This window comes from Paenibacillus sp. FSL K6-1230 (assembly GCF_038002385.1).
Classification (GTDB): Bacteria; Bacillota; Bacilli; order Paenibacillales; family Paenibacillaceae; genus Paenibacillus; species Paenibacillus massiliensis.
This window is the reverse complement of sequence record NZ_JBBOCK010000001.1, coordinates 2,437,203-2,898,575: the sequence shown is the minus strand read 5'-3', so window position 1 is coordinate 2,898,575 and position 461,373 is coordinate 2,437,203. Positions and strand designations below refer to the sequence as shown.

Sequence of the window (461,373 nt, the reverse complement as noted above, 5' to 3'; positions counted from 1 at the left end):
CTCAGGCGTTTCCCCAACTCCTCCATTTATCAGATTATGATGCGGATTACCGGGCGCTGGATCGGAGCCATCCTAGTTATCGCTTATGCCGCGTACTATTTGCTTATGGGTACCTCTGTCCTAGTGAACGCGTATGACGTCATCAATCGTTGGATGCTGCAGAACACGCCGCGCTGGGCGATATTGGTTCTGTTTATGTTCACCAGCATATACCTAGTCCGCCAAAATCTGAGGACGATCGCACGCGTGCTGGTGCTGATCTCCTTTCTGATCGCTCCCATGATGCTGTTGATCAGCTATGGGATTATGCAGACCAATCTTCTTTACTTGCTACCCTTGACCGAGGCAGGATGGCCCCAGATCATAAGCGCCTCGACCGAATCGCTGATGGCTATGTTTGGCTTTGAATTCTTTCTTGTCGTGCTTCCGCTTGTTCAGGGCACCAGCAAAAGCAAGCTCGGAACGATTACTGCAGCCAGTGCAGTGGTGTCTCTCCTGTACGGATTCACGGTATTCATATGCTCCACAGCCTTTAGTCCGCAGCAGCTTAGCATGATGCCGGAGCCAGTAATCTATCTGCTCCGATCTATTCCACTAGGTACGATGGACCGGGCAGATTTTTTGTTTCTGCCCATTTGGATCATCTCCATCTTTGGTGCCATCTGCGGCAATTATTATGCAGCTTCGTATGGAATTGCCTATTTGTGCAAGCTCAAAAGCCACAAGAATGTGGTCCCCTTCGTTGTTCTGGCTTCGTGTATCATCGCTTCCCTGCCGCAGCGGCAGGAAGATCTGGAGGCCATTAGCACCATCGCCAACCAGTCTGCCTATTATTTTCTTATTATTTTGCCGTTGCTGCTGTTAATCCTGTCTTATATTCTCAAGAAAAAGGAGGCGCCACAGACTTGAATAGAATGCAAAGCTCATTTGCTATATTGGCCCTGCTAATCTGTACTACAGGCTGCTGGGATCAGGTGAACCTGAGGGATGCACGACTTGCCAATGCGACAGCATACGATCTGACTTCGGACGGCAAGATCAAGCAGACTCTGGAAATTGTCAATGACTTCGATAACAATCAGGAGAGTGGTGCCAATGAAGTTCATTCAGGCACAGGAAGAAGCATCCGGCAGAGCACAGATCAGATTCGAAGCAAAGTGAGCGGAGATATACGTTATTACAAATATGGAGTGATCCTGTATGGTAAAGATTTGGTATCCAGGGATATATATCCATATATGGATATGCTATATCGTGAGCCTGACTATCCGACCTCACACGTCAAAATCGCCATTGTGGATGGAGAGGCGGGAGAACTGCTGCAGGAAGGAAAAGCCGGCAATCTGTTAGTCGGAGAATTTGTAAGCAAAAAGATCAGAAGTCTGGAGGAAATAGGTGTTTTTCCTGACATGACGCTGGAGACCTTGCTCCCTCCGATGCTTGACCCGGGACAGGATTTCGTACTCCCTTATTTGACCAAGCAGGACAAGGACATTACCGCACAAGGAATCGCCCTGTTCAGTGGTCAAAAATTCACCGGTACGCTGACTCGGGAGCAAAGTACCCTGTACGTCATTATGAGCGGAAAGTGGAATAAAACAGCGCGCTTTGTCAAGAAGGTTAACCCGGGACCTGCCGATGATCCCGAGAACTATATTACCTATGAGGCGGTGACCCAGAGCATAAAGCACAAGCTTGTTGTCAAGGTCCTCAGGGATGGGCAGATTGATGTGTACTTGCGAATCAAGCTCCCCATTACTGTCGTGGAGTATGCTTCCAATCATTTGCATAAGAAGGAGACACAGCAGCGCCTGAATCGGGAACTCACCGATCAGATGACCGAGGACGCGGAGCGCATTATCCAACAGCTACAAGACAGTAGATGCGACGCCTTCGGCATCGGCAGACAACTCATCGCCCATCACCCTGCCTTGTGGAACGAGCTTGATTGGGACAAAGATTACCCAGAGGTTCGCTTTCATCCCCAAGTGCAGGTAACCATCGTAGGTAGTGGTGTACTGAACTAGCGCCTTAACCCGATCAAATGTGAGCCTAGAGCCGCTACTCTCCCGAATAATTATCATCTGGAATCAGATTCCGCTTATGCTTCGCTTCTGGGTACGGCGAGCTTCAGTCGAGCTGTGAAAAAGATACATGCGATCGTAAGCGTGGCAGCAATGAAGTATGCTCCAAACAGCTCCACCTGGTGCACAATGAACCCCGAGCTCGCACTGCCTAATAGAAGTCCACCCATCATGAGAGGCAGTATGACGCCATTGGTTCTTCCGATATATTCCTCCCTGATTTCCTTGATCATCATGGCACTGAATACGACTTGGAAGAAAGCTGTTGTGATCCCGGACAATACTCGTGCACTGGCAGTGAGCATAGGCCACACCGACAATACTTCAATTAAGGTTATCACACCCCAGATCAGCATGGTCCCTGTAATGATGGCCCGTCTGTAACGGTTCATCCAAGTGGCAAGCAAGGCGGCAAGTCCTCCACCGACCAGCATTCCCACCCCTTCAGCGGCAGCGAACCATTGTACATATTCCTTGGGCAAGCCCAAGCGCTCCATCGTGACAAAGACATCCAGAGGCATCGTAATGCCCATAGCTAGTCCCGTAATGAGGAACATCACAGCGATTAACCTCAGATTGGACTGTCCCATGACGTATTGCAGTCCAGCCTTGATATCTTGTATGGGGGAAGGACGTTCGGCAGACTTCTCCCGACTTGAAGCAGGCAAGAAGAGCTGGACGATGGCTGCCGTGGCAAAGATACCAAATAGCGTCACCATAGAGACCTCAATACCAAGCTGAGTATATACGAGCGTGCCCAGCATCGGTCCGAAGATGGTGAATATGGCCATTAGACTTTGATTGATGCCAATAGCCGTCCCTACCTGATCCATTGGAATGTGCCTGCGGAACAGAACGGCTGACGAAGGCTGGGAAAATTGACTCACAATCGCGGAGATGACTGTAGCCGCAAAAACAGCCTGCCATACACCAAGCGATATGAGAAGCAGGATGATGAGTATCGACAACGCACTTAATGTATCGCCTATAACCACTGTTCGCTTGGGATTCCACCGATCTGCAAAGGTGCCGCCAATCAGCGAGAATACAAAAATAGGCAAGTATTCCATGGCTGTAAGCATGGACACGGCTGTCGGATTGTTATGGGTCTGCTCCATAATATAGAATAGCAAGGCCATGTTCCGTATCCATATTCCCATTTGTTGAAGTAAATCTGCAAACAGGACGATCACGAAGACTCTATTGTGCAAAAGGGATTTCATGCTTCCTCCTCAATATCTGGGCATCTGCCCATGCTCATTTGAAATACAATGAACTAGTAAAATTAGTAAAGCTGCTGTGAATTAGAGGAGCTACTGCGCTTCGAGCGAGCCCTTGCTATATCTACTACCAGAGAAGCAGCTAGCAGAAACACTGTGATTCCTGCAAAAACGACCATAAATGATTCATTAAAAGCCGTATGAGCAGCCACTGTTAATGCCTCTGATGCCGCTGCAGGCAAGGATTCAGACACCAGCTTGGCTTCATCCAGGCTATCCTTCACGATGCCTGGCAGATTCAGTCCCGCAGGGATCTGAAGAGATAACGTGTAGATCAGACCCGACAAGCTTCCAATGATCGCAATGCCAGAGGCTCCTCCCAGTTCAAAAGCTACCTCCTCTATTGAAGCTGCCATGCCTGCCTTATGGGCGGGCGCATACGTCATTATCGAATGAGATGCAGCCGTCATTGCCGCGCCCAGGCCCGCCCCAAGCAATGTCAGACCAAGTAACTGTCCAAGCATGCCTCCTTGCAATTGTAGCAGATAGATAGCTGTACCCGCACCTGCAACCAGCAGTGTTATACTCTTGATTCTCAGCACATCATACCGATGCAATATGGCTCCTGTTACCGGACCGGAAGCCAGCGCAGCAATGGGAATGCACAGCGTATATACTCCTGCTTGGAGCGGAGTCATCCCCTCCACCAGTTGAAGTCTTTGGGTGATTAAATACTGAATGCCCAGCTGCGAGAAAGCCGCCACCACCGCTGTAACGAATCCGACAGAGAAGCGAAGCGTTCTGAAGAGCGACAGATCAATTAAAGGATGTGGACTTCTGAGTTGACGGCGGATAAAGATTACCATGGCCACAATCCCAACCAAGAAGCTAACTCCTGCCAGCAACATGGAGCCATCGCGTCGGGTGATCTCTTTAATGGCATACACCAAGGTCACCAAGGCGATCATGATCTGCACAGAACTGACCCAATCCCATCTCTTGTCCGGATTTCCTGGATGGACCGGGATATAGAGCAACGTAAGTAGCAGGGCCAGCACCACAATCGGTATATTAACCAGAAAGACAGAGCCCCACCAAAAATGCTCCAGCAAAAGTCCACCTACGATTGGCCCGAGTCCCGCGCCGCCAGCGGATACGGAGCCCCATACTCCAAGTGCAAGTCCCAGTTCGCGTGGCTCCGAGAAGGTAATTCGAATAATCGACAATGTAGCTGGCATCATCATGGATGCTCCGACGGCAAGCAAGACTCTCGCAGCCACCAGCAAAAGCGGGCTTGGGGCAAAGGCGGCGACGATCGAGGCCAGACCAAAGACAATCAGACCTCCAGTAAAAATAAATCTATAGCCTAGACGATCTCCAAGCGTGCCCATAGCAGGCAGCAAGCCAGCCATGACCAATGAATAGCCGTTCAGAATCCATAGCTTCTCCGATGCAGAGGCACCAAGATCATGGGTAAGACTCGGTAATGCCGTATAGAGAATGGTCATATCCATCACGATCAGCAAAAGTGCGCTGGAGACAATCCCTAGAACCACCCAGCGTTTGAAAGTAGACATGTGTTAAGCTCCTCCTTGCAGGACTAAGAATAAAATTGTGTATAGAAAAAACCTAAACTATCGGGTAACCCTATAGTCAAGTCGTATTTCATCATTTACAATAACCATAGCCAGATGAACATTTTTATTTGCTTATGATGAACATTTCCCTTTATTCATGGAGGATTAACACGTGTCTGACATTCAAAAGCAATACTTCACCACCAGTGAATTGGCCAAAGCTACAGGCATCACCAAACATACATTGTTCCACTATGACGAGATTGGACTACTCAAGCCAGAGTTCGTCAATGAGAAAGGCTACCGTTACTACTCCTTCTATCATTGCTACGCACTGGATATAATCCATGTCCTTAAGAAGGCTGGAAGCTCACTGCAGGAGATCAAGGAATTCATGCAAAATCAGAATGCGGCGCTGTTCGTGAATCTGATCCAGCAGAAGCAGCAGGAATTGGAGCTGGAGCAGTTAAGATTGAAGCGGATGCAGACCTTCCTGAGCGGTGCGCTTGAAATGATAGAAGTGGCCCACAATGATCCCCGCTCGGCTCCACTGCTGGAGACCTGCGAGGCGGAGTACTTCATCAGCACGAAGCTCAGCGGACTTATGGATGATAAGGAATTCGTAGTCAAGCTGACTGAGCACCGGGATTATTGTGAAAAGCACTTCATATTACACGAATTTCCGCTCAATACGATTATTGACAAAGTGAACTTCGAGGCAGGCCAATACTATCCCGATTACGTTGCCAATAAGCTCAGCATGCCGATGGCTGGAGATAAAGTGCTCGTCAAGCCTGAAGGAATGTATGCCGTCATGGATCATAGAGGCTCCTATGAGACCATGCCGCACACCTATGCTATTTTAAAAGATTTCATACTGAGCAAAGGTCTGAGCATTAGTGGAAATGTATATGAGACGGAGTTACTGAACTATCTTGCGGAGAAAAATCCTGACCAGTTCATCATACGGATCTCGGTAGGGGTGTCGTGAACTCGTATATTCCTGTTCCTTGTGCCTTACTGATCTAATCACAATTGGTAAAGTCCAAAAAGAGCAGCACCCTCCTGTTCGAGAGTCGCTGCCCTTCATTTTCAAAACTACCTGTTGCCCAGCTATTCTGTAAGCTGTATCCGCAGCTGTTCACCCTTCTTCAAGGTCGTATAGTTCCACACGTAGAGATTGAGATCCGTACCCGTAAAATGATCAAACACATCTACATGCTTGGAGTCCAAGCCACTGCTGAATTGCGGCATGGAGTACTGCTTCTCTCCACCTTGGAGATAATACGTCTGGTTCACCTCTCCAAAGTCCGCACTCGTGCTGTCCGACTCGACGTACAGATTCCCATCCTTCGTGTAATAAGTCCATCGAATTGGATAGCCATCATAGTCTGTGTGAATGGTCTGCGGCTGTGAGGATATGTTGGTCAAGTGAACAGAAGTGCTGCCACCGGCGTGCTCATCCATCCGATCCTTGGCAATGAGAACGACAGGCTGAGCATTGATTGTGCTCGGGTCCAGAACGGCCGATTTCACGGGTTCGAATCGTATTTCTGTCTGGTGTGGGTCATGCTCGCCCTCAAGCTGAAGCCTGCCATTCATCAGCTGCCCTGCGGCCTCTAACTGGAAATTCTGATAAGGAATCCGCAGGTTCTCCTCAGCATGCTTTATCGTCACCCGAATCTGGGTAGGCGTCACGATCATCTCGCTTATGCTGGCGTCACCAGCTACTGTAGACAGTGGAATATCCAATGGCTGATTGTAGGTGTTTTTCTCCATTTGCTCGCGTGACAGAGAGAGGTTCAACTTCCACTCCCCTTCTGTACGTGCTTTTACATGAGTGTAGGCCAAAGTAAATCGTCCACCCTTATTCAGCAATTCCTGCTCATTGAATAGCTGCCGGCTTGAATAGGCCCCTGTCGCTCCTGCTGTGCCATACTCTGGAGCTTGTGCCTCTTGTAGCAATACATGGTCTCGATCATAGACGCGAATTCTTGCCCAGGTGTCCTCCTGTACCTCTTGATCGGTGAAGCTTACTGCTGAATGGATGCGGATATAATCGGAGGACGCCGGAAAGGACTGGATGGTAACAGACTGAATACCGTCCTGCTGAATTTCGAATTTCTGTGTCTCCTTATCACGCGGATTCCATGGTATTTCCTGCTCCCGATCCTCAAGATACCGAACGTTCGTGATGGCAAATTGAAGCTCTATCTGGTCCGACTGCATGACCCAATTCGATTCGAAATAGCCTTGATAGACACCTAGCTCAGCATTCCACTGTTGGACATAGCGACCTTCCAGCGGTGAGCCCTGGCTATCCTTGAGCACAATCTGATCATACCGGATCTCCTGACCCTCTGTTGCTACTCCTGGTCTAATTGTATATAGAAGCACTGTACGATTCTCATCAATAAAGGCCGTATGGACCGTCAATGTAACCCCATCGGCGGTTACGCTCTGTTCGATGGGCTGTCCATAGCCAGCCAGCAGCGCCATCTGAATGCCAGGCTTACCTGACAGTAGTTGGTTCCAGTCGTATTGTATCGCAGCATAGACCGGCGTTGCCATCAGAGCAACAGTTAGTCCTGCCGCTATAGCTGTCTTTTTTTGTCTATACCATCGAGGTGCGGGGACGACCTCTTCTTCCATTCTCAGCTCATCCCTCTGAATGCTCGTCCACAATCGGTCAAAATCAGGGTATTGCACACCTTCATCGTTCATATGCTCTTGAACCTTGTTCTCAATGGAGTTCAAATCCGTTCTCTCCCCTCACGCCAAATGTATTCTGGTGCTCCAGCTTCCGCCTTAGTATCTTCAATGCTTTGTGTATTCTCGAACGCACGGTTCCTTCCGGAATATTCAGAATCTGTGCAATCTCAGGTACGGACAAATCACCGATATATCGCAAGGTCAACACGCTGATCTGTTTATCCGGCAGCTTATGCAGCATCTCCTCCATTTCAGCAAAGGATGCCCTGGCTATGGCAATGCTATCTACCGATCTCTTGAAGAGCGCTTCCTGGTCATGAAGAACCTGCAACTGCTCCTGCTTACGTGCCTTCGTCTTATTTCTCCTGATCACATTCAGACACTGATTCATCGCAATTCGCATAATCCATGCCCGCAGATGCTTCACGCTGGACCAATCCTGCCGAAATACGGTTACGAATACATCATGGCATGCATCCTCTGCATCCTGACTGTTCTTAAGCATGTAAAGGCAGGTGCGGTAGACTTCTTTATTATAAGTATTAAATAGTTCATGCTCGGTCACCCCCGGCACTCCTTTCTTGTTGGACTATATTATAGACAAGTCAGCGGTCGAAATGATTCACTTTTTTTGAGCAGAACAAAAATGCCCGCCATATTAGCATGGCAAGCATTCTTTGAGCAAGCTGACTGGGGGCGGTTTAACAGACCTCACTCTTTTGTTGTGTTGTTACTTGGTGCAGGATGTTATTTGATACATTTTGTTTATGAATGCATTTTGTTTATTATGCAACTTGTTACTTATACCAGATGGACGGGATGATATCCTTCTCACGCTCAAGCAGTTCTGCAATGATCATATCCGCATCATGAATCGAATTCACTAATGGATCTGTTAACATAGCCTTTCGCAACTGTGTATAGCTCTGTTCAACCACGGCTGCTGCGGTTAACTCATGCGTATCCAGCACCAGCTCCTGCATCCCTCTTATCCCCCGAGGCATCTCCCCGACAGGGATCGGTCGGACTCCATCCATACTAACCTCGCATAGCAGCTCTAGAAACGCATCGTCATTCATGTTGCTCACAGCTCCCTGATTCAGGGTATTAATAAAGAATTTCTTGCCCAGATTGCCCACCATGCTCTCAATGATATCCGTGGCATGATCTGGCCCCAAGGTGCTCATATATTCCCCTATTGGAATAGTTCCGTCTATAAAATCATCCACTTGCTGCCACATCTCCTCATGACGCTTGTAGCGGTCCTCCGTCTCCCAGATTGACAACGGTGGAATAATATCCTTCGTCTTGCCCAGTCCCTGCCAATAGCGAACGTATTCCTTGGTATGTGCCGTACAAGTCGGGATATAACCGAATATATCATATAGCTCGTACGTAATGGCATCGTTATGAAGGGCCTTGGCCCCAGTATCTCCGCCATCATTCTCGGTACCAGCGGATTCTCGCAAAGCCTCGGCAATCCGTGGCATGACGTCCCTTCCGTCATACTCTGCGTGGAGCAGCCAAGTAAAATGATTCACTCCAGCGATACGGAAATCAAAACGCTCATCAACTTCACTCGTGTATTCCTCTGCTTCCTGAATAATACCTGCACGTAGTGCGTAATGGATCTTCTTATGCGGCATGTGATGGCTGTCGCACAAGGCAAATGATTTCAAGGCTGGTGCATAACGGGTCAGCGCAATGCCATGGACCGTAGAAGGATTGATGTAATTAATAACCCAGGCCTCGGGGCATAGCTCCTCGATGTCTTTGGCACACTGCATAATGACAGGCAGCTCACGCATCGCCCGAAAGATACCACCTGGACCGATCGTATCCCCGGAGCACATACGAATGCCGTACTTTAGCGAGACCTCGCAATCTATACCACGATATTTGACCGAGTCCTTGGCGAAGCTTAGCACGACAAAATCAGCCCCAGGCAAAACCTCCCGCCAGTCTGTAGCTCCTTCGATCCGAAGCTCCACCTGATTATCACGAGCCACCATTTCTGCCAGGCGCACCATCTTGGACAGCTTCTCCGGGTCGGAATCCACCAAGGCGAGTGTTCCTTTATTCAGATAAGATGAGTGCACCATCTGCCAGATGGATTGACGACCGAAGAATAGACTCCCTGCACCAATGACCACTACCTTGGGCCGCTCTATATTTGTATTTATCATGATTAGCCTCCCTGAAATAATAGGTTCTATGTTTATTATAATTTGGGTGGCAAAAAACAGAATATGCGTCGGTACGAAGTACATGTCAAATAGTAAGGTTATGGAAGCGTTCTTAACTCAAGTGTTATAATAGCCATATATATAGCATGTCAGAGAGTGAAGGGGAAGGATATTCATGAATGATAAGATCGCGGGCATGGGAATGCTTAATGAGCTCTCCGAGCTGATCACTATTCGTATGAGCTCCTTTTGGGAATCGGAGCATGGCGAGAGCTGGATCGAGCACAAGATGCATCATGATTACGATCTGTGGTTCCTGCAGGAAGGAAAGGCAAAAATCACGGTACATGGTAAGGAACATACGGTCATGCCTGGCGATGTGGTATTTTTCTATCCTGGGGTGCCTTACACTGCCGCAGCCTGTGAGGGAGCATGTCGCTTTATGTATGTGCATTTCGATTTTCGTATCGGCCATAACGAGCGGATCTTGAGTGAGCTTCAGCTCCCTGGGATCATTTCTGCCTCCTTGATTCATGATGAGACCTTCCTGCTTGTCCAGGCTTATCAGCGACTGAAGCAGCAGGGAAGCAGATCAGGGAACCGCTTGTACGTCAAGGCCTGCCTCACAGCCGTGATTGCCAAAATTGTCGAGCTGCATGCATTGGGCCAATACCACGGAAAATTTCTGGATAGCGACACGAAAATAAGAACATCGGAGCGAAGTCTGGATGTGCTGCAGCCAGTTCTGGCCTTTATAGATGAGAACCTGCACCATAGCTTCAAAATGAGTGAGCTGGCAGCACTTGTCGGTATTTCTGAGAAGTATTTCATCTCGTATTTCAAAAAGGCGCTCGGGATCACACCGGGGCAGTACATTTATCAGATTAAGATGAATCGCGCCCGCGACTATCTATATGAGAAGAAATATAGCATTCAGGAGATTGCCGCCTTTCTTGGCTATCCTGATCCTTTTACCTTTTCAAAAGCCTTCAAAAAATACTACAACGTGCCTCCTTCCAGGTTCGATTAGTGAGTTCTAGATGATCAGGGCATCCCACTCCTTCAACAGTTGTATTTCTCATTGCTTATCAAGCTTATTATTTATCGCTCCAAATGGAACATGAACGGAAGGAAATGTTCTGGCTACACCCTCAATATGACCTACTTGATCATCAAAGAATATGTGTGGCTTGAAGACATTCAGCACTCTGATCTTCTCTACTCCTCCAAGAAAGAAGGCTTCATCAATTCTGATATCTAGCTTTCTAAGTGTGTTGATCATTCTCTCATGTGCAGGTGCATTTCTGGCTGTAGCAATGGCTATTCTTATTCTAGGCTTATAATCAGGGTCGTTTTGATTTTTCAATAGTTCTTTTTGTTGTAATTTAGAGATTTCCGTGAAGAATCTGGATAGTGGCCCGGCTGGTAAAGGAAGGTTTGCCAGCTCTTTCTCATGTGAATGAAACTGGTCGAGTGCTCCTTGTTGGAAAATAGACTCGGCTGAATCATCCGCTATAATTCCGTCAAAATCAAAAGCGATTCTTATTTCATTATCTTGTTCATCATCAATGTAATCCGAAGGATACATACATCCTGCAGGATAACCATGTTCGACAGCCTCCTTGACGTCATCTGGATTACCAGATAGAAAAAGGGCTGCATTAAACGCTGCCATATATTTAAATGGATTACTCCCCGCAACAAACACAGCTCTACTTATGGTTAGGCCATAATGCTCAATAGACTTAAACACTCTGAGACCCGTATCCGGGTCATTTCGTGACAGCAAGATTACTTCCACTAATTGATCTTCAGGTGTATTGATACTTAACAATCTCTTGATCAGTGGGTAAGCAACACCATGTGCTAAGATTTCATTTTCATGTTCTCTCTGATAGTCTCGATAAGCCGCTTCCCCTTCTTCCTGGAATACACGATCAGACTCCGTTAAGTCGAACAAGGCACTTGAAGCTACCGCAATCACAAATTTATTAGTAATATCGAATGGCATTCGTCTAATTCCTTTCTCTTTACGAACCGGCTATCATTGACATAAAAATGTCTATGGAGTCCTCACGATCCACTTTAAATCCGAATCGTTCATATAGGCGTTTGGCTGAACTTCCTTGAAGAACATTTAAAGTCACCAGGCTTCCTGTGACATGATCTTGTGTAAGGAAATATTCTAGCACTTGGCCACCAATGCCTATATCTTGATACTCTGGATCTATGTAAAAATGCTCTAATAAGTAACCTTCGGCTAACGGCTTGAAGGCAATGCACCCAATAAAGGTAGACTCTACTTGTATGATCCACGTATGTTCAGGGGCAAATGAATCCCGAAAACGTTGGCGCACCTTCTCCTCATGAAATCTACCTAGCCTTGTTAAATCATCATACAGCACTATTGCTCTTAAATTTGCAATGGTCTCCACATCTGAGAATTCGGACTGATGAAGAGTAATCTGATTCACCTAACATCCCCCCTTTCCGGGTCTCCATTTATGCTTTCCTGGCTTTCATTCAGAATCCGCGAGAGTGTCCCTACCACGATTCCAATCTCGCAACTACTCGTAACTGTTCAAAATTAAGTATAATCCACTCTCAGATTCGCCTCACTTACCCGCAGCTTTCCGTCATAATCCTTAATTTTTTGATCCAGACGCTGGATCGTCTCGTCGATCTCTCTGCGCCGGACAATCAGCTTCTCTCTTTCCTCGATCAGAATGCTTTTGCGTTCCTCTAGACTCTCTTCTCCCTTGGAGAATAAGGAGGTATATTCCATTAGCGCTTCGATGGTCAGACCCGCGCTTCGCATGCATTTTATGAATTCAATCCATTTGATATCTTCTTCAGAATACTTACGGTCCCCTCTCTCATCTCGCATAACAGGGGGAATCAGACCAAGCTGTTCATAATACCTGAGTGTTGCTGAAGTCAGATTGAACTGCTTGGCTACCTTGGCAATGTTCATTAGGTCACCTCGTGCTTCTTCATTCATATTTGAATTTAACACGTAAAGCTCACTTGAAGTCAATAGTCCACCACCATCTACCAAGACTATCAAACATATCATTTTCAAATCTTTTTCAGTTCATTTTCAAAATTCCTCTTGCTATAAAGTTAACTTGAAGGTCTATACTTCAAATTGTGCAGAGCAATCCCAGATCAATAGCTCGGTCTGCCTTGCTCATATGCTTACTTATAACATCTATTTAGAGGAGCGAATAACATGTGTGAATCTCGTGTATTAAGTGTGTCTCACGCCAAAGCGAACTTTGAGACAACTACAATCCAGCGTCGCGACTTACGTCCAGATGACGTCCTGATCGACATTAAATATAGCGGTATTTGCCACTCTGACATCCATACTGCTCACGGTGACTGGGGCGCAGCCATTTTCCCCTTAGTGCCTGGTCATGAGATCGCTGGGGTTGTTCAGGCCGTCGGCTCGGCTGTCACCAAATTTGCCGTCGGCGACCGTGTTGGGGTCGGTTGTTATGTAGATTCCTGCGGGGAGTGTGAATACTGTAAACAGGATCTGGAGCAATTCTGCACAAAAGGTGTTGTCTCTACTTACAATTCCTTGGACTATGATGGTCAACCAACCCATGGTGGCTACAGCCAGAAGATCGTTGTAACGGAGCGCTTCGTTGTGCGTATTCCTGACGCTCTGGACTTGGATGTAGCCAGTCCACTGCTATGTGCCGGGATTACTACCTACTCTCCGTTAAGACATTGGAACGCAGGGCCTGGGAAGAAAGTAGCCATTCTGGGTATGGGCGGACTGGGTCATATGGCCATTCAATATGCTCATGCGCTGGGAGCTGAGGTTACCGTTCTGAGCCGCTCTACGGACAAGAAGGCCGAAGCCTTGAGCTTTGGTGCAGACCATTATTATGCAACCAGTGATTCCGAGACCTTTACTACGCTGGCTGGGCGTTTTGATCTAATTCTGAATACCGTATCTGCCAATCTGGATGTGGATGCCTATTTATCTCTGCTCCGCATTGACGGAACCCTGGTGAACGTAGGGGCACCAAGTCAACCGGATCAGTACCATGTATTCTCCTTAATCATGGGCAGACGCAGCATCGCCGGTTCCCTTGTAGGTGGTATCCGCGAGACGCAGGAAATGCTGGATTTCTCCGCCGAGCATAACATTAAGCCTCAGATCGAAGTGATTTCTGCCGATCAAGTGGATGAGGCCTATGAGCGTGTATTGCGCAGTGATGTTCGCTATCGGTTCGTCATTGATGTAGCTACACTGTAGTCATCGTAAACAAAGCCGTTCCAGCACAGAACTTGCTTTTAATGGCCTGAGACTCTCCAGGTATTAAAAGCAAGTTCGACTTGGAACGGCTTTCTCATTTACTTATTTAACCATGACCTGCCCAATACATGCTACATAACCGAAGTAACCAGCGAGCTGTATACCTGCTCCATACTTTCCTCGAGAATATCGCAGCCCTTGCGAAGGTTCTCCATGCTTACCGTCAGCGCAGGCATAATCTTAATCACGGTATCATTGCGTCCTGCTCGCTCAATAATAAGACCTCTACGGAAGCAGAGCTCCGTGACCTCCTTGGCGAAGGCCTCGCCCAGATGCGATACATCTATCCCCCAGATCAGGCCCATGCCACGGATTCTGATGAAGGGATCTATCGACTGGATGCTGTCCCGCAAAAATTGCTGAACGAACGCCTCCTTCTCCTTCACCTGCTCCTCTAGCCCGATGGCATCTCTGAATTCCAGTGCCGCTTTTGCCGCCACAAAGGCCAGCTGATTGCCACGGAAAGTGCCATTATGCTCACCCGGACTCCATATATCCAGCTCCGGCTTAAGCAGCAGCAATGACATAGGTAGTCCATAACCGCTGATCGACTTGGACAAGACCACGATATCCGGTACAATCCCTGCCCGTTCAAATGAGAAAAAGGAGCCTGTCCGTCCGCAGCCAACCTGAATATCATCAATAATCAGCAAAATATCATGCGCTGTGCACAAATGACGTAGATCTGCTAACCAATCGGCATCTGCCATGTTAATTCCACCCTCGGCCTGGATCGTCTCCAGAATGATCGCAGCTGGCTTCTCTACCCCCGAATGGGAATCGGTGAGCAAGTGCTCCATATAAGAAATGGTATCCAGCCCACTAAAGGTATTGTAATACGGAATAAACGTTACATTATCCAGCGTAATACCTGCGCTCTCCCGTATCGATCGACTGCTGGTTACGGAGAGACTTCCCAAGGACATGCCGTGGAACGCACCCATGAAGGCGAATATGCCACTTCTCTTCGTCACCTTGCGAGCCAGCTTCAGTGCAGCCTCGACAGCATTCGTGCCTGTTGGTCCGCAGAATTGCAGCTTATAATTCAATTGCTTAGGCACTAGAATACGCTCCGAAAAGGATTCTATGAACTCCTGCTTCGCTGTCGTATACATATCCAGGCCGTGCATGATTCGATCTGCCGTTACATAATCCAGAATGCGCTGCTTCATGAAATCATTATTATGACCATAGTTCAAGGCCCCTGCTCCAGCAAAAAAATCAATATACCCTTCCCCTGAATCGGTGTAAAGCATATCGTTCTTGGCTTTGTTAAATACAACCGGAAAGCTTCTGCAATACGATCTTACATTGGACTCCAGTACCTCAAATGTGTTCATCATTACTCATCCTCCCATTGACCTGATTGGAAATCGTTCCACACTCGGAAAGCAATAAGTGTACATATGTAATCCAATTTGCAAAGAAGATCCAAAGCCTCCGGGATCAAGCAGACCCTATCCAACTGTACATTCACAAATGCGTTATTGATTCGTTGGAATGAGGGTCTGATGATTACTGTAACACCACCTAACAACAATTATTTTTTTAGAAATTCCAGAATCCTCTTATCGCATAAAAATGTAATTAAATATCTCTTATTCAATAAAATACCACATTTTTCCTTAAAGTCAATTTGTTTTCATGGTGAAATCTGTTAATTTTTGATTTTATTTTCTCTGTACATGCTGTACATTGTAAAAACGCCTCTACGTAACGCTTCTAATCGTCCAAAGAGCATCAAGTGTAATGGATCGGCAAGAAGTTCCAGTAATAGAGATATATCGTATGCAGCAGCGTGATGACCGCAAACATGATTTTCCCCGTCGATCGGCCCCTGCCTTCTCCCCTAAGCAGCTTGTTGGCATTTACGATGATGACCCACATTGCAATCAGAGCGGATATCAGCGGCAATGTACAGATTCCCCATATATACCAAGCTGGATAACCATATACGATCTGGCTGTTGCCATAAATGAACTGCACCCCGAGGAACACCGTGTTCAACAGTGCGATCACAGCAAGACTCGTAGAGATCCGCACCTGAGTCCGCCGTATAGCTCTATTCACATACCGTACTACCCACACCAATAGAGCCAAAATAAAAAATAAGGAGGCTGCTGCGTAATTGATGAGCAACATACGAGATTGATGCCATATCGCTGTCTGCTTGAACGTCTTGCTGTCCGGGGCAATAAGCGTCCATACACCGTCCTGCTGGTATAGCAGTAATTTGTTGCTACCCTCCTTCTCGACCAGCAAGCCATCCGCGGCCGTCTGGAACACCCTGTCTGTCGTCTGGTTCTCGTTCGGGAACTCTCCATTGACGATCAATGTATGTTCATCCTGCAGACTTACGGTGTACTTCATGCTTCCAAGCATGCGAATCCACTTTCCCCACCCATGAACCGGATTCAAGGTAGCCTGATAGACACCTGCGACCTCCTCTGGCAGTTTATCCTCTTCATTCACTGCTTTCTGAAGTGACTTAGACGTATCTACCTGCTCCTCTGCTGGAAGTCTTTCGGCGATCGCATTCACTACCGCTCCATGCAAGGCCAGTCCTGAGTTCGCTGCATTGACTGTAACAAATATACCTAGCTCATACGACGGGATCAGTACCATTTCCGATATAAAACCATCAATCTCACCGGTAGCCCACAGCATCGGTATTCCATTCTCAAGCTCGCCACGAAAAAATCCGTACCCTACCCCATCCAGTCGCTCATCTACTGCGAATTGCTGCGCATGCATCGCTGCAACCGTCTCGCTCTCCAGCACTCTTTGCGCTCCGTACAAGCCTTCATTCAGGTGCGTGATCAAATAATGAGAGAACTCGTTTGGCGTCATGCTGAGTGCTCCAGCCCCCGGAAGATGGATGTATGAGAAAGGTTGTTTCTCATAGCTGCCATCCTGCCAGTAATAGGATTGGGCAAGCTTGGGGTTATCCACAGGTACGTCTAGCGTAGCACTCGGCATATCCATGGGCGCGAAAAGATTAGCTTTGAAATAATCGTTCAACTGCTGCCCACTTACCTGCTCCACCACATTCCCGATCAATCCATAGGCTACGTTGCTGTAATCATACTGGATGCCAGGCTCACGAATAGGCGGTTGTTTCTGAAAATAATCACGCAGATACTCTTCTGCTGTCAGCGCTCCTGTCGGGGTATGGCTATTAATCCCATACACAGCCTCATCCAGCCCCGAGGTGTGGGTAAGCAGGTGATGCATATGAAAGGGATGATTATCATATTGCGATGCTTGATAGCTGCGAAGATAGCGATTAATATCCTCGTGCAGATCGAGCTGCTCCCTCTCGACTAGCTGCATTGCTGCACTTGCACTGAAGGATTTGGTCAGGGAGCCTACAGGGACAATGGTCTGGGCCGAATCAAAGGCCGTAGAGCGTTCCAAATCTGCATACCCATAGCCTTTAGTGAAGAAAATATCTTCCCCCTTGGTCACAACAACAGCTGCTCCTGGAATGTGCAACTGCTCCAATCCTGTACTCATTAGATCATCCATCGCTTGTTCCAATGAATCTGGCGCCAAGGCTGCTGCGCCCCATATTGGGGTATAGGACTCGTTCCAGAGCATCAACGCTGTAAATAACATTGCCAGGCAACGCATGCCTTTGTTCATCATGTGAAGTACCATCCTTACCTAATGATGTGTTAACTCATTGCCTTGACGGTGCTTTGCCACATGCTTTGGTAGCTATAGCGTCTGGCATCTGCTTGCCACCGCAGCAGAGGCATCATACCATCCTCTGCTGCTAGGACAAGTAATGTGAAGATCCGTGATCTTGGCGAAGGCAAGAAGTGAACCGATCAGCGATTATCGCTGATCACGAGTCTGGACTTCTCCGTCGCCTCTCCTTGTTGCCATATATGACGAATGATCTTACGAATGCTCTTGGCATTCTCCTCCACAAAGCCTGGTTCAAGAAGCTCATAGTGATTGCCGATCATAGCCTGCTCTACATAGCTGCCTTGTGTAGCATCCTTCCATAGTAGACGATTGTCACCGCTACCCTTAACCGCTTCTGAGCCGACTGCCACAAGTCCGTAAATGTCAGCCTGCAAGCATTCTGTATTCAGTAATTGATTACCATATACTGCGTAGGCGAGCATTTTGCGACGATAGGAGTCATTTAGCAGCTCACGATAAGCCTCTGGCACCTGCTCTAGCATGGCCTCAATCTCCTGTGTCGTCTCCTCCGCCGTAGTGGATGAGTATTCGGTGCTACGCACCGAATCAAGTATAATGATCCCTGCCACCGAATGGCCCTGCTCCTCCAGTGCAGCTGCCACCTTATGCGCCAGATTACCACCAATGGAATAACCAAGCAGCATATACGGTCCCGTCGACTGGGTATTGACAATTAAGTCTACATAGCTTGCCAGCAGCTTCCTTTCATCCATGGCTTCCTCCGGGAACTCCAGCCCGTACAGAACCGCCTCCTCGTCCAGCTGCTTTGCCAGTTCTGCGAATGACAATGCATAACCAAGCATGGGCGGGAAGCAGAACAGGGTTGCATAGCCATGATCATTAAGTCGAAGAATCGGCTGATCCTGTCCCGTCTCCAGCTCTGCCTTCATCAGTTCCAACGCCTGCTCCTCAATCGTTGGGCAATCCAGCACGGTGCGAATCGGAAGCTCAATCCCCGTGGCAAGCTGAATCTTGCGCACAAGCTCCAGCACCTTCAAGGAATGGCCTCCCAGCATGAAGAAATCGTCATGGATACCCACCTGCGGAAGATCAAGGACCTCCTGCCAAATGGAGGCTAACATTTGCTCAACATCAGTATGAGGAGCTACATACTCGGTACCATGATTCATACCTGCTTCCGGAGCTGGCAATGCCTTGCGATCAATCTTGCCGCTCGTCGTCAGCGGCATGCGTTCCACCTGTACGAAAGTAGACGGAATCATGTATCCGGGCAAGGCACCCGCCAGCTGTTCGCGGATGGAACGTACCGTTAGCGATGCATCAGCCGTAAAGTAAGCACAAAGCTGGTGCTGACCATTTCCATCTGCCACTGCAATGACCGCGCAATCACGCACCGACGGAATACCCGCAAGCTGAGCCTCTACTTCACCTAACTCAATCCGGAAGCCACGTACCTTGACCTGATCGTCCATTCGTCCTACGAACTCCACATTTCCGTCAGGCAGCCATCGTGCCAGATCACCAGTCGCATACATGATCTGCCCGTAAAGATACGGATGCTCTACGAATTTCTCCATGGTTAGTTCAGACCTGTTCAGGTACCCTCTGGCAAGACCAGCACCAGCGATGAAGAGCTCTCCTACAACCCCTACGGGCTGTAACTGCCTATGAGCATTCAAAATGTAGGCACCAGTATGCCGAATCGGCTTGCCCAGATGTACGGCTGTACCCTGTTCACATTCGGTTGCAAGGGCATCAATTGTTGTCTCTGTCGGACCATAATGGTTGTGCAGACGGTAGCCCTTGCTCAGTAGGACATCCTTCAACGCATCCTCAAGTCGCTCACCACCAGAGATCAAGGTCTCCAAGCTATCGAGCTTGGGCTCCTCAGCCAGATAAGCCCGCATCAGGACTGGCGGCAAGTCCAGCATGCCAATGTCATGTTTAGAAATATAACGGAGTAGCAACGACTTACTGAGCAGCGTATCCCGCCGAATGCAATGCAGCTCGCCTCCATGCAGGAGCACGGCGAAGATCTGCTCGACACTTGGATCGAAGGTATATTCAGCTGTCAGCACAATGCGATGTCTGACATAGTCAGCATAGCGATCTGCGAACCAGTTCACCGTGTTCGCTACACTGCGATGAGCAACCATGACCCCTTTCGGCAAGCCTGTTGTTCCAGAGGTATACAGCACATACATAAGGTGCTCTGGCCCAGCAACTGACGGTAGATTGGAGTCTTCTTGTGCATAGACTTCAGGAAGATCCAGCACTACCTTCTTACCACTGAACGAAATATCCTCTGCAAGTCCTTGCTGCAGCATCAGAATCGCTGTACCGGAGTCCTTCAGCATATATTCAATCCGTTCAGATGGATAAGATGGGTCGATCGGCACATAGGCTCCGCCAGCTTTCAGAATCGCCAGAATCCCGACAATCATCTCAATGGAGCGCTCTGTCAGCAGTGCAACGCACTGATCTGGCTTCACACCTTGATCACGCAGTGTTCTTGCCAGTTGATTAGCCCTTCGATTCAGAGCATCGTAGCTCAAGCTCGTGTCCTCGAAGACTACTGCATCCAGCTCCGGTGTCCTTGCAGCCTGCTCTTCGAATAGCTCATGTAATGTGAAGCTAACAGCTTCATGGAGCTTCTGACCCACCTCCCCTGTTGAACTACTTATTGAATCAGTCACGAATTGATCCGTTGAGCTGTGAGCTCTGTCCGTTCTATCCGTTCTGTCCGTTCTGTCAATTCTTCCAAAACTGCATTGCTCAAGTGAGACCTCTTGTTCTGTGCCCCAGCTGTTGAACTCATGTAGGATCTCGTGCTCCTCCTGAGGGGTAGCTAGTCTGATATCGCTGATCACCATGTCTGGATTGGCTACAACCTGCTGCAGCACATATGCAAAATGTCCGGCAATTCGCTCAATATCAGCCTCTGAATATACCAGAGCATTATAGCCAATGCTCAGACGGAGTCCTTCTCCTGGCATGACGGCGAGATTGAAATCATAGTTGGTCTGCTCGAATACAGTCACATTATCAATGGAAAACAGAGCTTCTTCCTTGTGCCCCAGTTGCTCAACCTGCTCATCCACTGGATAGTTCTCGAATACCATAATATGCTGAATCAGAGTCTGCTTCTGATCCGTCAAGGCCTGAATCTCGAAGAGCGGGTACGTATCATATGCATGAGAAGCCATAGCCTGTTCCTGCATTCTCTTCATGACCTCTGCAAAGCTCTCCCCTGCCTCACTTCGAACACGTACCGGAATCGTATTAATGAAAAGACCGATCATCTCCTCGACACCGTTAATATCAGATGGCCGCCCCGAGACGACACTACCGAACAGTACGTCTTCATGCTGGTTATATTTCTGCAACACAATTCCCCATGCAGCTTGGAGCAGTATATTCATCGTCACCTGATGGTGCTTGGCGGTGTCTTCTACCTGGCGGGTCAGCTCCCGATCCAAATCCTTCACCCAGTCACTAGCAGCATAGCCTTCAGTCCGCTGGGACTGGGCGGATATAGTACCCGGAATCAGAGTCTGCTGATCATATCCGGTCAGGTAGTCTTTCCAGTGATCTACTGCCGCCTGGCGATCCTGAGCTTCCAGCCATTCGATGAAGCGGCTGTATGGAACAGGCGGCGCTAACTCCGGCATCTGGCCTGCTTGCAAGGCCGCGTAGCCTTCGAACACTTCTTTGTTTACCAGAGACAGACACCAACCATCCATTACAATGTGATGAAAGCTCCATATGAAGCGGTAATTGTCTTCGGACGTATGCAAAACTGCTACACGCAGAAGAACGTCTCGCCGCAGATCGAAGCCTCTTGCTTGATCCTCCAGCTTGAACTTGGCTAATCGGGCTTCCTGCTCCTCTGAAGCCAGCTCTCGTAAATCTTCATATATAAAGCCGCATTCCCTACTCCGGTATATGACCTGTAACGGCTCTGTCTCACGGCCAAAATAAAAATGAGCACGGAGCGCTTCATGGCGCTGCACAAGCATGTTCAAACTTTCAGCAAAAGCCTGGATATTCAGCTTTCCTTGCAAATCATAGCTGAACTGCTCTACATAGGCATCATGTGCAGCCATCTGTCGATCCAGCTGGCTGTGGAACAGCATCCCTTTTTGCATCGGAGTCAGACCGTAGACATTGACCACCTCTCCGTGCACATTCATCTCGGCCAAGAGACGATCAAGACTATCTACATCAAGGCCCTTATAGGAAATATCGCTTGGCGTGAGCTCAGGCTGCTCCTTGCTAATACAGTGCAATAATATTTCTCTGAGACTCGCTTCCAACAATCTCGCCAATGCCTCCATCGTATTTGAACGGTAGCTGGTCGTACTGTAGCTGATCGTCAGACCGAGCTGACCTCCCGAGATCATCCCGTTGAAATCAAGTGTATATGCCCGCGCCATCGTGGGACTGAGTGGCATCCCTCCGTTATATGACGAGGACTGAAGCTCATTACTCTCCATGTCCTGGTCAAATTGCCCAAGGTAATTGAAGCTTATCTCTGGATTAGCTTCAAGCTCTGCCATGCTCAGCAATCTGCCTGAGTCTGTCATATATTTGAGGATGCCGTAGCCGATCCCCTTATTCGGAACGCTACGCAGCCCCTCCTTTACATGCTTGATGCGCTGACCCAATGTCATCGCTTGAGGCATGTCGAGCAATACCGGATATTGGGTAGTGAACCAGCCAATCGTCCGGCTAATATCCACTTCCGGGATAATGTGCTCTCTACCATGTCCTTCAAGCTGAATCAGAAATCTCTCTTGCCCACTCCATGCCTGCAAGGCCATACCGACTGCCGTCAAGAGCAGATCATTCATCTCTGTGCGATAGGTGCGGTTGGCAAGCTTCAGCAGTTGCTCTGTCTCTTCCATGCTCCATACGGCGGTGACGGTCTCGCTATCGGCAATCAGTGGCATTCTTTCGCCGGCTTGATCGTTATCAGTCTGGTCATAATCCACTGGTAGCGGAGCCACATCTGTCTGAGCAATCGCTGCCCAGTATGTTTGTTCCTGCTCCATAGCCGGACCTTCTGCATAAGCACGGAGCTGCTGAGCCCATGTCTGGAAGGAATCTGTCTTGTGCGGGAGCTGAATGATCTCTGCACCTTGGGAAGCCTGCTCATAAGCCGCTGCCAGGTCTTCAAACAAAATACGCCACGATACGCCGTCCACGACCAGGTGATGAATGACCATCAGCAAATGATCGCCATCCGGGCAACGGAACAATCCCAATCTCATGAGCGGGCCCTGCTCCAGAGAAATACTGGCTTGAAGCTCATTACACAAAGCCTCAATCTGCTCCGTTCGTTCCGCCTCATTCAAATCCATGCAATCGTAGACCTCTAGATGGTATGCTTCGCCATCCTCCGTTCGTCGGTTCCAGGCCGTAATTTCTCCTTGAACATGATCGTCATCTACCATATAGTCTGAATGCCTGTTCGCTGTATGGAAGACGATTCGCAAGGCATCATGATGCGTAGTGATCGCTTGAAGCGCATGCCGCAGCGCATGCTCATCGTAGCCCTCAGGGCGATAAAGCATGACAGACTGGTTAAAATGATGTGGCTCTGCGGTCTGTTGCTCAAAGAACCAGCGCTGAATCGGAGTCAGGCGTACCACGCCGCTAACTTCTCCTTGCTCAGCCAATTGAGTCACAGGCTGAACATGTGTGGATAGCTCAGCAATCGTCGGATATTTGAACAAATCCTTCATTTCTAGCCTATGGCCAGCCTGGAACAAACGGGATGACACCTGGATTGCCTTGATGGAGTCACCACCTAAATGGAAGAAATTATCCTGAATTCCCACACGCTGAAGGCCAAGTATCGTTCCCCACGCATCAGCCAGAGCTTGCTGAACCTCCGTCTGTGGTGCTACATAATCCATGCCTGAATCCACATGCTGTTCCGGTGAAGGGAGTGCTTTACGATCCACCTTCCCATTCGGCGTCAATGGTAGCTCTCCCAGCTGAACGAAGTAGGATGGCACCATGTAGCCGGGTAAGTCTTGGGATAGTGCTTGACGCAATTGACCTGCCCCCATCTCACGGTCTGTTACGTAATAAGCACATAGCTGCTTCTGTCCCAGCTCATCCTGCCTTACGACAACAATGGATTCCTTTACCCCAGCTACAGAGGACAGACGGCTCTCAATCTCGCCCAGCTCTATGCGGTAGCCTCGGATTTTGACCTGCTCATCGATTCGACCCTTGTACTCCAGCACTCCGTCAGCACGCCAGCGTGCCAAGTCACCCGTGCGGTAGCAATACTCTCCAGTGCGATAAGGACTGACAATGAACTTGTCTGCTGTCAGCTCTGGCCGGTTGAGGTATCCACGCGCCACTCCGTCACCACCAACAAGCAGTTCACCCCAAGCTCCAACAGGCTGCAGCTTAAGCGCTCGATTGACAATGTATGTCGTGGAATGGTCGATAGGCCGACCGATTGGAACGGCTTGTGTCTGTGGCTCGGTAATATCATAGATCGTCGAGAACACGGTGTTCTCTGTCGGACCATAGGCGTTGATGATTCGAAGCTGCGGGTGAGTCTCCATCACACGATTCAAATGTGGTACGGATAGTACGTCTCCTCCGACAATTAATTCCTTCAGCGGTGTGAACAGGTCAATATCCTGCTGCGAGTGCTGGTGGAATAAGGACGTCGTGAGAAACAAGGTGTTGATGCTGTGCTGCTGAATTGCCTGCTTGAGTTGGACCGTATCCAAAATCGTGTCATAGCTCACCAGATGTAGCTGTCCACCGTTCAACAGCGTCCCCCAGATCTCGAACGTTGAGGCGTCGAATACGACCGCTCCGGTCTGCAAGAGCCGTGTATCTTCATCGAGCGTGGCATGGCTTCTGTTTTTCGCCAGTCGAACAATATTCCGATGCTCGATCATGACGCCTTTCGGATTGCCTGTTGTGCCGGAAGTGTACATCACGTGGGCAAGATCGGTCGATGCTGCCTTCACAGGAAAATCCTCTTCTGTTAATGCCGAGCCAGTTCCGTGCAGGTTATTAAGGCTCTCTGATTCCCCGGCATCACCTGCAGTCTCTTCCAACTCACTTCCTTCACCAAGCGAACCACCTCGCCACTGTTGCTCATCACTCAGATCCAAGATTGGAATATCCGTCACAAAGAACACCTGATCATAGCGCTGAGCCAGAAGCAGCTCGGCACCTGAGTCCTCCAGTAGATAAAGGATGCGCTCTTCCGGGTAGTCAGGGTCAACGGGGACGTAGGCCCCACCTGCCTTCAGAATCCCCAGCATACCAACGATCAGTTCGATGGATCGCTCAGCCATCAGCGCTACACGCTGCGTATCCGAGCCCTGTCTGCGGCGAATCCCTCGAGATTGCAATATTCGTGCAAGGTGCTCGGAGCGTTCATTAAGCTCTTGGTAGGTCAGCCTTTCGTCAGCAAAGGTAACGGCTATCTGCTCTGGTGTACGCACTGCATATTCCTCGAATATGACGTGCACAGGCAAATCTTTAGGATACGGATAAGCTGCGACCGTGTTATTGAACTCTTTAATAATTTGTTCTTTTTCCTGCGGCGTGATGATCTCGATGGCAGACAGCGCTATGTCCGGTCGCTCAATGATCGCATCCACCAACTGTCGGAAATGCAAAGCCAGTCGCTGAATCGTCTCTTGCGTATACAGCCGCGTAGCGTATTGCAGACCACAAACAATGTCTTCTCCATCTTCAAATGCAAAAAGACTTAGATCGAACTTGGCAGCCGTCTGCTCGCCTGGATATGGCTCCATTCTCAGACCATTCAACTGCTGCTCGCGTTGTTCCAGATTTTGCAATGCAAACACAGTGTCGAATAATGGATTACGACTTAAATCCCGATCAAGATCTAGCTTCTCGATCAGCTCTTCCAATGGATAGTCCTGATGCTCAAAAGCCTGTAACGTATGCCCTTTAACCTCCAGCACATAATCACGGAACGACTTGCTACCCTGCGGGTAGCTGCGGATGGCCAATGTATTGACGAACATTCCAATTAGTGGAGCTAGCTCGGCATGCGTCCTACCTGCAATGGGTGAACCTACAATGATATCCTCTTGACCGCTGTAGTGACTGAGTAGAGTTGTGTATGCAGCCAGGAGCACCATGTACAAGGTGGACTCCGTCTGTGCTGCGATATGCTTCAGACCTGCGCTTTGCCGCGCGTCAAGTGAAAATGGTAACACATCTCCTGCAAAGCTTCGAACCGCCGGGCGCGGGAAATCTGTCGGCATATCCAGAACTGGCAGCTCACCAGCGAAGGTACCAAGCCAGTATGCCTCCTGCTCCTTGTATCGTTCGCTTCGATGCTGCTCCTGCTGCCACAACGCATAATCCTTGTACTGGATGCGTAGTGCGGGTAGCTCATCCTTGGCGTACAGACGGACAAGATCCTGCATAAGCACCTGAACGGAGGTGCCATCCGATATGATATGATGCATATCCAGTAGCAAAATGTGCTGGTCCGCACCTACAGCAATCAATCCTGCCCGGAATAGTGGTGCCCGGTTCAATTCAAATGGACGAATAAAGTCCTGTAGCAGCTGATCTGTCTGCTCCCTGTCAGCACTACGCGCCTCGATGTACGCAAGGCGAAAGGACACCTTGTCATGCAAGCGCTGAACAGGCTCGCCCTGCACGGTATCAAAGCTGGTGCGCAATGTCTCATGACGCTGAATCAGTTCCTGAAAGGCTTGCTCCATAGCATTGACATCAAGCGGGCCAGTCAGTGTCACAGCACCCGGAATATTGTAGCTGGTTCCGTCCGGTTCAAGCTGATTCAGGATGTACATTCGCTTTTGCGCTGAAGACAGCACGTAGTATGACTGCTGTGGTGCCATCGGAATCGCAGTATAGCCTGTCTGCTCCAGTGTCTCCAGCACCTGTGCAAGCTGCTCGATCGTAGGGTGGTCGAACAAGTCCTTAAGCTGAAGATTTTTATGCATTTGTCTATGCACTAGTGAAATAACATGCGTCGCACGTAGAGAATGTCCTCCCGCTTCGAAGAAATTGTCCTTAATGCCAATCCTCTCGACATTTAGCACCTCCTGCCAAATACTCACAAGATGCTCCTCCATGGAAGTCCTTGGAGGTTCATAGACGCTACCGCCATGCATGCTTCGCTCCGGTTGTGGTAGTGCTCGTCGATCAACCTTGCCGTTCGGTGTGAGCGGTAGCTGCTTCAGCTCCACAAAATATGAAGGCACCATGTAGCCCGGTAGCTCTCGAAGCAAGGCGTTACGTAACTCCTGCATCTGTGACGCAACACCCGCTATATTTCCCTCTCGGATAGCAGCCGTCTCTGCCATTACTGCCTCGTTAGCAACGCTGCTAGTTGGCTCATTAGAAGCATCACTAGTTGTCTCCTTAGCAACTCTCTCTTTAGCAGCACTGTGAATCGTCACCCCAGGAGCCTCGCCCTGCAGCACGACATATGCGCATAGCTGCTTCTGCCCCTGCTCATCCTCATGTGTCACGACAATCGCATCACTTACCACTTCCAGCTTCAGCAGCTGTGCCTCCACCTCGCCTAGCTCGATCCGATAGCCGCGGATTTTCACCTGAGCATCGATTCTTCCCTTATACTCCAGGGTCCCATCTTCACGCCAACGCACAAGATCTCCAGTCCGATAACAGCGCTCACCACTGCGGAATGGACTTTCCATGAACTTCTCAGCTGTCAAATCCGGCCGATTGCGATAGCCGCGGGCTACTCCGTCTCCACCGACGAGCAGCTCGCCCCAAGCCCCTACAGGCTGTAGCTGCAGCGCTCGATCCACTACATAGGCTGTCGAGTTCGTAATAGGACGACCTATCGGCACCGCTTCCGACTGAATGCCAGAAATAGCATGCGTAGTCGAGAAGGTCGTATTTTCCGTCGGTCCGTAGCCGTTGATCAGTTTCAGTGACGGGTACGCTTCCAGTACACGATTCACATGTGGTACAGACAGCACATCGCCACCGATCAGCAGCTCCTTTAGGCCAGCGAACATCTCCACGTCCTGCTGTGATAGTTGGTTGAAGAGTGGTGCCGTTAGCCACATGGTCGTGACACCATGGGCTCGTATAGCCTCTTTTAATCTTGCAGCATTCAGGATAACGTCCTGGCTTACGAGGATGAGCTGGCCACCATTCAGGAGTGCTCCCCAGATTTCGAAGGTAGATGCGTCGAAGACAACAGCCCCCGTCTGCAAAATTTTTGTATCCGCATGAAGCTCTGCGAAATTCGTATTCTTCACCAACCGCACAACATTTCGATGCTCGACCATGACCCCTTTGGGCAGACCAGTTGTGCCTGAGGTATACATGATATAGGCCAGTCGATCGCCGCCAGTTAACGGTTTATGAGCCTTGAGCTGGTCAGTCGCTTCATCTATGTTGTCGCCAACGTTGTCTCCACGACCATACAGTGATCCAGAAGCTGAGGATTCCTGCTGCCCTGCACCATACACATCTTCATCCCGCAAATCCAGAATGGTTCCCTTATAGTCCAAAGGTCTGTGCTCAGCTCGTGTCACCAGGAGCAGCTCAGCGCCTGAATCCTCCAGCAGATAGCTCACACGCTCCTCCGGGTAGTCTGGATCAATCGGCACATACACGCCGCCGGCTTTAAGAATGGCCAGCATGCCAACGACCATATCAGCGGAGCGCTCAGCCATGATCGCAACAGGCTGCTTCAGGGCTACTCCTGCTCTCCGCAAGGTAGCGGCTAGTTGATTAGACTTCTCATCTAGCTCGCCATAAGTCATACTGCCTTGTTCCTCGACGAGCGCGACCTGATAAGGAGTCTGCTTGGCTTGCTGTGTGAATAGCTCTTCAATGGACGCCTCTCGTGGGTAATCCACGGTGGTATCATTGAAGGTAAATTTCAGCCTATCTGCATCCTGTGCGGATAGTATGTCTACACTGGACAACATTAGCTCCGGTTGATGAAGTACAACGGCATAGAGCCGGGATAGCTGCTCACCAAAGGATGCAATAGCCGTTTCATTGTAATAGCTATTATTGTAGGTCATTGTAAGAGAAGCGATGTCATTCTCCCACTTGAAATGCATATGCAGCTCTGCATCAACCTCACTCATCCAAGTTGCTTCATGAAGATTGTGTAGGGAGACTACCGTGTGAAATAGCGGCTTATCCGCGTTGCTTCGCGGAATATCCAGCCCCTCTGTGTAGGTCCAAAAGGGGATGCTCTGGTGCTCTATAGCTTCACTGATACCTGCTTTGATCTGTGAGAGCAGACTCTTGAAGGTTGTGGCAGTATTCAGCGTGCTCTTCAGGATGAGCATGGAATTGAGCGGCTTGGCAGCACTACTGCCAGTCTCTGCAACAGGAATGCCCAGCAGTACATGCTCCTCGCCTGTATATTTATGTAATAGGCTATTTACTCCAGCAAGCAGCACCATGTATACAGCCCATGGATTACTGCCAGTGATGGATGATATGCGACTTGAGACATCAGATGAAAATGTCAATGTATATGTAGCGTAATCAGCGTTTGCTGCTACATCCTTGGGTACATGCGTTGTATAAGGCAGGGTGATGATCCGATCCTCGGGCTCCAGCTTCTGACTCCAATATTTTTTTTCCTTCTCAAATAAAGCTTTCAATGACATCCCTCCTGCTTCATGGGGCTTCTCCCCGCTTGGAATGGTGCTTGGCTAATAACTTGAGCTCGTTTATCGGAAAAATACAGTGCAGGCAGGGACAGCAGACTCGCTGCTGCCCTCTGCACATGCAATGTGAATCAAACCTGTAGGAACAGTACCGGGAACTTCAACTTACCGTCAGATGCTAGAAAGCAAAATCAATGGAATCCGGCGTGAAGCCTTTTGGTTGCTCGTCTGTGTGCACCTGAATATCACCGAGTGGTATATCTGGATTAGCGACTACTTGCGACAGAATCGCGATGAAGTCATTACTGAGTCGCTCCATCACGGCTGCCCCGAACAGCTTGGTGCAGTATTCAAAAGATCCTCGCAGTACACGATCCTCCTCACTCATGGATAGAGTCAGATCGAATTTGGAAATCCGATGCTCCTGCTCATACGGTCGGAAGGAAAGGGATTCCAGACTCGCCTCCTGTGACTCCGTATTTTGCAGCACGAACATGGTATCGAATAGTGGATTCCGACTCGCATCACGAGGGATATCCAGCTTCTCCACCAGCTCCTCTAACGGATAATCCTGATGCTCGAATGCTTGCAGCGTACGATCTCTCACCTCAAGCAAGTAGCTGTGGAACGTGTGATGATCCGTAGGCTGATGACGAATCGCCAACGTATTCACGAACATACCAATCAGCGGCTCAAGCTCTGGCTGTGAACGACCAGCCACCGGAGTACCGATGATTAGATCATTCTGGCCACTGTATTTGGACAACAGCAATGTATAGGCACCCAGCAGGACCATATATAACGTGCTTCCGGTCTGCGCTGCCAATTGCTTCAGCTGTGCATACACAGTTGGCTCGACTGCAAAATCATACAATGCTCCCTCGAAGCTGCGTGTTGCAGGTCTTGGATAGGCAATCGGCAGATCAAGTACAGGCAGTGGGCCCGTCAAATGCTCAAGCCAGAACCGCTCCCGACGCTGGTAGCGCTCCTCTTGTATCTGCTGCTGCTGCCATACCGCATAATCCTTATACTGAATATGCAGTGGTGGAAGCTCCTGTCCTTCGTACAGTTGTACCAGCTCTTGCACGATATTATTCGACGATGCTCCATCGGAGATGATATGGTGCATGTCGTACATCAACAGATGACGGTCGCCTCCAGTCCGCACAAGACGAACACGCAATAGCGGTGCAGATCGGAGATCAAAGCTGCGTACAAAGGAGTCTATATGTGTCTCCAACTCCGATTCTGCGCCCTCCAGTCGTTCTATCGCAAATTCAACCTGCTCATGAATGCGCTGCACAACCTCGCCATCCACCATCTCAAAGCTGGTACGCAGTGTATCATGACGAGCAATCACTGCACGGAAAGCCTGCTCCAGACGATCAGCATCCAAGGCTCCTGCCACTTTCAATACACCCGGCATGTTGTAGCTTGTATCTCCGCCCTCCAGATGGCTCAAAAGGTATACTCGTTTTTGAGCCGAGGAGACTGGATAATATGTCTGCTTCGGTGCGGAAGAAATGGCTGTGTAGACAGTCGTTCCTTGCTTCGCAATGAGTCTAGCCTGCTCCTCAATAGTGACGTACTGGAACACCTCACGCAGCGTAATCAGACTTCCCAGCTCCTGATGGATTCTCGCCACAAGCGTCGTCGCCCGCAGAGAATGTCCGCCTACATCGAAGAACGAGTCGTCGATGCTTACGCTAGACAGCTTGAGGACATCCTGCCATATGCGTGCAAGCTGTGCTTCCAGTGCGGTCCGTGGTGCAATATGCTCACGTCCACCACCAAGTCTTGCTTCTGGCGCAGGCAGCGCCTTGCGATCCACCTTGCCACTTGCTGTCAGCGGGAATTGCTCCAGCTGTACAACATAAGTCGGAATCATGTAATCCGGCAGTATTGGCTGCAGAACGCTTCGCAGCTCCGGCAGATTCACTGGAGATACTGCCATGATATAAGCACACAGTTCCTTGTGCCCATCCTCTTGCTCCCACACGGTGACCACCGCACCATGGATATCGTCTACCTTAAGGAGCTGCGCTTCGATCTCGCCCAACTCGATCCGATAGCCGCGAATCTTCACCTGTTGGTCCATCCGGCCCAGATACTCAATACTTCCATCCGGTAACCAACGAGCCAGATCCCCCGTTCGATACATCCGGTCAGTCTGATGACTAATGGATGGATGTTCGATCTCGACAGCATGTACGGAATTCACGAACGGATTGTGCAAGAATCTTGCTGTCGTTAGCTCCGGTAGATTCAGGTAGCCTCGTCCTACACCTTGCCCACCAATATAGAGCTCGCCTGCCACCCCGATCGGCACCAACTGCTGCTTGCCGTTCAGAATATACAGAGACTGCTTACCGAGCGGTGTACCGATGGATAATGTGTGCTGTCCTTGCTTCAACAGCTCATCAAGGCTTCTCACATCCTCCACGGTATAAGCGGTAGCATCCACAGTTGTTTCTGTAGGGCCATACACGTTGGTGATAATCGGATGATACCCGGACCACTTGTGCATGAAGGTGTGAAGAAGAGCTACCGGCAACGCCTCGCCACCAATCAGGTAATGCTTGACCTCTGGCGCCTCGGGTACTGCAACCGTCTCGTTCAGGATTTGCAAATGCGCAGGTGTGCCATCTGACAAGTCAATGTTGTGCGTACGATAGTAGCCAATCAATAGTTCGCCGTTCAGACTCACATCGCGGGAGACTATATGCAAGGTGTGACCTAATAACAGGGCCGCAAAGATTTGCTGAACGGATGCATCGAATACATAGGCCGACAGCCAAGCCACCTGCAATGGTCGATCATAACGGCTGTATACACGATCAGCGAGAGCATCCACCAGATGGTTGACGCTGCCTTGCTCGATCAGCACACCTTTCGGTTGTCCGGTCGTACCTGACGTATAGATGATGTACGCCAAATTATGCAGATCCACCGTGGAAGTCAGATTGTGGACTTCCTGCTCAGCCATTAGAGCTCTAATATCCTCGTCGTCGATTACTATAGCTTGGACCGTAGCGGGTAAACGAACCTCTGAATGAACTGAACTGGATGTAATCACCACACGTGCTCCACTATCCTCAAGCATGTATTGAATCCGTTCCTGCGGATACATGCGATCCATCGGAACATACGCGCCTCCAGCCTTGAGTATGCCGAGAATACTCACAGCGATCTCAGCCGAACGCTCCAGCAAAATACCAACCGGTTGGTCAGCTTCCACTCCTGCTGCTCGCAGCAGACGAGCTAAGCGATTCGCTCGCTCATTCAACTCGGCGTAGGTCATGCCTGTATCCTCAAATACGACCGCGACCCGTTCAGGATGCTGCTGTACTTGTGCCTCGAAGCGTTCACTAAGCGAGAGTCCCGGCGCCTCCGCACCTTGACTATAATCTTCCACCCGTAGACTGTGTAGCTGCGGATCGTTGAATACGTTCAAAATGTGCTGACTCTCATCCTCTGTGATCAGGGCGATCTCTCCGAGCTTCACATCCGGATTCGCTGCCACGGCCTCTGCCAGGCGAACGAAGTGACGGGTCATCCGCTCAATGGTCTCATGACGGAACAATGCCGTTGCATATTGCAGACCAAGCTGGATACCGCCCTCTTCCTCACGCGCCTCCAGTGTCAGATCGAACTTCGCTGGAGCCTGATCCATCTCATGTGGACGGAAGCTCAGCTCTGCCAGCTGCTGTAGCTCGCCTTCCTCCGTCGTATGCAAGGTGAACATCGTATCGAATAACGGATTGCGGCTCATGTCCCGCTTCACGTTCAGGCGATCCACCAGCTCCTCGAACGGATAATCCTGATGTTCGAAGGCCTGCAATGATCGAAGCTTCACATCCTCCACATAGCTGCGGAAGCTCTGCTCCGCACTTGGATAATTTCGCAAGGCCAGCGTGCCAACGAACATCCCGATGATCGGCGCCAGGTCCGCATGCGGACGTCCTGCAATCGGCGTACCAACGATAATGTCCTCCTGTGCCGTGTAGTGATGCAGCAGCGTCGTATATGCCGCCAGCAGCACCATGTACAGGGTCGATCCGCTTTGGGTCGCCAGCTCCTTCAGGCGATCACTGACCTCTCGATCCAGTCCGAACACAATCGTGTCCCCTTCACTGCTGCGTACTGCCGGACGAGCATAATCTGTCCGTAGATCCAGTACAGGCAGTTCACCACGGAACGTATCCAGCCAGTAGGCTTCCTGACGCTGCATCCATGCCTGCTGTGCCTGGCTGTGCTGCCAGATAGCATAGTCCTTATATTGCAGACGCAATGGCTGCAATTGTTCTCCGTCATACAGGCGAACGAATTCGTCTGTAAGGACTCCCATGGATACACCATCCGAGACAATGTGGTGCATATCAAGCAACAGTAAATACTGACCTTGGGCTTGCACTTGAGGTTGCTCTTGTGGTTGTTCTTCTGGTTGCTCTTGGGCTTGCTCATGTTGCTGGCCTTCTACTTGCGCTTGCTGCTCCAGCGCCACTTGCGATGCTTGCAGTTGGCCTTGCAATTGTTCTTGTAGCCATGCCGTTCCTGCAGTCAATTCGACCACACCGACCCGCAGCAGCGGAGCGTTATGCAGCTCGAACGGGCGAACGAAGCTCTTCACCAATTTTTGAATCACAGCGTTCTCGTCTGCTGCTTCATCCGTTGTAGCTGAGTCTGTCTCCATGTCTGCCTGGATGGATGACGATGGCGCTGCACGATTGACCATATCTATGCTCGCATCTAGATCGCCTGCTGGTGTCGTCACGGTCTCTTGTGCTGCTGCCACTTCATTCTGCGCCTGTACATACTCGACCTCGAATGACACGGTATCTTCAATCCATTGCACTGGCTCTCCATCCACCAGCCCAAAGCGAGTCCGCAACGTCGCATGACGTGCAATGACTTGACGGAATGCCGCCTCTACCCGCTTCACATCCAGCGGACCGCTGACATGCAGCACCGATGGCATGTTGTAGCTAATATCCTGCGGGTCCAGCTGATGCAGGACGTACAGTCGCTGCTGAGCCGAGGACAGTGGATAGTAGCCGCGCTCTTCGGATACCGGAATTGCTGCGTAGGTCACCTGCTCCAGCTGCTCCAGAACAGCGGCCATTTGCTCGATCGTTGGTGCTTCAAAAATTCGCCGCAGTGGCAGCTGCTTGTTCAGCTCTTTGTGAATCTTGGCTGCCAGTGTCGTCGCCCGCAGTGAATGTCCGCCAATCTCGAAGAAATTGTCCTTCACGCCGACCTGCGTTAGACCCAGCACATCCTGCCAGACCTCCGCCAGCTTCGCTTCCAACCATGTACGTGGTGCAACATATTCAGCACCGCTGTGCAGATTACCATCTGGAGCCGGAAGCGCTTTGCGGTCAATCTTGCCATTCGGTGTCAGTGGCATCTGCTCCAGTTGGATCAGATACGATGGCACCATGTAGTTCGGCAGTTCAGCGGCTAATTGTGCGCGCAGCTCACTTGCACCCACTTCTTGTTCAGCTACATAATAGGCCACCAGTTGGTTTTGCCCCTGCTCATCTGCTTGCGCGAGTACAATGACCTCCTGTACAGCTTCCACCTTCAGCAGCTGAGCCTCCACCTCGCCCAGCTCAATCCGGTAGCCACGAATCTTCACCTGATGGTCGATCCGGCCCAAGTATTCGATGTTGCCGTCCGACATCCAGCGCGCCAGGTCTCCGGTACGGTACATCCGCTCATAATGGCTCGTGGCATGGCTCGCTGCCTGTCTAGCTGCTCGACCTTCTGTCATGTCATGCCCTTCAGCTTCAGAGCCAAGTTCAGCGTCAGTCAGTCGCGCTTCACCTACAACTCCAGCAGCTTCCTCAGACTCCTTTACTTCTCCAGTCACGAACGGATTCGGCACGAACTTCTCCGCCGTCAGCTCCGCACGATCCAGATAGCCACGGGCCAGACCTGGACCGGATACGCACAGTTCGCCCGCTACGCCGACAGGTGCCAGATGACCATGAGCATCCACGATGTAGACCCGGTGATTCGGCATCGGACGTCCAATCGAGATGATCTCCCCTGCCCGGCTATCCTCAGATACCGGCCAGATGGATGTTGCGACCGAATTCTCCGTTGGACCATAGCCGTTGTAATACGACACCTGATCCTTCCACTTGTACACCAGCTCCGTTGAGGTCGCTGATCCAGCTGTGAACAGAATCCGCAGGCTTGGCATGCGCTCCGGCTCCAGATACACCGCATACGTCGGCGGTAAGGCCGCCACGCTAATCCGGTGCTCCGCCATATACTGCTCGAACCGCTCATAGTTCAGGATCGTCTCACTGGTCGGTACATACAGCGTCGCTCCGCAGAACAGCGCCTGGAATATTTCCCAGCATGCCGCATCGAACGAATAGCTCGCGAACAGCAACGCATGATCCGCAGGACTGATCTGCAGCGTCTGATCGAAGTAGGTCTTCAGGTTGCAGAGGCCATGATGCTCCAGCATGACGCCCTTCGGCTGGCCCGTCGTACCTGAGGTATAGATGACATACGCCAGATCGTTCGGTCCAGACCATGGCTCCAGATTCGAGCCATCTCCATGGTAGACGGCATCCGTCCCATCCAGGACGAGCATACGTCCATCGAACGCAACTTTATCTGCCAGATGACGCTGAGTCAGCAGCAGCTGTGCTCCCGAGTCCTCCAGCATGTAGCGAATTCGCTCCTCTGGATACGTCGGGTCAATCGGCACATACGCACCGCCGGCCTTCAGGATCGCGAAGATGCCTACGATCATGTCCACCGAGCGCTCGGTCATGAGACCGACCAACTGATCCTTCGTGACGCCTTCATAACGCAGCGTCCGCGCCAGACGGTTCGCTCGCTCATTCAGCTCGCGGTACGTCAGCTGCTCTCCTTCGCAGAACAGAGCTGGTTGCTCTGGAGTCTGCTCTGCCTGCGCCTCGAACAAGCCGTGAATCGTCTGCTCACTCGGATAAGCCACAGTCGTATCTCCCCAGGTGTCAAGGATCTGTCTACGCTCTGGCTCTGTGACGATTGCCAGTTCATTCACTCGAATATCCGGATTCGCTGCCACCTGCTCCAGCAGATGAACAAGATGTCCTTGAATCCGTTCCACCGCTAAGCGGTCATACAGTCCTGCGTTATATTCGAATCGGATCTTCATTGCTTCCTGTGGCATAACGACCAGATTGAAATCATAGTTCGTCTGCTCCACCATGCCCGCGTTGCTAATGGCAAAATCCGATTCTGCCCCTTCACCGAGTTGCTCGACCTGCTGCTCCACCGGATAGTTCTCAAATACGAGAATGTGATTAATCAGGTCTTGCTTTTGCTCCGTCAGAGCTTGAATTTCATAGAGCGGGTATGTCTCATAGGCCTGTGAGCGAAGCGCCTGCTGCTGTGTGCCCTTCATCAATTCAGCAAAGCTATCCTCAGCTCCACCGCGAATCCGTACCGGAATCGTGTTTATGAAGAGGCCTACCATATGTTCAATCCCTGGAATATCAGCCGGACGACCGGATACTACGCTGCCAAATACAGCGTCATCATTGCCGTTATACTTTTGAAGCAACAAGCCCCATACGGTCTGCAGCAGTGTATTGATGGTCACATGATGCTGTTTGGCAATCACGTCAATGCGTGCAGTGAGATCCTTGCCTAGATCACAAAGGATATGCTCAAATTGAGTCTGCTTCACTTTCTCCGCTTTGACAGCTGCGCCACCCGTAGGAAGTACTGCTTGCTGGTCATAGCCGAACAGATACTGGTTCCAGTAGGAAGCTGCTTCTAGATCGTCCTGCTCCTCCAGCCACTCAATATATTGATGATATGGAGTAACCGGTGACAACCTCGGCGCTCGCTGCTCCACCGCTGCAAAATACACCTCAAATACCTCATCTGTCACCAGTGCCACACACCAGCCATCCATCAGAATATGATGGGAGCTCCACACAAAGCGATAATCCTGATCGCTGGTCTGGATGATCGCTACACGCATCAGCGCATCACGCGATAGATCAAAGCCAGCTTGCTTATCCTGACGAATATATTCCTTCAGGAACACCTCTTGCTCCTGTTCGCTAAGATGACGCAGATCCTCATGCCTGAACCCAATCTCCTTATGGCGGAAAATAACCTGTACAGGCTCATCCTGCCAGCCGCTGTAGAAATTCGCTCTGAAAATCTCGTGACGCTGCAACAAATGCTGTAGGCTATCCCGGAACAGCTGCACATTGAAACGTCCATGCAGATCAAACGTCGTCTGTTCAAAGTAAGCCCCGGACCCGGCATCCAGCAGACTGTGGAACAGCATGCCTTTTTGCATCGGTGTCAGCGCGTAGACATTTTCCAACTCGCCGATATCTCGCGTCTGCGTTATCAATTGATCAAGCTCTGTCATCGTTACGTTCTTCAGCATAATATCGCTTGGAGTCAGCTCCGTCTGTTCACGCGTCACGCAGTGCTCCAGGATCTCCTGCAGACTGGCTCTCAGCCCATCCGCAAGCTTCTCCATCGTGTCAGCCTGGTACTCTTGATGACTGTAGCTAATCGTCAATTGCAGCTCACCATTGGAGATCAAACCATTGATGTCCAAGGCATAGGCTCTTGCCTGCAATGCACTGTGCTCGCTTCCGCCAGCATACGGAGATACCTGAATCGAGCCCTGTGGAACGTCCTGATCAAATTGACCCAGATAGTTGAAACTGATCTCTGGCTCTACTGTAAAGCTCTCCTGCACGTCAAGCGCGGACAGGTATCTTAAAATGCCGTAGCCAATGCCCTTTTGCGGAATATGACGGAGCCCTTCCTTCACCTGCTTAATTTGCTTGGAGAGGTCCTCGCATGCTGTCATATCCAGCACTACCGGGAATTGAGTCGTGAACCAACCCACCGTTCGTGAAATATCAATATCCTGCACGATGCCTTCACGGCCATGTCCCTCTAGACTCACAAGTACTCGCTCGATGCCAGCCCAGCGCTGAATGGACATGCCCAGCGCAGTAAGCAGCAGATCGTTTACATCTGTACTATAGGCTCGATGTGCCTGCTTGAGCAGCTGCTCTGTCTCTTCCGCTGTCCAACTGATCGTCACCAGCTCACTATCCTTGTTCAAGGAATATGGCTGCGGTGTATCCTTCGGAAGTCGCTCATAGCTGCCTTGCTCAATATCCTTCCAGAACTTCAGCTCGGCCACTGCTGCTTCACTGTCTGCATAATTGGCCTGTTCTTCTGCCCAGGTACGGAATGAATCTGATTTGTTCGGAAGCGAGATCGCTTGTCCGCTCGAGGCTTGCTCATAAGCTGCTGTAATATCCTCGAACAGAATCCGCCAGGACACGCCGTCCACCACCAAGTGATGAATCGTGATCAGCAGGTGGTCACCATCTGCGCAATGGAACAGCCCCAGTCTTACTAGTGGTCCGGCACTCAAGTCCATACTCGACTGAATTTCGTTCGCCTTGGCCTCGATGACGGTAGCTAGCTCCGTCTCCGTTCTCAGATTGATTGTTTCCAGCGTGTACAGCTCGCCTTCACCAACTGCGCGGTTATACGCCTCATAGCCGTGCTCGGCTGGACGGAATACGGTGCGTAGAGCATCGTGATGACTTACCACATGATTCATGGCTGCACGTAGCACCTTCTCATCAAAACCATCCGGGTTGTACAGCATGACGGACTGATTATGATGGTGCGCTTCTGCAAAATGCTGCTCAAAGAACCAATGCTGAACCGGGGTGAGCTTCACAGCTCCCTGTACTTCGCGCTGATCTGCCAGTCTGGTCACCGATTGTACTCTTGGTGACAAGGCCACCACCGTCGGATGGCTGAACAAGTCCTTCATCTCCATCCGGTACCCAGCCTGCAGGAGTCGTGACGACACCTGTAGCGCCTTGATGGAATCGCCACCTAGCTCGAAGAAATTGTCCTGCGTACCGATGGCTTCCATGCCCAGTACACCAGCCCAAATCTCTGCCAATACCTGCTCCACCGCTGTGCGTGGTGCAACATAGGCTGCACCGGTATGGATGCTACCCTCCGGCTCCGGCAACGCCTTGCGGTCAATCTTGCCGTTCGCCGTCAGTGGAATGGCCTCCAGACGCATCAAGCGTGCAGGCACCATATGCGCAGGCAATCCAGCCTCCAGCTCGGCTTGAATATGCTGGCTGTTCACCTCGTGTTCGCTCGTAAAGTAGCCACATAGATATTTGTGTCCACGCTCATCGGTACGATCGATCACCACGGCTTGGCGTACGCCAGCTACCTGTAGCATCGCTGTCTCAATCTCACCCAGCTCGATCCGGTAGCCACGAATCTTGACCTGATAATCCATCCGCCCAATGAAGTCTACGTTGCCATCCGGCATCCACCGCGCCAGATCCCCCGTGCGGTACAGTCGTTCCCCTGGTACATACGGGTTGTCTACGAACTTCTCCGCCGTGAGGTCCGGACGACCGAGGTAGCCACGAGCCACCCCGATACCGCCGATGCACAGCTCACCCAGTACACCGATGGGTACCGGACGCAGCTGACTGTCCACAATGTAGAAGCGGGCATTCAGCCAGGCCTGACCGATCGGCACATGGCCACTCGCTGGCAGCTTCGTCAGCTCTTCGTCGTAGAAGCTGGAGTCAATCGCCGCTTCCGTGACGCCATAGCTGTTGATGATGCGCATCTGTCCAGCGAAGCGCTCCTGCAAGTTGCGATAATCGCTCACACTGCAGCTATCCGAGCTGGTGATCAGCAGCTCCATGCTGCTCATGTCCAGTCTGTGCTCATGCACATGCTGCATGAATGGCACGATCAGAGCTGGCGTCGATTCGAATACCGTAATCTGATAATCCCGAATCCAGCCATACAATCGGCTCGGATCGATCCGGTCGTCCTTCGGACAGATGACCATCGTGCCACCATTGTAGAGCGTGCGCGCGATATCCCCGACGAACACGTCGAAGGAGAAGCTCGCTAATTGAAGCAGCCGCACCGGGAATTCGCTCAGTCGGTAATCCCGACGATAGGCTGCTGCCGTATTTACCAGACTGCGATGCTCAATCATGACGCCCTTCGGACGTCCGGTTGTACCGGAGGTGTAGATCACATACGCCAGATCCTGCGGCTCGTTGATCCACTCCAAGTCGCTGTCATCCCCGGCATAGAGCGACTCGTCATCCAGCTCCAGCACCCGGCGCAGACGTAGCTCATCTGCCGCCTTGGACTCGGAATCAGCCCCCGATGCTTCCTGCTGCTCCTGAGACTTATCTGCTATCCCCAACTCGTTAGATGTCGACAGACCTTGTTGAGCTAACAGTTCTTGCTCGGTTAATAGTTCCTTCTGTGCTAACAGTCCCTTTTGCGTCAGCAGAACCGTCGCCCCGCTATCCGCCAGCATGAAGCGAATACGCTCAGACGGATAGTCTGCATCCAGCGGCACATATGCCCCGCCAGCCTTCCATACCGCCAGCACACCGACCAGCATATCGACAGAACGCTCACTCAGGATACCGACGATGGATTCGCGCCCGATGCCATTGTCGCGCAATCGACGTGCGAGTTGGTTCGCCCTTTCATTAAGCTCACGGTAAGTAAGCTGCTCTCCCTCGTACACGACAGCTACATGTTCAGGTATGAGCTTTGCCTGCTGCTCCACGTATGGATGGAACAAAGCTGCTACCTCTGTAGGCACCTGTGTGCCGAATCTAGCGTCTACTTTTCCAGCGCCAGCACTTGCATGAATCTCATTGTCTTTCGAAGCCTCTGCGCTACCTCCACTTACATCCCCGAAGCCAAACAGGATTTGTTCCTTCTCCTCCAAGGTAATCATGTTCAGACTTGTCAGTGATTGAGAAGGATCGGCTGTAATGGATGCGATCAGCTCTGTAAAATGCTTCGCCAGTCGTGCGATCGTCGCTGGCTTGAACAGTGCCGTGCTGTACTCGAAGCTGCACAAAATGCCTTCCGGTTGCTCCACCGCATCCAGCGTCAAATCGAATTTGGACGTACGATGCTCACTTGGGTATGGCTTGAGATGCAAGCCTTCCATCTGGAATTCCTGCTGCTCAAAGGTTTTGAGCTCGAACATGGTGTCGAACAACGCATTTCGGCTAGTGTCACGTGTCAGCTTGAGTTTGTCCACTAAATCCTCAAACGGATAATCCTGATGCTCATAGGCGCTAAGTGCCTGCTCTTTGACCTCCTGCAAATATTCCAGGAATGTCTTGTCATTGGATGGGTACATACGAATGGCCAGTGTATTCAGGAATACACCTACCAGTCCCTCCAGTTCAGCATGCGGACGTCCAGCAATCGGCGTGCCCACAATGATGTCCTCTTGTCCTGAGTATTTGTGCAACAGGGTGCTATACGCAGCAAGCATAACCATGTATAGAGTCGATCCTGTCTTGGTCGCCAGCTGCTTCAGTAGCTCACCGTCCTCTGTCCGAAGTACGAAGTCCAGCCGCGCTCCTTCCTGACGTTGCACAGCCGGTCTAGCAAAGTCTGTCGGCAGCTCCAATGCCGGAATCTCGCCAGCCATCGTCTCCAGCCAATAGTTCTCTTGTCCACGAGCACGATCACTGCTCAGCTCTGCACGCTGCCATACAGCATAATCCTTGTACTGGATACGAAGCGGTGCCAGCTCCAGACCTTCATAGAGTTCAGAGAACTCCTGCACAATGATGCCAGAGGTCACACCGTCTGAAATAATATGGTGCATGTCATAGAGCATCACATGTCGCTGTGGTCCATTTTCTACTAATTGGACTCTGAGAAGCGGTGCTTCACCCAGATCAAAGGCGCGTACAAAACGCTCTACATACACGTCCGTCTCTTCCTCCGCAGCTTGTACACGCTCTACGTTGAATTCCACGGTATCTGCAATACGCTGTACGACTTCGCCATCAACCATTCCGAAGCTCGTTCGTAAAGTGTCATGACGGGCAATCAGCTTGCAGAACGCTTGCTCCAGTCTCGCAACATCCAGTTCGCCCTCAATTATGAGAGCCCCAGGCATGTTGTAGCTGACATCCCCGCCCTCCAGATGACTAAGCACATACATACGCTTCTGGGCAGAGGACACCGGATAATGTTCACGCGCTTCAACTACTGGTATGGACTCATGCACATCGTGAGTCTGTTCACCCATCAGCTGCACCAATTGCTCAATCGTCGGATATTGGAAAATATCCCGCAAGGCAAGCTTATGCTGCAGCTCCTGATGAATTTTTGCTACCAAAGTCGTCGCACGTAAAGAGTGTCCACCCACTTCAAAGAAATGGTCCGTAATACCAATCTGTGGATGATTCAGCACACGCTGCCAAATGTCCACAAGCTGTTTTTCCAGCGGCGTGCGTGGTGCTACATACACTCTGTCTGCTGCAAGCTGCACTTCCGGCTTCGGCAAAGCCTTACGGTCAATCTTGCCGCTTGGCGTCAGCGGGAACTGCTCCAGTTGCACAACATATGCTGGCACCATGTAATCCGGCAGCTTCGTCAGCAGGGCCATACGTACGTCCGATATATTCAGCATCTCTGTAGCAACAATGTAGGCGCAGAGGTCCTTATGTCCATCTTCGCTGGCAAAGGCCGTTACTACCGCTTCTTGCACAGGTTCCATATGAAGCAATTGCGCTTCAATCTCGCCCAGCTCAATCCGATATCCGCGGATCTTCACCTGATGGTCGATTCGGCCCAGATATTCAATGTTGCCATCCGGCAGCCATCTCACCAGGTCGCCCGTCCGGTACATCCGAGCCTCGTGATGCTCCGCCTGAGCTTCAGCTCCAGTCACACTGCCAAAGAACGGATCACGTACGAATTTCTCCGCGGTCAGCTCTGGACGATTCAGGTAGCCACGGGCCACACCGACACCACCAATGCACAGTTCGCCTGCTACACCGATCGGCTGCAATAGCTCGGTTCCTTCTTTGACGACATACAGACGGATATTTTGAATCGGCTTCCCGATTGGAATCAATCCGTAGGTCTCGTTCGGCTCACAATCAAAGTAAGAGACGTCGACCGTCGCTTCGGTCGGGCCATACAGGTTAATCAGCTTCGTGCCAACAAGACCTGTGATCAGGCGCTGGAACCGCTCCACATGCTGCGGCGTCAAGGCTTCACCACTCGCAAATACCTGGCGCAATGTTGCCAGTTTGACCTGCATATCTGCGCGCGGCTGGTGCTCAACATACTCCAGGAAGGCGTGCATCATCGCAGGAACGAAGTGCATGGTGCTTACCTGGTCACGAGCAATGGTATCCACGATGTCCTCTGGATTTTTCTCTCCGCCCACCGACAGCAGACTTACCTTCGAGCCCACCATGGACCACCAGAACAGCTCCCATACCGATACGTCAAAGGTAAAGGTCGTCTTTTGCAGGATGGTATCCTCGGTATTCAGTCCATACCGATCATGCATCCACAAAATCCGGTTAATGACAGAATGATGCTCAACCATAACACCCTTTGGCTTGCCCGTGGAGCCTGATGTATAGATGACATATGCAATATGTTGTGGTCCTGCCAGCTGTCCCAGATTGGAGCTATCTTTGTCATACAGCGCTTCATCCTCTAGCACCAATATTTTGCCGTTAAAGCCCTTAGCGCTGCTCGTATCTGCTTCAGTTGCTGCACGATTCACATCTGCTATTTGCACGGCAAGCTGCTCGGATAGATGCGATTGTGTCAGCACCAGTCTTGCTCCTGAATCCTCCAGCATGAAGCTGATTCGATCGGCCGGGTAGGTTGGATCAATTGGCACATAAGCACCGCCAGCCTTGAGAATCGCGTAAATACCCACAATCATTTCCAGAGAGCGCTGAGCTACAATGCCCACTGGCTGATCAGCCTGGACACCTTCTGCACGCAGCGTACGAGCCAAACGATTGGCACGTTCATTCAATTCTGCGTAAGTGAGTGATGCCTCGCCGCAGATGACCGCTACCTGCTCTGGTGTATTGGCTGCCTGCTTCTCGAATAACGTGCTTAGTGTTGATTCAGGTGCAACCGTCGTGGTTGCTGTGTCCACAATGTCAGCTATACCTGCTGTGTTTGTTATGTCTGTCGGACTTCCTGTGTTGGCAGTAGCTCCATCAGTGTTAGTCAATGCCACCGCTGTATCATTAAATACGCGGAGAATCTGATGACGCTCTTCCTCTGTAATTATCGCAATCTCGCCCAGCAACACATTCGGATTCGCTGCCACGGCCTCTGCCAGGCGAACGAAGTGACGGGTCATTCGCTCAATGGTCTCAGAACGGAACAATGCCGTCGCATATTGCAGACCAAGCTGGATACCGCCCTCTTCCTCACGCGCCTCCAGTGTCAGATCGAACTTCGCTGGCGCTTGCTCCATCTCATAGGGACGGAAGCTCAGCTCTGCCAGCTGCTGAAGTTCCCCTTCCTCCGTCGTATGCAAGGTGAACATCGTATCGAACAATGGATTACGGCTCATATCCCGCTTCACATTCAGCTGATCCACCAGCTCCTCGAACGGATAAACCTGGTGTTCGAAGGCCTGCAATGCGCGAAGCTTCACATCCTCCACATAGCTACGGAAGCTCTGCTCCGCACTTGGATAATTCCGCAGGGCCAGCGTGCCAACGAACATCCCGATCATCGGCGCAAGGTCTGCATGTGGACGCCCTGCAATCGGTGTACCGACGATAATGTCCTCCTGTGCCGTGTAGTGATGCAGCAGCGTCGTATATGCCGCCAGCAGCACCATGTACAGGGTCGATCCGCTTTGGGTCGCCAGCTCCTTCAGGCGATCACTGACCTCTCGATCCAGTCCGAACACAATCGTGTCCCCTTCACTGCTGCGTACTGCCGGACGAGCATAATCTGTCCGTAGATCCAGTACAGGCAGTTCACCACGGAACGTATCCAGCCAGTAGGCTTCCTGACGCTGCATCCATGCCTGCTGTGCCTGGCTGTGCTGCCAGATAGCATAGTCCTTGTATTGCAGGCGCAATGGCTGCAATTCTTCTCCGCCATACAGGCGAACGAATTCGTCTGTAAGGACTCCCATGGATACACCATCCGAGACAATGTGGTGCATATCAAGCAACAGTAAATACTGACCTTGGGCTTGCACTTGAGGTTGCTCTTGTGGTTGTTCTTCTGGTAGCTCTTGGGCTTGCTCATGTTGCTGGCCTTCTACTTGCGCTTGCTGCTCCAGCGCCACTTGCATTTCTTGCATTTGACCTTGCGATTGTTCTTGTAGCCATGCCGTTCCTGCAGTCAGTTCGACCACACCGACCCGCAGCAGCGGAGCGCTATGCAGCTCGAACGGGCGAACGAAGCTCTTCACCAATTTTTGAATCACAGCGTTCTCGTCTGCTGCTTCATCCGTTGTAGCTGAGTCTGTCTCCATGTCTGCCTGAATGGATGAAGATGGCGCTGCACGATTGACCATATCTATGCTCGTATCTAGATCGCCTGCTGGTGTCGTCACGGTCTCTTGTGCCGCCGCCGCTTCATTCTGCGCCTGCAAATACTCGACCTTGAATGACACGGTATCTTCAATCCATTGCACAGGCTCTCCGTCCACCAGCCCAAAGCGAGTCCGCAACGTCGCATGACGTGCAATGACTTGACGGAATGCCGCCTCTACCCGCTTCACATCCAGCGGACCGCTGACATGCAGCACCGATGGCATGTTGTAGCTAATATCCTGTGGGTCCAGCTGATGCAGGACATACAGTCGCTGCTGAGCCGAGGACAGTGGATAGTAGCTGCGCTCTTCCGATACCGGAATGGCGGCATAGGTCATCTGCTCCAGCTGCTCCAGCACAACGGCCATTTGCTCGATCGTTGGCGCTTCAAAAATTCGCCGCAGCGGCAGCTGCTTGTTCAGCTCTTTGTGAATCTTGGCTGCCAGTGTCGTCGCCCGCAGTGAATGTCCACCAATCTCGAAGAAATTGTCCTTCACGCCGACCTGCGTTAGACCCAGCACATCCTGCCAGACCTTCGCCAGCTTCGCTTCCAACCATGTACGTGGTGCAACATAAGCTGCTTCACTCTGCAGTCCACCTTCCGGTGCCGGGAGCACTTTGCGGTCAATTTTGCCATTCGGGCTCAGTGGCATCTGCTCCATCTGGATAAAGTACGTCGGCACCATGTAGCTTGGCAATTCACGGCCCATTTCGCTTCGCAGTTCAGCCGCGCCAAGCTCAACACTTGCTACATAGTACGCCACCAGCTGCTTCTGCCCCGTCTCATCGGCACGGGCCATGACGACCGCTTCGCGCACAGACTCCACCTGCAGCAGCTGCGCTTCGACTTCGCCCAGCTCAATCCGATACCCGCGAATCTTCACCTGATGGTCGATCCGGCCCAAATATTCGATGTTGCCATCGGGCAACCAGCGCGCCAGATCTCCGGTGCGGTACATCTGACTGAAGCCCGCACGTTCACCCGAGAATGGATCACGTACGAATTTCTCGGCTGTCAGCTCAGGACGGTTCAGATAGCCCCGCGCCACACCGACGCCGCCAATGCACAGCTCCCCGGCTACGCCGATCGGCTGCAGCTGCTCGGTTCCTTCCTTGACGATGTACAGACGAATGTTCTGAATCGGCTTCCCGATCGGAATGATTCCATACGACTCACCCGGCTCGCAATCAAAATATGATACGTCCACCGTAGCTTCCGTCGGACCGTACAGATTGATCAGCTTCGCCCCGCTCAGGCTCGACACCAAGCGTTGGAACCGCGCAACATGCTGTGGCGGCAAGGCTTCTCCGCTGGCAAACACATGCTGGAGCGTACCCAGCTTCGCTTGCAGTACCTCTCGTGGTTGCTGCTCGGCATACTCCAGGAACGCATGCAGCATCGCAGGAACGAAGTGCATCGTTGTCACTCGATCACGGGCAATCGTATCTGCGATATCCTCCGGATTTTTCTCGCCGCCCACGGACAGCAAGCTTACCTTGGAGCCAACCATGGACCACCAGAACAGCTCCCATACGGATACGTCGAAGGTAAAGGTGGTCTTTTGCAGAATCGTATCCTCTGCGCTCAGACCATAACGATCATGCATCCACAGAATCCGGTTAATCACCGAGTGATGTTCGACCATGACACCCTTCGGCTTGCCTGTAGAACCCGATGTATAGATGACATACGCGATATGCTGCGGCCCAGCCAGTGGGGCCAGGTTGGAGCCATCCTCGTGATACAGCTCCTCCTGCTCCAGCACCAGCATTTTGCCGCCGAAGTCTGCCCATCCACTAGCCTCATCTGCCCCTGCAACATCTGCAACATCTGCAACATCTGCAGCAGCACCAGTACCCTTAGCTCCATCAATACCAGCATCCGTATCACTAGCAATTTCAGTACCACTAACACTAACAATTCCAGCCTCTGCACCCAGCGCACTCGAACTTGCTGCAAAATGGCCCGACTGTGCAGCTTGCACCTCCCACCGCTCGACCAGATGCTGCTGCGTCAGCACCAGCTGCGCACCTGAGTCCTCGAGCATGAAGCGGATGCGATCTGCCGGATAGTCTGGATCAATCGGCACATATGCGCCGCCAGCCTTCAGAATCGCATAGATGCCCACCATCATCTCCAGCGAGCGCTGCATGACCACACCTACGGGCTGATCTGCTACAACACCTTCCGCACGCAAGGTACGTGCCAGACGATTCGCACGTTCATTCAGCTCCGCGTAGGTCAACGATTGCTCCCCACAGATGACAGCCACCTGCTCCGGTGCACGTAGTACCTGCTGCTCGAACAGACTGCTGAGTGTCTCCTCCTGTGGATATGGTGCCGCGGTATCACCCCACACCTCGATGAGATGCGCTTGCTCTGCCGGGGTTACCAAGGCAAGTTCATCCACATGGATATGCGGATTCGCAATAATCTGCTCCAGCACTTGCAATAGATGCCCTTGCATACGCGCAACTGCAGCGCGATCATATACATTCGCGTTATATCGGAACATGATGCGGAAGAGCTCATCCGGCATGACAACCAGATCCAGATCATAATTCGTCTGCTCGACCACCTCAACATTGCTGATTGCAAAGGCTGATGAACGTGCTTCACCCATCTGATCTACTTGCTGCTCCACCTGCTGCTCTACCGGATAATTTTCAAAGACCATAATATGATTAATCAGTTGCTGCTTCTGCTCGGTTAGCGCCTGGATTTCATACAACGGGAAGCTGTCATAGGCCCCTGAGGCCAGTGCCTGCTCCTGTGTATTCCGCATAATCTCAGTGAATGTAGCATTACGAGCATTGTGAATGCGTACCGGAATCGTATTAATGAACAAACCGATCATATTCTCCACGCCAGGCAGATCCGTCGGACGTCCTGATACTACGCTACCGAATACAACATCCTCATTGTTGTTATATTTCTGCAAAATCACGCCCCACACGCTCTGCATCAACGTATTAATCGTTACCTGCTGTTGCTTCGCGATTCGATACAAGGCATCGCTCCATGTGCGATCAAGATCAACCGTTATCTGTTCAGACCTATATTCGGATACATACTCAGACACATACTCGGAAGCATGGGCATTTTGCTCTTTAATAGCCAGCTCGGCATGCATCTTTGTGCTTGCTGTTTCTTCCGTCAGCGCTGAAGCTGAATTCGCCAATGTCATGGCATGATCCTGGGCAAGGCTGCTTGATATTTCTTGTCCCTCAAGGACGGACGTACTGCCAGGCAACAACGTCTGCTGCTCAAAGCCAGCCAGATAGCCGTTCCAATAGTCCCTTGCCGCATGCTCGTCCTGACGCTCCAGCCATTCAATATACTCGCTAAAAGGTGTAATCGCAGGCAGCTGTGGCTGCTTATGCTCCAGCAGCGCAAAATATGTGCCAAACACCTCGCTTGTCACAAGTGACAAACACCAGCCATCCATCACAATATGATGGAAGCTCCAGACCAGATGGTATGCCTCTTCAGCCGTATGAAGCACATGCACTCGCATGAGCGAGTCATTGGCAAGATCGAAGCCTCGGTCCTGGTTCTGCTGCTTGAACGCCCGAATATACGCCTGCTGCTGTGCAGGGTCCATTGCCCGTAGATCCTCATAAGTGAGATCGCTCGACTTGTGACGGAATACCATCTGTAATGGCTCCTGCTGCTGTTCCAATTCGAACATACGGAAGTTCGTGCGCAGCGCCTCATGACGACTAGTCAACAGATCCAGACTCTTACGGAAAATGGCTACATCAAAATGACCCTGCTGATCAAACGACGCCTGCTGGAAGTAAGCACCGGATTCAGGCTCCATGAGGCTGTGGAACAGCATTCCTTTTTGCATTGGTGACAGAGCATACACATTCTCCAGCTCACCGATACCAGCCGTCTCCAGCATCAATTGCTCCAATTGCTTCAGGCTGAGACCTTTATATAGAACATCACTAGGCGTTAGCTCACTCCGCTCTTTAGCCGCGCAATGCGAGATAACCTCTTGCAGGCTTTCCTTCAATAGCTGTGCGAAATGCTCAACGCTATGCTGCTCGAAGGCATTGCTGTCATAGCGTATTTCCAGTGTCAGTACACCTGCTGTGATCATACCGTTCACATTCAACGGCTGCTCCAGCAACGTATGTTCACTCATCGCCTCACCGCCGGAGTGAGATGACAGAACAATTGCGCCATGATCCAGGTCCTGATCGAATTGACCCAGATAGTTGAAGCTGATTTCAGGCTGCAGATGGAGTGCAGAATTGGCTGCTTCGGCAGACAAGTATTTTAAAAGACCATAACCAATTCCCTTCTGCGGCACCTGGCGCAGGTTCTCCTTGACCTGCTTGATCCGCTGACCTGCTTCCGCTTGTCCATCCACCTCTAGCAGTACTGGATATTGGCTCGTGAACCAGCCCACAGTACGTGTGATATCAAGCTCTGGTACGATTGCTTCCCGTCCATGGCCTTCCAGATTGACCAGAACTCTCTGCTGACCACTCCAGCGGTGCAATGCAGTGCCAAGTGCCGTTAACAGGAGGTCATTCACCTCTGTGTTGTAAGCTCTATGCGCATCCTGCAGTAGTTGGCGCGTATCCTGCTCGCTCCACGCTACCGTCACCGTCTTGCTGTCACGCAGCGGATATCCCGCTTCTACAGCACGCTCCTCGTTACTGCGCACTGATCCAGAAGCTTGCTCGGCAAGGTGCTGCCAGTAATTGCTCTCATGCGCCATTGCTTCGCTACTCGCATATTGCGACAAGCGCTCTGCCCATACCGCGAATGAATCCGTTTTGGCCGGCAGACGAACGGCTTCTCCGCGGACGGCTTGCTCATACCCTTCAGCAATATCCTCTAGTACAATTCGCCACGAAATACCGTCTACGACCAGATGATGGATAGCAACCAGCAAATGATCACCGTCCGCACAACGGAACAGTCCGAGTCTCATCAGTGGTCCATTTTCTATATCCATGGAGCCTTGGATAGCATTAGCTCTGTCTTCAATCACTCTAGCCACCATGGCTTGCTCAGACATGTCGGTGAGGTCCACAATATCCAGACTGTATAGCTCGCCTTCCTTCAAACCACGATTGTATGCCACATAGCCATGCTCCTCGGCATGACGGAACACGATTCGCAATGCATCATGGTGCTCCACAACCTTCGCCACTGTCTGCTGTAATGCAGCTACTTGGAAGCCTTCTGCTCTGTGCAGCATGACCGATTGGTTGAAGTAATGCGGCTCTGCCGAATCCTGTGCAAAGAACCAATGCTGGATGGGTGTCAGCGAAAGAGTACCCATTACGGTGCGTTGATCCGCTGTGCGAGTAGCCTGATGAACATGCCCACTCAACAATGAGATGGTTGGGTACTGGAACAGATCCTTCATCTCCAACTTATAGCCAGCTTGCAGCAAGCGTGAAGCTAGCTGAATCGCCTTGATCGAGTCGCCGCCCAGATCAAAGAAATTATCCAATATACCAATCCGCTTGGCTCCCAGCACGGTCTGCCATATAGATACCAACGTCTGCTCCAGGGAAGTGCGTGGCTCTGCATATTCAGCACCGCTGTGCAGACTGCCATCTGGGGTCGGCAGCGCTTTGCGGTCAATCTTGCCATTCGGTGTCAGTGGCATCTGCTCCAGCTGGATCAGGTGCGATGGCACCATGTAGTTTGGCAGTTCAGCGGCTAATTGAGTGCGCAGCTCACTTGCACCCACTTCTTGTTCAGCTACATAATAGGCCACCAGTTGGTTTTGCCCCTGCTCATCCGCTTGCGCGAGTACAATGACTTCCTGTACAGCTTCCACCTTCAGCAGCTGAGCCTCCACCTCGCCCAGCTCAATCCGGTAGCCACGAATTTTCACCTGATGGTCGATCCGCCCCAAGTATTCGATGTTGCCGTCCGGCATCCAGCGCGCCAGGTCTCCGGTACGGTACATCCGCTCATAATGGCTCGTGGCATGGCTCGCTGCCTGTCTAGCTGCTCGACCTTCTGTCATGTCATGCCCTTCAGCTTCAGAGCCAAGTTCAGCGTCAGTCAGTCGCGCTTCACCTACAACTCCAGCAGCTTCCTCAGACTCCTTTACTTCTCCAGTCACGAACGGATTCGGCACGAACTTCTCCGCCGTCAGCTCCGCACGATCCAGATAGCCACGGGCCAGACCTGGACCGGATACGCACAGTTCGCCCGCTACGCCGACAGGTGCCAGATGACCATGAGCATCCACGATGTAGACCCGGTGATTCGGCATCGGACGTCCAATCGAGATGATCTCCCCTGCCCGGCTATCCTCAGATACCGGCCAGATGGATGTTGCGACCGAATTCTCCGTTGGACCATAGCCGTTGTAATACGACACCTGATCCTTCCACTTGTACACCAGCTCCGTTGAGGTCGCTGATCCAGCTGTGAACAGAATCCGCAGGCTTGGCATGCGCTCCGGCTCCAGATACACCGCATACGTCGGCGGTAAGGCCGCCACGCTAATCCGGTGCTCCGCCATATACTGCTCGAACCGCTCATAGTTCAGGATCGTCTCACTGGTCGGTACATACAGCGTCGCTCCGCAGAACAGCGCCTGGAATATTTCCCAGCATGACGCATCGAACGAATAGCTCGCGAACAGCAACGCATGATCCGCAGGACTGATCTGCAGCGTCTGATCGAAGTAGGTCTTCAGGTTGCAGAGGCCATGATGCTCCAGCATGACGCCCTTCGGCTGGCCCGTCGTACCTGAGGTATAGATGACATACGCCAGATCGTTCGGTCCAGACCATGGCTCCAGATTCGAGCCATCTCCATGGTAGACGGCATCCGTCCCATCCAGGACGAGCATACGTCCATCGAACGCAACTTTATCTGCCAGATGACGCTGAGTCAGCAGCAGCTGTGCTCCTGAGTCCTCCAGCATGTAGCGAATTCGCTCCTCTGGATACGTCGGGTCAATCGGCACATACGCACCGCCGGCCTTCAGGATCGCGAAGATGCCTACGATCATGTCAACCGAGCGCTCGGTCATGAGACCGACCAACTGATCCTTCGTGACGCCTTCATGACGCAGCGTTCGCGCCAGACGGTTCGCTCGCTCATTCAGCTCGCGGTACGTCAGCTGCTCTCCTTCGCAGAACAGAGCTGGTTGCTCTGGAGTCTGCTCTGCTTGCGCCTCGAACAAGCCGTGAATCGTCTGCTCACTCGGGTAAGCCACAGTCGTATCTCCCCAGGTGTCAAGGATCTGTCTACGCTCTGGCTCTGTGACGATTGCCAGTTCATTCACTCGAAGTTCCGGATTCGCTGCTACCTGCTCCAGCAAGTGCACCAGATGACCCCGAATCTGCTCTACACCTTCACGATCAAAGGTCAGCGCGTTATAGCCAAAGATCATATGAATCGTATCCGCTGGCATGACGACGAGGTTAAAGTCATAGTTCGTCTGCTCGACGGATTCGACTCCTGTAATTCGGAAGCCAGATGCCTGACTGCCACCCAATTGCTCAATTTGCTCCTCTACCGGATAATTCTCGAAAATCATAATGTGATTAATCAAGTCCTGCTTCAGCTCTGACAGGCCCTGAATTTCATACAGCGGATACGTGTCGTAAGCATTGGAAGCAATAGATTGCTGCTGATTGTCCTTCATTACATCCGAGAACACCCTGTCACCTTGCGCGCTGATGCGCACAGGAATGGTATTAATGAACAAACCGATCATATTCTCCACATTCGGGATCTCGGCTGGACGACCAGATACAACGCTGCCGAATACGACATCCTGCGACCCGTTATACTTTTGCAGTAAAATGCCCCATACAGTCTGCATCAGTGTATTGATGGTCACTTGATAACGTCTTGCAACCTGCTGAATTCCTGCCGTCAGCTCAGCACCCAGATCAAATTCGAGTCGGTCTGCCTGATATCCGGCTTTGATTTGCTTGTTAGCCTGCGGGAGTCGGGATTGCTCCTCATAGCCTGCCAGATAGCTGCTCCAATAGTCGGAAGCGGCCTGTACACTCTGCTGCTCCAGCCACTCGATATATTGGCTATATGGCGATACAGGCGCCAGCTGCGGCTGCTTGTTGGCCAATAAGGCAAAATAGCTTGCAAATACTTCATTCGTCACAAGTGACAAGCACCAACCATCCATCACAATATGATGGAAGCTCCAGATGAAACGGTACGCGCCCTCTCCTGTACGCAATATAGCGACACGCATCAGTGCATCCTGTGCCAGATCAAAGCCACGTAGCTTGTCCTTGCGTGTGAACTCAGTAATATATTCGCGCTGAACTCTCTCGTCCAGCTCACGCAAATCCTCTACATACAATTCGCTGCCTTTGTTGCGATACACCACCTGCAACGGCTCATCCTTCCAGCCACTATAGAAGTTCGTGCGCAATGCCGTATGTCGCTCTACCAGCTTGTCCAGACTAGCTGCGAACGCAGCGATGTCGAACTCGCCCTGCAGATCGAAGGAAGCTTGCTCAAAATACGCTCCGGATTGTGAATCCATCAGGTTGTAGAAGAGCATGCCCTTCTGCATCGGCGTCAGTGCATATACATTTTCCAATTCACCTGTATGAGATGCCTGCTCTGTGATCTGCTCCAGTTCCTTGATCGACAGCCCCCTGAAAGATACATCGCTCGGAGTCAGCGCCGGCTGATCCTGTGCCGCACAATGCGTAATCACTTCGTGCAGAGCCGTGTGCAGCATGTCTGCCAGACGTTCGAGTGTCTCCTTGTGATACTGCTTACGGCTGTAAGCTACCGTCAGGCGCAGCTTGCCCTCCGAGATCATCGCATTGATATCAAGGGTATAATTCATGCGCGCGCTCGTATCCTCAGTCTCCCCTACACTGTAAGAAGACAAGGTGATGCCGCTGTGCTGGAGATCCTGATCGATCTGACCCAGATAGTTGAAGCTAATCTCCGGGTCTGCATTATGGGTACGCTCTTGCGCATCAGGCACAGCTGCACCCGCTGCAGCAGAGGACAGATAGCGCCAGATTCCATACGACAATCCTTTATGTGGAATACGTCGCAGGCCTTCCTTCGTCTCCTTGATTCGCTGAGCCAGCGTCATTTCTCTGCCCGTCTCCAGCAATACAGGATACAAGCTCGTGAACCAGCCGATCGTACGCGTAATATCCACGTCAGGAACGATCGCTTCCCGTCCGTGCCCTTCCAGATTGACGAGAACCTGTCGTGCACCCGTCCATTGATGTACGGCCAGACCAAGTGCGGTCAACAACAGATCATTAACCTCCGTATTGTAGGCACGGTTAGCCTGTTTGAGCAGCATTTGCGTCTGTGCCTCGCTCCATTCCACGGACAACAGCTCACTGTCAGCTTGCACAGAGCCTTCATATATAAAGTCCTTTGGCAATGGGGCAACGCTGGATTTCTCCTGCTCAATGCGCTCCCAATATGATGTATTTAAGACACTCTCATGAGTGGCACCTGATTCACCTGAAATGGCTGCTGTCGTAGCACGTTGTGCATACGATGCCAGCTCGCTGGTCCATAGCTGGAAGGAATCGGTCTTGTACGGTAACTGTATGGCCTGACCCTTCAATGCTCTTTCGTACCCTGCAGCAAAATCTTCAAAGAGGATCCGCCAGGAGACTCCGTCCATCACCAAATGATGAATCGTGATGAGCAGGTGATCGCCATCGACAGTTCGGAACAATCCAAGCTTGACCAGAGGACCTGTGCTCAGGTCCATACTGCTATGAATAGCAGCGGCTCTATCCTCCAATTCCTCCGCATAGCTCTCCAGCGCGCAGAGATCAACGATGTCCAGGGTATACAGGACACCTTCATCGACGCGTCGTGTCCAAGCCTCGAATACCAAGCCCGATTCATCAGGACGGAACACGGTACGCAATGCATCATGGTGTCTCACAATCTGATCCATTACCGAGCGAACAGCTGCTTCGTGGAAGCCTTCCTCGCTATATAGCATGACTGCTTGATTGAAGTGCTGCGGATGCTCGCGCTTCTGCTCGAAGAACCATTGCTGAATCGGCAGCAAGCCTGTCTCTCCATGTACTTCACCCTGATCAGCCATCCGGCTTGCTTCCTGCAAATGCAGTGCCAGTGCTGCAATCGTTGGGTGCTGGAACAAGTACTTCATGTCCAGCTTATAGCCGGTCTGGAACACACGGGACGCAATCTGAATGGCCTTGATCGAATCACCGCCCAGATCGAAGAAATTGTCCAGGATCCCGACCGTCGGCACGCCCAGCACATCCTGCCACACCTTTACAAGCGCCCGTTCCTGCGCCGTACGCGGCTCAGCATAATCCGCTCCGCTCTGCAGGCTACCTTCCGGTGCCGGGAGGGCTTTGCGGTCAATTTTGCCATTCGGGCTCAGTGGCATCTGCTCCATCTGGATAAAGTACGTCGGCACCATGTAGCTTGGCAATTCGCGGCCCATTTCGCTCCGCAGCTCAGCCGCGCCAAGCTCAACACTTGCTACATAGTACGCCACCAGCTGCTTCTGTCCCGTCTCATCGGCACGAGCCATGACGACCGCTTCACGCACAGACTCCACCTGCAGCAGCTGCGCTTCGACTTCGCCCAGCTCAATCCGATACCCGCGAATCTTCACCTGATGGTCGATCCGGCCCAAATATTCGATGTTGCCATCGGGCAACCAGCGCGCCAGATCTCCGGTGCGGTACATCTGACTGAAGCCCGCACGTTCACCCGAGAATGGATCACGTACGAATTTCTCGGCTGTCAGCTCAGGACGGTTCAAATAGCCACGCGCCACACCGACGCCGCCAATGCACAGCTCCCCGGCTACGCCGATCGGCTGCAGCTGCTCGGTTCCTTCCTTGACGATGTACAGACGAATGTTCTGAATCGGCTTCCCGATCGGAATGATTCCATACGACTCACCCGGCTCGCAATCAAAATATGATACGTCCACCGTAGCTTCCGTCGGACCGTACAGATTGATCAGCTTCGCCCCGCTCAGGCTCGACACCAAGCGTTGGAACCGCGCAACATGCTGTGGCGGCAAGGCTTCTCCGCTGGCAAACACATGCTGGAGCGTACCCAGCTTCGCTTGCAGTACCTCTCGTGGTTGCTGCTCGGCATACTCCAGGAACGCATGCAGCATCGCAGGAACGAAGTGCATCGTTGTCACTCGGTCACGGGCAATCGTATCTGCGATATCCTCCGGATTTTTCTCGCCGCCCACGGACAGCAAGCTTACCTTGGAGCCAACCATGGACCACCAGAACAGCTCCCATACGGATACGTCGAAGGTAAAAGTGGTCTTTTGCAGAATCGTATCCTCTGCGCTCAGACCATAACGATCATGCATCCACAGAATCCGGTTGATCACCGAGTGATGCTCGACCATGACACCCTTTGGCTTGCCTGTAGAACCCGATGTATAGATGACATACGCGATATGCTGCGGCCCAGCCAGTGGGGCCAGGTTGGAGCCATCCTCGTGATACAGCTCCTCCTGCTCCAGCACCAGTATTTTGCCGCCGAAGTCTGCCCATCCACTAGCCTCATCTGCCCCTGCAACATCTGCAACATCTGCAGCAGTACCAGTACCCTTAGCTCCATCAATACCAGCATCCGTATCACTAGCCATTTCAGTACCACTAACACTAACAATTCCAGCCTCTGCACCCATCGCACTCGAACTTGCTGCAAAATGGCCCGACTGTGCAGCTTGCACCTCCCACCGCTCGACCAGCTGCTGCTGCGTCAGCACCAGCTGCGCACCTGAGTCCTCGAGCATGAAGCGGATGCGATCTGCCGGATAGTCTGGATCAATCGGCACATATGCGCCGCCAGCCTTCAGAATCGCATAGATGCCCACCATCATCTCCAGCGAGCGCTGCACGACCACACCTACGGGCTGATCTGCTACAACACCTTCCGCACGCAAGGTACGTGCCAGACGATTCGCACGTTCATTCAGCTCCGCATAGGTCAACGATTGCTCCCCACAGATGACAGCCACCTGCTCCGGTGCACGTAGTACCTGCTGCTCGAACAGACTGCTGAGTGTCTCCTCCTGCGGATATGGTGCTGCGGTATCACCCCACACCTCGATGAGATGCGCTTGCTCGGCCGGGGTTACCAAGGCAAGTTCATCCACACGGATATGCGGATTTGCAACAATTTGCCCAATCACTTGATCAATATGGCCCTGAATACGCTCCACATCGGCAAGGCTGTACACCAGCGTGTTGTACTCGAACAGAATTGAGATGTCTTCGCCAGGGACTACAATCAGGTTGAAATCATAGTTGGTCTGCTCAGCAATAGAAACGTTGGTAATCGACAATGCTGATCCGGAATGCTCACTGCCGTGCTCGGAATCGCCTACCTGGCTGATCTGTTCGCCGATCGGGAAATTCTCGAATACCATAATATGATTAATCAGATCCTGCTTCTGCTCAGTCAGTGCCTGAATCTCATATAGCGGGAACGTATCGTAAGCTCCCGAGGCAAGCGCCTGCTCCTGCACACTATGCAGTAGCTGTGCGAAGGTGGTACTACGTTCATTCATAATCCGTACTGGAATCGTATTGATGAACAAGCCGATCATCTGCTCCACACCCGCAATTTCTGCCGGACGGCCAGATACGACACTACCAAATACGACATCCTGATTGTTATTGTAGTTCTGCAGGATCACGCCCCAGACCGTCTGTAGCACCGTGTTGATCGTAACCTGCTGCTGCCTCGCCATCCGATTCAAGGCCTCACTCCGTTGCTGGCCTAACGTGAAGGATAGCTTACCAGGTATATATCCAGCAGCCCCTGATCCGTGCTCAGTCCCTTGCTCAGCTACATGCTCCGTTGCAAGCTGGGATGAGTTCTGTTCTGCCAAGAAAATTCCTCCGCTTTGCTCACCAGGCAGCAATGTCTGTTGCTCAAAGCCTGCCAGATAGTCACTCCAGTAGCGGGAGGCTGCCTCTGTATTTTGCCGTTCCAGCCATTCAATGTAGTTACTATAAGGCTGCACCGCTGCCAATACAGGCTCTTTGCTTGCAAGCAATGCCTGATAGGCTCCAAATACTTCGTCCGTCACGAGCGACAAACACCAGCCATCCATCACAATATGATGGAAGCTCCAGATGAACTGATACGTGCTATCTCCTGTGCGCAGCACTGCTACACGCATCAACGAATCCTGGCCAAGATCGAAGCCTCTCGCCTTGTCACGAGAGATGTATTCTGCTACGATCTCAGCTACTGCATCTCTGCCTTCTCTAACATCTTCATACTGGAAGTCTACTGCTCTATAGCGATACACGACCTGTAATGGTTGACCATGCCAGCCACTATAGAAATTCGTACGGAAAATGGCGTGACGATCTATCAGCAGCGCCAGACTCTTCTCGAACACCTCTGGTACAAATGCTCCATTCAGCTCGAACGTTGCCTGCTCAAAGTACACACCCGTCTCGGCATGCATCAGACTGTGGAACAGCATCCCCTTCTGCATCGGGGTTAATGGATATACATTTTCCAGTTCACCTACTGCTTGGGTCTGGTCTACAATCGTAGCAAGTTGCTCCAGAGTAAGACCTTTGAACAAGACATCACTTGGTGTAAGCTCTGTACGCTCTCGACTGACACAATGCTCGATAATTTCCAACAGATGGCCTCTCAGCAGCTCGGCCAGCATCTGAATCGTATGCTGACGGAAGCCTTGACGGTTATAGCGAATCTCAATCTCCAGAACTCCGTCTGTGACGATACCACCTACATCAAGCATATATTTCATCTCTGTCCGTTCACTCACGGCTGCACCGATCGAATATGGAGACATGCGTGTGTTACTGTTGCTCAGATCCTGATCGAATTGCCCCAGATAGTTGAAGCTAATCTGTGGCTCAGCGTAGCCTGCACCAGAGACACCTCTACCTTCGCTTTGACGGAGGTCTGTCCCGGCTTCAGTCAAGTATCTCCATATGCCATAACCGATACCTTTATTTGGAATATGGCGGAGACTCTCTTTGACTTGCTTGATGCGTGCAGAGAGTGTTGAATCACTGGCTGCATCCAGCAGCACTGGATATTGAGTCGTGAACCAGCCTACCGTGCGAGATACATCCATACCAGCGAGAATGTCCTCACGTCCATGACCCTCTAAGTTAATCAGGCTTCGCTCATGGCCAGTCCAAGCTTGCAGCGTCATCCCAAGTGCGGTAAGCAGTAGATCATTCACTTCTGTGTTGTAGGCACGATGAGCTTGCTTGAGCAGTTGCTCCGTCTGTGGCTGTGTCAGCTGTACTACGACAGTATCTGTGTCAGCCAGGGTAAATGCTCCTTCAACTTCATCATCCACAGGCAGCTTCGCTTGATTAGCCAGCGCTTCAGCGTTGAGTCGCTCCCAATATTCCCGTTCACTCACCATAGCCTCACTTTGGGCATACTTAGCAAGCTGATGGGACCATGTACGGAAGGAATCTGTTTTGTACGGAAGCTGTAAGGCTTCCTGCGCGATAGCCTGCTCATATACAGTAGCCAGGTCCTCGAACAAAATACGCCAGGATACGCCGTCCACGACCAAATGGTGAATGACCAGCAACAGATGATCCCCGTCAGCACAACGGAACAAACCTGCTCGGAAGAGAGGTCCTTCATCCAGATTTATACCACTTTGAATGCTATCGGCTTTGGCCTCAATCGCTGCTCTGAGCACAGCCGAATCTGAGACATCCCTAAAGTCTGCAACCTCGAGATGGAATAGTTCACCCTCGTCTATGCCGCGATTTTGCACACTATAGCTGTGATCATGCTTGCTGAATACCATCCGCAACGCATCATGATGCTCGGCCAGCTTCGCAAGGGCCTGAAGTAATGCTCCCTCATCAAAGCCCTGATCCCGATGCAGCATAACCGCCTGATTGAAGTGATGATCATCCGGTTGCTTCTGCTCCACGAACCAATGTTGGATTGGCGTGAGTACGACTTCTCCTGTCACTACTCCCTGATCTGCTGTATGCCGCTCTGCGAGACGGAGCTGTGGTGCGAGATCCTTGATCGTCGGATATTTAAACAAATCCTTCATGTCCATCTTGTATCCAGCTTGCAATAAGCGGGAGGCTACCTGAATCGCTTTAATAGAATCGCCGCCCAGCTCGAAGAAATGATCAAGTATGCCAATTTGTCCACCACCGAGCACAGCGCTCCACACCGTGGCCAGAGCTTGTTCAGCCGCTGTGCGTGGAGATACATAAGCTGTGCCGCTAGACATGCCGCCCTCCGGCGCAGGCAGGGCTTTGCGGTCTACTTTACCGTTCACAGTCAATGGAATCCGCTCTACCTGCATAAAGTAGGATGGCACCATATAGGCAGGCAGCTCCTGGGAAAGCACCTGTCTAAGCTCTCCAATATTGCAGGCCTGATTCGAGGTGAAGTAAGCACAGAGCATTTTCTGCCCATCTTCATCCTCGATCACCAGCACGACCGCCTCACGAATATCTACCATTCGCAGGAGCTTCGCCTCTATCTCACCCAGCTCAATCCGATAACCACGGATTTTCACCTGCTGGTCCATACGTCCGGCATACTCCAATGTGCCATCCTCACGCCAACGTACGAGATCACCTGTGCAATATAGACGTTCTTCAGTTCCTTCATCCGCTCTCGCTGCCCAAGGATTCAAGCGGAATTTCTCGCTCGTCAGCTCAGGGCGGTTCAGATAGCCACGGGCTACGCCGTCACCACCCACGACCAACTCACCCCAAGCACCGATAGGCTGCAAATGAAAGCCTGCATCGACGACATACGCCGTAGAATTATGGATCGGACGACCGATTGGAACAGCATCATGCTGTAGCTCGTCGATGCGGTATGTCGTCGAGAAGGTCGTATTTTCCGTCGGGCCATAGCCGTTAATGATGGTCAACCCCGGATGATGATCCAATACCCGGTTAATGTGCGGTACGGAGAGAACATCCCCGCCAACCAGCAAGTACTTCACAGCTCCGAACAATTCGACATCCTGCTGGGAAAGCTGGTTGAATAAAGGCGCCGTCATCCACATGGTCGTAATGGCATGCTCGCGAATGCTCGTCTTCAGCTTGGCTGCATCCAGCAGTGTGTCCTGATCTACCAACACCAGCTGACCACCATTTAACAATGCCCCCCAAATCTCAAACGTCGAAGCGTCAAATACGAGCGCTCCCGTCTGCAGAATCCGTGTGGATTCATCCAGCGGCACATAATCCGTATTGCACACTAGGCGCACGACACTGCGATGCTCAACAACGACGCCCTTAGGCAGACCCGTAGAGCCTGATGTGTAAATAATGTAGGCTGCGTCATGGCTGGAAGTGTTCAACTGCAGATTCGCTGTATTCTCACTATTCCATGTATCTTTACTATTCGAGATATCTGCACCATTCGCTGCGTTTGCACTACGGGAAGCTTCATCATTCAGTTCGACGATCTGTCCCGTAAATCCGGTCCAATCATGCCGCTCTAGTAGTGCCTCCTGCGCGAGCAGCAGCCTCGCTCCCGAATCCTCCAGCATATAGCGAATGCGCTCCTCTGGATATTGAGGGTCAATCGGCACATACGCACCGCCTGCCTTCAAAATCGCCAGCGTGCCAATCAGCATATCCAGCGAGCGTTCAGCCAGCAAGCCGACTGGCTCGTCAGCCTGTACTCCAGCCAATCGCAACGTATGTGCCAAGCGGTTGGCTGACTCATTCAGCTCACGATAGGATAACGATTGCTGCCCATACACGGCTGCCGTCTTCTCAGGCACACGCGCAGCCTGCTCCTCGAACAGCCCATGAATGGACTGATGACGTGGGTACGCTGTGGCTGTGTTGTTGAATACTTCACGAATTTGAGACTGTTCAGCAGCAGTAATAAGCTCCAACTCGTCTATGCGAGCTTGCGGATTCAGCGCAATCTGCTCCAGCAGACGTGCAAAATGTCCATGCAATCGCTCAATGCCTGCTTGATCGAAGCTCAGCGCGTTATACATAAAGCGAATCCGGATTGCTTCGCCTGGCATCACAACCACGTTCAGATCATAATTTGTTTGCTCTGTAGCAACGACGTTCGAGATTGTAAATGCGTCTTCTCCATTGCCACCAAGCTGCTCGACCTGTTGCTCCACTGGATAGTTTTCAAAAACCATAATGTGATTGATAAGATCCTGCTTCTGCTCCGTAAGGGACTGAATCTCATACAGCGGGAACGCATCATACGTATTGGATGCAAGTGCCTGCTCCTGTACGCGTCTCATCAGCGTGGCAAAGCCTTCGCCTGTTACCGTCTGAATGCGAACCGGGATCGTGTTAATGAACAAGCCGATCATCTGCTCCACGCCCGGGATATCGCTTGGACGACCTGACACGACGCTGCCGAACACGACATCAGTGCTGTTGTTGTACTTTTGCAGCAGGACGCCCCATACGGTCTGAATCAAGGTATTAATCGTGACTTGATGCTGCTTGGCAACTCGTCCAATTTGCACGGCCAGCTCTGGCTGCAGATCACACTCCAGCTCACCCGCTGCATATTCTTTCTGGCGTACTGAGGTGGACTGCACCTTTTGCTGTGGCAGCATAACCTGCTGCTCATAGTCAGCCAGATATCCGCTCCAGTATTGACGGGCCTCCTCACGATCCTGGCGCTCCAGCCATTCGATAAAGCGACTGAATGGTGTGACTGGCGAAAGCATCGGCTCCTGGCCCGCACGCAGGGCAAGATAGGTACCGAAGACTTCCTGTGTCATGAAGGACAAGCACCAGCCATCCATTAGAATATGATGGAAGCTCCAGATAAAGTGGTATGCTTCATCTCCAGTCTGTAAAATGGATACCCGAATGAGCGCATCCGCATCCAGACGGAATCCCTTGGCCTTGTCTTCACCCGTATAAGCTTCTACACGCGCCTCACGATCAGCAACTGACAGTTCACGCAGGTCCTCATAATATAGCTGTCCACTACGGCTGCGGAATACAGCCTGTACAGGCTCGTCCTTCCACAAGCTAATAAAGTTCGTCCGCAGCGCTTCATGGCGTTCAATCAACAGGTCGAAGCTGCGTCCGAAGGCCCCCACATCAAAGCGTCCGTTCAGCTCAAAGGTAGCCTGCTCGAAATAAGCTCCTGAATCAGCATCCATCAGGCTGTAGAAGAGCATCCCCTTCTGCATTGGCGTCAAGGCATACACATTCTCCAGTTCGCCGAGCTCACGTGTATCCTCGACCAGTTGCTGCAGCTCATCCATCGTTACGTTATTCAGCAGTACATCACTTGGCGTCAGCACCGTTCTGTCCTGTGCAACACAGTGAAGAATAACTTCACGCAGACTGGAGACCAGGTGCTCTCCAAGCCGCTCCATCGTCTCCTGACGGAACTGGGTGCTACCATACCGGATCGTGAATACAAGCTCGCCGTCCTCAATCAACCCGTTGATATCCAGTGCAAAATCCATGGCCGCCTTGGTACTCACTGGCACACCAATCGAGTAAGACGAAGGCTGCAGAGCACTGCCTTTGTAATCCTGATCGAATTGCCCCAGATAGTTGAAGCTAATCTCTGGCTCAATCTGGAGTAATCCGCCAGTTGGTGTGGTTGCTGAATTGGACAGGTAGCGCAGAATGCCATAGCCGATGCCTTTGTTCGGGATTTGGCGCAGACCTTCCTTGACCTGCGTAATCAGACGCGCGATATTGGCGTGACCAGCCCCTGCTCGACTAGAAGCAGCACTGACGTTCAATACAACAGGGAACTGACTTGTGAACCAACCGATGGTGCGCGTAACATCCATATCTGGCAAAATGGATTCCCGGCCGTGACCCTCCAGATTAATTAACACGCGCTCCGATCCAGACCAGTCGAACATAGCCTTGCCAAGAGCACTCAGTAGCAGATCATTCATTTCTGTGCTGTATGCACGATGGGCCTGTTTGAGCAGCATGTCAGTCTCCTGCTTCGTCCAGCGTACCGTAATGACCTCGCTATCCCCCAGTTGTGCTTTGGGCTGGTCAAAGTCCTTCGGCAATGCCTGCACAAGCTTCGCTTCCGCTTGCTCGATATGCTGCCAGTACGCAAGCTCCTGCTCCATCGCTGCGCTGTTGGCATAAGCCGACAGCTGCCCGGCCCAGGTCTGGAATGAATCACTCTTATGCGGAAGCTGAATAGCCTTCTCTTTCTTGCCCGCCAATGCCTGCTCATAGCCAGCTGCAACGTCCTCCAGCAATATCCGCCAGGATACTCCGTCCACCACCAAATGATGGATGACAATCAGCAAATGATCCCCTTGCGCGCACTGGAACAGACCCAGCTTCACAAGCGGTCCTTCGCTTAGCTGAATACTCCCTTGAATCTCTGTTGCCTTGGTCTCGACAGCTAATGCTTCATCAGCTACACCCAAGAGATCTACAATCTCCAGCGTATATAGCACGCCATCGTTAGTCTCACGGTTCCAAGCCTCATAACCATGTTCTGTATCGCGGAAGACGGTACGCAGCGCATCATGATGCTGGACAATCCTGTCCATCGTATGCCGCAGTGCGTCTACATTAAAGCGTTCAGCCCGGTAAAGCAGCATAGCTTGGTTGTTGTGATGCGGCTCTGCGGGCTGCTGCTCGAAGAACCAGCGTTGAATTGGTGTCAGCTCTACCCGGCCCTTGGCATCCTCTTGGCTGGCGATCTTACCGTCGGTACGCAACAGAGGACTGAGTGATATGACTGTCGGATGGCTGAACAGGTCCTTCATCTCCATCCGGTACCCAGCCTGCAGGAGTCGTGACGACACCTGTAGCGCCTTGATGGAATCGCCACCTAGCTCGAAGAAATTGTCCTGCGTACCGATGGCTTCCATGCCCAGTACACCTGCCCAAATCTCTGCCAATACCTGCTCCACCGCTGTGCGTGGTGCAACATAGGCTGCACCGGTATGGATGCTACCCTCCGGCTCCGGCAACGCCTTGCGGTCAATCTTGCCGTTCGCCGTCAGTGGAATGGCCTCTAGACGCATCAAGCGTGCAGGCACCATATGCGCAGGCAATCCAGCCTCCAGCTCGGCTTGAATATGCTGGCTGTTCACCTCTTGTTCGCTCGTAAAGTAGCCACATAGATATTTGTGTCCACGCTCATCGGTACGATCGATCACCACGGCTTGGCGTACGCCAGCTACCTGTAGCATCGCTGTCTCAATCTCACCCAGCTCGATCCGGTAGCCACGAATCTTGACCTGATAATCCATCCGCCCAATGAAGTCCACGTTGCCATCCGGCATCCACCGCGCCAGATCCCCCGTGCGGTACAGTCGTTCCCCTGGTACATACGGGTTGTCTACGAACTTCTCCGCCGTGAGGTCCGGACGACCGAGGTAGCCACGAGCCACCCCGATACCACCGATGCACAGCTCACCCAGTACACCGATGGGTACCGGACGCAGCTGACTGTCCACAATGTAGAAGCGGGCATTCAGCCAGGCCTGACCGATCGGCACATGGCCACTGGCTGGCAGCTTCGTCAGCTCTTCGTCGTAGAAGCTGGAGTCAATCGCAGCTTCCGTGACCCCGTAGCTATTGATGATGCGCATCTGTCCACCGAAGCGCTCCTGCAAGTTGCGATAATCGCTCACACTACAGCTATCCGAGCTGGTGATCAACAGCTCCATGCTGCTCATGTCCAGTCCGTGCTCATGCACATGCTGCATGAACGGCACGATCAGAGCAGGCGTCGATTCGAATACCGTAATCTGATAATCCCGAATCCAGCCATACAATCGGCTCGGATCGATCCGGTCGTCCTTCGGACAGATGACCATCGTGCCACCATTGTAGAGCGTGCGCGCAATATCCCCGACGAACACGTCGAAGGAGAAGCTCGCCAGCTGAAGCAGCCGCACCGGGAATTCGCTCAGTCGGTAATCCCGACGATAGGCTGCTGCCGTATTTACCAGACTGCGATGCTCAATCATGACGCCCTTCGGACGTCCGGTTGTACCGGAGGTGTAGATCACATACGCCAGATCCTGCGGCTCGTTGATCCACTCCAGGTTGCTGTCATCCCCGGCATAGAGCGACTCGTCATCCAGCTCCAGCACCCGGCGCAGACGTAGCTCATCTGCCGCCTTGGACTCGGAATCAGCCCCCGATGCTTCCTGCTGCTCCTGAGACTTATCTGCTATCCCCAACTCGTTAGATGTCGACAGACCTTGTTGAGCTAACAGTTCTTGCTCGGTTAATAGTTCCTTCTGTGCTAACAGTCCCTTTTGCGTCAGCAGAACCGTTGCCCCGCTATCCGCCAGCATGAAGCGAATACGCTCAGACGGATAGTCTGCATCTAGCGGCACATACGCTCCGCCAGCCTTCCACACCGCCAGCACACCAACGAGCATATCGACAGAGCGCTCACTCAGGATACCGACGATGGATTCACGCCCGATGCCATTGTCGCGCAATCGACGTGCGAGTTGGTTCGCCCTTTCATTAAGCTCACGGTAAGTAAGCTGCTGTCCCTCGTACACGACAGCTACATGCTCAGATATGAGCTTTGCCTGCTGCTCCACATATGGATGGAACAAGCCCGCAACACCTGTCGTATCCAGCCCTTCGAGTACGCCAACAGAGGCAAAACCGTCAAGGATGCTAGCTCTTTCATTAACCGTCACCAACTCCAGATCATCAACCCGGGTGTGTGGACTACTAATGACTTGTTCCATGACGTACACCCAATGCTCGGCAATCTGCTTGATCGCTGAGCGGTCGAATACGAGCGCATTGTATTCGAGATGAACATGGATATTGTCGCCAGGTACAATCGTAATGTTGAAATCGTAGTTCGTCTGCTCTGACATGGACGCATTCGCAATGGTGAAGCCGCCCGCATCTCGGCTGCCCATTTCCTCCATACGCTGCTCCACAGGGTAATTTTCGAACACCATTATATGATTGACGAGGTCCTGCTTTTGCTCAGTCAGAGCCTGAATTTCATACAGTGGATATGTCTCATAAGAGCGGGAAGCGAGTGCATGCTCCTGAGTCCGTTTCATCAGCTCTACGAAAGTTACTTCTTCCTCACTATGAATGCGCACTGGGACGGTATTAATGAACAAGCCGATCATTTTGTCGATACCTGGGATATCTGCCGATCTGCCAGATACAACGCTGCCAAATACCACGTCACGACTATTGTTATAGCGCTGCAGCACCACACCCCACGCAGCCTGTAGCAGCGTATTGACAGTCACTTGCTGCTGCTTGACCAGTGAATCCATCTGCTGTGTCAGCTCACGACCTAGCGTGAAGGACAGCTTGTTTGCTTCGTAGCCCTTGGCTTGAGCATCCAGCACCTTCGCCTGTGGCAGTGTAGTCTGCTGCTCGAACCCCGTGAAGTAATCACTCCAGAATCGTTCTGCCTCCGTATTGTCCTGACGCTCCAGCCATTCGATATACTCACTATACGGGGTAACCGGAGCAAGCTCTGGTGTGCGTCCTGCCAGCACATCAAAGTACGTATTGAATGCTTCCCCGACAATAAGGAACAAGCACCAGCCGTCCATCAGAATATGATGGAAGCTCCACACAAAACGGTAGCTCTCCTCATCCGTACGCAAGACAGACACTCTCATTAGCGCCCCTGTGCTAAAGTCAAAGCCCTCAGCCTGATCACGCTTCGCATACTCAATAATATAGTTGCTCTGCTCTGACTCTCCCATAGAACGAAGATCCTGGAAGCGGAAATCCGCCGCCTTATTGCGATACACCACCTGCAAAGGCTGCTCATGCCAGCCGCTATAAAAGTTCGTCCTGAAAATCTGGTGGCGTGCCACCAATTGATTGAGACTGTGCGCAAAAGCCTCGACCTGGAAGCTGCCCTGCAGCTCAAATGTCGCCTGCTCAAAGTACGCACCGGATTGCGGCTCCATCAGTCCATGGAACAGAATCCCCTTCTGCATCGGTGTCAGGGCATAGATATTGTCCAGCTCACCCGCTGCCGCAGTCTGGGTCACAATATGCTCCAGCTCTCCAGCCGTCAGTCCCTGGAAAGACAGATCGCTCGGCGTCAGCTCCGGCACTTCCTTGCCGACACAATGTGCCAGCACATGCTGCAAGCTTGTCTGAAGCAGCTCCGCAAGCTGTTTGATCGTTTTCTTCATAAAAGTCTTACTGCTATAGCTGATCGTCAGCTCCAGCACCCCACCTGAGATCATACTGTTCAGATCCAGTGCATAGCGCTTCGTCAACGTATCGCTAATGGACGCACCGCTGGAATAGGTGGACATACGGAAGGCACTATTGCTCAAATCCTGGTCGAATTGCCCCAGATAGTTGAAGCTAATCTCTGGTTCGATCATGAACGCAGGAGACTTCTGCCCCTTCTCGTTGCTTTGTACCGCTTCCTGCTCGCCTGCCTGGGAGGACAGATAGCGTAAAATGCCGTATCCAACCCCTTTTTGTGGAACGCGGCGCAGCCCTTCCTTGACGCGTTTGACACACTGACCTACATCCTGGCCCTCACCCAGATCCAGTACGACCGGGAATTGACTGGTGAACCAACCAACGGTACGTGTAATATCCACATTCGGCACTATGGCTTCACGGCCATGGCCCTCCAGATTGACCAGCACCTGACTGAGGCCTGCCCACTCATGAATAGCGATGCCAAGCGCAGTCAGCAGCAGGTCGTTAGCCTCTGTATTGTATGCACGGTGAGCCTGCTTCAGAAATTGCTCTGTCTCCTCCGCCGTCCATGTCACGGTAAGTGTACGATCGTCACGCAGCTGCGGCTTGGCAGCCGATTTGCGCACATAATCCTTAGGTAACTTGGCCTCAGCTGCTTCGGTCCGCTCAATTCCTTGCCAATACGCACGCTCTTTATCCAAGGCTGCACTGTGCGCATACTGTTGCAACCCATCTGCCCACATCTGGAACGAATCGGTCTTGTTCGGCAATTGGACAGACTCTCCCCTTACAGCCTGCTCATAGCCCGACGCCAGATCCTCCAGCAATATACGCCAAGACACCCCGTCAACAACCAAATGGTGAATAGCAATCAGCAAATGGTCTCCGTCCGCACAACGGAACAGACCTAATCTTACCAATGGGCCATTCTCCAGCTGGATGCTGCTTTGAATATCGCTAGCTTTCTCCTCCAGTAGTCGAGCAACATCCGCTTGGCTTGACACGTGGGTCAGATCGACTACATCCAGATTGTACGCTTCACCATCCTGTATACTGCGATTCCAAGCTTCATATCCGCCATCATTAGTCTGTCGCAAGACGATCCGCAGTGCATCATGATGCTCGACTACTTGCTGGATAGCCACTCGAAGAGCCGCTTCGTCCATATGATCCTCACGATGCAGCAGCAAAGCCTGATTGTAATGCTCAGGGTTCGCAGGCTGCTGCTCAAGGAACCAATGCTGGATTGGCGTTAACGCTACCGCACCTGTCACTTCGCCTTGATCCGCAATACGAATCACCTGCTGCACCCGTCCACTCAGCTCGGCAATCGTCGGATACTGGAACAGCTCTCTCATTTCCAGCTTGTAGCCATTTTGCAGCAATCTTGAGGACACCTGAATAGCCTTGATGGAGTCACCACCCAGGTGGAAGAAGTTATCCAGCACGCCGACCTGCGGAATACCCAACACAGACTGCCATATTGACGTCAATACACTCTCGACAGCATTGCGGGCAGCGACGTAATCCTGACCTGTGTCGATACGTCCCTCTGGTTCAGGCAGTGCACGGCGGTCTACCTTACCATTTGGAGTTAGTGGTAGCTGCGGGAGTTCAACAAAATACGAAGGTACCATATAAGCCGGTAGCTCTTGACTGAGCGCACTACGCAGCTCATGCATGGTAGGTGCTATCACTGTATCTCCATCCTCAGTAGCCTTCAGCACAACATACGCACACAGCTGCTTTTGCCCCTGGTCATCCTCTCGTGCCACGACCACGGCTTCATGCACAGCCTCCAGCTTCAGCAGTTGGGCCTCCACCTCACCTAACTCGATCCGATAGCCACGAATCTTGACCTGCGCGTCGATCCGCCCCTTGTATTCCAGCGTTCCATCAGCACGCCAGCGCACGAGGTCACCCGTCCGATAGCAGCGCTCACCGCTGCGGAAGGGACTATCCATGAATTTCTCTGCTGTCAGGTCTGGTCGGTTGCGATAGCCGCGGGCCACACCGTCTCCTCCGACGAGCAGTTCCCCCCACGCTCCGACAGGCTGCAGCTGTAGAGCACGATCCACGACATACGCAGTTGAATTCGTAATGGGGCTACCGATCGGCACCGCTTCTGTCTGCTCACCTAAAATCGCATGCGTAGTCGAGAAGGTCGTGTTTTCTGTCGGTCCATAGCCGTTGATCAGCTTCAGCGACGGATGGGCTTTCAGCACACGATTTACATGGGGCACAGACAGTACATCCCCACCAATCAACAGCTCCTTCAGCCCTGCGAACAGCTCTACATCCTGCTGGGACAGCTGGTTGAAGAGCGGTGCTGTCAGCCACATCGTGGTAACCCCATGACTGCGTACAGCTTCCTTCAGCTTAGCCGCGTCCAGAATAACATCCTGGCTAACCAGCACGAGCTGGCCACCATTCAGAAGCGAGCCCCAGATCTCAAAGGTGGACGCGTCAAAGACAACCGCTCCCGTCTGCAGAATACGCGTATCTTCACTCAGCACAGCATAGCTCGAATTCTTCACGAGCCGCACGACATTACGATGCTCGACCATAACCCCTTTTGGCTGACCTGTCGTTCCTGAAGTGTACATTAAATAAGCCAATCGACTGCCGAAGGCTACATCCTTTTCTAGTCCCTGATCGCTCATGGTCGAAAGATTGTTATGGTCATTTTTCACATGCGAATAATCGGTATATTCCATATGTTGACGCCCTGCTTGTGCTTCATCCAGCGTATACGCACCCTCTTGAGCATCCACTCCATAGATGGTTACGTCGCTCAGATCCAGCACTATTCCATCGTAATCATCTGGCTGTTGCTCCGCACGTTGTACCAGCAGTAGCTGCGCCTCGGAATCTGTCAACAGATAGCGGACCCGCTCAGACGGATAATCCGGATCGATCGGTACGTAAGCACCGCCTGCCTTGAGAATAGCCAGCATGCCCACGATCATATCCGCCGAGCGGTCAGCAACGATACCCACGGTCTGCTCCGCCGTCACGCCATAGCTGCGCAGTGTGTGCGCCAATTGATTGGCTTGCTCATTCAGTTGCCCGTAAGTCATTCGCGTGCTGCCAGAGACAATCGCGATCTGACCTGGGATGCGCTCAGCCTGTTCCTCGAATAGCTCGTGAATGCCTGCGTCCTGCGGATAGTCTACAGCTGTCGCATTGAATACATTGAGGATTTCAGAGCGTTCCTCTTCGCTGCTCAGCGACAATTCTTCAATACGCTTTTGCGGACCAGCTACCATGTGCTTCGCTACGCTGAGGAATTGACGGATGATTAGTGCAATCTCCTCCTCGCTGAACAGCTCCATACGATAATCCAGATAGAGCACGAGTCGATCATCATCCAGCATTTCGACCATATGCATATCAAAGTCATTCACGGTATCACCGCAGAAATCATTGAGTACCTGCTGCAAGGCTTCGTCAAAGCGTGAGAAGCTCAGTGTACGATATTGAATCGTCACGCCGAACAGGCGCTGAAGGTCCATATTGTTCTGCTGCTCGCGCAAATCCTGAATAATCTTGTTATAAGGATAGCGCTGATGTCTAAGGATGGATGACTGCTCCTTGCCGACACCCTGCAGGAAGCTCAGTAATTCTGCCTCAGGCTCGACCTGCAGCCGCGTCGCCACGGTGCTCACGAACATGCCTACTGTATCTTTCTCCTTCTTGGAAGTCCGGTTCGCATATAGCGTACCTACCGTCAAATCCTGCTCGCCCGTCACCTTATGCATGTAAATATACAGAGCAGCCAAGAAGAATGTGAAGATGCTGGTCTTATGCTCTTCGCAGAAAGCCTTGACCCCGCGATACAGCTCATCCTCCAGCACAACACTCTCGCGACGCGCAGTAGTACCTAAAGTAAGTGGATTGTACGATTTCAAGCCGGTGATTTCCGGTACATCAGCGAATTTCTCAGTCCAATAGGCCTGATCCTTCTCATAGCGGTCCGATTGCTCGTAGTTTTGCTCTACCTGAATAAAATCCAGATAGGCATTTTCTTTAGCTGCGGTATCTTGACCATGTACAATATCTATGTAATGACCCGTAATTTCATTAATTGCCTGATTCATCGATACGCCGTCGGAGACGATATGATGCATTTTGAAATTGTACCAGGTCTCCTCCGCATCAAGCTGTAAGATCGCGAAGCGATATAATTGGGATTCCAGTACCTTGAAGGGCTGTGGATTGTGCTGCTGAACCCATGCCTCAGCTTCTTCAGAAGTAACCTGGAGCGTCTCAATCTCCTGCTCGGCAAATGGAATTACGTGCTGGTAAGGGACGCCATCCTGCTCCGTGATCCTGATGCGGAATGAATCATTGTTTGCTACGACTCGGTTCATCGCTTGCTGCAATGCATCTATACGAATTGCTCCCTGAATTTTGACTGTAGCGATAATGGTGGAGGTATTACGCTGGGGGTACAGAAGCTCCGTATACCAAATACGCTGCTGTGGCTGGCTTAATGGAAACAGTTGAACATTGTTCTGTGTCATACGTGTCTCGCTCCTTACAAATTGTAATATGATCAAGAAACTGCACTTACGCCTGAACGTTGCTTACTGTTCATCTCTTCAACATGCACAAACTCATCTTCCAAAGGTGCTATTTCCGAAAATGGTTATCCCTGAAGCTACTGTCTCATTCGAATGTCAGGCCGATTGCTCCTGAGGCTGCTTGCGGGACTGAATGTCATACATCTCCGCATAATGCCCTCCCATCGCCAGCAGTTGTTCATGGGTTCCTTGCTCCTTCAATTCTCCCTCAGCAAGCACACAGATGCGATCCGCCTGCTCAATGGTCGATAAGCGATGAGCGATCACCAGTGTCGTGCGGCCCTTCATCAGCGCAGACAATCCCTGTTGGACTTCGTACTCAGCTTCCGCATCCAGTGCAGACGTTGCTTCATCAAGCAGCAGGATCGGCGCATTCTTGAGCATAGCCCGCGCGATCGCAATTCGCTGACGCTGTCCACCTGACAGGTTCGCTCCACGTTCGCCAACGAGCGTATGATAGCCCTCCGGTAGCTCCGCAATGAACCCACTGGCATAGGCGAGCTTAGCTGCTGCCTCAACCTGCTCATCGCTGGCATCAGGAGAACCAAAACGTATGTTATCGGCTATCGTCCCATGGAACAGCGTCGCTTCCTGCGGCACATAAGCGATCCAGTCGCGGACCTCATCCAGTCGACAGACTCCTGCGGAACGCTCACGAATCCTCAGCTCGCCTTCGTCGGGTGGATAGAACCCCAGTACCAGCTTCATGACAGTACTCTTGCCGCTGCCACTCGGACCAACAAGGGCAGTCACTTTGCCTTCGGGTACCGTTAGACTTAGCCTTCTGAGCGCCGGACGATCCGGCTGATAGGCAAAGCTGATATCCTGCAGCTCTAATGCCGCAGGGCCTCCCTCCAAGGATGGATCCTCAACAGCGATCCGTGGAGCTGCCCTGGAATCGTCACTCTGTCTTACCGGTCTGATCGTTTCCATAAGCCCCTCTGCGCTCAATCTGTCCACTGCCTCGGCCTCCCTCTTCTCAGGATGCTGCTGCCCTAGCAGCGCCGCCGGGAACTTCTCTTTCTCTAATGGTTCATCCAGCACCTCGCGGATCCGTGCCAGACCTGCCAAAGAGTTCTGCAAGAGGGACACCGCTGCACCAAGCTGCAGGAATACCGTTGAAATCCCTGTTTGCAACTGTACAATTTGACCCAGCACGCCAAGCTGCATCTGGTTCTGAGACACCAATATCAAACCAGCGACAAGTACACCGCCCAGCGCAAGGAATTCAACGAGAAAATTACACATATCTTGCAGACCCATTTGCCGTCCCTGACGGATGCTAGTACGACTCACCTGCTCACTGGCTGTATTGCACAGTCCGCCTACTTTGTTCCTTAATCCGAACAGCTTTACTACTTGCAGACCGGTGAGTAAATCACTTAGCCGTTCTGTAAATGTGCTCAGTCGTCCCTGCAGCTCCTCGCTGGTATGACGCATTCTTTTGGCAAAAAAAGCATTGATCCATGCTGAAGCGAGTCCCAGTATTATCGCTGCAACACCAAATCTCCAATCCAGTGCCAGCATGATGGTAAGCGAGCCGATAAATAGCGAAACTTCGAGAATGATCGAGCGAATATGGTCTGTATACGCCTGCTCCAGCGTCTGTACATCATTCGACATACGGGATACCAGATCACCAGAGTGTCGTTTCTCAACTTGGGCATACGATAGATTAACAATATGGCCGAACAATCTCCTGCGCACCTCAGCAATAGCCAGCCTCACACATTTCATATACATATAGCTGCATAATGGAGACACCAGGCTTAATACGATAAATGTCCCGGTGACCAGATAGATTGCTCTATATAGCTCCTGCTCTTCACCACTCACAGCAAAATTCAACAAATAATGAACCACAAAGGATAGCAAAATCGTAATGCTTGCATTGGTCAGACTATTGCCAATCAAGCCAGCAAAGTACCATTTCCGATGGGGCTTCATCAGGGACATCAGTTGCCGGAACTCATAGAACCCCTGCTTGAAGGTCACGCTGCTCACTCCTTTCCTGCGGCGTAGAGGAAGCTAAATCGGAATCCTGCTGTTGCTGCTCGAAATTCTGCAAATACAGTCTCCGATATACACCGTTATGGGCCAGCAGCTCCTCATGCGTTCCCGACTCTGCAATCCTGCCCTGGTCGAGCACAATAATCCGGTCCGCCTGACGAATCGTGGATAGCCGGTGTGCGATGACCAGTACTGTTCGATCCTGCATTGCGGTTTGGAGTGCGCTCTGCACCATTGCTTCTGATTGGCTATCTAGTGCCGATGTAGGTTCGTCCAGAAGCAGCAATGGTGCATTCTTCAGAAGGGCTCTGGCAATCGCAAGTCGTTGCTTCTGTCCACCGGACAGTCCGCCGCCTCGCTCTTTCAAAACGGTACCGTACCCCTCTGGAAGTCGGATGATAAAGTCATGGGCATGTGCGGCTGTGGCTGCCTCGACAATTTCCTCACGCGACGCCTCCATGCGCCCATATCCGATATTTTCTGCAACGGTAGTCGGAAAAAGCGATGGCTCCTGAGATACCATCGAGATCCGACTGCGAAGGTCAACTAAATCCCAGCTCGGTAGGCTCTTTCCGAAAATACTAATCGTTCCACTCTGCTGCCCATCCTCCAGAAATCCACATAGAAGCTTGAAGATCGTGCTCTTTCCACCTCCACTGGCCCCTACGATGGCAACCATTTCCCCTTGTCTGATCTTGAAGCTAATTTCCTTCAGCACCAGACTATCTTCGTCGTAGCCAAAGCTCACATTCTCCAGACAGACTACAGCAGTCTCTTCCACACGATGTTGCTCATCCGTTGTGCGTATTGCCCCTGTGTTGGTACCTTCCCCTCCATGTGTAGCTTCCTTCTGAAGGGCGTAGCTACTATCACTCTGGCGTTCATTGGACCAATCCAGCACCTCAAACAGATGCTTGGCAGCTCCAGCCGCCTCCTTCATCTGTGAAATGATTGTAGGCAGCATTGAGATTGGCTGCAGAATGAATGAGATCAGGTAGAGGAACAGAACAATCCCACCAGCGTTAAGTTCCCCTTGTGCAATCAGGTAGCCACCGTACACAATGACCAGAATAATGGGTGTAGCCAGCATCATGACACTGACAGGCGTAATGGCAGCATAGCGTTTTTCCAGCCCCAGTCCACGCTTGATGACATCCTCCATAATCACCATATATTTCTTCATCAAGATCGCCTGCATGTTAAAAGCCTTAATGATGGGGATGCCTCCGATAGCATCCTGTGCCACAGCGTTCAGATTGGCCAACTTCTCCTGCAACTGCTCCGAATATTTCTCAATAGGCTTACTCATGAATGAGGTGATAATCAGTCCTATGGGCATGAGTGCCAGGCTTGCGAGAACCAGCTTCCAGCTTGTCATGAGCAGCAGCGTCAGAGATGCCACGAATACTAGCGGCAGATAGAACAAATTCGCGAACTGCTGAATGAAAAAGCTCTGTAATACAGCAGTATTGCTCGTCAAACGGGATACCAGGTCACCCGTGAACTTCCTTTCTACGCTCGACACGGGTAGATCACAAAACTTATGTACGAGGTCTTCTCTTAAATCGCGCAATGCGCCAACGCTAAACCGCACTGAAGCGTACTTCATGACGAATTTGCACGGCAGACCTATGAGCATCATCCCTCCGACAAGTGCAACCATGCTCCAGGTGGATGAGAAGGCTCCTTCTGCCATTTGTTCAATAGCTTTGCCTAAAATGATATCTATTGCTGCCAGGCCTATAGAGGCTACGACGGTCAAGAATACCCACAGGTTATACGGTCTGACATAATGTGTGAGCCTTCGAAAAGCAGAATTAGATCGGAACAAGGACATCCCTCTTTTTCGCTACTCACAACTATTCAGTGCGAGTTTTTTTGAAGTTGCAATGGAGCTTGTAATATACCTACCAATGCTCGATATAAGAGTGTCTGTGTTATGAGATGAAGTGCTTTCTTAGTGCCAGCAGTTTCACTAAGACACGGCTTGGAGCACAGTGCCTTGTGTAAGAGATGTCGATAGATACATTCGCTAAGATTTCATGTGAGTGTGTGGTATGTTGCATGTTAGCTGTTGTGTAAGCTGCCATGATCGTGTTCGCGTAGAGCTGCGATAGGTGGACATTTAGCTTGTGTCTAAGCTGTGGTTACAATGCTTGGAACTGCGGGTGTATTAGAGTGTAAGTTAGTTAGAGCGATATGTTGTGTATGCTGCAGTATGCTTATGTTCTGCTGAGCCCAACAGGATATTAACGATTTTATGGATGACTTCCTGCTCTTGCTCATGAATGAAAAAATGATTGCCATCAAACATATGTACCTCAATCGGCGAGGTTGAATGCTGCTGCCAAGCCTGTAGCGAGTCTGTACTGACTTCAACATCCTGACGACCTCCGAACACAGTCACCGGACAGGAAAGTGGATTTCCCAGCTTATATTCATACCTCTCACAGACCTTGAAGTCTGCGCGTAGGCGCGGCATGATCAGCTGCATTAATTCTCTGTTCTGCAGCACTTCCTCGGGAGTTCCCTGCATCAAACGAAGCTCCTCAATGAATGGATCGTCCGCCAGCTCATGAAGCCGTTTTTTGGAATATGGAAGCTGCGGTGCGGATTTGCCCGATACAATCAGATGGACGGGAAGCTGGCCTGTGCGGATATACAGTTCTCTGGCTGTCTCAAAAGCAAGTAACGAGCCCATACTGTGACCGAAGAAAGCAAATGGCTTGTGCACATAAGGAATCATGGCCGGAACCAGTGCGTCTACGATATCTTGTAGGTGCTCCATAGGCTCTTCCATGGAGCGACCTTCACGTCCAGGAAGCTGTATGGGCAGCACCGCAATATCCGGGGCAAGTCTGGACTTCCACGAAGAAAATATGGAAGCGCCCCCGCCGGCATAAGGAAAGCAGAATAATTGCAGTCTCTCAGCCGGATGAGCTACGGTCTTCGCCAGCCAGCGTTGTGACCGATTCATCATACATGGATACCTCCATCCTCTATTTAATTCAGGATGATACAGCTATTACAGGGAAATCCTTGTAATGGATGTATTCTTCCAGCAATTTCTAACTGGTTTTAAATATACAAACTTTAAATCGCCTTGGCATGGGACAAAAGAACCTAATTTATCCAATTCATAAATATATATTTTAATACAATTTATTACATTTAATTTCGATTTTTCAAATACTTTTTTTCACTTTTGGAATTAATTACCTGATGTTTGTGGAGTGTTATTTTGTTTTAAAACCATGCTTTCTATATTCATGCAGTATGTAAAAATAACTATTAAAAATGTTGAGTAGTCAGAAAAACGCCTTGCTATCAAAAGATTCTTTATTTACATATCCTTAACATGATGCTAACAAAATGAACATGTTTTCGCAGTCTAAATTGTATGTTTTTCCACTGTTGATTTTATTGGCCTAATTAATGGTAATTTTATTAATAACACTGCTCACACTCTCTATTATTAACTCTTTAACTTTGGACTGAAAAAGTGCTTTTTATAGTCCCAAGGACCTATAACGCTTCATAAATATATTGACGTTTAGTCTAATTTTTTTAGTAATCTATTAATTTTTACGGAACCCATTAACGACATAATCGTATATGAGCCCCTTATATCTAAACACCCACCTGAGGTTATCTGGCAGCAAAAAAGCGGAATTCCCTTTTCACAGGAGATATCCGCTTTGCTGATCTTCTTTAATCAGTAGACTATGATACCCTTTGTTATCTGCTGCTCATTCTTGCGTAAGTACTCCATATCATTCAGATACACACTCAGATGTCCATCCTGAATATGAGACTGAAAATCCTCGTTCCCCTGTTTGGCTTCAGTTCGCATGAATTGGGTTAGGGCTTCAAGCCGTTCTATAAGTATGCGGACAAATGACTCCTTACCCTCCAGGCCAATTCCATAAGTATCAAGGAACAGTCGGGCTTTTCGGATATGCTCGTCCAAGTCACCTTGAGTATCTGGATGCATGGGAGCGTTAAATGGTACCCAGCGATAGACCGCATAGGCGACATCCCACATTCTTGGTCCGGGATGCAGCGTATCAAAATCTATCATCTCCGCCGCCTGATTCGAGATAATTGTAACATTATAAGGAGCAAAATCCCCATGACACATGACCTCTACCGGGCTTACCTTCTCCAGCATCCAGTGCTCCTGCCCTGTCAGATTAGCAAGATACCTCTCACTGTATTGATGAAAGGTCCGTAATAGGCTTGCTGCCGATACAAGCATGGAGTCTGTCAGCAAGTGCTCAGGCAATGGATAGTTGAACACTTCGCCAGGCATATAGGAGACCTGCTCCTGCTTCAATTCATTCATGCCATAAGGCATGGGAACAAATTCAGCTCCTTCAGCACGAACAAAACGCAAAAAGGAATGAACATCATTAGTCCAGGCCTGAGCTGGCCGCACGACTAACCTGCCGATCTTTTGAATTTTACCACTTCGTCCCCCAATTAATTGCTCGTGATTCTCCAAGTACAAGCACACCTCACTTCTTAATTTGAAACAAAATATTCTTAGCTCATTGCCACGATGGCATCATCCACAATGATTCTACCAGAAGTTGCAATGCTAATTCAGCTTATAGTGGTATCTTCCAGATGGTTGTCCAGTCGGACAGGCATGAGATTACCCCAATTACTCCAATTCTCTGGAAAATTGATATAGCCATTCATCCATGCCTTGTTCAGGCACATGTAATGTACGGTAAGTGGGATTCGTATCCGGGTATCCTCCTACATCTTCCTGGCTATCGATCAGTTTTCCTCGACCTGCAAGCACGTCAGAGATAATTCGCTGATCGGTAGCATCTCGATCCTTTGGTCTTGCTCCAGCATGCGTGGTAACCTCCTTCAAGACTACTGAAGCAGGGACAGCTTTCAGCCCTTGAATCCACACAGGAGGATTGCTGAGTTCTACGATCCCGCCAAATGTCAGCGGAACAGGCTTGTCTTTCTGATCATAAGCAAGATTATCCTGTAGATAGGTTGAGCCGCTCTTACTGTTCGTACCTACTAGTCCCAATCCTTGCACCGTGTCTGCACCGTGCCGCAAATAATTCCCAACAATACTGACCCTTGGTCCTTCCGGTGTAATGCCTGTATTGGCCCATTCCTTCTCCACATAGCCGAGACGGATGGCCCATTTTCCCGGATTATAGATCACATTGTTCACAATGACGCCCGTCGCGAATCCCTTGAACCACGGATTACGCTCCATATTATGGGCGTACAGATTGCCGATTACAGCCACATCCTGAACATAATCATGAACAAGTGTACCCATAGAATGAGATCCCTTCTCGTGTACTGAATGATTCAAGCCTTCAGCGATAATATTGTTGCTTAGTGTTACTCTGTGTGTAGTCGCTTCAGGACCATTCGTTCGTGGACCGGAGAAAGACATGTTCTCATCCACACCCCAGGAGAAGGAGCAGTGATCAATAACAATGTTATACGCAGAGGCACCATAAGTGGATACATCCGGCTCAAAGCCTGAACCCGGTGCACTCTCAGCATCGCCCATACGGAATCGGACATGCTGCATTAGCACATCATGTGTACGGATCTGCATACCTCCTCGTATGAGTGTGATGCCTGGCGAAGGGGCCGTCTGACCTGCAATAGTTACATAAGGCTCTCTTAGATCCAATCTCTCCTTCTCCAAATCAATGATCCCACCGACTTCAAATACGATAATACGCGGCCCTTTAGCCGCCAAGGCCTCACGAAATGAACCTGGTCCATCGTTGTTCAGATTCGTAACTTTGATCACTTTCCCACCCCGGCCTGCTGGCGTATCCGTCCCAAATCCCACTGCCCCTGGAAATGCGGATTCAGCTCCAGCTTGTCCTGCTCCTGCTGCCATGATCCAAGACCACAGCAACAGCATACATATGCTTACTTTTGCGATGCACTGCATTCTGCTACTTACTTTCATAAGTACATTCCCCTTTATTTTCAATTTTATGATAACGATTACAACTATAATATAACTTTTTTTGAGAAAAACTCCATCTATTTCAACACAGTAAATACTTAATCTTATTTCTAATCCGTTCTTATTGGGATACTTGCCGGGTACCTTACTTTTGCTAAGAATAAAATACGTCTCCTAGCAACAAAAAAACACCTCCAAGAGCATCTCCATGTCTCACGACATGGCAGCATGCTCTCGAAGGTTTAGATTAGGGAATTCATTTACTGGAAACAGTTAAGAATATATTGCAAAAGGCTCGGGAACGATGACTTCTGACTAGCTATCCTGCCTACTTAGATTATTTTCATCATTCTTGTTTGAATTCGCATAAGGTAGATCTATCCGTTCTGGTTCCCCACCAGCAACCGGCATCGCGTATAGTTCTTTGTGGCCCCAAATAATAGCTGAATAGTCACCTACCATAAAATAGATCTGATCACCAACAGACACTGGTCTGGTGACATGTTCATCGAGATGGGTCAATTGCTTCTCCTTGCCGGCGGCCTCGTCGTATACATATAGTGCCTTGATTAATCTAGCATTTGAGTCATTTGACTCCCAAGAAGTGAAGTAGAGCTTTGTCTCGTCGGAATTCCATACAGCTTCAGTCAGTTCATCTCGTCTGGCGAAAGAGACAGCCGCACCGCTCCCGCTCCCACTATGAAGAGGAAATTTACTAATCTGTTGTTTATACTGTTCATTAAATCCATAGGGTTGCTGAGTAGAGACATTAGTATCTGACAAATAGTAGGAGCGTCCATCTGCTGCTAGCTGTAATGAATTCATAGTAGGGCTCTGTAATTGAGAATGACGTGTAGCCAACTTCGCACCCTGATTCCACTCATATACATCAAATCCAACGAGTCCCTTGTCTTGATCTAACCGTGGTGATTTGAGCAATTCCCCTTGCAGGAAATAAATGGACTTCCCATCTGGTGCAAAATCAATCTCAGTTATCATGTGCTTGACTTGAAGCGAGCTAATGAGCTTGTTATTTCTTACATCCATGACCCGAATTGTGCTAGTTGGCTCGGAGTTCAGTGAGACTAGACGCGTAATCCCGGAATTGTATCTGGTAGATTCAAGAAAGGCTACATAGGTACCATCCGCCGAGAAGTCAACATCTAGAATGTAACTGTTAGAAGTGTATATTGTGGATGCTTCCGTTAGTGTGGATGGGTTATAGAGCATTAGCAGGTTCTGGTTGGCAAAACTAGTCGTACTGGTTGCACTGACAACATACGCAATCTCCCCAGAGCCCGATACATCAAATACCTCTGTCAGGATAGGCTCAGTCACAATAGATGACGATGCGTTCACTACAGGGACCTCTGCACGAATAGATGTGGTTGGCATGATACCAATCGTCATAAGAATAGTTAATAGAAGAATGAATCGTAATTTGAATATAGATATACAAACGTGCATGGCTATCTCCCTTGGTATGTTTTTCCTCAGTATACATCTTCAACCTCAGTTTGTCTCTACAGCACAGAATGTACACTGGATCAAACAAAAATAATTCGTTCGTCTTTTGTGCTGGACAATACGTGGATGAATTCATATCGCATAGGAACAGCTCCTTTGTGATGAATTAGGTCTTCAGCTGCGCCAGCATGCCTTCTCTTATCCGATCCGTAGCCTCTACCATGTTGCGCAAAGACTCTCTTGTCTCAGGTAATCCGCGTGTCTTCAGTCCACAATCCGGGTTGATCCAGAACAGCTTAGGGTCCAGTACCCGAAAAATAGCTTGGATATAACCGCTGCAACTGTCAAAATACCATGAATCCAAGCTGATCAAGTATACCTTCAAAGGAGACGTTCAGTAGCATTTCATACTAGTTCCTCATCTCTTCATTAATCCCATTGACTAGGTGCCGTAACCCATGCTATATTTGGTATACTTTTACATGAACGGAGGGTTAGGTGTGATACATTTTATCCGGATTCGCACTTTGCGTGGCTAATTTAGAACTTGCCCCAAGGATCTGCCCGTAGGCAGAGGAATCAGGATAGGTCTGTCCACTTACCCATTCTGCAGGGTTGCTAGCTTCCTTGTATATGACTTGAGGAACTGCGTCTCCCCTGCTAATGACGAGTCATAGCCTTCATCTAACGCTTCACGTCCAGGAATTCATTTGGTCCACGGATGATTATGCTTGCAATTCTAGTAAGCTGACTCCCCCGTATATCCACTTCTGGACTAGGCTTAGAATCTAAGGCTTATACAAAATAAGTAGCTGCTGGTTGTACAGTCACCATCTGGTGACCAACCTCCTTTGGCTATGCTACTCGTCTTCTAGGAATGTGACGGTATGGGTTCACTCCATCAACCAACTGATCTCCTTTTGCTTATGCACACAGGCAGCCTTGCCTGTGTTTTTTTGTGCTTCTTGGGGGCGAATGCTCTGCATTAGTTGTACTACCCGAATGGACAATAAGAAAGGATGATTCATATATGAAAGAAAAGCGTAACAAAGTATTACTCGTAGGTGTTCAATTACAGCGGCAGACGGATTTTGAGTATGGCATGGAGGAGCTCGCTAATCTGGCGACAGCCTGCGATCTACAGCCCGTAGGAGAACTGACGCAGAAGGCTGAACGCCTTCACTCATCTTATTACATTGGCCGCGGCAAGCTTCAGGAGCTGCAAGCCATGCTGGAGGCACATGACTCGCCGGCTGTTATCTTCAACGATGAGCTCTCCCCCTCGCAGATTCGCAATCTGGAGGCTGTCCTCGACTGTCGGATTATCGACCGCACGATGCTGATCCTGGAGATCTTCGCTGAGCGTGCCCAGACACGTGAGGCTCAGTTACAGGTCGAGGTGGCTCGACTGCAATATATGCTGCCGAGACTCGTAGGCAGTCGTGAGAGCCTGGGACGCCAAGGGGGCGGGGCTGGATTGAAGAATCGCGGCTCTGGTGAGACTCGACTGGAGCTGGATCGCCGCCGTATTGAGGAGCGAATCACGATGCTTGAGGCAGAGCTCACGAAGCTGGCTGCAAGGCGTCAGCAGCTGCGTAAGCAACGCCGCAAGAATGAGGTGCCTGTCGTTTCGCTTGTAGGCTATACCAACGCAGGCAAGTCCTCGCTGCTGAACACGATGCTGGAACGATATCATCCCGGTCAAGGCAAGCAAGTCTTCGCACATGATATGCTATTTGCCACATTGGAGACCAAGTCCCGCAGCATTCGTCTGCAGGGTAATCGCTCAATCGTACTGACGGATACCGTCGGCTTCGTCAGCAGGCTGCCGCATCATCTGGTCAAGGCTTTCCGTTCTACCCTTGAGGAGGTTGCCGAGTCGGATCTGCTGCTGCACGTCGTTGACTCCTCTCACCCAGAACAGGAAGCCCAGATTCAAGTAACACGTCAGACCCTGCGTGAATTGGGCGCAGATCAGGTTGAGGAGTTGATCGTCTATAACAAAGCAGATCTAACCCATGAATCTTATCCTCGGATTGAGGGGGGTGCCATCTACCTGTCTGCACGTCAGGCCATAGGAATTGATGAATTATCGAGCATCCTGACCAAGCGCTTATTCCACGATGAAGTGCAGCTGGAGATCCTGGTTCCGTATGATAAGGGCCATATCGTCTCCTACTTCAAGAGCTATGCTGAGGTCACCTCGATGTCTCACGAGGAAGAAGGTACCCGGATGAGCTTACAATGCAGCCCGGCAGATATGGAGCGATACAAGGATGAGATTTTGATCTATGATCTTCCCTCTCAGTAGGATACAGCTACCGTATCTGCAAGTGACTGAGAAAATCACATAGGAACATCTAACGCACTACAGGGGATGCCCGGACCAGTATTGGTGAGGCATCCCCTTTTTTGAGCTATAGCATCACTAAGCTCTCTTACCAGAAATACAGATCCTGACCCTTCAGCTTCAGTATCGCTTCCATAAAGTAATAGTCACCGTAGATGATTGATTGATGATGCTCCTTGTTGTGATAGGATGCGGAGCCGTTCTTGAGAAAGCAATCGTTATCCATGCTCCAGTCCGTACGCTTCCCATCTAGTGCTTGAAGTAATCTCAATGCCGCTCCAAGGTACAGATCCTTTTCATAGGGTCCGACTACCTTGGAGATTTCGATTAACCCGCATGCTGCAATAGCGGCAGCCGTAGAATCCTCGTAGGCTGGTTCCTTGGGCTGTCTGAAATCAACCGGGATGATGCCGTCTGCTGGAATATTAGCTATAAAATAATGAGCAATGCGCTTGGCGGTATGCAGATACTCTTCCTTGCCTGTGTGCCTGTAGCTCATCATGAAGCCATACAATCCCCAAGTCTGCCCCCGTGTCCAGGCTGAGCCGTCCTCATATCCCTGCCCACCATAGGTTTTGACCACGCCACCCACGAAAGGATCGAACTCCACAATATGATGGACAGAGCCGTCGGGTCGGACGAAGCTGCTCATCACAGTGTCTGCATGCTTCATGGCGATGTGCTTGAAACGAGGATCTCCAGTCTCTGCGCTGGCCCAGTACAGGAGTGGAATATTGAACATACAGTCGATAATTGCCCAACCGCGGGTATCTTCATTCGGAAGATCGTTCCACGCACGGATGAATTCCCCGATTGGATTGTAGCGTCCAGCGAGGAGATTGGCGGCATGAAGTGCCCTTTTACGTGAATTGGGGTTGCCTGTTAATTGATAGTTTGCCACACTGGTCGGCAGCCACATGAACCCTACATCATGATGCAGCCCGTAGAATTGCTCAAAGCACGAATCAAGCTTATCCTCCAAAAGGTTGGCATACTCCTTGTACTTCTCCTCACCAGTAACGTGATACATCTGCCACAGCATACCGCCCCAGAAGCCGTTCGTCCACCAGCTGATGCCATTGTCGGCTGTACCGCTGGGATTCCAGGTGCCCCGATCATCATGCTCGCCCTGAATCGTGGTATATGGAATTTTATCTTTGGATTTGTCACTTACCCAATCCATTTTGTCTGTCATTCTTTGCAGCACATCCTGCAGCCATTCCGTAGATTGATCCAATGTCAGCATAGAGCACAGCCCCACCTTCGTTCATATATTTTTACGTCCAACTGCGGTAGCCCTACATCCATATGAGCGTATAGGACTATAACAAAACGTTAAAAGTCCGCTGGACTCGATTAGCGACCTCAGTATAGCACGCTAGAATCTTGAAAAGTGTGGATTTATGCAACAGAAATAACGGTTCATTTCACTTGTGATAACGCTATCATCAGTGCTACACTAAAAGCAAATTCTAGTGGAAGTGGGCTACAGTATGTCTCTTGGGTTTGAATCAGTAGCATTTCACGGCGCACCCATCGTATGGACGGATCGCCATGTGACACGAACTCCAAACATTAGCTTCTATCATTGGCATCAATGCTGTGAGCTGTTGATTGTCTACAACGGTGACGGCATCGTCGTCATGAATAATCAGACCTATCAGATTAGAAAGGGTATGCTCTTTGTATTTCAGCCCTTCGAGATTCATAAGGTATATGCCAAAATAACAGACGATTGCGCATATGAGAGAGCTGTCATTCATCTGAATCATCCTTATATTGAACAATATCTGCATGATTTTCCGCGGCGACGTGAGTTGTTTGACCGCCTATGCTACGCCAGTGACATCGAACGTGCATTGGATCTGGGGGAGGAACTGGAGCAATTCGCGCAATGTATGACAGATTACGAGCAACTGGCTCATACAGATCGGGGTGCCTCTCAGGAGGAGATTACTGTCTTCATGCTGAGGCTACTGACGGCAATGGAAAAGCTGATCCCCATATCAGAGGCCAAGCCCTCTCTGGGTCGGCGCCCAGAAGAGTATTCGGAGATTATTATGAACTGGATTGAGACGCATTACATGGAATCAGATATATTGAACAAACTCGCACATGAGCTGCACTTGACAAGGTCCTATGTATCCCGTCTGTTCAAAAAGGAGACCGGTAGCAACCTGAGTGAGTATCTAGCAGCCAAGCGAATTAAGGTGGCAGCCCACCTGCTGGAGACGACCTCGCAGCCGGTAGAAGCGATTGCCAATCAGATCGGGTTTCAGAATGTGTCGCACTTCATAGCCTGCTTCAAGCGAACCTATCGTCTGACTCCTCTGAAGTTCAGAATGAAGACCAAGGAAAGCAAACTACCCCACTTTAACTGAACAATAAAACGTGATTTTTGTGATACAGAGCGGGACTTTTCGAGACAGTGGCATGCTATATTGGAAGCGATTTATTAAATTCCGGCCTGATCCATAGCAGAATAAATAGGTTGGTAACTTATGAGGTGTACTATGACGAAGCTAACGATTGAAGTACAAAATGCGGAAGGAAATATCCTTGCAGAGCACACGGATTCCGAGAAGACACATCTGGTGTATGCCCAAGCTTATCAGCCCGGCGATTCTATTGTGCTGAGAAGCTCCGCGGCCCACTCCTATTTGTATATCCAGCTGGACGATGCCATGAGCGAGACCTTTGTGTATTGTAGCGGACAGGAGTATCGTCTTCTGATTCCTTTCGCAGAGAAGAAAACATCCTATTCACCAAAATCCTTCTCCGGTGAGCTTCATCTGCTTACAGCACGAGTGGCGACCGCTGAAGAAATCGCAGCCTATAAGAATCTAGCTAGAAACGATTATGATCATCATACCAACAGCACCTTGTTCCCACATGCTTCAGCCAACGTAGAGACCCGCGGTGAGGCTGTGTTCGCTGCTCGCAATGCGATCAACGGCAACACCGTAACGTACTCGCACGGCGAGTGGCCGTTTGAGTCCTGGGGGATTAACCAGCAAGCAGATGCAGAATTCACCCTTGATTTTGGTCGTAGCGTAAAGATTGACAAGATCGTATTATTCCTTCGTGCTGATTTCCCTCATGATAATTATTGGGAGAAAGTCACCTTGACCTTCTCCGACGGAAGTGTCCTGACACCGAGTCTGATCAAGTCGGGCAAAGCACAGTCCATCACGTTCGAGCCGAAGACTGTGGAGTGGGTCAAGCTGGGCGAGCTGATTAAATCCGATGATCCTGCCCTCTTCCCTGCGCTCACGCAGTTCGAAGCTTATGGATATGAGGTCTAACCAGAGTCAGATTGTCGATGTGGTAGGATGTACGTAGTCACTTTGGGAGAACACTCCGCGCACAGAGCATTGTGCCAATCGTGTTTAAACAGAATGATCCTATTATCTATAAAAAAAATAAAATAGAGCAGCGATTCTTCATTAGAGAATGCTGCTCTATTGGCTTTTACCGATTGGACCAAACTACAACCTAGCAAATTAATTAGATAGCAGACTATTACCTTGACTGGAATACGATTTCTGGTTTGAATGATCTGCAGAGAGCGTGGTTAGCGGAAAGCGGGGAAGCCCTAGAGAAACGAAGTGGCCACCTTTAAGCTTGTTGTTCATCCGTTTGTCAACTTCGTTCAAAAGAACAGCAAGCTTAACAGTGGCCGACAGGGCTCCCCGCTTGCAGCGGCTCAACCAAGGAGCATCAACCGATTTTGGCCCCAAGGGCGGTAGCCAACAGCGCGGCTTGCTCCCGATCCATTCGCACACCTTTAACAGAGAATGCCGTGAAATCCACCCCGCTCATATTAGCTCCTCTGAGATCCGCCCCCTGCAGGTTGGCCTGTGCCAGGACAGCCTTCGTGAGCTCACAGTCTCTCAGATCGGCCTTTTCCAGATTGCTCGCGGATAGATCAGCTTCATCAAAACGTACTCCTCGTAAATCTTGCTTAGCCAGCCGTGCGTACCTCAAGTTCGTATAAGACCAGTCTCCGAGCAGAATCGTAATCCCATCCACATTCGCACCCGAGAAATCCGAGCCTGTCATCTTGCAATTATCGAATTTACTTACGAAGAGATTCGCTTCAATAAAGCTGCAATTCTCAAAGGCTGATTCAGTATGTATAGAGCCGTTCAATGACGCACCACGGAAGCTGCATTCGATAAAGCGACAGTTGGTTGTCACGATCTCCTCCAGTGATCCCGCAGCAAAATTACAGCGCTTGAAGGTACAGCTGATTAACTCCCCATCTCTTAGCTGCTGACTGCTGAAATCCACATCATCATAGACCTGATTCACATGCTGGTACATTCGCGCCCACTCCCCTTTCTATTTAATTGTCATACCTAACAGGCCCACAAAAGTAGACGCCTGATATGGAGAAATGATACAGCCCTTCAAATCCTCAATCTCAACCATTAACTCATCAAAGCTGCAATCACTAAGGTCAATCTGGTTCAGCTTGGTCCCGCTCAGCACTGCATGGTTCAGATGACATTGTCTGAGTTCAATATCCTTCGTGGTCAGATCAGCCAGATTCGCATGTACGAGTGAGGTCTCATCGAACATCACTCGCTTCAACGTAGAGAAGCGGAGATACGCATAATCCCCCACGCACGACTCAAATCGAACATGCTGCAAGCGGCTGCTGCCAAAATCCGTCCCCATCCATTTACAATTCCGTAAATACGTACGGTGCATGAAGGCGTGTGATAGATTTACGTTTGAGAAATCACAGTTTTCAAAAATCACATCTGTAAACTCAAAGTGTTCCAAAGTAGATTCACAAATGGTCACGTCTCTGAACAGCACCTTATCGAAGGAGGTCTTGACGGCCTCCTGCTGCTCAAGGGTGACATGCTCAATGATCAGATTGTGATATTCGACTCTGGACTCCAGCACTTGCAGTTCTGCAAGCTCAAGCTGGTCAATCTGAATTTTAGGAATATCGATATTCATATTTCCACGCCCCCATCATGTCTAGCTCTATTCATTATAGAACAAGCGTTCCTGACGATCAATCCAAGTCCTTATGATTAATTAGCCTCCACACAAACAACATAGGGATAGACGACCAATACCATGTAGACAAAAACAGCAGACCTCAAAGCTATTACAGCTCTGAGGTTCGCGAGTGCTGGACTATTCATCTATCCGATTTATTTAGGAGCGATAGCTCCCACAACCGGGTGCGGTACATACGGCTCTTCCAGATAGGTGACTTCTTCCGGTGTCAGTGTTACATCAAGTGCAGCTACGGCATCCTCCAGCTGAGAGTCTTTTGTAGCACCGACGATCGGGGCCGAGACAGGTTGCTTTTGCAGCAGCCAGGCCAGGGCAATATGTGAACGCGGTACACCGTGTTTCTCCGCAATCTCCGCTACACGCTCCACAATAACACGATCCGTATCTGCAGTCGCATCGTATTTGGATTTCTGAATCTGGTCTGTCTCGGACCGATGCGTTGTAACTTCCCAGTCGCGGGTCAATCTGCCAGATGCCAGTGGACTGTAAGGGATCACACCAATTTGCTCCTCTCTACAGAGTGGAAGCATCTCTCTCTCCTCTTCCCTGTACAACAGGTTGAGGTGATTCTGCATGGAGACGAATCTTGTCCAGCCATGACGCTCAGCCACATACAGAGCCTTCTGGAATTGCCATGCATACATAGCCGATGCTCCGATGTAGCGGACTTTTCCAGCTTTGACGAGATCATGTAAAGCCTCCATCGTCTCTTCAATAGGAGTGGTGTAATCCCAACGATGAATTTGATACAAATCCACATAATCCGTCCCCAGACGCTTCAAGCTTTTGTCGATCTCACTCATAATTGCTTTGCGGGAAAGCCCGCCACCGTTAGGCCCTTCATGCATCCGTCCATGCACCTTCGTAGCGATGACGAGCTCATCCCGTTGGCCATAATCCTTGAGGGCACGGCCCAGCACCTCTTCACTAGCTCCTAGGGAGTAGACATTCGCAGTATCGAAAAAGTTAATGCCCATGTCCAATGCTTTTTTAATGACAGGACGACTATGCTCCTCATCCAGCACCCATGGGTGAATCCAGCGTGAAGGGTCGCCAAAGCCCATACATCCCAGGCAAATCCGAGAGACATCCAGACCTGTATTGCCAAGCTTTACGTATTCCATTACATGCACACTCCCTTGTATCATTGTGGTCAAAAATATAATTACTGCTCTTCAACATCTAACAATTGCTCACTGCTATGATCTAATTATGCCGAATTTCATGAGGAGACTGTTATCTTGATTGTATTAATTCCTTGCCTAATCCTCTCACAACTATTCATATAGCGTTCCCGATTCGATTATAATAGAGCTGATTAACGATCACAGGAGGTCATCATGACGAATGAATTGCATCAGCAGCAAGCTGAGCTCGCCGAGCTGATGGAGCGACATTGTCATAGGGAAGGTAGTCAGGAGACAGCCGTTCCCTCCTTATACTTCGTCCGTTATTCCTCCATGACGGAGCCGGACTACGGTGTATATAAGCCATGCTTCTGTGTCATTGCCAATGGCTCGAAGCAGGTCTTGCTGGCACAGGAGCGATTTGTGTATAATCCTGCGGATTATCTGATTGCGTCGCTGAACCTGCCTGTCGTGGGACAAGTCATTAACGCCTCGCCCGACGCCCCCTACTTGAGCTTCAAGCTGGAATTTACGCATCATCAGATTATGGACACGTTGACGGAAGCGGATATTCAGCTAAGCTCCAAGGAAGAATCGAAGCGTGCTTTATTTGTAGGGCAGATCGAAGCTGAATTGCTGGATGCCACACTGAGACTCGCCCGGTTGCTGGACAGTCCCAAGGATATTCCGTTCCTGGCCCCCATGATTACGAGAGAAATTCTGTATCGGCTGCTACAGGGACCGCATGGTGCCCGTCTTGCCCAGATTGCTCTGGAAGGAAGCAGTACCTATCGTATCAGAAATGCAATCGAGCAAATCACCCAGCACTATGATGAGCCACTGCGGGTAGACGAGCTTGCACAGATTGCCAACATGAGTGTATCTACGTTTCACCGTAATTTCAAAGAGGTGACCGCCATGAGCCCGCTTCAATTTATGAAGGAGCTACGACTTCAGGAAGCGCGTCGTCTGCTCATGTCCGAATCGGCTGGTGCAGCAGATGTCGCTTTTCGAGTAGGCTATGAAAGTCCCTCCCAATTCAGTCGTGAGTACGCCCGCATGTTCGGGGCACCACCTATTGCGGATATGAAGCGACTGAAGGAGCAATATGAGCCAGCCCAGTTATAAGAAAGGTGTTGTGAATCGTATGAGCGATTTTTTAACCGAGTTTGAGGACAGATTTAGAGCAGGATTCATAGACGATCTTAAGAAAACGCTGGAAGAAGTGAAGGATGAGAAGGTTTACGCCTGTGCATTCGGGACAGACAGCGATTTTGTCACCTTGTTCCTGGCTGTGAATACGGAAGAATCGCTTGCCAGACACCTAGCGAGCATGAAGGCTCAGGACCTTTGCGATTCCGAGGAGGATGTGAGCTATTACAGATGGGGAATCAGTGAATACCAATATGGTGATGCAGCACATTTTAACCATATCAGCAGATTCTTGAATGCTACCGAGAATGTCTCGGACTACAGAGATGAAATGGTCAAAATCATAGCCAAGGTAGTTCTAGAGACGGATGATGCACTTCTTACACAATATGGACAATCCAAAGAAGATATTATCTTTTTCATGTCGATGACGGATGATGACCAGGCTGAGGAATTGGAAAATCAATCTGCAGCTCAGATGACCAATCCCCAATTGGTGAGTTCTTTCTTGCAGCGCTATTCATAAGGAAATATGGAAAAAGATAGAGGTGCCGTATTCGTTGTTAAAAACCGAGGTCCCACCAACCAATAATTGGCTCGCGGGACCCTCTGTCAAGCTTATTGGAATATCGTAATAAGAAGATGCATGATGGGCAAGTGTAATAAGCAACTATATCTGACAGCTGAAAAATCTTAAAATACGGGTGTTCGCACCCACAGATGATAGTTATTGCAGATCCGCAGCAGGACCGAAGAATTCAAAGTGAATATCCTGATCAGGCACCCCACATGCCCGCAATGCCTGATACACCGTCTTCATGAACGGGACTGGGCCGCAGAAATAGAAAGCCGCCTCTTGATCCGGTATAACGCCTCGCAGCCAATCCAGATCGATATAACCTTCCTTGTAATATCGACTAGCCGAGCGATCCTCCTCCGATGGAGCAGCATATACCCAGTGTGCCTGATAATTTGCATGGGCAAGTGTCAACTCCTCAACAGCCTCGCGCATGGCATGATATTGACTATTCTTGGCTGCATGGATGAAGGTCACTGCTCGCGATGGAGATCGTTCAGACAACGTATTTAGCATACTCATCATCGGAGTCAGCCCTACTCCTCCACTAATCAAGACTACAGGTCGACTGTCCTGCTCATCCAATACGAACTCCCCAGCTGGCGCTGATAGCTCCAGTACATCTCCTTCAGCTACCTGCTCATGCAGATACGTCGATATTTTTCCTGCCGGTCGTTCCTCGTAGGCATCCTCCCTCTTCACTGATATTCTGTAATAAGGTCTTCCGGGTGCATCCGACAGGCTGTATTGGCGAATATGGGTATACGTATCATCTGGGATGTTCATTTTGACGCTAATATATTGCCCTGGCTGGAAGGAAGGGAGTGCACCACCATCCGCAGGTACCAGATAGAAGGAAGTAATCACTTCACTTTCCCGTACTTTGCGCTCCACACGGAAGGACCGGAATCCGGACCAGCCTCCCTTCTTCGCTTCAGCTTCTTGATATAGTTCAGCCTCCACACTAATGAAGACATTGGCAATTACACCATAGGCCTCTGCCCAAGCCTGCAGGATCTCCTCTGTTGCCTGTTCGCCGAGTACTTCGGCAATAGCCGCGAGCAAATGCTCGCCTACAATCGGGTAATGCTCGGGCAAAATGCCCAAACTGCGATGCTTGTGAGCAATTTGTCTGACGACAGGCAGGATGGCCTCCAATTGATCGATATGCTTGGCCGCAGCATAGACTGCATTAGCCAAAGCTGCTTGCTGACGCCCCTGCTTTTGGTTGGCGTGATTGAAAATATTCAGCAGCTCAGGATGAGCCGCGAACATGCGTTTATAAAAGGTAGAAGTAATCTGTGTACCGTAGACCTCCATGACAGGAACAGTAGATTTAATCGTAGCAATCGTTTGCTGAGTTAGCATCCTTTCGCATCCTTTCGCTCTTGGTTGTAACCAAGTATAGAAAAGCCTAGACGCCTGTTTTGTGATCGAGATCACTCTAAAATGGTCTATAATGTGACATTTGTCACACAGATAGATTGTGGTGCCTCAGTACCCATTCATATTCTTCGCTCTTGGAAGCAAGTGATAGAGATGCTATGATAGGATTCGGAAAGGAGTGTGTTATACACGATGGAGACATTAAGATATACATTTACTTATGAGGTCATCTCGACTGGAGAGGCTTCTGAATTCAGCCAAATGGCGACCAGCAAGGAAGAGGCTGCTGAGCTCATCCTTCCGCGCATTGCCGATCTGGAATTCACAGACGAAAGCGATATTCGACTGGGGAATCTTACTGCGATCAGCAAGCAAGTGGGAGATAATTATGTAGCCTGTGAAGGCTGCGCCTCCTAAGGCAAGACTAGCGCGAATCACGAATTGATCTTATGCGCTTAGCTTGAACTATGTGTATATAAGCTCCGTTATGCCCGTCTCTCTTCACATGAGAGGCGTTGGCGTAGCGGAGCTTTTTGCTTATTCCCGTGGTACATGAGAAATTACGTTGAACATGCATAATTCATTTCCTGATAAAGCCATACTAGGTCCGGTGAACCCAATACACATCTACAACGGAGGTAAGTCATGAATTCGAACATGTCATCCCAACAAATTTCACAGCTCGTACAGCAGTTGACACAACAGACACAACAAGCTTCCATGCAATATGAGCAATTGCTGCGTCAGGAGCAAAGCAATGCTGCCCAGTTGGAGCAGCTTGCACAACGTGAGCATCAGGCTGCACAGACGATTCAGCATGCGCTTCAAGGACATCAGGTCGCGATTCAACAATTGCAACAAATCTCCTCGATCGCTCAGCAGCTGTCCAACTCGGTATCCCAGGCTCAAGCTTACTCCAATCAGCAGCATCAATATGCAGCGATTCAGAACAACCAAGGCATGAACAGTGGCCTGCACAGCTATTCCAACAATAACAGCGGAATGGGCTCCTCCTATATGGGACGCCATTAATACTCAGCACTTGCCCTAGCGATACCTAGGTATCGCTAAGGTGAATTAGGAGAGGGAAGCTATGTTTGCTTCCTTCTCCTTTTCCCCTGTTGTCATCTGCTTGCTGTCATCAGCTGTGTGTGTTCATTAAGCAGCACAACAAGCTTAGCCGTCGTCGACAGGGCTACCCATTTACAGTGGCTCTATACTCACATTGATCTGGGTAAGTTACTTCAGTTACTGGTCAAGGGTACAAGTAAATTTATTTTACAAGCACCTGCTCCTATTCAAGCTAGCTCACCCACTTTAGCCCCACAGCCGAACCAAGTACCATCACTATACATAGAATTCTTAGGATGTTGCGCGGCTCGCCATAGAAGATCATCCCCAGAATCGCACCGCCAGCGGCTCCAATTCCCGTCCACACTGCATAGGCGATCCCCATAGGCAGCGTGCCCATAGCCATAGTAAGGAACAAGAAGCTCAGTCCAAAGCCTGCCACCAGCAAAATCAATGAAAGCGCATTACAGTCTCGATGAAGCTTATTAATCATCAGTACACCTAGCATTTCAAATATACCTGCAAGAATAAGAAACAACCAGTTCATGGTTTAGTGCACCTCCTTCTGCGTGGACTTGCTTAGCATTTTAAGCCCAATGACACCTAGTAAGAGGACACCGATCAGTACTAGCTTGCCAGCCTGTACCGGATATCCGAATAGAATAATCTCGGCCAAGACCGTCCCGGCTGTACCCAGGCCTACGAATACAGCGTATACAGTCCCTACCGGAAGTGAGCGAGCGGCTGCAATCATGAGCGAGAAGCTGATGATGATGGCAATCAGTGTAAGGCCCCATTCCAGTATACCGGTAGCATGCTTCAGGCCGATGACCCAGCCCACCTCAAATAATGCAGCAATAATGACAGACAACCAGGTTTTGTTCATGATAAATCGCCTCCTAGATATCGATATATTGAACAATGTCATAGAGGGCTATGCAGCAAGAAGACGCCGCAGACAACAAAAAAAGCCCAGGAGTTAACTGCTGCTTAAGCAGTTCATCTCCCAGGCTTTTATCCCTCCGTGGCACAGCGCGATGCTGTGAGTTTTCTCTCGGACCAGTCCGACGCGAGCGCCGCGGAACCCTAGAAAACATTCATCATTCAATTGTCCTTTGAATTATACACAATTCTAGCCGATATTCAACCCCTCATGGACTAGCTTTTTACTCAGCCCTTTCATGGGCGATTCAAATCGATCCGTTCATTGGGTCCTTCCCTCTACTCTTTCTCTAGTTAAATTGAGGCATCCTCTTAAACATGGTAACATCGTGCTTATAGAACCTAACCGAGGGGGACGACATGTCGAGAACGATCTTGATCGTGGAAGATCAGCAAATACTACGTGAAATTATGAAGGAGTATTTGTTGGATGAAGGATACCAAGTGTTAGAGGCCAGCGATGGAAGCCAGGCCTTGGAGCTGTTTCAAGACCATAAAATTGATTTGATTATTCTGGACATTATGCTACCAGAAATTGACGGGTGGTCTGTCTGTCGGCGGATTCGCAAGACATCGAACGTCCCGATATTGATGTTGACTTCCCGATCAGACGAGGACGACACACTTCTAGGATTTGAGCTGGGTGCGGACGATTACGTCGTCAAGCCCTGCAGCCCACCCATCCTGCTGGCTCGGTCGAAGCGGCTACTTGAAAGCCGGCAACACCGTGATGCGGGGGATATGCTATCTGGCGGGATGATCATGCTCCATCTCCCCTCCCGAACTGTCACGCTAGATGGACAACCATGTAGCCTGACACATACGGAATTCGAAATATTAGCCTGTCTATTGAAGAACAAAGGCATCATTATCACAAGAGAGCAACTCATCACGAATATCTGGGGCTACGATTATGCCGGTGACGATCGTACGCTCAGCAGTCATATTCGAAATCTGCGTTCCAAATTGGGCGAGCACGCGACAAGGATCGTCACTGTTGTTCGCTCAGGCTACAAATTCGAGGAGCAGCCATGAGAAAAAGCATCGTCTTTAAGCTGTTTCTGCTGACGATTGGCTTGTGCACACTTATTATCGCTGGCCTCTTTATAGGCCAAACTGTATTTTTCAAACAATTTTATGTGCATCAAAAGGTCGAGAGTGTCCAAAATGCGCTCCAGACAGCTTCCGAAGAAGATTGGACAAACACACAGGATGTTCTAACCGAATTTAGGAACGAGCAACAATTTTATCAAAAGTATAACACCTGGATCACCAGACTAGACAACGATGGCAACCTGAAATATACGGACAACTTCGAAGCAGAGGTACGCTTGGAGAACTCCGCGAATACTCCTGCCCTATCCGGCAAGATGCTCAACATTCCCTTGTATACGGTGATGAATGTGGAAGATCTCAGGGACGACAATCCACTTCGGCCTGATTTCCTCGTCACACCAGGGGTACGTATCGCCATCGAAGGCCTCCTGATTAATGACCAATTCTTTCCGCAGCGTATCGGTCAAAGAGCCACTGATTTGCGAGGAGAAGCCCGGTTAGAAAACGGACCATTCGTCCGTAAGGAATACGATGTCGTCGCAAGATTCAAGAGTCCCACCGAATATCATGATCGTTACCCCAGCGTTCTAATATACGGTACCGTTATGCAAGTTCAGACACCCGAGGGTGCCGAAGAATCACGATATACGAACCATTTATTTCTGGAACGGATAAAGGCTTTTCAGTCTGATCTGCTCTACGGAGATTTCAGCGACAATAGCGATACCGTCATCGATTACGAGGAAAACAACGTCCCATACAAAATATTCGTGAAGCGCTTGCCAGATCTTGCAGGAAACGTCGAGTTCCTGTTTGCCATGACCTCGCTTCAACCCGTGAACGAGGCTACGGGAGTGATGCGTGATTATTACGGCTACATTGCGTTAGGAGCTCTGCTGCTCGTCGTATCAGCCTCCTTTTATTATGCCCGTCACATTGCCCGTCCGTTGCTCCGCATGAACGCCGCGACACAACGAATGGCCAACCTGGACTTTTCCGAACGAATTCCGGTAACAACCGACGACGAGATCGGCAGCTTGTCCAATAGCATCAATGAGCTTTCGAGCTTGCTGCATGTCCATATTATCCGACTTGAGCAGGATATTGAGCAAGAAAGGCGGCTGGAGCAGACGCGAAAAGAGTTCATCGCTGGCGTATCTCACGAATTGAAGACCCCGCTCAGCGTTATCGAGAGCTGCCTGTATATTCTAGAAGACAAGCCTGAAAGCCGGAAACGCGAGTATTACTTTGCTGCCATGAAAGCCGAAGTGAAGAAGATGGATTTGCTGATCGCGGATATGCTGGAGCTTGCAAAATACGAGTCCGGTACTTATAAAATGGAGATGGCCCCATTCCGTATCGATACTGTGCTGGAGCGCGTGTGTGAGAAGCTGGCCCCAAGTATCGATGACAAACAGCTGCAGCTGCATACCCACTTCGTCCCTGCCGAAGTCGTCGCGAATCCGCTGCGGATCGAGCAAGTCGTCGTGAATTTCCTCACGAACGCAATCCGTTATACACCGGAAGGCGAGAATATCTACTTTTCGATAGCGAAAAAAAGTGAAACCGTCAAAATATGCATTGAAAATAAAGGTACCCACATTCCGAAAGATCAGATAGAAAAAATATGGGATCGCTTTTATCGCGGCGAACGCTCCCGTCATCGTTCAACCGGCGGCACTGGACTGGGGCTTGCGATATCCAAGCAAATCTTAGATCTACATGGAGTGCGCTATGGTGCGGTTAATACCGAGGACGGTGTACTGTTCTATTTTGAATTGAATAGGAAGATGGAAGCGTAGAACTTCACGTTCTGCGTTTTTTTTATTTGATCTGCACTCCGTCTGCATATGATCTTTATTTCTATCACGTAATATTCTCTTTAAGTAAAAGAAAGGGGAATAAACGATGAAATATAAAAGGTTGTCCATGCTGCTGATCGGGTTGGGAGTCTTAGTGCTTGTAGCGTGCGGAAATCAAAGTGGGAATAGAGATGATCTCGCTCCCACGTCTTCGGAACCCGTGGCAACGTCGCAGTCACCGTCGTACAAAGAGTTGTATCAGGCAAGTGTGTTTCTGGGAGATTCGATTACGGAAGGCTTGGCATATCACGACGTATTAGATGAAGGGAACGTGCTGGCTGGTGCTGGCAAGACGGCTGAATTCACGCTGATGGAAGATGATGTCGACAGGCTGGTCGAACGAAAGCCCGAACGCGTCTTCATACAGTTAGGCTCAGACGATATTCTGTGGCCGACAGACGATCCTATGGAATACTCTCTCTCACATTATGCTAAGTTGATAGACAACATCAAAGCAAGGCTTCCGAAGGCGAAGATTACGCTATTGTCTGTCACCCCTGTGAACGCTGACGCTGAGAAGAAGGAGCCACGCTACGGAAATATTCAAGAATACAATGCTGGTCTTGAAACGCTCGCCGATCAAAAACAGGTTGAATATGTCGATTTAACTTCCCTCGTTACTGAGCATGCAGATCTGTACGACACGGATGGTATTCATTTCCAAGCGGCGTTCTACCCAATCCTGCTTGATTACTTGGCAACCGTTCGGAATGACCGATGAGCCTCTACAATAACTTTGGAGGTAACGATCATTGGTATTCAGCAGCCTAATTTTTCTATTTCAATTTTTGCCCGCCGCTCTGCTCGCTTATTACGTCTCGCCCACCAAGCTGCGGAATGTCGTTCTGTTCACCGCTAGCCTCGTCTTCTACGCCTGGGGTGAACCACTCTATATCTTGCTGATGCTTTTCTCCACCTTCTTCGATTATGCCAACGGTCTCCTGATCGATAAGTTCAGGCACCGGAAGGTGATGGCAAAATCGATCTTCATCGGCTCTCTCTTTGGCAATTTGGCTATTCTTTGCTTCTATAAATATGCTGGTTTCTTTGCGGAAACTCTGAACCAACTGATCCACCTTCAACTACAGGTTGCCGATTTGCCACTGCCAATAGGCATTTCCTTCTACACATTTCAAACCATGTCGTATGTGTTGGACGTCTACTTTGGTAAGACAACGGTGCAGCGAAACATCATTGCTTTCGGCACCTATGTAACGATGTTTCCGCAACTCGTAGCCGGCCCGATCATCAAATACGGAGACGTTTCCCGGCAACTGACCTCGCGTAGCATGACACTTAACCGTTTCGGGAAAGGTGCGGAATTGTTCATTCGAGGTTTGGCCAAGAAAGTGCTGCTCGCCAATAATCTGTGGATGCTGTGGACAAGCGTGAAAACAGCTCCCACAGCGGACGTGACTGTGTTGTCTGCCTGGCTCGGCATCATCGCGTTCACATTCCAGATTTACTTCGATTTCAGCGGCTATTCGGACATGGCACGGGGGCTGGCCAAGATGCTCGGCTTCGAGTTCAAGCTGAATTTTAATTATCCTTACACCTCCAGAAGTGTAACGGAGTTCTGGCGACGATGGCATATTTCGCTAGGGACTTGGTTCAGAGAATATGTGTATTTTCCGCTTGGGGGCAACCGGACGGGCTTCAGCAAACAGCTTCGAAATTTGCTGATCGTCTGGTTCCTCACCGGCTTGTGGCATGGGGCCAGTTGGAATTTTGTCATCTGGGGCTTATATTTCGGGGTGCTCGTGACGATGGAAAAGATGTTTCTTTTGAAATGGCTTCAATATTGGCCTCGTCCAGCAACCCATCTCTACTTGCTTCTGGCCGTCATTATAGGTTGGGTGTGGTTCGAATTCGACCATTTGACTTCTGCTATAACGTTTATTGAAACCATGCTCGCCTTCTCCGCCAATGGCTGGGTAGACGATCAAGCACTGTACGACTTGTCAACGTATGGCATCTTACTTGTACTGTCGGTGTTGTGTGCTACGCCGCTTCCGCGCAAATGGCTCCTGCGCTTTAAGCGCAAATGGCACTTGGGAGGTGCATTAGTCAATACAGCTCTATATTTCGCCATGTTGCTGCTGTCGACAGCTTATCTTGTTGCCGAGACATATAATCCCTTCTTATATTTTCGGTTTTGACAGGGAGAGATAACAGTTATGAGACGCATTACGAAACGCATTACGAAACAGAAGTTCCTTACTGGCTTGCTGCTGTTATCATATATCGGCATGATGGCTCTAGCTAATGGTGTAACGCCCGACAGGGACTTCTCAGATTCAGAAAATCGTGTGTTGGGGCAGCGTCCTGGCTTTTCGCTGCATTCGTTCCTAAACGGACAATTCATTTCAGATTATGAGCGGTATACGTCAGATCAATTCGTCTTCCGGGACGCCTGGATCCGTATGAAGACTGATGTGGACCGTGCCTTGGGCAAGCGGGAAAGTAACGGAGTCTTCCTGGGCAAGGACGGTTATCTCTTCAAGCAATACACTTCACCGTCAGCAGCGGACTTGGAGAACAGAGCCCAGGCGATTCAGATGCTCGACCAAGCCACGCCCGGTCTTAACAAGTATGTGATGCTCGCGCCAACCGCAGTCGCGCTGCTTTCGGTCAAATTGCCAGCTCACGCTCCTGTTGGTGACGAACGAGCTGATCTGGAGCGAATTCGCCAGTTGCTGCCGCAAGATATTCGCTTTGTCGATATTTATCCAGCGCTGTATGCCCAGCGAGAACAACCGATTTTTTATAGAACCGATCATCACTGGACAACTGAAGGTGCTTATTATGCCTATCGCGAGCTTGGCAGTCAGATGGGGATCGTTCCGCAAAGCACAGATGCATTCGACATTCACCAAGCGTCAGACGAGTTCTACGGCACTCTTTATTCGACAAGCGGATTTCGCCATCTGCAGCCTGACCGAATTCATCTTTATTTGCCGAAAAAGAAGAGCAGCATTAAGGTATCATATGTGAACGAGGGCCTTGTGTCGGATTCTATGTACGAGCTGGACCACCTTCGCAAGAAGGACAAGTACGCTATTTTTCTAAACGGCAATCATGCCCTGATTCGAATTGTGACGGACAATCCTACAGACAAAAAGCTGCTGGTGATCAAGGATTCGTATGCCAATAGCCTGGTTCCCTTCTTAACAGAACACTTTGGCGAGATCGACATCGTCGATCTTCGGTATTACGACGAATCCGTGCTGAGGCTCGTGCATGAACGCCAATACCAAGACATGCTGATACTGTACAATGTCACTACCTTTTTCGAAGATCCGTCCATTCTGAACTTAATGGAGGAAATACCATGAAGAACCAAAGGTTAGTTGTGCTTGCTATTGCTATCGCGTTCGGGATCTTGACTGGATGTTCCGGTCGTTCTGGGGTTCACGAATCATTAACGGCAGCCAAACTAGGCGAAGGCATAATGCAAGCGGTAAATTTAAATGAGATGCAACGAGGAGATAGCGAGAAGCTGCGAAGGATATATCATATCGAGGTAAGCGATGTGGATGATTTCGTCCTATATACTGCTGTATCAAACGTAAAGGCCGACGAACTTGCCATCATCAAGGTCAAGGATGCCAGTGAGATCGAAGCCGTTATGGATCAAATACGGCAGAGGGTCGAGGCGCAGACAGTCAAATTCAAAGACTATCGCCCTGAAGAGTATGCTCTGATCGAAAAACATGTGCTGAAATCGAAGGCCCCGTTCATTTTGTTCGCGGTTTCGGAGGACATTGGACGCATAGAACGCGCATTTGACGACGCCTTGAGGTAAATTACATGAAAGCTGCAAGCCAGGTTCGATCGAATCCGGCTTGCACTTGTGCGACACGCCCCACCCTTTTTCCCACTCCCCTAACTCTTTATAATTATGGACAGTCTATAATTTGCATGCTGGTTCAGCTCCGTCAGAAATTGATCCAGCACCTCGTTCGAAGGGAACCGACACTCCAGCAAATAACAGCCTTCCCCACTAATTTTGTAGTTCCGAATCACATGCTGCGGGTACCCCTCCAGAAAGGCTAAATAAGGCTGGTGGTGGGGACTTTTCGTAAAAATCGTGATCATAGCATGGATGTGACATCCCAGCTTCCCCTGATTTACCTTGATCGTATAGCCCTCAATGACACCCTGATCCTCCAGCTTCGCTACTCTTGCCGCCGCGGCTTGGCCTGTAAGGTGGACCTTCTCCCCTAGTTCCTTCATCGTAATGCGGCTATTCCCGGAGAGCTCCTCCAAAATCCGCATGTCTGTCTGATCCAGCATTCCACTTCATCCTTCCTAATCTGCCAAGCCCTTAGTCTTCAGCTAGCTATCATACTACGATGCAGCATTCAACTGCGACCACATGACGTCGAGATCACAGCATGATTTTCAATAATCAAGTAAAAGCCTGCAATGACTTGATTTTATCCATGTAACTACGCACTGTCCATCCTGTACACTGGAGCTATCAAACAAAAGGAGAGCTCCATATGAAAATAACACTCGTAAGAAATGCTACTCTTATCATAGAATTTGCAGGCACTCGCTTTCTAGTCGATCCCTTTCTGGCTGAACAAGGCGCGTATCCACCATTTCCCAACTCTCTACGGCAGGATCAGAACAATCCGCTGGTCGGCTTGCCTTTACCACTTGAGCAAATTATAGATGTTGACGCGGTGATCCTCACCCACCTGCATCTTGACCATTATGACGAAGCCGCCATAAAGGCTCTACCAAAGGACATCAAGCTTTTCGTGCAAAATGATGCAGACGCTGTCGAGGTTGGCAAGGCGGGCTTTCACAACCTTGAGGTGCTTAGCAAGGATACGTTCCTGGGAGATATTCGTATTTCTAAAACCCATGGTGAGCATGGTAGAGGTGACATCCTGAAATTCACGGGCAGCGTGTGCGGAGTTGTCCTGCAGCATCCTACCGAGAAGACGCTCTATGTAGCCGGAGACACGGTCTGGAATCCGTATGTACAGGAAGCGATTGATACTTATGCCCCTGAGATTATTGTCGTCAATGGCGGGGACAACCAATTTCTGCAGGGCGGCTCTCTGGTGATGGGTAAGGAGGATATTCACGAGGTGCATGAAGCAGCGCCCGATGCCACGATCATCTCTGTCCATATGGAGGCAGTTAACCACTGGACTCTGTCCAGAGAAGAACTCAGAGCATTTGCGGCAGATCATGGCATCGAGGCGAAGCTGCTAGTACCTGATGATGGCGAAGCTTACAGCTTTTGAACTACTCTTCAATCTCAACGATGATATTAACAACAGATGCATCGTGATTTTTGATGCGAAGTGGTGCGGTAAAGGCAGAAATGAGCTTTTTCCCGATTAAAGGAGCTGGATTAATATCCTCATAGATTAGCATGGTCCGCTCTGCATACTTTTCATGATCCAAGAATGCATGGTGCACAAAATACCCGTTACTTTTGGCTTCGGTCAGATTCTCGATGCTTAAGGTATCAATGGCTACGGCCTTGCATTGTGGTAGCTCCTTACGGATGAATTCGGCAGCCTCTGGAGATACAGCTGGAAAATCATTAGCGTATTTCTCGAAATCCGTGTCCCGGTATTTCCAATGACCCGTATTGAATAACAATATATCGGCTTCGTACAAGTCTTCATATTCCTTCAGCTTGTCGATGGTGATGAAGCCATTCGGGCCAAGCGGACAATCAATGAATAGTGGTTTTTTGTAGATAAAGTCTTCAATGGGAACAGCATCTATTCCCTTGCCGTTATTCAAATGATGCCACGGAGCATCCACATGGGTACCGGCGTGGAGGTAGATGCTTAGTACACTTCCGTTCCAGTCATCTCCTTTGTCCAGCCTCTCTCTTGCTTCTATTTTCACCTCTGGCAATCCTGGGTACACAGGCATTCCTTCATAGATGGGGTAAGCAATTTCAACGTATTTTGACATGCTCATGCTCCTGTATTTTAGTTTGTCGGTATGTAGTATTACTCTCCAAAGCTCGTTCCCGGAAACAGGGTATAACGATCCAGATACTGTGTCGATTGCGGTACAATCATCACCGATTGAATTTTATCCGTTCCCGCAAACGTGAATTTCCATTGCTCTACTTTGACTTTGTAATCATCTTCTGCGGTAACTCGTTGCACGATTCGTACGGTTAGGGTATTGTCAGTGCGATTCACGGGTTGCATGTCGACAATGCTGCCCATATTGTAGATTCCACCTGGAAAGCTTTCATTGTAAATATCCGTTTTAAATCCACTTGCGACTAATGCGAGTACATCCTGCCGTCTTCGTTCATCGTAGGCCATAATCCAGTTAAATGCCATGTTACGCTGGTTGACATAGGTTACACTGCCCGTTTCCGCTATGAACTGCACATCGGAATTGACGTATACCGACTTGCTCTTGTTGTCCCACTGAATATCTGCCCCCAGGCCCTCTGATATGGAGCGAAGAGGTACATAGACTGATCCATCAATGATTTTCGGTGCTGCACTGCTCTGAATGCGGTTGCCATGGACAAAAACCTGCGGAGCTACCGTTGCGGCATAAGCCCCCGCGCTAAATATGGACGTGAGCAGGACTCCTCCGATTCCTATTTTGACCATACGCTTCATGTATTCCATCTCCTCCAGAGTATTGTGAAAAGTTAGACGTTTGTTTGAGCATTAAGTTTCCACTTATATCAATAAAAAAAGAGTACGAGGCCCTATGTAGCTTTCTCATCATGCCCAGATGCAAAAAAGCGATCTTCATTGATCGCCTTTTTTTATTATGCATATGGAGGCGAGGAGAGTCGAACCTCTAGCCAAATAACACTCTAGAAGCCTCTACTGGTGCACATCTACCAGCAAATCCAGCAGCAGCCATAGATCAAATAGCAAAAGTCTCAACTCAAGTCAGGCGGAAAGCGATGCTTAGTTGCCTGTTCAAAACCAAACGCTATTTTGATCAGCACAGGTTCACTGAATGCTGTACCAACAAATGATATCCCTTGCGGTCCTTTGGTGGTATAACCTTCTGGGGCCATAATTCCTTTTGTGGCATAGCCTCCAGGAACAGTTATGATGGGATAGCCCGCTCTTGCTGCAAGATCAGCTCCCCCGTCACTTCCAAGGAACATAAGTGCATCCAGCCGGTGCTCCTTCAAAGCATAATCTATTCCATTTTTTCGGGCCATCTCCGTATTTTGCATCAAGCTTTGTAGATATTCCTTTTCCTTCAAGGTACCACTTGTTTCTTCCGACCAGATTAATGTACCTTGTCCATATTTCAATGCTCTCTCTGCATGCTGATCATTAAAAGCAATGATTTCTGTTAGTGAATGAACAGGGACATCTTCAGGTAACCGAGCCAAATAATTGTTGAGAGCATATTTAAATTCGTACCGTAAAACATTTGCATCCCATTCTGTATTTTCACAAGGCAGACTCACGGGATCAACAATCGTCGCCCCCTCCCTTTTCAATACTGCTATAGCATCTTCAACAATTCGATTTCTTTCTTCATCCAAGCCTTCATAATAAAATCTTGGAACCCCTATTCTGGCTTGCTGCAAAAAGTGTCTATCCAAGAATTGAGTGTAGTCTTGGTAGCCATGATGTATATCTTGAGAGTCGGTTTCCTGCTGGTCTGAATCGTCGGAATTAACCAAAGTACCAAGAATAATTGCGGCATCTGTCACTGTTCTTGCAATTGGACCAGCCGTGTCTTGGCTGAAGGTAATGGGTATGATTCCTGACTGGCTAACCAGTCCAATCGTCGGTTTGATGCCTACAACGCTATTTTGACTGGAAGGGCAAATAATAGAACCCGTTGTCTCCGTCCCAATCGCTGCTGCTCCAAGGTTCGCTGCAACAGATGCAGCAGAACCGGAACTTGAACCGCCAACAAATAACTCCCCTGGTCCATAAGGGTTCAACACTAAGCCGCCTCTCGAACTATAACCTGCCCACATTTCATTAGACATAAAATTAGCCCACTCAGTCATATTTGTTTTACCGAGCAAGACAACACCAGCCGCACGGAGCCTGCTAGCAACAACCGAATCTTCTACCGCAATGGAATTCTCTAATGAGATTGAACCTGCACTGGTATGCATTTTGTCATGTGTATCAATATTATCCTTGAGCAAAATCGGGATTCCGTGCAATAGCCCTCTAGCTCCATTATCTTTCCTTTCTTTATCTAAAGTCCTTGCGATCTCAACAGCCTCTGGATTGATTTCTAGAATTGAATTGATTTTCATATCCCATTTATGGATTCTTTCTATGTAGGCTAGTACTAAATCTTCAGAGCTTATTTCCCCAGACGCCATAGCTTTTTGCATGCTAGGTATGTCTGCTTCAATGATCCACTTATCAATATCCATCTCGTTATCCTCCTCCATTATTGTAATTCTGCACTAAATGTAATAAGCCCATTATTTCAAATAAACACATGATTTGGAAGTCATTTCTTTGCTCATCTTGCTTTGATTTGTTTGGATTAGACGAATAAGAAGCATGTCGGGAATAAACCATCAGCAATATAGATAAAAAGAGGACTCCATCGCAGAGCCTCTTTCCCATTAGAATCCACCTATAACCATCTACCACTCACCGACTATCACATAGAACCATACACAACATGCCAAATGGCCCCTCTTCCTCACCTACGAGCCGCTCTTCGTCTCAAGCCGTTCCTTATGGAAGCGGGTGCGGTATTCACCAGGGGTCGCACTGTTCATTTTCTTGAACACACGGATGAAATTCTGCGAGTTGTTGTATCGAAGCTTCTCAGCTATGTCGGAGATCTTGTCATTGGTAGTCTCCAGCAGCTCTCTCGCCTTCTCCATCCGGTAGGCAATCAGATACTCCGAGAATGTCATCCCTACCTCCAGCTTGAAGACATGGCTAAAATGAGACACAGGCATCGCAATATAATCGGCCACGATAGGCATAGACAGATCAGAATCGTAGTGCTCCTGTATATAATCCAGGGCTTGCTGAATGGTACTATGGGTCCGCTGCTCCAATCTGGATTGGATATGCTCGGTCATTGGAGGATAGATCTCGGTCTTGAACCAATGTACGATCTTCTCCGTTGTATTGAGCTCAAACAGCCGTTGGTACAGCTTGGAGCCGTGAATTTGGGGGCTATTCACGTCAAGCTCCAGCATCGTGCGTTGGGAGACGGCAAGCAGCTGCGTAAAGGATTGACGGACCTGATCGTAATCCACTGCCTCTGACTTCAACGTATGTGCGAAGCTATCCAGCAAATCTTGAATTTTGCCGAGATTACCCAACTTGAGACTTGTAATAATCTGCTGCTCGTATTCATAGGGGTAATGCATGGAGGAGCCCTCCAGCTTGATCTGACCAATGTATAGCACCTTGCCACTTCCCTGAATCAACTGGTAATCCAGCGATTCCATAGCTTCACGGAAGCTACGCTTGACCTGACTCAGCCCTTCATAGCTATGTCCGACTCCCAGCGTAACTGTGATGTGCAATAAGGACTCAGCTATACTGCGAATCTCTTCCGCTATGTGAAATACGCCAGTATTGGGGTCCAGCGTACGCTTCTGCTCTTTATGATTCAACAGCATGACAATATGCCCGCTATGCATCTGCACCACCATACCCTCTGCATGATGATGGACAACCTCCTTCACGATATTTAGCACTGCATAATGGAACAGATTGGTGTCCTGCTCGGTGTGACCACGCATGTTATCCAGCTCGATGCAGACGACCGTATAATAAGGATGCCGATCAGGTACGTCATAGTAAGCTGCCTGCTCCATCATATCAGGCCGGAAGGGCTCGTTTAACAGGCGATGAATGAAGTTGCCTCTCAGCGTCGGCATCGATTCCTCGATCTGCTTCTCCAGTCGATCATTGTTGTGTTCCAGTGACTCGAAATAGCTGCGAATCAGCGTAAATTCATTCTCTTCCGCTCGGCCATCAGCCCCTCCTGATTTCTTCTTCACTACCTCAATTAGCGATTGGAAAGCGTGAAGCCAACGCTTCGATAGTACCCCGGACGCCAGTGCACTGACCACGACAAGCAGAAGACAGATCATTAGCGTGGCCTGCTGGATTTTTTGCAGATGCTGCGTAATATCGCTGTACGGAACAATCGTGACATATTTCCAGCCATTGTAGGGCGATTCAATGTAATTAAGTGACATCTTAAGGCCATCAATCTGTACGGATGAAGTATTCGTAGATGATGAAGGGTCCATAATGCTGCCAAGAAAGCTATATTCCTGCAATGGACGCTTCAGCAGATGCTGTGATTGATCCGAAAAAATGTTATAACGCGGGGTAATGATCAGCAGTTCTCTATTTTCTCCAAGGTTCATGTTGTTGAAAATGCGGAATAATGTAGTCTCATCCAGATTGACGATCAGATAACCGCCTGAGCTGTTATCGGGCGTATCGATCTTGCGAATCAGAGTGATCTGATGTAACCCATCTCTATAGGTATAGGATTCCAGCCGATGATCCAGCCAGATTTTGCTCGGAGATAGCGATACCGCTTCCTTGATATACGCGGGCAGCACCTGGTCACTGCGCATTCCGAAATCCGGCGAGACCACGAGCTGTTGATCTGGACGATACAAATATACGGAATTCACATCGTCAATGAGCACCTGCATGGAGCTCAGGATCGTCATCGTCATCCCTAACGCTTCAATATCCTCACCGGGCTTCGACAAAGACAGAAAATGAGCGAACGTAGGATTCGTTGCATTCTGTAAAGTCATGTTTTCCAGGGTGCTTAGCTTCTCGTCTATTCTTTGTTGAATCTGTAGCATCGTCTCCTGGTTGGCTGCTCCTATATCCTGGATGATGTTCTTGCTTGCGATGAAATAGGCAGTCGTCCCCATAATTAAGACCGGAATGGTAGCAAGCAGAGAGGCAATGATCAGAACTTTATTCCGCATCAATCTGGAGGAGAGAGCCTTTCTGATTTTTCTCATCATCAACAGTACCTCGTATTTGTAGTTATGTTCCACTCTAATCATATACCATCAAATAGCATTACAACCATTGTATACGCTTACAATATACTATAGCACAGCATCGCAACAGGTGAATAATCATTTCAATTGAGTATGGGGTAAATTATCAGTCAAGCCCGCAACAGCGAGCTTCTCTTAGGCCGTATCTTTGTAATTATTCTCTACATTAAGAACGGGAAAAAAATAATTATACCCGGGTAATATTGATTTTTAAATTTCACCCGGGTATAATTCAAATTATCCGAAAGGAGGTCAACATGAATAATAACCTAACAGGCTTTTACTGCACAGCATTTTTGGATGTAAAAATTGTCGCCAGTGGTTCCTTACAGCACGTTGTTCGTACTGCTAAGGGTACTCTGAGTGACAAAGAACTCACACAGCTGCTTATATTTGACGATTCCACGGGGAAGCCAATAGATGTTGATTTTCGTGGGAAGATGGATGAGCTGCTTGAACGATTAGGAGAACAGTTTGGTGACCCATTCGGTACAGACGTGAATCACCAGACTACACGGCGGGTTGGTCGACCGAAGCTGGGTGTTGTATCCGGTGAGGTTACATTATTGCCTCGACATTGGGAATGGCTCAAGAGCCAACCTGGAGGGGCATCGGTTACATTACGCAAACTCATTGATGAAGCTCGCCGTGCTGGAGAACAACAGAGCTCAATCCGGGCGTCACAAGAAGCAACCTATAACTTTATGACAGCTATGGCCGGGGACTTCAATCAATACGAAGAAGCTTTGCGGGCACTGTATGCTAGTGATTCGGATCGTTTTTACCACCTCATTGAGGAATGGGCACCTGATATCAGAGAGCATGTCAAGAGATTAGCAGCCAATGCCTTCCCTGAAGAGAACCTATGAATGAAAGCATATGACGGCTTAAGGAATTAAAATGCAATTGCGAAAGGAGTCATTATGACTGAGTTAGAATCTATTCGTTACATCGAACCAACGCAACAATCTGGCATGAGATTCATGCAACGAGGCATTGAGGGCAGCATCGTCATGTTGAACCTACTGCGCTTTCGTGATATTGCTGATTACTAAAGGAGAACGACCATGAACATTCTAAAAGTTAACGGGATTGAGTTGGCCTATGATAGCTTCGGTAACGAAAATGACGAAGCGATTATCCTGGTCGCTGGGCTTGGGACCCAGATGATCCGCTGGACGGTTCCGTTTTGTGAACTATTGGCAGCGCGGGGCTTTCGGGTGATCCGTTTTGACAATCGTGACGTAGGCTGCTCAACACACTTTAACCATTATCAGACACTGGATTTTGACGCATTAGCGACTGCTCTCATGTCGGGACAGCGACCGGACATCCCCTACACTCTCGATGACATGTCCAACGACGTGATCGGACTGCTCGACGCCCTTTCCATTGACCGAGCACATGTTGTTGGCAGGTCCATGGGTGGAATGATCGCCCAGATTGCAGCTAGTGAACACCCTGAAAGGGTTCTATCAATCACTTCCATTATGTCCAGTTCAGGTAATCCCAGCCTTCCACAAGCTTCTCCGGATGTCATGGGGATGATGACTAGACCGGCGCCGAGCCCATTTGAGGATGAAGCAGGATTTTTGGCACACAGCATCTCTTTTGCCAGACGCATCGCCGGTACTGGCTATCCGTTTGAAGAAGGCGCGTATCGAGAACTTATTCTGGAGGAGGCCCAGCGGGGCTACGATCCAGGCAGTGTCGGACGACAAATTGCTGCGATCGCTGTCTCTGGTGACCGTCGTCCGCGACTGGCAACCATAAAAGCACCAGCACTTGTCATACATGGGAAGGACGATCCCCTGTTCATCCCAGCCTGTGGTGAGGACACAGCTTCTTCCATCCCGGATGCCGAGCTGATGTTAGTTGACGGTATGGGACACGACCTGCCACGCCAACTGTACAAAATAATCGTTGATGCCATAGTGCGAACGGCTCATCGCAATGGACACGCACGCGCTGAATAGCAGCCATTTGGAGCTCCACGGTGCCCATGTAATATCCAATAAAAAAATGTATAATAACAACTTAATAAGCGCCGGCTCCAAGATATCATCGTGAGCCGGCGCTATATTATCTTCAGAAGGCGATACGATAAATCGTCAGGCTTAACTTCCTGTGAGTTCGTATGATGATGCATGGTCAGCCAGCGCGGTGGCGTCTGGCTGACGAGCACAGTTCTTGAATTCAGATTGGCAGTTCGTTGCTCCATTTATTGATATTAGCGCGCTGTATAACGTTGATAAGCATCCTCATGAATTTTGACCATCTGATCAATCCCCATACTCTTGATGGTATCCACAAATTTATCGTACTCACTCATCGGAGTCTGACCCATGATGAATTTGGTCATCATTTCGTTCAGGTATGTGGTTATAGGATTCATGATCGAAGCGTTCTGTCGAGACTCATCCTCCGTGAAGTGCAGTACAGGCAGCAGAAGCGATTGATCCCCCTTGATCCAGACCTGATTCGCTTCCTTTTGCTCATCGTAGGTCATTAAAGCATCCAGATAACGGCTGTCCTGATTCATCGGCCCATCCATGATGGACATGGCATAGGCGGCCAGTGCCTGATCATAGGTCAGACTCGGATTGTTCATGATCTCATCTGTAAAGCGGATTGCGTCCCCTTCTCTGACGTAGCTCTCCCCTTCTATGCCAAAGTTGAACAGATCATGCCCCTCCGGGCTATAGTTGAAATCCATCCACTGGACGATATACTTGATCTTCTCTTCATCGGCCGATGACGTAATGGCTGCACCATAGGTCAGGACCTTGTTATTAAGTGTAAAGGTCATATAAGGCTTACCTGCGGTACCTGTGGGCCATGGAGCTCCCACAAGCTTAAAGTCTGGATCAGAAGACTTCATCAAATTCAGATATTTAGCCATGCCACTGAATACTCCAGCGCTATAAGCACCAGCCTGACCCTTCGTGATCTTGTAGTCGAAGGCTTTACCATCATTCGTCATCATTTCCGGATCGAGCAAGCCCTCCTGATACCATTTGGCCATCGTCTCTATGAATTGCTTGTATTCAGGCTCTAATGGGCCGTATACTATCTTCCCATCCTTGAACTGAAAGCCGCCAATGACGCCAAAGGATGGAGAAAAATCATGCAGCTTGCTCAGATTGCCCGGCCCCCAATTCGCCGTGTACGGAAGCTCATCCTGTAGACCATTGCCATTCGGATCCTGTGTCCTGAACGCCTTAAGCACCGTGTACCAATCATCTATAGTAGAAGGTACCTCCAGATTCAGCTTATCGAGCCAATCCTTTCTGAGGATCATACCTGCTGTAGCATTGAGCTTCTCCGCATCAGCACGCATATATGGGAACATGTAGATCGTCCCGTCATCCATGGTGATTTGCTTGCGGATCTCCTCGTCACTCTCGATCAGCTTCTTAAGATTGGGCGCATATTTGTCAATATAGTCATTCAGCTTGATAATCCTGCCGTCTGCCAGCATCTTGCCGGGACCGCCTACCGCGTCGGACCAGTTATAATAGATAACGTCAGGCATGTCGTTGGTAGCAACGAGCAGATTGAATTGATCCTTCTGCTGTCCCAGCGGTGGATGAATGAAATTGACCTTGATGCCAGTTAGCTCTTCCTTCTTCTTGTAGGCAGCCATCTCACCAAAATTCTGTAGCGATGCCGTGAGCTTGCCATCGTTAGCCCGCCAGTAATCAATCGTCATAGGCTCCTCTACTATCGGTAACGGGATGGAAGTAAGTGCTTCAACATTAGCGAGGTCTTCCGAAGGCGATTCCTTGGACTGCTCTTGTCCAGCGCAAGCACTGAGAAAGATAGAGCACACGAATACAAGACATAAGGCCAGAGACAGGTTTTTCTTCATATTGTTTTTTGTCATACCATTTTTGTTCATAGAGCCGAATTCCTCCTTCATGTAGGTTAGTTCTTATTGTTTTACAGCACCAAGCAGAGCGCCTTGAACAAAGTATTTCTGGATGAACGGGTACACCATGACAATCGGCAGGGTAGAAATAATAATGGTTGCATACTTGATATTCTCGCCCAGTGCATATCCCGTATCCGCTCCGGGCCCCATCGCCTCGGTGCTATTACTTAGCAGAATATCTCTGAGTATGATCTGGATCGGATACAGGTCTGCATTACGCAGGTACAGCAGCGGACCCATGTAATCATTCCAATGATCAACAGCATAATACAGCGTTAACACCGCCAGAATCGGCTTGGAGATCGGCAATATGATTCGGAACAGTATTGTAAAATCATTCGCTCCATCCAGCTTGGCGGATTCGATGAGCTCTTTGGGTACGCTCTCAAAATTGGTCTTCATAATAATCAGGTAAAAGGTGTTGATTGCCACGGGCAGAATCAGTGCCAGCCTGCTATTGATCAAGCCCAGATTCTGAATGAGCAGGAAGGTCGGGATCATGCCACCGCTGAAGAACATGGTGAATACAACGATCTTCATCAGTGCCTTACGGATCATCAGATCCGGTCTGGACAACGCATAAGCAGCCAGCGAAGTCATCAGCAGATTGAACGAGGTCCCTACAATGACATAGAAGAGGGTATTCATATAACCGCGATAGATTTTGGAATCCTGTAACACATGCTCATAGGCCGCGAATGTGAATCCATCTGGCCACAGCATGAAGGAACGATTCTGCAGTAATGAATTCGGATCGCTAATTGAAGCATTGAATATATACAGCATGGGATAGACTGAGATGAGAATAACGATGGCCAGCATCAGATAGTTCGCCCCGTCAAAAATTCGTTCAGCAATGGAACGCTTCATTCCATGCTCCTCCTTTCTACCATAGAGTTGTAGAGTTCGCCTTCCTACTGATGGCATTCGCAATGATGAGCAGCAGGAAATTCACCAATCCATTAAATAGGCCCACTGCTGTCGAGTAGGCATAGTTGGCCTCCAGTACCCCTGAGCGATAGACGAAGGTCGATATGACGTCCGATACCTCATAAGTAGGCGCCGTCTGCATCAGCAGAATCTTCTGCAGATCAGAATTCATGACCGCTCCCAAGCGTAGGATCAGCATAATAACGATCGTAGGCATAATTCCTGGCAAAGTTACATGCAGGAACTGTCTCCATCTCCCCGCTCCATCCATCTTGGCTGCTTCATACAGCTGGGAGTCAATATTGGCGAGCGCTGCGAGGAAGATAATTGATGCCCACCCGGCCCCCTGCCATATATTCGATATAATATACATAGGTCGGAACATATCCGGCTCCGAGAAGAACATCATTGGCTGTAAGCTGAACATATCACGGACGATATTGAACAAGCCCCCGTCAAGTGACGAGAACGTCTTCATCATGCCCACGACGACTACAACAGATATAAAATGCGGCAGATAGCTTACGGTCTGCACAGTTCGCTTGAACATCTTGCTTCTCACTTCATGCAGCAGCAAAGCAAGAATAATCGGTGCAGGGAACCCCAGAATAATGCTGTACAAGCTCAATATGAGCGTGTTCTTCAGGAGTCTCCAGAAGTAGTAGCTGTTGAAGAAGGTAATGAAATTCTCAACACCAACCCATGTCCCTCCCCAGATCCCGTGCGTGAGATTATAATTTTTTTGGAACGCCATCAGCAAGCCATACATCGGACCATATTGAAATATGCCATAGTAAGCAATGACTGGCACGAGCATCAGATAGATATACCTGTTGCGAAGCAAGTCTTTTTTGAATAACGCCATTTTGCTCGGTGTGCTTCGTGATGCTACCAGCTCTCTCTTCGCCAGCTCCTGTTTCACGTGTAAGCTTCCTCCCCCTGTAAGAATCATGTCTCAACACTCCTAGCGTACTATCCCTACATCCATAAAAATACAATCACATCAATTGATTATCCGCTTCCCCACTCACACCCACAAAAAAACACACCCAGCATGCAGAATGTTCTGCCGCTACGTGTGCGATAGTCGTTGTTATATGTGCATATCCCATATCGTGTATGCATCACCAGTCATATTTCCTTATTTCGTGGAAGAGCCCCGGCTTGTTACCTTCACTTTGACCTTGTACGTGATCTTTGACTCGCTGAACACTTCATCCCAGTTGTCCTTTACCTGCTTCCATACCTTGGGCTCCTTAATGCGAAGGACCTCTCCAAAATCAGCCACATCCACCTTGTAGGTGCGCTGGAGCTTGTGCAGAACCTGCTCAATCTGCTGCTCGGCTATGTCTGCAAAATCCTTTTCCAATTCCTTGAGATACGCACCCTTTTCCTCCGTCTCCGGGATAATCCAATCCTCCATGAGCCATCCCTCCGACTCGACGTTGACATGGAATGAGATATCCTGACCTCTGACGGTCGGCGTAATCGTCGTCTTATTTTTCTTTGTTTCGTAGACAACTGTGTAGCCTTCTTTGTTGTAGGTCTTTACGATACCACCTCGTGATTGCAGATTAATCCAGGCAAGACCCTCCAGATCTGTCTGACTCAGCGCTCCAATATATTTGGTCGTCTTGCCGCTAAATATGCCTGCCCCAGAGAATTTGTCATCTCCATCAAAGGATATTACATTCTGAAGTAGAAAGCTTGATCCCGCCTTTAGCTTGGCATCTAGCTTGGCCAATGTCATGGGCTCAAGGATCTTGTTGATCAAATACGAATTATTGACCATGCCTGTAAGATAGAACGCTGGGATTTGAGATTGATCCTTCAAGGTTAGCACATCCAAGGCACGCTCATGGCTCAGTAATACGAGGCAATTCAGCCGAATGTCATTATCCCGCAACACAAAATCCAGCAATTGATCGAGTCTATACTTCTTGGCAACATCCTTAGAGATGACGATGACCTTCAGATGATGGCCAATTAAGGGACGGTCCCTAAGTAAAGCAAAATGCCGAAATATCTGTAACAGAGAGTCACCAGTAAGCTGTTCATTCGAGTACGAGGATTTATCTGAGGTGTTCGAGCCTTCCTCGGCACTCTTTGTGGATTTCACATTACCCGGGGCAATTTGCACTGTCGCGGTAATGTTATTTTGCTTGGGATATTCTGCGCCTTCCTTCGTGAGATACTTCTCAAGCGGCGTCTCTCGCGGGGTATCGATCCCAAGGCCAAGATATACACTGAGGTCCTCAATCTCCCGACTGCTCCAGCAGCCAGTAATCGTGAGCAATAATGCCATTACGATGATGCTACAGCCTACCCGATGAACCCATCTCATGCCTGCTTCCCTCCCTTTTTGCGAATAATGCTTGTAATCAGCAATAGCAGAGGCAGAGTACCAAACAGTACAACAGATGCATTGCCCAACATATCTCCGAATGCCAATGTCTGATCCACATCCTTCGGAATCATCGCCAGAATATAGATTAACGGCAGGAAAATGTACATACTCACACGCAGGCCCTTCAACCGAAACATATCGCGTACACCGATGGAGGCTGTGTAGTGGGCAATTGCCGAGGTAGAGAAAATTTGCATGATCCAGATGACCAGCAGCAAGGACTCAAAGCGCTCAAAGATCAAACCTTGAATCTCAAAGCTTCGAAGCAGATCGAGCGTCGGCCATGTCCTGGTCATAATTCCGTTTACAGAGAGACTGCCGATGACCATGACTACCGTAATAAGGTAAATGACTGTTGATGTCAGTACTCCCCACACCACGGATTTATTGCTTTTGCCCGGATTCTTCATATAAGCAGTCATGACGAGCATAACCTCATAGCCTGTATAGGACAGTAATGTTGGCTTGAGACCCTTTAATAACGGCATTAAGCCCTCACCCAGCAGCGGTCTTAGATTGTTTATTTCGAATAGTTGACTGCTGAGCAAGATCTCGAGGACAAAAATAATCAATGTAATGGGCAAAATAATCTCAAACACACGCACGATCACGGGAAGCCCCCCAGAGGTCATGTATAGCCCGATCCACATAAATAACATGACAATTGCCCATGTAGGCGTACGTTCCAGCAGGAACATACCGGTCACCTCTGCCATCACCCTGATCTCCAGGGCCGAGATGGTGATGAAATAGACGATCATAGGGAGCAGCAGTATGTAAGAGACCCATCTCCCAGTGATGATTGGGGTGAATTCAAATACCGTCTTCCCCGGGAACCTACGACACAATGCTACGATAATTAGACCCAGCCCGACTACGATCAGACCAGACATGATAATTACAATCCACACATCTGGTGTGCCAACAGCGTCAACCGTTGTGCGCGGGAGTGTCAGAATGCCTGCCCCAAGCATATAGTTCACGATGATAACAGCAGCTTGTGTCGCACTGAGGTGGACCCGAGACTTAGAGCGGCTCATATGTATCCCCCTTCCATACATGATTTTTAATTTTTGCGCTCAGAATCATTTGGCTTGGTCATTTCAGGTCGCAGCTTCATCATGCTAAGCGGTGCTCGGATGACGAAATCCTTCCAATCCCTGAGATTATACGGTACTGCTGGAGATACATACGGTACACCAAAGCTGCTTAACCGTGCGAGATGTGTACACATCAGCAGGAAGAACATAACTACACCGAATAATCCAAGCGCAGCTGCACAGAACATGGCAACGAACCGCAAAATCCGCAAGGTAATCCCGGCACTATAGACCGGTATGGTGAAGGATGATATCGCTGTAATCGCCACGACAATGACCAGGAACTGGCTAATAATACCTGCCTGGACAGCCGCCTGTCCGATAATTAGACCGCCAACGATCCCCATCGCTGGTCCAATCGGCTTAGGCAACCGAATCCCAGCTTCCCGCAAGATCTCAATGGATAGCTCCATAATCAAGGCCTCGATGATGGAGGGAAACGGTACACCGCTACGGGCATCAATGATGGTTAAAGCAAGCTTGGTCGGAATAAGCCCTGGATGGAAGGAGATGAACGAAATATATAGCGCTGGAGCAAGTAAGGCCAGCGTAGCCGACATAAAGCGGAGCACGCGTAAAAAGGTACCCGGAATCCAGCGATCGTAATAATCCTCTGGCGATTGCAGCAGCATGGTGAAGGTACCAGGCACAATGAGCACAAATGGAGTGCCATCCAGCATAATGACTACCTTGCCTTCCAGCAAGCCACCAATCGCCCGGTCAGGCCGCTCTGTATTGAGCACCTGCTGAAACGGACTCAGCGTGCTATCCTCAATCAACTGCTCTATATAGCCTGATTCCAGCATGGCATCCATATCCATACGCTGAATACGGGTCTCCACCTGCTGGACCAGATCAGGATTCACAATATCCTTCATATACGCGATAGCCAGCTTTTTCTTGATCCTGGACCCTACCTCATACTGTTGAATGAACAGACTTTCATTTTTCCCAATCTGTCGTAGCAGGGCCGTGTTCTCATCCAGACGCTCCGTGAAGCCAATGCGCGGACCTCGTAGTAAGGCTTCGGACAAGGGCTCTTCCAGACTGCGAGTCTTTCCCTTCGCCGACCCGATTAAGATCGCTACCGTCATGCCGTCTATGAGAAGTGCTCCTTTACCAGTAAGCACCGCATTGGCAATCTCTTGAATGTGCGATGACTCCTGAATATCACTAACAGGCAACAGACGCATGCTCAAGAAGTCCTTGAACGCCTCTTGCCGCGGGAGTCGCTTCCACTTCATTCCGACGGTATCGGGGACGCCCTCACGCATTAATGTGGTGATAAGGAATTCATCCATTAGCTGCTGATCCACGAGCCCATCCACATACAGGACAGCTGCCTTCAGATCTGTCCCCTTCATATAGAACTCACGAATATGTACATCCGAGTTCTTGCCAAAGCCTTGTCGTATCGTAGCTATATCTGCGGTATAGACCCCGGTCAGTGGAGAATCCTTCGAGCGAAAGGTGTCTTTTCCTTGTAAGCTCTGCTCTTGTTGCTGCTGCTTAGCATGTTGATTCTGTGTACTGGATTGTTGCTTATTCGCACGTTGCTTATTGCTTTTCTTCGAATCGCTGAAGCTTCCATTCTTGACCGCTGTCTGCAGCCATTTCGTTAACTTCGCAAGTCCAATCGGAATCATGACCAATAGCAAGGCCTGCCACCAAATCGGCCAGCCAGGTATATATTCCCTCACTTCAGACCACACATCGTCACCTCCCTGTTGTGTTCAGCCGCTTCCCTGTCGATCAAGTCGTATGCCCCATCGTTGTGGGAGAAATGGTAATGAATGACGATAAGTAGTGTTTCCAACCTTCCTATAAACATACGGAGGCATACTTGTGAGCTGAATGAAAAGAAGATATTTTCTAGCGTCGCTATACTTTTGCCATGTTCGAGCCATCTATTTTCCTGCACAATGAGCATATCTCAAGCAGACAGCAGGTCTGCAGCAACGATCAGGAGGAATCAACATGGCACAACAAGCGGTAAAACTACAGTCATTTGCAGATTTAACACCTTATATGGAAGGCTTCGAGCTTGTCTCCACTCAATGGGGTGCGGATGGGCGGGTCTATGTTCTGCTCATCGATCAGCTCCCCGAGAGAGACAAAGGGATGTTCGTGCAAGCCAAGCTACATAAGCAAAGGCTCTATAGAGTCCTTGTACTGACGGATCACGTCGTGAATGATGTTATGATCTGGAGCAGCTTCAATTACCACTATATACAGCCACTTCACGAGCATCTGCTACTCGTTGGCGCACGTTGCAGATATTACGGGAGGAATCAGTACGATCTGAATGCGAGAGTATACGATTATGAAGGGCTCACTGTGGATGAATTTCTGCTAGGTGACGGCATACAGGATGTCCAGGTAAGCGAGGAAGGTATGATCTGGACCAGCTATTTTGATGAAGGTGTATTCGGAAATTACGGGTGGAGTGAGCCGGTTGGCGCATCAGGCTTGCTGGCCTGGGACCATCAGGGGAAGCGTACCTATGAGAATCAAGCCGTGGATATCGCTGATTGTTATGCACTCAATGTAGTGAAGGATCAGGAAGTATGGTTCTACTACTACACGGACTTCTCGCTCGGCTGTATCACAGGCGGAACGCAGCAGCCGAACGTTACTTTGATGGACCCGGGCATCTCAGGCTCTTCTGGCTTCTGTACAGATGGGTATCACTTCTTGTTCGATGGTGGCTATGGCCGTCACGGGACCTACGTCCTGAAGAAGCTGGAGCATTCTCGCCATCTAACGAAAGGCACCAAGATCACCTTCCGTAATGAACAAGCCAGGCAGCTTCAAGTTCAAGCTCAGTGCTTTCGTCAGAACCGTCTCCTGCTGTATTCAGGCCAGCTACTCTATCAGGTGACCGTGGAAGAGATCGCTGAGCACCTCGGTAATCTTGCGTAGTCTAATAGCGAACGTCATGCTCATCTCGATCACCTCAACACAAATAGTCGCCATCCCGACAGAAATGTCTGGCATGGCGACTATTTAGAACAATCTATTATAAACAGCGAACGATCTATTGTAGGCAAAGAATGATCTATTACAGTAAGCACCATACACATTCAAGCTGCAAAATGGATAAAGGGAAGTCGCAATAACTACAGGACAGACGTAGCTAAAAGCGACTATCTTCGTTCGGTATGGACAACTTCAAATGCTTGAACGAGACCTGGCAGCCTAAGCCTGTCGGAGATTGTGCGACAACCCCAGCCATAAATGGTCCCTCTGCTCCCATGCCAAAGTAGCGAATCAGCTTCCAGCTCTCCCCATCCACTGAGTAATGAAAGGACACCACACGACCAGCCTTCGTTATTCTCAAATAAGGCTGCTCTACATCCACACGCTCCGAATTGCAGTCATCCGAGAAGCCATGCTGCGTCACTACAGAGACAATGGTTGGGTATTCTCCGTTGGATTCAAAGCAGAGCTTCGCCCAATTGTTCTCATCAGCCATCAGCATCAGGCAGCCCGAATCATACTGATGCTGCATATCTACCTTGACCTGTGTTGTCAGCTCAAAGGACGAGTCCACATTCAAATATAGAAAAGGAGCGGAATGTACGATATGCTTGCCAGCTGGGTCTTTGAAGAAATCTGCCTTAGCAGGTGTGTCAATTACCAGCTCTCCCTCCTGCGTAAATGTCCAGCTACTCGGCTCATGCATCCAGCTGAGCTGATGTCTTTGCGTTGCCTCAAATTGATTGTTCCCCATGGACTAAACCTCCGTCTGGTCGGGCTCGACTTCTGAAAAGGAGCCAGCATGATATAATTTCACGTTGATCAGCAGATGACTGATATCTAAATATATCGTCATTATATCTGCGCAATGGTCCCATTTATATATAAAATTGTAGTGATTTGATATAATAATATGGAATTGTCGTAAGAAAAAAATAAATCCCTATTTTACAAATGCAGTATGCAACCGCAAGATGAAATTCAGATTCTTCATTATTCTCGGCGTTATCTTCGTAATCGACTTTCTAGAAATGGTCGCTTCCTCAAATCCTGTGGTCGAAGCCCATGTTGTTTGGCTTGACGATGCCAGGAGAAATGAGCGGCCATTCGATACATAATACGTGGGAAATTAGGCTGAATAAATAGCGATTCCGCACTACTTCGAGCGAGGATTGCCGTGCTGAGCCGAGTCATCGCTTTGCCTAGATTCCTTAGTGGGCCTTTTCCCAGCGGCATCTTTAACTCGTGTAACATCTCCCCTGCTCCGTGACCAACTGCCATTCCAAAACGGAAGCCGCAGCGTACGCACCAGTTCTTAATCATATCTGCTGCAATCGTGCACTGCTTCCCTTCGAAAAATCCATTATTGATTAACGCATACACGAAGAGATTCGGGTTACCTTGCTCAGTCTGACGGAAATTTTGCAGCTCGACCATCATCCGCAGTACATGTGAAGGGATGGCATCAAAATAAAGCGGAAATGCCAGTACGATCACATCGGCTTGGTTAAGCTCCCGATATTGCTCAGGCTTCAGCTGCTTGCCATTGACCCGGTACGAAGTCAGCTCGTTGCCCTCGGTGATGAAGGGCTTGAGCTTTTCTAGCAGAAATCCAGAATTGGTCGCTCCGCCCTTCGGACTGCCGTTAATCAGCACAATGTTCATGGTCGCACCTCCACCAACTCGTCAAGCGTGTTGTGAAAAGAAACACTATATTGGGACACATCCAAATTTATTGCATTAGCGCGAGTCAGTGCCTGTGCTGTGTGACGTTCAGCCTCCGTGATTCCTTCTCCATAAAAATGGACGGTGAACTTGAAGCGCTGTTTGTAGCGTTGCTGATGATGTGTCTCACCTTCTTCGATTACAAAATAGGGCAGAACATAGGGTAGTGAGCGGTTCAATACGTTGCTGACGAACGGGCTATATCCTCCATATACGTTGCGGGTGATGAGTACCAACTCTTCGCAGGCGGCGAACCGGTCACCCATGTGTTGATAAGAATCTTTGAGCACGCAGGTCCCCGGAGTGCGAACCCAACAACCGAAGCAGCCTACACAATGACGAATGGAACCCGTCTCCCCGATTATTTCATCGGTATCCTCGCTGAAGCCGCTAAGGAAGGCAACATAATCATCATTCGCTAAATCATGGACGATCAGTTTCATTAGCTGTTCCTCCCGACTGAAGAATGGTTTGCCATACTTTTTGCCAATCACCTGAATATCGAATGCCACTGCTTGACAGTAGTGATGCTACGCCATGTACAAGCGACCAGTAGGCCATTAGCATGTTGTCGTCCTGTTCAGGTGGAAGACCCAGACTGCGGAACAGCCGATAGCCAGTTGCCCGGAATACTGCAAATGGTGGGTAAGGCGGAACGTTCTCAGCTCCTGCGTCTACCTGAATAACAATGCCTGACTGAAAAAATATAAATGGAAAATAAGTGGGGTGCCGCTCGAAAAAGGATATATAGGCGGTTCCCAACTTTTCCATTTCCGACATGGGGTCATTGTTCCCTTCAATAGAGACTTGCAGGGTGGTCGTGAACTGCTCCGTGACGTGATCGGCCATCGCAGCCAACAGCTCCTGCATATCCTTAAAATGACTGTAAGGCGCAGCGTGACTGACACCACACTTGGCTGCTACCTTTCGTAAGGAGAAACCTCCTAGCCCTTCCTCGCCAATGAGTTCAATACCGGTCTCAATTAAGGTGTTACGTAAATCGCCATGATGGTAAGGTCCAGGCTTCAATCCTATCGCTCCTTCGTTTAACTTTACGTTGTAAAGATAACTCTGTATATTGACATTGTCAAGATTGAGTTGGAGATATCTGAGAGATTATTCTCTCGGGAGGGTAATACATTTAGGCCGCCCGAGATTCGGACGGCCTATTATCAAGTAACACTATGGAATAGCAGTTGGGAATAACCTTTGGAATATCACTGACAATCAGCATCATCCCGTTAAAAAACGGATTCAACAGACAAGACAAAGCCTGTGCGATGAAACACCTCTAGACCTGCCTTCATACCTCTTATGACAGTGTCTTGATGGCTTCCGCTGTGAATGGAATCAATGCCTCAGAATTATTCTCGTGAATCTTGCGCACCCATGCAGGGTCGGACAGCAGTGCACGACCTACAGCGACGAGATCGAATTCCCCTTGCTCCACTCGTTCTACCAGCGCTTCGACGCCAACATGGTTAGCTCCTTGACCCGTGGTGAAGAAGCTCATGAAATCACCGTCCAATCCTACAGATCCGACTGTAATCGTAGGTTTGCCCGTCAGCTTCTTCGTCCATCCAGCCAGATTCAGGTCAGAACCTGCAAACTCCGACTCCCAAAAACGACGTGTAGAGCAATGGAAGATGTCAACGCCTGCTTCCACCAGAGGAGCCAAAAATTGCTCCAGCTGCTCAGGGCTATCCGCCAGCTTAGCCGTATACTCGTTACTCTTCCACTGCGAATAGCGCAGAATGATAGGGAAGTCCGGGCCGACAGCTTCACGACAAGCCTCAATGACTTCTACCGCAAAGCGGGTGCGTCCTACCATATCGCCGCCATATTGATCTGTACGGGGATTCGTTTTCTCCCAGAAAAATTGATCAATGAGGTACCCATGCGCGCCGTGGAGCTCAATGCCGTCAAAGCCGACTCGTTTGGCTTCAGCGGCTGCCTGGCCGAAGGCTTGAACGATTTCTTTGACCTCAGCCTCGGTATATTCACCCACGTCGCCCTTGGCTCCCATGTGCCATAGCTGCGGAACGATTCGTCCTCCTGCTGCGTGCACCTCAGCCACTACATGCTCCCATCCCTTCAAAGCAGCTTCTCCGAAGAAATGTGGAACGTTCTCCTGATTGGATGCATCTGGATGGTTAACGATCGTGCCCTCGGTGATAATCAGACCCACTTCATTCTCTGCTCTATGGCGATAGTAAGCAGCTACATCCTGACCGGGAATTCCATCTGGGGAGAACTGACGAGTCATCGGCGCCATTACGAAGCGATTCGACAGACTTAGCTTGCTGGAGTTGAACGGTGTAAACAGTGCTTCCAGGGATACAGTAGGTTTCATACATTGCCTCCTAAGATTTGAACTAATATATTTATATTAACTTTCGAATGACACTACTAAGAATTACAGCGCACAGAGAAACGGAACATATCTATAATTGGAACAATATCATTCTCGTGCAATAGTACAAGAACCAGAGTAAGTATAGGGTGGTGAGATCATGAGATAAGTAATAGTACCCTGTCACCTCCCTTTCAAAATAGGATGGGTCTGTACAACAGCTATATCTCATCGTAGCAATCAAGCTACCTAGAAATAGAGATATAGTTCAGCTTTATCTGTATGATCTCAGCAGTGATAAAATTGAATAATTGTGATGACAATTCATATGTTCTCCTTGTCTCAGCGTTACTTTATCATTTATTGACCATGCAGTCAATAAAAAAATAATTGTGCACAATGATTTAGATATAAAGACAGCTTACCTCCTCATAAACAGAAAGACATCCCGCTTCCGGACCCTCTGCCCAGAACGGGATGTCGAACAAATTTTAGTTGTTTACCTTGTCCTCCGTCACCAGCTTCAATTCAGCAGGAATGACCTGCTCTACCTGCTTGCCATCCAGCACGTCCAGTGCAGCTTTCACCGCCAACTCACCAATAATTACAGGCTGCTGAGCAACGGTTGCCGTTAATTTTCCGTCCTGAATGGATTTAATGGCATCATCATTACCGTCAAATCCGATCACGGGAATATTCTTACCCGAGCTCTGAATCGCTTCAATAGCGCCCAGTGCCATCTCGTCATTGTGGGCAAATACCGCTTGTACATCAGGATTACCTTGCAGCAGATTTTCCATGACGTTCAATCCCTTGGACCGATCGAAATCCGCAGATTGTGTAGCAACCACATCAAGCTGTTCATCCGCGATCTCATGGAAGCCTTTGCCCCTTTCTCTCGTCGCCGAAGCGCCAGGTACCCCCTCAAGCTCGATGACTTTCGCTCCCTTGCCAAGCTGTGCAACAAAGTATTCCGCTGCCATACGTCCTCCTTTGACATTATCCGATGCCACTAAAGCCGCGACGTCGCCCCGGTCTGCAGACCGATCCAGCGTAATAACAGGTATACCGACGCTGTTGGCCGACTGAACGGCTGTCGAGATTGCCGCAGAATCGGCAGGATTAATGAGCAGTGCATTTACACCCTGCTGCAGGAGATCATCCACATCGTTGGTTTGCTTAGCTGAATCGTTCTGCGCATCAACAACAATGACCTCAATCCCTTGTTTTTGGGCTTCAGCAACGACCCCGTCCTTCAATGATACAAAAAATGGATTGTTCAGCGTAGAGATTGACAGACCGATTTTCTTCAATCCGCCGCTTCCAGCAGAATCAGGCTTTGCCCACTCCGGTGGCTCCAGGGAGCACCCGGCCAACACAATAATCATCAGCATGCTTACGAGCGTTAAAGTCCACTTTTTCATATTTGTTTCTCTCCTTATGCTGTTTTCTTGCGGTCCAGCAGGACGGCAATGGCAATCACGACACCCTTCACCACCATTTGGTAGAAGGAGTTCACACCAAGCAGGTTCAAGCCGTTATTCAATACCCCGATAATCAGAACACCGATCAATGTGCCGACAATTCGTCCTCGCCCTCCTGCAAGGCTCGTACCGCCCAGTACAACAGCCGCGATCGCATCCAATTCATAGGATGTCCCCGCTGTTGGCTGTGCTGAATTCAAGCGCGATGTCAGAATCGCTCCGGCCAGAGCTGCAAGCATACCTGCCAGAGAGTAAATCATGATTTTAACACGCGTTACTTTGATCCCTGAGATGATGGAGGCTTTCTCATTGCCACCAATTGCGTACGTTTTGCGACCAAAGGCTGTCTTGTGCAAAATGATCCATAGCACCATAAACGCAATCAGCATAGTAATTGCTGGTACCGGAATCCCCAGTAAGTAACCTCGGCCAAATAATTGAAACATCAGGCTGTCGCCAAGCCCTGTAATCGGGTTGCCGTTCGTATATACTAACGTTAATCCTCTGAAAATGGTCATTGTAGCCAACGTCGCGATAAACGGTGCCATCTTCCCTTTCGTGATCATGAGGCCGTTAACCATCCCCATGACACCACCCAACGCCACACCGACAATGATGGATAAGATCGGATCAAAGCCAGATACCATCATATTGGCTACAAAGGCACTGGATAAAGCCAAAATTGAGCCAACCGACAAATCAATTCCGCCCGTTAAAATAACAAATGTCATACCGAAGGCGATAAGTGCATTAATCGAAACCTGACGTAGCAGGTTCAGAATGTTAAGCGGTTCCAAGAAGCTTGGATTCAAAATAGAGACGATGAGAATAAGAATAATCAAGCCGAGCAATGGCCCCATTTTTTGAGTTATATTCGAGAATCGTACACCGCTTTGGGCCTTTTTATCCTGAATGGTTGTCATATCATTGTCCCCCTGTAGCCAATGTCATTATCTTTTCCTGTGTGGCTTCTTCCCTAGACAGCACACCACTAATATGGCCCTCATGTACCACCGCAACCCGGTCACTCATGCCGAGCACCTCAGGCAGCTCTGACGACACCATGATAATTGCAACGCCTCGGTCTGTCAGTTCATTCATTAGCTGATAGATTTCGCGCTTCGCTCCAACATCTACACCACGCGTAGGTTCGTCCAGGATGAGTACACTTGGACCGATCCCAACCCATTTGGCAATAACAACCTTTTGTTGATTACCGCCGGATAGATTCCGTGCAGAGGTTTCCGAGGATTGCGTTTTGATCTGAAGACGTTGGATTAGCGTATCGACAAATTCTTGCTCCTTTGCACCTGAGATGAAGCCTTTGCTGGAGAAACTGAACAGGTTAGGCAGAACCATATTTTCACGAATAGAGAAGTCAAGCACCAGTCCCTCGTCCTTTCGATCCTCCGTAATAAAACCGATGCCATGACTGACCGCATCTGTCGGTTTACGGATGTTTACTTTATGACCACGTATGAAGAGTTCTCCGCTATCCATCCGATCCAGACCAAAGATCGTTCTCATCATCTCCGTCCGCCCCGAGCCCATAAGTCCTGCAAAACCAAGAACTTCACCCGCTCTAACCTCGAAGCTTACATTCTGGAATATCCCTTTGCTACTCGCATTTCGGACTTCCAGAACCACTTCGCCATAAGAAGGGTTTCGAACAGGATAACGTTCCGTCAATTCGCGGCCGACCATTTTTCGTACCACTTCATCAAAGTTTGTCTCAGCAATGGCTTTGGTATCTACGGTTCTGCCATCACGCATGATCGTAATCCGGTCGCAGATCGTGAAAATCTCCTCCATGCGGTGAGAGATGTACACAATGGACACACCATTCTTCTTGAGCGAGGCAATGACGCCAAACAGCTTCTGGATCTCGCGCTCCGTGAGTGCTGCTGTTGGTTCATCCATAATGATGACCTTGGCATCCGTCATTAATGCCTTGGCAATCTCAATCATTTGCTGCTGTCCCACGGAGCATTCTCCCGCAGGCCGTTCTAATGGAATGCGTACCGACAATTTGGCAAATTGCTCATTGGCAAGCGCTTTCATTTGTTTCGTATTCAGCAGGCCTAAAGAAGATGTTATTTCCTTGCCGATGAATAAATTATCCAGCACGGTCATTTCGGGCCATACGTTCAACTCCTGATGGATAAAGGTGATGCCTAGCTCCTCTGCTTCCTTCGGACTGCCAAAATAGGTCTCCTTTCCGTCAACAGTGATCTTACCTTGATCTCGCTGATGGAGACCAATCAGTATGTTCATCAGCGTGGATTTGCCGGCTCCGTTTTCCCCCATTAGAGCATGGACCTCGCCTTCTTGTAGCTCGAAATTCACTCCGCTCAGCACTTGATTGGTGCCGAACGCTTTATGAATATCCTGCATCTGAATATGCATTTTGCAGCCTCCTTTTTTAGCCGAAGTGGACTCCCGCTTGTAAAATGCAATTGGCATAAGGCGTCGCTTCACCTGTGCGAATAATCGCCTTCACCTGCCGTGTTAATAGCTTGAACTCTTCATGGCTCAAGGTTGAATCAATCGCATCTTGTCCGAACTTCTCCGACACGAAGCTCAGAGCTGTTGGATTGCCTACTCGAATCTCCTCCGCTACAATCACTTTTTCAATCACCATATCTTCTGCGATCAGATCCACGATGTCACAAAAGCTTGGCGTTCCCAGTCTGAGGGCCAGATCAATCTTAAGCACACCGTCCGGGACCGGGAGCCCGACATCTGCAATTGCAATGGTGTCCGTATGACCCAAATCAGCTAATAGCTTGGAAATATGACTGTTCAGTATGCCATTTTTTTTCATTACTGACTCGCCTCCACTTCATCACGCATGGGCATACCGCCTTGCGCTCCGAACTTGGTCACAGACAACGAGGCAGCCCGATTGGCGAAGCGGATGCTCTCCTGCAATGGTCGTCTCTCCGCCAATGCAACTGCAAATGCAGCATTGAACGTATCACCTGCTCCAGTTGTATCTACAGCCTCTACTTGGTAAGTTGGTACTAGAATTTCCTCATCCCCGTCAAAATAACGTACTCCCTTACTGCCTTCTGTAATAAACAGCTTGTTGGGATATTGTCGTAATGCTTCTGCCGGGCTCATGCCTTGAAACAATATTTCAGCTTCGTGTTCATTCGGTGTAATATAGGAAGCCTGGTCAATCACTTCTTGTGGCAACGTTCGCGCAGGAGCAGGATTGAGCAGCAACGGGGTCCCGAATTGAGCGCACAGCTTACTGACGTGAACGACAGTCTCCTCTGGAATCTCCTGCTGAATCAAGACGATATCTGCCTCCCGAATGGCCTCTGATGCCTCATCAACATATGCGGGAGTCACTTCACGGTTCGCAGCTTCAACAACGACTATACTATTATCACCTTCAGCCAGTATGATATGAGCCGTTCCGCTTTCCGAATGTGTAACCGGTTTCACATTTTGCGTATTTACATGATTCGCTTTGAAATTCGCCAAAATATCTTTACCGAACGAGTCATCACCTACCCGACCAATCATCGTAACCTCAGCTCCCAATCGGGCAGCCGCAACTGCCTGATTAGCCCCTTTACCTCCAGGAACCGTTGTAAAGCTATCGCCAAGAACAGTTTCACCTGCTCCTGGCCGTCTGGAGGAAGTAACCACTAGATCCATCGAACTACTGCCGATCACGCATATTTTAGCCATCGATCCTCACACCTTTCTCGTAGTACCTCGCTCAATGAATTCAACAGGTAATTGTATGTTTTTATTCTCAACTGCAGCTTGCTCAACAAGCTGGATAAGTAAGCTCGCCGCTTCTCTTCCCATCTCGTAGGCTGGCTGGCGAATGGTAGACAAAGCTGGTGATAACAGACCACTCATCGGAATATCGTCAAAGCCGATAACCTGTACATCATCGGGGACCTTTCTCCCGATTCGTGCTGCCTCATGTAGCACGGCCATGGCCGCAATATCATTGCTGGCAATAATTCCGTCGGAGTCTGCGTAGTTGCTGAATAGCTCCTTCGCCCATACACCTGCCTCGTTAAAAGAAAAAGAGGTCGTCTGGATCACCCGGTAGTCTAGCCCTGCAGCACGAATGGCTTCGATGGCTCCTTCAAAACGATCCTGGGCTGGTCTGATATGTGACGGTCCCTGCATCACCGTGATGCGACGGCTGCCGCGCTTGATGATCTCCTTGGCCGCCAGTCTTCCTCCTTCTCTTCCATCTGCATACACAGATGGCCGATCTAGTGACGTCCTATCGAGAAACACCACCGGAATCTTCAGGTTGTTATATATAGATGAATGAGGATAGTTCGTTGAAGATATCACACCAACTACGTTATTCTGGATAAACGTCTGGATGTAATCCTGCTCCTTCTGTTCATCCTCATCGCTATTTCCGAATATAAGTCTATAATCCTGCTGCTGCATACCATCCTCTACACCACGAGCAAGCTGCGGAAAGTACGGATTGGCAATGTCGGGCAGCAATAGCCCAATCAGCTTGGACTTGCGCTTATATAGAGAGCGAGCCACTTCATTGGGGGAAAAGTTAAGCGCTTTTACAGCATCCTCCACTTTCTTGCGTGTGTCCGCATGAACGTATCCCCTGTCGTTAATGACCCTTGAAACGGTGGCTACCGATACGCCAGCCAGATTCGCTACATCTTTAATCGTTGTCATGAATTGTTCACTCCTGTGTGTAACCGGTTACACACTTAAGTTAACATATCCTTTTTTATTTCGCAAGCCATTTGTCTTTGGGAATAATCTCCAACATCGAATTCTCTGACGAAACCAACGTTAGTATCGCTTGTGTGCAGTATCTTATACAGAAAGCAGTCCTGACATCCCTATCTCTACAACAGAGATTTGACCTCACGGCTATAGACGGTACAAGCTCATATCCTTGACTTGGGACAACTACTTGCACGAATTAAATTAGCCGCTCTATAAGCGGCTTTCAAGGGAAATATGTTCTTGTTGCCTGGATGACAATGAAGTCGCGTGACAGATTTGCATACATTCCCTCACAGCAGCGCTAACATTAGCGCGACACCGACCGCCACACCACCAACCCACAGATCCCTTTGCCGGAACACAAGCTGTCGGTACATGGTTCTCCCTTTGCCGTCGCCATAGGCTCTCGCATCAATGGCCTGTGTTAATTGCTCAGCACGCTGAATCGTCGTCATGAAGAGCGGCACCAATACAGGAATGTACGCAAACATACGCCTAGGCCATCTAACAGCAGCAATGTCATAGCCTCTGGCCTTCTGTGCCAGTAGTATTCGGTCCAGTTCCTGAACGATTGTAGGGATAAAACGGATGGCAATCACAATCATAAGAGCAAATTGCTCTACGGGCACCTTCAGTCTGGACAATGGCGATAACAGTCGTTCTAGCCCCTGTGCCAATATTAGCGGCTGGGTAGTCAACGTTAGCAGGGATGCCAGCAGGATCATGAGCATAATGCGCCACACGACAAAGATCCCCAGCAGCACTCCCTCACTGGTTATTCGGATGAACGACCAGGTCCAGAGAACCGTAGACCCGCTACTTAGAAACGCATGATACAGCAATGTGAACAATAGAATGAGCAATACGGGCTTCAGCCCACTGAACAAGCGACCCATCTGAATTTTGGAGACTAGTAATGTCCATAGTACAAATATTGTTGCAACTGCATAACCGAGAAGCGTGTCCATCATCAGGAAGCCCAGCATCAGCACGAGCAAGGCGATCAGCTTCGTACGGGGATCTAGTCGGTGAAGCACTGAATCTGTACTCACATACTGACCTGGCAATATACTATTTTTCATACAGCTACTCTCTCTCCTGCCAGATGGGCAAAATATGCTGAAGAATATCCTGTTCCCGACTGCTACTGACAGGAATTGTCTGCCCGGACAGTTCCTCAATTAGCCTTAACAGCTGTACGGGCTCCGGTAGCGGTAATCCCGCTGTAGTCAGCAAGTCAGAGCGATTCAGGAAAAGCTCCTCTGCGTCCAGATGTCCCAGAAGCCGCCCTTCATGCAGGACAATCACCTCATCCGAGTATTCCGCCACATCCTCAATATGATGGGAAATAAATAACACTGTACGGTGGTCCTCCGCTCGCTGCCATTGCTGCAGCATCTGGAGCAGTCCCTTGCGGCCAATCGGGTCCAGACCAGCCGTCGGCTCATCCAGAATGAGCAGCCTCGGCTGCAGCATCAGCACAGAGGCCAGCGCTACACGCCGCTTCTGCCCACCGCTGAGCTGGAACGGCGCAGAATCAAGCAAAGCCTCACTGAGACCGACCTTGGGCAAGATCTGCTCAATAGCTTGTCTGATCGCCTGCTGAGAGTATCCCTGTACGCCAAGAGCGAAAGCCAGCTCACGATACACGGTCGTCTCGAACAGCTGATGCTCCGGGTACTGGAACACATAACCGATCTCCGGAACGATCTTCATCATGCCTTTCTTGTCTCTGGATGGTGGATGATGATCTATCCTGTATTCGCCAGTAAAGTCTGGAATAAGCCCCTTTAGTACTTTGGCAAAGGTTGATTTCCCAGCTCCGCTCGATCCGATGAGTGAAATCCACTTCCCCGGGCGCAAGATACAGCTGATATCCTGCAACGCCTTATGCTCATTATAGCTAGCATTAATCTTATTCATTTCATAGACCATTGGGAACGTATCATCTCCTTCCAGTCTGCTGTCAGGGGAGTGCTCATGTGAAGCCACTGGTGAAGCCTCGCGGCGAAGGGCTGCTCTAGCTTATAGTCTGCCAGCGGGACCGTGGCGAACATTGTAGCCGGCTCTCCATCAAATACGATCTGGCCCTGATCCAGCAGCAATACACGGTCGGCAGACAGCACCTCCTCCATGTGGTGAGTGATATGGATGATGGTCATTCCTTGCCGATACAGCTGCTGTACAATGGACATGATCTGCTGCCTGCTATGAGGATCAAGCATAGAGGTGGCTTCATCAAGAATCAGGATACGTGGCTGCATCGCAATAATCGCTGCGATGGCGACACGCTGCTTCTGACCTCCTGACAGCTGGTGCGGCATGGCCTCGGCGTACTCCTCCATCTGCACAGACTGAAGAGCGTGCTGAAGCCGTACGTCCATTTCCTTCCTCGGCACACGAATGTTCTCCATGCCGAACAGAATCTCATCCATGACGGTCGTGGTAATGAATTGATCATCCGGATTTTGAAAGACAAGCCCGATCTGCTGCCGAATCTCGTTCAGCTCAGCAGGTACCGAGGTATCCAGAGCTGCAAGCTTCACACGACCCGACTTTGGCAATACCAGTCCATTCATCAATCTCGCTAGTGTAGACTTGCCGGAGCCGTTCCCACCAACGATCGCCACGAATTCACCCGGACGTATCGTCAAGCTGATCTGATCAAGAATCGTTTGACCCTTGCGATAGTAGAAAAGAACATTATCTATAGTAAGCATTACTCCTGCTTTCTGGCGCTTCCACGCCGTAAAAAATGTCTCCATTTCCTATGAGTTAGACAAGACGTGCATCCATTCCACTGTTTCACAATGAGCTCCTCATTTATGTAATTGCGTCTTCACGGACACTTCCATAGCATGTCGTGCTATTTTTCCACTGCCAGTGTAGAGAAATTGTTCCACCGTGATATAGTCCTTGGGTACCTTGTAGTCAGGCAGATGCAGACGGCAATAGGCTCGGAGCTCCTCCGTCGTACAGCGCTGTCCTTCCGTCCATTGGACGAGTGCAGCCACCTTTTCCCCCCAGCGATCATCTGGAACGCCCATTACCATAACCTTCTGAATAGTCGGGATACCTTGTAGTACCGCCTCGACTTCTTCAGGAAACACCTTCAGTCCACCGGTCTTGATCATATGGCTGGATCGACCAGCCATATGCAAATACCCTTCTTCATCCAGATAGACGAAATCTCCGACCTTCAGCCAGCCATCGCGGAATACAGCGGCAGTAGCCTCCGGCAGCTGATCATAGCCGCAAAACATCATACGACTCCGAAGATACAGCTGTCCTACCGTGTTCACTGGCACTTCTCTGAACTCATCGTCGCGGATTGAGATATCCACCCCATGAAAAGGTCGTCCAAGGGCATCTGCTCCTTTTTCCTCATACACATCCATATAGCTGATATAGCTCGCCTCGGAGGAACCATAATATTCATACAGCTTCGCTTCTGGAAATACGGTCTTGCAATGCAGTCTGGAGCGCTCCGTCCACTTGCCACCAGAGCTGATCAGGGCCTGCACCCGAGTCTCTCCCGGAATAGCCTGTTGTGACAGCGCATCAATCATCGTGGGCACTACGAACAGAATCATCTCTGGATAATGAGTACATAGCTGTAACACTTCAGCAGCATCAAACCTATGTACTATATGAAAGGTCGCCCCACTATACAAGCTCTGAACCAGCGCGAACAGTGACAAGGAATGCACGAATGGACCCGGAGCCACTACCTGCTTCATCTCATGTAGCTGGAACGCCTCCGCTGTAGCTTCAAAGCTGGCCAGCCAGGAGGCGTGAGTACGCATATAGCCTTTGGGCATACCCGTCGTTCCAGACGTATATCCGACAAACAGCAGTTCATTATTATCCTGTACAGCAGCCTCAGGCTCTAGCAAATTCATCCACTGCTCGTAGAGGGTGGTGGATCTGTTTCTATGCTCCTCGGCGAGCGTATCGCATGGGAGAATAGCATCCAGCTCACGATGCTGTCCCTGAAAATGCTGTTCCTGAAAGACAATCTGGCCTATCTGAGAGCATTCGGCAGATACCCTGTGTACATGTCGCTGCTCAACGAACAGCACCTGCGCCTGACAGTGTCGGAGCATTGCGTTCAGTTGTACATCATTCCATGTCGGGTCAAGTAAAACGGGAACACAGCCCGCCTGAATAGCCCCAAGGAACACTTCCACGAATTCGATCCGATTCGCAGACAGAATGGCTACTCTAGCATGACGTACTCCATGTTGTCTGAGACCGTTGGCTACGCTTGATACACGTTGCTTCAATTGTACATAGGTGAGCTGCTCCTGTGAGCAGGAAATTGCAACTCGATCAGGCGAGCGGTCAACCTGGTCGAATATCGGCTGTAATAGGTTCAATGCTTCCCCACCTTCTAAGTGATAGATAGCTACATTGATGAAGTTAATGTGGACTCCCATTGGCAACTTGAAGGGCTAAGTACTATGAATTTTCTCTTCGATGGGACTAAGTGCCTTGATTCGAACAGCAATTACCGCTGCAATCACCGCTTTGATGATATCACCCGGGATGTACGCTGCTGCCCCCACGATTCCGGCCCATATAGACGTATTCGTAATAATCGCCATGACAGGGGCACCTATTAGACTCACAAGTATGATACCAAATGCAAAGTTGATAAGCACAAGCTTCCAGGTCGTCAGCTTAGGCCACACCTTCTCGGCAGCAAATCCGATGCAAAAGGCTGCGATTGGCCAGCTGATAATGAAGCCAATAGAAGGGCCAATCAGCGCAGAGATCCCTCCACGTCCGCCTGGCAGAATCGGTAAGCCTATAGCAACCAAGACGAGGAACAAGATCAGGCTGAGCAGTGCCATTCTCTTGCCGAGGAAGCACCCTGCAAGCATGACCCCAAGTGTCTGTGCAGTGATCGGGACAGGGATGAAGCCGAGTGGAATAGGTGGAATCATGCCCAGTACGCCAATGAAGGCAGCAAACAACGCTGCGTATACCATTTCTTTTGTACTCAAATTGATAACCTCCATGAATAGTCAAAATATAATCAAATAATGTCATAGCAGCGCCCTCTCGACGTTAACGAATAGAATTATAGCCTTTGGCACGTACATTGTAAACCATCATTTTAAACATAGGTTAACAATACGACGTACGGTCAATCTATGAACCGAATCTAATTTAACACTTCATGACTTTCAGGGGAATAACAGCTGCCCCTCTGCCGGGCAAAGAAAAGCTGACATTCACGTTTACGCACAAAAAGACCCGGAAAAAGCAATCGAGATCGCTTCTCCCAGGCGTATTCCCACCCTATTATTAAATTATTCATGGGACATAAGCCCCCACGACCTCAACTCTGCGCTCGTCCCCAATCTCCAGATATTTAACGTCGATCTCCTTACCCTTTTGGAATTGCGGAATATGAATGATCGGTATAAACGTTTTGATCATCGCTGGAAAGGTGCGACCGTCCTGCTGTGTCACAGTTAGCTCAAGAGTGACCCCAGGCTGTCCATCCATCGACGACGATGTTGGGTGCACTGCATGAATGAATGCCTTGGCTGGAACACCTTTCATTAAAATTTGGGTACGCCCCTGCAGCGTACTACGCTTGGCCCTCAGCGTCGTATACACGAACCACACAATGATCAGACTCGTGAACATGGAGATTGCAACGTAGGTCAGTATCAGACTCGTCGTAAACATAGCCAACCTCCTATACATAAATGTGAAGTGTTATTTTGGCATCTTTTTCCTCCAGTATAGCATGAGACCCCCATCAAGACGAGAGACTTCTGCCGTAATAGCTATCGGATTATACCCGCATTCCTCGTTGTTCAGAATCGGTTCAGTGGCCGCATCTATAATGTAAATGCATAGTTCTTACGACACTCTAAACAACTCAGAACTCCCTGCGACTTAATACCCAAATCATGCGAAATTATGCATATCAACTAGAACCGGGAGTGAGCATTTTGAAAAAAGTCAAACGCAATAAGCTGGTTGCCTCAGCTATGATCCTAGGAATCGCTACCGGATCTGTCATTACTCTACCCTTCTCTCACGCATCCTTAACCGCTTATGCGGCTGATGCAGTATCTACTGAGTCGGACGCCATCAAGCAGGTACGAGAGCTTGGATTGATGACCGGAGGGACACAAGGAGATTTCATGGCTGACAAGGTACTAACCCGTGCCGAGACAGCCAAGATTCTGTCCCTCATCTTTCAACTGGATACCAGCCCGCAGCAAATGACCTCCTTCATGGATGTATCTTCGACTGCCTGGAGCGCTTCTTATATTGAGGCAGTACGTGAGGCAGGCTTCATGGGAGGAGACGGTGAGCTGTTCCGTCCCAACGATGCGGTCACTCGCGCTGATCTGATCTCGATCCTCGTTCGCTCCATGGAGCTGCACGGCGATGACAGCAGCGTTGACGCTCAGACGCCAGTGGACATTGCTCGCAGCTACGGACTATCCGTCGTGGAGGCCAGTGAGGATCTGAATGCCCCGCTGAACCGCGAGCACGGAGCAGAATTTTTCCTGCAGCTGCTAGATCATCCTGTTGGCGAAGTTGTTACCGACGGGAACACTGTGCGGATCGGTAATATTCCCTACCAGATTGGCAGTACCCTCCAGGGGCTACTTGGTGTAGAAAATGGAAACGTACTCAAGGGAGCCAAGCTGGACTTGAACCGTAGTCTTCGTACCGTAACAGGTATTAACACTTTGGAGCTGAATGGCAATGGTGGAACACTCGATGGTGCGGGAGCAACCTTCAACGGCAAAATAATCATTAATGGCTCTGTGACCGTGAAGAATCTCACTTCTACAGGTGAGCTAGAAATCCGGGGTACGGATTCCGTGGAGGCCATTCTAGATAACAGCAGCTTATCCAAAGTTACCATTATTGCGAAGGACGCAAAGCTGACTGCCACGGGCACGACCCGCCTGGAGCAGCTGGCCTTGGATAGTAACGCTACATTGCTGACACAGGGCGAAGCTTTCATTAACCGTCTCTCTCTCCTACAAGGCTTAAGCAAGCTCTTTATCAATGGCACTATTGGGGAACTGGATACTACAGGCTATAACGGTACCCCCTTCATTACACTTCAGGAGCGGGCTTTGATTCAGCAGCTACGCCTGGACCCGAACAAGCTTCCGTCTGATGTGGTTATCAACTATAACGTCATGAAGCAAGCTGTGAGCGGCTTGAACGGCAATGCCAATCCTGATCAAACGCAGGTAGTGACCCCACCAGATACCAGCAGCTCCAGACCCAAACCCAACAATGGCAACAATGGCAACAATGGCGGTGGCAACAGCGGCAATGAGAGCCCGGCTGTGGATCGTGTGGTCCTTGAGACCACGATTACCCATGCTGGTTCTCTGCTGAATCGTGCTGGCGAAGGTGGACCCGACCGTAATTTGTATCTGCAAGAGGCCAAGGACAGCCTGGGTTCCGCGATTGAACTCGCCATCGGGGTACTGAACAATAATCAGGCCAATCAGGCTGCCGTGAATGAAGCAGTGCTGCAGCTAAATACTGCTATCCAGAACTACCTTGGATCAGCTGTTCAACAGGGCTTGATTGATCTGACTGCCCTGGATCAACAACTGCGGATTTCGACGGAGTCTATGCTACCCGAGAATGACAATGAGCTGCCTCGTGTATGGAACGACTACTTGCAAATGGCCATTCTCGATGCCCAGCAGGTACTGGTAAATAGCAATACGACGCAAGCAGATGTCGACGCTGCAACAACTCAGCTAGCTAAGAAGAGCAAATTATATATGGCATCCCTATCCATCAAGCTTCCTGCGCTCCAATTGTTGAACGCCATTAATTCCTTACCGGATCTGGATTTCACAGACGCAGACCGCTTCAAGCCGACAGCATTTCAAGCTATGCTCGTCTATGCCAATACCGCTTCAAGCCTGGAAGAGCTTCAGATGACTGCAAGCCAAGTACAGGCCATGTATGATGAGTACCTGCTCATCCAATCCGTCAATTTCAAGGCTTTGAATGTCAAGCTACATGAAGTTGGAGAACTGACCGAGCTTCATCCGGCAGATGTAGTCCTCAGCGATATGCTGAATTTCTACACCAAGAAGATGCACAAGGCCATGACCCAGCCTGAGGTAGATGGGATTCTGCATGAATTGACCTCCAAGCTTTCTAACTGGAGCGACATTAACAACCCTGGTGAACAGGTAGATACCATGGCCTTGTCCCAGCTTGTTAACACCATTGCCGAATCGCTGAATAGTGAGCCTTACTTGAGCTCGATCATGCCACTAGAATATCAGACGATGGATAGCTTGCTGAGTAACAGCATAGACATGTATCAGCCAGGCAGCACTTCAAGCCAGAAAGATATAGATCAGCAGTATACAGCGCTGGAGCAAGGCTATTTCTTGTTCAAGGAGCAGCTAGCTGACAAAAAGCTTGATTATAGACACCAGCTGAATTTGCTTATTCAGCAAGCGGATGATCTACTCATTACCCAATCAGGCAACATGTCTCCACAGGATGAGAACTACCTTAATGTGTTGCTGTTGAATGCCGACCAGGCTGCTCAGATCGATTCCCCTGCCCTGTTTATCCTGTTCAATGCTGTGACGGATTTGTCAAATGGACTTGAGCAAGTTCAAATTTTGGACAAAGCTACTTTGCTGACAATTCTGGATCAGGCCAAGGCAGATTACGACGCATATGGGAAGTATCATCCGTCCGGCCAGACGTTGTACATGGCTATCGAGAATGCAAATACGGAGCTTGCCGATGGCTATATTACACAGGAGAGCATTGATGAGGCACGGTTGTCTTTGGCGGACGCTCTAGACAACTTCCAATCGCCATGGATTACCCAAATGATGATAGACGATACCCTTGAACAAGCTATTCTGCTCGGGGATCAATATTCCAGCGGAGCAGAAAGCGAATCGCAAGAGTACATTGCTCTGGTTACGGCTATATTCGAAATGCAGTCGTTGGAAGATGCAGAGAGCTTTGAAGCTACACTGTCACAATATGTGGCCTTGAAGAAGAGTATCGAAGAATTTGAAGTGTTCCTTTCTAATCAAGGAAGCAACAACTCAGGTGGTATTCCTGGTGATGATCCGGGCGTTCCTTTCACGAGTGATGAGGCTGTACAAAGCACCGATAATCCACCAGCAGATCCGGTAAATCCGACCCCTCCAGTCGAAGAGTCTTCGCAAGGTGATGATAACGTAACTGGGGAAAATGATGGAGCTAGCAACAGTGAAGTCCCATCTGAGCCTGAAATTAGTGAACCTGAAACTACTGAACCTGAAGCAACTGAGCCCATACAAGATGGAAGCGAACCAGCAGTCGAAAATTCGAACGAGAATTCAAATGCTCCTGAAGCAAATCCTGCTGATCAAGATGCAGAACAGGGAGCGGAGCAAGAGCAAGGTATTCCTGGTGGAGATTCCGATTTCGGCATCCCCGGCTAAGCTGATGCTGGTATGACTCAGCTCTGATGAACTCGCTTGAATAATGGTAGTAGCTTGACCAGATCAAATATAAGATTTGATTCCCGCATTACGAAAAAGCCGTCCCTCCTCCCTCAGAGGTGGAACGGCTTCTTCATGTTGTTTTTACAGTGTCATGGGTAAGTCTAGTCCAACATTCCAGTGTCTCAAATCGCCGCACATGGGAAAACAGGAACTTGCTTGTCTAGAGCAACACTTAGAGCACGAATGACAAGCTCATGGTCTCTACCTTCATGCAGTCCACTTAGTGCAAGTGTCGCAACCCATTCATTGTTTACCCGAACAGGAAATGCTCCCCCGGTAGGAATAAAATGGGGTACATTCTCCATCTCTCTATTCCAGTTATGATTCAAGACATGATCCACGTGCATCCACAGGCTGGAATGCCCTGTTGCCAGGGCGGCTCTTCGTTTACCCTCCATATAGCTAATATTCCGAGCTGACTTGCTGTCCATCATATATTGAAATAACACAAGGTCATCACTTTCGCGGAAGATCGAGACAGCAATTTCACGGTCATAATCCTTCGCTAATTCTGCGATGATGTTCCCCAGCTTTAATGCTTCCTCAGCCCCAAAGCGATCATATTGAAGTGTCTTTTCTTGTTCTACCAATACGTCTAGGCATTCTGGAGTATATGTCAGACCCGCTCGTATTGTATCCAGAACTTCTGCACAACGCAGAGAAGCTGACAGTGGCATAATGTGACTTTCAGTTCGTCCATTTTCCAGACACTCTACAAAATGATGGATTTCGCTATAGAAATCATCGAATTCATAGGGAAGTTGCACCCTCTCAGGCTCATATCCATCTCGACAGACCAGCATGCTCACAGGTCGATGAAGGTCTTCGACTATGATACTCCCATTCTCTCCCTGGAGCACGACTTTTCGTTCCTTCTGGCGATCAAATGCACATTCGAGGCCCGCTTGCACGTCACCCACACGGAGCTTGGCATCCACGTAATAATCAATGGAGTCTCGTTGTGAAGCAGCTACAGCTTCCAATTGAATGTTTCCAAGCGAAAAGTCCTCGATCCAACTTGCACAATAGGTTCCCACATCCAGCAACGCGCCACCTGGGCCTGCTTGAACATGATATGTATTCATTTCTGGAGGCATTTCATTACACAAACTCGCATGTATCGAGGTAATGTTACCGATTTCACCTGCTTCCACTCTACACCGCAGTTCTCTATATACGGGTACAAAGCGCTGTTTCATGGCCTCCATGAAGAGAACATGTTTACTTTTAGCCGTATCTGCGATGTCTTGCATCTCCTTGAGATTCAAGGATGCAGGTTTTTCACACAAGATCGCCTTCCCTGCATGCATCGCTTTGATGGCCCACTCATGGTGTAAATGATGTGGCAATGCGAGATAGATCGCATCAACATTAGGATCTGATAGCATCTCAGCATGTGATACGTACAGCTTATCGGAGGGGTACTGTTCTGCAAACATCTTTAACTTCAACTCATCACGGCCACTGATGGCATATAATGTACTGTTAGGTTCGTTTTGTAGTGAGGCTGCAAAGCGTTTAGCAATATATCCTGCGCCAAGAATTCCCCATCGAATCATCCAATAACCTCCATGCTGTGTAATATAGTTTCGTATTTTGCTAGCTGCCTGTAGAATTGTAATTTGCCTGAATTTTGCCTGAATTTAATAAAAAATAGCTCATGATGAATTCATGTAGAATGAAAGTTCTCACACCTCATTCATACAAGAAGAATTCACCATGAGCTAAGCACATCTTAGCATAGTCGAGCACAGCATGCTAGAAAGCTGTCAGCTATGGGAAAAGGCACTCTCTACCTGATCAACACAGACCACGAAGCGTCTCTGGCAGGATTAGTTCACGAATCTGCCAGAGGCACTGTGTTGTGACTTACGGAGTATGTGTCCCAAAATATTGATATGTCCCCTTAGGGAAGACATTCCATTCGTCCGCCAGGCTGAATTCAGATGAGCCATAGGAAATACCGCTCTTACGCACAATCGTTCCTCCATTAGCCATTAGCTGGCTCTGCGAGGCAGCTGGATTTCCGAGGACATCCACCACGACCCCGTTTTTCTTCAGTACCAGGGCTACCAGATTAAACTCTGTAGGACGGTGCAATACAGCCTCCTCGTTGTAGTACCATATATTCATAATATCCATGGCATCGTAGAAGATATCTCCGATAATGATAAATGGCATGTTAGGGTACGGAGCGTTAAGTGGCATAGCTACTACGTTCATGCTCTGTGTCTGCTTCATGAAGCGATGAATCTCCAGCGTATAGCCTGTAGCCCGCTCCCCCGTGCCGTCTCCATTATAATACAGCTCAATGGCTTGTCGACCATCTCCACCGTCCAGATATTGTGAGAAATACAAGCCTACTGGCTGCTGTGCAGCCTGTCTAGCCATGAACACCACCGCTCTGCCATCCGCACCGACGACCCAAGTATAGAGCATATCTGCTGAGAGCTTGATCTCTGCGCTGTTCAGCGCATTCGGACCGATGAAGGTGGAATCCGCTGTTCCTTTATAGACCTTGAACGAGAATGCTTCTGGGAAATACCTATTCAGATCAATCGTTTTGTAAGGCAGACCGTACTTTACGTCGACTAGGGTCAATCCAGCATTTACGAGCTGTGCATTCGACGCCTCGAAGCTATACGTATTCGTGCCTCCTTTGCCATCGTCCGCCGTAACCGTAATCGTTGCTGTACCATTCAAGATTCCTGGCTCTAAGGTCAGGGTATTGCCTGTTACTTGGACCTGAACTGCCTGTGCAAGGCTAGAGACGGCCGTGAATTGAAGCACATCCCCATCCTCGTCCGCGAATAGCTGGCTTACATCATAGTTCCTTGGATTGGTGATCCCTGGCGTCAGGATCTGAGAACTAATAGACGCTACCACCTGCGGTGCACGATTATTTACAGCTGGAAGTGATACCAGTATCGGGAATTGAGCCGACTGTGAGCGACCATAGCCATCATATACGCTCATAGTCACTGTTGTTGCCCCGATATTATAAGGGATTAGTGATAACAGTGCTCCATTCACACTGACATCTGCTATTGATGAATCGTAGGTGGCCGCCGTGACAGATAGAGTGGACTCATCAAAATTCGACAAAAATGGCGAAAGATCAAGTCCCCAAGGCTGTGCTCCCAATTCTAATCTTTGCTCCGGGATTGAACCTATGGAAGCTGCAGACAAGACGTTCAGGTTCAGTTGTGTACTGACAAGCCCCCCTCTTCCATCCTTGGCGGTAATGGAAATGGATGCACTCCCTGGCATCCGCCCCTGAATGCTCAGCATGCCTGCTTGTTCCACGGCCTCTACGATATCAGAATCAGAGACACTAATTTCATAAGTAAGCGCATCTCCGTCCGGATCGGAGAAGATCTGTGACAGGTCAAGCTCCTGCTGTGGATGACCTACGATCAGATTCATCATGCTCGGCGTATTCGTGACAACTGGCTGCTGATTCATTGGCGGCAGTGGGAGAACACTTGCTTGCAGCATCGCTTGAGCCACCCCTCCACGAGAATCATCTACCTGCAGGAATATGGTCACTGAACCAGCAGCCACCCCCTGCACATGGAGCAGATTCCCAGTGAGCTGCACGAAGGCAAGATTGGGATCAGAGCTCCAAGCACTATAGGTGAGCATATCTCCATCCGGGTCTGAGAATACCTGAGATAGATCCAGATCATATCCTGGTGCCTCTGGTATAAGCATGATTGGCATTAAAGTCTGGGCAATCGGACTATGGTTCTCAGGTTCAGGTTGTGGTTGTGGGTGTGGCTCAGGCTGTGGCTCGGGTTGTGGATTGTTACCCGGTTGCTCGGCTGCCTCCACATGTACCTCAAAAGTTGCAGAAGCTTGTCCAGTTGTGCCATCCGCCGCTACCTGTCCATCATCTGCAGTGACCGTAATCGATACTTGACCTGCTTGTCGAGGAGTCAGGCGAAGCTGCGCTCCCGTAATCACAGCGGATACAATACTGTTGTCGGTCGATGCGATTGTATACTTCAAAGCTGCATGCTCAGGATCTGAGAAATACGCACTTACATCCAGCTCTGCGGGCTGCTCATTGACACGCAGTTGCTGATCAGGTATAGGTGTCGGCACAGGCGGTGCATTGACGATGACATTAAAAGAAGCCGTTAGCTTCTTGCCACGGGGGTCACTCACCGTGAGTCTGATGGTAGATGAGCCTCCATTGCCTGGCGTGAGGTACAGCTTCCCATCCCTGACGGTTGTTCTCGCAACACTCGCTCTCAAGGAGACCGCTGCATAGGTCAGAGTATCTCCATCAGGATCTTGAATGTAATCAGACAAGTTGACAACATAGTCCTGTCCGTTGCCCGTCAAGAGTAGATCTGGAATGGCATGCTTCAAGACCGGGGCCCGATTGGACGAACTTGACGTACTATCTGTTGAGCCTGCTGTAGTGGTCGCTGTTGTCTGACTTGCCGCACCAACGACACGTTCAGACACGTTGGAGTTAGCAGCAACCTGTTCTACCTTGACATTCTCACCCAGCTGTACGTTCTCCCCGGTCTGATTGACCTCAAGCACCGCAATTGTACCTGTCGTATCGACATCCACGGCCCCTGCTCCATCAATGATAAGCTTTTGGATCGTGGCATCTCCGGTTACTTTGACAGGCTCTGAATTGGTAGTCAGCACTGTGCCAACGCTTCCATTTAATTCGACTGCAGAGGCTCCGTCGGTCAGCACAAGACGAGGTAAAGTAGCCCCGGTATCTATGTCTATAGCTGACGAAGATTCTAATGTCATACTGGATATCGTTGTATTTCCTGAAGCAACGACATGCACGTCCTTCTTGGTAACGGAGACTTCATTCAGGCTCGATTGCTGGAATACGACCGTATCACTGTCTCCACCTTGTACGAACGTCTGACCCTTCACTTGCAGCGACTCTGCATAAAAATCATGCTGAACATTCGGGGCAATGGTCAGGTCCCCATTCACCTTCAGATCGACTACAGATACAAAATCCCCGGCTATAGTCAGATTACCTTCCAAGGAAGCTCCCTGACCGTTAAGCGTCACATTACCGCTAAATTCCTTTGCACCTGTGTTCGCTGGAAGTCCTCCCGAAACAATCTCCAATGCGAGAAGCTGATCAAGTGTGCGGCCGGTGGCACGGAACTCTACTTTGGCATCATGCAGCACCGTACTATTGTCTGGATTCAGAATTCCCTGAAGCTCTGTACCAATCTGGTAGCGTACACCATTGATGATTGCGAAGCCCTCTTGGACATCCTTCAGTAGAGATGCCCGCTGTTGCGGGAAGAAAGCAGATACTAGCATCCCCGCTGCATCTGCACGGTTGACGGGCGCAGCTGGCGACAGGCCTCCTGAATAGTCACTCAGCAAATTTACTTCATAGGCTACTCGTAGCAGCGGCTCTGCCCAATCACTTCCTCCGGTCCACTCAGCTGGCAATGAATCCTCTGCGATAGCCTGATCGGCCACCACCTGTTCTGCTGTTCCCTGTACACCGGTAGCACGCACAAGCACAGCGATCAGCTCTTGGCCTGTAACCTTCTGCTTGGGATTGAACGTATTCTCCCCGGTTCCTTGGACCCAGCCAGCGCTCTTGGCCGCTTCAATATATGGGCTGCTCCAGCTCCCTGCAGGGACATCCTTAAATGATGAGCGGGAACTCTCTGGCAGAGGCAGTTCTAGGGCTTTCACCAGCAATACTGCCAGCTCTTGGCGGGTAAGATCCGCTGCAGGACGGAAGGTACCATCTGTATTACCTTGAATGACCCCCATTTCCATAGCCCGGCTGATCATTTGCCGCTGTTGCTCGGTTAGATCTGCTGCATCTGTGAATACAGCCCCTATACTCGCTCCAGATGATACGGCAGATATTGTTGCCCCGCTTGCGTCCACTGCTGCAGGCGGCAACGCAGGTGCAAGCAACAATAGCACTGCAGCAACCTGCGCAGCTGTCATTTTTACGTTATTCATGCTGTAGACTCCCATCTCGCTCTTCTCATTGTTTGTTTCATTCAAGGCTCAGCCACTTACTTAGCTGCGTTCTTGAATGTGCAAAAGATATAGGTCTACCGTATCACACCCCACTGAACCAATTCTGAACAAACATGCAAGATAGACAGATGAGATGGAGGTGCAAAGAAGAAGTTCATCTTTCAACGAGTTCACGAGATTGTAAGGGTGAAATAAGGCATCTCAAGCATGTCTTGCGATTTAAAAAACCACTAGTTATAGCTATTGTAGTTACTATTATAAACAAGAAACTGCTGTAAGAACTGGACTGTACATCTGCCGGCTCAATCTGTCAATGGTGATGCCCTGCCAGCCTCTCGAACAACTCATCCACACGGCTGACAATCTGACGCTCTGCAATGTTCACAAGCAGTCCCTCGTCTACAATGAGCTTGCCATTCGTGACTACATGGGTAATCGCACCTGGCTGCATCGCGTACACCATGTTGGCGAACAGCTCCGTCTTGGGCGTCAGGGATAGATCGTGCACATTCAGTGCGACAAAATCTGCAGCCATTCCCGTCTGCAATCTCCCAATCGGCAGGCGCAGGATTTCTCCTGCACGGGCCGTCCCCATACGGTATACATCCTTCGCTGTAATACATGTTCCATCCAGGCGGTTCACCTTTTGCAGAAGAGCACACATCCGCATTTCCTCAAACACACTGATTCGATTGTTACTGCAGCCCCCATCCGAGCCCAGCGTTATCTTGACCCCAGCCTTCATCAGCTCCGGAATACGAGTCACACCGTCCGCCAGAAACATGTTGCTTGAAGGACAATAGGCGAGCGAGCCTCCTCTGCTGCCTATCAACTCAATCTCCGACTGCTCCAGCCAGACCAGATGGATCGCAATCATTCGTTCATCCACCACTCCAAGAGAATCCAGATAGTGAAGCGGGCGCAGTCCGTAATCCCTAAGCGTATCGTGGACCTCGAACATCTCCTCGGCTACATGGATATGAAAAGGGGTATCCAGCTGTACCGCCAGACGATGCCCGGCCTTGATCATCTCCGGCGAGGCTGCATGCGGACTGTGCGGTGCTGGATGCACGGTGACCATCGCATTCCCCTGATACTTGACCGCAAGGGCATGGGTTCGCTCCACGGCCTCGGTCACCGTCTCCCGATAGGCTACTGGTGCTCCACTCCAGTCATACATGGTCCGGGCCAACACAAGTCGGATGCCCACATCCTGAGCTGCCCGAATGACTGCCTCGTCAAAAGCTGTGCCTCCGTTATGTATATAGAAGAAGTCGCTCACCGTAGTTACTCCATAACGGGCCATCTCGCCAAAAGCCAGCAGTGCCCCGGTGTAAATAGCCTCCTCATCCAGTAGCGGAGTATATTTATAAAGTGCTTGCTCCCTCCACTCCAGGAACGGTCGATCTACGGCAATTCCCCGTAGTAGACTCTGAAAGGAGTGATTGTGCGCATTGACAGTGCCCGGAGCAATCGCATGCCCTGCCAAGAAGACCTCCTCGGCTTGAGGATATTCCTGACGAAGTTGCACTACAGGGCCAATCGCTACAATACGTCCATGCTCCTCTACCAGCCCGTAGTTGGGCTTAAAGCTCTCCTCCACATACATGACATCTGCTGTATAGAGCTTAGCCATGTTCTCACTCCCCTTCGTTTTCTTGCTGATCCAAGGATAATATGGTGTGCAGGAGGACATTTCCCACCTTCTCAATATCCTCAATAAGGCTCTCTTCCTCGGGACAGTGACTTTTGCCGCCCAGACTTGGCACGAATAACATGCCCGCCCTGGTTAGTGCGGCCATATGCGCTGCATCGTGACCTGCCATACTCCCTAGCAGCGTATGCGAATAGCCCAAGCCCTCAGCTTCCCTTCTGCACAAGGTAATAACCGTATCATCCATAGCCACAGGAGACTGATCAAGCAGAAGGCGACGCGTGAGATGCAACCCCCGTTCTAGGCAAATTCGGCTTGCATGAAGCTCCCAGGCGTCCAGCACTTGCTGAATATGTACTCGACTTCGTCCCCGTATCTCCATATGGAAGCTCACCTTGCCAGGAATAATATTGGCAGCATTCGGTTCATTATGGATTCTTCCAATCGTCCCTACCGTCTCTTCCTCGGGATGCATTCTGCATTCCGCTTCGAAGGCGAGCATTAACTCGGATGCACCCATCAGGGCATCCATGCGATCAGACATGAGCGTAGTACCAGCATGATTGGCCTCCCCAAGTACAACCACTTCCTCCCGGTAGATTCCCGTAATGGACGTAACGATACCTACGGGAATGTTACGAGCCTGCAGACGTTTGCCCTGTTCGATATGTACCTCCAGAAATGCGGCCATATCATTCGTACTACGGCGACATGCCTCAAAGCGATCCGGGTTCCCCCCGGCTAGACGCAAAGCATCTACGAGCATTACTCCTTCCTCGTTTTGTACGCCCTCAAGATCCGCACTTCCTAACTTGCCTGCTACAGATCGACTACCGAACGTGGACAGACCGAAGGGATTGGGTTCCTCTGCACTAAAAGATACCAGCTCCAGCGAATGCCTCGTCTTGATTCCTCTCTCCATCAGCACCTTCATGATCTCCAGTGACAGCAGTACACCCAGTGCGCCGTCATACCGTCCACCACTCGGGACCGTGTCGATATGTGAGCCGAATACGATCGGCGGGAGCCCCCTTTCACTACCCTGCCGTCTGGCCCAAATATTCGCAGCTGAATCAAGCGATACGTCCAATCCAAGTCGCTCTAGCTCGTCGATGAGCCAGGCTCGTGCCTCAAGCTCTGCTGGCGTGAAGGTCGTTCGGTCCAAGCCTCCTACGGCATTCTGGCCGATCTTTCCGAGTGTCTCAATACTATGATGCAGACGGGCTGCGTTCACCGTGATAGGCGACCAATGCCCATCACTATGCTGTGATGATTCGATCGTGTTATCTTCAATGCGATTATCTTGAATGCGGTTATTTTGAATATATTGAGCCTCATAACAATCATCTTGTACGTTGTCATTTTGTACATCGTTATCATGTACATCGTTATCATGTACATCCTTATCATGTACATCCTTATCATGTACGTCGTTATCATGTATCTCGCTACCTTGTATATGTCTATCTCGCACATGTCTATCTCGTGAATTTTTATAATGTCTCTTGCTATCTCGTTTGCTATCTTGCATATCGTTATCATTGTCGCGCATATCGTATCGTGCTCCTTATAACGGTTATTTCCTCATTAAGGTCTTGAGCCTATTCCTGCCAAACGGCTGCCAGACGGCTACTACACTGCTTCTAGACCGCTTCTAGACCACTTCTAGCCTCATATTTCCCTACTCAACCCGCCTTCTCCACCGACCACCATCTTGCTTCGAACCCGCTTGCCTCCTAGCACAACAGGCTTTCCCTTCTTGATCACCGTGCTGGTCAGATTAACGCCGTAATGATAAGTCATAAAGGTATAGCTTGGGGCATCAAGGATGACGAGATCTGCCTGCTTGCCAACCTCAATGCTTCCGATCCGATCTGCTCGACCAAGCGCATGCGCTGCATTAATGGTACATGCTGTCAAGGCCTCTGCTGGTGTCATCTTCATCGTGAGACAGGCCAGATTCATGATTAATGGCAACGACATCGTAGGACTGGAGCCCGGATTACAGTCCGTGGACAAGGCTACAGGCACACCACGGTCGATCATTCCCCGAGCGTCTGCCGGACGGGCCATCAGGTAGAACGCTGTCCCTGGCAGCAGCACGGCGATAACCCCAGCAGCGGCCAGGGCCTCGATGCCGTGAGGGGATGCACACAGCAGATGCTCCGCCGAGACCGCTCCTACCTCAGCTGCCAGCTCAGCCCCGCCAGTATTCACAATTTCGTCAGCATGAATTTTCGGCTTCAGTCCGTATCGTAGTCCAGCCAGTAAAATAGCTCTCGATTGCTCGGGCGTAAAGACGCCTTTCTCGCAGAACACATCACAGTATTCTGCCAACTGCTGCTCTGCTACCGCAGGAATCATCTCCTCAATCAGCAATTGTACATAGCTCTCGGGAGATGCCTTATATTCTGTTGGAACAGCATGCGCACCCATAAACGTAGATACCAGCTCGATCGGATGCTCAGCATGCAATGCACACACCACTCGTAGCTGCTTCAATTCATCTGCTGTACAGAGGCCATAGCCACTCTTCGCCTCCACTGTCGTCACCCCATACTCAAGAAACCGATTCAGCCGCATCAGAGCTGCTTCCTTCAATTCCTGCTCTGTCGCTTGTCGCGTCTGCTCTGTTGTGCGGAGGATGCCACCACCCGCGTTCAAAATATCCATGTAAGTGGCTCCCTGTAAACGCAGTCCCAGCTCAAACTCACGGGTTCCAGCGAATACCAGATGTGTATGCGGGTCTACGAGGCCCGGAATGACCGTTTTTCCTGTAGCATCAATAATATGCAGCGCTTGCCGTCTATCGAACTCCAGACTCCGAACATAGGCTTCGGCCTCGGCATGCGTCCCTACAAAAGCAATACGCTCTCCCTCCAGCACAACACCGCCGCACTCGATAATGTTCAAATGATTCATTTCAGCTCCCACTCTTGGTGCTGTATTGCTCCCGCTAACGGTCACGATCTGCTCCGCATGTCGGATATATAACAAGGTATCGCCCCCTTTTCCTACAGCATTGGCATATGTATGCCATAGTCTCGTGCCGTCTTTACAGCTAACGGGTATCCTGCATCAGCATGTCGGACGACGCCCATGCCTGGATCGGTCGTCAATACACGTTCTAGCCGCTCGCCGGCCTCTTTACTTCCATCCGCAACTACAACCATTCCGGCATGAATGGAATATCCCATACCCACGCCACCACCATGGTGCAGAGATACCCAACTGGCTCCAGCTGCAGTATTGAGCAGCGCGTTCAATATCGGCCAATCAGCAACAGCGTCACTACCATCACGCATCGCCTCCGTCTCCCGATTGGGCGACGCTACCGAGCCAGCATCCAGATGATCACGACCAATAACGATGGGAGCTGACAGCTCTCCAGAAGCTACCATCTCATTGATGATGCGACCAAATCTGGCTCTGTCTCTATAGCCCAGCCAGCAAATACGAGAGGGTAATCCCTGAAACGCGATTTTCTCACCTGCCAGTCTGATCCAGTTGCATAAATGCTCATCCTCCGCAAAGTTCTCCAGAATGACCTGATCTGTCTTCCGAATATCCTCCGGGTCACCAGACAGAGCCACCCAGCGAAAAGGTCCCTTTCCTTCACAAAACAGGGGCCGGATATAGGCTGGTACGAAGCCAGGAAAAGCAAGAGCATCCGCGACACCTTCGTCATAGGCGACCTGGCGAATATTGTTGCCGTAATCAAAGGCAATGGCTCCCTGCCGTTGCATTTCCAGCATCGCCGATACGTGCTCAGCCATGCTCTGCCGAGCCAGCTTCATATAATGAGCAGGATCTTCCGCTCGCAGCTTCAGCCCCTCCTCCAGCGTGTAGCCCTTCGGTAAATATCCGTTAAGCGGATCATGGGCCGAGGTCTGGTCTGTAATGATGTCAGGAATGAATCCGCGTGCCAGCATGAGCGGCAATATTTCTGCTGAATTGCCTACGAGCCCGATGGACAATGCGCGACCTTCAGTCTTCGCAGCCTGAGCCAGCTCAATCGCTTCATCCAGACGATCGGTCATGACATCGCAGTAGCGGGTATTGATCCGTTTCTCTATGTGGCTGGCATCCACATCCACGCCTATTAAGATGCCACCATTCATCGTGACCGCCAACGGCTGAGCTCCCCCCATGCCGCCCATACCACCCGTAACGGTAATTGTCCCCTTCAGGCTGCCGCCGAAGTGCTGTCGTCCGCATTCCGCAAAGGTCTCATAGGTACCCTGCACAATCCCCTGACTACCGATATAAATCCAGCTTCCCGCCGTCATCTGCCCATACATAATCAGTCCCTTGCGGTCCAACTCGTGGAAATGCTCCCAGTTCGCCCAAGCCGGTACCAGATTGGAGTTCGCGAGCAGCACACGTGGGGCATCCTTATGTGTACGGAATACAGCTACTGGCTTACCGGACTGGATGAGCAGTGTTTCATTCTCCTCCAGAGAGTTCAGTGAACGAACGATGGCATCGAAGCTGTCCCAGTTGCGTGCAGCCCTTCCAATCCCACCATAGACCACTAACTGGCTAGGAGCCTCCGCCACTTCCGGGTCCAGATTATTCATCAGCATACGAAGAGCAGCTTCCTGTACCCAGCCCTTAGTATGCAAGGCTGTTCCACGCGGTGCTGTGATCTTTCGTTCCGGCTCGCTTGATTTGCAGTTATTTTTCCCCTTCATTAATAATCATTCCCTTCTCCTAATATAGTTCGGACACATTTGGAGGTTGTTCTACTTTACTGAACTGAAGACGTTAAGGATTCCAATCTGTACACTAAGATGAATGTGAAGTTCGAACTCCACTAAATGGAAATGCAGGTTTGTTGTGGTACTAATGCAGGGTTTTAATGCGTGGCACTTATGCATGTAGTTAATGCGTAACACTTATGCGTGTTGTTAATGCATGAAGATGATCTCCGCTATTGCAGCCTTTAGATTCGTAGCCTTCATCCATTCTGCCAATGTACGAAAGTCCGTGGACAATACGCGATCCTCTTGTACAAAAGACACCCGCTGCCGACATTGCTCGTATACCCACCTCGTTCCTGTCCCCAGCTGCTCCGGTCCCCGGTAATCCGCAGCCTGTGCTGCACACATCAGCTCAATAGCCAGCACCGAATAGGCATTATCAATAATCTGTCTGGCCTTGCGAGCACCAATCGTCCCCATGCTGACATGATCCTCCTGGTTGGCGGACGAAGGAATCGAATCGACACTGGCCGGATGAGCAAGCGACTTATTTTCGGACACGAGGGCTGCTGCAGCATATTGCGCGATCATGAACCCTGACTGTACCCCACCTTGCTCAGTCAGAAATGGCGGTAACCCCTCATTCAGCTGTGGATTGACCAATCTTTCAATTCGACGCTCCGCTATATTCGCCAGCTCCGATGAACAGATCGACAGATGATCCATAGCTAACGCAATCGGTTGCCCGTGAAAATTACCACCCGAAATAACTCGGTCCTGCTCCGGGAAAATTAGAGGATTGTCCGTGACCGCATTGATCTCGATATCAAGCTTCGCCTGAATGTACGCCAGTCCATCTCGACTAGCGCCATGGACCTGCGGTGCACAGCGAATGGAGTACGCATCCTGCACACGAAGCTCGCCTTGCGTGGACAACAGTCTGCTGCTCCGTGTTAGTGCCCTGAAATTATCCGCAGCATAACCTTGACCGGGCTGAGGTCTGAGCCGATGCGTGAGCGGGTCAAAAGCATCCTTCACCCCACGAAGCGCCTCTGCCGTCAAAGCTAGTGTACAATCGGACCAACGAGCCAAATTCCACGCATCATAGCATGCGAGCGCCCCCACCGCTGTCATCACCTGCGTACCATTAATCAAGGCCAGACCTTCCTTGGCCTCCAGTACGACAGGAAGCAATCCTGCTGACGCCAGCGCCTGAGCACCTGGCATACGCTGTCCTTCATAATACGCTTCGCCCTCGCCGATCAGTACCAGTGCCATATGCGCTAACGGAGCCAGGTCACCACTTGCTCCCAACGAGCCTTGCTGTGGAACGACGGGAGTGACACCATAATTAAGCATGTCGACCATTTGCCCCACGACCTCCGCCCGTATCCCTGAATAACCAAGCAGCAGCGCATTAATCCGCAGCAGGAGCATGGCTCTCACAGTATCGCTAGAGAAGGGCTCTCCCAGCCCACAAGCATGGCTGCGAATCAGATTAAGCTGAAGCTGCTGCACATCGCTGCCTTCAATGTATGTGTCACTGAATTTACCAAAGCCAGTGGTCAGCCCATAGACAACCTTCCTTTCACGCAGTAGCTTTTCTACATATTCACGGGCGTGCCTTACCCTACCCAGACTGCCCTCAGAGGGCTGAATTTTAGCTCCGTAACGAGCCACCTGTACCAACTGCTCCAAGGTTAAAGATTGACCATCCAATACGACAGTCTTGTCTACGGTTGACTGCATCCAGGCACCTGCTTTCCTGTCATGTATTAAGACCTCAGGGTGAAGATCTCCTTGCAGCTGTGAGGACCATTGGGTACGACAAAAAGCCCATACCAAATAACATTTGGTACCGGCTTTTCTAGACTCTCTAATCACTAAATGGCCGATCCGGATCGAACCCCACGAATAGATACTAAAAGAACACTAATGAGCACTACTGAACACCATTTCATACTAGTTAATTTGAGCAATTCACTGTTACAAGTAGCTCCTCCTAGATATGGTTAAAGCCGAAGCCGATCGCTTCGTGCTCAAATCCCTTTTTAGGCGCACCGATCGTTCCATATACACTGACAGCGATCCATTCGCCTTCATGTGCAACAGCCCCCTCCATCTTGCCCCGGACAATCGCGAAGGTCAACCCCACCGTTCTCAGAATATCGCCAAATTGGAACACCCCGCGCCCAAGCCCCTGAATCGCTTCAATGATGGCATGATACATCGCATGCACCTCACGGTAGGACTGACTGTCGATAATGTGATTATTCTTCGCGGCAGTCTCCATCGCGACCACGACCTTCGTAATATCCATCGCTCCCACACGACCAATCGTATACCTGTAGCCTTGGTCCGTGAGCTGCTGCTCGATCTCTTCCTTCCATGAATGGCCCTGAAGCACCGCCAGCAAAATGGACAGCTTTCCAATCGGCAAAGAGCTCGGAGATTCAGACATCATTGTCATCCCCTTCAATAGCATGTTATGAATATGTACAGCAAATGGCGACTACACCATACTTATTCCCCCAAGGAGCATTGGATCTTGGATCTTCGGGTCAGCTTTACGGAAAGCCGCATTCCTCTTTCCTCTACAAAAAAAATGCGTCACAAATTCAGGAACTCCGTTCCCGATATTCTGGACACATTCTGCTCACTAATCACTATACCGTGCTCACTTGATATCACTATACTTCGCATTAAATATGGGGTCAATCCTTGTGTAAGGTATATTTGCAAAAAAAACCAATCATTACACCAACTACTTTGTGCTCTAGTTTTCTTTTGTGGATAAAATTTACATTAATTTCAGTCTGCTTGCTCTTCCCTTTGTGACGAAGGTATATGGATAGAGAGCAGATAGTATGGGATTCATGTGAATGTACAAGATAACACTATTTGATTTTACTATTGTGAATTTTTCACTACCTGTAATGTGGATATAAGTGCTGATAAGTATTGAAATGAAGTATTGGCGTTTATCCGTATGCGTCTAAAAACAAAAAAAGAGAACCTTATTCCGGCTCTCCTCTTTCATATGTAAGTATTGTCACTATTATAGCGAGCATTTCTCCTTAATCGACAGTGCAAGCTTGGTGTACGCCGCTCCATCCATTCGTTGATTAACTTCCTCTGGCTCCAGAGACAACCAGTAATCTGCCTCCATTAACTCATACATATCGAGCATCGTAATCTCTGCACATGCGGGATGCTCAAAGACAGCCTTCATCGGCTCTGGGCCATCATCCCAGTTATAGTCGTTCACGACCGCGTGCAGTATCACATCCGAGTCCAGCTCGCGAATCCGCGAGATGACCACATCCGTCGATTCCTCATATAGGATGGCCTCCAGCTTCTCTTGCTCTTCCTCAGTTAACGTTAATCGCACAGCTCCTGGCGTATCCAGCAACAGATCTGCGATCCTCGGGTTCCCTCTAGCCTCCTGCCAGGCGGTACCCAGAATCCCTTGCGGTGAGTCCAGTCGTGCTCCGCTCTCCACTAGCAGCTTAACGGCCTCGATCTGCTTGAACTTTACTGCCTTCTTAAGGGCCGTTTTCCCAAGCCTGTCCTCCTTCTCCAGATCTGGTCCATGCTCCAGCAGACAACGAACACCTTCAATTGGCATTCGATAGGTCATGAACAGAATCAACGGGGTCCGTCCCTGTTCATCTACTTCATTCACATCGAGCCTGGTTACGGCCTCGCGAACCTGCTCTACATCCTTTGCTTTGCTAATGTCCAACCAGTTCATACCAGCTTTAGCTCCCTCCATCGACACAGTTCCCCGTATAATTCTACTGGATAGATTCGGAAGGTTCAATCTTCGTATGAATGAGGAACTTCTCAATCTCGTCCATATACCCCTCTACTGTGATCCTACGGGGAGCGAACAGACTGATAAGCAGCGCCCTGAACGGGGAATCTGCCGTCGAGGTCCTTAACATGGAGTGCTCTGTATCCGCAAAAACTCTGACCGTCAGCAAGGAAGCCGGGCTCACCTGCTCACGGTATAGGCGCTCTGTCTCCTTGATGTCCACATTCACATCACGATCGCCCAACAGAAGCAACACAGGCGACTTGAAGTTGTGCAGGTCCTGTGTGGCATCCGAAGTATAGTTGCGACGGACAAAGCCCCAGCGCTCCGGGGACATCCTGTCATTCCGATGCGCCAGCCTCATATACTCCTCGTAGGAGGCTCCTTGCTTCAGCAGACCTTTAATCTGATGCTCATACGCCACCTGCTGCTCAATCTCCTCCGGCGTAGAGCCGTCCTTTGCCATCTGGCTCCGTGTATTATATTCCCCCTGGGTTAGCCAATTGATCGCAGGAGAGACAAGGATACTGAAGGCCAACTTTTCTTCACCTGCAAGCTTGGGGATGACCCATCCAGCCTGACTTGCTCCCCATACGCCCATATGCTCGGAATCAATCATAGGTTGGGTCCTTGCCCATGCCAGCGCTTGCTGAGCTTCCTGAACACGGTCCTCCATGCTCTGCTGAAGCCAGTCTCCCTCCGAACCGCCTAGCCCTCGTTTGTCGAGAGATAATGAGGCATAGCCCAGTGATGCGAGCTTCTCCCATAGTGGCTTGTAGCCATCATCGTGGGTGGCATCAATGGGACCGTCGCCATGAATGAATAAGACCAGGCCTAATTTCCCCGTATACTGCTCTGGCAAGACCAAGGTTCCAGTCAGTTTGCCTTGCGGTGAATTAATTACTACTTGCTGTTCTACCATTTCGAAACTGTTTTGCTGCAAAATATACCCTGCGACGCCTGTTAGCAATACTACGCATACGAGCATGACAATGGCGATTTTCTTCCTCATACGATTCTTCCTCTCTTGACTGCCACAGGAATGGATTGGCTTTCATCTGTCTAATCCTACAGTTGGCATACTGTTTTGATGTCTAGCCCTCACTTCGTTTTTTGCACTTGAATTCTTCTACTTGAGTTGATTTACTTGAGTTCTTCTACTTGAATTTTTCCACCTGAATTCTTCTACTCTCTTCTACTTGGATCACTGCCTTCACAGCTTCAGCAGTCAGCATACACCCTAGGTCAGACCTAAGGTCAACGCTGCATTCGTAGAAATATCAAAAGACCGGAAGTGGAGGCTCTATCCAATCCAGGTCTTTTGATATTTCTTGAATTCATTATGCAGAATTAGCACACAGAAGCTAGAAGCCAGTACGCTTCCCTTATAGCTGAGCTTATTGTCGCTTATTGATGGCTTGCTGCAGATCGTAATGCTCAAGATCGATATCCGCTTCCATACCGAGCACCAGCTTCGCCAATTGACTTCCCACATAAGGTCCTACTGTCAAGCCGGAGGCTCCAAGTCCATTTGCTGCAAACAAGCCCTTCCAGCCGGGAACCGCTCCAAGCACAGGCAAAAAGCCAGGCGTAAATGGACGGAATCCCACCCTTACTTCCAGCAGCGTACTATCAGCAAGACCAGGGGCCACGGCCAAGCCCTTGTTCAGCACCTCCTGCATTCCGCCAGCAGTCACGCTGGTATCATAGCCTTCAATATCATTTTCGTGTGTTGCCCCCATTACGACCCGTTGCTGGTCGAATGTCAGCAGATATTGATCCGAAGGCGGTATGACTACAGGCCAACTCCCTGTATCGCCGGCATTTGTCGTCTGCAAATGGAGGATTTGCGCCTTCTGGTAATGCACTTGGAAGTCTAGTCCCAGTGGCTCCAGCAGCTGACTAGCCCACGCTCCCGCACACACGACAACCTCATCTGCTGCATATGTCATGACCGTCTCCTCTTCTCCACTATTGCCCGGATCGTTGGCGTGCTCAGTTACATCCCTGACGACAACTCCGGTTACACAATCCCCCTGATACTGTAGCTCGGCACTCCCTTGCACGAGCCGTGCCCCATAGCGCTCAGCGGAGCGAAGCAAGGCATCTCGCAGTGCACGACCGTCAACACGTGCCGCCCCACTAATGAGAACAGAATGATATTCTTCAGCCAGCAGTGGAAAAGCATCCCGCGTCTCCGACTGCGATAGTCTGCTAATCTCCCCCATCTCGGCTGCATCAGCCTTTCTCTGCTGTGCACGCTCCTCCAGCTTCGCAAGCTTATCCTCATCATAGTGAATGCTAAGTGCCCCTACTTGAGCATAGCCCGTATCTGTCTCCCCTTCATGGGTAAGCTCTGCGATCAGTTGGGGATAAAAGCGTGCCCCCTCCTTGGCCAGCTTGTACCAAGCCTGGTTACGCCGCTGTGATATCCACGGGCATAGAATGCCTGCTGCCGCATCTGTAGCCTGACCAGGGTCCTTTCGATCCACGATCAGGACCTCTGCTCCCGATTTTGCAAGCTGATAGGCTGTTGAGGCCCCCAGAATACCCGCACCGATGACAATGATCTTCTTCATACATACATTCCTTTCTCACAATCCATGCATGTATTATAGCGCATAATATCTCTTGGAATCACATAGCTCTGCTTAGAGCATTCGTTTGTTTCGCGATCATTCGTTATGAATGAACAGACGTGTATCAATAACAACAGCCGGGAACAGCTCCTACTTCGCGGAGCTGTTCCCGGCTGTTCCATGCATAACTAACCATCTACTGCAACTGCTTTACCTTGAGAGCGTGGGAATTAGTGCCTTGACCGAAGCAAAGATAGTGTAGAGCCGCTGCTAACCACGATCTTTGCAGATCATTCAGACAAGAAATCGTATCCAGTCAAAATACTAGTCCGATATCTCGCTTGCAGCATCAGTATTCATCGCTTCTGGAAGCGAGGCCACTTCCCTACCCAGCTGCTCCTGCAGATTAGCTAGTCGATTCAGTGCAAAGCTGGTAATGGAGCCGGATGCCATCAGTCCCATGCCGCCACGATCTCCTCCATTGCCAGAGGACCTATTCCCATTCTCTCCTCCAGCGGTACCATCCGGTCTAGCTGGAGGTGCCATCGCACCGTCTGGTGGCGTGAAGTCCTCCGGTGGTGTCATCCCTGGCTGTCCGTCAGATGGGGGCACGCTCCCCCCTTTCATATCCCCCATATCTCCTACAGCAGAGTAAGCTATATTGGATTCAAATTGCTCCATCGTATAGAACTTCGTAGGGTCCGCCTCGACAGAAGGACGAATGAGATCACTCAATTCGGTGATTCTGCCTTCAATACTCTCCAGGTAATCAACTAACTGATTCACATATTCAAGATATTGAGCCTTATACTCGGGCACCGCCAGCAGGTTATTAATCATTGGCACCTTGTCCATGCTGATCCCGAGCACAGGCTCCTCGATGGATACGTTCGTCGCATTCGTATTACCACTAGCCCCAGAGTCACTGCTCGTGCCTCCTCTACCTCCACCATAGCCATTAAAGGACATATTGAAGTCCCACGGAATGACCGTGAACTTGCCATTGGCATCACCATACAGCATATAATTGTGTCCTTTATCCCCGTTATAGCTGTCATAATTGCCTAATACCACGTTGCCAGCAATATACTTCAACGCGGAGTCCACATCCAACACACTCTCAATGTCCCCTTTCTCACCTTCTGGCATATCGTTCAGCACCTGAATGAAGTTCTTAAGCCTAGCCTTATTCTCATCTGTACCCAGATCCTCGGTCAAAGTGCTGTACTCGCCGTTCTCCTCCGTCTGCAAATAGCTCTTCTCGTCAGTATCATACAAAATGCCTTCTTCGTAATCCTCCCCGTAGTTGCGTTCCAGATAACTGTCGTCTACAGATTCTACACCTGTGTAGAAGCCAAACAGCTCGCCATTAACATACAGGTTCACGAACGTTGTCATCGGAACATCCAGACCAATGCTTCTCAGCGCCTCATAGTGTAAATATTCCCGCAGGTATGACGGATCTGAGTAATTGTTGTTCAGCACCATTTTATCCAGGCCGAGTAAGGTCTGAGTCTTGTCATATTTGTCAAATTTCAACCGGAAGCTGTAACGATCCGAATCCTCCATGGAAGCTACAGATCTTAGGGTCATATTTCCCTTCGTGGAGAATCCGACATGATCCAGTTGATGACCATCTACCTCGACACTGACGCTCTTGTATTCCTTGTCCAATGGACTTGCCAGAATGCTCTCCCAATCTGCATTGTCGATGGTCACGTTCACGTTAATGATTCGATCTCCTTCAAACAAAGATGCGTATGCAGGAGCAGAGCTGGCACTCTCCTCCGCCTCAGCACTTGATATGGTGTCATGACCAATCCAGCTGATGGTTGCAACGAGTAGTGTCAGGGCCAGGGCCACTAGAGCGAATCTTTGAATCATATTCTTCACTGTAAAAGTCCTCCTTTGGAATGGGCTACAAGCCATTTGCTTATGTCCCAAGTGTAGAGGATGAACCTTGAATGAATCTTAAATATTCGCTTACTCCATTCGCCACACTAAAGCGTCTGGGTTGCCCAGCATCACTTTAGCATCTTGTCACATCCATGTTAGCGTGCTAATATGGACTCAATTCATAAGACAAGGCAATGACGGAGAGAGTAAGCGGAATTTGTTCGTTACAGGGACGAGGTACCATGGACTGAAAGTACCCGAGAGAGCACACCGCCGAAGTTCACTCCCGAGCCGATTGCTGAAGGGCTGCATATTACTTGTAGCCAGTAGGACAATCCGTATCCCTTACGTTACAAGGCTGAAGTGAGAGATGGCACTTGCAATTTGCATACTTATGCGCATGCTTTGCTGTTTCTAATAAGGGTGGTACCACGGCTCCTCGTCCCTTGCGACGGGGGGCCTTTTTTGCATATTTTTTTACAGACAAACAGGCTATTTGCACCAGGCGATCGCAGGAGTAAATACAAGTAAAACCCAATCATAATCAGAGGAGTGAAGGAAACGATGAGTTTGGAGCAATTAAGAGACAAGTTAAATGAGATTAACCATGACCTACTGAAGCTATTATCAGAACGCGCAGCACTGGTTCAGGAAATTGGACAACTCAAGGAAAAGCAGGGTGTTCCCAAGTTCGATCCTGTTCGTGAGAAGGATATGCTGGAGGAACTGGTCGCCGCCAATACTGGGCCTTTCCATAACGATACCGTAAAGCAGCTGTTCAAGCAGATTTTCCAAGCCTCCCTTCACCTGCAGGAAGACCAACACAAGAAACAGCTGCTCGTTAGCCGTAAAAATCAAAAGGAAGACACCATCGTGTCCATTGGAGATGTGCAGGTAGGTGCAGGTAGCCCGATCATGATCGCAGGACCGTGCTCTGTCGAGAGTCTCGAACAAGTGCGAGAGGTTGCGGCTGCGTTGAAGCAGTCGGGCATGACGGTTATGCGTGGTGGTGCCTTTAAGCCTCGTACTTCCCCATATGATTTCCAGGGATTGGGCATTGAAGGACTTAAAATTCTGAAGGAAGTATCCGAGGAATTCGGTCTGAAGACAATTAGCGAGATTGTCCACCCGGCTCATATCGAGATCGCTGCTGACTATATTGATGTCATTCAGATTGGTGCCCGTAATATGCAGAATTTCGAGCTGCTGAAGGCAGCCGGGGACAGCCATCTTCCGATCCTGCTTAAGCGTGGTCTCGCGGCAACGATTGATGAATTCATTCATGCAGCAGAATACATCGTCTCCCGGGGCAACAAGCAGGTCATGCTGATTGAACGTGGTATTCGAACCTATGAAAAGGCTACCCGCAACACGCTCGACATCTCGGCTGTGCCAATTCTGAAGCAGGAGACTCACCTCCCGGTATTGGTGGACGTTACTCACTCCACAGGTCGCAAGGACATTCTGGCTCCATGTGCCAAAGCAGCATTGGCTGCCGGAGCAGACGGCGTTATGGTCGAAGTGCATCCGAACCCTGCCGTTGCATTATCTGATGCAGCACAGCAGCTGAACATTGAGGAATTCGGGCGTTTCTTGGGCTCCGTGCGAGAGTCGGGTTTGTTGAAGTAATTTGTTGAAGTAAGTGGTGCTCACAGATACATATGGAAATAAATATCTGTGAAGCAACAAAGTCAGCGGACGCTTGGATGCTCCGCTGACTTTGTCTATCCGCTGACCCGTCTAATTGTAGCCTAGTGATCGTCAACTACCTTGACCGAATTTGATTTCATGTTAAATGATCCTTATATTAATCCGAAATGCACAAAGCTCTTATAAAGCCCATCGTTCTCCACGCTATCCGTTACATGATCAGCAAGACCGATTAACCCTGGCTTTGCATTGCCCATAGCAATCCCGACAGCACAGAATTCCAGCATCTCTGCATCGTTCATGCCATCTCCAATCGCAATGGTGTTATCTCTGGACATTCCCAGATGCTCCAGCAGGTATTCAATGGCTACGGCCTTGTGAATGCCTGGAATCATCATTTCTCCACTATCTCTGCCGAAGGCTGGAACGGTGCATTGAATGACCTCGAATTTGCCCTGGAATTCCTCCTTGATTCGGCTAAAAGGAACCTCGCTTTCCAGAAAGCATACCTTATTGACGTCATCCTTGCAGAGATCAGCCTCACCATACGTCAGCCCCGTGATAAAAGGATGCGGTGAGCTCTCCTTCTTTTCTCTAGCCACAGGATCATTGTCGATATCTCCATAAATTCTCCGCTCCAGATGAGAGCGCAGATTGCGGCTTGCATAGAGGGCAGAATTCGATTCCAGATAGAAATCTATACCGTGTTCATTGAAGAAACGCACCATATGCTGCACATCCTCTGGCTGCACCTTTTTATGATAGAGCATCTCCCCCTGATACTCTACAAATCCACCTCCGGCACCGATAATTCCGTCGAAGCCGGCATCCCATATCTCGTCATAGATTTCAGCCTTTGAACGACCTGTGCACAGAAGCAGTATATGACCATTTTCTCTGGCCTTTTTACAGGCAAGCTGGGCCGACTCCGGTACATAGCCATCATCAGTGACGAGCGTCCCGTCCACATCTATAAATACAATCTTTTGATCCGCTTTGTTCATCTTCCATTAGCTCCTTTGATTGTCCCAACTAAAGCAGTTGAGTGAATGTACACCCACTATAATTTCTGTAACGCATTACAAGTCAAGCTATTTCACACAAAAAAAATCAGCAGGCAAGTTAGTGCCTACTGATTTCCCATAACTGTAATTACTACGATTGTTGCAATATCATTGCTGCTGCATGATTCGGGCCAGTATCGACGCCGTCTCGGCACGAGTCGCGTTACGCTGAGGATACAATCGACTTTCCTGATCACCTATGAGAAGACCGTGCATTGAGAGTCTAGCTATATCAGCCTGAGCCCATCCTGCAATATCAGCATAGTCCAGAACATTCAATCCCTTCCCCTGCATTTCTTTCCCTTGCTTCGCGTAAAAACCCTGCTCCGTCGCCCCCTCACGCTCGCCCTGCTCTGCTGATGGAATGGCTCTGGCGATCATAACCATCATTTCCTGACGTGATACCGCGGCTTGGGGACGCAAGCTTCCATCCTCATAGCCTCGTACCCAACCTGCCAGGCTGGCTTTTCGCATCACAGCTTCGTACCATTCTTCACCCTCATTCGCAAAAGATACATCGTCTGGATCGTCAGCAGGATGAAGCATTCTGTCCAGCATTGCGACCAACTCGGCCCGTGTGACGGGCTGTTCCGGCTCGAATCGTCCTGTTCCACGGCCTTGCACAATCAGCTTACTTGCGAGCAGTTCCACTGCTCGCTCCGCCCAGTGCCCCTTCATATCGGTGAAGGATTGGTGATTCTCCAGCAAGGTATAGTGCTTGCCAGTTGCAAGACGAAGCTGTATGGTGCCTGGTAGAACAAGCTTAGCTGGGACATACCGGAAGTATCCAACGTGTGGATCATAGACGGCTGCCGTCCAGTACGGATCGGTCATGTCTGCCCATGTGCTGGCAGAGAACAATATGGACTGAGCACGCAAGGCAAGCAGCTGTTCATCGCCTTTCCCTTGCTGTCCGATGAGACTTACAGAGAATGGATGCTCGCGTATCACTGCCCCTATACCGTTAGCTGCACCCTTGAGAAGTACATGCTCTTCTTCATCAGCTAGTTGCAAGGTAAGTCGAATGGAATCGACCGTGGTTGCTCTAGCCGCCTCACTCAATTCCACAACAGGAACCTCCAGTACTCCTACGGGTGTATGCCATTCCAGCACCAGAGTAGGATTTTGCTCAAGTAGACGTGCCAGGGTGTTCTTCTCCATCAACACGCCCCATACGCTGGCGCTGTCCATCATCTTCACTGTGATTTTCCCTGAAGCAATCTGCTCGGCTGTCAGTGTGACCTGCTGATGCAGTTGTCCATCCTGTAGCAATTGGAGGCCAATGGATTGCCCTTGAATGACTGTTGGAGGCAGTGGACCCGGATTCATATCCACGTTCGCGCTTCCCGAGCCTTTCCCTGGAGCGGAGCCACCGTCTGATCCATCAGAGCTGCCATCATCTGATCCACCTGAGCTATCGTCACCACCGCCTGAACTCGGCGGCTCATTCGCTTGTCGTGTCAGAACTATAACATCCGCAGTAGCCTCCAGCCCCTCGAAGCTTACGATCAGCTCCGTCATTCCTGGCTGAATGCCCAGCACGCGTCCCTGAACATCTACAGCTGCAATGCTCTCATCCTTAAGATGATATAGCGCTCTTGAGGTGACGTCTTCTTCGGTTCCATCCGAATAATGAACTGTCACATGTAGCTGCCCATACTCTCCTTCTTTGACCTGATAGCGTGTAGCATCCAATTGCAGTCGTACAGGCAGTGCATAGACTGTGACTGGAGCACTGGCTCTCAGCGTCCCTCTGTCTCCCTCATAGACGGCCTCAATAACCGTCTGTCCGGTTCGCAGTCCCGTCATGTACCATCTGCCATCCAATCCCTGACCTATGCGAACCATACTGTCGTCATAGCGAAATTGTGTAGCATCGGTCTGATCGTGGATGAAATTATCCTGTCCATAGGTGACCTCAACGACGGTCTGAGCTGCCTCCCCCACCTGAATACGATAGGAAGAAGGGTTGAACCACATGCCGTCAGTGAAGGTGACCTGTACCGGGGCAAAGATCTGTTCCCCATTCATTAGCACACGGACATCTGCTGTACCTGGCTCCGTCGAGCGAATATCGAACTTATACAGCCCGGTCACAGCCTCTCCCGATTCACCATAAGTGACTTCCGTCACGGTACCTAGAGAGGCTTCAATGCTCACTCCCTCAGCATTGGCCGTCGGATTCCCATAAGCATCCATGAGCTGAACTGTCACTCGAGCAGTCGCTGTGCCATTGGCAGGTAGCGCCATCTGAGAGACCGATATCTCTGATGCGGAGGCTAGTGGAGGGCCCGGGAGCCAATCGATCTGAGCAGAAGCCATTAATTCAATGCTTTCCATAAATGCTCTAAGATGAGCAGTGCCCGACTTCGTTGAACGAAGTTCCGCCGTATACCTACCCTCTCCCACGTAGACTAACGGGGACAAGATTCCCATGGAAGACTCGAGACGAAGCAACGATGCATCCATTTCATCAGCGATCATATGTCCTGTAGCATCCTTGAGCTGTAGTGTAATCCGTGCAGTCTCTCTACCATTAGCTATCAGCATGCCTTGTTCAATCTCCAGAGTCGACGCTGTAGCTGAAGGCTGTCCTGCGACAAAATTCACCGTTATTGGAGCATTCATCAGCTCCATTCCATTCATCGTAGCGCTAATGACAGCCTCTCCTGTCTCTATAGACCTCAGATCTGCTGTATAACGCCCTTGCCCGGCATATTTCAGTTCACCTATCGTGCCCCGTGTCGAAGACAACTGCAGACCCAGATCGGACACTTCTTCAATCAGGTCGTTGCCATACTGATCTCTTGTCTGAACCGTCACAGTAATCGCGTCGCTTCCGTCCGCCGTCGCTGAAGTCTGGGAGACTGTAAATGTCGAGGTGTTCGCGACTGCAGGACCAGGTAGCAACTGGACCTCTCCCTGCTGCAGCACAGATTCTCCGTTCACAGAAGCCAAGAGTGTAGCAGTACCAGAAATTGTCCCTGCTGTCAGCTCCGCTATATACGTGCCATCACCATGGTCCGTGATCGGCCCGAGTACTCCTGCGCTGCTCCTTATGGTAACATCATCTCCACCAGCTGTAATCGTGTTGCCAAAGGCATCCTTTAGCTGCACCGTTACCGTCGTCGTATCCATACCATTGGCCGTTAGAGCCATATGGTCTATACGAAGCTCTGAAGTCGTCGCAGATGCAGGACCGGGTATAAATTCTACTGCTGTAGACGCAATAAGATTTGTGCCGTTAACTCTTGCTGATACGACAGCTCTGCCTGTCAGCGTACTGGACCATAATAGGACCGAATAGCTGCCGTCACCGTTGTCCACGGTATTCCCAAGTATACCGGCTGTCGTATTGAAGACCACCTGGTCCCCGCCTGCATCTAGTGCATTGCCGTAAGCATCCTTCAAGCGAACTGTAATCAGGCTCTGACTGAGACCGTTTGCTACAATCACAGGATGCAAGGACTCGATGGCAGAACGATCTGTTGACACCATTCCTGGTACGATGCGAATGGAGAGCCTTTCCTGCAGCTTGCTACCATTCACCATAGCCTCTATTGAAGATATACCTACAGCCTCGGGTGCTGTGAACACAGCACTATATTGACCATTCCCGTGATCCTGGACATGATCAATCGTACCGCTTGTGGTCTGAAAGACAACCTGATCCCCGCCACTGGATAACGGATTGCCATGCAGGTCTAGCAGTTGTACTGTTAATTCCGTACTACCACTACCCGCGACCAGCCTATCCTCCGCAGCGGTTAGCATCGACCTCGATGCAGCGGCTGCTCCGGCGACAAAGGCTACCTCGACCGTCTGCTGGAAGGTGGTGTCAGACAGTCTTGCTGACACGACAGCAATTCCAGTCTTATTTGCAGAACGCAAGGTTGCCGTGTATTGGCCATTCCCCAGGTCCGTTACGTTGGACAAGAAGCCTGCTGTAGTGCTCATGCTCACGGTTCCAGCTGACGTAGTCCGTGGATTACCATAACGATCTATAGTCCGCAGGGTAATGGTTGTCTGGCTACTTCCATTAGCGACGATCGAGCCTGTGGCCGCCTTGAATTCAGACCGTTCCCTCGATGTCTCTCCCGGAACGATATGAACGATCGGTGAGGACTGCAGCATGCTACCATTCACGGTGGCTTTGATCGCCCCACTACCTACAATTGTGCCTGCATTCAAAGATGCCGCGTAGCTGCCATTACCGAGTGCGGTTACCTGCGTGAAGGTACCAAGTCCGTATTCCAGTCTGACAACATCCCCGGCGGACGTAAGTTCATTGCCGTGGGCATCCTTCAGTTGTACGCGAACCTGCTGACTCCCCTCTCCAGCGACCATGGAAGTCAGAGGCACAATAAGCTCTGAAGTCTCGGCAGCTGCAGGACCAGGAACGAAGTGAATCGTTGCTGTTTGCTGAATCGCTGTATTATCTACTGTAGCCGTGACTACAGCCGTGCCACTCTGGGTTGGTGACCGTAGCTGAGCTGTGTATGTCCCATTTCCCAGATCTCTTACGATGCCTACAGTACCGCTTGTTGTGCTTATGCGTACTGAACGCCCTCCCGTAGTCATCGAATTGCCATTGGCATCCTTCAGCTGCAAGGTAATGGTGGACTCACTGCTGCCATCTGCGGTCAATGTCGTAGCACTGGTATTTAGAGTAGACATCGCAGCAGAAAAAGCACCTGGAACAAATTGCAGCCTCGCTTGCTGCTGCAAGGACACGCCGTCAACCGTTGCCGTGACTATAGCTTCTCCTGTTCTTGTAGGCGACCGCAGTTGAGACACATACGAACCGTTGCCCATGTCTCTTACGCTGCTCAATGTACCATTTGTCGTGCTGAATCGAACCGTCCGTCCGCCCGTAGTGATCGGATTACCATTGGTATCCTTTAGCTGCACCGTAAGTGTAGACTCACTGCTGCCATCTGCCGTCACGATCGCGGGACTTGCAATCAAGGTCGAAAGTGCTGCCGAAGGGGCCAATGTATTCAGGACGACTGTTGCGCTGGATGCTAAGGGATAGCCATTCAGCGTGCCCGTGATCACAGCATTACCCGATATCATAGGCGCAGTCAGCTCTGCTGTGTATGTGCCATCACCATGATCGGTGACCGCTCCTAGCTGTCCGAGCGTAGAGCTGAGTTGCACCATGCCTTCACTGGAACCCAGCAGATTATTGACACCATTACGAAGCGTGACAGTAATCGTTGCTTGACTGAACCCGTCTGCATCGATTCGGTTAGGCGTAGCACTTATGGCAGAGCGAGCCGGATAGACTTGAATTGCCTGTGTTAGATAGCGATTCGGGGAATTCGAGGGGATTCCTAATTCTCCATAAGCAGTCCAGCCCGCTCCCCACACGGTGCCGTCGTTCTTCAGGACCAGACCATGATTATCACCTGCAGAAAAATCGGCTATGTCGCTAATAAGACTGCCTGCCATCTGCAGGTTCCGGTTCTGCATCCCCCACCACCATACTGTCCCATCCGCCTTCTGGGCCATACTAAGACGCCCGCCACCCGAAATGCGGACCACACTTGTGAGCGGAATTGAACCGGACTGCAGCACCTGTATCGCCTTATTGCTACTAGTTACTCCTGAGCCTATGCCCAGATTGTAGTTCTCATTGTAGCCCCAGCTCCATACTGTCCCATCATCACGGAGGGCTAGACCGCCTAAACGGTGACCCACAATGCTTCTGACTGCATCAAGTGGTTGATCGGAGCTGTCCATTACCTGAACTGGATAGGCCGAGCCATTGCTCAACTGTCCATTCCCGAGCTGGGATAGTCCATTATGTCCCCATGCCCAGACGGTTCCATCTTGCTTGAGCAGCATGGAGTGATAATCGCCGACTGCAACCTCCTTCGCACCTGTGAGGTAAGTGCTGCTCGAAGCTTTGATCTGAATAGCTCGTGAATACATGCTATCCCACGAGTCCGACAACATATTCGAGCCGTTGCTTCCCCAGCCCCATACCGTGCCATCCGTTTTGAGGGCAAGCACATGGCTGTAACCTGCGGCTATACTCTGTACCTGTGTCAATGGTGACCCGTCGGACTGCATCACCTGAACGGCTTGGGACAAATTTTCAAGAGAACCGTTCCCTAGAGTTCCAGTGTTACCCTTTCCCCAAGCCCAGACGGTACCATTCTCTAGCAAGGCTACAGAGAAATATCCACCTCCGTAGACAGCCTTTGCATTCGATAGTGGTGCACCGTCTCTCTTGGTCACCTGCACCGGTCGATAGTGACTGGTCGTTGTACCATCCCCGAGCGCGCCAGCGGAATTGTCTCCCCAAGCCCACACCGTACCATCCTCTGCAATGAGCAGAGAGTGCAGGTACCCTGCACCGACTGTCTTCACTCCTGTAGGAAAAATGGAGTCCGCAGCTTGTGCCTTTGGCGCCAGTTGGGGCATCGCGAGCAACATGACGAGCAGCACACAGCCTATTTTTCGAAATACTTGCAATGTAACCTCCCCTTCATGGTAGTTCGGTAGCTGTAGACGAACGACGAAAATGAAGCTAGGTCGTCAATGCTACCAGCCGTATCGACATACTAGCACAATCGAGTATGAGGGAATACTAACCAAAGTTAACTGTTCTAAAAAAAAGAAGCCCCTGGTTCAGGAGCTTCATCTCATGCATTCATTTCTGATTTGTTAATCTCCGGGTTCATTAGTCCTCTGCTTCCTCTAACCTCGTGCGGCTAGCTTGGATACTATTCGAGGTAGCCAGAACAGCCTGTGTGCGTGAACGGACACCCAGCTTGCTATAGATCCGGTTCAGATAGACCTTTATTGTCCCAAGCGTCAGGCCCATCTGATGAGCAATCTCCTGGTTCGTGCAGCCGCTATGCAGCAGCCGAACCACCTCCAGCTCTTGTGCGCTAAGAGAATCCATGCCAGCATAAGAGTTAGGAATGGATATTTCCCGCTCTGCTTGGGGCTGCATTGCTACCAATAACACGTTGATATATTCCTTCAGAGCCGATTGCTGGTCTGGAGATACCGCAGTAGCAATCTCTTGCAGCAGCTCTCTCATCCACTTCCCTTCATCTATAAACGTACGAATATATCGGAAAGGCAGAACGAGCAACAAGGCCTCATTAAGTCTTTCCACAGCTTCTTTTTTCCTGCCACGAATATATTCCGCCTTCGCCTGGAGCACCATCGTCAGAGCAAGGATATTGACCATTCTCACTTCTTCCGCTTGCAACCTCAGTGTGGTCAGCAGGGCAAGCGCGTCCTCTCCCCGCCCATTAGCCATGTGCAAGCGCGCCAGTGTCACCGTCTCTTGAACGTTCCCCAGGTGGACGCGGTGAGACGCTGCGTCCTCTTGGCCCTGAAGCTGTTCTCTGCTTGCTGCCAGATTCTCTCCTTCACCCAGATTCAGTTCCACAAGGTAAGCCCGCAGTGCTCTATACCAATGGCCATCTGTTGCAGGGGCTAGACGCTGCATACTTTCCTGAATCATAATCCGGGCTGCTGCAGGCTCACCTGCCGCCAGTCGACGCTTCGCCATCATGATCCGCACAGGCACATACAAGCCCGGCACCTCCAAATATCTCCCATCTGCAATCAGTCTGCTCAGGAACTCATCGCACCGATCCAGCTCGTTCCATTCGTAGTATCCCTCCGCAAGCGATTGGATGACATATTGACACATTAATGACTCTGACCAGCCATTGCGGCTCAGAATGGAACAGATACGCTCCCCGACCTCTGCTGTAGTGGGCGTAATTACACCCTTCAGGCCAAATGTCGTATTTCTTACAAGCGGTTGATTGAAATTATAATTAAAATCATAAAATACCGGGTCCTTCGGCAGTCGATAAGGGATCGAGTCCGCGAACTGGAACCACTCCTCGAACTGCCCTGAATAGAAGGCATCATTAGCCTTCACAAAAAACAAACCACTCAGCCATTCTGACTCGACCTGTTGTGAGCGGCCCAGTAATTCCTGCTCCAGTTGCTCTATCAAGCTCTGTGTCACCTGCCGCTGCCCCATGAACAAATGTACAAATGCATTGACCAGCTGCAGGCGCGGTGGCATCGCAAAGGATGCTGGAAAACGGGCAAAATCATTCTGCAGCAGCGTGAACTCCCCACGCGTAACCAGCTCATGTAGATGCCTGTTGAGCAGCGAAGCAGCCAGCTCATAATCCTCAGCCATGAAGGCATGATCAATGGCTTCCTCGCTTAAGCCCATCTGAGCATGGACCAGACTGGCCTGTCTATGCAGCTCACTCCAGCGTGCAGGAGCTTGCTGCTTCAGCATACGGGCGTAAAATTCACGAACCAGGTGATGATAGCGGTATTCGTCTTGCTGAATGTGCACCAGAAACAGACCGTTTCGTTCCAGAAATGCCAGCTTGCTGTTGCAGCTCCCCTGGCCAGTAATATCGGCGCACAATGCAGCATTGAACTTTCTTAGAATAGAGGTCTCTAACAAAAAAGTACCCATCTGCTCATCGAGACCCTTCCATAACTCTTGAAAAAGATACTCCTCAAGCTGCTGTCCAACATGTCCTGTGTGAATCCAGGCAGACCACTGGTCACTACTTCGCTGCTGCAATGACATCAAGGCAAGCTGCAGGCCTGCGGCCCAGCCTTCGGTTCGCGCTACCAGAGCTTCTATCCACTGTGATGGCAGGGCAACCTCCAGCACAGACTGACAGAGCTGTTCAGCATCTTGTGTCGTAAATGCCAGTTCTTTTGCGTTGATACGCTTCACTTCACCACGAACGATCCATTTGTGCAGTCCTTCGAATGGGGGTTCAAACCGTGAAGCGAGCACCACTTGTATAGATGAAGGCAGATGCTCCAGCCAATAGTGAAGACTTCCATGGATTTCGGGGCGTGTAATCAGATGGTAATCATCAAGTGCCAGCATTATGGGCTCCGGTGCATCATACAGTTCATTCAAGCATTGATCCAGAAATTGATGTAGTGCGTGCTCCTGATGTTCGGCCAGCAGTGGAAGCAAACGCTCGGTAGCCCCGGCAGCGAGGTGAGGAGCCAGCGCATGTACAACGTATCGCCAGAATCGGCGCAGGTCGTTATCGTGCTCCCCTAGAGAATACCAAGTCGTTCGCGCTGAGCTCATCTGCATATATTGGGCCATGGCCGTCGTCTTTCCACTCCCGGCAGGAGCAACAATCAGTATTAGCTTCGGCGAAGATAAGCCACGGACAGGCTCATGCAACGCGGCTCTTTTTACCAGATTAGGCCTTAAAGCAGGCATTTGAAGCTTGTATTTCAAAATAACAGGGGTATTCATGATGTGAAGCCTCCATTGCTGTGGGCGTGGAATTCGTTCTTTATTATAGCGTCAAATTGTCTCTACCGGAATGCCTAAGCATCTAGTTCTGTAATACGCCCTTGAGTTCATGAATCGATCAGGAAATTAATGAAGTTGCATCTTTCATTTATACCTTCATTTCCCCGCAAATCTCACCGACCACGAGAAAAACGCCCCTTGCATATCCGATAACATGAGTCTGCACATGTTCGAATGCAAGAGGCGTATTAAAGTTTGTTTAGAACAGGCAATTACACTGTATTGCAGTTGACATGGAAAAGAACACCGTATTTATCTGTCACCATACCATAGGCTGGGCTCCAGAACGTCTCCTGGATCGGCATAATTACATTGCCGCCCTCCTGTAGCTTGCCGAAGATGGTACGTGCTTCCTCCGGGCTGTCAGCCTGAACCGATACCGTCACATTATCTCCCTTGGTATGCGGCATCCCAGGAAACGTATCAGATAGCATCAGCATAGAGTCGCCAATCTTGATCGAGGCATGCATAATCCGATCCTTCGCTTCAGGTGGTGTAGGATGATTCGGGTCAGACGGGGAATCCCCAAAGGTCGAGATCATCATCACCTCGCCTCCGAATACGTCCTTATAAAACTCAACCGCTTCACGACCGTTACCATCAGTAACCAGGTAGACATTCAATCCCACTGCCATATCTGCATCAACTCCTATGTCCATAGTGTGGTGGATACTTCATCATTATACCCTACCATTATGTTCGAGTAGTGCAGCCATTAACCATATCGTGATATGAAAATTAGCTCAAGTCTTCCCCGTTGGACGCGATGGCCTTCTTATACCAGTAGAAGCTATCCTTGCGAGAACGCTCCAGCGTCCCTTGTCCATGGTCATCCTGGTCCACATAGATCACTCCATAGCGCTTGGACATCTCCGAGGTAGAGGCACTGATGATATCAATGGCTCCCCAGCTTGTATAGCCCATCACCTCAACGCCATCCATGACGGCTTCCTTCATCGCAGTAATATGCTTGCGCATGTAGTCAATTCGATACTGATCATGAATGGAGCCATCTGGTTCCACCTGATCGCGTGCGCCGAGACCATTCTCAACTACAAATAGTGGTACACCGTAGCGGTCATACAGCTCCTTCAGGACAATACGCAGCCCAAGCGGGTCCATCTGCCAGCCCCATTCTGTGACCTCCAGGTTCGGATTCTTGACCGAGCTGTAGAGGTTGGCGCCCGTCACACCATATTTTTCAGGCGTCGTCGTGGATACCAATGAAGTGTAATAGCTGAAGGAGATGAAATCTACCGTATGCTTCCGCAGAATCTCCTCATCCTCTGGCTCCATCACCACGGTAATCCCCTGCTCAGCAAAATAGCGATGGATAAAGGCAGGATAGACTCCACGTACCTGTACATCCGTATGCAGCAGATTCAACTGATTATCGACCAAGGCTTGATGAACGTCATCCGGGCTGCTCGTAGCCGGATAGTGAATCATGCGGGCCAACATACAGCCAATCTGGAACTCGGGATTAATCTCACGGGCAAGCTTGGTAGCCAGACTGCTAGCAACGAACTGATGATGCAGTGCCTGATAGGAGGCCTCCTGTACGTTCTCCACTCGGTCCTCCACTACACCGCCACCAGTGAATGGTTCAATGATCGTTGTATTAATCTCGTTGAAGGTAAGCCAGTATGTGACCAGATCCTTGTAGCGATTCATGACGGTCTCGGCATATTTGAGGTAGAAGGCTACTACCTTCCGATTCGTCCAGCCTCCATAGTTCAGTACCAGCGAGATCGGCATTTCGTAATGAGAGAGCGTCACAATCGGCTCGATACCATGCTTCTTCATTTCTGTAAAGACGTTCTCATAGAACTGTAGACCTTGCTCGTTCGGCTGCGCATCATCCCCGTTCGGGAAGATACGTGCCCAGTTAATGGATAGGCGGAAGGCCTTGAAGCCAAGCTCTGCGAACAGGGCAATATCCTCTTTGTACCGATGATAAAAATCGATGCCGTATCGCTTCGGATATCCCTCGGCACTCTGATGGGCAATAGCCTTCTCAATCGTCTCACTGCTGACGTGCATCAAGGCTTTGAGATTCGTGTAGTCCTTCTTCTCGAAGTAAGGGACCATATCTGCCGTCGATAGTCCTTTGCCTCCTGCATCAAAGGCTCCTTCTGCCTGATTGGCAGCAATCGCCCCTCCCCACATGAAATGCTGCGGGAATCCCTTCAGGTAATCTTTTGGCAGCTTCGGGTTGGCTGTCATATTATCACTCCTCCTCAAGAATTGGATGTCGTCTTCACTTTAAGCACTGGCTGAGCAGCAGCTACCTCACCAAGCTTCAGAGCCTGAATTGATTCATATTCAGCCGTATTGGTCACGACCATGACGCTAGTGATGTCATATTGCTCGGCAATCTTATCCAGTTCGAAGCTCAGCAGCTTGTCGCCGGCCCGCACAACATCTCCAGTCTGAACATACGCTTCGAAGAATTGACCGCGCAGCTTCACAGTATTGATACCTATATGGATTAGCAGCTCTGCCCCTTGCTCACTGCGAATGACGATAGCATGCTTGGTCTTGAATACATTCATAATTTTCCCGTTCACCGGAGACACCAGTTCACCATTTGCAGGAACGAAGCCAATGCCCTTGCCCATCATTTCCTCACCAAAGGTCGGATCATTCACCTCGTTCAATGGAATAATCTTGCCATTTACAGGGGATCCCACTGTCTCATCGTGAAGCTCATAATGCTCCTCCTCCACAGCCGTGACGGAAGAAGCTGAAGACTCGGATACCGCTTGACCTTCAGCGGCCTTCCCCTGCTCACCTTCCAGTGGTGCAACAGCGTCCTCCTTGATCCCCATAATGACGGAAGCCACCAATGATACGACGAACGCAATCGCCAGTCCTCCCAGTGCATAGCCGAAGGTAGGGCCGATGAAGGCCGGGATGCCCGGCAGACCGCCATTTCCAGCTAGTACATACGCATTAACACCGAACATCAGGGCGAACCCGCCACCAGCAGCACTACCGATCATTCCAGCTACGAATGGCTTCTTGTAGCGCATATTAATTCCGTACATCGCCGGCTCGGTCACACCCATGAGCGCAGTAATGGAGGTTGATAATGCCAATGATTTCAGCTTCTTGTCCTTAGCACGGATGAATACCCCTGCCGTCGCACCTGCCTGCCCCATATTGGAGATATACGTAAGTGGTAGAAATTTATCAAAGCCCAAATTCGCCAGATTGCTGAGAATGACCGGAACTAGCGCATAATGCATTCCCGTCATGACGATTAATGCCATACCGCCGCCCAAGAGAAGCCCTGCCAGCAAGCCACCCTCGGACAGCAGCCAGTTGATCCCGCCAGACAAGCCGTTACCGATCAGCGTACCGAGTGGTCCGATAGCAATCATCGTAATCGGGACGACAACGAGCAAGCTGAAGAGCGGAACGAGCAGCAGCTTCAGCGAAGCTGGGATGATGCGGTTGAAGCCCTTCTCTACATAAGACAGCAGCCAGATAGAGAGCAGAATGGGAATGACCGATGATGCGTAGCTTACCGATACGACCGGAACTCCCAAGAAGCTGACCGGATTGCCGCTGGATAGCAGCGCGCCGATGTCCGGTGCCATCAAGGTCATACTGACCGCAGCCGCTACATATGGATTGGCATTGAATTTACGAGCTGCGCTGAAGGCAATCAGCATCGGCAGGAAATAGAACACGCTGTCCCCAATTGCTGATATAATGCGGTACGTATCTGTACCTGCCGTTGCCCATCCTAGAGACACGAAGAGTGCAATGAATCCTTTGAGCAGACCCGCTCCAGCTACAGCCGGCAAAATCGGTGCAAATACACTCGCAATGAATTCGAACAGGCGAGATATGACATTTTTAGAGCTTGCGCCTTCTGTGGGTGCATCCTTCTTCTCTTTCAAGTCGGGATGCTGCTCCGTCAACGCATCGAACACCTTGGATACGTCATTGCCAATAATGACCTGATACTGCTCCCCAGCAATGTTCGTACCCATAACCTTATCTAGTCGCTCCAGCGCTCCTTTATCCGCCTTGGCGTTATCCTTCAGCTCAAAGCGGAGCCGAGTTACACAGTGATAGACAGAATTAATATTGCTCTTACCGCCGACACCCTCCACGATTTTCTTCGCTGTCTCCTGATGATTCAAGAGGAATCCCCCCATTTTCAATTTGTGAAATCAATACAAAAAACCGGACAATGACAAAGAGAGTCCGCATCTGCGTTCCATCCTCACATCATCCGGGTATTGCCTGATTGAACAGTAACAAGCCCATAAGCTTTATTTTCTTTTCAGTAGTCTTTCCAGATGAAGCGTCAGATAGAGCTGCTCCGCATGTGTCATATCATAGCCATAGTTCTTTCGAATGAAAGACTCAATTTTGGTGATACAGCTGAAGGTCTGCGGATAATTTTTGCGAACGACGTCATATAGATACTGCTCTGCATCATCATGGGCGGTATGTGTAATGACACGCTGGCAGAAGTACTTCAGATGAGTGATGAAGCGAAAATAGTTGACGTTCTCCTCATCGAACTCCACATTGAAGTGGTATTTAATAATATTCATAATCTCCTGCAGCAGCTGCATCAGATGCGCGACATCGTTCATGGAATCATTGATCTCTGCATTGATGAAATGAAGGGCGATGCTGGAGATCTCCTCCTTCGGGAACTCAATGCCTAGTCGTTCGCGCAGAAGCAAAAGCGATTCCTTCGCCACATCATACTCCGCCTTGTAGAAGTGCTGAACCTCCCAAGCCAGGGGATTAAGGGTGATCATGCCCTCTTTGATTCGCTTAATGGCAAAGTGAATGTGATCCGACAGAGAAATATAGATCCCGTCACTGATCGTCTTATTCAGTTGCCGCCGTGCCAGACTGACAATATCATCTGTCACCTGCATAATTTCAATGGGCGTCTCCATCAGTGTGGCCTTGAACTTCTCATAGATGGCATCATTCTGGAGCTGGAATATCTTTTCCACCCTACTGTCGTCAATCTCATCACCTACACGGTTGTTGAAGCCAATGCCCCGGCCGAGGATCAGTAGCTCCTTCCCCCGCTCATCCAATGAACTGACGATATTGTTGTTGAACACCTGTTTGATAATCATAGCAACCACCTGTTTTGAGGGAATAAAAAAAAGCGGGCAACACAACAATAGCCCAATGTACATCACTGTACAACGGAACTACTGTGGTATTGCCCGCGTTACCGGTAACAAGCCTCACCTACAAGATAACATAGAGTGAAAGCGGTGTCCACAGTGAATAAATATATTATTACCCTTTTACTAGGAAAACAGACGCTCCAGACATAGATGAACGAGCTATTAGACATGCTGCCGCTACCAACTACGCATTAGCGATACACACTAGCACAAATTAGAGTTATTCCAACTATAGCCTGCCTTCTTAACTTCATCTGATGTCGGTTAACCCAGTGGAAGATATTCAAAGTAATCAAACCACGCCTCGCAAGACTGTTGATCCAGATCCTGAGTGCACATGCCGACGAAAGCGCCTGTAAAGCCGAGTTTGCCTCCGTATTCGTCGGATAGCGTACCCATATCCTGCGGTGTGCATACAGCTGTCCAGCTCTCCCCATCCGGTGACGCATAGAACATTAATTCATGCTCATGAATAACTGCCCTCAGGTAATACCGCTCCCAATCCTTCACGCACAGCTGCATAGCGAAGACTTCTTCGTACTTCCCTGCTCTGGACATCACGACGCCTAGTGCTGCTCCACGAACCTCATCGCCCGTTACCCGCAAATAATAATAGTCGCTGTCATCGTAATAACAGACCAGACCAGCCATCTGCATAAAGCTATCGGGCTTGAATTCCATGCAGGTCTCTATGGCGCAGTGAACATGCTGGATCGGGCGGGCTACCAGACTCTGCTCATGCATGGAAGCCAAGGATTCTCGGCCACGCAGGCGCAGGAACCCGGGACGGTCCGTCAAATCGACCCATGAAGGGTCAAAGGGAACGCGCAAGCTCTGATAATCTGGACCTAACTCAGGACGATCAAAATGATCCCTCGCCTCAGGACGTGGAAAAGGATGACTGGGTAGCTGCGGCCCTTCCACTTCAAGGGCTGGTAATTTTCCTCCTTGTGCCAGTCGAAGCCAGCCATCGTCGGTCCAGCTGCATTTCTGAATTGCGGTCTCCCTGCCTAACGGATTCATCTTGGTAGTGCCTGGTAGTGGCCGTGTACACAAATGAGCCATGTACCACTCCCCATCCGGAGTCTCAACTAAGGATCCATGCCCTGCCTGCTGGAGCGGATGCAAAGGCTCATGAGCTGTGGTTAGGAGTGGAAAGTTCGGGTCTGTCTCATAAGGCCCGAAGAGACTACGGCTACGTGCCAGCGTAATCATATGGTTGACGCCTGTACCACCTTCCGCCGTAATCAGATAATAATGTTCGCCGCGTTTGAATAATTGTGGTCCCTCGGTAACACCAATGGAGGTGCCATGATAAATATCGTGAACAGGACCGACCAAAGCCTCCTGCTTGGGATCATACTCCTGCATGACAATGCCGGAGAAACTGGAATGATTCTGACGAAAATCCCAGCGCATGTTCAGCAACCATTTGCGACCATCATCGTCGTGGAACAGGAACGGATCAAATCCGCTGCCGTTCAATCGCACGGGTGCGCTCCAGGGTCCCTCAATGTTTGTGGACGTTGTAAGATAATTATGCAGATCCTTGTATACCCGATGACGTGACCTCACATTGGTGAACAGCAAATAAAATAATCCATCCTGATAGGATAAAGCCGGAGCCCAGATTGAGCCGGATGCCCCGTTCCCGCGCAGGTCCACCTGGCTGGATTCCGTCAGCACTCTCCCAGCTAGGCGCCAATGTACCAAATCTCGGGAATGGTGAATCTCGACACCAGGGAACCACTCGAAGGTCGAGGTCGCAATATAATAATCTGCACCCACACGGATGAATGACGGATCAGGCTTACAGCCTGCAAGAACAGGATTGACAATGGTGCTCATGTTTTCGAATCAGCCTCCTATAGTGATCATTCAGCAATTGCCTTGCTTGCCTCCGATGACAATGACCTATTGTCCCGATATGAAAAAAACGTCTCTCGACGTCTTCTCCTTGTATCTCTAAGTCTGCACAGCCTGTATGCAGGAATGCATGCGCCGCATGTCATCATGGATATGCACAGCGGATGTGCACAGCTTGCTTAGTCTTAGCCCTTGGTGGCTCCAGATGAGATTCCCTTTACAAAATATTTTTGCAGCGAGACAAATACAATCAACACCGGTACGACGGAGATCGCCGTTCCAGCGAAGATCATGTCCCATCTGGACGAGAATTCCCCGATATAACGGTATATTTCAACGACCAATGTCTTCGGTTCGCCTGATGGCAACACCAGCATGGGCAAGAGAAAATCATTCCAGATCCCTAGTCCATTCAAGACGACCATACTCGCTGTAACTGGACCAAGCAGCGGAAATACAATTCTCCAAAAGATACCGTAACGGTTGCAGCCGTCAATCTCCGCTGCTTCTTCAATCTCCTTCGGGATTCCCTTCACGAAGCTGGTATAGAGCAGGCAGCCAAAGCCAACGGCGCCAGCAACATAGACCATAATCGGCCCAGCCAGACTTCCGTACAGCCCGAGCATTCTTAGCTCCTTGAACAATGGAATCATGTACGCCTGAAAAGGAATCATCATCCCGGCCAGGAAGTACAGGAAGATCAAGTTCGTCCATCTGGCATTTCTTCGCTCAATGGCATAGCCTGCCATCGGAATCACAAGAATCTGTGCCACGATTGACACCACGGTCAGAATGAGACTGTTCAGAATGGCGCGCGGGAACTCTGTCTCTGTCAGCAAGTACCGGAAGTTCTCCAGATACAATGAGGTCGGAAAGGATAACGCATCCCGCATAATCTCTGCATTACTCTTGAAGGCAGACATCAGGTTAAAGAGAATCGGAAAGAAGAAAATGGCCGCTACTAGCAAAGTAACTATGAATAGTAGTATATCGGTCATTCTTTTGCGTGCTTGTGTGCTCATCTCAATACTGCACCTCCCTCTTGCGCAGGATCTTCACCTGAATAATCGTAATGATCATGATGATCAGGAAGAGCACCATAGCAAGCGCCGTGCCGAAGCCTTGTCTCAGCTCACCGAAGCCGACCTTGTAAATGATGTACGTCAGGGTCTCTGTAGCGAATCCTGGTCCACCATCCGTCATGACAGCAATCTGATCGAAGATCTTCAGCGCACTGATCATCGACAATACCAGACAGACCGTCAGAGAGCCTGCCAGCAGCGGGAAGGTAATGAAGCGGAATTGCTGCCAGCCGTTCGCACCGTCAATACTCGCAGCCTCCGAGAGCTCGGCGGGAATGCCCTGCAGGCCAGCCAGATAGATGATCATATAGTAGCCCGCTCCCTTCCAGACGGTGGACAGCACAACAGCAACCATGGCGTACTTGGGATCGCCCAGCCAGTCCAGAGCCCAGCTTCCCAGCCCGATCACATTCAGCAGCTGATTCACTACGCCGAAATTGTAATTCAGGAGCATCGCCCACACGAAGCCCATGACAATACCGCTCAGCAATGTAGGGAAGTAGAAGATGCTGCGGAAGAAATTGCGGAACCACTTCACCTTATCGACCATGAGAGCCATAGCTATGGCAGCAATATTCTCCAGTACGACGAGACTCACCGTCAAAATCAATGTATTCTTCAGCGCATTATGCACTCGCGGACTATTCAGAATTTCTACAAAATTAGCAAATCCAATATAACGAATATCCTCACTGATGCCGTCCCAGGAGGTAAAGCTGAGATACATGCTGCCGAAGGTCGGCACGATCACGAACAAGGTGTAGAGAATGAACGATGGAAGGATGAACAATACGGCATACGTGTGCAGCTTTTTCTTCTTTGGAAGGGTCGCTTCAGCAGCGCTTCTCTCCTTGGGTGAGGCGGGTGCCCCCATACCTAACACTCCTTTCCCGAACCGTGGAGGGAGCAGCTCTCGCTATGTCACCCTCCACTTGTATATCTCTTTTGCTGAATTTCGCTTTGGTTTACACTTTATGTGGTGCTACTGCTTACATCGAATTCGCCTTCACCTGATTGTCATACTCTGCATCCACCTGCTGCATGTAGGTCTTCACATCTCCATCACTGACGACCATTTCCTGCAGCTTCTTGTAATACCAATTGCGGAACTGCGGCGGAATCAGGTTATCGCCCCACCAGTTATTGATCGCAAGGGATTTAGTGACCTTCGGATCGGCAATCAGCTCCAGCGCCACCTTCATGGCTTCATTACTCTCATACGTCACCTCTGCCTTGGTAGAAGCGATGGCGTTCATACTCGCCAGATAATCGGCATACTGCTCGGGTTCAAAGAAGAATCGGATGAACTCCTTGATCGCCTCCGTCTTCTCGGGGTCCTTCGCCGCTTCAGCGGACAAGGACCAGCCAGCTGGCGATGGAAGGCCGATGACATTGATGTTGCCCTGACGATCAGGAACAGCATAGAAGCCATAATCAAAATTCGGGTCCGCCTCCTCAATCTGCGAGAACATCCAAGTACCCGAGAAGAGCTGAGCAGCCTTACCTGATACAAGAATAGATGCAGTCTGATTATCCCCGGTACTAAGCCAGCCTTTGTCCACATAATTCTGGAATAGCTGCTTGAAATCTGTCATGGCCTGCACAACATTCTCGTCCGTGAAGCTCACCTGCTTGGCGGTCTTCTTGGAGTTCCAGTCTGGATCTTGCGCATAGACATTGTCGATCAGGAATTTATTGACCCAGAAGCCCATATGAAAAATATCCTTGCCGCCGACTACGATCGGCGTAATACCGCTAGCCTTCAGCTTCTCCTGAATAGCGATGAACTCATCGTAGGTGGTAGGGAGCTCGGTAATCCCGGCATCCGCGTAAGCTTTCTTGCTATAGATAATCCCCTGCGGCACATTCACAGCAATGGGGGCATTCCACACCTTCCCATCCACCTCTGGCGGTGAATCGAAGAGCTCCAGCAGGTCGGCTGGAAGCTCGACGATCTTGCCTGCCTCCGCGAAGACCTCGGTATCGCGCATTTCTACCAGATCCGGGAACTCCCCGACAGCATCCTTCGTCTTCAGCCAATCCAGATATGCGCTGCTGCTCGTTTCACTGAGATCCTTGATTTCAATGTCTGGATGCTGTGCCATGAAAGTCTCAACTGCAGTTGCTATAGCCTTTTTGGCAGCCGGATCACCCGAGGCATACCCGATCGTGAAGCTGACCTTTTTGGCCCCACTCGGTGCCTCTTCTCCGCCGGCTCCCGGACTGGCATTACCTCCGCAAGCACCAAGCAGCAACGCTGTCGCCAGCATGATCGCGGATAACTTGAATTGTGATGCTTTCCTCATTCTTAACATTGTGGTCCCCCCTTTGTAGTCAACCCAGCATGTTTCGTCATCGGAGAACGCATTCACCATTGTCAGTGAACTTATTCCATCTGATTGGTAAGCGTTTTCTAAGATTAGAATAGCATTCGTTCCGGTAGGCTTGAATGAACTTTTTTAAGCGCCGTATGCAGGAAATTTAAGCTTATGAAAAAGAACGGAGACTCGTCTCCGTTCCAAATGCTTCTGTAGGATGCCATACCAGCTATTGCAACTCTCTGAATTCCTGTAATACCCTTCGCTGATTCAATTGGGGCATTTCAGGGCTACTCCGATTTCGGCAAGGGAAATACCAGCAGCACGGAGGTACCGATTCCTTCATGACTGCTCACCGACAATCCGTATGGTTCGCCATACGAGGAACGAATGCGTTCGTGAACATTTTTCAAGCCAATGGATTTTCTCGGCGCGACCGGATCACCGAGCAGACACTCCAGCCGTGATAGGCTCTCCTTGTTCATCCCGATGCCGTCATCATAGATGGTGATGGCCAGATCATGAGGTCTCTTTTCGACCGTGATGCCTACCGTCCCTTTCTTCTTCTGGCGCAAGCCATGCTGAATGGCATTCTCCACAATCGGCTGAAGACTTAATTTCAAAATCGGCCAATCCATCCGTACGTCCGGTGCGATATCATAGCGAAGAGCGTATCTGTTATCGAAGCGAACAGAAATGATGTAGAAATAATCTTGCAGATGCTCAAGCTCTTGAGCCAGACTGACCCGATCCTCTCCATAATCAATGACATATTTCAGCTGATTGGATAACGAATGAATCATATCCGCTACCTCATGAGCCTCCTTATCTACTGCATTCATACGAATAACCTCTAATGTATTGTAGAGATAATGCGGCCTGATCTGGCTCTTGAGTGCATTCAGTTCCGTTTGCTTTTGCTTGATCTGGGCCACATACGCCTCATCAATATGCACCTGCAGACGCTCCACCATTCGGTTAAAGCCTTGTGTCAGGCGGCCTAATTCATCGTTGCTAGTCACCGGAAGTCTAATATCCAACTGACCAGATTCCACGACGGACATGTGCCGCATCAGATTGCGAATCGGGGCAGCGAGCCGACGTGAGAACCAGGTACCCATGATGATCAGTGCAGTCGTACAGATCAGGATAGCCGTGTACACCGTAGCTCTGGCTGAGAACAGCTGCTCGAATAAGCCCTCGCGATGAATGCCCGCAATCAGCCTGCCATTTACAAAAGGAATCTCCTCCTGCATGACCAGCACCTCATTGTTCCTTTGCATCAGCAAGGCGTCCTCGATTCTCCGAATCCCATGATTGCTAAAATAGACGCTGTCATTCTCTCCAACAAGGATCAGCTCATCCTTCTCACCCAAATATAGCTCGTTCAAAAATGGCTTGAACACGGATATATCCACGTCCATATATAGGGTACCCACTACCTTCGGTTCTGCCGTGAGCTTGCCCGAGGTGTCGATCAGATTACGAGCGATCGTGAATACTTCACGATCCGCTCCAATAAAGTAGCTATCTGTATGTGTCGGAACAAGTGCGACCTTGGACGGCTGTCTGGTTAATTGCTCGTTCCAGTGCTGGAGCGGAAGCTCCTCGCTGCGAAGCCCCCTATTCTCCTTTTCCTGATAGTAGAGCTTGCCATCCATGTCACGCACGAAATAAACGCTCGTAATATATGCATCGCTATAGAGAATTGTCTTCAGGAATGAATCAATGGGCGTTGAGTTAATCTGCTCCATCTCATTCACATTATAGGTCTGGTTCTGCCGTATACTGTCTGATAGTCCTTCATAGCGGCCCGTATACATGAGCTTGGATATATCATTATATTGTTGGAACGCAGAATCCAGATTATAGCTCATATAGAGCACCATCTGCTGTAGATTACCTGTGGTATATCGCTCTACGTACGTTGAGAACACTTGCACGGACAGGTAACTGAGCGCAAATAAGGGGATCAGGCCAACCAGAATAAATGAAGCCGAGAATTTTACAAATATACTCTTGGGGAAACGCTTCCATAATCGCATGTAGAATCACCTCCTTCCTATGACTGCTGCTTGCGAAAGGCCTGTCTGTATTCCTGCGGTACTTGGCCGAATTTTTTCTTGAACATGTCACTGAAGTGCCTTACATGGTTATAGCCTACGCGCTCAGCAATCTCATATACCAGGAGATCTGTCTCTAGCAGCAGCTTGAGCGCTTGTTCCATCCGGACCTCGGTTACATAGCTTTTGAAATTTTGCCCGGTGTGCTTTTTGAAAAAGCTGCTAAAATAATATGGATTCATGTAAGCGAGTGCCGCCATGGACTCCAGGGTAATCTGGCTTGCATAGTGCTCCTCGATATAGCTCTTAACCTTGGAGAGCACAAGGATTTCTTTACCTGCCAGCCTGCGCTGCAATTGCTGCTGCATGTCAGACAGCATCGTCATCATGAGAAGCTCAACGTCCGCATAACAAGGGCAATGGACTAGTTCCTCCATCAATCCTTGCTCGGCAAGCAGCTCCTCCACTCCTCCGGTTAGCTTCATCATCTCCCGGTTAAGAGCCGTCAGGACATTATATACCGTCGTAATGGCAAGACCTTTATTATATCCAGCCTGAACACAGATCTGCGTCAGCAACTCTCTTGTCATGTGCTGGATGGCCTCTTCCTCCTGCGCAGGCAATGCCTGCGCCAGCTTGGACTGTAGCTCTGAGATAGACTGTGCGGGCTGCACATCACCACTCATCAGCTCTTCCTTCTTCAGATCCTCCTGACTAATTACACGATAAGGGCCGATAAAATATTTTAGATCAAGCGCTTTCAGGGAAGTGCGGTACGATTGCTTGGCTTCGCCAATGCGTGTCACAGCTTGACCAATACCTATGGATACCCTCAGCTTCAGGTAGCTCTGAACCTTGTGGAGTAGATCCAACGCCAGTTCATTCGGTGCTTGAGAATCATCATGCTGCAGCAAGAGAGCAAAGCGTCCATCCTTGAACAGCAAGAGCCCCTTCTCTCTCGTCCCCTCCAGACCTTCCAATGTCTCCCGAATAATGTTGGATAACGCAAAATGCACCAGATTTCGTTCCCGCTCATCCCAGCGTGAGCCATCTGACTGCTCATCCATCTCCAGTACACTAACCGTTGCATATCGACTGGTTCCCAATGCTCCGATGTCCTCCAGTTCAGCCAGTGCCTTCTGATCACCATTCAGTAGCCCGTCCAGAAGCTGCTCAATGGTGGTTGAACGATTCTTCTTCTCGTAATAGCTCAGCTTTTCCTTATTACGCTCGTCCATGCTCTCCTCACGAATCATGGATACGGCCTTTTTGACAACAGCTTCAAGCTGATTCTTATTAATAGGCTTCACCAGATAATCCAGCGCACCCAGTTGAACAGCCTGCTGAGCATAGCTGAACTCCTGAAAGGCACTAATGAAGATGACCTTGATGTGGCGTCCCGACGTATTCAGCTCTGACATAATCTCGAGTCCACTGCCTCCAGGCATGCTGATATCACTAATGATTAGCTGTGGGTCATGAACAGCAATCAGCTGACGCAGCTCCTCACCGTCTCCCGCTTCACCCGATATAGTTAAGCCAAGCTCCTCCCACGCCAGAAGCTTTTTTAAGCCACGCAAAATGATCGGTTCATCATCTGCCAGTAATAATTTTATAGCTTCCATACATGACTCCTTCCCGTATGCAGCTGTCAGTATGTGACTGAGAGACTGGATATAGATGATTATCTCGATTATATACTCTGGATTCAAATCAGAAAAACAACAAAATCACGACTTGCAAAGGCAAGACGTGATTTCACTGATTTCTCTGAACAAACGAACAAAAAAAGCCCCTTGCACACGGCGGCTTCTCTTATACTATAGCTTGATTATATGTAATATTGCATTCTGATAGTGATTTCGTCTTCTTATTGCTATCCTCTGGATTCAACACGAACTCACGAATTCATGTTTAATGGCTCATTGATTATTTCACAGTAGGAAGAGAGAGGAGTCCATGATCGCTATGATCTCTTTCTCTGCTCACCATCTCAGCAAGCTTGGGAAGTCGGTGTATGAATATATCAAAAAACTGATCATCAAAGAATAGCTGTAATCCCAATTGCTCCTCAGGCTCTACCGTGTGCTGATCCGACTCATGTACATGTGCTGATTCAGATTGCTGCAGATGTTGCCCATCCTTCAATTGGCTTGCTTGTGCTTGGTACGATTCCATAGTCTCTCCTCCTTGAAGCTAAGTTTAGAAAATAATTCCTTATATCATAGAATATATCAATTTCCAATCCATTTCTCACATAATTTATTCTACCGCGGTATAAAAGAAAAAAAATCGTACATAAGGGCAGAACCTTCATGTACGAGCGGGCGGTAGATTATATCGGCTATAACTGCAGAATTCCTCGATCAAGGGATACCGCCACGGCCTCTGAGCGGGAATCTACACCTAGCTTATTATAAATATTCGTGAGATGCGCCTTGACAGTCCGCTCCGATATGCCGAGATCAAAGGCAATCTCTTTACTGCGAAAGCCACGGGCGACAGCTTGCAAAATTGTTAGCTCTTTCTCTGTCATTAGCGATTGCTCCTGGTGCATAGAAGCCGAGGAGGCTGGTCTGAGCGTGCTGGCAAATACCTTGGCTGTAATCTCCGGCTGCAGCAGCGTCTCCCCACGTAAAGCGGATTCAAGGGTACGAAACAGATTATCCCGGCTCGTATCCTTAAGCAGATACCCTTTGGCACCGAGAGATAGTCCCTTGACCATCAGGTCATCCTCGTTATATGTGGTCAATATAATGACTGGAGTTGTCATTTGCCTGTCCCGCATAGCCTCCATCGTCTCCAGACCACTCATGACAGGCATATTCAGGTCCATCAGAATAACATGAGGCTCAAGCTCCTCCATCAGACGGAGTGCTGTTCGCCCCTCCTCTGCTTCACCAATCACTTCATACTGCTGGTCTGTCTCCAGAATCAGCTTCAGACCTTCCCTGACCACCCAGTGGTCATCTACAATTAGTACTTTGTATTTCATACCTAGGCCTCCTTTGCAATAGGCACCTCGATCTCAATGGTTGTTCCTTTCTGGGTAGTGCTTTCAATCTCAATAGTCCCACCCAGCAGTCGTACACGCTCTTTAATGCCGATTAGCCCGTAATGGCCGACCCTCTTCCCGATCATTCGAGTGTTGAAGCCCTTGCCGTCATCCCGAATGACAGTGAGTAGCTGCTGTTCATACTGGACAATACGAATAAAGAGATGGCGCGCGTGCGCATGCTTGGCAACATTGGTCAGACACTCTCGAATGATATGCTGCCCATGCTCCAGAACAAGTATAGGCAATGTACCCTTCAGGTCCAGCTCCAGTTGGACAGGAATCCCCGTCGCCAGCGTGAATCGCTCAATCTCCTCACGCACAGATTCAGAAAAGTCGATCTCCACAGCAGGCTGAGATCTTAGGTCATCAATTGCCTGCCTTGCCTCGGCAAGTGCACGTCGTGCCTGTGACATAGATTGCTGTACAATTTCGTGGGCTCGCTTCGTGCCACCTTTGGTCAAATGGGCGTCTATCGCCTCCAGCTGCATAATGATTCCCGCCAGGCCCTGTGCAAGCGTGTCATGCAGGTCACGTGCCATACGTTGTCGTTCGTTGGCAAGTGTAAGCTCTTCAACCTTCTTATGAGCCATCTCCAGCTCTCTCAGGAATGTCTGCGCCTGCACCCTGGCATGAACCTGCTTGAAGAAGAACGAAGCATAGGCCACTACAACGACGATTATGTTAATTAAGAATGGAAATAAAAAGCCAACACCCTCCGCATCCTTCAGCCACACAATCAGCACCCCGAACAGGGAATACAGCACCAGGAACAGTACGGACACCTTGAGCGGATGATAATAGACCCCCACGCTCTGCCCGATTAAGACGGGAATTAACCCGATGAGGATACCATAAAAGCCGTGCGGAAGTACCAAGGCACTCGCCACGATAATTACTCCCTGTAACGCAAAGTACAACCAGGGCTTGTAGCTGACCATTTGGTGAGAATACCAGTAGCAAGCAACATGCAATCCCATAAGACAGGAGAATAACAGGCTCCTGAGCAGCAGCGGCTCAGCCATATATTGCGAGATCATTACATGAGCATACACCAGCGCGACCAGCAAAATGACTGGGATTCGCGAAGGCGTAAGCTTGTCCGATTCAATCAGCATAATTTTTTTGCTATAATTCATTCTTCACCTCTTGCTGCCTCCGATAGGGCCGCCATAACAATAATAATCTAATAATACCTGCAAAAGTCCAATAAAAAAACGTACACAAGGGCAAATTTGTGTACGTTCGGGCAATCGTGGTATGTACTTTCGCTTATTAATGCTTGTACATATTATGGATGAATCTCGTCTGTCATTTTGTTCATGGTTCTCTCAGATACTACACGTCTTGCAGTTACATAACGATCCTTATAGTATTTCTCGGACAGCTTGCTGATAATAACGCCTCTGCTTGTCGACGAATGGGCAAAGGTATTGTCACCCATATAAATGCCAGCATGAGAGATGCTGCGTCCATTCGTGTTGAAGAACACCAGATCTCCTATTTGCAGGTCATCCTGGTCGACCTCAGTTCCTGCCATGGCCTGGGATTGCGAGGTCCGCGGCAGATCTTCACCATACTTCTCCATTATGTATAAAATAAATCCGGAGCAATCAAAGCCCGCTGTAGTCGTTCCACCCATTCTGTACGGGGTGCCAATTAATTCATCAACCTGACTTTCAATTCTTACAGCACTTGCGGAGCTGACTCCTGCCAAGGAAGACCAGAGTATAGCTGCTCCCAATGCGCCTGTTAACCACTTTTTCAACTGAAAAATCCTCCTTCGGTGCCTACGGAGTTAGCTAAGGGTTCGGTTGAAGGTCACCTAGAATATCTGCGGCCCAGCAGATTCATTCACCCAAATCGGGGTCCCCCGTTCTCACATACATGAAATTCGGCAAATTATTAAAGTTTTGTAACCATAAATAATGTAGTACATGTTGAGGTATTCTGTCAAATGCATATCGGAAAAAGTTACAATTTTTTTCGAATCCTTCCCCAACCATTACACTATCATCAACGATATCACCTGCAATATCACACAACTATACGACATAACCCCCCCCTCTGTACAGAACCGATGCCGACGCTACGGTTTCTGAGTGCACAGTGGGGGGTTATGCGATAATGACGCAATTAGCAGTGATGATACCATTAGTGGTGATGATGCCACTAGTTGTGTGTTGATATGAGAAGTCAGTTATGTGCCGAACGTATAATCAGACGAGCTCTTTAACCATGCGAAATAAGGAGAAGCCCGGTCGATTCATCTTGCCTGATACCACGTATCCTACTCTTTCATATAGCATCGCCGCCCGTGGATTGTCCTGCCGTACAGTCAGGGAGCTCCTTGAGTATCCTTGAAGCTGTGCTTGTTGTTCCGCAAAATGGAGCAATTGTGTACCGATCCCGAGCCCTCTGCTCTCAGGCAGCGTAGCCAGAGTACCGATATGGTATTCCCCTTCATAGCCTTCTTTAAGAGTCAGCATCGAAAAGAAAGCTCCTGGATGTAGCAAGCTGTACTTGATCAGCTCCAAATTGCGGAGCGCCCAAAGCTTCTTCGCCGTCGGCCAAGCTAACTGCTGGAGCAGCCCTATGGGATAACATGTAACTATGCCGAGCGTTTTGCCTTCGACTTTGGCTTCGTAGGCATATTGATGACTGAAACGGTTATAGCTGTTCTTCCAGAGCTTTTCCAGTGTCGATTGTATGATCTTCTCGTCTCTCGAGCCAGCCAGAGTATATGCCATCGAATCCAGTGCCATCCGATTAAGCTGCGACCCTGCTGGCGAGTCAGGATGCGCTTTGACAATTGATATTTCTGACATGTCATCACTCCTTCACTGCTTGCTTATCGTACTTATTACATGCCGACCGTTATACCGATATGACTTCTTCTATTCAAATATTCAGCAAGAGATTCTGTCTTACTTGTCACTAGTTGCTATCTCCCTCTGTTCATCAGACCCTGGGAATAACAATCCCTTCCACGTCCACATGCACGGCTCGAATGACTAGCCCCGTGAGACTCTCTATCGTCTCTCTGATGTTGCGTTGAAGCTCTCGACCTACTTCGTGGACATGGCTTCCATATTGCACAATAATGCCTACACGGATGTCCAGACTTGTCTCGTCGCTAGTCAGACTGATCCCTCCGCTACTCTGTCCGGTCATTTTTTGGGCCAATCCCTCTATCAGCTTAGTGGATATGGCTGTTACACCTTATGTAGCAATAACCGTCCTACTAACCGTTTTGAAGACTACAGCCTTTGAGGACCTTATATCAATTCTGTATTTCTTGCAAATATCCTCGCTTCAGCGCATCCATGCCAGCGGTCTCTTACCTGGATATCCTCTACCCATGTCTTCACGCTATATGGTCATCTTCAAGCTATATTTTCAACTTTACGCTATATGGCCCGCGGTTACGCTGTACGATCACCTTTATGATGTATGGTCTTCTTCCATGCAAAATGTACTCCTGATGAACGAGATGGCGCGTCGCGCCGCTGGACTTCCTTTCTTCCAGGATTTCGCTGCCAGACCAATCGTGCGGTAGGCTTGAGGCGCAAGCGGTCGCACTGCCAACCCTTCTGGCAAGGCGTTCAGTATCGTACCTGGAAGGATGCTAATGCCCAGACCCTTCTGCACCATCGCCATAATCGCATGGTCATCCTCCAGCTCGAACCTGGTCCGCACGCTCCCGCCCTGCTCATGCAGCCATCTATGTAGGTCTCTATCGCAGCCTTTCGCGGGCATAATGAATGCTTCGTTTCTAATCTGCTCTGCCGTCACCATTTCCTCCACACACAGTCTATGATCATCTGGAAGAACGCACAGCAGTTCATCCTTGTGCAGCTCCATTTGCTCCATTCGCTGATCTGTGGGCATATTCACGAAGCCAAAATCGACAAGACCACCTGCAATCCACCCCTCAATCTCCTGGTAATCGCCATCCAGCAGCCTTACTTCAATGAGCGGATATTGCGTCTGAAACGATTGCAGGATATGGGGTAACCAGTGAATCGATACGCTGGTGAAGGTCCCGATCGTCACAATCCCCGTCTCCAGCCCTTTGATAAGGTCCGCTTCCTGTAGCAGCCTCTTCTGCAAGTCCAGTATAGCCCTCATATAGTCGAGCAGCCTGGCCCCCTCATGAGTAACAACGATCCCTGCACGCCCACGATGAAGCAGCTTCAATTCCAATTCCTGCTCCAGACCCGAGACGGCATGGCTAATAGCCGACTGAGATAAGCCCAAAGCTTCGCCAGCCTTGGTCAGACTGCCCGACTCCACAACCTTCAATACAATTTCATACTTCGATAGACTCATTGTCCCTCCCATGTTCATGAATATAATTCATATAATAGATCAATAACATTCATTTTATTTATCCAAAAAATACGGCTATAATCCATGTTAGTATATAACCGACTGGAGGACAAGATTATGAGTACTATTGCACATACACCAGTTCCGCCCTATTATGCCGTCATTTTCACTTCTCAGCGAACCGATGAATACGGGGCCGCCTATGAAGCCATGGGCGACAAGATGGTAGAGCTGGCCGCACAGCAAGAAGGATTTCTGGGCATCGAGAGCGTTCGATCTGCAGAGGGCTTCGGCATAACCGTATCCTACTGGAGCTCCCTTGAGCACATACGCGCCTGGAAGGAGCACAGCCTGCATCGGGTCGCACAGGAGAAAGGGAAGTCATCCTGGTACGAAAGCTTCGGTCTGCGGATCAGCAAGGTAGAGCGAGATCATTTTATGGGAACAGAATGGAGTCGATAATACGTGCATATTCAGCCAATAGCCCAGGAACAAGCCTGGCAGCTGCGACATGAGGTCATGTGGCCAGACAAGGAGCTGGACTATGTGAAGCTGCAGGATGACCATGAGGGGACCCACTATGGACTCTTCGAGCAGGATCAGCTCATATCGGTGCTCTCGCTGTTCATCTACGAAGACGAGGCACAATTTCGCAAATTCGCCACGCTCAGCTCACACCAAGGTCAAGGCTATGGGAGCCGACTTCTTCAATTTGTCCTGGATGCAGCCCAGAAGGCTGATATGAAGCGAATTTATTGCAATGCAAGAGTAGAGAAGGCTCACTTTTATGAAAAATTCGGCCTGATTAGAACACAGGAGTCCTTTGAGCGAGGGGGCAAAGCGTATGTCATTATGGAACGCTGGTTCACTTAAATTCAACGCTAGTACCTTGACTAGATTAAATGCGAGTAGTTCATCTTAATTCATTCTGCATATTCTCTATCCTTGAACTGGTAAGCATGCCTGATCCATGATCTGCATCAGGCTCAGCTTGATTACTTTGGCGCCGTAGCGGCTGTGAAATCATATAATGCCACGTCCGTTCTCCGAATAAAAGCTGCGACAGCAGACTGTGCTTCATCTCCAGCGTTCGAAAAGAATGCTGCTCATATAGATGTTGAGCGCCTGAGTTGCTGGCAGCTACATGAAGGCTCAGGTAGCGCAGCCGTGGATGTGCATACGTATAATCCTGTGCCCACTGAATCAGCAGTGTCCCTACTCCCTTCTCACGGTAGTCAGGATGGACGGATATATCCGCAATGTAACACTCACTGTGATCCGGTATATGAGACAGTAGCTGCAATCCGGTCATAAGTCTGAACTTAGCCCATGCCTGGCGCGGGTTCAACTTTTTAACTAATCTCCAGATCGTACCTTGGTTCGCTTGAGATCGTGAGTGCCATTGTAGTGACAGCGTCCCAATGACCTCCCCCTCCTGCACAGCCACGACCCTCTGCTAAGTATGCTGCTCGGGGAATGACTCCAGCACCTGTTGAAGCTGAAAAGCCAATTCATAGTGTCCGAGACCCGTTAGAAATCTGAATTTACTACCGAAGCTGTGCACCAGTAGATGACTAACCTGTTGATTATAGCTGGCTTGCATGGGTTCAATCGTAACTAGCTTCAATGGACTTCTCCCCTTACGATGTTAGCTTGGTATGTACATCATTACTTCCCAGATCGTCTAGACGAATACGGAGTTCATAATGTAGCTTGTCGGCATGGAACAAAGATAAATACGATTTCTCAATCACCAGCAAAGGTCCTGCCACGATATACTCATGGTGTGATGCGTACTCGTATAACTGCTCAATTCGCTCGTCGATCTCCTGCTCCTCTCTGATCTGACAGCGTGATATCAGGTACGCTCCTTCGGGCAGCAGCAGATCGCTAGCTTGCGGGCCTTCCTTCATTTCTGAATACAGGGTAATTGTGCCAGTCTCGTCCCACAGATAATGAACATCCACTTCGAACAGGCCCGGAAGCCTCTGCTCCTTCAGAAGCTCAGCATGAAGCCCCTGCTTGGGCTCCAGCTCAATCCACTTCACCAGCGACAGCGGCTGCAAGTGCTTGATTCGAAAATCCTGAATATTCGTTGTACATGTCCCTTCACTATCTTGTTCAACCTCTTCCACGCTCGCATCGCTCAGTGTAATCATGGTAGGCTGGTTGTCACGTTGCTTTACCTCGGCATGCTCTTCTTCATTTGGATCTATCTTCGTACAGCGTTCGTCAAGTAGCCCTTCTTCACTGAACTCTGCATACTCCTGTATGACTTTATGAATCATTTGATTCAGCTCCTGTAATCGTCTGATTTCTGCCTCTGTATCAGCCATGCCTTGCCGAAGCAGTGTAGCAACCTGATCCGGGGTGAAGTCACCGAGACAGTCCTTAATGCTCTGTACAGAAATGCCCAACCTGCGCAGAAGTAAAATATGTGCGAGCCTATATACCTCATCTATGCCATACATTCGATATTGATTGTCACCAATATATGCTGGTAGCAGTACCCCTTTTTCTTCAAAATACCGAATCTGATGCACCGATACCTGCATGAGCTTCGCCAGCTCACTGATCGTCATTCCGTTCTCTCTCATATGAACACTCCTTGGTTAAATGAGCCTCACTAGATTTAAGCTACTTTAAAGATACACCTTAGGTCAGGCCTAACGTCAACCGCTCACATAATGAGATCCATACAACACAAACAGCCGCTTCACAGTACATGATCTCTCATGCCTGCTAGGCGGCTGCTATTCGTAATGAATCGGACTCTTACTGATCGTTAAACCATTATGCCTTCAATGTAACCGCCAGAACGGTCTCTTGATTGGCCTGCACATTCGAGCTGGCGGCAACCTCAATGCTCGCTACTGCCTCCAGGCCCGAAGGAACGATAACTGGCGTGATGGTCGATAATCCTGCCTGCTGGATATGATCCATGTTAAATTCAAGCAGCAATTGGCCTGCCTTCACGGGGTCCCCTGTCTTGACATGAGCTGTGAATCCGGCTCCCTTCAAGGATACCGTATCAATGCCTACATGAATCAATAGCTGGACGCCGTGCTCCTGTTCAAGAATAATGGCATGATTGCTCTTGCCCATCAGATGCGCGACAGTACCATCAAACGGTGCATAGACCTTTCCTTCGGCGGGCTGAATAGCATAGCCGTCACCCATATGCTTCCCAGCAAAGGCGGGATCAGGCACCTGCTCCAGCGGAATTATAGTACCGGCAATTGGTGCAGGGAGCTGCAGCTCCTGCGGTGTCTCAGCCTTTTCCTGAGTTTCTTGAATTCTTTGTGTTTCTTGTGTTCCTTGAGCTACTTGTGACTCTTGAGCTCCTTCTACATCTGTAAGAGCTTGTGTTACCTCTGTTGGCTGCTCTACGCTATTTGCAGATGCACGCTCCTCTGTCTGCTTTGGCTGCTCGACTACAGTGTTCACAGAAGCCTCCTCAACCATTGACTGTTGCACCACTGCACTAGCATTGGCTCCCTCAGCAGCAGGCTGCTGAACCTCTGCCAGCATTTGATCCTTGAAGCCGAAAAACCAAGTCAGGATGAAAGCGACAAGCATTGCCACCAGATTACACAAAATATACAGCGGGAGCTGACTGTTCAGGTACAACAGTGTACCTGGAATGACCGTGACCGCCATACCTGTAGCTGACAGTCCAAACAATGAGGCCAGGAAGCCTCCGACGCCGCCTCCGACCAAGCCCATAATGAACGGCTTCATGTATCGGAGATTGACTCCGAATATAGCTGGCTCCGTAATCCCCAGGAAGGCAGAGAAGGAGGACGGCAGCGCCAGTGCCTTCAGCTTGACATTCTTCGTCTTGAAGCCTACGGCGAGACAAGCAGCCCCCTGAGCCGCCATGGCACAGGTAATAATAGCATTGAACGGATTCGAGCCTCGCTGCTCCAGCAGCTGGATTTCAAGCAGATTGAAAATGTGATGCACGCCCGTGACAACAACGATCTGCTGGAAAAATCCAATCAGGAGTCCTGCAATTCCGAAAGGCATATCCAGCACAAATATCGTACCATGCAATACCCATTCCTCGACTGAATGGAATACTGGGCCGATGACGAACAGCCCCAGTGTGATCATCACCAGCAGGGTAATGAACGGCGTGACGATCAGATCCAGTGCCTCTGGCACTCGCTTGCGCAGGAAGCGCTCGAACTTGGCGCCAATGAATCCCACGAAGAACGCTGGCAGCACAGAGCCTTGATAGCCGACTACCTTAATAAAACCAAGCATCGTCAACGCCTCTGCCGAGCCGTCAGCAACACCATAGGCATTCGGCAAAGCCGGGTTGACGAGCATCAGGCCGAGCACGATCCCAAGCACCGGACTTCCGCCAAATACTCTGAACGCGGACCAAGCCACCAATGCCGGCAGAAAAGCGAAGGCCGTATCTGTCAGTACCTGCGTGAAGAGCAGAAAGTTCGGAGAAATATCCCCTGGCGTCATGCCGAACAAGGCCAATATCTGATCCTGCGTAAGCAAGCCTCTCAGTCCCATGAAGAGACCAGTGGCGACGAGAACGGGAATGATCGGTACAAATACATCACCGAAGGTGCGAATAGCCCGCTGGAACACGTTGCCTTGCTTCTTGGCCATCGCTTTCATCTCATCCTTGGTCGTGCCACTAACGCCAAGCTTCTCGACCTCCTCATAGATCCGGTTCACCGTACCCGTACCGAAAATAATCTGGAATTGGCCCGAGTTAAAGAATGCTCCCTTTACCTTGTCAATTCCCTCCACGCGTGACTGATCAATCTTCTCCTGTTCATGGACCATAATGCGGAGACGGGTTGCACAGTGTGCGAATGAAGCGATGTTCTCCTTACCGCCGATGGCCTCGATAACCTGCTTGGCGATCTCCCGATTTTCAGACATTAGTTGTCATTCCCTTCAGTTCTCATTTATATAATCCTACAGTTTCCACCAATCTGCCTCGCATGAAACTGTACCACCTTCCGCAAAGAAACGAATCCCGGTGCTATCCGTCTCTGGAAAGATACGGCTCGTGAACACCTCTTCCCCATCATTAACGAAAATCTCAACCGATGATGTATCCACGAACAGATGGAACCGGATCTGGTCTGCTTCCAGTGAACAGCTACGCTGTTCACCGTATTCTACAGCTACGGGCTTCCCGGAGCGTGAACGATCAAGCATAACCTGACGCAGCTTCCGATCATAGGTCAACACGGTCTTCTCATCCGTACCTATCCGGAATTCAATGCCGAATCGATCCCCATTCATCGTGTCAAATTGGCAGAGCAGTTCATAGGAGCTTCCCTCAAAGCCCGTGAATGAGACGCACTCGTCGCGCAATTCTACCTGTGTATGGTAGTGCTCCTGTCGCAGCCGCTCCAGCTCACGTGCAGGTCGTTGAATGAGCTTGCCTTCACGCATCGTTAGTTCTCGTGGCAGTGTCAGACAGTGGGCCCAGCCATGCTCATCTGTCGGGTAGTCGATCTCCGGTAATCCCATCCACCCTACAAGGATGCGCCGTCCGTCTGGAGCGACTGTCGTCTGCTGGGCGTAGAAATCAAATCCCCGATCCAGCTCCTGGAAATCCCCGTGTGCGAAGCTTCTTGTATCCAGTTGGAGCGGAGCTCCCACCACATAGCCGGACTGATAAATATTGCGATAATATGCCCCCTGCGGCTCAATGCCTTGAGGAGAAAATAATAAGACACCTTGGCCATCCAGTTCGAAATAGTCCGGGCATTCCCACATGTATCCAAATGGATCTAGTCTGGTCGAAATCTCACCCTCGAAGGACCATTCCATTAAATCCTCCGAGCTGTACAGTACAGTACATCCCGTATGATCCGTTCGCTGTGCTCCGATCACACACCAGTAACGCCCCTCTTGCTCCCATACCTTGGGATCGCGGAAATGATCAGTATAACCATGTGGAACAGCATCAATAACTGGCATTTCTCGCTTCGTAATCCCTCCACTTGTATCCATGATGGCCATGTTCTGAAAGGGATGTCTGACCCAGTCCTGATCACGTGTATTGCCTGTATACATCAAATACAACAGCTCATCCTTGACAATTCCACTACCGGAATAAGCACCATGTGAATCATAACGCCCTCCGGGTGTAATGCCAATTCCCACATCCTCCCACTCAGCCAAATCTCTGGACTTGGTATGGTACCAGTACTTCATGCCATGATCCGTACCTAAGGGGAACCACTGATAGAAGAGATGGTACTCACCTTGGTAATAGGTGAACCCGTTCGGATCGTTCAACAGACCGATTGGAGGCTGGATATGATAGGACTGTCTCCAATGACTTTTTTCTACCATCTCATACAGCCTCTTAAGCTCGTTCGGCTCCGCCTGCTCCAGCAGGCGGTACTTTTGCTCATTGCTTAATTTCATGACACGCTCCATTTCTATCCTAGACTACACTTTCTGTTAGAACCGGTTCCAAAAATGCGCAAAAAACTGAACCTACATAAAACGTGATCATACGTGCTCTACAATTTCTTCAAATTCATGCTCGCTTTACAATTACGACAATTTCACGCTTTACAATATGACAAACTCATGCTCCAACAATCACTACCATCAAGCAGGTACCATCTAGATGAAACTTAATGATACTCGGAGCACACCATTGCGGAACCGGTTCCGCAAACAATCAAATAATAGTTCCATTCAACTTTGTGTGAACACAAATTGATATGGAACCGGTTTCTTTCCTGCATTATAAAATACCCTATGCTTTGTTGTCAACGCTTTCCCGCTTCATTAATTCAAAATTCATGGTCGTTACAGGCTCGAGCAATTCCTCTCGCACTAATTTAATAATGTTCTGCGCAGCCTGTCTTCCTGTTTCCTTGTACCCATACTTGACGGTTGTCAGCGTTGGATGAATAATCTCGGTTACATCGTAGCCGCCGAAGCCGGTTACGGACAGCTCTGAAGGAATATCGATATTATGCAAAAATGCAGCCTTCATCACGCCAAGCGCAATATTGTCGGTTGCACATACAATCACGGATGGCCTTTGCTCCTCCAAAAGCTTGAAGGCGGTATTCATCGCATCGGTCATGCTGAAGGTCGTCTCCACATAGCTGACTTCACAATCATAAGATTGAATTGCGCTCGCGAAGCCCTCCTTGCGGCGCTTGCCCACAGCTACATCCTGTTCAGTGACACCCAGGTATATGATCCTGCGATGGCCCATGCTAATAATGTATTCCCCCATAACCTGACCAGCTCCGTAGTCATCGTGGATAACGCAAGCAAAATGAGGATGGGATTGTCCGACCAGCAAAATAGGCAGTCCAGTCTCCTCTGCCGCACGCACATGTTCCTCTGTAATCTGGACAGCAATCAGAATGACTCCCGCTACCTTTTGCCTTGCAAATTCATAGATCGCTTCGATCTCCCGCTTCATATCCTGACTTGTGTTCGAGATCAACGTCTGAAAGCCCGCATCTCTAAGCTCCTGATCGATCACCATCAGCATCTGTGAGGTAGCAAAGGAATCCAGACGTGGTACGATCGTTCCAATAATATGAGCTTTCTTCGCCTTGAGGCTACGCGCGAACGTATTCGGAATATAATTATGCTCTTGAATCACTCTCTCAATCTGCAACTTCGTGGCCTCGCTGACCGAACCTCCGTTCAGATAGCGAGATACCGTGCTTTTGGCCACACCGGCCAGCTTGGCTATATCGGCAATTGTCTTCATCATCAGCTTCTGCTCCTCAATCTGGCATACAGACTCTATTATAGCATAGTTGAGTTGCTCGATTTCAGCACACCAGCATGGCCTCAAGCATATCCTGAATCGTATAGGAATCCGTGGACCGTTCCATTGAACAATTAGTACAAGGGAGGAAGGGACATTATGGCTCCTCTCGGAAAACGCAAAAAAAACGGCGGCAAAAAACAGTCCTTGGCCACCCTCATCCAACAGAAAAAGGGCCTCGAATACACGGTAGCGGCACTGCTGTTAACTGGTAAGCTCCGTACGGACTCGGTTCAAATTTATAAGGATGGCTCTGTGTTCGTCAGCCTCGTCGGCAAGTATAAGTCATTATCCGATTCCAACAATGGAAATGTCGACAAGCTCGTTAATTTTATAAGCCAGAATAGTGATGTGACAATAAATGATCTGATGGAAGCCGTCAAGCAAATGACTGCTCCCAAATCGTAAGATACTGTACAGGAAGGAGTGCCGTCCATGAGTGAATTTGACGGAGAAGGCTTTGCAAGTGGAATTATTCTGGTCATTGTTATTACGTTGTTGATCTTTGGCTCTACCGATATTGACACGCTAACAGGAGCGCCAAGCACCGTGTGATAAATGGGAACAGCCCCTCACTTCCAAACTTCCTCTCCGCCGCTTCCCCCTTCCTTCTACAATGCAGGTTCGATCTAGCTAGATTCCCATAAAAGCATGAAGGATGCAGCTATTGGAGTAGACAGCATCCTTCACCGTATTTATTGTTCAGTCTATCTGTCCTGAGGCATGGAGCTGCTCCAGAATCAACTGTGAAGCTGGAGAGACCCGATCACGATCCGCATATTGAAGCCAGGACAGCTCGGCAATCTCCGAGTCAGGCTGTAGCTCACCAGTGTATTCTGCCGTGTAGCAGGTCATTCGGACAGGCGTTCCTCCAGATTTGCCATGGGCCTCTGCTTCGAAGGTGCCAACTAAAGCAACTGTCGCAGGTACAATGTGTACGGACAGTTCCTCCTGAATTTCCCTGATCAGAGCCTCTGCATCTGTCTCTCCTGGATCACGCTTGCCGCCAGGCAAATAAAAGATTTCCTTCCCTTGTGAACGGGCTCCTAGCACTCGCCGCCCCTCGATATGAATCCATGCAATTTTATCTATAAATGCGCTCACTGCACCTTCACTCCTTTCTGCTCACGAACCGTTCGTAGCTGTTGCCGTACTCGTGCAGCATGCTGCAGATCTCCCAGCTTGAACACCAATATGCCGCCAATAATTACGATAACCCCTAGCAACTTGCTCCAGCTAAACGGAATCTTCTCCAGACCCATCCAGCCTAGAGAGTCCCATAATAGTGCCGTACCCAGCTGTGAGGTAACGACAATGGAGATGGCGAAGGTGGGGTCCAGTCTCTTCATTCCTTGTACCAGGCAGATGACGACTCCCACTCCAATAAGCCCACTGAAAATATACCATAGCTTCATGTCCCCGATCTGGAACATCTTCGTCCCCTGAACGGCCAACCCTATTAGCAAAGATGCGGCAAAGCCCATACCGAGCACAAGCGTCGTTGTGGCCCATGAGCTGTTGTGCTCATTAACCTTGCTGTTGAATACCGTCTGCATGCTTACCAAGATTCCAGCGATACACGCCAGTATGATGCCTGTAATCATAAATTCCTCCTGTCATTCACTACCACTATCAATCAGTACCGCCGCCTGCCCATTACTATCGCGGCCCATACTTCGTCTACGGCATGGACCCGTTCACGATGGCTCTAAGGCCATCCAGGTCACGAATCCGTATACTCCCTCTTCCCCGCTCCACAAGCCCCTTACTGCAGAATTTCATAATGACCCTGTTCAAATGACGGTAGCTCGTTCCGATCAGGTTCGCTGTATCGGTCAGACTAATGGAGTCGAGATGGGCTGACCCTGCCATGTCCGATTCCTCCGTGCTCACTGATAACAGATAGCTTGCCAGTCTGACCTCGACAGGATGCATCAGGTTGAAGCTTAGAAAATCTGATTTGACATAGAACTTCCTCGTAATAATGTCCAGGAGAAAATGTAGCAGTGGGGGGTGGTCATCTCCTGCCTTACGCAGCCATGTATAGGGGATGCCGATCAGATCCACACTCGATACCGCCTCAACCGTATTAATGATCTCGATCTGCCGTACATACTCAATGTCGCCGATGACCTCTGGCGGTGTCTTGAACGAGACAATTAAGGACTGTCCCTCAGTCGAATTAGTGTAGATCTTCACCTTGCCCTGAACGAGAACATACATCTGTTCAGCCCTCTGGCCCTGATAGCAAGCGACATCTCCAGGAGCAAGTCGATACAGGGTCAAGTAGGGACGCAGCGGTTCGTGGAACACCTTCTCCAGTTGATACTTCCGCAGATATTCATTCAGTTGCTCCATATTTTGTACTTCCCTCATTATGTCTGTACTTCCTTCATCTACGTCTGCCTCCGCCAGCTTTTATTCAGCCCGTAACTTTTCGCTACATCTTCAGTATCATAACACCTGCAATCATCATACCAATGCCAATAAAATGCGCTGCTCCCATGCGGCGCTTCAGCACATCGAACCAGCCATTGCTATCGATCAGAAAGGCCATGCATAGCTGGGCAATCAACAACGCCGAGATCGTGAATGTAACCCCGATGCGCTGGATCGCCGTCACCTCACTGAAGATAATAATCGCGGCAAAGGCTCCTCCGATCAGATAGAGCGGCTTGACACTCCTCATGCCTTGCCACACCCCTTGCCAGTTACGCCCGCGTACGAATGCCAGAATCATCAAGGCCGCAACAAAGCCCGTGAACTGGGTTAGAGCAGCTGCCTGCCATGTTCCCATATCCTGACTAATACGTGCATTCGCCACACCCTGCAAGGTAATGAAGGCTCCAGCAAGTATTGCATAAATTATTCCCATCTGTACTCTTCTCTCCTTACCTCAGTCTGTTCTAATTAAATGATACATCCTGAGCGGAGAAAAGGACATATGTCCTGAACTGTAAATGCCTCTATCAGCTCTGGGCCGAGGCGGGCTTGGCTCCCTTGCCAAACTTCGACCTGATCGCATGTATAACGAGCAGCAGTAAGGGAATCAGAAATGCCGAGGTGAAGTTCCAATCCACCCAATAAGGCGGCATCGTCTTGACATAGAAAATGATCGTTGGTGACAGAATTTCAGACATGGCGAATATGACGAAGCCTAAAGGAAGTATGAGCAAATCATAATTTTTGAGCTTGCACAGTTGAGAGATCCCTACAGACAGAGCATAATGATAGAGGGCTGTCTTGAAATATGTTGAGATGACCCAGGTAACAGCCATTAAAGCTTCGATCCTTTGAAAAATATTCGCGATATTAATCTTCTGAGCCAAAATATAGGCCGCATAAAAGTGATGCTTGGAGAAATATAGCCCCAGCACCGTTAGCGACAGGAACAGGATGAAATTGAGGGCAATCGCAGCGGTCAGGGTCGCAGTCAGCATATCCCGAGTCATATGAGGCTGCTTCTTCACCTTGGGCAAGACCATAAGAAAGACCATCATCTCACCGAACGGGTAGAATACGCCAAAAAAAGAAGCGTGCAGCAGGTTTTTAATTGAGGTGGTTGAAAGTACAGGATACAGCTTATCTATATGAGCATCGGGCAGCAAGAGGATTAGCAACGTAGACAGGAACAGGACAAACAGCGGAAACATGAGTTCAGCGGCGCGTCCGATCGTTTTCAAGCCCAGCTTGAGTCCATACACGATAATGATTACCGCCATGAAGCGAATCACATTCCCTGGGGTGCGCTCGTAAATTTGAGTACACATGAAATCTTCAATTTCCCGAACGTAAACCGAGCCTAGCATTAAAAAGAAAAACAGGTAAAAGACGGATATGACACCTCCGAACCATTTTCCTGTAATTTTCATGGCACTCTCCACAAGCGTGAGCTCCGGGTACAGACGATAGAAGCGCAGCATCAGCCACAGAGCACCAAGACCAATTGGAATACTGATCAGACCAGCAATCCAGCCATCCTGGTTCGCATAAGCCGTCATTACAGAGGGGTAGACAAGTCCCATATCACCAATGAGCACCAAAATGGCTAAAATGGTTAATTGTCGGTTGCTGAGTTCAGCTTTACTGCCCATATGATCCACCCTTAGTGTTAAGATTTGTACTGCTGCCTGTCGTCTCTGTGCAAGCATGTCGTCTACGATTTGATTTCCTTGTAAAACGGGGTATCCAGTGTTCCGATCCGGTTAAACAATATATCGACCTTGTAGTGAACAGGAATGTGGACCAGATAGCGGTGTCCGTAGTTCGCGATCATCTGATACCAGGCTGAGGGACTGGATTTGTATATAGATTCCCCAAAACCGAAAATATCCAGCTGCTGCCCCTCCGACAAGCGATCAACCGTTTGCTGCATAAGCGCCTGTACTTCTTCTTCGGTCTTGCGAGTCACATAGCGCATTGCTTCGTCCGTGCCCAGGTCCATAGCACTTTCCGAGCTCTGGATATTGAAGGTGCCCTTGAGATGCAGGAAGATATGAGGAACGCCATGGATGATCTTCACATTGCGTTCAGTGTTGGAGAACACTGGCCCGACCGTAATCCGTTTACCGTCGGTTCCCCTGATGCTTCTGGTTGTCCTCTTAATCTGATTCATGATAAAGCTATAACCGACCGTCTCATTCTCATCCAGCCATTCGGTCAGCTGATCCTTGCGAAATACCGCGACATCCTGTAAATCCAACCGTGTCTTGGGCATTACACTCTGAACGTTGCTCTTCTCTCCCCCGGTCTTGGCATTTCCCTTCAGTCTTACTCCGGTTAGTACGGCATCCTTACCGTTCGACACCAACGCTTCAATAAGCTCGTCAAGGGTGACCTTCGTCGTTTTCCCCGTCTTCTCCGATGCCTCATCGAGAGAATGAAACAGCTTGTTCGCCGGAATTTTATCCTGCTTGGTCAGCACATTCAGCACCTCAGCCGCACTGGCATCCCTTGCAACCACGATATAGAAATCCGGACGGATGCCGCTGCTTCGCTTCATGACATCCAGAATCGGCGTAATGCCTTCCCTTGCTACATCCTCGCCGATCACCAGTATGCGAATATGACCCATATAACATAACCTTGGTGATCTTAGCGTAAACGTTGTAAGGGAATGGTAGATGGATTCCACGGTGCTAATATACTCGGTAACGGGCGTGGAGTAATTCCCGGACTGATTCGTCATTTCCGAAGGAACTACTACCTGCATGGAAACCTTATATTGATCCCCTGCCTTATCAATCCCCATCCCCATGACAAAAGCTAGTTCATTCAGCTCTCGTCTCTCCCAGCATCCACTCAGCGTAAGGGAAGCCAGCAGTATACATGTCATCATGATGATCCACTTGCGTGCACATGACATACCTGATTCCTCCCTTTACGGACTTCATGCAGACTATAGGCCCACCGCCTTGAACAGCATATTTACCCAGGCATTGAGGGGTGTATATAACCATTTGATGAGATAAAGCGGACTTGGCAGGGTAATGCCCATGACTACACAGCTGCTCAATACGATACCTGAGAGCATCACGACAGCATAGATTACGATGTCCCACATCCCTGATTCCTGCCGCAGCTTTTTCCAATCAATCCAGATACACAAGGCTGCTACAAACAACACAAGACCGACAAGCAGCATACATGCGCTCCTTTCCTACTCCTTCACCTCACTGCGGAAAGACTTGTCCAGGGTACCTATACGAGTAATTCTGATCTTGGCCGAGAAATGTACTGGAATTTCCGCCAGGTAGTCGTCCCCATACTTCCCCTTTAATTTGAACCAGGCCTGGGGGTTGTGCTGATAGATCAGATGCCCGAAGCCCATGGCGTCTATATTGTATTTGGACAAAATGCGATTGTAAGCCGTCTGCATCAGCTTCACCGTCTTCTCCTCTGCTTCTTTGGTAAGGTAGTTCATCGCCTCTGTTGTACCGATATCCATCTCACTGGGGACATCCTGCACATTAGAAATCGTCTTGACTTTAATATAAATGTGAGGCTGACCATTAATGAATTTCACCTCACGATCAGTCGATGTCCTCATAGCCTCCATGATGATAGGACGGTCATCGGTTCCCATAACGAAACCTGTATTCGTCACGACTTTATCAGTCATGTAGTTGTAGCCTATGGCTTCCTTTTCATCCAACCAGCCCACCATTTTATCCTTCTGAAAGATAGCAACCCCGCGATATCGCAGCTTCGTCTTGGGCTCAACGCTCTCCACATTCGAATGCTCCATCCCCTCGCCCACACTGCCATCTATAATAACCCCCGTTAAGACAGGAGTTAGCCCTTGGCCAAACAAATCTTCAATAATTTGATCCAATGTAGCTGTGGTTGTCGTTGCCGTTGCCTTGGAGGAACGGTCGAGAGAATTAAAGAGCTTATTCGCAGGGAGCTTTTCCAGCGGGGTCAACACACTAAGAATCTCTGCAGCCTGACTGTCACGGGCCACCATAACATAAAAATCCATACGGGGCTCCCGACTTCGCTTGAATACGTCCAACACCGGGGCAATACCCTCCCGCGCCAGCTCTTCTCCGATGACTAGCACCCGAATATGACCCAGATATGACTGTCTGGGACTCATCAAGGTAAATTCCCTTAAGGCATCATAGACGTTATCTACCGTATTCTGATATATCGTTACAGGTGTGCTGTATCCCGAAGATTTACCGGCTACCTCGGAGGGGATCACCGCCTGCATAGATACGTTGTACTTATCACCGAGCTTATCAATGCCTACCCCTACGATAAAGGCCATTTCATTCAATTCCTGACGCTCCCAGCAGCCCGTCAGTAACAAAGATAAGCTTAATGGTAATAGCAGCATAGCCTGCCAACGACAAGATCTGATGATCCGATGCCAGAATATTCGTTTCATTTGGCACCTCTTCGGTTCTTCTTGGATTGGCGGACAAGATTTTGTGGTTGGTTCTCCTTCGGACGCGTCGTAAGCTTAGGCCAACTGAAGCGGAATATGGAATCCTTCATATCCTCCTGTACATACGGTCCAAGCGGGCTAGTATAAGGCATGCCGAAGGAGCTCAGGGAAGCCAGGTGAAGCACAGTAATGAACACGCCGAACATAATGCCGTACAGCCCCATGAAGCCTGCCAGACCCATGAAGACGAATCGCAGCATTCGGACCGCGATCGACATACCCGTCTCCGGAATAACGAAGCTAGAGATGGCCGTAATCGATACAATAATTACCATGGCAGAAGAGACGAATCCGGCTTCCACAGCAGCCTGACCAATGACCAGCGTGCCGACAATTGAAATGGCCTGTCCTACATTCTTCGGGATACGAACACCCGCCTCCCGCAAAATTTCATAGGTGACCTCCATCAGGATTGCCTCGATCATGGCTGGGAACGGCACACGCTCGCGTTGAGCAGCTAGACTGATGACCAGATTTGTGGGGATCATCTCCTGATGGTAGGTGGTAATGGCCACATACAATGAGGGGGCTAGCAATGTGATCAGAAATGCCATAAAGCGAATTTGTCGCAGCAGTGTGGATATTCCCCATCGTTGATAGTAATCCTCAGCAGACTGAAAAAAGCTGATCATAAAAGATGGCACCAGCAGCACAAAGGGGGTACCATCCACCATAATCGCAATTCTGCCCTCCAATACGCCGGCAGCAATGGTATCAGGACGATCACTGTTATACATCGTTGGAAAAGGTGTCATGGCTGTATCCTGAATGAACTCCTCAATATATCCGCTTTCGAGGATACTGTCCGTATCAATTTCACTTAACCGATCCCGTACCTCCTTAACAACCGACTCATTTGCAATATCATGCATATAGGCAATAGTCACATTGGTGTGGCTAACCTTACCGATTTTATAATTTTCCATCCACAGCTTGCTGTCCTTAATCCGTCTTCGAAGGAGGGCGGTATTGGTACGCAAATTCTCCGTGAATCCTTCCATGGGTCCTCGTACAACAGCCTGCGAGCTTGGCTCGCTCACATTTCGATCCTTCCAGCCTGGAGCGCCTATTCGCAGACTATCATTCACACCATCCAGCAGGATAATAATATCCCCCGAGAGCAAGTTATCCAGAAGCTTGTTATATTCCCTTACATACTCTACATCAGCTGCGATAATCACTTGCCTCTTGAGATAGGCAAGCTTGTAGGTAGGTGTAGTTCCCTTCGTTTCTTCCATTTTCCCCGGATTCATCAAAGAGGTCAGCACGGATTGATGCAGTATCTGATTATCGACCAGGCCGTCAATATGCAACAGGGCGATCCGTGTCCCCTCATCCAGATCAAGGACACGAGTAATCAGATCAGGACTATTCCCGAGCGCGCCTTGAATATAAGACAAATTATCATCCAAGCCTTCAAATAAACCGATGTCATGTTGTGTAACCTGCTCGATCGAATCTCCTTTAGGCTGATCGTTGGTCCTCATGGAAGTCCCCTCCTTACTCTCCGGTCAGAATCAAATTTGCTCCCCCCTAGTATGAGCACGAATTCCATAAATATGCCTGCATATCCAATTACGGAAAGCTATGAATAACAAAAAAGCTGCTTCTCGCTGAATACTTGTCCCAGTAGACATTGTATTCAGCCAAAAACAGCTTCTTATGTAATTCGCAAAAAAAACCTTCATATTCTGAAGGCGTTGTGTCCTATAGTGGGTTGTACTTTTAAGAATTAATAAAATCCTTTTAGCCAATCTTTGTATAAATAGTTCTCATAACCATCCTGCATGCCAAAGAAACGAAAACAGTAACCCTCTTTATACCGAGCAATTACCTGATCAATTAATGAATCATTATCGAATTGGATATAGCCTGTTAAATAAAGGACAATCAAGAATTCTTCAAAACGCAAATTACCTAGCACCATTTCTTCTTTGTCCATTCCGCTGAAAACATCCGTTTCGAGAACCAATAAATTAGACTTTCCAATTAACGTTGAATCAATAACCCAAGCAAAATAGAGGGGTTCATTTATATCTTCTTCTTTGTTTAATTTAACTAGCTCTCTAGTTCCTCTATCATCTTGAAATACATATGCAGCTACTGCCTCATCAAAACCAGCCTCAGGATCTCTACGCAAATAAGCAAATGTTTCTAAATCAACTTTTTCTGCGTAATATTTCTGGGTTAGCCGTTCGTGTATCTGCTCTAGTGTAAATGGATTCGGAACATCCAATGTTAGAAACGTTTCATATAACTTTTGAATATCAATCTCCAATTTGATTCCTCTTTCTTTATATAATAAGTAAATTATAAGATATACATTTCTAGTTTTGGAGAGGAAATAAACATATAGTTATGCTTCAATCAAATCTATCTTCTTTTGGTTAATCCCCATCGACCATCTACACCATAAAAAATATGTCCTGTTCGGAAAGCTCCCCGTTCACCATGAACATGCCAAAAATAGCGAGTGTCATTAAATCCTCTTCTATAATGATTTTCTGGTTCAGTGGCTGTTCCGATTCTTCTTGCAATATATTGAGCATCAGAGTAGTTTGCTGTCCAGATTTCCAACCTCGATGACATATTCAAAGAATTGACAGCTTCGCTTTCTGTTAGTGGCTTGCCAACATAGAGGTTCATACTATCCTTATACGCTAGGAAATATTTAGGTTTCTCTCTTTCTCTACTTCTGGAAAGTTCTCTTGCAAATTGCCTTACTTCTACAGCATCCTCTGCAAATTTATAAACTACAACAGCTGCAGCAGTACCACCAGCAAGCCAACCAAGTAACTGACCAATGCCCATTCCAACCCAAGGAGCAGCAAATACTACCTGAGTAGTAACGAGTTCTTCTTCACTCTGAACCTCTATGTCTTCCAGATTTACTTCATGAAAATTCTCATCAGCAGGTGTCACTTCCGTGTCCTGCTCTTGAATGATCTCTTCAGGTAATAAATTCTCAGGTTTTTCTTCTTGGGGCTCAACTATTACTGGTTCATCACTATTATTAGAGGTAACATCCTCTGAAATTTCTTGAGTAATAGTCTGGTGATCAATCTCTGCCGCCAATGAGTAAGATTGAACGGATGTGGCAAATAAAATTATAAATGCAAGGGTTGCAGAAGTAATACGTAAAAATGACTTAATGGTTGCTTTTTTAAACAAGTTATTACCCTCCTGAATATATTGTAAGCACCTCTCCAAAACTAGGCATTGAATCTAAATATATACATATTTAAACCCAATATTTACTACTATAGTTTATATTTAAGCATTTTATAATTATGTAATCATTAACACAATAGTTATAAAAAATTATTTCAGGATAGATTCCCAAAGCTAAGTAGCCTAAAAAAGCAGTCTAAAAAAGTAAAGATTAAACACCTATTATTTAGGTATTTAGTCTAACTTGTCTCATTAACACTGTTATATGTATTTACTCTTCTATTCTTAGCCAAAAGCATTCTAGGGAGTATTTAGTCATTATTTTCTCTTCATTGTATGCCTGATTGACCCCATCTACTTCTTCCCCTTGAATATGTCAAGCTTATCTTGATCTACAGATCAAATAGAGATTATTTATAAATACCCTCTAACAACATAAAAAACCCACTCCTTGTACAGATATTCCATACAAAAAGTGGATTTCAAATTACACCATTCTGATTAACTCAGACTTAAAAATTTACTCATCCTCAAGCTCTACATTATGGTAGACCTGCTGCACATCCTCCAGATCCTCCAACGCGTCAATCAGTTTCTCGAACTGGACTTGCGAATCACCGGACAAGGACACGAAATTCTGCGCCAGCATGGTAAGCTCCGCCACGGTGAACTCCGTTACGCCTGCCGCCTTGAAAGCTTCCTGAACCGCATGGAATTGATCCGGCTCGGCATACACAATGATGGCTTCATCCTCTTCAAGGATATCACGCACATCCACATCCGCCTCTAGCAGGATATCCATAACTTCATCAGCATTCTTGCCTTCTACGCCGATAACAGCAGTCGGCTCAAACATGTAGGATACGGAGCCGCTTACACCCATGTTTCCACCATTTTTGTTAAAAGCCGAACGAACATCCGGTGCCGTTCTATTCACATTATTGGTCAATGCGTCGACAATAATCATAGAGCCGCTTGGTCCAAAGCCTTCATAACGAAGCTCTTCATAAGTCTCGTCACCGCTACCTTTAGCTTTCTCCATTGCACGGTCAATGATAGCTTTCGGTACATTATATGTCTTGGCACGTTCCAGAACGACCTTCAGAGCACGGTTGGATTCCGGATCAGGCTCGCCTTTTTTGGCAGCCACATAAATCTCTACGCCGAACTTGGCGTACACGCGGCTAGTATTTGCATCCTTGGATGCCTTCTTTTCTTTAATATTATTCCACTTACGACCCATGAAGATTCCCGCTCTCTATTCGTATTCAGTTCGACTCATACCAGAACCGGATATGAGCCTATCTTCTTTATTATACCTCTTCCTCCAATCTTCAACAAGCGTATAAAAGGATACGCTTTCTGAGTAGTGGGGTGCAATGGTATACTGTGGGTATATATAACAAATCGCATTATCGTTTTCAAGGAGATTTCTCATATGCAGACCATTTACTATCATGATAGACGCTTACCAGAGCTGCGTGTAACTGAGTTGGAGGAATTATACGGTGAACGCGGTCGATTCCGTGTCCTCCAATTCGGGGATGGGGCCATTCAGGGCGCCCAAGACCTTGAGCAGCCAGAGCGGGTTGTACTGGAATATCCACGGGCGATGATTCATTTGATGGAGCATAACCTAATGCAGTTTGATAGAGCCTTCGTAATCGGGCATGGCATCGGCACCATCGCCGGTTACTTCTCGGATCGAAGGGTTATTACTGCGGAGCTGGATGAACGCATACGCGACATCAGCGAGGCCTACTTTAATTGCCATATTCAGGATGTCAGGCTGGGCGATGGCCGCGCTCTACTTGCTGAAGAGCAGTCGGACAGTCTCGATTACATTGTTGTAGATGCCTTCTCCGACTCCATTACGCCACCCCATCTGGTATGCAGCGAATTCTTTGAGCTCGCAGCTGACAGGCTGAGCCCAGATGGTACTATCCTGCTGAATTTGATAGGTAGCCCCACAGATCGCTGGATTCATGCCGTGCATAGTACACTTCAGCTACACTACTTGTATACATTAACCTTTATTTTGCAACCAGAGCATGTCCGGGAGCATACAAATATCATCATGGTTGGACGACAAAGACCGATTGCTTATCAGGCTCGTCATATGGCGGGATTTAAATATTTTCTACCCCCACAGGGACATATTATTCGAGAAGACACCCAGCAGGGGTAAAGGAGCACAAGTATGAGCAGTCTGTCACACGCTTCATGGCACAACATGAACATCATTGCACAAGTAGGCAGTCTTCAATTTAATATTCGTTGTATTCAATTCAAGGATACGAGCATAGATACTAAGGACACCCCTTGTTCAGGCCCTCATATGTACGCACTTCACTATATTCGTGGCGGTAGAGGCACGCTGCTGCTCGCCGGGAGAACATGTCAGATTGGTGCCAAAAGTCTCTACATGAGTGGTCCTGGGCTTGTATATGAAGAGATGACCACGGCAGAAGAGAAGCTTACAGGGTATTCCCTGTTCTTCGAGGTTGTTGATCCTGGGGCGAATCTCTTTTTGTCCAAGCAGATGCTGGATGAATATACCTCTACTGCAGATCGTCTGCTGACGGCTTCCTTCTGGCATGGCAAGGATGAGAAGGATATGCTCACCTTGTTCGAGCAGCTTGAAGCGGATTTCTCCAGCTATTCCCCTTCAAATGAAGCCATAATAACGCAGATTATTCAGCAGATCATGATATCTCTAATGGACAACTATGCTGACAGTCTTCCTACACCCGCACACGCCTCAGAGAAGACTCTTGACGAGCAGCGCATGCAAATTATTGAGGAAAGCCTGTTATACCAGTACTCATCCTTGACGATTGGTGAACTGGCTGAACGACTTACATTAAGCGTACGGCAAACAGAACGCACGGTGAAGCTTCTATATGGTGTGTCGTTTGCGGAGAAAAAAATGCAGCTTCGCATGCGAATGGCAGCTTATCTGCTAAGTCACACCAAGCTGCCGATTCATTACATTGCCGAGCGCACAGGCTTCGCCTCGCTTGAACATTTCAGTACCACCTACAAGAAGCATTATTACCAGACCCCGACGTCCTACCGAGCTAGTAGAGATTATACAAGTCCTTCCTAGGAGCGATTAGCATCAGGAGATGTAAGCCTGCTCCTGGTGCAACTTTGTACCTCGACCAGATTAGAGGTGAGTACAGAGCTGCTTCAAACGAGAGTTCTGGCCTTCTAAAAAGGCAAATAACAAAGGGATTTGAAAGACTCCCCCCTTTACTCCGTTAGATTCATTTTACCCTTAAATTCCATATAATTCTATATTTAGTTTTATAACAACCACATTTTATTACAGCGCTTTAAGACTGGCTAATGGTTAAAAGGCATGTTGCATTACTTTCTTTTTCACATGAAAAGCCTTGCTCGTATATACAATTTACTCGGCGGGCAAGCAAAGAAAAGCTGTAAATAGAGCAACAGGACCGCCTCTACTCCTGGCGGTCCTGTCTCAACATATATAGCATTATTAAAAAACAGCCTTTATATTACAGAGCATTCTTGAATTACTGGTAGCTGCTAGGGTCCATATAAGTGATTTCCCACAGATGACCGTCCAGGTCCTCAAAGCTCCATGCATACATAAATCCATGGTCCGTAGGATCATTATATTCCTTGGCGCCAGCTGCAAAAGCACGGTTGACAATCTCATCCACATGCTCCCGACTGTCTGCTGAGATCGCTAGAATCACCTCAGTAGTACTGCTTGCATCAGCAATCTCTTTGTTAATGAAGGAACGGAAGTAGCTCTCCACCAGCAGCATGACAAATATATTGTCACCAAGGACCATGCAGGCTGCCTTCTCATCCGTAAATTGCGGATTAAATTCAAAGCCAACCTTTTCGAAAAACAACTTGGACGCCTCGAGATTCTTGACTGGTACATTCACAAAAATATTACTCGTCTTCAATGCCATGGTCATCACCTCATCCTTTGAAGTTGCATTGCTGATTAGTACCTTGACCCAATCAAGGTGAGGTTACGTTGCTGTCCGATCAAGGTACTATTCTCACAATCATAGTATAACATCTAATATTGTAAATACTTATACAATAAATTATCAATGTAAATTATATAGATTGTGCTCCCATGACAAGACGAGTGAAAAGTATCAACTCAAGCAGATCTCAAGCGTGGAACTCCTGTCCGTCACGTACCTCCTGTACAATGCCGGCCCGAATAACGAAGTCGCCCAAATGCTCACCAGGTTCACGTTCTTGGCCATATTGTTTGAAAATCGGCTGTAGCGAGGCTAGGATCTCCTCTTCCCCTATGTTCTCCTTGTATAGCTTGTTCAAGCGCTGGCCGGCAAATCCGCCACCCAGATAGAGGTTGTACTTGCCTGGAGCCTTGCCGATCAGCCCGATCTCAGCGAGCATGGGACGAGCACAGCCGTTCGGGCAACCCGTCATACGGATTACGATATCCTCCTGCTCCAACCCGCTCTCGACCAGCATGGGTTCGATTTTGTCGAGGAAGCTTGGGATGTACCTCTCGGACTCCGCCATCGCCAGACCGCAGGTCGGAAGGGCTACACATGCCATGGAATTCCGGCGCAACGCGGAATAATGCTTGCCGTCAGTCAGCTTATACTGCTCCAATAGCTGCTCAATTCTCTTCTTGCTGCGGGCACTGACACCGCCAATGATCAGCCCCTGATTAGGAGTGAGTCGGAAATCCCCTTTGTGAACGGTGGCAATCTCGCGCAGCCCCGTCATTAGTGGGTAATCCTCCAAATCCTTGATTCGTCCATTCTGAATGAACAACGTGAAGTGCCATTTTCCGTCACCGCCCTTCACCCAACCATAACGATCACCATTATGATCGAAATGATAGGCGCGCGCTGGCTCCAGCGACCAACCCAGTCTGGATGTCAGCTCTTCCACGAACCACTCTAATCCCCGATCATCAATCGTATATTTGAACCGTGCATGCTTACGCACAGCCCGATCACCGTAATCCCGCTGGATGGTAACCGTCTTTTCCGCTACATCAATCAGTTGCTCCGGTGTGCAGAAGCCGATCACTCGGGACACCTGTGGGTAGGTCTTCGGATCGCCATGAGTCATCCCCATGCCGCCACCAACAGCTACATTGAAGCCGATGAGCTTGCCGTTATCTACAATGGCGATGAACCCCAGATCTTGAGAGAATACATCTACATCATTGGTTGGTGGCACCGCAATCCCGATCTTGAACTTACGCGGTAAATATACCGGACCATAAATCGGCTCCTGCTCGGTATCATCTTTGCTGTCGATGACCTTCTCTCCATCCAGCCAAATCTCATGATATGCTCTCGTGCGCGGGTCCAAATGCTGGCTCACTTTTGAAGCCCACTCATACACCTGACTATGGACCTCCGATTGGTAAGGATTCGGACTACACATAACATTCCGATTCACGTCTCCGCAGGCGGCCAGTGTACTCAGCATCGCGTCGTTGACCTCACGAATCGTGTTCTTCAGGTTCCACTTGATTACACCATGCAGTTGAAATGACTGCCGCGTTGTCAGACGGATTGTACCATTTGCATACTTATGAGCTACGCGGTCCATCATCAGCCACTGCTCTGGCGTAATGACACCACCAGCTGCGCGAACACGCAGCATGAACTGATAGGCCGGCTCCAGCTTTTGCTTCTGCCGTTCATTACGCAGATCCCGATCATCCTGCATATAGCTGCCATGGTGCTTCATCAGACGATTGTCATCCTCAGGGATGGAACCCGTCAGCGGGTCCTTCAAAGTCTCTTCCAGACTTCCCCGCAGATAGAAGCTTCTGCGCTTAATGTCCTCCACATCGCTGTGAGGAGCATTCTGGGGGTGGAGTAATTGCTTTTGAGTCATCGATTCATATCTCCTCTCGGGCTCCTGTACATGTCACTTATGCTTGGGCATTCCCTTAATATACATCCCGTTGATAACGCTTCTCCTGCTGCAGGCGAATAAGCTCGGCTGCTGCCTCATCTGCGGAACGTCCGCCCTCTTGCTCCAGAATGCGTATCAGTGCAGCATGCACGTCATGTGCCATCTTCTTCTCGTCTCCACACACATAGATATACGCACCTGCCTGCAGCCACTCATACAGTTCACGGCTATGCTCCAGCATACGATGTTGCACATATACCTTCTCCTCGGTGTCCCGTGAGAAAGCTACATCCATACGGGTCAGTACCCCGCTCTTGATCCATTTCTGCCATTCGATCTGATACAGGAAATCTGTAGCAAAATGCTGATCACCATAGAACAGCCACGACTTTCCTTCCGCTCCGGTCTCTTCTCGCTCTCCTAGGAAGGCTCTAAATGGAGCTACTCCTGTGCCAGGTCCGATCATAATAATCGGGGTATCCGGTTGCTCCGGCAGCTTGAAGCCCGCATTGTGCTGAATAAACACAGGCAAGGTATCCCCGGCTTCCACACGTTCGGCCAGTTGAGCCGAGCATACCCCAGAGCGCTCACGTCCTTCGTTCTCATAGCGTACCGTTCTCACCGTGATGTGGACTTCATCCGGATTGGCACTAGGACTGCTGGCAATTGAGTATAGGCGAGGCGGGATTTTACGGAGTAAAGGAACGAGTTCCCCAGCCGCAATCCCTGTCAGCTCGTAGTGCTGCACGAGATCCAGCAGATCATGCCTGCTGATATAGCTCCGCAGCTCCTCCTCTTGTCCGGCTGCTAGCAGCTTGCTTAGTGCAGAGTCAGGGGCCAATCCTGCTATCTGCTGAAGCAACGGCTTCGTCAGGACAGTAATCTCTACCACGCGAGTCAACGCTTCACGAAGTGGTAGCTGCTGCTTGTGCACGTGAATCTCTTCCTCCGGATTCCACTTCAAAGCCTCAATCAATTGATCTACCAGCTTCGGATCATTCTGCGGATAGACTCCCAGACTGTCACCCGGCTCGTAATGAAGTCCCGAACCCTCCAGTGATAGCTCCACATGTCGGGTCTCCCGCGCGGAGCCGCGTCCGTTCAGATTAAGATTCTCCAGGACCTCGGCAGCAAATGGATTGGATCTAGAATAGTTCTCTTCCACGGAAGGTGCTACCGTGCTTGCTACCGATGATCCTGCAGATACCGTGGCAGTATTCCCTGAGGTCCGCAGCTCAAGCGCGCCAATAACCTGCTCCATCCATTCTGTAGCCGAACTATCGAAGTCCACATCGCAATCCATACGCGGTGCAAGCTTGCTCGCACCAAGCTCCTCCAGCTTGGCATCAAAATCCTTACCCGTCTGGCAGAAGAACTCATAGGAGGTATCACCCAGTGCCAATACCGAGTAGAAGGTGTCTGGCAGCTGAGGAGCCCGCTTGCTGTGCAAGAACTCGTATAGGCCTATCGCTTGGTCCGGTGGTTCGCCTTCGCCATGCGTGCTTGTAAGTATGAGCAAATGCTGTACTTTCTTCAGGTTGCTTGGCTTGAAGTCTGCCATGGAAGCGCGGGTGACCTTGTAGCCCAACTGCTCCAGCTTTGTAGTAAGCTTGCCTGACAGCTGACTGCAGTTACCCGTCTGAGAGCCATACAGAACAGTGACCTCCTTGGGCAAGGTCTGTACCTGCGCTGCCAGTGGTAACGCCTGTGTCTGTTCTGCGACTACAGCAGGTGTCTGGAGTATGGCCTGCCCTGCACCTCCAGCACCAGTAGCAGTCAGATATCCGGTCAGCCATATACGCTGATTCTCGGACAATGTCGGTACGAGTCGGTTAAGCAGATCAGCCTGCTCCTCATTAAAAGGACTATTGCTTACTTGAAAGTTCAATCCCATCCACCCCAATATGCGCTCATTTTCTAAATCCGACTATTATGATCTCATTAATACTATCTTGAACCTAACATACGTACTGCACAGGGTCAATTAGTTAGATCTTATCGGTTCTATCAGTAATCCTGATACGTCATGTAAATCAGCGAATTATAAGGCTTCTTCCCCCTATATGTAGCTATATTCTGACACGATAAAAAGTCCCGACAGCTATTACACTGCCGGGACATACGGATGTAGACATTATATCTAAATCATTGCAACGTTCCTTTATTTTCGACATGCTCCGTTCTATTCCAGAACGGTCCACATGTCCATAGCCAACATTCGAATGATCTCATGCTCGTGCTTCCGGTAAGTCCGCAAACGGTCGGCGCTGTTCTGATTCCACAATAACGCCTTGCCCGCAACCTGCAATAAAGAAAGTCCTACATACTGAGCCTCGAACGGCGTCTGGCCATTCAAACGATCCACGATGCTCAGAAGCTCCTCTGCGGTCCAATGCCCTTTGCTTTCATTAAGCGTTTGAACGATCCGCCGATACGCATAATCCAACAAATGTGGCTTCCTACTCGCGATCTGGATCACATGATTTAGATAAGCAACGGCCTGTTCAGCGCTGTTCCATTCAATCATGGCTATATGCAGCTTAATCACAGCGGATTCCATCGCCTCTTTGTCAGTGAGTACATCAATCACGCTTTCATACAGCGGAGCTAGTCCGTACCTTACATGCGGAGACAATAAGACAAGCTTGTCAACCAGTGCCAAGAGGCGCTGACGATGCGGCAGATCCCTGTCGGCAGTCGCATTCCATTCGACTACTGGTTCCATGGCTCCCAGCTGCTTGCAAAGACTAATCACCTGCTCGTTTACCGCTCCATCACGGCAGACCACGATCAAAGTATCCAGTGCCGCCTTCCATCTGGAGCTGTTCTCCATATCCAATATGGCTTTACCAGCGGCAGCGGCAAGCAACACTTCATGGCCATCCGCCCAAAGATTCATCGCTCGGAAAGCCTCCTGGGCAACCTCCGCATCCGCATGACTTCCATTCTCGGCAATCCACTGCACATATCGCGGCCGATCCTTCAATGGAAGCTCTCTTGGGTTCTGGTAGAGCAGGCTTTTTGCGATATCCCGCTCCGGCGACAAAGCCATTGCGCTTAATATAGCCCAGCTTCGCTCATCTTCGAGCCATTGTCTGGCGGCATGCCCTATCGCAATCACAACATCCTTATGGGAATTGGGTTTCTCGTGTTCACGAAGAAGTATTGCCATATTCTCACTGCTCTTAAAGGCTCCCAGCAGCCGGATCGCTTCTTTTCTCACTGTAATTTTCAGCTTATCCCGGTTCAAAAGGTCTGCAAGCATGGAGGTCATCGCCTGCGGCTTCATTCGACGCGCACATCGAGGGATCGCATACATTGCCACACGGGCGCGGTCCCCATCCAGATTGTCCAGCAGCAAAGGAAGCGCCTTCTCCGGGTCCTCCCATAAGGAGCAAGCGTGTAGCGCCGCCTCAGCAATCTGCACTTCCTCATCCTGCTGCAGCTTCTTCAACTTATCGGAGCAATAGTCCGGCATTTTTGCCAAGCTCCGCATGGCAGAAGAACGCTCATAAAAGTTACGCTTGGCATCCAAGGCTACTTTTTCGAGTAGAGCAGCCAATGCTTTTTGCTGACGCGGCAACCAGCGATGGAACCCGTCCGAGGCAGGCAGAAGATAGATCGACTTCCCTGAAAGATGCCTGCCCTTGATGACTGTCCCTGCAATGAAAGGGTCCAGCCATTCTTGACGCTTCAGGTGCAGATGCTTAAATACCTCATAAAACGAAATGAAGGAGAGGTCCCTATCCAGCATTTCTTTTACCCGTTCATCGCGTGTTTTTCGTGGAGCCAGCCAATAACGAACAGCCTGAGGAGATACGTTTTTTACCTGAACTAATTCCTTCAGCAGCAGTTGGAGTTTAGGAATTCGCTCTGCCAATTTGCCAAACGATTCGGCCATCCGCAGAATATATGTATAGCTCTCTCGCTTGTTAGCTTCCATGCCAAGAGCATAAAATTCATCGAACACAATGTTCAACACATGATCAGGCATTCTGTCCCAGTCCATGGAACGCAACATAAAGTGTCCGTCCCGCATTGCCATTCTGGCGAATGTTCTTAGAGCAAATTTGAAGAGTCTGCTCTCGGGCTGGGAAGTATGGTAGCACAGAATGGCAAAGGCCAAATTTTCTGTGGCTGCTCGTGTCCCATAGGAGGTGTCTCTGGCTTCAATCACGCTGTCGACCAGCAAAGTCAATTCCCCGATATGGTCTTCCTTAAAGAGCGTGGGAGGGCAGTTCGACAGCTCGACCATGACTGCATTCCGCACTGGGTCCTGATCGTTTTTAATCCGGGTCACGAAATGCAACGTTTCATCCATTCCGCTTCGGGATAACGCCGTGCTTCGGATGAGATGGACATAGGCCGCAGCCCGCTCATCAGCTCCGGATACAGTCGCAGCTTTCTCCAGATGTTCTCTGGCATCCGCAATGAATAGCCTCGAAGTTATTTCCAGCTTACGGTTTCGGCGCTCCCGAATATCCCGCAGGCCTAGCATTCGAGCCGCCTCCTGATGGCGCAAACGATGTGGCAGTACATCCAGAAGCGATGTCGGGAAAACGCGCATTCCTCGTTCGTCTCCTCTATAAGTAGCCTCGAAGACCAATCCCCGTAAGGACGGCGCAAGTGTATCCAGTACCTTCGCTACATGCAAAGGCTGCTCAGCCAGCAATGATGTTAGCTTTGCCCACTGCTCGATGGAAAAAAGCTTGTTTTTTTTCAAAACACCTACAGGTACGCCGTGAGTCAGAAGGTCCCCCCTCGCCTCCTCTCGCGTCAGGAGCTTGAATACACCCTCCGAGCTTACTTCCATTAGACGGCCCAATCGCGGTCTGAGAACAGGATGAAGTACGTCCATAGGCCCATGCTTCAACGCACATTCCAAGACCATACTTGGTTTTAATTCACACAGCATCTCGATGGCTGAGCTAAAGCTCCACCATACAAAGGTCTTCTCGCGCTGTGTTGCCTTTTGCAGCACATCATGGAAATAATCCGCTACGATAGCAGGGTGACGCTGCGTCAGCATTTTCCAATTGCGTACCCCATACCCCAGCTCCGGGAGGTATCGACGAACCGTTTCCTCGCTGCATGCAGCCAACAATGTTGCGGCCTCATGTCCTCCCCAATTAGCAAGCACAAGTGGCAGCAATCTCTCCGCCCAGTCCTGCCGGCAGCTGATCACGATGCTTCGCAGCAATTGGCGACGACATTCGTGCGACATCGACACGATTTCAGACTCTATCAAAAAATCTGAAACTATGAGAACCTTCGGCAAAAGTTTGGCTGCCCGGCACCTAACGCCTGCCTTCCCATGACTTAAAGCCGCCAAAACGGCATGAGCATCATGCGTTACACTAGCACCAGTTAATGCCAAATGCCCCTCATAGGCGCTGTCACTCTTCAACAATGATGTAAGCAGGACGCTATAAGCAGTATCTCCTTTATATTGGCACCCCCAGGCTGCCATCTGCTTCATCCTGTCCGAGTACCCCATTACGTCTAGTTCCTTTAGTACCCGTTCTCTATTCAGCGGAGCATTGTGAAATAACAATATTACCCTCTCCTCTCACACGCTGACACCCATCTACTAGATCGCTCTAAGCCATTTTGGTCCACAGCTTACGAACTAGCCATTTTCTATTATTTTTATTGAAAAAAATACCTATCGTACAACATTATACCTTGTCTAATCCATGTTAACAAAGACACGCGGCTAGTCTACGGACTTATGGCAAGTAAAAAAAACGAGTGTGGAAGCTGCGCCCATGGCGAAAGGGTACGCGGCTACTTCCACACTCGTTATCAACTTTGCTCAATGACTAGTTAATCTCACAAAATACATACTTTATGGTGCTACTTTCTCGATTGCACGAACAGCTTTCCGAGGCTCTATAGTTTGATAAATTGTCCCGTACGCTGTGATTCAAATGCAGCCAGAATCACGTTCAGGGAACGCAATCCCTCTTCACCAGAGATCGTTGGCGGCGTCTTCGTAACAATGCTATCGACAAAAGCATCAATGACACCGCTAGGTACCTGCTTTTCATTCGTAGCCATGGCACCGACCTTGTATGTCTCAACTGTCCCATCAATAAGCTCTACGATGACCTCGTCCCCATCTACGGTTCCGATCTTCATGACGCCTTTCTCACACCATAGCACGGTGCTGTTATCTCCGCCCTTATACTGTGTCCAGCTGGCAACCAGTGTTCCAATGGCTCCACCCTTCATGCGGAGAATGCAGACGGCATTATCATCCACCTTTGTATCCGACTTATGCAGCGTATCAATAAATCCGCCGACCTCTGCGACCTCATCTTGTAACAGGAAACGGATGAAGTCCGACTTATGGACCCCAAGATCCCCCATTGCGCCCATACTGGCCTCTTCCTGACGGAAAAACCAGCTATCCCGGCCATCAACACTCCAGGCTTCAGGACCAGGATGCCCGAAGGCCGTACGGAAGGTAAGAACCTTACCCAGCTTACCCGAATCGAGAATCTCCTTCGCTTTTACATGCGGTGGCATGAGACGCTGATTGTGACCTACCATGAGAAATACTTTGCTGGCACGTGCTGCTTCAATCATTTGCTCAGCTTCTTCGGAGGTACACGCCATTGGCTTCTCTACTAGCACATGCGCACCAGCCTTGGCTGCAGCAATAGACATAGGCGCATGCAAATAGTTCGGGGAGCAGACGCTCACAGCATCCACCTTCTCTTGGGCAAGCAGCTCCTCATAGCTACTATACGCTGTGCCCCCGTAAGTATCCGCCATCTCTTGGGCACGCTCCAGCTTGGGATCGGCAAAGGCCACCAGCTCCACATGCTCATTGGCTGCATACTCCGGAATATGTCTACGCTGTGCAATAGCACCGCATCCCAATACGGCTACCTTGATTGTACTCATCAGCACTTCTCCTTTTCATGATCTATGATGGTTGTGGGGTATGAACTGGAACCAGAGCTAGAATTGGCTCAGGTAATGCTCTTTTACCCACTGCAGACTGTTTGCAACACTTTCAAGCGGTGGCTTCTGACAATGATCCTGCTCCACAATCAGCCATTCCACTCCGGCATCTCCAGATTCGCGAATGACGGCTGGCAGGTCCACCAGTCCCTCTCCAAGCTCCAGCGTATTAATTGCACCATCCGTGGCTCTGTCAAAATCCTTCAGGTGCAGGAGTGGAAGGCGCCCGGCATATTGGCGGATGTAAGCCAGCGGGTCCTGTCCAGCGTACTGAACCCAGCACACATCAAGCTCCACCTGAAGGGACTCAGGTGCCGTCGTCTGGAACATTGCATCGAATACCAGCGCTTCTCCCGTCTTCTCCAAAAATTCAAAATCATGATTATGATAACCAAATTGAAGCCCCTGCTCCCGCACCTTGGCTCCTGTATTCTCTAGGAATGCAATAAATCCCTTCCATTCTTCGCCCTTGGGGCGCTGATCCGGCATAATATAAGGACAGATCATATAATGAGCACCAATCGTCTTCAGGTAATCTATCTGGCCTTGCAAATCATCCTTGAGCAAATGAATGCCTACATGACTACTGATAGCTTTTAGCCCAAGCTCGTCTAGTAGCGCTTTCATTTCCAGGGCTGGAATGTCACCGTATCCGGCAAATTCTACACCCTCATAACCTAGTTCGGCAACCTTACGAAGTGTACCCCTAAAATCCGTAGCTAATTCCTCACGGAGCGTGAACAGCTGCAAACCCACATTCATTCTTGGCATGTACAAGACACCTCGACTTCTTAGAGTTTTATATATACTGCTCTATCTGGTACTATCCTATCGAAAATTGACCTGAAGTGACCATACACAATATAATTATCACATGCACTATTTGCTCAAATTATGTACGGAGGTTCTTGTCTCGTGGATACTGCACTATTAACCTGTGATTATTCTTACCACTATAAAGCCTTCAATTCTCATTATACAAATGGGCTGACACACTACCTCTTCCGATTGCAGACCGAGGGCTCCAGCCGGGTCTTCTGTCGGGATCGCGAATACCAGCTTCGTAGAGGAGATCTGCTGCTATTGAGACCAGGAGATGCCTATGATCTTGCTGTAGATGACCCCGAGCAGGAGGACCGCATTTCTAGTGGAGACTACTATTTGTTCTGTGAAGGCCAGTGGATTGATGATTGGTGGAATCGCACCAAGCGACCACCCGTGACCCGGATCGGCTCCGACGAGAAGCTGGTTGGCTTATGGCGCAACCTGCTGCTTGAGAAGCGGCGCGGAGCAGACGAGGAGAACGGCGAATTAATCGACTACATGCTGCGAAGTCTGTGTCTCTATTTTGATAGAGCCATCTCGGAGCATACCCAGCAGGATCGTACGGTGTTTGCTGCACTCAGACTGAAGCGCTTCATAGAGGAGCATGCCACCCTCACGTTCAAGCTGGAGGAGGCTGCCCAGTATGCCGGACTTAGCCTGTCGCGCGCGGTAAAGCTCTTCAAGGATTACTATGGTCAGACCATGATCCAGTATGCCATTGATATTCGACTGAACGCAGCCCTGGAGCGTATGAAATACAGCTCACTGACACTGGAGCAAATTGCGGTTACGTGTGGATTTTCCAGCTATTCTTATTTCCACAGAGTGTTTCGATCCAAGTACGGCGTGACTCCGGTCAAATATAGAAAATACGAGCAGGAGGCCCCCTATCGCCTGTAAAGGTTCTTAGCTTAGGCAAAGCAGCCTCCTGCCTCTCATGGGTCAAGATTCGTATTCGATCGAGTCATCTAGCTTTTTACAGAACTATAGGCTTCATTGCGGTCAAATTGACAGCCTATCAGGATGCTCCGATTATGCTTACAATTTTGTCCTGCCCAAGCTGTGCAGCCCGCTCCAGCGGGGTTCCCTCGAACTTGATAAAATTTTTGTTGTACTTGACCTTCCTGTTGAAATCAACGCCATGATCCACTAACAGACCAATAATATCCTCGTATTCGTTAAATACCGTGTAGATTAGCAGTTCGCAGCTGCGGTCATACACACAAGAGATATCTGCCCCCTTGCTTAACAGTAATTCCGCCAGCTCTCTCCGATTGCGTCTGCAAGCCCACCAGAACGCTGGTGTGATCGTCTCAGGATGAATTCCGTTGTCTATGAGCACGCTAGCTCCTTCTACGTTGCCGGTATTTGTTGTCCATTCCAGAGCGTTTATTTTCGCCGTTGCCAGTTGGTTGACATCCAGACCCAGATCAATCAACTTCTGCGTCATTGCACCGGAGGCATATGCCGCAGATAGGAATAACGCTGATTCTTTCTTACAGCCAAGCGCCATAATATTCGCACCCTGATCCATGAGATAACGAGCCACATCCTCATGACCATGGTGCAGTGCCCATAACAACGGTGTCTCCTGCACCGTATTGCGCACCTCCAGATCAGCTCCTGCTTCTACAAGCCATTGAACGATATCCAGAGCACCGTCTTCGCAAGCGATGTGTAAAGAAGTACCGAAGTAGCTGCATTTCTTGTTCAGTGCCGTTGCCTTGATGGAGGACAGCATACGGCGAATCTCCTCCATATTCCCGGTTGCACAGGCATAGTTCAGCGTGTTCTCGAACCCTGCCGATTTCATTTTTTCATTACGTTCCTGCCGTACATCCTGAGTCATCTTCATTCTCCTTATTTGCCGTTCAGACTAATGATTACTCCGTAACCTCTGGAATGAAACTGCGCCGACGGAGCCATTGATGGCATAACTCAGGCCACGCCTGGGCTTGCGGATGTGCTTCTGCGAGTCCAAGACCATGACGCCCATCCTCGAAAATGTGCAGCTCAAACGGGATATTGTACTGACGCAGACCAGCAGCAAACATCAGGCTATTCTCGACAGGTACAGAAGCATCATTGGCGGTATGCCATAGAAATGCAGGAGGAGTATCCGCTGTAATTCGCTGTTCGGATGATACGGACTTCAACCACTCCGCACTTTTCTCTTGTGGACCAGATAAGGCTTGCTGGCTTCCTGCATGAGCATGCTCTCCGGCCATTGTGATCACTGGATAGCACAGAATAGCGATATCTGGACGACAGCTGAGCAGATCCACCGGATCTTCGAGGTCCTGCTGCCCTGCATCGAAGCATGTGGTGGTCATCGAAGCCAGATGCCCCCCCGCCGAGAAGCCCAGGATCCCTACACGGTTCGCATCAAGTCTCCACTCTGCGGCATGGTACCTGATAAGTCGAATTGCACGCTGTGCCTCCTCTAATTGGACAGGGTGAGCATGAGGAGCGACGCGATAATTAAGCACTAAGGCAGACACTCCGATCTTGTTCAGCCACTGCGCAATCGGCTCTCCCTCATGATTAGCTCTGTTCACATAGCCGCCCCCTGGGCAGACAAGGATTACCGGGTACGGCCCCTCTCCCTCCAGTAGATAAGGTGTAATGCTCGGACAGCCATCGTTAATGCCTTCTGTATCGAGCGGCATATCCTCCCAGAGTTTGATGTTCTTTGGCACATTCATCATTCGTAACCTCCCATTCATTCGTTAGCGTCTGTGCAACCTCTTGATAATTTCTCTATAAATACTTTACTTCTCCGCAGCTGGCGCGTTCACCTTCCTGAGACACTCTCTCCCATCTGTCAAGGAGGGTTACAGGTTCATTGTCTCACAGGTATGTCTGCCTCAAGCCTCGATGCTACTCATTGATGATGGTAGCTGGAGCTACAGCGACACGCTATACCAAATGTCCGGTCGATTCATTCGATTCATGATGTTCCTCCAGAGCCATAATGCGAAAACAAATGGAGAACAGGTTACGAATCGTACTTGTGCTCGTCTTCTTCTTGATATTTGTAATATGTACTTGAACTGTCTTCTCGCTGATATAGAAGATATCTGCAACTTCCTTGTTACTGAGCCCATAGGCTACAAGAGCACTTAGTATTTCACTTTCGCGTGGAGTCAGGTCATAGTAATCCGTCATCGTCTGTGACGTTCGCTGGATTTGCCGTTGTAGCGCTTCTTTTTGTGCACCGCTCATAAGATCATACATCTCTGAATTCATCAACTGCTCTCAATCCTTTTCTCTTTCGATTTCTGCATTCAGCCTTGCTACAGAAACGTTGGGCAATGATGAAGCTTAAAAATGAACTCTGATCGTACTGTGTTATCAACGTTTCTTACTTACTGCACGACAAATGCTACATTTCTACTGCTTAGTCCTTACTCGCTTTTCAATATCGGACTAAAGCTGTTATATTTTGATAGTTAATTGTAAAAACATTACCAATGAATTAGAGATGACAGATGCAATCGTTACCTCAGTATTACAACTGTAATTGCAGTCTGCATAATTACGTAATCATTCCGGTAGGAAGTCGGACGGAGTGACAAATTCCGCCCAACCCCACACCGCATAGCAGTATCAGGTCAGCGCTGCACTAAGTTAAATCAAGATAGCAGACCTGGTTTAAAGTACTTATTCCGTGATGCTGACCTGCATCAGAATCTCGCCTGCAAAATCCTTAATGCTAAATACGCCATTCTCCAAAATCCCGTACGAATGCGAGTAATTCCCTTTCGGAAGCGATATCGAGCCTGGATTACATAAATAGACGTCCCCCTCACTCCTCGCCACAGGGATATGGGTATGTCCCTGCAGGAATAGATCTCCGGACTGGAGTGGTGGCAGATTTTCCATGGAATGACCATGCCCGTGAGTCACATAGATTCTGCGTCCCTCATAGAAGAGTACAGCGTAGTCCGCCATCATGGGGAATTGGAGCAGCATTTGATCAACCTCGGCATCACAGTTCCCTCTGATTGCAGCTGCAATATGAGGTGACTGCTGGTTCAGCAATTCTGCAACTCCTGCAGGGTCATAGCCCTCCGGCAACGGATTACGTGGTCCGTGATATAAATAATCCCCTAGCAGTACCCAATAATCCGCCTGCTCTTCTTCATATTTCTCTACAGCTCTCTTGAGCCAGTACAATGATCCATGAATATCAGATACGAACATGAATTTCATCAGTCTTGCTCCTCTTCTGCAACTTATTAGCATTCAGCACATAGCGGCTTGCTTCTCTTGCCGCCTGTCGCCCCTCATCAATCGCCCAGGCAACAAGACTTGGCCCCCGCCGTATGTCACCCGCTGCGAAGATACCTTCTACACTGGTCATATAAGATCCTGCCTCCGCCTGACCACCAGTCCGAATATTGCTGCGTTCATCCCGCTCTAGTCCAAGCTCTCCGGCCAGGGCTTCCTCCGGTCCGGTGAAGCCAAGAGCAAGCAGTACTAATTGCGCTGACAAGCTATTCTCACTGCCCGCCAACTCGACTGGAAGCATCCGCCCAGCTTCGTCACGCTGCCATTCTACCTGAATCGTACGCACTGTGGTTACCCGATCCCCTGCATCTCCTTCCAGACGGGTCGTAGCAATCTGATAGCAGCGTGGGTCCTGCCCGAACCGTTCAATTGCCTCTGCTTGCCCATAATCCGTCTTGCGAACCTTGGGCCATTCCGGCCACGGGTTAGTCCCTCCTCTGCTGAGTGGCGCCTGCGGCATAATCTCCAGTTGCGTCACGCTTCGGCAACCCTGCCGGATTGCTGTCGCAACACAATCGGTGCCGGTATCTCCGCCACCGATGACGACGACATCCTTCCCACACGCTGTAATCGCTTCCTCCTCCATCCCTTGACTCAGTACGCTACGGGTGCTGGAAGTCAAATAATCCATAGCTTGGTGTACACCAGCCAGCTGTCTTCCCTCTACCTGCAGTTCTCTAGGCTTGGTGGCTCCTGCGCATAGAACTACAGCGTCATACTCTGCGTGAAGCTGCTCCAATAGAATATCCGTGCCAACTGCCACGCCTGTAATGAAACGAATCCCTTCTGCCTTAAGAATTTCTACTCTTCTGTTCACAATCTCCTTGTCCAGCTTCATGTTGGGAATGCCGTACATCAGGAGTCCGCCAATACGATCTGCCCGTTCCAGGACCGTTACCGAGTGTCCTTCCTGATTCAGCTCCCAGGCGCAGGCAAGCCCTGCAGGACCTGATCCCACAACGGCAATCGTTCTTCCTGTTCTTGACTGAGGAGGATTAGGCTGAATCCAGTCCTCCTCGAAGCCCATGTCTGCAAGGGATTTCTCAATGGCCTTAATCGCTACTGGGTTGCGGCTTAGCCCCAGTGTACAGGAGCCTTCACAGGGAGCAGGGCACACTCTGCCTGTGAACTCTGGAAAAGGATTCGTCTTGTATAGTCTGGACAATGCATCGTGCCAGCCTCCACGATATACGAGATCATTCCATTCGGGAATCAGATTATGAAGCGGGCAGCCTGCCGTCATGCCATTCAGTAGTCGTCCTGCATGGCAGAATGGTGTCCCACAGTCCATACAACGGGCAGCCTGAGTCTGTAGTGTCTCCTTATCCCACGGCATGGAGAATTCACACCACCCCTCAATCCTGTCCGACACCTGCTCCTCCGTCAGGCTCCTGCGTTCGAATTCCATAAAGCCAGTAACTTTTCCCATTCCAAATCCCTCCGGTCATCACTCGTATTGGTCGATCGAAAGACGCCTGCAAAGAACCAAATGTTTAAATAAATGACACTAGCTTACCATCGGATGGAAATACCAGAAATGAACTACGTCACGTAATGGTGTTATAATGGATAATAATAGCTATATATAGACACTTAGATAGGAGTGACAATCATGCATATTCAAATCAGTGAATTGGCCGCTCAGCGTATGACAGAAGCGCTCGAAGGACGTTCAGGACACTTTAAATTGCTATATGATACCGAGGGCTGTGGCTGTAATGGGGTCATTGTACTCCGTATTGTGGATCAGCCGGAGTCTTTGGACGAGTTGCTGGAGACCAATGCAGTGCCGATCTTCGTTGACCCCAAGCAGCGGCACAATCTGGAGGAGGCGATGCGACTCGATGCAGAACCCAACTTCCCTTCCTTCAGCCTTGTTGGGGATTCCGGTACTTACAGCACCAATATCCGAATCTATGATCTGCGCGCTAACCCAGGCAAGTCGGACATCATTGCAGATGAGTCAGCAGCAAGCTGCCTGATCCAGCAGAACTAATAACACAGAGTGGCCTACGATACTCAAAAAACCTCTCCACGCTTACCGTTCATTCGGCCAGCGGTGGAGAGGTTTTTTCACAAGCATGATGAATGTATACTCGCTACAGTTGTCCCCGATACCACTCTAATGTACCGAAGAGCGCTGCAAGCGCATAGCTAACCGCTACACCGCCAAGCATCAGCAGAAGGAAGCACCAATCGGCCTTGGTTATTCTCCATTGGACATAGAACTCGCGATGCGCTTCCCCTGTAAATCCTCTGGAAATCATGGCGACGGCTACACGCTCGGATTTGCGAATCGCACTCGCCAACAGCGGTATAGAATATCGCTTCACAGCACGTAGCAGCTTGCCCCAACCCCGCTCTTTGCCTACACCACGCATGCGATGTGCCTGCTGCATGATTCGCAGTTCTTCCCGAAATAGTGGAAGGAAGCGGAAGCCTGCCAATATCCCGTAAGCGAGCTTCGGAGGCAGCTTGCATTGCTGCATCAGACTTAATATGAAGTGAACCGGGTCTGTAGTAAGGATGAAGAGCAGGGACAAGGCCGAGAAGATCAACGTCCTTAAGCCAAGTGATAGAGCTGTATGCCAGACAGCTTCAGTGATCTCCAATGGTCCAATGCTGAGCAATACTGGTGACAGCAACACGGTGTCCTCCCGCGGAAATAGTGCAGCAGTCCATATATATCCGAGGGCCATGATGACAAATGGAGTGAACAGCAACAGCCATCTCCGCCAGGATATGTCCCCGGCGAGCCAAGTTACAGCCACCGTGAAGACCAATGCTACAAATGGAGTCACAGGATCGAAGGCAAAGGACAAAAAGAGCACACATAATGTCACCGTCAATGCCTTCATACTAGGATTGAGCATCTCAAGCCGGATCAGAGCTCTCTTGGGCGCTACCGTGTTGCCTGAATTGAACGATCCAGCACGGTTCATGGACCTTGGGACAGTCATCGGAGCCCTCCTTGTCTTACAGAAGGCTCACTGCTTCCAATCGTTGATGCGTTCACGGCGCCCGCAAGTGACCCTGACCATGATGCATTCAGTGATTCCTTAGGTGACTCATCTAATGAGTTACTTAAGGAATCTGATAACAGCTGACTGAACCGTTCAACAAGTGGTAGTTTCAGATGCATCATGTCCAATTCCTGCTTGGTCAGCTTCCACAATGCGGCAGGCGTGTCATCGAAGACAATGTGGCCTGCTTGTAGCACAATCACTCTTGTAGCAAATTGGCGTACCCATTCCATATCATGTGTGATCATAAGCACCGCCTTTCCCTGCTCAGCCCGGCTACGTAGTGCTTGCATCAGCTCCAACGATGCATATGCGTCCTGCCCATAGGTAGGCTCATCACAGATTAGAATACGCTGGTCATCCATGAGCATAGCTGCGACGCTCAGCCTGCGCTTCTGCCCTTGACTAAGGGAAAATGGACTCATATCACGTTGCTCCTCAAGTCGATATTGCTTCAGTACAGCCTCCACCCGCTTCTCGATCTGCCCTTCTGACCACTCCTGTCGCAGTCTAAGTGTATAAGCTAACTCGTCATAGACGGAATCCGTCACAAATTGATGCTCTGGATGCTGGAATACCAAGCCAATCTGGCGTCGCAGTTCCTCCTCGCGCCAATCATCCATGCTCCTGCCATTAACGTATACATGCCCTGACGCCGGAGCAAGCAGGCCTGTTAGGAGACTAGCAAGCGTAGACTTCCCAGCACCGTTCGGACCTGCCAACGCCACAAATTCACCTTCATGAACATGTAGCGACACATGGTGTATTTGATGTGTTGCTTGTGTTGCTTGCGTTGCTTGCGCAGGTTTTGCTGATATCTCAACATGTGCTGACTTTCGTTTCTTTAAGAAGCTATAACGACGCTTAGGGCTTCTTCCATGGGAATACACCAGCTCATGTGCTGCAAGCAACAGCTTCGGTGGCTTTCCAGATGAGTCGAATACGCCTGTTGTCGATGTATTGGCTGCTGCCAACTCGCCTGCTCGGGATTTCTGCTGAGCGGATATCATATGTTCCCTGATTGAAGATACAGCCTTCAGAGCTGCCTTACGGACCTGTTGGGGCTGGATACTCCATAATTGCCATAGCTCATTGAGGGTCAAAGGAAGCGCGCCCTCCACTGCCTGCCAATCCCCAATTTCATGCTGGCTTAACAGCAATTGCTCGTATTCAGCACTCCTTTCAAGAGTCGGCGTTTGGGTATACCCTACTTCAGTAACCAATAGCTTGGAACTACTTTCCTTGCTCATGGGTACGTTCATAACCTGCTGCTTGGTACTCTCGGCATCACTATCTGTGCTGACCCGCCCAGCAAGCTCTTTAATAAGCTGACGATGCAAAGTAACAGCTCTGGGCTGCCAAATACCAAGCTCTTGAGCCTTCGATGAGTACCTTCTAAAGTACTCGTGAGGCGATCCTTGATAGAACAGACTCCCCCGTTGATCAAGCGCGGCAATGCGATCTACGGCATACATCCATTCATCCAGTTGGTGCTCGATAAGCAGTACTGTCAGCTCTTCGGCCTGCTGGATCTCACGAATGCGAGCCGCCAGTGCGGTAGCAGCAATGGGGTCCAGATTCGAGGTTGGCTCATCCAGAATCAGAATTGAAGGCCGCAGCACCAAGGCACAGGCAATCGCTAGCTGCTGCTTCATTCCTCCAGACAGACTGTGAATGTAAGCTTGTCTGTAATCGCTTAACCCAGCCAGCCCCAGTGCCGATACGATACGAGCTTCCATCTCATTTCTCGGACAGCCGATGTTCTCCAGACAGAACGCCAGCTCCTCTTCCACTCGCAGCATACAGAATTGACTATCCACATCCTGAAAGACAATCCCCACCCGCTGAGCGATCTGAGCAGGATTGGCCTCTAGTAGCAGCTCGTTGTAGAGCCACACTTCCCCACATACAAGGCTGTCAACCGCATGCGGATAAATTCCATTCAAACAGAGCGCCAGTGAGCTTTTCCCACCACCACTGGGACCAAGAAGCAATAGCAATTCTCCCTGTACCAGGTTCAGAGATACCTCATTGATGATTTCAGAGCTGCCTTCCTCGAAGCACATAGACAGCGCTCTAGTCTCTAGGGCATAGCTTGGGGTGCAACTCACTCTCTTCTCCGTTCCAGTTCTCCTCTTATCCTGTGTCATGCCTTGTATGCGCTCTGCGAACGAGTCTTGGCAATCGGAAAGCTGCGTAACACTCCTGTTGAAGCCAGAGCATCCGCGATCCATTTACCCAATAAGCCAGCAAGCAATGCCCCACTAATGATTCGTACAATCAGCATAGCAAGCACCAGATCCATAGACAGAGCTGCAAAGCCTGAACGGAAGTAGCCCCAAATGAAGCTGAATACAGCTGCCCCCATACCAGCCAGCATAAGTACAGCCAGATTATATCGACGGTAGCGGAAGGCTGCGAATACCACCTCAGCGCCAAGTCCCTGAATAATTGCTGACACAATCAGAATCGGTCCTACGGTATTCCCGATTAGCACCTCTACTATTCCGGCAATCGTCTCAGACAACAGGGCTACCCCTGGCCTACGAATGATATAAGCAGTAATGATGGACACGATGAACCAGATGCCGAAGATGACCTCATACCCCATCGGTCCCATGAATCCCGTCAGAACATTCCCTACCTGCAAAAACAGCAAGTATACGACCGCGAACACGACAGATAGCGAGCTGAGCACAATAATATCCCGAAGCTTCCAAGAGGACATCTTAGGCTTCCTCCTTTCTTGCGCGAGAAGAAGGACTGTTGCAGGAGAGATTCACGGTCATGACCACATGAGATACACTCTCTTGTGTATGAGTGAATGACTGCTCCAGGGTAGCGAACACCCAGTTAGCATCACCATCCAGCCTGCTCGCATAATGCACACCTCCACCGAAGGTTCCATGCTCTTGAGCGATCTCTACAGCTCCGTATATTTTTTTCATGTAATCGGTAGTTCCCATCGGATATAGCGCGAACTGAGCGGCTGTCTGAATAGGAATTGCTGCACTGTTCATCTCATTCATTCGCTGATCATTCTCGGACATGAATACATCCCCCTCCGTATCCCCTGGGCAACCGATGGAGAACGTACCATTCAAGACGACATGCTCTCCGCTATTCGCCGCCTGCAGGAAGATCGCCTTCGTGACATCGAATACATGCTCCATTCGTCCACGTATACAGGTACTGACATCATCCGTCTTGCTCCATACTTTGGAAGTGTCTACCTTGCTCAGAGCATCCATGATAATGTCCACGAAATGATTGCTCATGGGATACAGGGAGAAGCGACAGCCTACAATTCGACTTGTCCCACATGCTTGTCCCTGTACACTTTGTTGCTGCGTGCTTCCTTCAGCCTTGCTGCTCATGGTGCTTCCTTCGTTCATTTTGCTCAGCCTCTTTCCCATAGAAGATTCGTTGGAATGCTTCTGTGACAGCTACCCGCACGAAAAAACCGCACGCTGTATGCGTGCGGCTGTACAATGACCTATAGGTAATCTAACACTAGTAATAGCATTAGCCTAATAATTCTGTCAGTCACTGCACTTCCCCACGCTAGTATGATCTAGATCGGGTAAGAAGGGTTAACCACGTCCACCGGACAGGTCTCTCAGCCAATAAAGGCACCCCTAGTGCATGTCTCATTCAATTGTATTCCAATCGGTACTCATTATACAGGGTTTCCCCTTGTTGTAAAGGAGAAATTAGCAATTAGTACGCCCAGTTCCCTTTACGGAATACCGCTTCCACCGTACCATCCTGTAATTCTCCGTCAATATCCATCTCAGCTGAGCCAATCATAAAGTCCACATGTGTCAAGCTGACATTGCAGCCACGACGCAGCAGCTCCTCCTCCGATAGCTCCGTTCCACCCTTCATCGTTCCCGGGTAGGCGCTTCCCAAGGCCAGATGGCAGGATGCATTCTCATCCACACCTGTATTGTAAAAGATACGGTTCAGATTCGAGATGGGCGAATCGTGAGGAACAAGCGCTACCTCTCCAAGGTACTGCGCACCCTCGTCCGTCGCTAGTAGATTCTTCAGATGCTCCTCACCAGACGCAGCGGAGTATTCAACAACCTTACCATCCTTGAACGTCAGCTTCAATTGCTCCACCAATTGACCATTCAAATTGAGCGGCATGGTACTTGTCACGACTCCGTTGACTCCATCACGCTTCGGCATCGTGAAGACCTCTTCGGTCGGCATATTCGGCACAAAGATATCCCCACGTGCGTTGGGACCACCGCAGGCCCCCCACAGATGCCCTTCAGCCAGCTCGACCTGCAGGTCCGTTCCTGGTGCGCGGAAGTGAAGCTTCTTGTAGTTTTTATCGATTAGCTTGATCTGCATGTCTCTCAGATTAGCCAAATGCTGCTGCCAGTTCTCAATGGCATTTCCCTCGCCTACCCGGTTCATGCGGAAGATCGTATCCCACATGACCCGAATACGGTCCGCTTCAGGAACATCGGCAAATACCTTGTCCGCCCAAGCCTTCGTTGGCGCCTTGATCAGACACCAGCTAATCTTGGAATTACGGGTATATTCGCTATATTTGCGGCGTGCCTTGGCTGCCGCCTTGTTCGCTCTGGATACCTTCGACGAATCAATCCCTTCGAACAGGTCAGGATTAGGCACCTTAATGAACAGCGTCGCACCACCTTCCTCGGCGAACCGCTCCAACATGTCGGCTTCCCACTGCGGATAGAAGTCAAAGACCTCATCAGCGCCGTGTTCGAATTTGGCCTTGGCCAGCTCATCATCCTCCAGGTCTACGTGCACATGCTTAGCGCCAGCCTTGTAGGCTTCCTTGACAATGAGTCTTGTCAGTTCCAGTGTCTCCACAGGTGCAGTTACACGCAATGCCTGCCCAGGCTGAATATTAACGCCGACCTTGACGACAAGCTCGGCGTATTGTGCCAGTAGCTGTTCAAAATTTTCCATTACAGCATTCATCTCCGATTCATTAACATAGAATTCAAGGCAAACCTCGCATTCTATCATATCGAACATTTCAAGATTTCGCCAGCAAGACACGTCTGCCTACCGTCATGGCAAGCAGCAGCAAGAGAATTCCAATCCCTGTAGGAAAACCATATAGCTCAATCCAGCCCAGATGCTCGGGAAGGTCTTTCATGCGGTCATACAGCAGCCCGCCAATAAGCGGTCCCCCGAAGGAGGCAAGCCCCGTCATACTGGAATACATCGCAATGAACATTGGCCGTTCACTCTTGGGCGTATCCCCAATGGTAAAGTTAAAGGCAAGCTGGTTGAACCCACCCACTCCGATGCCGAGAAAAATATGCGAGATGAGCAGCACAACAAGCGCCGGTGCAAGCGGGAGTAACAGCCATGACAGGCAGGAAGCGGCGATCAACGGCAATGTCCAGAAGAGAAGACGCTTATTGCTGTATCGCGCATTCAGGTTCCCCCAAAAGTAGAAGCTAATCATCATTGCAACCGTTTGCACAACCGTGATAATGGATACCTGACTATAGCTAATTTGTAGCAGTTCCAGCATGGCGTAAGAATATAACGGCACAACCAATGTCTGCAGCAGCAGCCAGCTTGCCAGAAAAGCAGAAGCCCGCATGAAGCCTGAATCCTGCAGTGGCTTGCGCAGCATAGGTAAGTAAGCGGTTTCCTTAGAGCGTTCAAATGGCAAATCCGGATAAAAGAAAAACGCCACAATATTGGCCACTGCACAAATCCAGATAGGGATAAATAACAGCAAGAACCCCGTCTCACCAGGGTAATGATCCAGCAGTATGCCACCTGAGAATAGACACACACTGCCAAGCGCATTCAGGATCGTATTACGGATACCAAAATGTCTTCCTCTTACTTTGGCGGGAACAATATCGCTAATCATAGATGTCCAGAGCATACCTGATACGGCACTGGCCGAGAAAGCTATCGCATAGACCGTTATGTAGACCCCTACCCATAAAGGCTTGGGGAAAATAAATGGAATCAAGCCCGTGCTTGCCCAAAGGAGGCGATGAACGATGATGAAGCTGATCAGCGTCCATTTTCGGCTACGAATGCGCTGAATGGCATATGCAATATAGAGCTGGCCGATGTTCACAAGTGTCGTGATGGCCAGTACGAAACCGATTTGACTAGACGTCGCCCCCAGATAAAGCAAATACCCTGTCAGGAACGGCCCGCCAAGCAACGTCTGAAAAATCGTCGAGGGAACACCCTCCCATGTAGCAATACGAAGATGACGTCGCTGCTCGGACAGCTTTCTGCGCGGCTTCGGACGCTGGGACGGTCTGTGCTGTGTCAACAGATGTTGAATAACCATACTCTCCTTTGGCCTACTATGCATTCCCTTAGGCATAATAATTCGACTTCTCCCACCTATTCTACTCACGCCCATGCTCGTGTCAATGATCATTATTTATCACTGTATAACACTTTTTTGTCATCGCTAGCCTTCGCACTTTCACAAGGCTTGGAGCTGCTAATTGATGGATGTATACGTGGTTTCCATTTCAGGGATTCTATATAACGTTGTAGTGCAGAATACCAATAATTCAAGGGGAGTGGTTGTATTGTTCCGATGGATGTCCATCATTTGCTCCATGCTATGCTTATCGTTAATTGCTGTACCGAATAGCGCGGCGACAGCTCCCGTCAAGAAGGACCGCTTCTATTATGAAAATAAAGGCGAGGTCTATTGGGAGGTACGGACAGATCAAAAGATGATTGCACTAACATTCGATGACGGGCCTGACCCGCAGCAAACCGTTGAAATTCTCGAGATCCTGAAGCAATATGATGCAAAGGCAACTTTTTTCGCGGTGGGAGAGAAAATAGCCAAATATCCGGAGATTGCAAAAAGAATTGTTACAGAGGGGCACGAGCTTGGCAATCATACATACCACCATAGGATGTTCCGGCTTCCAGCGAATGCAGAGGCAGTGAGAGCTGAGATGGACCAGACCGAGCAGGAGATTGTACGGGCAACTGGCAGCCACTCTTCGCTATTCCGTCCACCAGGCGGTATTTATGATGAGACGATTGTCAATGTGTCGAAGGAAATGGGCCTAACCCCAATCATGTGGTCCTGGCATCAGGATACACACGACTGGAGTAGACCTGGAGTTCGTAAAATTGTTAACAAGGTGCTGAGGAACGCCCATAACGGCGATATTGTGCTGTTCCATGACTATGTCAGTGGAGGCTCACAGACAACGACGGCCCTGAAGGAAATTTTGCCAGAGCTTCTGAGACAGGGCTATCGGCTGGTAACTGTATCCGAGTTGATTAAGCCACCTATTATTTCTATCCCCGACCCTACTTCAACAGGTTCGTGATGCTTTGCTTGATTTTGTCATTCTGGAACGGCTTTACGATGAAGTCCTTGGCTCCCGCCTTGAAGGCTTCGATGATCACCTCATGCTGGCCCAGTGAGGAGCAGATTAGTACCCTCGCCTCTGGGTCAGCCTTGACGATTTCTCGCACAGCATCAATGCCGTTCATCACAGGCATATTGACATCTGTGGATACAAAGTCAGGCCTCAGTTGTAAATACAAGCTTATCGCTTCACGACCGTTGCTCGCTTCGCCAATAACCTGATGCCCCATTCCAGTAATAATATCCTTCAGAACATTGCGCATGAACATGGAGTCGTCCACAATAATACAAGTAGCCATTTGTTTTCCCCTTCCGAAAGCCAAAGACAGATAACAAGCACGAAGACTGTAGCCTATCCGTTGGCAGCTGCATATATGCTCAATATCGGAGAAAATGTGGGGAACTTGATAGATAGGCAAAAAACGCGACCGGGGTACGATATTTGTAGGTCTTTATATCTCGGCACCCTGTTCGCGGACCTGCAGAGACGTACACAAATACGTACTCACGGTTCGTCACCTCTCAATCAGCAAGCAGGGTTCCATGTGTGAATGCGCATCTGTGCCCCTGACTATTTTCACGCTGACATGTGATGTCATCCGCCTGAACGACTCACACGTTGATAGGCCTGGATGAAGGCCTTGGGATCATCCCGCACCTGATACGAATAGACACCCGTGCCTGTGTGCAGGTAGAGCAGTCCCCCTTCGCCGAGCTTGCGGTAGGACATATCAAATATCTGCCGTAGCGAAAATTCACGATACCGAGTCACGACCCGATCCGTGTACAAATACATGGTACGTTCATCTACAATTGCTTTCTGCTCCAGCCCATTTACCTCACGCTGTACCTTCTGATAAGCCTGTATCGCTACCCAGTCCATCCGTTCACCTCTTTCATGTATGTTCTATCCGTAGCTCTCAGTATATGTTCAAGCTTCTTGCTAACAGCCTAGCATATTCCGTCCTTGCTCTCCACTCAGCCGTTTTTTAACATATCTGCTTAAACACAAACAGACCGCCCGGGTCGCAGCCCTGTTGGACGGTCTGTAATTCATAGATTATGAAGCGTGCTGTGGTGCAGGCAATGCCTGCTCCTCTGTCGGATACAGTCTGCGGAACCAGATCGACTGCAGCAGCAGGAATGAGCCGCTGACCATCCAGTAGAGCGGCATAGCCGCTGGAGCACTGAATGAGAACACTGCCATCATGAGCGGAGACAGGTAGCCCACCAGTGCAAATTGCTTCCGCTGCTCAGGCGACATACTGGCCTGTGACACCCGAGCCTGGAGCAGATAGATTCCGGCTACGACAATGGCCATGATGATATCCGGCTTGCCAAGCTGGAACCACCAGAAGGAGTGGCTGGATAGCTCCGGCGTCAGACGAATGGCGGTATACATGCCTGAGAGAATCGGCAGCTGAATCAGAATGGGCAGACAGCCGATATTGAGCGGATTGAATTGATGCTCCTTGTAGATCGCCATCATTTCCTGCTGCATTTTCTGTTGGCTAGCTGAATCCTTCTTGCTCTCGTACTTCTGCTTGAGCTCGTCCAGCTGTGGCTGCATGGCAGACATCTTCTGCTTCATTCCCTGCTGTGCACGCGCTTGGCGCATCATCAGAGGCAGGAGTGCCAAGCGCACGATCAGTGTAAGCGCGATGATGGATAAACCATAGCTTCCACTGAACCAAGCGGCAAGCTGCTGTAATACTAGGGACAGCGGGTATACGACGTAGTGATTGAAGAACCCTGGTGTCTGGCTGTCAATTTGTGCCGCCTGAGTACCGCAACCGGATAGTAGCATAACTATTGCTAATAAGGCGATAATTCCTAAAATCCGTACCTGAACTGACCGGAAAGTGAATCCCTTGAATGACTCCATAATGCTCCTCCTCGTTGAATGTTCTTCTTGAGCTTCAACGAGGTATGACAAGCAGATATATCATCATCCGGAGCTTCTCTACGACGAATGACACGGGATAAATGGCCAGACAACTGACGAATATGAATGCAGAGCTGAGGACTGCTGACCGTATCGCTCCACAAGCTGCCACCTTCGTAATCAAGCCAGTACTTCGTCACTCCGCAATAAAGATGTGCGATGTAGGCATAGCTGACTGTGCAGATGAGGCCAATGGTGAATATATACGGAATCAAATCATGTAATTCCAGCAAGGGATTCACCTCCTTTCATGTCCCTTCATTGTACCATGCCATGACGCAGATCGCACGAGTTGCTGGCGATGACACAACTTCGTCATGATATAGACATTTACTGCCACTGTCGCCGTTTCTCTCCTTTGAATATTCGCTCCAAGCGTGGCTCAACTAACCAGCTCATAGACATGATTACACGTCCCGATGAGAGTAACAGTGTCAGGAGCAGACCAACCAGGATCACCAGGACAAGGCTGGGTGCTGAGGCTGCAACGAAATAGGAATAGAACTCAGTAGCCAGCAAGCCTTTTACAACAAACCCATGCAGCAGGTAGACATACACCGTATGCTGCCCCTGCTCCGAGATCAAGGGAAGACGACGGGCAGGCACGAGCAGTAACACACAGCCGCCTATAAACGTAGCTCCCGCGATATGGAGCAGACGATACAGGCCCGCGTACCATTCGGAGTGGCCGAGTGAGACATAGGAGTAACTGCCATAGAGCCACTGTGCATTCCAGTACTGGCCATACCACGCATAGGCCATGTACAGCACGCCAAGAGCTAAGCCCGCCACTAACCGCATACCTGGGGTCCGCAGCCGATCGAGCTTGCTTTTATCCAGCAGGTAGCCTGCCAGAAAAAAAGGAAAAAACACAAGTGTCCGTGAGATACTCGCATAATATTCCGCATCCGCTGCGTAACCAGCAAGCACAGCAACCGCAATGGATAGTGGGAGTGCGTACTTTACCTTGACGGCGAACGGCAGCACTGCCTTCCAAATGATCATGCTGAAGAAATACCACATCAGCCAGTAGGGCGTGAAATAGGAAAAGCTGAGCCTGGATGTCCCTAATATAGCGTAATCGAACAAGGAGTACAGGCTCTCAAAAATAAAATAAGGGACCACCAATTGACTGATGACCCTTGTCGTATACTTGGAGTTGTCGATCTGCTTGCTGAAGTAGCCAGATACCATGACAAATAGTGGAATATGAAACGTATAAATCGTCAAATACAAGGGCTGTAGTACCGTATTGTCCGGTAGTGGTTCGATGAGATGGCCGACGACCACAAGCATGACCAGCAGCCACTTCAGATTGTCAAAATAAGCATCCCTCGACTTCATATAATCCCTCCCCGTTCCAGCAGGTGGTCAGAATCGTCGCATGTGTAATAGGCCACATAGTACTGTACAGTACATCTCTGTACTGTGCTGTGCTGTATTTAACCTATCTGCGCACTCTTTACCCCGAAGGAGGGAATATGAACCCGAATATGTCTCGTTGTCATCTTTCCATTATTCGTCAATTCAGCAATGCTGCAATGCCGCGTTATCCTGCAGGCAATCTTCATAGGTTACCACGCTACATAAACTAGCAATTCAACAAACCTATTCGCTCTGCTTGTTTGTTCTTCTTGCCAGCTCTTCATGTCCTCGTTGTCTCACAGGTCGGTATTCGACTCTTGGATTCACGCTCAGCCCGGTATGCGCAGCATCCGCTCAAGCGCCAACACCGCATCCTTACGAATCGCTTCTGGTACCTGAATAATGCCTACTGGCTGCCCCTTCTCGATCTGCTCCAGTGACCACAGCAGGTGTGGCAGATCAATTCGGTTCATCGTCAGACACGGGCACATGTCCGGGTTCAGCGATTCAATGTACTGCTCGGGGTGCTCCTGGATGATACGCTGGACAAGATTCATCTCCGTCCCAACAGCCCATTTGCTGCCTGCGGGTGCCTTACGGATCGTGTCTATAATATATTTCGTAGAGCCTGCACAATCCGAGAGCGCTACGACCTCCCGAGAGCATTCCGGATGAACAATGATTTGCACCTCTGGATCACGCTCACGGATCATTCGAATGTTCTGCACGGTGAACTTCTCATGCACAGAGCAGTGACCCTTCCACAGTATGATCCGCTGCTCATCACGCTGCTGGTCCGCTGTCAGCTCCAGTTCATCTGTGAGCGGATTCCATACAGTCATCTCACCCAGCCGAATGCCTAGATCGAACGCGGTATTGCGACCCAAATGCTGATCCGGCAAGAACAGAATACGTTCCTTCTGCTCCAATGCCCAGCGAAGCACCTTGCTTGCATTCGAAGAGGTCACGGTGGCTCCGCCATGGCGACCGACGAACGCCTTGATCGCAGCCGTCGAGTTCACATAGGTGAGTGGAATGATCGTATCCCCATAGATCGCCTGCAGCTTAGCCCATGCACGCTCCGTCTGCTCCACATCAGCCATGTCAGCCATCGAGCAGCCTGCTCGCATATCGGGTAAGACGACCGTCTGGTGCTGTCCGGTCAGCATGTCAGCAGTCTCTGCCATGAAGTGCACGCCGCAGAAAACGATATACTCTGCCTCCTGATTCAGTTCGGCCAACTGCGCGAGCTGCAAGGAATCACCTGTCATATCCGCGAACTGGATAACCTCGTCCTTTTGATAATGATGACCAGGAATCAGCAACTTCGTCCCGAGTCTTTCCTTAATAGCTGTAACTCTTCGTTCCATTTCCTCCACTGACAATGATTTGTAATGCTCAGGCATCATGGCTGCTCTGGACTTTAATGCCTCCAAAATAGACATGTGTCATTCCTCCTCTGAATCTGTAATATCCATGCTAATGTCCAAGCTCTGCACCGAATGAGTCAGGAAGCCAAGTGATATATAATGAACACCCGTGCCTCGGTATGCAGGCAACGTATCCATGGTGATTCCACCGGATGCTTCGGTGACAATATGCTCCGGGGTGAGGGCGGCGAATCTGCGTACACTATCCGGAGAGCAGTTATCGAACATGATAATGTCCGGGCTGGCTGCAATCGCCTCATGTAGCTGCTCCTCTGTCTCAATCTCCACCTCGATATTCATCATATGCCCTGCAGCACTGCGGGCTCGCTCCACCGCCTTGGTGATGGAGCCACAGGCAGCAATGTGATTGTCCTTGATCATAATCCCGTCATACAGACCCTGCCTATGATTGAAGCCTCCACCTGCACGTACCGCATATTTTTCCAGCATCCTTATACCTGGTGTCGTCTTCCTTGTATCGCAGATACGAATGCTAGGGTCATTAAGGGAACCCACGGCGTGCGCGGTCATTGTCGCAATACCGGACATCCGCTGAATCAGATTCAGGATGACACGTTCTCCGGTCAGCAGTGCGGCAACCGGCCCTTCCATGCTGGCAATGTACTCCCCACGGCTAACCCCCTCGCCATCTTGCTTCCGTAATTCAACCTGAATGTCCGGGTCCAGCAGCCTGAAGCCCTCCGTGATGATCTGTCCCCCCGCAAAGATCCCGTTCGACTTGCTATGAATAATGGCTCTACCGTGCTGCCCGTCGAAAATGACCTCCGAGGTACAATCACCGCTACCGATATCCTCCAGGTAAAAGGCCTCCAGCATTTTTCTTAGCTGTAAACGTTCCATGTCTCCATGATCCTCTCATTCGTTCTAATCTTGATATCACCTTGCTGGTGAATAATCTGACGTCCCCTCCAAGATGCCTGACTGTTTGGAACATCCGTGCGAAAATGCGCTCCGCGGCTCTCTTCCCGTAGCAGCGCGGACCGAGTGACCATTTTGGCCAGCATCCATAGGTTGGTCAGCTCACGCTCTTCATTTGTGATATTGTGCACATTCTTAAGCATTCGGGGTCTACTATCCAGCCAATTCCTTAGCTGCTCCAGCTCACCCTGGGTACGAGCAATGGATGCATAAGCTGTCATTCGCCGTTGCAGCTCTTGTCTCGTAAGCTCTGGCACCTCAATCATACGCACCTGCACATTAAAGGGGTCTGAAGGATTGCCTTTATGCCCTTTTCTTGGCTCACTAGCAGACGATTGTCCGAATTGCCATGCCTCTTCTTCAGCTAAGTGGCGAGCCACTCTTCGGCCTGTGACTAAAGTTTCCAGCAACGAATTGCTGGCCAGTCGATTGGCCCCATGCAGACCTGTGCAGGCTGCCTCACCGATCGCGTATAATCCTGGCACAGCCGTTGCACCATGCTCATCTGTCACAATGCCACCCATCATGAAGTGCATCCCCGGAGAGACAGGAATTCTTCCTTCCTCCAGTCGAATACCTGCATGCTCGCAGAGGCTGGCAATGGTCGGAAAACGTTCGCTGAAGCTCGCGCAGTTTCGGATATCCATATAGATCCGATGGCCTTCAAGCTGCTCACTCAGCATGATGCGTGCCGCAATATCACGGGGAGCCAGATCCCCCAGCGGGTGACGCCCCTTCAGTATCGCCCGGCCCGTCTCATCAACCAATGTACCGCCCTCTCCTCGTACGGCCTCCGACACAAGGCCATAGCATGTGCCTTCATGCACTAGCAAGGTCGGGTGAAATTGCATGAATTCTAGATCAGCCAGTTCTGCGCCTGCCCAGTAGGCCATTAGCAGCCCATCTCCCGTCACTGTCTTATCATTGGTGTGACAGGCATACAGCTCCCCGCAGCCCCCAGCTGCAATGACCACCGCATCCGCCGCATAGGAGTCAACATTACCTTCGCGGTCCTTCGCAAGAACACCCTTGCAGTGGCCTGCCTCATCAAGCAGCAGCTCCAGTGCCGTGGTGTGCTCAAGTAGCTCAACCTGCCGCCGCAGATGAAGCTGCAAATACTCCACGAGACGACGCCCGGTAGCATCTCCTCCGGCATGGAAGATCCGATGTGCAGAATGGGCTCCTTCCCTCCCTAATTTCACACTCCCCAGTTCATCTCGATCAAAGGGAAAATCCTGAGCAAGTAGCTCTTCCACGATCACTTTCCCTTCATGAATGATCTCCGTCACAGCACGTACATCATTATGACCGCATCCGGCCGTCAGCGTATCCTGTATGTGGGCCTGCACTGTATCTCCTTCAGCATAAGAGGTTGCGATCCCGCCTTGAGCGAGTGCAGAATTACTGCGGCCTACGGCAGCCTTCGCCATCACGGTCAGATGGATGTGCTCCGGCAGAGCCGTTGCCAGCGACAAGGCTGCCGCTCCTGAACCAATGATGATTATCTTACGTTGCGGTTGCTGCAATACACTCCCCCCTTAATGTCATTACATGTGTCTTGACACCTATCTTTACACAACAATACAATTAGCACAAGAGTTTTGTTGAACGAAAAGGAGATTTCACATGACCTATTTGGACTTTGCGGCAACGACGCCCATGAGTGAGGAAGCATTGGAGACCTATCGAGCGGTCAGTCTTGAGGTGTATGGCAATACACGCAGTCTTCACGATACAGGTGGGCAAGCACAGCACATCGTGGATTACTGCCGAGCCCAGCTTGGGGAGCTTCTGGGCGCGGAGACAGAAGGTATTTACTTTACTAGTGGGGGGACGGAGTCGAATCATCTCATCATTCAAAGCCTACTCCAAGGGCTCCCTCCCTCACGGCGCCACTTCATCACAACATCAGTGGAGCATGCCTCCATTCGCAGCCTGACTCAATACTTAACAGGAATAGGCTATGAGGTTACGATTGTGGAACCGGATCGGCGGGGACTGATTACACCTGAGGCTTTAATGTCTCATTTACGGGACAATACAGGGCTGGTATCCATTCAGCATGCCAATTCAGAGACGGGCATAGTTCAGTGCCTGGCCGATCTCTCGTCTTTATTGAAGAAACGTGAAATTATACTGCATACAGATGCTGTACAGAGCTTCGGCAAAATACCGATCAATGTGCAGGAGCTAGGTGTGGATGCACTCTCCATCTCCAGCCACAAAATATACGGACCCAAGGGAGTAGGCGCGGCTTATATTCGCCCAGGTGTACACTGGAGACCGGTGTTTCCTGGTACGAATCACGAAGGTGGGTTTCGTCCAGGGACGGTCAATACACCGGGGATTGCAGCATTTGTGGCTGCAGCCGAAGCGTTTATGCCCCACATCGAACAGCTAGGCAGGGGCTATGAGGAGCTACGTACCCTCTTCTTCCGTAAAGCACGTGAGCGTGGCCTTCCTCTACAGCCTGTCGCTCATCCTGCTCACACAGAGCAGACTCCGCTCATGGTGACGTCTCCAGTCCCCCTCGTTCCGCACATTACAGGGTTCTACTATTACGGATATGAAGCGCAGTATGTTATGCTAGAATGTAACCGTAAAGGAATTTGTGTATCTACGGGAAGCGCCTGTGCATCAGGCTATCAGGAGCCTTCACCAAGCATTACAGCTCTTGCAGGTCCTCCCGAGAATGCGCTTCACTTCCTGCGTATGTCCATGGGAAGAACAACTACGGCAGAAGACATTTATAAACTGCTGGATGTTCTGGAGGACCTCACTAATAGACGTGGGAATAGATCAGAGAGGGGAAGTACAATTGACTGAAAATTCTGCACACAACGTGGAGCCACATGCAGCTAATCATAGCGTGAGAAACAACGCCAGAAATGCGAGCAGTATTACGAATCAAAGTACGACTGAAATGATGAATCAAGCAACGGCTCAGAGCACACCAAGGGATGCTTTGAACAACACACCTCACTCTTCTGACCATGACACGACTGGTGCGGAATCCGGGGCTCCGGACAACACAGAGTTGACCCGGTTGACTGGGGCCGAAAGACGTGAGCAACTGCTACAATGGCTCAAGAAGGATTCTCCTCTGACCGGAAATGAGCTGGCTCAGCGGGCCTCCGTGTCCAGACAAGTGATTGTGCAGGATATCTCCCTGCTGAAGGCAAGAAATGAACCCGTGATGGCGACGAGCCAAGGATATATTTACATGGGACAGCCCGAGCTTACAGCACAGCGGTTCGAGCGTATTGTCGCTGTCCAGCATGGACCCGAGCGTACCGAGGAGGAGCTGAATCTGATTGTGGATCTAGGCGTCACTGTTCAGGATGTTATCGTCGAGCATCCAGTCTATGGTGAATTGGTCGCACCGATTCGAGTCAGTACGAGACAGCAGGTACAGGGCTTCCTTCGGAAAATCCGCTCCACGCAGGCAGCCTATCTATCCGAGTTGACTAATGGCATCCACTTGCATACGCTTTCAGCCACCGACCCGGTACTCATTGACGAAGCCTACACAGTGCTCCAACAAGCAGGATTCCTCATATCCGACACCGATGATTAGCCTTTGTAGGGACCCATGTGCAATTGGAACGTAACTAATACGTAACTAATTCGTAACTAATATGTAACTGATAAACATCTGACATGCATAAAAGCCCCGCATCGCAGGTATGCTCGCATTGAGCATCTACGTTCGCGGGGCTGTCGTCTGTACAATCCGTGGTATGAGAATGTAGTTTACTCGGCTGGTGGTGTGAAAGAGCGTGTCGCAAATTCAGCATCCAGCGCATAGAAAGCATTACTGTCCTGCTCGATGCGCTTCAGCTTGGAGATGATGCCGTCGAACAATGCTTCTTCCTCTACCTGCTCATCAATGAACCATTTCAGGAAATACATCGTAGCATGCTCGCGCTCATCCAACGCCAAGTCAGCCAAATTATAGAATCGCTTTGTGTTCTGCTGCTCATGCGCATAGCCGTGCTCGAATACGTCCAGCATGGACTTGTATTCATTTTGCGGGTCCGGCATGGAAGTCAGTGTCGCACGACGGTTACGATCATTCAAGAAGCGATACAGCTTCATTGCATGAAAGCGTTCTTCCTCTGCTTGTACCAAGAAGAAATTAGCAAACCCCTCCAGGCTTTCGCTGGAGCAGTAGGCTGCCATGGCCATATAGACATGAGCGGAATAGAATTCAAAATTCATTTGCTCATTCAGAGCTTCTGCAAGTCCTTCTCTCATAATTATCACCTCAAGTAGAATATGTAGTTCAGCATCCGGCATATGAAGGACAGCAGGCGCGTAGCTCCACGGGCCTTAACCATATGTCAGCTGTGAGTAACCACATTGTACCACAAGCGCTACCAGCCAGCTAGCATTCGACATCCACAGCAATTCGGGTGTATTTATGATACAATCACAGACGGTAGATCATGGTGTATAGCACGATCTTGTACAGAACAAATCATTTGAATTAGGGACACACCCCTAACGATGGAGGACATATGTTAACTTTTGCCGACAAAATTGAACTGCTGCAATCCTTTCGTGAGCTGACACGAAGGGACGTCTCGCTGGGAAGAGTCAATTTCCACTATGAAGACAGCATTTATGAAAAGACGATCGTAGCTTATCACATTCATCCGAATGGAAACGGCTTTGTATATGCCGGTCAGTTGGACGGCTATGATACGAATGATAAAGGTCTGGTGAATATTCGAGATTTTACTGCCGATGCGCTGAGACAGCTAATCGCAGCGTCCATAGCCTCACTCTCGGGCAAGCCGATTGCAGAGAGCAGCTTGTCCACGGGACTGAACGCCTCTTCCGAGTCTGGTACAGAAGCGGACGAGCTGACAGCACAAGAAAGCAATGAAGATGTCGAGATCTGGATGGACGACGAGGGTCATACCTTAACACTGACCTGTGAGGAGGGGCTGTGGTTGATTCAGGCAGGACTTCAGCTGGAGATGGCAGCAGAATCCCGAGAAGAAGCCGAGGAATATTTGCAGGAGGAAGGCTTCTCACCAAAACGCTAGACTGGAGCTGAGCCTACACATGATTTTTGATCGCTAATACACGGGCTGATGGATAGTGATCGCTGGAACACTTCGTTAACCCCATATCTTGTACATAATATCTTGTACAAACCAAAAATCCCCTGTGCCAGGCTATACAACAAACAGTTGTCTGGACAGGGGATTTTGTGATAAGCGGAATTGTCGCCAAAAATGCTGCTGCCCTACGCCCTCGCAGCCAACCGTACCCGCTCCCGAATCTCATCAATATAGGCTTTGGATGCAGCCATTCGGCCCGGATTCGCTTCTTCCATGATGATATAAGCCTCCGGCTTGTACTGATGCAGGAGCTCCAGATACAGCTCATAATTCATGCTGCCCAGCCCTGCAGCAACCGTCTCGATTCCCTGCTCGCCAGCGGTCTTATCCGTGAGAATGCGATCCTTCGCATGACCAGCGACTATGCGGTCACCCAGCAGGTCGAAGGCTTCACGAATCACATCATCCTGCCTGCTCATATTGTCAGCGGTCAGCAGATTACCTGGGTCGATGACGACCCCGATCTGGGAGGTAGGGACCTCCTGCAGGAGTTGATGTAATTCCTTTGCTGTACCGACCAGATGATCGTTAGCTGCCTCAATCCCGACAATTACTCCCCAGCGCTCGGCTTCCTCAACCAGTTCCTCCACCGTTGCCTTCAACACCTTCCAGTCCTCATCCCTGTCGTCTCCAGCCGTGGGTTTGCCTGTCTCAAATGCAACAATGGGTGCCCCCAGCATAGGGGCATAACGGATGAGCTCCTTACAGCGCTCAATATTTTCACGCAGTGCTTCCCGATCTCTCTGAAAAAAATGAAGATAACAACCCAAAATAGATATACGGACTCCTTCCTTCTGGAATGCGTCCGCCATGGACAATGCCAGTCCTGGGCTGAACTTGCCAGGCTTGCTGAAATCCACATCGTTCACGGCTTTCCAGAGCGCTAGCTGAATATGAGTAAAGCCTGCTCCTCCAACTCTCGCTGCCAATTCCCGATACGAATGTGTTCCGAATAAATGCGCAAGTACTCCGACTGTCATGCTCATCTTCCTCTCTCATTTTTCATAGTGAACACTCAACTTCCTGAAGCTCGCTTAGGCAGCCTCTCTTAGTAGAAGACATAGCGCTGCTTATAGACTGCAATAGCCTCATGTCACCGCAAGGGCTTTGCCAGCAACAACAATTCTATGACCGAAAGGCTCCACAGCAAATGATGCTTGATACATTACCGCCAATATGCTCTGCTGTAGACCTATCCCTAAAGTAACCTATAATTCCTGGTGAGGGTGAAGCCGGCGCGGTAAAGGACGGTTTTGTGATCAAAAAGAGCGGATAAATGATGATATTCGGGCCGTAAATCACCAAATTCCACATTGCAAAACGGCAAGGGAGTGATTATGATAAGAGCATAATTTATATAAATATTATTAACGTAATGATTTTGTTACCAAAGTGGTCTATGCTACCAACGAACTGCATTAATGAACGGCATCAACGAATTAACTCATTTAATTACATTATCATCTTCTCTTATCAACCTGCCACTCGCCACTTCCTGTAACCGTTTTCTACTTTATTATGGAATACTTGACCACCACAATCAAGAAATCGTTATTAAAGGAGCTGCTGAAGGATGAACAAGCTAATTGTAAATGCTGACATTACCAAAGGAATCATTGATCGTAATCTGTATGGACATTTCGCTGAGCACTTGGGACGCTGCATCTACGAAGGGATCTGGGTAGGTCACGATTCACCAATTCCTAATGTAGATGGGATGCGTACCGATGTCATTGAGGCACTGCGCGCCCTTGACATTCCGGTGCTGCGCTGGCCGGGTGGATGCTTCGCTGATGCGTACCTGTGGAAGGATGGAATCGGTCCTTATGAGCAACGCAAGCGGATGATCAACATTCATTGGGGCGGAGTCGTGGAGAATAATCATTTCGGCACGCATGAATTTCTTCAATTCTGCGAGTTGATTGGTGCCGAGCCTTATATTGCCGGGAATGTGGGCAGCGGGACGGTACGCGAGATGGCCGAATGGGTGGAGTACATGACATTCGATGGGGAATCCCCGATGACGGATTGGCGCAAGGCGAATGGTCGTGAGGAGCCCTGGAAGCTGAAATATTTCGGAGTTGGTAATGAGAACTGGGGCTGCGGTGGCAATATGCGACCGGAATATTATGCAGACTTGTATCGTCATTATGCTTCCTACGTCAGAGATTATGGACCTGAGAAAGTCTATAAAATTGCTTGTGGTCCTAACTCGGATAATTATGAGTGGACCGATGTGCTCATGCGTCAGGCTGGAACGATGTTCGATGGGCTTAGCCTGCACTACTATACTCTTCCAACCAATAGCTGGGTAGGCTCCAAGGGCTCCTCCACCGAGTTTGACGAGCACATGTGGTTCAAGACGCTCAAGAACACCCTCTACATGGAGGAGCTGATCGTACGACACGATGCAGTGATGAGCAAATATGACCCCGAGAAGCGTGTGGCCTTGATCGTTGACGAATGGGGCACCTGGTATGACGTGGAGCCAGGCACGAATCCAGGCTTCCTGTACCAGCAGAACACTCAGCGTGATGCGCTCGTAGCAGCGATTAACCTGAACATTTTCCACCAGCATAATGATCGTGTGAAAATGGCCAACATTGCTCAGCTCGTCAATGTGTTGCAGGCTGTCATCCTCACCGAGGGCGGACGTATGCTGCTAACGCCAACATATCATATTCTTCATATGTACAAGGTTCACCAAGACGCAGAGCGCCTCGATACGGTGCTGGAATCCTCCGCCTATGAGATGGAGGGCGAATCCATTGATCAGATTAGTGCATCAGCCTCCAGAGATGCGGAGGGTCGCATCCACCTGTCACTATGCAATCTGCACCATGCCGATGCTACAGAGCTGCGCTGTGATCTGCGAGGAAGCGCCGCCAGCATCATCAGTGGAACGATCATTCAGGCTGATACCCTGCAGGCACACAACACATTCACTGAGCCCGAGCGAGTCACACCTGCCGAATTCACTGCCTTCCGTCGTGAGGAGGATCAATGGGTCATTACGCTACCAGCCGCCTCCGTCGTCACCCTCCGTCTTCAGGAGCAGGGGTAAATATGAGCACACGCCATCCGAATACCGATGTATCCACCATTTGCAAGGGATGCACTGCCAGCGTGCATCTCTCCGCAGAGGACATTGAGACTCTCTTCGGCAAGATGAACGTCAAGGAGATCAAGGTAGTAGATGAGACCCAGTATGAACAGCGCATGCAGGCCTGCCAGGGCTGCGAAGCCTTTCAATTCGGCACCACCTGCCGTTGGTGTGGCTGCCTGATGCATATTAAGGCAAAGCTTCAGGCTGCTTATTGTCCGGCACCGGATGGAAGTCGCTGGTAGGCATAAATCTATTCAAATTGACCGTTAAAGGAGACTTGATCTCATGACGCTTCAACAAGTCGCCCCGGTGCCACCGCTGGGCTGGAACAGTTGGGATTGCTATGGTGCAGCCGTTACGGAAGCAGAAGTGCGGGCCAATGCCGAATATATGGCTGATCAGCTCAAGGAGTACGGCTGGGAGTATGTCGTTGTAGATATCCAATGGTACGAGCCCGGAGCCGTATCCTCTGCTTATCGCCCATTCGTACCGCTAGAGATGGATGCCTACTCCCGCCTCATGCCAGCAGAGAATCGTTTTCCCTCTGCGGCGGGTGGTGTCGGCTTCGCTCCTCTGGCTGATTACATCCATAGTCTGGGTCTCAAATTCGGAATTCATATTATGCGTGGAATTCCGAGACAGGCCGCGCACGCCGCGACACCAATCCTCGGTACCACCGCTACCGCGAGGGATATCGCACATACCAACTCCATCTGTCCATGGAATACCGACATGTATGGGGTAAATGCCGACAAGGATGGAGCGCAAGCGTATTACAACTCTTTGTTCGAGCTCTATGCATCATGGGGTGTCGACTTCGTCAAGATAGACGATATTGCTGCCTCCAAGCTATACGACACCCATCTGTCAGAGATTGAGCTCATCCGCAAAGCAATTGACCAGTGCGGGCGATCTATGGTGCTGAGCTTGTCTCCCGGCCCCGCGCCCATACAGTATGCCGAAGCGCTGACAGCTCATACGAATATGTGGCGGCTCACGGATGATTTCTGGGACCAGTGGCCGCAACTGCTGGATATGTTCGATCGTTGCGAGACGTGGCAAGGAATCTCTGGCGACGGGGCATGGCCTGACTGTGACATGCTGCCACTCGGACATATTGGTATCCGCTCCGTGGATGGCGGCGGGTCAGACCGCTGGACCCGATTTACCCGTGACGAGCAATTGACGATGATGACGCTATGGGGCATCTTCCGCTCTCCCCTCTTCTTCGGCGGTGAGCTGCGGGACAATGACGATTGGACCTTGGCGCTACTGACGAACCGTGAGATGCTTCAGATGCATAGCACAAGCAGCAATGCACGCCTGATCCGGCGTGATCAGCATGAAGTCATATGGGGAGCTGACGGGGCAAAGGGCGAAAGCTATGCCGCTCTGTTCAACATAGGTGAGCTGGAGCAGCACATCTCTGTCACAGCAGAACAACTGGGCCTCGCTAGACTCTGCCAAGCACGGGAGCTATGGTCAGGACAGTCGCTAGAGGCTGGCGCGGATGGCTCTTACACGCTGCGAGTGCCTTCACATGGAGCTGCACTGATCCGCTTCGACTCTAATTGATGATTTTACGTAGTACGCTGACTATGTCTTGTCTAAATTAACACGGAAGTCCGATGCCCACTTCATGAGGGTCATCGGACTTTTCTACGTATTTCGTACCATATTATTCTTACCATGTTATCCATACTATGTTATTAGTACTATGTTATTCGTTACCATGAAAGGAAGTTAAAACTTCTACTCTTTTCCATGAAGATAGCTAATAGGAACGGCGAGCCTATAAGGGGTACTTCACTTCTTTAGGGCTTCACTTCTTTAGGGCTTCACCTCTTTAGGGCTTGCCTGATTTCAGCTAACAGCAACTATTCCTACACCATTCAGCTTGAAATCAGATTTGGTTCATGCTCTAGGAGGTCAGCATGTACTCTCTGCCTGCCTTTGCTTTGAATACAATTGTATCAGCTTCCACTTGGCCATGTGGTATCTTAATCCACTTTTGTTGCTGCCCTTGTGGTTGCCGCTCTTGTAGTTGCTGCTGATGCAACTCTGGCCCTTCAGCCGGCAGTATCCTCCATTCCGATTGCTCCTGTAGTCGCAGCCCTTCAGCACCTGCCACACGAATACGAATCTCCCCGTCCTGATGCGGGCGGAGGACAGCATGTACGAGAGTCCCAGCCTTCCAGCACATATCCACCTCTACTGCCCCACGTGCTCGCAAGCCACGTATCTCCCCATCGGCCCAGGCTGTGGGCAAGGCTGGCAGGAGGTGAATGCAGCCGGCATGGCTTTGTAGCAGCATTTCCAGCACCCCTGCTGTGCCACCGAAGTTGCCGTCAATCTGGAAGGGAGGATGATTATCGAGCAGATTAGGTAGCGTCGACTGCGCCAGCAGAGCCATGATATTCTCTAGTGCCAGCTCCCCTTCCTCCAGTCGTGCCCAGAAATTAATGATCCAGGCCCGACTCCAGCCGGTATGCCCCCCACCATATGCAAGTCTGCGCTTCAACGTAGCTTTGGCAGCCTCTGCCCACGCTGGCGTATCCCGAATTGTGAAGCGAGTACCCGGATGAAGCGCGAACAGCTGCGAGATATGGCGATGACCAGGCTCTGCCTCCTCGTAATCCTCCACCCATTCCTGTATCTGGCCATGCTTGCCTACCTTCGGCTGAGGTAGTCGTTCTCGAAGCTGAAGCCATACCTTCTGTTGCTGCTGATCCATCTCCAACTCGGTAGCCGCCTTAATACAAGCGCTAAATAGCTCATGCAATATTTGGCTATCCATGGACGGACCGATGCATAACGTGCCTGAGGTACCGTCAGGTAAGATGTACCTATTTTCCGGGGATACGGAAGGATTCGTCACCAGTTCACCGTTGTCAGTCTCGGTCAGAAAATCCTCAAAGAAAGCGGCCGCTTCCTTCAGTGTCGGATACACATCAGCCAAATACGCTTGATCTCTTCCATATTCATAATGCTCCCACAAATGAAGACTAAGCCATGCTGCACCCATCGGCCAATGTGTCGCCGGCAGGTAGATATCCTGAGGAGCTGTATCTGCCCATATATCCGTATTATGATGCGCCACGAAGCCACCACAATTGTACATCAGCTTCGCGGTATGTCTGCCCGGCTCCCTCATCCGTTCAATATGCTCCAGCAACGGTTCATGGCATTCTGCCAGATTGCCAGGCTCTGCCGGCCAATAGTTCATTTGGGTATTAATGTTGATCGTATATTTGCTATCCCATGGTGGCTGCATATGCTCATTCCAGATGCCCTGCAGATTCGCAGGCAGAGAACCTGGGCGACTGGAGGACACTAACAAATAACGTCCATAATTCACGTACAAAGGAACTAGCCCCATATCCGTCTCCCCCTGCTTGAGACGTTCCAGCCGCTCGGCTGTCGGTAGATCATTTGCCGTGGATTGCTGCGCCGCAGACAGCTTAAGCTCCACGCGATCCATCAGTACACTGACATCCTTGATATGACGCTGCTGCAGAGCTTCATAGCTCTGCCCTGCGGCCTGGGCAAGTCGCTCCATGACCCACGCCTCGGGGTCCTGATGCCGAAAAGTCGTAGCGGCTGCCAGAAGCAATGTGACCTGATCTGCATGCTCCACAACCAAATGCTCGCCAATCAGCCTTACAGTGCCACTATCAGCTATGACTCGCAGCCCCGTACGAAAATGCACAGCCCCTTCGCCACCACCATGCCCGCGCATCATGAGTGTGTTCTCTTCCAGCTTCACATTTTCATCAAAGTATCGATTCTTCTGCCCGCGCATTAGTCTCGCGGTGAATCCAATGGCTCTTGACGTGGAGGCCGTGAATCGGATAACAAGGACTTGATCCGGGTGACTTACAAAGTGCTCCCGCCTAAATGCTCTGTCCCCTACCTGATAACCTACTGTCACTATGCCCTCACGAACATCCAGATCCCTTCGATAATGTTCTGGCTCCTGTCCTTCACTGTCGAAGGTCAGCTTCAAATCTCCCAGGGGTGTGTAATGACGCTGATTCTCAGGTACGGCTGACAGCGCCATCGCAGCGAGCTGATGGGCAGACTTTAGCTGTCCGTCTCGCAGCCGTGTGCGAATCTCCTCCAGATGAGCAAGCGCATCCGGATTGTTCCTGTCCCTTGGCCCACCATACCAGAGGCTATCCTCATTCAGTGCAATGCGTTCCTGCTGCACATCGCCAAATACCATGGCTCCCAACGTCGCATTTCCCAAGGGATAAGCCTCCTCCCATACAGTTGCAGGCCGATCTGACCATATATGACGCGCATAATCCAAGGGCTGGTGTAGCTTCATTTGCATCAAGATATCCCTCCACTTATAGCAGGCTGCATGCTAAAACCAAGCGTGAATATGAATAGATCATTGGCTTCATTTCATATCTTCTGCTCGGTTGATTTAGCCCGTGTTTACCCAAGAAAAATAATATGGAATAATAATGCTACAGCCATTATTGTAAACGCTACCTCGACTGACGTCATCGCAGGATGTTGAGCAAAGATCAAAGGATATTGACCTACTTATCGCAAATTGAGGAAGGAGCATAACATTGAGTAGCTTTTGGGAGAGGAAACAGCACGTATGGACATCCGATTCCATCATGAAGGTGTGCACACCTTCGGATGCAGCCAAATCTATGTTTTTCTATGTTCAGGAAGTGGGGCATTTACATACCTTTCATCCTTATTTCACCGAACGGGAGCATCTGAATTCTTACCTGATTATTTATACATTGAGGGGAAAAGGAGTCTTGACCTATCAGGGAGAGCGATATGAAGTGAACCGTCATCAGGTCCTGTTCATCGACTGTATGAGTTATCAAAAATATGAAGCAGTCGGAGAAGCGTGTTGGGAGGTTGCATTTGTACATCTCAATGGGTCTTCGATCGGAGGATACTATCAGCAATATAGCCTTCATAAGCCACCAGTGCTGAACGTAGGAGAGGATTCAGGAATTGGTGAAATACTGCAGGGATTGTTAGTGATCCAGAAGGAAAAGGGACTTCGGGCGGAAGCAATAGCCTCACAGCGGCTTACTGAGCTATTGACCCTACTCCTGCTGTATCCTGATCAGCACATCCATGAAGACCATGCCCCCCCACCGTACATCTCCTTGTTGCAACAGGAGCTTGAGGAGCGCTATACGGAGAGAATCACGCTGGAGGAGCTAGCTAGAGCATACTCCCGCAGCAAGTTCGTGCTTTCTCGCGAATTCAAACGTTACATCGGGATATCGCTGCAGGAATATATCATTCTTCATCGCATTACAGCGGCCAAAAATCTGCTTAAGCACACCGAATTAACCGTTACAGAGATTGCAGCACAGGTTGGCATAGACAATCCCAGTCATTTCATTAATCTGTTCAAGGCCCGGGAGGAGTTGACTCCCCTAGCCTATCGCAAGCGGTGGAGCGAATATTGAGAGGGCATAGGGCGTATGCCAGAATGTCAATATTCAATCGCAGTCTTCTGCCCCAGATTTCGATTAGAATCACGCAGCATATCGCTGAAGCTTGGGGCAATATAATAGATAAAATCTGGATCATGTACATAGCATATAATCTGTCCTAGAGTTCCCTGCTCCGAGGGATAGAAGTCCAGCATGAGATACAATGATCCCCCTGCCATCGTGGCAAACGGGAACCAGCGGCTATGGGAAAGAAACGGCTGCAGCTCGGGCTCAAGCTCAGCAATCTCCTCTGGAGTAAAATATTGCTCTAACGGCTCGTCCTCGCTGCAAAAATACGTCTTGACCTCTCTCATTTCATCCAGTGACATGAGATAAAAGGGTGGATATCTTGCATCCGGCTGCTCTTTACCCGGATAGAGCACATGGAAGTGGTAGCCACTGCCATTCTTCTGTCGGTAAAATGCACGAAAGTCCTCCGGCAGGCGAATTCCAAAGTCCTTCTCAAACTGGATCAGTTCATGCTCGCTTGCACCGGACTGACGAACATAGTCCTCATACATTTCACGAATCTCAGGGTCTTGTGCCTTTTCCTGAAGCAGTGTATCCAATTGGGCAATCAGCTTGTCCATCTCCTGCATGGTGGCCCTCCTCTGTATCTATCCTTTATATTTCTATACTGAACAGTTCTCCTTAACTGCTCAATCTCCTGCAAGGAATTAGGCCAATTCCTCCTGCAGTAGCTCCGTTCGAAATCCCCGACTATTCACGACGGTGATGCTGATGGCATCAAAGCCATTGCGTTTCACCTCATCGAAGCTGCATTTCTCACCTGTGATAAGCTCCATATTGCCCTCATCATCTACTTCATCTGCGAATTCTTCATCCCAGTCGATGTTGTAATAGGCCGTGACGTAGATTTCGAAGGTGTCCTCGCCTTCCTCATCCACATAGGAAAGAAGGGGCCCACGGCGGTTCAGTTGAGCCTCCGTCAGATCCTCACACATCATCGAATCATAGCCATGTCGGCAGCCATCAAAAAGCACCCACTGCTCCTGCGTGTCAGGATCTTCAGCGATGATGAGCTGTGGAGCCTGCTCTGTACCTGCAATAAGCTCTTCCATCAGTTCACCATAATACAGAATATGAAAGCGTGTGCGATTCTGACCTGGGGTGAACTGACCTGTCCACTCTTCTTCAATCCATTGCTCAGCATTGTAGGGGACGGCGAGTCCTGACAGATAGGCAGGTCCTTGACGGACAGCACCCTCTACCTTGTGCTCTTGTTCATTCATTCACGATTTCTCCTTAGATATGGAAACCAGCTTGCTGCACTTCAGCGTGCTGGGAACCATCTTGAGTATTTATCCATTTACTGATTGTCATGTGAAATGACACTCCCAATGCCCACACATGACAGGACCCGAGCTACTAGTACCTTGACATCATGGATCAAGGAACTATATCCGCAGTAGGAGCGCTGCGACGCCTGAGTGAGTGTGAGCATGATGGAGTGTGAGCATGATGGAGTGTGCGACATTACGAATATAACGGGATAGTCAGCCTCTTCTCGCCATCGTCTTACCATTGCAGCAGAAGTGCACACTACCCAGCAAAAGTGAACACTGCCTTGCTTTTTGAATCACACTAGCTATGATCCTCATCATACTCAGGGCGTCCATGCTTCGGCGGCAAGATACAGCCAGGGGGAGGGCCCAGAATTACCGATTGCTGAATGGGTGCTACGGCACGAGCATAGTCCTCGGCTGAGGCGCAATACGCCCGTTCAATGACCTCTGGAGGCGTGCAGCGCAGAAAATCCGAGCCTAGTACGACATCCGGACTTGGCTCATCGAAGATGGTCAGCAGGTGAACACAGTCGGTCTCCGCAATGATCCAGTGAAACCAGCCTTTAGGCAGAACGGATACCTGCCCTGGTCGCAAATAATACGCCATGATCTTACGGGTAAAAGGATTGAAGACCGCCGTGACGGCCTCGCCACTAATCATGAAGATCATTTCAGTCGTATTCGTATGCCAATGCGGTTGAACGATTACCCCTTTGGACATATGAACATTGAAGAATCCATTACGAATAGCCGGAAGCTGCTCTCCGAAGAGTTGGGTAAGATAATTGCATGAATCCAGCTTGTAGTTCAGTACTGACGTAGAATCCGCTGCCAGGCTCAGATTCGGGGATTGCAATACAGGATCGATCATCATACGAGTCCTCCTTGATCTGCTTTCCTGTACTGTATGCCTCCATCTGGGCATTTGACACCCTTCTCGTTGGCTGTGATCCTGTTTCAGGGGTTGCCACGATCCCAAAGCTTATAATTCAAGCGACTCTACTGTATGTCTGTCCACAAGCCAGACGGCTCCAGTCTGCTTGAGCTCAAGTACGAGCCGAATCGGCCCCAGCATCTCATTTTGTGATTCCTGTACGACGAGTACAGTATCCTGCTCCGTGTTCTCGATCTCGTAGGGCTCTTCCTGGTTTAGCCATACCGGGGCCTCGGTCGCAATCAACCATATCATTCCATCTTCCTCATAAAAATAAAATGCGGTTAACGTCTTTGCCCATTGGGGAGACATCACGCTCTCAAACTCTGCCTCAATCTGCTTCAGAGAAGCATAGGGTGGAGATCCATCATAGAGTCCAGCCTCCCGGACGACCTTCATAAAGACCGTGCGATAATCATCTGCTATCTTCTCTACCTCGGATTTGTCCAGAGCAGCAACTGCCTCCGACCCAGCCTCTCCAGCTGTATTAGAAGCTCCTTGCTCGACAGCCGCATTATCTTGAGTTGAAGCTGAAGCCTCCTCTTGAATCCCGGCCTCAGCTGTCTCCGTAAGCGTGTTCTCTGTCCCCTCTAAGGACATCTCTGGGTCAGCCTCTGAATCGACATGCTCTGTCAGCTCCGTATTTGACTCTGATATCCCTGCCTGTACAGGTGGTGCCTCCTGCTCAAATGACTGTGTGATTGGGGCGCAGCCCGCGAGCAGTAAGGTCGCAGTACTACAGCCAAGCCAGTATCTCATTTGGCGCAATGCAGTTGTTCTCTTGATCGTTGACCCTAGTGTACCTGATTCAATCATTCAAACTGCCTCTCCAGCACCTGTGAGTTAAAAGGACTCTTAAGCTTGTAAGCATTCAGACGAGGCTTGCTGGCATTGTTATCGTATATGATCAGATGCTCTCTACTCTTAAGAATGATGTCAAAACGATGTCTTAAATCCTTTTGAATAATCGTGATGTAGTAGCTGAATTTATGATCTGATTTCATGTTTTTGGCAGACTTGACCAGTTGAACCTCATTAAAACCTTTCATAATTTCATGAATCGTTTCCGGATCGGTAATTACAATATCACGCTTCTCGCCTGGCTCGGAAGATAGTCTGGTCAGCTCCAGCGCCGTAATCTCTTCTTCCTGAATATAGTTGGCTACCACTCTCTTGAAGGATGTGAATTTTTTGCCCGCATAGACCATAATTGATACGGCAGCACCCAAAACCAGCGCTCCTGCAATAAAATACTTGTCATTTTTTCTCATCGTTAATTCCTCCTGTCTAGTTGCTGATGCTGTAGCCCACAACTCCAGCATAACCGAGCACAGCTACTTTCAGCAAATTTGCAGTCCAAGCCTGCTAGTATTATCCATTTAGTATAAGAAGCTCATCCTCAAGCCACATCCTGCTCTGCTCCAGTACCACCAGCTCTTCCGAAAGCAGCCTCGCTTGCTCAGCGAGCACGTCAGCTCCGTCTGTCTGCTGCCAGAATCGACTCAGAAAGTGCAGGAATACGTCTGCCTTGCGTAGCTTCATTAATAACGGTAGTGCACTTACCTCCTCGGGAAGCAGATGTACATGCTGCACGTAGCCGTGGCAGAATTCATGAATAGCAATGCGTTCCTGCGCTTCTCCTAGCATACTGGACAGAATGACCGCGGGTTCCATTACCCGGATATCGCGAGTACAAAACTCAAAATCCAGCAGTGCCATCACCTGCGCGGGTCGCTCTGGATGTAGCAGCAGATTGGAGGCATTCAGATCCCCATGTACCCATTGCTGGGGAAAACTCTCCAGACCATGGAGGGCATCATAAATATCTACACAGGTATCAGCCAAATGTCCTAGCTCTGACCGAACGTGCATCAGTTCAACAGGAGGACGGCTACAAAAATCCAGCACTCGCTCACGAGAGCATAAAGGATAAGATTGCAGCAGGTTATAATACGGCGGATAAGCAGGAGTTCTCTCCAGACTCAGGTCAGCCAGCAAGCATGACAGCTGCCCGGTTGCCTCACCCAACGAACGAGCATACTCAGCATAGCCTCCCCTTGGTGAGACTCCGTCAATATAGCTGAACAAGCAGGCATATTTGCCACTTCCGTCCGTAAGCTGTACCAGACTTGCTCCATGTTGTGTCAAAATCGGCGCAGGCACTCTATAGCTCAGCCCTGTCTGTTGAAGCGCTGCTAATACTGCATGCTCGAACAGAATCTTGTTCTTGTCCTGATGCGTGTCATAGATCCGCAACACGCTGCAGCAGCTGTCATTATGTATGAACCATGTTGTATTATTCCATCCACCTGACCGCTTGCTGGCAGTTCCACTGAATGCAGGCCAATGCTGCCGAATGAGCTCTGGAATCATTTCTGTACCGCCTTTTCTATAAATCTTATGGTTAAGCCTTTATTAGTACCAATCATCAGTAGAGTTTATCTATTGTAGCTATAGTGTACCTTGCTTCCCCCTTGCAGCACAAGTGTTCTTATAGACGCATATCCACGAAAAAAGACTCATCCCGAGAGCCGGAATGAGTCCTTGATCACAAGAAGGTTTTCAAGAATTTATTTAAGAGGTTATTTAAAAGTTATTCAAAAAAATACTTAGAGCACCTTGCTCAAAAACGCCTGTGTACGCTCATGCTTCGGCTGCTGGAACAACTGTGCAGGAACATCTTCCTCGACAATGTAGCCTCCATCCATGAAGATGACGCGATCCGCCACCTCACGCGCGAAGCCCATCTCATGGGTCACCACAATCATGGTAATCCCTTCATGAGCAAGATCCTTCATGACCTGAAGCACCTCGCCCACCATCTCCGGGTCAAGGGCTGAGGTTGGCTCATCAAAGAGTAGCACGGACGGGTTCATAGCCAAGGCCCGAGCAATCGCTACACGCTGCTGCTGTCCGCCTGACAGCTGTTCAGGATATGCATCCCTTTTCTCAGCCAGTCCTACCTTCGCCAGCAGGTTCATGGATGTCTTCTCATTCTCCTGCTTCGTCAGCTTCTTCACATATTTCGGCGCAAGCATGATATTTTCCAATACGGTAAGATGCGGGAACAGGTTGAACTGCTGGAACACCATACCCACGTTCTCCCGAAGCTTATCAATATTCGTGCTTGGTGAGGTGACCTCTACGTCGCCAATAATCACCTTGCCCGACGTTACTTCCTCCAACAGGTTCAGGCAGCGCAGAAAGGTACTTTTCCCTGATCCCGAAGGACCGATGACACAGACAACCTCTTTCTCACGAATGGTCGTGGAAATATCCTTAAGCACCTCGTTGGCGCCGAATTGCTTTTTCAGATTTTGTACGACGATCATCGCGCCACGTACCTCCTCTCCAGAACACGGGAAATGCGGGATAAGATATAGATGATAATCAGATAGAAGACACCTACCGTTCCCCAAATCTCAAACGCTCGGAAGTTGGTGGAGATAATAATCTCACCACTCTGCGTCAATTCTGTAATGCCGATCGCGGACAAGAGGGACGTATCCTTAATCGTGACAATAAGCTGGTTAACGAACGCTGGCACCATCCGCCGTGTAGCCTGGGGCAGGATGACGAGCCTCATCGTCTGGAATTTGTTCAGACCGAGTGAACGAGCCGCTTCGCTCTGCCCTTTGCTGATCGATACAATCCCCGCTCGAAATATCTCCGAGATATAGGCACCAGCATTCAGACTGATTGCGATAATCCCTGCTGTTTCTGCGGGAATACGCATATCCAGGAACACTGGCAAGCCGAAGTAAATGAAGAATACCTGCACCAGCAGCGGCGTACCCCGAATCAAATCAACATATACCGAAGAGATGAAGCGCAGCACCTTATTGGTAGATACGCTCATTAAGCCGGAGATCAGACCAATAATGAAGGCAAAAATCAAGGAGATAACTACAATCTTCAATGTGATGAGCGTACCCTGTAATAGAATGGGTAATGCGTCACCAATGACTTGCCATGAGAAATTCAATAGCTACACATTCCCTTCTATTTAGCAGATGTGCCCAGGTACTTGCTTACAATCTCATCATATTTGCCGTTTTCCTGTACTTTCTTAAGACCACTATTGATCTTATTTAGCAATTCCTCATCGCCCTTGCCAACCGCAATACCGTAGAAATCACCATTCAGACGATCACCTACGATCTTAAGCTTGGAATTCGGGTCCACAGCAATCTTATAGGAAATGACCGGAAAGTCTTCAATAGTAGCATCTGCATTCTTATTCGCTACTTCCTGATACATGGACGGGCTATCGTCAAAATACTTCACAGTTGCTCCGTAGGTTTTCGCCAACTCGTCAGCCTTCACTGCACCGGAGGTTCCTTTTTTGATCGCAATGACCTTGCCCTTCAGGTCTTCTGGCTTCGTAATATCCGTGTTGTCCTCGTGTACAATCAGGGAAAGACCTGCTTGATAGTAAGGCTCAGAGAAGTCTACAATCTGTTTGCGCTCATCCGTAATGCTGATGCCTGCAATCGCACCATCCAACTGCTTGGAGGTGATGGACGGGATAATCCCCTTGAAATCCATTGGCTTGACTTCAACCTCGAACCCTTCCTCTTCGGCAATCGCATGGATCAGATCAATATCAATACCTACATACTTGCCATCCTGCTGGAATTCAAAAGGAGGATACGTTGCATCTGTACCGATGATATACTTTTCAGAATTGCCTGCACTACTTGATTGATTCGCAGCACCGCATGCTGTTAGCGACAAAGCTAGAAGCGAAGTCAATATAATGGATACTGTTTTTTTCATGTGATAACCCCTTTTCCCGATTAGTATAGGTTCGGATCGAACGTTCGACCGCCTGAACTCCGCCTGCTGTATAGCTATCTGCTTTTCCCTTGCCTTCCCCGTGTCAGGTTCGTTTGTCTCTCTATGATTCTGTATGTGACCTGAGGATTTCTGAGAGAAAGCTATACATGTGGCATTTCTTTGAACGTATTTTAGTGTCTGACCTACATCAACCGACATGATCCTACAAAAATAAGAGTCACAAATTATGAAATTAAAATTGACACACATCAGAAAAACTTCAAAAAAACAATCAAAATCCATGATTTCACTCTATAAATAACATGCAAAGTCATTATAACTAACAATAAAAATTCTATTTGTTATTAAAAAACAAAAAAATCCAAGCAGCACACGAGATACATCGTAAATGCTGCTTGGATTTGAAATCAGATTTTATTAATGACACGCTAGCCGTTCATTTTCTCCAGCGTCTCCATATAGAATACGTGCAGGAATTTTTTGATATTGACCTTCCCCTTATCTACAGGCTGTTCCTCCTCCATCGCTCTCATCTTCATTCTCACATCCTGAAAGTCGAAGTACAACGGCGCATAATGCTCAAACTTGGGATTACTGTAATCCGTAAGGCCGATGGATGCCATATTTGTCAGCGCGGCTAAAATGGTCCGGCGAATACGCTGCTCAATCGCTTTGCTCTCCTTCTCGACCTCCTTATCCGTCTCTTTATAGGTCTGGGCAACGGCTTCATACAGCTCCTTAAGAGAAGGCAGCTCTGTCACCTGCTTATGCTCGATCATATACTCCATCATGGCCATAATGTCCTTACTGCCGTTCTCGCCAATAATGCCAAGGTCCATCAAGAGCGGGCGACACACCTCGCGGACCGAACGAATCTTGGGCGCAGCCGGAGATTCACCAATGTTCAGCTTTGCAAGTGATTGTCGAATCTCCAGTAGATAGCGCTCATACTTCCACTGTTCATTGACTTTGCTGAGCACATGCTCCACCTCAACACGGTTAATAGGCTTATGAATGAAAAATTCTATGCCTTGCTGGTAGGCAGCGCCGACCATGTCCTTGTTCTCAACCTGCGAGATCATGATAAATTTCCCCGTAAAGTCATTCGCCTTGAGCTTGGCAATCGTCTCAATTCCATCCTGATCCGGCATCAACAGGTCCATGAGCACCACATCCGGCTTCAAATCCAGAATCATCTGGGTGCCTTCGAGGCCGCCGTTCGCCGTTCCTTTCAGCTCCCCCATGGAAGACTCCTCGATAATGTCCTCCAGCATGCTCCGGCTCACGATATCATCATCCACGATTATAATAGAAAGCTTCATCGGCACTGCCCCCCTTCATAATGCTGGCCTTCGGTAGTCTAGTCACAAATGTCGTACCTCGCCCGTGCCGCTTCATCTCTACCGTAATGCGCCCTCCCATGGAATGTACAATATCACGCACATGGGACAGGCCAATGCCCGTAGCCGCTATGCCAGCTTCATTGTATTTGGTCGTGTACCCGGGTTCAAATATAACTTCCTGCTTGGACTCAGGGATTCCCTTACCGGAATCCGTCACAATGAAATATACATCGTCTATCCGTTCGAGGACTTGAATTCGGATGTCCCCCGTATCATCGATAGCCTCTACTGCATTTGCAATAAGATTGTTCATCACCGTCAGCAATGCGATATAATGCGGAGAATCACAGTCATATTGCTGCTCCTTGTGAATGTGGACGTTTTTACCCAACATTTCGCTATATTTCAGATTTCCCTTAATTGCAAAATCGAGCATTTCCGTCAAGCTCATATGCACGATCTTCTCACGATCGTAGAGCTTCACGAGACCAGCCAGAATTCGCTGTGAGTCCTTCTTCACCTCATGGATTTGCTGGGCAATGCCTAGCGTACGTTGACTATATTGCTTCAGCTCACTGGCTTGCAGCTCACGGTACAGCTCATAGCTTGCTGCTGTAATCTCTTCGATCGTATTCATGGCTTTCTGCAGATAAAATACCTCTCCATACAGCCCCGAGCTCACATTCAGCATTTGCTCAATTCGCTTCTCCTGCTCCGCATGAATCAGTCTCATCTGCCGAATGCTGATGCTATTGTACAGCCCTGTGACAAAATAACTCCGCAGTCCGGCTACCACAAGCAAGTACAGCCATTCCCGCAAATGAAATATATTCGTGCCGCTCAGCACTCCGCGAACCAGCAGCTCCAGAATATTCGAACCGAAATCAATGGCTGTAATCCAGCCTCCGATCAGCAAGGGCTGAGAGATATGCAATCGACCCTTCAGCATCCCGAGCGCATAGGCAAAAGCAATGTAATATAACCCTGCACCGAAGTTATTCAGCATGCCGTCAAGAATGGATGGGGAGCTCGTCTGAACGAGCCAATCAATCGACTGAAAGATGAAGCTAACGATACCCGTCAGAATTCCTGTCTTGACATATGACAAATGAGGCATCATTAACAGAAAAAATAAAAAAATGCTTACCCCGAGCCCAATGCGAAACAAGTCTTCCTGAAAAGGGTTGATCTTGAACTGCGCCCCAATGGCGGTAGCAAAAGCGACTATTGTCATTTGCACATTTTCATTTCTGACCCAGCTTCGTATCTCTTTCACCCACTATTTCTGACATTATGTATGGTTAGGCTACATGTTTTCACTTTAGTTTTAGTGTTATATATACTAACATAAACTTCCTCTATAAGAAATACCAAATTCAATATGCCAAATGAACCAATTACACTGTGACGTACTAACCACCACACATACCATGAATCTGGTGGTGAAAACGTATGCTACGTAGACATCTCCTTTGCAAGTGCAGCTGACTACAGCGGTAATATACTACAGTGATCAGATAGAGAGGAGCTAGCTCCTCTTGGACATATGGTGGTCTAGCGTAGTCGCGGCATCAAGGGTCTTTGCATCATCGGTAGACCTGTTACTATACTGCCCTGCGTCACCCTTTTGTAACCTATTCCTGGTTCAGCAATTGCTCGTCGAACCACACATCCTCGTAATCTTCCGCAATTACAAAACGCCAGCCTGGCGCAAGACCGAGATACTTCCTGATCTTGGGGTCCCATTCATCAATATGAACTACATGCAGCGGTGCAAAAAAATCATCGGCATCCGAATATTCGTCCGCCCATATATACCAGCCGGTCGTATCTCCTTCTGGTAGAAGACGCAGACCATGGATTGGCTCAAGCCCCTCCTTCACATTCCAGGCAATGCCCACCTTCAGATGGGCTTCACTCTCCATGTATTCCGCACCATATTTACGGCAGATGCTTAATTGCTCTGGTGTCGCTGCCTTTTCTTTCATGCCAGACCCTCACTTTCATGTACATACCTTAACCAGATCAAATTTCTATATAGAGCAGCTTCTAGCATGCCAATTTAATATTCATCAAAGGAAGTAGTTTTTGTTATTTATGATCCAGTATCTCTCTACAATGGGGACTCGATCTAGGAAGCTCTCATACGTTCCAACCCAGCCAGCTGGCACATAGTATTCAAAAGAGGCGGGCTCGGGATAAGCAGATATTAGATATTTTTCATCAAAATGAACGAGCAGAGCAGGTAGGTAGTCGGTTAAAGGACTTTCGACATCTGACTCCATCCCAACTGTATGTAGTAGTAATTCACTCAATTCTGCTGTACTTACCTGAAAATCACGGATCTCATCTAAAAAACGTTCAGCAGTGTGTTCATCTAATATACCAATATGGTAACGGTACGCATAATTCCCCTGATCAGGCAGCTCGTAGCCTTCGGCCAAATACGCATGCTCCAATTTTACTAGATCCAGGAACCAATACTCCTTCTCGGTGACATACCAGACCCATTTGTCTCTAAATATAACTGCCACTAATATATTCTCGCCATATTCGAGCTTTGCTTTCAAAACAATCACCCGCTCTCATATCTTCAACACGGTATATGGCACCTGTTCTGACTACATTTTTATGACTATTATTATAGCTGGATTTTTGTCTATTGTCGTGAGGAATGGGCATGTGCTAAGGCAGTTAGTAGAATACGTATGCTCTTGTCGTCATATAAAAACAATATACGACAAATATTTACAAACTAGTCTTTTTGGCCTATTGTATTAGTGACAGTATAAAATTAGCCAATTCCCCATCCGATGGGATACAGAGAAGGAAGAGGTTCTTTGAAAAAGATTACTTTATTCACACTTGTTCTCGCGTTATCAGCTGTGCTCACCGCATGTGGTGGCAAGACAGAGACTACCAGCTCAGAGCAGACCACGCCACCAGCCACGACTCAGGAAGCACCGGCAGCTCAAGCAGCTGTTGAGACTGCTGCTGAGGAGCCATTAGCTGAGGAGCCGGTAGCCGAGGAACCAGCAGAAGTGCCTCAAGCGCAAGGAGATACCATGGCCGCTGATTTAATGAACGAATTAAATGCCGCACTCGTTGATGGAGAGACTCTCGATCCAAAATCATATGATTTCCTCGTAGCCCATGCCGATCTGTTCCCGGCTACTACAGCTGAAGCCAAGAAAGAAGCTGCAAAGCTGGTTGACAAAAACGTGTCTTCAAGACATCTTTTCAAAAATATTAATCCTTATCTAGACACGATGGTGACTGTAAGTGGTTATGTTCTTGAAATTACGGAGGAAGAATCCGCATACGGAACCATTGCCTTTATACATATCATTGACGAGAATGACAACTCCATTACTGGTATCTATAATAACGAAACAGGCGACATCCTGGATGGCGACGATGTGACCTTGCGTGGTGTACCTGTCACCAACTACTCGTTCGATAATCTTGGGGGCGGAACAACCAATGCTATACTGTTGGCTACCTCTACCGTTCAAAAAGCGCAATAATACTCTAGCCCCTCGGGGCTTTTTTTGTGCATTAGAGCCTACTCATACATACATGCTAGCGATTACGAAACTTATAGACATAGTCCTCTATACTTATGACCCTCGTGTGACCCTCGGGTTCAAAAATTACTATGCGCATTCCTGAAGGCTTTTCAGTATGATAAGGATAGTTAGACCGTTAATTATGCAATAAATTTAATATATGCAGGTATATAGCCTCAGAGGTCGATCGGAAAATCTGTAACATTTAGCAACCGATCCCTTGGATCGTGCGTATAATTCAATCATCTACGAAATGTGACTAATGACAGAAACAGAGGGATTACCTATGAGCAACGAATTTGTGGACCGGGCAGAGGCGTGCTACCAGCAGTCTGAGCAGCAAGCAAGGCACTACTTTACATGGTTGAATGAACAGATGATAACCAAAGAATATATTCAGGCGCTTACACAGGATTTTAAGGAATGGCAGCCAGAGCATGTACACGGCTCTTCGTCACGCGCCGGGTGGCTTAACTGGTCCCTCCCAAACCGCAAATCGATTACGGCTACCGTCGAGACCCTGAAGACACAGATTGCCAAGCCATCATTACGCACACCACGCGAGTATATTCAGTGGCTCCGTCATGCGGGTAAGCTGGATGCGTATTTACAGCGAAGTGTCTCGTACATGTACATGCGCGATCTAGGCAAGGATCTGACAGACAGCCGCACCCAGCTACGAATCGAGGCTACTGTTGCGGATATTAAGAAAACTTTGCTGCGACCGGACAAGGACCAGACAGGTAGCTTCGCTAACGACCTGAGCTGGACTGCGCTGTATCGCTGGTCCCAGAAGGAAGGCGTTGAACGGGCGGTAATCTGGGTCATGGATAAAATCAAGCTCGCTGCCGCCATGATCCCGGAGGGACTAAGTGCAGAGCATGCCCAGCGTAAGCTGATCAAGATCATCATCGGTGTCGTGCAGCATGTGCTGGATGAGCTAGACGAGGACACGCCATTAGAAGAGCGTACACGCAGGCTGGATGAGGCGATCCGCCTCGGCTACTCGTATGGGCTGACCTATCCGTTTATAGATGATTTGCTGGATTCTACCGTACTAAGCCTGCCAGAAAAGGAACGTTATTCGGACATGATTCGCACCGCACTATTGACCGAGGCTGTACCTGAGCTAGAGCAATGGGACGGCCCTAATGCCGAACTGGTCCGCTATGTACACTCCGAGCTGAGCGAGGCATTCGAATATATCCGACAGCAGCTGAAGCCGGAGCGAAGAATCAAGTTCTTCGAGCAGGCTTATGTATTTTTTGAATCCCAGCAACGGGATCGCATCAAGGAATTGTCATACGCCCATTATTCCAACGAGGATCTGTATCTCCCGATCATTCTCAAGGCAGCCTCCTCCAGATTAATCGTGCGCTCCGTCCTTAGCGCACCGGAGGATCAGGATTTCGAATTACGCACCTTCTATTATGGTCTTTATAATCAATTAGCCGACGACTTTGCGGATGCGTTCGACGACATGGCAGCAGGTGCGGTAACACCGTATACGTATTATTTGCAGCACCATGAAGCCCGTCCGGATCTGATCAATCCCTATGAGCTATATTGGGCTGTTATCTTCTATCTGATCCATCAGGTGTATCGTGCTGACCCGCAGACGAGAGAGATTATCCTGGATCGGGCCATCAACGGTCTGAAGCGCCGCAAGGAGCGTCTGGGTGCGGAGCAATATGATGAGTGGATGAAGCGCTGGACCGCAGACTCGGCTGAATTCCACCAATATGTGCAGGAGCTGGTATCCCGTGCGGATGATGTGGATTTCTTCGATAAGCTGCTGCGAGACCAGATGGTCGAGTCATTGAAGCGCGACCGTGAGGAGCAGGCCCTCTTCCAGGACAGAGTAGAACAGACCCGTGAAGAGATTCGCAGCCAGCTTCCGTTGGCCCCGTCTACAGATGAGCCACCGATCTCCGAGCTCTTGATGCAGACCGTGAACTACAGCCTGAACGGGGATGGCAAGCTGCTGCGGCCCATTTTGGCTTCCGTCATGGGTGTGCACGAATACGGATTGGATGCGTCCGCGATTGCTCCGCTGCTCAGGTCCCTGGAGTACATGCACACTGCCTCCCTGATCTTCGACGACCTGCCTTCACAGGACAATGCGGATACCCGTCGCGGACGCCCTACTTTGCACCGGCTATACGGCAGCGGTACTGCCGAGTTAACCGGGATCTATCTGATGCAACGTGCTACGGAGGAGCAGGCGGCCTTAAGTACACAGCATTTTGGCGCACAGTCTGTGCTGCAGCTCATCCGTTATTCCTCACGTAAAGCGCAGGATATCTGTATGGGTCAGAGCCTGGACCTGCACTCCAAGGGCGAGCAATTAACGCTGGAGCAGTTAAATACACTGTGCTTTTACAAGACAGGGATTGCTTTTGAAGCTGCACTCGTCATGCCCGCTATCCTGGCACAAGTGGAGGAAGCCGAGATCGAGGTTCTACGGACCTTCGCCTTTCATGCAGGAATTGCCTATCAGATCAAGGACGATCTGCTGGATGTTGAAGGAGATGGGGACGTGCTCGGTAAGCCTGTCGGTCAGGACACGGATAATCAGCGCTCCACCTTCGTATCTGTCCTGGGTCTGGACGGTGCGAGACAAGAAATGTGGGAGCACTACTGTCTGGCCATGGAGGCCTTGCGCGACTTACCAAGACAGGTACCCTTCCTGAAGCACTTGGCCGGATTTATTATTCATCGTCAGTATTAATACGTACTTCGTAAGGTCCACGAACGGCAAGTCATAGGATAATGGACAAATTCGAAGGGGAACAAGTACCTGCATAGCGTAATAAACAAAACAGCAGTGCGATAGGAGTCAATGGAGACAGATACCCATGGGCTACTATCGCGTTGCTGCTTCTACGTTTGCTGGACTACTTGTTGCGTTGCTGATCTATGTTTGTCGTCCTTCAATCAGTTGCTTGCTGTTCCCTGCTCGATTTGCATGGAATGGAAGAGCACATGTTTGGGTATCCCACTCATCACTCAAGTCTGTCACCCGTCATGACATATAAACTTCAACTTCACATTAGTCTATCGTGTTGAAGTACTTCTCTAATTCTTCTAATTCATATTTATCATTGATCTCTCGTCTGGCGATATTCTCAATGATCTTCTTCAGATTCTCAAGCGTCACCCTGTGCTCAGAGCCATCTTCATTATCAACAAGATACACAAAACGATCCTCTTCGTTCCTATAAATATACAGATCATTACTAAATGAATTGAAGCTATCCGTATATACCAGATCATCATTAACGCAGTAAAATTCTTGGAATCCTGCCAGACCTCGTTTAATTTCTCTTGTTCTCCATTTTACCTGATCTTCTCTTGCGCTCATTGAATAGTCCCCCCCCATAATTAGTTAATTTGTGCAACTCACGGATAATAGAGCCAGTAGTCGTTTTGCCTGTCCACTGGAACCGAAAAATACAAATAAAGGTGATTTAACCTAACGTCAATTCTTGGTCAAACTTTTGGTCAATATTATTTCCAGTGGTTCATTCTCCAGCAGTAAACAACCTGCATCTTTATAGCCAAGTGTTCTATAAAAATGTTGAGCTTCTTCATTGGACTGTGTTGAGGTCATAACCAACTCAAATCCTTTTTGGCTCATCAACTCTTCCCAATACTGGACAACTTTCTTACCGATCCCCGCTCCTCTGTACTCCTCATCAATCCATATCATATTCATGAATGGCGTGTTGTCCCAAAAAAATCCGTACCTCATCCACCCTATTGCTTGATCAGCATCTCTAATGATTAGAATTTCATTTTGATTGATTTTGGTTCGTATAAGTGACTTATGTATGTGCTTGTCTTTTAACAAAATATACTCATCATCTGATTCGATCGCAAAATCAATTCTCATCGCAGAGTCTCCCATTTCCTTCGTAGTGGAGTGTTGTTTACAGACATCCCTTAGCTTTCTTGATTTCTGCCAGAGCAATTATTCCCGATCTTCTAAACGACCCTGGTCCATTAGGCATCACTTCTTTATCATATCTGTCACATAATTCAATGAATTCATTTAAAATTTCGCCACGCAATTGATTTATTTTGGATTCGCTATTCCGCAAATGCATAAGAAATAAATGAGAGAGAGTTCCAATACTTCTTGAAAACTTAACGCTCATTCCATTCACTGTAAGCTCATGTTCAAGCTCGTCTGTGGTGTAGGCCTTAAACATTGGGATTGTACATAACATGTCTGCATTCTCTTCAAATTGCTCTTTACTCCAATATCCGTTTTCAAACATTTCGTATACTGCAGGAGACATTTTATTGAAAGACTTTAGGCTATAATTCATCCAAGTAGCTATCATACACGATTTATTCGAGACGGTAATGAGTAATTTTCCATTCGATACTCGGCAGCTTTCACTAATAACCTTGCCCGCTTTATGTCCAGAAAAAGAAATTGCGCCATCCATATTCAACACAAGATCAAATTGTCTATCTTTAAACATAAACAGGTCACTGGCATCCGCTTCGATGAAATGAATGTTTGTTAATCCCTTCGCATGCTCTCTTGCAGCATCTAACATATTCGGAGAAATATCCACATGTGTAACATCAAATCCCTCCCTTGCTAATGGAATTGAAAATGCCCCTGTGGCTCCACCGATGTCTAATATTGTCTTGACACCATCAAGGTTGTGCCTGATCTCTTTCCAACGCAGCATTCTATTAATTAGTTCGTCGTCCACATCATTTTCTTCAAGGTCTGCAATGCTGTTCCACCATGCAACGATATTGTTTGAACTGGTCATCTTAACCCTCCTTCGAAATTGAAAAGGATTGCTAATCTAAGAACTACCCTATGATTTCACCCTTCCAGTCTAGCCCTCTCACCTCAGGATCTATGTATAAATAACGAATTTCCAACCAGTTCCAACATGTTTCCCCAAGAACTCCACCTCTAACTTGACCTTCCTCGTCTTGAAGATAAAGTTGTATTTCTTGATATCTTCCCCGCAAGTGTGCTGGAAAGTGCTCCATATTATATTCGAACATCTTGTTCTCGATATAACTCTTTGATCTATCATCATTGCTATTCATAATCTTCAGCATTATTACAAACTCCTAATCTAATTAGAATGCTTTAAACTTATCTTCTACACAGGTCTCAGATCATGTTGTTGTATTATTATCCATTCCAGTTCTTTATAAAATTCATTTGGTCCTTCGTGAATACATACCCGCGATTTTTATAAAATCTGTGGGCACTTTTTCGACTTGGATGGGATAACAACTTTATTCCAGCATACCCGTTGTCTTTCGCCCATTCTTCAAGACGATCTATTAACCTGCTACCAATCCCAAGATTTCTAAAGCCTTCTTTCACGACAAATCCCAATATATTAATTAGCGAATCGGAAAATAGCAATTCATAAGGATTTCCATGAATATATCCTATTACCTCGTCGTTGTGTTCATACACAAAAATGATATCTTGCGTTCTGTTACATATAATTTCAATTTTCTCTTTTACTCTCTCTTCGGAAAATAGCCCCAAATTAGGATTGAAGTCTTGATTCAGCAAATAAATATCATGATAATCATTCGTTTGAATTTCCCTGACTCTACCTGTTATCATATCTTGTTATGCCTCTTTTCTTGAAATTAATCCTTTTGGCAACTGCCCCAATCTATTGACCAAGTGACGATAGCCTTCTATGTAAATGTAAAGTTAGTCGATGGATTACCTTCTCGGATATGTTTCATGTTATTTGGCGGTTAAGTGAATAGTACAATTGTATAGTGCACAATCCCATCTAACTTGCGATTTATTTAAAATGGTTACCGATGTATTGTCGAGATGAACCTCTGTATCCACATGCGGAATTAGTTTCTTCAAGGTCCGTCCGATTAGGGCTGCATGACTTATGATCAATACTTTTTTGTCGGGATGTCTTTCACAAATATCCATGATGCATTTCATTCCTCTTGCGACGATCTCATCGTTTGGTTCTATGCCGAGATCTAGCTTAGACCAGCCGTAACCCCACTTATTAACTCTTTCTTGTTCAGTGGTTCCCTCAATCAGTCCACCGTTCATTTCTCTTAATCGCGGGTCGGTTTTTACTTCAATGTTCTTGATTCTTCCTATCATTTGTGCTGTTTCGAGCGCTCGCGATAAGTCACTTGAATAGATGTAATCCCACTCCTCGTTCTCCATCCTCTTAGCTAGCAATTCAGCTTGTCTTCGTCCCTCATCATTTAAAGGTATATCCGTGTGTCCCTGTGCTCTGTACTCATAGTTCCAATCGGTTATTCCATGTCTTACAAGTCCGATCAATGTCATACTTTCTCCTCCTTCATTTCATTTTATGTTTATTAGGATGCTCTCGGTCTTTTGTCTAATGCTATTGTATTCACCAAGTCTATCTTTGGCAAAAAAAGTATGATGAAGCGCTTGCAATACATCAACCTCCACCAGACCAAGGACACCCGAGGAGTCGCGGCTTATTGGCAGCATTATTGAACCAAATTACTAAGTTCTTCTCGAATCTCAGGATTCAGCCCCTTATTCCTCAACAAGTTTCTTATTAAATGTTTATCCACAATGTCTCTATATGCCTGTAGGTGATTTAAGATTAAATTGGATTTTTCTACTCTTCCCATCAAATGATAGGCTACATACCAGATTTCAGGACTGGATACCTTTATTCCACTCCATGATCTATTTACAACATGAGATACAGGTAACTGAATGAGCTCGCTTCCAGTATGAAAAGCAAAACCACCAATGATATCTATTCTTAACGAAGTAATATGTATTCTGTATTTACTCGCAAAAGGGTAGTCTCCACTTTCCAGCTCTATCCAATCATATCCGTCTATAGCTTTAAGCAATAGATTCTTTGGACAATCAACTATTAAGTCCCAATCATTTACTGCATCGGTTAAACCTAAATAATATAACATCCCACTTCCACCTAGTGAATACGCTAACTCATTCTCTTCGAATCTTCTTATAATTGGCAAAATTTCTTGATGATCTAACATTGCTCACCCTCCTATATATGCCACAATCACTTATAACTTTCCTTTCCTTAGAGCCATTTCAAAAATGTTGTATGGCTGAGCTCAATGTTATTGTTCTTTGCCCATTATTCCGATTAAGCAATCGCTTTGAATATAGATCCGCCTTATATCGTTAGCTGCTATTTGATTATGATTAATAATCAAAACTTCACTATGGAGAAATAATAGTCTGGGTTTAAGAAATCTCCTTGCAGCAGCTATGATATTAATAAGCAGACAGATCATAATAATTGTTAAAAAAAGAAACTTATAGGTCCTGTTAGTAGCTGTATACACATTGAACATGCATAATACAGCCAGAATTGACATGCTAATCATTAACTTCATATTTAGAGGATATCTTATATAAGCTTTCATGGATAGAAGCTCCTGTCTGGATATTGTAACTGATTGCATATCACGCTTTATAATCACTCTCTAATATGGAAAATAAATAGGAATCATGAAACTTCCCTTTAGCCCATATATGTTCTCTTAAATGGCCTTCTTTTTTCATTCCAATTTTAGTTAACACCTTCGCTGAACCAATATTACCAGGACGACATGTTGCATACACTCTATGCACTTTGAATTTTTCAAATGCCAACTTTAAAAGCGCTTTTGATGCCTCACTTGCATACCCATTTCCCCAGTAATCTGGATGAAAGCAATAACCGATTTCAGCGTTTAGCTCTTTAATATACATTCCGCATCCACCTATGAATTGATTGGTATCTTTCAGTATTACGGCGAATTCAAAATCGGTTCGGTCATTTGTTCGTTGCTTTTCAAGTTGTTGGTTCACATATGATTTTGTTTCGGCTTCGTTGTTTGGTCCCCAAAGCATAAATTCAGTTACTTCAGGATTAGACGCATATGAATGCACATCTCTCCAATCCTCGATGACGAGGTCACGAATGATTAATCTAGATGTCTCAATAGGCATCATAGATCCTCCCTAGCGTTTATTTCCCTAGCGTTTATTTTTTACATTTAACGAATTGCCAAGCTAAGTGCAACAGTTCCTCAGAAAAGGATTCGCGAGGGGTTCTCCAGCCCAAAGGCGATCTCCATGGGCAAGGACGATCCGGCATAGAATCGCTATGGCGCAGACATGTATTGCGCTCGATGAAAGTGGGCACGCAGCCCCTGCCTTCCCCCGAGACGACCGCATCGCGCTCCCAAATAACCGAAGGCTTCACGGGAGCAAACCTCTTTCGGACGCTGAGAAATAGCCTTGCCCACGGCTAACTTGCATTAACACCCAACATATATTACTTCGATACATAAATTATTCAGCTGCACTCTATTGAAATTTCCTTGCGATCAGCTCGCCTTGACGAGCTTTGTACCGCGAACCGATGCGGTAGCGTATATTACAAGCGCTGTCCAAATGAGTGCAAAGCCGATGAGCAGGACAGACGAAACCGATTCCTTGAACACAAATACGCTCAGTAACAGCATGATCGTCGGCCCGATGTATTGTACGAAGCCGAGCGTGGATAACGGCATGCGAGCGGCCGCTCGTGCAAAAAAGAGTAGCGGCAGCGCTGTTACTACGCCAGAAAGGAGTAATTCGATGAACATGGACGGAGGCAGCGTCCATGCCGTCGCCTTTCCTGTGGAGGCCAAATAGACCCAGTATCCGATCGCAACAGGCAGAACTACAGCTGTCTCCGACAGCAAGCCTACAGAAGCGTCTTGAACAATTTTCTTTTTCGCGAGGCCGTACAAGCCAAATGACGCAGCCAGTGTGATCGCGACCCACGGGAACCGCCCGTAGTCAATTGCTATGATAAGCACCGCGGCGCCAGCGACGGCAATCGCGAGCCATTGGCCACGATTGGGCTTCTCACGAAGGAAGACGACTGCCAGCAACACATTCAGCAACGGGTTCAGATAATAGCCAAGGCTTGTCTCAACGACGTGGTTGTTATTGACAGCCCAGATGAAGATGAGCCAATTAGCAGCGATCAGCAGTCCGCTGGCGGCGAGGGATAGCAGGAGCGATCGACTCGTCACAATTCGCTTCATGTCACTCCAGCGGCGCTGAATGGCGACGAGAACACCCATGAAGACAAACGACCAGACAACCCGATGTGATAGAATCTCGCCTGCTGGCACCTCATTAAACAACTTCCAGTAAAGCGGGAGAACACCCCACATGATATAAGCGATAATAGCGTTAACTAATCCGTTATTCATAACCAAATTCCTTCTTCCCGTTCCGATGTCTGAACGTATTATGCGTTGCGCATATACTCTTTTACATTACCATATAAGTTCCAGATTAGGACTTACTCCTCGTAAAATTTAACAAATTGCGGTTTTTCTTGCTTCAGAAGCATAGATCATTCATCCAGTTCTTTACTCTACACTAATAAATGTGGCCTTACAATGAACCGACTCTACGGCCGTTTCGATACAGCAGATAAAGCAGATATGGCGCCCCAATCAGCGACACCATCAATCCCGATGGGACTTCTTTCGGCACAGCAACCAGACGTCCCACAACATCGGCTATTGTCAGCAGCAAAGCACCGATGAGCATAGAGAGCCCCATCGTTCTGCGATGAGCCGTTCCTGTAAACAGTCTTGCCGCATGCGGAGCCAGCAATCCGATAAATCCAACGGTGCCTACGGTGGCTACAACGATCGCCGCCAATGATAGTCCCAGGCTTGCCGTCAGCAGTCGATCCCACTTGATGTGCTGTCCGACTCCTGTCGCAACCTCGTCGGTAAAGGACAATAATTCCACGCGCTTTCCCAGCCACCAGGCGATGGGGACGACAAGAACAAAAACGATGACTAATGGAAGCGTATCTGTCCATCCCCGTGCATACGTACTGCCCGCAAGCCAGATGAGAGCAGCCGTAAAGCTTGTCGTCCGCAGCACCAGAATTTGAATGACGGCTGTACTTACTGCGGATATGCTGATCCCCGCCAGAAGCAACGTTCCGGGTTCTAGACCGCTGCGCCAAGCGGCTGCAAAAATAATGATGGAGATCATAACCGCGCCAGCAAATGCGCATAACCCCATCAGCCATCCCGGCGCATAAGGCCATATAACCAACAGGGCCAGTACCCCCGCACCTGCGCCGGATGTAACCCCCATGACTGATGGATCGGCCATCGGATTGCGCACGGCACTCTGAATCAATAAGCCGGCTACCGCCAGCGCCGCACCGCCAAGCCAGGCGGCAGCCATACGCGGCAAACGCAATTGCCACACCAGATAATGATGAGTTGGTTCCCCATGGCCTAATAAGGTCTGGATTAACTGCTCCATGGTCAGCATGGAATGTCCTGAATGCAAGCAACCATATAGGGTAACGCCGAGCAGAGCCAAGCCCAGTAGGAGATAGGCCGTGAACATTCGCCTTTTGTTAGCTCTGAAGCTGGAAACCGAAGACATCGAGGGCATCCCGGCGAATCCACCAATTCCTTGACGCTTCTTGTGCGTGCGCAGCACGAATACGACCAACCAAGCGCCGCCAAGCAATGCCGTCACAGCCCCAACAGGAAGCGTGCCATAAGTCGCCTGAAACATAGAGGTCAGCAAATCTGCAGTGAGCAAAAGCCCAGCTCCCAGCATTGCGCTTGCAGGAATCAACAAACGGTGCCGCCGAATGCCGGTCAGTCGAATGATATGCGGTGCGAGCAGACCGATATACCCAATGGGACCAGCAAGGCTCACACTGAGCGCGGCAAGTGTAATGGCGATTCCGGACATTGCCACCTTCGTCCACACCATCCGCTGGCCCAGGGAAGTTGCTGACTCCTCCCCAAGCGTCAGCAGATCAAGGGATTTGCCAGAAAGAAAAACAAGTGCTAGCCCAATGACCATCCAGTGCCATGCAAGCTGAAGGCCGTGCCAATTGTTCTGCATCAAGGAACTCGAACCCCAGAGGAACAGGTGGCTAGCATCTTCCAGATACAAAATTTGCATCATACTCGTTAGCGAAGATAGCAACAAGGTGACAATTAAGCCTGACAGCACCAGACGAATCGGCGGAGCTCGATGACCCCGGGCCAACACATAAGCCATGCCAGCCGCCAGAATACCGCCAGCAAGTGCAAAGACAAATGAAAACTGGTGAAGCAGATAGGGACTCCATACCGTTCCTGCAATGACTGCCAAGTAAGCCCCCGCATTAATGCCGAGCGTGCTCGCAGATGCGAGCGGATTGCGGAGCACGGTCTGCAGCGGCACACCGCTGGTAGCCAACGCAGCTCCACAGAGTATGCCCGCAACTGCCCGCGGCAAACGCAGCCCCCATATAGCCTGATCAACGCTCGATCCTTGCGCATCCAGAAGAGAACGCACCAGATCAGATACGCTGATATCTACTTGTCCCTGCATGAGATGAAGCAACAAGAGCAGCACGAGAAGCACGGCGCTTCCTCCTATCACAATGACGGCCTTCCTATTCATTTTCATTGCCCGGCCAACGCCTTCACAACCTTACTGACAAGCCCCTTGGCGCTGATTGGTCCGCCATACGCCCACATCCGCTGATCTATCGCAAAGACACGCTGCTGCTTGACGAACTCCAATTCGTTCCATAACGCATTGGCTTTCAGTTGATCCTGCAATCCGCCTGTGCTGTCCATGTTTAAATAAATCAAAGAAGCATCCTCGTAATCCATTAACGCTTCTACCGTTGTCACCGTCACGCCTCGTTGTTCAAAAATGTCAGGACGATAGACGGGATGTAATCCGATTTCTTTCATGATTCGCGCACCTTGGGAATTACCGGTGAACAACCATACGGAAGGACCTGATTGACCAGGTGTCATTTGGGCAAATACAACATTCGCTCCCGCTTGATTCGCCGCTTCCAGCTTCCCTTTGGCCTCATCATACACCTTTTGCAAATCCTTAAGCTGCTTCTCGGCTTCAGCCTCTTTGCCTACCATATCTGCAATTACACGGAAAGTCTCCTTCATTTCATCGTACTGCTCCTTCCCTTCCGGTGGATAGGGATCGAAGACCATGGTCGGCGCAATGGCATTTAGCTTCTCATAGTTCTTTTGAACAAAGTACACATTGGTCAAAATGAGATCTGGCGAAGCTCGGCAATGATTTCGAGATTAGGCTCCTGCCGGCCACCGACATCTACAACCTCGGGTCCCAAAGCAGGCTGTATATTCACCAAGGTGTTAAAGCCTGTTGGAGAATCAATATCTGCTACACCAGCAGATCTTCCGTGTAATTGAAATCCAATGCCACGATTCTTTTTGGCGTTTCGGTCAACCTTACTTCGCCTAAAGGATGCTTGAATATACGAGCCTCTTCCATGTCAGACTCTAGCTGCCGATTCTCGGAACAGCCGGTCAACATCACTACAACCAAAACAATAGCTAATAAAGATAAATCCTTGTCTAACTCCCATCCTTATGCGCCCCTCTCTATGAATGATAACGATTATCACATACATTCATAGCTCAGCTCTACCCGAGAAAGACGCTCAGCCACCTATTAAGGACGGCAAAACGGATATACATCAGATGACGATGCATATCCGTTTCGATTGTAAAGGATTCCGTTTTTATCGTTCAAGATGCTGACCATATTGACTTGGATTGCAACCGTATTGGTTTCTGAAGGCGGCAGCGAATTGACTCGGGTTGCTATATCCAACGACCATGGCCACATCGCACACCCTCATCCGATTCGTCTCCAGCAGCCATGCTGCTTTTTGCATTCTTTGTTCGCGTACATATTCAAAGATCGTTTTATCAAATACCGTGCGGAAGCCTGCTTTTAGCTTGGTTGTGCCCATTCCCGCTATTTTCGCCAACTCTTGAATGGACATAGGGTGATCCAAGTGCTCGGCGATCACCCTGCGAACGTTATGCAGCTTCTCCAGATCACTGCGGCGGAGTGTCGTTAATTCTTTGCTCAGCCGATCATAGTTCGGCAGCTCATGAATAAAGAGGGTGACTAATTCGAGCACCTTACTTTCCATAAACAATCGCTTCAGCGCCCCGTCATATTCACACGCCCACATCGCCTGCAAAATCGCTTGGACAGCCGGTGAAATGGCTTGGACACGAATCGTGTTTTTATATGCATTCAGCATCTGCCGCAGTTTGCGATTCTCCTCCCCGTCGGCAAAATACGCATCCAATATACCCGGACTCATTCGAATCTTAATCGCATTGTTCTGGATCGCTGAGCTTGTCTCCAAATAGACTTTGGTGTGATGGGTAAAGAACACCGTACTCTCTGGACCGGATGAATTCGTACAAACGGCATTATTCCATTCACAGTAGCTTTCGCCGCTTAGGCGATAAACTAACCCCAAAACCTGGCACTCTTGGTCGATCCTCAATCTCAGATTTTGATGCAGACTTAAACGCTCCAGTAACACTTCCATCCCCGGACGAATGACCATGCGATGAATCGTACCATTTCCAATTTCATTCGGAAGGATCAGTTGTTGTCCCCAACTGGAACGAGACAGTTTTCTCTCCAGCCCCAGCGATAAATGATCCATATATTCGTGCATGCGGGTTAATTTGAATTCGTGCTGCATTAAGCCACTTCCTCGATATCTATATGAGTATTATTCTCATTATAGATTACAAGCAGGAACGATGCAGGATTAATTTAGCCTACTCAACAGAATGAAAAAGTCCGCTCTTCTGATCCTCAATGGCTTCTTAGAGCAACTTACTCTTACACGGCCCTATCACGCCCAGTCCTCCTTGATCTTAATCATTCCGGTTGGGCAGCTTCTGACGGATAAAGATTTCGTTCAGACCTATTGCAGTTGCTATTACAAAATCCGTTAATTTACTATCATATGGATGGATATCAAGTCTCTTTAGTTTGAATTTGAAATTTCCTATGGCCAGGTTACTGTCATTGTATCTATAATCAATAAACTTTCTCACGCCATCATAGACGGAACATATAACCATAGGGAATGCTAATTCCCAATCCATATTATCTCTCAAATCCTCCTGTAGTCGTGCCTCATTTTCAAAGACGATCCCTCCATCATAAGGCTCAATTTCGAAATCTATGATGGCGAAGCGTCCTGGCGGCCCAGACTGTCTAATGTATCTGGCTTGCTTTTCAACAGATTCTGCTACAGAAATAATCGACACTTTGTCTTTTTCATAAGGTGGAAATATCCAAAGTTGATTTGGCACTCGTAACGCCCCCCGTATCAATCACTATATCCTCACTCTATTACTTATTTGTTTGGGTTCACCTTTTCAGGTGTAACTAATTTCAAAGCAAAAATATGTCCACAGTCTTTACATGCAGTCGCCTGTATAACGGAATAACCACAATTCTCACAATTCATTTTATAGTTCTCCTCAATACATTTATAGACCGTTTGATTTTCTTTAATTACGTCTTCTCTTGCAGTAGGTTTATCCTTCAATGGGCTTCAATTTCGCTTTGGCCCCAATGGCAGCCTGATCGTAAAAATTGAACCTCGATTAAGCTCGCTTTCTACCTCAATCGATCCTTCGCACAAATCAACAATACGCTTTACCAGCGTTAATCCGAGCCCGTTCCCCGCCGTTGTACGAGAAGCATCGCCTTGATAAAATTTGTCAAACATCCGCCGCATCGTCTCTTTGCTCATCCCGTATCCTTGGTCCTCAAGCCGAAACACCGCATTCCCTCCGCATTGCCATAAGCCAACCTTTAGCGTCCCGCCGCTGTTCGAATGCTTGATCGCATTATCCAACAAATTGATCCACACCTGCTGAATCAAATTTTTATTGCTATATATTTCGATCTCGTCGTCCAAAGCAAGCTCCAAATTGAGGTTGCGGGTATTCCATTTCGGCTCCAGCATCAGAATCGCCAGCCTGACTTGCTCGTCCAAGCGGTATGCGGACTTTTCGCTCACAATTTCAATATTCTCTACCTTTGACAAGTTGAGAATACTGGTCGACAAGCCGACCAATCGTTCAGATTCCTGAATAATGCTGTCCAAGTAGTCTTGTTTGTCCGCCTCACTGAGGTCGCCCTTCTTCAACAATTTAGCGAAGCCGCTGATAGAGGCTATGGGGGTCTTGAATTCATGAGAGAAATTTCGCACGAAATCGCTGCGCAACGTTTCAATCCCCCTTAGCTCCTGCACCATTTTGTTAAAGCTCGCCGCCAGCGCATCCAGTTCAAAAACAATACTGCCCTTCGCTCTCACCTCAGCGGAAAAATCTCCTTTCGCCACCTTGTCGGTGGCTTCCATCATATCCCGGATTGGCCTCACCGAGCGTCTGCTCAGCAGCGCGGCAATGACCACCCCCAGAAAAAGGCTGATATATAACAACACATACACCCCGCGAATGGGCTCAGGGTTACTCATATCAATCAGGCCTGCCTGGTAAAGTAAAAAAGCAAGCAAACCTGCCGAACCAATAGATAGCACCATAACTACAAACACCAATGCCACCAAGGAAAACGCCAGACTGATTTTTTGTGGAAATATCCTTCGCCTTCTTGGCATCCTCTTCATCCCCTCACCCACGCTTCACCATCTTGTACCCCAACCCGCGCACCGTCACAATCTCAAAATCAGGATTGTCCTTGAATTTGTCGCGCAATCGATTGATATGGACATTCAGGGTATGGCTGTCGATCTCCGTTTCCAGCCCCCAAATTTCCTCCATTAAATGCATACGGGTAAAAATTCTGTTGGGATAGCTCATCAGCTTAAACAGCAGGTAAAACTCCTTTTGAGGCAGATGAGTCTGCACCCCTCCTCTCATAACCGTTAGAGCGTTGTAATCCAACGTAGTATCTCCCAACACGAGTTTGTGCTCACTAGCAATCTGCGCCCTGCGCAGCAGCGCCTTGATGCGAAGCAGCAGCTCCTGCTCGTCGAACGGCTTCGTCATATAATCATCCGTACCAGCAAGGAAGCCGTGATGCTTATCCGTGATTTCATGTGCAGCCGTGACCATCAGAATCGGGATATGGTCCCCGGCGCTGCGTAATTCCTTGCATAGTTGATAACCGTCCATCTCCGGCATCATCAGGTCCAGCACAATCAAATCAAATCGCTGCTCCTCCATCCTGCTCAGCGCTTCGACCCCGTTCTTAACCGGATGGGCATGAAAGCCTCCATGCTTGAGTACAGCACATAGCAGCTTTTGCGTATTGGCATCATCTTCGACCACAAGTATATCGAACACTGTCCACTCCCCCCTCGATATCATTATTATACTGTTCCAACATAAACAGAACATCAACTCCGACTCGCTGCATCGCTTGAGGTTCAGTTGATATTCAGCGATTAAAGTTCTGCTTATCCCATTATAAAGAGAGGTTATGAAATGAGATCAAGCAGAACAGGCAACATTGGCAGTGCCAATGCCATCCATCTTGAAAATGTCAGCAAAAACTTTGGCGATTACCCGGCCGTGCGCAATCTTTCATTGGAGGTGAACCGGGGAGAAGTTGTCGGATTCCTTGGACTGAACGGAGCCGGCAAGACCACGACCATCAAAATGCTCCTGTCCCTGCTGAGACCATCATCCGGCAGCATCCACATGCTGGGGAGCAAGGTTGACGCCGGCAATTACAAGCTATGGGAAAAGGTTGGCTATTTGGAGGAGGCAACCTTTTATCCAGAACTTACGGTCACGGAAAACCTGGACATTGCCCGCAGAATGCATCTGCTCTCCGACCGCAATTGCATTGCTCGCGTCATCCAGCAGCTTAATCTGGGCGCCCATCAGGACAAGCAGGCCAAGAAGCTTTCCCTGGGAAACAAGCAACGGCTAGGATTGGCAAAGGCTATGCTCCACAACCCGGAGGTATTGATTCTGGACGAGCCGATCAACGGGCTTGACCCGGCCAGTGTCGTCGAAATCCGGGAGCTGCTGCTCGACTTGTCGCGCAATCGTGGCATCACCATCCTCATTTCCAGCCACCTGTTAGAAGAATTATCCAAGCTGGTGGACCGTATAAGCATCATGCACAAAGGGCAACTCATCCAGGACATGAAAGTGAACCAGCTGGAGCAATCCCTGCAAAAAAGTTTAATCCTGGACGGGCGCAATCGCGTTGCACTGATGCGTATTCTCACAGAGCATGGGTACAGCTATGAAGAAGCCGCTGACGGGCGCTTGGTCTTGGCAGAAGGCCGCGCGATAGCGCAGCCGGAGAGGCTGGCAGAACTGTTGGCACGAACGGGCCAGCCACCGACTCACCTGAGCGTCGTTACGGAAGATCTGGAAGGTTATTTCTTGCGCATGATCCGTACAGAAGGGAGGAAGCAAGCATGAAGCTCCTTTCTCTCATTCACAACGAAGCTCGTAAGATATGGCGGTCTGTCGTCTTTTGGGTCATGCTTGGGGCCTTTACAGCATTGCCCTTAATGATTGCTGTATTCAACAGTTCCGCAGCCCATTGGGAAGCCTACTTCGCAGATCTGCTCGGCTCCATAGGCTCCTTGCTGGTCGTAGGATTCGCCTTCACCTCCGCTTGGGTGTTTGGAGCGGAGTACACCAACAATACCATCAAGGACATCCTTGTTAAGCCGGTCCCCAAGACCTATACGGTATTGGCCAAATTTATCGCCATCGCGATGTGGAATACAGGAATGGCTGTTTTCACCTTTTCGGTAATCACAGGCGCGGGTTTCCTGATTGGCGTCAACGGAGGCTCCGTATCCACCATTTTGCATTTTTTCTGGCCGTTCATGGCCGCTTCCCTGCTGATTATGCTCATCAGCACAACGAGCGCGTTAATCGCTAATCTCACCCGAGGGTACCTCGCTCCGATCGGAGTCATCTTTGTCATCGTGATCGTCTCGAATGTGGTCGTGCAGTTAGGCTACGGGCCTTATTTCCCTTGGACGATTCCAGTTCTGCTGCTAACCGGCTCAGAGCTCGGCTTGATCAGTATGGTGATACTGGCTGCCACAGGGATAGCAGGGTTCGCCGGAACCGTGGCTTGGTGGCGATTTGCCGAGCATAAGTAACAGCCCTGCTTTGGAAAAATATAGCCTCCCGTTATCGACGCATTTAGATACATTTCAATATTAATGGCATCGTATCCTTCTACCTCATATTGCCTAAGGATTGGGGTCACATCAGCAATAATCTGGTTACACTTTGTAATGGAAGTATGGACGAGGATTGCAAACAACAGTTGATAGTTGCCTTTATCCTGACAGTTCGCCGCTTTAATCTTAGTCGTTATGAATAAAATGGACAGGCTATGTGGAGTAAGCCTCACATGGTCTGTCCATTTTTTATGCTCATATTATAATTTTAGCTACGTTCCAATTGGATTCCCTGAAAGAGATAAATGATAATAATTATCAATTTCATCTTCCCAAATCAAAGTCAATCTATTATAATACTACCGATATACCAAACATCCTACGTTTAAATAAAGGAGTGATGCTGTTGTTAACTCAGACGCAACGTTTAACCTTGGTGGAGCAGATAGCCTCCCAGATCCAGGGGAAGATCGAAAACAACGAATGGCAAGTAGGGATGCGTATTCCTCCAGAGCCCGAACTGATGGAACAACTTCAAGTCAGCCGTAATACCTTGAGGGAAGCCATTCGGGCTTTAACGTATGCGGGGCTGCTGAAGACCAGACAAGGGGATGGGACCTATGTCTGCTCCTCAAGTGTTTTGGGGGCAGTGATTGAAAAAGTGATTCAGCACACCGATAGGCTTGAGAGCCTGGAGGTTCGATACGCCATGGAAAGAGAGGCTGCTACCCTGGCTACGCTCAGGAGAAGCGAAGAAGATTTGGAGGCAATTCGGTCATGCTTGGAGCAGTGCAGACAAGCAGCGAGCCAACAGGATCTCAAAGCTTATGCTCACTGGGATGTCGAGTTTCATAAAATGGTGATTGCTGCTTCGCATAACCAATTGATGTCAAATTTGTATAATCATATTTCCGAGGCGCTGCAAAACACGATTTTAGAAACGACGGACTTCAAAAATGCAGCTTTTTATCACGACTCACATGAACTGCTTTATCAAGCCATTGTGAATCAAGATTGCCACCAAGCCGAGGAAGCTGTTCGCTCATACATTGAAAAGGCTCGTGCTACACTATGCTAAATGAAGTACTTTAAATGCACGAGCACGACTAGATCCAAGAATAACAGGTTTGGAGCTTTTTGACGTGCTATTCCGTTATTTTCTTGTCCGTGGGACGAAAACAGCAATTGGTTATTTCACGAATGTTCCTCAAAAATTCGCCGATCCTGACTTAGGACGGACCCCTGTGCTGGGTAGCAAAATGGAAACTGCAATTCAGCAGTCCCCTTGGTGAGCAATCACTAGGAAGAATAACTCCTGTGATTGCTCACCTAAAGAGAGCAGATCAAATTGTTATCGTGACGGCAGATGCTTCAAGAACAAGACTAGTACGAAGCATCCTTGCCGCTACTGGACATTACAATCGACTATATCACGCACAATTTAGTAACATATAATGCATCCCCTCTTAAGGGCGCTTCTTCTACAAGGAAGAAATTGACGATTAATGAACCTAAAACTAAAGCGTAGGAGGAAGCCTTATGAGTTCATCAGAACAATTGTTAAAAAAACAGAATGCAATACTCGATACCAGAACTCGCAAGCAAGCGACATTCTGGTTCATGATCTTAGGAATTATTTTTATCGCAGCAAATTTGCGTGCTCCCCTCACATCGGTGGGGCCATTAGTCAGTATTATTCGGGAGAACGTCCATATTTCAAATACCTTAGCAGGCCTGATTACTACAGTTCCCCTGATTGCATTTGCATTGTTATCGCCCTTTATACCAAAATTAGGACGTAGATATGGTGTAGAACGTATTATCCTCATTTCCCTTATTGTTTTGACCATGGGTATCGCTGTTCGCTCGTTATCCGGGGTGGTGACCTTGTATGTTGGAACCGCAGTTCTGGGGTTCGCTATTGCCATATGTAATGTATTACTACCGAGCCTGATTAAACAGGAATTTCCGCAGCAAATGGGTACTATGACAGGGGTTTATTCTGTTTCCATGAATCTATGCGGGGCGATCGCTTCGGGTATTAGTGTTCCCTTAGCCGTGGGGGCAGGCTTGAACTGGCAAGGGGCCTTGGGGGTATGGGGGATACTTAGCGTCGTCTCCATTCTCTTATGGGTACCGCAACTCAAGGCTCCAGCGAAACCAGCCGCAGTTGCCAGCAGCGCAGGGAACAACCAACAGATTAATATATGGCGCTCTCCATTAGCATGGCAGGTAACTCTTTTTATGGGAATACAATCAACCATTTTTTATGTGCTAGTGGCATGGCTACCTGAAATACTAAAAGGTCAGGGCATCAGTTCAAGTCAATCAGGCTGGTTTCTCTCGATTCTGATTATAGCTTCGCTCCCCTTTGCATTTATCGTTCCTGTTATAGCTGGGCGCATGCCTAACCAACGGTTGTTAGTGATTATTACAACGATTCTGCTTTTGGTTGGAACACTTGGACTTCTCTATAGCAGCATCCATCTGTTTGCATTTTGGGTTATTATTCTAGGTATTGGCGTGGGCTTTGCCTTTGGCTTATCTATGATGTTTTTCGGCTTGCGTACCCAAAGTGCCCATCAGGCGGCTGAATTATCGGGGATGGCCCAATCCATCGGATATCTACTGGCCGCAATTGGCCCAGCGCTAATTGGATATTTGCATGATGCCACTCATGGTTGGAGCGTTCCACTCCTGATGTTGGTTGGCGCTTCTGCTCTACTCGGTATGGTTGGTTTGGGTGCGGCTAGAAATCAATTTGTTGATTCTGCAAAGTTGTAATGGCCCGCCTTACATAGCCTCCAAAAAAGAACGCCCCTTCTGCCAACCGGCAGCAAGGGACGTTCTTCGTCTCATTACACAAGTATGGAATTAATGCCCCATCATCATGGCAGTATCATTTAACTGTCAATTTTGTAGAGCTTAGCGAGCCCGCCCTCTGAAGTTTCGCGGTAACTGCTGTTCATATCCAGGCCTGTTTCATACATGGTCTGTACAACCAGATCAAAAGATATTTTACGGGTACCAGACAAGAACTTGGCCAGACTCAGCGCATTGATCGCCCGCATCGCACCGACAGCGTTCCGCTCAATGCAAGGGATCTGAACCAGTCCATTAATCGGATCACAGGTTAACCCCAAGTGATGCTCCATAGCAACCTCCGCAGCATACTCAATCTGGTCGATCTCCATACCGGACAATTCAGCCAGTGCAGCCGCTGCCATAGAGCAAGCCGTGCCAACCTCCGCCTGGCAGCCGCACTGAGCGCCGCTGATGGAGGCGTTCTGCTTGACCAGATTACCGATGAGCCCGCCGACAGCCAGTGCACGAAGAATCTGTTCATCCGGGACCTGCATCTTCTCCTGCATATACCGTAGCGAGGCAGGCACAACACCGCTGGCTCCGCAGGTCGGGGCCGTTACGACTGTACCGGCGGCGGCATTCTGTTCGTTGACGGCGAAAGCATATGCGCTGACGATCCGGTTCTCCCGCGTCTCCGGGCTCTCATCCGCATGCCCCTGATGATACAGATATTTCGCCTTGCGTTCGACATGAAGACCGCCTTCCAGAATACCTGTGACAGACAGCCCTTCGTTGATCGACCGCTTCATCGCTTCCCAGATGCCTTGGAGGAAATCCCAGATCTGTATGCCTTCACGCTGCTCGACGTAATCGCTTAGGCGAATATGATTCGCTTTACACAAGGCGCTGATCTCTGTAAAGCTGTTCTCCGGGTAGACATCAGGTCCCCGCACCTCCTCCCGCCCCTCAATCACAATGTCCCCGCCGCCGATACTGACAGCACGCATGAATGCGCTTTGCCGCCCGTCTCTATAAGCGAACAAGTCCATGGTATTGGGATGGGGCAGATCAAAGTCAGGCTGCGGAACAAATTGAACCTCCGTCCGGACGGGTGACAGTGCTCTAATAATAGCTTTGTCCGTCATATGGCCTTTGCCTGTTTTGGCAAGGGAACCATAGATCAGTGCCTTGAACTGGTCTGCGTCTTCATTTTCTGCTTTGAAGATTCTGGCCGCTTTCTCCGGCCCCATGGTATGGGAGCTGGACGGTCCACTGCCAATCCTAAATAGCTCAGTCAACGATCTCATAGCACCCTTATCCCTTCTCAGTTGTCTTGGGCTTAAGATCTTCCTCCTGCGGCTTGACCAGGCTTACTGCCCATTCCTCTGAAAACGTTCCTTGAGCTTCATCAGCCGTTCTTGAATCCCTACTTCATCAATAGCCATGTCGTACAATTGGTGAGCAAGCTGGAGACCTTGATTCTCTGCAAAAGCTTGTTTCCACGGGTGCGAGACAATCGAATGCGTAAGATGTCTTGTAGAGCGGGGTGCCTGCATGATCATCTCTGCCAGCTCCCATGCCCGTGGAAGAAGCTGTTCACGAGGCAATACCTCACTGACCAGACCGAGGTCTAGTGCCTCTTGGGCAGTTATGTTCATCCCCGTGTATGCGTAGTATGCTGCTTTCTTGTTCCCCAGAATCTTTTGAAGGGCTAGGACGATTCCATCTCCAGGCGGAACACCGCCCAGATAATGTGCATCGAAGAACGCGGTGTCTTCCGCACAAATGGTAATATCACAAAGCGTTCCCAGTTGCCAGTGTGCACCTGTGCCATTGACCGCCCCGATCGTGGGGATGTCAAGGCAATGAACCATATTTTCAATCATTCTGAGTGACTCATGGTACATTTCCAGCTTCCGGCGATACGGCCAATCCATGAATTTCGTATTCCAGACTTCAGGGTTGCCTATCTGCCACAACTCTCCTGTCCCTGTAAGGATCATGACCTCATTCTCAGGATCACGGCCAATATCTGACCATACATGACCATATGCGGCTTGGACCGGCCAGTCGAATTGTAACGGTCCCCCGTCAGTGTGCATACGCACTTCGAGGATGCCGCCGCGGCGGGTCATGAGGAATAAGTCCTTGTATTTCTCGGAGTACTCTTCGAACCGTGTAGGTCCCGTCATCTTTCTATTGAACATCGTTGCCCATCAGGCGTCCTTGCATTTTCTTCAGCCGCTCCAGCGCTCCTTCTTCATCAATGGCCATGTCGTACATCTGGTGGGCAAGCTGGAATCCCTGATCGGCGACCAGGGCCTGCTTCCATGGACGGGAGATGATGGAGTGCGACAGATGTCTCGTTGAACGCGGTGCCTGCATGATCATCTCCGCCAGCTCCCAAGCGCGTGGAAGAAGCTGCTCACGGGGCAGAACTTCACTGACGATACCCAGGTCCAAGGCGGTCTGACCATTGATATTCTTGCCGGTGTAGGCGTAGTAGGCTGCTTTTTTGAACCCGATCATGTTCTGCAGTGTGAGCAGCATTCCATCTCCTGGAGGCGTTCCTCCCAGATAATGCGGATCGAAAAAGTCCGCGTCTTCCGTGCAAATGGTAATATCGCAGAGCGTTGCAAGTTCACAGTGCGTTCCCGGCCCGTTGACCGCCCCGATAGTCGGAATGTCAATGCAGAAGATCAAATTCTCAAGTAATCTCAGCGATTCATGATACTGTTCGAGCTTCTTTTGCTTCGGCCAGTCCATGAATTTCGTATTCCAGACCTCAGGGTCGCCAATCAACCATTTATCCCCAGTTCCCGTAATAATCATGACTTCGTTCTCAGGGTCACGGCCAATATCTGACCAGGCATGAGACCAGGCGGTATGAGCTTCCCAATTGTGCGTGTACGGACCTCCGTCGGTGTGCAGACGCACTTCAATGATTCCGTCACGGCGGGTCATTAACAGGAATTCCTTGTATTTCTCCGAGTACTCTTCAAATTTGGTAGGCCCAATCATACGTCTCTCTGTCATTGTAATTCCTCCTAAGTTTGGTTTAGAGCTTAACTGTTACTTTCAAGCCAATCTCTGGCAAAAGCTGCGTAAGCCGCAGCCCCTCTATGAAGCACCTCATCCGCGAACATCGTCTTAGGATGGTGTACAGGGTAACTATAACCTTCTTCGACATTGCCTGCGTTAAGAAACACTGTGGTACTTGGCACCGCCTGTGAGACAAACGCGAAGTCTTCCGAGCCCATTAATTTACCGCCGGGTACCAGCTCAGTTATACCGATATAGGAGCCGTCGCCAAAGGTATTTGCAATCGAAGCCCTCATTTGCTCATTAAGTCCGCCATCCGTTTTCACTTCAGGACAACCCCTCGTATAGATCACTTCCACCTTGGCCTGAAAAGTATCTCCGATCCCTGCACTAATTTCGCGGATACGGGCTTCCACTTTATCCCGCAATGCAGCGTCAAATGTGCGCACGCTTCCTTTCAATCTGGCCGTATCGGGAATCACGTTGTTTGTACTTCCGCCTTCCATCACGCCAATGGTAAGGACTGCATGTTCAATCGGAGAAATTTCCCGGCTGAGGATACCCTGCAGTGACAGATGAAGATGAGCAGCCACATTCAAAGGGTCCACTGCCGCCTCGGGCATTGCGCCATGTGAGCCCCTGCCGCGGATGATGATTTCGAACCAATCCGACGAAGCAGAGATCGCTCCACCTTCCTCAGGCACTACAAATTGTCCGAGAGGAAGCGGCATTCCAGTTAATACATGAAGCATCATGGCGGCATCCACCTTGGGATTGTCGAGAATCCCATTCTCCAGCATCATCTTTGCACCGTGCAGCGTCTCCTCACCCGGCTGAAACATAAGCTTAACCGTGCCTTGAAGCTCATCTTCGTTAGCCTTCAGGATCTCTGCTGCTCCGAGCAGCATGGAAGTATGCATGTCATGACCACATGCGTGCATGTTTCCGTTCAACGACGCGTAAGAAAGCTCAGTCTCTTCTTGAATGGGCAACCCATCCATATCCGCACGGATCAGAATCACCTTCCCTTCATGCTGTCCGCCAATAGTAACTGTCAGCCCTGATTCCCCTACGGGAGTGGGCTTCAGCCCCATCGACTCCAACACCTCTTGTACGTAGGCCGTTGTCTTGGGCAAACTTAAATCAAGCTCCGGAATCGCATGAAGATGATGCCTGTGCATGACCAATTTGTCCTGCAGCTGATGAGCCATACGCAAATAGTCTCCAGCTTCTTCAATCACAATGAACATCTCCTAAAGCACAAATTGAATGAACGTAAGAACAGAGTATACATTCCCCCCTTCACATTTTAAGACTTTTTAAGAACGCTTTTATCGTACTTTCAAATCCATTCGCTGTCAAGATAAAATAAGACATTTTAAGAACATTATTTTAGAGGCTGCCGGAACATTGAAATATCACATTTATTGTGATATAACTCTTTTGATTGAACTGTTTATGAAAGGAATCTATCATGAAAATCAAGCTGGGTATTATCACGCCTGAGACCCATATGGACTATTTCCGCGCCATTGAAGAAGAAATGCGGCCCTTATGTCAGTTCAGGTTTCTTACAATCAGCAACTTCCGGGAAACAACAGACATCTACCTCAAAAACTTAGATTCGGTCGATGGATTTGTGATCAGTGGCAGAATGCTTTACGAGTCAATCGCTAAGGAATGCCTGGATGAAAAAGTACCTGTTCACATTTTGCAGGATAATGAAAACCTTCTATATAGGGAACTTTTCCGGCTGCTGGTTACAGAACCTGGGCTTGATATATCCCGGATCTATGTGGATTATGCGTATATAATCGAGTCTTTCAGCGAATTCCAGCAATACCTGACTCATGAGGGGAAGCCCATTGACAGCGGAGATCTGCTCGAACGGGTGGAGACAATGCTGGAGAACCATATCACGCTGTGGGAAGACAAGAAAATAGACCTGTCCATCACGGCGTTCGGCCACTTTGTTCCAGAACTCAAAAAGCACGGAGTCAGATATATCTTAATCCGGCCCACTTTGGAGAACGTTAAAGAGACCATCAGAGAGATCATCAACGAGATTACTATCCTCAAGCTTAAGAGTCAGAGGGCAGTTGTCGCATGCTTATCGACCAAAACGGCGGAGCCGCCATCCGAAGAGCAGCTTCATGAGCTAAAGGTCCTTGTCGGCAGCTTTCTGAGCAGTGTGAATCTGGCAGACACGGCCCAAATTTCGGAAGGCTTTGTCAGACTATACACCACCTATGGAAATTTCATGAAAATCACTACTAACGCGCATAACTGCACCCTGCTGGAGTATCTGGAAGAGCGCATAAGCGACAAGGTGAAGATCGGGTGGGGCTCGGGGCATGAATATTTTCAAGCTAACATTAACGCCAACAAAGCTCACAGACAGGCGGAAGCCTTTACGGGCAGCTGCAGCTTTTTTATAAACGAGGATCAGAAGGTTATCGGCCCAATGCGGAGCACGAATGTCATACAGTTCTCTGAACAGGGGGACCCGGAAATCATCGCGTTAGCCAAAAGGATCGGAATAAACAACATCAACCTGCAAAAAATCATGTCCTATGCAGAAATCATGAGAACAAATAAATTATCCTCTGAGGATGTTGCTGGGTGCCTGTCCATAACGGTCAGAGGTGCAAACCGTATCCTTAACAAAATTGAAGAAAGTAAATACGTACAAACGGTATTTGAAAAACGAGACAACAGTAAAGGGCGACCCAAAAAATACTACGAACTGTTGTTTCTCGACAAAGAAGGGCGTAAATTAAGCAGATGACACTCATTGTTATGTTTGCCATTTCGACTTTAAATTAATAACAAAAAAGGCACATTTTCAAAACTGAAAACGTGCCTTTTTTGCACTTGATTTACCAAGTCAAATCACTTCCTGGCCGGACGACCAGCTCTGCATATGCTGCCCCCATCTGCGAACACCCTAAAAAATATTATTTAACTCGGATTTGTTTCTTTAACAACATGATTTGTCCGATATGATATGCATTATGAATACTTAAATTAGAAACCACTCCCCACCAAGGAGCATTAAAATATTCTGGAAGTTGTTTGGTGAGCTTTGATTCATCTGTTTCTTCTAAAATAACTCTCCAATTGCTAAATACATTCTCAAGTCTATTTAATGTTTCCTTCCAGCCTACTTCATTCAATTGATCTTGAGTCAGAGAAAATGTCTCATCATTGTTAATCGCATTATTTAATATAAATTCTCCTGCCTTAAAACGCTCAAGCCATGTTTCATTCCAATAAATAAGATGATTCACTATGGACCATATGGTTTGTTTATTGTCATTCTCAGTAACTGCTTCTGCTGCTGTTAAATCTTCCAGTATATCCGCAAGAGGAATGAACCAGCTCTTATCGTTATAACATGCAGTTAATTGATCTATTAAAATGGATTTATAGGTCATCAAATGATCCTCATCTCTTAATTGATTTAGGGTTCTTCCGGATAACGTTCCTGTATTCACGACCCAGCGTATGATGGGTGTCCGGCGCCTATGCTTCTCCGAAACTCCATTGCCGGACCCAGAGCGTATGTGAATGTTATTGTGAAGTCAGTGACATTTTTGAAATGCTTACACTTTAGATTTTTGATTTAAGATTATTTTCATTTTAAGAATACACTTGTTACCAATTTATTTTGAAAATCAAATCCATTTATAAATTTTTACCATATAATAACCAGTTGTATTGAAGGTTATGACTTCCTAATGTCCTATATCCCGCTTTAATCAAATTATTAATACTATATGTATTTCCTTCGTGTACAGAAGTAAAGATCTCTCCATATCCGCTATCCCTTGCTACAATTTCTCTTAATTCGATTGATCTTTTCTGTAAACCAAATCCTCGATAATCATCTCTTACTACACATGTTGAAAGTACTACTGTATCACCCCACTCATTCCTGTCTGTAACCACATTGTATTTTGTAAATAAATCTTTTAAGTCAGGGCGTTTCAATAAAACTGAATACGCAATCAATTCTGATTTCGCAAAAAGACCTATAACCATTCCTCTATCAAAAAAAAGCTCTAGACTCTTGGGAGTGTCAGTCTCTACATATTGCAACGGGGCGCACTGGCTAATCATATCTATTATTGTTGGAATATGACTTCTATCCAATATGTTATGCTCTATTTTAATCAAGTTTATCATCCCCTATAATATTATAAATCCCCATTTATCTTTCTTAACTCTGGTTTTATCATCCAAATCCCATTATTTGTTGTGAGTATCTTTTTCTTTTCTTTATAACTAACTTCACCTAACGTTCCCGTATTCACGACCCAGCGTATGATGGGTGTCCGGCGAATGCCGGACCCAGGACGAAAGTCAGCAGCATGAATATTTTTTAGATGTAACGGCCTACTTTGAATTACCTTCAGTCGTTCTTACAAAAAAGAACACCAAGCCACTTCTACACTTGATGCTCTTGTATACATTTTTGTATGTTCTCTTCTGTGAATTTACCTTCTGCAGTCTTCAATCCCAATTCAACTAATTCTTCTTGCTCGTACTTTACAGAAATCTCATTTAAACGTAGTAAAAGCAGCATTGTTGCTACCCCTATTCGTTTATTCCCGTCAATAAATCCATGATTCTTTATCAAAGCAAATGTAATGACAGATATTTTCTTTATATTTCCTTCGTAAAGTTCCTGTCCATCGAAAGTTGCTTCTGCTTTCTTTAGAGCACTTTCAATTAGTCCAAGATCTCTACTCCATCGGCGCCACTAGTTGCCTTAATAATCTTAGTATGGAATTCAAGAATTTGTCCCAGACTAAGACTCTTCATTTAGCTAACTCCCTAAGTGCCTCAATATTTTCATTCACAATATCGTCCATGATCGACTCCATTTGCTTATTGCTACGATTCTTTAGGAATTCAACGAAATCAATCACTTCAATTTTCTTGTCATCAGGCAATGCCAAAAAGTCTTGAATAAGTTTCTCTTCAATGCTCACTATGCATACCTCCTGCACTTCTTTGTTCATTATTATACACTAAAGTCTGAATGGAATTAACATCTGCTTCCTATGTTTGTTTGGTGTTGCTGGTATTCATCAAACGTTTCTGTATTCACGACCCAACGAATGCTGGGTGTCTGGCAGCTCCCACTCCAATAACCCCCCTCTGCCGGACCCAGAGCGTATGCCCGCCACGTGAATATTATGTTATACGATGGGCATTTCATCACTGAATATACTCATCAAAATTTCTCGAATATATACTAGTTGAATAACTGCAATCTTGCTTGCAGGATCGAGTGATCTTAATGACAGATCGTATTCCCTACAATCAAAATACACAGGACCACTTCTCAAACTAATCTTGTATGCTTCTGGGATTTCACTTACTCCTCTTAGCAGATTCAATATCTCCTCTCTACTTCTTGGATCATCTGGATCCCATTCTGTTATTAATGGGAGAGTTCCATGCGTAACTTTATTCCTAAGATTTTTAACTTTCTTCAAATTATCAATTACATCTTTATTATAAACTTTTTGTTTTTCTAAATAGGTAATCAGATTGTTAAATGTAAATTTATCGCTCAAAGAAAATGGATCTTCTATCAGTTCGCTGTACATAACTGTATTCTTACTTATGGTTATGTTCACTTTCTGTTCAACAGCAATTCTTTTTACACGATCACAAAGAACTCTAAACATTGCTTCACTACTGACTATAATTGAAGAAATTGATAAGTTATTTAGGTAACACATATAGCTTTCGAATAGCCTTATTAGAAACTCTTCACCATACTCATAAGCTTTGATTCTTTCATATACACGCTCTAATTCAAAAGAATTCAAATTAATGACTTGTCTTCTTTCCTCTTTATTCATTCTTCCTCCTTAAATGCCTTTCGTATAACGTTCCCGCATTTATGACGTTCAAGCGACTTAAGTGACCGAAAGGAACAGATCGTCAGACTTAATAGCGACGCAGAAAGAATTCATTGTTATATGATGTTGACGCCTTCTCTGGTTATAATAAATATTTACTATTCATCTTAAAGCACCATGAGGAATCACAGCATGAACCCCTTTGACTCCATTAACTACCTGAGTAATTCTTAAATCAACTACCGCACTTCCTAATGCAATAGCTTCTACCTTATTTATATCATAAAGATTACCCATTAGGTTTAACATCCCATCCATAGCTTGAACAGTAGCCTCATTCAAATCTTCATGAAATCCAAAACTAATCCACCCACTAGGAGTATTAGCGATCGGCAAATCAAGTTTCATGTCTTTATTGACTTTAAAAGTTAGTTCTACGGATTCCATTGCGCATTCGATCGCTTGACAACTAATTTCCCCGTCACCTTGCGCAGCATGGCCATCTCCGACAAAAAAATATGCACCATCTACTGGAATTGGGAGATATAGAACACTTCCTTTTGTTAATTCCTTGCAGTCAATATTCCCACCACAAAATCTAGGAGGCCATGTTATGTGTATCCCCTTCTCTTCTGGAGGCATTGCATATATTCCCATAAAAGGTTTCAACCCCACAGAAAATGTTTGCCCATTTATTTCTGTGCTTCCGATCATACTCTTATTGTTCAATTCCCATTGGAGATTAATTTCCTTTTCATCGGTTAAACCGAGTCTCTGATTCTGCCAGTTCGGATATTGACCAGCAGATGTAAATCCATAAGGACCAGGGATAACTTCATTTATTTTCACTTCAAGTGTCATCCCTTTTTTTGCTTCTATTATTTGTATAGGTCCAAGTAGTGCATGCCCCCAATCTATTTCTTTTCGTTTCTCATAGGGCTTTATTCTCTTCCCCTCATCTGAGGGAGTACCCCAACCAGCATCTAAACATGAATATTGAACTGTATCTCCGGAATTGATTATTAATATAGGATCAAACTCGGCTGAAATAGACCCGTATACATTGGTTCGATCTGGTATAACTTTGAAAACTGCCATGCAACATTCCCCCTACATTATTTTACTTGCGTCAATTTCATATAACGTTCCTGTATTCACGAAACGACCCAGCCTTAGATAGCTCTTATCTTAGACTGGGTCGTATGTTGACTGAGTGTTCTTCCATGATTATACATCTGGCAGCCAAGGGGCGCTAGCCCCGCAGCGTGAATACATGGTTGTCCGCCGTTACTGTCTTCAAAGCATCACCTAAAAAACTTTGATCAAGATTCCAATTCTATTTTTTACTTTGGTATAAAAACTCAACTTCACCATCTAGCAAATATCGATATTCAAATAATTGCATTGTTCTTTCCCTTATTCTCTCCATTATAGCTGTGGCTAGACTTACTGATCCTTGTGATCCAAGGTAACCATTATTAATAAATGTCTTCTCTACAAATGTGGTTTCTCTTAAGTGATACTGTAACCATTCTTTCTGCGATTCAATTAGTGCTTCTCTTGATTCTCTATCCAACTTAGAAAGAAGCTTATTATATATTTGGTTCAACTCTTTATCCCAAACCTCTATGTACTTGCTTTCCAACGCCCCCCATCCCAATGTTGTAGACTCATTAGAATTTTGAAGTTCATTCAATTCCACTTCGTAATCATGATCTATAGGATTTCGGAGCATTTCATCATAAAATTCTCCTTTCAAATCATAGTTTCCAAGGCTCATGGATAGCACTTCATTGTTAGAAGGAGTTGATCGGCCTTCAGTTATTTCTTTCGATTCTGTTCCATTACCTGTACTCACTACATCAGAAGGAAGTTCAGAATTCATGATTGATTTAGTTTCGTTGTTCAAGGTAGTCGATTGACTAACATTTTGACAAGATGAACACACTATCGTAATAAAAAATAATAAGAAAATCTTACCTTTCATAAATGGTCTCCTTACATATTATCTTTAATGTTAACTTCGTAACTCTTCGCTAACACCCATCCACTTAACCCATAAGAAGACATGATTTCGATGTATTTATACCTTTCATCAGTTATCTTTTTTTCTAATTCAAATATTGAGCTATAACGGATTGGCCAACCATAATTTTTGCTCTCTTCTAAAATTTTTAGATTATCTTTAATAAAATGACTAATATCGGATTCAACAATGTCTAAGATAATACTACCCTTTAATTGGTGTTCGAACCTATGATTCAATACATCTTTAAATACAATATTGGTCTCTTCCCTTGTACTGCCACCTTCATAGGTTGTATGTAATATGATTTGGTCATGTTGTAGATCAACTTCATATGCCAAAATCACATTGTCGTGTACCTTTGACATCAATTAATCACTCCTTTAATGACTTGCCTGGATATCATATAACGTTCATGTGTTCACGAACCAGCATATACTAGATGTTTGGTGTATACCGGACCAAGGGCGAATGCCCGCAGCATTAATATATTATTATAGGATGTCAGCTTCGTTCTCGAGATACTTACAGTAATCCATTTATTCGTTATACCACTTTCTAAGTTTATTTATATGCGCTTGATGATAACGACAATGATCAGCTATATGCCATAGCCCCCAACGAATCGTCGCTTGCTTTTCATTTTGATGGCCAAAATTAACCACTTGATCAAGATTGGAATCTGTTAATTGTGTGCATGTATCTTCTAACAATCTTATTACATCTTGGTAATCTGACATTAGAGTATTTAAAGACATCCCCTTAATCATCGGAAGTTTATTATTCTCATCTATCATAGGACCATATTGCTCTTTCAAAATATCAGGTAGAGGTTCTCTCTTTAGCCTGTAAACCCAGTTAAGGTCTACATACGACAGATGTCTAATCAACTGAGCAGTACTATTATAGTTGCCGTTAGGACCTTTATAATCAACTTCTTCTTGAGACATTCCCTCAGTGATAAGTTTTAAACGTTGATTATTTTCCTTTACTACGGAAAATAACATCCCAGCAATTGGTGACATATTTGCTTCACCTTGTAGATCATAAAGCACCCTAGCTTCCTCCCTTTTCTTAACAGACTTTTAATATCTTCTCCACTGTATTTAAATTTGTTTTAGGTTGAACAGATTTTCGTGTGTTTGATGCTCTTACGCTGATGTCCTATAACGTTCCCGTATTCACTCACGACGCCCCACCACCTTAAAGGAACGAAGTGACGAGCCGCAACGCGGTTGGGTGTTGGGGGTGTGTTCGCCTGAATCCACTTTCAGCTTTGCCTCATCGGGCGAACCGAGGGCCGAAGGACCCGAAGCGTGAATATTTTGTTATCTGAAGGATCGGTCTGCTTGAACTACTATCAATAACTATTCAACCTTTACTTCAGCAATAAAGAAATTCTCTCCAGGTATTGAATCTCCAGCCATTCTTCTTATCATTGACAATTGACCAACATGTGTCATTGCATCTGATAATGGTCCTTGAATCAGTTTTTCGATAATTCTATCTTTGTTTGGTATTCCATTTGATTTCATTAAATTGTCTAAGTTATGCAGCTCATTAAAAAATGTCTGTACTTCGTCATTCCAGTTTCCTGATTCTTTCTTAAGTTGTACTTGGTTATCAAAAACGGATTGGGCATATCTTATGACATCAGACATGTGTGCCAAAATTTCAATTGGAGTTCTTACACCGTTACCGAGCTCATAATTCGGGTAATTACTCGGAGCATTTAGAATTGCTTTTGAACATCGATACTTGAGAGACGAGAGGTAATGTCTTAAAAAGTAAATTTCATCCATTTTTATTATCCCCTTTTCTAATTCTTCTCTTTTTAAAGGTCTACCGATCTTTCATATAACGTTTTGTATTGACGACATCCTGGCCTCTTAGAGTCGCTGTTTATAGTTGTGAGGCTTGCCGAACACCTAATGCAGTGACGTCCCGACGGGCTTAGGGGGCTGGATGTGGTCACTCGCTTCTCAGAGTGACCCAAAGCGTCAATATAGTGTTAGCCGAAGGATTTTCTGGAAACAACCATTGCATTTAAGGCGTTCTCAAAATGGCTATATACTTCATCTGCAATTCCCAGAAACTCTTCAACAAGTACATTACTATCCAAGTAACAAGCATACAGATAATCAACTAAAGCGGAATCAATCTCACAATAGTTTAATATGGCATTCTTCATCTTAATAATGTCATCTTGCCATACACCTGTATCTTCTAAAACCAAAGAGTATAATGCACGAATTAATCTCTTAGAATAACCTTTAATATATCTAGTTTTCATTGTATTATCACTAGCATTAGAAAGTAAACGATGTATACGATCTACTTCCTTCTTGGTCTCTGTATTTAAGTCTAAAATGAACTCTGGAGAAATAATGATCGGTGGTACTTTTTCACCAACGTCATGACCATATATGCAAACACATATTATCTTAACCCAAAAACCCCACTCATTTGGTTTACTTAATACATCGTCAATCGAGCAAATTATCGTATCAATCTTAGTTACTACTGGATATTCTTCCAAAAGCCTGTCTTTAATATTTGACAATCTTTCGTAATCAATATCTTTGGGATTTACACATACAATAGTAAAGTCTGCATCTGACAAAAAGGTTTAGCGGTTCCTTTTGGAATCGAGCCACACATATAAATGCTATGAATCTTACCTTTAAATTCGGTAAGTATATTATCTATATACTTATCAACAAAATCCTTATATTCACTTTGTATTACAATTCTATTTATAACTTTTTCTAATATCATTTAGACTCCTCCCTGAACTAAGAACTTCTTTCGGCTAACGTTCCTGTATTCACGATCCAGCGTATGCTGGGTGCCCGGCGAATGTCCGCAGCGTGAATATTATGTTAAGTGATGTTCCTTTTGTCCTATAAATAATCTATATAAACCTTATAGGTTTACAAACGAACGATGAAGTCTAAAGTTGTCTAGATCTACATTGAATTTACCTTCTACCAATATGTCTAATCCTAATAATCCGTTGATATTGTGGTATTTAAATGTAGTAAAATCTATCGGTATATCTCTTATTACATAATCCCCTAACTGTATTCCCTCGACCTGCTTGCTAAAGGCGTGTTCCTTACCTCCAATTCCGTAGCTTGTCACGATCTCATCCTCTAGTCCGACTTGAATTCCAATATCATCTACTTCATCTCTCTATATTCAATTTTCATTTATAAATTTCTCCTTAGACCCACATTCTTCCGAATCTTAACGATAACTTGATCTTTAGAAGTATGATAAACCAAGGTTTTTTCCCGGCTATTTAATAATTCACGAGTTGCCTCTTCATCGCTTACTGGACCGATCACAGCGACGTCATCAATAACTTCTTGATTCTCCGTTTCTTCAGAATGAAGAACTTCAAACTTCACAAATTGATTCGGGTAAATCTGTTGGACCTCTTGCCATTTCATACTCAGCCCTCCTAGTCATTCTGATAATTGTATTATAGCATGTAGTATACATGCACCCTCATTGGAATTTCGCTTAACGTTCCTGTATTCACGACCCAGCCCATGCTGGGTGTCCTGCGAATTCCGGGCCAAGAGCGTATGCCCGTAGCGTGAATATTTTGTTAAGCATTGCTTCTGTCTTCCTAAGTTGACTTCTTTGATCCTATACTGATTTAGCAACTAATTTCTTACCTCTTATTCATGGCATACCAATTTAAAATTTCTTTATGCGTTCGATCAATCTTTCTGTTAAATCTTTCTCTGTATTCTTCTTTAATATCATTTGGGTCGTATCCGTACCATATCTCACAATTGATCAAAAGATCCCGAATCTCATCCTTCGACTCTTGAAACAACAACATTAATATTTCCGTAGTTAAACGATCATGTTCATCATCTGGAGCACCACTTTCAACTAAATTTACAGGATCAAATCTGTTAACGATTTCTCTTAGTTCTAAAAATATCTTTGAATCTTTTGAAATTCTCATTTCATTATTTTCTTTAGACTTGTCCTTGATTTTCATCTATTCCCTCCATAATAAATTATTGAATTCACTTTAACATTTAGCAGGCTTAAAACTTATGAAGGATTCGGATCGTGCTTGATTTCGCTTCGCCTTCCTTGCTCTCGCCAGGCATGCTTCGGTCCTGAATCTGCCTCGTCGATCTAATCAGGTCTTTAACTGTTCTTAGCTTTTAAATTGCTCTTAAATATGCATTCAGAAGTTACGCTTAACGTTATTGTATCTACTAACCCGAGAGGCTTAAGGCAGCTTACTACCGGGTGGCGTAGCCACTTAGCCTCTGTCTACTTGATTCCACTTCCCCGAATTTTCTACCGCAGACCAAGGGCCAAATGGCCCGCAGCGTAGATACGATGTTATGAGATGTCAGGGATTTCTTAATTTTACTAACATAAGTCCTTCTGTTTCAGTTATATCTTCTTCCTCTATTCATGTCTTGCTAATATTTCGAACTTAGTTATTCGGGCACTTCAATATGTTCTGATACTCTTGATTTCAATATTTCTATTAATTCTTCATCCATATATTGATAATCGTCTGGGATATCAAGACAGATTAATCGTTTATTCTTTAGACTGATTGGAAATTTATCTTTAAGTCTTCTCGTATGCTTCTTCTCCATTACAAAAATTAAGTCCGACCATCCAATGTGTCCTTTAGTTACCTTAATTCTTGCTCCTTCTTCCGTTCCTGCCGATCTTACTTCATAGTCATTGTATCTATCAAAAATCTTCTCAGCAGTTAAACTACGCCATTTATTACGACTACAGATAAAAAGTAATTTAATGTCTTGTCACCTATCCCTTTATGAGCTTTGGTTATTAATAATAACTTAAATTATGTTTCCCCGATTTCTTATAACGTTCTAGTATTGACGACCCTACATACGCCCTGAATATTATGTTAGATGATGTTGCTTGCTTCTTGATTAACTTGAAAAATTATGGTTGCTCTTGAATAGATCCTCCAACGTATGGAGTCTCTCCATTCCAAAAATCATTTAAATGGTTCCACCATCGTTTTGATTCTGGTTTTAATAACCTTTCAAATTCACTGTATTCTATATTCTTGTCAGGTAATTGGTTCTGAAATGTTTCTAAAATACCGATTGTGGCAAACTCTTTGACATATAAATCCCCATTTATATGGAGTTGTTCGATGACTTCAAATAATTCATCAAATTCATCCGTCTTTTTGCTCTGATAACATTCAATAACATGTTCGATGAAGTCACATATATCTACATAGAGTAATCTCTCTTCTCCAATTTCATAATTCTCTTTGATGTACTTTTCATATCTCCTCTTGTAAGAGGGGAAGGCTATTAATAATCTATCTAGAATTTGTTCTTTTTCAATCATTTTATTATTCACCTTTAGATTCAAGATCTTTGTTTCTAATTTTGGCGATTTCATCTAAACGTTCCTGTAGGTTAGTCGGTGCGGATTTGTCCGCTGAATCTACTTCTCTGCCAATCATCTCTCGCGGACCGAGGGTCGTCAGTCCCGATGCATGGATATGATGTTATGTGAGGTTCTCGACTACGTCAGGATTGCCAATTATTCTTGATAATTCATTAAATATTTGTTGTAAACATCAGTCTCCAACTCTTTAATTCTAACTCCATGTACCCCTTCTTCCTCTATTCCTCTGATATAAAGAAGAGGTTTTAATTTATTATCGAAAACAATACAACAAAATCCCCAATCTTGGTTCATAAACTCTTTTCTTAATTCCTTCGCTGATTTGATATCTGGAAAAAAGCAAATTCTATTCGAATAATTAATAACTTGTATAACATGATTCAACTTAGTTAGATTGTTGTTGGTCAAAAATGTATCAACATCTTCTTCGTGATATACATCCAAAAACATAATTGAATTATCGTCAATTAGAAATTTTTCTAGAACATTCAAGGTATTACAATTGAGCATCTTAAAGTATGGAGGCATTTGAGTAGTTTTTATTTGCTTCATTCATTCACCTTATTTTATGTTTTAATCGAGAATTTCATCTAACGTTCCCGTATTCACGACGTCTCACCGACTTAAGGCTCAGTCAGGAGCCGGAAGCGATGCGGTTAGTCGGTACGGATGTGTCCGCTGATTCAGCTTCTCTGCCGAATCGCATCTCGCGGACCAAGGAGCCGAAAGGCTCCAATGCCTGAAAATATTGTTATCAGAAGTTACTTGTCATCCAGGATTCTCCATCTAATTATTTTATAAACTCCTTGAATTCATCTAGATTTGAGAATACTTTTTGTTCCTCATTATATTCAAGAATAAACATATTTTCATAAACAATTGGTAAGGGTTTCATTCCAGACTTTATAACAAGAACGCCTTTTACATCTCTATTTAGTAGCAAACTATTAAATTGGCTACTTTTGTAGGCATGCACATAGTTATGCAGTTGCCTAATGCCATTGTTAATAACGTCACGATTACTAGATGCCTTTAACTCAAAAATAATATCTTTATCAAAAGTTCTACCCAACAAATCAATTATTAGTGATTCTTTTATATTTGTAAGTGAAACTTCTGGTTTTAGATCCAAAAATAAGGATGTTTCTACAAGAGCATTATAAACATTCAACTCGAATTGAAGAATGATATTCTTATAATTTTGGGGTTTGCTCAAACTTGGACTGCCTGCCTTCAATTCTTTCTCTTCCCGTTTCAATTTCTCATCCTTTTCCTTCGGATTAGCATGTCCTACTCTAAAATCCCAAAATTTATCTCTTCCCCATGCTAAAGCTGCAAGATTTTCCAAGAACTCCAGCTTTGTAATTATTGTAGCGATAATAAAAATTGATACTGCACTCACCCAAGTATTATTTGCCATTAATGAAAGTATAAAAACCAAAAAAATGCCGGAAGTTTTGAAGAGTTTTTCTTCTTTCGACCCATTTGAAAACAGTGCAATTATTGATGTGACGGATTGTCAAGCCAAGTGCGACAGTTCCTCTGAAAAGGATTCGTGAGCGGTCCTCCAGTCCAGACATTTACGTGGTCTTTGGTTGATCAAGTGCAGAGCGTTTTCCAGAGCTTCATCCGTGATTTGCGCGAAATCGGTCCCCTTGGGGAAAAACTCTCGCAAGAGGCCGTTGGCATTCTCATTCGAGCCGCGTTGCCAGGAGGAATACGGATCTGCGAAATACACCTGTACGCCATGAGTAGCTTCCAAGCTGGCGTAACAGGCAAACTCCTTGCCACGGTCTGCGGTAGCGGTTTGAAATGCATGGGTAGGATACTGTGAGGCCGCTACACCAAAGGCAATCTCCATGGACAACGCGGTACGGTCTGGCATCCGAATGGCGGTGTACAAGCGGGTTTTGCGTTCGATAAACGTGGCCAAGCAGCCCTTGCTTTTCCCACGGCCTGAGACGACTGTATCGAGCTCCCAATGGCCGAAGGTCTCCCGGGAACGAACCACTTTCGGACGCTGAGAGATGGCCTTACCCACAGCGAACTTGCCGCGTGTCTCTGCAGGTCTCTGCCGTTTACCTTTGTGCCGTAAAACCGTAAGCACGCCTTTTACCAAACGGCCTGTATACAGCCAGCGATAGATCGTTTTAAAACATACCATCGCTTGACCCTCCTGACGCAATCGCTCTACGGTTTGCTCCGGAGACCAGGTCGCCTGAAGCTTTTCTTCGATGCGACTCGCCAGTTCTAGATTCCACTTACCTCCGGAAACTGACGCCTTACGGCGCTGGACATAGCCCTCTTGCGAGTTCTCCGCGCAGTACGGGTGTTCTGCTGCATTTCGGCGGAGTTCACGGCCAATGGTGGCATGATGTCTGCCAAGTTCCTTGGCAATCGCTCTGGTACTTTTCCCCTGCTGGTGGAGGATTTCTAGCTTGCTTCGCTCGATTATGCTAAGATGTGTGTAGCTCATGGTGGATTCTCCTTGTGTGAATGTGGTGTAGGAACCTTCATTCTACACGAATCCGGCCATGGGCTCTTTGGTATATTTATTTCCAGTAGGTGTCGCACTTCATATTACAATCCGTCATGTAATAACTCCTGCAATGAAAGAGATTGCGATAATTACATTACTAAGGTATGAGCCATTCTCAATTAAGTAATTTATCACTTCCATAAACTAACCTCCAATTAATTCAAAAGTAATTTCTGATAACGTTCCTGTATTCACGACCCGACGTATGTCGGACGTCCGGCGACTGCCGGGCCAAGAGCGTATGCTCGCAGCGTGAATATTATATTAGGCGACGTTAATTCTCCATTGATTCTGCTTCAAGATATAATTTTAATTCTTCTTTTGATTTTATATTTCTTAACTTATAATCTTTCACCATCTTTTTTAGAGCGTTTATATTAAATCTATACTTCCTAAAAATTAAAATTAAGGCTAATAATTTTTGGTATTTTTTCTTGATATTTGTTCTGACGAGAATCTGTTCGTAAAAACACATATAACGAAGGACAAAAAGTAAAGGAAGGTGTAGTAAGATACCTATTACATCGAAAACATCTTCTGCCAGAAATCAATTTTATAAGTATCTTCATAATTCTTTGTTAGCCCGATAATAGCTGCAATAATAATAATCAAACTAATCAAGAGCATTAAAAAGTTCAAAAGTTTTTTAAGTTGATAATATTTTTCGTCAACTTTTGTAACAACTAACATACCTCCAATTACGAAAAGAAGTGGGGCAAGAATTAGCTCAATCCATAAAGGAAAAGTGTATTCGTTAATAATAAAAATCGGAATTTGCTTAACTTAAAAACTTCTTTAAATACCCCTACCATACTTAGTTCCATATACTTTGTAGAAATCTTAGTTATCAAAGGATATAAAGTAAGGAAAATCTAGACTACATAATCCTTAGTAACTCCTCTTTCAAGAATTTCGAAATGATACATAGCAACAAATACAGTAATAATATAGACATTGGTGATTATAAAAATAGGATGTCTCAGTAAGTGAATCATTGATTTTAATATTTGCGGAATAGAAGAACGTGTACTTTTCATCGATAAAGCGTACAAAATAAATATAATTAGCCATATAATTAGCGCTTGTTCTCTAGGATTAAACAAAGATATTATCTCTCACTTTCAATTGATTTCGCCTAACGTTCACGTATTCACGACGCCCAGCAAATGCTGGGTGTGTCCGGCTACTCTTGCTTCCCCGAATTCCTTCTGCCGGACCGAGGGCGTATGCCCGATGCGTGAATATGGTGTTATCTGGAGGTGCTGACTTCTTGATCAACTTTCAGGATTACTTCTTTCTCAATTCTTCTGTTTTTTTCATGTATTCTTCATATGATTCATTAATTTTTCTTATACAAATCTCTTCCCATATTTCTTTTAATTTTTTATAGTTTTCGTTATCATCAAATGAATCCGGATTCATTTCTCCGCCAAACCCAATCCATGCATCTTCTTCAAAAGATGATTCACCCTCATTATCTGAGTAAGCAATTTCATTGGGTGCTTTCGTATATGCTAAATGCTTACACTGATTCTCCAAACAATAATATCCAGGGAATTAAACCCTCTCTTACAAAACTCTGGTACCTTCTTATTATGGATATGATCCTCGTTATCATCATCAATGCCGTACAGACAGTGGAGTTCTAGGATTACATGTTTGATTGGCATCTTATCCCTCTAATCATTTTCTGGTTTTCGTCTAATATTTTCAGTACTTTCGCTTAACGTTCCTGTATTCATGAACCCCAAAGCGGTTGTCTGCTGAAATGCCTCTCTGAATTCCTTCCCGCAGACCAAGGCTCCATCGGAGCCGCAGCGTGAATATTATGTTATGAGATGTCATTGACCTCTTCGAATTAACCCCAAAACAGTCCGTTATGACCCTCGTCTACAATCTTTAACTGTGTTTCAAAATCTTCATTCGGTTCGATATCATCTATGAAATACCATTTCCCTTTACTGTCTTGCCAATATATTTTCCATTCCTTTTCTTCTAATCTGAACTGTGCTACAGGCTTCTGCACCCATTGATCACTTTTGTACCCTTGTCTTTCTTCTATCAATGTCACATGATTTCCTCTGATCTTGTAACTGATTCTAATTTGGCTTTTCACATGTTCTGGTACTGCATTTTTAGTATATTTGTCCATGATCTTCATAATCCGATTCTTCGTAAAGTCATCCATCGATTCTGCATCTCCTTGCCTTGATCCGTTTTAATCTGTTTTATATCACGATGATGTCTCATAACGTTGTTGTATTCACGAAACGCCCCTGCCTTAGATGGCTCTTATCTTAGGCTGGGGCGTTTGTTGTCTGAGCTTCTTCCATGATTATACATCTGGCAACCGAGGGGCGGTAGCCACAATGCGTGTATACGTTGTTATAGGATGTTAGCATCTTCTTCGAAAAACTATTGGAAGCTTGTTGTTCCTTATCGAATCTCCTTCTTTCGCCACAGGGTAGCAACCTTCTCTTGAGGGTAAAAATATGCCTTTTCCATATCGTTGTTTTAACTTTTTTTAAGGTTTCCTCCTCCTCCGGCATAAGCCCTTTGGTAATGCTTTTTTTCTACTTCCATAAAAAATTCATTGAATCCTTCGACTAAATTAGCGCTCTTTGTCATACGACCGACACCTATCCTATTTTAGTAAAATCAGATTATCACCCTGCTCTATTTGTCTATACCATTCATAAAAACCGCAATATACTATATCAACCTTAGAAAAGGAGTGATTTAGTTGGCAAACAGTGATGTACGTCTTGCACTTTGGTCTGGTACCAATTTTTCTGGTCGTCGGATCCTCTTCAGACGTGGAGGGGTTGCGGTTCGTGATCTTGGAGCGTTTCGGTTTGACAATGCGCTTTCAAGCTTTCGACTCAGAAATGTTGTGCAAAGCACTCAAGTAACACTTGTACTGTTTTCGGGAATTAACTTTCAGGGGTCATTCCGGGTGTTCCGTGGCAGTCAAAATGTGGCTAACTTGGGTAATTTCAATTTCAACAACGTCACATCTTCGTTAATCTTGGTAGGCCGCAATCTTACTAACACGGAAATATCTCAAATTCAAAGCACTGGAAGACCGCCTCGAGACATTCTTATTATAAGACAATAGCACTAAATAATATGGCCTTTTGGGATAGGAAAACGACAGTCTACTATACCAGCGGCAATCTAGGGCTTATTTATCGTCCAAGGCTTACGATTTTATTGAACGCAACAAAGGCTCAGGGTTGCTTATTCTACGCCCTGAGTCTTTTTTCAAATTGAATTTGGTTATTTTTTAACCATCTTTCTCTAACTGCTGAGTAAAAGTAGTTTTACCCGAGCCCGCTACGCCACACATCATTACCACCAATGAAACAGTTGGATCTTTCTAAAGAATCATATCTTTTTTTCAGAGTTCTCATACATCAGTATTCTCCTTTCATCTTTGGTTTAGCTATGTTTATATTTTTGTTTTGCGCTGATTTCCTATAACGTTCCTGTATTCATGAACCCCAAAGCGGTTGTCTGCTGAAATGCCTCTTCGAAATCCACCTAGCAGACCAAGGCTCCGAAGGAGCCGCTGCTTGAATATTATGTTATACGACGGAATCTCTTCTCGAAGCGGCTCTCACTATTTATTTTCTTCTGGTACATATTCAATCAAATCAGACAATTTACAATTAAACGTATCACACAACTTGAAAAGTGTTTCTAATTTTGTTGTTTCTATATTCGTCTCCCTATATAACTTGTTAATTGAGTTACGACTTAGACCTGATCTCACCATCAATTCCGTTATATCATCTATTCGATGTTCTGCCATGAGTTCTCGTATATTACACTTGATTACGTTCATCTTTTCCCCTCCATAGCTCTATCTTATCTTCCACATTAGTAATCATCAACGAAAAGCGAAGTTTTAACTCTATAAAGTCAAATATTCACCTTGTAATTACCTTTATAAGGTTATATAATAACTCTATAGAGTTAATTGAAGGAGGGATATTATATGATTAATACATTAGAAACGCTAAAGAACCGCTAGTAAGAATACGTCTAGAGTTACTCTATACGGAGCTTCTGAAATGTCATACGGAATACAATCAGCTTTCTACTGAGACAGATCAATACTTTAAAACACTCCGCGATGCTTTGCCCGATCAACTTCAACATACCGTTTTTCTTTACGAAGACGCTCAAATTTCTCTACAATCCATCTTAGAAAGAAGTATCTACATACAAGGTTTTAAAGACGCGCTACAACTCTTTAGTGAATTGCAAAACTCTAGCATTTAGAGGGTCATATAATCCTCTTTCTTCTCTATTGTTTTTGATTCTATCGTGTAACGTTCCTGTATTCGCGACGCCCGGGTGTGTCCGGCTGTACCTACTTCCTAGAAACTCATCTGCCGGACCGAGACTTATCGGAAGTGTGAATGTACTGTTATATGTCGGTGCCTTGAGTTACTTGTATTAGACTTCTCTGTTTAGAAATAACTCCATTATCTCTACTTCTTTAAGAAAACGAGCTTCTATATTCTCCTCATGCTTTTCATACTCATCTAGATAGTCTAGCACACCTTCAAGCATTCCAATTCTCATTAGAACAGACATATCACTAAGTGAGTCCTCTTCTTCTAATAAAGTTCTTCTTAGCTTCTCCAATTCCATTTTCCTTTCAATTAACTCTCGAAATCCTTTTAAGGATTTATCTTTATTATATGTAAATTTTCTTCGTAGATTTATGTTTTCCAATTGCTCTTTATACTCACTGATTCTTTCAATTCTCATCTTTACAGCATGATCATATCTTAACTGATCAGGACCAAAACGAAATTGGGTTCTCCAAGCGACAAATGTCTTTTCAGGCACGTCTAAGATTTTAGCTCCATCCCATTTATCTAATCTTCTATCCACACACAATTCATACATTACTTCTTTTAAGGACTTACCGTACTTAGCTTCTACTAGCTCTTTGTATTCTTTATTTGCCATCACGAGTTCCCTCCTTTAAATTCTATCTTCGCACTGTCATATAACGTTTCTGTATTCACGACTCAGCCCATGCTTAGTGTCCGGCTGAATGTCGGACCAAGGGCGTATTCCCTCAGCGAGAATATTATGTTATACGGAGTCATCTTCTTCTCTAGAAACATGCACTAATGTCCATGCATTTCTTGAAAAAGTATTATCGATAGCTATGATATTTATTAAGTTATATATCTCCATCGGGGCAGAATATAATTCCATGAATTTATTAACTTTAACAGGCAAGAAATTCTTGGTCGAGGCGTGCCATGACCACATATTTCTATCTTTAAATTCTTTCATAATATTCAATTTAGTTTCGAAGATAAATCTATACGAGTTTCCTCTCCATTCTTCTGGGAGATGAGCTAATATTTCATTCAATCCAGCAGCAATCCAAATCAGAGCTTGTTTTTCATTATTTTCTTTGTTTTCCCATAACATTTCAGCAGTTCGGTTAAAACCTACTACCGTATCCCAATCAGCCCCCAGGATGCCTCTATCATTTAACTTTTTTGTTCTATATTCAATTTCATTAGTCGGCCACCAATCTATTATTCCAGTTCCAATGTTAAGATTAGGATTCGATTGTGATTGTATTTGAACTTGTTTGAAGATCGGATATTTAATAGATTTATAGCTATAATTTTCAACAAAATATCCAAGACGAGTAGACTTCTGTCCATGAAAAATTTTCAGAATTCATTTTTGATCTCCCTTTTGTAAAATGCTTTTCTATGAGATGATTTCGTATAACGTTCCTGTATTCACGACGTCCGACGAAGTCGGATGTGTCTGCTGAGCCCGCTTCTCTGAAATCCATCCAGCAGACCAAGGGTCCGTCAGGAGCCGCCGCTTGAATATTATGTTATGTGACGTTTGGACCATCTTTGAATTACTTAATCATTGTTTGAAATCCCTTTTCGTACAAAAGTCATCATTTATTTTTATTACAGTTAAAATAAATATTCTCAATAAAATCAAATAATTCTGATTATGAATTTCCTTATCATTCTCTATATTCGGTTGAATGTGACTATATTTGTTCCGTAAATCTAATCCATTATTAAATTGCGATTTATTAAGAGTATAATTGATATAATCTGTTTCCTGTCTAGAAAAGAGAGTGCTCTCAAATTCAATTATTCCCTTATCTTGTAACTCATCTAGTAGCTTACGCTTATACTCTGAACATTTCCAATAGCACACTACTTCATTAATATAAAAATCATATAAAAGTAAGGCTAGTTGGTAATCTTTAAAAGTTATAATTTCATCTTCGTCAATAGATAAATATTGTTTCTGTATGAGCCATTCAATTTCTTTCAAGTTGTAACTCGGAATTTCATTTTTATTCAATCTTTCATTTGTAAGTAACTCAAAAAAGTTGTTATAAGACTCAGTTGATCTTTCAAGGTATCCTAGTCCACACTGATCTGAAAAAAGCAAGTAAATTAAATAATTAAATTCATCCCCACAACCATAGGCATATTTCTTTGATATCAAGGATGGAATATTTTTGTAGACAAGATGTTCAGATCGAATTTCAAGTAACTCAAAGTCTATATGTCCATCTTCAACAAATAAAATAAATTGCTTAAGAACTGATTCTAAAGCAGGTGTAATATAAGTGCATTTCTCAAAAAAAGGAGAATTTACTGAGGGCATTTTCACTTTAAAGTTGTGTGCATCAAACTCTGCAAGCAAATAATCTTCAAAAAACCATTCAATGATTTCTTCTAATCTTATCCCAATACTAAAGAGCTGATGATAATAACCTGACATTTGGAGTAATGACAAAACGTTCTTACGCTCAAATACAAAACCAACAATATATGCGTTTTGAGATGAAATAAAAATATGGCGTTCAAACACTCCCATCTCGCTTGTCTTATTAACATTTGTACTTCTCATTTGTAAATCAACAAATTCAAAAAGATATATAAAATTATTAAGTAAAGTTGGAAAATCCCTATTTTCTTCAATCCATTTCGTGCTGTACGTTGCAGCTATGGTTTGACCTTCGTATATCAACTTTACTTCCTCATTCTGACTTTTCGAAAAACTCACACTTATCTCCATTGGCATTCCAGAGTTCTCTACGAAATATTGCTTTTCTAGTTCTTCTGCTTTTCGCTTTGCTTTTAATAAGACTTTGGGTGAGATTTCAAGTTTATCTTTACTACTCTGTATGTTAGCAATAAGCCGTACATAGTTCAAATTAGGTTCTTCACTATCCAAATAGCTTGAAATAATTGATACTTTATCCAGACTACTTAATTGTTTCGGAAAATGTATGGCTTGGGGTTCTCTATGATGTTTTAATTCATATTTATCCAAAAGCATTTGGACTGATGATAAGGGATCAGACAACATTTTATCTTTAATTATTTCACCATAGTGATTCGTGATGTTCTTAGACTTTAATAATTCTCCCAGAGATACACTAGTTGTACTCAAGAATATCTTGAAACAGTCGGATGTGATATTCTCATATACCTTGAATTTATCTATAAGTTCCCAAAAATCATCTCTATAATTTCTTTCGACTCTACTATACATTTCTAATAAGTTATCATCATTAATTGTCTTAAAGAACTTAGCGACTATTCCAAAGAGTTTATTAATTTTCTTTTCCAAACCAGCTATAGTATCAGGTGTCCAATCACTAAGATATACTTTATTATCGAAATACTTTTTTGCATTATAAAGTTCAATTACATCATTAATATCATCTACTTCTTCGTTGTAATATTCATCTATCAATGTTCGGCTTTTCAATAAATTTCTTCCATACAGAATATCATTTATTGAATAGAATTTTATTCTCTTCATGTAAGCTCCTTATCTATAAATGGATTTTTTTCCTAATGTAACATAACGTTCCTGTATTCACGACCCGACGTATGCCGGGCCAAGGACGAATGTCCGCAGCGTGAATATTATGTTAGGCGATGTATTGCAACTTCTTCGATTTCGCTTAAAAATTATTACCATTTGTCTTTCTTTCTCTAATTTCAGTAATTATCCGACAGTATTTTTCAATATCAAAATTAAATTCTAATTCATTGGCATCCATTATGCTTTTAAGGTGCTCGAATTTTTGTATTAATTCTCTAGAAAATTCAAAAATCTGAGCCCATAGAAAGATAAACTTATTTGAACTTTCGATAGTCTGATCATTGAAAGGGGATTGCTCAGTTAACCAAATTATTCTGTCGGCCTCGTGGATTACTTCAACATAGTAACCGCCACAACCAAATATTCCGCAGGTGCATGTAAATAAAGGATATATTCCTGGATTAAGTAAGGATTTAAAAAATTCTTCTACTACAAATACTTCATCTTCATCTAGTTTATTCTCATTAATATATAAGAGGAGTCTCCAATCAACTATAGGAACCATTCGACCTTTTACTCTTGTAATATTCTTGTATGTTTTTCTGGTCTCTATTTTCATCTCTATAGACAACTTATCTGGTTTGAATTCCCTATCTTTCTTTGAGTGAAGCTCCATATTTCACCTCTGTCTTTTACGATCCTTATAAGTCATTGCAGTATTTCGCTTAACATTCTTGTGTTCACGAGCCCGAGAGACTTAAGGGAGCGTAGCGACTGGGTGCGAAGCACTTAGTCTCGCAGGGTTGTCTGCCTGATCCACTTCTTCGCCTAACTCTTCGGGCAGACCAAGGGGGGTTGTCCCCTGCAGCGTGAACACGGGTTATCAGATGTTGTCATCTCTATTGTCAGTTAATCTAATAAGTTTATTGTTATACAATTGTAATCTCTCTTCGAAACTAATACGACTTCTTTCAAAATCTCTTGTCCATTTGTACATCATCTTTAACATTTTTATATCTGGTTTATAATGACTCTTTTCAATACCGAGTTTTTGTTTTAGAAACCGTATAAAAATTCTAAGCTTCCGTTTCCATAATGGTGTATCAAGAAAAATTATTGTATCAGCCATATCAAATAAGCATCGATATGATTCTCTATCTGTTCCTTCGAATATCCAAGATCCCCTACTGTCAATATTGTTAATTACCGCAATTTGTTCTTCCTGTGTTCGTTTATATCTTTCATTTTCTATTTGATGATGAACAATACAGTCAAGTTCAAACCATGGAATACCTAATTTCTTTGATAATCTCTTGGCTAATGTTGTTTTACCACTTGCTACTATACCAATTATCAAAATTTTGTTCATTTGAGGTTTTGCTCCTAATAAATTTTGCACTTTGGCAATTTCCGATAACGTTCTCGTATTCACGACGCCGAGAGGCTTAAGGGAACAAAGTTCCCGGCTGCGCTTGCGTAGTTGCCTCGTAGGTGTGTTCGCCTGACTCCACTTCTTGTCGATTTATTCAGGCGAAGCTAGGAGCTGTTAGGCTCCGCCGTGTGAATATATTGTTATCGGATATCCCCTCTTACAGTGCGGCTTAAAAATGATATTATTGAAGAACTCTTAGATAGCAATGGGTTTATTTTTATGAGATCTTGAATAAACAATTCAATTTTGCTTTCTACTTGATCAATGAACTCATTTACAGTGATACAGATATTTTTCTCTTTGTCTCTATTTGAATTGATAAAGTAATTATCTTTATAGACAATGAAATCACCAAGATCTCCCGCTTCATAAAACAACTCTGATATGTAAACATAATCATTGATCCTTCTAAACTCTAACCAGACCCATGGGCTTTCAATATAATGTATAGCAACATAATCAGATATTTGCTTCTTAAACGACTTAGCCACCAAGTATAGCTGTTCAAAATGTATCAAAAGTGCCTCTGAGAATATTTCAGGGTTTTTACCTATTGTCTCCTCTGAAGGGTATGGAAGATAGTAATAATCTCCCAACCTAACATTGAATTCACCGTAAATGTTCTTATATTCTCTTTCTAATTCTTCAAGATCTGCTAACCTTAATTCATCCTCGTAATATACTTTGTATATTATTTTTATTTTTACCATTCCTTAATTTAAGGGGATTTCCGATAACGTTTCTGTATTCACGACCCGACGTATGTCGGAGTCCGGCGAATGCCGTACCCAGGGCGTATGCCCGCAGCGTGAATATTATGTTATGTGGTGTACCGGCCTTCTTGAATCTACTTACAAATGATCGCTTCTGTATTTACTTATGTGCTCTTCTAATGTCTTTCTCGCTTCTTCATAGATTCTAATCACTTTATCCAATTCATTCTTCAACTCTTTATGTTCTTTCCAATATTCTTTCTCCACTTTGAGTATCGAACAAAGTAAATCTCCGATATATAAATCTCCTGATCCGAATGGGTTCTGTATTAATTGCTCTAAGGCTAGAGGTAAAAGAAAATCTAGATTCATTTGTTGCCCAATCAAAAGTCTTAAATCTTCATTATTCAATTCACAAAGAGGTTTATTCCTTAATCGATGTACTTGGATCACTAATGAAGAAGCAAAATTCGGTTCGCCCCAATATTTTCCTTCAAGTTCTTCAAGGGTTTTGGTTAGATCTATTTGTTGCATGGCTTCACCCTCTTAAATAAATGGTTTCCGGTATGTCACATAACGTTCCTGTATTCATGGACCCCGAAGGGGTTGTCTGCTGAAATGCTTCCTGAAATCCTTCTCGTAAGACCAAGGCTCCAAAGGAGCCGCTGCTTGAATATTATGTTATACGACGGAATCGCTTCTCTGATTGACCAAAATCTTCTTTTCTTCTTTAACTTTATTCGGGATCTGCTTTATGTTCCAATAAATCTCCAGGCTGGCATCCCAATGCTGTACATAATTTATCAATTACTTCTAACGATACATACTCGTTTGTATTGAGCTTTGCCATCGTCGCCGATGAAATACCCGTCATTTTCAATAAATCTTGTTTCTTAATTTCTCTGTCAATCAACAATTTTTGAAATGGTTTATAACTTATCATTGGGTACTCCTTCATATCCGTATTGAATTTTTCTTTAATTATATGAAAATATATTTCCTTAATCAAAAATATATTTGATATGTCTTGAATATATTTTTCGTTATGATAAAATAATATTCAACAAGTTAAATTTTTGTTCGCAAAATAAAATATAACGGAGTGTGATCATTTATGCATCATTCTTTAGAAGTCTTACTTGATTCGTTGATACGTAATCGAATTGAAGCCTTATATAGCGATCTTCTCAAGAACAACACCATTTATAATCAATTCTCATCTGATCGAAATCTTTACTTCAAACAGTTACATGAACTTCTACCTCAGGAAATGCATAAAACTCTATTTCTTTACGATGATGCAGACCTCTCAGTTCAAACAATCCTAGAACGTGAAATCTACTTGCAAGGTTTTAAGGATGCTCTTCAATTACATAATGAATTAAATATAACTTCTAATTGAGAGCCAAACGGCTCTCTTTTCATTTGATTCTGTCACATAACGTTCCTGTATCCACGACGTCCCACCGACTTAAGCGACCAACGGGAGCGGCCGCGATACGGTTAGTCGGTGCGGATGTGTCCGCTGATTCTGCTTCCCTGCCGATCGCTTCAAGCGGACCGAGGGCCGTCAGGCCCGAAGCGTGGATATGATGTTAGCAGATGTTAATGTCATCTTAGAATTGCTTCAAAAGTTCTTCTCTTGCTTTGATTAACCACGGATGGACTAATTTCAATTTGTCTCTTTGTTCCCATATGTTATTTAAATAGATTAGTATTCCTTCTGTTATTTTGTGTTCATCCACTTTTGTTCGTATGTCCTTCAAATATTGATGGTCTCCTGGAAGTTCCCATGAGATCTTATCAGAAATAAATAAGACTTTATCCAATAAAGAGGAATGTGGCTTCATAGTTGTATGACACTCTATTGCACTTAACATTTCTTGATCATCAATTTTAAATATTTCAATAGCCATTGCTTTTGATAGCTTTTGATGTACGATTCGGGCATAAGTTCTCTCTTCCGGCAAGATTTCTATTGAAAGCACTTCTGCAACATGTAACATTTCTTTCACTGGAATGACATTACTTATATCATGAAGAAGTCCTACTTGCTCCGCTTTCAATGGATCTGCATTATATAATTGAGCAATTCGTCTTGCTTCAGCTGCGACTTTCAATGTATGTTCCAATGTTTCTTTGTCATTATGTATTGTGAAAAACTTCTGGATATCATACTTTAGGTCATTCGTTAATTTAAAGTTTGGCACAAACTGTTCAAGTATGGTGTTCATGTTTTTGGGTTCCCCTTTGCATTAATTTCTGCTAACGTTCCTGTATTCATGAACCACGGAGGGGTTGTCTGGCGAATGCCAGATCAAGGACGAATGTCCGCAGCGTGAATATTATGTTAGATGATGTTGCTAGCTTCTTTGAATCACTCACTATATGATCTTGAGGCTTTAATCAATTCATCTTCTTCATCAAAAACTCCCAACACTCTGTCAATATCACTTACTTCATAGCTTCTGACTACAATAAGCTGTTGCATATGAAGACCTGGTGGGTCAGTGTTTGGTCTAGATAAGTTATTTAATAATCTTTCTGGTGTATATAAAATGCTCCATCTTTTGGAACCATCCGTGAAATACATCGTGATTTCTATCCAATTCCATTCTTCTGGATTATCAGTTTCAACCTCATCATCGAAATGCCATCTTAATAACCTTGGTCTTAAATTCAGTTCTTTCACAATGTTTTCACCTCTCTTTGTAACCTAGCAATTTCAGCTAACGTTCCCGTATTCATGAACCCCAAAGGGGTTGTCTGCTGAAATGCCTCTTCGAAATCCACCTCGCAGACCAAGGCTCCAATGGAGCCGCCGCTTGAATATTATGTTATGAGATGTCATTGACCTCTTCGAATCAACCCCAAAACATTCCATTATGCCCCTCGTCCACTATCTTTAATTGTGTTTCAAAATCTTCATTCGGTTCGATATCATCTATGAAATGCCATTTATTTTTACTATCTTGCCAATAGACTTTCCATTTTCTTTTTTCATCTATTCTGAACTGAGCTACTGGCATCTGCACCCATATATCACTTTTGTAGCCTTGTCTTTCTTCTATTAGTGTCACATTGTTTCCTCTGATCTTGTAACTGACTTTAATCTGGTTTTTCAAATGAACTGGTACTTTGTTTTGTGTGTAACTGTCCATAATTTTCATAATCCGCTTCTTCGTAAAATCATCCATTTATGGCTCTCCTGTCTTATCCATTTTACTCTGTTTATATCACAATGATGTCTCATAACGTTACTGTATCCACGACGTTCCACCGACTTAAGCGACCAACGGGAGCTGCCGCGGTGCGGATGTGTCCGCCTGAATCCAACTTCCCAACTACTCTCCTTCTAGCGGACCGAGGAGCCGTTAGGCTTCGATGCATGGATATGATGTTATATGATTGGGATGCCTACTCGAATTACTTAACAATTCGGAATCTCGAAAGTTTGTGAAATCACTTTTTGTAGTCCTAAGCCATCAATCTCAATAGTCTCTTGTTCTTCGAAGAAATCAATATTATGTTCTTCATAGTATTTCTTCCAAAATCTCACTGCTGGTTTATTTCCCACTAGTTGACCGATACTAATTTTTCCTTTTAATTGCTTAAATACTTTCTCTATTCCTAACGAAGCAATTCTATTACCGCGATATTTCCTCAATAAAAATAATTCCTGTATTGTAAAATTAACTCCTTCTGGAACAAACGGAGGGGAACAAACTAATATGAAGCCAATTGGTTTACCTAGATGCATAACAAAAAATGGATGCAACTCCTCTCTCTCTAGGTACAGGTAAGTATTTGTTGGATCAAATTTCCCATCATCTTTTAGATCTTCACAGGTATATTCTGATAAGTCATACAAATATAAATTATACAAATTCAAAAAAGTATCGGCTTGATCTTTTGTTATTTTTGTAATCTCAATATCCACTTGAAATGACACCTCTTTTTTTATATTCTTTGCACCCCTTTCATATAACGTTCCTGTATTCAGGAACCCCGAAGGGGTTGGCTGTATGCAACCGCTTCCCCCAAATTATCTACGGCAGACCCAGGGCCGAACGGCCCGCAGCGTGAATATTATGTTATCTGCTGTTTCTCTCTTTTTCGATTAATCAGTTAGCAAATCTTTCATTAACCATTCATTATTGTTTCCGTCTTTCGAAACAAACCAAATATGACTATACTTTTCCGGTTTATATATTGCACTTTTGTATTTAAGAAAATCACTCATTCCATATACAGGAGAAGCATTTCTGATTAAAAGGGCTATAGGGTAATTACGTATATGATATCCTATACAGTGATTTTTGCGAAGAAAAATTTGGTGAAAAAGGGGGGATCTTCTGCACCCCAAAGGGAATCAAGCAACCTTCCAATGTCTTCTTAATTCTTTACCCAAGCTGTAATACTAATCAATTTGCTCTGATGAATAATAATAAACCATTGAACCAGCCACTATTTCGCTTGGCGATCCCCCTTTCCCCAAACAAATACCAATATTCTTTTTACCCGCAATTGAATGGTTGATCTGAGAAGAAACAACATCATATATCCGCTCTTCTCCATCCACTGTTTTAATCACGATCTGATCACTGATAATCTCTTGGATTTTTGAAGGAAGAAGATCATCCAACTCTTCGTTCGCCCCCATCACGATAGTTCCGTATTCAGGTGTATCGAAGACCAAACCTACGCCAAACAACATCTTTGTTTCCATTCTCTGACCTCCTTATCTCTAATCTATGAATACTCGCCTTTAACATCTCGTAATCGAAGATCGGCGTTATGAAGTCTAACTATGGCATCTCTCAATAAAGCATAACGTTCAGTAGAATTGAGTTCAGGTGCGAGTCTTGCTACTAGAATGCTTGCTTGAGCCACATCAAGGGCATAGTTTCTTTTCACAACCTCGGGCTTCAGGAGAATCTACTTTCGTTAACATTAATTACACTATCAACGATATGTAAAAAGCTACAACTCTTTAATCACTTGATCAAAGTTGTAGCTCCTGATCCTGATACACTTTTTTCGTTATCATGTTTGTATATTTTAATCTCGTGATTTCAATCAGTTCATTTGGCTGCATTATATTCAGGATATTCTCCACTAATCCAATACACCTTGGATATACGTAAATAGGGGAGTCACAGTTCAACTCCCCTCACCCCAACAACGCCTGCTCAATCTGATCCACAATCCCATTAATCCCCATCGGCCCATAACAACCAATCCACATTGCCGCATCTACCGAATGCACTCGTTGCTCTTCGTCCCCACCAAGCATCCCCAAAACCCGCTGCTCTGTCGCAGATATCCCATCCTGCATAAGTTCATTACTTAGCAAAAAGTAGTGATTTGCCTGCACTGCTGGTAATCTCTCAACCGAGATATGATAGGCTGTGTCGGAGGTATCTGTGACAAATAACGGAACAGGCAGACCTAGATCACGGTACAGCACAGCCCCTGTGCGATGAGCGGCGGAATGCACGCGAACGAGAGAGTCCAGCGGACGGATCAGAGCGACGCTTTTGCCTGCTAATACGGAAGCTAATTCCTCAGACAACAAAGCCGTTCTACGAAGATAATCCGCAATAATCTGCCTGCCTTCTGCTCGTTTACCTGTCAGTTCACCGAACAGACTAAGGGTTGTCTGCCAGTTCTCATTACGTTTGAACATCAGCACAGGAGCAACCCCACTTAACCGTTCAAGATACTGCTCATGCACCTCAGTGCAGATAATAAGATCCGGTGCAAGTCGTTCTACGGCAGGCAAATCGGGGTATTCATACGTACCCAGTAATTCGGTGTCCTGGAGACCTGCCCGAAGGGACTGGGGGAAAGATAACACGCTGCTTCCTAGTCCAACACTCCCTACCGGAGACAAGCCCAGCGCCAGCAAATGATCTGCATACTGCACATCAAGGACAGCGATACGCTGTGGTGTTTCGGTGACGGTGTACTCCCCTTGCATATGGCAGATGACCGGTCCTTGGGCTGATTCATAGGATGAAGCTGTGCGGTTTTGCAGTAGAGCTTTCGCATAGTCTGCATCGGTTCTCGAAGCGGCAGCATGCCGGTAATGCAGCGGTGGGACGCCAACATACTTTTTAAACGCCTTGCTAAAATAATACATATCCCGATAGCCCAGCTTGTCGGCAATTTCCCCTATGGAAGCATCCGTATGACGTAGCATGCGTGAGGCACTTTCCATGCGTAGCTGAATGACGTACTCCATCGGTCCGAGGTGCTTTTCTTGTTTGAAGCGGCGCTGCAACTGTCTTACACTACAGCCCGCGAGGGTAGCCAGATCTTTCAGCTCCAGGTTTTGACGATAATGCGACGCAATATAGGAAGCGACCACATCCACCATGTCGGGCTCCGCTCCCCCCTGACCACGTTCATATGCCATGATCAGTTCGTAGATCATCCCCTGGAGCAAAGCATTGGCATAAAATCGTTCCAGCCCTTCGCCGCGGCGCCATTTGGCAACGATTTTTTCGGCGTTTTCGATCCATTCGGCATGGGCTACCGAGTTTTGTACAAATGATCTACGCAGCGGATGTTTTCGGTACGAAGGCATAACAATAGAGGCTCCCTCCATAGAAGAAGCCTTGTACTTGATCACCATATAATGAATGTCCTCTGATCTGGCCGTCAGCGTGTAGGATGATCCCTTCACCGCATGACAGGCAAAAGAAGCTCCAATGTGGCAACCCTCGCCATCCATTGCAAGTTCCCCTTCCCCTCCGTATGCCAGCAGCAGTACATTAGAAGTTACATTTGTTTCGTGTAAAATGCTGCCTGTCTGCAAAGTACCGCTATATCCGTCAAGCATCTTGATTGCTGTATCACTCCAACCACTTGTCTGTTCTTGCAGCGGCATTTCTCTCATCTCCTGACAATCGCATAGGTATAATCATTGCTGTTGTCATTGTAGTTGAGATTCTTTCTCATTGTCAATTTTCGGACATTTGAGACAATATTCCCCTGACATCTGGTAGTAAAAGCAGCAGGTGATCCGCTCACTTTTGGCAACATGCACATTGTCCTTACAATCGGTAAAACGGGTCAACGGATTCTTTCTCTCACCAAACACTTGCCCCGATGCCACCTGCGTCAAATAGGAGAAGTCCTCTTGAATGATCTTACGTTCCTGCTCCGTCTCACCTTCATCAGGAGCGAATAGTCGCCCGATCCGTACCATGATATTCTCCCAGAGAATACTCATCGAAAGGGGTGCAATCGTAGCAAGTGTCTTTAACAGAGGTGTCAGTTGAACTGCAAACATCTCCTGGACCGCCTTTTCCCGCCATATGTCCCGGTCTCCAGTCAGTTCTTCAGCCCGAAGCTCGTTCACCGCTAGAAAAGGAAATCGTGTACCCTCCTCATGTTCTTCGAGTTTCGGATGATAGAGAAAGGTGTTCTCCAGCTCAAAGGTTACATGCTGATGATGAAACGTCATCGCGGTCACCAGCGGAGCCGTCCATAGATAGCCAAGTCGCTTGGCTAACATGGAAGCAGCAACCTTCATGTCTGGTGCATCGATATAATGTTGAAACCAACTGATATACTCTCGGCACGCCTCTTCGTCATGCAGCTCACTCAGCGCAATGCTACGGACACTATGTTGAGGCGGCTCGCCAAGCAAAATCGAATGATCCTCCACCGTCTCTTTCCATATGTCTGTCGAGAGATATCGGCTCATATTAGTTCGATCCGAGCAGGGCTTCCGAAGCCTGATCTACAATCAGATTAATCGCAAGCGGTCCGTAGTACGCGATCCATAGTGTGGAGTTTACATCATACGTACGGTTATTTTTCACAGCATCAAGAGACTTCCATACCGGATTGTTCACCATCGCCTCTGCTTCTACGGCAAACAGCTCATCCGACAGGACAAAATAACGATCTGCTCCAATCTCAGGAACTTTCTCCATCGAGACTTCTACGGAAGTATCATCCTTGATTCCCTCAACGAGTGCAGGCATTTTCAAGCCCAGATCATTATACAGAATAACACCTGTACGGTGCTCGAGGCCATGAACACGAATGCCTTCTTTACGCGGACGAATCAGCGCTACCGTCTCATCACCCAGCTTCTCAGCCAGTTTCGTTTTCATTCCTGCCACTTTCTCTTCATATGCTGTACGTACTTTCTCTGCCTCGTCCTGCTTGCCAGTAATTTTAGCCACGGTAGCTAACGTATCGCGCCAGTCTTCGTAGAAATCGAGTACCAGGATAGGTGCAATTTTACTCACACTCTCATAATGCTTCTCTTGGAAGTCGGTCATGATGATCAAATCTGGATCTAAGGCTACGATGGCTTCCAGGTTCGGCTCGTCCCGTGTACCCAGAACTTCAACGCCATTCGCCTGATCACCCAAGTATTCTGGAAAATCAGTGTTCCCTCCAGCGATAACACTACCTGCCGGCTTTTCGCCAAGCGCTAACATTTGATCCAAAAACTTAACATCCAGCACGGCAACTTTCTTCGGTTTTTCGTTTAGCGTGATGTCGCCCATCATACCCTTGATCGTTACTGGAAAAGCGCCGTCGGTCTTCGTCTCTGTACTCGCAGGTGTATCCGAAGGTGTTGCCGCGGATTGTTTACCGCTATCTGTACCTGCTCCGGCACCACACGCCGTCAGGACTAGAATCAGGGCCAACATCAAGCCCATCAGTAATCGTGATTTGTGAGCAGCATAGCCTTTGCTTTCGGCCGCTTGCCCGTTTGTTCCTTGTTTCATTTGTAAATCCCCCTTATGCATACTAGCGATAATGATTTTCATTATCGAAACATAAAGAGAGCATAAACGATCTGTGCAGCGTGTTACCATGTACTTTTGCGACATTTCAGTCAGACTAATGCGACATCATGATTCATGTTTTACCAATCCATTATCCACCTTTTAATTTCTCAGCAATATAAGCATGCAGACGGTAAATGTCTGAAAGAAGCTCTTCTTCCTCCGGCGTATTTCCATACTCCCCGAGCCAACGTGGTGTCCGGATATGCCAATCCTCTGTCAGGTATTGCTTGTCATCGCGATACTCTAAAATATGTTCCAGGAAATATTCCAGAGAGCCGAAGGATTGTTTCTGATTATCGCTGATAATGGATTGTGTGTTCTCAATGATTGTATGTAACATTTGTTGAATATGCCCTTCTGGAGTCATCGTTGATCTCCTCGTTTCAAGTTTCATCTGTAATATGGGTCTTGCGAGCGATACCCTCTTCTTTGCTATCTTTGGGTAAGTTCATCCTTTTGGGAGTGTGCATCCTCAAATACTCTCCAAAATCCACATCCAAAGGAATATTTTTAAGAATTCATATCCAGATTTCGCTCAAGCATTGCTCCTATACGTTCAGCCATCACGGAAGGTGGGAGAGGCTTTTCATGTGTAAACCACCATTCCACGACTCCAACGATAGCTCCCCCCACAAACTGAACCTCCACAAGTTGATCTTTCATTAATTCGGTGTTCATAGTACCTGGAATGCTCTCGTTCCCCTTCTGTAATTCATGGATAAAAAAGTCCAGAAACTGCTTACGAAAAAAAGAACTGCCTTTACTCACCAGCAATGCGGAGAAAAATAAAAAGTGCTTCTCAAAATATTCAAACCACATGAATACCATGTTGTTATAACCCATGTCTATCTCCGTAGATTCACAGACTTCACGCAAATTCTCAATATGCTCTGTGATGAGTTTATTCAGAAGATCAAATTTATCTGTGTAATGAAGATAGATCGTTCTCCGGCTGATATCCGCTTTGTCGGAAATGTCCTGGATCGTAATATGATCAAAATCTTTGTTCATCATCAGTTCAATAACCGCCGTTTTGATAGCTTCTTGGGATTTGCGTATCCTTCGATCCACCTTTACCACTTCATATCACCCTTTTTCTTCATTGTTAATACGCAGTCTCAAACCATCTGTGCACAAATGCACGCAATCCAGCTTTTTAGCCATTGCAAGATTTTTATTTGTGTATACCAGTATACATATATGATTAATAATACACTACTGCGCACTAATTCACAGTAAGAAATGGAGTTTAACTATATGAAAATTGCAGTAATTGGGGCTACCGGAGGAACAGGAAAAAAAGTGATCGAATGCGCCCTTGGATTAGGGCATGAAGTTATTGCCGTTGCTCGTCGTCCCGAAGCCATTTCTTCAACAGAAGGACTTACAGTTAGAAAAGGGGATGTGTTCGATTTACCTGTTATGATTCAGGCGATTTCAGGGGCAGAGGCTGTCATCAGTTGTAGATCCTCCCCTCAACGTATCATCCACTTCCGCCAAGAAGGGCTTGGGTAATCTCAGCGCCTCTTTACGTACAATTAAGGCTAATTACTCACCAGGAGCGGTCATGTCTGAAGGAATTCCAAATATCATTACGGCCTGTCATCGTACAGGGGTTAAACGTATTGTGCTGCAGAGCGGCATTAATTTGAGCGATCGTGGAGAGCTTTCTTATGTCAGCAGTCTCGCCGTGCGTCTGATGCGCCGTATTTTTTGGAAGGCCATTCAGGATAAAAGTATTGCGGAACAAGCGCTCATCCAAAGTGAGCTCGATTGGGTCATCGTTCGTGCATCCGTGCTTCAGTATGCGGAAGGGAACTTGAAATGTAGTCCTGAATTGTATTGAACCAGACTATTAGCAATCGTAATCAGCTGAGAGATCTGCTCCTCATTTGCCTTTTGTCCGGCAGCCCATGCCTCCTGGTTAAAACCAGGTTTACTTATAGAACAATTCTATATATAGATTCAATTATTCAATGGATGGAATAAGCAAAAAACCTAACGATTCTTCGTTAGGCTCAGCACGACCATCAGCATCATGATGGATTCCAGTTAGTCATCTCTTCTATTTACTTCCGCTAAGTCTTTTAACTTCGACTTAACTTCTTGAATGCCGAGTACTCCTTCTCGGAGTTCATATAACTTAGTATCTTTTCCGCACATGCAGCTGAACTTAATTCTTCCGTGTTTACTTCTAGATCATACTCATCATAGGCGTATATGTAATCGAACTGGGAATGGGCTAGACCTATCTCGCGATCCCCCCTGCTTTGCTCTCTTCTGGTGAGTTCTTCTTTGGAGCAGTGAACACCAACAAACAATATCGGATAATCGGCAAGCAAATCATAAAATTCGTTAAACCACTTGTCATCGCTGATAACCGTATCCACAATTACATTCAGGCCCAGCTCCGAAAATAATTTAATGGTAGAATAGTACAATGAGCCAATCGGGCCAAAAAGGATATCTGACATCACACCCGGCTCCACTTCTCTTGTTGGTTTCATATCTGGATATGTCGTATCGATGAACTGATCATAATTTCGAAAAAATTGATCTACTGACAGATGATGCAACGGCATCTCTGCCTGCCTTTTCATTTCCAGCGCAATGCTTGTCTTTCCTGAACTTGACGTTCCGTTTAAAAAGATAATGAGTCCTCTTTCCATATACATCACCCTTATCTATAAAATTGGTGCCGCTTTAGCTGAGCCTTTCTCCTCTTAATATCTCCTTTGAATTACTGCTACACTGCCATCATTCATTCCAAAATTCAATGATTTTCTGGTTTACCAGATCCGCTTGCTCGTGGTTAATCGCATGACCTGCATCTCGAATGATCTCATAATCCAACTGGTTGCGCTACAGCTTATGTATTGCTTTTGGATAGTTAGAGAGGGTGTCATGTTCCAGTTTTCTAAAAGCAATTGTTTTCAAATCACATGAACTAATGACACTATCCCAATATATTTCTCTCTACAAAATCCAAAAAATCTCTCTGCATCGAACCGAGAGGAAGGATTACTTTCATAATCCTGAACCTACAACGCTGCCCCTGGATGCTAAATGACCAACCTGCAGCAGACAGCGAAGCATCCTTATACTTTTGATCCTCTAGCTCAGCTACTTCGTACTCAACTTTATGTACCACTCTAGTAGAAAATAGATTGAGATACAGAATAATTACTCTATCCTGGCTTATTAGCAATATAGCCCGGCTTGTATGAGCCGAAAAGCTTTGAGGCGTTGCATAGCAAGCTAGCATATCCGGTTCTCTGTGAGGTTCGGATAGCCTGTTAATCAATTTCTTGGTGATGAATAGCATGGTCAGATACCTTTACCTTTCTATCTTTTACTTTTCTATCATTTACTTTCTATTGGGGTGTTCTGACACCCTATTTATCAAAAGGAAAACAACAGGAGCAACAATCGAGCCATGAGTACTACTAACCTCAGGGCTCAGATTCTGCTACTGCTGCTTTACGGGCTTAACATCGAACTGACCTGCATGTACCTGAATATCCATCTCATGTCCGTCATTCGTTGTGATATATACTTTCCAGTCGGTTGTAGCCTCTGGCTCCGCAGGTAGCTGAAAGACAAGATTCGCTTGCGTCCCTGCTTGGACTTCTTCTACCTGATCATCCTTGGTACCTGATTGCTTTAGATGGAATAGCACCATGCCCGATGCATTTTTATTATCCACCTGTACTCTCAGATGTGAGCCATTGGAGGCAGTTGTCGTGAATGAATTCTCGAAGCTGTTCAATCCTCGATGTCGTGTATCCACAAATATTACTTCGTCAGGTTCGTTCGCGATGGACTCCAGCAGGGCCTTGTCTTGAATTAGTACGGGCAAGCTATCTGAAGTACTGTTCTGCTCATCTACATACGATGAACTGTGGGAACTCGTCTGCACAGCTGGGGTCGAAGACAGTGTCTCTGAATCCACGCTACTCCACATGACGTTCTGACGAATGAGAAGTGATCCGACTACGATCACCCCGATGCCTAGCACAACAGCCGGGATATACCTTTTATTGAGTTTCATGGCTATATGGGACGCATGTGTACAGCATTGGGTTCACGCCCCTCCCTCCTTCCGTTCATATCTAGTCAAGTGTCTCATAACGGATAGCATGTAACAAGGCCAGCGGCATCCGATCAGCCTCGTGCTCTATTGCATTTCCTGGCAGCGCCGGGCCGAGTGGTCCAATCGCACTGATACGTTCAGCCGCACTTGCTGCGGATGCACAGCTCGAAGGGTCCTCCACCAGATTGAGCAGGCATTCATTGATTGATCCATGCGGAGAATCATTGCCATAGATCAGGATTAAGGAGTTATAAGGAGCCAGCAGCACCTCAAGCCCTTCCGGCAGATGCTCGGTAAATGCATGATGGGGACTGTAGTCATTTCGCATATAATTTATGAATTCCTGACGTTCCTTCGGTCCCCGGATATAGTGAGCCTCCATGAAATCCTCATCCAGATCGGACAGTCCCGACTGCTGCTCAAATAACGAAGCATGCCGCTCATCGTTCGCATCCCGCACAATGGCTATGTATGACATAAATTCCTCGTCTGTAGCAAAATTCCCTGCCCAAATCGTCACAATATGCCGCATCGTTATCTCCTTATGAAGAGTTATGTAGGTTAGATTACATATTTCAATAGATTAGATTTCATATTTCGAATGAAGGGATCTCACCGAAGAAAGCGCAATCAAATGCATTCCTTATAGTGTACCCAATATGTATAAGGTTTTCAAATCTTTGTACTATTCTTTGTTCTTTATTCTTTATTCTTTGTACTTTTTTCTATTCTTTGTACTGTTCTTTGTTTAGTTCCTTATCCTCTTCCGATTCACCAAGGTTCGTGCTTTATAGAATATCCAGGTACTCAACAACGACTCTTGATCTCTATGAACTGCTATTTTATCGAAGAAATAAAAGTCATCTAAGGATACACTGATCTTCCCGATCGGGGCTACAGGCTCTTTGCAGATCCATTCATCAAATTGAACATGCCCTTGACCAGACATGTGAAACTGTTCTTTGGGTAGTAGATACAGCATGCCATCCGTCCATGGATGATTCTGTAATGTAGACTCGTTAATGGAATAGTAATGATAGTTCGTCTGTCGTCCTTTAATGCACCCATTTCGAAAACTCCCGATCACTGCCCTTCGATCAAGCACAGCAAAGAACATAGACCATATAGGATCTGTCGTTGCAAATACAGCTGTAGCTACTTCATTGTTATACAGTGTCTGCTTCCGCGGTTCGAAGCTAATGATATGATGATGATTGGAGCCATGAAATACATACTCGCCCTTCGCGGATACATACTGAAGAAAACGGTGCTTAGGGTATTCTAAAGTATATTCCATAAGCCGCCCTTCATGGACGGATTGGAGTAGCTCTTCATATTTCTCCATTTCGTCCTTAGCAAAGACAACTGTGGGAGAAGGATGCATCAATATCGATAGAATCAATGAAATCATCTGCTCTGATATACCCCCCCTCGCCAAAGAAGTCTCCTATGCACTCACTCATCACGCTGAATCTAATACCAACATGACACTCCCGTAAGAATATGATGCTATGCTAGTATGTGCATTTCACAGGGCTGTTTATAGCGGGTATCATCAGCTCATACTCCATACTGTTCACAAGACCTGCTCACGCAATTAGGCTCCATTAGACTCGATTATGCTCCCTCGCCGAATCGCTTGCGATAGCCACATTTGCGGCATAGCTCCTCCACAGCCTGTCTATTGGAAAATCCATAATAGATCCGGTTCGCGCGGTCACCATCCACGATGCTGCTGAAGGACTGCTCATATACATTACCCAAATTAATGACGCCTTCACCATCCAGACAGCATGGCACGACGGTACCGTCGACCAGAATCGCCGCTTGACTACGGAGCGCATGGCAGAAGCCACGGCCATCATCCTCGGGCGCGTCCAGACTTGGCCATTCGAACTCGTGGTCCTGGTTCAGATAGACATTCGGGGCGATCTTGAGGCCTTTGCCAGGCTCGACCTTTTCCTCAATTCGGAAATCCAGGTTGAATTCCCGCTCCAGCATCTCCAGTGTCTCCCGGTTGCGCTGCCGCTCCATATTCGTAATGTTGTCTTGGGCCAGGTTCCAAAGACGGAACGAGATCAGAACGTTATGCTTCACCGCTTCACGAACAAATGACAAAATATGTCCCACGTATCCCTCACGATCCACCGAGCCCTCGTGACCGTCGAAGCTGTGCAGCGAGAAGTTCATTTGCCGCAAGGCTGGTTGTCCTAGCAGCTTATGAGCAGTCTTCGGCAGCAGCGTGCCGTTGGTCGTAATATTCACCTTCAAGCCCTTCTCATGGGCAGATTCCAGCAATTGATCAATCTTGGGATGCAGCAGCGGCTCACCCTTGACATGCAGATAGATATGATCCGTATGTGGCTTGACCTGATCCAGCACGGTGCGAAAGGTATCGGGATCAATGAATTTCTTGACCCGCTGTGTTTGCGGACAGAAGCTGCAGGCCAGGTTACAGATGCTTGTAATCTCAATGTATACTTTCTTGAACTTTTTCAAAATCCTAGTCCCCATTCTTACGTTCTCAGGGCCCTACGGGCCGCTATCCAAGTGCTATGATTATACCGGGTTCTGGAGCTGAGGTAAACCGTTGGCTGCTGTCACTCATCCCTGACCGGCTTTGTTAAGCCCTCAACTGCAGTGACGCCCACACCTGCACAACATTGCTACCGCAGACTTTAGTTAGCTACTCCATTGCTACATACGCAAGGTTCCTGCAAAATCGTTCCCCTCTCCTATATCTATCCCAACTATTAAATTATCGAAACCATATACCTGATCTGATCCCTCATAGATTCCTCAAAAATCCCCCAAAAACAATAAAAGATCAGGAACAGAGCATGTACCTCCCCCTTCCTGATCTTTACTGAATTTGTTCATTAGAGCTGTGTAGTTACTTTTAGCTTATAATGGTCCTTTTGCCTAGCTGAACTGTTCAGCTTAAGAATTCGTTCTTGTAGCTTATTGCTATATCCCTCACTCTAGCCACACTAATGTTAACACTCGATACGTACAGTGTGCATGCCTCTATTCCTCATCGAAATAGGAAGCGCCATTGCTGGCAATGACTTGCTTATACCAGTGAAAGCTTTTCTTCCGCACACGGCGCAATGTTCCCGTACCATCGTTGTTTCGATCCACATAGATGTAGCCGTAGCGCTTCTTCATTTCCCCCGTACCTGCACTCACCAGGTCAATCGGTCCCCAACTCGTATAGCCAATCAGAGGGACTCCGTCCTGAATCGCTTCCGCCATCTCGGCAAAATGTCGATCCAGATAATCAATGCGGTAGTCATCCTCTACCGTATCGTTGTCCAGAAGCACATCCTGTGCGCCCAGTCCATTTTCTACAATGAATAATGGTTTGTTATACCGATCATACAGCTGATTGCACGTAATACGCAGTCCCTTCGGATCTATCGCCCAGCCCCATTCCGATAGCTGCAAATGCGGGTTCTTGATCGTGCTGAACACGTTCCCATCCGTCGTATCTCCCTGCAGCTCCGGATCAGCGCTGTCTACATTGCTGGCGTAGTAGCTGAAGCCAATATAATCGACGGTGTGACACCGTAATATCTCTTCATCCCCGATCTCCATGTCGATATGTAGCCCATGCTCACGGAAGTAACGCAGAATATAGCCCGGATATTCACCTTTGGACTGCACGTCGATGAGGAACAGTGATTCCCGCTCTCTGCCGATCGCCTTCCACACGTCCTCAGGATTGCAGCTATACGGGTACACAGCTCCCGCAGCGAGCATGCATCCGATCTGGGCACCCGGAATGATCTCATGACATGCTTTGACGGCCAGGGCACTGGCGACCAGCTCATGATGCGCGGCCTGATACAAGCTCTGCTTGAAATTCTCTCCAGGCACCTGCACCATCCCCGCACCAATGAACGGCAAATGTAGCAGCATGTTAATCTCATTGAAGGTCATCCAGTATTTCACTTTATGGCGATAGCGCTTGAAGAGTGTACGGGCATACCGCTCATAGAAGCCAATCATCTTGCGGCTATTCCAGCCTCCATAGGTCTTCACGAGATGCACTGGCAGATCGAAATGACAGATCGTTACGACAGGCTCAATGCCATACTTGAGCAGCTCGTCGAATACGCGATCATAAAATTGTAGTCCTGCCTCATTTGGCTCACTTTCATCACCATTAGGGAAAATCCGTGTCCAGGCCACCGACATGCGGAACGATTTGAAGCCCATTTCGGCGAACAGCTTGATGTCTTCCTCATAGCGATGATAGAAGTCAATCGCCTCATGTGACGGATAGTAGGCTCCCTCCTGAGGCTCAAAGGACTCTAGATTGCCCAGGGCGATATTCCAACGTTGCTCACCAATCGGCAGCAAGTCTACCGTCGAAAGACCTCTGCCGTCCGCCTGATAGGCTCCTTCCAGTTGATTCGCGGCAGTTGCTCCTCCCCACAAAAATCCTTCCGGAAATGCGGTCATTCTCTCCTGCATGCTATATCCCTCCATTATAATTCTTGGCGTTACTTATATGCTTAGTATTCCTCATGTACGTTGTATTCCACTACGCACTGGCCTCTCTTCGCTGCGCCTTCTCAGAAAAAGGAGATGAACACGAACCCTGTGCCCATCTCCAATGATTGATGCTAATACATCTCACATGTCATCTGGTTAAGGTACTAGCGCGTTAAGCCAATACAGTCAGCAACTTATCTCCCGAGTGTATGGAGCCCCCAGACCCACTGCCTACAACATCGGCAAATTGTCCTGTATTAGCAATTACGATGGGGGTAACCAGCTCATAGCCTGCCGCCTGAATGGCGTCCATATCAAATTCCACAAGCAGATCGCCGATGCTGATCCGTTGACCGTCCTGCACATGCACGGTGAAATGCTCACCCTTCAGCTTCACGGTATCTTGACCGATATGAATCAGCAGCTCTACTCCGTCATCCGAAACGAGACCGATCGCATGCTTTGTACGATATACAGTCTTTACCACACCATTCACTGGGGATACGACCTTACCTTGGGTAGGACGAATGGCAATGCCTTTTCCCATATGCTCACCAGCAAACGTCACATCCTGAATATCCTTCAGCTGTACGACCTCACCAGTCATTGGGCTAGCGATCTCATGTTGGCCACTAGTAACAGACTGTGGTTTGTTCTCAGGAGCTGGCGTCGACTCAGCTTGTACTTGCTCCTTGAAGCCGAACAGGTATACGAGCAGGAAGCCAAGTGCAAAAGCTACCACGACTGCAACAATCGACATCAGGAAGGAGCTATCTACTCCTGTCTCTGGATTAATCATGCTTGGGAAACCAAAGATACCAAGTCCGCCGATCATGAAGGTCTTTGTACCCGCGATACCCAGGATTCCTCCGCCAACCGCTGCTGCGATACAGCTCATGATGAACGGACGCTTCAGAGGAAGCGTTACCCCGTAGATCGCTGGCTCGGTGACCCCGAAGATCCCGGAGATGAAGGCAGGAATACTAAGCGACTTGAGCTTCTGATTGCGAGTCTTCAGCATGACGCCCAGCACAGCACCAGTCTGAGCAAAGGAAGCAGCGAATACCATCGCGAGAACCGGGTCTTGCTTCAGTGTAGACAGGTTGAGGATCGCCACTGGCACCAAGCCCCAGTGCAGACCGAACAATACGAATACTTGCCACAGACCACCCAGGATGATACCAGTAATTGTCGGGCTCAGATTATAAATCCAGATAGCTCCTGCACCGATCAGTTGACCCGCCCAGGTAGAGATTGGACCAATAACAATGAATGTAGCAGGTACAATGACGAGCAGCGTGAAGAAGGGAACCAGGAACGTCTTGACGACATTCGGAATCACTTTCTTAAAGAAGTTCTCAATCCGAACAGCCACATAGGTTGCGACAATAATAGGAATAACCGATGAAGAGTAAGTCATCAATATGACCGGAATGCCCAGGAACGTAATGTGCACCGGCGATTCGAACAGTGAGCCTGAGAACAGCGTGTACAGGGCATCACCGCCGGTCAGTGTAGACAGCGTCGGATACACAAGAGTTGCCCCGATGGCCATCCCCAGAAACGGCGAGCCGCCGAATTTCTTGATTGCTGTATAGCCAAGGAAGATCGGGAAGAAGTAGAACAGGGAATCCCCGGTAGCATTCAGCAATTGATAGGTTCCTGAAGTATTGCTAAGCCAGCCGAAGGACACGAACATAGCGGCGAAGCCCTTGATCATCCCTGTAGCGGCCAATAATCCGAGAAGCGGCGTAAATACACCGGAAATCATATCGATAAAGCGGCTGAACAAGCTTACCTTTTGGCCATCATTCGTGCTCTCGTCCTCTACGAAGCCCTCTGTTGGGAGATTCCCCACTTTGACCACAGCCTTGTAGACATCTGGTACCTCGTTGCCGATGACGACCTGGTATTGACCTCCGCTTTGCATAACTGTAATAACGCCAGGGAGGTTTTTTAGCTCCTCCGTTTTGGCGACGCTTTCATTTTTGAGCTTGAAACGGAGACGGGTTACGCAATGGAATACACTATTTACATTCTCCGTACCACCGACGCGCTGCAAAATATCCTTGGCTAATTGATCGTAGTTGCTCATCCTGATCATCTTCCTTTCTGATCAGCATTTTTGCACCATCGTTCATGGGATGAGTACAAATTTGCTCATGGTCGTAAATGCTGCTAGGTTACAAGGAAAATTCGAAGCTCTAACCAACCGCCCTTATAGATAAAGCGCTTTCAAAACCTGCTTGAATAGATTTCTGCTTGCAGCAAAGATCTATCCTTGCAGAAGATACTTGAAAAAACGCAGCCTGCATAGCAGGTTCATCCAAAGTGCGAATATTACTGACGCAAAAAGGCAAAACCATACCTTTTGTCCAAAGGTATCGGTTTTGCCTGATTTAACAGTAACACCCGATCTTTGTATGCGTTTTCTTAATACTAACGTACCATCTTCGATTATGCAATAGGTCTCGCAAAATTTTTATAAAGGTAGGGCTGATGGCACACTCGCTCCTACCAATCCCCCTAGAAAACGCCTTATAGTTCCCGGTTGAGAATGAGCAGCCTGCTATCCACGTTGACAACCTTCGTTCCGTTATCCAGCTCTACCATCGGCGTATCCCAGTGAGTATGTCCGCAGAATACCACCGTCTTCGGCCCGGCTGCCAGTTCATGGAGAATCAGCGCTTCACCCTGTAGCCCCTGCTCTGCTAAGCCAGGGCTCTGATGCAATAGAAGTGCATCCGGCTGGCGCTGCAGCAGCAAGCGCACGGAGCGCAGGTACGACGCCGGGTCCATGCGATTCGGCTTATCCTGACGCCCGATAATACCGCCAACCCCAGCAATCTGTATCTGATCCGCAGTCACGATGGATGGCGAAGCGATATGGTGTATCCCTTCCTCCGACTGAAACCTCCGGGCTACTTCTGTACTGACGAGATCGTGGTTGCCGTCCACGCCGATGACCCAGCCGAAGGTCTGTTGGAACGCTAGCCATACGGGAAGGGGATTTCCACTAGCCCCCCTCCGCCCTCGCTGCGCATACAGATCTCCACACAGCAGTACCCCTACTCGCTCTGGGCGAATATCGGGAAATTCCACTGCCAGCAAGAGTCTAACATGCTCTGGTAGCACCTCCCCAAGCAACAGATCAGCTTGAAATGTATTCGTAGACAGTTCATTATGCACAGTATTCTCTACTGCTACCTCCCCTACACTCTGCTGTATATCCATACCTTCAGATGTCGTTACAGATGTCGAATTAGTATGCAATTCTCCAGCAGAGGAGCGACTTATAATACCTTGCAGATCTGAAGCGACAATCAGAGCATCCAGTGATGCGGGCAATCCGGTCACCGTGCCATGCAGGATCGGAAGCCAAGCTTCCTGGACAGTTCCTCCCGTCCCTGCATTGATATATGGATACTGATCCAGCGGATCGTTACTTAGACGTACAATATTCAAGGCCATACAGCAGCCTCCTTTCATCCTTCGACCTACTAGTACTTTGACCAGCTCAAAATACTCCTTATTATATATTCCACATTTTCCCTAATGAGTGTATACTTGAACATTATAACCTGACAAAGGAAGTTGTGTCTTATGAAAATGCCTGTTCTGCTTAATGTCTTTCGCATTCTGCTTGGTGGACTTATTGTGCTCATGACGTTATCTACTGCCTTGGTATTATTTCTTCTCCCGCAGGAGCACACCTTCTCTCCCGTCCTTGGATCACAGGAAATTCCCTTCTACATCTGGATTATGTTCCGAACCTTGCTTATCCTGCTCCCACAGACGCTAGCCTTTATATTCATTACTCAGCGCAAATACAAGCTCAGTGTCGCTATGCTCGCCGCAGGCTGCGTTATTGCCTTGTTCAGTATAACTGGCATCGCGTTGCCGATTCAGCTCGGATTGCTCCTTGTGCTACTGCTTCATGGCCCCAGCAAACAGTACATGCAGACCAAGACTCCAAGCTTGAATTCATCTATGAACAGACTTCAATCCTAGCGCCTCAGGCCAACATCTCACTTGCCCTCTCCTTCAACGCTCTTCCAGGACACGCCACATTGCCTCTTCTAGTGGTGTTGTCCTGTGTCTGTTATAGCCCTGTGTCTGTTATAGCCCTGTCTCTACTCTAGTTCTTTCTCTACTATAGTCCCTACTCTCCTATGTCCCTTCCTAATCAATGTTGCCCCGTGTCCATGACCCCTATCTTCTGTTTCCTGTAGGCTAGCGGAGTCATGTTCATCGCTTTTCCGAATTGATAGATGAAGTAGCTTGTGCTATTGAAGCCCACCTGATACGCCACATCCGTGACATTATTTTCAGGCCGCTGCAGCAGTAGCAGGCTTTGCTGAATCCGATAATCCATCACATAAGTCACAGGTGTCCGCTTCAGAAATCGCTTGAAATACCGGCAGCATTCCGCCCTGCTCAGCTGTCCCGCTCCTGCAATATCCTCCAAGCTAATTCCTTCCGCAAAATGTTGATGGATATAGTCCAGCATGTCCTTCATTCTGCGATTCTTCAGCATTTCGCCTTCCTTATACTCCAATGAAAACCCGTAACTCAGCAGGCCCTTCCATATATGTGCCAACTGAATCGTGATATCCAGCTCATAATAAGTAGGTCGCTGCTCAATCAGACGATCGATTTCCATGATGGCCTCTGCAATGCTATGAGTCCAATGTTCTTGAGTATGCAGCACAAGATAAGGTAAATTCGTCGCTTCTATATACGGGAATACATAAGTGCCAAACAGCTCCTGTGAGGCCACAAAGCTCGGGGACACATTCAGACAGTAATAGACACATCCTGAGTCATGATAATCCGTTGCCTGATGAAGCCGACCGCTATTGATGAATAATCCGTCCCCTTCATTCACGATCACTTCGTCTTCTTGAATGTGGAACATGGCCTGTCCCTTAACGACCAGAACGAATTGAAACTCCTCATGCCAGTGCAACGGGATATATCCGTTTATATGGTGACTAATTGTTGTGCGGTAGCATGCGAGAGGCAGTACGGTCGTACGATGCTTGGTGAGCTCTCTATGCTGTTGATCAATGGTAAAATCTTTAATTTGCATGCAGTAACCTCAATATTATTATATTTTTCGTTCTAATTATAGTATATATTAATACATTTTCTCTTTATCATAGTCAACAATAGATACTATTTTGATATTTCAATGGAGCGATTAGATTATGAGTAGAGGAAGAGGCATATTTTTCATCATTACTGGGGCTATCTTTTGGGGGATCGGCGGCACCGTTGCCAAAAAGCTATTTCAACAATACGGGATCGATATGGGCTGGCTCGTTACGATTCGCCTGCTGATTGCGGGCGTTCTGCTCCTTGGGGTCCACACTTGCAAAAGAGGGCTAGCTGCCACCTTTGAAATCTGGAGTCATCGCAAGCTATCCATCCAGCTTATTATATTCGGAGTAGTAGGCATGCTCGGAGTTCAATATACTTATATGGCTTCTATCGACAGGGGAAATGCTGCAGTAGCGACACTACTACAATATTTAGCTCCAGTCATGATTGTGATCTATATAGCCATCGGTAAGCACGCAATGCCGACTAGGAAGGACTTATATACCGTAGTTCTTGCTTTGCTGGGCTGCTTTCTCTTACTGACAAATGGATCACTATCACAACTATCGGTACCGCCGGATGCAGTGATCTGGGGCGTACTATCCGGGGTTGCGCTCGCCTTCTATACTCTATATGCCGTTCGTTTTCTGGAGTCCTACGATTCGCTTGTCATTGTGGGCTGGGCGATGATGATCGGAGGAGCTGCGTTAAGCATCATCCACCCGCCTTGGCACATGGGTGCTGCGAACTTACCATTGGAGGCCTATATTTATTTGATCTTTGTGATCCTGTTCGGTACGATGCTGGCTTTTTGGATGTATGTCGAAAGCTTGAATAGCTTATCCCCCAAGGAATCAAGTCTTCTGAGCAGTCTGGAGCCGCTTGCCGCCGTATTAACGACTGTGTTCTGGCTACACGATTCCTTCGGATGGGTACAATGGCTGGGGACCGTCTGTATCCTTGTTATGGTGCTTTTCTTGACAGTGAAGGGAGAAGCTACATTAGAGGAGGCTTGAGCAACAAAGGTCTCGCTAGTAGAGTTAATGGAGTTAATGGAGTTAGTTCAGATGGTTTCATTCAAGGAAGGTATGGGCGTCCAAAATTCCTCCATATAAAAGTGTAAACAGAAAGAAGCCCCGACATTGCTGAGGCTTCTTTTCGCTTCTATGTGCACTGCTATTTCCGACATGAGCCCTGTTATCTTTTCTTCCGTGGGTCCTGCTACTTCTTCCCGAGCGCTTCATAGGAAGCCTTGTACTCAGCAGCCATGGCATCCCCGCCGCTATCTCTCCAATGCTGGACCTGTGCTCTCCAGCCCGCCTCGTCGATATTCCCCATGATGAACTTCGTCTGGGCATCCGTAATCAGCTGCTCCAGCTCACCACCACGCTCTACAAAAGTCTGCGATCGCAATGTCAGCACAGGATTCGGCACGATATGCTCCTCATTTCCGTATACGATCTGTTTGTTCTTATTGAACAGCTCACCCTCCTTGGGCTTCCGCTCCATGTTGTAATGCTCCCCGCGTTGCGGGAATGTATCCCGATAAGGCTTCACCTCCTGAGCATCCTTATCCCGATCAATAATGACTGTGTGCTCACCTTCCACCTGATAGTGGATGCCCTCCACTCCTTTATTAATCAGATTCACCATCTCTGGCTCGAATAATTGATTGATGAACGTAAGGATCCGGTCTAATTCTTCCTCGCTGGTTACTTTAGAGGTAGGGATCGCCAGAAAACCTGTATTGCCACTCTCACCGGGTACCCGAATGCCATCCGGTCCCTGAAGCGGGGCCACATCCATGACTGCACCAGGGACTACCTTATCCAGCTTCGTCTGCACAGACTGAGCGTTGCCGCCAGATATGCGCAGGTTGGCTCTGCCCGATTCATAAGCCTTGTTCAATTCGGAGGAATCCACGACGGCAAAATCCTGATTGATCAGTCGTTCCTCATACAGCCTTCTAAGCAGCTTCATCACCTCGAAGAAGGTCTCATCCTCGAATTCGGGATAAAAGTTACCATCGGCATCCATGCCCCACTTGTTCGGCGCTCCTTGAGAGACAGCCAGCCGGGTGATCGTGGAGGCCGTGCCCTGATTGTAACCTTTATCAAGCATCATGCCATAGGTATCGCGCTTGCCATTACCATCGGGATCACCCTCGGTGCTGAATTTGATAATCTCATACCAATCCTCCAGCGTCACCGGTGCCTCAAAGCCGCCCTGATCCAGCCAGTCCTTGCGATAGCTTACAATCGCGCGCCCCATATCGCGGAAGAGAGGTACTCCGTACACACGTCCATCGACGCTAATGTTATCGTAGTAGGCTTGCGGCTGCGCAGCCAAATGCTCGTATTTGGGCAAATGGTCCGTAATATCCCAGAACAATCCTGCCTCCAGCGAGTTGATCGTCGTTGGGGTGTAATTCAGCTTGATCAGCTTGGGAAGCTCATTGGAGGCGACCATAACGTTAACCTTCTCATCGTAGGCCGAGTGCGGAATCCATTGAATTCGCAGATCGGTCTGTGTGAATTCCCGCAGCTTTTCCTCTAATGGATTGGTGGGGTTCGGAATCTCACCGACCTGATTCACCACCAGGGTCAGTGGATAGGGCCCGTCGCCAAGCTCTGCTCCCTGATCTCCCGCCCCACATGCACTCAGTATACTTACCGCCAGTAGCGCGGATACAACCTTGCCAGCCCATCTTTTGTTCATTACCAGCCCTCCGTAGCAGTTGGATTGGATGATTCAGATTTTTACTAGCCTTTGACCGAGCCCAGCATCACTCCCTTGGCAAAATGCTTCTGGAGGAAGGGGTACACGAGCAGGATCGGGAAGGTGGCAAATACGATTACCGCCATCCGAACCGTCAGCGGCTGCACATCGGTCTGATCGAAGTTCGCGTCACCAACACGGCTTTGTGCCAGGATGACAATCTCCCGCAGCAGCACTTGAATGGGCCATTTCCGGTTATCATTGATGTAGAGAATTGCACTGAAGAACTGGTTCCAGTGGGCCACCGCGTAGAACAGACCAAATGTCGCCATAGCAGGCAGTGACAGGGGAATGACAATCTTAATTAGCACCTGGAGCTCATTGCAGCCGTCGATCTTGGCCGAATCCTCCAGACCATCCGGGATCTGCTGGAAGAAATTCTTCAGCACGATCAGATTGAAAGCACTTATAGCACTCGGAATCATGAGAGACCATAGCGTATTCGTCAGCTGCAGCCCGCTGACCACGAAATACGTAGGAATCATGCCCCCGCTGAACAGCATGGTGAACAGCACGCCCAGCAGAATCATATTTCGTCCCCGCAGATTCGGCTTGGACAGCGGGTAGGCCATCAGGGAGGTAAATACGAGATTGATCAAGGTGCCCACAACGGTAATATAGACGGAGACCATCATACTGCGCGGAAGCGTATCCGATGAGAAGATATACTGGTAGGAGACTGTGGACCACTCCTTGGGCCACAAGATCAAGCCTCCTCTGGCTACCTCAGCCGGGCTTGCGAAGGATACTGCCAGTACATAGACAAATGGCAGCACACACACAACAGCGGTGAACGCAAGCAGCGTATAATTCACTACATCAAATAGTCGATTCCGCCACGACTTGTCTTGGATCATGGCTTTCAACACTCCTTTGGGAGGAAGCTTGGAATGGATGTCAATGAGTACACTGAGTACACTTAGTACACGCCCTCTTCACCGAACCTCTTGGCAAGCCAGTTAGCCCCCAATACCAGAATGAGCCCAACCAGCGATTTGAATAGACCGACAGCAGCACTGTAGCTGTACTGTGCCTGAGTCATACCCTTGGTGTAGACATACGTATCGAATACATCCCCGACCTCCCGGTTGGTAGGGGCAATCATCAGGAAGATCTGCTCGAAGCCCGTATCCAGAAAGTTCCCCAGTCGCAGAATCAGCAGAATCACGATCGTGCTGCGAATGGCAGGCAATGTAATATGCCAGAGCTGGCGCCATCTGCTGGCTCCATCAATGCGAGCTGCTTCATATTGCTGCAGATCGACTCCTGCAAGTGCAGCCAGGAAGATTACCGTCCCCCAGCCTACTTCCTTCCAGATCGACTGCGAAATAATCATCGTTCGGAACCAATCTGCCTCCAGCAGGAAGGCGATCTTGTCACCCGTAAGGCGATAGATCAGCTCATTCAGAATCCCGTTCTCGGTCGTGAACAGAATATAGAAGATCCCGACGACCACCACCCAAGACACGAAATGCGGAATGTAAATAAAGGTCTGCACAAAACGCTTGAAACGATGATGCCGCACCTCATTGAGCATGAGAGAAAGGATGATCGGCAGCGGGAAAAAGAAAATCAGATTGTACAGTGCCAAAATGAACGTATTGCGGAACAGCATCCAGAATTGTGGCTCACTGAAAAAGCGTTCGAAATGCTTGAACCCCACCCACGGGCTACCAAAGAAGCCCAAATGCGGTCTGTAGTCCTGAAAAGCCATAGAGATGCCGTACATGGGTACATATTTGAAAATAACAAAATACAGCACACCTGGGAGCAGCATCAGATACATCCATTTATCCCGGACCAGATCCTTGATCAGCTGCTGCCGCTTCTGTCTGCGAAGATCACGTCGAATTGATGGTCTACTGCCGTTCAGCGCTTCACTCGCATTCATTTCATTGACTCCCCCTCCTGCTTCGCCGAGGTTATTTGTAAGCGATTGCAGTTTCAATTATTTCTTGTTCCCCCTATGTACGTCTATACGCCGTTCATGACTTCATGGGAAGACCCCTCGCAGTAGCACTCTCTGGCATGCATTGTGCCGGAAATGACCTAGGAGTGTGCCCTATTTAAACTTTCAGCATGCTAGGGTCATGCAGAATAATCGCTAGCTCTCCTAGCTCCCCTAGCTTCCTTTATCCCGGTATTGTCCTGGCGTCATGCCGAAGGCCTTGCGGAAGGCGCGAATGAAGGCGCTAATATTCGTATACATGACCTTGTTGCCGATCTCGGCAATTTTCATATCCGTCGTATCCAGCATCACCTTGGCCTGATTCATTCGATATGCGAGCAGATATTCACTGAAGGTACTGCCGACCTCTCTCTTGAACACTCGGCTCAGATAGACCGGATGAAAGCTCATGACCGTAGCACAATAGTCCAGCGAAATATCCTGATCGAATTGCTCATGAATGATGCTGACCATCTTGTGCGCGATATTGACGAATTGTCCCTCTGTCCTTTCAGATAGCACCGTGCGTATCGGCTCAAACAGCTTCGTATGGAACCAGTGGACGATCTCCTCCTTGGTCTGAAGACGAAATAGCTGCTTCAAGGTGCGCTCACTTTCCAGCACGGTGAGTGTGGATATCCCCTGCTCCTGCACCATCTTCAGAATCTTGGAGGCCAGTTGCAGCAGCAGCAAATGACGCTGACGAAGCAGCTCACCCTTGCCCAGAATCTCTCCCAGATATTGCTCGAATACCTCCTGAGCCGGCTCTAATCTTTGCTCCCGCAGAAAACCGATCAAGCGATCCTCCAGGGCTCGAAGATGGGTGTAAATCGCTGTTTGGCTCTCTCCGTTCTTCTCTACATCCTCGAAATGAACGACGATGTCGGCACCGAGACGAAAGCGAAGGGATAAAGCAGAGGTACTCTCCTCGTAGGCTCTTACGGTATCAGAGAGTTTGCTGAAAGACGAGCTGATGCCTATGCTCACCTGCAGGCCCAGATAATGCTTCACCTGCTCCCTGATCCGTTCAGCGCTGTGTAGGAACTGCTCCCGGCAGACGGCTACATCGTCGGAATCGGACGTTAGCAAAGTCACCTGAGACTGGTATACACTGATGGGCGTGAATCGTTCTCGTTCTGGTAGCAGCTCCGCAACGATATTGCTGATTGCAAACAGCAGCAACTCCCGATCCTCCTCCTGGAAGCGCGTCTTCTGCAGGTTATCAATCTCCAAGGCAAGGACACCAAGACGCCTCCAGTCTGAGGGAAAGCCGTATCGCTCTGCCTGTCCTTGCTCCTGCTCCCCAGACATTTGACCCGTGAATAGCTTAAGCACATAGAACTCTCGTAAATAATTCACCTGCGCTCGCATCTGCTGGTCCAGCTCTTCATTGGTTCGCGCCAGGAAATGCAGGCTGCTATGAATAAAATCAAGCTCGTCCATTCTTCTCTTTCCGTGCTCATCATGGGAGCGTCGATCCAGGCTCATGGCTGCATGGAACAGCCTGTGGATCGGACGATACATCTTCCGGCTTCCTAGCAATGCAAAAGCCAGCACAGTGATGAGCAGCAGTAAGCACGTAGTTACTGTCAATACAGCCATCTTGCGCGTCTCCTCAGTCACTTGCTTCGGTGAGACGAGAGACACATAGGACCAGCCATTATATTCGGAGCTGTTATATATAACGCGGACCTCATCTCCATGGATATTCGCTAGGAATGTGCCATGAAGGGCAGCCGTACGTGCCTGCTCAGCGGCAATTCTGCGGTTAATGCCGCCGTACTCCTCCGCGTCAGCGCCAGTTGACAGCAGGTCTTCACCTTGACGATTGATAATGAACTGGCGTGTAAGCGGATGGTTCGGAATTAACATGCTACGCAGCTCGTCCTTATTGATCTCCAGGATGAGCATTCCTGTAGGACTCGTGTGCCGCTTTGGCTGGAGCGGGATCTTATGAATGAGCTGCAGCGTATCCGATGGGGCGGAGGCCGTAACTGTGATTTCATCGGGATCTGCGGGCTTGATCATGGGTTCGTTACGAAATGTGACTCCGCTACTTGAGATGCCTTGGGTAACTGTGTTGTTTGGGGCATCTATGGGATTTGTAATACCCGGAGTATTGGTGGAGTTTGGCCTTGGCTCATTGGGTACAGTTGTTGTCATTGTCGTATCGGTCAAGTCATCCGAGCCTGATGAAGGAGAAAGATATGCCGTGGGTGTAGGTGTGGCTGTAAGAGTGGCTGTAAGAGCGGCTGTAGGTGCAACTGCGGATGTTCTCGGCTCTGTATTCCACAAGATATTGTCCTTTCTGCTCAGTATGTCACCCCAGCGCTGCTCCGCTTCTCCAGGCTCCAGCTGCTTCAGCCCATAGAGATCCACCTTCCACTCGTGTTCAAGATTGATTAGTTGGACCTGATTCAGTACAGCCTGGCTTTGTAAATTGAACATCTCCAGCATGAGCTTCCTCACCTCAACGAAATCCTTGCTTGTGAGCTGCTGCTTCATGACCGTATTGAATTGCGTGGATTTCTCGAATTGCAGGGCTGCATTCTCCATGGATCTAAGCAGTTGCTCCACTCGCATCTGCGTCTGGTTCAGCAGATGAACGTTGCTTTGATTCACCTTCTCTTCCATATCACGCGCAGCAGCATAATATAAAAAAATCCCGATCACAATCGTCGGGACAGCGCCTAACAGCAAGCTGAAGGTGGCGATCTTCAACATATATTTGTTCATATTCTCTCGCTCCTTCGGTGATGAGCCCTGGCTTCCATACCGTGAGCCTGTGCTTGAACATGCAAGGCCCATCCACGCTCCGCGACAGGGAGCATGAACAGGCCTGCTGGTCATGGGCTACAATTCCATATCTATGACCTGTAACTTGGAAATAGAACCCACTGAATATAAAGAAAGGACAAAAGATGATCAGCATGACCATCCTGCCCTTTCCCTTCATTATAGAGCTGTGGTCAACACGTGATAAGTGAACGGTTCACGCTAAGTTGCTACAGATCCACTCTCAAGGTGCCCAACATCTTGACGAATTTCGGATCGTGGTGCGAAAAGAAAAGACTTTCCCGCGTATCGAGTGCTGAAATCTGCTCAATATCGTCCGCGCTCAACTCAAAATCGAAAATGTTGAAGTTTTCGACGATTCGCTCCTTACGCACCGATTTAGGGATAACAACGATATCACGCTGAACGAGCCAGCGCAACACGACCTGGGCCACGGACTTGTTGTGCTGCGCTGCGATGGAGGTTAGCACCTCGTTGCCGAACATATTGTTAAGCCCTTCAGCGAACGGTGCCCAAGACTGATGCTGCACTCCCTGCTCTTTCATAAAATCAGCGCTCTCATACTGCTGGTAGAACGGGTGCGTTTCCACCTGATTGACGGCAGGTACGATTTCGTTATGCAAGATGAGGTCCATCAGACGGTCGGGAAGGAAGTTACTGACACCGATCGCCTTGATTTTGCCTTCACGGTACAGCTCTTCCATAGCCCGCCAAGCACCGTAGTAATCGCCGAACGGCTGGTGTATCAGGTACAGATCCAGATAATCCAGCTGCAGTTTGTTCAAGGATTTGGAGAACGCCAGCTGGGTACTCTCATAGCCGGCATCCTGAATCCAGAGCTTGGTCGTAATGAACAGCTCCTCACGCGGTACACCGCTGCGCTTAATCGCGCGTCCCACCGCCTCTTCGTTCAGATAACCAGCAGCGGTGTCGATCAGGCGGTAACCGGCCATCAACGCTTCGTATACCGCGTTCTCGCACTCCTCCGCATCGGGAACCTGGTAGACACCAAAGCCGATAATCGGCATTTTCACACCGTTGTTCAATGTTACTGTTTGCATTGTATTTCCTCCCATGGCTCAAATGTATAATGATAAACGGCCATCATTCACTAGAACCGGACATCACAGTAGGTGATTTACGCTTCCAGCCGTTTTGCATTACACTAAGCTTATTACCTTCGTGTTACACTAAGTCAATCGAATATTTTATTAAGGAGGATTACATATGCATACCGTCAAAGAAGCGGCACGGATTACGGGGCTCACCGAGCATGCTGTACGTTTTTACACAGATAAAGGGCTGGTGCCAAGCTTACAGCGCGATGAGAATAATATCCGCCTGTTCGATGGAGAATCCATCAACTGGTTGTATGGTGTCAAATGCCTCAAGCAATCCGGAATGCCGATCGAGGTCATCAAGTTGTACGTTGATCTCTGTATTGAAGGGGATGCCACGATTGCGCAGCGCTTCGAAATCATGATGGAACAAAGAGAATCGGCACTCCTTCAGCTCGAAGAAGCCAAGCAGCGCGTAGCCCACTTGGAAGAGAAGACCTCCCTGTACCAGGCCATCCTGGAGAATCGGGCCCCGGACGTAACCAATCCCGCCACTTGGGACAAAATTCGGCATATGCATTGTGACGTATTCTATTCGCCCACTGTTGGGAAGGCGTAGAGAAAGTATTCATAACTGTATCCGCCATTTTGAGCAGTAAAGAATGAAGTCTATATCCTTCTGTATTGCGCTAATATAGCACGCTGGTTCAATGAAAATAGCGACCGCTCGGGACTTTGTTCTCTCGTCCCTGACTGTCGCTATTTCATGTCTTCATTCTGTCCACTAATGAATCTGCCAGCACTTGCCGTGTAAGGCAGGAGTGTACAGAGGACTCAAGTCTCTTGAGGTGGGAACTGGCCTTCGTCATAGGACAGCTTCAGCATTTGTAGAGCCCATGATGAGGTCTCTCCGAGCAGCAGGCTTATCGCGATGAGCTCCAGATCATCGGAGATATATGCTGATACGTCTGGACTGGACATGACCCGATAAGACTGCTTGAAGGCTTGCTCGCGTAGTGAAGCTATAGCAGCCAGCTCCTGCTCGGATAGCTGTTCACGAGACTTCTCCATGCGCTCGAACTCCGCTAACCAGTGCTGGTCGAATTCTGGCTCCTCCCGCCGTTCCAGCGCCTCTTCCTCGTTCAGCTCTCGCAGGAACTCATAATATTCAGGGGTTATGGCGCGATTATGCCATTGTCGAAATGATTCATTCATCGTCTATCCTTCCTCTCCATATCCACCAGCATCTTTGATTATGTTAGGCCGTTATAGCAGCATATTCAAGAGAGCTTGACGTAAAAGGTAGCTCCCTCTCCGAGCACGCTTTTGGCATAAATCTCTCCCTTGTGCTGTCTAACGATCGATCGGGCGATCGCGAGTCCCAGTCCATATCCGCCTTGCTTGCGATTACGTGATGCGTCTGTCCGATAGAACCGATCAAATATTCGCTCCAGATGCTCCGGTGCAATCCCTTCTCCGCTATTGGTCACAGCCAGAACTACGTCATTATGCTGCTTGGCGAGCGACACCTCCACCATCCCCTTCGGCTGCGAATACTTGATGGCATTATCGAGCAGGATTAGAACCACCTGGATGATCTGCTCACGATTACCATGCACCGTCAGCTTCGGCTCGACCGTATATTCAAGCCGGATATCCTTCTCGAACATGACCGCTTCCATGGTGAGAACAATATTCTCTACGGCCTCACTTATGTTGAAGGTCGTCTGAATGAGATCAGGCCGCGAATGCTCCATCTCGGTCAGATACAGCAGATCATTCGTCAGCTTGGCCATCCGCTCTGTCTCGGACTTGATGTAATGCAGCCATTTCGCCTGAGACTGAATCGTCTCCTCGGAATTCGCAAGCAGTACATCCGTATTCGTGTTAATCACCGCAAGCGGTGTCTTGAGCTCATGTGAGGCATCTGCAATGAACTGCTTCTGCTTCTCGAAGGCTTCCTTCACCGGCGCTATAGATCTATTGGCAAAATACCGACTCAGGAAATAAATCACGACAAGCATAACCAATCCTACCAGTGTGAAGGTATAGATCAGATTGTTCAGTATTCCCTGACGGGAGGTCACATCCATGAACACATACATATGTCCTGTATCATTGGACATCGAGGTGTACATCCATACATTTCCATTTAGCTTGAATTGGCCCTCATTGCGCCCCTGCTTGATAGCAGTCTGAAGGGCTTCCGTGTAGAAGGAATCCTCCATGTCGATCAGCTTGGAGGATACACTTGTCTGCTGTCGGTCCACATCGGTCTGGATCATGAAAGAGACAGAACGCTGTGGAGGTCCCTCCCCCTGCATGCCACCACCAGATTCATTTCCCCCTGCTGGGCGTGTTGGCTGATCAGCTGCACCAGTCCCACTGTCCACATTACCTTGCGCGCCGCGATTTCCAGGCTCTCTCGCTCCTCCTCCACTCCCATTACCCGGCATATGTGAAGGATCATCGGGCATTCGGTAGAAATCCGAGACACGATACAACTCCATGCGAATGTCCCGGTACACGTTCTGATACGTGATGATATAAATAGTAGCGAACGATACAAGCATCATGACAGATATGAAGACCAGATTAACAAGCAGGAAGCGATTTCTAAGCTTGTTGAACATTAGGTCGTCACCTCAAGTACATAACCTACACCCCGAATGGTACTGATCCGTACACTGGATTGCAGGAAGGACAGTTTTTTGCGTAAAAAAGAAATATAGACCTCTACATTGTTGTACTCCACCTCCGAATCGAACCCCCACAGCTTCTCGATGATCTGTTCCTTCGAGGTAACCGCCTGTTTGCGAGTAATCAGCAGCTCCAGCAGTTCTCCCTCCTTGAGGTTGAGCTTGATTTCCTTGCCTTCGACCATCAGCTTGAGATGCGTTTTGTTCAGCTCGATATCCCCGAATTTCATGGCATCCTCCGGGATGACCTCCCCCTTGCGTCGTAAGGCTGCACGTATGCGGGCCAACAGCTCTTCGGTTGCGAATGGCTTGGCAATATAATCATCAGCCCCATAATCCAGTCCGCTTACCTTATCCGAGAGCTCTCCCTTGGCCGTGAGCAGAATGACCGGGGTATGCTCTCCATTCGCCCGCAATGTCTTCAGTACAGTCAAACCATCCAGCTTCGGCATCATGATGTCCAGCAGCAGCAGATCATAAATGCCGCTCTGTGCATAATCCAGCGCATCCCTACCGTCATGCACCATATCCACCGAATAGTTATTCTTCTTCAGGATCTGAGATACCGCCTCTGCTAAATGTAGCTCATCCTCAGCTATCAATATTCTCATGCTTCGTCACCCTTTATGTCTATATTTATCGCAACGGTTATTTGAGGCGATTATCTTCTTCGCACGAATCACAAGACCTTTCTGCCCGGTCCACCTCGTGAATGGCCTGCAACTTACTATATTACTGATTTTTGTAGTTCCACCTTCAGTATTGCTATTCATTATAGCAAGGCAACCTTGAAAATACCTTAATGATGTACGTATGTTCCTAGCTTCGATAAGTTAATATATCTTTCTGTTTATCTGCTTAATTTGCTTATTTGCTTATTTGCTTATCTACATTTTTGCTTATGTTCTAATTTAGATTGTGCTGAGCGGGCTGTTCCATTTATTTGTGTGGAAGCATCAGAGTATCACAAGGAACTGTTAAAGGATGATTAATAGTTTGTATTAAATGAAGGTAAAAAAACATTAACGCTATGTAAACATATTTAAGATTCATTAAAGGTTCGACCTCTAAGATACAGATATCAAAGCAAGACAGCATCACAACACAAACGCACAGCATAGACGCAATTCATTACAGGTAACTCAAGCAAGCTATACATCACTTGGGCGATCCCTGACCTACCAACTTCCATTAGAAAGGATTGACTACATATGGCTATTGAAGTGTTCAACCGCTATGAAAGCAAATATCTGCTCGACTACACCGCATATCAGAGATTACTGACCGACCTGCTTCAGTATATGGAGCTGGATGATTACAACAAGCAGCATGAGTTCTACTCCATCAGTAATCTGTACTTCGATACTCCCAGCAATACCTTGATTCGTACCAGCCTTGCCAAGCCCAAATACAAGGAAAAGCTTCGTCTGCGAGCCTACGGAGTACCTGCCGACAATGCGAAGGTGTATCTGGAGATCAAGAAGAAGGTGTTCGGATTGGTCAACAAGCGCAGAACTGCCTTGAAGCTGAATGAAGCGTATGAGTTCGTAAGAACCGGGAATGCTCCGGCCCTGGCTGATTACATGAACCCTCAGGTTGTGGAGGAGATCAAGTATTTTCTAAGCTTGTACAACCTGGAGCCCAAGGTCTATCTGGCTTATGAGCGTAAAGCCCTGTTCGATAAGGGAAGTCGTGATCTGCGTATCACCTTCGACACCAACATACGCAGTCGCCGCTTCGACCTCAAATTGGAGGATGGCGATTATGGCGCTCCCCTTGTAGAAGACGGACGCTGGCTGATGGAGGTCAAGGCCGAGAAGACTGTGCCACTGTGGCTTTCCCGAATGCTCTCCGATCACGGATTGTACCGGACGAGCTTCTCCAAGTATGGCAATGAGTATAAGAAAATGCTGCGCAATGGCAGCCAGGCAGAGACAGATCTGCACATCCCGCATAACCCAAGAGAAATGGAGCGTGTCTTATATGCTTGATACTTTATTTAATTCCACTGTGAGTGATTCCACCCTGACGCTGGGAACATCCATATTAACGATCGGCATTGCCATTCTATTAGGCGCCATCATCAGCCTGACTTATATGAAGACTAATACAGGAGCCCACTCTCAAAGTTTTACCTTAACCATGGTCATCCTGCCCGTCATCGTCGCCATCATCATACTGCTCATTGGCAGCAATATTGCACGGGCGTTCAGTCTGGCAGGAGCCTTCTCCATCATTCGTTTCCGAAGCGCACCTGGTGATCCGAAGGATATTGCCTATGTCCTGTTCACGATGGCAGCTGGTCTAGCTTGTGGTGTCGGTGCTTTTGAATACGCCGTGCTATTCACCCTGATTCTGTGTGTGCTAATGTTCGTGCTTAGTAAAGTGAACTTCGGTGCCCGCAAGCACCAGCAGAAGCTGCTGAAGGTGACCATACCGGAGAACCTCAGCTATGAAGAAGCGCTTGATGAAGTGTTCAAGCAGTACAATGTCGGCTATGAGCTGCGTAAAATCAAGACAACCGAGCTGGGCAGTCTATATGAGCTGGTGTATGCAGTCACGCTCCATCCGGCTACCAACCAGAAGGAATTCCTGGACGCCATTCGCTGTCGCAACGGAAATCTGGACCTCTCACTCACGATGAATCCGACACCGATGGCCGAGTATTAATTCATTGATCCATTGATTTTATCCAAGTGAGCATTATTCAACGACTGTTATCCATTAATAAATTTGTTGTTTAACCCGAATCGCATGTATTGTTCCATTTCACTAGTTCATTCTTGAAAGGAAGATTAATGATGAAGAAAATAATTGCAGGCAGCAAACTTTGGTCTATTGTAATGATTACTGCTTTGGTCACAGCTTGCGGAGGGCCGACAGGCACCACTGCAACTGCTACCTCCAGCGCAGCAGTTTCTCAAGTGAGTGCCGCGGCGGTGGCCAGCTCCAGCCAGACGAATCAGGCTACCTTCGCCAGTCTCGTGAGCTTCGATACAGCAGATCAGACAGCTACCTGGTCCGCAAGTGAGGCAACAACGATCACCATGAATGGTACGACTGCCTCGATCTCCGGCAACGGAGCAAGCGCTGAGGCTGGACAAGTAACGATCACCGAAGCTGGTACCTATGTGCTAAAGGGGGAGCTGCGTGACGGACAGATTCTCGTCAATGCCGCTGACAAAGGCACGGTACAGCTCGTCCTGAACGGAGTGACCATACACAATGAGGATAGCGCCGGAATCTTCGTGCAAAAAGCCGGCAAAGCCATCATTACACTTGCCGATGGTACAGTAAATACAGTCACTGACGGTGCTAAATATGTGTATGCTGATGCTGCAACAGACGAGCCGGATGCCGCGATCTTCAGCAAGGCAGATCTAACCTTCAATGGAACGGGCAAGCTGAATGTGACAGCAAACTACAATGACGGGATCACGAGCAAGGATGAGCTGCGAATCGTCAGCGGAGAGTTCAACGTGAAGGCAGCCAATAATGGTATCAAGGGCAAGGATTTCGTGGCGATTCAAGCCGGTACCTTTACTATTGAGGCAGAGAATGACGGGATCAAGTCCACCAATGACACCGAAGCAGACAAAGGCTTCGTCGCTATTCAGGCAGGTACCTATCATATCCGAAGCGCTCATGATGCCATCCAGGCTGAGACAGTGCTTGTGATCGAAGATGGAACATATCAGCTAGTCACAGGTGGCGGCAGCGCCAATGCAGAAGTGAAAACAGAGCAAATGCCTGGGGGCCGAGATGGATTTGGTGGTGGCGACTTTGGAGATAGCAGCATGACTCCACCGGAGATGGGCACGCCTCCAGAAGGTGCTCCTTCTGATGGCACTCCTGCCGAGGGGCTCCCAGACAACCCTACTCCCGACGGCAATAGTCAGGCTGGAACAGCAACAGACAGCAGCAATACAAGTACAACGGTGACAACGGAAGACACAGAAAGCACCAGCGCGAAGGGCCTCAAGGCAGGCACGGATCTGATGATTCACGGCGGCTCCTTCACCATTGATGCCAAGGACGATGCATTGCACAGCAATAGCAGCCTGACCGTGAATGACGGTCAGCTCAGCCTCGCTACCGGTGATGATGGACTTCATGCCGATGCAGCGCTCACCATTAATGGTGGAACCATCGAAGTAACACAAAGCTATGAAGGGTTGGAGGCCTCGATCATCACCCTCAATGGTGGCGATGTACGGATTACAGCCTCCGATGATGGTGTTAACGCAGCTGGCGCCGAAGATCTAATGGCAGACACAAGTACAGATAGCTTAGCAACGACCAGTAATGTATCTGCTTCAGCTAGCACTTCCACCTCTTCCATGAGCAGACCTGGTGGACCGGGACAGGCGACCAATGATGCGCTCTATATTCACGGCGGCACATTGACAGTGAATGCCGATGGTGATGGCCTGGATTCGAACGGCTCCATCTACATGACAGGCGGTACCGTCATTGTCAACGGTCCTACCTCTAATGGCAATGGCGCTCTGGATTACGATGGTAGCTTCGAGATGAGCGGTGGATATCTGGTAGCAGCCGGAAGCTCGGGCATGGCGCAAGCTATCTCTGATACTTCCAGCCAGAATGCCATTTCGATGACCTTTACAGAACAGCAGCAAGCGGGAACTCTGGTACACCTGGAGGACAATAGCGGGAACTCAATTCTGACGTTCGCCCCAGCCAAAAATTATCAATCCATCGTCATCAGCTCTCCAGAGCTTAAGACAGACGGTTCCTACGTGCTTTACTCCGGCGGTACATCCACCGGAACAGCTAAGGATGGGCTGTATAGTGGTGGTACTTACAGTGGCGGCACTAAAGTAGTCGCGTTTACCGCATTAGGAAATGTGACCTGGGTGAACGAGTCTGGAGTCACAGAAGCTCGCAGCGGCATGGGTGGCCCTGGTGGCATGGGCGGCGGCCAAGGCGGCCCTGGTGGTGGAAGAACAAGATCTCAAGGGGCTGGCGCAAGCTCAGATTCTAATTCGAACACAGGCTCAGGCTCTACTACGGGTACCTCCACTAATTAAGTACCATACATGGGCGACAGACTATTCATCCATCATCACATAGAACAACATTTATAGATCAGTTCTTATATATCAGTTTTTTGGATAACACTTGCAGATCAATTCTCAGGTAACTCTTAAAATAACGCAGTAAGGCAGTCCCCTTGGTAGGTCTTTCTACCGGGGAGACTGCCTTGTTTTTTATTATCCGAGCAGCTCGGCTCAGTCCCCTGATCCAATCCACCAGAAGACTCAGAACACATGATTCGATTTACGAAGCTGTTATTAGCTCATAATCCGAGCACATACTACCGATAATATGATTTTGTAAGGGATGATTCACCAGCCTGCTCATATACATAGAACAAGTCTTGCGGTAAAATGGAAACTGTTCGGTTACAGATTCGTATATACTTAGTGTAGCTGTCCTATACATATGTCATGCGTCAACACATGTGTCAATGACCAAGTCATTGTACCCATGTCAGAATGACAGGGTGTCTCTCACAAGAGCCATCATGCGTTATTATCCATAGGTATTAACTGTGGATCGCTCCGAGCTGTTAGCTCGTGAGATCAGTCTTTTGCAAACGGGGGAAGTAACACATTATGGAAACGTTGCGCGTATTTTTTGCCAATGCAGTGGTCCGCAGAATATTATTTCTTCTGTTGGTCGTGCTGCTCTTAGTCAGCCTGAGACATATGCTCAGCCTGCTACTCTTGCTCTTTCTGGTGACATTCGTCATGGGGCGCCTTCAGGAGCTTGTCACACGGAAGCTCAGTCGTTTATTCCCCGTCTCACCGGTGCTAGTTATTATCTTCCTGTATTTGCTGCTAGTCGGTGGGCTGCTTTACGGGATATTCAATTACATGCCCAAGCTGGTTACGCAGCTGATCGCCGTCATTGGCAGCATTAGTCATTTTCTGGACACACCGCACAATAACGAGATCATACGGTATCTGATCAGTCTACTGGAGAAGGGCGATATTAACTATCAAGCTTATCTTGGGAATGCCATAGCCTATATCACTACTCTCGGTAAATGGCTGCAGATTATCCTGATCGTTATCATTCTCAGCTTCTTCTATCTACTGCAAAGAAAGACGATCATCCAGTTTACCGAGAAATTCCGTACCAGTAAAATTAGCTGGGCTTATAAAGAATTTGCATATTTCGGGCAACGATTCACATCCTCTTTCGGTAAAGTAATCGAGGTTCAGCTGATGATAGCTCTGTTCAATACCGTGTTCACGATGATCGGGCTGTGGCTGTTCGGCTATCCATATTTGTTCGCATTGACGATTATGGTATTCCTGCTGAGTCTGATTCCGGTAGCAGGAGTTATCATTTCTCTGATTCCGATCAGCATTATCGGTTTTCAGGTGGGCGGCTTCATGCTGGTGGTCTGGACTTTCGTGATGATCATGGCAGTACACGCGCTAGAGACGTACTTCCTGAATCCGCGACTATACGCCCATAAGACTAAGCTGCCAATGTTCTACACATTCTTGATTCTGATCTTCTCCGAGCATTATTTAGGCATCTGGGGGTTGATTATCGGTATCCCGATCTTCATGTTCCTGCTGGATATTCTGGAGGTTGAACAGGGTCCCAAGAAGCCTACGAACGTATAATTACGAGTACCACTAAGCTTTCAGATTTCTATGAGACCGACCTAAACAAACAGGCTCTTCGCTCTATACCAGCGGAGGGGCCTGTTTTCAGTTCCATACCGTGTCTGCAAAATAAAACAAAACGAAGAAGCATCATCGTCATTTTCCCATATGCATATGTTGCATATAGCCACAATGTGATTTCATGTAGATCTGCATTCTTCATAGTTCGATTAGTAACACTATAAATGCAATATACAGACAATTAGAACCATTTCAAATCATATATATTGTTGAATGAATGTTGCTTGATGGATTTAAGAAAATTGCCACTTAGATTCGTTTGGCAATGTCCCGTATATTCTCGGCGTAGGCTGCAAGCTGCTGCATGGAAGCAGCGATCTCCTCTGTTCCTGCGGCCTGATTCCCGCTCAGCTCCGAGCAAGCAGTGAGCTTGACTCGTAGCTCATGGATGTGACTATGAATAGAAGTCAGCATCTCCTCCACCTCACTGGACGTAGTACTACTTGAGTCTGCCATCGTACGAATCTCCTTCGCCACAATCCCGAAGCCTCGCCCAGCTTCTCCTGCATGGGCAGCCTCAATCGCTGCATTAATGCCGAGCAGACGTGAATTATCGGCGATACTGCGAATGAAGCGAAGCATGCTGTCAGCCCGCTCCAGCTCCGTGAGCACCTGACCTCCCAGCTCATTCAGCACATGTACCTCTGACATCAGTGTATTGGCTGCTCCTGCTATGCCATCCGACAATTCCCGAATTTCAGTTGAGCTATCGGCCAGCTTCTCAGCGGCTCCTTCAAGCGTTAACTGGTTGTGCAGACTGATTCCCATCGTCAAAATACCGAGACATTGCTGGTGTTCATTATGGAGGGGCATGGATATCGATTTGAAGGGATAGCCGTAGACCTCCTCCGGTACACTGACTGTAATCATACTATTCGTATCCAGAGCCTTTCGAATACCTCCCGTTGGTGGAATCGGGACCCCAAGCTTGAGGCCTATGTCCAACTTTTCTCCGGGCAGATAATATATAAATTTCTCTTGATCCGTTAGGGCAAACATTACATCCGAAGGAATCAGTCTCTGCACCAATGGCAAAGTTGCCGCTAAGGAGCTCAGCATATGCTCTAGGCTGTTTGACGCGTCTTTATTTGTCATATCCACCATCCTCATTTCTCATGCTTACATTACAAGTCTACTAAGTATATCGGCTACCAGGTTGATTTAATATGCGCTTATTTACAGCTGAATCACACAGAATATGCAACTTCGAAAAATGTAAATATAAGTCATAGAAAGCGCTTGCAATTCTTGGGGATTTTGCTATATGATGTTGCCATGAACGTTAGCAGCCTAAGTCTTGCACCGAGATAAGACGGTCTATATCTTGAGGGCGACAGGAGGGGTGTCCGGAATTGATCGTGTTCACAGCTTATACAGCTGCAACCAGAGCATGCTTATGCCAATCCATCCAATGATGGGGTAATCCATCTGTGATGGCTGATCGTCCTTCTTCTTTTAATCTCTATGAAATGAGGTACGTACATGAAGAAAAACTATTGGAACATGCTGACCGCGTCTGCCCTTGCTGCCGTCTTATCTCTCAGTGTAGTGCTACCAGTCGGTGCTGATGATGCCATTTATGAAAACGTTAACAATTCCCCTGCCATCAATGGAGTTACAGCGGACGTGTATGCCAGTAGCCTGACTCTCACCGGGGCCAACAGCGTCTATGATCTGAAGGGCTTCTCAAGCGGGAATACCGGGGGCGGGATCGTCGCCGAGAGCAATACGACGCTGTATAAAAAAGTGTATACGGCCTCAGATTTGGCTGCGGCTTTGAAGAAGAACTCCGGCGTCAAGGTTGTAGAGATTATGAACGACCTCAATCTGGGCTGGAATGAACTGCCGACCGATGCCAAAAAGTCACCTTTTGCTGCACATAACTCTCCTCTCACCCATCCTGTGCTGCTGCAGACCGGAGTCAGTAAGGTAACCATTGACGGCTTCGATGGACTGACCATCTTCTCTGCGAACGGCTCCAAGATCAAGCATGCTGCCTTCACGATCAAACGGAGTTCCAACGTCATCATCAGGAACCTTGAATTCGATGAGCTCTGGGAATGGGACGAGTCCAGCAAGGGTGATTATGACAAGAACGACTGGGACTATATCACAGTGGAAGAGAGTGACAAGGTATGGATTGATCACTGTACCTTCAACAAAGCCTACGACGGGTTAGTTGATTCCAAAAAAGGAACGTCTGGTGTAACTGTGTCGTGGTCCCTCTTCAAAGGGGACGACCGTTCCTCTAATAGCTGGGTAACCCAGCAGATTAACGCTTTGGAAGCCAATCGCTCCGCATACCCCATGTACGATTATCTGCGTAGCAGCGCTGTTGGTCTGAGCAAGAATGATATCATTGCCGTGGCTAGCTCCCAGAAAAAAGGACATCTCGTCGGTGCCAATGAGCTAGCGTCAGATAACCCTGATCTGAGCATTACACTGCATCATAATTATTATGTAGACCTGCAGGATCGCTTGCCTCGTCTTCGTGGCGGAAATGCACACGTGTACAATGTCGTTGCAGATAGCTCCGCTGCAGAGCAGGCGAGCAAGATCATTATTCCTGCGATGGCAAGTGCCATCTCCTCCAAAGGATATAAATTTGGCATTACCAGTAACGGGGCAATCTCTACCGAAGGTGGAGCTGTACTTGTCGAGAAATCACAGCTCATTGGCATTCAGTATCCGCTACGCAACAATCAGAAAAATGCATCGAATGCCACATACACTGGCAAGATTAAGGCTGTAGATACCATCTACACCTTTAACGGCCAGACGTTCCGTGGAGGCAGCGAGACGGCTAACAGCCCATTAGCACCTATACCAGCAACGGTAATCCCCTTCTCCTGGTCAGGCATCTCCTCACTGCCTTATAGCTACAGTCCGGAGGACCCTGCTGGGCTGAAGACTCTGCTTAGCGGCAATAACGGAGCAGGTGCAGGAAAGGTGTCATGGGATAAGCAGAACTGGCTTAAGACATCTTACTAGATTCGCCTATTATCAAGAAGCGACAAACCCTATTGTGGTTTGGTGGTTTGGTGGTTTGGTGGTTTGGTGGTTTGGTGAGTTGATGAGTTGGTGAGCCCGATGGACTCAATGAACTTGGTATAGTACCCCTTCGATATGGGGACGATACGCATAGCCAAGATCAGCTTATAAAAGATAAGGAGTTGTTCGACTCATGCAGTCTAACCAACCTAACCAACCTAACCAACTTAATCAACCTATTCAAACTACGCAGTCCATGCAGCCACTCCAATCAAACACAAATACGCGTGAGACCTTCGTCGCTGTACAAAAAAACGGTGACGGTGATCTGACTGCATTTCAGACCTCAAGCGGGCGCGTATTGGATTATCAGCAAGCGCTGCAGGAGGTTCAGAATGGTGCCATCGCTGGGGTCAACGTATTCAAGGGAAAAGACGGGGATGCCTATATCCGCGGTGATGCTGACGGAGATCCGACCAATAATCTGGACCAGCTTCCCCTATTCTGATTTTATTTCAGAAGACATCAAGAGAAACGACTCTGACGCCATTCATTGCATCACGATGAATGGCGTTTGACCTTTTACAAGCCGCAAAGATTACTTAATCTACGACAAGATTATTACCTTCCAAGTAGACTCATACAGCAACAACTAGATTGAACCTGCAAAAAGTAACTCCTTCTATTCATAGTGCACCTACTTGTAGGCACCTTTGTGGATGATTTGATGATAATCACCATTGCAAAGTATAACGAACTGAAATATATGGGCTGTAATGTAGCAAATCCAGGGCTAAGCCCTGGATTTTGTTGTGTTACAAAGATCCGTACTACTGTGTCATCAGAAAGTCTGCTTAAAATAGTTCAACACATAAAATAGAAGAGTATATCTTCTTTATTCGGGAAAAGCTTAAAGAAGGTCACGCGCGACACCTCAGCCAATCGACAGTTATTATCCACCCTCACTTCATGGCGCATACGTCCCTGCATGAAATGCAGGCTGCTCCATAGATCGCAATTTTGGACTTCGCTGTCTTCATTCTCCACCAGGAAGTGTTGTAAAGACATTCGCATCTCTGGTTCAAAATTTTGAAGATTTGGTGTAAATCACCCTCTCTTATTGGAAAAACCTGATTCGAATTGCCAAATAACGTATATGTACAAGTATATCCTCGTTGCTCTGATAGCTGTTACGCCAGATTGAACTGGATGATGAGCGCTGCGTCTAATTGGTAAGCATTAGTCCAATTCATTAAAGAACTACAAGGAGGCTACACAAAGATGTTCAAACGTATGGATGAGATTGCAATTGAAATTCCTAATGTCGGAAAGCCAGACCCTAATGCTGCTGCTGCGGTACAGGAGCTTCTTGGCGGGAAATTCGGTGAAATGTCGACTCTGAACAACTACCTCTTCCAGTCGTTCAACTTCCGCTCCAAAGAAAAGTTAAGACCTTTCTATGATCTGATCATGAGTATTACCGCGGAGGAATTGGGCCATGTCGAGCTTGTCTCTCACGCGATAAATAAATGTCTGCAAGGATCTACCTTCCTTCAGGACCCCGACCGCTCACCGCTGGACGGCGTAAAGGATGCTCGCTTATCCTACCACTACTTAGCCGGAGGCCAAGGAGCCTTGCCTGTCGATTCAATGGGCAACCCGTGGAACGGTACTTATGTCTTCAATAGCGGTAACCTTGTGGAGGATCTGCTCCACAACTTCTTCCTGGAATGCGGAGCCAGAACCCACAAGATGAAAGTATACGAGATGACAGACCATCCAGCGGCCCGTGAAGTCATCGGCTACCTGCTGGTCCGTGGCGGCGTTCACGTCGTGGCTTATGCCAAGGCACTTGAAGTGGCTACCGGGGTCAACGTTACAAAGCTGGTGCCTATTCCCTCATTGAACAACAAAGCCTTCAATGAAGCACGCAAGTATGAGGACAAAGGGACACACACGAAGCTGTATACGTGGAGTGACAAGGATTTTACAACGATTGATCAGATCTGGAAAGGTACTCATCCTGAGGATGGCTCCACATTGGAGGTCGTGCATGGTGTTCCAGCAGGTGCTCCCATTCCAGAGGCTCCAGCAGTGGAAGAAGAATTTGCCCCCGGTATATCCAAGGACGAATTCAACGAAATCGCCAAGCGGCTCAAGCAGGCAGGAAATATCACAAGCTAGACCAGCTGGCAGCTGAAGGATAACGCAGGGCTGTAATTCATTGAGGAGCTCCTTAGCTCAATAGCTAACCATGATTCGTTGTAGGCTACGTCATTCGCAACAGCAGGAGATTGTTGTTGCAACGAATTCCCTCCTGCTGTTGTTTTCAATATCGTTCATGCTTCTTCTACAACAATTCCCTGTGTCTCGTAGGGATAATCAATGCCTCGCTTCACCTGCTCCTTCGCTTCCTTACCCAGTAGTAACTCAACCATATACAGTCCAAGGTCAATCGAGGTGGATACACCGCCAGCTGTGATTACGCGCCCATCCTGTACGATTCTAGCCTGCACAACCTCGCTTACATAGGGTTCGAGCAACGCATATTGCAGCGGATGAATAGTTGCCTTAATATCCTGAAGTAGTCCAGCTGCCCCGAGCAGCAGAGAGCCTGACAGACAGAGATCAGATATTGCGCGTGCTCGGCCTTCCTCAGCCAAGCTACAAACTCCTCATCATACCGCAATTGGCGTGTACCCATTCCACCCGGAATAATACAGCATCATATTCTGACAGATCAGGATTGACGTTGTCGATCTTGATGGTAAGGCCGAGCTCATCACGAACCTCTGTATGGCGGGCACAAATATCAAAGGTTGCGTCCCTCGTGATGTCAAAATGCCGTAGTTTTGTGATCACATCATAAAACCCTATGAAATCCAGGAAAGTAACCCCATCAAACAGCACGAGAGCAAACTTCATAGCAAGACCTCCTACTCCACAAAAATACGAGCCATATAATATTCATCCACGTATTGTCCACGAATGCGAATGGAGTTCCTCTGCCTAGCCCTTGGCTCGAGTATTCACGCAATACACCGATAACCAGATAGGCACTATGACGAATCCGCGCCAATTCACTGCCCCGTGCAACTAGATGACCTACCAGACGCCCTTCGTCCTCCGCTACAAGAATGGTTGAATGCTCAGCATCCAGCAATGGCTGGTTGATGAATCGATGCTGCTCGACTGAAGTCGTTCGCTCATCAGGCTCCAGCAGCATGAATTCGCTCTCCTGATCCAGCGTATAGCATAATTGAAGATGCTGTTCCAGATCAGCTTCTGTTAACGGCCTGATCTTTATCATATGTATATTTCCCCTTCTCATGAATACACCCTGTTTATCACATTCCCCTAACATTGTAGCAGAAGCACAGGTTTTTCATTGTGACATGGAACTCCTCCGGCAGCGCTTAATATTCCCGCTTGTTCCCCTTTTTCACATGTTCCCATTCAACCTCAACGTTATGCCGAACCTGCTTCAGCAGTCGATAAATCGTCTGGGTCTCTTCCTCGGAAAGGCCTGCAAGCGCCGTGCTATTGGAATATTCCCCTTCTCTTCGCAAAACAGGATAGAGACTTGTCCCCTTCTCCGTGGGATAGAGCTTTTTGATCTTCTTATTCTTATCATCATCCCTCTTCTCAATGAAGCCTTGCAGCTCCAGCTTAGCTATGGCACGAGCCGCTGTCGTACGATCCACCTTGAGCATCTCTGCTACCTTCTCCTGAATCGTTCCAGGGTTCTCACATATTCGCACGAGATATAGGTACTGTCCTTTGGTTAACTCAAACTCCTTGAATTCAATATTGCTGATTGAGTCTAATGCTCTTGCGATCATTCCGATTTCACGGAGAATTTCTGGCATACACACACCCCTTGTTTTTTATTGCATTTACAACAATAATCATTTCGTATATACTCTTCTTGCAACCTAGTTTTATTATGACGTGGTGCGCGTACTAAATCCAGAGAGGATGAACACGAAGTGAATGTGAAGAGAATAACAGAGGACTTTGATCTGCAGCGTGTGATGAACATTCGCAAGGAAGTATTTGTCCTTGAACAAGGCGTTCCCCTGGAGGACGAATTTGACGAGTTCGATGTATTGGATGGCTCATGTGAGCATGTATTGGTATATCATGAACTGCTTCCGGTAGGAACAGGCCGAGTCCGGCAAGTAGACGGGACGGGGAAGCTGGAGCGTATCTGTATCCTTTCCTCCTATCGCAAGTATGGGCTTGGCAAGATGATCATTCAGGCACTGGAGGAAGTGGCGCGAGAACAAGGTCTCTCCCGGGTGAAGCTCCATGGACAGACCCAGGCCGAAGGCTTCTACCAGAAGCTAGGATATCGGACAGCATCGGATGTCTTCATGGAGGACGGTATTCCTCACGTGCTGATGACGAAGACGCTCTCCCCTACATATGCGTAGAGCAGGCACCTTACGATATATCTGGTTTGTAATCGGCATAATGATCCTTACGCTTGGGGTTTCTCTCACCATTCAATCCAATCTGGGAGCCTCACCCTTTGATGCGCTACTTGTTGGGTTATCTCAAGAGGTGGGACTTACGGTAGGCAGTTGGGAATTAATTATTGCTATTATTTTGATCGCATTCAATGCATGGCTGGAAAGACGGAGGCCAGAAATACTAGGACTGCTGAGTGCTTTTCTGACAGGGCTCGGGATTGATATGTGGCTATGGGGATTGGAGAAGATACTTACCCCTGACCCATGGAGCCTGTGGATTAACCAGCTGCTGTGCTTTGCCGCTGGTCTAGTTATCACAGGACTCGGCACTGCAATATATTTGGTTACCCGCATGGCTCCAATCCCTGTGGATCGACTAACCCTGAATCTTCAAAAGCTGCTTCACACGAACATACAGCTATCCCGAACGTTGGTGTATATTCTATTCCTATCTCTCGCTTTGCTACTTCATGGTCTTATTGGGCTGGGGACGATATTAACGGTATGCTTTGGCGGGTGGATTCTGGGTTTCTTTATGTCTTTTACTGGGAGGAAGCTTCGCTTGAGAGCATCACATAAAAACACCTGAAAATCCAAATAATGAATTGAACCACAGTTGACAGGTTGAGAGCCAATAGCTGCTCGACCCCACTGGCCCATAATGAGGAGGTTCAATGAATGAGAAGGTCCCTATATATCCTGAGTTCACTAGTATTGGCTGGAATGATTAGCATAAGCACTACATGTCCTGTAGGAGCAACTAGCGCTGCTGCAACTGCTGCAACTGCTATAACTGCCATAGCTGTGGACGCTAGCAAAGTTAATCCCTTTTCCAATACTCATTTGGCAGAGGGAAACACCGCAATGCAACCGGAAGGGTTAGCTGCAACCGAAATGCATAATACACATAAGCCACAGAAGCAGCAAACACTTACCTTTGTTCTCGTCCATGGAGCATGGGCAGATGCTGCTTTTTGGGATCGGACGGCTGAAGCTCTACGCAAGCAAGGGCATACGGTCTATGCTCCTGAATACGCTGGCCATGGCAGCCTCTATAACCCCCGCGTTACTCACGATCAAATCGCCGACTCTGTCGTCAAATATATTAAGGACAAACGTCTCAAGCATTTTATACTCGTCGGTCACAGCTTTGGGGGATCTGTCATTCAAAAGGTGGCAGAGCAGGTACCTGAGCGAATTCAGCGTCTGGTCTTCTGGGATGCCTTCGTCGTGCCTGACGGGCAAAGTGTGGCCGATCAATTCCCGGCACCACTGCGGCAAGCATTCCAACAGCTGCTGGACGCCTCCGGCAACCATACGATCAATCTGCCCTTTCCCGTCTTCCGAGACACCTTTGTGAACACAGCCACCTTGCGGCAGGCCAAAGATATCTACAGGAAGGTTAAGCCTGAGCCGGGCGGACCTCTTTTTGAGCCACTAAAGCTCAAGACCTTTTATCAGTTAGGGATCCCCAAGAGTTATCTCTTTTTGACGTCCGACATAGCACTACCGCAGACGCCTTTCGGGTTCCATCCCGCACAGAGCAGTCATCTTGGTCAATACCGCCTTATTGTTGGCAAAGGTGACCATATGACATCAGCCTTCGTCCACCCTACCTATCTTGCGCATAAGCTGTATGAGGCAAGCCGGGACTGAGCTCAAGCGGCACTGCAGGATTCTTCCTTCCACAAACTCACATGTCAGCAAGCGACAGTCATCCCACAACTGGGGTTAACTATCGCTTGCTGCGAATCACTTATACTTTTAGCAAAGCTATCCGGTTATGGGTTATCAGACACTAAATTCAAATGCTCAGTTCTTGCCTCCAGTTCATATGCTAAGCTCACATGCTTAGTCGACATGCCAAGTTCATGACCGGCTCATTCACTCAGTTGCTCAGCCCACATGTTTGACGATCATTTAGGCTCTCTACCCCAAATTAGCTGCCCAGCCACATAGACCGGAATCTCCGGACGCTCGATGTAAGCGGTTGCTGAAGAGTTGAAAGAATAATCATCAGCCTGATTATAGTTACTCCAGTCGTTCTTCACGATGCGCACTTGAATGTCCAGACTTTGGCCTGCAGGCAGGGTACCTGCTCCTGCTCCAAAGCCAATCTCGGCGTAGGTATCTGCCGTGACGGTAGGCTGGGTTACCTTCTTGAAGCTTCCTTTCAGATGTTCTGCCCCGACAGTAGACCAGTCGAAGAAAATCTGCTGTCCCTGCTCTCCGTTAGCTGTATAGTAATAACGCAGAGTGACATCCGACAGCGCCATAGGCTCACTTCCTGTGTTCGTTAGACGAATCCGCGGATTCAGTGTGTTGGAAGCAGGTGCTGTCGTTCCATTGTAGGCTGCCACCTTCAGCGCCCCATCGGGAAGCGGGGTAGTTGGCGTTGAGTCCAGTACATTTAAGGTCAACGTAGCAGGATTGCCACTGCTGAAATGGAAGACCAGTGCATGGTTCCCCTTCGTCAATTCGGCCAGATAGTCCTTCAAGATCGTGACTGTCGAGCCGACAACGGTGTAATCACGGCCTTCGACAAGTGTGGCTGCACCGCTGCGAACATCAGTCAGTGTATTCCCGTTAGGTGTGATAGTAACCTTCACATCGTCCGCCACCTCGGGATTGAGATCGAAGGTTGCGCTTTGTGGAGTAATGGATGCCGATTGCCCTGGCAGCTGCGGCGTATTCGTCGGATCGGCATATAGAATCCCCCGCCCGTTCGTGCCCAGATATACGCGTCCATAGATTCTCGGATCGCCTGTAATGGCTACATTTATAGATGCATATTGATGTGCATCATCGTTAATACGAACCCAGCTTGCGCCAGCATCATCCGAGCGGAACACACCGCGCACATCATCGACCTTGGCGCTTGTATAGATTGCCATGTAATCCTGACCTGGCGCTGCCTTACCAAAGCCTACCACATTAGCCTCCTGCACATTGGAGAGCTTGGTGAAGCTGGCTCCCGAATCCGTCGAATGCCATAATCCGTACAATCCGTCCTTCGAGCCTCCTGCTAGCCAGATATCCCCTTCACGTCCTGGCATGGCCTTGAAGTCTAGGTCACCGCTGGCCGGCAATCCCGTTGCCGCTGTCGCTGTGAAGGTAGCTCCCCCGTTGTTACTTACATAGAAGGTCCCAGCCGAGAAGCCATAGAATTTATCCGGATTCACCCGATCCGAAGCTACCTTGGCACCTGCTGGAATACCCGTGCTGAGCGTCCACGAGTTACCTGAATTTGTTGTGTAGTACACGCCTTCAGCAAGACTCCAGACGATAGCCTCTCCATCCGCAGCCAAGGCTACTGTGCCTCCGCCTTCCTTGGTCTGAGGATGGTTGGCAGTGTACCAGTTCGCTCCTCCGTCACGGGAGAGACCAAAGATTTTGGCAGTCGGATAATTGGCATCCACTCCTCCAGCTCTTACGACAAAGCCAGGGTCCAGTTCAGCATAATCCAGACTGAATGAGTTAGAGGGATTCAAGTGCATTCTGGTCGGCACTGCATCCAGTTGAGTATGCCTGAATCCGCTGATATCAGCCAAGGCACTGATTAACGGGGCCCCCGTAGGCGGACTGATCAAATCTCGAACGTACGTCTCCTCTATCCCCTTGGCCATAACTGAAATGTCAATTTTGCCATTAGGCTCGTCCCAGTTGGTGACGTTGTTGCTTCCGTATAATGTAGCTCCGGTCCCATACATCATCCGATCACTATCGAACGGGTCAATCTCCAGATCACCGATCATCCAGCCGAGCTTAGGTGTAGTCTCCGGTGGAGCAGGATGCGAGCCAAAGTCAAGCCAAGGAGCCGCTGATATATCTTGCTTGTACTTGAGCTGGCGGCCTGGATATCCGTCCCATTCCCAGATTGGGCTCCATGTCTCTCCGCCGTTGGTGCTCCGATAGATCTGTTCATCGGGCCACCAGGCATTCAACGAAGCGACCATCACGGTGTCAGGGTTCTGTGCATCCACAGTCAGACCGCCGAAGCCGAAGTGTAGATCAGGATCATTCGCTTTGAGTGGGCTGACGTCTGTCCAGACATCTGTGGCTGTATCCAGCTTCCATACCGCCCCCTTCTCCCCACGATACGGTCCCGCCCCATCAATGTAGCTGATATACAGGTCACCGTTTGCAGATAGTACGCCATGGTGCGGTATATAGCCTGTAGGCTGGCCCGGGATTGCAGTCCATGTCACGCCCCCGTCTGTGCTGCGGAACACATTATTGCTCTTATCTGCGACACCAACATATATCGTCTGAGTAGCAGTGCCCGGCGCACTTGAGGTCTTGTCGAAGGTAATCCAGGATAAGCCCACGATGTCACCCTGATAGGAGTCCCCAGGAACCTCAATATAGGTGCCCGGATTCGGGAAAGCATTTACTTGCGTCCATGTCGCTCCATAATCACTGCTCTTCCATAATCCATTGCCGCTACGTGCTCCAAAGTACAAAATATTATTCTTATTGGGATCAACAGCCAGCCGCTCTCCCATCGACCGTCCAGGCATATTGCCGCCTACCTTGAACGGAAGCTGTGTCTCTGCCCAGGTATTCCCTCGATCTGTAGAGCGCAATATATATCCATTATCGGGGTCCCAATCATTCGTGTACGTCCCCACAGCCATGTATACCCGATCAGGATCGACAGGGTCCGTGGCTAGCGCATCGACCCCATTTTTGTTCCAGTCCTCGAATCCGACCCAATCGGTTAGCGGTATCCAGCTTTCGTCACTGGGATTCCAGCGATAGGCGCCTCCTATGTCAGTTCGTGCATAGATCAGATCCTTTTCGCTTTCATTAAAAATAATCCCTGGAATAAACCCGCCACCTCCACCTGTGACTACACTTTTCCACGCATAGGATTCACTAGGTGCCGCCTCCAGCGAATTTGGAAGCGCTAACATAAATGAAGAGCCTAATAGTGCCGTCGCCAGCACCATCGTTCCCCATTTGCGACCCTTTCTTAGCCTCGACATGACAATCCCTCCTTTTTCATAGTGGATGAATGTGTTCAACCTCTGAGAAAATAAGAAATGAATGCTCATCATCACCTCACTTCCTTCAGCATGCCAGGAACATGATGCGACTGAACGATCTGTGGCTTCCTGCGGAATTATCCCTATCCACGGAAGTTGTCCAATGCGTCGGTTAAGAAAGGAATTATTTTCCTTTCAACATCTTAACACAAACCCTTCCTCGCATCCATAGTTTCAGCTCAAAAAAAGTAAAAGTTTTACATTTTTAGTCAAAATAAAAACACTGTATGCCGCATCGCACACAGTGTTCTTCACTCCTCTATACTTGCATATTTCCTACCTACGTATCTCCAATATACCCACTTAATTTTCGCTACCTACTCTGCTTACATTGGTTTGTGGAGCAAGTATATTATGGCTTGTCAGGCCATTCATGCTCCTGTTGGGCCTTTACGGAGCGCGACGGCTCGGATTCCTCCTCTATGAGGTGATGCATATTCGTATCATAAGGCTCCTTGCTTGATCGTTTTCGCCCATTCCGTTCACTCCCCGCCTGTCGGACTGGAGCCAACTCTTCAGCCAGCTCTACTGACACTGGAATATAGGCTGGAGCAGGAGCTGGACCTTGCAGCTTGGACTGCTGCGCTATGGCTTCCACGCTACTGCCGGCTGCGAGCCGCCTACGCTGCAGAAGCGCGCGAGATAGATAAATCGCCGTGAACAAGACCATGAACGACAAACCTGCTATCAAGCCGCCTCCCTGCCCCGGAATCAGTGGCATACTCACGATAATGACAAGCAGACCTGCCATTGCGAGCCACGAGGTATATGGAAAGCCGCGCATTGGTTGCGAGGCAGCCAGAGGGCCTCTGTTCCTGAGACGTAATTTGTAGTGGCTTAGCAGCATCATGACATATGAGAATAACAGGGCGAAGCCGCCTGAGCTGACCAGGAACAAATACACGCTTTGCGGCAGGAGCAACCCAAAGCCAAGTGCAGCCAGCATACCACTACCGGAGATGAGGATCCCACGATAAGGGATATCAGAGCTGTCCTTCATCCAGCGAGGTGTGTGCCCTTCCTCCGCCAGAGAGCGCAGCATTCTGCCTAAGCCAAACACGGAAGCCAGCATCGTCGAGAGGATCGCAGAGACGAGTACAATGTTCATGACTGTGCCAGCCCAACCAAGCCCATAGACTTGAAGTGCGGACACGAACGGGCTAATATGCTCGGATATCCGCTGTGGAGGCATCAGCATGAACAAGGAGACCATCGCTAGCAAATACAGGGTTACTAACGTAATCAACGTATACCGGATCGCCTTCGGAACGATAATGTCCGGCCGAGTCGTCTCGGAGGCTGCCAGACCAAGCACCTCAAAGCCCGCATAGGTGAACATGACCATCAGCATGCTACCGGCAACCCCACGAATGCCACCAGGCAGCCACGCGCCATGAATCAGCTCATCTACGCCTAATGGACGTTGCTCTCCCGAAAAGGTCACAGCGACCAGAATTCCAGCTACGACGACGAAGCCCACTATGGCCGCCAGCTTCACCGCCGCAAGCCCACTCTCCAGCTGACTGAGTCGCTTTGCACCGAGCAGATTCAACAGGGTGACAGCAATAATGATTAGCGCCCCAACCAAAGGTAGTGAGATTCCGGGATACCAGCCTTGCAGGAGAATCGAAGCCGCCGTAGCTTCACTAGACATCGCAAGCACCAGTCCACTCCAATAGACCCAGCCTACAATGAAGCCTGCCCCCTTTCCGAAAGCCTGCTCTGCATAGCTACGGAACGACCCTGCGGCTGGTCGCCCCACGGTCATTTCAGACAACGCAGAGAGAATGAAATACACGAGAATCCCGCCCAGGATATACGCGAGTAGCACCGACGGTCCTGCTGCACGAATAGCAACAGATGATCCCAGAAAGAAAGACCCACCGACCACGGTTCCCAGCGCCAGCATCGTCAAATGCCACACCGACAATCCTTTATTGTGTTGATTGTTATATGTCTGCTTATCGTGAGCCTCCATAAGTGTCCTCCCGTACTTGTGTATACGAGAAGTATTTGCATGCATTGCTATGCTTAACCAAGTTTTTTTATAGATAGGCATGCTAATGGTCGCTCTTGAAAAGTTAAGAATTACAAGATTAGCAGACAATGACCGATATATACACATGTAAAACACTACTCTCAACGAAAGGAGGCGTACACGATGGATATTGGAGCTTTATCCATGGCCATGAGTCAGGGCTCACTTGCTCAAGCAGCCAGTCTGAAGATGCTATCCGTGTCCAAAAACATGGCAGAGCAGCAGGGTCAGCAATTAGCAGAAATGATCCAGAGCGTACCCCACCCGAATCTGGGCCAGCAGCTGGATATTCGCGTATAAGTCAGGAGAAGTGTAAGCAGCAAAGGCCGAGCAGGTGTATCCTGATCGGCCTTGCTGTATTGTATAGACTCGGAGTATGATTCCAGCTCTTAATCACATAGCAGATATCTCGTACAGTTATCGCACAGTCACTCATGTATTCACAAGAAATTGATAATAATCTGAGGAGCTGGGAATGAGCGTAGCAAACGACTGAAATGAACGATACAATTCGGCGATTATCGTGTGCCCCATCCAATCCTCTGGAAGCAGAGGGATCGGGAGCATCGGGTCTCTCAGGCTGAGCTCGCTAATAACCTCTCCAATGTGCAGATAAAGAACAAATAGCTCGAGCGGGTCCATCCCACCCCTGATCTCCTGATTCAAAGCCGGCAGGAACTCGCCCTGATACCATTGCCACTTCTCTTGGTACAGTTGATGGATATCCCCCAATGGCCAGATTTCGGCTGCTCGCTCAGGGGTGATGTCTCCAAACAACATGGATGCTTCGGAGATCGTGACGTATTCCTCCATAGAAGACGCATGAATCCAAGGCATCAGCTGCTTGCTGTAGTCCCAAGGCGAGACATAGACACCTTTATACAATTGACCAAATCCAAGCTGCAATAGATGCAAGCGGAATTGGTCCCTTTTTACCCTCTCAAGCTCCGGTACCTCAAAGTGTACAAAACACCACTTATGATTCCAATCCACATCGTATTGCCTTGGCTTCCGATTCACGAAGGATAGGAACTGCTCCCCTTTGTCTACAATAGAATACAAGGAACGTTCTTCTGCCTGAATATACTTTTCTTTCTTCATTCGTGATAGAACATTACGAATCGACTGTTCTCTATACCCCCGCTTGGTATAAATTTGAACCAATTCCTTGGCATGCATGCAACGCTTTTTTGTCAGCAGGAAAAGGATCTGTTTTTCAATAGAATGCATTCGATAATTGAACTCCTTCCAGAACACTCGCTTACATCATACTACAATAATTTGATCCCAAAAGAAATAAAGTTTGACAAGAGAAGAAAACAAAAATATAATCACATTGACGTCGGACGACAAAATATAAGTATGTGGAGGAAATAAAATGAATCTTACTTTTCATGGGCACTCTTGCATTCAAATCTCGGACAAGGAGCACTCGATTATCATCGACCCATTCCTTAGCGGTAACCCTGCTGCCAAGACTAAGCCAGAGGACATCCAGGCTGAATATATTTTACTTACACACGGGCACACAGATCACACCGCTGATGCAGAAGCGATCGCTAGAGCTAACGATGCGACGATCATCGCTACTTTTGAGCTTGCTACATACTACTCCTGGAAAGGACTGAAGACCATCGGAATGAACATGGGTGGCACTGTGGATCTCGGATTTGCGACAGCCAAGCTTGTTCACGCGTTCCACAGCTCATCAATCGTATCGGATGATTCCCAGAGCATTGTGTATGCAGGCATGCCCGGTGGATTTATCATCGACTGGAACGGAACTACACTTTATCATGCCGGAGATACCTCCTTGTTCGGTGATTTGAAAATGTTCGGCGAGCTTCACGATATTGATTATGCGATACTACCGATCGGTGATTTCTATACCATGGGACCCAAGGATGCTCTGATTGCGGCCAAGTGGCTACAAGCCAAAAACGTGATCCCGGTTCATCACAGCACATTCCCAGGCATCGTTCAGGATGCTGTCGCCTTCGTCTCTCAGCTGAAGGAGCAAGGAGTCGGAGGTTTTGCACTTCAGCCTGGGGATCAGCTTACTCTTGAGAAATAATGCTTGATGCTGAACATGGAATCTGAACGAAGAGCTTGAACGTGGAAATCGAGCTATCTTTAAGCCCTTGTGACTGACCTCGCTAAATAAATGAATATGCCCACCATCTATCTAGAGGCAAATTGACTCTAATATAGATGATGGGCTACTTATTGTTATATCAGGCTGTTCAGGAATGAACTCTGATCATCAATCTTGCATATCCAGCTTCTCAAGCCTCAGCTTCATCGACTGACCGACAGCAATCTGCTTCCGCTCACCGATCAGTTCTATCTGATACGCAGGCTGCTGCTGTGCCATGAGAGAGACCTCGTATTCCTCTTGCCCCTCCTTCGCCCAGAGCTCTCCCCTGCGATATCCCTCCTGTTCAATATATAGCCGCTGATACAGCTGCTCGTCCTTCAATACCTCGGCTACATAGGATGGTATGCTGAAGCGCACGTTCTGGAGCTGGTCTGCTTGCTGTAGAATGTCCAGGTCCAAGAATCCATCCGCATAGCTCGCTCCGGTAATCGCCAGTTCTTGGCCATTCATGGTGACCCTAGAAGGCCAGGACTGATCCATAGACAGCTCCAAGCCGCGACGTTCGCTGATCAACAACTCGTCCACTTGCAGCTTCAGCTCCCTAACCTTCGGATTAAAATAGGGAGAGGAAGTAAATACAAGCCGGATTGTACCTGATCCATTACGTCCTTCTTGCTCATACAGCGGAAAGTAAGTATCCAGCGGATATTCCTTTCCCTGATCATCTATGAGATGAATTGCCGGATCGGAATGACTGGTATCGAGAATGAAGCCTTCCTGGTCATCCAACGCCAGATCCACATACGTATTCAGGGGTGTCATCGTGACCTTGTTTACCGCTAAGGAGCTCACACCATCAATACCATCTAGCTTCAAGCTTTCGTTCATGGTGAATGTCCGGTCCGGCTGCCACTTAGACTTATCGAACTGTACGCTGAGCTCATGCTTTTCTGGCAAGTGGCTGCTGTAATCTGGACCTGATTGAATATAGAAGGCGAACCTTAATTCATGTGGAGCCGCCGCAAGGAAAGCTGCTACCTCCGCTGGTGTAACCTCCGTCTCTGAGGTGATGACCATGACTGGCTCACGGCGATCCTCAATCGTGACATGCACTATACCGTTACCGATTCCCGGGAAATCCAGACTTGCTGCGTGATAGCTCACTTGGGCGGGATCGACTCCACGGGTACCATCCGGATAAGTAATCAGATGTCGCTGTAGCTCATCCGAACTGATGAATACCTTATAATAGAGCCTCTCGCTCGTCAGGTACACATCACCGATCCCAACCTTGACGTCACCGAACTGCTCCATAACTGGCGTTGAAGGCTGGTATCCGTGCTGTTGCGCATTGTCGACGCCATCCAAGCCTCGCTGTGAGCTCAACCATTCGGAAGCGGCAGTGAAGCCGGGGATATGATTCATTACACTCGCGAAGGCTGGCGAGAACTGTGCGGTTAGCAGACTGAGTGTGACTGCCCCGACAATGCCTGCTGTCAATCCTGCATATAGCATTCTGCCACGATCTCGGGATCGTCTGTGAGTCACGGAATGATTAACCGAAGCATCCGAGCGGACAGCCTGCGTGCCGATATTCCGTGCAAATTGGTGAAGGGACTCCGGTGCGCTTATGGTAGCCAGAGATGCTTGCAGCTCTTCTCGTAGCATTTGATCCTCCATGGATGACTTCTTATACATTATAGATCACCTGCCTTTCATTAGAATTCTCATACTGCTGAAGCAGCTTCAACCTGGCTGTGTGAAGCCTAGATTTGACCGTCCCGGGCTTCAGCCTAAGGAGCTGTGCGATCTCGTTGATCGACATCTCCTCATAATAATGTAGAACGATAACGGTTCGATGACGAATGTCCAAGGACATCACCTGCTGCAGGAGATGGGCGTGCTTTTCCTTTTGCAGCAGAGCCTCCATCGGCTGAGCCTGTTCGTCTGGTGGGTCCGTACCCTCAAGGTGATCTGTCCGTTGGACTTGCTTAGCCCTCACTCTCGCGAGATCCAGTGCCCGTGAAGCTACGAGCTGCTTGAACCAAGCGCCGAAATTGCGAATTTCCTTTCCTAGCATGATGGATCGATAGGCCTCCAGCATACTATTCTGCAGCGCATCCTCCGCCAGGTGCGTCGAATGCAGAATAACAACTGCCGTACTATATGCCCGATCGAGATGAGGCTTGACTAGCTCGTAAAATGCATCCTTGTCGCCATGTCGACACTTCAGCAGCCACTGCTGTTCATTGTGCATGTTGTGATCACATCCTAAGTCTATGTCTTTATGATATAGGCGAAATGAAGCTCACATCGGTTCATTTTTTTGAGAATCTAACTAGCGATATATAACCATCAAGACATTATAACTCAGCCTATAGCAAGAATACGTCTGATACAAAAAAGGACGGCATTTGCCGTCCCATTGTCCTGAATCTAGTTATAGATGCTCTATCACGTTAAATTGCTATATTCGTGGGTAAGGTACATCATTCCTGCAAGGAAAGCTGCGAGTACTACATACCCGATTCCGAATTTCCAACGCGTAGCGGCAGGCACCTCGTAGTAGGCATCGTTCTCATAGAGAGTGGAATCCACCTGACAGTGCACACGCAAATACATGACATCGTCCTTCGGAACCTGCTCTATGCTGGTCGTATAGACCTGTTTCACAATGCCCTGTTGCTTGAGAGGAATCGTGCCCTCAAGCTCCATACTATCCCACCGTAATTTGACGAATTGCTGCCCATCGAGGGTACTATATGTCGTCCAATCCAGCCCACGTCGATGATGTGGCCCAGGTAGCGGAAAGCCTTGATCCAGCAGGTGCTGAACCGGGATCAGGAAGCTGTCCTTATCCTCCAGATCAATCTCATTCTTCTCTTTCTTGATGTACTTCTTATATAAATCATAAGCAAAGAGAGCCCAAATGATAAAGAACAGGAAGGATTTCAAATAAATAATAACTACAAGTCCCCCAATAAGACCAATCAGCCATAACCAACGAGTTACTGCTGTAGCAATTCGCCCCCCATCCAGCGGGTGAATAGGCAGCAGATTGATCAGATTCAGAAAAAAGCCTACATAAGAAATCGCATAGAGCAACTGGTGATCCAGGATATGAGCGAGAGCAAAAACAGCCATAGCCCCTACCGTTCCCCAGAGCGGACCGCCAAAAGCCATATAAGCTTCAGTGGCAGCATCACGGGGATGACGCCGCATATTAATCAGCGCCCCTACGAATGGAATAAATACCGGTGCTGATACCGGAAGTCCTTTACGCTTGGCTGCAATGACATGCCCCAGTTCATGTATGAACAGCAGCAGTACAAAGCCAGCTGCAAAGCCCCAGGGATACAACAAAGCATACGCTCCGATCGAGGCTGCCATGGATACCAGAGCTCCGCCGAATTTACCCAGCTTGAACAGCGCGAGTAGAGACTTCCCTTTAGCTAGGATAAATACAGCAAGCGCGCCAAGCTGAAGCCATGTCGAGCCTGTCTTCCTTGTTTCCTGCTTCAAGTCCATCACATTCCTTTCCCGGGTGTAACCAATTATTGCTATCTGATTATTAAAACCCAGGAAAAGTATCCATGTCAAATGCTGTGAAATATGGCTACGCGAGCTTCACAAATAACACACGGTTTAAGCCTCGTTAAGTGCGCGTACCAAAGCCTGCAAATTATCCTTCATAATCGAGAGGTAATCACGATTATTCTGCTCATCCTCAGCTGTCAGCCCTTCAAGTGGATTTAGCACATCGGTCTTGGCCCCCACCTCATCAGCAATCGTCTGTGCAATCTTCGGATCTACCAGCGTCTCGAAGAAGATCGTCTTCACCTGATGCTCTCGCGCAAAGCTTACAACCTCGGCCATCTGACCCGGGGAAGGCTCTTGCTCCGGAGACAGACCAGAGATCGGCACCTGCACCAATCCGTACTGTTGAGCCAGATAAGCAAAGGCAGCATGCTGAGTTACAAATTCCTTCCGCTTGGCCTGCTGGAGCTGGGCGCTAAACTCTTTATCGAGCTCCTGCAGCTTGGCTACATAGGCAGCCGCATTCTTCTCAAAGTCTGCTTGATGAGCCGGGTCCTTGCTGATCAGTCCATCGCGGATAGCCTCTACCTGCTTTTGGGCCAGGGCTGGACTTAGCCATACATGCGGATCAAGGGCATAATCATGATGATGGCCTTCTGCCCCGTGCTCATGATCGTGGCCGTGCTCTTCTTCACCTTCAGATGCATGATCATGGGCTTCAGTCGCTGCTGCTTCAGCTCCGTGATCATGCCCATGCTCTGCCGCATCATGTGAAGTCTCTGCCTCGTGATCATGGTCATGAGTATGCTCTGCTGTAGACTCCGCACTATGCTCATGATCGTGCGCGTCACTTCCCTCGCCCTCATGATCATGCTCTTCTCCTTCTGTACCTTCCATCAATTGCAGTCCATGGCTCGCCTCCACGACAACACGCTTATCGTTCGCTGTGCTCTCCAGTGCCTGCTCAGCCCAGCCTTCCACAATACCGTTATATACGAATACATCAGCCTCCTGAATCTTCGCCATCTCCTTGGCACTTGGCTCCCAATCATGCGGCTCCGTACCGCTCGGAACGAGCATCGTTACGTCAGCGTGCTCTCCAGCTACCTGCCTTGTAAATTCATACATCGGGTAGAAGGTCGTGACGACCTTAATTACAGCAGTATCCTTGCCTGCATTTCCGGCTTCTGGTGTGTCACCACTCGTCGTACCGGCGGTATTAGAACCGCAGCCTGTCAGGATTAATGCTGCACCCCCCGCGGTAATGAATGATTTTTTCAACCATGAGTTCATAATTCGATCTCCTTTGCGTTATATATAGACTTTCTTCACCAGCAACTTGACCAGATAAAATATAGTGTAAAGCCGCTGTACTTTAACGGTTACGCTTCTCAGACCATTCAACCAGAATTCGATCTGGAGAGCGTGGTCACTTCGAGCATTAACGCTCTGCCGTTTCACGAACCTCCTGTGTACGAGCAGATACATATGCCCGGATAGGTCCGGCTTCTGGTACCGACTTACTAGTGAGACTCTTGCTGAGCATCCGAATCAGCTTCTTGACCGAAATGCCCGTAATCAGAAAGAGCAGCAGCACGAAAGCAATCGTACCTCCTGGTGGTGTACTGAACTCATAGGATGCCGTCAGTCCAGTGAAGACACCTGACAGCCCAATAATCATGGCAATGACTAATGCCGACTGAAAGCCTGGGGCAATACGGATCGCAAGGGCCGCAGGCAGGACAATCAGCGCAGATACCAGCAATACACCAACAATTGGCATGGCTGCGGCCACAATCATCCCGGTAAGCACACTGAAGCTATAAGAGATAAGATTTACAGGCAGCCCACTGGTTCTAGCGGTCTCCTCATCGAAGGTGATCAGATAGAGCGGTCTGCGGAACACAAAGAAGTACAGCCCTCCAACGACAGCGACGAACAACATCAGGAACAGCTCCGTGCTGTTAACGGCTACGACCGAGCCGAATAGATAGGAGGAGAAGCTTTTACTAATCTTCTGATCCAGACTCATGATAATGACAGCCGATGATAGTCCACCTACCATAATAATGGCGATGGATATCTCACTGTAGGCTTTATAGAATTTCCGTACAAATTCGACTATGAACGCCCCTAGCACCGCGATTAGAAATCCACTGATGGTAGGATTCATTTGCAAATACGCTCCACCAGCAATCCCTGCTAGCGATACATGCGAGAGCATATCCGCCATAAGCGCCTGACGCCGCAGCATCAGATACACACCAAGCACTGAGGCTACTAGTGCAATGAGCCCACCGGCGTAAAATGCCCTCTGCATGAAGTCGTAGTGCAGCATTTCCATCCTCCATCCTCCTTTCGCTCCAGCTCGATTAGCCGATCAATATATGGCTCTACCTCAGACAGTCCATGAGTCACCATCACCACAGTCCGTCCGTGCTCCTTGACCTGATGATCAAGCAGCTCATAAAAGCCTTCTCGACTCGCCTGATCCATGCCTGTTGTCGGCTCATCCAGCACAAGTAGATCCGGCTCCTGAGCCAGCGCCCGTGCAATGCAAATCCGCTGCTTCTGTCCCCCGGACAGCTCGCCAATTTTACGTTGACGCAGCTCCCACATGCCTACTTGTCGCAATGCAGCTTCAGTCAGTTGCTCATCTCTGAGCTGAAGTCGCCGCAGCCACGAGCCCGTCGCATGCCGGCCTGAGCGTACGAATTCAAATACCGAGCTGGGGAAGCCGCTGTTGAATGCGGCAATCTGCTGTGGGACATAACCAATAACCAGCTTCTGTCCTTCCTTATTCTTCGTGGTCAGATATACATTGCCGCTCCATGGCTTCAACAGACCAAGCATCAGCTTCAGCAGCGTAGACTTTGAGGCTCCGTTCGGCCCGGTGACAGCAACCATCTCACCACTATGTATCTCTAGCGTAGCCTGCTCCAGTGACGGCACATCATCATAGCCAAAGACTACATTTTCCAAAGAAGCTATTACCATGATACGTCCCTCCTGTCTCTATACGATTTGTCCTGCGCTACGCATTGAAGACTCCTCGTATCTCGCATCCAATCTATTAATTATGTAATTATTACGATTAAACAAACTCAAAAAAATAAATGCCTTCCCAATAATGGCAAAGTGCATTTCTAAAAACGTAATTATTACTAATAGAGCATATCAGCTTTTAACTTTCAGGTCAACACTCATAGAAAAAGAGCGGCCACGATCCGCTCCTCCTCTATTCGTACCCTATTCACATCTCACATGTTTAAATGCCGTTATCTCGTTGCTAGCTGCAGTTGTGTACACAGCTGGAGCCTAAATTGCCTAGTTCTTTGCTTTGGAGAAATATCGACTCTGGACATATCAGAGCTATGAACTAATGTCAGGATTGAACCGGTGCTTGCTGACATTCCTCACATACCCCGTATACCTCGAACCGATGGTTCACAATCTTGAAGGAGCCTGGCAGCTTGAGCGCTTGCTCCATCGGACAGTAATCGAAAGTAAGGGTCTTCTCACAGTTCACACAAATCAGATGGTGATGGTGATGCTCCGTGCAGCTGGCCCGGAATTTCAGACCGCCGTCCATAAAATAAAACTGCTCCAATGCGCCCATCTCGCTGAGCAGTCGCAAATTACGATATACCGTATCAAAGCTTACATTAGGATAAGGAACCGTCATCTGTTCATATACGTCCTTGGGCGACAGGTAGCCTTCCGCCTTCACGAAGATATCTGCAAGCTTGCGGCGCTGCTCTGTAATCCGCCACCCATGCTGGACCATGACATCAATGATATCCTCCACCGTCGGCTTATGACTATGATGTCCACCCTGTGTGGATTGATGGTTGGCCTTTGTCATGATGATCGTCCTTTCTTTACCCGAAATTCACAACCGGAGCTATGCCGTATCTGTCACGGGAAGCCCTGAAATCCAGACTTTGACCGGAACGCCCGGGATAAGTGACAAAATTGATGCTACTATTATTTTAACAGTAAAATCGACTTTTCGCCATCTATCCCCTTCTTTCAGCTCGTCTCCGATGCGATAAACTTTTCAATGTCGACATATTTACAAAATTTGGTATACATGCTATCTTTACTATGAAAGCGCCACCATGAGCTGAAGATGCATAATTATTTTTCATATTTTACATGGAAAGGGACGATGTAAATGAAAAATGTGCTCACGAAGGCAAGCTTGATGATGCTGGCATTAACGATGTTGATTGGATTACTTACAGCCCCCGCTCATGCGGACGCCCCACTGTTCACTATCGAGAGTGAAAATGCTGAACTTACCCCTGATCTTCAAGTCGTTACTCAAATTTACGGACAACCCAAGCCAGGCTATACAGGTAACGGATTTGTCTGGATGCAGAATTCCGGCACAATAACCTTCAAAGTCACGGTCCCTGAAACCGGCATGTATTCGATCTCCACCCGTTATATGCAGGAGCTTAGTGCTGATGGAAGACTTCAATATCTAACGGTTAATGGCGTTACCAAAGGCTCGTATATGCTGCCCTACACAACTTCGTGGTCAAACTATGATTTTGGCTTTCACAAGCTGAATCAAGGAAGCAACACCATCCAACTGAAGGCGGGCTGGGGCTTCGCCTATTTTGACAGCTTCACTGTGGATTACGCCGAGCTGGACCCCCTGATTGTGCAGCCTGTCCTCACTGATCCCCAGGCCACACCAGAAACTCAGCTGCTGATGAATTATCTAACAGAAGTATATGGCAAGCATATTATCTCGGGTCAGCAGGAGATTTATGGAGGCGGAAATGACGGTGATTCGGAGCTGGAGTTCGAGTGGATCTACAATTTGACCGGCAAGTACCCCGCTATCCGCGGCTTCGATCTGATGAACTACAATCCATTGTATGGCTGGGAGGATGGCACAACGGATCGGATGATTGATTGGGTGAATAATCGCGGGGGCATCGCGACGGCCTCCTGGCATATCAATGTGCCGCGGGATTTCAATGCTTATGAGCTCGGAGAGTTTGTCGATTGGAAGGAAGCCACCTACAAGCCAACCGAGACCAATTTTAATACAGCCAATGCCGTAATTCCCGGAACAAAGGAATATGAATATGTGATGATGACCATTGAGGATCTGGCAGAGCAGCTGCAAATTCTGCAGGATAACGATGTGCCAGTGATTTTCCGTCCATATCATGAGGCTGAGGGTAACGGCGGTTTGAACGGAGAGGGCGCATGGTTCTGGTGGGCTTCGGCAGGCGCAGACGTCTACAAGCAGCTATGGGATCTAATTTATACGGAGCTTACCGAGACGTACGACCTGCACAATCTGATCTGGACCTACAACAGCTACGTATATAGCACTTCTCCGGCATGGTATCCTGGCGACGATCAAGTGGACCTTGTCGGCTACGATAAGTACAATACGATCTACAACCGCTATGATGGATTATCTGGCGTGCCTAACGAGAATGCCATTACCTCGATCTTCTACCAGCTTGTTGATCTGACGGATGGCAAGAAATTGGTAGCCATGACGGAGAACGATACCGTTCCAAGTGTACAGAACCTGATAGAGGAGAAATCAGGCTGGCTCTACTTCTGTCCTTGGTATGGCGAGCATCTCATGAGTACAGCCTTCAATTATCCTGAGACCCTGACAACGCTGTATCAAAGCGATTATGTCATCACCTTGGATGAACTACCTGACTTGAAGGTTGACAATCCAACCCCAAGCGCCACCATTTCACCTACAAACGTCGAATTCGACAAAAATGCACCACAACCAAGCGATCAAGCGATCACTGTGAATTTCAACGATCACACGTTAACCGCTCTTCGGGTAGGCAACCAATCGTTGATCGCAGCTCAGGATTATATTTTGAACGGAAGCACTCTCCTGCTAACCAAAGAATTTCTGTCCGGGCTGCCAGCGGGCGAGCACTCGATCGTCTTTGATTTTAATCAAGGGCAGGACCCTGTGTTAAAGGTGAAAATCGTCGATTCTACACCGGGTGCCTCCATTTCACCTGTGAATGCAACATTCGATAAAGCAGCCAATCCGGGAGAGGATATATCCGTAGCCCTGACCTTGAACAGACAACAGCTGACAAGCCTAACGAGTGGATCTGTTACTCTTCAAGCGGGCGAGGATTACACCGCATCGGACACTACAGTCACTTTGCACACATCCTATCTTTCTACACTTCCCTTGGGCCAGCATGAGATAACCTTTCATTTTAATGGGGGAAATAGCGCTGTGCTTACAGTAACTGTTGTAGATACCACGATTACTGTACCAGAAGGCGACCTGACCATCCAGGCCTTCAACGGCAACACAAGTGCCTCCACCAATGGAATTGCGCCCAAATTCAAGGTGGTCAACACCGGCGATTCGGCGATTCAACTAAGTGATGTCACGCTTCGATATTACTATACGATTGACGGAGAACAAGAGCAGAGCTTCTGGTGCGACTGGGCCAGTATCGGTAGCGAGCATGTAACCAGTAAATTCGTTAAACTGGAGAATCCGGCTGACGGCGCCGATTACTATCTGGAGCTTGGCTTCACAAGTTCGGCTGGAACACTCGCTCCTGGCGAGAGCGCAGACATTCAAGCACGCTTCTCCAAGAACAACTGGTCCAACTACAACCAGGCCAATGATTACTCGTTCAAAGCATCCAGCAGTCAGTTCGCAGACAACGAACAGGTTACCGGGTATATGAACAATCAGTTGGTCTGGGGCATTGAGCCATAACATAAGGAGACCGCAAAAAAGGGTTGAGGCAGGGAATACTTCCTGCTCCAACCCTTTTTACATATTTACGTTTATAGTCTTATAGGATTGTAGGCTTATGGGTTTATGGTCTTATGGTCATTTTACGATCTGAAAAATATAAGAAAAAGGTGCTACCGTCTATTCACATCCAGTAAACTAACTTGAGATCGCTAGCTACGGCTTCTTAACGCCCAGCACAAGCACGTCTCCCTCAAAATCATGCATGCCCAGTACGGTCTTCTGATCCTGCAACGTTACAGCGGGCTTGGCAAAGCGTCTATTCTCCAGATCAATCATTGTTAGCTCGTAGCCCGACAGATCCGCATTCAATGTAACGACAGTGTTGATAGGGATATATACAGCTACTCGATCCACAGCAGGTGTCGCTGCCGCACGAATTTCTTGCGTGTTGTTAAGGACGACCTCCCAAGGCTGTACATCTACCAGCTGATAGGTCTCGAATACCCACTTGGCAAATCCATAGTCCCACGCCCCCTCGAACTTCAACGCTTGGCTCCATTCATACGGACTATCGAAGCCCTCTCCCGTCACACCGAAGCGCTTGCCTTTCTTATGCCAGCTCCATATGCCATGTGCTCCGTACGTAATACCTGCGCCCGCGCCTGACAACAGACTTTGCCATGCTACCTTGCGTACATCTGCCCGCTTGAAGCGACCATAGACTCTACGGCTGTACCCCATTTGCTCATAGCATGGCTCTGAGTTCAGAACAGGTCGTGTATGCGGCTTTTGGTTGAATTCCATGGCCAACTCATAGGCCTTATGCTGAAATTCAATGTTGTGACCCGACTGGTACATATAAAAATCCAGATTGGGATCTGTAGCAAAGGTGTCTGGTATGTCTCCCAATCTGCCCTGGATGTGAAGTGTAGTCAAGCAATGCGGGCTTCTCTCCTTCACAAGCCGTAGTGCCGTCTCATAATAAGCATTGGCTAGCTCTGATGGGAAATCCGTGTCCCCACTGACGATATATATGGGGTGAAAGCGTGAGAACTTGTCCGTTACATACTCTACGTAAGGCGCAACCGCATCCAGTGGCATTTTCTTCTCCTCACGTAATCGTGCAGCCCAGGTATCTGGTATATAATTACACCACAGCAGAACCAGCGCAGGTACGAATCCTTTATCGACAGCCATCTGCACCATCTGTTCGGCACGTTCAAAATAGCCTGTATTCAATGTGTAAAAATCAAAGCTACCATCCTCCAGCACAGGAAATGGCTTGTAATCCAGATCCGTACCACTCGCATCCCATTGCTGAAGCATATTCATCTGCAGGACGTTGAAGCCTTGACTCCGGCGATAATCCAGATATACGGCCCATTCCTCTAGCGAAATATTTGTAAAGGCACTCCACAGTGTATCCGCTAAGTAAAAGAAAGGCTGACCGCTCGACAGAAAATACCTTCGGTTGTCTGAAATGGTGAGCTGGTGCAACGTGATGCCCCCTTTCTGAACCTCAACCACACAATAGGTCAGGTTCACTTCGTTAAACGGGTGAAACTGTATTCCATTTCATTCATGCAGATTCCCATCTTCTTATGATATCTCCTGGATGTATCTGAATGAAAGTCTTCATTGTGTTCTGGGTTCTCGATCTGTTTTTCATGATTCATGATATAGACTCCCGATTCATTCCGAAATTCCGAGCACCGCATCAGGCATTGCTTAATGCTGCATTCGTCGCACCAGTCTGCGCTTCTGCTGATTTCTCTTTTTCAGCCGCCAGTTCCTTACCTAGCATTTGTTTATCCAGCATTTTGAAGAACGGATAGTAGATGAGCATGCACAATGGAATGAGCAGCAGTTGAATGACACCCAGCATCCAGCTTCCCTGTAGAACACCCACCACGAATACCGGAGTTCCAAAGACCGGAACAATACCGATTGCCTGTGGTAAAATGTTAGTTGCCATCAGAACATAACCAATGACTGCACAGATAATCGGTGACGCAATAAATGGAATCGCCAGAATAGGATTCATCACGATGGGAATACCGAACAGGATCGGCTCATGGATACCGAAAAATGAACCCGGAAAGCCCAGCTTACCAATCGTTCTAAGCTGCTTGCTCTTGGCGCGGAAAGCGAGCAGAAATGCCAGACCGATCATCGGGGCATAGTTGGCAAAAATGAACCAGAAAGCTTTTCCGATAATGTTGGGCAGAGGCTCCCCTGCTTCAAAAGCACTCAGGTTAGCCAGATCTAGACTCAGCCAGATCGGGTTCATAATAGCCAGAATAACAATAGCACCATGAATACCGAACATCCACAATCCCTGCATGACTAGCAGCACCAGAATCATGGCTGGCAATGTTCCGCCTAATCCCTGTAACGGAAGCTGTAGATAGGAATAGATCAAGCTGTGAACGGTTTCAAATGAGGTCTGCTTGAAGATACCAGCAATGATCATGAACAGAACGCTGATCAGAATGGCTGGAATCAGCCCTGAGAAGGTCTTTACCACCGTCGGTGGGACACCTTCGGGCATTTTAATAGTCCAGTTTTTGTCTAGAATCCAGATGTAGAGCCTTGACGCAATAATGGCTACAAACATCGCTACGAACAATCCTTGTGCTCCCAGCCATTGCAGCGGAAGAGCTCTTACGGAATCAAAGGACTGTACCGGTGTAAGAATTAAAAATGAGGCTAATGCCGTCGCTGCCGGGAGCAACGGGTCCTTATCAAAGTCCTGAGCCAGTCGATAAGCAATGAAGAAGACCGCATACAAGGATATGAGTCCCAGCGTCATCGTAGACGGAATCCCCAGTATACTCTTCACAGGGGCAATCAGATTCTGATAAGGCTCCCACGCCAAGGAAGTGAATAATGTAGAAAAGGCACCTATAATCAAAAAGGGCAGCGTGGACATGAGACCGTTCGAGATCGCGCTAATATATCGGTTGCGTTGAATACTCCCCGCGATTCTCTGTAGCTTGTGTGTAATTTGTGTTGTGTTTGACATTTCGTTCAACTCCTGATTAAGACTTATGTCAAATTATGAATTCAAGGGATATCCTCACTACTGGACATCTCCATTTTTCTACTGCCTTTGCATATCCTCCAACAGATTCAATGCAGCCTCCGGGCTTATCCCTCCAGCAGATTCAAGGCATCTACCAGCACCTTTTCCCCATTCATCATGCCGTAATCGACCGTATTAATCACTTGTATCTTAATACCTTTAGGCTCGTATTTCGTCTTGAAATCCTGCTCCAGGTAGCCAACCTGAGGTCCGATTAGCAGCACATCCGTCTTGTCAGCATATTCCTTGAAGGTGCTCTCGGATGTGGCTCTAATCTCAGCGGCGATCCCTTTCTCCGTGGCGGCTTTCACCATTTTCTGAACCAGCATACTTGTAGACATTCCCGCAGCACACACTAATGTAATTTGTTTCATGATCATATTCCTCCTCTGAATGGTTAGGATTGTGTATTGGTGTTCAATGTTGATGCTTCGTAGCGTTCCAGTCTGTTGTACAAATCCACAATATGTCCCGCCAGATCCTTGGTCGTAATAGCCGACATCAGATGATCCTGAGCATGCACCATCAAGAGTGTGACCTCATGGGCAGTCCCTCCTGCTTCCTGCTGAATCAGCTTGGTCTGTGATTTATGCGCCTTGACCAGCTCGCTCTTGCATTCCTCCAACAGTCCGAGTGCCAAGTCCCCATCCCCTCTCTGAGCAAGTTGGATGGCCTCCATTGCTTTACTCTTCGCAACACCTGCATTCGTGATCATTCCCATAATAATTTCCTGGTACTCTTCCATGTCCATTCACCTCTGCGTAAATACTATATCTATTGGTTATAGGCTTAGTGTAAAGCATAGCTTTCAGCAACTACACCCATTCATTTTCCTCTACTAGCGGAAATGCTTTCATTGTTGTCGTACCAGCATTGTAATCGCATTCAACAATAAGCTCTGAAGTCGCACACCAATCCGTATGGCGCAGATGATGCTGTGCAGAGCCGCTTGTCCTTCTCCTTGCCTATCAGTGAAGCTTGTGTCTCACAAAAATCTGGGCAAATTCGTCATAGGTCTGGCAATTCAATAACTGCTGGATCATGCGTGAGTCATCCGTCAGGCGGATAAGCTGCTCATACATTCTCGCCGGGGGCTCACTTCCTCCTTGCTGAATGCTAAGCAGACATATGAACTGGACAGGCTTCCCGCCCCAATCCATAGGCTGCTTCAACGTACAGATCGCCCATACCGTCTGCGTGCTTTGCGGGATAATCGGGTGCGGGATGGCAACAAGGTTACCGTAAGCCGTTGACGCAGCATGTTCTCGTTCCAGTACCAGACCTGTAAAGCCCGTCGAGGAACGGATCAGGCCCCTCTCAACCATTTTCTGCCCCAAAAAAGCAATAATCTCATCTCGCTGCGTAAAATCCTTCTGCAAAAATACCAATTCCTTCATCAGGTATGGAAGGTCAGGCTCGACCTCTCCTGCAAGCGCTTGCTCAATCTTCGCCAAATCTCCGCCTCCCAATAACGTCTGCACCACAATGACCGGGACGGACAATACATCGGGAATAGGAATGGTGCTGATCACAAAATCAATCCCATCCAAGGATATGTTTTTAAGCTTATAGTATTCTGTAGTACCGACGATCTCCAGCCTGGACCCGAATTGGCTCCGCAGCTTGTAAAACAGCAGACGAGCGCTGCCAACCCCCGAGGTACACACGATTAGACATTTTTGACAACGTGCAGCATCCATTCGCTGACGTTCTATAGCCGCACCGATATGTAAGGCCAGGTACCCCATCTCTGCCTCAGGAATGACCAGATTCAATTTGCTTTCAATCAATTTAGCCGAGATGACTCCGGCCTGAAAGGCCAAGGGATAGTTGCTTTTAACATGCTCAAGCATTGGATTGCGAATCTTCATGCCGTATCTCACCCGATTGAGTGCCGGTTTCAAATGAAGACAAATCCCCATGAGCAGCTCAGGGTCTCCGCTGATCTTTAGCTGCAGATCCTTGTCGATCTCGCTCAATAGCTCCTGAGCCAGTTCATATATGCTGCGATCCAGTAGCTTCTCAGGACCTAACTCCTCCAACTGCTGCTCCGATATGCTGGCGAACCACTTGGTTCCTGCCAAATGCATCGCTATATAGGCAATCTCATCCTCTGGAAAGCTCAGCTTCATCTCCGCCTCGATCAAGGCAATAATCTGTTCCGCTGCTGCGAATTCCTCGGTATGTCGGAAATCCTTGATCTCTTCGGTCAAGATACCGACCCTGTTCCCATGACGAATTCGTTGGCAGGCAATTGCAATATGGATGGCTAGATTGTTAAAGGCCACGTCAGACATGACGATTCCATCAAGCTGAATCTGATTCAATATAATGCTTCGAATCAACGTCATCTCACGGGGAGCTACCATCATGGAGCTCTGATTCTCTCCTCTGGAGCTCTCATCATGATTACGGTTGACGATAAATTCCGACAGACAAAAGCGCAGGTGAACCTCACTGCCTGTAAGCTTAATGCCATAGTTTGGACGTTTACCTATCTCTATTTTGTAATCATGCAGCACACGCTTGACCTCTTTCAGATCATTTTGCAGGGTTGATTTGCTAATGAACAGTTCATCTGCCAACTCCTCAAGCTTGAGGTAATCATCCGCAAGCAGCAGACGCTGGATCAGATACCGCTGCCTGTACTCTGGAGAATTGGAATTATCCGGCTCGTTATTCATGAACAACTGCTGGAGAAGGGTGCGGAAGCTGTGATCATTGGTAATCTCCAGAGCATAACCTCTCGATCTTACCGATCGGATCGAAGCACCATATTTGACGAGAAATTCATCCAACTCTCTAATATCGCTGCGAATTGTGCGAGACGTAACCTGTATCAATTTGGCCAGATGCTCGCTTCTGACCGGGGCATCCGCTGCCAACAAATGCTGCAGGATCGAGATCATACGGGTATTCATATGCTACGGCCTCCTGTTGTTGATGTATACTGTCTTGCTGTGTCACCCCAAGGTAAGCCGTTCAATGCTTATATGACACTGGAGCAGCACAGGATTTGCGTTCGACGAAATGCGTATCCACAGTAATCTTGGCAGTAACCCGCCTACCGTGCTTAATAAATTCGCTAAACAGATCAACAGCCAATGCCGCCATTCTTTCCTTCTCGACATGGATCGTCGTAAGCTCGGGGCTCACAATCAAGGATTCGTTAATATTATCAAAGCCTATCACTGACGTGTCTTCAGGCACACGTATCCCCAGCTCTCCGAGTGTCTTCATCGCACTGATCGCTATATAATCACATTCGCAGAACCAGGCTGTGGGTAGCGTATAACCTTTGTCCAGATAAGCTGTCAATTGCTGCTTGAGGGCATCCTGTGAAGTAAGTATGGTGGGTGCTACGGCCAAGATTCGCTCTTCCGGGATGTCTATTCCACGTTCCTGCAGAGCAAGCATGAATCCACGCCGACGTTCATTGAAGTTATGGATTCGCACATTTGAGGCGATATACCCAATTGAGGTATGGCCAATATTACACAAGTATGCCCCGGCCTGATAGGCACCCATAACATTATTGATCTCAATAAACTGAACAGGCAACGTCTCGAAGCATGTATCCAGCACAATCAGATTCGGGAGCTTCTCATGGATATCATGAATTTGCGCACGTGTCAGATTCGTGCCGAGCACAATGACTCCATCACTTCGTTTCTCCTCTCTTATGACCCGCGTATCTCGCTCGAAGAATTCCACATCTATGGTCGAGAACATCAGAGAATATCCATTCTGGCGGCAACGCTCCTCTACATAATGAATAAGCTCCTTGAAAAAAGGCTGCTGATAATATTGCTCCAGCACAATTCCCGAATTCGTGCAGACCAGAAACATTAGTGAGCGCTCCACCTTCAATGCCGCGGCCCCAGTCGTTCTACTTCTCGGAACGTATCCAACCTCTTCAGCAACCTGGAGAATGCGCGCTCGTGTGTCAGATCCGATCCCCGGCTTGCCACTGAAGGCCAGAGATACCGCGGATTTAGATACATTCGCCAGTCTGGCAACGTCCTCCATCTTCATCTCTTCTACTCTCCAATCCAAGCATTACGGAACTCTACTGCGTGTATGGAATCCGCAACGTATTCTGCTGACTATAAATAAGAAATTTATCTATAGAGAAATCACCGCTAGATGTTCTATAGCAGGCTAGATATTCTACCGCAGATTAGTTTAGTTGTAAGGTTTAGTATAAACAACACCCTATAGTTTAGTCAAACAAATGATATTTTAGCTATAAACAATGCTAAAATATAAATTGACAACGTTTTTTTACGATGTTAAGATGACCTCGTAATTAATAAAAATATTCAAGTTTAGTTTTGTTTAGTTAGTGAAGTCGTTATTTGCATCTTTTGTTTACATCATTTACTGCGTTATTTGACTCATTCATTCATTCATTCATTCAATCATTCATCTATTCAACGTAAGGAGACCTTGTATGAAAAAACTAAAGCTAGGTTATGCGCCCACTAGACGTTTTACGTTTAGTGCAGAAGATGCCTTCCGCTACAAAGTGGAAATTCGCAAGCAAATTGAGAGCTTTGGGATGGACATCGACATCGTGGATTTAGAGGGACTGAACGAAGAAGGTCTGCTCTATGATGATCACATCAACGCGGATCTCATTGCCAAGCGCTTTAAGGAAGAAGAGGTTGACGCTGTATTTTTCCCGCATTGCAACTTCGGAACAGAAGATACTGTCGCTCGGGTAGCCAAGGCACTGGGCAAGCCAACTCTACTCTGGGGACCACGCGATGAAGCTCCCCTGGCAGATGGCATGCGCCTGCGGGATACGCAATGCGGTATATTTGCGACAGGTAAGGTACTGCGTCGCTTTAACGTACCTTTTACCTATGTGACTAATAGCTGGGTGCATGATCCGGTGTTTGAACGTGGCTTTACAAATTTCGTGGCTGCAGCCAATGTAGTTCGCCAATTCAAGAGTCTGCGCATTTTGCAGATCGGGCCTCGTCCAGCTTCCTTCTGGACGATGATCTGTAATGAAGGCGAGCTGCTGGAGCGCTTCGGCATTGAGATCCACCCAATCACCCTCGTGGATATCCAGCTAAGAAGCAAGAAGATTGCTGCAAGCAATAGCAGTGAGCTGCTAGAGACCATAGATTTTATCAAAGAGAAGCTGGACTACAGTGAGGTGACCGAGGATGATGTGCGGCGTATTGCTGCCCTGAAGGTAGCGATGAAATCCTTTGCCCGCGAGACAGGCAGCAGCGCCATTGCTATTCAATGCTGGTCGTCCCTTCAGGATGCACTATCCATCATGCCTTGCCTTGCCAATGCCATTCTGACGGATGAGCAGATTCCAGTGACCTGCGAGACAGACATTCACGGAGCGATCACCTCCATCATGATGCAAGCAGCCACGATGAACGAGGCTCCTACCTTTTTCGCCGATATCACCGTCCGTCATCCCGAGAACGAGAATGGTGAGCTATTATTCCATTGCGGCAATTTCCCGGTATCGCTGTCCGTAGAGAACAAGCCCAAGCTGCGCAAGCACTTTCTGTTCGATGACCATGCTCCAGGCACGCATGAGGGTGAGATCAAGGGAGGCAACATGACGATTGCCCGTTTTGACGGGGATCATGGTGAATATTCGATGTTTTTGGGACGTGCACGCGGGATTGAAGGTCCATACACCCGTGGCTCATATGTATGGGTTGAAGTCAATGATTGGCCACTGTGGGAGGAGAAGCTTGTTAAAGGACCGTATGTGCATCATTCTGTAGGCGTCCATGCCAACGTCATTCCTGCCATCTATGAAGCCTGCAATTATATTCCCGGCCTTACACCTGACCCTGTTGACCATACCGAGCAGGAGATTCAACGCTGGCTCAGGGGCTCTGATCTGACTGCCAAGCAGCCAAGCAAGCTATCATTGTGATGCGATAACAACCCCTAACAGAATTCATTAACTTCAAGGAGGATTCTATGAATATCCGAGAACTGAAAGTAAAAGCTGCCCAGATTCGGATGGACCTGCTGACCATTATTCATCGTGCCAAAACAGGACATACGGGGGGCTCGCTAAGCAATACTGATATTCTGACAGCCCTTTATTACGACATTATGAATATTGATCCTAGTAACCCCCACTGGGAGGAGCGCGACCGTTTCATTGCCAGCAAGGGCCATTCTGTTGAATCGCTGTGGTGTATTCTTGCTGACCTTGGCTTCTTCCCCAAAGAAGAGCTGACAACGTATAGCCAGTTCGGCACTCGCCTCATTGGACACCCGAACAATAAGGTGCCTGGGATTGAGATGAATACTGGTGCGCTGGGGCACGGACTTCCCATCTCGGTGGGCATGGCGCTCGCAGCCAAGCGGGATGGACGTTCTTACCGCGTGTTCTGTCTCATGGGCGATGGCGAGCAGGCTGAGGGCTCGAATTGGGAAGCTGCCATGGCGGGCGCTCACTACAAGCTGGATAATTTGATCGGAATCATTGATCGCAATCGCCTGCAGATCAGTGGCTCCACTGAGGACGTCATGGGGCTTGAGCCATTAGAGGACAAATGGACCGCCTTTGGCTGGAACGTCGTATCCATTGACGGCAATGACATGGAAGCACTCCTTCAAGCCTTCCGTGCCATTCCGGAGACAGTCGGCAAGCCTACGCTGGTCATGGCTAATACCGTGAAGGGCAAGGGTGTCTCCTTTGCTGAGAATGTACCTGCATGGCATCACCATGTGCCTGATGACGAGCAGCTAGAGCGTGCACTGACAGAACTGAAGGCAAGCATTGCAGAGCTCACAGAGGAAGGACAGGTGAAATAAGCATGAATACAATCCCCAATCGTCAAGTGATCTGCGATACCTTGATGGAACTCGCTCAAGAGGATCGTGATATTGTCGTGCTGGCGAGTGACTCGCGCGGTTCAGCTGCTATGGCCCCATTCGCGAATGCATATCCAGAGCAGTTCGTAGAGGTTGGCATCGCGGAGCAAAACATCGTCGGCATGTCTGCGGGTCTGGCCCATAGTGGCAAGAAACCCTTCGTAACCTCCCCTGCCTGCTTCCTCAGCATGCGTAGCATCGAGCAAATCAAGGTGGATGTTGCATATTCTGGTACGAACGTGAAGCTGATCGGAATCAGCGGCGGAGTCAGCTATGGTGCTCTAGGAATGTCCCATCATTCTGTTCAGGATCTTGCGGTAGCACGTGCCATCCCGGGTCTTGCTGTTGTTATTCCGGCGGACCGTCATGAGACGAAAAAAATGACTGAGGCACTCGTACAGCATAATGGCGGTGTATACGTCCGAATTGGACGTAATCCCGTAGAGGATGTCTACGCTTCGGACGATTATCCGTTCGAGATCGGTAAGGCAGTTACGATGAAAGATGGTTCGGACGTGACGATTATCGGCGTTGGCGAGACGGTTCGGGTAGCTTTGGATGCTGCTGAGGAGCTGGCTAAAGAAGGTGTCTCCTGCCGCGTAATCAACATGCATACCATCAAACCGCTGGATGAGCAAGCCATTATCGCCGCAGCGAAGGAGACGGGTCATATCATTACCGTGGAGGAGCACAGCATTTTTGGTGGACTTGGAGCTGCTGTAGCCGAGGTTGTCGTCCAACATCACCCTGTTCCCATGAAAGTGCTCGGCATTCCGGATGAGCCTGCCATTGCCGGGAAAACGGCCGAGGTTTTCCAGCACTATGGCATTAGCAGCGAGAATCTCAAACAAGTTGCACTCCAACTGACTAACAAGTAAAGGGCAGACGATCTATGGAACTTCATTCTAAGTATATACTGGCGATTGACCAGAGTACGTCTGGAACCAAAACCCTGCTTGTAGATCAACAGGGTACCGTAATAGCCAAGTGCTCCATCGAGCATAAGCAGCATTACCCCCAACCAGGCTGGGTAGAGCATGACCCCATCGAGATCTATAATCATGTCAGACACACGGTGGCAGAGGTCCTCACATCGGCTGGAATATCAGCAGAAGCCCTCGCAGCAGTCACGATTACGAATCAACGCGAGACTGCACTCATCTGGGACAAAGTAACAGGCTTACCCATATATAATGCTATTGTGTGGCAGTGTCAGCGAACCATTGACACCTGCTCTCTCTTGAAGAAGGCTGGACACGAGCCCGCGGTTCGCGCCAAGACGGGCCTCATGCTTGATCCGTATTTCTCTGCAGCCAAGTTCAAGTGGATTCTTAGTCATGTCGAGGGTGCAGCCGATCTTTTGGCAGAAGGTAGACTGTTAGCCGGTACCATGGACAGCTGGCTGATCTGGAAGCTAACCCAGGGGGCCGTTCATGCTACGGATTATTCCAATGCAAGCCGAACCTCATTGTTCAATATCCATACGTTGACATGGGATGAGGAGCTCTCCTCCCTGTTCGGTGTACCACTCTCCCTGCTGCCGGAGGTCAAAGCCTCCGACGAGGTCTACGGATATACAGCAGAAGGCGAGTTATTCAATCATGCGGTTCCTATATCAGGGGTCATTGGCGATTCACAAGGCGCCCTGTTCGGACATCAATGTCTGGAGAGCGGAACAGGCAAGGCAACCTATGGCACTGGCACCTCGGTCCTCATGAATGTCGGGCTGCAGCCAGTGAACGGCGGTGAAGGCATAGTTACGACCATTGCCTGGGGAGCTGGTGGAAAGGTTACGTATGCCTTGGAAGCCGTCATTCGTACGACGGGGGACAGCATCAAATGGATTCGTGACAATATGGGATTGTTCTCTTCTTTCGAAGAAATGCAGCAGCTCATCGACAACGTCGCGGATAATGAAGGCGTGTATATGGTGCCGGCGTTTGTTGGCATGGGGGCACCTTATTGGGACCCTTACGCCAGAGCCGCCATTGTCGGTATGAATCGCGGCACGAAGAAGGGCCACATTGTGAGAGCCGCTCTGGAGAGCATTGCTTATCAGGTAAAGGATGCGGTAGATTTCATTCAGCAGCAATCCGGTATTGTACTGCGGCATCTTCGGACGGACGGCGGCGCCTCCTCCAACAACTGGCTAATGCAATTCCAGACTGATATGCTGGGAGCAACAGTCAATCGCTCTACCTGTGCAGAATTATCTGCCATGGGCTCTGTGTATCTTGGTGGATTAGGTACGGGGTACTGGAATGCTATATCAGACTTACCCCAGCAGAGCGTTGAGTACCAATCCTATGAACCGTCCATGAGCATCAGTGAGCGCGACCGCCATTATTCGGGCTGGCAGCGTGCTGTCCGTTCTGTTCTTGGCAGTGACAATCAAATGTGAGTGTAGAGCCTCTGCAAGCGGGGAGCCCTGTCAACCTCTGTTAAGCTTGCTGTTCTTTTGAACGAAATGGAAAAGCCTGAAATTAGATTCGGTCAAGCTACTAGTATACTGTATATGCAATTTAAACAAGGCGAAGAAAAGGATAGACGGCTACAGCCGTGTGCCTTCTCTTCGCCTATGGATGCTCCAGCCTTTTTCGATACTTAGCCTTTTTTTACTTGTCAGCGTTGACGCTGTATCATGATTTATCCAGCTCCGTGCCATCATAGAGATACCGCTCCAGATTGACCTTTCGTTCTCCCATCAGCTCGATGCCTTCACTCTCCAGAAGCAGACGCTGCAGGGATAGAGCTTCATCCTCCTGCAGGCCCAGCTCCCCCTTGCTATTGATGACCCGGTGCCAAGGCAGACCGTATTTACTGCTCATGGAATGCAGAATACGCACGACCTGTCTCGCTGCTCGTGGGCTTCCTGCCATACGTGCAATCTGACCGTATGTCATGACCTTGCCTTCGGGAATCCGCCCAATGATTCGAATAACATCCTCGGTAAATTTCGTCATCATCGTTACCTCTCTTACTTCTATGTCTTCGTTGTTACCTCTCTTACTTCTTCGTAATCACTGTTACCTCTCCTACTTCTATTCTTCTTTCTGCTTCCAGCTTTCTTCAATTTCATTCTTTCTACTTTGATCGCCACTATATTTTCTATACCTAGTTACTCTGTTGTATTTTTATGTATCAAGTACCCGGACAGGGACACATGCATACAATGTGAGAGCCCAATCAATAAGAGGAGTGATCATATGTCTTTCCTTCCCCCTTCAGGCCCTCCGGGATCATCCATGCTGCCCCAAGGTACGCAGGCACCTACCTCGGCGCCGCCATCCTTCACACCACCAAGACCGCTTACCAGCCTGTATGCGGTAGATCCGGGCGGGATTGCTGGCTGCCTGTTCAAATTCACGTTTGTCTGGCTTGAGAATGGCCAACGCTTTTGGTTCTACCCGGTATTTGTAGGTCCTTCCTCCATTGCCGGATTCAGATGGACGGGACGCAACTGGTTCTACTTCGGCATTGATCTGCGGCGGGTCGAAGCGTTCAGCTGTTATTGATTTCGTTACCGTTCGAGTACGACAAGCCGCCTTGATTCATGGTCTCACCCTGATCAAATCGGACCTCACAAGAGAGCAAAGCAAGGAACCGGTGACAGGCTATGCCGCTGCACCAGTTCTCTTGTTTATGCTCATTTTATCATATGGACATGCTTCATGAAAAAGCTAAATACTAGTCACGCCCAGCTTCTAATGGCTCTTCTGCTTGTTCCTTGGAGTAGAGTGCAAGCTCGGCATAGCTCTCCATCCCTGTGTGGATCTCTGTAACGATATAAGTACGACGCGTCAGATGTGACATCAGCTTATCACCCGGGCTCACCGAATACTCCTCACGATAGTCTCCCATTTTATGAAATCCACACGACATGCGCAAGTATAGCAAGCCCTTCCGGGTATAGCCATTTACTGTCATTGGTACCCCTCCTGTACTCCCCTGATGTCATAGTCCCATTGCATGAGTTCTTGCCGTGATCTGTTAGACTACCTCAAAAACGGGTTTAGTATGAAATACCTATATTATCGGTTGAATGGCGAAATTCGTTAATTGAAATGCATAAGTAACAAAAAAGTTACATTTTATTTACAACTCACCCATCAATCCACTAAGGTAGCCCACTTCCCGATCATGGTATCGTAATCCTTAGCAAGTGCTAAATCCCATCAATGGAAAAAGGATGTGTTATCATGAAGAAAATGGCTATAGCATCTACGCTAGCTCTTTCAATGATTTTTACGGGAGCCTCCATGTCCATTGCAGGACAAGCCTCCGCTCAGGAAATCTATGCCACCAATGGTCACAAAATTGTAAACACCGCCAAGGCGTACCAGGGCAAAGTAAAGTACAAATTCGGTGTACGAGATGCAGGTCGTCTCATTTTTGACTGCTCTTCATTCACCCAATTCGTATTCAAGCAAAATGGCATTAATATCCCTTGGGGCTCCAAAGCCCAGACGAGATTCGGTACACCAGTAGCGAGCAAGGCCCATCTGGCTGTAGGAGATCTGGTCATGTTCAGCGTGAGCAAGCCGGGTCAAATTAATCATGTTGGCATATACATAGGGAACGGTCAGTTCATCGGCAATTCTCCTGGCAAGGGCGTTGTGGTCTCCAGCATTCACACGGGCTATTGGGGCAGCCGCTACATTACAGCACGCCACTACTAAGCCTACTTTATGCCCCCCCCCTGCCATAACGTTATATCCACATCCAGGACAAGACCCGGGAAGGTGCACGACAGTGCCCTTCGGGTCTTGTCTTTACTCATTCATCGTGAATCGCTCTGCACAGTGCTCTATCCATCGGCAAAACGAGCGATTATGGCCCAGGAAGAAGGAAGACAGATCATACCTTCCCCGGCCTGGTTCATAAGTGACAAGCAGACGTCGTCCCATCATCCCCATGGCCAGCTGCACGAACCTCTCCGCTCTGTCATCAGCATACAATGTTACATAGGCATACAAGGAATGCTCCTCCGGCTCATCCAAGGGACTTACACCTGCACACGAAAATTCTGTACGCACCCTCTTCTCTCGCAGCAGAGATAGGCTCTTATATAGCTCCGCGTCCACCTCCACTCCTTCAAGGAGCATGGTCTGCTTAGGGTGGAGTACAATCTTCGGTCGTTCCAGCCACAGTGCGAGCTCCTGTCTTCGCCTGCTCCATAGCGCTCCTGACTGCTTACTAATTAATATTTCATCATCCGATCGTTCCTGAAGCATAAGCGGCTTCCTTCCTTAGTTATGGTAACAGCCCTTAACTTTCATTTCCGTGGCATTAGTATTCAATAAATTATCTTTAGATTCGATGTCCCCATGTATCCATACCTCTATCATACCGCAGATCGTTCCCTGAACCAAACACCTGTCATGCGTCCAATGATCTCCATGATCTACCACTAACGAAAACATAAAGTTTAAATAGTTAATGATATAAGACTTGCAAAATAAACATATATGGAGTAATTTAAACTTATATAAACATAATTTTAAACAAAATGAACTACAAAGGAGAATTCACATGGAAAACCGTTATGCTTCTCATCCACATGAGGTCTCATCCTTCAAAACTACTCGCCTGCGCGATGAATTCCTGATTGATTCGCTGTTCAGCCCTGATGAGCTGACGCTTGTATACTCTCACGTTGACCGTTATATTATTGGCTCAGCTGTTCCTGTCAAAGGCTCCATTGAGTTGAAAGCGGATTCGAAGGTCATTGGCGCGGATACCTTCCTGGAGCGTCGAGAGCTTGGGGTCATCAATATCGGCGGTAGCGGCACCATCCAGGTTGACGGTACAACCTATGAGCTGGGGCACCGTGAATGCCTGTACGTTGGGCTCGGCGCGAAGGATGTGCTGTTCGCAAGCAATGATCCTGCACAACCAGCCAAATTCTATCTGAACTCTACCCCTGCCCATCATGCATACCCTACAGCCAAGACAGGCCCAGATGACGCATTTAATGTTCATTTAGGTTCGATTGAGAATTCTAACGACCGTACAATCTACCGTTTCATCCACGAGAAAGGCATTCAAAGCTGTCAGCTCGTCATGGGACTGACGGTGCTTGAGCCAGGGAATATGTGGAACACGATGCCTGCCCATACCCACAATCGTCGCTCTGAGGTGTATCTGTACTTCAACCTGCCTGAAGACAGCGTTGTGTTCCATCTGATGGGAGAGCCTGAGGAGACACGCCACGTTGTAGTTCGCAACGAGCAGGCCATTATCTCTCCAAGCTGGTCCATTCATAGTGGTGTTGGTACCAGCAACTATGCCTTTATCTGGGGGATGGCTGGTGAGAATCAAGTATTCGAGGATATGGATGGCGTAGAAATGAAGCGTCTGAAGTAATTCGTCACCCACATTTGATATAGAGCATACTCATGTACCGCTCAATCGCACAGAAATGGATGTATGTCGTATGAACCCTTTGCTTCGATATGAGAAGATCATGGAAGCCCTGTTAACCGATAAGGAAATCACCGTAAATGAACTAAGCCAGCGGCTTAAGGTGACAGGCAAGACGATACGCGAGGATTTAAAGCGACTGGAAGAACAAGGTCTGGTCGTACGTGTCCACGGCGGAGCCATGCTGGCGAATCGTGAGCAATTTGGAATCCTCCCGGAGAAAGAGACCCGTGTCAAGAATGCCGATGAGAAGCAGCACATTGCCGAGCTCGCGTCCCAGCTCATTGAACCGAATGACATTATTGCACTCGACGGTGGCAGTACGACACTAGCGATCGCTCGTCTTCTGGGGTCGTCTCCTGTCACGGTGATCACCAACGATGTTCATATTATCAGTGAGCTGGCCACCAAAGACTTGATTCGTCTGGTTATTCCTGGCGGCTATCGTGTACGCAATATGCTGACGGGTCCTGAGGGTGTCAATTATGTTCAGCATTTAAATATTCAAAAGGCGTTCGTATCCAGCACCGGCGTTCACTGGGAGCATGGACTATCCGTCTACACAGGGGATTTCATTGACTTCAAGAAGGCGCTCGTGGATACTGCACAGCAGGTCTACGCCGTAGCCGATCATCACAAATTCGGACAGACCGCCCTGCGCACCTTCGCACAGCTGAGTCAACTGAATGCCGTATTGTCAGACCGATTACCCACTGGAGATATGCTGAAGGCTTTCCAAGCCACTGGAATAAGTATGATTTGCACAACTGAAGGAGTGTCCGATCTATGAAACCATTGTTTAGTCTTGAAGGAAAAACAGCCCTTGTCACCGGAAGCTCGGGAGGACTGGGAGAAGGGATTGCCATAGCTATGGCGGAGGCTGGCGCAGATGTCGTTATGGTGTCACGCTCCGGTAGCGAGGAGGCTGCACAGGCTATTACTGCTTTGGGCCGTAAAGCATTGTCCATCTCTGCCGACCTGGGCCAGATCGATCAGATCGAGGCTGTATTCCAGGAAGCGCTGACCCTGACCGGGCGTATTGACATTCTGATCAACAATGCTGGCACTATCCGCCGCGCCCCTGCTGCAGAGCACAGTATGCAGGATTGGAACGCTGTCATCGACCTGAACCTGAATTCTGTATTCCTCCTGTCGCAGCTTGCAGGTCAGCATATGATTGCTAGAGGTAGTGGCAAAATCATCAACATTGCCTCCATGCTGTCCTTCCAGGGAGGTATTAACGTACCAGGGTATACAGCAAGCAAGCACGGAGTAGCTGGATTGACCAAAGCCTTCGCAAATGAATGGGCAGGCAAAGGCATTCAGATTAATGCAATTGCTCCTGGCTATATGGAGACTAACAATACCGCTCCGATTCTCGATGATCCGGACCGGACTCGTTCGATTACAGAGCGAATCCCTGCTGGACGTTGGGGTACTCCTGAAGACCTGAAGGGACCAGCTATTTTCCTGGCCTCTGCTGCCTCCGACTACATGAATGGTCACGTTCTTTGTGTAGATGGCGGATGGCTGGCTAGATAATACACGAATAGACCAATACACTACTGATGTATAGTAATGTGACAGGAAGCCCCAGGTTCGTTATCGAATCCGGGGCTTCCTTCTATAATTGCGTCGAAGATTAATGCACGGACTCCCAGCGGTGGCGGAATTGCTCAAGTCGCGGGTGAACCTGCTGAGGCTCATGGGTGAGAATTAGACGAATTCGGGTAATCCAGCCTTCAAAAGAAATACGAAGCGAATTGCTCTGCCGTCTCAGGAGCCATGTACACAAAATAAGGTGCTGGATACGTCTCTGCCAGATACTTCAAGGCAGTATCCACTGGTGTATACTTCTTTCTTTTACCATCCCAATTCTGGATAATCGCCTCTAGATGACCATACTCCTGCTTCCACTCGTCCAATCTCTTCGCACGCTTATGAAAAGGGCTAACCGGCTGCTTGGACATGCGTCTAGCCGTTTCCTCATGAAGAGGATAAAGCACGACGGTCGCAAAGCTACGCTGCTCAGCCGTATGCATGAACTGCTCCAGCTCCGAATCCGTAATCTGTTCAAACGTGTCATAATAAATTAAAGTTCCCTTCTCCTGTTCAACGGGCGGCTCATAGCCGAATGGAACCTTTATATTTCCTCGGGCCACGCTTGTCCCCTCCTTAACAGTAATTCACATGAATAGTGTGTTCTTTATTGAAATTGTAATACTTAGAATCACTTCCTGACAGCCTGAGGGGGGCATGAGTTACGCTCGACAACCTCCGTGTTAATCAGAACCCCACTATTGTGGTCTTCCTGGTCATTGATCTTTCGCAGCAGGATATCCATCGCCGTCTTGGCCATTACATCTTTCTTCACATGAATAGTCGTGAGCTCAGGGCTTATCACCTTGGCTTCCAGAATATTGTCAAAGCCCATGACAGCCACTTCTTCGGGAACCTTTACAGCAAGCTCCTGAAATGTCTTAATCGCACTGATCGCCATGTAATCATTCTCGCAAAAAACGACTGCGGGCAGTTGCTTCACATGGCCTATCTCTGTTTTGAAAGCATCCTGTGACACAACCAACATAGGCTCCATCGCAAAATTCCCTTCAAGCTCCATGCCTGCCTCTTTAAGCGCAGCCATAAAGCCTTCTTTTCGCTTCACAAAATTCAGAATACGCACATCGGATTCGACGTAAGCAATACTCTTGTATCCCAGTGACAGCAGGTGTCTGCCCGCCTGATAACCTCCAAGATAATTATTAATCGCTACAAAGCTGGCATCCAAATGCTCAAACCATGTATCCAATATCACGATATGTGGATGAACAGCTAAGACGTCCTCTAGGAGTGATGCCGTTAAATTCGTGCCCAGCATTAAAATCCCTGCGGAAGGCTGCTCCTGTTCCAGCGTCTGGATCTCCTCATGCAGCTTCTGAATCGGTATGGAGGAGATAATCAGCGTATGTCCCTGCTCTCTTGCATAAGCCGTCAGATGATGAATCAACTCATTAAAGAACGGCTGAGATTCATACCGATCCGTAATGATGTCCGTATTTTTGCAGGCTACAAAACGAATGATGGAATTGTTTTTAGTTGACGTTTTGTTCGTTTTGAAAGTCCGCGGGGTATACCCGTGGGCCTGTGAGATCTCCAAAATATGCTGGCGTGTCGCTTCACTCACACCAGCTTTATTATTGAGAGCAAGGGAGACAGCCGCCTTGGATACCCCCGCCAGTCTCGCAATATCATCTATTTTCATGCATACCACTCCTGAATAGTATTAGTGCTTTCTAAATTATAACATTATCATACACAAAATTTCATAAAATTAACTAAACTAAACTAACTTTTATATCCGTAAAATTTATTTGACTAAACGATATTTCGGTGCTAATATTCAGATGAAAACGCATTATTTTAGTTAAAAAACACTTTATTAGCAGTTTATTTTACCTAAAATAAACTAAATGAAATGTATTGAAAGGCTAGGTGATGAGTGTGAAGGTATCTGTTGCGGGCCATGAAAGAGCCTTTGAGCTAAATGGTAAGCCGTTATTTTATTTAGCGGATACGGTATGGAGTGCATTTACCAACGCCTCCCTTGAAGAATGGGCAGAATATCTCGATTATCGAAAATTACAGGGCTTTAATGTGCTTCAGATTAATATCCTGCGCCAGTGGGATGCAAGTGAATCGGATCTCCGAATGGAACCCTTCTTATTGCAGGAAGATGGCTCCTATGACTATCGGCAGTTGAATGTGGAATACTTTGACCGCGCTGAGCAGATGCTTGGCATGGCTCTTGAGCGTGGCTTCATCCCAGCCCTCGTGCTGCTGTGGTGCAATTATGTACCAGATACTTGGGCTGGGATGTTTCAGGAAGGGAACAAAATGCCCTTTGACTGTGTTGAGGCGTATGTCCGATACGCTGTGGAACGCTTCTCCAAATATAATCCGATCTACCTGGTCAGCGGTGATACCGATTTTCCAAGCGAGCAAGCTATTGCGTATTACACCAAAGCCCTTGAGGTTGTGCATGCCTTGAGTCCGAACAGCTTGAAAACGCTCCATATTCGAGGACGGCTACGGGAGATCCCGGATACACTGGAGCAGCATGATGGCCTGGATTTTTACATGTACCAATCTGGTCACAATTCCGAGTTTCAAGCGACAGCTTATGAGATTGCCGAGAATTTTTATACACGTCCACGCACACGTCCAGTCATTAACGGCGAACCCTGCTATGAACAGATCAGCTACAGCCGCAATGTATACGGCAGATACTCTGCCTTCGATGCGCGGAAGGCCGCTTGGCAGAGCCTGTTGGCTGGTGGTGGGGCAGGTATCACCTATGGAGCACACGGCATCTGGAGCTGGCACAAACAAGGCAAAAAGTTCGGGATCGTCGAAGGGGAAGGCTTTGACGCCCCTTACGACTGGAGAGAAGCTGTCCGCTTTGAAGGGGCATGGGATTACTCCTTTATCAAATATGTATTTGAAAGCTATAACCTGATCGGAATCTCGCCAGCTAACATCGTACTCAATGAGACGCCGGAAATTCGTGCCGCCGCGAACGATACCACCATTGTCCTGTACATTCCGGTCAACACTAAGGTTCGCTTGAATCTGGACGTCCAGGATTACAGCTTCACAACCATTGATCTGACAGCCAGAAGATTCGCCTGCACAGAGATTACAACCCACGATGGGAAATCCGTCATTGCTATGCACCGTTTTGAGAAGGATGTCGTGGTCATTGGCAAGCGAAAATAGGCATTTATGTGCCTCTTATTAGAAAGCGCATACACCTGATGAGTATTATTACTGCAAGGAGTGACTAGAGTGAATTACGAGAAAACAGCCCAGGAAATTCTGAAATCGGTTGGCGGAGCAGGCAATGTGAACAGTGTCATGCACTGCATGACCCGTCTGCGCTTCAAGCTCAAAGACAGCAGCTTGCCCAATAAGGAACAAGTCAAACAGATTGACGGAGTCATGACGGTCGTGGACAGCGGCGGTCAATTCCAGGTCGTCATTGGGAATGACGTACCAAAGGTATATGCCGAATTAACAAAACTGCCAGGCATATCGGCAGAAGCTGCCCCTGTGGAGAAGGATACACAAGGAAGCCTACTTAGTCGTTTTGTAGATGTCATCTCTGGTGTGTTCATGCCAGTGGTTGGCGTGCTCTCAGCCGTCGGGATTCTCAAGGGTCTACTCTCCTTATTCGTCACCCTCAATTGGCTAAGCGACGATATGGGTACTCACAAAATTTTGTTCGCTGCAGCGGATGCCTTATTCTATTTCTTCCCTATCTTCCTTGGCTTCTCTGCCGCTAAGAAATTCGGAGGGAATCCTTATATATCGGCAGTAATCGGAGCCGCCCTTGTGTATCCAACCATGACGGCAGCCTTTGCAGAGAGCACGCCTCTCAGCTTTATGACTATCCCGGTAGTTCTAATCAGTTATACGTCATCCGTCATACCTATCATTCTTGGAGCTTATCTGGCAGCTATTGTCGAAAAGTTCTTCAGCAAAGTATTACCCTCAGCCGTAAAGCTGTTCTTTGTGCCCCTGTTAACCATACTGATTGTCCTGCCACTCGTCTTTCTTGCCATTGGACCTATAGCCACATTCGTCAGTAATCAACTAGCTGCTGGCACATTGTGGGTGTATGGCTTGAGTCCGATCATCGCAGGTCTTCTGTTGGCCGGGTTCTGGCAGACCGTCATTATCTTTGGTCTACACTGGGCGTTCATTCCCATCTTGCTCAACAACGTTATGAATAATGGCTTTGACCCTATTAACGGTATGCTGTTTTGTACCATTTTCGCGCAGACAGGTGCAGCTTTTGCCATTTCGCTCAAGACAAAGGATACACGTCTGAAGCCTATTGCCACCTCGGCTACGATCGCCGGGATTATGGGGGTAACAGAACCAGCTATCTATGGGGTTACCCTGCCGTTGAAGAAGCCATTCATCCTGGCCTCCATCGCTGCGGGGATCGCGGGCGCCATCGCAGGGATGTTCGGCGCCAAGAACTACTATACGATTGCTGGCGGCGGTATCTTTGGTATTCCGATGTTTATCGGTCCGGAGGGCATGGACCAAGGCTTTGTGGGATTCCTCATTTCGGTGGTTGTCGCCTTCATCGGCGGCTTCGTTCTAACTTACCTGTTTGGGTATAAGAATCAGCCCGTGACTCAGGCGGCTACGGAAGCTCAACCTACTGTAAGCCAAGCTAAGGATATCCAAGCATCAGACTTATCTACTCGTAACGTTGGAGATCAGCCTCAAGAAGTGTCTATATTCAGTCCTCTAGAGGGCGAATGGCTACCATTAAGTGAAGTAGGCGACGAAGCCTTCTCCAGTGGAGCCATGGGCAAAGGAGCCGCAGTCCTGCCTACGGTCGGCGTGGTCTATGCTCCATTTTCGGGAACTGTACAGACACTGTTCAAAACCAGGCATGCCATTGGACTTGTATCGCCTGAAGGCGTGGAGACGCTCATTCATATCGGCATTAACACTGTAAAGCTGAAGGGAGAGCATTTCACGACCTTTGTTAAGGAGGGTGATATCGTTCAAAAGGGCGACAAATTAGTCGAATTCGATATCGAAGCCATCCGAAATGCCGGCTACGATACGACGACCTCCGTCATCGTCTCCAGCCTTGCAACATATACAGAGATTAGCATCAAGGAACACGGGCACATCCGCTCAGGCGAGCCTTTGTTCAGCCTTAAATAAAACACATGAGGGAAGCAGGCAAGATACCTGCTTCCCTTCTTATGCTCCCGCCTGTACCCACCTGTTCTCGCTTGCTCCCGCTTGTTCCCATTCCTAACCTATTATCATCCAAATTGGCTACCGCAGCATATTGGAGTCTGTCGGTGCACTCCCGAACAATGGCTAGACACCAGCTTGTACGGATGAGTTCATTTATACCAAGCTGAACCTTAGCACCTATATTCCACGAAAAAGAAGGACTATCCCAGTATATACCTACATGGAATAACCCCGCTCTTGCTACAACTTTGCTATTATTTCAGTTGAGACAGTAGATTCTTCATTCTTGAATAATACCCATTGACCCGATCAATGGTATAGTTATACATCAGGTGGTTCTCGGCCAGCTCCGACATTTCCTTATCCACATCGACGTTATTGAAGTTATTATTCATAGCAGTGTTCTGTGATTGGACTACCTGATAGGCAACCTCGTTAGAGCTTACTGGGGTCGGCATATGCCTAGGATCTGTGCGTCTCATCCTTAGCTCACCGTTCTTATCACGCTCCAGCTTGCGTCTTAATTCTTCCTCGAATACAACGGATTGGGCCTTGTAATAAGGCGTATCTGCATTCGCGACGTTATTGGCAATCGCTCTATTCTTCGCATTAAGCGCTACTAGCAAGGAAGCGTGCATGCTATTGGTATTCGAATGAATCATGGCTGGCTCCTCTCTCAATCGCCATTTTCACGATTTTACGTATATATACAATTTATAAGAGCAGCGTCCATCAAGTCAATCTATTTCGTAGAAAAAGTGTGTTATTTCTACAAGAATCGCATAGATTGCGCTCTTGCACTTAATTCGTCTTTCCTTTTTCTATGACTAAAGGCATAGTAACCTCATCAATCACCAGCTTGCTATTATCCTTGAAAGAGTAATCCTCTTGAATGGCAATGGTCAACGGATACATGACAGACGGCTGCTGAGTTTCCTCAAGTGCAGGACCAGAGGCTGATTCTGGCGCTACTGCATTTGACGAATCCCCCGTGCCATCAGCAGCTGTCTCATTCCCTCCTCCGGCAGAGCCGGAAGCTGATTCACCGGACGGAGTCGATTCACCAGAGGTATTTGCGTTACCAGAGCCTGCAGAGTTCGAGAAGTCGTTGGTGTCTGTTGCACCCGCTAAGTCCGCAGCGCTTGAAGAATCCGAAGATGGATTCTCCGTGCTAAGGGTACTGAGCTCATCAACAGGCAGCACCTTGAACTGCTCGAACTTATGAGTTGTGCCGTCAGGCTCTATGACTGAAATATGCTCAGGAGCAAAGACCAGCCTGGAGGCCTCATCAGGAAACTGCAGCTCAAGTAACCACTCGCCTGCCTGCGATTTGGCTGCTTGTAGTACAGCTGTTACTGCAGCAGGCTCCACACTCTCCTCTGGCTGGCCCGATGGGGCTGGCTGCTGAACGGTTGGAGACTTTGGATCTGGCTGCTCAGCCTGATCCTGGCCCCATACACCTGCCGCAAGTAGACTACCGCAGACAACTACTCCCAGCAAGGCGATCATGATAGTCACTCGCCCTCCCTTACCCATCTTGCGAAATACGCGAAGCCAGCCTGCCTCCGTCTGGCGCTTGGCCTGGACATAGAATGACTGATAGGGCTCGGGAGCAGGTTTGAAATACTTGTTCCATAGCTGCTTCTGGTGCAGCACCTCACGTCCTTCTGCCCTGAAATAAGCTAGCAAGGCATGACGATAGCGTGTCTCGTAACCGCCTCGTACCGTTCCGAATTCAATCCGCTCTTCGCTCCAGCGAATGAACGCACAGATCGTCTCAGGGGAGGCCGCCCAATTGCGCACGGCTTGCAACATACCAACATAGTTCACCATGCCAGCCTGTTCCCCTGTGGAAGCATAGAACGCTGGGAGAATAAGGGCAAATTTCCCTTCGCGAATCTCCTCCGGAAGCCAATGTAACGCCCAATCCTGCACGGCCTTCTCATCCTCAGCGGATAGTCCCTCAAGCAAGGTCAGGCCTGGATCAACATTCGCGAACCAGTCGTATGCAGCGATGAGCTGCACTGCCCTTTGCTGCAAGGAGCGGTTCAGTCGAGCCACCCAAGGTCCCAGATCCGATCGGTTACAGAAACGAAGCTGTGTAATCTGGGATGGCTTCATCTCCTGAAGACTAAGCTTTGTAATCATGTACATATCTGCGGCCTCTTTTAATGTATCCGCCATCCCTGGAAGAAACGAAGCAGCATCAGATTCGTCGCGCTCAACTTGTTCCAGCCTGTCATGCAAGATATTGGCCGCCGCGACCAGATCTGCCTCCTTGCCCATCGTCTGTGCTACAGCTGCGATCATCGTCTCCTGAATCTGCTCATCAGCCTCCAGACCTGGACGATACCGAACCCATTGGACGAGCATACTTATCAGCTCTTGCATATTCCGAGCAGTGCGAAGCTGCCCCTGCAAATAAGGAACGAACAAGGTAGAAGTCAGCAGTGGGTTACTCAGTAGCTTGGTCAGCAGCGAGTTCTTCAGGTCAGGGGCCTGCTCCACAGCAGCTACAATGCGAGCAGCCTCAGCTTGCCGCCCTGTAGCAAAAGCATTGTTCAATGAACGGATCAAATATTCCACTAGCTTGAATTCAATATAACGCTTATCTATTTTGTAGTACTCCCGAAAGGTCTCAATTAAAGACGGGTTCGGTATGAATTGATTTTTGACCCGGTCAAACTCGCGATCAAATGCCTCAAGAAACAGGTCATTCAGTCTCATCTTCTGAGGCAGTGCGTTGTCTATGGATAAGTATTGGATAAGGGCACGGAGCAGACGCTCCCGATTGTTCTCATAGCCACTCGGGTCCCCATTTTCCATTAGATATAACATTGCCAGCTCGTCATAGGCATTTAGCGATAACTCTCGTTCAGACTCCATGCCTTCCAGCATTTGGGCAGCGAATTTGAAATATTCCTCAAGGGACTCCTCCTGCTGTAGCTGTTGCCAGATCCAGGACAAGTACCCTCTCTGTTGATCCTCCGGTTCCGCATTCAATACCCGGCTCTGGGCTAGATCGAATATATAATCCTTATCAATGCTTCGATCTCCCTGCCGGAGGCCGCCCGGCTCCGTGAATGTGACATGAATTCCCTTACGGCTAGAGGGCTCTTTGACATATGTAATGAAGCCAAGCTTGCGTCGGAACGCAAAGGGCAGTACGGAGTACAGGATTTGCAAGAGTGACTTCGCTGCCTTACTGGTGTCCTCCGCCTCTGTATTCAGGGCAATGTAGACCTTCTTGCGGCCTGCAACAGACATCATCACCGCGTATAGCAGCTTCGTAAAGATCGCTTCATCCAGCCCCAGACGCGTCAGAATTTCACGACTGCTCTCCTTTGGAATCAAGCCCTGCGCCGGAAGCTTATCCAGCTCTGGTAGCTCGGTTCCCCGCTCGATGTCATAGCTGTCGGCAAAGGCTACATTCAGCCACAGCTTATAATCGGCTGCCCCCTCTGGAGCTCCCTTCGGGATGATCAGATTGTGGGTGAAGAACGCACTTCGCAAGCCAGTGAAGTCGGCAGCCTTGAAGATACTTCTGCCCAGAATCATTTCACCGGATTCTGTTCGTATCAGATGAAGCGCATCAGGATAGACGCTCTCCTCCTTCACTCCGCGAGCCGTCAATGCCGCAGGGGCATCATAGGTGCATAACGGATGTAGCACTTTTTTAATCCATGCCGCCTCCAGGCCCGCAGATTTGGCCACCGTGTCAAAGCCTTCGGTTGTACGAAAGACCCCACGTCTTTCCCTTGTGTACATTTGCTGCTGAATGAGGTGGAGCTCTGAAAAACTCACTACGACTCTCTCCCCTCAATATACTTCAGTTTGTATAACAGCCAAATGAAGGGCTCATCCACACGGATCGGACTAACTAGCCCCTGTAGCTTCTGATCAACGGGGTTACTGCCGAGTGCAGACACCGCAAAATAAGCTGTATCTGTGAAGTATACATCCATCGTCCCCTTGAACGGCTTGTCTACCTTCTCGATGAATCGTCTAATCTCACCATCAATGTTGGCGAACTCTGTCAGATCAAGATACTTCCGATGCTCCATTGGATTGAAGACATTGCTATTTCTCTTGATGTAAGTTCCCTCATCATCTGCCAGTGCAGTCAGCATATCGCTTTTGGTCAGCACAATTGCTGTTGGAATGGACGTTTTGTTCTTCTCCTGATACGCAATGAAATCGCCGAACAGGGTTAGCACCACATCTCGCGGTTCATCGTATTGGGAGACGAACTCCCCGCGCTCATCACCCAGATTGAGCTTGATTCGCTCGCGGATCGAACGAATCTGTAGCGGATCGACCATGAACAGAATGCCTGCTGAGTTCTTGATATGTTGACCATGCAGGCCCAGATAGTCCTGATCGACCATCCCTTCCCCCGCAACATCGAAGAATACCAGCGTAAGGGGAGCCTTGTCCTCATCCTTGAAGACGAATTGAAAAATAAACGGCTCCTGCATCTTCTCTTTCTGCGTGGAGGACAACAGATCCCCTCGCTCGAACAATGGCTCTTCATAAAGACTTCTGAACTTCCGACTGATCTCGGCCGTCAACGGCATACAGGCTGCATCAAAATGATCTGCTGTGTAATGCTGCAGAGTATGGATTAGGGAGGTCATATAGACGGATTTCCCAGCCTGTGAGGCACCAATAATTGATATGATATTGCTAGGTACCTTGCCTGCTGTAACCGGAAGCTCATTATGACAATGCGGGCACAAACGACGACGTGTAAGCTCACCGTATCGGTCTGTTAGCCCTGTTAGCACCTCATCGGTATAGTGATGATATTCCTCAGGCACATCCCTTGGGTCAATGATCGCTTCGATCTCATAGACCATATCCAAGCCGAAGCGCTCACGATACTTGTTCAGTCGATCATCCTCGCCAAGTGCGAAATCCTCATCATCCTCACGATGATGGGCTGCCCGGAAGACGACATCCTGCGGCTCGAATTTGCTGAAGCAATAAGGGCAGACAATATCATAATATAGTGGTCTGGGCTCTTCCTGAGGCTTCTTCTTGAAGAATTGCTGAAAAAAATTCATAGAAGCTCCTCCTCTCATTCAGTCTCTTAATTCCTACTCAGGGATCAGCTCATACGTCTGACCGTATGTAGCTCCCTCCGTGAAGAACAAGCGGACATACTCATCCGCTCGCACTTCAATCGAAGGCAGTATATTGGGGCCAGCCATAAAGGACTGGGTGAAGGGATAGACCGTTCCGTCCTCTTTATCGAGCGGGTATCCCCCCATCTTCTTCACATAGCAGAGAACCTCCCGCGGAACGGGGACCTCGGCTGTGACCTTGATCTGGACCGATTTACGGTCCCTGAACCATGCCTTCTTATGCTGTACAGAATACATGATCTTCGCCTTACCAGCACTGACAGCAATCTGATTCCCGGAATTCTGCTGCAATATTAAGACAGGCCCGTCCTGCTCCAATACGCTTGGATAGACTGTATATACAACTCGACCAATGCCCTCCAGTCTGTCCCGATAATAGCCGGCTGCCTTGTATTCATCACGGGTGAAGAGGCGGAGCTGACTCTGGTCAGGCTCAGCAGGTACGGGCAGTTCATCGCTTTGTTTAGCAATATATACAGCGTGGACGCCAGAGGGCCAGCGCCAGCGCAAGGCTAATTCATGATTTTCGATTTTGGAGCTAATGTCCGTTATTCCAGGATACCCCGGCTCTGATCGTCGTGTCTTCATTATCATCGGGCCTTTCGTCATTAGAATCCTCTGTTTCTTCTGCCCCGGGCTGGACGTTCCTCTTCCTCACCTCTACCTGTTCTACGACCAGGTGCATGACCAGAATTGCGGCGCGTACTCTCGCTAACCGGAAGGACGAACATGAACAGCGCAAGAATACCTGAGAGCAACAACATCGCTGCTAGACGAATCAGAGAGTCACCAATAGCCGAGCCAGACAGTCCCTGCTCAAGCACCAGTCCGGCTAGCACACCGCCGACACCGCCCCCAATGGCAAAATTGCGGGCAAGGAAGCGGTTGTCAAACACAAGCCCCAGCGCGAGTCCCAGCACCCCACCCACAATAGCAAGTGCTACAACACGATAAATGGCGAGAAAGGTGTTCATCTCCAGCTGTCCACTACGTTCCGTGACAAGAGTACGATCTCCGACGCTGCGCTCAAATATTTCACTGAATACGGCAGATAACGTATCTGCTCTGGCTACATCGGTATAGGTGCCGCCTGTAGTCTGAGCGATATTCTGCAACAGGGCTACACCAGATGGCTCCGTCAGGGCAAGACCAACCGTGTTGACGGCAATTCCACGCTCTACATAAGGTGCCAATACATTAGGTACATCGACAGCACTGTCACCGTCGGACAGCAGAATGACCATCGTGCCGGCATCAGCATCTCCCTGCTCCTGAATGTGCAGCAATGTCTCGGAGAGCGCAAGGCCGATATCTGTACCTTCCATCGTATCGGTAATTTCATCAAGCTTCGTGTTCACTGCCTGTTTCTGCGCATCCGTGCCTACCTCAGTGAGAGGCTGCAAGATCGTCGCGTCTACGTTAAAAAGGATGACGCCCACTCGATTTCGACGATCCATCTGCTCCACGAGATTTTTGGCTGCTTGCAGCCGTTGCCGATCCGGGTCCGTGACCATCATACTCCCCGAGTTATCGATGACGAGCACAATGTCCTGAACCTGTCTGCTTCCGGACGGATTGAACTGATGCCCCCATTCCAGTAAAGTACCTGTACCGAACAGAAGCACAAGGGTAGCGGGCACCAGCCATTTCCAGGACACATCCGAATATCGTTGCTTCCAGGATACTCCGTTCAGCTTAGGGGTGATTAGCTCAGCCAGCAAGCAGGCTAGCCCTATAGCGAGTGCCACGATTCCGAAATACAGTCCGATCACAATGATTCTCGGCCAGGTGTCCAGCAGCTGGTGCAGGACTATTTCGCCGAGAATGAAGCCGATGCCTCCACCCAGCAGACTGAACAGCAGAAGGAGTGGATTAAATTTACGCTGCATAGATGTTCATGCTCCCTTTCTACCTTGGATTATATCGGGGTGAGATCAGCGAAGCTCAGGCAACACCTGGGGGTCAAGCCCATGCAGGCGATAGCCGTTAGCAGTGTAGGTCTCATAGTAAGTACGTCCATTACGATAGACCAGTATATCTTCGATCTGGAAACCTCCCATCAAATGAAGCTTCTCCACTCCGCTACTGCGGGTCACATGCACAAATCCCAGCTTATACATACGAGCATCATGGTCATACTTCATGGCATACGGCAAAAATTCACCCTCATAGTCCCCAAAAAAATATTTTTCCTCGTAACGGTGTTCGTGTGTGTAATCGAGCAAGCGAATATGCACTGTCGCGCCTTCCTCCAGCGTATGGTAGAGCTCCTTGAATAGCTGATCCTTCGAGACGATCTGCCGATTCTCGTATGCAGAGGCTACATTGGCTCTTAGAAGGAGTTCCTCCTCGAAGGTCTGCCGGAACGGAGCCGCAGTCAGAATAAGCGATTGACATGTGTGGATCAGCCGCTCCAGAAGTGCTGGACTCTCCAGTGTAACCAGAGAGAATTTACTTCCCATATGGCGATCTGAGAAAAGTACATCCTGTCCCCGCTTGCTCTCCAGTTCATCAAGCACCTCCGCCGTCACCTTCGCATAATATTCCAGCACATTCTGTCCTGTATATTGGTCAGCTCGCCGCAGGTGCTCCGTGGCTTGCGTCTGCAGCTGCTGCTCGATAGCTCTCAGCCGATCAAGCTGTGCCTGAACACGACCATGGAGGCGTTCAAACGCGGCCTCACAGGTGCGGAGCAGGTCTGTATACATCTGTAGCTCCAGCAGCTCCAGCTTACGGCCATAGACCTGTTCTGTAACATATCGAATGAAATTCCTGACATTCGGCTTATCCAGCAGAGGTACTCTTGGGAAGGACAGCTCCTCAACCGTCTGGTTATATAGCTGTTCAAGGCTCGCTACCAGCGCTGTGCGCTCATTCGTATAGTCACGAATTAGACCTCTTATTGCTGTCAGCACATTTCCAGGCTGATCCTCATCCGTCCAGGACAATATCTCGTACAGCCCAATGTCGGGATGACGTGTCTCCTGCTCCTTCAACAGCTGCTGAAGCCACTGGTCTGCATCAAAGGAATCCAGACGTTGCTTCGCAGGCAACTCGGCATGCTCGCGAAAGAAGTCCCCACAAGCTTCGCCGAACAGCGCGGCCTCAGCATCTCTTAGTGTCATGCGGCGGAGCGCTGAGAAGCTGGCACCGCTCGTCATCAAGCCAGTCATATCTCCAAGAAATTCAGCTGGGGGCAGCAGTGGGCTCATCCAGCTCTCCCTCTCGGTTGAGTCCAGTCGGAAGAAGGACAGCTTATCCTTAGGACTCCACGCAAGCTCGCTCTTCATTCGGCTCAGAAGCTGCTTATAGAACTGATATAGCACGGTGAGGGCAATCGGTGCGTTTGGACGCTTTACTTTTCCAAGACCAGCAGAGACGTAGACCGGACGCCCCGTTTCTGTACCCATATTATTCTTGAAGGATGTGTTGTTGTAGCCGCCATCCTGCGGCCAATGCTCGGAGAAGCCATCATCGTCTATAGAGCTTCCCTTGGAAGCATGCAGACGGTTCTTCAGCAGCTGAATATGACAGATGAGCTCACTGTTCTCCCGCAGGCTGTCAGGTACAATCCTTCCTCGTTCATCCTTATCAGATAGCAGGTAGACCAGATCGAATAGGGGAGCTGGACCATGCTTTACCTTGATACCGAGTCGATCCTCAGTCATATGAAGTATAGCTGTGATCTGATATCCGGGGTCCTGCATATGGTCGAGTTCACGAAGGAATGCTACATTCAGGGCACTGCTGTACCCATAATTTTCTTGTGTCCCCTCATGCAGTAGCGCATACAGATCCATCTGGACCGACTTGAAGGATTGAGCCAGCAAATATTCGGATAGCAGTGTGATCTCGGGTACGAGTACATTCAACGGATCATCACCGACGGTAATGACAGTGAGATGGACCCGATCAAAAGAGGAATACAATCGTCCATATTCCGCCAATTGAAGACTAGCCCGTCGAAGACAGCCATTCAGTTGGATTAGACCCTCTTCGTCCGCGTAGAAGTCCCGGTACAGATCACTTCGCGCATAGCGGGGATTGGTAACCTCGGTATGCAAAGACAGGTGCTTATCCCCATGAATATCCTGTCGTGTATCATTCATTCTCTTCTCATCTTCTCTAGGATCTGCAGCCTGCTTATAAGGTCTGATCTGATGGGTAAGGACTCTGGAATGCCCTTTTGAGGCGTCCGTCCCGGAGTGAACATGAATATAGGTGACACCTGCACTGTTATCCCACTTACGGTCATTCATGTCCATGACATGGCTAATGGCAGAGCCTGCATGGTCGCCAATAAAGAGAAACACAGCGGGGTAATGGATGCTGCTGCGTCCATCCCCACTGCCAATGAATTGGTCTTCCGCTGCCGCGTAGGACACAGCGAACTGCTCCAGCTTATCTCTCATTTCTACTTCAGCCTTCTACGAATGTCGTTTAGTTTGCTTGCCATTTGCTTGTAGAAGGAGTATAGCTCTTCTCCATTCGCATGCTCCACTCGCTCATACTCCAATTGATCTCTTGCTTCCATGAAAAGGGTGACGAGGCTCTCCAGCTTATCCAGCAGAGGCGCAATATCCTCCGAAGATGTCAGCTCATTGTCCCGTCGGTCCGCCTTGCGCATCAAAGCTGCACGACTCTTCTCATCCAGTCCCCGGAAGTGCGTATACACATCGTATTCCACATAATGACGGCTCTTCAGGACATTGGCGAACGGCTCCCACGCCTCCTCCTCTGAATCACGGTCATATACGTAGAGAGCACCTTTTTTAGTAATAGTATCCGTATACAGTGCCTGGATGAATTGATCAAGCCGCTGCTCTTCATCCTGGTGCTTACCCAGCATACTCTCCAGCTCTGTCAGCTTAGCCTGCAGCTGCGCATACTTTGCAAGCTCCTCACGGAGCACACGAATCAGCTCTGGCGTGCGGATCAGGTTTTCTTTGCCCAGCTCCTCGTTAATACTGCCGAAGATATCCTTCGCTCCAGCCTGCTCCATTCCTCCGGCAAGCAGTCGCTTCAATTCATTGGTGGCACGCTTAACCTCTCCCAGATTCGGCTTGGAGGCGTCTAGCTGCATATCATAAGCAGACAAGATTCTGTCCACATCGAGAGCACCTGTGCGAATGACTTCATATCGACTGCTGGTGTTGCTCTCGTCTCCCTTCATTCGAATAGCTCCCAAGGTCAGACCACGCTCAAAATCACTTCGAACATTAGCATTGAAAGCCTGCACCCGAGGGTTCACATACGTATCCCCCCAAGACTTCTCCGGGATCGGCGAAGGCAGGTTCGTCCAGTTATTACGACCAGTCTGCACAAGATGTCGTCCAATTCCTTCTCGGTCCAGAATCGTACGCTCATAGCTCTCCTCGTATACCTTCAGTGGTGTATATACGAAGAGTGGTACGCCGTTACGGGTGTTCAGCCAGAAGATGCGATTCTTGACCTCACTTTCCTTAATCGTGAAGTGCGATTTTCCGATCGCATTATTCTGATAATTCCGAATCCCCTTCAGGATGCTTGGTGCCTGTACCGGGACGGACACGAAGCCCCATGATGGAAAGTACAGATTTCCTACACTGTTGCTCAGGTGGAACACCGGCACTGCTTCCTCGTCAAGCTTGCTCGCAATATGACGCTCTACGAACTTCTCAATGGCCTCATCCTGCCCGTATTTCATGACGAGGAAGTCTTCCATGGAACGCGTGATGAGATCGCCGAACTTCTCTGTCAGGAACTCCGAAATTGAGGTGACGATGTCGATATCCTGCTCCTTCACCCAACGATCGGAATTCTCCAGCAGGGCATGGGCAAAATCACGAATCAGATCGTCGCCATCCCTCTTCTCCAGCATGCCAGAGACGACCGTCTCGATATCAGGAACGCTAACAAGATTCCAGTAGTAGGTCTTGTTGCCTCTATGATCCTCCTGCTCGGCACCGTTCACGAGAAGGTCACCATTCTTCGAGAAGATGCCGCTAAGAGCATTAAGCACTTCTGTATACACATGATAAATGCGATTGTTCTCCTGATTCAGCAGATCATACAGGTCCTCGTAAAATTCGATCAACTGCTCCGTACGCTCAATATCTGCGTGCAGCCAGTATTCATTGATTTTCGCTTCAATATAAGCATTCTTCTTCTTATCCTTGGATACGAAAGCACTCTTCGCATCCCCCATCTTCTCCTCGGCCTGCTCCCTGGCCGCCTCGATATCCCGAGGAATCCGATGCAGACTGTCCTTCAGTGCCTCAATGTACGATAGAAGCATTTTGAGCAGACAGAAGCCCTTCTCCGTGTAAATAAGTCGAGATACGTAGAATGGCCCCTGCTCTGGATGCAGGAACATTCGGCGAATCTGATCGGTGAATTGACCGACGATCTCACCTGGTAGCTGCTTCTTCGCCTTAATGTATTCCTCACGCGCCCGATTCAGGAATGTCTGCTCCAGCTCGGTATCCATGTTCACGACCTGCATTTTGATCACATTGGCGTAGCTAAGACGCTCACTGTTCTCAAATCCAGGTAATGGCTCTGGCACACGGGATTCGAAATTCTTGATCATACTGTCCAGATCGACGCCAAGCTTACGGGCGAACTTTTCGACCTCCTCCTGCCCCGGTGCTTTCTCGAACATCTTGCCCATTTTTTCGAACAGGCGATAGGCCAGATAGGTCGTCATCTCTTCCACCGGAAGCACAGCTGAAGACGCTCCGATGATGTTGTACTCGTAATTCGCAGGATAGGCCCGATTCATCTGGGCAATGTTGGTACGGATGTTGCTGATATAGTCATGGATGGCGAACTCCTCGCCAGATTGCTTTTCTTCACTTGCCATAAAGTTCGTGATATTCTCAGCTGTAACGTTCATGCAGTAATCGTAGGCATTCTCAAGCAGCTTGCCCTCGGTATTCGTCGCTGAGATCAGATGACACAGATTGAACGGCGGCAATGGCGAGTTGACGTTCAGGATGTTGCCATATTGTTGACGGAACCGCTCACCGCGATTGTCCACGTTCATCCAATAATCGAGCTCCTTAAGCGCTGCGTACCCATTCTTCTTGATGTATTCACGGGTATGCTCACTCAAGCTCTTATTCGAGAGATTGACATCAGGCGTGAACAGATAACCAAGTGTATTGACACGGTCAATCCCTGCTGATCCATAATCACGCTCAATAAGTCCACGTACGATGTAAGATATATCCAGGAAGGTACCACTTCCGGTACCACCAGATAGACCTGACAGAAGGAACACCATGAGCTTCTTGTTGGTGCCGACAGATAATGTCTTGATCTTCTTGTCGATGCTCTGCACGACCTGGTTAATCTTGGTGAACAGCAGTAAGCGTCCTGCCTGACGTACACCCGCCGCACCGTTCATACCATCCGTAATGCTTAGCTCTGGTGAGAGCCAGTCTGTAATATAAGGCTCCAGAATGCTGCGATTTTGCAGTAGGCCACCGATCTCTGCATTGGAGAGCAGCACGAACTCATTGTTCGGGTCCAAGCCGATGCCTCTATATTTTTTATTCCTGTCCTGTTCATTCGTCTCGAAGGCGAGGAACTCTACATTGTCTGGCTTATCATGCTTTTTCTTGGACAAGGGATCTTCTGGCAGCTTGAATCTGCGGTTGATCTGATATTTCAATCTCAGCAAAGCATCAATGCCTGTGCCGCCTAGACCGATAATAAGAATAGGATTATCAATCGTATCTACTCTAATCTTCTCACTAACAATCCCGCCGCCCAGTGATACATCCAATTGCTGTATGTGTTCTCTGACTACTGGTTTCATTTGGATTCCCCCTGATTCCTGTAATAATCCGATGAATATACTTTATATTCTATTATTCTGATTCATTGCTTTTTAATCTGATTGTTGTTTCATATCTGATCGTTGTTTCATATCTGATCGTTGTTTCTTATCAATTACAGTTTCTTAATTCAATTAACGGCTAGTGGACAAGTACTCCAGCAGGATCGTCTTGCCTACACTTCCCAATGGTACGGTAATCCGATCATTGTGCCCCAGTTCAATGCCCTGTGCAGCCTGAACGGCTCGCCCGGACTTCTCAATCGGGATCGCCCCAGTGGAACGAACAGCGAGCTTATCATTACGACCTGGAGTAAATACGATCTGAGCTGACTCTGCCAGCTCCGGGGCCAATTGCAGCAATTGATGCAGTGTGAATTTGCCGCGGAAGCCCGTCAGCTTTTTGTACTGGGGATATGACTTCTCACCAGTATTGTCATCCTGAATCTCAACGACAAGCTGCCCGACAAAGCCTTTGCCTGACTTCTGCACATATTTCCAAAGGAAGTATGCGGCCGCAAGTACGATCAGCAAGCCTGCCCCTCCAAGAATCGCAGGTAACAGCAAGCCTGCCCCAGACTCCTCAGCTGGAACAGTTGAGGAGCCTGAACCTGATGCTCCACTTGCTCCAGAGCCGTTGATGGTTATCGTCGCTGATTCACGGTAGAAGCTCTTCTCCTCTGCCCGTACAGTCAATTCATAGTCATGGGCCTCTGGCAGCTGGAATTGTCCTGCAAAATGATCCCCTTCATTGTTAAGGTCAATGGAACTGTCTGCTCCTGTATTCACATCATGTACAAGCAGCTTAGCTGTCATATTCGCATACAGGCTTTGGTCCTGAAGCCGCTGGTTGTTGCTGCTCAGGAAGGCCTGAATGTCAATGCTGTCTCCTTTGGAGTAGCTCTGCGCAGGAATGTCCGCCAACGTGAGCTGCAGATCATAGTTAAATATCAGGTTAATATCAATCTGATCCTGCTTTACGCCTTTGATCTGCAGCGTCCAGTCTCCCTCCTCTGGTTTGAGCAGCTTCAATAAAGAATAGCTCTTCGACGATGAGAGCAGAATATCGTCAGCCGGGATTGTGCGGGTCTGACCGCTTGGATCGATAAGGCGAGCATCGACTGGCTGCGATGAAGTAATCGAGATATTAGCCTCCATTACACTGTCATTGGGGACGTGAATCTTGACGTCCTGGTAATCACCGTTACCCGTGATTGAATCAACTGGCACGACATTCAGGTTGAGGTTACTCGCAAAAATCTGGCTTAGAATATCTGGCAGATCCTCAGCAGAGTCCGTAATAAATGACTTACCACCAGATTGCTCTGCAATATCGGCTAGTCGATCCTTGTTCAACTTGCCATCGGCATTCAATCCAATCGTGTAGATGGGGATTCCTGCAGCTGTTGCCTCCGCGACTGCCTGCTTCATATCCTGATCGGCCTGGGTATCTGTTCTCCCCGTGCTTGGATTGAAATCATTGTTACCGTCAGCCAGCAGGACAATCATCGGCGCATGCCCTGGCTCAGCACCATCCTTGAGCAGCTGCATCGCTTCACGAACACCTACAGAAGTATCTGTATATGCTCCCCGGTTCAGACCGTCTATGAAGCTCTTCAGCTCCTCCTTGTCCTCCTGCGATTGAATTGTTAACAGCGCCTTCTCACGCTGGATAACATCGGTATAGGAGACGATGCCCACCTTGTCCCCACCCGTCGATAGCATGTCTACGAACATCTTCATCGCTTCGTTTCCAATTTTCTCCGGATCACTGGTGTTCATGGAATTGCTCACATCCACGACCAGCACTGCGTCAACGCGGGAGGCCGAGCTTGAATTCGCTGCTCGTGCAGGTTGGGCTATGAGGCCAGTTAGCAGAAGCACTACCATCCAGACAGCCATCAGACTCCATATCGTATGTTTCATTTTTTCTCTCATGACCTGTTCCCCTTCACTTGTAGAACTTTGATACGTCCTCTTAGATGTACTCTATTGGTCTTTCATTAAATCTTTCTGAAAATGTGATGAAAAAATGCTGAAATATCTAAAATAGAGGTCTGCCTCTTGTTACAGGAGGCAACAGCGAATTTTACCAATATCCTGCAACAATGATATAATTATACCCTGATAAGTGCAAACATCTATGAATATTCTGTCATAAAATTGGAAAAGAAAGAGGACCCATATGATCTCATACGGATGTATCGCGATAATGTTTCTTTTTGTCGTCGCGAAAATCATAACTTACTATTTACATAAGAGACGTGCACCGTCCTACGAGCAGACTGACAAAGAGCTGCTTACCGCTTTGAACAGCAGGAATGAACGCCATGAATAAACACAAGCAGCCTGTGCAGTTCAGGCCATTTCAGCGCACAAGATATGCGTACGACAAGCTTAAGGTCTGTCGGCGCTGCGACAGCGTTACAGCCTTGCCACGAGAAGCCTGTGCTTCATGTGGACGTCGTCGACTCGTTCACTTCATGGTCGTAGCTACCAGCAAGACGAGCTGGTACTACCGGCGGGATCTGATATTCGCATTACTGCTGCTCGCTACAGCGGTCTTTCTTGCCCCCGACTCCCTTAGTCGCGTCCTGTTCCTTGTAGGAGGCATCATCATGCTCCTCATCTTGTGGAGCCTGCAGCGTAAGCTGTATCCCTGGGAGCTGAAGCGACAGCTCCGGCGTACCTTCAAGCATCGTATCCAGTCCATTGAAGAAGGACTTGCCTATGATCGGGAGGAAGCTGCCAGCATCAGACCAGATGACGAACAGCGTGCTTACGAAATGCTTCGTGAAATCGCTGTACTGAAGCGTGATGATCGCATTCGTCTTCAGCAGCTTGCCTTGCTGCAATCCTTTATTCTCCGCAAGGATATGGATCTCGAACTTGACTCACTGCTGCTAAGAAGCTTCGATCCGATCCTGGTCGATTATATTGGCGAGATCGCAAAAATCAAACGGGAGCTGGTTCGAAGCCGAACCCTGCTCTATGTAACCTTCTATGAGAGAAGGATATTGGAGCTTCCTGGCGGACGCGCTGTCCTGGTAGCAGTAGCCGCTGCAGCTGTCGGCAAGAAGAAATATGTTGCTGAGCATGCAGACTTCATCTGTCGTTATGCAGTAGACCTCCCCGAGGATCGCTTCATGCGTCTCCATCGGATCGTAACGAGCAATCGCTCGACTCCTTTCGGCGACCTTATGGATGAGGTGGTTCGCATCCACAAGCTGAGGAGCTATTGATTGGGATACCAAGATAGCTGCTATGCGACTTCTATAGCAGCTGGAACCCCCTTTTAATAAAGACGTCACAGGCAAGCCTCACCCCTGCAAAGTTCACCTATCCCCCATATCAAGATTACAAAGAACCCGGTTCATCAAGGAGATTCCTTGATGAACCGGGTTAGTTTTTTTGTCCTGGAAAGACAATCTCTATCGATTATGGAGAATAAAACCTGTATTCCGGCACACCCTAACACCATCTACATCATTTCTATCTTTCAGATTGGAGGTGTGCTCTTACAATATGAATAAATCGAACCTGCTGCTGCAGGAGGTGCTTTCCAATCTCCAAGGCTGCTCAGACCTCATTATCCAGCCCTTCCAATTAGGTAGCTTGCCTTGCAAATTGCTCTACATCGCCTCCATAACGAATACGCAGCTACTCAGAGAAGCTGTAACCAAGCCGCTGCTGGAGGAAGCAACCCGTCTGCAGACAGATCAGCAGCTTTTGAGCCGCATCAAGGATGAGTCTTTCTTCACCATAACTAATAAGACAGCTTCGACAGCCAAAGATGTGACCGATGCGATTGTAGCTGGTGAAGCTGCATTTTATGTAGCTGAACAACCACACATGCGCTTGTTCGAGCTGAAGCAGTATCAGAGTAGATCCGTACCTGAATCCACTAACGAAGTTGTCGTTATCGGACCTCAGCAGGCTTTTGTGGAGGATATTCAGGTGAATATGTCACTGCTGCGTCATATCATCAAGCACCCCAAGCTCAAGACTGTAAAGTATGAGATTGGCCGTTACACACGAACGACGATTTATTTGACCTACATTGAAGGACTATGCAAGCCAGAGGTGCTGAAGGAAATTACCGAGAAAATGGATTCCTTCGATATGGATAGTGTGCTTAGCATCAATTATTTGGCCGAATATATGGCTGGCACCCCGTACTCCCCTTTCCCGCAGAGTCAGTTCTCAGAACGCCCGGATTCTGTTGCTTCCGCCCTTATGGAGGGCAGGGTTGCCATTTTGCAGGATGGTACTCCTTTCACACTGCTTCTGCCTACGACTTTTTTCGCCATGATGCAGTCTGCCGAGGACTATTACCAGGGCTTCTATCCTGCCTCCTGGATTCGACTTGTCCGGCTCCTGTTCTCCATCATGTCCTTGCTCTTGCCTTCGATGTACGTAGCTATGACAACCTTCCATCCGGAGATCATACCGACAAGCCTCCTGCTTACGATCGCAAGCGCCCGGGAGAATATTCCTTTTCCAGCTCTCATTGAGGCCTTGATCATGGAACTGACCTTTGAAGGATTGCGGGAGGCTGGTATACGAATTCCCAAACCACTCGGACAGACTGTATCGATTATCGGCGGGATTGTTATTGGTCAAGCCGCTGTACAGGCGGGGATCGTATCCGCCCCTATGGTCATCGTCGTGTCTATTACAGGGATCGCATCCTTCATAATCCCACACTTTGAACTAAGCCTGACACTGCGTCTGCTGCGCTTTCCGATCCTGATCCTCGGGGGGACACTTGGACTAATCGGCATTGTGATGTCACTATTCATTACCTACTGGTATATGGTGAATCTTCGTTCATTTGGCATACCTTATATGCAGCCGCTTGCCCCCTTCGTGTTCCAGGATCTTAAGGATACGCTCTTGCGGGTACCCTGGTTCGATATGAAGCGCCGGCCAAGCTCGTTTACGAATACCAATCAATTGAAAAGGCGGAGCTCCAAATGAAGCCCTTAGTCTTTGTTCGCTCACTTCTGATGGTCACTCTTCTGTTCATGTGCAGTCTCCTCACGGGGTGCTCCTCCAAGGTAGAGATCAACGAACGAGCTTTTGTGAGCTCCATCTATGTGGACAAAGCTGAGAAACCAGGCGAGGTTGAGCTCACGATTAGCGTCCCGCTTCCGAACCGTATGGCTGGTGAGAATACTGGTGGTGGTGGTGGCGGAGGCCGACCCTATGCCGTGTTCACCAAGACGGGCACGTCTCTTACGGAAGCTGCTGAGAAACTGCAGACGGACCTGACACGAAAGCTGTCCTGGGGACATGCGCGAGTAGTTGTCTTCGGTCGTGAATACGCAAAGGCTGGAGTCGGAGATACAATTGAGTGGCTTTTCAGAGAACCGTTATTTCACATTAACAGCTATATTTTTGTAGCACCAGGTAAAGCAAAAGATATCACATCGCTAACCCCTGTGGCGGAGACGACTCCAGGTGAGGTCCTACGAGAATTTGCCAACCAACGCAATCTGCTGCAGACCCAGATACGGGATGTGCTGATGGCAGAGGCTGACAATCAAGGCTTCGTCGTCGCCTTGCTGAATATGCAGAACGAAAAGATGATTAGTGAAAATAATGAAAACATGAATTGGGTAGGTCTGCAGGGTGCGGCCATGTTCAAGAACATGAAGATGGTTGGAGAACTGGATCTGGACGAAGCTCGTGTTATCGCCTGGACGAGAAATAATCTCAAAACAGCCTCCATTACCATTGAGAATAAGAAGGAAAAGGCAAGCGTCTCTCTGTACGCGATCAAAAGCGATCTAAAAGCTCATATGTCGCAAGGAAAGCCGGTATTCAGCATCCACCTTTCGGCCAAGGGTCAGCTCCGTAGCATTTATCCACCACATAAGGCCGAGGAAGTCCGACGAATTCAGCAAATTGAGAAGCAGCTGGAGTCCCATGTGAACGATTTAGTGCTCTCTGCACTCCACAAGGCCCAGGCCCAGGAAGCCGATATCCTAATGTCAGGCTATCGACTGGAGTGGAAATATCCCCATGTATGGGACAAGCTGCGGCCCCATTGGGCACAGCATTTCAAGGAAGACATACAGTTCAGGGTCATATCCGATATTAGCATTCAATACTTCGGGTCAGAGTTCCGTACCTAGCCTGAATTGCCAACAGGGAGGATGAAATGGATGATCGTTATCCTGCTATACTCGGCGCTCGCATTAATGGAATGGAAGTTTATCGACAAGCGGGACAAAAAGGACCACTACATGTTCATCATCCTGTTCTGTCTGTTTGTAATCTGGTGCGGTATGGCCAACTATGTGGATAAATGGCCACAGCCTAACAGCATCATCATGATGCTGTTAGGCTGGATCGACGTACTCCTTAAATAAGGTGGGAGATCTATGAAAGTTAACAATTGGCAGATCTATCGATTTGCGTTCGTATACCTTTACTCACAAAATGTTGCATTTCTACTGCCCAGGTTATTTGGAATGAGCAACTACTATGGCTGGATCGCCCTGCTCGGGGGTTATGCGATATCCGGCTTCTTCCTGCTCCTTACGGTTAAGCTCGGGAGACTATATCCAGATAAGCCATTTCAGGAATTCGGCGCTCGTATTATTGGAAAATGGCCGCATAAGGCTGTGCTTACCTTCATCACCTTATACACTCTGGCACTTATCGGTATAGATGTGGAGAATTTTATCGTATTTCTTCACTCGATGTACATGCCGGATACGCCAGTCTGGATTACCATAATGCTCACTGTATTATGTATTTCGTTAGCTGGACGCTCGGGGCTACTTACGATTATATACATGGCTGAGGGCATTTTCCTTCTGCAATTGTTTACGACGGCTACTACCGTTCCTCCGACGATCAGTCAGGGGAATTATGATGTGCTCGTATCCATGGTCACCAACCATGACTGGAAGCAAATAATGGTTCATTCCAGTATGACCGTCGCTTGGTTCACGGAATGGATCGTTATGCTTTTTCTGGTGCCGACGTATAGCTTCAATCGCAGAACGATGCGGTATTTGTTCTTTGCCGGATTTACGGTGGTGCTGCTGGTGATTCTGTACTGGATAATTTGCCTCATAAATTTTGGGCCATACTTATCCGCACAGCTACGTTATCCCTTGCTTGAACTGATCAGGTATGTAAGATATGGAGATTTTCTGGACAATCTCGATCCGGTATTGATTGCGGTCTGGTCTACGACCATGTTCATTCGAAGCTCCTTCTTAATGTATGTGTGCTCCAACTGTGTCAAGGAGATCTTCAACATCAACAAGCGTCGTATGCTCACCTTCATGATTGGAGGTACCGTGGCCATCACCGCTCTCCAGTATTCACGAGATCCGTCCAGTTATGAAATGGCACTTCGCTCGTATGCCCTGTACTTCAATGCGATCATTATCAATGCATTGCCACTACTGTATCTGCTTGTGCACCGTATCCGGTTCGGGAGACAGCAGCCTGAGGAGAACGACACATCAGCTGACCAGCATAACAAAACGGCCTGAGTCTTGATGGAACATCAAGTCCAGGCCGTTCTTCATAAGTATAACTCCTTGATACATCCTGCACCCATCACTACCGTCATCTTCACTATCGCCACCTGTGCCCTGGCAGACGGCTTCACACAAATGATCATCATTCTTCATTTAATTCAGCAATAGATTCAGCTTTCTCACTACTTGCTACTATAATCACAACCAGGACAATCCCCGCTATTACGGTAGTTAACATACGTATACCTCTCTCCTCAGAACAGATGTATTCCAATTCTTACGAGATTGTATGCACAGGAATCAGATGTATGTTATTCTCCCCGGAAATCTCCTTCATAAACTTCATAAATGAAAAAGGCACCTCATATCAAGAGGCGCCTTCTGTTAAAGCTATGAAATTAGTCCAAAAACGAACTTAGTGCATTGCGATCTGCACTGCTTGTACTTTGAATAGCTGGCCCCTTAGAACCCTCTAAACCAAGACGCTCACTCATCTTCGCATTCAAAGCAGTCATCTTGGTTGTATAGTCATTACAGCTCTCAATGATACGACGGTTGGACTGCTCTGACGAATCCAATGCAGACATCAGGTCACCAATTGCCTGATTGACAGCTTCAATAGACATAGCTGGTTTGGACATCAGATCGTTTGTACGCTCTGTGGTTGTGCGCAGCAATCTTGCATTTTCCTTAAACTGATCTTCAATAGTCTTGTTTGTGGCTTCGACTGCAGAGATGACCTTCTCCTGATCGTTCAAGGCCATAGCAATCATAGCAGATACTGTGATCAGGTTCGCTGTCTTATCAATCGCATTGTTCACTGAATCGATCAGCTTGTCATTGTTATCATTAATGATGTCTGTTGCAGCAATCGCTTGATTATATAGCATAATCATCTCGGTCATTGATTGAATGCGACTCACCACCTTGCGTAGTCCACGCTCAAGATGAGGCTTCCGGTTCTCATTCTCTAGCTTAGCAATCTCAGCCTCGAACAGTGTCTTCAATTCGTTGCCGAAGGCAATCTTCGTCTGCAAATTATAAATCTCTTGAATGGAAGACCGCTTCAATTGACGCATATTCACAATGTTTTCTTGGAGATTATCCTTGCCATCCCGCAGGGCATTAATGATACTATCAATATTTTTACGCACCGATTGATAGCGATATACATAATTCTTAAGTGGGCTCTTGCGCAGAAGACGGCCGAATAAGCTGATATTTTTGCTTTGCTGAAGACTTTCACATTCGTCCCGTAGCTTCAGAATCATATTGGATACTTCAGCGCGATTGCCGGACATCAGATCATTTACAGGACGATCCAGTTGTTTCAGCGTCATTCCAGCACGTTCCTGGGTCTTGATGCCGAGACTGCCAATATCGTCCATCAGTGTATCTAGCTGAAACACATCACTTTGAGATACGCGCTGAATGAGCTGCGCCGCCTCCTGAGAAACTCGCTGCTCATCCTCTTGCTTTAATTGAATCCAATCCGTAGCCATCTCTATTCCTCCTATAATTCCGAGCTATTGTATCGCTGGTGAATGAGCTCCGCCTTACTTTGCAGCTCGATAAGGTCCTTATGCTCAATAGTAGACACGATCTCGGTAATCTTCGCATCTACATCCCTCAGACCATTAAGCAGTGTTCGCCGATTAGTCCGTTTAGCATCACCGCTTAGACGAAGGAACGGATTTATCAAGCTGTTCAAATCCTTGAGAATCAGCCTTCGTACCGTATGATTGACATCGCCGTTGTTCAAGGCATGCAAATCAGGTATGACACGCTGCAGCCGGGCAAACAGAGACAAAGACTTCTCCACAATCTCATTGTCCAGCTCATTTTTTCTACCCTCGGAGATAACCATATCCTCAAGAACTTCAAGATAAGCAATAACAGGTCCAAATACAGGATCTTGCTCCGTTAGTGCATCTGGACGACTCATCTCCGGCGATTGTTGCGATTGTTGCTGTTGATTTTGTTGCTGATCTCCAATGGAGCTCTCACCAGAACGATATGAACCATCGAGATCGCTAGAGCTACCTGCACGGGGTGGCCGCATGTCCATACCGGCTTGCTCTTGTCTCAGACGTGACTCACTACGCTGATTGACATCTCTAGACTCTGTCAGAGGTGCCCTCGTCGACGAAGGAATCATACTTCCTACCAAGGTAGCCAACGCCGGTATTGCCCAGGACACAAACTCAGGCATGAGAGGGCTACTGATCGCCGCGACAACATATCCGATTAGAGCTCCCCATAAGATTTTAGTAGTTCTTAACATAGCTTGTCCTCCTGACTCTTACAACACCTAGAAGGGTAAACAACCGCTCTCCATAGTCATTCCTTACGCTAACAGATGTCTCACCCCGAAGTGTGTACTATCTGATATCTTAAGAAAACATGCAGAAGGTGTCAATCTATGGAAAGCTCACACCCAGCATCGGATATTCAAACTATGAATCCGCCGCATGTCCTCGCACCTTCCCGGCATCGATCACCAGTGGCTGCTCAACATGGCTCGCAAGGATGCCATACTGCGGCTGTAATTCACCCACATCCAGTCCAAGGGCAAGCCGGACGGCCAGATAAGGAAAGTTAATGCCCGACAGGCAGGAGGTGTGCAGACCTCCTGACATACGCGGATTAATCTCCAGCAGCTTAGGAACTCCACTGTTATACTTCATCTGAATATTGAAGTTGTAGGGAATACGATAGGCTGCTGCAACATCGGCTGCAATCTGTAATAGCTCCGTATTCTCTTCTAACAAGCGAAGACGACCGCCTGCCTTGCGTCGTGGAACCGCAGCAAGCAGCTGACCTTCCCTGTCTGCGAGGCAATCAATGCTATATTCGTAGCCTTCCAGCAGCTCCATAATCATTATATTCTGGAATGACTCTACCGAAGAAAAGGCAAGATATGCGTCCTCATAGCTTATTCGGTTCTGGGCATGTCCGAATAGCTCCTGCAGTGGATTTCGGCTGTTATCTATGACACGGAAGCCCATCCCACCCTCTCCGTTGCAGGGCTTGAAGCACACTTTAAATCCCTGATCAACTAGTGCTTCGTACGCTTTGGAGAACTGATCTGCATTACTAACAGCATAGTATTCAGGAATCTGCATGATCCCCAGCTCTCTGACGGATTGGTAAAAGCGATCCTTTTCCATAAGCTGTTCCAGCAATTCTGTATCGCTTAGTACCATGACCCTCGTACCATTCGCTTCGAAGAGATGAATATTTCTACTAATATCAAGCATATTCCAACGAGGAATAAAGACATCAATCTGGTGACGAGAGCAAAAATCCAGACAGAATTCAACATACTCCATCCCTGTCACTTTGGGCTCCTGCTCTGCATGATCACAGCCCTGAAGCGCCATATTCGCCGGATCGGAATGGGTGCCATAGATCTCAAATTGCATGCCATCCTCATTATTCCGAATCAGATTCATATAATGATAGGCAACGGAGAACCAGCGGTTAAAATAAATGCGCACTTTATTCATGAAGCGGCCTCCCCTGTCAATGCTTGATAAGTAGTTCGCACGTAGTCCAAGATCTCATTGGCTGCGAACACACCAGACTGCTCGGTGAAGACATAGGGCACAAGTTCAGGATTACGTTGCTGTTCCCGATACAATTCACCATGCCTGGGAGCAATCGCGTAGTCCGCACCATCCAGCAAGCAACGATCCAGCAGCGAATCGCCCGATGCCAGCACCGCTTCAGCACCTACAAGCTGGCGTATATGTTCAACTGCATTGTGCTTGTTCACCGCTGACGGAACCAGATACAGCTTGCGACCCTGGATGGAAGCCTCCCAGCCAAGAGAATCAAGTTGGCCGATGGTGTCCATTACTGCCTCTAGTGGCATGTTATCGCGCTGGATCACGTAAGCGAAGAAGAGCTCATCACACAGGCGTCCTCCAATGACCCATTCATCACTCATCAACGGCTTGAATAAACGCATCACTTCATCAGGGGCTGCTGCATTCTTCGAGAGCTGTGCGCGAATTCGTTCATTCCAGGAGGCCTCCACTTGACCATCTATGAGTATATTCCCCCCATTACTAGTGATCGCATATGCTGGTATAATCTCCTGCTGAAAAATTCGAATACGTTGATATTGCTCCACTGTACGGGTAGTAACAGGAACAAAAGTAATCTGCCGGGATATTAGCTGCAGCTCCTGTAGCGCCGACTCTGACATATAAGCCGACAGCTTCCCGTCAATCCATTCCGCAGGCACAAGACCCTCGCTACTCTCAGGAACACCCATCGAGCGGCGAGAATAGATCAACGTCTGATCAAGGTCACTGGCAAAAATCATTCTCCTCCCCCCTTAACAGAGCGGATAATGCCGCAGCAGGAATACGTCAAGCCTGGGAATACTTCCACGGGCACTCCGCGTTCTTTGGCAAGCAGTCTAATATGCTCCAAGTGTGGATTATCCGGGTAATTCACGAGGATTTTCCACGGAATGCGTCTAAGCAATACTCTGGTGGTCTCACCGATACCCGGCTTCACCAGATTGATATCCTGGATACCAAATACCCGCTGGATTGCTTCAATATCCTTCTTTCCTTGCCAGGTGACCTCAGGTGGATGGTGTAGTAGCTCCTTCGCTTGCTGCGATGCAGCGGCTGCAACATCAGAGAAGCAGTCCGATATTGTATCTACAAAAAGCTGTGACAGATCCGAGCCTTCCCATTCCTTATACCATTTGGCACCATGGAAATCATCGGGCCCAATTAGATCGTCGCGCAGTACGGTACGGCTCATTAATCCAGAGACTGTGGAGTTCAGACATGCACTTGGTATCAAATAGTCTTCGCGGGTACCGTAAGTTGACGAGCACTGTCCCGGATCAGCCAGTACAGCCAAATCATCATCTAACCTCACACCATAGCGCTGCTCAAAATCACGGCAGGCCTCGATGAGCACCTGGCGAATGGCTCCTTTGCCTGTCCAGCCGTCAATGAATTGAAGCTTTGCATCCAGTCCATGCTGCTGCAAGATATATAGGATCGCATTTTGGTCAATGCCTTTGCCCCGGATGATGGAGACACTATAATGGGGAAGATCTGCACCATACTTCATTTTGATAAAGCGCTTCACCAAAATGCCAATCGGTGTTCCGGCACGAGCCAGTGATACCAGGATCGCCTGTGGCCCCTTCTTGTGCATGATGCATTCGGCTACCGTAGCGGCTGCCAAAGCAACCTTAGTAGCTGATTGTGCAAGGGTCTGGTGGAACAGCTCTATATATTCATCCGTGGGGTGGTACTCCACAGGCAGCATCTCCGAATAATGCACACCCGACTGAATGGCATATTCACGCTCACCGGTCTCTTTTTCCAAATTGACGTTACTCAGGTCCTTTAACAGAAATACAGTATCAGACGGATCATAGCTTCCCATAGGCTCAGGCGGCTTCACCTTACGCTGCATTAGCTGTTCAATCGTTGATAGATTCATGCTCAACTTCCCCCTACTCTGGAGCACCGCAGTACACAACATGTATTTGATTGCATCCGAGACGTGACAGTACATCCATCATCGACTGCATGGACTCTTCAGGCCATCGCCTCTCCAGCAGTACGAATATTTCGTCATATTGTCCTGGCTGTACATTGTAAATATAATGAGTCACGGACAGGTCCTCTGGTGAAGCGTAGTCATAACCGGCTACGACAGCATATCCTGGGCGGTCTACCGTGTAGATCGGACTACGCGTAGTGGACTGGTAGTGGACTCCTTCTCCCATCTCTGCGGCAATTCGCATCGGGATGTACATGAATTCCCCGGTACCCATGACAAGGGTACGCTTTCCGGTACGACCGTTTCTCAGTGTCGAAGCCATCTTCGAAATACCAGCGCTCAGGCTGGCATTGTGGGAAGAGTGCAGCCCGAATCTCCCGCTATAACGGAGATAAGGACTGGAGCAGCGTCGCCCCTGTGCATCAGAGGATTCTACGTATAGAGGCTCCAGATGGTCTGCGACATACCAAGAATTCAACTGGACTGTCGGACGCAGCTCTTGGTCCTTAACAGAGGTTTCAAGAATGGGCTCTCCTTGAATATGAATTCTACCCTTCAGAAGGCTAAGCGGGGTAATCACAATGCCCAATTCTGCTTCCAACGCCTCAAATCGACGCTCATTTTCCCCTGTACGCCAGTCAAGCAAGGAAGCAATATAATATTGCTTGCGCGGAAAATTCCGCTGAATATCCCGAATGATATTCAACGTCGTATTGCCTGTTGTAATCTCATCATCTACCAAGACCAAAGGAGTAGAGCCCTCCAGCGCCTCTCTCTCCAACGCATAACAACGATGTGCAGTAGCATGGGAATGCTCTTCTTCAAATTGAATATCTGGAGTGATGTCTGAGAGATGCTCTCTCGTGGAATGAATGTACGTAGCCTGATCTGCGAATGCACCATACATGCTGTGCCCAAGCGCGGTTGCCGTTTCGGCAAAGCCGACAAAACTGATCTGCTCTGTCAATACCAGGTTGGCAGACATTAAGTATTCATATGCCTGACGGGCATACGACGGATCACCAAGCCCTTGTACAATATGTTTCTTCCACTCTGGAATACGCTCATCCTCCCCTGCCCGCTGCTCATAAAGCAAGACGGCAAGAGCAGCCCCGCTTAATAGAGAGGTATATGGGTTGACGGCAATATGCTTGCCTAGCAGCTTGCTTACAAAAAGAAACGAGCGCTTCTTGTTCAGTCTGGCCGCCATGGAGAATAGACAATTCAAAGGGAGTTGTAAAGGATTATGCGTGGCTTCAACAGTAACTTTAAATGTGTCCAGAATAGGAAACGTAAGTGTGTTCATGCTGTGGCAAGAGTCCGACATAGTGTTGATGTTCATGTAACACCCCATATATTTGTGATCGGATCAAGATGCGGCGGGCCCAGTTCAAATGCGGCTTAATCTCGTTCATCTTATTTGTGTAGACACTCTTGAATACACCAAGCGAGCCATTATCGCGGCTAATAATCTCTTGGGCATCCAAATATTCTTCATGTGTGACCACATACATGGCTTGCACGGGCTTGATGTGCGAAGGATGAATAATCGTTTTGCCAATGATGCCATTCTCCTTGTCCATCATGACCTCGCGCATCAGTCCATCCATCGAGCTGTTAATATATTTCATTCGCAAGCTTCGCCCTGGTCTGCCGAGCGTCTCCTCGAATGGTGTCTGCCGTAGTTGTGGCTTGAAGACCCGCTCACGCTGGCTGAAATACTCCCAGACAGGACCGGATATGACATAGCCTCCATCGGCACGACCATACAAATTGATAATATCGGCAATACAATCACGAATCGCCGCTACATCGTAGATGGTAATCTCGGGACTGCGCCGAAGCCCAAATAGACTAGAGAAATCTGTAGCCCCAATTCGTACATTTAGCACATACTCGGCATGATCATCAATGACCTGCTTCAGATACTGCAAAGTATCCCAGCGCGTCTCACGATAAATAATTTCTGCGGTTTCCAGAATTGGCATCGCATACAGCGTTGGAAATTCCGAGGATCTCTGCCGGTTATATTCAAGAATGAGATTCATGTACGACTTCGCGTTATGGAGCCCGAACTTGGGCAGTGCGATTCCAGTAAGCAGACTGACGCGCTCACCCAGTTGAATCAGAAGCTGCTCAAGCTGCTCCGGAGTCCTGACCCGAGCAAAGATCAGAGGCAATTTGTCATGCGCAAGTCTTCCCGTGCCTAACGCCTCTTTCAGACCATCCAGATGCTGCCCAAGGCACCGTTCCGCCAGTTCAACCTGTCCATCGCCTATAGCATCCTCCAGATCTATTACAATGCTTGTTAGGCCTTCGTATTTGCCGCTCACAATCTCTTCCACGATATGCGGACGTGTTGCTGGCATGTATAAAGCAGCCCCAACGGTGTATGCCAGGGTGTCCTTGCAGGTCCAACGGTCAAATGATTCAGGAGACATGTAAAACAGTGCCGCTTCTTCTTCAGCGTTCAAAAAGCTAAAGTATTTCAGGGTACTTCCCTCCTTCTTCCGCTGCGACTTAAAGACCTTGCTGATGTCTTCATTTAGAGAAACTGTTGGAGGAGATAAAAACCAATCCCCCCATAAAACGGAGGGATTGTGGTGTCTAATTTTTAGCATTCTAGACCATTTGATTCGTGCATTGCATCCCTGCAACATACTCATCTGTGAAAGCCGTATTAAGCCTCGCCTTTGTTTTCGTTGTTGGCTTTTTTGCTCTTGTAGCTACTTAACAGCATCGCCCCCACGAAAACAGCAATCAGCAGTGAGAAGAAAGCAACATTTGGAATATGAACGCCAAATGCGCTTAGCATCATTTTACCGGAGATAATGGCGATCAGGATGAAGGCCGCCTTCTCTAGCTCTGGGAACTTCTCTATCAGGCGAAGGAATACTTGGGCCACACCACGCATCATGAGAACCCCGATGATCCCTCCAAGGAAGAGAACCCAAATCTGCTCACTTACACCGAACGCAGCAATAACACTATCAATACTGAAGGCAATGTCCATGAGTTCGACCATGAGCACTGTTCGCCAGAAGGAATATTGCTTACCTTCGTGAGTATCCTCACCACTTGACTTGAATAGCCCCTTGTAAGCAATGTACAGCAGGTACAGTGCTCCAATAACCTTAATTAGTGTGAACTTTACTAAGATTGTTCCGAGACCAATAGCAATGAAGCGGAAGATGTACGCGCCAAGAATACCGTAGAATAATGCGCGCTTTTGCTGTTCTTTTGGTAAATGTCGGACCATGACAGCCAGCACCAGTGCATTATCAGCCGACAACAGGCCCTCGAGAATGATCAGAGTACCAATGATTCCCCAACTAACAGGATCAGAAAGTGTAGCTACAATTTCGGACCAGGAAAAGAAGTGACCATAATTCTCGCCAATACTTCTAAAAAAGTCACTAAACATGAAGAGGCGGCCTCCGCTAATTCAAATTATTATTTACTACCGGCTGTCCAACGCATATTCCAACCATGAGCTCGATCCAATTGTTTATGACCAGGATAAAACTGGACAATCCGCTCAATGCTGAAAGTCTCGTTATTGACATTACGAAACATAGCAATGCCACACATCCCATGCGAGCTTCCATATTCGTTCATACGAACGATGATATCTGGACCATCTTTTTGATAAATGGTGACAATACCATCAGCTTGAGACCAATTAGCAACTCCGTCATAGATATACGTGAACACAAGAATACGATTAATTTCGGAGATTTTGGCACCATTAATCCGGAGGTTCTCACCTGTCTTAATCGATCCGGTTCGATCGTCACCATCAAGGGAGATATACGGGAAGCGATTCAAAGAACCGAAGGACCTCCCAAGTGCTTGAACGACCCCTTTACTGCCATCCTTCATCTCATACAGACAGCCAAGATCCAGATCAACACCACTACTCCGTCCAAACAGCCCTCGGCTCGTCTGTTGGTTCCAATTCAGATTAATTAGAATCTCACCCAGTACCCCACTGGCATTTTTCTTCAGGTTAATGGAATCGCCCTTTTTCTTCAGCTCAATCTTGCTCAAATTAAGTTCAGACTTGGGCTGAGGAATAGGCGCAGAAGGGGGTATTGGAGCTGGAGGCACTGGAACAGGTGGAGGCGTAGATGAGGCAGAAAGACTACTGTCCACTTCCACACCGAAATTACCACACAACGCATTCAGCCCTCCTGCAAAGCCCGCTCCTACCGCATTGAATTTCCATTCACTGTTATAGCGGTAAAGCTCGCCGATGACAATCGCTGTCTCGACAGTCAAGCCACTGGCTAGATCGAATCTCAGCACCTCTTGACCCAACGCATCATCAACAAAGCTGATATACGCATTCTGAACCTGCCCAAAGCTCTGTCCTCGGGTTTCTCCGTCATAAATAGTGAGACTAAAAGCAATCTTCTCAATGCGTACCGGAATCCTGCCTAGATCGATATTAAATAACTTTTTGGCAGTTGTCCCTACTGCATCGCTATATGTGATAAATCCGGCGGTAGGCTGATTATAAAAGATAAAATCCTCATCCCCAGACACCTTTCCTCTGGCATCAAGCAAGAAGGCAGATGTGTCAAGGTCGAGCATCGAAGACGCGTCCCAGCCAATAGCGACGGTCAACCGCGCAAGTCCGGGATTGACCTTAGTCAGATCAGCCTTTTGGCCTTTTATAATAGTCGCAGCCATCAGTAATCCACCTTTTCTATGTGTTCAATCCTATTGAGCATCTAGACCGTAATTTTTGCAAAGTGCAGCCAAGCCTCCGGAAAACCCGCTACCAATCGCTTGGAACTTCCAGTCTGCTCCTGAACGGTAAAATTCACAAAAGACCACTGCTGTCTCCGTAGAGAAATCCTCTCCCAGATCAAAACGAAGCACTTCATTATCATTAGAAGCGTCCACAACACGTACAAATGCATTGGAAACCTGGCCGAAATTTTGAGCACGTGCCTCATACTCATAAATAGTGACGGTAATTCCTATACGTTGGATATTTGCTGGCACTTTACTGAAGTCAACTATGATCTGCTCATCGTCGCCTTCTCCTTCACCAGTCCGGTTATCCCCTGTATGGCTTACAGAACCCGCTCCACCATTTGGATTATTATAGAACACGAAATCCTCGATTCCTTTGGCCTTACCATCCTCATGTAGCAAAAATGCCGATGCGTCAAGGTCAAAGTCTACGCCACCGCTATATTTGTTGGTATCCCATCCTAGTCCAACCACAACACGCACAAGGCCTGGATTTGTTTTGGTCAAGTCAATTCGTTGCCCTTTGGCTAAGCTGATTGTCATTCTTAAATTCCGCCTTTCCGTGATCTTAAGGTAAAGCGCAAGCCTGTAACCGTGATAATCTGGATTATAAAAGCCCTTCTACTAACTAACGTTCCCCAGCCTAACAGGCCGGAGAACGTTAGTTCAATCCCAACTTAATACTTATTACAGACCATAATCGCGGGTCAGACCAAGCAAGCCGTCCTTATATCCGCTGCCAATGGCATTGAATTTCCATTCTCCACCATGACGATACAGCTCTCCTACCACAACCCCAGTCTCAATGGAGAAATCTTCTCCCAGATCGAACCGGACAATTTCTTCATTGTTGGCATCATTGACAATACGAGCATACGCGCGTGAGACTTGTCCAAAATTCTGACTGCGCTCTTGCGCCTCATAGATGGTGATCGTAAATGCAATCTTCTCTACGTTGGCAGGCACGCCAAGCAAATCGACTTTGATTTGCTCATCATCGCCATCACCCTCACCTGTCCGGTTATCCCCCGTATGAACCACGGAGCCATTTTCATTTTGTGGATTGTTGTAGAAAATAAAGTTTTTCTCGCCTTCCACTTTACCCGCAGCATTCGTGCAAAATACAGACACATCTAAGTCAAAATCTTTACCGCCATCATATTTATTCGTATCCCAGCCGAGACCAACAGTGATCTTGCTCAAGCCCGGATTCGTTTTTGTTAAATCTACTTTTTGTCCTTTGGATAGATTGATTGCCATGAAATTCTCACTCCGCTCTTTTATATTCTAAAATGCTCGTCCAGCGACTTTCATGATAGATAAAATAGTTACGTATAACGACGGGCGAGCTCATTTATATGTACTGCATGAGCACCTTCACCAATAGCAGAGAATTTCCAATCATTGTTATGACGGTACAACTCTCCACAAATTAGAGCTGTCATTCCTCCGTAATTATCTGATAAGTTAAAGCGCACTAGCTCCTGAGAGTTTCCGCCATCCAAAATACGGATATAGGCTCGCTCAATCATTCCGAAATCCTGTTTGCGATTCACACAATCGTAAATATTCACTACAATAAGAATTTTGTGTACATCAGCAGGGACATCTGAAAGGTTGATCATGATTTGCTCATCATCACCTTCACCTTGACCTGTCAGATTGTCACCAGAGTGAATGACTGATCGGCACTGACTTTGCTTGTTATGAAAACAGACAAGGTTGGTATCCTTCGCAAGTCTTCCACTCTCATCCAGCAGCAAAGCAGAAGCGTCACAATCAATGTTCGTCTGCTTCAATCTACCAAAAAATCCTTTTGGAGTGGCTGGGTCCCATCCAAGTCCAGCAATAACCTTCGTGAGATTTGCCTTTCCTTTGGTAAGATCAATCTTCTGACCTTTAACCAAACTAATTCCGGCCATGATATTCACCTCCTTTCACGAGTCTAGTGTCTATTAACTCAAGATTCGACATATCATGACTAAATCTCTCATGGACCAGATCCCTGTCAAAGGCATCTAAATCCTGACTCAAACTTAAATATTCCGCCAGCTTGTTTTTTTTGCAGATATGTGCCCTTCAAGGAATGAAAAACCTTTGGAATCACAGTTAAATTATTCCTCTACTATACGCTTTTTTTTGTCATTTTTCTACATAGAATAGTAAACACAATAATAAAATTAAGAGTGCAGACATTGATAATGACGAAAAATGTCGAACTTTCATATTTTTTCGAATTCAAAAAATGCCCTGCATTATTTTCATAATAATGGTACAGGATTATGACAAAAAAACGCAGTCTTCAGGTAAATCATAATCCTGAATCTGCGTTTAATTTCCAAAATCTATTCCTCGGCCGTCCCGGTTATAATTTCTGTCTCATGCTCTCGGCAGAAGGCTTCCAGCGCCTCTAGCTCGTCCTCTTCCAGATCATAGGCCAGATAGTTACCTGAGGTGCGCTCAAGTAGCTCATATTTCACGATGCCATTCGGACGCTGTTCTGCTCCGACGCCATAGATGACTCTAGCCGACAGTCCGTTCTCCGAATAAAGCTCATCCTCCTCGTCAACTTCCAGCTCCAGCACTACCTCATAGCGCTTACCCGGAATGATGCCGAACGGATCCCTGATTTCCTCGCTTGAAAAAGCTGTTATTGTTATCATCTAACCAGACTCCTCTGAATTCAATTTAGGCAAAGTGCCCCAGCAATGCAGCCACTTGTTGTCGAACATCCTCATGCTCCTTACGGCTACTAAGAATGGAGACAATCCCGATATCCGTGTGACTGCGAATTAGACGTCCGATTCCCTGCCTGAGTCGCAATAGCATATAAGGAAGCTCCACATCATGCAGCGCACTGGAAGCATCTCTCCGCTTCGCATTGAATACCGGATCAGCCGGCGGGAACGGTAGATCCCAGATGATGACATGCGACAACGCCGGTCCTGGGATATCCAGCCCTTCCCATAGCGAGACCGCACAGAGCACGCTACTTTCATCTTGCTGGAAGCGGGAGATCAGATGGCTGATCTCGGCTGTTCCCTCATACAGCATCGTATACTGACGATTAGCTACTTCCCCATACTGACTGCTTTGGAAGTTATCAAGCTCTTCTCGCGACGGGAATAATACGAGTGCTTTCCCACCGCTAGCTTCCAGTAGTTCAAGTACCTTCTGTGACTTTTGTTCCTCTGGCTCCTGGTACAATGCTGTACGCATTTGCTCCGTATAATGATAGGGGGACGGTACAGTAAAGGACAGATAATCCTCCAGACCAAGGCTGTCTGCCATGTACTGGAAGGAATCTTGGGCCGATAGGGTTGCTGAGGAGAACACGATCGGCATCTTTTTGGAGAAGACACGCTCACGCAAAATCTCCTTTACTCTCTTTGGCATCATAACAAGTGTTAACCCATCCTGGTCTTCCCTAAGCCAAGTAATAAACTGACCAGGCTGCCTGAACAATGCCAATGCCGTCTGCAGCATCTCCAGATGCTCCTCTACGATCCTTAGCTGATATTCATTAAGCGAGAACAGCCCATCCTCGAATACCAGTTCTTCTTCAATCGTGGATAACAGGGACGAGAAGCGCTGCAGCTCCGCTTTCAAGCGGTCGGTCATATGAATCTCCCGACGTTCAGAGCCTGACACCGCCTGACTATTCCTTGTCAGTAGCTCAAACAAGCCCTCGCTGCATTCAATAGCCTGATCGACCGCCATAGCCAATGATTCTCGTACCTCTCCCTCCAAAAGACGAAGAATAATCTGTTCAAAAACACTATGCTTCAGCGAATAAGTCAGTGCATTCTGCGCTGCTTGCTCCAGCAAATGCCCTTCATCAAAGACCACCGAGCTATGCTCCGGTAGAAGTGGTAGCTGTCCTTCACGCTTCTTGGATTCGTAGGTCCAGATATGCTCCATATAGAAATCATGGGAACAGATAATCAAGTCCGTAGCCTTGCGGTAGTAATCCCGCGAGATGGTCTGACCACAGCGATGACGCTGAGCACATACCAGACAATCCTGGAACACATCCCAACTCAAGCGGCTCCATTCCTGATCGGATAGCTGCGGGTAATCCTTACGATTACCATAAGGCGCGAAGGTCTGCATCGTTCCTGGAAGACTCACAAAGGCAGGAAGGCTCTCATAGATATCTTGGTAGCGCTCTTCCTCCATGCGAACTTGATCCAGCTTGTTCAAGCATATGAACTGCTCAGGCGATTTCCCCATGCGGGCATCAATCTGCAAATCCAGGTAACGTGCCAGCTTCGCAATATCCCCCTCAGGCTTCACCAGCTGTTCAATTAGCGATTCATCTGCACAAGCGATAATAGCTGGCTTTCGCGTATAACGTGCATAAGTGACAGCATACAGCAGGTAAGCGAGTGTCTTGCCGGTACCAACCCCAGCCTCTGCCAGAATCGTTTTTTTCTCTGCATAAGCCTTCTCCAATTGAAAGGCCATATAAATCTGCTCGTCTCTGACCTCGAAGCCAGCTTCGGGCAGTACTTCATAAAAAACATCCGCTATCCAGTCGCTCGCTTGCTCCACGAACGGCCGGGACGGATCGAATGTAAACGGATATGTGATCAAGCTTACCTTAGCCTCCACTTTCTATTGAAATGACTTCGTCATTATACCCTAAGGGAGTGCCAGTGTGAAGCTTGCCCCTTCTAGAGATTGCTGATCAAATCCTGGAGCCGGATTTCCAGCTGCATTCGCTCCATCTTGAGCATCCAGATTTGCTCATTCCATAGCCTGCGCTCGCGCGCATTCGGCTCACTCCGAAGCCTGTTCATCATCTCGGCCAATCTCTCATTAATTGCATCGAATTGATCCCACAGCTGGTTGATCAATTCCTCTACTTCCTCTTGCTCATGCTCATCGTGCTCTCCATTATAATTATTGGCCATATCAGCAACAGGCTTGGTCATGCCAACCTCTTCCTTATGCATTGTAGATAAATGGCGCAGTATATGGATCAATTCCTGTTCCCATAGCTCGTCTCCAAGCTGCTGGGCGTAATTCAGAAGATCCAGATAATCATCCGTTGCCTGGCTTAAATGCTTCGAACGTGACATGGATATAGACATAACGAATCTCTCCTTAATAGTTATGTATACCTATCACTTTACTATGAATTGATGAAATTGCAAGATGCTACCCTGTATTTCTAGCTTTATTTTACAATTTACATCCCATGGTATAGGTAGCAGCGCTTCTTCAAGTTCCATGTACCAAAAAAGCTGTCTGTATTTAGGAAGTCTGAAGTCTTCCCTATACACACAGCTCTCTGACTATAGAATATGTAACACTCGCTCTGATCCATCAAATTTTTCTTCTAGCCACGAGCAGCATTATGAATGAAATGAACACAATGGCAGAAGTCCACGCCCAAGCCATCGGCTGGTTGCCAGCATCGACAGCAACATAAATGGCTGTTGGCACCGTCTGCGTCTTCTCCGGGATATTCCCGGCAATCATCAGCGTTGCTCCGAACTCGCCCAGCGAGCGGGCAAAGCCCAGAATAGCTGCGGTGAGCAACGAAGGATACGTCATCGGCAGCGTGATATAGCGAAATACCTGCCATTCTCCAGCTCCTGCAGATCTCGCAGAATCCTCCAGCGAATGATCCACGGCATCAAACGCGGTCTTCATCGTCTGATATACCAGTGGGAACGCCACCACAATGGATGCCAGCACGGCCGCCCACCAGGAGAAGATAATTGGTGCATGGAACAGCCATTCAATCCATTGCCCCAGCCAGCTTCGGCGTCCCAGCAAGACGAGAAGCAGAAAACCGACGACCGTAGGCGGTAGCACTAACGGAAGCATGAAGATCGTCTCCAGCACCAGCTTGCCACGCATGCGGCTCCGACTCATCCAGCGGGCTGCCAACACGCCTAGGACAAGCACAATTACACAGGACAGTGATGCGACCCGAAGTGAAAGCAGTACCGGAGGCCAGAACTCCGTCCAATTCACAGCAGTCAACGATTACTCCGCCTTACGAAAGCCATACTTTTCCAACACTTGAAGTGCAGGCTCAGTCTGCAAGTAGTCATAAAATTGACGAGCGTCTTCCTCATGACTGGTGGCAGCAACGATACCGAGTGGATAGGTGATTGGAGAATGAAGCTTGGAATCTACCGTCAACGAAATGCTGGTGTCTGTAGTGGACAGAGCATCAGTCTTGTATACGAAGCCTGCATCTGCATTACCTGTAGCAACGTACTGCAGCACCTGGCGTACATCCTTCGCTTGTACAAGCTTAGGCTCCAGCTCATCCCACAGCTGTTGATTCGTTAATGCTTCCTTCGTATACTTTCCTGCTGGCACACTATCAGGAATACCAATCGCAATCTTCTTAATTGCATCTCCCTTCAAGTCATCCAATGTTTTGATTTCTACTCCATCCTTGGCTGGAACGACTAATACCAGATCATTTTCAAGCAGGGTCTTGCTGTCCTTCACCAGAGACTTCTCTACAAGTGCCTTCATATTGGAGGCAGACGCGGAGATAAAGACATCTGCTGGAGCACCTTGCTCAATCTGACGCTGGAGGGCTCCCGAAGCACCAAAATTAAAGTTCAGCTTCGCGTTTGGATGCTCTCCCTCATAGCTAGTCTTAAGCTCATTCAGGGCATCCGTCAGGCTTGCCGCTGCAGAGATGGTCAGTTCTACCTGGTGCTGTGCATCTGGTGTTACCGTACTGTCCGAACTACTATTGGCCGTCTGAGCTGCCAGAGTTGTTGACTCTGTCGGAGCGGATGACTCGGTGCTCTGTGCCCCGCAAGCAACCATTAGAAGCAGTGCACATGCAGTAAGCATACTGAACATCGTAGATTTGATTCGTTTCACAATTACATCCCCCGTTTAATCTTGTTTAGTTATAATTAGATATAACCTGTATAAATTCATAACCCATTATAGCCATGAAGGGAATCCTTGTAAACTATTAACGAGCTCTATTCATATGTTCTATGCGACATTCCTTGAATGTCAACATTGAGTTCAGCGTTTTCGGTTTTTTCGTAGCCCCTGCTGCATCAACTGTTTTGGTGTACAATGGATATGATATGCGAATAGCACATCACAGAATTGACACATTCCTAATATTTATTAAATGGAGGTCTCTCATGAATTCTCCTGTATCGTATACAACAGAGGAAATCGCCAAGCTACTCAAAATATCGAAGCTAACCGTCTATGATCTGATCAAAAAGGGAGAGCTCCCTTCCTATCGTGTAGGTAAGCAAATGCGTGTGGATGCCAGTGATCTTGAAGCCTATAAGCAGCGTTCCAAGAGCCCCTCCCTCAGACAAGAGTCCTCAGCTCCAGCCATTTCTGTAACTATTCCGTCACAGGTACTGTATGCAGCCCAGCCGCAGGATTCCAATACAGCAGTTATTACGGGTCAGGACATTAGCCTGGACATTCTTGCGAAGCATCTGGAGAGCCCACAAATGTCTATTCGCCCCCTTCGCTCCTACGCTGGCAGTCTGGACAGTCTGATCGCCATGTATCAAGGCAAGGCTGACATTGTCAGTACCCATCTGTGGGATGGGGACAGCGGTGAGTATAATTTGCCCTATATTCGCAAAATTCTGAACGGCTTCTCCTATATTGTCGTTCGCCTCTTATCCCGACAAGCCGGGTTTTACGTCCAGAATGGTAACCCGCACCACTTGCAGGGATGGAAGGATCTCGCACAACCTGGGCTCCGTCTGGCAAATCGTGAGAAAGGCTCTGGGGCGCGCGTCCTGCTTGATGAGCAGCTTCGACTGCATCAGATCGACCGCACTGCCTTGCTCGGATATCAGGACGAATCTGCTCATCATATGGCTGTTGCAGGTAAAGTTGCTTCTGGCGAAGCTGATGTCGGCATCGGGATCGAGAAAGCTGCCAGCATTGTAGGCTCGGTACAGTTCATTCCACTTATTCAGGAGCAATATGACATCGTCATGCTTCGCACACCCGAGCGGCAGGAATGGATTGATCATGTGCTGCAGGTTATTCATTCGGATAGCTTCCGGCGAGAATTGGGAGCGATTCAGGGATATGACTTGTCCGAGTCGGGGAAAATTTTGCTGGAGACCTGATTGATCGGGAGATTTTGATTTAAATATTACTGGTCAGAAGTCATGGTTAGGATTGATGCAAATGCTCAATCATTAGATTGAGCATTTGCAAGATAGATCCGTTTCATTCCATCCCTGAATTGGGTTGGCGACTGTCCTGTCCAGCTCTTGAATTGCCTTGAGAAATACAGCGGATCGGAAAATCCGCAAGAAGCTGCCACCTGCTCTACGTTAAGGCTAGTGCTTAGCAGCTCTTTGGCCTTCTCCATACGGATTCGCTTGATATACTGCTTGGGAGATAGGCCAGTGACCTGCTTGAATACCTTGGTAAAATGTGTCCGATGGTAGCCAAGTGAGGCTGCCAAATTCCCGATACATACAGGCATCATATACTGTGTTTGAAACCATCTGATCGCCTGTTCCACTACGCGTTCCGATTCTGTCAGGATTCTTGCCGAAGATGGGAGTCTATCTGTGTTCAGACGAGCAAACTCCGCCAAGAGTACACGGAACCAGCCGCCAGTGTCTAGTTCAGTTGATACCTCCCCTGCTTGCTTAGCCAGACTCTTCTCAATGTGTTCATATATGTAGGCCAAGCCATCTGAATCAGCACCTTTGATGACTGGATTTGCGACTGTAATGCCAACCTTTGTGAGCATTTCCAGTACAGATATGCCCTGGATAGCGATCCAGCGGTAGGACCAAGGCTCAGAGCCGTCAGATGTATAGCTGAACAGTCCGCCTGGAAAGATAACGAATGTATCGCCTTGGCCCACCCGGTATGATTCTCCCTCCCACTCAAAAATACCATGACCATGGTCTACACTGTGAAGCAGAACATAGTCGTGAACAGCTGGACCGATCCTGTGATGAGGATGGGGTCTGGCTGCACCGGCAAACATGACATTCAGCTCAGGGTTAGACAGGTATGGATTAATATGTACTCTGTGCTCGTAGTGTTCCGGAGTCTCCACACTTACTCCTCCTCTGCCTAATAATATGTAATAAATGACCATTCATACGACAAATGTCCATATGTTGATTGCAATGTTCCATGCCCATCAAATCATTTCGCCTTTATAGTAAAGGATGTAAAAAGCATTATCAATATTGGGGCACAAAACATTAAGGAGGCTGAAACATATGGATAAAATCGTATTTTTGGGCGCTGGAAGCACTGTTTTTGCCAAAAATGTATTAGGGGACTGCCTGCTCACGCCGGCTTTGCAGGATTTTGAAATTGCCTTATTTGATATTAATCCAGAGCGTCTGCGTGATTCTGAAACTATGCTGAACAACGTTCGTACTACCTCTGGGAGCAAGTGCAGGATTAAAGCGTACAGGGACCGCAAAGAAGCATTGCGTGGAGCCAAGTATGCCATTAATGCGATTCAGGTTGGCGGGTATGATCCTTGTACAATTACAGATTTTGAAATTCCCAAGAAGTATGGACTTCGCCAGACCATCGCAGATACCGTAGGAATCGGTGGGATCTTTCGTAATCTCCGAACCATCCCGGTCCTGGAAGCGTTCGCAGAAGATATCCGGGAGGTCTGCCCTGATGTGTTGTTCATCAATTATACGAACCCTATGGCAGTCCTGACCAACTACATGAGTCGTCATGAAGGTATTAACACCGTTGGTTTGTGCCACAGTGTTCAAGTATGCGTACCGCATCTTTTTGAGGCTTTGGGAATGGACCCTGAAGGAGTCAGAACTCGTATCGCAGGTATCAATCATATGGCTTGGCTGCTGGAAGCCTCTCGTGACGGAGTGGACCTGTATCCTGAGATCAAAAAGAGGGCCATGGAGAAACAAAAGGAAGGCAAGCACCATGACATGGTGAGATTCGAGCTCATGCTGAAATTCGGCTACTATGTAACGGAATCATCTGAACACAATGCAGAATACCACCCCTATTTTATAAAAAGAAATTATCCTGAGCTCATTGAGAAATTCAACATCCCCCTTGATGAATATCCACGGCGTTGTATAGAACAGATTGACAACTGGACACGGATGAGGGAGGAGCTCGTTGGGAATGTAAATCTGGAGCACCAGCGCTCGCATGAATATGCGTCTTATATTTTCGAAGCGATGGAGACTAATATTCCTTTTAAGATCGGAGGGAATGTGCTAAATAACGGACTTATTACCAACCTTCCCAATGAAGCCTGTGTCGAGGTGCCCTGTCTTGTGGACAGAAGCGGTATTGCCCCAACATATATAGGTGATCTTCCTCCTCAGCTGGCAGCATTGAACCGGACGAATATCAATACTCAGCTCCTGACCATTGAGGCTGCTCTAACCAAGCGCCGAGAGCATATCTATCACGCAGCCATGCTCGATCCACATACCGCTGCCGAGCTATCTATAGATGATATCGTCTCGCTATGTGATGATTTGATAGAAGCTCACGGTGAATGGCTGCCTGCTTATCATTAATTACATTCCTTGAGTAATCAAGTGATGTCAAACAGGCAATTGCTTATATGAAGACGGGCTATTAGAATGTCAATAGCCTGTAAATACAGCAAATCTCAGGACAATAAAGCCGCTGCTCTCTCGATGAGGATATCAGCGGCTTGTGCTATATCTATTACTTTTTTTGCCCTCTACAATGCCACCACTTATACTACTTTTCAGTTACCCGTGACCAGCTATATTGCATATATCTCTATTAGGTCCTTAGCCCTCAAGTTTGTTCGTGGATGTCTTGAGAGATTGGCCAGACTCATCCAGATAGATATCTAAAAACGTACCATCCGTAAATTTTATTACTACAGCAGTAGGAACTATAGCAACCTCTTCCACAATCTTTCCTTTTAGTCCTTCCGGTGTGACCTTAAAACGATTAGTATCCATTCTGATAAAGTCCCTTCATGTAAATCTACTAAGAGCTACAGGTCTCCACACTCATGAATCTAGACCACATTAATCTAACGTCTCACCAAGAATACGCCTCTGGAGCAGGTCTGCCCGGTCCCGGGAAAATCTCGTTGAGCTGCGTCAGTACATCATTACTGAGCTCAACCTCTGTGATGCGGAGAGAATCCTCCAGCTGCTCCAGTGTTCTCGGCCCGATGATCGGTGCCGTTACTGCCGGATTCGTCAACAGCCACGCCAAGGCAACAACGTCCTCCTTCTCACCCAGCTCACGGCATAATGCCCCGAACCGCTCAAGCTGCTCACGATGCTGTTCCAGCTTCTCCGTAGAGCGTGCGCTACGAGCCCCTGTTCCGGCTAAAGCATTGCGTCCAAGCAAGCCCCCAGATAATGGGCTCCAAGGAATGACCCCAAGTCCAAGTGCCTGTGCAGCCGGAAGTACCTCTAGCTCAGCCGAACGCTGCAGCAGATTATACAGATGCTGTTCGGAGACTAGCCCTAGGAAGTGTCTGGCCTTGGCTTCTGCCTGCGCTACCGCAATATGCCAACCAGCAAAGTTACTAGAGCCGATGTAATCCACGGTTCCCTGCTGTACAAGGCCCTCGAACACACCCCACAGCTCGTCCCAAGAGACGTTGCGGTCAATATGGTGCATCTGATATAGCTCAATATGATCCGTCTGGAGTCGCTTCAATGAGGCTTCCAGATGCCTTCTAATCTTGTACGCCGACAGACCCCGGTCTGCATTGGGACCATCCACGTCATTCTGCATATCGCCATAGACCTTGGTAGCCAGCACCACCTTCTCGCGCCGACCTCCCCCTTGCTTGAACCAACGGCCGATAATTTCTTCAGTCCAGCCCTTGCGGTCCCTTCCATATACATTGGCCGTGTCAAAAAATTGAATGCCTGCATCCACAGCAGCATCCATAATCCGAAAAGCGTCCTTCTCCTCTGTTTCTGGACCGAAATTCATCGTACCCAGACACAGACGGCTGACCTTAAGACCTGACTTTCCCAGATAGGTATATTGCATGCTCGCACAACCTCCTGATCTTTAGTTAGAATAAGTGCTAACATTTCCTATTCTACCTAATTTTTCAGTTACATGAAAGAAGCCATAGTATGGACATGATCACCAGTGATTCATACTGGCCATTCGTCTTCAGGCAATCCCGCAGGAGGCCCTCTTCTTTGAATCCAGCCTTGTCATACAGATGACGGGCTACCAGATTATGCTCCTTCACATCCAGCCACAGGCGATGAGCACCCAGCTCCTCGAATACCCATTGCTTCAGCAGCCTGATCGCCTCCTGTCCATACCCCCTTCCTTTCTCCCCGATGATAATCCTGGTGAATTCCACACAATCATGTGGACTCTCCACACCTGCAACAATCATAAAGCCTACCTTGGTGCGCGTATCATTCTCCAGTATGATGTGCCGGATACCCGTATCTTGCAGTGCTGCGGAATGCTTCTCCCTGGACCAGCCTATAATGTATGGCATATTAACAGCACTGGACTCCAGCTCAAGCACATAATCCAGCTCTGCATGTTCAGTTGTACGCAAAGTAAGATTCGAAGATTGAATACGAATGGTTGCACTCATGACTTTCCCCTAACGAATGGATTCAAATGAACGAAATGACATGAACGTTCCAAGCATTATTGAATCAAACTCAACCCAACATCAGATGCGCTACTATAGGCGCCCTTTTAATACTTATCTACGATCGCTCCCATTACAGCTCCTCTCACATAGCTATGTCCGTTCAGAGCCTGCAGCTCCTCGGCTGTTCCTGTCAGTACGACTCCGAGCAAGCGGACATCCGAAGCCACGGGAGCACTCTTGTCCTGTCTCAAATAGTCATAGATTCTGCGAAATTCCATATCCTCACGACCATCCTGCTGAAGCTGGCGCAAATTCTCTATGAATTGAGCGGGTGCTGGCTTCACAATCCCCTCCCAATCGGGCCCATACCCGTACACCTGCCTACTTGATTCGGGGATACCATATTTCTGGACTTCCGACGGCCCTGTAATGAATTCCAGCTTCTCCCTCTGCTTCTGATCATACGTGTCCACCCAATACCATGCTTGTGTTAGACCTGATGGCAGCATATTGGCGACCTCCTCTGGCGTGTAAGCCTGATCAAAGGATATGGCCATCTCGACGAGCTTGTCAGGTGACATCTCTGCCAGAGCAGGCAGATCATTCAGTATCTTGTCGTTATAATTGACACCTGGAACGTAGAAGCTCATTTCCCGCTGCCCATTAAATGGATTATAGCTGCGATAATATTCGAACTGATTGCTTTGCATATGCGGATTTGGCACACTAATGCTGTTCTGTCCATATGAAATGCCACGATAATCGTTACCGAACGAGTATTCCAGCTTCTCCGTATTCCACGGTACAGGAACACCCTCGACTACTTTATAGCGATGGCTCTCCACCTGTAGAGTCAGCCATCCCCTTCGTACCTCACGGGAGGATTCGAAGAGATTGGGACCTTTGATTTGTAAAATGGCATGCTCTCTCCATACCGCCTTTCCATCAATTCCATTCAGAAACTGCGAATTACCCATGATGGCAGCCAGTCCTACCACTACAGTTACTACTATAGATATCGTAATATTACGAAGCCACGTCATTCGCTTGGCTTTCTTGATTAAGCTCGTGAGCTCTTGATCATCTTGCTTATTCCAGGGAGCTGTCATCTTACCTTTCACCTCTGTACTTTTTTTGAAATTGCTTCCGTGCGCGAAACAAAGCAGACTTCACTTGATTCACCCTGATACCGAGCAAATCCGATATTTCCTGATAAGATAGCTCCAACTCATACTTCATAATCAGAAGCTCCTTGTAGAGCGGCAACAATTCATTCAGTGCCAGCTCAATATCTTCAAGCCTTTCTTGCTGCAAGACAAACTCTTCCGGGTCCTCATCCATTGCGGGTAATTCCAGTTCATCCACTGGAAGCATAATTCGTTTGCGACGACGACATAAGTCATAATAGCCGTTGATAGCAACCCTATAGAGCCAGGCGCTCAGCTTGCGTTCATCAATAGAATCCAGATACAGCAATGCCTTATACACCGTATCCTGAACTACATCCTCCGCGTCGGCCGCAGGAGCCCCGAGACGAATCAGATAGTTGCGAATTTCCTGCATTTTAGGCTGAAGTATGTATTGCAGTTGCCCGGGCTTCATCCTGCACCTCCCTTCGTATGTATAACGATTCAGCTTTTGAAATGTTAGCCTTGTTCCATACATAACTTTATAAATTCCACAATATCAATAAAAAACGCAAAAAGCCCCTTCCGTCAATCCGCCTATAACGATGAACGAAAGTGGCCATTTCAATTTTCAATTCTTTTATTCATTTCTTTAAATCTATTTCATGCATACCCACTATGACAGAATTCGCTCATTTACACCTGTGAACAAAAAACTGCCCTTCCCTCTATGAATTCTGAAGGAAAAGGCAGCCGATTCTATTTCAGCTTCAACATGTTATGAGTATAGGGCTCATGCGCCTTGGCTGCATTGGCACGCTTATTACCTCAGGTGCACAGTGAAGATACCACCTGTGTTCGCCGTCACCTTCGAATCGAGCTCCACCTGCCCGGTATCCACGCTCTCCACCGAATCCAGTCCATCCGGCACAATAACAGGACTCACCACTGAATATCCCGCCGCTTGAATCGCCTGTATATCAAATTCCAGGAGTAGCTGTCCTGCCGTAATCGAGTCTCCACTCTGGACATGGGCGGTAAAGCCGTTCCCCTTCAGAGCCACGGTATCCACACCGACATGAATGAGGACCTGTGCCCCACTCTCATGCTCCACGATTACAGCATGCTTGCTCTTCTCCATCAGATGAGCGACCCTTCCATCAAAGGGGGCGTAGACCTTACCCTCGGTTGGCTCAATTCCTACCCCCTGTCCCATATGACCCTGCGCGAAGGCTGGGTCAGGTATTGCCTTGAGGCTGAGAAGCTTACCTGTAATGGGAGACATGACCTCCAGCTGCTCCAGCTTCTTTTTTCCCTTTAACCATTGAAACATTCCGAATCTCCTCCTAACCATCCCTGCTTCAGCTCCAAGACATCTCGCTTGTACGCTCATTCCCTTGGAGCTGGAAGCCGTTGTGATTCATTTATAGCTTATTAACCACATTTTGCGCTAGAGAAGCAGCATTAGGCGGCACAAGATTATGGCGTATCTAAGTTCTGCTGTAGACGTGACTATACTCAAATGAATTTTTATACCAGGTGCAACACTGGTGTCAAGGGATCAACTTCGTCTCACGGGCCCGTTCAGCCATTCGTTCGGTAATCCGGCTCAGCGGCTTCTTCAATAGCAGAGCTACAACGAAGCAAATGCCGATAAAGATCAGCAGCATCACCACATCCCGCAGGACCGTCTCTGGAAGAATTCCCCCCACCGTTTCACGCAGCAGACTTACTGCGTAAGTAAATGGCACCACCGGATTCAAGGCCTGGAAGAACGCCGAGCTGGTGCTGACAGGGAACGTTCCACCCGAGCTTGAGAACTGAAGCACGAGCAGAATAACCGCCAGACCTTTTCCAATATTCCCAAATACAGAGACGAGCGTATAGGTAATTGCCGTGAATACCAGGCTGATCAGCATGGAGGACAGGACGAACAGCACCGGATGGCTCACATATGTACCGAGCAGGAACAAGTCACCTAGCGTCACACTAATGGCCTGAAAAATACCGATCGTAGCAAAGGTCATATATCTTCCAAAATACACCTGATAGCTCTTGTAGCGCCGTTCCGGGTCTTCTACATCGACACGGAACATGGATACAAGCAGCATGGCTCCGACCCAAATGGACAACGTTGTATAGAAAGGAGACATCGCCGAGCCGTAGTTCGGAATGGGATACAAACGCTCCTCCTTCAGCTCTACCGGGTTCCCGAGGAAATCACTTTCCTTCTGCACATCCCCTTTCAGAAGCTCTATGACCTTGCCGATCTCGTTCCCCTTCCGCAGTGACAAGATCGTGTCTGCCGCCTTGCGAATAGCATTCTCTGCTGCAGGCAGATCGTCACGCACGAAGGCCGCTACCTGATGTACGGCCCGTTCTACCTCAGGGAATCGATTCTCGATCAGATCCGCCATCTTCACGAATTCATTCTCGACCCGCGGGAGATCATTGCGCACAAAATCTGCTGCCCGATGTATCTTCTCCTTCACGCCGGGGAGGTCTTGATTTACGAAATCTGCCGCTTCATTCACAACCGTCGTGAAGTCTCCCATTCGTGTCTGAATCGTAGAAGCAGCTTCATGCAGCTTACTGCGGATTTGCGGCAAATCTCCCTTCAGCTGATTCAGCTCCTGCTGACCGAAGAGCGCAGCTTCCTTGGCATCGGACAACAGCTTGTCCAGCTTAGGCAGCTGTTCCAGAGCAGATTGCAGCACATTGGCCGAATTTCCTGCAATCGTCTGAAGCTGCTGCAGCGCTTGCCTGATCGCTGGCACGACATCCGAATCGTAGCGGCTCAGGATGTCCCCGACCGTTCCACTAATACTGCGTGACAATTGATCCGCCTGATCAAGCAGTTTACTGGCTGGCTCCTGACCTTGGCGAATGGCTTGTCCGATGCGACCAAGCGTGCTACTTAATTCTGTTAGACGACCACGAACCGTATCGATCCTGCTGATGACCCCATCTAGCGGTGCACTTGGCAGATAGCTGTTGATCGTCCCAAGCATACCAGACAATCGCCCTACGATAGCGGCAGCCGTATTCAGCCGGCCTTCCATGCGATTCAATCTGTCAGCCGCGAGCTGCGGGTCCAGATCGGCATCGCGAACGAGACCGATGATCTGCGTAGTCTCATCCGCAATCTGCTGGACGAGGACCAGGTTCTGCTTCGTCACATCCCCCATAGCATCAAAGGCTGCCTCATTACTCTTCAGGAACTGCTGAATACCACCCGCAAAATCGCCGCCAGTCTCCGCAATCTGCTGTAGCTGTGGTAAAGCTTGCTGGGCAGCGTCGATGACCTCTAGTGCAAGTCCCGTATCCTCTATAGCCGTATCAAGGGCGTCCTCTACCTTGCCGAAGTTGTTGTCTAGCTCTACAATGCGGTCACCTGCCTTCTGAATGTCGGGTAACCGCTTCTGAACGTCCAAAATAATCTGACCGACCTCATCCAGCTTATCCAGGTTACCTTCTACCTTGAGGATGACATCTCCTGCCTTGTTAATCTCGGGTATTCGATCCCGTAATGCGAGTATTTTCTCGCCCTGCTGCTTAATTTCTGGCAGCTTTTGCTCCAGCTCCAGCGCTTGCTGTCCCAAGCTCTCCACATCCACCAGACGATCATTCAGCTCCAATACCCGATTCTCAATGTTACGAATGGTCGGAAGCTCCTCCTCTAGCTGGATGCCAGCCTCCTTGAGCTTCGTTAACACCGCCCCACTTGCCGTCTCAATGAAATTCTGACTAATCTGAGCCGTTAGCGCTGTTGCACCTGACGAGGTGATTTTCGGAGCGATCGCATTGACCTTCTCATTGACGGCATAGTCAATTTCCGGCTTCTGAGGATTTTCAGTCAGCACACTGCTAATTTTGGTAGAGAAATCCTCAGGGATGAGAAGACTGGCATAATACTCCCCTGTCTCTACTCCCCGCCGAGCTTCCTCAGCATCGACGAAGGTCCAGCCCAGCTTTTGGTTTTTGTGCAGGTTGCTGATGACCTCTTCCCCGACATTTATATGTTTGCCATTCACTTCTGCGCCTTGATCCTGACTGGTGACAGCCACCTTAATGCCAGAAGTATTGGCGTACGGGTCCCACATAGCCTTGAGGTTGATCCATGCATAGACCGAAGGCAGCAAAGCAATTGCAATCACGAGCAATATACCTGTGGATACCTTGCCTACATTTCTCCAGTCCTGAATATAAATCTGCCATATATTCCGCATACCTTGCTCCTTCTTGATGAAATGAATGTATCGCCTGCGACCGTTGCTTGCGGGGTTATTGCTACATTAACCCAAAACGTGCTCGAGTATCCATAGTATCATACACTCTGCTAATATAATGCCTTGGGCTACCGAA

General features: G+C 48.3%; 365 protein-coding genes, 5 pseudogenes and 3 riboswitches (1 of these 373 cut by a window edge). Of the genes and pseudogenes, 89 read left to right on the top strand and 281 right to left on the bottom strand.

Annotated features, from left to right (window positions below; genetic code table 11):
* Positions 1-909, top strand: the 3' portion of a protein-coding gene (locus MKX74_RS12580; protein ID WP_341178595.1) for a GerAB/ArcD/ProY family transporter. 183 nt of this gene lie to the left of the window's left edge; 909 of the gene's 1,092 nt are visible here — the last part of the coding sequence; its start codon lies beyond the left edge, outside the window; it ends in the stop codon at positions 907-909.
* Positions 910-914: 5 nt separating this feature from the next.
* Positions 915-2,027, top strand: coding sequence for a Ger(x)C family spore germination protein (locus tag MKX74_RS12575; protein ID WP_341180571.1), 1,113 nt, complete (start codon positions 915-917; stop codon positions 2,025-2,027).
* A gap of 74 nt (positions 2,028-2,101) precedes the next feature.
* On the opposite strand, the gene MKX74_RS12570 is transcribed toward MKX74_RS12575, so the two are convergent.
* Entirely contained in the window at positions 2,102-3,307 is a 1,206-nt protein-coding gene (locus MKX74_RS12570; RefSeq protein WP_341178594.1) for an MFS transporter, read from the bottom strand.
* 62 nt (positions 3,308-3,369) lie between these two features.
* Entirely contained in the window at positions 3,370-4,881 is a 1,512-nt protein-coding gene (locus tag MKX74_RS12565) for an MFS transporter (RefSeq protein ID WP_341178593.1), read from the bottom strand.
* A gap of 172 nt (positions 4,882-5,053) precedes the next feature.
* Between MKX74_RS12565 and MKX74_RS12560 the strand changes: the two genes are divergently transcribed.
* Entirely contained in the window at positions 5,054-5,872 is an 819-nt protein-coding gene (locus tag MKX74_RS12560; RefSeq protein ID WP_018887709.1) for a MerR family transcriptional regulator, read from the top strand.
* A 122-nt stretch (positions 5,873-5,994) separates the two neighbouring features.
* Here the strand turns inward: MKX74_RS12560 and MKX74_RS12555 are convergent, their stop codons facing one another.
* The 3 genes from MKX74_RS12555 to MKX74_RS12545 form a co-directional block, all read right to left on the bottom strand.
* Positions 5,995-7,638: a DUF4179 domain-containing protein gene (locus tag MKX74_RS12555; protein WP_341178592.1), complete on the bottom strand. Its 1,644-nt coding sequence runs from the start codon at positions 7,636-7,638 to the stop codon at positions 5,995-5,997.
* Entirely contained in the window at positions 7,625-8,158 is a 534-nt protein-coding gene (locus MKX74_RS12550; RefSeq protein ID WP_341178591.1) for an RNA polymerase sigma factor, read from the bottom strand. Before MKX74_RS12550 ends, MKX74_RS12555 begins: the two co-directional genes overlap by 14 nt.
* 232 nt (positions 8,159-8,390) lie before the next feature.
* Entirely contained in the window at positions 8,391-9,779 is a 1,389-nt protein-coding gene (locus tag MKX74_RS12545; RefSeq protein WP_341178590.1) for a family 4 glycosyl hydrolase, read from the bottom strand.
* Between the two features lie 175 nt (positions 9,780-9,954).
* Between MKX74_RS12545 and MKX74_RS12540 the strand changes: the two genes are divergently transcribed.
* Positions 9,955-10,809: an AraC family transcriptional regulator gene (locus MKX74_RS12540; RefSeq protein ID WP_341178589.1), complete on the top strand. Its 855-nt coding sequence runs from the start codon at positions 9,955-9,957 to the stop codon at positions 10,807-10,809.
* A 48-nt stretch (positions 10,810-10,857) separates the two neighbouring features.
* Here the strand turns inward: MKX74_RS12540 and MKX74_RS12535 are convergent, their stop codons facing one another.
* The 3 genes from MKX74_RS12535 to MKX74_RS12525 all read right to left on the bottom strand — a co-directional run bounded on the left by MKX74_RS12535 (position 10,858) and on the right by MKX74_RS12525 (position 12,753).
* Positions 10,858-11,790, bottom strand: coding sequence for a 5'-nucleotidase (locus MKX74_RS12535; protein WP_341178588.1), 933 nt, complete (start codon positions 11,788-11,790; stop codon positions 10,858-10,860).
* A 19-nt stretch (positions 11,791-11,809) separates the two neighbouring features.
* A complete protein-coding gene (locus MKX74_RS12530) occupies positions 11,810-12,253 on the bottom strand; it encodes a GNAT family N-acetyltransferase (protein ID WP_341178587.1) in 444 nt (147 codons plus the stop codon).
* A 113-nt stretch (positions 12,254-12,366) separates the two neighbouring features.
* Positions 12,367-12,753 (bottom strand): MerR family transcriptional regulator, encoded by a 387-nt coding sequence (locus tag MKX74_RS12525; protein ID WP_025680876.1) that lies wholly within the window; start codon positions 12,751-12,753, stop codon positions 12,367-12,369.
* A gap of 258 nt (positions 12,754-13,011) precedes the next feature.
* On the opposite strand from MKX74_RS12525, the gene MKX74_RS12520 reads away from it, so the two are divergent.
* A complete protein-coding gene (locus MKX74_RS12520; RefSeq protein ID WP_341178586.1) occupies positions 13,012-14,052 on the top strand; it encodes an NAD(P)-dependent alcohol dehydrogenase in 1,041 nt (346 codons plus the stop codon).
* 131 nt (positions 14,053-14,183) lie between these two features.
* Here the strand turns inward: MKX74_RS12520 and ectB are convergent, their stop codons facing one another.
* The 11 genes and pseudogenes from ectB to MKX74_RS12465 all read right to left on the bottom strand — a co-directional run.
* Positions 14,184-15,452: a diaminobutyrate--2-oxoglutarate transaminase gene (gene ectB / locus MKX74_RS12515; RefSeq protein WP_341180570.1), complete on the bottom strand. Its 1,269-nt coding sequence runs from the start codon at positions 15,450-15,452 to the stop codon at positions 14,184-14,186.
* 400 nt (positions 15,453-15,852) lie between these two features.
* Positions 15,853-17,760 carry a serine hydrolase domain-containing protein gene (locus tag MKX74_RS12510; protein ID WP_341178585.1) on the bottom strand — a complete coding sequence of 636 codons (1,908 nt, stop codon included), beginning with the start codon at positions 17,758-17,760 and terminating at the stop codon, positions 15,853-15,855.
* Between the two features lie 185 nt (positions 17,761-17,945).
* Positions 17,946-29,444 (bottom strand): amino acid adenylation domain-containing protein, encoded by an 11,499-nt coding sequence (locus MKX74_RS12505; protein ID WP_341178584.1) that lies wholly within the window; start codon positions 29,442-29,444, stop codon positions 17,946-17,948.
* A 184-nt stretch (positions 29,445-29,628) separates the two neighbouring features.
* On the bottom strand, positions 29,629-73,557 hold the full coding sequence (locus MKX74_RS12500; RefSeq protein WP_341178583.1) for a non-ribosomal peptide synthase/polyketide synthase: 43,929 nt from the start codon (positions 73,555-73,557) through the stop codon (positions 29,629-29,631).
* Positions 73,558-73,713: 156 nt separating this feature from the next.
* Complete coding sequence (locus MKX74_RS12495; RefSeq protein ID WP_018882876.1) at positions 73,714-75,612, bottom strand: ABC transporter ATP-binding protein; 1,899 nt, start codon at positions 75,610-75,612, stop codon at positions 73,714-73,716.
* Positions 75,587-77,458: an ABC transporter ATP-binding protein gene (locus MKX74_RS12490; protein ID WP_341178582.1), complete on the bottom strand. Its 1,872-nt coding sequence runs from the start codon at positions 77,456-77,458 to the stop codon at positions 75,587-75,589. Before MKX74_RS12490 ends, MKX74_RS12495 begins: the two co-directional genes overlap by 26 nt.
* 354 nt (positions 77,459-77,812) lie before the next feature.
* Positions 77,813-78,607 (bottom strand): thioesterase II family protein, encoded by a 795-nt coding sequence (locus tag MKX74_RS12485; RefSeq protein ID WP_341178581.1) that lies wholly within the window; start codon positions 78,605-78,607, stop codon positions 77,813-77,815.
* Positions 78,608-79,342: 735 nt separating this feature from the next.
* Positions 79,343-80,131, bottom strand: coding sequence for an aminoglycoside phosphotransferase family protein (locus MKX74_RS12480; RefSeq protein ID WP_341178580.1), 789 nt, complete (start codon positions 80,129-80,131; stop codon positions 79,343-79,345).
* A 162-nt stretch (positions 80,132-80,293) separates the two neighbouring features.
* Complete coding sequence (locus MKX74_RS12475; protein ID WP_341178579.1) at positions 80,294-81,547, bottom strand: pectate lyase family protein; 1,254 nt, start codon at positions 81,545-81,547, stop codon at positions 80,294-80,296.
* A gap of 363 nt (positions 81,548-81,910) precedes the next feature.
* The gene (locus tag MKX74_RS12470) at positions 81,911-82,990 is read right to left on the bottom strand and encodes a hypothetical protein (protein ID WP_341178578.1); all 1,080 of its coding nucleotides are present in this window, start codon (positions 82,988-82,990) and stop codon (positions 81,911-81,913) included.
* A 238-nt stretch (positions 82,991-83,228) separates the two neighbouring features.
* Positions 83,229-83,381 (bottom strand): annotated as a pseudogene (locus MKX74_RS12465) (hypothetical protein); the annotation flags it as partial.
* 711 nt (positions 83,382-84,092) lie between these two features.
* On the opposite strand from MKX74_RS12465, the gene hflX reads away from it, so the two are divergent.
* Positions 84,093-85,373: a GTPase HflX gene (gene hflX, locus MKX74_RS12460; RefSeq protein ID WP_341178576.1), complete on the top strand. Its 1,281-nt coding sequence runs from the start codon at positions 84,093-84,095 to the stop codon at positions 85,371-85,373.
* A 127-nt stretch (positions 85,374-85,500) separates the two neighbouring features.
* Here the strand turns inward: hflX and MKX74_RS12455 are convergent, their stop codons facing one another.
* Positions 85,501-86,658, bottom strand: coding sequence for a glycosyl hydrolase family 88 (locus tag MKX74_RS12455; protein ID WP_341178575.1), 1,158 nt, complete (start codon positions 86,656-86,658; stop codon positions 85,501-85,503).
* Between the two features lie 247 nt (positions 86,659-86,905).
* Between MKX74_RS12455 and MKX74_RS12450 the strand changes: the two genes are divergently transcribed.
* Both MKX74_RS12450 and MKX74_RS12445 read left to right on the top strand, forming a co-directional pair.
* Positions 86,906-87,793, top strand: a complete 888-nt coding sequence (locus tag MKX74_RS12450; protein ID WP_341178574.1) for an AraC family transcriptional regulator — start codon at positions 86,906-86,908, stop codon at positions 87,791-87,793.
* Between the two features lie 132 nt (positions 87,794-87,925).
* Entirely contained in the window at positions 87,926-88,717 is a 792-nt protein-coding gene (locus MKX74_RS12445; RefSeq protein ID WP_025678341.1) for a DUF7402 domain-containing protein, read from the top strand.
* 415 nt (positions 88,718-89,132) lie between these two features.
* On the opposite strand, the gene MKX74_RS12440 is transcribed toward MKX74_RS12445, so the two are convergent.
* The 3 genes from MKX74_RS12440 to MKX74_RS12430 all read right to left on the bottom strand — a co-directional run bounded on the left by MKX74_RS12440 (position 89,133) and on the right by MKX74_RS12430 (position 91,576).
* Positions 89,133-89,738, bottom strand: a complete 606-nt coding sequence (locus tag MKX74_RS12440; RefSeq protein ID WP_341178573.1) for a pentapeptide repeat-containing protein — start codon at positions 89,736-89,738, stop codon at positions 89,133-89,135.
* 18 nt (positions 89,739-89,756) lie between these two features.
* Positions 89,757-90,386 (bottom strand): pentapeptide repeat-containing protein, encoded by a 630-nt coding sequence (locus tag MKX74_RS12435; protein ID WP_018882888.1) that lies wholly within the window; start codon positions 90,384-90,386, stop codon positions 89,757-89,759.
* Between the two features lie 200 nt (positions 90,387-90,586).
* Positions 90,587-91,576, bottom strand: a complete 990-nt coding sequence (locus tag MKX74_RS12430; protein WP_341178572.1) for an aldo/keto reductase — start codon at positions 91,574-91,576, stop codon at positions 90,587-90,589.
* Between the two features lie 216 nt (positions 91,577-91,792).
* On the opposite strand from MKX74_RS12430, the gene MKX74_RS12425 reads away from it, so the two are divergent.
* Positions 91,793-92,707, top strand: coding sequence for an AraC family transcriptional regulator (locus MKX74_RS12425; protein ID WP_341178571.1), 915 nt, complete (start codon positions 91,793-91,795; stop codon positions 92,705-92,707).
* Positions 92,688-93,257: a DUF4303 domain-containing protein gene (locus MKX74_RS12420; RefSeq protein WP_018882891.1), complete on the top strand. Its 570-nt coding sequence runs from the start codon at positions 92,688-92,690 to the stop codon at positions 93,255-93,257. Before MKX74_RS12425 ends, MKX74_RS12420 begins: the two co-directional genes overlap by 20 nt.
* Before the next feature lie 201 nt (positions 93,258-93,458).
* Here MKX74_RS12420 and hmpA read toward each other — a convergent pair whose 3' ends face one another.
* A complete protein-coding gene (hmpA, locus tag MKX74_RS12415) occupies positions 93,459-94,676 on the bottom strand; it encodes an NO-inducible flavohemoprotein (RefSeq protein WP_341178570.1) in 1,218 nt (405 codons plus the stop codon).
* 210 nt (positions 94,677-94,886) lie between these two features.
* On the opposite strand from hmpA, the gene MKX74_RS12410 reads away from it, so the two are divergent.
* Together MKX74_RS12410 and MKX74_RS12405 are read left to right on the top strand one after the other, a co-directional pair.
* Positions 94,887-95,111, top strand: a complete 225-nt coding sequence (locus MKX74_RS12410) for a hypothetical protein (RefSeq protein ID WP_018882893.1) — start codon at positions 94,887-94,889, stop codon at positions 95,109-95,111.
* Between the two features lie 228 nt (positions 95,112-95,339).
* The gene (locus tag MKX74_RS12405) at positions 95,340-95,726 is read left to right on the top strand and encodes a hypothetical protein (RefSeq protein WP_018882894.1); all 387 of its coding nucleotides are present in this window, start codon (positions 95,340-95,342) and stop codon (positions 95,724-95,726) included.
* Positions 95,727-95,997: 271 nt separating this feature from the next.
* On the opposite strand, the gene MKX74_RS12400 is transcribed toward MKX74_RS12405, so the two are convergent.
* Positions 95,998-96,312, bottom strand: a complete 315-nt coding sequence (locus MKX74_RS12400) for a DMT family transporter (RefSeq protein ID WP_341178569.1) — start codon at positions 96,310-96,312, stop codon at positions 95,998-96,000.
* Between the two features lie 3 nt (positions 96,313-96,315).
* Complete coding sequence (locus tag MKX74_RS12395; protein WP_341178568.1) at positions 96,316-96,651, bottom strand: DMT family transporter; 336 nt, start codon at positions 96,649-96,651, stop codon at positions 96,316-96,318.
* Positions 96,652-96,766: 115 nt separating this feature from the next.
* Positions 96,767-96,866: riboswitch (guanidine-I (ykkC/yxkD leader) on the bottom strand.
* Positions 96,867-97,067: 201 nt separating this feature from the next.
* Here MKX74_RS12395 and MKX74_RS12390 point away from each other — a divergent pair.
* The 3 genes from MKX74_RS12390 to MKX74_RS12380 all read left to right on the top strand — a co-directional run bounded on the left by MKX74_RS12390 (position 97,068) and on the right by MKX74_RS12380 (position 100,346).
* Entirely contained in the window at positions 97,068-97,742 is a 675-nt protein-coding gene (locus MKX74_RS12390; RefSeq protein WP_018882897.1) for a response regulator transcription factor, read from the top strand.
* Positions 97,739-99,565 carry a sensor histidine kinase gene (locus MKX74_RS12385; protein ID WP_018882898.1) on the top strand — a complete coding sequence of 609 codons (1,827 nt, stop codon included), beginning with the start codon at positions 97,739-97,741 and terminating at the stop codon, positions 99,563-99,565. Before MKX74_RS12390 ends, MKX74_RS12385 begins: the two co-directional genes overlap by 4 nt.
* A 106-nt stretch (positions 99,566-99,671) precedes the next feature.
* Positions 99,672-100,346: a GDSL-type esterase/lipase family protein gene (locus MKX74_RS12380; RefSeq protein ID WP_018882899.1), complete on the top strand. Its 675-nt coding sequence runs from the start codon at positions 99,672-99,674 to the stop codon at positions 100,344-100,346.
* A gap of 55 nt (positions 100,347-100,401) precedes the next feature.
* Here the strand turns inward: MKX74_RS12380 and MKX74_RS12375 are convergent, their stop codons facing one another.
* Positions 100,402-100,587, bottom strand: a complete 186-nt coding sequence (locus MKX74_RS12375; protein WP_341178567.1) for a hypothetical protein — start codon at positions 100,585-100,587, stop codon at positions 100,402-100,404.
* A gap of 9 nt (positions 100,588-100,596) precedes the next feature.
* On the opposite strand from MKX74_RS12375, the gene MKX74_RS12370 reads away from it, so the two are divergent.
* Genes MKX74_RS12370 through MKX74_RS12360 form a run of 3 tightly spaced genes read left to right on the top strand, consistent with a single transcriptional unit; the run spans position 100,597 to position 103,430 of the window.
* The gene (locus tag MKX74_RS12370; protein ID WP_341178566.1) at positions 100,597-101,784 is read left to right on the top strand and encodes an MBOAT family O-acyltransferase; all 1,188 of its coding nucleotides are present in this window, start codon (positions 100,597-100,599) and stop codon (positions 101,782-101,784) included.
* Between the two features lie 18 nt (positions 101,785-101,802).
* Complete coding sequence (locus MKX74_RS12365; RefSeq protein WP_341178565.1) at positions 101,803-102,960, top strand: DHHW family protein; 1,158 nt, start codon at positions 101,803-101,805, stop codon at positions 102,958-102,960.
* Positions 102,957-103,430, top strand: coding sequence for a DUF4358 domain-containing protein (locus MKX74_RS12360; RefSeq protein WP_018882902.1), 474 nt, complete (start codon positions 102,957-102,959; stop codon positions 103,428-103,430). The genes MKX74_RS12365 and MKX74_RS12360 overlap by 4 nt, the downstream gene beginning before the upstream one ends.
* A gap of 80 nt (positions 103,431-103,510) precedes the next feature.
* Here the strand turns inward: MKX74_RS12360 and MKX74_RS12355 are convergent, their stop codons facing one another.
* Positions 103,511-103,921, bottom strand: a complete 411-nt coding sequence (locus MKX74_RS12355; RefSeq protein ID WP_018882903.1) for an Lrp/AsnC family transcriptional regulator — start codon at positions 103,919-103,921, stop codon at positions 103,511-103,513.
* Between the two features lie 209 nt (positions 103,922-104,130).
* On the opposite strand from MKX74_RS12355, the gene MKX74_RS12350 reads away from it, so the two are divergent.
* The gene (locus MKX74_RS12350) at positions 104,131-104,889 is read left to right on the top strand and encodes an MBL fold metallo-hydrolase (RefSeq protein WP_341178564.1); all 759 of its coding nucleotides are present in this window, start codon (positions 104,131-104,133) and stop codon (positions 104,887-104,889) included.
* 1 nt (position 104,890) lies between these two features.
* Here the strand turns inward: MKX74_RS12350 and MKX74_RS12345 are convergent, their stop codons facing one another.
* The 4 genes from MKX74_RS12345 to MKX74_RS12330 form a co-directional block, all read right to left on the bottom strand.
* On the bottom strand, positions 104,891-105,577 hold the full coding sequence (locus MKX74_RS12345; RefSeq protein WP_341178563.1) for a cyclase family protein: 687 nt from the start codon (positions 105,575-105,577) through the stop codon (positions 104,891-104,893).
* A 38-nt stretch (positions 105,578-105,615) separates the two neighbouring features.
* A complete protein-coding gene (locus tag MKX74_RS12340; protein WP_341178562.1) occupies positions 105,616-106,251 on the bottom strand; it encodes a copper amine oxidase N-terminal domain-containing protein in 636 nt (211 codons plus the stop codon).
* A 272-nt stretch (positions 106,252-106,523) separates the two neighbouring features.
* Positions 106,524-108,005 carry an amidase family protein gene (locus tag MKX74_RS12335; protein WP_341178561.1) on the bottom strand — a complete coding sequence of 494 codons (1,482 nt, stop codon included), beginning with the start codon at positions 108,003-108,005 and terminating at the stop codon, positions 106,524-106,526.
* Between the two features lie 282 nt (positions 108,006-108,287).
* Positions 108,288-110,606, bottom strand: coding sequence for a helix-turn-helix domain-containing protein (locus tag MKX74_RS12330; protein WP_341178560.1), 2,319 nt, complete (start codon positions 110,604-110,606; stop codon positions 108,288-108,290).
* A gap of 296 nt (positions 110,607-110,902) precedes the next feature.
* Here MKX74_RS12330 and MKX74_RS12325 point away from each other — a divergent pair, with 296 nt between their 5' ends.
* From MKX74_RS12325 to MKX74_RS12315, 3 genes are read left to right on the top strand one after another with little or no spacing between them, the layout of a single operon-like run.
* Positions 110,903-111,514 carry a DUF2239 family protein gene (locus MKX74_RS12325; RefSeq protein ID WP_341178559.1) on the top strand — a complete coding sequence of 204 codons (612 nt, stop codon included), beginning with the start codon at positions 110,903-110,905 and terminating at the stop codon, positions 111,512-111,514.
* Between the two features lie 54 nt (positions 111,515-111,568).
* Positions 111,569-111,700 (top strand): hypothetical protein, encoded by a 132-nt coding sequence (locus tag MKX74_RS12320; protein WP_341178558.1) that lies wholly within the window; start codon positions 111,569-111,571, stop codon positions 111,698-111,700.
* 12 nt (positions 111,701-111,712) lie between these two features.
* Complete coding sequence (locus MKX74_RS12315) at positions 111,713-112,621, top strand: alpha/beta fold hydrolase (RefSeq protein ID WP_341178557.1); 909 nt, start codon at positions 111,713-111,715, stop codon at positions 112,619-112,621.
* Between the two features lie 254 nt (positions 112,622-112,875).
* Here MKX74_RS12315 and MKX74_RS12310 read toward each other — a convergent pair whose 3' ends face one another.
* The 6 genes from MKX74_RS12310 to MKX74_RS12285 all read right to left on the bottom strand — a co-directional run bounded on the left by MKX74_RS12310 (position 112,876) and on the right by MKX74_RS12285 (position 120,728).
* Positions 112,876-114,546, bottom strand: a complete 1,671-nt coding sequence (locus MKX74_RS12310) for an ABC transporter substrate-binding protein (protein WP_341178556.1) — start codon at positions 114,544-114,546, stop codon at positions 112,876-112,878.
* Between the two features lie 33 nt (positions 114,547-114,579).
* Entirely contained in the window at positions 114,580-115,449 is an 870-nt protein-coding gene (locus MKX74_RS12305) for a carbohydrate ABC transporter permease (RefSeq protein WP_341178555.1), read from the bottom strand.
* A 16-nt stretch (positions 115,450-115,465) separates the two neighbouring features.
* Complete coding sequence (locus MKX74_RS12300) at positions 115,466-116,374, bottom strand: ABC transporter permease (protein WP_231505439.1); 909 nt, start codon at positions 116,372-116,374, stop codon at positions 115,466-115,468.
* A 276-nt stretch (positions 116,375-116,650) separates the two neighbouring features.
* The gene (locus MKX74_RS12295; protein ID WP_341178554.1) at positions 116,651-117,853 is read right to left on the bottom strand and encodes a Ger(x)C family spore germination protein; all 1,203 of its coding nucleotides are present in this window, start codon (positions 117,851-117,853) and stop codon (positions 116,651-116,653) included.
* Positions 117,850-118,956, bottom strand: a complete 1,107-nt coding sequence (locus tag MKX74_RS12290; RefSeq protein WP_341178553.1) for a GerAB/ArcD/ProY family transporter — start codon at positions 118,954-118,956, stop codon at positions 117,850-117,852. Before MKX74_RS12290 ends, MKX74_RS12295 begins: the two co-directional genes overlap by 4 nt.
* Positions 118,957-118,982: 26 nt before the next feature.
* Entirely contained in the window at positions 118,983-120,728 is a 1,746-nt protein-coding gene (locus MKX74_RS12285; protein ID WP_341178552.1) for a spore germination protein, read from the bottom strand.
* A gap of 265 nt (positions 120,729-120,993) precedes the next feature.
* On the opposite strand from MKX74_RS12285, the gene MKX74_RS12280 reads away from it, so the two are divergent.
* A complete protein-coding gene (locus MKX74_RS12280) occupies positions 120,994-121,938 on the top strand; it encodes a hypothetical protein (protein WP_341178551.1) in 945 nt (314 codons plus the stop codon).
* A gap of 214 nt (positions 121,939-122,152) precedes the next feature.
* Here MKX74_RS12280 and MKX74_RS12275 read toward each other — a convergent pair whose 3' ends face one another.
* The 17 genes from MKX74_RS12275 to MKX74_RS12195 form a co-directional block, all read right to left on the bottom strand.
* The gene (locus MKX74_RS12275; protein ID WP_341178550.1) at positions 122,153-122,749 is read right to left on the bottom strand and encodes a DUF1349 domain-containing protein; all 597 of its coding nucleotides are present in this window, start codon (positions 122,747-122,749) and stop codon (positions 122,153-122,155) included.
* Between the two features lie 251 nt (positions 122,750-123,000).
* Entirely contained in the window at positions 123,001-123,660 is a 660-nt protein-coding gene (locus tag MKX74_RS12270) for a hypothetical protein (protein WP_341178549.1), read from the bottom strand.
* Positions 123,657-124,163, bottom strand: a complete 507-nt coding sequence (locus MKX74_RS12265; RefSeq protein WP_341178548.1) for a flavodoxin family protein — start codon at positions 124,161-124,163, stop codon at positions 123,657-123,659. Before MKX74_RS12265 ends, MKX74_RS12270 begins: the two co-directional genes overlap by 4 nt.
* Positions 124,144-124,749, bottom strand: a complete 606-nt coding sequence (locus MKX74_RS12260; RefSeq protein ID WP_341178547.1) for a TetR/AcrR family transcriptional regulator — start codon at positions 124,747-124,749, stop codon at positions 124,144-124,146. The genes MKX74_RS12265 and MKX74_RS12260 overlap by 20 nt, the downstream gene beginning before the upstream one ends.
* 283 nt (positions 124,750-125,032) lie before the next feature.
* Complete coding sequence (locus MKX74_RS12255) at positions 125,033-126,073, bottom strand: NADH:flavin oxidoreductase (RefSeq protein WP_341178546.1); 1,041 nt, start codon at positions 126,071-126,073, stop codon at positions 125,033-125,035.
* Between the two features lie 491 nt (positions 126,074-126,564).
* Positions 126,565-127,497, bottom strand: a complete 933-nt coding sequence (rbsB, locus tag MKX74_RS12250) for a ribose ABC transporter substrate-binding protein RbsB (RefSeq protein ID WP_341178545.1) — start codon at positions 127,495-127,497, stop codon at positions 126,565-126,567.
* Between the two features lie 14 nt (positions 127,498-127,511).
* A complete protein-coding gene (locus MKX74_RS12245) occupies positions 127,512-128,480 on the bottom strand; it encodes an ABC transporter permease subunit (RefSeq protein WP_018882928.1) in 969 nt (322 codons plus the stop codon).
* 1 nt (position 128,481) lies between these two features.
* Positions 128,482-129,963 (bottom strand): sugar ABC transporter ATP-binding protein, encoded by a 1,482-nt coding sequence (locus tag MKX74_RS12240; RefSeq protein ID WP_018882929.1) that lies wholly within the window; start codon positions 129,961-129,963, stop codon positions 128,482-128,484.
* 16 nt (positions 129,964-129,979) lie between these two features.
* Positions 129,980-130,381 carry a D-ribose pyranase gene (rbsD, locus tag MKX74_RS12235; protein ID WP_341178544.1) on the bottom strand — a complete coding sequence of 134 codons (402 nt, stop codon included), beginning with the start codon at positions 130,379-130,381 and terminating at the stop codon, positions 129,980-129,982.
* Positions 130,381-131,259, bottom strand: coding sequence for a ribokinase (gene rbsK / locus MKX74_RS12230; RefSeq protein ID WP_341178543.1), 879 nt, complete (start codon positions 131,257-131,259; stop codon positions 130,381-130,383). Before rbsK ends, rbsD begins: the two co-directional genes overlap by 1 nt.
* A gap of 6 nt (positions 131,260-131,265) precedes the next feature.
* A complete protein-coding gene (locus MKX74_RS12225; protein WP_341178542.1) occupies positions 131,266-132,243 on the bottom strand; it encodes a LacI family DNA-binding transcriptional regulator in 978 nt (325 codons plus the stop codon).
* A gap of 347 nt (positions 132,244-132,590) precedes the next feature.
* A complete protein-coding gene (locus MKX74_RS12220; RefSeq protein WP_341178541.1) occupies positions 132,591-133,382 on the bottom strand; it encodes an energy-coupling factor transporter transmembrane component T family protein in 792 nt (263 codons plus the stop codon).
* Between the two features lie 4 nt (positions 133,383-133,386).
* Positions 133,387-134,223, bottom strand: a complete 837-nt coding sequence (locus tag MKX74_RS12215) for an ATP-binding cassette domain-containing protein (RefSeq protein WP_341178540.1) — start codon at positions 134,221-134,223, stop codon at positions 133,387-133,389.
* A complete protein-coding gene (locus tag MKX74_RS12210) occupies positions 134,220-135,065 on the bottom strand; it encodes an energy-coupling factor transporter ATPase (protein ID WP_341178539.1) in 846 nt (281 codons plus the stop codon). Before MKX74_RS12210 ends, MKX74_RS12215 begins: the two co-directional genes overlap by 4 nt.
* A 54-nt stretch (positions 135,066-135,119) precedes the next feature.
* Positions 135,120-136,679, bottom strand: coding sequence for a class I adenylate-forming enzyme family protein (locus MKX74_RS12205; protein WP_341178538.1), 1,560 nt, complete (start codon positions 136,677-136,679; stop codon positions 135,120-135,122).
* Between the two features lie 75 nt (positions 136,680-136,754).
* A complete protein-coding gene (locus MKX74_RS12200; protein WP_341178537.1) occupies positions 136,755-137,309 on the bottom strand; it encodes a biotin transporter BioY in 555 nt (184 codons plus the stop codon).
* A gap of 313 nt (positions 137,310-137,622) precedes the next feature.
* Positions 137,623-138,003, bottom strand: a complete 381-nt coding sequence (locus MKX74_RS12195) for a hypothetical protein (RefSeq protein ID WP_341178536.1) — start codon at positions 138,001-138,003, stop codon at positions 137,623-137,625.
* A gap of 269 nt (positions 138,004-138,272) precedes the next feature.
* On the opposite strand from MKX74_RS12195, the gene MKX74_RS12190 reads away from it, so the two are divergent.
* Positions 138,273-141,776, top strand: a complete 3,504-nt coding sequence (locus tag MKX74_RS12190) for an S-layer homology domain-containing protein (RefSeq protein WP_341178535.1) — start codon at positions 138,273-138,275, stop codon at positions 141,774-141,776.
* A 185-nt stretch (positions 141,777-141,961) separates the two neighbouring features.
* On the opposite strand, the gene MKX74_RS12185 is transcribed toward MKX74_RS12190, so the two are convergent.
* The 12 genes from MKX74_RS12185 to MKX74_RS12130 form a co-directional block, all read right to left on the bottom strand.
* The gene (locus MKX74_RS12185; protein WP_341178534.1) at positions 141,962-143,398 is read right to left on the bottom strand and encodes a Gfo/Idh/MocA family oxidoreductase; all 1,437 of its coding nucleotides are present in this window, start codon (positions 143,396-143,398) and stop codon (positions 141,962-141,964) included.
* Positions 143,399-143,708: 310 nt separating this feature from the next.
* Positions 143,709-147,821, bottom strand: a complete 4,113-nt coding sequence (locus MKX74_RS12180; protein WP_341178533.1) for an S-layer homology domain-containing protein — start codon at positions 147,819-147,821, stop codon at positions 143,709-143,711.
* A 331-nt stretch (positions 147,822-148,152) separates the two neighbouring features.
* Positions 148,153-149,478 (bottom strand): amidohydrolase family protein, encoded by a 1,326-nt coding sequence (locus tag MKX74_RS12175; protein WP_341178532.1) that lies wholly within the window; start codon positions 149,476-149,478, stop codon positions 148,153-148,155.
* 4 nt (positions 149,479-149,482) lie between these two features.
* Positions 149,483-151,048 (bottom strand): Zn-dependent hydrolase, encoded by a 1,566-nt coding sequence (locus tag MKX74_RS12170; RefSeq protein ID WP_341178531.1) that lies wholly within the window; start codon positions 151,046-151,048, stop codon positions 149,483-149,485.
* Positions 151,049-151,167: 119 nt separating this feature from the next.
* On the bottom strand, positions 151,168-152,493 hold the full coding sequence (hutI, locus tag MKX74_RS12165; protein ID WP_025679510.1) for an imidazolonepropionase: 1,326 nt from the start codon (positions 152,491-152,493) through the stop codon (positions 151,168-151,170).
* A gap of 17 nt (positions 152,494-152,510) precedes the next feature.
* Complete coding sequence (gene hutU / locus MKX74_RS12160; protein ID WP_341178530.1) at positions 152,511-154,190, bottom strand: urocanate hydratase; 1,680 nt, start codon at positions 154,188-154,190, stop codon at positions 152,511-152,513.
* A 216-nt stretch (positions 154,191-154,406) separates the two neighbouring features.
* Complete coding sequence (gene hutH, locus MKX74_RS12155) at positions 154,407-155,948, bottom strand: histidine ammonia-lyase (protein WP_341178529.1); 1,542 nt, start codon at positions 155,946-155,948, stop codon at positions 154,407-154,409.
* Between the two features lie 253 nt (positions 155,949-156,201).
* Entirely contained in the window at positions 156,202-156,669 is a 468-nt protein-coding gene (gene hutP, locus MKX74_RS12150) for a hut operon transcriptional regulator HutP (RefSeq protein WP_445667267.1), read from the bottom strand.
* Positions 156,670-157,257: 588 nt separating this feature from the next.
* The gene (locus tag MKX74_RS12145; protein WP_341178528.1) at positions 157,258-157,953 is read right to left on the bottom strand and encodes a DUF4274 domain-containing protein; all 696 of its coding nucleotides are present in this window, start codon (positions 157,951-157,953) and stop codon (positions 157,258-157,260) included.
* A gap of 43 nt (positions 157,954-157,996) precedes the next feature.
* The gene (locus MKX74_RS12140) at positions 157,997-159,028 is read right to left on the bottom strand and encodes an alpha/beta hydrolase family protein (RefSeq protein ID WP_025679127.1); all 1,032 of its coding nucleotides are present in this window, start codon (positions 159,026-159,028) and stop codon (positions 157,997-157,999) included.
* 385 nt (positions 159,029-159,413) lie between these two features.
* The gene (locus tag MKX74_RS12135; RefSeq protein ID WP_341178527.1) at positions 159,414-160,595 is read right to left on the bottom strand and encodes an NAD(P)/FAD-dependent oxidoreductase; all 1,182 of its coding nucleotides are present in this window, start codon (positions 160,593-160,595) and stop codon (positions 159,414-159,416) included.
* A gap of 324 nt (positions 160,596-160,919) precedes the next feature.
* Entirely contained in the window at positions 160,920-162,479 is a 1,560-nt protein-coding gene (locus tag MKX74_RS12130; protein ID WP_341180568.1) for a CotH kinase family protein, read from the bottom strand.
* Between the two features lie 576 nt (positions 162,480-163,055).
* Here MKX74_RS12130 and MKX74_RS12125 point away from each other — a divergent pair.
* A complete protein-coding gene (locus MKX74_RS12125; protein WP_018882952.1) occupies positions 163,056-164,120 on the top strand; it encodes a bifunctional 3-deoxy-7-phosphoheptulonate synthase/chorismate mutase in 1,065 nt (354 codons plus the stop codon).
* A gap of 173 nt (positions 164,121-164,293) precedes the next feature.
* On the opposite strand, the gene MKX74_RS12120 is transcribed toward MKX74_RS12125, so the two are convergent.
* The 20 genes from MKX74_RS12120 to MKX74_RS12025 all read right to left on the bottom strand — a co-directional run bounded on the left by MKX74_RS12120 (position 164,294) and on the right by MKX74_RS12025 (position 194,456).
* Complete coding sequence (locus MKX74_RS12120; protein WP_341178526.1) at positions 164,294-165,145, bottom strand: Cof-type HAD-IIB family hydrolase; 852 nt, start codon at positions 165,143-165,145, stop codon at positions 164,294-164,296.
* Between the two features lie 168 nt (positions 165,146-165,313).
* Positions 165,314-171,688 carry an invasin domain 3-containing protein gene (locus MKX74_RS12115; RefSeq protein ID WP_341178525.1) on the bottom strand — a complete coding sequence of 2,125 codons (6,375 nt, stop codon included), beginning with the start codon at positions 171,686-171,688 and terminating at the stop codon, positions 165,314-165,316.
* Between the two features lie 208 nt (positions 171,689-171,896).
* Complete coding sequence (locus MKX74_RS12110; RefSeq protein WP_341178524.1) at positions 171,897-174,500, bottom strand: LuxR C-terminal-related transcriptional regulator; 2,604 nt, start codon at positions 174,498-174,500, stop codon at positions 171,897-171,899.
* Positions 174,501-174,772: 272 nt separating this feature from the next.
* Positions 174,773-175,195 carry a VOC family protein gene (locus tag MKX74_RS12105; RefSeq protein WP_028592593.1) on the bottom strand — a complete coding sequence of 141 codons (423 nt, stop codon included), beginning with the start codon at positions 175,193-175,195 and terminating at the stop codon, positions 174,773-174,775.
* Positions 175,196-175,298: 103 nt separating this feature from the next.
* A complete protein-coding gene (gene ascB / locus MKX74_RS12100; RefSeq protein ID WP_341178523.1) occupies positions 175,299-176,786 on the bottom strand; it encodes a 6-phospho-beta-glucosidase in 1,488 nt (495 codons plus the stop codon).
* 14 nt (positions 176,787-176,800) lie between these two features.
* On the bottom strand, positions 176,801-178,717 hold the full coding sequence (locus tag MKX74_RS12095; RefSeq protein WP_341178522.1) for a beta-glucoside-specific PTS transporter subunit IIABC: 1,917 nt from the start codon (positions 178,715-178,717) through the stop codon (positions 176,801-176,803).
* Positions 178,718-178,849: 132 nt separating this feature from the next.
* The gene (gene licT / locus MKX74_RS12090; protein WP_018882963.1) at positions 178,850-179,683 is read right to left on the bottom strand and encodes a BglG family transcription antiterminator LicT; all 834 of its coding nucleotides are present in this window, start codon (positions 179,681-179,683) and stop codon (positions 178,850-178,852) included.
* Between the two features lie 321 nt (positions 179,684-180,004).
* Complete coding sequence (locus MKX74_RS12085; protein WP_341178521.1) at positions 180,005-181,588, bottom strand: glycoside hydrolase family 43 protein; 1,584 nt, start codon at positions 181,586-181,588, stop codon at positions 180,005-180,007.
* Between the two features lie 203 nt (positions 181,589-181,791).
* Positions 181,792-182,628, bottom strand: a complete 837-nt coding sequence (locus tag MKX74_RS12080) for a carbohydrate ABC transporter permease (protein ID WP_341178520.1) — start codon at positions 182,626-182,628, stop codon at positions 181,792-181,794.
* Between the two features lies 1 nt (position 182,629).
* Positions 182,630-183,562: a carbohydrate ABC transporter permease gene (locus MKX74_RS12075; protein ID WP_341178519.1), complete on the bottom strand. Its 933-nt coding sequence runs from the start codon at positions 183,560-183,562 to the stop codon at positions 182,630-182,632.
* A 115-nt stretch (positions 183,563-183,677) separates the two neighbouring features.
* Positions 183,678-184,994 carry an ABC transporter substrate-binding protein gene (locus tag MKX74_RS12070; protein ID WP_025679150.1) on the bottom strand — a complete coding sequence of 439 codons (1,317 nt, stop codon included), beginning with the start codon at positions 184,992-184,994 and terminating at the stop codon, positions 183,678-183,680.
* A 302-nt stretch (positions 184,995-185,296) separates the two neighbouring features.
* Positions 185,297-187,051 (bottom strand): cache domain-containing sensor histidine kinase, encoded by a 1,755-nt coding sequence (locus MKX74_RS12065; protein ID WP_341178518.1) that lies wholly within the window; start codon positions 187,049-187,051, stop codon positions 185,297-185,299.
* A 17-nt stretch (positions 187,052-187,068) separates the two neighbouring features.
* Positions 187,069-188,694, bottom strand: a complete 1,626-nt coding sequence (locus tag MKX74_RS12060; protein WP_341178517.1) for a response regulator — start codon at positions 188,692-188,694, stop codon at positions 187,069-187,071.
* Positions 188,695-188,998: 304 nt separating this feature from the next.
* Entirely contained in the window at positions 188,999-189,247 is a 249-nt protein-coding gene (locus MKX74_RS12055; protein WP_341178516.1) for a hypothetical protein, read from the bottom strand.
* Positions 189,248-189,413: 166 nt separating this feature from the next.
* A complete protein-coding gene (locus MKX74_RS12050) occupies positions 189,414-190,064 on the bottom strand; it encodes a response regulator transcription factor (protein WP_341178515.1) in 651 nt (216 codons plus the stop codon).
* Positions 190,065-190,066: 2 nt separating this feature from the next.
* Complete coding sequence (locus tag MKX74_RS12045) at positions 190,067-191,263, bottom strand: sensor histidine kinase (protein ID WP_341178514.1); 1,197 nt, start codon at positions 191,261-191,263, stop codon at positions 190,067-190,069.
* A gap of 152 nt (positions 191,264-191,415) precedes the next feature.
* Complete coding sequence (locus MKX74_RS12040) at positions 191,416-191,892, bottom strand: C40 family peptidase (protein WP_018882973.1); 477 nt, start codon at positions 191,890-191,892, stop codon at positions 191,416-191,418.
* Between the two features lie 4 nt (positions 191,893-191,896).
* A riboswitch (cyclic di-AMP (ydaO/yuaA leader) is annotated at positions 191,897-192,034 on the bottom strand.
* Positions 192,035-192,343: 309 nt separating this feature from the next.
* Positions 192,344-192,952 (bottom strand): GNAT family N-acetyltransferase, encoded by a 609-nt coding sequence (locus MKX74_RS12035; protein ID WP_341178513.1) that lies wholly within the window; start codon positions 192,950-192,952, stop codon positions 192,344-192,346.
* A 133-nt stretch (positions 192,953-193,085) separates the two neighbouring features.
* Positions 193,086-193,334: an Asp23/Gls24 family envelope stress response protein gene (locus MKX74_RS12030; protein ID WP_341180567.1), complete on the bottom strand. Its 249-nt coding sequence runs from the start codon at positions 193,332-193,334 to the stop codon at positions 193,086-193,088.
* A gap of 234 nt (positions 193,335-193,568) precedes the next feature.
* On the bottom strand, positions 193,569-194,456 hold the full coding sequence (locus MKX74_RS12025; RefSeq protein ID WP_341178512.1) for a LysR family transcriptional regulator: 888 nt from the start codon (positions 194,454-194,456) through the stop codon (positions 193,569-193,571).
* Positions 194,457-194,573: 117 nt separating this feature from the next.
* Between MKX74_RS12025 and MKX74_RS12020 the strand changes: the two genes are divergently transcribed.
* Together MKX74_RS12020 and MKX74_RS12015 are read left to right on the top strand one after the other, a co-directional pair.
* Positions 194,574-194,918, top strand: coding sequence for an antibiotic biosynthesis monooxygenase family protein (locus MKX74_RS12020; protein ID WP_028592576.1), 345 nt, complete (start codon positions 194,574-194,576; stop codon positions 194,916-194,918).
* 3 nt (positions 194,919-194,921) lie between these two features.
* On the top strand, positions 194,922-195,329 hold the full coding sequence (locus MKX74_RS12015; protein ID WP_341178511.1) for a GNAT family N-acetyltransferase: 408 nt from the start codon (positions 194,922-194,924) through the stop codon (positions 195,327-195,329).
* Between the two features lie 40 nt (positions 195,330-195,369).
* Here the strand turns inward: MKX74_RS12015 and MKX74_RS12010 are convergent, their stop codons facing one another.
* The 6 genes from MKX74_RS12010 to MKX74_RS11985 form a co-directional block, all read right to left on the bottom strand.
* Positions 195,370-195,903, bottom strand: a complete 534-nt coding sequence (locus MKX74_RS12010) for a GNAT family N-acetyltransferase (protein ID WP_341178510.1) — start codon at positions 195,901-195,903, stop codon at positions 195,370-195,372.
* Between the two features lie 9 nt (positions 195,904-195,912).
* Positions 195,913-196,083, bottom strand: coding sequence for a hypothetical protein (locus tag MKX74_RS12005; protein WP_341178509.1), 171 nt, complete (start codon positions 196,081-196,083; stop codon positions 195,913-195,915).
* A gap of 13 nt (positions 196,084-196,096) precedes the next feature.
* Positions 196,097-197,053 carry a MerR family transcriptional regulator gene (locus tag MKX74_RS12000; RefSeq protein ID WP_341178508.1) on the bottom strand — a complete coding sequence of 319 codons (957 nt, stop codon included), beginning with the start codon at positions 197,051-197,053 and terminating at the stop codon, positions 196,097-196,099.
* Positions 197,054-197,249: 196 nt separating this feature from the next.
* Positions 197,250-199,367 (bottom strand): sucrose-specific PTS transporter subunit IIBC, encoded by a 2,118-nt coding sequence (locus MKX74_RS11995; RefSeq protein WP_341178507.1) that lies wholly within the window; start codon positions 199,365-199,367, stop codon positions 197,250-197,252.
* Between the two features lie 36 nt (positions 199,368-199,403).
* Complete coding sequence (locus tag MKX74_RS11990) at positions 199,404-200,873, bottom strand: glycoside hydrolase family 32 protein (RefSeq protein WP_341178506.1); 1,470 nt, start codon at positions 200,871-200,873, stop codon at positions 199,404-199,406.
* A 340-nt stretch (positions 200,874-201,213) separates the two neighbouring features.
* On the bottom strand, positions 201,214-202,197 hold the full coding sequence (locus MKX74_RS11985) for a LacI family DNA-binding transcriptional regulator (RefSeq protein ID WP_341178505.1): 984 nt from the start codon (positions 202,195-202,197) through the stop codon (positions 201,214-201,216).
* Between the two features lie 156 nt (positions 202,198-202,353).
* On the opposite strand from MKX74_RS11985, the gene MKX74_RS11980 reads away from it, so the two are divergent.
* On the top strand, positions 202,354-202,662 hold the full coding sequence (locus MKX74_RS11980; RefSeq protein ID WP_341178504.1) for a hypothetical protein: 309 nt from the start codon (positions 202,354-202,356) through the stop codon (positions 202,660-202,662).
* Positions 202,663-202,956: 294 nt separating this feature from the next.
* On the opposite strand, the gene MKX74_RS11975 is transcribed toward MKX74_RS11980, so the two are convergent.
* The 12 genes from MKX74_RS11975 to MKX74_RS11920 all read right to left on the bottom strand — a co-directional run bounded on the left by MKX74_RS11975 (position 202,957) and on the right by MKX74_RS11920 (position 213,620).
* Positions 202,957-203,358, bottom strand: a complete 402-nt coding sequence (locus tag MKX74_RS11975) for an NUDIX hydrolase (RefSeq protein ID WP_018882986.1) — start codon at positions 203,356-203,358, stop codon at positions 202,957-202,959.
* Positions 203,355-203,858: a DMT family transporter gene (locus MKX74_RS11970; RefSeq protein ID WP_341178503.1), complete on the bottom strand. Its 504-nt coding sequence runs from the start codon at positions 203,856-203,858 to the stop codon at positions 203,355-203,357. The genes MKX74_RS11975 and MKX74_RS11970 overlap by 4 nt, the downstream gene beginning before the upstream one ends.
* A gap of 76 nt (positions 203,859-203,934) precedes the next feature.
* A complete protein-coding gene (locus MKX74_RS11965) occupies positions 203,935-204,630 on the bottom strand; it encodes a Crp/Fnr family transcriptional regulator (RefSeq protein WP_341178502.1) in 696 nt (231 codons plus the stop codon).
* A gap of 64 nt (positions 204,631-204,694) precedes the next feature.
* Complete coding sequence (locus MKX74_RS11960; RefSeq protein WP_018882989.1) at positions 204,695-205,129, bottom strand: DMT family transporter; 435 nt, start codon at positions 205,127-205,129, stop codon at positions 204,695-204,697.
* Between the two features lie 94 nt (positions 205,130-205,223).
* Complete coding sequence (locus MKX74_RS11955) at positions 205,224-206,348, bottom strand: GerAB/ArcD/ProY family transporter (RefSeq protein ID WP_341178501.1); 1,125 nt, start codon at positions 206,346-206,348, stop codon at positions 205,224-205,226.
* A gap of 62 nt (positions 206,349-206,410) precedes the next feature.
* Positions 206,411-207,619 (bottom strand): Ger(x)C family spore germination protein, encoded by a 1,209-nt coding sequence (locus MKX74_RS11950; RefSeq protein ID WP_341178500.1) that lies wholly within the window; start codon positions 207,617-207,619, stop codon positions 206,411-206,413.
* A 33-nt stretch (positions 207,620-207,652) separates the two neighbouring features.
* Positions 207,653-207,898 carry a hypothetical protein gene (locus tag MKX74_RS11945; protein ID WP_341178499.1) on the bottom strand — a complete coding sequence of 82 codons (246 nt, stop codon included), beginning with the start codon at positions 207,896-207,898 and terminating at the stop codon, positions 207,653-207,655.
* 15 nt (positions 207,899-207,913) lie between these two features.
* Entirely contained in the window at positions 207,914-209,146 is a 1,233-nt protein-coding gene (locus MKX74_RS11940) for a Ger(x)C family spore germination protein (RefSeq protein WP_341178498.1), read from the bottom strand.
* A complete protein-coding gene (locus MKX74_RS11935) occupies positions 209,143-210,693 on the bottom strand; it encodes a spore germination protein (RefSeq protein ID WP_341178497.1) in 1,551 nt (516 codons plus the stop codon). The genes MKX74_RS11940 and MKX74_RS11935 overlap by 4 nt, the downstream gene beginning before the upstream one ends.
* A gap of 245 nt (positions 210,694-210,938) precedes the next feature.
* Positions 210,939-211,484 carry a pyruvate kinase gene (locus MKX74_RS11930; RefSeq protein WP_341178496.1) on the bottom strand — a complete coding sequence of 182 codons (546 nt, stop codon included), beginning with the start codon at positions 211,482-211,484 and terminating at the stop codon, positions 210,939-210,941.
* A gap of 95 nt (positions 211,485-211,579) precedes the next feature.
* Positions 211,580-212,377: a hypothetical protein gene (locus MKX74_RS11925; RefSeq protein ID WP_341178495.1), complete on the bottom strand. Its 798-nt coding sequence runs from the start codon at positions 212,375-212,377 to the stop codon at positions 211,580-211,582.
* A gap of 520 nt (positions 212,378-212,897) precedes the next feature.
* Positions 212,898-213,620 (bottom strand): YebC/PmpR family DNA-binding transcriptional regulator, encoded by a 723-nt coding sequence (locus tag MKX74_RS11920; RefSeq protein ID WP_341178494.1) that lies wholly within the window; start codon positions 213,618-213,620, stop codon positions 212,898-212,900.
* Positions 213,621-213,815: 195 nt separating this feature from the next.
* Here MKX74_RS11920 and MKX74_RS11915 point away from each other — a divergent pair, with 195 nt between their 5' ends.
* Positions 213,816-214,565: a spermidine synthase gene (locus tag MKX74_RS11915; RefSeq protein ID WP_341178493.1), complete on the top strand. Its 750-nt coding sequence runs from the start codon at positions 213,816-213,818 to the stop codon at positions 214,563-214,565.
* A gap of 12 nt (positions 214,566-214,577) precedes the next feature.
* Positions 214,578-215,486, top strand: coding sequence for a helix-turn-helix transcriptional regulator (locus MKX74_RS11910; protein ID WP_018882999.1), 909 nt, complete (start codon positions 214,578-214,580; stop codon positions 215,484-215,486).
* Positions 215,487-215,919: 433 nt separating this feature from the next.
* Here the strand turns inward: MKX74_RS11910 and MKX74_RS11905 are convergent, their stop codons facing one another.
* The 6 genes from MKX74_RS11905 to MKX74_RS11880 form a co-directional block, all read right to left on the bottom strand.
* Complete coding sequence (locus MKX74_RS11905) at positions 215,920-216,330, bottom strand: VOC family protein (RefSeq protein ID WP_018883000.1); 411 nt, start codon at positions 216,328-216,330, stop codon at positions 215,920-215,922.
* Between the two features lie 211 nt (positions 216,331-216,541).
* On the bottom strand, positions 216,542-218,263 hold the full coding sequence (cysI, locus tag MKX74_RS11900) for an assimilatory sulfite reductase (NADPH) hemoprotein subunit (RefSeq protein ID WP_341178492.1): 1,722 nt from the start codon (positions 218,261-218,263) through the stop codon (positions 216,542-216,544).
* A 55-nt stretch (positions 218,264-218,318) separates the two neighbouring features.
* Positions 218,319-220,172, bottom strand: coding sequence for an assimilatory sulfite reductase (NADPH) flavoprotein subunit (locus MKX74_RS11895; RefSeq protein ID WP_341178491.1), 1,854 nt, complete (start codon positions 220,170-220,172; stop codon positions 218,319-218,321).
* Between the two features lie 294 nt (positions 220,173-220,466).
* Complete coding sequence (locus MKX74_RS11890; RefSeq protein ID WP_341178490.1) at positions 220,467-223,838, bottom strand: HEAT repeat domain-containing protein; 3,372 nt, start codon at positions 223,836-223,838, stop codon at positions 220,467-220,469.
* Between the two features lie 338 nt (positions 223,839-224,176).
* Positions 224,177-225,196 carry a Gfo/Idh/MocA family protein gene (locus tag MKX74_RS11885; RefSeq protein ID WP_018883004.1) on the bottom strand — a complete coding sequence of 340 codons (1,020 nt, stop codon included), beginning with the start codon at positions 225,194-225,196 and terminating at the stop codon, positions 224,177-224,179.
* Positions 225,197-225,253: 57 nt separating this feature from the next.
* Positions 225,254-226,027: a sugar phosphate isomerase/epimerase family protein gene (locus tag MKX74_RS11880; RefSeq protein ID WP_018883005.1), complete on the bottom strand. Its 774-nt coding sequence runs from the start codon at positions 226,025-226,027 to the stop codon at positions 225,254-225,256.
* 144 nt (positions 226,028-226,171) lie between these two features.
* Here MKX74_RS11880 and MKX74_RS11875 point away from each other — a divergent pair, with 144 nt between their 5' ends.
* On the top strand, positions 226,172-226,981 hold the full coding sequence (locus tag MKX74_RS11875; RefSeq protein ID WP_018883006.1) for a helix-turn-helix domain-containing protein: 810 nt from the start codon (positions 226,172-226,174) through the stop codon (positions 226,979-226,981).
* A gap of 118 nt (positions 226,982-227,099) precedes the next feature.
* On the opposite strand, the gene MKX74_RS11870 is transcribed toward MKX74_RS11875, so the two are convergent.
* From MKX74_RS11870 to MKX74_RS11850, 5 genes are all read right to left on the bottom strand, one after another.
* Positions 227,100-227,930, bottom strand: coding sequence for an ankyrin repeat domain-containing protein (locus MKX74_RS11870; protein WP_341178489.1), 831 nt, complete (start codon positions 227,928-227,930; stop codon positions 227,100-227,102).
* 34 nt (positions 227,931-227,964) lie between these two features.
* Positions 227,965-228,789, bottom strand: coding sequence for an alpha/beta hydrolase (locus tag MKX74_RS11865; protein ID WP_341178488.1), 825 nt, complete (start codon positions 228,787-228,789; stop codon positions 227,965-227,967).
* A 211-nt stretch (positions 228,790-229,000) separates the two neighbouring features.
* Complete coding sequence (locus MKX74_RS11860; protein ID WP_341178487.1) at positions 229,001-229,306, bottom strand: helix-turn-helix transcriptional regulator; 306 nt, start codon at positions 229,304-229,306, stop codon at positions 229,001-229,003.
* Between the two features lie 438 nt (positions 229,307-229,744).
* A complete protein-coding gene (gene yfcE, locus MKX74_RS11855; RefSeq protein WP_341178486.1) occupies positions 229,745-230,296 on the bottom strand; it encodes a phosphodiesterase in 552 nt (183 codons plus the stop codon).
* Complete coding sequence (locus MKX74_RS11850) at positions 230,274-231,803, bottom strand: glutamate synthase subunit beta (RefSeq protein ID WP_341178485.1); 1,530 nt, start codon at positions 231,801-231,803, stop codon at positions 230,274-230,276. The genes yfcE and MKX74_RS11850 overlap by 23 nt, the downstream gene beginning before the upstream one ends.
* 183 nt (positions 231,804-231,986) lie before the next feature.
* Here MKX74_RS11850 and MKX74_RS11845 point away from each other — a divergent pair, with 183 nt between their 5' ends.
* Complete coding sequence (locus MKX74_RS11845) at positions 231,987-232,370, top strand: iron-sulfur cluster biosynthesis family protein (protein WP_028592546.1); 384 nt, start codon at positions 231,987-231,989, stop codon at positions 232,368-232,370.
* A 103-nt stretch (positions 232,371-232,473) separates the two neighbouring features.
* Here MKX74_RS11845 and MKX74_RS11840 read toward each other — a convergent pair whose 3' ends face one another.
* The 6 genes from MKX74_RS11840 to MKX74_RS11815 all read right to left on the bottom strand — a co-directional run bounded on the left by MKX74_RS11840 (position 232,474) and on the right by MKX74_RS11815 (position 239,716).
* The gene (locus MKX74_RS11840; RefSeq protein ID WP_341178484.1) at positions 232,474-233,334 is read right to left on the bottom strand and encodes an energy-coupling factor transporter transmembrane component T family protein; all 861 of its coding nucleotides are present in this window, start codon (positions 233,332-233,334) and stop codon (positions 232,474-232,476) included.
* Positions 233,331-235,547, bottom strand: a complete 2,217-nt coding sequence (locus MKX74_RS11835; RefSeq protein WP_341178483.1) for an ABC transporter ATP-binding protein — start codon at positions 235,545-235,547, stop codon at positions 233,331-233,333. The genes MKX74_RS11840 and MKX74_RS11835 overlap by 4 nt, the downstream gene beginning before the upstream one ends.
* The gene (locus tag MKX74_RS11830) at positions 235,544-236,125 is read right to left on the bottom strand and encodes an ECF transporter S component (protein ID WP_025681020.1); all 582 of its coding nucleotides are present in this window, start codon (positions 236,123-236,125) and stop codon (positions 235,544-235,546) included. Before MKX74_RS11830 ends, MKX74_RS11835 begins: the two co-directional genes overlap by 4 nt.
* Before the next feature lies 1 nt (position 236,126).
* Entirely contained in the window at positions 236,127-236,774 is a 648-nt protein-coding gene (locus MKX74_RS11825) for a YkoF family thiamine/hydroxymethylpyrimidine-binding protein (protein ID WP_341180566.1), read from the bottom strand.
* 162 nt (positions 236,775-236,936) lie between these two features.
* A riboswitch (TPP riboswitch) is annotated at positions 236,937-237,047 on the bottom strand.
* Between the two features lie 70 nt (positions 237,048-237,117).
* A complete protein-coding gene (locus tag MKX74_RS11820; protein WP_018883017.1) occupies positions 237,118-238,350 on the bottom strand; it encodes an aminopeptidase in 1,233 nt (410 codons plus the stop codon).
* Positions 238,351-238,420: 70 nt separating this feature from the next.
* On the bottom strand, positions 238,421-239,716 hold the full coding sequence (locus MKX74_RS11815; RefSeq protein WP_341178482.1) for an MFS transporter: 1,296 nt from the start codon (positions 239,714-239,716) through the stop codon (positions 238,421-238,423).
* 166 nt (positions 239,717-239,882) lie between these two features.
* Between MKX74_RS11815 and MKX74_RS11810 the strand changes: the two genes are divergently transcribed.
* Positions 239,883-240,731, top strand: coding sequence for a polysaccharide deacetylase family protein (locus MKX74_RS11810; RefSeq protein ID WP_341178481.1), 849 nt, complete (start codon positions 239,883-239,885; stop codon positions 240,729-240,731).
* Here MKX74_RS11810 and MKX74_RS11805 read toward each other — a convergent pair.
* From MKX74_RS11805 to nadB, 8 genes are all read right to left on the bottom strand, one after another.
* The gene (locus tag MKX74_RS11805) at positions 240,712-241,071 is read right to left on the bottom strand and encodes a response regulator (protein WP_018883020.1); all 360 of its coding nucleotides are present in this window, start codon (positions 241,069-241,071) and stop codon (positions 240,712-240,714) included. The two genes, MKX74_RS11810 and MKX74_RS11805, sit on opposite strands and share 20 nt — an antisense overlap.
* 296 nt (positions 241,072-241,367) lie before the next feature.
* Positions 241,368-241,655, bottom strand: a complete 288-nt coding sequence (locus MKX74_RS11800; protein ID WP_341178480.1) for a hypothetical protein — start codon at positions 241,653-241,655, stop codon at positions 241,368-241,370.
* Between the two features lie 177 nt (positions 241,656-241,832).
* The gene (gene yidC, locus MKX74_RS11795) at positions 241,833-242,657 is read right to left on the bottom strand and encodes a membrane protein insertase YidC (protein ID WP_341178479.1); all 825 of its coding nucleotides are present in this window, start codon (positions 242,655-242,657) and stop codon (positions 241,833-241,835) included.
* The gene (locus MKX74_RS11790) at positions 242,606-242,950 is read right to left on the bottom strand and encodes a hypothetical protein (RefSeq protein WP_341178478.1); all 345 of its coding nucleotides are present in this window, start codon (positions 242,948-242,950) and stop codon (positions 242,606-242,608) included. Before MKX74_RS11790 ends, yidC begins: the two co-directional genes overlap by 52 nt.
* A 97-nt stretch (positions 242,951-243,047) precedes the next feature.
* Positions 243,048-244,061 carry an acyltransferase family protein gene (locus tag MKX74_RS11785; RefSeq protein WP_341178477.1) on the bottom strand — a complete coding sequence of 338 codons (1,014 nt, stop codon included), beginning with the start codon at positions 244,059-244,061 and terminating at the stop codon, positions 243,048-243,050.
* Between the two features lie 350 nt (positions 244,062-244,411).
* Positions 244,412-245,527: a quinolinate synthase NadA gene (gene nadA, locus MKX74_RS11780; protein ID WP_025681027.1), complete on the bottom strand. Its 1,116-nt coding sequence runs from the start codon at positions 245,525-245,527 to the stop codon at positions 244,412-244,414.
* 3 nt (positions 245,528-245,530) lie between these two features.
* Positions 245,531-246,373 carry a carboxylating nicotinate-nucleotide diphosphorylase gene (gene nadC / locus MKX74_RS11775; RefSeq protein ID WP_341178476.1) on the bottom strand — a complete coding sequence of 281 codons (843 nt, stop codon included), beginning with the start codon at positions 246,371-246,373 and terminating at the stop codon, positions 245,531-245,533.
* A complete protein-coding gene (gene nadB, locus MKX74_RS11770) occupies positions 246,355-247,977 on the bottom strand; it encodes an L-aspartate oxidase (protein ID WP_341178475.1) in 1,623 nt (540 codons plus the stop codon). Before nadB ends, nadC begins: the two co-directional genes overlap by 19 nt.
* Positions 247,978-248,077: 100 nt before the next feature.
* On the opposite strand from nadB, the gene MKX74_RS11765 reads away from it, so the two are divergent.
* Positions 248,078-249,277: an IscS subfamily cysteine desulfurase gene (locus tag MKX74_RS11765; RefSeq protein WP_341178474.1), complete on the top strand. Its 1,200-nt coding sequence runs from the start codon at positions 248,078-248,080 to the stop codon at positions 249,275-249,277.
* A gap of 211 nt (positions 249,278-249,488) precedes the next feature.
* The gene (locus MKX74_RS11760; RefSeq protein ID WP_026280951.1) at positions 249,489-250,028 is read left to right on the top strand and encodes a transcription repressor NadR; all 540 of its coding nucleotides are present in this window, start codon (positions 249,489-249,491) and stop codon (positions 250,026-250,028) included.
* Positions 250,029-250,204: 176 nt separating this feature from the next.
* Here the strand turns inward: MKX74_RS11760 and MKX74_RS11755 are convergent, their stop codons facing one another.
* Positions 250,205-250,708, bottom strand: coding sequence for a ferritin (locus tag MKX74_RS11755; protein WP_025681031.1), 504 nt, complete (start codon positions 250,706-250,708; stop codon positions 250,205-250,207).
* Between the two features lie 263 nt (positions 250,709-250,971).
* Here MKX74_RS11755 and MKX74_RS11750 point away from each other — a divergent pair, with 263 nt between their 5' ends.
* Positions 250,972-251,505 carry a hypothetical protein gene (locus MKX74_RS11750; RefSeq protein WP_341178473.1) on the top strand — a complete coding sequence of 178 codons (534 nt, stop codon included), beginning with the start codon at positions 250,972-250,974 and terminating at the stop codon, positions 251,503-251,505.
* Between the two features lie 203 nt (positions 251,506-251,708).
* Here MKX74_RS11750 and MKX74_RS11745 read toward each other — a convergent pair whose 3' ends face one another.
* On the bottom strand, positions 251,709-252,563 hold the full coding sequence (locus MKX74_RS11745) for a sugar phosphate isomerase/epimerase family protein (protein ID WP_341178472.1): 855 nt from the start codon (positions 252,561-252,563) through the stop codon (positions 251,709-251,711).
* Positions 252,564-253,156: 593 nt separating this feature from the next.
* On the opposite strand from MKX74_RS11745, the gene MKX74_RS11740 reads away from it, so the two are divergent.
* The 3 genes from MKX74_RS11740 to MKX74_RS11730 are packed head-to-tail and all read left to right on the top strand — an operon-like array spanning position 253,157 to position 256,264.
* Positions 253,157-254,647, top strand: coding sequence for an alpha-N-arabinofuranosidase (locus MKX74_RS11740; RefSeq protein WP_341178471.1), 1,491 nt, complete (start codon positions 253,157-253,159; stop codon positions 254,645-254,647).
* Between the two features lie 2 nt (positions 254,648-254,649).
* On the top strand, positions 254,650-254,931 hold the full coding sequence (locus MKX74_RS11735; protein WP_341178470.1) for a DUF6171 family protein: 282 nt from the start codon (positions 254,650-254,652) through the stop codon (positions 254,929-254,931).
* 43 nt (positions 254,932-254,974) lie between these two features.
* Complete coding sequence (locus tag MKX74_RS11730; RefSeq protein WP_341178469.1) at positions 254,975-256,264, top strand: glycoside hydrolase family 27 protein; 1,290 nt, start codon at positions 254,975-254,977, stop codon at positions 256,262-256,264.
* Positions 256,265-256,610: 346 nt separating this feature from the next.
* On the opposite strand, the gene MKX74_RS11725 is transcribed toward MKX74_RS11730, so the two are convergent.
* Positions 256,611-259,025, bottom strand: coding sequence for a glycoside hydrolase family 95 protein (locus MKX74_RS11725; protein WP_341178468.1), 2,415 nt, complete (start codon positions 259,023-259,025; stop codon positions 256,611-256,613).
* A gap of 298 nt (positions 259,026-259,323) precedes the next feature.
* Here MKX74_RS11725 and MKX74_RS11720 point away from each other — a divergent pair, with 298 nt between their 5' ends.
* Positions 259,324-260,145, top strand: a complete 822-nt coding sequence (locus tag MKX74_RS11720; protein ID WP_341178467.1) for a helix-turn-helix transcriptional regulator — start codon at positions 259,324-259,326, stop codon at positions 260,143-260,145.
* Between the two features lie 26 nt (positions 260,146-260,171).
* Here MKX74_RS11720 and MKX74_RS11715 read toward each other — a convergent pair whose 3' ends face one another.
* From MKX74_RS11715 to MKX74_RS11655, 13 genes are all read right to left on the bottom strand, one after another.
* Complete coding sequence (locus tag MKX74_RS11715) at positions 260,172-260,771, bottom strand: SMI1/KNR4 family protein (protein WP_018883037.1); 600 nt, start codon at positions 260,769-260,771, stop codon at positions 260,172-260,174.
* 78 nt (positions 260,772-260,849) lie between these two features.
* A complete protein-coding gene (locus MKX74_RS11710; protein WP_341178466.1) occupies positions 260,850-261,425 on the bottom strand; it encodes a hypothetical protein in 576 nt (191 codons plus the stop codon).
* A gap of 352 nt (positions 261,426-261,777) precedes the next feature.
* A complete protein-coding gene (locus MKX74_RS11705; RefSeq protein WP_018883039.1) occupies positions 261,778-262,353 on the bottom strand; it encodes a cupin domain-containing protein in 576 nt (191 codons plus the stop codon).
* Between the two features lie 108 nt (positions 262,354-262,461).
* The gene (locus tag MKX74_RS11700) at positions 262,462-263,229 is read right to left on the bottom strand and encodes a hypothetical protein (RefSeq protein WP_341178465.1); all 768 of its coding nucleotides are present in this window, start codon (positions 263,227-263,229) and stop codon (positions 262,462-262,464) included.
* On the bottom strand, positions 263,226-263,684 hold the full coding sequence (locus MKX74_RS11695; RefSeq protein WP_018883041.1) for a hypothetical protein: 459 nt from the start codon (positions 263,682-263,684) through the stop codon (positions 263,226-263,228). Before MKX74_RS11695 ends, MKX74_RS11700 begins: the two co-directional genes overlap by 4 nt.
* A gap of 100 nt (positions 263,685-263,784) precedes the next feature.
* Positions 263,785-264,786 carry a phosphotransferase gene (locus MKX74_RS11690; protein ID WP_018883042.1) on the bottom strand — a complete coding sequence of 334 codons (1,002 nt, stop codon included), beginning with the start codon at positions 264,784-264,786 and terminating at the stop codon, positions 263,785-263,787.
* Between the two features lie 236 nt (positions 264,787-265,022).
* The gene (locus tag MKX74_RS11685) at positions 265,023-265,745 is read right to left on the bottom strand and encodes an amino acid ABC transporter ATP-binding protein (protein WP_018883043.1); all 723 of its coding nucleotides are present in this window, start codon (positions 265,743-265,745) and stop codon (positions 265,023-265,025) included.
* Positions 265,742-266,398, bottom strand: a complete 657-nt coding sequence (locus MKX74_RS11680) for an amino acid ABC transporter permease (protein WP_018883044.1) — start codon at positions 266,396-266,398, stop codon at positions 265,742-265,744. Before MKX74_RS11680 ends, MKX74_RS11685 begins: the two co-directional genes overlap by 4 nt.
* Before the next feature lie 17 nt (positions 266,399-266,415).
* Entirely contained in the window at positions 266,416-267,192 is a 777-nt protein-coding gene (locus tag MKX74_RS11675) for a transporter substrate-binding domain-containing protein (protein WP_018883045.1), read from the bottom strand.
* A gap of 449 nt (positions 267,193-267,641) precedes the next feature.
* The gene (locus MKX74_RS11670; protein WP_018883046.1) at positions 267,642-268,535 is read right to left on the bottom strand and encodes a response regulator; all 894 of its coding nucleotides are present in this window, start codon (positions 268,533-268,535) and stop codon (positions 267,642-267,644) included.
* A complete protein-coding gene (locus tag MKX74_RS11665; RefSeq protein ID WP_018883047.1) occupies positions 268,507-269,790 on the bottom strand; it encodes a sensor histidine kinase in 1,284 nt (427 codons plus the stop codon). The genes MKX74_RS11670 and MKX74_RS11665 overlap by 29 nt, the downstream gene beginning before the upstream one ends.
* Before the next feature lie 400 nt (positions 269,791-270,190).
* Positions 270,191-270,544: an immunity protein Imm33 domain-containing protein gene (locus MKX74_RS11660; RefSeq protein WP_018883048.1), complete on the bottom strand. Its 354-nt coding sequence runs from the start codon at positions 270,542-270,544 to the stop codon at positions 270,191-270,193.
* An 84-nt stretch (positions 270,545-270,628) separates the two neighbouring features.
* Positions 270,629-271,126 (bottom strand): hypothetical protein, encoded by a 498-nt coding sequence (locus tag MKX74_RS11655; RefSeq protein WP_341178464.1) that lies wholly within the window; start codon positions 271,124-271,126, stop codon positions 270,629-270,631.
* 270 nt (positions 271,127-271,396) lie between these two features.
* Between MKX74_RS11655 and MKX74_RS11650 the strand changes: the two genes are divergently transcribed.
* Positions 271,397-272,083: a hypothetical protein gene (locus tag MKX74_RS11650; protein ID WP_341178463.1), complete on the top strand. Its 687-nt coding sequence runs from the start codon at positions 271,397-271,399 to the stop codon at positions 272,081-272,083.
* A gap of 328 nt (positions 272,084-272,411) precedes the next feature.
* The gene (locus MKX74_RS11645) at positions 272,412-274,856 is read left to right on the top strand and encodes a polyprenyl synthetase family protein (RefSeq protein WP_341178462.1); all 2,445 of its coding nucleotides are present in this window, start codon (positions 272,412-272,414) and stop codon (positions 274,854-274,856) included.
* A 321-nt stretch (positions 274,857-275,177) separates the two neighbouring features.
* On the opposite strand, the gene MKX74_RS11640 is transcribed toward MKX74_RS11645, so the two are convergent.
* The 6 genes from MKX74_RS11640 to MKX74_RS11615 form a co-directional block, all read right to left on the bottom strand.
* The gene (locus tag MKX74_RS11640) at positions 275,178-275,489 is read right to left on the bottom strand and encodes a hypothetical protein (protein WP_028592514.1); all 312 of its coding nucleotides are present in this window, start codon (positions 275,487-275,489) and stop codon (positions 275,178-275,180) included.
* A 117-nt stretch (positions 275,490-275,606) separates the two neighbouring features.
* Positions 275,607-276,020 carry a GNAT family N-acetyltransferase gene (locus MKX74_RS11635; RefSeq protein WP_341178461.1) on the bottom strand — a complete coding sequence of 138 codons (414 nt, stop codon included), beginning with the start codon at positions 276,018-276,020 and terminating at the stop codon, positions 275,607-275,609.
* Between the two features lie 37 nt (positions 276,021-276,057).
* A complete protein-coding gene (locus tag MKX74_RS11630; protein WP_341178460.1) occupies positions 276,058-276,921 on the bottom strand; it encodes a class I SAM-dependent methyltransferase in 864 nt (287 codons plus the stop codon).
* Positions 276,922-276,964: 43 nt separating this feature from the next.
* Positions 276,965-277,222 carry a hypothetical protein gene (locus MKX74_RS11625; RefSeq protein WP_341178459.1) on the bottom strand — a complete coding sequence of 86 codons (258 nt, stop codon included), beginning with the start codon at positions 277,220-277,222 and terminating at the stop codon, positions 276,965-276,967.
* 76 nt (positions 277,223-277,298) lie between these two features.
* Positions 277,299-277,748, bottom strand: a complete 450-nt coding sequence (locus MKX74_RS11620) for a GNAT family N-acetyltransferase (RefSeq protein ID WP_341178458.1) — start codon at positions 277,746-277,748, stop codon at positions 277,299-277,301.
* Positions 277,749-277,877: 129 nt separating this feature from the next.
* A complete protein-coding gene (locus tag MKX74_RS11615; RefSeq protein ID WP_341178457.1) occupies positions 277,878-278,456 on the bottom strand; it encodes a histidine phosphatase family protein in 579 nt (192 codons plus the stop codon).
* Positions 278,457-278,507: 51 nt separating this feature from the next.
* On the opposite strand from MKX74_RS11615, the gene MKX74_RS11610 reads away from it, so the two are divergent.
* Entirely contained in the window at positions 278,508-278,636 is a 129-nt protein-coding gene (locus tag MKX74_RS11610) for a hypothetical protein (protein ID WP_341178456.1), read from the top strand.
* Here the strand turns inward: MKX74_RS11610 and MKX74_RS11605 are convergent.
* The 11 genes and pseudogenes from MKX74_RS11605 to MKX74_RS11560 form a co-directional block, all read right to left on the bottom strand.
* On the bottom strand, positions 278,630-279,160 hold the full coding sequence (locus tag MKX74_RS11605; protein WP_028592507.1) for a hypothetical protein: 531 nt from the start codon (positions 279,158-279,160) through the stop codon (positions 278,630-278,632). The two genes, MKX74_RS11610 and MKX74_RS11605, sit on opposite strands and share 7 nt — an antisense overlap.
* Before the next feature lie 436 nt (positions 279,161-279,596).
* On the bottom strand, positions 279,597-280,127 hold the full coding sequence (locus MKX74_RS11600) for a GNAT family N-acetyltransferase (protein WP_318842598.1): 531 nt from the start codon (positions 280,125-280,127) through the stop codon (positions 279,597-279,599).
* A gap of 133 nt (positions 280,128-280,260) precedes the next feature.
* Positions 280,261-280,432 (bottom strand): annotated as a pseudogene (locus tag MKX74_RS28210) (IS30 family transposase); the annotation flags it as partial.
* 72 nt (positions 280,433-280,504) lie between these two features.
* The gene (gene rarD / locus MKX74_RS11595; protein ID WP_341178455.1) at positions 280,505-281,383 is read right to left on the bottom strand and encodes an EamA family transporter RarD; all 879 of its coding nucleotides are present in this window, start codon (positions 281,381-281,383) and stop codon (positions 280,505-280,507) included.
* 187 nt (positions 281,384-281,570) lie between these two features.
* Positions 281,571-283,619, bottom strand: a complete 2,049-nt coding sequence (locus MKX74_RS11590) for an iron ABC transporter permease (protein WP_341178454.1) — start codon at positions 283,617-283,619, stop codon at positions 281,571-281,573.
* The gene (locus tag MKX74_RS11585; protein WP_341180565.1) at positions 283,616-284,227 is read right to left on the bottom strand and encodes an ABC transporter substrate-binding protein; all 612 of its coding nucleotides are present in this window, start codon (positions 284,225-284,227) and stop codon (positions 283,616-283,618) included. Before MKX74_RS11585 ends, MKX74_RS11590 begins: the two co-directional genes overlap by 4 nt.
* Before the next feature lie 503 nt (positions 284,228-284,730).
* Positions 284,731-285,720 carry an AraC family transcriptional regulator gene (locus MKX74_RS11580; protein WP_341178453.1) on the bottom strand — a complete coding sequence of 330 codons (990 nt, stop codon included), beginning with the start codon at positions 285,718-285,720 and terminating at the stop codon, positions 284,731-284,733.
* Between the two features lie 178 nt (positions 285,721-285,898).
* Positions 285,899-286,342, bottom strand: coding sequence for a hypothetical protein (locus MKX74_RS11575; protein ID WP_341178452.1), 444 nt, complete (start codon positions 286,340-286,342; stop codon positions 285,899-285,901).
* A gap of 44 nt (positions 286,343-286,386) precedes the next feature.
* On the bottom strand, positions 286,387-286,581 hold the full coding sequence (locus MKX74_RS11570; RefSeq protein WP_341178451.1) for a hypothetical protein: 195 nt from the start codon (positions 286,579-286,581) through the stop codon (positions 286,387-286,389).
* A gap of 6 nt (positions 286,582-286,587) precedes the next feature.
* Entirely contained in the window at positions 286,588-287,658 is a 1,071-nt protein-coding gene (locus tag MKX74_RS11565) for a HAMP domain-containing sensor histidine kinase (RefSeq protein ID WP_341178450.1), read from the bottom strand.
* A 13-nt stretch (positions 287,659-287,671) separates the two neighbouring features.
* A complete protein-coding gene (locus tag MKX74_RS11560) occupies positions 287,672-288,346 on the bottom strand; it encodes a response regulator transcription factor (protein WP_341178449.1) in 675 nt (224 codons plus the stop codon).
* 141 nt (positions 288,347-288,487) lie between these two features.
* On the opposite strand from MKX74_RS11560, the gene MKX74_RS11555 reads away from it, so the two are divergent.
* From MKX74_RS11555 to MKX74_RS11540, 4 genes are all read left to right on the top strand, one after another.
* Complete coding sequence (locus MKX74_RS11555) at positions 288,488-289,441, top strand: ABC transporter ATP-binding protein (protein ID WP_341178448.1); 954 nt, start codon at positions 288,488-288,490, stop codon at positions 289,439-289,441.
* On the top strand, positions 289,438-290,139 hold the full coding sequence (locus MKX74_RS11550; RefSeq protein WP_341178447.1) for an ABC transporter permease: 702 nt from the start codon (positions 289,438-289,440) through the stop codon (positions 290,137-290,139). Before MKX74_RS11555 ends, MKX74_RS11550 begins: the two co-directional genes overlap by 4 nt.
* A 430-nt stretch (positions 290,140-290,569) precedes the next feature.
* On the top strand, positions 290,570-291,241 hold the full coding sequence (locus tag MKX74_RS11545; protein WP_341178446.1) for a FadR/GntR family transcriptional regulator: 672 nt from the start codon (positions 290,570-290,572) through the stop codon (positions 291,239-291,241).
* 461 nt (positions 291,242-291,702) lie between these two features.
* Positions 291,703-292,947, top strand: a complete 1,245-nt coding sequence (locus MKX74_RS11540; protein WP_341178445.1) for a CynX/NimT family MFS transporter — start codon at positions 291,703-291,705, stop codon at positions 292,945-292,947.
* 119 nt (positions 292,948-293,066) lie between these two features.
* Here MKX74_RS11540 and MKX74_RS11535 read toward each other — a convergent pair whose 3' ends face one another.
* The 4 genes from MKX74_RS11535 to MKX74_RS11520 form a co-directional block, all read right to left on the bottom strand.
* Positions 293,067-294,275: an L-serine ammonia-lyase, iron-sulfur-dependent, subunit alpha gene (locus tag MKX74_RS11535; protein ID WP_341178444.1), complete on the bottom strand. Its 1,209-nt coding sequence runs from the start codon at positions 294,273-294,275 to the stop codon at positions 293,067-293,069.
* A 63-nt stretch (positions 294,276-294,338) separates the two neighbouring features.
* Positions 294,339-295,175 (bottom strand): enoyl-CoA hydratase/isomerase family protein, encoded by an 837-nt coding sequence (locus MKX74_RS11530; RefSeq protein ID WP_341178443.1) that lies wholly within the window; start codon positions 295,173-295,175, stop codon positions 294,339-294,341.
* Positions 295,165-296,004, bottom strand: coding sequence for an enoyl-CoA hydratase/isomerase family protein (locus MKX74_RS11525; protein WP_341178442.1), 840 nt, complete (start codon positions 296,002-296,004; stop codon positions 295,165-295,167). The genes MKX74_RS11530 and MKX74_RS11525 overlap by 11 nt, the downstream gene beginning before the upstream one ends.
* Positions 296,005-296,033: 29 nt before the next feature.
* On the bottom strand, positions 296,034-297,260 hold the full coding sequence (locus MKX74_RS11520) for a M20 metallopeptidase family protein (protein ID WP_036631893.1): 1,227 nt from the start codon (positions 297,258-297,260) through the stop codon (positions 296,034-296,036).
* Positions 297,261-297,484: 224 nt separating this feature from the next.
* On the opposite strand from MKX74_RS11520, the gene MKX74_RS11515 reads away from it, so the two are divergent.
* The gene (locus MKX74_RS11515; RefSeq protein ID WP_341178441.1) at positions 297,485-298,798 is read left to right on the top strand and encodes a transcriptional regulator; all 1,314 of its coding nucleotides are present in this window, start codon (positions 297,485-297,487) and stop codon (positions 298,796-298,798) included.
* A gap of 169 nt (positions 298,799-298,967) precedes the next feature.
* Here the strand turns inward: MKX74_RS11515 and MKX74_RS11510 are convergent, their stop codons facing one another.
* The 20 genes and pseudogenes from MKX74_RS11510 to MKX74_RS11415 form a co-directional block, all read right to left on the bottom strand.
* The gene (locus tag MKX74_RS11510; protein ID WP_341178440.1) at positions 298,968-299,507 is read right to left on the bottom strand and encodes a DinB family protein; all 540 of its coding nucleotides are present in this window, start codon (positions 299,505-299,507) and stop codon (positions 298,968-298,970) included.
* Positions 299,508-299,697: 190 nt separating this feature from the next.
* Complete coding sequence (locus MKX74_RS11505) at positions 299,698-300,189, bottom strand: GNAT family N-acetyltransferase (protein WP_341178439.1); 492 nt, start codon at positions 300,187-300,189, stop codon at positions 299,698-299,700.
* A 271-nt stretch (positions 300,190-300,460) separates the two neighbouring features.
* On the bottom strand, positions 300,461-300,745 hold the full coding sequence (locus MKX74_RS11500; protein ID WP_341180564.1) for a type II toxin-antitoxin system death-on-curing family toxin: 285 nt from the start codon (positions 300,743-300,745) through the stop codon (positions 300,461-300,463).
* Positions 300,746-300,833: 88 nt separating this feature from the next.
* Complete coding sequence (locus MKX74_RS11495) at positions 300,834-301,007, bottom strand: DUF2281 domain-containing protein (protein WP_080658656.1); 174 nt, start codon at positions 301,005-301,007, stop codon at positions 300,834-300,836.
* Positions 301,008-301,217: 210 nt separating this feature from the next.
* Positions 301,218-301,889, bottom strand: coding sequence for a hypothetical protein (locus MKX74_RS11490; protein ID WP_341178438.1), 672 nt, complete (start codon positions 301,887-301,889; stop codon positions 301,218-301,220).
* A 162-nt stretch (positions 301,890-302,051) separates the two neighbouring features.
* On the bottom strand, positions 302,052-302,987 hold the full coding sequence (locus MKX74_RS11485) for an acetamidase/formamidase family protein (RefSeq protein ID WP_341178437.1): 936 nt from the start codon (positions 302,985-302,987) through the stop codon (positions 302,052-302,054).
* 238 nt (positions 302,988-303,225) lie between these two features.
* Positions 303,226-303,876 carry a lysozyme inhibitor LprI family protein gene (locus MKX74_RS11480; protein WP_341178436.1) on the bottom strand — a complete coding sequence of 217 codons (651 nt, stop codon included), beginning with the start codon at positions 303,874-303,876 and terminating at the stop codon, positions 303,226-303,228.
* A gap of 11 nt (positions 303,877-303,887) precedes the next feature.
* Complete coding sequence (locus tag MKX74_RS11475; protein WP_341178435.1) at positions 303,888-304,283, bottom strand: hypothetical protein; 396 nt, start codon at positions 304,281-304,283, stop codon at positions 303,888-303,890.
* A gap of 171 nt (positions 304,284-304,454) precedes the next feature.
* Positions 304,455-304,970 (bottom strand): DinB family protein, encoded by a 516-nt coding sequence (locus tag MKX74_RS11470; protein ID WP_341178434.1) that lies wholly within the window; start codon positions 304,968-304,970, stop codon positions 304,455-304,457.
* A gap of 312 nt (positions 304,971-305,282) precedes the next feature.
* Positions 305,283-305,717: a hypothetical protein gene (locus MKX74_RS11465; protein WP_044788082.1), complete on the bottom strand. Its 435-nt coding sequence runs from the start codon at positions 305,715-305,717 to the stop codon at positions 305,283-305,285.
* Positions 305,718-305,926: 209 nt separating this feature from the next.
* Positions 305,927-306,693 (bottom strand): annotated as a pseudogene (locus tag MKX74_RS11460) (nucleotidyltransferase domain-containing protein).
* A gap of 434 nt (positions 306,694-307,127) precedes the next feature.
* Positions 307,128-307,370, bottom strand: coding sequence for a hypothetical protein (locus MKX74_RS11455; RefSeq protein WP_341178433.1), 243 nt, complete (start codon positions 307,368-307,370; stop codon positions 307,128-307,130).
* 227 nt (positions 307,371-307,597) lie between these two features.
* Positions 307,598-307,936, bottom strand: a complete 339-nt coding sequence (locus MKX74_RS11450; protein WP_341178432.1) for a hypothetical protein — start codon at positions 307,934-307,936, stop codon at positions 307,598-307,600.
* Positions 307,937-308,393: 457 nt separating this feature from the next.
* A complete protein-coding gene (locus MKX74_RS11445) occupies positions 308,394-308,723 on the bottom strand; it encodes a low molecular weight protein tyrosine phosphatase family protein (RefSeq protein ID WP_341180563.1) in 330 nt (109 codons plus the stop codon).
* A 154-nt stretch (positions 308,724-308,877) separates the two neighbouring features.
* Positions 308,878-309,297, bottom strand: coding sequence for a DUF7674 family protein (locus MKX74_RS11440; protein ID WP_341178431.1), 420 nt, complete (start codon positions 309,295-309,297; stop codon positions 308,878-308,880).
* A gap of 198 nt (positions 309,298-309,495) precedes the next feature.
* Entirely contained in the window at positions 309,496-309,912 is a 417-nt protein-coding gene (locus MKX74_RS11435) for a hypothetical protein (protein ID WP_341178430.1), read from the bottom strand.
* Between the two features lie 238 nt (positions 309,913-310,150).
* Complete coding sequence (locus MKX74_RS11430; RefSeq protein ID WP_341178429.1) at positions 310,151-310,801, bottom strand: hypothetical protein; 651 nt, start codon at positions 310,799-310,801, stop codon at positions 310,151-310,153.
* Positions 310,802-310,879: 78 nt separating this feature from the next.
* Complete coding sequence (locus tag MKX74_RS11425; RefSeq protein ID WP_028591466.1) at positions 310,880-311,836, bottom strand: IS30 family transposase; 957 nt, start codon at positions 311,834-311,836, stop codon at positions 310,880-310,882.
* 1,350 nt (positions 311,837-313,186) lie between these two features.
* Positions 313,187-313,438, bottom strand: coding sequence for a hypothetical protein (locus tag MKX74_RS11420; RefSeq protein WP_341178428.1), 252 nt, complete (start codon positions 313,436-313,438; stop codon positions 313,187-313,189).
* Positions 313,439-313,757: 319 nt separating this feature from the next.
* Positions 313,758-314,087, bottom strand: a complete 330-nt coding sequence (locus MKX74_RS11415) for a DUF3024 domain-containing protein (RefSeq protein ID WP_341178427.1) — start codon at positions 314,085-314,087, stop codon at positions 313,758-313,760.
* 555 nt (positions 314,088-314,642) lie between these two features.
* Here MKX74_RS11415 and MKX74_RS11410 point away from each other — a divergent pair.
* Positions 314,643-315,017, top strand: a complete 375-nt coding sequence (locus tag MKX74_RS11410) for a hypothetical protein (RefSeq protein WP_071784161.1) — start codon at positions 314,643-314,645, stop codon at positions 315,015-315,017.
* 504 nt (positions 315,018-315,521) lie between these two features.
* Here the strand turns inward: MKX74_RS11410 and MKX74_RS11405 are convergent.
* Complete coding sequence (locus tag MKX74_RS11405) at positions 315,522-315,746, bottom strand: helix-turn-helix domain-containing protein (protein WP_018883096.1); 225 nt, start codon at positions 315,744-315,746, stop codon at positions 315,522-315,524.
* 153 nt (positions 315,747-315,899) lie between these two features.
* Between MKX74_RS11405 and MKX74_RS11400 the strand changes: the two are divergent.
* Positions 315,900-316,186 (top strand): annotated as a pseudogene (locus MKX74_RS11400) (hypothetical protein).
* A 177-nt stretch (positions 316,187-316,363) separates the two neighbouring features.
* Here MKX74_RS11400 and MKX74_RS11395 read toward each other — a convergent pair.
* The 8 genes from MKX74_RS11395 to MKX74_RS11360 form a co-directional block, all read right to left on the bottom strand.
* Entirely contained in the window at positions 316,364-316,885 is a 522-nt protein-coding gene (locus tag MKX74_RS11395) for a hypothetical protein (protein ID WP_341178426.1), read from the bottom strand.
* Between the two features lie 129 nt (positions 316,886-317,014).
* The gene (locus tag MKX74_RS11390; RefSeq protein ID WP_341178425.1) at positions 317,015-317,362 is read right to left on the bottom strand and encodes a hypothetical protein; all 348 of its coding nucleotides are present in this window, start codon (positions 317,360-317,362) and stop codon (positions 317,015-317,017) included.
* A gap of 459 nt (positions 317,363-317,821) precedes the next feature.
* Positions 317,822-319,753 carry a hypothetical protein gene (locus MKX74_RS11385; protein ID WP_341178424.1) on the bottom strand — a complete coding sequence of 644 codons (1,932 nt, stop codon included), beginning with the start codon at positions 319,751-319,753 and terminating at the stop codon, positions 317,822-317,824.
* Positions 319,754-319,898: 145 nt separating this feature from the next.
* Positions 319,899-320,435, bottom strand: coding sequence for a hypothetical protein (locus tag MKX74_RS11380; RefSeq protein WP_341178423.1), 537 nt, complete (start codon positions 320,433-320,435; stop codon positions 319,899-319,901).
* A 207-nt stretch (positions 320,436-320,642) separates the two neighbouring features.
* On the bottom strand, positions 320,643-321,128 hold the full coding sequence (locus MKX74_RS11375; RefSeq protein WP_341178422.1) for a EutP/PduV family microcompartment system protein: 486 nt from the start codon (positions 321,126-321,128) through the stop codon (positions 320,643-320,645).
* A 203-nt stretch (positions 321,129-321,331) separates the two neighbouring features.
* Positions 321,332-321,901 (bottom strand): hypothetical protein, encoded by a 570-nt coding sequence (locus tag MKX74_RS11370; protein WP_341178421.1) that lies wholly within the window; start codon positions 321,899-321,901, stop codon positions 321,332-321,334.
* 141 nt (positions 321,902-322,042) lie between these two features.
* The gene (locus MKX74_RS11365) at positions 322,043-322,438 is read right to left on the bottom strand and encodes a contact-dependent growth inhibition system immunity protein (protein WP_341178420.1); all 396 of its coding nucleotides are present in this window, start codon (positions 322,436-322,438) and stop codon (positions 322,043-322,045) included.
* A gap of 202 nt (positions 322,439-322,640) precedes the next feature.
* Positions 322,641-322,847 carry a helix-turn-helix domain-containing protein gene (locus MKX74_RS11360; RefSeq protein WP_028589153.1) on the bottom strand — a complete coding sequence of 69 codons (207 nt, stop codon included), beginning with the start codon at positions 322,845-322,847 and terminating at the stop codon, positions 322,641-322,643.
* 171 nt (positions 322,848-323,018) lie between these two features.
* On the opposite strand from MKX74_RS11360, the gene MKX74_RS11355 reads away from it, so the two are divergent.
* On the top strand, positions 323,019-323,306 hold the full coding sequence (locus MKX74_RS11355) for a hypothetical protein (RefSeq protein WP_028589154.1): 288 nt from the start codon (positions 323,019-323,021) through the stop codon (positions 323,304-323,306).
* Positions 323,303-323,497 carry a hypothetical protein gene (locus MKX74_RS11350; RefSeq protein WP_341178419.1) on the top strand — a complete coding sequence of 65 codons (195 nt, stop codon included), beginning with the start codon at positions 323,303-323,305 and terminating at the stop codon, positions 323,495-323,497. The genes MKX74_RS11355 and MKX74_RS11350 overlap by 4 nt, the downstream gene beginning before the upstream one ends.
* Positions 323,498-323,520: 23 nt before the next feature.
* On the opposite strand, the gene yqeK is transcribed toward MKX74_RS11350, so the two are convergent.
* The 10 genes from yqeK to MKX74_RS11300 all read right to left on the bottom strand — a co-directional run bounded on the left by yqeK (position 323,521) and on the right by MKX74_RS11300 (position 331,806).
* Positions 323,521-324,138: a bis(5'-nucleosyl)-tetraphosphatase (symmetrical) YqeK gene (gene yqeK, locus MKX74_RS11345; protein WP_341178418.1), complete on the bottom strand. Its 618-nt coding sequence runs from the start codon at positions 324,136-324,138 to the stop codon at positions 323,521-323,523.
* Positions 324,139-324,281: 143 nt separating this feature from the next.
* Positions 324,282-324,596 carry a hypothetical protein gene (locus MKX74_RS11340; protein ID WP_341178417.1) on the bottom strand — a complete coding sequence of 105 codons (315 nt, stop codon included), beginning with the start codon at positions 324,594-324,596 and terminating at the stop codon, positions 324,282-324,284.
* Positions 324,597-324,768: 172 nt separating this feature from the next.
* Complete coding sequence (locus MKX74_RS11335) at positions 324,769-325,101, bottom strand: DUF3024 domain-containing protein (RefSeq protein ID WP_341178416.1); 333 nt, start codon at positions 325,099-325,101, stop codon at positions 324,769-324,771.
* Positions 325,102-325,334: 233 nt separating this feature from the next.
* Positions 325,335-325,844 (bottom strand): GNAT family N-acetyltransferase, encoded by a 510-nt coding sequence (locus tag MKX74_RS11330; protein WP_341178415.1) that lies wholly within the window; start codon positions 325,842-325,844, stop codon positions 325,335-325,337.
* Positions 325,845-326,324: 480 nt separating this feature from the next.
* Positions 326,325-326,633 carry a hypothetical protein gene (locus MKX74_RS11325; protein ID WP_341178414.1) on the bottom strand — a complete coding sequence of 103 codons (309 nt, stop codon included), beginning with the start codon at positions 326,631-326,633 and terminating at the stop codon, positions 326,325-326,327.
* A 444-nt stretch (positions 326,634-327,077) separates the two neighbouring features.
* Positions 327,078-328,799 carry a helix-turn-helix domain-containing protein gene (locus MKX74_RS11320; protein WP_341178413.1) on the bottom strand — a complete coding sequence of 574 codons (1,722 nt, stop codon included), beginning with the start codon at positions 328,797-328,799 and terminating at the stop codon, positions 327,078-327,080.
* 45 nt (positions 328,800-328,844) lie between these two features.
* Positions 328,845-329,621 carry a (2Fe-2S)-binding protein gene (locus MKX74_RS11315; RefSeq protein WP_341178412.1) on the bottom strand — a complete coding sequence of 259 codons (777 nt, stop codon included), beginning with the start codon at positions 329,619-329,621 and terminating at the stop codon, positions 328,845-328,847.
* Between the two features lies 1 nt (position 329,622).
* Positions 329,623-330,663: an ABC transporter substrate-binding protein gene (locus MKX74_RS11310; protein ID WP_341178411.1), complete on the bottom strand. Its 1,041-nt coding sequence runs from the start codon at positions 330,661-330,663 to the stop codon at positions 329,623-329,625.
* 151 nt (positions 330,664-330,814) lie between these two features.
* Positions 330,815-331,093 (bottom strand): hypothetical protein, encoded by a 279-nt coding sequence (locus tag MKX74_RS11305; RefSeq protein WP_018883110.1) that lies wholly within the window; start codon positions 331,091-331,093, stop codon positions 330,815-330,817.
* Between the two features lie 143 nt (positions 331,094-331,236).
* Positions 331,237-331,806 (bottom strand): TetR/AcrR family transcriptional regulator, encoded by a 570-nt coding sequence (locus MKX74_RS11300; protein WP_341178410.1) that lies wholly within the window; start codon positions 331,804-331,806, stop codon positions 331,237-331,239.
* 177 nt (positions 331,807-331,983) lie between these two features.
* Here MKX74_RS11300 and MKX74_RS11295 point away from each other — a divergent pair, with 177 nt between their 5' ends.
* Both MKX74_RS11295 and MKX74_RS11290 read left to right on the top strand, forming a co-directional pair.
* The gene (locus MKX74_RS11295) at positions 331,984-332,241 is read left to right on the top strand and encodes an NAD(P)-dependent oxidoreductase (RefSeq protein ID WP_341178409.1); all 258 of its coding nucleotides are present in this window, start codon (positions 331,984-331,986) and stop codon (positions 332,239-332,241) included.
* A gap of 52 nt (positions 332,242-332,293) precedes the next feature.
* On the top strand, positions 332,294-332,572 hold the full coding sequence (locus tag MKX74_RS11290) for an NAD(P)H-binding protein (RefSeq protein ID WP_341178408.1): 279 nt from the start codon (positions 332,294-332,296) through the stop codon (positions 332,570-332,572).
* Positions 332,573-332,813: 241 nt separating this feature from the next.
* Here MKX74_RS11290 and MKX74_RS11285 read toward each other — a convergent pair whose 3' ends face one another.
* From MKX74_RS11285 to MKX74_RS11250, 8 genes are all read right to left on the bottom strand, one after another.
* Positions 332,814-333,395, bottom strand: coding sequence for a chloramphenicol phosphotransferase CPT family protein (locus MKX74_RS11285; protein WP_341178407.1), 582 nt, complete (start codon positions 333,393-333,395; stop codon positions 332,814-332,816).
* An 800-nt stretch (positions 333,396-334,195) separates the two neighbouring features.
* Positions 334,196-334,777: a hypothetical protein gene (locus MKX74_RS11280; RefSeq protein WP_341178406.1), complete on the bottom strand. Its 582-nt coding sequence runs from the start codon at positions 334,775-334,777 to the stop codon at positions 334,196-334,198.
* 61 nt (positions 334,778-334,838) lie between these two features.
* Positions 334,839-335,351 carry an immunity 22 family protein gene (locus MKX74_RS11275; RefSeq protein ID WP_341178405.1) on the bottom strand — a complete coding sequence of 171 codons (513 nt, stop codon included), beginning with the start codon at positions 335,349-335,351 and terminating at the stop codon, positions 334,839-334,841.
* Between the two features lie 216 nt (positions 335,352-335,567).
* Positions 335,568-336,230, bottom strand: coding sequence for a hypothetical protein (locus tag MKX74_RS11270; RefSeq protein WP_341178404.1), 663 nt, complete (start codon positions 336,228-336,230; stop codon positions 335,568-335,570).
* 206 nt (positions 336,231-336,436) lie between these two features.
* A complete protein-coding gene (locus MKX74_RS11265) occupies positions 336,437-337,321 on the bottom strand; it encodes a radical SAM/SPASM domain-containing protein (protein ID WP_036631925.1) in 885 nt (294 codons plus the stop codon).
* Between the two features lie 525 nt (positions 337,322-337,846).
* Positions 337,847-339,298, bottom strand: coding sequence for a 6-phospho-beta-glucosidase (locus tag MKX74_RS11260; RefSeq protein ID WP_341178403.1), 1,452 nt, complete (start codon positions 339,296-339,298; stop codon positions 337,847-337,849).
* Positions 339,299-339,491: 193 nt separating this feature from the next.
* On the bottom strand, positions 339,492-341,414 hold the full coding sequence (locus tag MKX74_RS11255; RefSeq protein ID WP_341178402.1) for a beta-glucoside-specific PTS transporter subunit IIABC: 1,923 nt from the start codon (positions 341,412-341,414) through the stop codon (positions 339,492-339,494).
* 443 nt (positions 341,415-341,857) lie between these two features.
* Positions 341,858-342,790 (bottom strand): metallophosphoesterase family protein, encoded by a 933-nt coding sequence (locus MKX74_RS11250; RefSeq protein WP_341178401.1) that lies wholly within the window; start codon positions 342,788-342,790, stop codon positions 341,858-341,860.
* A gap of 132 nt (positions 342,791-342,922) precedes the next feature.
* Between MKX74_RS11250 and MKX74_RS11245 the strand changes: the two genes are divergently transcribed.
* Positions 342,923-343,330 (top strand): hypothetical protein, encoded by a 408-nt coding sequence (locus tag MKX74_RS11245; RefSeq protein WP_341178400.1) that lies wholly within the window; start codon positions 342,923-342,925, stop codon positions 343,328-343,330.
* Positions 343,331-343,505: 175 nt separating this feature from the next.
* On the opposite strand, the gene MKX74_RS11240 is transcribed toward MKX74_RS11245, so the two are convergent.
* Entirely contained in the window at positions 343,506-344,411 is a 906-nt protein-coding gene (locus tag MKX74_RS11240; RefSeq protein WP_445667266.1) for an AraC family transcriptional regulator, read from the bottom strand.
* Positions 344,412-344,529: 118 nt separating this feature from the next.
* Between MKX74_RS11240 and MKX74_RS11235 the strand changes: the two genes are divergently transcribed.
* Complete coding sequence (locus MKX74_RS11235; RefSeq protein ID WP_341178399.1) at positions 344,530-345,438, top strand: DMT family transporter; 909 nt, start codon at positions 344,530-344,532, stop codon at positions 345,436-345,438.
* Positions 345,439-345,643: 205 nt separating this feature from the next.
* On the opposite strand, the gene MKX74_RS11230 is transcribed toward MKX74_RS11235, so the two are convergent.
* The 5 genes from MKX74_RS11230 to MKX74_RS11210 form a co-directional block, all read right to left on the bottom strand.
* Positions 345,644-347,140 carry an extracellular solute-binding protein gene (locus MKX74_RS11230; protein ID WP_341178398.1) on the bottom strand — a complete coding sequence of 499 codons (1,497 nt, stop codon included), beginning with the start codon at positions 347,138-347,140 and terminating at the stop codon, positions 345,644-345,646.
* 44 nt (positions 347,141-347,184) lie between these two features.
* The gene (locus tag MKX74_RS11225; RefSeq protein ID WP_341178397.1) at positions 347,185-348,057 is read right to left on the bottom strand and encodes a carbohydrate ABC transporter permease; all 873 of its coding nucleotides are present in this window, start codon (positions 348,055-348,057) and stop codon (positions 347,185-347,187) included.
* Between the two features lie 62 nt (positions 348,058-348,119).
* Positions 348,120-348,986 (bottom strand): ABC transporter permease, encoded by an 867-nt coding sequence (locus MKX74_RS11220; protein ID WP_404821466.1) that lies wholly within the window; start codon positions 348,984-348,986, stop codon positions 348,120-348,122.
* A gap of 336 nt (positions 348,987-349,322) precedes the next feature.
* Positions 349,323-351,884 (bottom strand): helix-turn-helix domain-containing protein, encoded by a 2,562-nt coding sequence (locus tag MKX74_RS11215; protein WP_341178396.1) that lies wholly within the window; start codon positions 351,882-351,884, stop codon positions 349,323-349,325.
* A gap of 269 nt (positions 351,885-352,153) precedes the next feature.
* A complete protein-coding gene (locus tag MKX74_RS11210) occupies positions 352,154-353,005 on the bottom strand; it encodes an aldo/keto reductase (protein ID WP_341178395.1) in 852 nt (283 codons plus the stop codon).
* Positions 353,006-353,171: 166 nt separating this feature from the next.
* On the opposite strand from MKX74_RS11210, the gene MKX74_RS11205 reads away from it, so the two are divergent.
* Positions 353,172-353,621 carry a MerR family transcriptional regulator gene (locus MKX74_RS11205; protein ID WP_341178394.1) on the top strand — a complete coding sequence of 150 codons (450 nt, stop codon included), beginning with the start codon at positions 353,172-353,174 and terminating at the stop codon, positions 353,619-353,621.
* 215 nt (positions 353,622-353,836) lie between these two features.
* Here MKX74_RS11205 and MKX74_RS11200 read toward each other — a convergent pair whose 3' ends face one another.
* The 3 genes from MKX74_RS11200 to MKX74_RS11190 all read right to left on the bottom strand — a co-directional run bounded on the left by MKX74_RS11200 (position 353,837) and on the right by MKX74_RS11190 (position 356,312).
* Entirely contained in the window at positions 353,837-354,217 is a 381-nt protein-coding gene (locus tag MKX74_RS11200; protein ID WP_341178393.1) for a hypothetical protein, read from the bottom strand.
* Between the two features lie 65 nt (positions 354,218-354,282).
* Positions 354,283-355,635 carry a sensor histidine kinase gene (locus MKX74_RS11195; protein ID WP_341178392.1) on the bottom strand — a complete coding sequence of 451 codons (1,353 nt, stop codon included), beginning with the start codon at positions 355,633-355,635 and terminating at the stop codon, positions 354,283-354,285.
* Positions 355,635-356,312, bottom strand: coding sequence for a response regulator transcription factor (locus MKX74_RS11190; protein WP_341178391.1), 678 nt, complete (start codon positions 356,310-356,312; stop codon positions 355,635-355,637). Before MKX74_RS11190 ends, MKX74_RS11195 begins: the two co-directional genes overlap by 1 nt.
* A 600-nt stretch (positions 356,313-356,912) precedes the next feature.
* Here MKX74_RS11190 and MKX74_RS11185 point away from each other — a divergent pair.
* The 4 genes from MKX74_RS11185 to MKX74_RS11170 all read left to right on the top strand — a co-directional run bounded on the left by MKX74_RS11185 (position 356,913) and on the right by MKX74_RS11170 (position 362,366).
* Positions 356,913-357,692, top strand: coding sequence for a polyphosphate polymerase domain-containing protein (locus MKX74_RS11185; protein ID WP_341178390.1), 780 nt, complete (start codon positions 356,913-356,915; stop codon positions 357,690-357,692).
* The gene (locus MKX74_RS11180) at positions 357,685-358,371 is read left to right on the top strand and encodes a DUF4956 domain-containing protein (RefSeq protein WP_018883134.1); all 687 of its coding nucleotides are present in this window, start codon (positions 357,685-357,687) and stop codon (positions 358,369-358,371) included. Before MKX74_RS11185 ends, MKX74_RS11180 begins: the two co-directional genes overlap by 8 nt.
* Positions 358,372-358,499: 128 nt before the next feature.
* Positions 358,500-360,752 (top strand): carbohydrate-binding domain-containing protein, encoded by a 2,253-nt coding sequence (locus MKX74_RS11175; protein WP_341178389.1) that lies wholly within the window; start codon positions 358,500-358,502, stop codon positions 360,750-360,752.
* Between the two features lie 588 nt (positions 360,753-361,340).
* The gene (locus tag MKX74_RS11170) at positions 361,341-362,366 is read left to right on the top strand and encodes an AI-2E family transporter (protein WP_341178388.1); all 1,026 of its coding nucleotides are present in this window, start codon (positions 361,341-361,343) and stop codon (positions 362,364-362,366) included.
* Positions 362,367-362,678: 312 nt separating this feature from the next.
* Here MKX74_RS11170 and MKX74_RS11165 read toward each other — a convergent pair whose 3' ends face one another.
* The gene (locus tag MKX74_RS11165; protein ID WP_341178387.1) at positions 362,679-363,524 is read right to left on the bottom strand and encodes a methyl-accepting chemotaxis protein; all 846 of its coding nucleotides are present in this window, start codon (positions 363,522-363,524) and stop codon (positions 362,679-362,681) included.
* A gap of 387 nt (positions 363,525-363,911) precedes the next feature.
* Here MKX74_RS11165 and MKX74_RS11160 point away from each other — a divergent pair, with 387 nt between their 5' ends.
* The 3 genes from MKX74_RS11160 (at position 363,912) to MKX74_RS11150 (ending at position 367,604) form a co-directional block, all read left to right on the top strand.
* On the top strand, positions 363,912-365,420 hold the full coding sequence (locus MKX74_RS11160; RefSeq protein WP_341178386.1) for a pectate lyase family protein: 1,509 nt from the start codon (positions 363,912-363,914) through the stop codon (positions 365,418-365,420).
* Between the two features lie 256 nt (positions 365,421-365,676).
* Positions 365,677-365,928 carry a DUF3892 domain-containing protein gene (locus MKX74_RS11155; RefSeq protein ID WP_341180560.1) on the top strand — a complete coding sequence of 84 codons (252 nt, stop codon included), beginning with the start codon at positions 365,677-365,679 and terminating at the stop codon, positions 365,926-365,928.
* A gap of 773 nt (positions 365,929-366,701) precedes the next feature.
* Entirely contained in the window at positions 366,702-367,604 is a 903-nt protein-coding gene (locus MKX74_RS11150) for a manganese catalase family protein (protein WP_028589185.1), read from the top strand.
* A gap of 155 nt (positions 367,605-367,759) precedes the next feature.
* On the opposite strand, the gene MKX74_RS11145 is transcribed toward MKX74_RS11150, so the two are convergent.
* The 4 genes from MKX74_RS11145 to MKX74_RS11130 form a co-directional block, all read right to left on the bottom strand.
* A complete protein-coding gene (locus MKX74_RS11145; protein ID WP_341178385.1) occupies positions 367,760-368,083 on the bottom strand; it encodes a hypothetical protein in 324 nt (107 codons plus the stop codon).
* A 1-nt stretch (position 368,084) separates the two neighbouring features.
* On the bottom strand, positions 368,085-368,345 hold the full coding sequence (locus tag MKX74_RS11140) for a hypothetical protein (RefSeq protein ID WP_341178384.1): 261 nt from the start codon (positions 368,343-368,345) through the stop codon (positions 368,085-368,087).
* Positions 368,320-368,730, bottom strand: coding sequence for a GNAT family N-acetyltransferase (locus MKX74_RS11135; RefSeq protein WP_341178383.1), 411 nt, complete (start codon positions 368,728-368,730; stop codon positions 368,320-368,322). Before MKX74_RS11135 ends, MKX74_RS11140 begins: the two co-directional genes overlap by 26 nt.
* Before the next feature lie 106 nt (positions 368,731-368,836).
* Positions 368,837-369,289 carry a MarR family winged helix-turn-helix transcriptional regulator gene (locus MKX74_RS11130; protein ID WP_028589187.1) on the bottom strand — a complete coding sequence of 151 codons (453 nt, stop codon included), beginning with the start codon at positions 369,287-369,289 and terminating at the stop codon, positions 368,837-368,839.
* 120 nt (positions 369,290-369,409) lie between these two features.
* Between MKX74_RS11130 and MKX74_RS11125 the strand changes: the two genes are divergently transcribed.
* From MKX74_RS11125 to MKX74_RS11115, 3 genes are all read left to right on the top strand, one after another.
* Positions 369,410-369,856 carry a GNAT family N-acetyltransferase gene (locus MKX74_RS11125; protein ID WP_341178382.1) on the top strand — a complete coding sequence of 149 codons (447 nt, stop codon included), beginning with the start codon at positions 369,410-369,412 and terminating at the stop codon, positions 369,854-369,856.
* Complete coding sequence (locus MKX74_RS11120) at positions 369,849-370,484, top strand: YczE/YyaS/YitT family protein (RefSeq protein WP_341178381.1); 636 nt, start codon at positions 369,849-369,851, stop codon at positions 370,482-370,484. The genes MKX74_RS11125 and MKX74_RS11120 overlap by 8 nt, the downstream gene beginning before the upstream one ends.
* Before the next feature lie 305 nt (positions 370,485-370,789).
* On the top strand, positions 370,790-371,551 hold the full coding sequence (locus MKX74_RS11115) for an alpha/beta fold hydrolase (protein ID WP_341178380.1): 762 nt from the start codon (positions 370,790-370,792) through the stop codon (positions 371,549-371,551).
* A 260-nt stretch (positions 371,552-371,811) separates the two neighbouring features.
* Here the strand turns inward: MKX74_RS11115 and MKX74_RS11110 are convergent, their stop codons facing one another.
* Positions 371,812-374,883, bottom strand: coding sequence for a X2-like carbohydrate binding domain-containing protein (locus MKX74_RS11110; protein WP_341178379.1), 3,072 nt, complete (start codon positions 374,881-374,883; stop codon positions 371,812-371,814).
* A 412-nt stretch (positions 374,884-375,295) separates the two neighbouring features.
* The gene (locus MKX74_RS11105; protein ID WP_341178378.1) at positions 375,296-376,921 is read right to left on the bottom strand and encodes an amino acid permease; all 1,626 of its coding nucleotides are present in this window, start codon (positions 376,919-376,921) and stop codon (positions 375,296-375,298) included.
* A gap of 183 nt (positions 376,922-377,104) precedes the next feature.
* Here MKX74_RS11105 and MKX74_RS11100 point away from each other — a divergent pair, with 183 nt between their 5' ends.
* Positions 377,105-377,281, top strand: coding sequence for a YjfB family protein (locus tag MKX74_RS11100; protein ID WP_018883150.1), 177 nt, complete (start codon positions 377,105-377,107; stop codon positions 377,279-377,281).
* A 132-nt stretch (positions 377,282-377,413) separates the two neighbouring features.
* Here MKX74_RS11100 and MKX74_RS11095 read toward each other — a convergent pair whose 3' ends face one another.
* A complete protein-coding gene (locus MKX74_RS11095; RefSeq protein WP_341178377.1) occupies positions 377,414-378,211 on the bottom strand; it encodes a PaaX family transcriptional regulator C-terminal domain-containing protein in 798 nt (265 codons plus the stop codon).
* Between the two features lie 148 nt (positions 378,212-378,359).
* Between MKX74_RS11095 and MKX74_RS11090 the strand changes: the two genes are divergently transcribed.
* Positions 378,360-379,055 (top strand): metal-dependent hydrolase, encoded by a 696-nt coding sequence (locus MKX74_RS11090; protein WP_018883152.1) that lies wholly within the window; start codon positions 378,360-378,362, stop codon positions 379,053-379,055.
* A 189-nt stretch (positions 379,056-379,244) separates the two neighbouring features.
* Here the strand turns inward: MKX74_RS11090 and MKX74_RS11085 are convergent, their stop codons facing one another.
* The 7 genes from MKX74_RS11085 to MKX74_RS11055 form a co-directional block, all read right to left on the bottom strand.
* Positions 379,245-380,759: a hypothetical protein gene (locus MKX74_RS11085; protein WP_341178376.1), complete on the bottom strand. Its 1,515-nt coding sequence runs from the start codon at positions 380,757-380,759 to the stop codon at positions 379,245-379,247.
* Between the two features lie 10 nt (positions 380,760-380,769).
* Positions 380,770-381,336 carry an RNA polymerase sigma factor gene (locus MKX74_RS11080; RefSeq protein ID WP_341178375.1) on the bottom strand — a complete coding sequence of 189 codons (567 nt, stop codon included), beginning with the start codon at positions 381,334-381,336 and terminating at the stop codon, positions 380,770-380,772.
* 197 nt (positions 381,337-381,533) lie between these two features.
* Entirely contained in the window at positions 381,534-382,607 is a 1,074-nt protein-coding gene (locus MKX74_RS11075; protein WP_341178374.1) for a site-2 protease family protein, read from the bottom strand.
* Between the two features lie 117 nt (positions 382,608-382,724).
* Complete coding sequence (locus MKX74_RS11070; RefSeq protein WP_341178373.1) at positions 382,725-383,909, bottom strand: metal ABC transporter substrate-binding protein; 1,185 nt, start codon at positions 383,907-383,909, stop codon at positions 382,725-382,727.
* Positions 383,910-384,057: 148 nt separating this feature from the next.
* A complete protein-coding gene (locus MKX74_RS11065) occupies positions 384,058-384,960 on the bottom strand; it encodes a metal ABC transporter permease (RefSeq protein ID WP_341178372.1) in 903 nt (300 codons plus the stop codon).
* Positions 384,897-385,613 (bottom strand): metal ABC transporter ATP-binding protein, encoded by a 717-nt coding sequence (locus MKX74_RS11060; RefSeq protein WP_018883158.1) that lies wholly within the window; start codon positions 385,611-385,613, stop codon positions 384,897-384,899. Before MKX74_RS11060 ends, MKX74_RS11065 begins: the two co-directional genes overlap by 64 nt.
* A 388-nt stretch (positions 385,614-386,001) precedes the next feature.
* On the bottom strand, positions 386,002-386,481 hold the full coding sequence (locus tag MKX74_RS11055; RefSeq protein WP_018883159.1) for a Fur family transcriptional regulator: 480 nt from the start codon (positions 386,479-386,481) through the stop codon (positions 386,002-386,004).
* A 312-nt stretch (positions 386,482-386,793) separates the two neighbouring features.
* Here MKX74_RS11055 and MKX74_RS11050 point away from each other — a divergent pair, with 312 nt between their 5' ends.
* Positions 386,794-389,367 carry a glycosyl hydrolase gene (locus MKX74_RS11050; protein WP_341178371.1) on the top strand — a complete coding sequence of 858 codons (2,574 nt, stop codon included), beginning with the start codon at positions 386,794-386,796 and terminating at the stop codon, positions 389,365-389,367.
* Positions 389,368-389,562: 195 nt separating this feature from the next.
* Here the strand turns inward: MKX74_RS11050 and MKX74_RS11045 are convergent, their stop codons facing one another.
* The 6 genes from MKX74_RS11045 to MKX74_RS11020 form a co-directional block, all read right to left on the bottom strand.
* Positions 389,563-390,846: an apiosidase-like domain-containing protein gene (locus MKX74_RS11045; RefSeq protein ID WP_341178370.1), complete on the bottom strand. Its 1,284-nt coding sequence runs from the start codon at positions 390,844-390,846 to the stop codon at positions 389,563-389,565.
* 220 nt (positions 390,847-391,066) lie between these two features.
* A complete protein-coding gene (locus tag MKX74_RS11040; protein WP_018883163.1) occupies positions 391,067-392,374 on the bottom strand; it encodes a PTS sugar transporter subunit IIC in 1,308 nt (435 codons plus the stop codon).
* 125 nt (positions 392,375-392,499) lie between these two features.
* Positions 392,500-392,808 (bottom strand): PTS sugar transporter subunit IIB, encoded by a 309-nt coding sequence (locus tag MKX74_RS11035; protein WP_341178369.1) that lies wholly within the window; start codon positions 392,806-392,808, stop codon positions 392,500-392,502.
* Positions 392,809-392,831: 23 nt separating this feature from the next.
* Positions 392,832-393,179 carry a PTS lactose/cellobiose transporter subunit IIA gene (locus tag MKX74_RS11030; protein WP_018883165.1) on the bottom strand — a complete coding sequence of 116 codons (348 nt, stop codon included), beginning with the start codon at positions 393,177-393,179 and terminating at the stop codon, positions 392,832-392,834.
* A gap of 223 nt (positions 393,180-393,402) precedes the next feature.
* Entirely contained in the window at positions 393,403-395,355 is a 1,953-nt protein-coding gene (locus MKX74_RS11025) for a BglG family transcription antiterminator (RefSeq protein ID WP_341178368.1), read from the bottom strand.
* A 61-nt stretch (positions 395,356-395,416) separates the two neighbouring features.
* Positions 395,417-396,469 (bottom strand): LacI family DNA-binding transcriptional regulator, encoded by a 1,053-nt coding sequence (locus MKX74_RS11020; protein ID WP_341180559.1) that lies wholly within the window; start codon positions 396,467-396,469, stop codon positions 395,417-395,419.
* A 418-nt stretch (positions 396,470-396,887) separates the two neighbouring features.
* On the opposite strand from MKX74_RS11020, the gene MKX74_RS11015 reads away from it, so the two are divergent.
* Genes MKX74_RS11015 through glpK form a run of 4 tightly spaced genes read left to right on the top strand, consistent with a single transcriptional unit; the run spans position 396,888 to position 401,705 of the window.
* The gene (locus MKX74_RS11015; RefSeq protein WP_341178367.1) at positions 396,888-398,351 is read left to right on the top strand and encodes an L-fucose/L-arabinose isomerase family protein; all 1,464 of its coding nucleotides are present in this window, start codon (positions 396,888-396,890) and stop codon (positions 398,349-398,351) included.
* A gap of 47 nt (positions 398,352-398,398) precedes the next feature.
* A complete protein-coding gene (locus MKX74_RS11010; protein WP_025680514.1) occupies positions 398,399-399,244 on the top strand; it encodes a transketolase in 846 nt (281 codons plus the stop codon).
* Between the two features lie 2 nt (positions 399,245-399,246).
* On the top strand, positions 399,247-400,182 hold the full coding sequence (locus tag MKX74_RS11005; RefSeq protein WP_018883170.1) for a transketolase family protein: 936 nt from the start codon (positions 399,247-399,249) through the stop codon (positions 400,180-400,182).
* Positions 400,183-400,196: 14 nt separating this feature from the next.
* Positions 400,197-401,705 carry a glycerol kinase GlpK gene (glpK, locus tag MKX74_RS11000; RefSeq protein ID WP_341178366.1) on the top strand — a complete coding sequence of 503 codons (1,509 nt, stop codon included), beginning with the start codon at positions 400,197-400,199 and terminating at the stop codon, positions 401,703-401,705.
* A gap of 238 nt (positions 401,706-401,943) precedes the next feature.
* On the opposite strand, the gene MKX74_RS10995 is transcribed toward glpK, so the two are convergent.
* Positions 401,944-402,267, bottom strand: coding sequence for an MGMT family protein (locus MKX74_RS10995; protein ID WP_341180558.1), 324 nt, complete (start codon positions 402,265-402,267; stop codon positions 401,944-401,946).
* Between the two features lie 243 nt (positions 402,268-402,510).
* Between MKX74_RS10995 and MKX74_RS10990 the strand changes: the two genes are divergently transcribed.
* A complete protein-coding gene (locus tag MKX74_RS10990; RefSeq protein WP_018883173.1) occupies positions 402,511-402,819 on the top strand; it encodes a hypothetical protein in 309 nt (102 codons plus the stop codon).
* A gap of 172 nt (positions 402,820-402,991) precedes the next feature.
* Here the strand turns inward: MKX74_RS10990 and MKX74_RS10985 are convergent, their stop codons facing one another.
* Positions 402,992-403,231 carry a hypothetical protein gene (locus MKX74_RS10985; RefSeq protein WP_018883174.1) on the bottom strand — a complete coding sequence of 80 codons (240 nt, stop codon included), beginning with the start codon at positions 403,229-403,231 and terminating at the stop codon, positions 402,992-402,994.
* Between the two features lie 272 nt (positions 403,232-403,503).
* Here MKX74_RS10985 and MKX74_RS10980 point away from each other — a divergent pair, with 272 nt between their 5' ends.
* Complete coding sequence (locus MKX74_RS10980) at positions 403,504-403,983, top strand: C40 family peptidase (protein ID WP_018883175.1); 480 nt, start codon at positions 403,504-403,506, stop codon at positions 403,981-403,983.
* A gap of 93 nt (positions 403,984-404,076) precedes the next feature.
* On the opposite strand, the gene MKX74_RS10975 is transcribed toward MKX74_RS10980, so the two are convergent.
* Positions 404,077-404,538, bottom strand: a complete 462-nt coding sequence (locus MKX74_RS10975) for a hypothetical protein (protein ID WP_341178365.1) — start codon at positions 404,536-404,538, stop codon at positions 404,077-404,079.
* 298 nt (positions 404,539-404,836) lie between these two features.
* Here MKX74_RS10975 and kduI point away from each other — a divergent pair, with 298 nt between their 5' ends.
* From kduI to kduD, 3 genes are all read left to right on the top strand, one after another.
* A complete protein-coding gene (kduI, locus tag MKX74_RS10970) occupies positions 404,837-405,670 on the top strand; it encodes a 5-dehydro-4-deoxy-D-glucuronate isomerase (protein ID WP_018883177.1) in 834 nt (277 codons plus the stop codon).
* A gap of 70 nt (positions 405,671-405,740) precedes the next feature.
* Positions 405,741-406,517 carry a DeoR/GlpR family DNA-binding transcription regulator gene (locus MKX74_RS10965; protein ID WP_018883178.1) on the top strand — a complete coding sequence of 259 codons (777 nt, stop codon included), beginning with the start codon at positions 405,741-405,743 and terminating at the stop codon, positions 406,515-406,517.
* Positions 406,514-407,269: a 2-dehydro-3-deoxy-D-gluconate 5-dehydrogenase KduD gene (kduD, locus tag MKX74_RS10960; RefSeq protein ID WP_018883179.1), complete on the top strand. Its 756-nt coding sequence runs from the start codon at positions 406,514-406,516 to the stop codon at positions 407,267-407,269. The genes MKX74_RS10965 and kduD overlap by 4 nt, the downstream gene beginning before the upstream one ends.
* Before the next feature lie 100 nt (positions 407,270-407,369).
* On the opposite strand, the pseudogene MKX74_RS10955 reads toward kduD, so the two are convergent.
* Together MKX74_RS10955 and MKX74_RS10950 are read right to left on the bottom strand one after the other, a co-directional pair.
* Positions 407,370-407,889 (bottom strand): annotated as a pseudogene (locus tag MKX74_RS10955) (hypothetical protein).
* Positions 407,890-407,957: 68 nt separating this feature from the next.
* Entirely contained in the window at positions 407,958-408,989 is a 1,032-nt protein-coding gene (locus MKX74_RS10950) for a LacI family DNA-binding transcriptional regulator (RefSeq protein ID WP_018883181.1), read from the bottom strand.
* Positions 408,990-409,222: 233 nt separating this feature from the next.
* On the opposite strand from MKX74_RS10950, the gene MKX74_RS10945 reads away from it, so the two are divergent.
* Entirely contained in the window at positions 409,223-410,503 is a 1,281-nt protein-coding gene (locus tag MKX74_RS10945; protein ID WP_341178364.1) for an apiosidase-like domain-containing protein, read from the top strand.
* A 69-nt stretch (positions 410,504-410,572) separates the two neighbouring features.
* Positions 410,573-412,477 carry a beta-glucoside-specific PTS transporter subunit IIABC gene (locus tag MKX74_RS10940; RefSeq protein WP_341178363.1) on the top strand — a complete coding sequence of 635 codons (1,905 nt, stop codon included), beginning with the start codon at positions 410,573-410,575 and terminating at the stop codon, positions 412,475-412,477.
* Between the two features lie 293 nt (positions 412,478-412,770).
* Here MKX74_RS10940 and flgB read toward each other — a convergent pair whose 3' ends face one another.
* The 8 genes from flgB to MKX74_RS10900 all read right to left on the bottom strand — a co-directional run bounded on the left by flgB (position 412,771) and on the right by MKX74_RS10900 (position 427,423).
* A complete protein-coding gene (gene flgB / locus MKX74_RS10935) occupies positions 412,771-413,178 on the bottom strand; it encodes a flagellar basal body rod protein FlgB (RefSeq protein ID WP_018883184.1) in 408 nt (135 codons plus the stop codon).
* A gap of 139 nt (positions 413,179-413,317) precedes the next feature.
* A complete protein-coding gene (locus MKX74_RS10930; RefSeq protein ID WP_341178362.1) occupies positions 413,318-416,320 on the bottom strand; it encodes a GAP1-N2 domain-containing protein in 3,003 nt (1,000 codons plus the stop codon).
* Positions 416,320-417,582 (bottom strand): TRAFAC clade GTPase domain-containing protein, encoded by a 1,263-nt coding sequence (locus MKX74_RS10925; RefSeq protein WP_018883186.1) that lies wholly within the window; start codon positions 417,580-417,582, stop codon positions 416,320-416,322. The genes MKX74_RS10930 and MKX74_RS10925 overlap by 1 nt, the downstream gene beginning before the upstream one ends.
* Positions 417,583-417,615: 33 nt before the next feature.
* A complete protein-coding gene (locus MKX74_RS10920) occupies positions 417,616-418,251 on the bottom strand; it encodes a beta-mannanase (protein WP_341178361.1) in 636 nt (211 codons plus the stop codon).
* 20 nt (positions 418,252-418,271) lie between these two features.
* Positions 418,272-419,552, bottom strand: coding sequence for a vWA domain-containing protein (locus MKX74_RS10915; protein ID WP_341178360.1), 1,281 nt, complete (start codon positions 419,550-419,552; stop codon positions 418,272-418,274).
* A gap of 45 nt (positions 419,553-419,597) precedes the next feature.
* Positions 419,598-422,075, bottom strand: a complete 2,478-nt coding sequence (locus MKX74_RS10910; RefSeq protein ID WP_341178359.1) for a transcription initiation factor TFIID — start codon at positions 422,073-422,075, stop codon at positions 419,598-419,600.
* Between the two features lie 2 nt (positions 422,076-422,077).
* On the bottom strand, positions 422,078-425,467 hold the full coding sequence (locus MKX74_RS10905) for a tubulin-like doman-containing protein (protein WP_341178358.1): 3,390 nt from the start codon (positions 425,465-425,467) through the stop codon (positions 422,078-422,080).
* A 153-nt stretch (positions 425,468-425,620) separates the two neighbouring features.
* Complete coding sequence (locus MKX74_RS10900; protein WP_341178357.1) at positions 425,621-427,423, bottom strand: vWA domain-containing protein; 1,803 nt, start codon at positions 427,421-427,423, stop codon at positions 425,621-425,623.
* A 392-nt stretch (positions 427,424-427,815) separates the two neighbouring features.
* Here MKX74_RS10900 and MKX74_RS10895 point away from each other — a divergent pair, with 392 nt between their 5' ends.
* The 6 genes from MKX74_RS10895 (at position 427,816) to MKX74_RS10870 (ending at position 433,158) form a co-directional block, all read left to right on the top strand.
* Positions 427,816-428,727 carry a hypothetical protein gene (locus MKX74_RS10895; protein WP_341178356.1) on the top strand — a complete coding sequence of 304 codons (912 nt, stop codon included), beginning with the start codon at positions 427,816-427,818 and terminating at the stop codon, positions 428,725-428,727.
* Between the two features lie 283 nt (positions 428,728-429,010).
* Positions 429,011-430,465 carry a spore germination protein gene (locus MKX74_RS10890; RefSeq protein WP_341178355.1) on the top strand — a complete coding sequence of 485 codons (1,455 nt, stop codon included), beginning with the start codon at positions 429,011-429,013 and terminating at the stop codon, positions 430,463-430,465.
* Positions 430,462-431,625 carry a Ger(x)C family spore germination protein gene (locus tag MKX74_RS10885; RefSeq protein WP_341178354.1) on the top strand — a complete coding sequence of 388 codons (1,164 nt, stop codon included), beginning with the start codon at positions 430,462-430,464 and terminating at the stop codon, positions 431,623-431,625. The genes MKX74_RS10890 and MKX74_RS10885 overlap by 4 nt, the downstream gene beginning before the upstream one ends.
* A 30-nt stretch (positions 431,626-431,655) precedes the next feature.
* Positions 431,656-431,862, top strand: a complete 207-nt coding sequence (locus MKX74_RS10880; RefSeq protein WP_018883196.1) for a hypothetical protein — start codon at positions 431,656-431,658, stop codon at positions 431,860-431,862.
* Positions 431,863-431,874: 12 nt separating this feature from the next.
* Positions 431,875-433,002 carry a GerAB/ArcD/ProY family transporter gene (locus tag MKX74_RS10875; RefSeq protein ID WP_341178353.1) on the top strand — a complete coding sequence of 376 codons (1,128 nt, stop codon included), beginning with the start codon at positions 431,875-431,877 and terminating at the stop codon, positions 433,000-433,002.
* 6 nt (positions 433,003-433,008) lie between these two features.
* Positions 433,009-433,158: a hypothetical protein gene (locus MKX74_RS10870; protein WP_341178352.1), complete on the top strand. Its 150-nt coding sequence runs from the start codon at positions 433,009-433,011 to the stop codon at positions 433,156-433,158.
* A gap of 230 nt (positions 433,159-433,388) precedes the next feature.
* Here the strand turns inward: MKX74_RS10870 and MKX74_RS10865 are convergent, their stop codons facing one another.
* The 17 genes from MKX74_RS10865 to modA all read right to left on the bottom strand — a co-directional run bounded on the left by MKX74_RS10865 (position 433,389) and on the right by modA (position 450,165).
* The gene (locus MKX74_RS10865; protein ID WP_018883199.1) at positions 433,389-434,492 is read right to left on the bottom strand and encodes a toxic anion resistance protein; all 1,104 of its coding nucleotides are present in this window, start codon (positions 434,490-434,492) and stop codon (positions 433,389-433,391) included.
* Positions 434,493-434,503: 11 nt separating this feature from the next.
* Positions 434,504-435,274 (bottom strand): hypothetical protein, encoded by a 771-nt coding sequence (locus tag MKX74_RS10860; protein ID WP_341178351.1) that lies wholly within the window; start codon positions 435,272-435,274, stop codon positions 434,504-434,506.
* A 172-nt stretch (positions 435,275-435,446) separates the two neighbouring features.
* Positions 435,447-436,499: an ATP-grasp domain-containing protein gene (locus MKX74_RS10855; RefSeq protein ID WP_341178350.1), complete on the bottom strand. Its 1,053-nt coding sequence runs from the start codon at positions 436,497-436,499 to the stop codon at positions 435,447-435,449.
* On the bottom strand, positions 436,496-437,323 hold the full coding sequence (locus tag MKX74_RS10850; protein WP_018883202.1) for an HAD family hydrolase: 828 nt from the start codon (positions 437,321-437,323) through the stop codon (positions 436,496-436,498). The genes MKX74_RS10855 and MKX74_RS10850 overlap by 4 nt, the downstream gene beginning before the upstream one ends.
* On the bottom strand, positions 437,320-438,471 hold the full coding sequence (locus tag MKX74_RS10845; protein ID WP_341178349.1) for a cysteine protease StiP family protein: 1,152 nt from the start codon (positions 438,469-438,471) through the stop codon (positions 437,320-437,322). The genes MKX74_RS10850 and MKX74_RS10845 overlap by 4 nt, the downstream gene beginning before the upstream one ends.
* 13 nt (positions 438,472-438,484) lie before the next feature.
* The gene (locus tag MKX74_RS10840) at positions 438,485-439,744 is read right to left on the bottom strand and encodes a phosphoribosyltransferase family protein (protein WP_341180557.1); all 1,260 of its coding nucleotides are present in this window, start codon (positions 439,742-439,744) and stop codon (positions 438,485-438,487) included.
* Positions 439,745-439,802: 58 nt separating this feature from the next.
* The gene (locus MKX74_RS10835) at positions 439,803-441,008 is read right to left on the bottom strand and encodes an HpcH/HpaI aldolase/citrate lyase family protein (RefSeq protein WP_018883205.1); all 1,206 of its coding nucleotides are present in this window, start codon (positions 441,006-441,008) and stop codon (positions 439,803-439,805) included.
* A gap of 206 nt (positions 441,009-441,214) precedes the next feature.
* Positions 441,215-441,958: a TerC family protein gene (locus MKX74_RS10830; protein ID WP_018883206.1), complete on the bottom strand. Its 744-nt coding sequence runs from the start codon at positions 441,956-441,958 to the stop codon at positions 441,215-441,217.
* A 29-nt stretch (positions 441,959-441,987) separates the two neighbouring features.
* Positions 441,988-443,229, bottom strand: coding sequence for a TerD family protein (locus MKX74_RS10825; RefSeq protein ID WP_341178348.1), 1,242 nt, complete (start codon positions 443,227-443,229; stop codon positions 441,988-441,990).
* Positions 443,230-443,259: 30 nt separating this feature from the next.
* On the bottom strand, positions 443,260-443,841 hold the full coding sequence (locus tag MKX74_RS10820; RefSeq protein WP_018883208.1) for a TerD family protein: 582 nt from the start codon (positions 443,839-443,841) through the stop codon (positions 443,260-443,262).
* Between the two features lie 144 nt (positions 443,842-443,985).
* Positions 443,986-444,558, bottom strand: coding sequence for a TerD family protein (locus MKX74_RS10815; protein ID WP_018883209.1), 573 nt, complete (start codon positions 444,556-444,558; stop codon positions 443,986-443,988).
* Positions 444,559-444,626: 68 nt separating this feature from the next.
* On the bottom strand, positions 444,627-445,220 hold the full coding sequence (locus MKX74_RS10810) for a TerD family protein (protein ID WP_018883210.1): 594 nt from the start codon (positions 445,218-445,220) through the stop codon (positions 444,627-444,629).
* Positions 445,221-445,643: 423 nt separating this feature from the next.
* Positions 445,644-445,961, bottom strand: coding sequence for a DUF6509 family protein (locus MKX74_RS10805; protein ID WP_018883212.1), 318 nt, complete (start codon positions 445,959-445,961; stop codon positions 445,644-445,646).
* A 25-nt stretch (positions 445,962-445,986) separates the two neighbouring features.
* The gene (locus MKX74_RS10800; protein WP_341178347.1) at positions 445,987-447,894 is read right to left on the bottom strand and encodes an ATP-dependent DNA helicase; all 1,908 of its coding nucleotides are present in this window, start codon (positions 447,892-447,894) and stop codon (positions 445,987-445,989) included.
* A gap of 80 nt (positions 447,895-447,974) precedes the next feature.
* Positions 447,975-448,394, bottom strand: a complete 420-nt coding sequence (locus tag MKX74_RS10795; RefSeq protein ID WP_341178346.1) for a hypothetical protein — start codon at positions 448,392-448,394, stop codon at positions 447,975-447,977.
* A gap of 235 nt (positions 448,395-448,629) precedes the next feature.
* Positions 448,630-449,295, bottom strand: a complete 666-nt coding sequence (modB, locus tag MKX74_RS10790) for a molybdate ABC transporter permease subunit (protein WP_018883215.1) — start codon at positions 449,293-449,295, stop codon at positions 448,630-448,632.
* Positions 449,296-449,298: 3 nt separating this feature from the next.
* Complete coding sequence (modA, locus tag MKX74_RS10785) at positions 449,299-450,165, bottom strand: molybdate ABC transporter substrate-binding protein (RefSeq protein ID WP_445667318.1); 867 nt, start codon at positions 450,163-450,165, stop codon at positions 449,299-449,301.
* Between the two features lie 275 nt (positions 450,166-450,440).
* Here modA and MKX74_RS10780 point away from each other — a divergent pair, with 275 nt between their 5' ends.
* Positions 450,441-451,403, top strand: coding sequence for a helix-turn-helix transcriptional regulator (locus tag MKX74_RS10780; protein WP_341178344.1), 963 nt, complete (start codon positions 450,441-450,443; stop codon positions 451,401-451,403).
* A 65-nt stretch (positions 451,404-451,468) separates the two neighbouring features.
* On the opposite strand, the gene MKX74_RS10775 is transcribed toward MKX74_RS10780, so the two are convergent.
* Complete coding sequence (locus MKX74_RS10775; protein ID WP_341178343.1) at positions 451,469-452,356, bottom strand: helix-turn-helix domain-containing protein; 888 nt, start codon at positions 452,354-452,356, stop codon at positions 451,469-451,471.
* A gap of 169 nt (positions 452,357-452,525) precedes the next feature.
* Between MKX74_RS10775 and MKX74_RS10770 the strand changes: the two genes are divergently transcribed.
* On the top strand, positions 452,526-453,827 hold the full coding sequence (locus MKX74_RS10770) for an alpha-glucosidase/alpha-galactosidase (RefSeq protein WP_341178342.1): 1,302 nt from the start codon (positions 452,526-452,528) through the stop codon (positions 453,825-453,827).
* 502 nt (positions 453,828-454,329) lie between these two features.
* Here the strand turns inward: MKX74_RS10770 and MKX74_RS10765 are convergent.
* The 6 genes from MKX74_RS10765 to MKX74_RS10740 form a co-directional block, all read right to left on the bottom strand.
* The gene (locus MKX74_RS10765) at positions 454,330-455,304 is read right to left on the bottom strand and encodes an aldo/keto reductase (protein ID WP_341178341.1); all 975 of its coding nucleotides are present in this window, start codon (positions 455,302-455,304) and stop codon (positions 454,330-454,332) included.
* Between the two features lie 64 nt (positions 455,305-455,368).
* The gene (locus tag MKX74_RS10760) at positions 455,369-455,878 is read right to left on the bottom strand and encodes a GNAT family N-acetyltransferase (RefSeq protein WP_341178340.1); all 510 of its coding nucleotides are present in this window, start codon (positions 455,876-455,878) and stop codon (positions 455,369-455,371) included.
* A 107-nt stretch (positions 455,879-455,985) separates the two neighbouring features.
* Complete coding sequence (locus tag MKX74_RS10755; protein WP_341178339.1) at positions 455,986-456,990, bottom strand: anti sigma factor C-terminal domain-containing protein; 1,005 nt, start codon at positions 456,988-456,990, stop codon at positions 455,986-455,988.
* 1 nt (position 456,991) lies between these two features.
* Positions 456,992-457,483 carry an RNA polymerase sigma factor gene (locus MKX74_RS10750; RefSeq protein ID WP_028589253.1) on the bottom strand — a complete coding sequence of 164 codons (492 nt, stop codon included), beginning with the start codon at positions 457,481-457,483 and terminating at the stop codon, positions 456,992-456,994.
* A 348-nt stretch (positions 457,484-457,831) separates the two neighbouring features.
* The gene (locus MKX74_RS10745; RefSeq protein ID WP_341178338.1) at positions 457,832-458,341 is read right to left on the bottom strand and encodes a PTS sugar transporter subunit IIA; all 510 of its coding nucleotides are present in this window, start codon (positions 458,339-458,341) and stop codon (positions 457,832-457,834) included.
* Between the two features lie 220 nt (positions 458,342-458,561).
* Entirely contained in the window at positions 458,562-461,237 is a 2,676-nt protein-coding gene (locus MKX74_RS10740) for a YhgE/Pip domain-containing protein (RefSeq protein WP_341178337.1), read from the bottom strand.
* Positions 461,238-461,373 lie beyond the last annotated feature (136 nt).

Bases quoted from the DNA above. Each gene is read 5' to 3' on its own strand.
- MKX74_RS12575 (WP_341180571.1), top strand. From the start codon at position 915: ATGCAAAGCTCATTTGCTATATTGGCCCTGCTAATCTGTACTACAGGC.
- MKX74_RS12570 (WP_341178594.1), bottom strand. From the start codon at position 3,307: ATGAAATCCCTTTTGCACAATAGAGTCTTCGTGATCGTCCTGTTTGCA.
- MKX74_RS12565 (WP_341178593.1), bottom strand. From the start codon at position 4,881: ATGTCTACTTTCAAACGCTGGGTGGTTCTAGGGATTGTCTCCAGCGCA.
- MKX74_RS12545 (WP_341178590.1), bottom strand. From the start codon at position 9,779: ATGATAAATACAAATATAGAGCGGCCCAAGGTAGTGGTCATTGGTGCA.
- MKX74_RS12540 (WP_341178589.1), top strand. From the start codon at position 9,955: ATGAATGATAAGATCGCGGGCATGGGAATGCTTAATGAGCTCTCCGAG.
- MKX74_RS12535 (WP_341178588.1), bottom strand. From the start codon at position 11,790: ATGCCATTCGATATTACTAATAAATTTGTGATTGCGGTAGCTTCAAGT.
- MKX74_RS12525 (WP_025680876.1), bottom strand. From the start codon at position 12,753: ATGAACATTGCCAAGGTAGCCAAGCAGTTCAATCTGACTTCAGCAACA.
- MKX74_RS12520 (WP_341178586.1), top strand. From the start codon at position 13,012: ATGTGTGAATCTCGTGTATTAAGTGTGTCTCACGCCAAAGCGAACTTT.
- ectB (WP_341180570.1), bottom strand. From the start codon at position 15,452: ATGAACACATTTGAGGTACTGGAGTCCAATGTAAGATCGTATTGCAGA.
- MKX74_RS12510 (WP_341178585.1), bottom strand. From the start codon at position 17,760: ATGATGAACAAAGGCATGCGTTGCCTGGCAATGTTATTTACAGCGTTG.
- MKX74_RS12500 (WP_341178583.1), bottom strand. From the start codon at position 73,557: ATGACACAGAACAATGTTCAACTGTTTCCATTAAGCCAGCCACAGCAG.
- MKX74_RS12485 (WP_341178581.1), bottom strand. From the start codon at position 78,607: ATGATGAATCGGTCACAACGCTGGCTGGCGAAGACCGTAGCTCATCCG.
- MKX74_RS12475 (WP_341178579.1), bottom strand. From the start codon at position 81,547: ATGCTGTTGCTGTGGTCTTGGATCATGGCAGCAGGAGCAGGACAAGCT.
- MKX74_RS12470 (WP_341178578.1), bottom strand. From the start codon at position 82,990: ATGCCAACCACATCTATTCGTGCAGAGGTCCCTGTAGTGAACGCATCG.
- hflX (WP_341178576.1), top strand. From the start codon at position 84,093: ATGAAAGAAAAGCGTAACAAAGTATTACTCGTAGGTGTTCAATTACAG.
- MKX74_RS12455 (WP_341178575.1), bottom strand. From the start codon at position 86,658: ATGCTGACATTGGATCAATCTACGGAATGGCTGCAGGATGTGCTGCAA.
- MKX74_RS12450 (WP_341178574.1), top strand. From the start codon at position 86,906: ATGTCTCTTGGGTTTGAATCAGTAGCATTTCACGGCGCACCCATCGTA.
- MKX74_RS12445 (WP_025678341.1), top strand. From the start codon at position 87,926: ATGACGAAGCTAACGATTGAAGTACAAAATGCGGAAGGAAATATCCTT.
- MKX74_RS12440 (WP_341178573.1), bottom strand. From the start codon at position 89,738: ATGTACCAGCATGTGAATCAGGTCTATGATGATGTGGATTTCAGCAGT.
- MKX74_RS12435 (WP_018882888.1), bottom strand. From the start codon at position 90,386: ATGAATATCGATATTCCTAAAATTCAGATTGACCAGCTTGAGCTTGCA.
- MKX74_RS12430 (WP_341178572.1), bottom strand. From the start codon at position 91,576: ATGGAATACGTAAAGCTTGGCAATACAGGTCTGGATGTCTCTCGGATT.
- MKX74_RS12425 (WP_341178571.1), top strand. From the start codon at position 91,793: ATGACGAATGAATTGCATCAGCAGCAAGCTGAGCTCGCCGAGCTGATG.
- MKX74_RS12420 (WP_018882891.1), top strand. From the start codon at position 92,688: ATGAGCCAGCCCAGTTATAAGAAAGGTGTTGTGAATCGTATGAGCGAT.
- hmpA (WP_341178570.1), bottom strand. From the start codon at position 94,676: ATGCTAACTCAGCAAACGATTGCTACGATTAAATCTACTGTTCCTGTC.
- MKX74_RS12410 (WP_018882893.1), top strand. From the start codon at position 94,887: ATGGAGACATTAAGATATACATTTACTTATGAGGTCATCTCGACTGGA.
- MKX74_RS12405 (WP_018882894.1), top strand. From the start codon at position 95,340: ATGAATTCGAACATGTCATCCCAACAAATTTCACAGCTCGTACAGCAG.
- MKX74_RS12400 (WP_341178569.1), bottom strand. From the start codon at position 96,312: ATGAACTGGTTGTTTCTTATTCTTGCAGGTATATTTGAAATGCTAGGT.
- MKX74_RS12395 (WP_341178568.1), bottom strand. From the start codon at position 96,651: ATGAACAAAACCTGGTTGTCTGTCATTATTGCTGCATTATTTGAGGTG.
- MKX74_RS12390 (WP_018882897.1), top strand. From the start codon at position 97,068: ATGTCGAGAACGATCTTGATCGTGGAAGATCAGCAAATACTACGTGAA.
- MKX74_RS12385 (WP_018882898.1), top strand. From the start codon at position 97,739: ATGAGAAAAAGCATCGTCTTTAAGCTGTTTCTGCTGACGATTGGCTTG.
- MKX74_RS12380 (WP_018882899.1), top strand. From the start codon at position 99,672: ATGAAATATAAAAGGTTGTCCATGCTGCTGATCGGGTTGGGAGTCTTA.
- MKX74_RS12370 (WP_341178566.1), top strand. From the start codon at position 100,597: ATGGCAAAATCGATCTTCATCGGCTCTCTCTTTGGCAATTTGGCTATT.
- MKX74_RS12365 (WP_341178565.1), top strand. From the start codon at position 101,803: ATGAGACGCATTACGAAACGCATTACGAAACAGAAGTTCCTTACTGGC.
- MKX74_RS12360 (WP_018882902.1), top strand. From the start codon at position 102,957: ATGAAGAACCAAAGGTTAGTTGTGCTTGCTATTGCTATCGCGTTCGGG.
- MKX74_RS12355 (WP_018882903.1), bottom strand. From the start codon at position 103,921: ATGCTGGATCAGACAGACATGCGGATTTTGGAGGAGCTCTCCGGGAAT.
- MKX74_RS12350 (WP_341178564.1), top strand. From the start codon at position 104,131: ATGAAAATAACACTCGTAAGAAATGCTACTCTTATCATAGAATTTGCA.
- MKX74_RS12345 (WP_341178563.1), bottom strand. From the start codon at position 105,577: ATGTCAAAATACGTTGAAATTGCTTACCCCATCTATGAAGGAATGCCT.
- MKX74_RS12340 (WP_341178562.1), bottom strand. From the start codon at position 106,251: ATGAAGCGTATGGTCAAAATAGGAATCGGAGGAGTCCTGCTCACGTCC.
- MKX74_RS12335 (WP_341178561.1), bottom strand. From the start codon at position 108,005: ATGGATATTGATAAGTGGATCATTGAAGCAGACATACCTAGCATGCAA.
- MKX74_RS12330 (WP_341178560.1), bottom strand. From the start codon at position 110,606: ATGATGAGAAAAATCAGAAAGGCTCTCTCCTCCAGATTGATGCGGAAT.
- MKX74_RS12325 (WP_341178559.1), top strand. From the start codon at position 110,903: ATGAATAATAACCTAACAGGCTTTTACTGCACAGCATTTTTGGATGTA.
- MKX74_RS12320 (WP_341178558.1), top strand. From the start codon at position 111,569: ATGACTGAGTTAGAATCTATTCGTTACATCGAACCAACGCAACAATCT.
- MKX74_RS12315 (WP_341178557.1), top strand. From the start codon at position 111,713: ATGAACATTCTAAAAGTTAACGGGATTGAGTTGGCCTATGATAGCTTC.
- MKX74_RS12310 (WP_341178556.1), bottom strand. From the start codon at position 114,546: ATGAACAAAAATGGTATGACAAAAAACAATATGAAGAAAAACCTGTCT.
- MKX74_RS12305 (WP_341178555.1), bottom strand. From the start codon at position 115,449: ATGAAGCGTTCCATTGCTGAACGAATTTTTGACGGGGCGAACTATCTG.
- MKX74_RS12300 (WP_231505439.1), bottom strand. From the start codon at position 116,374: ATGGCGTTATTCAAAAAAGACTTGCTTCGCAACAGGTATATCTATCTG.
- MKX74_RS12295 (WP_341178554.1), bottom strand. From the start codon at position 117,853: ATGAGATGGGTTCATCGGGTAGGCTGTAGCATCATCGTAATGGCATTA.
- MKX74_RS12290 (WP_341178553.1), bottom strand. From the start codon at position 118,956: ATGAGCCGCTCTAAGTCTCGGGTCCACCTCAGTGCGACACAAGCTGCT.
- MKX74_RS12280 (WP_341178551.1), top strand. From the start codon at position 120,994: ATGGCACAACAAGCGGTAAAACTACAGTCATTTGCAGATTTAACACCT.
- MKX74_RS12275 (WP_341178550.1), bottom strand. From the start codon at position 122,749: ATGGGGAACAATCAATTTGAGGCAACGCAAAGACATCAGCTCAGCTGG.
- MKX74_RS12270 (WP_341178549.1), bottom strand. From the start codon at position 123,660: ATGAACATTGTGCTGATTAACGGCAGTCCGAAGGGCGGAGCGACCAAT.
- MKX74_RS12265 (WP_341178548.1), bottom strand. From the start codon at position 124,163: ATGAAACTGATCGTCCATGATTTAGCGAATGATGATTATGTTGCCTTC.
- MKX74_RS12255 (WP_341178546.1), bottom strand. From the start codon at position 126,073: ATGAAACCTACTGTATCCCTGGAAGCACTGTTTACACCGTTCAACTCC.
- rbsB (WP_341178545.1), bottom strand. From the start codon at position 127,497: ATGAAAAAGTGGACTTTAACGCTCGTAAGCATGCTGATGATTATTGTG.
- MKX74_RS12245 (WP_018882928.1), bottom strand. From the start codon at position 128,480: ATGACAACCATTCAGGATAAAAAGGCCCAAAGCGGTGTACGATTCTCG.
- MKX74_RS12240 (WP_018882929.1), bottom strand. From the start codon at position 129,963: ATGCATATTCAGATGCAGGATATTCATAAAGCGTTCGGCACCAATCAA.
- rbsD (WP_341178544.1), bottom strand. From the start codon at position 130,381: ATGAAAAAAAATGGCATACTGAACAGTCATATTTCCAAGCTATTAGCT.
- rbsK (WP_341178543.1), bottom strand. From the start codon at position 131,259: ATGGCTAAAATATGCGTGATCGGCAGTAGTTCGATGGATCTAGTGGTT.
- MKX74_RS12225 (WP_341178542.1), bottom strand. From the start codon at position 132,243: ATGACAACGATTAAAGATGTAGCGAATCTGGCTGGCGTATCGGTAGCC.
- MKX74_RS12220 (WP_341178541.1), bottom strand. From the start codon at position 133,382: ATGAAAAATAGTATATTGCCAGGTCAGTATGTGAGTACAGATTCAGTG.
- MKX74_RS12215 (WP_341178540.1), bottom strand. From the start codon at position 134,223: ATGAATAAGATTAATGCTAGCTATAATGAGCATAAGGCGTTGCAGGAT.
- MKX74_RS12210 (WP_341178539.1), bottom strand. From the start codon at position 135,065: ATGGAGACATTTTTTACGGCGTGGAAGCGCCAGAAAGCAGGAGTAATG.
- MKX74_RS12195 (WP_341178536.1), bottom strand. From the start codon at position 138,003: ATGTTTACGACGAGTCTGATACTGACCTACGTTGCAATCTCCATGTTC.
- MKX74_RS12185 (WP_341178534.1), bottom strand. From the start codon at position 143,398: ATGATTCGATGGGGAATTCTTGGCGCAGGATATATTGCTAAACGCTTT.
- MKX74_RS12180 (WP_341178533.1), bottom strand. From the start codon at position 147,821: ATGAATAACGTAAAAATGACAGCTGCGCAGGTTGCTGCAGTGCTATTG.
- MKX74_RS12175 (WP_341178532.1), bottom strand. From the start codon at position 149,478: ATGGCTAAGCTCTATACAGCAGATGTCATGTATGTGGAGGAGAGCTTT.
- MKX74_RS12170 (WP_341178531.1), bottom strand. From the start codon at position 151,048: ATGCGCGACAATGATAACGATATGCAAGATAGCAAACGAGATAGCAAG.
- hutU (WP_341178530.1), bottom strand. From the start codon at position 154,190: ATGAAGGGGAAAAATAACTGCAAATCAAGCGAGCCGGAACGAAAGATC.
- hutH (WP_341178529.1), bottom strand. From the start codon at position 155,948: ATGCAGTCAACCGTAGACAAGACTGTCGTATTGGATGGTCAATCTTTA.
- hutP (WP_445667267.1), bottom strand. From the start codon at position 156,669: ATGACAATGATGTCTGAATCTCCGAGCTCTTTGCCGATTGGAAAGCTG.
- MKX74_RS12145 (WP_341178528.1), bottom strand. From the start codon at position 157,953: ATGAACTGGTTGGACATTAGCAAAGCAAAGGATGTAGAGCAGGTTCGC.
- MKX74_RS12140 (WP_025679127.1), bottom strand. From the start codon at position 159,028: ATGAGGAAGAAAATCGCCATTGTCATGCTCGTATGCGTAGTATTGCTA.
- MKX74_RS12135 (WP_341178527.1), bottom strand. From the start codon at position 160,595: ATGAAGAAGATCATTGTCATCGGTGCGGGTATTCTGGGGGCCTCAACA.
- MKX74_RS12130 (WP_341180568.1), bottom strand. From the start codon at position 162,479: ATGATTCAAAGATTCGCTCTAGTGGCCCTGGCCCTGACACTACTCGTT.
- MKX74_RS12125 (WP_018882952.1), top strand. From the start codon at position 163,056: ATGAGTTTGGAGCAATTAAGAGACAAGTTAAATGAGATTAACCATGAC.
- MKX74_RS12120 (WP_341178526.1), bottom strand. From the start codon at position 165,145: ATGAACAAAGCGGATCAAAAGATTGTATTTATAGATGTGGACGGGACG.
- MKX74_RS12110 (WP_341178524.1), bottom strand. From the start codon at position 174,500: ATGAATACCCCTGTTATTTTGAAATACAAGCTTCAAATGCCTGCTTTA.
- MKX74_RS12105 (WP_028592593.1), bottom strand. From the start codon at position 175,195: ATGGCAGTGGGATTGAATGTCTACCTGGTTACTGATGGTAACGGTCGT.
- ascB (WP_341178523.1), bottom strand. From the start codon at position 176,786: ATGACAGCCAACCCGAAGCTGCCAAAAGATTACCTGAAGGGATTCCCG.
- licT (WP_018882963.1), bottom strand. From the start codon at position 179,683: ATGATTATCAAACAGGTGTTCAACAACAATATCGTCAGTTCATTGGAT.
- MKX74_RS12085 (WP_341178521.1), bottom strand. From the start codon at position 181,588: ATGAGCACCATTGTCAATCCTGTTCTTGCAGGCTGTAAGCCTGATCCG.
- MKX74_RS12080 (WP_341178520.1), bottom strand. From the start codon at position 182,628: ATGAGCACACAAGCACGCAAAAGAATGACCGATATACTACTATTCATA.
- MKX74_RS12075 (WP_341178519.1), bottom strand. From the start codon at position 183,562: ATGGGGGCACCCGCCTCACCCAAGGAGAGAAGCGCTGCTGAAGCGACC.
- MKX74_RS12070 (WP_025679150.1), bottom strand. From the start codon at position 184,994: ATGAGGAAAGCATCACAATTCAAGTTATCCGCGATCATGCTGGCGACA.
- MKX74_RS12065 (WP_341178518.1), bottom strand. From the start codon at position 187,051: ATGCGATTATGGAAGCGTTTCCCCAAGAGTATATTTGTAAAATTCTCG.
- MKX74_RS12060 (WP_341178517.1), bottom strand. From the start codon at position 188,694: ATGGAAGCTATAAAATTATTACTGGCAGATGATGAACCGATCATTTTG.
- MKX74_RS12055 (WP_341178516.1), bottom strand. From the start codon at position 189,247: ATGGAATCGTACCAAGCACAAGCAAGCCAATTGAAGGATGGGCAACAT.
- MKX74_RS12050 (WP_341178515.1), bottom strand. From the start codon at position 190,064: ATGAAATACAAAGTACTAATTGTAGATGACCACTGGGTGGTCAGGGAA.
- MKX74_RS12045 (WP_341178514.1), bottom strand. From the start codon at position 191,263: ATGAATTATAGCAAAAAAATTATGCTGATTGAATCGGACAAGCTTACG.
- MKX74_RS12035 (WP_341178513.1), bottom strand. From the start codon at position 192,952: ATGTCAGAAATATCAATTGTCAAAGCGCATCCTGACTCGCCAGCAGGG.
- MKX74_RS12025 (WP_341178512.1), bottom strand. From the start codon at position 194,456: ATGAGTCTATCGAAGTATGAAATTGTATTGAAGGTTGTGGAGTCGGGC.
- MKX74_RS12020 (WP_028592576.1), top strand. From the start codon at position 194,574: ATGAGTACTATTGCACATACACCAGTTCCGCCCTATTATGCCGTCATT.
- MKX74_RS12000 (WP_341178508.1), bottom strand. From the start codon at position 197,053: ATGAGAGAGAACGGAATGACGATCAGTGAGCTGGCGAAGCTCATGCAG.
- MKX74_RS11995 (WP_341178507.1), bottom strand. From the start codon at position 199,367: ATGTCTGAAAATCGGGAGATCGCCAAGCAGGTTATCGAGGCCATCGGC.
- MKX74_RS11990 (WP_341178506.1), bottom strand. From the start codon at position 200,873: ATGAAATTAAGCAATGAGCAAAAGTACCGCCTGCTGGAGCAGGCGGAG.
- MKX74_RS11985 (WP_341178505.1), bottom strand. From the start codon at position 202,197: ATGATGAAGACAATTGCCGATATAGCCAAGCTGGCCGGTGTGGCCAAA.
- MKX74_RS11980 (WP_341178504.1), top strand. From the start codon at position 202,354: ATGGCTCCTCTCGGAAAACGCAAAAAAAACGGCGGCAAAAAACAGTCC.
- MKX74_RS11970 (WP_341178503.1), bottom strand. From the start codon at position 203,858: ATGATTACAGGCATCATACTGGCGTGTATCGCTGGAATCTTGGTAAGC.
- MKX74_RS11965 (WP_341178502.1), bottom strand. From the start codon at position 204,630: ATGAGGGAAGTACAAAATATGGAGCAACTGAATGAATATCTGCGGAAG.
- MKX74_RS11960 (WP_018882989.1), bottom strand. From the start codon at position 205,129: ATGGGAATAATTTATGCAATACTTGCTGGAGCCTTCATTACCTTGCAG.
- MKX74_RS11955 (WP_341178501.1), bottom strand. From the start codon at position 206,348: ATGGGCAGTAAAGCTGAACTCAGCAACCGACAATTAACCATTTTAGCC.
- MKX74_RS11950 (WP_341178500.1), bottom strand. From the start codon at position 207,619: ATGTCATGTGCACGCAAGTGGATCATCATGATGACATGTATACTGCTG.
- MKX74_RS11945 (WP_341178499.1), bottom strand. From the start codon at position 207,898: ATGCTGCTTGTCGGTCTTGTGTTGTTTGTAGCAGCCTTGTGTATCTGG.
- MKX74_RS11940 (WP_341178498.1), bottom strand. From the start codon at position 209,146: ATGAAACGAATATTCTGGCATCGGATCATCAGATCTTGTCGTTGGCAG.
- MKX74_RS11935 (WP_341178497.1), bottom strand. From the start codon at position 210,693: ATGAGGACCAACGATCAGCCTAAAGGAGATTCGATCGAGCAGGTTACA.
- MKX74_RS11920 (WP_341178494.1), bottom strand. From the start codon at position 213,620: ATGGGTCGTAAGTGGAATAATATTAAAGAAAAGAAGGCATCCAAGGAT.
- MKX74_RS11915 (WP_341178493.1), top strand. From the start codon at position 213,816: ATGCAGACCATTTACTATCATGATAGACGCTTACCAGAGCTGCGTGTA.
- MKX74_RS11910 (WP_018882999.1), top strand. From the start codon at position 214,578: ATGAGCAGTCTGTCACACGCTTCATGGCACAACATGAACATCATTGCA.
- MKX74_RS11905 (WP_018883000.1), bottom strand. From the start codon at position 216,330: ATGGCATTGAAGACGAGTAATATTTTTGTGAATGTACCAGTCAAGAAT.
- cysI (WP_341178492.1), bottom strand. From the start codon at position 218,263: ATGACTCAAAAGCAATTACTCCACCCCCAGAATGCTCCTCACAGCGAT.
- MKX74_RS11885 (WP_018883004.1), bottom strand. From the start codon at position 225,196: ATGAGTACAATCAAGGTAGCCGTATTGGGATGCGGTGCTATTGCACAG.
- MKX74_RS11880 (WP_018883005.1), bottom strand. From the start codon at position 226,027: ATGCCAAGAATGAATGTGGGTTTGCAGCTGTTCACGCTCCGTGAGGAA.
- MKX74_RS11870 (WP_341178489.1), bottom strand. From the start codon at position 227,930: ATGACTCAGGATGTACGGCAGGAACGTAATGAAAAAATGAAATCGGCA.
- MKX74_RS11865 (WP_341178488.1), bottom strand. From the start codon at position 228,789: ATGATGAATGTGCCAAAGAACATCAAACTCTGGGAGGATATGCCGCTC.
- MKX74_RS11860 (WP_341178487.1), bottom strand. From the start codon at position 229,306: ATGAGCGGTGCACAAAAAGAAGCGCTACAACGGCAAATCCAGCGAACG.
- yfcE (WP_341178486.1), bottom strand. From the start codon at position 230,296: ATGAAATTCATGTTCGTATCTGATATTCATGGATCATTGTACTGGCTC.
- MKX74_RS11850 (WP_341178485.1), bottom strand. From the start codon at position 231,803: ATGGGAAAAGTTACTGGCTTTATGGAATTCGAACGCAGGAGCCTGACG.
- MKX74_RS11845 (WP_028592546.1), top strand. From the start codon at position 231,987: ATGCATATTCAAATCAGTGAATTGGCCGCTCAGCGTATGACAGAAGCG.
- MKX74_RS11840 (WP_341178484.1), bottom strand. From the start codon at position 233,334: ATGACTGTCCCAAGGTCCATGAACCGTGCTGGATCGTTCAATTCAGGC.
- MKX74_RS11835 (WP_341178483.1), bottom strand. From the start codon at position 235,547: ATGACACAGGATAAGAGGAGAACTGGAACGGAGAAGAGAGTGAGTTGC.
- MKX74_RS11830 (WP_025681020.1), bottom strand. From the start codon at position 236,125: ATGTCCTCTTGGAAGCTTCGGGATATTATTGTGCTCAGCTCGCTATCT.
- MKX74_RS11825 (WP_341180566.1), bottom strand. From the start codon at position 236,774: ATGAGCAGCAAGGCTGAAGGAAGCACGCAGCAACAAAGTGTACAGGGA.
- MKX74_RS11820 (WP_018883017.1), bottom strand. From the start codon at position 238,350: ATGGAAAATTTTGAACAGCTACTGGCACAATACGCCGAGCTTGTCGTC.
- MKX74_RS11815 (WP_341178482.1), bottom strand. From the start codon at position 239,716: ATGGTTATTCAACATCTGTTGACACAGCACAGACCGTCCCAGCGTCCG.
- MKX74_RS11810 (WP_341178481.1), top strand. From the start codon at position 239,883: ATGGATGTATACGTGGTTTCCATTTCAGGGATTCTATATAACGTTGTA.
- MKX74_RS11805 (WP_018883020.1), bottom strand. From the start codon at position 241,071: ATGGCTACTTGTATTATTGTGGACGACTCCATGTTCATGCGCAATGTT.
- MKX74_RS11800 (WP_341178480.1), bottom strand. From the start codon at position 241,655: ATGGACTGGGTAGCGATACAGGCTTATCAGAAGGTACAGCGTGAGGTA.
- yidC (WP_341178479.1), bottom strand. From the start codon at position 242,657: ATGGAGTCATTCAAGGGATTCACTTTCCGGTCAGTTCAGGTACGGATT.
- MKX74_RS11785 (WP_341178477.1), bottom strand. From the start codon at position 244,061: ATGAAGTCGAGGGATGCTTATTTTGACAATCTGAAGTGGCTGCTGGTC.
- nadA (WP_025681027.1), bottom strand. From the start codon at position 245,527: ATGTCTATTTTGGAGGCATTAAAGTCCAGAGCAGCCATGATGCCTGAG.
- nadC (WP_341178476.1), bottom strand. From the start codon at position 246,373: ATGGAACGTTTACAGCTAAGAAAAATGCTGGAGGCCTTTTACCTGGAG.
- MKX74_RS11765 (WP_341178474.1), top strand. From the start codon at position 248,078: ATGACCTATTTGGACTTTGCGGCAACGACGCCCATGAGTGAGGAAGCA.
- MKX74_RS11755 (WP_025681031.1), bottom strand. From the start codon at position 250,708: ATGAGAGAAGGACTTGCAGAAGCTCTGAATGAGCAAATGAATTTTGAA.
- MKX74_RS11750 (WP_341178473.1), top strand. From the start codon at position 250,972: ATGTTAACTTTTGCCGACAAAATTGAACTGCTGCAATCCTTTCGTGAG.
- MKX74_RS11745 (WP_341178472.1), bottom strand. From the start codon at position 252,563: ATGACAGTCGGAGTACTTGCGCATTTATTCGGAACACATTCGTATCGG.
- MKX74_RS11740 (WP_341178471.1), top strand. From the start codon at position 253,157: ATGAACAAGCTAATTGTAAATGCTGACATTACCAAAGGAATCATTGAT.
- MKX74_RS11735 (WP_341178470.1), top strand. From the start codon at position 254,650: ATGAGCACACGCCATCCGAATACCGATGTATCCACCATTTGCAAGGGA.
- MKX74_RS11730 (WP_341178469.1), top strand. From the start codon at position 254,975: ATGACGCTTCAACAAGTCGCCCCGGTGCCACCGCTGGGCTGGAACAGT.
- MKX74_RS11725 (WP_341178468.1), bottom strand. From the start codon at position 259,025: ATGCAAATGAAGCTACACCAGCCCTTGGATTATGCGCGTCATATATGG.
- MKX74_RS11720 (WP_341178467.1), top strand. From the start codon at position 259,324: ATGAAGGTGTGCACACCTTCGGATGCAGCCAAATCTATGTTTTTCTAT.
- MKX74_RS11715 (WP_018883037.1), bottom strand. From the start codon at position 260,771: ATGCAGGAGATGGACAAGCTGATTGCCCAATTGGATACACTGCTTCAG.
- MKX74_RS11710 (WP_341178466.1), bottom strand. From the start codon at position 261,425: ATGAATGAACAAGAGCACAAGGTAGAGGGTGCTGTCCGTCAAGGACCT.
- MKX74_RS11705 (WP_018883039.1), bottom strand. From the start codon at position 262,353: ATGATGATCGATCCTGTATTGCAATCCCCGAATCTGAGCCTGGCAGCG.
- MKX74_RS11700 (WP_341178465.1), bottom strand. From the start codon at position 263,229: ATGATTGAATCAGGTACACTAGGGTCAACGATCAAGAGAACAACTGCA.
- MKX74_RS11695 (WP_018883041.1), bottom strand. From the start codon at position 263,684: ATGAGAAAAAATGACAAGTATTTTATTGCAGGAGCGCTGGTTTTGGGT.
- MKX74_RS11690 (WP_018883042.1), bottom strand. From the start codon at position 264,786: ATGATTCCAGAGCTCATTCGGCAGCATTGGCCTGCATTCAGTGGAACT.
- MKX74_RS11685 (WP_018883043.1), bottom strand. From the start codon at position 265,745: ATGATCGTCGTACAAAATCTGAAAAAGCAATTCGGCGCCAACGAGGTG.
- MKX74_RS11675 (WP_018883045.1), bottom strand. From the start codon at position 267,192: ATGAAAAAAACAGTATCCATTATATTGACTTCGCTTCTAGCTTTGTCG.
- MKX74_RS11670 (WP_018883046.1), bottom strand. From the start codon at position 268,535: ATGAAGCTTTCTATTATAATCGTGGATGATGATATCGTGAGCCGGAGC.
- MKX74_RS11665 (WP_018883047.1), bottom strand. From the start codon at position 269,790: ATGACAATAGTCGCTTTTGCTACCGCCATTGGGGCGCAGTTCAAGATC.
- MKX74_RS11660 (WP_018883048.1), bottom strand. From the start codon at position 270,544: ATGAAAGAAAAGGCAGCGACACCAGAGCAATTAAGCATCTGCCGTAAA.
- MKX74_RS11645 (WP_341178462.1), top strand. From the start codon at position 272,412: ATGAGCAACGAATTTGTGGACCGGGCAGAGGCGTGCTACCAGCAGTCT.
- MKX74_RS11640 (WP_028592514.1), bottom strand. From the start codon at position 275,489: ATGAGCGCAAGAGAAGATCAGGTAAAATGGAGAACAAGAGAAATTAAA.
- MKX74_RS11635 (WP_341178461.1), bottom strand. From the start codon at position 276,020: ATGAGAATTGATTTTGCGATCGAATCAGATGATGAGTATATTTTGTTA.
- MKX74_RS11630 (WP_341178460.1), bottom strand. From the start codon at position 276,921: ATGACCAGTTCAAACAATATCGTTGCATGGTGGAACAGCATTGCAGAC.
- MKX74_RS11625 (WP_341178459.1), bottom strand. From the start codon at position 277,222: ATGCTGAAGATTATGAATAGCAATGATGATAGATCAAAGAGTTATATC.
- MKX74_RS11620 (WP_341178458.1), bottom strand. From the start codon at position 277,748: ATGATAACAGGTAGAGTCAGGGAAATTCAAACGAATGATTATCATGAT.
- MKX74_RS11615 (WP_341178457.1), bottom strand. From the start codon at position 278,456: ATGACATTGATCGGACTTGTAAGACATGGAATAACCGATTGGAACTAT.
- MKX74_RS11605 (WP_028592507.1), bottom strand. From the start codon at position 279,160: ATGTTAGATCATCAAGAAATTTTGCCAATTATAAGAAGATTCGAAGAG.
- MKX74_RS11600 (WP_318842598.1), bottom strand. From the start codon at position 280,127: ATGATGCCTATTGAGACATCTAGATTAATCATTCGTGACCTCGTCATC.
- rarD (WP_341178455.1), bottom strand. From the start codon at position 281,383: ATGAATAACGGATTAGTTAACGCTATTATCGCTTATATCATGTGGGGT.
- MKX74_RS11590 (WP_341178454.1), bottom strand. From the start codon at position 283,619: ATGAAAATGAATAGGAAGGCCGTCATTGTGATAGGAGGAAGCGCCGTG.
- MKX74_RS11580 (WP_341178453.1), bottom strand. From the start codon at position 285,720: ATGCAGCACGAATTCAAATTAACCCGCATGCACGAATATATGGATCAT.
- MKX74_RS11565 (WP_341178450.1), bottom strand. From the start codon at position 287,658: ATGCCAAGAAGGCGAAGGATATTTCCACAAAAAATCAGTCTGGCGTTT.
- MKX74_RS11555 (WP_341178448.1), top strand. From the start codon at position 288,488: ATGAGATCAAGCAGAACAGGCAACATTGGCAGTGCCAATGCCATCCAT.
- MKX74_RS11550 (WP_341178447.1), top strand. From the start codon at position 289,438: ATGAAGCTCCTTTCTCTCATTCACAACGAAGCTCGTAAGATATGGCGG.
- MKX74_RS11540 (WP_341178445.1), top strand. From the start codon at position 291,703: ATGAGTTCATCAGAACAATTGTTAAAAAAACAGAATGCAATACTCGAT.
- MKX74_RS11535 (WP_341178444.1), bottom strand. From the start codon at position 294,275: ATGAGATCGTTGACTGAGCTATTTAGGATTGGCAGTGGACCGTCCAGC.
- MKX74_RS11530 (WP_341178443.1), bottom strand. From the start codon at position 295,175: ATGTTCAATAGAAAGATGACGGGACCTACACGGTTCGAAGAGTACTCC.
- MKX74_RS11525 (WP_341178442.1), bottom strand. From the start codon at position 296,004: ATGACAGAGAGACGTATGATTGGGCCTACCAAATTTGAAGAGTACTCG.
- MKX74_RS11520 (WP_036631893.1), bottom strand. From the start codon at position 297,260: ATGTTCATTGTGATTGAAGAAGCTGGAGACTATTTGCGTATGGCTCAT.
- MKX74_RS11515 (WP_341178441.1), top strand. From the start codon at position 297,485: ATGAAAATCAAGCTGGGTATTATCACGCCTGAGACCCATATGGACTAT.
- MKX74_RS11490 (WP_341178438.1), bottom strand. From the start codon at position 301,889: ATGAATAAAGAGGAAAGAAGACAAGTCATTAATTTGAATTCTTTTGAA.
- MKX74_RS11485 (WP_341178437.1), bottom strand. From the start codon at position 302,987: ATGGCAGTTTTCAAAGTTATACCAGATCGAACCAATGTATACGGGTCT.
- MKX74_RS11480 (WP_341178436.1), bottom strand. From the start codon at position 303,876: ATGAAAGGTAAGATTTTCTTATTATTTTTTATTACGATAGTGTGTTCA.
- MKX74_RS11475 (WP_341178435.1), bottom strand. From the start codon at position 304,283: ATGTCAAAGGTACACGACAATGTGATTTTGGCATATGAAGTTGATCTA.
- MKX74_RS11465 (WP_044788082.1), bottom strand. From the start codon at position 305,717: ATGGATGAAATTTACTTTTTAAGACATTACCTCTCGTCTCTCAAGTAT.
- MKX74_RS11455 (WP_341178433.1), bottom strand. From the start codon at position 307,370: ATGAAATGGCAAGAGGTCCAACAGATTTACCCGAATCAATTTGTGAAG.
- MKX74_RS11450 (WP_341178432.1), bottom strand. From the start codon at position 307,936: ATGAAAATCAAGGACAAGTCTAAAGAAAATAATGAAATGAGAATTTCA.
- MKX74_RS11440 (WP_341178431.1), bottom strand. From the start codon at position 309,297: ATGATTGAAAAAGAACAAATTCTAGATAGATTATTAATAGCCTTCCCC.
- MKX74_RS11435 (WP_341178430.1), bottom strand. From the start codon at position 309,912: ATGAAGCAAATAAAAACTACTCAAATGCCTCCATACTTTAAGATGCTC.
- MKX74_RS11425 (WP_028591466.1), bottom strand. From the start codon at position 311,836: ATGAGCTACACACATCTTAGCATAATCGAGCGAAGCAAGCTAGAAATC.
- MKX74_RS11415 (WP_341178427.1), bottom strand. From the start codon at position 314,087: ATGGATGACTTTACGAAGAATCGGATTATGAAGATCATGGACAAATAT.
- MKX74_RS11405 (WP_018883096.1), bottom strand. From the start codon at position 315,746: ATGAACGTAATCAAGTGTAATATACGAGAACTCATGGCAGAACATCGA.
- MKX74_RS11395 (WP_341178426.1), bottom strand. From the start codon at position 316,885: ATGGCAAATAAAGAATACAAAGAGCTAGTAGAAGCTAAGTACGGTAAG.
- MKX74_RS11390 (WP_341178425.1), bottom strand. From the start codon at position 317,362: ATGTTATGGGAAAACAAAGAAAATAATGAAAAACAAGCTCTGATTTGG.
- MKX74_RS11385 (WP_341178424.1), bottom strand. From the start codon at position 319,753: ATGAAGAGAATAAAATTCTATTCAATAAATGATATTCTGTATGGAAGA.
- MKX74_RS11380 (WP_341178423.1), bottom strand. From the start codon at position 320,435: ATGGAGCTTCACTCAAAGAAAGATAGGGAATTCAAACCAGATAAGTTG.
- MKX74_RS11375 (WP_341178422.1), bottom strand. From the start codon at position 321,128: ATGAACAAAATTTTGATAATTGGTATAGTAGCAAGTGGTAAAACAACA.
- MKX74_RS11370 (WP_341178421.1), bottom strand. From the start codon at position 321,901: ATGGTAAAAATAAAAATAATATACAAAGTATATTACGAGGATGAATTA.
- MKX74_RS11365 (WP_341178420.1), bottom strand. From the start codon at position 322,438: ATGCAACAAATAGATCTAACCAAAACCCTTGAAGAACTTGAAGGAAAA.
- MKX74_RS11360 (WP_028589153.1), bottom strand. From the start codon at position 322,847: ATGATAAGTTATAAACCATTTCAAAAATTGTTGATTGACAGAGAAATT.
- MKX74_RS11355 (WP_028589154.1), top strand. From the start codon at position 323,019: ATGCATCATTCTTTAGAAGTCTTACTTGATTCGTTGATACGTAATCGA.
- yqeK (WP_341178418.1), bottom strand. From the start codon at position 324,138: ATGAACACCATACTTGAACAGTTTGTGCCAAACTTTAAATTAACGAAT.
- MKX74_RS11335 (WP_341178416.1), bottom strand. From the start codon at position 325,101: ATGGATGATTTTACGAAGAAGCGGATTATGAAAATTATGGACAGTTAC.
- MKX74_RS11325 (WP_341178414.1), bottom strand. From the start codon at position 326,633: ATGGAAACAAAGATGTTGTTTGGCGTAGGTTTGGTCTTCGATACACCT.
- MKX74_RS11320 (WP_341178413.1), bottom strand. From the start codon at position 328,799: ATGCCGCTGCAAGAACAGACAAGTGGTTGGAGTGATACAGCAATCAAG.
- MKX74_RS11315 (WP_341178412.1), bottom strand. From the start codon at position 329,621: ATGAGCCGATATCTCTCGACAGACATATGGAAAGAGACGGTGGAGGAT.
- MKX74_RS11310 (WP_341178411.1), bottom strand. From the start codon at position 330,663: ATGAAACAAGGAACAAACGGGCAAGCGGCCGAAAGCAAAGGCTATGCT.
- MKX74_RS11305 (WP_018883110.1), bottom strand. From the start codon at position 331,093: ATGACTCCAGAAGGGCATATTCAACAAATGTTACATACAATCATTGAG.
- MKX74_RS11295 (WP_341178409.1), top strand. From the start codon at position 331,984: ATGAAAATTGCAGTAATTGGGGCTACCGGAGGAACAGGAAAAAAAGTG.
- MKX74_RS11290 (WP_341178408.1), top strand. From the start codon at position 332,294: ATGTCTGAAGGAATTCCAAATATCATTACGGCCTGTCATCGTACAGGG.
- MKX74_RS11285 (WP_341178407.1), bottom strand. From the start codon at position 333,395: ATGGAAAGAGGACTCATTATCTTTTTAAACGGAACGTCAAGTTCAGGA.
- MKX74_RS11280 (WP_341178406.1), bottom strand. From the start codon at position 334,777: ATGAAACTCAATAAAAGGTATATCCCGGCTGTTGTGCTAGGCATCGGG.
- MKX74_RS11275 (WP_341178405.1), bottom strand. From the start codon at position 335,351: ATGCGGCATATTGTGACGATTTGGGCAGGGAATTTTGCTACAGACGAG.
- MKX74_RS11270 (WP_341178404.1), bottom strand. From the start codon at position 336,230: ATGATTTCATTGATTCTATCGATATTGATGCATCCTTCTCCCACAGTT.
- MKX74_RS11260 (WP_341178403.1), bottom strand. From the start codon at position 339,298: ATGCAGGAGAGAATGACCGCATTTCCGGAAGGATTTTTGTGGGGAGGA.
- MKX74_RS11255 (WP_341178402.1), bottom strand. From the start codon at position 341,414: ATGAGCAACTACGATCAATTAGCCAAGGATATTTTGCAGCGCGTCGGT.
- MKX74_RS11250 (WP_341178401.1), bottom strand. From the start codon at position 342,790: ATGGCCTTGAATATTGTACGTCTAAGTAACGATCCGCTGGATCAGTAT.
- MKX74_RS11245 (WP_341178400.1), top strand. From the start codon at position 342,923: ATGAAAATGCCTGTTCTGCTTAATGTCTTTCGCATTCTGCTTGGTGGA.
- MKX74_RS11240 (WP_445667266.1), bottom strand. From the start codon at position 344,411: ATGCAAATTAAAGATTTTACCATTGATCAACAGCATAGAGAGCTCACC.
- MKX74_RS11235 (WP_341178399.1), top strand. From the start codon at position 344,530: ATGAGTAGAGGAAGAGGCATATTTTTCATCATTACTGGGGCTATCTTT.
- MKX74_RS11230 (WP_341178398.1), bottom strand. From the start codon at position 347,140: ATGAACAAAAGATGGGCTGGCAAGGTTGTATCCGCGCTACTGGCGGTA.
- MKX74_RS11225 (WP_341178397.1), bottom strand. From the start codon at position 348,057: ATGATCCAAGACAAGTCGTGGCGGAATCGACTATTTGATGTAGTGAAT.
- MKX74_RS11220 (WP_404821466.1), bottom strand. From the start codon at position 348,986: ATGTATCTGATGCTGCTCCCAGGTGTGCTGTATTTTGTTATTTTCAAA.
- MKX74_RS11215 (WP_341178396.1), bottom strand. From the start codon at position 351,884: ATGAACAAATATATGTTGAAGATCGCCACCTTCAGCTTGCTGTTAGGC.
- MKX74_RS11210 (WP_341178395.1), bottom strand. From the start codon at position 353,005: ATGCAAACAGTAACATTGAACAACGGTGTGAAAATGCCGATTATCGGC.
- MKX74_RS11205 (WP_341178394.1), top strand. From the start codon at position 353,172: ATGCATACCGTCAAAGAAGCGGCACGGATTACGGGGCTCACCGAGCAT.
- MKX74_RS11200 (WP_341178393.1), bottom strand. From the start codon at position 354,217: ATGAATGAATCATTTCGACAATGGCATAATCGCGCCATAACCCCTGAA.
- MKX74_RS11195 (WP_341178392.1), bottom strand. From the start codon at position 355,635: ATGTTCAACAAGCTTAGAAATCGCTTCCTGCTTGTTAATCTGGTCTTC.
- MKX74_RS11190 (WP_341178391.1), bottom strand. From the start codon at position 356,312: ATGAGAATATTGATAGCTGAGGATGAGCTACATTTAGCAGAGGCGGTA.
- MKX74_RS11185 (WP_341178390.1), top strand. From the start codon at position 356,913: ATGGCTATTGAAGTGTTCAACCGCTATGAAAGCAAATATCTGCTCGAC.
- MKX74_RS11180 (WP_018883134.1), top strand. From the start codon at position 357,685: ATGCTTGATACTTTATTTAATTCCACTGTGAGTGATTCCACCCTGACG.
- MKX74_RS11175 (WP_341178389.1), top strand. From the start codon at position 358,500: ATGATGAAGAAAATAATTGCAGGCAGCAAACTTTGGTCTATTGTAATG.
- MKX74_RS11170 (WP_341178388.1), top strand. From the start codon at position 361,341: ATGGAAACGTTGCGCGTATTTTTTGCCAATGCAGTGGTCCGCAGAATA.
- MKX74_RS11165 (WP_341178387.1), bottom strand. From the start codon at position 363,524: ATGACAAATAAAGACGCGTCAAACAGCCTAGAGCATATGCTGAGCTCC.
- MKX74_RS11160 (WP_341178386.1), top strand. From the start codon at position 363,912: ATGAAGAAAAACTATTGGAACATGCTGACCGCGTCTGCCCTTGCTGCC.
- MKX74_RS11155 (WP_341180560.1), top strand. From the start codon at position 365,677: ATGCAGCCACTCCAATCAAACACAAATACGCGTGAGACCTTCGTCGCT.
- MKX74_RS11150 (WP_028589185.1), top strand. From the start codon at position 366,702: ATGTTCAAACGTATGGATGAGATTGCAATTGAAATTCCTAATGTCGGA.
- MKX74_RS11140 (WP_341178384.1), bottom strand. From the start codon at position 368,345: ATGAAGTTTGCTCTCGTGCTGTTTGATGGGGTTACTTTCCTGGATTTC.
- MKX74_RS11135 (WP_341178383.1), bottom strand. From the start codon at position 368,730: ATGATAAAGATCAGGCCGTTAACAGAAGCTGATCTGGAACAGCATCTT.
- MKX74_RS11130 (WP_028589187.1), bottom strand. From the start codon at position 369,289: ATGCCAGAAATTCTCCGTGAAATCGGAATGATCGCAAGAGCATTAGAC.
- MKX74_RS11120 (WP_341178381.1), top strand. From the start codon at position 369,849: ATGCGTAGAGCAGGCACCTTACGATATATCTGGTTTGTAATCGGCATA.
- MKX74_RS11115 (WP_341178380.1), top strand. From the start codon at position 370,790: ATGCATAATACACATAAGCCACAGAAGCAGCAAACACTTACCTTTGTT.
- MKX74_RS11110 (WP_341178379.1), bottom strand. From the start codon at position 374,883: ATGTCGAGGCTAAGAAAGGGTCGCAAATGGGGAACGATGGTGCTGGCG.
- MKX74_RS11105 (WP_341178378.1), bottom strand. From the start codon at position 376,921: ATGGAGGCTCACGATAAGCAGACATATAACAATCAACACAATAAAGGA.
- MKX74_RS11100 (WP_018883150.1), top strand. From the start codon at position 377,105: ATGGATATTGGAGCTTTATCCATGGCCATGAGTCAGGGCTCACTTGCT.
- MKX74_RS11095 (WP_341178377.1), bottom strand. From the start codon at position 378,211: ATGCATTCTATTGAAAAACAGATCCTTTTCCTGCTGACAAAAAAGCGT.
- MKX74_RS11090 (WP_018883152.1), top strand. From the start codon at position 378,360: ATGAATCTTACTTTTCATGGGCACTCTTGCATTCAAATCTCGGACAAG.
- MKX74_RS11085 (WP_341178376.1), bottom strand. From the start codon at position 380,759: ATGGAGGATCAAATGCTACGAGAAGAGCTGCAAGCATCTCTGGCTACC.
- MKX74_RS11080 (WP_341178375.1), bottom strand. From the start codon at position 381,336: ATGCACAATGAACAGCAGTGGCTGCTGAAGTGTCGACATGGCGACAAG.
- MKX74_RS11075 (WP_341178374.1), bottom strand. From the start codon at position 382,607: ATGGACTTGAAGCAGGAAACAAGGAAGACAGGCTCGACATGGCTTCAG.
- MKX74_RS11070 (WP_341178373.1), bottom strand. From the start codon at position 383,909: ATGAACTCATGGTTGAAAAAATCATTCATTACCGCGGGGGGTGCAGCA.
- MKX74_RS11065 (WP_341178372.1), bottom strand. From the start codon at position 384,960: ATGGAAATGCTGCACTACGACTTCATGCAGAGGGCATTTTACGCCGGT.
- MKX74_RS11060 (WP_018883158.1), bottom strand. From the start codon at position 385,613: ATGGTAATAGCTTCTTTGGAAAATGTAGTCTTTGGCTATGATGATGTG.
- MKX74_RS11055 (WP_018883159.1), bottom strand. From the start codon at position 386,481: ATGACAAAGGCCAACCATCAATCCACACAGGGTGGACATCATAGTCAT.
- MKX74_RS11050 (WP_341178371.1), top strand. From the start codon at position 386,794: ATGAAAAATGTGCTCACGAAGGCAAGCTTGATGATGCTGGCATTAACG.
- MKX74_RS11040 (WP_018883163.1), bottom strand. From the start codon at position 392,374: ATGTCAAACACAACACAAATTACACACAAGCTACAGAGAATCGCGGGG.
- MKX74_RS11035 (WP_341178369.1), bottom strand. From the start codon at position 392,808: ATGAAACAAATTACATTAGTGTGTGCTGCGGGAATGTCTACAAGTATG.
- MKX74_RS11030 (WP_018883165.1), bottom strand. From the start codon at position 393,179: ATGGAAGAGTACCAGGAAATTATTATGGGAATGATCACGAATGCAGGT.
- MKX74_RS11025 (WP_341178368.1), bottom strand. From the start codon at position 395,355: ATGAATACCCGTATGATCTCGATCCTGCAGCATTTGTTGGCAGCGGAT.
- MKX74_RS11020 (WP_341180559.1), bottom strand. From the start codon at position 396,469: ATGAAGATGGAGGACGTTGCCAGACTGGCGAATGTATCTAAATCCGCG.
- MKX74_RS11015 (WP_341178367.1), top strand. From the start codon at position 396,888: ATGAAAAAACTAAAGCTAGGTTATGCGCCCACTAGACGTTTTACGTTT.
- MKX74_RS11010 (WP_025680514.1), top strand. From the start codon at position 398,399: ATGAATATCCGAGAACTGAAAGTAAAAGCTGCCCAGATTCGGATGGAC.
- MKX74_RS11005 (WP_018883170.1), top strand. From the start codon at position 399,247: ATGAATACAATCCCCAATCGTCAAGTGATCTGCGATACCTTGATGGAA.
- glpK (WP_341178366.1), top strand. From the start codon at position 400,197: ATGGAACTTCATTCTAAGTATATACTGGCGATTGACCAGAGTACGTCT.
- MKX74_RS10995 (WP_341180558.1), bottom strand. From the start codon at position 402,267: ATGACGAAATTTACCGAGGATGTTATTCGAATCATTGGGCGGATTCCC.
- MKX74_RS10990 (WP_018883173.1), top strand. From the start codon at position 402,511: ATGTCTTTCCTTCCCCCTTCAGGCCCTCCGGGATCATCCATGCTGCCC.
- MKX74_RS10985 (WP_018883174.1), bottom strand. From the start codon at position 403,231: ATGACAGTAAATGGCTATACCCGGAAGGGCTTGCTATACTTGCGCATG.
- MKX74_RS10980 (WP_018883175.1), top strand. From the start codon at position 403,504: ATGAAGAAAATGGCTATAGCATCTACGCTAGCTCTTTCAATGATTTTT.
- MKX74_RS10975 (WP_341178365.1), bottom strand. From the start codon at position 404,538: ATGCTTCAGGAACGATCGGATGATGAAATATTAATTAGTAAGCAGTCA.
- kduI (WP_018883177.1), top strand. From the start codon at position 404,837: ATGGAAAACCGTTATGCTTCTCATCCACATGAGGTCTCATCCTTCAAA.
- MKX74_RS10965 (WP_018883178.1), top strand. From the start codon at position 405,741: ATGAACCCTTTGCTTCGATATGAGAAGATCATGGAAGCCCTGTTAACC.
- kduD (WP_018883179.1), top strand. From the start codon at position 406,514: ATGAAACCATTGTTTAGTCTTGAAGGAAAAACAGCCCTTGTCACCGGA.
- MKX74_RS10950 (WP_018883181.1), bottom strand. From the start codon at position 408,989: ATGAAAATAGATGATATTGCGAGACTGGCGGGGGTATCCAAGGCGGCT.
- MKX74_RS10945 (WP_341178364.1), top strand. From the start codon at position 409,223: ATGAGTGTGAAGGTATCTGTTGCGGGCCATGAAAGAGCCTTTGAGCTA.
- flgB (WP_018883184.1), bottom strand. From the start codon at position 413,178: ATGATTCATTCGAATACCAATAGCATGCACGCTTCCTTGCTAGTAGCG.
- MKX74_RS10925 (WP_018883186.1), bottom strand. From the start codon at position 417,582: ATGAATTTTTTTCAGCAATTCTTCAAGAAGAAGCCTCAGGAAGAGCCC.
- MKX74_RS10920 (WP_341178361.1), bottom strand. From the start codon at position 418,251: ATGAAGACACGACGATCAGAGCCGGGGTATCCTGGAATAACGGACATT.
- MKX74_RS10915 (WP_341178360.1), bottom strand. From the start codon at position 419,552: ATGCAGCGTAAATTTAATCCACTCCTTCTGCTGTTCAGTCTGCTGGGT.
- MKX74_RS10910 (WP_341178359.1), bottom strand. From the start codon at position 422,075: ATGAGAGATAAGCTGGAGCAGTTCGCTGTGTCCTACGCGGCAGCGGAA.
- MKX74_RS10905 (WP_341178358.1), bottom strand. From the start codon at position 425,467: ATGAAACCAGTAGTCAGAGAACACATACAGCAATTGGATGTATCACTG.
- MKX74_RS10900 (WP_341178357.1), bottom strand. From the start codon at position 427,423: ATGAGAGAAAAAATGAAACATACGATATGGAGTCTGATGGCTGTCTGG.
- MKX74_RS10895 (WP_341178356.1), top strand. From the start codon at position 427,816: ATGAATAAACACAAGCAGCCTGTGCAGTTCAGGCCATTTCAGCGCACA.
- MKX74_RS10890 (WP_341178355.1), top strand. From the start codon at position 429,011: ATGAATAAATCGAACCTGCTGCTGCAGGAGGTGCTTTCCAATCTCCAA.
- MKX74_RS10885 (WP_341178354.1), top strand. From the start codon at position 430,462: ATGAAGCCCTTAGTCTTTGTTCGCTCACTTCTGATGGTCACTCTTCTG.
- MKX74_RS10880 (WP_018883196.1), top strand. From the start codon at position 431,656: ATGATCGTTATCCTGCTATACTCGGCGCTCGCATTAATGGAATGGAAG.
- MKX74_RS10875 (WP_341178353.1), top strand. From the start codon at position 431,875: ATGAAAGTTAACAATTGGCAGATCTATCGATTTGCGTTCGTATACCTT.
- MKX74_RS10870 (WP_341178352.1), top strand. From the start codon at position 433,009: ATGGAACATCAAGTCCAGGCCGTTCTTCATAAGTATAACTCCTTGATA.
- MKX74_RS10865 (WP_018883199.1), bottom strand. From the start codon at position 434,492: ATGGCTACGGATTGGATTCAATTAAAGCAAGAGGATGAGCAGCGAGTT.
- MKX74_RS10860 (WP_341178351.1), bottom strand. From the start codon at position 435,274: ATGTTAAGAACTACTAAAATCTTATGGGGAGCTCTAATCGGATATGTT.
- MKX74_RS10855 (WP_341178350.1), bottom strand. From the start codon at position 436,499: ATGAATAAAGTGCGCATTTATTTTAACCGCTGGTTCTCCGTTGCCTAT.
- MKX74_RS10850 (WP_018883202.1), bottom strand. From the start codon at position 437,323: ATGATTTTTGCCAGTGACCTTGATCAGACGTTGATCTATTCTCGCCGC.
- MKX74_RS10845 (WP_341178349.1), bottom strand. From the start codon at position 438,471: ATGAATCTATCAACGATTGAACAGCTAATGCAGCGTAAGGTGAAGCCG.
- MKX74_RS10840 (WP_341180557.1), bottom strand. From the start codon at position 439,744: ATGGCGGCCAGACTGAACAAGAAGCGCTCGTTTCTTTTTGTAAGCAAG.
- MKX74_RS10830 (WP_018883206.1), bottom strand. From the start codon at position 441,958: ATGTTTAGTGACTTTTTTAGAAGTATTGGCGAGAATTATGGTCACTTC.
- MKX74_RS10825 (WP_341178348.1), bottom strand. From the start codon at position 443,229: ATGGCTGCGACTATTATAAAAGGCCAAAAGGCTGATCTGACTAAGGTC.
- MKX74_RS10820 (WP_018883208.1), bottom strand. From the start codon at position 443,841: ATGACAATCAGCTTAGCCAAAGGGCAACGAATTGACTTGACCAAAACA.
- MKX74_RS10815 (WP_018883209.1), bottom strand. From the start codon at position 444,558: ATGGCAATCAATCTATCCAAAGGACAAAAAGTAGATTTAACAAAAACG.
- MKX74_RS10810 (WP_018883210.1), bottom strand. From the start codon at position 445,220: ATGGCCGGAATTAGTTTGGTTAAAGGTCAGAAGATTGATCTTACCAAA.
- MKX74_RS10805 (WP_018883212.1), bottom strand. From the start codon at position 445,961: ATGATAACAATAACAGCTTTTTCAAGCGAGGAAATCAGGGATCCGTTC.
- MKX74_RS10795 (WP_341178346.1), bottom strand. From the start codon at position 448,394: ATGTCTATATCCATGTCACGTTCGAAGCATTTAAGCCAGGCAACGGAT.
- MKX74_RS10780 (WP_341178344.1), top strand. From the start codon at position 450,441: ATGAATTCTCCTGTATCGTATACAACAGAGGAAATCGCCAAGCTACTC.
- MKX74_RS10770 (WP_341178342.1), top strand. From the start codon at position 452,526: ATGGATAAAATCGTATTTTTGGGCGCTGGAAGCACTGTTTTTGCCAAA.
- MKX74_RS10765 (WP_341178341.1), bottom strand. From the start codon at position 455,304: ATGCAATATACCTATCTGGGAAAGTCAGGTCTTAAGGTCAGCCGTCTG.
- MKX74_RS10760 (WP_341178340.1), bottom strand. From the start codon at position 455,878: ATGAGTGCAACCATTCGTATTCAATCTTCGAATCTTACTTTGCGTACA.
- MKX74_RS10755 (WP_341178339.1), bottom strand. From the start codon at position 456,990: ATGACAGCTCCCTGGAATAAGCAAGATGATCAAGAGCTCACGAGCTTA.
- MKX74_RS10750 (WP_028589253.1), bottom strand. From the start codon at position 457,483: ATGAAGCCCGGGCAACTGCAATACATACTTCAGCCTAAAATGCAGGAA.
- MKX74_RS10745 (WP_341178338.1), bottom strand. From the start codon at position 458,341: ATGTTTCAATGGTTAAAGGGAAAAAAGAAGCTGGAGCAGCTGGAGGTC.
- MKX74_RS10740 (WP_341178337.1), bottom strand. From the start codon at position 461,237: ATGCGGAATATATGGCAGATTTATATTCAGGACTGGAGAAATGTAGGC.